The organism is Comamonas sp. NLF-1-9, assembly GCF_019195435.1.
Taxonomy (GTDB): Bacteria; Pseudomonadota; Gammaproteobacteria; order Burkholderiales; family Burkholderiaceae_C; genus Comamonas_C.
On sequence record NZ_CP078069.1, the window covers coordinates 1,221,470 to 1,671,179 of the forward strand.

A 449,710-nucleotide genomic window follows, 5' to 3' on the forward strand; every position below is an offset into this window, starting at 1 on the left:
CCAGCGCCACCACGCCCACCAGCGCCATTTTGGACAGGCCGATGTCAAGCATGGGAAATCACTGCCCGTGCTTCAGCTCTTTTGCTTGGCTTCGACGTCGATCGTTGTCTTGTCGGCGGATGCGGCATTGGTCACCTGCCCCGGGGGGGCGGCGTTCGCGTTGGCCTCGTCGCTCGAGCTGCCTTCCTTCATGCCGTCCTTGAAGCCCTTGACGGCGCCGCCGAGGTCGGAGCCGATGTTCTTGAGCTTCTTGGTACCGAACACCATGACCACGATGAGCAGCACGATGAGCCAGTGCCAGATGGAAAACGAACCCATTGAAAAACCTCCTGAGTGGAACCGGTCATTTTAGGGCAAGGCAGGACAGCGCCCCGGTGCGGGCAGGCGGGCGATCAGGGCTTGAGCCAGGGCCGCGCGCCGGCCACCACGTGCATGTGCAGGTGGTAGACCTCCTGGCCGCCTTCGGTGCCGGTATTGATCTGCAGCCGGTAGCCCCCGTCCGGATAGGGATTGCTGCCTTGCTCGCGCGCCAGCCGCGGGCCAAGCAGCAGCATGTGCGACAGCAGCCGGGCGTGCTCCGGCCCGGCCTGTTCCATCGAGGCGATGTGTTCCTTGGGCACGATCAGGAAGTGGATCGGCGCCCAGGGGTGGATGTCCTTGAAGGCGTAGACGAGCTCGTCCTCGTGGACCTTGTGCGAGGGAATCTTGCCTTCGATGATCTTGCAAAACAGGCAGTCGGGGTCGTGGTGCATGGCGGGTGTGCTCCGTGGGCGGGTGTGGCCGATCAGACGTCGTCGGCCGATTCGACGCTGCAGCGCACCCCGACGTCGTGGTGGTGGGCATGCAGCCAGCGCTTGCCCTCCTCGCGCCCGAGCTGGAACAACTGGCGCAAAAAGAGCGTATCGGCGCGCGACTTGCTGGCCGCGCCGAAGGGGGCGAGCACCTCGCCGCCGTCGATGCGGTGCACGCGCACGTCCTTGTAGCGCGCCGGGTCGAGCTTGCCCTCGCGCAGCAGGCGGCGCACGAAGGCGATGGCGCGCAACTCGGCCAGCAGGCTGGCGTTGAAGGTGACTTCGTTGATCCGGTCGACGATGTCGCTGGCGTTCTCGGGAATCGCGAGGTGCTGCACCGGATTGATCTGCACCAGCAGCACGTCGGAGCTGTCGGTGTGGTAGATCAGCGGGTACAGCGCCGGGTTGCCCGAATAACCGCCGTCCCAGTAATGGTCTTCGCCTACCTTGACGGCCTGGAACATCATCGGCAGGCAGGCCGACGCCATGACCGACTCGATGCTGAGCTGCTCGCCGGAAAAAATCTCGCCGCGGCCGGTGCGCACGTTGGTGGCGCAGACGAAGACCTTGGGCACCTGAGCGTGCTCGGCGTGCAGCAGGGCAAAGTCCACGGTCTCGCGCAGCAGCTTGCGCAAGGGGTTGATATCGAGCGGATTGGTCTGGTAGGGCGAGAACCACTGCGACATCATGCCCACCAGCGGGTTGCCCGGCAGCGGCACGCCCCAGAGCATGGCGCCGAGCCTGCCCACGCCCTCCCACAGCGTGCGCAGGGTCTCGCGCGCCAGTGCGCAGCCCTGGCGGTGGATTTCCTCGCGGTCCTTGCTCTGGCTTGCGGCCAGTGCAAAGCCCTGGGCCACGGCCACCGCGTTCATCGCGCCGGCGCTGGTGCCGCTGATGCCGTCGAGCGCAAAGCGCCCGTCTTCCAGCAGCGCATCCAGCACGCCCCAGGTAAAGGCGCCGTGCGACCCGCCGCCTTGCAGCGCCAGGTTCAGCGCCAAGCGCAGTTTGGGCTCAGGCATGCACCGCCCGCCCTTCGTTCATGCTGACCATGCCGCGCACGATGCGGTAGAGGAACCACAGCGAGATCAGCCCCCAGGCTATCCAGCCCGGCAAGATGAAAAAGAACCACAGCGGCGCGGTGACCACGTACAGCACGCCGGCCCAGACCACGCTGCGTATGCGCCAGGAGAAATGGCTGGCCTGCCAGGTGCCGGCCGCGTCGCTCTTTTTGACCAGGTCGATCACCAGCGCCACGATCAACAGCGCCGCGCTCGGCTGGGCGCCCGGCACCACCGCGGCAATCGCCACGGCCAGGTGCAGCAGGTAGCTGACCCAGCCAATGGTCTTGAGCGATTCGGCGCGCGCGTCGCCGTCCACGTCGATGATGTCTTCGTTCATGAATGTTGCTCCTGTGCCTGGCGCTCGCCCATCTTGCGCAGCGCTTTTTCTTCCAGCCCGCTCATGCCTTCACGGCGCTGCAGCTCGGCGAGCACATCGGCCGGCTGCAGGCCGAAGTGCGCCAGCGCCACCATGCAGTGAAACCACAAGTCGGCCATTTCATAGACCAGCTTGGCCGCGTCCGCCCCGTGCTCGACGTCCTTGGCGGCCATGACCACCTCGGTCGCCTCTTCGCCCACTTTCTTGAGGAAGGCGTCCGGCCCCTTGGCCAGCAGGCGCGCGACATAGCTGGTGGCGGGGTCGCCCCCGCGCGCGGGCTTGCGGCTTTCGATCACGGCGGCAAGCTGCGCCAGGGCATCGGTGCTGGTCACGGTTTTCATTTGTAGATGTGTTCGGGGTCTTTCAAGACCGGGTCTACCGCCTGCCAGGCGCCCTCCTTGAGCACGCTGAAAAAGCAGCTGTGGCGCCCGGTATGACAGGCAATGCCCGGCGTGTGGCCGGTCTGGGTGACCTTGAGCAAGACCACGTCGCGGTCGCAATCGACGCGGATCTCGTGCACCTGCTGCACATGGCCGGACTCTTCGCCCTTGTGCCACAGCCGCCCGCGCGAGCGGCTGAAATACACCGCCCGGCCCGAAGCCGCCGTCTGCGCCAGCGCCTCGCGGTTCATCCAGGCGAGCATGAGCACGTCGCCGCTGCCCGCCTCCTGGGCGATGGCGGGCAGCAGCCCCTGCGCATCCCAGCGCAACTGCGCGAGCCAGTCGGTGTCGCCAGCGGTGTCAGACATGGTCAAGATCCTCGAAAAAGTGAGCTGTCAGCGCTTGTCCAGCAAGCGTTACAGGCCGATTTCATTCAAAACAACGCAAATCACAGGCGCACCGTGATGCCCTGGGCCTGCATGTATTCCTTGGCCTGGCGCACGGTGAATTCGCCGTAGTGGAAGATGCTGGCGGCCAGCACCGCGTCGGCCGCGCCGAGGCTCACGCCGTCGGCCAGGTGCTGCAGGCTGCCCACGCCGCCGGAGGCGATCACCGGCAGTGTCACCGCCTCGCTCACCGCACGCGTGAGCTCCAGGTCAAAGCCCGAGCGCGTGCCGTCGCGGTCCATGCTGGTGAGCAGGATCTCGCCAGCGCCGCGCTGCTGCATCGCCAGCGCCCACTGAACCGCATCCAGCCCCGTGTTGCGCCGCCCGCCGTGGCTGTAGACGTCCCAGCCTTCGCCGCGCGCGGCCAGGTCCTCGCCCTGGCGGCGCTTGGCGTCTATGGCGACGACGATGCACTGCGCGCCGTAGTGCGCCGAGGCGTCGGCAATCACCTCGGGATTGGAGATGGCCGCGGAGTTGAAACTCACCTTGTCCGCCCCGGCGTTGAGCAGGCGGCGCACGTCCGCCACCGAGCGCACGCCGCCGCCCACGGTGAGCGGAATGAAGACCTGGCTGGCCACGGCTTCGATGATCGGCAGGATCAGGTCGCGCTCGTCGCTGGTGGCGGTGATGTCCAGGAAGGTGAGCTCGTCGGCGCCCTGTTCGTTGTAGCGCGCGGCGATCTCCACCGGGTCGCCCGCGTCGCGCAGCTGCACGAAGTTGACGCCTTTGACCACACGGCCGCCGGTCACGTCCAGGCAGGGAATGATGCGTTTGGCAAGCATGAAAAGTCCGCAAAAAAGCCGGAAGCACAAGATACCACGCAGCGCCGCAGAGCACGAAAACGCGCGCTGCGCTGGGTATATTCAAGACTTCCCGAGCCCCGATTTTGCCGCTGCCGATGGTTACGAGCGCCACGCCCGCCGATTCACCCGCGCCCTCCGACGAGCAGGCCTGGGAGCCGACGCACTACCAACGCGCGATTCTGGCGGTGTGCGAGCACCGCAGCGTGCGCACGGCCAAGGCGGTGTTCTCCAGCTCGGGCCTGAAGCTGGTGGAGGCCGGCGTGCAGATCGGCGCGGACAACTACCGCCGCCTGATGCAGCACGAGCTGCGCCAGCCGCTGGAAGAGCTGCTGACCATGGACGGGCTGCTCAGCCCCGCGTCGCTGGTGGAATTTGCCCGTGAACTCTGCCAGCGCGAGCCGCTGCTGGAGCTGCTCACCCAGGACGGCAGCGAAGGCGTGGCCGCAAGTGCGCTGCTCGCCCCGCTGCAGGCGATGGTGCTGCCGCCGCAGCTTGCCTTCATGCTCAGCGTGCTGCGCGAGCAGCATCCGGCACACTTTGCGCATGCGGTGCATGTGGCGCTGGTGGCGGCGTATTTCGCGATCCGCGCCAACTGGACGCGTGGCGAATGCACCAACGCCGCCACCGCCGGCCTGCTGCACGATCTGGGTACGCTGCTGATGGACCCGGTCTGGCTCGACGGCTCACGCCCGGTGAGCGGCGCCGAGCGCAGCGAGCTGATGCGCCACCCCCTGGCCAGCGCGCGGCTGGTCAGCGCTTGCGAGGTCTATCCGCGCTCGCTGGGCGTGGCCATCCTCGAGCACCACGAGCGCATGGACGGCAGCGGCTACCCGCGCGGCCTGCAGGGCGCGCAGATCTCGGCCATGGGCCAGCTGCTGCTGCTGGCCGAAGTGGTCGCGGCCTTTTTTGAAAAATACGCCAGCGATGGCGCGGCGGTGCGCCTGTCGCTTACGCTGCGCCTGGGCCACGCCAAGTTCCCCGCCGAGTTCACCGCGCTGCTGCTGCCCCTGCTGCAGGCGAGCAACATCCAGCGCGGCGAACCCGAAGACCTGGCGCAGGTGCGCGAAGCGGCCGCGCAGATCAGCCAGGCCATGGCGCTGTGGGAGCAGTTGCACGCCGGTCTGCTAGAGGCAGGCGTGGCCGATGCGCCGGGCAGCCCCCAGGCCTATGTGGCCCAGCGTCTGCATGCGCTGCACAGAAGCCTGTACGACGCCGGCTGCCACCCCGACCAGCAAGAGGAGCTGATCGCCCTGCTGCAGGACGACGCCCAGGGGCTCAAGGAGATGCTGTTTCTGGTGCGCGAAGCGCTGTGGCAGTTGCGCTCCATCGCCCACACCAGCGGCACGCGCTGGCCGCTGGCCGAATCCGCCGGCTCTGCCGGCGAAGCTGCAGTGCAGCAGTGGTGCGCGGCGCTCGACGGCGCGGGGGGCGCCAGCGCCTGAACCGGCGGCGCGCCGCTTCAGGGCTGGGCAAGTTCGTCGGCGCGTTCCTGGGCAGCGCTGAAATCCAGGTCGCCGGAATAAATTGCGCGCCCGCAGATCACGCCTTGCACGCCCTCGGCTTCGACGGCGCACAGCGCCTCGATGTCGGCCATGCCGGCCAGCCCGCCCGAAGCGATCACCGGGATGCTCAGCGCCTGGGCCAGGCGCACCGTGGCTTCGACGTTGATGCCGCTGAGCATGCCGTCGCGCCCGATGTCGGTGTAGACGATGGACTCCACGCCCCAGTCCTCGAACTTGCGCGCCAGGTCGATCACCTCGTGGCCGGTGAGCTTGCTCCAGCCGTCGGTGGCCACCTTGCCGTCCTTGGCGTCCAGGCCGACCATGACGTGGCCGCCAAAGGCGCTGCAGGCGTCCTGCAGGAAACCCGGGTTCTTCACCGCAGCGGTGCCGATGATCACGTATTCCAGGCCCGCATCCAGGTACAGCTCTATCGTGTCCAGGTCGCGAATGCCGCCGCCCAGCTGCACCGGAATCTCGCTGCCCACGGCCTTGAGGATGGCCTTGATCGCCGCGCGGTTCTTGGGCTGGCCGGCAAACGCGCCGTTCAAGTCCACCAGATGCAGGCGCCGCGCGCCGGCCTCGAGCCAGCGCTGCGCCATGGCGGCGGGGTCCTCGCCGAAGGTGGTGGCTTGTTTCATGTCGCCTTGCTTGAGGCGCACGCAATGACCGTCCTTGAGATCGATGGCAGGGATGAGCAACATGGGAAGACGTTGGTCGTTGAACCTTGAACCCGGGTCAGGCAAGGGGCTCGGACGCTGCTGCGCCGACGCGCCCCGCGCCCGAACCCCTCAAGGTTTCCAATGCAGGAAGTTGCGATACAGCTGCAGCCCGTGGGCCGCGCTTTTCTCCGGATGAAACTGGGTGGCAAAAAGATTATCACGTGCCAGCGCGCAGGCAAAGACACTGGCGTAGTGCACCGTGGCCGCGCAATGATCTGGATCAAGCGGGCGCGCGTGGTAGCTGTGCACGAAGTAGAACCAGCTCTCGTCGGGCACGCCCTGCCACATCGGGTGCGCGCGCGCGCCGTGGTGCTGCTGGCGCACGCGGTTCCAGCCCATGTGCGGCACCTTGCAGCGGCTGCCGTCGCCCTGGCGCTGCCCGGCCACTTCCAGGCGCAGCACCTGGCCGGGGATCAGATCAAGGCCGGCCACGCTGCCCTCGGCGCTGTGCGTGAGCAGCATCTGCATGCCTATGCACACGCCCATCAGCGGCTTGCTGGCTGCGGCCTCGCGCACCGCCTCGTGCAGGCCGCCCGCGGCCAGCGCCCGCATGCAGTCGGGCATGGCGCCCTGGCCGGGCAGCACCACGCGCTCGGCGGCGCGCACCGCCTCGGGCTCGCTCGTGACCAGCACCGTCCAGCCTTCGCCCTCGGCCACGGCCCGCACGGCCTGCGCGACCGAGCGCAGATTGCCCATGCCATAGTCGATCACGGCAAGGGTTTTTGCTCTTGTTTGCATAGCTGCTAGCGCTTGTCAGACAAGCGTTTCAGGCCGTTTTTGCTTGAAACTCAGAGCGCACCCTTGGTCGACGGGATCACGCCCGCGCTGCGCGGGTCGGGTTCGACGGCGGCGCGCAGCGCGCGGGCAAAGGCCTTGAACACGCTCTCGCACTGGTGGTGTGCATTGACGCCCTTGAGGTTGTCGATGTGCACCGTGACGCCTGCGTGGTTCACGAAGCCCTGGAAAAACTCGTGCACCAGCTGCGTGTCAAAGCCGCCGATCATCGCCGCGGTGAAGGGAATGTGCAGATGCAGGCCGGGGCGGCCCGAGAGGTCCACCACCACGCGCGAGAGCGCCTCGTCCAGCGGCACGTAGGCATGGCCATAGCGGCGCAGGCCCTTCTTGTCGCCGATCGCGCGCGCCAGCGCCTGGCCCAGCGAGATGCCCACGTCCTCCACGCTGTGATGGCCGTCGATGTGCAGGTCGCCGTCGCAGCGCACTTCCAGGTCGATCAGGCCGTGGCGCGCGATCTGTTCGAGCATGTGGTCGAAGAAGCCTATGCCGGTGTTGAGCTGCGCCTGACCGCTGCCGTCCAGATTGACGCGCACGCGGATGCGGGTTTCGGCGGTGCTGCGGCTGACCTCGGCGATGCGGTCGGCAGGGGCGGCGGTGACTAGGGCGGAGGACGTCATAGCGATGCACTGAGCGTTTGCAACATGGCGGAATTTTCTTCGGCTGTGCCCACCGTCAGACGCAGGCAGTTGGCAAGCAGCGGGTGCATTGTAGAAACGTTCTTCACCAGCACCCCTTTGCTGCGCATGCCCTCGAAGGCGCGCGCGGCGTCGGGCACGCGCACCAGGATCATGTTGGCCTCGCTCGGGTAGGCCTGCACGCCGGGCATTTGCGCCAGCGCCTCGATCAGGCGCGCGCGCTGGGCACGGATGTCTTGCGCCTGGGCGGCGAACACCGCCTCGTGCTCGAGCGCGAACAGCGCGCATTCGGCATTGAGCACGCTCACGTTGTAGGGCGGGCGCACCTTGTCGATCTCGGCGATCAGCGCCGCGTCGCCCATCAGATAGCCCAGACGTATGCCCGCCAGGCCGAACTTGCTCAGCGTGCGCAGCACCAGCACATGCCGGTGCGCCTCGGGGCGCGCACGCACCTGCTCGATCCAGCTGCCCGCGGCAAAGGGCTGGTAGGCCTCGTCCATCACCACCAGGCCGCCATGCGCGCCCTGAGCGGCGATGATGCGCGCAAGCGCCGGCGCATCCCACAGCGTGCCCGTGGGGTTGTTCGGGTAGGCCAGAAAGAGCAGCGCCGGGCGCTCGCGCTCTATCGCCTGCGCCAGCGCCGCCTCGTCGAGCGAAAAGTCCGCGCGCAGCGGCACGCCGTGGTAGCCCAGGCCTTGCAGCCGCGCGCTCAGCGCGTACATCACGAAGCCCGGCTCGGGCGCCAGCACCGAGGCGCCGGGCACGGCGCAGGCCAGCACCAGCAGGGTGATGAGCTCGTCCGAGCCATTGCCCAGCATCAGCGACCAGCCAGGCGGCGGGCCGGCGTGGCGCAGCAGCGCCTCGCGCAACTGCGCGAGCTGCTCGCCAGGGTAGCGGTTGACCGCCACCCGGCCCAGCCGCTCGCCCAGTTGCGCCTGCAGCTCTGGCGGCAGGCGGTGCGGGTTTTCCATCGCGTCGAGCTTGAGCAGGCCTTGCGCCGGTTGCACCGCATAGGCGTGCATGGCGCGCACGTCGGCGCGAATGCGCGCAAGAGGAGGAGCGCCGGCAGCAGCGGGCGCGGCGGAGATCGTCTGGGCGGGTGTAGTCATCAGGGCGCGAATTTACACGCGTTTGAATGGCGCACCGGGGCGCGCCGGCATCCCGTGCGCCCGGCGTCGGCCTACCCAGCGCAACGGGAAGAACAGACCCGCCCATGCCCTGCTTATCGCGCTTGCATGTACGCCTGTGTCAGGCAACTTCCTACAAGGCCCGCGCCCTGCACCCAACGCGCTGTCGCTCCGGATGCCGACTTATTTTTCTTTTGCCCCACTTTCACAATGCATTTCAAGGGATCGCGCAGATCCCGCCCTGAAAGGAATGCACCATGACCGACGAACAGTTGCTGTCCGAAATCCGCGAAGCCAACCTCACCTATCTGATGCTGGCGCAGAACCTGATTCGCCGCGACAAGGCCGAAGCGGTGTTCCGCCTGGGCCTGAGCGAAGAAGCCGCCGACATCCTGGTCACCTTGTCCACCGCGCAGGTGCTCAAGCTCGCCTCGCGCAACACCCTGCTGTGCAGCTTCCGCGTGGACGACGAGCTGGTCTGGAGCCTGCTGACCAACCACAACACCCCGACCAAGGTCGCGAGCGAGGCGACCAACACGCTGCACGCCAACATCCTGATGGCCAGCCGCATTGCCGAAGTGATCTGACAGGAGCCCCCCGCCATGGCCACCGCCCCCAAAAGCGTACTGAACGAATCGCGCCAGATCGAGCGCGCCGCCATGCTCATCGAAATGGGCGCGCGCATGCAGGTGCTCGAATCGGAAACCACGCTCTCTTACGAGCGCCTGATCCGCCTGTACAAGGAAGTGGCCGGGCGCTCGCCCTCCAAGGGGCAACTGCCGTTTTCCACCGACTGGTTTCTCACCTGGCAGGAGAACATCCACAGCTCGCTGTTCCTGAACATCTACGAATACCTCTCCAAGGGCGTGGACCTGGACGCGGTAGAGCTGCTGACCAAGGCCTATCGCCTGTACAACGAACAGGTGCAGGCGGCCGAGATCGAGCCGCTGCTGTCCTTCACCCGCGCCTGGCGGCTGGTCAAGTTCGTCGACGCCGGCATGCTCACGCGCACCGCGTGCAGCCAGTGCAAGGGCCAGTTCGTCAGCGACCTGTACGAAAGCCGCCACTACACCTGCGGCCTGTGCAACCCGCCGGCACGCGCGGGCAAGAGCAAGAGCAAGAAGGCGCTCAAGCTGCACTGAGTTTTGACTTTTGAATGAAAAGTAGCTCCAGCGCAATACTGGCAAGCTCTGGCAGCTACTCTTTCAATAGCAAATTCGACAAAAGCAGGGCGCTTGCGCCTCAGCGGCCGGCCAGCAGCGTCTGGATGTCGGCGCTCATCGGCAGCGCGTAGTCCTGCGCCGCAACCACCAGATTGCCCTCGGGGCGCACCAGTTTGAGGCTGATGTACACCTGCCGGGCCGACACCGCGTAGGTGCCCACGAGCACCGCGCGCGCCGCATGGGCCTGGCTTACGGCCTGCAGCTCGCGCGAGAGCAGCAGCTCACCCTGGGCGGGTTGCAGCGCCAGTTGCTCGCGCAGGCGCACTTCCACCACCGGCACGCCGCGCTGCACCAGGCGCCCGGCGATCTGTTCGGAGCAGATGCGGCCCAGGCGCGAGGATTCGCCCAGCCGGTCCACGCTGACCAGGCTCGCTACCAGCACCGTCTCGCCCGGCTGCAGCGGCGCGGCCTGCAAGAGCGCGTCCACCGCCGCCTGGTTGGCTTGCACCAGCGTGCCAGCGCCGCTCGGCGCAGCGCCGCGCCCCGGGCCCACCACCGGGTCGCCGTAGTAGTAGGCGGCGCAGCCCGCCGCGCTCAGTGCGTACGCGGCCACGCCGGCCAGGGCGATGCGCCGCCTCATGGGTTCACCACCTTCCAGACCTTGGCCGCGGGCGCGGGCGGCAGGGGCGGCGCTTCGTCCAGGTACAGCGGCGCGTCGGCGCGTTCGATGTAGTACATGTCGGCCGAGCCGGCCAGCACTTGTCCGCCGCTCTTGAGCCAGGTGCTCACCAGCACCTCGGTGCGCGTCGGCCCGCCGGCGGCCGCGCCTTGCGTGTGGTAGCGCGCCAGGTCCAGCACCAGCCCCAAGCCCAAGCCCACGCCGGTGGCCACGCCGGGCAGCAGATGGCGGTCGCTGTAATGCGTCTGCCAGTCGTAGAGCACGCCCACGCCCGAGCCCAGCGTGGTCAGCGGCAAGGCCACGGGGGAATTGAGCTGGTCCGTCGAGCCGTGCTGCACCACCTGGGTCTGCACCTCGAGCCGCACCGCCGCGGGCCCATCCGACAAGGCCACGCCCTGCTCCAGCAGGTGCACGCGCAGCAGCTTGACGAAGCTCTGGTTGAAACTCGATGCGCCGGCGGCGCCGACCTCGATCGGGTGCTCACCGGGCGGCCAGGTGGCAATCTTTTCGGCCAGGCGCCGCGCCACGTCCTGGGCCAGCACGTCCCAATGGTGCAGCGCGCGCGCCTTCTTCTGCCCGCTGACCGGGTAGTTGTCGGCACGCGGCACGTCCAGGGTAGAGCAGCCCGCCACGACGGCCAGGGCCAGCAGCGCGGCGGCAAGACGCAAGCGGGGGGCAAAGGGGCGCATGCGCAGATGGTAGGCGGCAAGCAGCGCGGCGATCGGCGCAAAACGCGGCCGTTTCACCGCCTGTCCGCGCGACCGCGCCCTGCGCCCGGGCGCATCAGCCGGTGTTGCGCAAGCCCGCGGCAATGCCGTTGATGCACAACTGGATGCCGGTGCGCACGCGCTCGTTGCCGGGCTCGGCGCGCCAGCGGCGGATCAGCTCGACCTGCAGATGGTGCAGCGGGTCGATGTAGGGAAAGCGGTGGCGGATGGAGCGCGCCAGCGCGCTGTTGTGCGCCAGGCGCTCGCGCTCGCCGGTGATGCGGCTGAGCGCGTCCATGGTGCGCTGCCATTCCTGCTCGATCGCCAGAAACACGCGCTTTCTCAGGCGCGCGTCGGTGACCAGTTCGCTGTAGCGCTTGGCCAGGGCCAGGTCGCTCTTGGCCAGCACCATGTCCATGTTGGACAGCAGCGCGCTGAAGAAGGGCCACTGGCGCACCATCCGGCGCAGCAGCGCCCAGCGCGCCTTCTCGTCCGTGCCCGGCGCGTTCACGAAGGCCTGCACCGCGCTGCCAAAGCCGTACCAGCCCGGCAGGGTCAGGCGGCACTGGCCCCAACTGAAGCCCCAGGGAATGGCGCGCAGGTCTTCGATGCGCTGGCCGGCCTTGCGCGAGGCCGGGCGCGAGCCGATGTTGAGCTCGGCGATCTCGCGGATCGGCGTGGCGCTGAAGAAGTAGTCGGCAAAGCCCGGCGTGTCGTAAACCAGCGCGCGGTAGGCGGCCATGCTGGATTCGGACAGCTCTGCCGCGGCCTGCAAAAAGGCCTTGGTCGCGGGCTTGGTAGGCTGCAGCAGCGTGGCCTCGAGCGTGGCGGCCACCAGGGTTTCCAGGTTGCGCCGGCCGATCTCGGGGTTGGCGTATTTGCTGGCGATGACCTCGCCCTGCTCGGTCAGGCGGATCTGCCCGCGCACCGTGCCCGGCGGCTGCGCCAGGATGGCCTGGTAGCTGGGGCCGCCGCCGCGGCCGACGGTGCCGCCGCGCCCGTGGAACATGCGCATGCGGATGCCCTGCCCGGGCAGCGCGGCGTTGAGCTCGTCGAACAGTTGCACCAGGGCAATCTCGGCGCGGTACAGCTCCCAGTTGCTGGTGAAGATGCCGCCGTCCTTGTTGCTGTCGCTGTAGCCCAGCATGATGTCTTGCTCGGCGCCGCTGGCGCGCACCATGGCCGCGATGCCGGGCAGCGCGTAGTAGGCGCGCATGATGGGCGCGGCGTTGCGCAGGTCTTCTATGGTTTCAAACAGCGGCGAGACGATCAGCTCTGCGCTGCATTCGCCATCGAGCGTGCCGTGCAGCAGGCCGGTTTCCTTTTGCAGCAGCAGCACCTCCAGCAAGTCGCTCACGGTCTCGGTGTGGCTGATGATGTAGTGGCGTATGGCCTCGCGCCCGCAGCGCTGGCGCAGGGCGCGGGCGGTCTCGAAGATGGCCAGCTCGCCGCGGGTGTGGGCGCTGTAGTCGGCCCCGAGCACGCGCAGCGGCCGCGCGTCGCACAGCAGGCGCAGCAGCAGGCGCTGGCGCTCGCCCTCGTCCAGGGCGGCGTAGTCGGGCTCTAGCCGCGCCACGGCCAGCAGCTCGGCCAGCACGCGCTCGTGCTGGTCGGAGCTCTGGCGCAAGTCCACCGTCGCCAGGTGAAAACCGAAGACCTGCACCGCGCGCGCCAGCGCATGCAGGCGCTCGGCCGCCTGGGCCGCGCCCTTGTGCGAAAGCAGCGAATCCTCGATCACGCGCAGGTCGGCCAGGAAGGCCTCGGCGCTGTCGTAGGCGGCCAGCGCCGCCACCGGCACATGCGCCGCGGGCGCGCCGCTCAGCGCCGTGCAGGTCGCGGCCAGGCGTGCGTAGATGCCGCTGAGCGCGCGCCGGTAGGGCTCGTCGCTGCGGTGCTCGCTCAGGTCGCCCGAAGCCTCGGCCAGCGCCTGCAGCGCGGGCGACACCTGCACCAGCCGCGCCGACAGCGACAGCTCGCGCCCCAGCGCATGCACCTCGCCAAGATAGTGGCGCAGCGCCACCTCGGCCTGGCGGCGCAGCGCCAGCCTGAGCGTGTCGGCGCCCACGTTGGGGTTGCCGTCACGATCGCCCCCAATCCACTGGCCCATGCGCAGAAAGCTCGCCACCGGGCCGCTGTCGCCCAGTTGCTGCTCAAGGTCTGCATAGATCTTGGGGATTTCGCCGATGAAGGTCGATTCGTAATAGGACAGCGCGTTTTCGATCTCGTCGGCCACGGTCAGGCGCGAGACGCGCAGCAGCCGCGTCTGCCACAGCTGCGCCACGCGCGCGCGCAGCCCGGCTTCGTTGGCCGCGAGCGCGCGCGGGGTGAGGATGTCGCGCGCGCTGTTGTAGAGCTGGGCGCGCGCGCTGATGTCGTCGCGCGCGGCCAGCAGCGCGGCAATTTCGCGCTCGGCGTCGAGGATGCTTTTGCGCTGCACCTCGGTCGGGTGTGCGGTGAGCACAGGCACCACGTAGCTGTCCGCCAGGGTCGCCGCCACGGTCTGCGCCGCAATGCCGGCCCAGCGCAGCCGCGCCAGTGCCACGTCGATGCCGCCCTCCTGGCTGCTGCCCGCGCGCTCGTGGATCTGGCGGCGACGGATGTGGTGCCGGTCTTCAGCCAGGTTGGCCAGGTGGCTGAAATAGGTGAAGGCGCGTATCACCTTGACCGTCTCGTCCCCGCTGAGCGACTTGAGCAGGCGCTTGAGCGCATGGTCCGCCCGCTGGTCGTCGTCGCGGCGAAAGGCCACCGAGAGCTGGCGGATCTGCTCGACCAGCTCGAACACGCCCGCGCCCTCCTGCTCGCGGATCACGTCGCCCAGAATGCGCCCGAGCAGGCGGATGTCGGCAATCAGCGGGGCGTCCTTGTCCTTGCGCTGCGCGGGCGCGCTGCGACGGGTTTCAGCGGGTGGGTTCATCGAAGGCCTCGGTCAGGGTTATGCATATGTTGCATTGCAGCATGCGTGAAGTGTAAACGCCTTGGGTCGCCTTGGCGACATGCCGGCGCTGGGCGCGCACTGCGACACAATGGCGGCATGACGGCAAGCAATGCAACCCCCCTGTCCCTGACCATCGCCACGCGCGAAAGCCAGCTCGCGCTGTGGCAGGCGCGGCATGTGCAAGCCCTGCTGCAGGCGCGCGGCCATGCGGTGCGGCTGCTGGGCATGACCACGCGCGGCGACCAGATCCTGGACCGCAGCCTCTCCAAGGTCGGCGGCAAGGGCTTGTTCATCAAGGAGCTGGAAGTCGCGCTCGAAGAAGGCCGCGCCGACCTGGCGGTGCATTCGCTCAAGGACGTGCCCATGGACTTGCCGCCCGGCTTTGCGCTCGCTTGCGTGATGGCGCGCGAAGACCCGCGCGACGCCTTCGTCTCGCCCCGGCACGCCAGCCTGCAGGAGCTGCCGCCGGGCGCGGTGGTCGGCACCTCCAGCCTGCGCCGTCAGGTGTTGCTGCATGCGCTGCGCCCCGACCTGCGCATCGAGCCGCTGCGCGGCAACGTCAACACGCGGCTGCGCAAGCTCGACGAAGGCCAGTACGCGGCCATCGTGCTCGCGGCCGCAGGCCTCAAGCGCCTGGGCCTGGGCGGGCGCATCCGCGCCATCTTCGAGCCGTCCGAGATGCTGCCCGCAGCCGGCCAGGGCGCGCTGGCCATCGAGGTGCGCAGCGCGCGCAGCGAGCTGCTGGCCGCGCTGGCGCCGCTGGCCGACGAGCGCACCTGGCTGGCGGTGACGGCCGAGCGCGCGGTCAGCCGCGCCATGGGCGGCAGCTGCTCCATGCCGCTGGCGGCGCACGCGCGCTGGCAGGACCAGAGCTTGCAACTGCAGGCCGCCTGGGGCGCGCTTGCGGGCGATCAGCCGCTGGTGCGCGCCGAGGGCAGCGCGAGCATCACCACGCAGGCGCAGGCCGATGCGCTGGGCCTGGCCGTGGCGGCCCAGTTGCAGGCGCGCGGCGCCGTGGTCGAACGCGATGCCTGAAAGCTGGCCGCGGCGCACCATCGTCACGCGCGCGGCGCCCGACGCCGAACGCTGGGTTGCCGCATTGCAAGAGCTGGGCGTTGCGGCCCTTGCGCTGCCGCTGCTGGCGATTCGCCCGCTGAGCGCGCCGGCGCTGCGCCAGGGCTTGCAAGCGGCGCGCGAGCGCTGGCGCGACTACCAGGCGCTGATGTTTGTCAGCGGCAACGCAGTGCGCCATTTTTTTGAATCAAATTCGGCTCAAACGCTTGCTGCACATGCGCAAGCAGCTATCAAAACAAGGTATTGGGCGCCCGGCCCCGGCACGGTGCGTGCGCTGCGGGCCTGTGGCGTGCCGGCCGCGCTGATCGACGGGCCAGACGAACAGGCGCTGCAGTTCGACTCCGAGGCGCTGTGGCAGCAGGTAGCGCCGCAGATCGGCCCGGGCGCGCGCGTGCTCATCGTGCGCGGCACCAGCGAGCCGCACTGCGCCCAGGGCCAGGGGCGCGACTGGCTGGCGCAGCGGCTGGCTGCGGCCGGCGCGCAGGTCGACCGGATCGCGAGCTACGAGCGCTGCGCGCCGCCCCTGGACGAGGGCGCGCAGGCCCTGGTGCGCGCCGCCGCCCGCGACGGCTCGCTGTGGCTGTTCAGCAGCAGCGAGGCGCTGGGCCATCTGCCGCCGCTGCCTGCGGGCCAGGACTGGAGCGGCGCGCGCGCCCTGGCCACGCACCCGCGCATTGCCCAGGCGGCACGCCGCGCGGGCTTTGGCCAGGTGCGCGACTGCCGCCCCGCGCTGGCCGATGTGGCGGCGTCGATAAAATCCTGGCATGAGCACTGAGCACCCTTCCCTTGCCGCCGGCGACGCGGTGCCCGTGCCGCCGCACGCCCCCGCAGCCGCAGCGCCCGCGCGCAGCGGCGCGCTGCTCACCGCCGTGCTGGCCATCGTGGCGCTGGCGGCGCTGGCCATGTCGGTCATGCTCTGGCAGCGGCTGTCCAACATCCAGGAGCAGCTGGCGCGCCAGAGCGCCGACGCCGGCGCCCAGGCCACCGAGGCACGCACCCTGGCGCGTGAGGCCCAGGACCAGGCGCGCGAGGCCAGCGCCCGCATGAGCGTGATGGAATCGCGCGTGGCCGAAGTCGCGCTGCAGCGCAGCCAGCTCGAAGAGCTCACGCAAAGCCTGTCGCGCACCCGCGACGAGAACCTGATCGCCGACGTGCAGGCAAGCATCGCGCTGGCGCAGCAGCAGGCCGAGCTCACCGGCAGCCTGCAGCCTCTGGTCGTGGCGATGAAAAACGCCCACCAGCGGGTAGAGCGCGCCGCCCAGCCGCGCCTGGCACCGGTGCTGCGCGCGCTGGAGCAGGACACCGAAACCCTGGAACGCGCCAAGGTCACCGACACCGCGGGGCTGCTCGGGCGCCTGGACAATCTGGCGCGCCAGGTCGACGAACTCGCGCTGAGCAACGACGTGGCGCTGGCCAGCGACATGCGCCCGGCACGCCCCGCCGCCCGCACCGGCAGCGACGGCGCGAGCGCCCTGCCCGCCTGGCAGGCGGCGCTGCAGACCCTGTGGAGCGGCGTGCGCGACCAGGCGCTGAGCCTGGTGCGCGTCAGCCGCGTGGACCGGCCCGATGCGGTGCTGCTCGCGCCCGAGCAGGCCTGGTTCCTGCGCCAGAACCTGAAGCTGCAACTGGCCAATGCGCGCCTGAGCATTCTTGCGCGCCGCCTGGACAATGCGCGCACCGAGCTGGCCGCGGCGCAGCGCGGCTTCGCGCGCTATTTCGATCCGAACGGACGGCGCAGCCAAGGCTTTCTTGCCGCGCTGCAGCAGCTGCAGGACAACCTGCACGACACCCAGATCCCGCGGCCCGTCGACACCTACTCCGCGCTCGCTACTGCGGCGGCCGGGCGCTGAGCGGGGGCAGGCATGCGCGCGGCACTGTGGTTTCTGGCACTGTTTGGCGCGGCCGTCGCGGTCGCGGTATTTGCGGGCAACAACCAGGGCACGGTCACCGTGTTCTGGCCGCCGTGGCGCATAGACCTGTCGCTGAATCTGGTGCTGGTGCTGCTGTTTGCCGCCATCTTGCTGATCTACGGCGCGCTGCACGGTCTGTCCGCGCTGCGCGAGCTGCCGCGCCAGGCACGGCGCTGGCGCCAGCAGCAGAAAGAGCGCGCGATGCACGGCGCGATGCTCGACGCCATCGCCCAGCTGCTGGCGGGGCGCTTCGTGCGCGCGCGCAAGGCGGCGCAGGCGGCGCTGGCCCAGCAGCAGGCGCTGGCCGGCGCCGACAAACCGCCCCCGCACGGCGGCCAGCTGCGCACGCTGGCGCACGTGGTGGCGGCCGAGAGCTCGCACGCGCTGCAAGACCGCAGCGGCCGCAGCGAGCACTTGGCGCTGGCGCTGGAGGCGCTGGGCGAACACCCCGACAGCGCCGGGCAGGAGCTGCGCGAAGGCGTGCAACTGCGCTCTGCGCGCTGGCTGCTCGACGAGCGCGACGCCGAAGGAGCGCTCGAGCGCCTGGCCGCCCTGCCCCAGGGCGCGTCGCGGCGCACGCTGGCGCTGCGCACCCGGCTCAAGGCGGCGCGCCTGGCCGGGCGCACGCGCGACGCGCTGGAAACCGCCCGACTGCTGGCCAAGCACCGCGCCTTCTCGCCTGAAGTTGCGTCCACGCTGGTGCGCACGCTGGCGGTGGCGCTGCTGGACGAAACCCGCGACGACAGCCAGTTGCACAGCGCCTGGCAAGCGCTGGAGCCGCAGGAGCGCACCATGCCTGAAGTGGCCATCCACGCGGCCCGGCGCCATCTGCAGCTCGGCGGCAGCGCCGCGCAGGCGCGCCAGTGGCTGCTGCCCGCCTGGGAGCAGTACGACACGCTGCAAGAACACCAGCGCCACAAGCTGGCGCTGGCGCTGGAGGCGAGCCTGGAAGGCATGGACAGCCACTGGCTCGGCCTGATCGAGGCGCGCCAGCGCAGCCAGCCGCGCGACCCCGCGCTGCAATACCTTGCGGCCGGCGCCTGCCGGCGCATGCAGCTCTGGGGCAAGGCCGAGCAGCTCTACAGCGACGCGAGCCAGAGCGCCAGCGACGCCGGCCTGCGCGCACGCGCCTGGTGCCAACTGGCCGAACTGGCCGAGCGCCGTGGTGATGCGCCTGGCGCAGCCCAGGCCTGGAAGCGCGCCGCGCAGTCGCGCTGAGCGCTGTGCTTCACCCTTTTTCCATTGCGCTGATAGGGGCGGCCTGAGCCGAGCTCCGACCAGCGCCCCCTAGAATCAAAACGTCGTTTCGTTCCCTCTTGCTGGTAGTGCCATGACCCACGTCGTCTCTGACAACTGCATCAAGTGCAAATACACCGACTGTGTGGACGTTTGCCCCGTCGACTGCTTCGTCGAAGGGCCCAACATGCTCGTGATCAACCCGGACGAGTGCATAGACTGCGCCGTCTGCGTGCCCGAGTGCCCGGCCAATGCCATCTTTGCGGAAGAAGACGTACCGGCCGATGAGCAGCACTTCATCGCGCTCAACGCCGAACTGACCAACGCACCGGGCTGGAAGACCCTGGCGCGGCGCCACGAACCCATGCCCGACGCCGACGAATGGAACGGCGTGCGCGAAAAGCTCAAATACCTGGAGCGCTGACGGCGCGCTGCGCCACTGGCCTACAATCGGCCGCTGCTGGGGGTGCCGAGCGATCGGCTGAGACAGTCCCTTTGAACCTGATTGAGATCATCCTCGCGCAGGGAAGCACGCTCACGACACGGCTGCGAATTCTTCGCCACTGCTTTCTTGTGCGGCTGCCCGCGCGCACGCACAAGGAGCATGCAAGTGAGCACACCACCCGCCCACGCGGCACACAATGAAGCCCTGACACCGCTGGACAGCGGTGCACGCGCCTTTGGCTGGCGCGACCACGCCTCGCTCTGGTTCAGCCTGGGCGTAGGCCTGCTGGTGATGCAGGTGGGCGCCTACCTGATGCCGGCTCTGAGCACGCGCGAGGCGCTGGCGGCCATCGTCGTCGGCTCGCTCATCGGCGCGGGGCTGCTGGGCTGGGTGGGCAAGCTCGGCTGCGACAGCGGCCTGGCCAGCGCCGGCTTGATGCATGTGGTCTATGGCCGGCGCTTTGCCAGCCTGCCCATCGTGCTCAACATCGTGCAACTGCTGGGCTGGGGCGCGTTTGAGCTCGTGGTGATGCGCGACGCCACCGTCGCCATAGGTCGCCAGGCAGGCATGCTCACCAGCAGCCAGGGGCCGCTGCTCGCCACGCTGGCCTGGGGCGCCGTGGTGCTGCTGCTCATCAGCGGCTCCATGGTGGCGCTGGTGCGCAAGCTGATTGCGCGCATCGCGCTGCCACTGGTGGTGTTGTCGCTGTTGTGGCTGAGCTGGCAGTTTTCCAGCATGGCCCAGACCCAGGGGCTGGCGGCGCTGTGGCAGCGCAGCGGCGACGGCAGCATGGGTGCGCTGTCGGCCATCGACCTGGTGATTGCCATGCCGGTGTCCTGGCTGCCGCTGGTGGCCGACTACGCGCGCCACGGCAGGAGCGGGCGCAGCGCGCTGCACGGCACCTGGCTGGGCTATGCGATCGCCAACATCTGGTGCTATGGCCTGGGCGTGCTGGTGGCGCTGGTGCTGCCGAGCGAAAACCTGGTGACCGCGCTGCTGCTCGCCCAGGGCGGCCTGATCGCGCTGTCGCTGATCCTGATCGACGAGATCGACAACGCCTACGGCGACGCCTATTCCGGCTCGGTGTCGCTGCACAGCCTGCAGCCGCGCTGGAGCATCCGCCGCTGGGGCGTGGTGATGGCGCTGGCCTGCACCGGCTTTGCGCTGCTGCTGCCCATGCACAGCCTGGAGCCCTTTTTGCTGACGCTCAGCTCGGTCTTCGTGCCGCTGTTTGGCGTGATTCTGGGCCGCCTGGCTTTCGGCGTGCCGGCGGGCGCGCTGCTGGCCCAGGCGCGTGCGGTGCACTGGGGCGCGACGCTGATCTGGCTTGTCGGCATTGCCTTCTACCACGCGGCGCCGCACCTGCTGCCGGCGCTGGGCGGCTCGGCGCTGCCCACGCTGCTGCTGTGCTTCGTGCTCGCCCTGGCGACCCGGAGATCAACCAAAACGATAGCTGCCAGCGCGCATCAGTCAACAGTTCCGATATGAAAACTACTTCAAATCGTTTCTCTGCCAGCGCTGGCAGCTATCAATCAGCTAGTCTGCACGATGTGCTGGGGCAGCGGCGCGTAGCCGTGGTTCAGCGGCCCATGCCCCTGGCCGGTGCGCACCTGGGCACCCGCGGTGATCGCCCCCAGGATGTAGCTGCGCGCATGGCGCACCGCCTGCGCCAGCGGCTCGCCCTGGGCCAGGAAGGCGGCAATCGCCGAGGACAGCGTGCAGCCGGTGCCATGGCCGTTGTGCGTGGCGATGCGGGCGGACTCCAGCCGCTCTTCGGCGCCGTCGGCCATGGCCAGCACGTCGACCACCCAGTCGCCCGGCAGGTGCCCGCCCTTGAGCAGCACCGCCGGCGCGCCGAGCGCGCGCAGCGCCTGCGCCGCCCCCGAGAGCGCGCCCACGCCGTCGATGCCCCGACCGAGCAGCAGCGCCGCCTCGTCGAGGTTGGGCGTGACGACGTCCGCCAGCGCAAACAGCTCGTTCACCAGCGCCTGCACCGTCTCGCGCGCGATCAGGCGGTCGCCGCTGGTGGCCACCATCACCGGGTCCAGCACCACGCGGCGCAGGCCATGGCGGCGGACGGCCTCGGCCACGACGCGCACCAGCTCGGGCGTGGCCAGCATGCCGATCTTGACCGCATCCACGCCGATGTCCTGCACCACCGCGTCGATCTGTTCGCGCACCATGCTCGCCGGCACTGGATGGATGGCGCGCACGCCCTGGGTGTTTTGCGCGGTGATCGCGGTGATCGCGGTCATGCCGTAGCAGCCCAGCGCGCTGAAGGTCTTGAGGTCGGCCTGGATGCCGGCGCCGCCGCCGCTGTCCGAACCAGCGATGGAGAGCACGCGCACATAGCGCGGCGCGGCGGGGATGGGTGCAGCTTGCGTCATGGCGGCAAATTATCGGGCAAGCCCGCCGGCGACCCCAGCGCGCTGCGCACGAGCGCCCGTGCTGGTATCGGCCATCGCGGACCAGGCAGTGCCCCCGCAGCCCAGGGCGCCGCGGCCCGGAAGAACCCCGCTGCGCGCGGCCTGCGATCGCCCTGTGCCCGCCCCGTCTGCGGGCGCAATGTTCGCGGCGCCGCGTCTGGTTCACGGGTCTGAACGAGCATGGACACGCTGCATCTGCCCGCCCTTTCCCCCGGCCACAGCCGCATCGCCATTCTGGGCGCCGGCCTCATGGGTCGCCTGCTTGCCGTCGCCCTGGCGCGCGAGGGCTGGCGCGTGGAGGTGTACGACGCCGGCGGCCCCGAGGGCGAAGCATCGGCCGCGCGCGTGGCCGCCGCCATGCTGGCCCCGCTGGCCGAGGCTGCGGTGAGCGAGCCGGCGATCGTGCGCATGGGCCAGTACGGCATGCGCCGCTGGCCCGAGCTGCTCGGCGAGCTGGGCCAGCCGGTGTTCTTCCAGCACAACGGCACGCTCATCGTCTGGCACTGGCAGGACGGCGCCGAAGCCGCACGCCTGCAAGACAAGCTCGCGCACACCCAGGCGCTGCTGCCCGACTTGCCGCCAGCGCAGCCGCTGGACGCGGCCGGCGTCGCGCTGCACGAGCCGGCACTCGCCGGGCGCTTTCGCGCGGGGCTTTATCTGCCCGGCGAGGGCCAGCTGGACAACCGCCAGCTGCTGGCGGCGCTGGCCGCCCGCATGCAGGCGCTGGGCGTCGCGCTGCACTGGCACAGCCGCAAGGCGCTGGCGGACTTTGCGCCGGGCAGCCCCGGCCAGCCAGAGCTGCTGATCGACTGCCGCGGCTTGGGCGCACGCGCCGACTGGCCCGGACTGCGCGGCGTGCGCGGTGAAGTCCTGCGCGTGCATGCGCCCGAGCTCACGCTGGCGCGGCCCACGCGCCTGGTGCATCCGCGCTATGCGGTCTACATCGTGCCCAAACAGGACCATGTCTTTGTCGTCGGCGCGACCGAAATCGAGTCGGACGACCTCTCGCCCGCCAGCGTGCAGTCGGTGCTGGAGCTGCTGAGCGCTGCCTATGCGCTGCACAGCGGTTTTGCCGAAGCACGCATCCTCGAAGTCGCCACGCAGTGCCGCCCCGCACTGCCCGACAACAACCCCGCGCTGCGCATGCCGGCCGAGCGCACGTTGCAGATCAACGGCTTGTATCGCCACGGCTATCTGATCGCGCCCGCCCTGCTGGACGTGGCGCTGCAGTTCATCCGCGAAGGGCGCTCGGGGCTTGCCGCGCAATTCGGCCTGCGCCTGCAAGCGGGGCCACGGACACCACGATGAAAGTCCTCTTGAACGGCCAAAGCGCCGAACTGCCCGAAGGCGCGCTGGTCAGCGACGCCATTGCCTGGCTTGCGCCCACGCCGCCGTTTGCGGTGGCGGTCAACCTGCGTTTCATACCCCGCTCCGACTGGGCCACGCAGGCTTTGCAAGCCGGCGACCAGATCGAAATCATTGCGCCCGTGACGGGCGGTTGAACCATGCACCACACACTTTGCACTGACGACGCGCTCGTGCTCTATGGCGAGCGTTTTTCCAGCCGCCTGCTGCTGGGCAGCTCGCGCTACCCCTCACCCGCCGTCTTGGAGGCGGCCGTGGCACGCGCGCGCCCGGCCATGGTCACGGCGTCGCTGCGCCGCCAGGGCGCCGCGCCGGACTCGGGCGGTGGTTTCTGGCAATTGCTGCAGCAGCTTGACTGCATGGTGCTGCCCAACACCGCCGGCTGCCGCAGCGCGCAGGAGGCAATCACCACGGCTCAGATGGCGCGCGAAGTCTTCGCCACGCCCTGGATCAAGCTGGAAGTGATAGGCGACGACTACACCTTGCAGCCCGACACCCTGCAGCTCGTCGACGCCGCCCAGGCGCTGGTCAAGGACGGCTTCAAGGTGCTGCCCTACTGCACCGAGGACCTGGTCGTCTGCCAGCGCCTGGTGGATGTCGGCTGTCAGGCGGTAATGCCCTGGGCCGCGCCCATAGGCACGGGCCAGGGCCCCGTCAACCCGCAAGGCCTGCGCTTGCTGCGCGAGCGCCTGGCCGTGCCCATGCTGGTGGATGCGGGCCTGGGCCTGCCCTCGCACGCTTGCCAGGTCATGGAATGGGGCTACGACGGCGTGCTGCTCAACACTGCAGTGGCACTGGCCAGCGACCCGGCGCAGATGGCCGGCGCCTTCGCAAACGCCGTGCAAGCCGGGCGCGCGGCCTTCCTGGCTGGCGCCATGCAGCCACGCAGCTCTGCCCAGCCGAGCACCCCGGTGCTCGGCACCCCCTTCTGGCATCAGGGCAAGGGAGCCGGCGCATGAACCAAGCCGCCATGCAGCAGGCCATCGTCGACCAGCACCGCGCGCGCCTGGCAGGCTTTGCCGCGCAGCCGCTTCCCGCCGGGCAGTCGCAAGGCGCCGTCTACCGCGCAGCACTGGCCGCATGCAGCGCCCTGGGTTTCATCGCCGCAGACGCCCTCGTCCTGGCCCGCGCCTGGCAGGCTCAGACCGATCGGCTGGGCCAGTTCGATGCCGCACACTGGCCTGACGCGCCGCAGGACTTTGGCCTGCAAGCGCAGCCGCGCGCCGACGCTTTTGCGCCTTGCCCCAAAGCGCTGGGGCTGTACGCCGTGGTGCCGGACGCGGCCTGGGTGGCGCGCATGGCAGCGGCAGGCGTGCCCACGGTGCAGCTGCGCTTCAAGCACGCCGATGACGCAGTCATCCAGGCCGAGGTCCGAGCGGCAGTGGCCGCGGTCGCCGGCAGCCCCACGCGGCTGTTCATCAACGACCATTGGCAGGCAGCCATCGCCGCCGGTGCCTACGGCGTGCACTTGGGCCAGGAAGATCTGCAGTCGCTGCAGCCCGCACAGCTCGCCTGCTTGCGCGCGAGCGGCCTGCGCCTGGGCGTCAGCACCCACGGTTACGCGGAAATGCTCGCCGCCGACCGGCTCGCTCCAAGCTACATCGCCCTGGGTGCGGTGTTTCCAACTACCCTCAAATCCATGCCCACTGCGCCCCAGGGTCTTGCGCGCCTGGCCGACTATGCGCGGCTGATGCGCGTCTACCCTCTGGTGGCGATCGGCGGCATAGGCGCGGCGCAAGTGCCTGCGGTGCGCGCCTGCGGGGTCGGCTCGGTCGCTGTCGTGCGCGCCATCGTCCAGGCGGCCGATCCGCGGGCGGCCGCGCAGCAGCTCATGGCGCTGATGCAGGCGACCACGGAGCGATAAGGACCAGGTCGAGCCCCCGCATCAGAACTTGTCCGCCCGCTTGCCCTGGTCGCGGGGTTCGAGCGTCAGCTGCACCAGCCCGTCCTCGAAATGCAATGGCGCTGCGGGCGATGGCGTATCGATGGTGCCTGCATCGCCGTCTTCGCTCTCTCGCACCGGCATTTGCTCGGAAGGCTGCAGCATCAGATCGCCGGCCAGGGTCTCCACGCCAGGGCGCTCGGCCGCAGGCAGATGGTGCTGCGGCGCTGGCAAGCCGCCTCTGGCCGGTGCGCGGCCCGCCTTCGCGGCTCCATTGCCGCCGGTCGTATCGGCAATTGCCAGCAGCAGCAGCAGATCTTCGTAGGCCGGCACCTCGAAGCGCTGCGCTTGGGCCGCCCCGCCCTCGCGAAACATGAGGCGGTGGATCTCATCGAACACCTCGGCACTCCCCCAGAGCGCTTCAATCCGCGCCAGGTGCTGTGGGTAGTCCTCAAGCAGGCGCCCGCCGCGCTGAAAGGTCGCAAACGGCGGAATGTCGGCGTTGAAACGCTCTTCAAAAGCCGCGCGCAACTCGTCAAAAGCCGCCACGCGACCCAGCGTGTGGTACAGGCGCAGCAACTCCAGATAGGCAAGCGGCGACGAAGCGCGGTGCTGGGCGATATGGCGGCGCAGCGCCTCCACTGCATCCTCGTGTTCGCCGATCGAAATGAAGAATTCGGCCTGTTGCAAGACGTCGAACAGCTCTTCCGGATGTTCAAGCTCGCGCACGTAGCCCTCTTGTGCTCCGAGCATGACCGCCGACAAGGGCGGCGGCGCCTGCGCAGCAGAGCCTGTGGTTGCGGGCCGAATCGGTTTGGGCAGATCATCGGGTATCGGCGTCGGCGGCGGTGCTTGCGCCGCGCGCGGCAAATCGACGGGTGTGTCCGACGCCTGCACTTGGGGCCATACCGTGGAGCCGCCCTCGTCCTCGCCCGCATCCGTGCCGAGATCCTGCGCCAGGCCCGGCTCAGGCGCATGCCAGGCAGCGGGGTCGGAGCGACGGCGGTGCCAAAGCAACCAGCCCACGGCCGCCAGCGCCAGCAGCAACAAGGCCAGCAGCGCATACACCACCAGCGGGGTGTAGCGCTCATCGCGCAGCGCCTGCACGCGCGCCGCGAGCTCAGCCCTTGCCGCCTGCTCGGCTTTCAACTGGGTCTGCAATTGCGCAAGTTGTGCTTGTGTCTGGCTGGCCTGCACCGCCTGCTGCGCCAGCGCTTGCGGGTCGCTGCTCAAGGCCTGCCAGAGCTGGCGGCTCTGCTCGTCGCCGGGCCCGGGCGTGGCAGGGACTGGCGTCGCCAGTTCCATGCTCAGTCGCAGCGAGGGCGGCGTCTCCAGCCAGGTGTCGAGCGGTTCCATCACCAGGCGCGGGCCGCGCTCGGGCAAGGCCTGGGCGCCTGGAGCCGGCTCAGCCTGCCTGGTCGTTGCGGGCGAAGGCCGGCGCGCGGGCGCGGTCGCGGCTGGCCCGCCCTGCTCGGTCGTCCGACGCTGGCGCGCTGCAGCCTTGGTCTCGCGCTGCGCACGGACGGGCGCGGCCGCAGGGCGTGGCCGTTGCGCGGCGGGCGCTGCGACTTCGCCGGGTGTCGCCTGCGCCAGAAGTGGCGGCGAGGAGGCAGACGCGGCGGACGCGGCCGGCGTCACGGACGGTGCCGACTGCGAAAGATCCGGTGCAATCGGTGCTTCCACCAAAAACGTGTAATCGCGGGCGACACTGCCCGAACAACGCGTCTGCAGCGACACCGAAAGCACGGGTTCGTTGATCGCGACCGTGGTCTGCAGCCGCAGCCGAAATCTGCCTTCTCCTGCCGGCACGGTGCTCAGTCGCACCTTCGCGTCAGGCAAAAGCACATCGCCCATGCGCACCCGAGCGGAGATACAGGTGGATTCGGTATCGCGCGCCAAGTCCGAGCGGACATCGAAGCTCAGATCGACGGGCAGCCCCAGCGTGGCCCGACCGCTTGCCGCCCCCAGAGTCAAGGCGCTGGCCGACGACAGCGCGGCAACAAACACCAGGCCGGGGAAGAGTGTGCGCAGTCTCACGGTTTCACTGTTGCAAATTGAGAGCATTCTGCCACGGAAACCGTTTTTTCCCGTACGCCTCTGCCGCGCTGCGGGATGGGCGCACCGCGATGTTTCAGCGCCCCCTCAAACACCAAACCCCCTGTCCTTTGCACCTGTGTAGTGCTTGAGGCAGGGGGTTTGTTGTTGGTATGGGTGCCTGACGATGACCTACTTTCACACGGGAGTCCGCACTATCATTGGCGCGAAGCTGTTTCACGGTCCTGTTCGGGATGGGCAGGGGTGGTTCCGGCTTGCTATTGTCATCAGGCGTAAAGGGTAGCTGCACGTTGGTGGGGGCGTTGTGGTGCCTTTTTTTGTGCAGCTCATTCACAGCAGTCGAATCGTTTTTGGAATTTGATTGAGTCTTTGGCATGGACCTTGGGCTTTTTTGGTGTTTTTTGGGCCTCAAGGTTATAGGGTCAAGCCTCACGGGCAATTAGTACTGGTTAGCTGCGGGCATTGCTGCTCTTGCACACCCAGCCTATCAACGTTGTGGTCTACAACGACCCTTCAGGGGGGTCTAGCCCCCGGCAGATCTCATCTTGGAGGGAGTTTCGCGCTTAGATGCTTTCAGCGCTTATCTCTTCCGCACATAGCTACCCTGCGATGCCACGGGCGTGACAACAGGTACACCAGCGGTGCGTCCACTCCGGTCCTCTCGTACTAGGAGCAGGTCTCCTCAAATCTGCAGCGCCCACGGAAGATAGGGACAAAACTGTCTCACGACGTTTTAAACCCAGCTCACGTACCTCTTTAAATGGCGAACAGCCATACCCTTGGGACCGACTACAGCCCCAGGATGAGATGAGCCGACATCGAGGTGCCAAACACCGCCGTCGATATGAACTCTTGGGCGGTATCAGCCTGTTATCCCCAGAGTACCTTTTATCCGTTGAGCGATGGCCCTTCCATACAGAACCACCGGATCACTATGTCCTGCTTTCGCACCTGCTCGACGTGTCAGTCTCGCAGTCAAGCACGCTTGTGCCATTGCACTATCGTCACGATGTCCGACCGTAACTAGCGTACCTTCGAACTCCTCCGTTACGCTTTGGGAGGAGACCGCCCCAGTCAAACTGCCTACCATGCACTGTCCCCAAGCCCGATCAGGGCCCAAGGTTAGAACCTCAAACGCACCAGGGTGGTATTTCAACGTTGGCTCCAGGCACTCTAGCGAGCACCCTTCAAAGCCTCCCACCTATCCTACACAGATCCGTTCAAAGTCCAATACAAAGCTACAGTAAAGGTTCATGGGGTCTTTCCGTCTTTCCGCGGGGAGATTGCATCATCACAAACATTTCAACTTCGCTGAGTCTGCGGAGGAGACAGTGTGGCCATCGTTACGCCATTCGTGCAGGTCGGAACTTACCCGACAAGGAATTTCGCTACCTTAGGACCGTTATAGTTACGGCCGCCGTTTACTGGGACTTCGATCAAGAGCTTGCACCCCATCACTTAATCTTCCAGCACCGGGCAGGCGTCACACCCTATACGTCGACTTTCGTCTTTGCAGAGTGCTGTGTTTTTATTAAACAGTCGCAGCCACCGATTTATTGCAACCGCTTTGGGCTCCACCTGTACAGGCTTCACCTACTTGCGGCATACCTTCTCCCGAAGTTACGGTATCAATTTGCCGAGTTCCTTCTCCGCAGTTCTCTCAAGCGCCTTGGAATACTCATCTCGCGCACCAGTGTCGGTTTGCGGTACGGTCGTCAATGGCTGAAGCTTAGTGGCTTTTCCTGGAAGCAGGGTATCACTCACTTCAGGCACAAGTGCCCTCGTTGTCACCCCTCATCTCAGCCCGGCGGATTTGCCTACCGGGCACGACTACAGGCTTGAACCAACATGTCCAACAGTTGGCTGAGCTAACCTTCTTCGTCCCCACATCGCACCATTGAGCGGTACGGGAATATTGACCCGTTTCCCATCAGCTACGCATCTCTGCCTCACCTTAGGGGCCGACTCACCCTACGCCGATGAACGTTGCGTAGGAAACCTTGCGCTTACGGCGAGCGGGCTTTTCACCCGCTTTAACGCTACTCATGTCAGCATTCGCACTTGTGATACCTCCAGCATCCGTTACCAGACACCTTCACAGGCTTACACAACGCTCTCCTACCACGCACAAACAAGTTGTGCATCCGCAGCTTCGGTAACTGGCTTGAGCCCCGTTACATCTTCCGCGCAGGACGACTCGATCAGTGAGCTATTACGCTTTCTTTAAATGATGGCTGCTTCTAAGCCAACATCCTGACTGTTTTAGCCTTCCCACTTCGTTTCCCACTTAGCCAATTTTAGGGACCTTAGCTGGCGGTCTGGGTTGTTTCCCTCTTGTGTCCGGACGTTAGCACCCGGTGCACTGTCTCCCGCGCTCTACTCTTCGGTATTCGGAGTTTGCCTAGGGTTGGTAAGTCGCCATGACCCCTAGCCTAAACAGTGCTCTACCCCCGAAGGTAATACGCGAGGCACTACCTAAATAGTTTTCGGAGAGAACCAGCTATTTCCAGGTTTGTTTAGCCTTTCACCCCTATCCACAGCTCATCCGCTGGTTTTGCAACACCAGTCGGTTCGGACCTCCAGTGCCTGTTACAACACCTTCATCCTGGCCATGGATAGATCACCTGGTTTCGGGTCTACACCCAGCGACTAAAGACGCCCTGTTCGGACTCGGTTTCCCTGCGCCTTCCCTATTCGGTTAAGCTTGCCACTGAATGTAAGTCGCTGACCCATTATACAAAAGGTACGCCGTCACCCCTTGCGAGGCTCCGACTTTTTGTAAGCATGCGGTTTCAGGATCTATTTCACTCCCCTCCCGGGGTTCTTTTCGCCTTTCCCTCACGGTACTGGTTCACTATCGGTCGATGATGAGTATTTAGCCTTGGAGGATGGTCCCCCCATGTTCAGACAGGGTTTCTCGTGCCCCGCCCTACTTGTCTCTAGCCTAGTACCACCAAACGGTTTTCGCATACGGGGCTATCACCCACTATGGCCGGCCTTTCCATGCCGCTTTGCTAACCGCTTGACTATCTCTAGAAGGCTGCTGCGATTTCGCTCGCCACTACTTTCGCAATCTCGGTTGATGTCTTTTCCTCAGGGTACTGAGATGGTTCAGTTCCCCTGGTTTGCCTCGCGTGCCCTATGTATTCAGGCACCGATACCCTCATCGGGTGGGTTTCCCCATTCAGAGACCTCCGGATCAATGCTTGTTTGCCAGCTCCCCGAAGCTTTTCGCAGGCTACCACGTCTTTCTTCGCCTATCATCGCCAAGGCATCCACCACATGCTCTTGTTCACTTGACCCTATAACTTTGAAGCCTTGCAGCCTCCAAGCCTTGTTTTCAAGTTCACTTGCGAGGTCTTTCACCTCGCGCGTTTTCATGCCGTAACGCGAATTTCTTTCTTGGCTCTGCCTTTTACAGCAGTGCTTTGAGAACCATTCGTCATTACTCAAACAGAGTTTCTCTCGAATCTCATGTTCGTTTTGACGCAATCAAATTCTTTGCCACTGATGACACTGCGCATCCTTGCGGACGCCCTTGCCATCAGCAGCGCTGATTCGACTCTGTGAATTTTTAAGGAACAGCCGGGAAGCGTTTTGCGCTTCCAGTTTCTTGGCTCATGCCAATGTCAAAGCAGGCGCTTCTGGCTTGCTTTGAGATTGCCACTGCATCTGGCTTGGGGTGCACTGGTTTGGGCACACTGGTGGAGGATGACGGGATCGAACCGACGACCCCCTGCTTGCAAAGCAGGTGCTCTCCCAGCTGAGCTAATCCCCCTTTGCGCCCGCCATGCTGCGTTGCTCGGTCGCTTGTGTAGCGCTGCTACACGGCCCTTGCTCGCGCCTTGCCTGGCAAGCGCAATCTTGATCGCCATTGCTGTCACGATCTTTTGCCCAGGGATTGGTGGGTCTGGTTGGACTCGAACCAACGACCCCCGCCTTATCAAGACGGTGCTCTAACCAGCTGAGCTACAGACCCCAATCGGTCAAACTGCATTCGAACCCTTTGCCGGGCCCGGACCGCTGGTGACACACACCCCTTGTGCTGTCCAACAACCGATAAGTGTGGGCGCCTGGCCAGCGCTTGTGCAGCAGCGGCTGCTGCCTGTGCTTGCGCTCTGTGCGCTTTTTTTCTGTGTTGTATCCAGAAAGGAGGTGATCCAGCCGCACCTTCCGATACGGCTACCTTGTTACGACTTCACCCCAGTCACGAACCCCACCGTGGCAAGCGCCCTCCAATTGGTTAGGCTACCTGCTTCTGGTGAGACCCGCTCCCATGGTGTGACGGGCGGTGTGTACAAGACCCGGGAACGTATTCACCGTGACATGCTGATCCACGATTACTAGCGATTCCGACTTCATGCACTCGAGTTGCAGAGTGCAATCCGGACTACGACCGGCTTTATGGGATTGGCTTCACCTCGCGGCTTCGCTGCCCTTTGTACCGGCCATTGTATGACGTGTGTAGCCCCACCTATAAGGGCCATGAGGACTTGACGTCATCCCCACCTTCCTCCGGTTTGTCACCGGCAGTCCCATCAGAGTGCCCTTTCGTAGCAACTGATGGCAAGGGTTGCGCTCGTTGCGGGACTTAACCCAACATCTCACGACACGAGCTGACGACAGCCATGCAGCACCTGTGTGCAGGCTCTCTTGCGAGCACCCCTCTATCTCTAAAGGGTTCCTGCCATGTCAAAGGTGGGTAAGGTTTTTCGCGTTGCATCGAATTAAACCACATCATCCACCGCTTGTGCGGGTCCCCGTCAATTCCTTTGAGTTTTAACCTTGCGGCCGTACTCCCCAGGCGGTCAACTTCACGCGTTAGCTTCGTTACTGAAGAAATGAATCCCCAACAACCAGTTGACATCGTTTAGGGCGTGGACTACCAGGGTATCTAATCCTGTTTGCTCCCCACGCTTTCGTGCATGAGCGTCAGTACAGGCCCAGGGGGCTGCCTTCGCCATCGGTGTTCCTCCGCATATCTACGCATTTCACTGCTACACGCGGAATTCCACCCCCCTCTGCCGTACTCCAGCCATGCAGTCACAATGGCAGTTCCCAGGTTGAGCCCGGGGATTTCACCACTGTCTTGCATGGCCGCCTGCGCACGCTTTACGCCCAGTAATTCCGATTAACGCTCGCACCCTACGTATTACCGCGGCTGCTGGCACGTAGTTAGCCGGTGCTTATTCTTACGGTACCGTCATCGTCCCTCTGTATTAGAGAAGAACTTTTCGTTCCGTACAAAAGCAGTTTACAACCCGAAGGCCTTCATCCTGCACGCGGCATGGCTGGATCAGGGTTGCCCCCATTGTCCAAAATTCCCCACTGCTGCCTCCCGTAGGAGTTCGGGCCGTGTCTCAGTCCCGATGTGGCTGATCATCCTCTCAGACCAGCTACAGATCGCAGGCTTGGTAGGCCTTTACCCCACCAACTACCTAATCCGACATCGGCCGCTCCAGTAGCGCAAGGCCCACTAGGGGTCCCCTGCTTTCATCCACGGATCTCATGCGGTATTAATCCGGCTTTCGCCGAGCTATCCCGCACTACCGGGCACGTTCCGATGCTTTACTCACCCGTTCGCCACTCGTCAGCGCTCCGAAGAGCCTGTTACCGTTCGACTTGCATGTGTAAGGCATGCCGCCAGCGTTCAATCTGAGCCAGGATCAAACTCTACAGTTCGATCTTTTGCTTGTGCTCACTCAAAAACGGAAATTGAAGTGAATCCTCACTTCCTTTTCTCATGAGCGTTTGGTGCGCCAGAGCTCCAAGATGGCCCTCGCCTGCCCCAGCAGCGCAGCGCTTGCGCGCCAGCACCAACTACGGCAGTCAAAGCCCCTCTCAGGCCAGGCGGGCGAGCCGCTTTGCAGCTGCACCGAGCCAAACGCCCACGCTTATCGGCTGTGTGTTGTTAACGAACCCTGTCTCTTCCCATCACACCCCAAAGCCCCCAAGAGAGAACCCGGTTCAAGAAAGAGCGCTGCGATCAGCGAAGCCCTGAATTCTATACCAAGTTTTCGAGCCGGTGCAGAATTTTCGGAAAAATTTTCATGTCCTCAGACCTGCCAGCGTTCCAGCAGCTTGGCCGGGGTCAATGTGTCGTAGGCCTCGAAGGGCTGGTGGATCCAGGGGTCGGTCGGCAGGAACTCCACCTGGTAGTCCGGCGTGAACGAGGACGAACCCTTGACCCAGATGGTCGCGGTACGCATTTCGCTGATGGGTGCGTACTTCGCCTTGAGCAGGGAGACGACCGCGTTGAGCGTATGGCCCGAGTCGGCCAGATCGTCCACGAGCAAGACCTTGCCGGCGATTTCCCCGTTGGGCGTGGTGATGTAGCGCGCGATATCCAGATGGCCTTGCACGGTGCCGGCTTCGGCCCGGTACGAGCTCGTGGACATGATCGCGAGCGGCTTGTCGAAGATGCGGCTCAGTATGTCGCCGGGCCGCAAGCCTCCCCGGGCAAGACAGAGGATGGTGTCGAACTCCCAGCCAGACTGGTGCACCTTGAGTGCCAGCTTCTCGATCAGGCTGTGGTATTCGTCGTAGCTCACGTACAGGTGTTTGCCGTCTTCGGTCAACATCGGATGCCTTGAGGGATTGCGTTGAGAGATGGGGGCGTTTTGCGCCGAGCACTTCAAGAGGCGAAGGGCTGCTGCAAGACGATGGTTTGCACCCTGTCCGGGCCGGTCGAGACCATCGCGATCGGCACGCCGGTTACCTGCTCGATGCGCTGAAGGTAGTTGCGCGCGTTCAGCGGCAGCTCTTCGTAGCGCGTGACGCCGAACGTTGTCTGCGACCAGCCCGGCATGAACTCGTAGATTGGCTTGCAACGCGCGATGTCGTCTGCGCCGAGCGGCAGCAGATCGATGCGCTCGCCGTCGAGCTCGTAGCCTATGCACAGGCCGAGCTCATCGAGTCCGTCGAGCACGTCGAGCTTGGTGATGCACAGCCCCGACAATCCGTTCACCTGCGCACTGCGCTTGAGCAAGGCTGCATCGAACCAGCCACAGCGCCGGCTGCGCCCCGTGGTCACGCCCTTCTCTGCCCCGACCGTGCTCATGTGGTAGCCGGGCGTGCCCGGCACCTCCCAGTCGAGCTCGGTCGGGAAGGGGCCGCCGCCCACGCGTGTGCAATAGGCCTTGGTGATGCCCAGGATGTAGTGGAGCGTGCCCGGTCCGACGCCGGCGCCGGCTGCTGCGTTGCCAGCGACACAATTGCTGGAGGTGACGTAGGGATAGGTCCCGTGGTCGACATCCAGCAAGGTCCCCTGAGCACCCTCAAAAAGCAGGTTGGCGCCCGCGCCAGACGCCTCGTTGAGCTCACGCGAGACGTCTGCCATCATCGGCTTGAGCAGCTCGGCGTGGCGCATTGCTTCTTCATAGACCGGCTCGAACTGCACTTCGCCCTCACGCAGATAGGGCGCGAGCGCATCGGAGAACGCCAGCTTGCGCGAACCGAGGAAGTGCACCAGCACATGGTTGTGCAGCGCAAGCAGGGCGCGCAATTTTTCGGCGAACAGCTGCGGATTCTTCAGATCCTGCACGCGCAGGGCGCGGCGCGCGATCTTGTCTTCGTAGGCCGGGCCAATGCCGCGGCCGGTCGTACCGATCTTCTCGACACCGCGGCGCTCGAGCGCGGCCTCGCGCGCAAGGTCAAGCACCGCGTGAAACGGCAAGATCAAGGGACAAGCCTCGCTCACGCGCAGACGGCTGCGCACATCGACACCTGCGCGCTCCAGGCCCTCGATTTCCTCGAACAGCTTTGCCGCCGACAAGACGACGCCATTGCCGATGTAGCAGATGACGCCCGGATGCATGATGCCGCTGGGTATCAGATGCAGCGCCGTCTTGACGCCGTTGATGACCAGCGTATGACCGGCGTTGTGCCCTCCCTGGAAGCGAACGACACCCTGCGCGGACTCCGTCAGCCAATCGACCAGCTTGCCCTTGCCCTCGTCGCCCCACTGGGCGCCGACCACCACGCAATTGCGTCCCTTCACTGAATTCATCACCGCACAGAGCCTCGTCTGGAAGAGTTGGAAACAAACTACAGCGCTCGCACCAGCCACTGGCCGGCGACGTCCGCCAATTCGCGATCGCAGTTGAATTCATCGACCCGGCCGGCATCGCCCGGAAGCACGCAGACCACGGTCTCTCCCTGCGCACGCAAGGCCTTGATGGTCTGACGCAGGCCGTCTTCGTGTGGCCAGGGTGCGCGGATCGCCGCGCGCAAGGCCGGCAGCGCCACCACCGACGCCAATTGCCGGACATCCAGGCTGAATCCGACGGCCGGGCGGTTGCGCCCATAGGCCGCGCCCACTTCGTCGTAGCGGCCGCCGCGCACCAGCGCATCAGACACGCCCGAGGCATACACCGCAAAACGCAGACCGCTGTAATACGAATAGCCACGCAAATCCGCCAGGTCGAAAGTCACCCGGGCGTGCTGCACGGTCGAAGCGATGGTGCGCAGGTCGGCCAGAGCGGCGCGCACGCCGGCCACGGCGCCGAGTGCCGCCTCGGCTTCGTCGAGCACCTCGATGTCGCCATAGAGCTGCAGCAGCGCCGCGAGCCCTTGCCTGGACGATTGCGGAAAAGCGCGCGTCAGCTGCGCCAGCTCGCTGGCGTCTTTCGCGGCCAGGGCGGCGTGCACCTGGCGCAGGGTCTGTAGGCCGACAGGCACGCCTGCGAGGAGGCTGCGCACGATGCGCATGTCGGCGAGGTCCACACTCAAGTCGGGAGCGCGCGTGCCGCGCAGGCATTCAAGAGCCAGTTGCACCGATTCGACTTCCGCCTCGAGGCCCTCGTAGCCGTAGATCTCGGCCCCGAATTGCAGCGGCTCGCGAGTGGCATGGGGGCGGTCGGGCCGGGTATGCACCACGGGCCCGCAGTAGCACAGCCGGGAGACGCCGCTGCGATCGAGCAAATGGGCGTCGATGCGTGCCACCTGCTGGGTCATGTCCGCGCGCAGGCCCAGCGACTTGCCCGAGAGCTGGTCGACGAATTTGAAGGTCTGCAGGTCAAGCTCTTCGCCCGCCCCGGTAAGCAGCGACTCGAGATGCTCAAAAAGCGGCGGGATCACCAGCTCATAGCCGTAGCCGCGGGCCGTATCGAGCAAGCTGCGGCGCAGCTCTTCGATGCGTCGCGCTTCCGACGGCAGGACGTCGGCAATGTAATCCGGGAGTACCCAGGCAGACATGCAGGAGCCGCAGGTTGTTGAAAAAGCGATTCTACCGAGCGGGGCGTAGCGGTCCGCCCATCAGGTGAGCGCTGCCAACAGCAGCACGCCCAGCGCCACGCTGATCAGGCCGAAAAAACGGATCTGTCCGTCGCGCAATTGCAGCAGCTGTGCGAACACGCGCCGCCAGGTAGTCGGGGCCACCAGCGGCAACAGCCCCTCGAACACCAAGACGAGCGCGAATGCAGTCCAGAGCGCCTCCGACATGCCCCGCCCGCTCAGTTGCGTGCCGATGGCAGGGCGGACGATCCGCGCAGCGCCTTGAAGAACTCCGTGCCGGCGGGATCGAGCACCATGATGTCGTTCTTGCTCTTGAAACTGGAGCGGTAGGCCTCCAGGCTGCGGTAGAACTGGGCAAATTGGGGATCGCGCCCGAAGGCCTGGGCATAGACCTGGTTGGCCTGCGCGTCGCCTTCGCCCTTGACCTTCTGGGCGTCGCGGTAAGCATTGGCCAGGATCACTTCCCGCTGGCGGTCGGCGTCGGCGCGGATCTTTTCGCCCTCGGCAACGCCCGTGGAGCGCAGCTCGTTGGCCACACGCTTGCGCTCGGCTTCCATGCGCCGGTAGACCGATTCGGTGATCGAATCCACATAGTCCACCCGGGTGATGCGCACATCCACCACGTCCATGCCCCAGGGCTTGCCACCCTGCACCGCCTCGAGCACCTCGCGCTTGACCCCTGCCATCAGGGCGTCGCGCTTGTCCGAGAGCAATTCACGCACCGTGCGGCGGTTGACCTCCTCCTGAAAGGCGTTGCGCACCACCCGGTTGAGCTGCAGCGCACCCGCGCCTTCGTCCAGGCCGACGTTGCGGATGTACTCCGACGGGTCGGTGATGCGCCAGCGCACATACCAGTCGATGACGACGCGCTGTTTTTCAGCGGTGAGCATGGACTCGGTCTCCGAGCCATCGAGCGTGAGCAGGCGCTTGTCGATGTAGCGCACGTTCTGCAGCGGCGGCGGCAGCTTGACGTACAAGCCTGGTTCGGTGATCACTTCCTTGATCTGGCCGAGCGAATAGACCACGCCGAACTGGCGCTGGTCCACCACGAACAGACAGGACGCCGCCAAAATCAGCGCCAGCAGCGCGGTGGAGATGAAAAATCCTATGCGGTTCACACCACTCTCCTAGCGTGGTTCGCGCTCGCGCGAGCGAGCAACATCGCGGGAACGGGCGTCCCCTGCCGGCGTCGTGCTGCTGGTGCTCGCGGGCGCAGCCGGCGCGGCGCCGTGCGCCTGCGAGCTTGCCGCAGCCGCGCCCTGGGCCGGCGGAGCCAGCGCCGCGTCCGCACCCATCAGCTTGTCGAGTGGCAGATACAAGAGGTTGGAGCCCTCGCGCGATTCGACGATGACCTTGGTCACGCCCGAGAGCACCTGCTGCATCGCATCGAGGTACATGCGCTCGCGCGTGACCTGCGGTGCCTTCTGGTATTCGGTGACGACCGAGTCGAAGCGCTGGGCGTCGCCCTCAGCCTGCGCGACCACCCGCGCCTTGTAGCCGGCGGCCTCTTCCTGCAGGCGCGAAGCCGCGCCCGAGGCGCGCGGCACCACGTCGTTGGCGTAGGCCTGCGCCTCGTTCTTGGTGCGCTCACGCTCTTGTCCGGCCTTGAGCACATCGTCGAACGCGGCCTGCACCTGCTCGGGCGGGCGCACCCCGCCCTGCTGCAGGTTGATGCCGACCACTTCGACGCCGACCTTGTAGCGGTCCAAAATGGTTTGCATCAGCGTGCGCACGCGCGGTGCGATCTGGTCGCGCTCGTCGGCCAATGCCGAGTCCATCTTCATGCGCCCGACGACCTCGCGCACGGCACTTTCCGCCGCCTGCACCACCGCATCCGCAGGGTTGCGGCTCTCGAAGAGCCAGGCGCGCGCGTCGTTCAGGCGGTACTGCACGGCAAACTTGATCTCGACGATGTTCTCGTCCTCGGTGAGCATTGCCGAATCGCGCAGGCCCGTGGCCTTGATGATGGAATCGCGCCCGATATCCACCGAACGGATCTGGGTGACGAACACCAGTTCGTGGCGCTGGATGGGGTAAGGCAGGCGCCAGTTGAAACCCGCGCCCACGGTGCTCTTGTACTTGCCGAACTGCGTGATGACCGCCTGCTGCCCTTCCTGGACGATGAAGAAGCCCGTGGACAGCCAGACCAGCAGCGCGATCACCGCGAGCACCGCCACGCTCTTGCCGGCGTTGCGCATGTCGGGTTGAAAGCCGCCGCCGCCCGGAGGGGCGGAGCCGCCCCTGCGCCCGCTGCGGCCCGCGCCGCCAAACAGGCCGCCGAGCTTGTTTTGCAGATCGCGCCAGAGCTCGTCGAGGTCTGGCGGGTTGGCGCCACTGCCCTGGCTCGGACGCGCAGGCCGGGGCGGCTGCGCGCCTTCAGGCGTACGGTCGGGCTGCGGCGGACGCGGCTCCTCGCCAGCGTCTTCGTCGCTACGGCCCCAGCGCGGGTCGTTCAGGTTGTAGACCGGCCGCGCGCCCAGCGCCGCTGCTAGCCGGCGGGCCACACGCTTGCGTAGATCCATGCGTAGGTATCTCATTGGTAATCGGCTGATGCCTGTATTGTCCCCGGCAAAAGAGGGTTCAGGAAGAAGCGTGGGCGGCGCCCGCCGGCTCGCAGTGCTCTTGCGCATGCTCGGCAGCGCGCCGCGCGAGTTCGTCGCGCAGCGCGTCCAGGCCTTCGCCGGTCTGGGCGCTGATGAACAGGCGCTCATGCTGCGACCCAAGCAGGTCATAGCGGTCGCGCCGCACGGCTGGCCGCACGCCCGGGGCAAATGCGTCGAGTTTGTTGAACACCAGAATCTGGGGCAACTCGGCCGCGCCGATTTCTTCGAGCACTTCCTGCACCTGCTCCATCTGCTGGCGATGCTCGGGGCTGGCCGCGTCGACCACGTGCAGCAGCAGATCGGCGTCGGCCGCCTCCTGCAGCGTGGCCTTGAAGGCACTGATCAGGCCATGGGGCAGATCGCGAATGAAGCCGACGGTGTCGGACAGCGACACCGAACCCGCCGCCTCGCCCAGATAAAGCCGGCGCGTAGTGGTGTCCAGGGTGGCGAACAACTGGTCGGCGGCGTAGGCGCGCGCCTTGACCAATGCGTTGAAGAGCGTGGATTTGCCCGCGTTGGTGTAGCCGACCAGCGAAACCTTGTAGGTATCGCGGCGCTGGCGCTGGCGCCGCTGGGTAGCGCGCTGGCGCTGCACCTTGACCAGGCGCTCACGTGTGCGCCGTATGGTGTCGCCGATCATGCGCCGGTCCAGCTCGATCTGGCGCTCGCCGGGTCCGCCACGCGCGCCGATGCCGCCGCGCTGACGCTCAAGGTGGGTCCAGCGGCGCACCAGCCGCGTGCTCAGGTATTGCAGGCGCGCGAGCTCCACTTGCAGCTTGCCCTCGTGGCTGCGCGCACGCTGGGCAAAAATCTCCAGGATCAGCATGGTGCGGTCATAGACCGGCAGGCCCAGGCGGCGCTCCAAGTTGCGCTGCTGCGCCGGACTCAGCGCCTGGTCGAAGATGATTTCCAGCGCGCCGTGCCGCTGGGCAAGCTCGCCGATCTCGTCGGCCTTGCCGCTGCCCACGAACAGCGCGGCATCGGGCGCCTGGCGCTTGCAGGTCAGCGCAGCAACGGGGTTGAGGCCGGCGCTGCGTGCCAGCAGTCCGAGTTCGAGCAGTTCTGCGTCGAAACCTTCGCCGCCGAAGTCGACGCCGACCAGCAGCACGGGCACGGCGTCGCTCTGCGCAGGCAGCAAACTGGTCACGGGCGGCCCCCCGTCGGGCGCGGCGGCATGGCGCGGGGGAGCAGCACCGCTGTTATTGTTCGCCTCCGTCGGCAGGCTCGCCGGCCATGGCGGCGAAGTTGACGGCACGACCGGGCACTATCGTGGAGATGGCGTGCTTGTAGACCATCTGGGTGACGGTGTTGCGCAGCAGCACGACGTACTGGTCAAAGGATTCGATCTGTCCCTGCAGCTTGATGCCGTTGACGAGATAGATCGACACCGGCACGTGTTCACGCCGCAATGCGTTCAGGAACGGGTCTTGCAATTGTTGGCCTTTGTTGCTCACGATATGCTCCGTGTTCAAAACTGTTGTTGTGGTCTGTCACCTTACCACAGCAACCCAGGCAGGGCAGGTGCGGCCTGCACCCGCGGTTTCAAGGCCCTGCCTTGTCGACATAGGGGTTTTTCGACGTCCGGAATTCCAGGCGCAGCGGCGTGCCGATCAGGTTGAACTGCTTGCGAAAGCGCCCTTCGAGAAAGCGCTTGTAGGCGTCCGTCAGGTGCTCGAGCAGATTGCCGTGCACGACGATGACCGGCGGGTTCATGCCGCCCTGGTGTGCATAGCGGGGCTTGGGGCGCGAGCCGCCCGAGCGCTTGGGTGTCTGAAACTGCACCGATTCGAGCAGCACCCGGGTGAGCACGGGCGTAGGCATCTTGCAGATCGCCGCCTGGTAGGCCTGGCGGATCGAAGGCCACAGCGCCCCTATGCCCTGGCGGCGCGCGGCCGAGATGAAATGGATAGCGGCGAACTTCATGAACGCCAGCCGATTCTCGATGGAGCGGCGCAGCTGTTCCCGCTGGTACTCGTCCACCGCATCCCATTTGTTCACCGCCACCACGACGGCGCGCCCGCTCTCCAGGATGTAGCCGGCCACGTGGGCGTCCTGGTCGGTCACGCCCTGGGTAGCGTCGAGCAGCAGCAGCACCACATGGGCCGACTCGATCGCGCGCAGGGTCTTGACCACCGAGAATTTCTCTATCGCCTCGAACACCTTGCCGCGCTTGCGCAGTCCCGCGGTGTCTATCAATTCGTACTTCTGGCCCTGCTGCTCAAAGGGCACGCGGATCGCATCGCGCGTGGTTCCGGGAAGATCAAAGGCGACCAGCCTCTCCTCGCCCAGCCAGGCGTTGATCAAGGTGGACTTGCCGACGTTGGGACGACCCGCGACGGCCAGGCGAATCGTGCCGGACTCGCCCGCCTGGTCGGCTTCTTCGTCGGATTCGAGCAAGGCCAGGGGCTCAAGCGCCGCCTCGAGCAAGCTGCGCACGCCCTGACCGTGGGCCGCAGAGACCGGATGGACTTGCCCGAGCCCGAGCTCGTAGAACTCGGCCAGCAGCGCGCTTTCCTGCATGCCTTCGGCCTTGTTGCCGGCCAGCACGCAAGGCTTGCCCAGGCGGCGCAGGTACACCGCGATGTCGTGGTCTTGCGCGGACAGGCCGGCGCGCACGTCCACGACGAAGACGACGGTGTCGGCCTCGGCAATGGCCTGGGCGGTCTGGCGGGCCATTTCGCGGTAGATGCCGCTGTCCGCGTCGGGCTCGAAACCGCCGGTATCGACGACGATGTATTCATGCCCGCCAAGGCGCCCCTGGCCGTAGTGGCGGTCGCGCGTGAGCCCGGCGACGTCCGCGACGATCGCGTCGCGCGAGCGCGTCAGGCGGTTGAACAGCGTGGACTTGCCTACGTTGGTCCGCCCCACGAGGGCGATGACGGGTTTCACCGCGAACGGCCCGTTCAGTCGGGCCGAAAGCCGTACACGCTGCCCTGGCGCGTCACCACGACCAGGGTCTTGTCCGCGACCACGGGCGTGGCCGCCACGCCGGAGCCGTCGGTAGAGAGCCGGTTCAGCGGCGTGCCGTCCTCGCGCGAGAGCAGATGCACCAGCCCGCTGTCGTCGCCTACCACCACCGAGCGACCGAGCAGCAAGGGCGCGGTGAGCGTGCGGTAGCGCAGCACGTCGTAGCTCCACAGCGGCGCGCCATCGGCGCGCTTCCATGCCTGCACCGTGCCGTTGGATTGCGCGCCGAACAGCGCCTGCGCGTCGCCGTCGATGCCGCGCGCGCCGTGCGAGCTGCGCGTCCACAGCAAGGCGCCGCGCGCCGTATCCACGCAGCCCACTGCCGCCTGGAAGGCGCGGGCACAGACCACGCTGCCCTCGCGGCTGACGCCGCCCAGCAGTTCCACCAGCCGCTCGACGTCGTTGGTGCCGCGCGCAGTGGCGATCGGCGCTTCCCAGCGGATCAGGCCCGAATCCGGGTCAAACCCGACCATGCGCCCGGACAAACCCGCGACCAGGGTGTCGCCCACGGCCATGAGCAGGCCGTTCTCGCGCAACACCAGGTTCTCGCCGCGGCGCTGCTGGTTCCACAGCGGGTAGCCGGTCTGCCCGTCGAAGGCCAGGACCGAGCGGTCGGCGGTCATGACGAAAACGCGTCCACCCGCCACCAGCGGCGCAGTGAAGGTCTGCGCCGGCAGGGGCTGGCGCCAAAGCTCGCGCCCGGCCTGCAGCACGATGAGCTGTCGGTCCCGCGAGACCACGGCGGCGCGGTCGCCGTCGCTGCCGACGCCGGCCGAGAGCACCTCGGACAGCTGCGCGCGCCACAGGCTGGCGCCGGTGCGCGCGTCAAGTGCCGTCACCGCGCCGCCGCGCGAGGCCAGCACCACGGTGCTGCCGTGCACGGACGGGCTGAGCACCAGGGAATCAACGGCGCCGATCTGCGCCTGCCATACCTGGTGCACCGGCAGCAGCGGCACCACGGCGCCGAGCTCCACCGGCTTGGGCCGCGACGAGCCGCAGGCCACAAGCACCAGGGCCAAGGCCAGCAGCACGGCGCTGGCACACAGCCGCCAGGCGGCGCGCGCGCTCATGCGCCCCCCTTGGGCGAAGCGTTGCCGCCCAGCGCATCGAGCTTGGCTTCGACGATCTGGCGATAGGCAAGCTGCTCACCCAGCGCCTCATAGGCGCGGCGGTATTGCGCAATGGCTTCGGCCGTCTTGCCCTGAAGCTGCAGCACGTCGCCGGTCTGGTCGGCGACCACGGCGGCAAACTCGGACGGGAAGGCGCCCGAGAGCTCGGCCAGCGCTTTGTCGTACTCCTTTTCCTGCACCAGCGTGGCGGCAAGGCGCAGCCGCGCCAGCGCCACAAAGCCTTCATCTGCCGCCTTGTCCACGACCCAGCGCAGCGCCGCCTGCGCGTCCTTCCAGCGCTGCTCCTTGGCAAAGGCCTGGGCCGCGACCAGCGCGCCCTGCTGGGCCTGGGCGGTACGCGGATAGTCAGCACGCAGATCACCGAGGATCTGCTGCACGCGGTCCAGCTCGCCGGCCTGCGCTGCCACCTGGACGGCATCGAGCATGGCCACCGCCTGCTGCGCCTGGCGAGATTGCCAGTAGCGATAGCCATTCCAGGCCGCCAGACTCCCCATGACCACGATCACCGCCCAGGTGATCAGGCTGCCCCAGGTGTCCCAGAAATGCTTGAACTGGGCGATCTGTTCCTGTTCTTCAAGGTCAAAGTGGTGTGCCATCGTGCGGTCTTTCTATCAGCGCGGGGATTGTAGGCTGGCAGCCAGCGCGGCCAGGTCGGCCAGCGGGCGCTGCACCTGCTCGCCCGCTTCGCGCAGCGCCTTGACTGTGACCATGCCCGCCTGCAGCTCGTCAGCGCCGAAAACCAGCGCGAACCGTGCGCCGCTGGCGTCGGCCTTCTTGAATTGCGCCTTCATGCTGCCCAGGCCTTGCGCGCCGCCGGCGTGCATCTGCACCGCCACGCCAAGCGCGCGCAGCCGCTGCAGGCTGGCCATGACGGTGGGCAAGGCCGCTGCGTCCGGCACCACGGCATAGGCATCGGGCGCGGGTGCGGCCAGGGCGCGCTCCTGCTCCTTGAGCAGCTCCAGCACGCGCTCCACGCCCAGCGCCCAGCCAACGGCGGGCGCGGGCTTGCCACCCATTTGCTCGATCAGGTAGTCGTAGCGCCCGCCGCCGCAGATCGTGCCCTGCGCACCGAGCTGGTCGGTGACGAATTCGAAGACGGTGAGGTTGTAGTAGTCCATGCCGCGCACCAGGCGCGGGTTGATGCTCCAGGCTACGCCTGCGGCATCGAGGATGGCCTGCACCTGCTGCAGGTGTGCGCGTGAAGCCTCGCCGAGATGGTCGATGAGCCTGGGCGCGCCTTCAACCACGGCTTGCATGGCCGGATTTTTGGTGTCCAGGATGCGCAGCGGGTTGCTGTGCAGGCGCCGGTGCGCGTCCTCGTCGAGCAGGTGCTGATGCGCCTCGAAGTGGGCGATCAAGGCCGCGCGGTGTGCTCTTCGCTCCTCGGGCTGGCCCAGGCTGTTGAGCTCCAGGCGCACGTCGGCAAGGCCTAGCTCGGCCCACAACGCATGCGCCAGCAGGATGATTTCGGCATCCACCTCCGCACCGGGAAAGCCCAGCGCCTCGGCGCCGATCTGGTGAAACTGGCGGTAGCGCCCACGCTGCGGGCGTTCGTGGCGAAACATCGGCCCCATGTAGTACAGGCGCTTGCCGCCGTCGTAGAGCAGCGAATGCTCCACGGCCGCGCGCACCACGCCGGCCGTGGCCTCGGGGCGCAGCGTGAGTTGCTCGCCGTTGAGTCGGTCTTCAAAGGAGTACATCTCCTTCTCGACGATGTCGGTGACCTCGCCCAGGCCGCGCACGAAAAGCGCCGTGGGCTCGACGATGGGCGTGCGTATCGCCCGATAGGCATGGCGCTGCATCAGCGAGCGCACCACCTCTTCCAGCCACTCCCAGCGGGCCGAATCGGGCGGCAGGATGTCGTTCATGCCCTTGACGGCAGACAGTTTTTGCATGGCGCTGAAAATTTAGATGAAAACAGGCTCCAGCCCTTGCCCAGCAAGCGCTACCAGCTCTCTTCCCGATAGCAATATCAACCCGCTCAAGCGGCACCCGCGGCTAGGCCGTAGCGGCGCTGCACGTAGTCCTCGACGAGCTGCTGAAACTCCTGCGCGATGTGCTCGCCGCGCAGCGTCACCGTTTTCTGGCCGTCGACGTACACCGGAGCGGCCGGCGCCTCACCGGTGCCCGGCAGGCTGATGCCGATGTCGGCATGCTTGCTCTCGCCCGGGCCGTTGACGATGCAGCCCATCACCGCCACGCGCAGCTTTTCCACGCCGGGGTAGCGCGTGCGCCAGAGCGGCATCTGGGCGCGCAGGTAGTCGTCGATCTGCTTGGCCAGCTCCTGAAACGTGGTGCTGGTGGTGCGCCCGCAGCCTGGGCAGGCGGTGACGCTGGGCGCGAAGGCGCGCAGGCCGAGCGACTGCAGGATCTCGGTGGCGACCAGCACCTCTTGCGTGCGCGATTCACCCGGCTTGGGCGTGAGCGACACGCGAATGGTGTCACCTATGCCCTCTTGCAGCAGCATGGCCATGGCGGCGGTCGAGGCGACGATGCCTTTGGCGCCCATGCCGGCTTCGGTCAGGCCCAGGTGCAGCGGGTAGTCGCAGCGCTGCGCGAGTGCCCGGTACACCGCGATCAAGTCCTGCACGCCGCTCACCTTGCACGAGAGGATGACCTGGTTGCCGGACATACCCAGTTCTTCGGCCCTTTGCGCGGACGACAGGGCCGAACGCACCAGCGCCTCGTACATCACCTGGCGCGCGTCCCAGGGCTGGGCGCGCGTGCCGTTCTCGTCCATCAACGCGGTGAGCAGCTCCTGGTCCAGGCTGCCCCAGTTCACGCCGATGCGCACCGGCTTGTCCCACTTGAGCGCCGCCTCGATCATCTGGGCGAACTGCTTGTCGTGCTTGTCGCCCTTGCCCACGTTGCCCGGGTTGATGCGGTATTTGGAGAGCGTGCGCGCGCACTGCGGAAAGTCGGTCAGCAAGCGGTGGCCGTTGTAGTGAAAGTCGCCTACCAGCGGCACGAACTCGCCCATCTTGTCCAGGCGCTCGCGGATTTCGGGCACGGCCGCGGCCGCCTCGGGCGTGTTGACGGTGATGCGCACGAGCTCCGAGCCGGCGATGGCGAGCTGGCGCACCTGCGCCACCGTGGCCTTGACGTCGGCCGTGTCGGTATTGGTCATGGACTGCACGCGCACCGGCGCGTCGCCGCCCACGCTCACTACCTTGTCGCCCCAGACCACGCGCGCCTGGCGCGTATGGCGCGGCGCCGGCGCGACCATGGCTATGGGCGCGTGCGTTTCAGAAATCAGCATTCACTTCACCTCGAACCGGGCGACGTTGTTGCGCGCCACGGCGTTCAAATTCATCGCTTCGCCGCGCACCGTCACCTCGGCGGCGTCCGCACGCCCTATCACCACGGACCAGGGGCCGCTGCCCTGCGCGACATAGCGCTCGCCAGGCTCCAGGTTGCGCTCGACCAGCACGCCGGCGCCGGGGCTGCGCACCTGCACCCAGGTCTGCTGGCGGGCGGCGATGACCAGAGGCTCGGCGGGCGCAGCCTGGCTCGCGGCGGACGCCGCTTCGGCGGGCTCGACGGGCGTTGGCGCAGGCGCGGGTGCTTCCAGGGCCGTGGCCGGCTGGGCGGGCGTGGGCGCCGCCGGGGCGGCGTCCGTCTGCGCGGGACTTGGCGGCGCTGCCGGCGCTTGGGGCGCTGGCGCAGGCACGGGGGCCGAAGTCTCGGCGGGCGCGAGCGGTGACACCTGCGTGGCCGGGGTTTCGCCGCCGTCGCCGCCGCGCGGCACGAAGGCCAGCACCAGAGCGGCCGCCAGCAAGGCGATGACCACGAAGGCCGTCAGGCGCGAGATCGGCAGTCCGAGCACGCTGCCAGTTTCTGCGCGCTCGCCCGCTTCCTTGAAACGCGCGTTCAGGCCCTGCTGGTCCTTGAGCGCTACCGGCGCGCTGGCGGGCAGCAGCGCCAGCACCGGCGCCGCGTCGACCTTGAGCGAGCGGCAGACGCTGGAAGCGAGCGCGCGCAGAAACACCACGTCGTTGAAGACCTCATAGCGGTCTTCTTCCAGTGCCTGCAACTTGTAGGTGGGCACCTTGAGCGCGGCAGCCAGCGCCGCCAGATGCACCCCGGCCTGCTCCCGGCTGGCGGCCAGCAGGCGCCCGGCCGTGGCCTGGCCCGGCGCCGCGTCTTCGGCCGGCCGGCCGGGCAAATCCGGCGCCGGCTCACTCATCGAAAGCCCCCTGCACCAGCGCCATTGCTTCGCGCGAATCCGGATACCGGCGGTTGAGCTGCTCGGCCAGCTGGCGCATCGCGTCGGCGTCCTTGAGCGCGCGTTCGACCTTGATGCCCAGCCAGAGCGAAGCGGCGTTGGAGAACTCGCCGTTGTTCACGCGCCGGATATAGAACTGCGCGCCCTTGGCGTCGTCCTGGGCGAACATGACGGAGGCAAGGTGGTAGCCGACCACGGGGTTGGCGGCATCGAACTCGTAGGCGCGCAGCAAGGTCTCGCGTGCCTGCGCAAAACGCCCGGCGCGTTCATGGCACACGCCTTGCGCCGTCCAGGTCTTGACGCGCGAGGCGTAACCGGGCGTGGCGAGCGCACGCTGAAACAGCGCATCGGCACTGTCGTAGTCCTTGCGCTGGCAGTGCAGCCAGCCCAGGTTGTGCATCACGTCGGGGTCAGCGGGCTTGAGTTCGAGCGCGCGCTGGAGGTTGGTTTGCGCCTTGGCCCAATCCTGCAGCGCCATGTAGACCAGCCCGCGCAACTGGTAGGCCTCGGAGTAGCCTGGGTCTGCGGCCAGCGCCTGGGCGGTTTCTTCCAGCGCCACTTCGGGCTTGCCCATCTGCAGGTAGTTGGCCGCCAGCTCCAGCCGGATGTGCGCACGGTGGCGCGCATCGGTGCTGGGCGCGGCGGCGGCCAGCGCCTCGGCGTCCGAGCCCGGTGCGGGCGCGCTCGCACAGGCCTGCAGCAGCGCGAGCGCGAGCGCAACAAGCGGCGCCAGCACACAGCGGCCCAGACCGCGGTGCGCGATATGCCAAGAGACCATGCCCTGCTCCTCCATGGTGATGCAGCCGTTCAAGCGCCGACGTGGCTCGCGCTCTCGCGCAGCTTGGCCATGCGTTGCGCGACGCGCGTGCGGTCTTGCACTTCGCCGGCGAGCTGGCCGCAGGCCGCGTCGATATCGTCGCCGCGCGTCTTGCGCACCGTGGTCACGACGCCGGCGTCGAGCAAGACTTTGGCAAAGGCAGCGATCGCGGCATTGGGCGAGCGGCGCAGGCCCGAGGCCGGAAACGGGTTGAACGGAATCAGGTTGAACTTGCACGACAGCCCGGCCCAGCGCGCGTCGCCAATGAGCTCAATGAGCTGCTGCGCATGCTCGGGCTGGTCATTGACGCCGTCGAGCATGCAGTATTCAAAAGTGATGAAGTCGCGCGGCGCCGCCTCGAGATAACGGCGCGCCGCGCCCATGAGCTCGGCCAGCGGGAACTTGCGGTTCAGGGGCACGAGGGTGTCGCGCAGGGCGTCGGTGGGCGCGTGCAGCGAAATCGCCAGGGCCACGGGGCAATCGGCCGCGAGGCGGTCGATCATTGGCACCACGCCCGAAGTCGACACCGTCACGCGCCGGCGCGACAGCCCGTAGGCGTGGTCGTCCAGCATGGTGCGCAGCGCCGGCACCAGCGCCGGGTAGTTGTTCATCGGCTCGCCCATGCCCATGAAGACCACGTTGGTGATCACGCGCTCGTCGCTGCCAAAGCGCTTGCGCAGCGCGTGCTCGGCCCACCAGAGCTGGCCGACGATCTCGCCCGCCGTCAAGTGGCGGCTGAAGCCCTGGTGGCCGGTCGAGCAGAAGCGGCAACCGACGGCGCAACCGGCCTGGCTGGAGACGCACAGCGTGCCGCGGTCGTCCTCGGGGATGTAGACGGTCTCGATCGCATTGTTGCGCCCCACGTCGAACAGCCACTTCACGGTGCCGTCTTGCGAGACGTGCTCCTTGGCAACAGGGGGCGCGACGATGTAGGCGCAGTCCTTGAGCTTTTCGCGCAGCGACTTGGCCAGGTCCGTCATCTGGTCAAAGTCCTGCACGCCGCGCTGGTGTATCCAGCGAAACAGCTGCGTGGCGCGAAACGGTTTTTCCCCGAGCTGGCCACAAAATGCGGCAAGCGCCTGACGATCCAGATCGAGGAGATTGGTAATCATGGCTGTGCTCCACCGGCCTGCCCAGGGGCGCGCCGGCCGCGTGCGCGCCTCAGCGCGCGTGGATCGCCAGGCCGGGGAAGAAGAAGGCCACTTCCACGGCAGCGGTTTCGGGGGCGTCCGAGCCGTGCACCGCATTGGCGTCGATGCTGTCGGCAAAGTCGGCGCGGATGGTGCCGGCGGCGGCCTTCTTGGGGTCGGTCGCGCCCATCAGGTCGCGGTTCTTGAGGATGGCGTTCTCGCCTTCGAGCACCTGCACCATCACCGGGCCGGAGACCATGAAGTCCACCAGATCCTTGAAGAAGGGGCGCTCCTTGTGCACCGCGTAGAACTGCTCGGCCTGGGCGCGCGAGAGATGGATCATGCGGGCGGCGGCAATCTTCAGGCCGGCGGCCTCGAAGCGCGCGTAGATCTGGCCGATGACGTTCTTGGCGACCGCGTCGGGCTTGATGATGGAGAGGGTGCGTTCTGTGGCCATGTGCATTCCTGATGGTGTGTTGTGAAAGTGGCTGCGCCGTGCGCAAAGCCGTCGATTTTAAGGTTTCCGCTCAAGGCCTACGGTTGCTGCGGCGCGGACCGGGGTTTTGTTTTTGCCGGCGCTGGCGCGCAAAGCTGTCCGCGCCGATATAGCCCACCGAGGTTTTCATCGGGTCGGGCTGGCTCGACGCAGCCTGGCGCCCATCGCGCCCGGCTTCGCGCCCCGGGCCGCGCGTGTCACCACGGCGTTTGCCCGGCCTGGCCGCTCCGCCCTTGCGCTCTGCACGCGCCGGGCGTTCGGGCATGCCCGCCGCCTGCGTGAGCGCGCGGATGTCGCCTTCATCGAGCTCCATCCAGGTGCCGCGCTTGAGCCCGCGCGGCAACACCATGGCGCCATAGCGTATGCGTATCAGCCGACTGACCGCGTGGCCTACGGCCTCTATCATGCGGCGAACCTCGCGGTTGCGACCTTCGGCAATCGTCACGCGGTACCAGCAGTTGGCGCCTTCACCCCCGCCGTCCTCGATGGCGCCGAAGGCCGCGGGGCCGTCGTCGAGCACGACGCCGTCGAGCAACTGGCGCTTTTCCTCGTCGCTGAGCGCGCCGAGCACGCGCACCGCGTATTCGCGCTCCATGCCAAAGCGCGGGTGCATCAGGCGGTTGGCCAGGTCGCCCGAACTGGTGAAGAGCAGCAGGCCTTCGGTATTCAGATCGAGCCGCCCCACCGCCTGCCATTTGCCCTGCACCAGACGCGGCAGCCGGCGAAACACCGTGGGGCGGTTCTCCGGATCGTCCATGGTCACCAGCTCGCCGGCCGGCTTGTGGTAGGCCAGCACGCGCGGCGCCGGCGGCTCGATGCGAAAGCGTATCGGCTTGCCGTTGAGCTTGATCTGGTCACCAAACTGCACGCGCTGACCGATGTGCGCCGGCTCGTTGTTCACCGAGATGCGCCCTTCCAGGATCAACTGCTCCATGTCCAGGCGCGAACCCATGCCCGCCTGCGCCAGCACCTTGTGCAACTTGGGCGCTTCGGGGCGCGGCTGCAGCACGCGCTTGGGCGCGGGGAGCTCGGCGTTGTCCTCGTCCTCGTCGAGCTGGCCCGAGACCACGTCGGCAAAGCCGTAACCGGGCTTGGGCGCCGCCGCCTTGCGCCGCCCGCCCTGCCGGCCGCGCCCCGGTCGAGCCATCCGCTGCTCGCCCTCAGCGGGCGCGGCTGCGCCCGGCGCATGCTGCCCCGATGCCGGCTGCTGCGGCTCTTCATTCATCTCGTCGTTCATCATCGCCTCCCGCGGTGATTTCGGGCGCCGCGCCTGCGTCCTGCGCCCCGTCTTCGGGCAAGGGCAATTGCGCCTGCCCGGCTTGCTCTGCCAGCAAAGACCGGGGCAGCGCATCCTCGTGCGCGGCCAGGGCCGGCAAGTCGGAGAGCGATTGCAGACCCAGGTCGGCCAGGAACTGGCGCGTAGTGGCAAGCAGCGCCGGCCGCCCCACGGTGTCGCGGTGGCCTACCACCTCGACCCAGCCCCGCTCTTCCAGTTGCTTGATGATCAGGCTGCTCACCACCACGCCGCGGATGTCTTCGATGTCGCCGCGCGTCACCGGTTGGCGGTGCGCGATGATGGCCAGAGTCTCCAGCGTCGCGCGGCTGTAGCGCGTCGGTTTCTCGGGCAGCAGCCGGTCCAGCCAGGAGCGCATTTCGGGGCGACTCTGAAAGCGCCAGCCCGTGGCCACCTGCACCAGCTCGACACCGCGCTGCGCCCATTCGGCCTGCAGCTGCGCCAGCAGCAGCTTGACGGTGTCGGCGCCGAGCGCGTCTTCGAACAGCGCGCGCAGCTCGCGCAGCGCCAGCGGCTGGGGCGAGCAGAGCAATGCGGTCTCCAGGACCTTTTTGGCTTGCACCGTGTTCATGGGTCTGCGCCTGGTGGGTGCCGGCCGATCGCGCGGCATGCGCCCTCGTGGCGGTGAAAAATCAGATCATCGGCCCGCGCTGGGGGCGGCCTGTTGCGCTGGCGCGTGCTGCAGGACAACCGCGGGCGCTGCTGCTGGTGCTGGCGCTGCGCGTTCTCTTGCGCAGCGCCAGGTCAAAAATCATTGTAGTGCAAGCCCAGTGCCTGCAAGGCCGCTTGCAGGTCTGCCGGCAAGGGCGCGCGCCAGTGCAGCGCCTCACCGGTGACAGGGTGCGCGAGCGCCAGCGAAAACGCATGCAAGGCCTGGCGCTGCAGCGCGCCAGCCGGTGCGCCGCCGTAGAGCGCGTCGGCCACCAGCGGATGGCCGAGCGACGCCAGATGCACGCGGATCTGGTGCGTGCGCCCGGTGTGCAGGCGGCAGCGCAGCAGGCTCAGGCCGCCATCGCTTGCCAGGCCCTCCACCTCGGTGCGGGCGGTCTTGCCCGGATGCAAGGCCAGATCCACCACCGCCATGCGCAGCCGGTTGCGCGGGTCACGCCCTATGGGCGCATCGATGCAGCGCTGCACGCCGGGCGACCAGCGGCCCCAGCAGATCGCAAGGTAGCGGCGCTGCACCTCGCGCGCGGCGATCGCGCGGGTCAGGCCCTCCATGGCCACGCGGCTGCGCGCCACCACCATGAGACCGCTGGTGTCCTTGTCCAGCCGGTGCACGATGCCGGCACGCGGCAGGGCCGCAGCCGCGGCGTCGCGCGCCAGCAGGCCGTTGAGCAAGGTGCCGCTCCAATGCCCCGCCGCCGGATGCACTACCAGTCCCGCCGGCTTGTCGATGACCAGCAGGTGCGGGTCTTCATGCACCACCTGCAGCGCCATGGCTTCGGGGCGAAAGGCCTGGCTCTGCTCGGTCGGGCGCATCTGCACCTGCAGCGCATCGCCCACACCGACCTTGTGCGCGGGTTTGAGCCCAGCGCGGCCATTGAGCTGGACTGCGCCCTGCTGCAGCAACTGCTGCAGGTAGCTGCGCGAGAATTCCGGCACCAGCGCCGCCAGCACCTTGTCCAGGCGCTGGCCGTGCTCGGCAGCGCCGAGGGTGAATTCGCGCTGCTCGACCTCGGGTAAGTCGGCTGGCGCGCCGTCCTGCGCCAAGCCGGGCGGCGCAGGCATCAGCGCGCCGGCAGGTAGCGCAGCGGATCCACCGGCTTGCCTTCGCGGCGGACTTCGAAGTGCAGCTTCACGCGGTCGGCGTCGGTGTTGCCCATCTCGGCAATCTTCTGCCCGCGGCGCACGTTCTGGTCTTCCTTGACGAGCAGCTTCTGGTTGTGCGCATAGGCCGTGAGGTAGGTCTTGTTGTGCTGCACGATGACCAGGTTGCCATAGCCGCGCAGACCGGCGCCGGCGTAGACCACGCGCCCGTCGGCCGCAGCCTGCACCGCCTCGCCGGCCGTGCCGCCGATATCAAGCCCCTTGTTGCGCCCTTCGTCAAAACGGGCGAGCAGCGGGCCGGAAGCCGGCCAGGCGAACTGCAGCTCGCCGGGCGCCGCCGGCTGCGCTGCGGCCGCGGGTGCAGGCGCGGCGCTGACCGGCTCTGCCGCTGGCGGCGCGCTGCTGGCGGCCGGCGCCGCGCTGCTGGCCACGGGCTGGGCAGCAGGCGCGTCGGCGACGGGCGGCTGGCCCTCGGGCGGCACCACGCGCAAGACCTGGCCGACCAGGATCAGATTGGGGTTCTCCAGCCGGTTCCAGCGCGCCAGATCCCGCCAGGACTGGCCGTGGTCCAGTGCGATGCGGATCAGCCCGTCGCCCGGCTTGACGGTGTAGTAGCCGGGCTTGCCGGCGTTCTCAGCGCCGGGCAGCGGCTGGGTGGTGGGGGCGACCGCAGTGGCCTCGGCGCCCGCCGTGGTCAAGGCCGTGCCCCGGCTTTCCACCGGCGCCTGATTGACCGAGGTGCTGCTGCACGCGGCCAGCAGCAGCGCCGCTCCCACAAGCGCGGAAAACCTCCACCCCAAACCGATATGACTCATACGCCAGCCTGCGTCCAATGGATTACGCGATGCCCGATTTTAGGGGGACGAAATGCACCGCCTCCAGCACGCTGTGCACATAGCCCTGCGCGGTGCGATCCACCACCTGCAGCGCCTGCACCCCGCCGCTGCCCGCTACCGGGGCCACCAGGCGCCCGCCGACCGCCAGTTGCTCCTGCCAGGCGGCGGGCAATTGCTCGCCGCCGGCCGCGCTGATGATGCCCGCATAGGGCGCGCCCGCGGCATAGCCCAGCATGCCGTCGCCCAGTATCAGATGGACGTTGGCCAGGCGCAGCGGGCGCAGACGCTCGCGCGCGCGTTCGTGCATGGCGCGCAGGCGCTCGACGGTATAGACCTCGCGCACCAGGCAGGAGAGCACCGCCGCCTGGTAGCCGCAGCCGGTGCCGATCTCGAGCACGCGCGCTAGCTGTCCGCCGGCCTGCACGCAAGGCGCTTGCAGCAGCAACTGCACCATGCGCGCCACCACCGAGGGCTTGGAGATGGTCTGGCCCCAGCCTATGGGCAGGCTGGTGTCTTCGTACGCCTGGGTGACCAGCGCGGTATCGACGAACACATGCCGCGGGACGCTGCCCATGGCCTGCAGCACCTCGGCCTGGGCGACGCCGGCCTGGGCCAGGCGCTGCACCATGCGCTGGCGCACCGCTGCCGAATCCAGCCCCAACCCCAGGGGCGCGGCCGCGCGCCCGGTGGCGCTGCGCGGGCCGGCGGGCGCTGGCCCCGTGGCCGCGCCGCCCTTGACCAGGCCCCCCAGGCGCGCGGGAAAACCCGGCCTGCCGCCCGGCGCGGGGCTCATGCCGGGGTCTCCGCATCGGCCAGGCGCGCCAGGGTCTGGGCCCAGTAGCCCAGGTTCTGGTGGTCGGTCAGGTCGATCTGCAGCGGCGTGATCGCGACGTGGCCGTGGGCGGTGGCATGAAAGTCGGTGCCCTCGCCCGCGTCCTTGGCCTCGCCGGCCGCGCCTATCCAGTACATGGTTTCGCCGCGCGGGTTTTCCTGGCGGATGGCGCTTTGCGCCGCATGGCGCCGGCCCAGGCGGCAGAGCCTGGGCGCACGCAGCGCCGACAGCGGCAGGTTGGGAATGTTCATGTTCAGCAGCCAGGCGGCCGTCCCGACGAGTTTTTGCCCGTGCATCTGGCCGACGAAATCGGCCACGGTGCGCGCTGCCGCTTCCAGCTCCGCCCAGCCCTTGTCCACCTGCGAGACCGCAAGCGAGGGGATGCCGAAGAGATAGCCCTCCATGGCCGCGCCGACGGTGCCCGAATACAGCGTGTCGTCGCCCATGTTGGCGCCATTGTTGATGCCTGAAATCACCATGTCGGGGCGCTCGTCCAGCAGTCCGGTGAGCGCGATGTGCACGCAGTCGGCCGGCGTGCCGTTGACGTAGCGAAAGCCGTTGGCCGCCGTCTGCACGTACAGCGGCGCGTTGAGCGTGAGTGCGTTGGACTTGGCGCTGTTGTTGTGCTCGGGCGCGATCACGTCGACTTCGGCGACCGTGGACAAGGCGGCATGCAGGGCGATCAGCCCGGGCGCCTGGTAGCCGTCGTCGTTGGACAAGAGAATTCGCATGCTCGCCTGCTGGGGGAAGCTGGGCATTGTAGGCGGCGCGCGGCAGCGCCCTACCTGCCGCCGCCGCGCGTGAAACCGGCAATTGCGGCCCCGCGCGCTCAGCGGAGACAATCGGGCGCACCGCCTCTTCCACGCCCGAGTGCCATGGCCAGCAAACCCGCTTCCGAATACGCGCGCGAAACCCTCAAGCAGATTGCCGCGCGCCGGCTGCAGCCCACGCCGGACAACTACCAGGCGATCTACGACGAGATCTCCGGCGAGCTCACGCAGCCGGCCTTTCCGCAGATGCGCCTGCGCCAGATCGCCCGCGTGATGCCGGGGCAGACACCGGGCCAGCAACGCCTGCTGGCGCAGCTCGGGGCGGCGATCGAGGCGCAGGACTGGGCGGCGCTGCAGAGCACGCTGGTGGGCTATGCGGCGCTCGGGGTCACGCCGGTGCCGGTGGCGGTGGCCGACAAGCCGGCCGAGAGCGGCACGCTCGACACCGTCTTCGCCGAACACCTGGCACGGCTGATCGACAACGTCGGCGCGAGCCTGGGCGAAGACGACGAGCGCGTGCGCCAGCTCGGCCAGGAGCTGGTCGCCTGGCTGCGTCAGCCCATGCCGGCGCTGGTGGAGACGCAAAAACTGCTGTCCAACTTCAGCTACCGCCTGAGCTTTGCCGCCGAAGACCAGAGCGCCATCCGCGCGACCTTGCTGATGCTCTTGCACATGGTGTTCGACAACGTGGCGGTGCTCAGCCAGGACGATGCCTGGCTGGCGGGCCAGGCGCAGGCGCTGCGCGACGCGGCGGTGCCGCCGCTGACGCTGCGCCGCCTGGACGATGTGCAGCAGCGCCTCAAGGACGTGATCTTCAAGCAGTCCGAAGCCAAGGCGCACGCCGTCGAAGCTCAGCGCCAGATGCGCGAGCTGCTGGCCACTTTCATCGACCGCCTGGCGCAGATGGACGAAAGCAGCGCCGCCTACCACGGCCAGCTCAGCGACTGCGCCGAACGCATCAGCCAGGTGAAGGATTTGCAGGCACTGCGGCCGGTGCTGCAGGATGCCATGTCCGCTACCCAGGCCATGGCGCACAAAAGCCAGGCCATGCGCAGCGAGCTGCACGAGCTGCGCCAGAGGGCCGACACCGCCAACGCCGAGATCGAGCGCCTGCGCCAGGAACTGGAGCGCACCAGCGCCCAGGCGCGCCACGACCCGCTGACCGGCGCGCTCAACCGCAAGGGCATGGAAGAGGCGCTCCGGCGCGAGGTCTCGGGCAGCCAGCGCCACGACGCGCCGCTGTGCGTGGCGCTGCTCGATCTGGACAACTTCAAGGCGCTGAACGACCGCTACGGCCATGCCGCAGGCGACGGCGCGCTGCTGCACCTGGCCGAGGTCGCGCGCCGCGCCATGCGCCCGCAAGACCAGCTGGCGCGCTACGGCGGCGAAGAATTCGTGCTGGTGCTGCCCGGCACCGCGCTGGAGCAGGGCGTGGAGGCGCTCAAGCGCCTGCAGCGCGAGCTGACCACGCACTACTTTCTGAGCAACGAAGAGCACGTGCTCATCACCTTCAGCGCGGGCGTCGCCCAGCTGGCGCCGGATGAAGAGCCGGCCTCTGCGCTGCGCCGCGCCGACCAGGCGATGTACCTGGCCAAGCGCGCCGGCAAGAACCGCGTGGTCGCCGCCTGAGGGCGCGCGCTACCAGCCGCCGGTGATGTACTGCTCCATCTGCTCGATCACGAACTGCTGCTGCGACATCACGTGCTTGACCAGGTCGCCGATGGAGACGATGCCCACCAGCTTGTCCCCATCGACCACCGGCAGATGGCGCAGGCGGTTTTCCGTCATCAAGGCCATGCACTCCTCGGTGCTCTGGGTCGAGTGCACGTAGCGCACCGCGCGCGTCATGATTTCGCTGACCGGCGTATGCCCCGAGCTGCGCCCCAGCAGCACCACCTTGCGCGCGTAGTCGCGCTCGGTGAAGATGCCCGCGAGCTTGCTGCCGTCCAGCACCACCAGCGCGCCTATGCCCTTGTCCGCCATCAGCCGCAGCGCATCGAGCACCGTGTCCGTCGGCTTCACGTGATGCACCTCGGCACTGGCCTTGGAGCGCAGGATTTCAGCAACCGTCGTCATGGCACACCTTCCTTTTCTGCGAGGGGAAAACCGGCAATACGCATGCCTGATGTCACCACAAGGGCAGGCACGCCGCAATAGGGCCTTGCCAGCAGCCAACGCATCACAATGAAATTCGGCTTCAGCGCATACGTAGTCTGCGCTTCCAGCTAGGCTATTTGTAGCAATCCGGCGGCCATCATGCCCATGCGCTTTCTGCTACGCTGGCCGCCGTCCGCTTGTGCCGGCCACAAGCGCCGTTTCAACCCTCAAGGATCTGACCATGAAGCTCTACTACTCCGCGGGCGCCTGCTCGCTCGCTCCGCACATCGTCCTGGAAGAAAGCGGCCTGAAGTACGAAGCCATCTCCGCGCCCACCAAGACCAAGGTGCTGCCCGACGGCTCGGACTACCGCAAGGTCAACCCGCTGGGCTACGTGCCCTACCTGGTGCTGGACGATGGCAGCGGCGTTCGCGAGGCCGCGGTCGTCGTGCAATACATCGCCGACCAGGTGCCGGAAAAAAAGCTCGCCCCCGCCATGGGCACGCGCGAGCGCTATGAGCTCATGAGCTGGCTCAACTTCATCGCCACCGAGGTGCACAAGAGCTTCTCGCCGCTGTTTCAGCCCGGCATGCCCGACGCGGCCAAGGACCTGGCCAAGGAGAAGATCGGCGCGCGCCTCAAATGGGTGGACGGCGAGCTGGCTGGCAAGCAATACCTGATGGGCCAGGAGTTCTCGGTCGCCGACGCCTACCTGTTCACCGTGACCAACTGGACCAAGCCGATGCAGATCGACCTCTCGCCCTACCCCAACGTGGTGGCCTGGCGCGAGCGCATGGCCGCGCGCCCCGCGGTGCAGCGCGCGATGAAGACCGAAGGGCTCATCTGAGAGCCAGCGGGCGCTGGCGCCAGGCCACCAGCGCGCCCAGCCAGAGTGCAGCGGCCGAATAGACGAAGCCGCGCGCCAGGCCCCCGGCGCCGTCGGCAATCCAGCCGACCACCGTGGGGCCGACGATCTGGCCAAAGGCAAACACGATGGTGAAGGCGCTGATGCCCGCAGCCCACTGCGCTTCGGGCAGGTTGTGGCGCACGAAGGCGGTGGTGGACGCCACCAGCGACAAAAACACCGCACCAAACAGCAGACCCGAGGCCAGCACCACCGGCCAGGCGCCGGTGAGCACCGGCAAGATGGTGGCCAGACCGAGCAGCGCATTGAGCAGCGCCAGCGCCCCGCCGCCTCGGGCGCGATCGAGCAGGCGCGCCCAGATGCGCGCCGAGGCGATCACCGCCAGGCCCAGCAGGGTGAAGAACCCCGTGACCGCTGCGGCGCTTGCGCCCTGGTCGCGCAAGAGCGCGATCACGAAGGTCATGTAGCCGATGTAGCCCACGCCAAACAGCGTGTAGCCCGCCAGCATGGGCGCCATCGCAAGCCAGGGCAGTTTTTGAGCCAAATCGGCCTTTTGCGCTTGCCCCGTCTGCGCGGGCAGCTCTCTTGTCGATAGCAAGCGGGCGGGCCAGAGCAGCACCAGCGTGGCCAGCACGCACAGCAGCGCCAGGCCCCACCAGGCCCAGCGCCAGCCGTGTGGCGCACTGCCCGCCGCCGTCAGCAGCAGCGGCATTGCCAGCGTGGACAGCGCAATGCCCGTGCCCACGCCGCCGTAGTACAAGCCAAGCACCAGCCCCGCGCGGCGCGGCACCCGGTTGCCCACGCGCGCCGCCAGCAGGCCGCCGGCGATGAACACCCAGGCGCTGGCGACGCCGGCCAGAAAGCGCTGCAACAGCAGCGGATTGGCCTCGATGAAAAAGCCCGACAACGCCATGAACACACTGGCCAGCGCCGAGCCCCAGAGCAGCACCGCCGCCGCGCCAAAGCGGCGCATCAAGAGCGGCGTCATCAGCGCACCGGCCAGATAGCCCGCCGCATTGAGCGTGTTCATGGCCCCGGCCAGCGTATAACTCCAGGCCAAGTCGTCGCGCATCACCGGCAGCAGCAGCGCATAGGCAAAGCGGGTGATACCCAGGGATACGGCAGCGCCCAGCGACAAGGCCAGCGCCAAGGCGATCGGATGGCCGCGCGCGGGGGAAGCATCAGGCATGCGCCGATTCTTGCGCCGATTCAGGACCAGCTTGGCGCCAGGGCCGCAGCCGCCTGTCGCACACGCGCCAGGCACCGCGGCGCCATCCTGGCCGCCGACCCCTGCCGCGCCGGCGCCGCGAGCCATCAATTGGCCAGATTCCCGGCGCTTACCCACAGCCCGGAAGACACGCACAAAGCGGCGGCCCGCCAAGCGTGCGTGTCCCCTCTGTAAAGAAGCGTGAAGGCGCGCAGGCGCGGGCGCCCGCAGTCCTGCGAATGTGCGACAGTTGCACATTTCGTTGCGACAATGCGCGCGCCCTTGTGCCGAGCCCGCTCCTGCATCCATGAACCACGCGCCACGCCGCCGCCCCGCCCGCTCCGACTTGCACTCCCTCACGTCGGCACGCCGCCTGGCAAAGGCGCCCGCGCTCTGCCTTGCGCTGGCGCTGGTTCTGGCGCTGTCCGGCTGTCAGGAGAACAAGGCGGCTGGCGCCGGGGCGGCGCCGGCGCCGGCCGAAGTCGGCGTGGTCACGCTGCAGGCCGAAGCGCACACCTTCACCACCGAACTGCCGGGGCGCACCAGCGCCTTTCTGGTAGCCGAGGTGCGCCCGCAGGTGGGCGGCATCGTGCAAAAGCGCCTGTTCACCGAAGGCGCGCAGGTCAAGGCCGGGCAGCCGCTCTACCAGATCGACCCGGCAAGCTTCGAAGTGGCCGTGGCCAGCGCGCGGGCGCAGCTGTCCAAGGCCCAGGCCAATGAGCGCGCGGCGCAGGTGAACGCCGCCCGCACGGCCGAGCTGATCAAGGCGCACGCCATCAGCCAGCAGCAGTACGACGACAGCCAGACCCAGTTGGCGCAGTCCCGGGCCGACCTGGCCGCAGCCCGCGCGGCGCTGCGTGCGGCCGAGCTGAACCTGGGCTACACCCTGATCAAGGCACCGATCGCCGGGCGCACCGGCGCCTCCAGCGTCACGCCGGGCGCGCTGCTCACCGCCAACCAGGCGCAGCTGCTCACCACCATCACGCAGAACGACCCGCTGTACGTGGACATCACCCAGTCCACCACCGAGCTGCTGCGCCTCAAGCGCCAGCTGGCCGAGGGCGAGCTCACGCAGGACGAACAGGGCGCGGCGCGCATCACCCTGGTGCTGGACGACGCCAGCACCTACGCGCACGAGGGCAGGCTGCAGTTCAGCGGCGTGCAGGTGAACCCGGCCAGCGGCGCGATCACGCTGCGCGCCACCGTGCCCAACCCCGAGGGCCTCTTGATGCCCGGCATGTATGTGCGCGCCCGGCTGCAGCAGGGCGTGAGTCAGCATGCGCTGCTTGCGCCGCAGCAGGCGGTCACGCGCGACCCGGCGGGCGTGGCGCGGGTGCTGGTGGTGCGCGAGGATGACACGCTGGAGAGCCGGCGCATCGTCACCGGCAACGCCGTGGGCAATCGCTGGGAAGTGCTCTCAGGCCTTGCACCAGGCGAGCGCATCCTGGTCGACGGCTCGCAGCGCGTGAAGGCGGGCGACAAGGTCAGGCCGGTTGCGCTGCAGCAGCGTGCTGACGCGCCGTCTGCGGCCGACGGGCAGCGCTGAGCGGGCGCGGCACCATGGCGCAGTTCTTCATCAATCGCCCGGTCTTTGCCTGGGTGATCGCCATCATGATCATGCTGGCGGGGGCGTTTTCCATCGTCACGCTGCCGCTGGAGATGTACCCCGAGATCGCCCCGCCGCGCGTGAGCATCAACACCACTTACACCGGCGCCTCGGCCGAGACGGTGGAAAACTCGGTCACGCAGATCATCGAGCAGCAGCTCAAGGGCCTGGACAACCTGCTGTACATGCAGTCGACCAGCGACTCGGCCGGGCGCTCGCGCACCACGCTCACCTTTGCGCCGGGCGCCAACATCGACGTCGCGCAGGTGCAGGCGCAAAACAAGATGCAGGGCGCAATGAACCGCCTGCCCGAATCGGTCAAGAGCCGCGGGCTGTTCATCAACAAGGGCGGGCAGGACTTTCTCGTCACCTACGTCTTCACGTCGCCCGACCCCCAGGTCTCGCAGGTCACCATAGGCGACTACCTCAACAGCAACGTGGTGGACGTGATCGCGCGCATCGACGGCGTGGGCGACGTCTTCGTCTTCGGCACGCCCTACGCCATGCGCATCTGGATGGACCCGGCGAAGATGGAGAAGTACGCGCTCATGCCCTCGGACCTGGTGGCCGCGCTCAACGCGCAGAACGCCCAGGTTTCCGCCGGGCAGCTCGGCGCACTGCCGGCCGTCAAGGGGCAGATGCTCAACGCCACGATCACCGCGCGCACCAAGCTGCAGACGGTGGAGGAATTCAAGGCCATCGTGCTCAAGGCCCTGCCCGACGGCTCGGTGGTGACCATGAACGACATCGGCCGCGTGGCGCTGGAGGCGGACAACCTGACGGTGCGCTCCGAACTCAACGGCCAGCCCGGCGCGGGCCTGGGCATCATCCTGGCCGACGGCGCCAACGCGACCAAGGTGGCCGACGAGGTGGCGCGCAAGATTGCCGAGCTTGCGCCCTACTTTCCCGACGGCATCACCGGCTTCGTCAGCTCCGATTCCACGCCCTTCGTGCGCGCCTCGATCGACGAAGTCGTCAAGACCCTGGTCGAGGCCATGCTGCTGGTCACGCTGGTGATGTTCGTCTTCCTGCAGAACTGGCGCGCTACCTTCATCCCCATGATTTCGGTGCCGGTGGTGCTGCTGGGCACGCTGGGCGTGCTCAACGCCATGGGCTACTCGATCAACATGCTGACCATGTTCGCGCTGGTGCTGGCCATAGGCCTGCTGGTGGACGACGCCATCGTGGTCATCGAGAACGTCGAGCGCGTGATGACGGAGCAAGGCCTGGCGCCCAAGGAGGCCACGCGCCACTCCATGGCCGAGATCACCCCGGCGCTGATCGGCATCGGCCTGACGCTGGCGGCGGTGTTCATCCCCATGGCCTTCTTCCCCGGCTCGGTGGGCGTGATCTACCGGCAGTTCTCGGTCACCATCGTCGCGGCCATGGCGCTGTCGGTGTTCGTCGCGCTCACGCTCACGCCGGCGCTGTGCGCGAGCCTGCTCAAACCCACCGCGCACAACCAGCCGGGGCGTGCGCCCCGGCGCGGGCCGCTGGGCTGGCTGGACCGGTTCTTCCAGTGGTTCAACCGCCACTTCGACTCCGCGGCCAACCGCTACCAGAGCGCGGTGGCGCGCCTGCTCAGGCGCACGCTGCGCATGACGGTGCTGTTTGCCGTGGTGCTGGTGGCCATGGCCTGGATGTTTCACCGCCTGCCCACCTCTTTTCTGCCGAGCGAAGACCAGGGCTTCGTGCGCGTGAACGTGACCCTGCCCTCGGGCGCCACCGACGAGCGCCTGCAGCAGGTGATGGAGCAGATTCGGCTGTACTTCAAGGACCAGCCCGAGATCTTCAGCACCAACGCGATCTACGGCTTCAACGGCAACCAGAGCTCGGGCAGCGTCTTCGTGCGCCTGACCAGTTGGGCCGAGCGCCCCTTGCCCAGCCAGTCGGCCGAGGCGATTGCGCGCAAGGCCAACCGCGATCTGCGCAGCATCCGCGATGCGCGCATCTTCGTGGCCATGCCGCCGGTGGTGCGCGGGCTGGGTTCGAGCGCCGGCATCAATTTCGTGCTCAAGGACTTGAACGGCCTGGGCCATGCCGCGCTGATGCAGGCCAGGGACGACATGATCGCCGCCGCGCGCGGCGAGCCCGCGCTGGCCAACATGCGCACCACCGGCTTTGACGACACCTCCGAGCTCGAAGTGGTGGTGGACGACCGCAAGGCGGCGGCGCTCGGCCTGTCGATCGCCGACATCAACGGCGTGCTCGCCAGCAGCCTGGGCGGCAGCTACGTGAACGACTTCGTGCACCAGGGCCGGGTCAAGCGCGTCTACATCCAGGGCGAAGCCGCCGCGCGCATGCTGCCGCAGGACATCGCCAAATGGTCGGTGCGCAACAAAAACGGCGAGATGGTGCGCTTTGGCAGCTTTTCCAGCACGCGCTGGAGCAGCGGCTCGCCCCAGCTCATGCGCTACAACGGCAGCCCGGCGCTGGAGATGGAAGCCAATACCGCCGAGGGCGCGAGCTCGGGCGATGCCATGGCGGCGGTGGAGCGCATCATGCAGAGCCTGCCGCCAGGCATAGGCATCGAATGGACCGGCGCTTCGCTGCAAGAGCGCCAGTCGGGCTCGCAGGCGCCGCTCTTGTATGCCGTCTCCATCCTCTTCGTCTTCCTGTGCCTGGCCGCGCTGTACGAGAGCTGGAGCGTGCCCGCCTCGGTCATGCTGGCGGTGCCGCTGGGCGTGATCGGCGCGCTCATCGCCACGTACGGGCGCGGGCTGGCCAACGACGTGTACTTTCAGGTGGGGCTGCTGACCACCGTGGGGCTGGCGTCCAAGAACGCCATCCTGATCGTGGAATTTGCGATGCAGTTGCAAGAGCGCGGCGCCAGCCTGATCGACGCCACGGTGCAGGCGGTGCGCCTGCGGCTGCGGCCCATATTGATGACCTCGCTGGCGTTTGGCTTCGGCGTGCTGCCGCTGGCCGTGGGCACGGGCGCGGGCGCGGCGGGGCGCAATGCCATAGGCACGGCGGTGCTGGGCGGCATGGTGTTTGCAACCATTTTGGGCATCTTCTTCGTGCCGGTGTTCTTCCTCGTGGTGCGCAAGCTCTTCGTGCGCGGACATGGGCGCGACGCCGAGGCCGATGCGGCCACTGCAGCGTGACGTCAGCCACATCGTTGATAGCTGCTAGCGCTTGCGCAGCAAGCGTTTGGGCCACTTTTTGTTGAAATTCCGGCAGCAACAATGGCAGTGTCCCATTTTGATGCCGTCATCGTCGGCGCGGGCGCGGCCGGCCTGCTGTGCGCGGCGCTGGCGGGGCAGCGCGGGCGCCGGGTGCTCTTGATCGACCATGCGTCCAAGGTGGCCGAGAAAATCCGCATCTCCGGCGGCGGGCGCTGCAACTTCACCAACCGCGAGCTCGACCCGCGCGCGCCCGAACGCCACTACCTGGGCGCCAACCCGCGATTTGCCCGCTCGGCCCTGTCGCGCTACACGCCGCAAGACTTCATCGGCCTGGTCCGGCGCCACGGCATCGCCTTCCACGAAAAGCACAAGGGCCAGCTCTTTTGCGACGACGCCAGCGAGCGAATCATCACCATGCTGCTGGACGAATGCGCCGACGGCCGGGTGGAGCGCTGGCAACCGTGCAAGGTGGAGGACGTGGCGTTTTCCGGCGCAAACGCCCGCCCGGAAAGCGCGAGCAGCTCCCAAAACCATGAATACCAGCTGCAGACCACGCGCGGCGCGGTCACGGCCAGCCGGCTCGTCATTGCCACTGGAGGCCTCTCGATTCCCAAGATCGGCGCGAGCGACTTCGGCTATCGGCTGGCGCGCCAGTTCGGCCTGCCGCTCGTCGCCCAGCGCCCCGGTCTTGTGCCGCTGACTTTTCAGGGTGAAGACTGGGCACCCTGGGCGCCACTGGCCGGCCTGGCCCTGCCGGTGCGCGTGCGAGCGGGCGCGGCCGCTGGCGGCGGCAAGGCACGCATGGCGTTTGACGAAGACCTGTTGTTCACGCACCGCGGGCTGTCGGGCCCCGCCATCCTGCAGATTTCCAGCTACTGGCAAGGCGGTGAGCCCTTGAACATCGACCTTGCGCCGGACGTGGACCTGCACGCCGCGCTGCACGCGGCGAAAGGGCAGTCAAGAAAGCACGTCGCCAAGGTCCTCGCCCAGTGGCTGCCCACGCGCCTGGCCGATGCCTGGGCCCATCAGCGCGCCGACTGGCAGCGCCCGGTGAACGAAGCCAGCGACAAGGCCCTGGCCCAGTTGGCCGAGCAAATCTCGCGCTGGCAGATCACGCCCAGCGGCAGCGAGGGCTACAAGAAGGCCGAGGTCACGCTGGGCGGGGTGGACACGCGCGCACTGTCGCAGCAGAGCATGCAAGCGCTCAGCCAGCCGGGCCTGCACTTCATCGGCGAGGTGGTGGACATCACCGGCTGGCTGGGCGGCTACAACTTCCAGTGGGCCTGGGCCAGCGCCGCAGCCTGCGCCCAGGCTTTGTAAAAGGGACGGATTGTCTATAATGGGGGGCTTCATGGCATCAGCCCCGTCGGCCATACTAGTTACACAGACGGGGAAATCGCTGCACACGGCCGGCCGGGCCCGATCTTCCCGGTGCGCCCTCTGGTGGCACCTATCTTGGAAAATTCTGGCTGATGACGACCATCCGTGTAAAAGAAAACGAACCCTTTGACGTGGCCCTGCGCCGCTTCAAGCGCACCATTGAAAAGCTTGGCCTGCTGACCGAACTGCGCGCCCGCGAGTTCTACGAAAAGCCCACGGCCGAGCGCAAGCGCAAGAAGGCCGCCGCGGTCAAGCGCCACTACAAGCGCGTGCGCAGCATGCAGCTGCCCAAGAAGCTGTACTGAAGCAGTTTGCGGCGCCGGCAAGAGCCGGCCGCACACGCCATCCAACCCGCGCCCGGGACGCCTGGCGCGGGTTTTTTGATTTGCGGAGCGAAAAAATGACCCTGAAGGAAAAGATCACCGAAGACATGAAGGCCGCCATGCGCGCCCACGAGGCCGAGCGCCTGGGCACCATCCGCATGCTGCTGGCCGCGTGCAAGCAAAAGGAAGTGGACGAGCGCGTGGTGCTCGACGATGCCGCCGTCGTCGCCATCGTGGACAAGCTCATCAAGCAGCGCAAGGACAGCGTCAACGCCTACGAAGGCGCAGGCCGCCAGGACCTGGCCGACAAGGAGAAGGCCGAAATCGTGGTGCTCGAAGCCTACCTGCCCGAGCGCCTGTCCGAAGCCGAGGTGACGGCCGCCGTCGCCGCCCTGGTGGCCGAGCTGGGCGCGAGCGGCCCGGGCGACATGGGCAAGGTCATGGGTGCGGCCAAGAAGCAGCTCGCCGGCAAGGCGGACATGGGCATGGTCTCGGCCGCGGTCAAGGCGGCGCTGTCCACAAAAGCATAGCTGCAAGCGGTTGTCTCGCCTGCGTTCGGGCCACTTTTCATGCCAAAAGACGTGTTTCACATCGCCGTGATCGCCGGTGACGGCATAGGCCGCGAAGTCATGCCCGAGGGCTTGCGCGCGGTGCAGGCCGCGGCCAGGCGCTTTGGCATCGCGCTGGAGTTTCACGCCTTCGACTGGGCGCACTGCGACTACTACGCCGCGCACGGGCAGATGATGCCCGCCGACTGGAAGCAGCAACTCGCGGGCATGCACGCGATCTATTTCGGCGCCGTCGGCTGGCCAGGCAGCGTGCCCGACCACGTCTCGCTCTGGGGCAGTCTGCTCAAGTTTCGCCGCGAGTTCGACCAGTACATCAACCTGCGTCCGGTGCGCTTGTTTGCGGGCGTGCCCTGCCCGCTCGCCGGCAAGCAGCCCGGCGACATCGACTACCTGGTGGTGCGCGAAAACACCGAGGGCGAATACACCGCGCTGGGCGGCGTGATGTTCGAAGGCACCGAGCGCGAGATCGTGATCCAGGAATCGGTCTACTCGCGCCATGGCGCCGAGCGGCTGCTGAAATACGCCTTCGAGCTCGCGCAAAGCCGCCCGAAAAAGCACTTGTCGCTGGCGACCAAGAGCAACGGCATCGCGATCAGCATGCCTTGGTGGGATCGGCAAGCCGAAGCCATGGCGGCGCGCTACCCCGATGTGGCCTGGGACAAGCACCACATCGACATCCTCACGGCGCGCTTCGTGCTTGCGCCCGAGCGCTTTGACGTAGTGGCCGCGACCAATCTGTTTGGCGACATCCTCTCCGACCTCGGCCCGGCGACGACCGGCACCATAGGCCTGGCGCCATCGGCCAACCTGAACCCGGAGCGCCAATTCCCCAGCCTGTTCGAGCCGGTGCACGGCTCGGCGCCGGACATCTACGGCCAGGGCATCGCCAACCCCATCGCCATGGTCTGGTCGGGCGCGCTGATGCTCGACTTCCTCACGCACGGCCAGGGCGCTGGCCGGGCGGCGCACGACGCCATCGTCGCTGCCATCGAGGCGGTGCTGCGTGAAGGCCCGCACACGCCCGATCTCGGCGGCACGGCCAGCACTGCGCAGCTCGGCGCCGCCATCGCACAGCGGGTTGCAGGCGACTGAGTCGTCTTTGCGTCGGTTTTCCGCCAGGCGCTTGTAAACGAAGTTACAAATCGTGGCTTCGGCGCAACAGTTGCGGAACGGGGGCCGGCTTGGCGCCCCGCCCTAGGGAAAACCAGTAGTGCAGGCGCCTGGCTGGGGGCGTGTCCTGGCCGCGAATGTGGCAGCGTTTGGACACACCGGCCTTCGTGCCCGCGGTCATCATGGAGCTTCCTGTATCCACGGAGAACTCTAATGTTGACAACACCTCACAAGCATTTCACCCCCTGGGCTCGTCGCCTGGCGCTCAGCCTCGCCTGCGTCGGCGCGCTCGGAATCAGCGCCTGTTCAAGCTCGCCGACCAATGCCCAGATAGGCACAGGCGTCGGCGCGGTCGTGGGCGGCGCAGCCGGCAACGTGATTTTTGGCGGCCCCGTGGGCACCATTGGCGGCGCAGCAGCCGGTGCGCTGGTCGGCCACGAAGTGGGCAAGAACCAGAGAAAGCGCTAAAGCCGCGCCGCGGATTCAGCTGCCGGCGACGGTCATGCGCTCGATCAGTATCGAGCCGACCGTCTTGGCGCCATACGCATAGGCATCGGCGCCGACGGCTGCGATGCCGCGAAACATCTGCTTGAGATTGCCCGCGATGGTGATCTCGTGCACCGGGAAGGCGATCTCGCCGTTTTCTACCCAGAAGCCGCTCGCGCCCCGTGAATAGTCCCCGGTCACAGGGTTCACCCCCTGCCCCATCAATTCAATGACGAAGAGGCCTGTGCCCAGTTTGCGCAGCATTTCAGGCAGGTCGTCGCCCGCGCGCGTGCGCCGGGACAAAAGCGCGAGGTTGTGCGACCCGCCGGCGTTGCCCGTGGTACGCATGCCGAGCTTGCGCGCGGAATAGCTCGACAGAAAGTAGCCCGCCACGCGGCCCGCGTCCACCACCTTGCGCGGCGCCACCTGCACACCCTCGTCGTCAAACGGCGAGCTGCCCTTGCCGCCGATGATGAATGGGTCCTCGACGATGTCCACATGCGGCGCAAACACTCTCTTGCCCAGCGAGTCGGGCAGGAAGCTGCTGCGCCGGTACAGCGCGCCGCCGCTCACCGCATGCACGAAGCTGCCGAGCAGCCCGGCGGCCAGGGGCGCCTCGAACAGCACAGGGCATTCGGTAGTGCGCAGCTTGCGCGCTCCCAGGCGCGAGAGCGCGCGCTCGGCCGCATAACGGCCCACTGCCTCGGGCGTGGCCAGGCGCGCGGCGTCGCGCTCCGAGCTGTACCAGGCGTCGCGCTGCATCTGGCCGCCGCGCCCGGGTTGCGCCGCAATCGGCGCCACCGACAGGCTGTGGCGCGAACTGGCATAGCCGCCGCGAAAGCCGTGCGTGTGCGCGCTGAAAAAGTGGCTTTGCTGCGCCGAAACGCTTGCGCCTTCGCTGTTGCTCACGCGCCGGTCGGTGTCCAGCGCCGCCTGCTCGCAGCGCAGTGCAAGCTCGGCGGCCTGTTCGCTGTCGATCTGCCAAGGGTGAAACAAGTCCAGGTCGCGATGGCTTTCCTGCGCCGCGACATCGGCCTCGTCCGGCAGGCCGGCGACCGGGTCTTCGGCGGTGAAGCGCGCGATGTCGTAGGCCGCCTGCACCGTCTGACGCAGCGCCTGCGGTGAAAAATCCGAGGTGCTGGCGTTGCCGCGCCGGCGCCCCAGATAGACCGTCACGCCCAGCGCCTTGTCGCGGTTGCGCTCCACGCTCTCCAGTTGCCCGCGGCGCACGCCCACCGACAGGCCGCAGCCTTCCGAGGCCTCGGCGCCCGCATCGCTTGCGCCCAGCTTCCTGGCGTGCGCAAGCGCCTGGTCGACCAGGTCTTCGAAGTCGCTGCGGGTATAGCTGAAGCCCGCTTCGGGCATGGAATCGGCGCGCTTGCGCGCTGCTGCATGGGGTGTTTTCATGTCGGCGGCTATGATACTTTGCAGCCGCGCGCCAGCCCTTCCCCCACCGAGATTTCCTGCAGATTCATGCCACGCAAACCCACCAGAGGCTATTACGTCAAGGGGCAGTTCATCGCCGAAGGCAGCGAGCTGGACGAACACTACAAGGCCGAACTGCGCGGCACCACAGGCCAGAGCAAGACCGAGCGCAAGCGCGAAAGCGCCGAGCTGCAGGCGCTGGGCGAGGCCTTGCTCAAGCTCGGCGCCGAGCGCCTGGCCGGCCTGCAGCTGCCCGACAGACTGCTCGAAGCCCTGGCCCAGGCGCGGCGCATCACCGCCTTTGAAGGGCGCCGGCGTCAGATGCAGCTGGTAGGCAAGCTGATGCGCAAGCTCGACGAAGAGCTGCTTGCCCGCGTGCGCGCCGCGCTCGACGCCGACGGCTCCGCCCAGCGCCAGGACACGCTGGTGCTGCACCAGGCCGAACAGTGGCGCGATCGCCTGTTGGCAGACGACGCGGCCCTGGCCGAATGGCTGCAGCAGCACCCGGACAGCGACATCCAGCACCTGCGTGCGCTGATCCGCCAGGCGCGCAAGGACAAGCCCGAGGAGAGCGCCGCCGAGACCTCACAAGGCCAGGCGCCGCGCAAGAGCCGCGCGCACCGCGAGCTGTTTCAGGCGCTGCGCGCGCAGTTGCTGGCGTCGGGCGAGCCGGCCATCGACGGCGAGGAGCAAGCCAATGACTGAAGCCGCTGCCCTGCCCGCGCCCGAGCCGGTGCGCGTCGGCATCGTCTCGATCAGCGACCGCGCGAGCAGCGGCGCCTATGAAGACCGGGGCCTGCCCGCGCTCAGGGACTGGCTCACGCGCGCGCTGCTCAACCCCCTGGACTTTGAAGCCCGGCTGATTGCCGACGAGCAGGAGCAGATCAGCGCCGCCCTGACGGAGCTGGCCGACGCGGGCTGCGCGCTCATCCTGACCACCGGCGGCACCGGCCCCGCGCCGCGCGACGTGACGCCTGAAGCCACGCTGGCCGTAGCCGACAAGGTGATGCCCGGTTTTGGCGAGCAGATGCGCCGCATCGGCCAGCACTTCGTGCCCACCGCCATCCTCTCGCGCCAGGTCGCCGTGGTGCGCGGCCAGAGCCTGATCATCAACCTGCCGGGCCAGCCCAAGGCCATCGCCGAAACGCTGGAAGGCCTGAGGGACGAGGAAGGCAGCACCGTGGTGCCGGGCATCTTTGCCGCCGTGCCCTATTGCATCGACCTGATCGGCGGGCCTTACCTGGAAACCGTGGACGCCGTCTGCAAGGCGTTTCGCCCCCGCAGCGCCATCCGCCACACGCGCTGACGGCGGCAAGCGGCGGGCAGGCACCGCTCAGCGCGGGCGAAACATCCGCTCGGCCTTGACCATCATGCTCAGGCGGCGCAGATTGCGCAAAATCGCCTCGACGTGCGCGAGGTTGCGCACCGAGACGATGAAGCGCAGCTCGGTCGTGCCGCCGACCGCATCGTCCATGTCCATGTGCACGATGTCGGCCTCGCAGTTGGCGAGTTCGGCCGCGACGCGCGCGAGCACGCCCTTGTGGTTGTCCACCGTGACCGCAATCGCCACCTCGAAGTTGCGCGTGGTCTCATCGGCCCAGTCCACCGAGATGAAGCGCTCGGCGTCCTTGCGCTGCAGCTCGCGCGCCACCTCGCACTGGGCGTGGTGCACCATCAGGCCTTCGCCGCGCCCGAGGTAGCCGACCACGGCATCGCCCGGCACCGGATGGCAGCACTTGGCGTACTGCACCGTGGCGCGTTCGCTGCCATCGAGCAGCACGCCCCCTTGCGAGAGGCTGTCTTCCGAGCCGTAACGCTCGCGCGTGAGCAGCAGGATATCGGGGCGCGTGCCCTCTTCGGCCAGCAGCGCGACGATGCGCCCGGCGACGATGCGCGCCACGCGCTTGCCCACGCCCACATCCGAGAGCAGCTCCTCGCGCGTGCGATGGCCGGTAAAGCGCAGCAGCTTCTCCCACAGCGCTGCCTGGCTTGCGGCGTCGGGCAGGCGCTGCACGCCTTCGGCACGCAGCGCCTGGGCGAGCAGTTTCTCGCCGAGCGCCACCGATTCCTTCTGCGCCAGGGTCTTGAGGTAGAGGCGGATCTTGGAGCGCGCGCGCCCCGACTTCACGAAGCCCAGCCAGGCGGGGTTGGGCGCGGCCTCGGGCGAGGTCATGATCTCGACCACGTCGCCGTTCTTCAGCTCGGTGCGCAGCGGCACGAGCTGATGATTGACCTGGGCCGCCACGGTGTGGTCGCCCACGTCGCTGTGGATGGCATACGCGAAATCCACCACCGTGGTGCCGCTGGGCAAGGCCATGATCTGCCCGCGCGGGGTGAAGACATAGACCGCATCGGGAAACAGATCGACCTTGACGTGTTCCCAGAACTCGGTCGCGTCGCGCGTCTCGTCCTGGATGTCGAGCAGCGACTGCAGCCAGCGCGTGCCCAGCTTTTGCACGTGCGCGCTGCCCTTGTGCTGGGCGTTGTAGAGCCAGTGCGCGGCGACGCCCGCTTCGGCGACGATGTGCATCTCCTCGGTGCGCACCTGGAACTCCACGTTCAGGCTGGCCGGCCCGACCAGCGTGGTGTGCAGCGACTGGTAGCCATTGGCCTTGGCAATCGCGATGTGGTCGGTGAACTTGCCCGGCACCGGCTTGTAGAGCTGGTGCAGCACGCCAATCGCGGTGTAGCAGTCGATCACGCTGGGCACGACCACGCGAAAACCCGACAAATCCACCACCTTGGCAAAGCTCAGGTGACGCGCCTGCATGCGCTCATAGATGCCGTAGAGCGTCTTTTCGCGCCCGGACAGGCGCGCAGCCATGCCCTGCTGGGCAAACGCCGCCTCGACCTCGGCCTGCACCTTCTGGACTACCTCGCGGCGGCGACTGCGCGAGCGCGAGATGGCTTTTTCCAGCGTCGCGTAGCGCCAGGGGTGCAGATGGCGAAACGACAAGTCCTGCAGTTCGCGAAAGGTCTGGTTCAGGCCCAGCCGGTGGGCGATAGGCGCGTAGATTTCCAGCGTTTCCGAGGCGATGCGGCCCCACTTGCTGCGCGGGGCACTGCCCAGGGTGCGCATGTTGTGCGTGCGGTCCGCAAGCTTGATGAGGATGACGCGCACATCGCGCGCCATGGCCAGCAGCATCTTGCGAAACGACTCGGACTGGCCCTCTTCGCGGGTGTTGAACTTGAGCTTGTCCAGCTTGGTCAGGCCATCTACCAGTTCGGCCACCGGGCTGCCGAAATGCTCCACCAGATCGGCCTTGGTCACGCCGCAGTCTTCCAGCGCGTCGTGCAGCAGCGCGGCCATCAGCGCCTCGGCATCAAGCTTCCAGTCGGCGCACAGGCTTGCCACCGCAATCGGGTGGGTGATGTAGGGCTCGCCGCTGTTGCGCAATTGCCCGAGGTGGGCGTGGTCGGCATAGCGGTAGGCCTGGCGCACGCGCTCGCGCGAGGCTTCGTCCAAGTATTGCAGCTTGTCCAGCAGGGCCGAGAAGCCGGCCGCTGCAGCGTCGGCGGCCGCCTTGCCCGGATCGGGGGGGGGCGCCACGTGTGTCGAAGCACGCACCGCGTCGCCCTGTTGCATAGACACACTCTCACCCATGCTTCGAATATAGCGGCACTGGGCGTAAATGGTTCTTGCTACAAACAAAAAAGCACCGCAGGGCGGTGCTTTCGGCGGGAAAAACTCGGCTCGAGCGCTCAGCCCGGGACTTTTTTCAGCATCTCCAGGCCCACCTTGCCAGCGGCGATCTCGCGCAGCGCGGTCACGCCGGGCTTGTTGCGGCTTTCGATCTTGGGGGCGTGGCCCTGGCTGAGCATGCGCGCGCGGTAGGTGGCGGCAAGCACGAGCTGGAAACGATTGGGAATGTGCTCAAGGCAGTCTTCCACGGTAATGCGGGCCATGGTCTGGTGTTCTCCGGTTACTCTGGTCAGTTCAGGTGCAGGGATTTGAAAGTATCGGCCCGTGCGCGTCGCTGCGCGGCCACTTTCAGGCGCTGTGCGTGCACGATGGTCTTCAGGTCGAAAAGCGCACGCTCGAAAATCTCGTTGATTATAACGAAGTCGAATTTTTCGACCTGGGCCATTTCCTGCACCGCATTGGCCAGGCGCTGCTCTATGACTTCGGGGCTGTCTTCGCCGCGGCGCAGCAGGCGCGCATGCAACTCCTCCAGGCTGGGCGGCAGCACGAAGACCAGCACGGCGTTGGCAAAAGCCCGCTTGATCTGGGCCGCGCCCTGGTAGTCGATCTCCAGAATAACGTCGCCGCCGCGCGAGATGCGCTCCTCGATGCTGCGCCGCGAGGTGCCGTAGCGGTTGCCGTGCACCTTGGCCCATTCGACGAAGGCGTCCGCCTGCACCATGGCGTCGAACTGCTGCACCGACACGAAGTGGTATTCCCGCCCGTCCTTTTCCTGCCCGCGCGGCGTGCGCGTGGTGTGCGAGACGGAGTGCGAAACCAGCGCGTCGAGCTCCATCAGCGCATTGACCAGACTCGACTTGCCCGCCCCGCTGGGGGCTGAAACCACAAACAAATTCCCGGGGTAATCCATATTGTTCAAGCGCTGTCAGCTATTGTTTTTCATTCGATATTCTGCACCTGCTCGCGCATCTGCTCGATCAGCACCTTCATGTCCACGCTGATGCGCGTGAGCTCCATGCTGGCGGATTTGGAGCCCAGGGTATTGGCCTCGCGGTGCAGCTCCTGGATCAGGAAGTCCAGGCGCTTGCCGATCTCGCCGCCGCCCTCGATCAGGCGCGCGATCTCGTCCAGGTGCGAATCCAGGCGGGTGATCTCCTCGGCCACGTCGATGCGCATGGCGTAGGCCGTGGCTTCGGCCAGCGCGCGTTCCTGCACCGCCTGGGGCGTGGCGCTGGCCGCGCTCAGCTGCATGGCCTGCTCCCAGCGTTCGAGAAAGCGCTCGCGCTGCTGGCGCACCAGTTCGGGCACCATGGGCTCGGCACGCCGCGCCAGCGCGCGCAGCTGCTGCACCCGGCCCAGCAGCATCGCGGCAAGGCGCTCGCCCTCGGCGGCGCGCGCCTGCTTGAGCGCATCGAGCGCCTGCGCCAGCGCCTGCTGCAGCGGCTTGGCCCAGTCCTGGCGCGCCGCTCCCACCTGCCCGCCCAGGCGCAGCGCGTCGGCCACGCTGAGCGCCGCTGCCTCGGGCAGCCAGGCGCGCACGCCCGCCTGCACGCTGGCCAGACGCTGCAGCGCGTCGCTTGCGGGCAGTTGCAGCGCGCCCTGCTCGCCCAGGTCGACGAAGGCGCGCACTTCCACCTTGCCGCGCTGCAGCGCCGCGCCCACCATGGAGCGCACCATGGCCTCGTGCGCGCGCAATTCATCGGCCAGGCGCAGCGACAAATCGAGGAAGCGGCTGTTGACCGAACGCAGCTCCAGACCCAGGCGCGCGGCGCCGCCTTTGCCTGTCGTATCGTCGGGTTGCAGCTGGATGCTGGCGTAACCCGTCATGCTATAAACTGCCATGGGCCTTCTCGTGATTGAACCGTTGCGACATCGCACCAGCGGGAAGAATTATCCCGTCTGCGCCGTGCGCCCGCTCTGAGCAGCCCCACCATGTCCACGCCCTCGCCCAAGGTCAAGCCGGCAGCGCTGCCGGAAAACACCATGATCGGCGGCTACCGCATCGTGCGCAAGCTCGCTGCGGGCGGTTTTGGCGTGGTCTATCTGGCGCTCGATCGCGAAGGCCAGCAGGTAGCGATCAAGGAATACCTTCCGGCCTCGCTCGCCACGCGCTCGCCCGGCGAACTGCAGCCCCAGGTGGCGACCGAAAAACTCTCGCTGTACCGGCTGGGCCTGAAGAGCTTTTTCGAAGAGGGGCGCGCGCTCGCGCAGATTGCCCACTCTTCGGTGGTGACGGTGCTCAACTTCTTTCGCGAGAACGAGACCGTCTACATGGTCATGAACTACCTGGAGGGCGCGTCGCTGCAGGAGTTCATCATCACCGCGCGCTCGCTCAAGCAGGAGAAGGTGTTTCGCGAATCCACCATCCGCTCGCTGTTCGACGAGGTGCTGCGCGGCCTGCGCGTGGTGCACCAGCACCGCATGCTGCACCTGGACATCAAGCCTGCCAATGTTTTCATCACGGACGACAACCGCTCGGTGCTGATCGACTTCGGCGCGGCGCGCGAGGTGCTGTCCAAGGAAGGCAACTTCGTGCGCCCGATGTACACGCCGGGCTTTGCCGCACCCGAGATGTACCGGCGCGACTCGGCGCTGGGGCCGTGGACCGACATCTATGCGATCGGCGCCTGCATGTATGCCTGCATGCACGGCTATCCGCCGCCGGAGGCGCCGCAGCGCCAGAGCAAGGACAAGCTCACCGCCTCGCTGCAGAAGCTGCGCGGCGTGTATTCGGACAACCTGATCGAGCTCGTCGAATGGTGCATGGCGCTGGGGCCGCTGGAGCGGCCGCAGTCGGTGTTCACGCTGCAAAAAGAGCTCTCGCGCGAGGGTGAGCGCCGTTACACGCGCCTGTCCATGGCCGAGAAGATGCGCATGCAGCTCGACTCCTTCGTCTCCGACGTCAAGAAACCCAATTCACCCAAACCCAGCATCGCTTCGGCAACGGGGATGCGCCCGAAATGAAATTTTCCGTCTTCCAACTCAGCCGCCAGGGCGGCCGCGCCACCAACGAAGACCGCATGGGCTACGCCTACACGCGCGATGCCTGCCTGTTCGTGCTGGCCGACGGCATGGGCGGCCACCCGCAGGGCGAGGTGGCGGCGCAGATCGCCATCCAGACTGCCGCGCTCAAGTTCCAGAACGAGGCCAAGCCCACGCTGCCCGACGTCGGCGCCTTCCTCTCCAGCGTGGTGATGGTCGCGCACGAGCAGATCCTGCGCTACGCCGCCGCGCGCGGCATGGCCGACGCACCGCGCACCACGCTGGCCGTGGCGATCGTGCAGGACGGGCAGGTGCGCTGGGTGCACTGCGGCGATTCGCGCGTCTATCTGGTGCGCAACAGCAAGCTGCTGGCGCGCACGCGCGACCACTCCTACCGCGAGCTGCGCGACGCCATGGGCACGACGGACGCGGTCAACCGCAACGTGCTCTTCACCTGCCTGGGCTCGCCCGCCCGGCCGATGTACGACGTCTCCAACGCCATGACGCTCGATAGTGGCGACCGCATCATGCTGTGCTCCGACGGCCTGTGGGATGCGCTCGACGACAAGGCCATCGTGCAGGTGCTGTCGCACCAGCGCGTGAGCCAGGCGGTGCCGACGCTGGTGGAGATGGCGCTGCGCAAGGCCGGCGGCAACAGCGACAACGTGACCGCCGTGGCCATGCAGTGGGAAACCCCGGGCATCCCTGACGCCACCGAGGGCGAAGCAGTGGACACCGGCACCGACGACACCTTTGCCTCTACCATCCAGACCGACGAATTCGAGACCGGCGACAACTTCCTCGACGAGGAAGCGATCGAGCGCTCGATCGCCGAAATCAACGAAACCATACGGCGCACCGCCGCGCGCAAGGCCCAGGGCTGAGACGCGGGGGCGCCACGCCTGGCGCGCGCGCAGACCGCGCGCCCGAAGATCCATGAGCAAGACCTACAGCCGCAGCGGCGGCCGCGCTTTTGACGCCTTGCGCCCGGTGCGCATCACCCGCCACTACACCATGCATGCCGAAGGTTCGGTGCTGATCGAGTTCGGCGCAACCAGGGTGTTGTGCACCGCATCGGTCGAAGACAAGGTACCGCCGCACAAACGCGGCAGCGGCGAAGGCTGGGTGACGGCCGAATACGGCATGCTGCCGCGCGCCACCAACACCCGCGGTGCGCGCGAAGCCGCCAAGGGCAAGCAAAGCGGGCGCACGCAGGAGATCCAGCGCCTGATCGGGCGCAGCCTGCGCGCGGTGTTTGACCTGCAAGGGCTGGGCGAGCGCACCATCACCCTGGACTGCGACGTGCTGCAAGCCGACGGCGGCACGCGCACCGCGGCCATCACCGGCGCCTGGGTAGCGGCGCACGACGCCGTGGCCACGCTGCTGCAAGCCGGCGCACTCAGCAAAACGCCTATCACCGGGGCCGTGGCCGCGATCTCGGTAGGCATGGTGCAAGGCACACCGCTGCTCGATCTGGAATACGTCGAGGACTCGGCCTGCGACACCGACATGAACATCGTCATGACCGGGGCCGGCCAGTTCGTGGAAATCCAGGGCACGGCCGAAGGCGTGAGCTTCTCCCGCGCCGAACTCGATGAACTGCTGCGGCTGGGCGAACTGGGCATCACCGAGTTGCTTGCACTGCAGCAGCAATCACTCTCAATTTGAGAGCTGCTAGCGCTTGCCATGCAAGCGTTTGAGCCACTTTTGACATGAAACTTGTTCTTGCCTCGCACAACAGCGGAAAGCTCGCCGAACTGCAGGCCTTGATGGCTCCGCTGGGGGTGCAACTCATCGCCCAGGGCGAGCTCGGGGTGAGCGCGCCCGAAGAGCCGTTTCACACCTTCGTGGAAAACGCCCTGGTCAAGGCGCGCCACGCCAGCGGCGCTACCGGCCTGCCCGCGCTGGCCGACGACGCGGGCCTGTGCATCGCGGCCTTCGGCGGCGCGCCGGGCGTGCAGACCGCAAGCTACGCCACGCGCCTGGGCTACGAGCAAAGCGACGCCAACAACGTGCGTGCGCTGCTTGAACAAATGGCGGGCGTGCAGGACCGGCGCGCCACCATGGTCAGCACCCTGGTAGCAGTGCGCAACCCGCAAGACCCCGAGCCCTTGATCGCCGTCGGGCGCGTGAGCGGCGAGATCACCCAGGCGCCACGCGGCAGTGGCGGCTTCGGTTTTGACCCGGTGATGTTCCTGCCCGAGTTCGGCAAAACCTTTGCCGAGCTGCCCACCGAGCTGAAAAACGCCCACAGCCACAGGGGTCGGGCGGTGCAGCAGATGCTCGCGCTCATGCGAGAGTACTGGCTCTGAGGCCAGCGCCCTACTGCATTTTTTCCAGCCTTTTTGGCCTCTAGCGCTTTCCCATCAAGCGCGAGCAGCTATCGTTTCAGGAACAAACCCGCCATGAACCCACAGACCACGCCGCTGCAGGACGTGCAGCACTACATCGGCCCGGGGCCTCTGCGCCTGCCCAGCCTGCCACCGCTGTCGGTTTACGTGCACATTCCCTGGTGCCTGAAGAAGTGCCCCTACTGCGACTTCAACTCGCACGCGCTCCAGGAGGGCGAAGGCGCGCCCGAAGCGCGCTACATCGACGCCCTCACCGCCGACCTGGAAGCCGCGCTGCCCCTGGTCTGGGGCCGCACCGTAAGCAGCATCTTCATCGGCGGGGGCACGCCCAGCCTGTTCTCGCCCGAAGCCATAGACCGGCTGATCGCGATGGTCCGCGCCCGCCTGATGCTGGAAGCTGGCTGCGAGATCACGCTGGAAGCGAACCCCGGCACCTTCGAGAAAGACCGCTTCAAGGCCTTTCGCGACGCTGGCGTGACCCGCCTGTCCATCGGCGTGCAAAGCTTCAACGACGCCCACCTCAAAGCCATAGGCCGGGTGCACGACGCGGCGCAGGCGCGCGCCGCCGCCGGGGAAGCCGCACAGTGCTTTGAAACCTTCAACCTCGACCTGATGTACGCCCTGCCCGGCCAGAGCGTGGCCGAGCTGGAGCAGGACGTGCGCACCGCGCTGTCGTTTGCGCCGCCGCACCTGTCTATCTACCACCTGACCGTGGAGCCCAACACGCTGTTTGCCAAGTACCCGCCGCGCCTGCCCGACGACGACACCGCCTGGGAGATGCTCGACCGCATCAGCGCGCTGACGGCCGCCCAGGGACTGGAGCGCTACGAAGTCTCGGCCTACGCCAAAGCCGCGCACCGCTGCACGCACAACATCAACTACTGGTCGTTTGGCGACTACATCGGCATAGGCGCGGGCGCGCACGGCAAGCTGAGCTTTGCCCACCGCGTGGTGCGCCAGGTGCGCTACCGCGACCCCAGGCACTACATGGAGCACGCGCTGGCGGGCAACGCCGTGGCGCAAGAGCACGAGGTGAGCAAACAGGACCTGGCCTTCGAGTTCATGCTCAACGCCCTGCGTCTGAAGGACGGCTTTCTGGTGCGCGACTTCTGCACCCGCACCGGCCAGCCGGTGACAGCCATCACCCAGGGCCTGAAGGCCGCCGAGGCCAAGGGCCTGCTCAAGACCAACCTCGTGCACGTGCAGCCGACGCAAAAGGGCTTTGACTTCCTGAGCGATCTGCAGGGAATGTTCCTGCCTGCCTGAAGACCAGCTGAAGCGCCGAGCGCTTCAGCCGCAGCGCGCAGCCAGGATCACGCCCTTGGCGTTGACTTCCAGATTCAGCCGCTGCGCGTCGAATTCCTTGGTCGTCACCTGCCCCGGGTGCAGCACCCGCGCCATGCGCGCGCCGGCGGCCACCCGGGCCTGCTCCACCACCTGGGCGCTGGCCGCCTTGCCCACGACGGCCTGCGCACCAGCGGCAGCGCAGGTGCCGCCCGCCGGTGCATCGCTGCGCCCCAGGGGCGCGGGCTGCGCCTGCTGCTGCCCAGGCATGCTGGTAGTGCACGCCGCCATGCCGAGCGCGCACGCCGCGGCCAACCAGAGTCGAATCCTCATCACTGCTCCTTGCAACTGGGCCCTCACTGTACGGCGGGAACCGCGTCCAACCCCAGCAGGCGCACCTTGGCCGCCGCTTCATTGGCTTGCGCTGCCGAGGTAAACGGCCCCACGCGCACGCGCTGCAGCGTCTTGCCGCTGGCCGATCGGGCCGGCGCCACCGTGACCGGCAGACCTTCGGCGCGCAGGCGCTCCTGCGCCCGCCGCGCATTGGCGGGCTCTGCAAACATGCCTACGTTGATATAGAGCTTGCGCAGCTCCTGCGGCGGTGCGCGCCCGGCGGCGGCAGGCTCGGCCGGCTTGGCTGCGGGCGGCGCTGCAGCCGGCGCCGCGCGTGCGGGCGAAGCGGAGGCCGAAGGGACCGGCGCGCTGCCCGCCCCTGCCTCAGCCAGCGCGCCCAGCGCCGCTTCGGTGTCTTGTTGCAGGGCTGCGGCTTCGTCGGCATCCCAAACCGGGAGCGCAGCCGCGGCGGGCTGCGGCTCTGGCGCAGGCGCCTGCTCCACCGGGCGAATGGGCGTCGCGTGCGCGGGGGGCGGCGCTTGCGGCGCTGCCTGGCTTGAGGCCTCTGATACCCATTGCCACGCGGCCAACGCCAAAAGCGCCAGCAGCGCGGCGCTGCCCGCGCCCACCGCCCACAGCCTGCGGCGCGTGGGTGCGCCCGCTGCCAGAAGCGCCAAGGCCTGCTGCATGTTGGCAGCGGCACGCACGGCAGCCTCTACCCGCCGCTGTAGCTGGCGGTACAGCAGCGCATCGGCCCAGAGCCCGAAACCCGCTGCCAAGCCCAGCCACAGCGCCAGCGCCAGCCCGGCCAACATCGAGGGCGGCAGCACCAGCACGATCTGCGCCCCGAGCAACAGCAGCGCCAGCGCGACGACCAGCAGCAGCCACAACCCAAGCCAGGACCACAGACCGCGAAACGCCAACCACGCAGGCGCCGCCACGGCCGCGGCCCAGTTCCACGAGGGCAGCGCGCGCCCAGCGGCATCGAACCGCGCAAAAACCTTCAGGTAACGCACGAGGTGCGTCGGCCCCAACGCCGCCGCCCGCAACTGCGCCGGCAGCCCGCCGACACCGTCGGCCGGCGCAGACATGCCAAGCGGCTGGGGCAAGCTGTCGGCGGTATCGGACATGGAGCAAAGGCGGGCAGGCAGCGAAACGATGCGGGAACCCGGCGATTATTAGCGGTCCCGCCGCGCCGTCCAAACGCCGGGGGCCCATGGGCGCCACTGGAGCCGGAGACTGCGGGAAAGAAAAAACCCCACTACGTTTCATGTAGCGGGGTTCCTTTTTGCGGTCCTGGTAGGCCGTGTTGGACTTGAACCAACGACCAAAGGATTATGAGTCCTCTGCTCTGACCAACTGAGCTAACGGCCCGAAAGCATGGCCCGCGCAAGGCGGGCCGGGCGCATTGTAGTGGTTCAGCTCCTGTGGCTCAGCGCGTTGCTAACCAGGCGCGAGGTGATGTCCACGATCTGGATCATGCGGTCGTAGGGCATGCGCGTCGGGCCGATCACGCCCAGCGTGCCGACGATCTGGCCGTCGACCTCATAGGGGGCGCTGACCACGGACAGCTCTTCGAACGGCACCACCTGGCTTTCGCCGCCAATGAAGATGCGCACGCCCTCGGCGCGGCTGGAGATGTCGAGCAGGCGCAGGATCTGCGTCTTTTGTTCGAACAGCGTGAAGGCGCGGCGCAGGTTGTCCATGTCGCTGGAAAAGTCGCTCACCGCCAGCAGGTTGCGCTCGCCGGAGATGATGACCTCGTCCTGCGATTCGTCCAGCGCCTCGCTGCTGGCGTTGACCGCTGCCTGCATGAGCTGGACGATCTCGGCGCGCAGGCTGTCCACTTCGCTCTTCAGGCGCTCGCGCACCTGTTCCATGGTCAGGCCGCCGTAGTTGGTGTTGAGAAAGTTGGCCGCCTCGACGAGCTGCGACTGGCTGGGGTCGGTCTCGGTGAAGATGACGCGGTTTTGCACGTCGCCGTCGGGCGAGACTATGATCACGAGCACGCGCCGCTCCGACAGCCGCAGAAACTCGATGTGCCGGAATACCGAGGCCCGGCGCGGCGCCATCACCACGCCGACGAACTGCGACAGGCTGGAGAGCATGTGCGCCGCATGCGCTATCACTTTTTGCGGCTGCTCGGGCTTGATCTGCAGGTGCGGCAGACGCTCTTTCTGCACCGTGAGCATGGTGTCCACGAACAGGCGGTAGCCCTTGGCGGTGGGGATGCGCCCGGCCGAGGTGTGCGGGCTGGCGATGAGGCCGAGCTCTTCCAGATCGGACATGACGTTGCGCACCGTGGCCGGCGAAAGCTCCAGCCCGGAGGCGCGCGACAGCGTGCGCGAGCCGACCGGTTGCCCCTCGGCGATGTAGCGCTCCACCAGCGCCTTGAGCAACAATTTGCCACGCTCGTCCAGCATGCGTTTCATTCTAGGGCCAGTCGCGGCCCGCACCCCGCTCCGCGCCCCCGAGCACCGCACCAGCGCTTACCATAGCAAGCCATACCGGCCCGCAGCGGGTGTTGTAATCAAGGCCATGCAATCCATCTTCCACCGCATCGCCGTGATCGGCAAGTACCAGAAGTCGCGCGCACGCAGCGTGCCCGACACCTTGTGCAAGGCGGTGCGCGAGATCGCCGCCTTCGCGCTGCAGCACGGCTGCGAGGTGGCGCTGGACGATGAAACCGCGGTCAATGTCAAGCTGCGGGACTTTCCCACACACGACCTGGACGCGATCGGGCGCCACTGCGACCTGGCGCTGGTGGTGGGCGGCGACGGCACCATGCTCAGCGTGGGCCGGCGTCTGGCGCGCCATGGCACGCCGCTCATAGGCATCAATCAGGGGCGGCTGGGCTTCATCACCGACATCGCGCTCGAAGGTTTCGAGGCCATGCTCGCGCCCATGCTCGAGGGGGCCTATGAAGAGGATGTGCGCCCGCTGATGCACGGCAGCGTGCTGCGCGGGCGCGACTGCGTGTTCGAGGCGCTGGCACTCAACGACGTGGTGGTCAATCGCGGCTCGACCTCGGGCATGGTGGAGCTGCGCATCGAGGTGGACGGCGACTTCGTCGCCAACCAGCGGGCGGACGGCGTGATCGTCGCCTCGCCCACCGGCTCGACCGCCTACGCGCTGTCTGCCGGCGGGCCCATGCTGCATCCCTCGATTCCGGGCTGGGTGCTGGTGCCGATTGCGCCGCACACGCTCACCCACCGCCCCATCGTGCTGCCGGACGCGGCCGAGGTGGCGATCGAGCTGCTCAGCAAGCGCGAAGCCAGCGCCAACTTCGACATGCAGTCGCTCGCCCAGCTCAAACCCGGCGACCGCGTGCTGGTGCGTCGCTCGCCCTACAGCGCTTGCTTCCTGCACCCCGTGGGCTGGAGCTACTTCGCCACCTTGCGCAGCAAACTGCGCTGGAACGAAGGGGGGTCTTGAACATGGCCCTGCGCCGCATCGCGCTGCGCGACTTCGTGATCGTGCGCGAACTCGATCTGGACGTGCACGCGGGCTTTACCGTGCTCACCGGCGAGACCGGCGCGGGCAAGTCCATCCTGATCGACGCGCTGCAACTGCTGCTGGGCGCGCGCGCCGACGCCACGCTGGTGCGCGAAGGCGCCGAGCGCGCCGAGGTCAGCGCCGAATTCGACGCCCTGCCCGCCGCGCTCCTGCCCTGGCTGGACGAGGCCGGCGTGCCGCACGACGACGGCCTGCTGCTGCTGCGCCGCAGCGTCGACGTCCAGGGACGCAGCCGCGCCTGGATCAATGCCGTGCCCGCCACCGCCACGCAGATGCGCACGCTTGGCCAGTGGCTGATCGACATCCACGGCCAGCACGCCTGGCAGAGCCTGACGCGCGCCGACGCGGTGCGCGGCCTGCTCGATGCCTATGCCGGCGCCGACACCCGGGAGCTGGCGCGCACCTGGAGCGCCTGGCGCGCGGCGCACACGGCGCTTGCCCAGGCGCGCAGCGCGCAGGAGGGCCTGCAGCAGGAGCGCGAGCGCCTGCAGTGGCAGATTGCCGAGCTGGAAAAACTCGCGCCGCTCGAAGGCGAATGGAGCGAACTCGACGCAGAGCACACGCGCCTGGCCCACGCCCAGGCGCTGCTCGCGAGCGCCCGCGAGGCGCTGGACGCCCTGCAGCCCGACGAAGGCCGGGGCGCGCTCGGGCAGCTTGCCGGCGCGTTGCAGGCGCTGCAAGGCCAGCTCTCGGTAGAGCCGCAGTTCGAACCGCTGTGCACCGCCCTCGCCTCCTGCCTGACCGAAGCCGAAGACGCCGCGCACAGCCTGCACGGCTACCTGCGCCACAGCGAGCCCGACCCGGCGCGCCTGGAGCAACTGGAAGAGCGCCTGTCGCTGTGGCTGCAACTGGCGCGCCGCTACCGGCGCACGCCCGAAGAGCTGCCCGCGCTGCTGGCCGGCTGGAGGGCTGCGCTGCACAGCCTGGACGAGGCGAGCGACCTGCAGCGGCTGCAGGCCGCGGAGCAGCAACAGCGCCAAGCCTACGACAAGGCCGCGCAGCTGCTGTCGCGCGCACGGCGCAAGGCGGCCACGCCGCTGGCCGCAGCCATCACCCAGGCCATGCAAGGCCTTGGCATGACGGGCGGGCGCTTCGCGGTTGAAGTCAGCACCGCCAGCGAGCCGGCCGCGCACGGCATCGACCAGGTGCAGTTTCTGGTTGCCAGCCATCCGGGCATGACGCCGCGCGCCGTGGGCAAGGTCGCCTCGGGGGGCGAGCTGTCGCGCATCGCGCTGGCCATTGCGGTCACCACCAGCGCGCTGGGCGAGGTGCCGACGCTGATCTTTGACGAGATCGACTCTGGCGTGGGCGGCGCCGTCGCCGAAACCGTGGGCCGGCTCATGCGCCGCCTCGGGCGCGACCGCCAGGTGCTGGCCGTCACCCACTTGCCGCAGGTGGCCGCCTGCGGCGACCAGCACTGGCTGGTGGCCAAACACAGCACGCGCACGCAAACCAGCAGCAGCGTCGTGCCTCTGGCTGGCCAGGAGCGCACGCGCGAAGTCGCCCGCATGCTCGGCGGCGAGCACCTGTCGCCCACCACGCTGGCGCACGCCAGCGAAATGCTGGCCGGCGCTGGGGAGGCCTAGCGCATGTCGCTCGATCTCGTGCTCATCACTGGCATGTCCGGCTCCGGCAAGACGGTGGCGCTGCATGCGCTGGAGGACGCGGGCTACTACTGCGTGGACAACCTGCCGCCCGAGCTGCTGGTGGCCTTCGCGCGGCTGGAGCATCGCCAGCACGCCAACCGCGTGGCCTTGGCGATCGACGTGCGCAGCGCCGCCGCCCTGCCCCTGGTGCCACGCCAGCTCGAGGAATTGCGCTCCGAGGGCGTGAAGGTGCAGACGCTGTTCCTGGACGCCAGCACCGAAACCCTGGTGCGGCGCTTTTCCGAAACGCGCCGGCGCCACCCGCTGTCCAAGGAAGAGCTGCGTGACGGCCGCCAGGCGCTGGTGCAAAGCATAGGGCTGGAGCGCGAGCTGCTTGCCGAGCTGCGCGAGCAGTCGCTGGTGATAGACACCAGCACGCTGCGCAACGCCCAACTGCTGGCCTACGTCAAAAAGCTGATGGCGCTGCCGCCGGGGCGGCTCACGCTGGTGTTTCAGTCGTTTGCGTTCAAGCGCGGCATTCCCATGGACGCGGACTACATCTTCGACGTGCGCATGCTGCCCAACCCCTATTACGACCCGCAGCTGCGCCCGCTGACGGGGCGCGACGCCCCGGTGGCCGACTTCCTGCGCCAGCAGCCGGAGGTCGCCAGCATGCAGGCGGACATCACCGGCTTCCTGCAGCACTGGCTCGCGCCGCTGGCGCACAACCACCGCAGCTACGTCACCGTCGGCCTGGGCTGCACCGGCGGGCAGCACCGCTCGGTCTACCTGGTGGAGCGGCTGGCCGAGCACTTTGCCGGCGACTGGACCACGCTCAAGCGCCACCGCGAACTGGATGGCAGCTGAAGACCTTCAAGTATTTAAGGCAACGCTGAACAAGCCCTTCGTGCGTCGCGCATCCCAGCTTGCGGCGGTCTGCGGCGTTGCAAATCCTCGCAATAGCTTCGGCTATTGCTGCGGTTTGCGCCTTGCATCCCATCCCCAGGCTGGGCGCGCGCCATCACGAGGACTTGTTTAGCGTCGCCTCAAAAGAAATCGGCCTCAAACGCTTGCCTGGCCTGCGCCAGCAGCTATCAAAACAGTGATTCTCCCAGGCCGGGCAAGGCCGCCAGCAGCTTGCGCACCGGCGCGGGCAGACCCAGGGCCTGCCACTGCTGCGGCGCAAACCAGGCACCGGGCAGTGCCTGCGGCGCGGGCCCGCGCACCAGCACCGGATGCAGGCACAGCTCGCGATGGGTGAGCATATGGGCGAAGGGCGGCCACTCCTGGGCCTGCGCCCCCGGCGCGAGCAGCGCATCGAGCGCCGCGCGGCTGGGCGCCACCGGCGGGCAATGCAAGCCTGCCCAGATGCCATGCTGCGGGCGCGGCGCCAGCCAGCAGCGGCCGGCGGCATCGAGGCACAGCAGCAGCCACCAGTCTTCGCGGCGGCGCTGCACGCGGCGGCTGCGCACCGGGTATTCCTCCTGGCGCCCCTGGCGACGCGCAACGCACAGCTCGGCCAGGGGGCAGCGCGCGCAGTCGGGCTTGCGCGCAGTGCACACGCCGGCGCCCAGATCCATCAAACCCTGGGTGTACAGCGGCATGTTGCGCGCCAGATCGCTGGGTGGCAGCAGCTCCTGCGCCAATGCCCACAGCGCCCGCTCGTTGGCGGCCTGCGAGAGGTCTGCGGCAAAACCCAGCACGCGCGTGAGCACTCGGCGCACGTTGGCGTCCAGAATGGGTGCGCGCTCGCCATGGCAGAAGGCGGCAATCGCGCCGGCAGTGGAGCGGCCTATGCCGGGCAACTGGGCAAGCTGCGCGGCGCTTGCGGGAAACACGCCTCCATGTTCAGCCACCACCCGCTGGGCGCAGCGGTGCAGGTTGCGCGCGCGGCTGTAATAGCCCAAGCCGCTCCACAGGGCCAGCACCTCTTCCTGGCTCGCGCCGGCCAGCGCCTGCACGTCCGGGAAGCGCGCGAGAAAACGCTGGTAGTAGTCGAGCACCGTCGCGACCTGGGTCTGCTGCAGCATGATCTCCGACAGCCACACGCGGTAGGGATCGCGCGTGCCCTGCCAGGGCAGATGCCGGCGCCCGTGCGCCTGCTGCCAGCGCAGCACGCGCTCTGCCAGATCGGCCTTTGGCATCAGCGCGCCTGGCACCGCGGGCAGTAGAAGCTGCTGCGCTGGCCCTGGCGCAGCAGTCTTATCGGCGTGCCGCAGACCGCGCAGGGCAGCCCCGCGCGCCCGTAAACGCTGGCCTGCAACTGGAAATGGCCGCTGTCGCCCTGCACGCCGGAAAAGTCGCGCAGCGTGCTGCCGCCGCTGTCCACGGCGCGCGTCAGCACCTCGCGAATGGCCGCGTGCAGGCGGCGCACGCGCACCGGCCCAAGGCGCGCGGCCGCGGTCGTGGGGCGGATGCGCGCGGCAAACAGGGCTTCGCTTGCATAGATGTTGCCCACGCCCACCACCACCTTGCCGGCGAGCAGCACCTGCTTGATGTTTTGGCGCGTGGCCTTGAGCGCGCTGGCAAAGCGCGCCAGCTCAAAGTCGTCGGACAACGGCTCCATGCCCCGGCCGCCCAGCAGCTTGCGCGCGGCGGGCGCGGCTTCGCTCTGCGCCCAGACCACGGCGCCAAAGCGGCGCGGATCGTGCAGGCGCAGCAGGCCGTGCTCGGTCTGCAGCTCGAAATGGTCGTGCGCGCCCGCAGGCGGCAGTGCAGCGGCAAAGCGCAGGCTGCCGGACATGCCCAGATGCAGCAGCAGCAGGCCTTCGCTCAGGTCCAGCAGCAAGTATTTGCCGCGCCGACGCACGGCCAGCACGCGCTGCCCCACCAAGGCCCCGGGCGCCGTTCCCAGCGGCCAGCGCAAGGGCTTGCCCAGCAGCACCGCGGTGATGCGCGCACCCGCAATCGCGTCGGCAAATCCGCGGCGCGTGACTTCAACTTCTGGCAATTCCGGCATGGTCAGGCAGGCCGCGCGTTTGCGCCGCCCACGGCGTTGCGTCGCGCCACCAGCGGCGCAACCCATCGATTATTATGGTGCGATGCCGCGCACACCCTGCCTCGTGTCGTCCACGCTGCTGAGCAGCTTTTTCGCCCTGGCCGCCATGGCCCAGCCGGCGGCGACCGGCACCCCGAGCCCGGCGGAGATGCGCGGACCCGCCCAGGAAGCTTCCGAAGCGGTGCGCGCCGCCACAACGGCCGAGCTGTTCTATGAGGTCTTGCTGGGCGAACTGAGCACCGAAGCCGGCCAGCCCGGTGAAGGCTACGCGCTGATGCTGGACGCCGCGCGGCGCAGCCAGAGCAGCGAGCTCTACCGGCGCGCCACCGAGATTGCCCTGCAATCGCGCTCGGCGCAGTCGGCGCTGGTAGCGGCGCAGGCCTGGCAGCAAGCCGACCCCGAATCGCGCGACGCCAACCGCTTCGTGCTGCGCATCCTGGTGGCGCTCAACCGCATCGCCGAAAGCCGCCCCGCGCTCGAGCGTGAGCTGGCCCTGGCGGCCCCCCAGCGCCAAGTGGCGGTGATCAACGCCATACCGCTGCTCTACGCCCACGCCAGCGACAAGGCAATGGCCGCGCGCGTGGTCGAAGAAGCCATGAGCGAGCTGCTCAAGCAGCCCGCCACCGCCGCCAACGCCTGGACCAGCATAGGCCGCATGCGCCTGGCCGCCGGCGACCGCATCGGCGCCCTGGTGGCCGCGCGGCTGGCGCACAAGTTCGACGGCGACAACGACGCCCTGGCCGGGCTGGTGCTGCAGTTGCTCGACGAGAAAATGGCCGAGGCCGAGCCGCTGTTGCACCCCTACCTCGATGGCGAACCCCTGCCCGAAATCAGCATGGGCTACGTGCGCTACCTGGCCGAAAGCAACCAGACCAGCGCCGCCCTGGCGCAGATGCAGACCATCACCGCGGAGCAGCCCGACAACATGCAGGCGCTGCTGCTGCAAAGCACCTTGCAACTGCAGGCGCACGAGCTCGACGCGGCCGAGGCCAGCCTGAACCGCTTTGCCGCGCTGCACGAGAAGCAGGCCGCGTCCGAGCGCACCGAGGCGCTGACCCGCCAGATGTACCTGCTGCGCTCGGAAATCGCCCAGCAGCGCGGTGACCTGGAGCAGGCCGAGCACTGGCTCAGCCTGACGGACGACGACGATTCGGGCCTGGCGGTACAGCTGCGCCGGGCGCTGCTGATGGCGCGCCAGGGGCGCCTGGGCGAGGCGCTGGCGCTGCTGCGCAACCTCCCTGCGAGCAACGACGCGGAAGCCGCCGGCAAGCTGCAGGCCGAGGCCATGCTGCTGCGCCAGCTAGGCCGGATCGAGCGCGCCTACGAAGCCCAGGCCAGGGCGGCGGCGCTGCAGCCCGACAACGACGACTACCTCTATGAACAGGCGATGCTCGCCGAGAAGCTCGACCGCCTGCCCGGAATGGAGCGGCTGCTGCGCACCATCTTGCAGCGCAACCCCAAATACCACCATGCGCTCAATGCGCTGGGCTTTTCGCTCGCCGACCGCGGCCTGCGCCTGCAAGAGGCCAAATCGCTGATCGAGCAGGCGCTGGAACTCGCGCCCGGCGACCCCTACATCACCGACAGCCTGGGCTGGGTCGAATACCGGCTGGGCAAGCGCCAGCGCGCGCTGCAGTTGCTGCAGCAGGCCATGCGCGACCAGCCCGACCCCGAGATTGCCGCCCACCTCGGTGAGGTGCTCTGGAAGCTCGGCGACCAGGCGCGCGCGCGCGAAGCCTGGCGCGCGGGCCTGCGCCTCAAGCGCGACAACGACACCCTGCTCAAGACCATGCGGCGCTTCGGGGTGCGCCCTTGAGGCGCACGCCACTGCCCGCCCTGCTCGCGCGGCGCGCTGCCCTGGTCGTGCTCGCCGCGAGCTGGCTGGCCGCCTGCGCACCGCTGCCGCCTGCTTCGCCCGACGCCGCCAAACCCGAGCATTGGCGCGGGCGTCTTGCGCTGCAGGTGCAGGCGCTCGGGCCGGATCAGCCCGCGCAGTCGTTTTCTGCCGCTTTCGAGCTGCAAGGCAGCGCCGAGCAGGGGCAGCTCACGCTCTACAACCCGCTGGGCAATGTGCTTGCGCAGCTGAGCTGGCAGCCCGGGCTTGCGGTGCTGGACGACGGCAAGCGCCAGCAGCGCTCGGCGTCGCTCGCGGCGCTGGCCGAGGCGCTGACCGGCGCCAGCATTCCGGTCGCGGCGCTGTTTGCCTGGCTGCATGGGCGCGAGGCGCAGGCCAGCGGCTGGGAGGCGGACCTTGCGGCGCTCGACTCCGGGCGCATCGTCGCCACGCGGCTGCAGCCGCTGCCCACCGCCGTTCTGCGCGTGGTGCTCGAGCGCTGAGACGCGCCATGCGCTCGCTGCACGACCTTCCGGCACCGGCCAAGCTCAACCTGTTCCTGCATGTACTCGGCCGGCGCAGTGACGGCTACCACCTGCTGCAGTCGGCCTTCATGCTGCTCGACTGGTGCGACCTGCTGCACATCGAGCGCCGCGCCGGGGCAAGCCTGAGCCGGGAAGACCTGGGCGGCAGCGCGCTGCCCGAGGACGACCTGTGCCTGCGCGCCGCACGGGCGCTGCAGCAGGCCAGCGGCTGCAGCGAAGGCGCGCACATCCTGCTGGACAAGCGCCTGCCGACGCAGGCGGGCCTGGGCGGCGGCTCTTCCGATGCGGCCACCACGCTGCTGGCGCTCAACCGGCTGTGGAAGCTGGATCTGCCGCGCAGCGCCCTGGCGCGCATCGCGCTCACGCTGGGCGCGGACGTGCCCTTCTTCATCCTCGGGCGCAACGCCTGGGCCGAAGGCGTGGGCGAAGTGCTCACGCCGCTGCCGCCCCAGGCGGTGCAAGCGGGCACGCGCTTTGTCGTCGTCAAGCCGGCGGCGGGGCTGGAGACGGCGCGCATTTTTTGCGATCCGACGCTGCGCCGCGATACGCAGGCTGCTACAATTGCCGGCTTCGCTTCAGCGCAAGCGCACAGTGCATTCGGGTTTGGCAGAAACGACCTGCAGCCAGTGGCCGAGCGCCTGTGCCCTGAAGTGAGCCAGGCGCTGCGCTGGCTTGCGAGCCGAGGCCTTTCGGGGCGCATGACGGGCTCCGGCAGTGCGGTGTTTGCGGCAATGAAGGACACCATCGATGTTTCGGACGCACCCGCGCATTGGAGCATCAAAGTGTGTCAGAATCTCGGGTTTCATCCACTGGCCGAGTGGGTCCGGGATGAATGATTTGAGGGTTGTACGCCCCGGCGTGCAACCTGTGTAGGGGAGTAGCCAAGCTGGTCAAGGCACCGGATTTTGATTCCGGCATGCGAGGGTTCGAATCCTTCCTCCCCTGCCAAACCCCGCCTCTTGCGCCACCCTCCGTCCGACCGCTGTTCCATGCCGATGCAAGCCCATCACACCGATTTCATGGTTTTCACGGGCAATGCCAACCCGGTACTGGCGACGGAAATAGCGCAAAATCTGGGCATCTCGCTCGGTTCCATCCAGGTCGGGCGTTTTTCCGACGGTGAAGTCACCGTGGAGATCAAGCAGAACGTGCGTGCGCGCGACATCTTCGTCGTGCAATCGACCTGCGCGCCAACCAACGACAACCTGATGGAGCTGCTCATCATGGTCGACGCGCTCAAGCGCGCCTCGGCCGAGCGCATCAGCGCCGTCATCCCCTACTTCGGCTACGCCCGCCAGGACCGCCGCCCGCGCTCCACGCGCGTGCCCATCAGCGCCAAGGTAGTGGCCAACATGCTGCAGGCCGTCGGCGTGAACCGCCTGCTGACCATGGACTTGCATGCCGACCAGATCCAGGGCTTCTTCGACATTCCGGTGGACAACATCTACGCCTCGCCGGTGCTGCTGCGCGACCTCAACGAGAAGAAGCACGACAACCTCATCGTGGTGAGCCCGGACGTCGGCGGCGTGGTGCGCGCGCGCGCGCTCGCCAAGCAGCTCGGCTGCGACCTGGCGATCATCGACAAGCGCCGTCCCAAGGCCAACGTGTCCGAGGTGATGAACGTGATCGGCGACATCGACGGGCGCAACTGCGTGATCATGGACGACATGATCGATACCGCCGGCACCCTGGTGAAGGCGGCCAGCGCGCTCAAGGAGCGCGGCGCCAAGCAGGTCTACGCCTACTGCACGCACCCGATCTTCTCCGGCCCGGCCATCGAGCGTATTGCCCAGGGCGAGGTGCTCGACGAGGTCGTGGTCACCAACACCATTCCGCTGAGCGAAGCCGCTCGCGGATGCCCCAAGATTCGCCAGCTCTCCGTGGCGCCGCTGTTTGCCGAAACCATACAGCGCATCGCCAGCGGGGCGTCGGTGATGAGTCTGTTCTCGGAGTTCAGCTGAACGCCTTCCGATGGCAGCGCAGGCCCCGTCGCATGGTGCACGGGGTCTTTTTTCTCAAACAGGCGGGCAGGCTGGTCGCGGCCGCTCGCACACTGGAGTTCTCACATGAAATTCGTCGCTTTTGAGCGCAACACGCAAGGTACGGGTGCGAGCCGCCGTCTGCGCGTCACGGGCCGTGCGCCCGGCATCGTCTATGGCGCGGGCAGCGAGCCGCAAATGATCGAGCTCGACCACAACGCGCTGTGGCACGCCCTGCAGAAGGAGGCCTTCCACTCCTCCATCCTGGACATGGAACTCGGCGGTCAGACCAGCCGGGTGCTGCTGCGCGACGTGCAATTTCACCCCTACAAGCAGCAGGTGCTGCATGTGGACTTTCAGCGCGTGGACGAGAAGACCCGCATCCACATGAAGGTGCCGCTGCACTTCGAAGGCATAGAGGCTTCGCCCGCAGTCGCCAGCGAAGGCTGCACGGTCACCCCGCTGCTGCACGAGCTGGACGTGATCTGCATGCCCTCGCAACTGCCCGAGCACATCACAGTGGATCTGAGCGCCCTGACCTCCAAGACCATCCCCGGTCTGCAATCGATCAGCCTGCCCGTGGGCGTGAAGGCCGTGGTGCGCGGCTCGAACAAGAACCCGGCGCTGGTTTCGGTCAAGCTGCCCGAGGTGATCGAGGAAGAGCCGGCCGCCGCCGACGCTGCAGCGCCCGCCGCCCCGGCCACGCCCGCAAAGAAGTGATCGCTGCGGCCCGGCGCTGCAATGCACACCAGGACGGCCCGCAGCTTGCGGGCCGTTTTTTCTTGCGCCTCGCACGCGATCCGCATAATCGCCTCCCATGATCAGACTCTTCGTCGGCCTAGGCAATCCCGGGCCCGAATACGAAGCCACGCGCCACAACGTCGGCTTCTGGTTCATCGACCGCCTTGCCCGGCAACTGGGCGCGAGCCTCGTGCCCGAGCGCGCCTGGCACGGCCTGGCGGCACGCACCAGCGTGCAGGGACGCGCCATCTGGCTGCTTGAGCCGCAGACCTTCATGAATGCTTCGGGCAGGTCGGTGGCGGCGCTGGCGCGCTTCTACAAGATTGCGCCGCAGGAGATCCTGGTGGTGCACGATGAGCTGGACTTCTCGCCCGGCCAGATCCGGCTCAAGCACGGCGGCAGCCATGGCGGACACAACGGCTTGCGCGACATCCACGCGCAGCTCGGCGCGAGCGACTACTGGCGTCTGCGCATAGGCATAGGGCATCCGGGTGTCAAGGCAGAAGTCATCCACTGGGTGCTGGGCCGCCCCGCCCCGGGCGACAGGCAATTGATGGAAACCGCCCTGGAGCACGGCCTGCAGAGCGTTGCGCAACTGGTGGCGGGCGAGATGGACAAGGCCACCCAGCGCATCAACACACCGGCGCTGCCATGAGCGCGCTGCACGAGCTGAGCGCGCAGGCCCTGCTTGCCGCCTATCGGCGACGCAGCCTCTCGCCGGTGGAAGTGGCCAGTGCGCTGTTGCAGCACATCGAAGCCTGGGAGCCCCATCTGCACGCCGCCTATCTGCTGCAGCCCGAGCGCACGCTGGAGCAGGCGCGCGCGAGCGAGGCCCGCTGGCTGCGGGGCGCGCCCTGCGGGCCGCTGGATGGCCTGCCCGTGACGCTCAAGGACAACATCGCCACGCGCGGCGACCCCACGCCCCTGGGCACGGCGGCGAGCGAGCTCAGGCCGTCTGCCGTGAATGCGCCCGCCGCCCAGCGCCTGCGCGAAGCAGGCGCGGTGCTGCTGTGCAAGACCACCATGCCCGACTACGGCATGCTGTCTTCGGGCGTATCCAGCTTTCATGCCACGACGCGCAACCCCTGGAACCTGGCCAAGGGGCCGGGCGGCTCCAGCGCCGGCGCGGGCGCGGCGGCCGCCGCGGGCTACGGACCGCTGCATCTGGGCACGGACATTGGCGGCTCGATCCGCCTGCCCGCCGCGTGGTGCGGCGTGTTCGGCTTCAAGCCCAGCCTCGGGCGCGTGCCGATCGATCCGCCGTACGTGGGGCGCTGCGCCGGGCCGATCACGCGCAGCGTCGGCGATGCGGCGCTGGTGATGCCGGTGCTGGCGCGGCCCGACGTGCGCGACAGCATGAGTCTGCCGCCCCAGCCGGTGAACTGGCAGGCGCATGCGCGCGGCGTTGAGCGCCTGCGCGGCCTGCGCCTGGGGCTGCTGCTCGATGCCGGCTGCGGCCTGGCCGTCGACGCGCAGGTGCGCGCCGGCGTCGAAGCGGCCGCGCGGCGGCTTGAGCAGGCGGGCGCCATCATCGTGCCGATGCAGCCCTGGCTCACGCGCGAGATGCTCGACGGCATGGACCACTTCTGGCGCATGCGCTCGCTCATGGACCTGCGCCAGCTCAGCCCGGAGTGCCGCGCCCGCGTGCTGCCCTACATCCGCGATTGGGCCGAGAGCGCGGCCAGCTTCAGCGCCGAACACCTCTACCACGCGAGCCAGCAGTTTCATGCCACGCGCGTAGCCACGGTGCTCGCCTGCTCCCGGGTGGACTACGTGCTCTCGCCCACCGCGCCCATCAAGGCCTTCGCGGCCGAGCTGCCCTCACCCACCAACGACCCGCTGCGCCCGCTGGAGCACATAGCTTTTACCGTGCCCTTCAACATGTCGGAGCAGCCCGCCGCCTCCATTGCCTGCGGGGTGGACGACGCCGGCCTGCCCATGGGCCTGCAGATCGCCGGGCAGCGCTTTGACGACCTGGGCGTGCTGCAACTGGCCCATGCCTTCGAGCAGTTGCGCGCGCCGCTGCCGCCCTGGCCAGAACCGCCGCGCCACTAACCTTGGACGCCGCAAGGGCAGTCTTTACTTTCTCGATAAAACCCTATCCAATCCCGCCACCTTCAGAAAGCCCGGCAGACCATGCCCTTGCATACCGAACCTGCGTCCCATTCCTGGGCGCGGCGCACCACCCAGACCTTTGAAGTGCTCATCGTGGCTTGTCTTGCCATCATGGGCATTCTGGTGTTTGGCAACGTGGTGCTGCGCTACGCCTTCAATTCCGGCATTGCGATATCCGAAGAACTCTCGCGCCTGCTCTTCGTCTGGCTGATCTTCCTCGGGGCGGTGCTGGCTTCGGCCCAGCGCGTACACATCGGCTTCGACACGCTGCAGCGGCGCGTGGGGCCGCGCCTGCGCCGCGCGCTCATCGCCTTCTCGGGTTTGCTGATCCTGACGGGTTGCGCGGTCTTCATCGTCGGCGGCTGGAAGCAGACCGTGATCAACCTGGGCAACAGCTATCCGGTGCTGGGCATCTCCTACGCCTGGCTGTATGGCGTGGGCATCGTCTTCGGCGTGGCGCTGATCGTCCCGGTCAGCTACAACATCGTGCGGGCGCTGCGCGGCGACTTCGACAAGATGACGCACGATCTGGGCGACCGCATCGAGCAGGCCTCCGAGCGCATCGAGGCCGAGATCGACGCCGGCACGGGGCCGCGCCCATGACCGCCGCCGTCTTCCTGATCTCGCTGCTCGGCCTGATCGCGCTGGGGGTGCCGATCGCGTTCGCGCTGATGTTCTCGGGCATCGCGCTGATGCTGCTCACGGGCCAGTTCGACAGCCAGGTGGTGGTGCAAAACGCGATCGCCGGGGCCGACAACTTCGTGCTGATGGCCGTGCCCTTCTTCATCCTGGCGGGCGAGCTGATGAACGCCGGCGGCCTGTCCAAACGCATCGTGGAGATGGCCGGCGCCTTCGTCGGCCATTTGCGCGGCGGGCTGGGCTACGTGGCCATAGGCGCGGGCATCATGCTGGCCAGCCTTTCCGGCTCGGCCGTGGCCGACACCGCGGCGCTTGCGGCCATTCTCGTGCCCATGATGCGCCAGGCTGGCTACAACCCGGCGCGCGCCTGCGGGCTGATGGCCGCCAGCGGCATCATTGCGCCGGTGATACCGCCGTCCATCGGCTTTCTGATCTTCGGCGTCACGGCCAATGTCTCGATCACGCGGCTGTTTCTCGCGGGCATCGTCCCCGGCGTGCTCATGGGCCTGGTGCTGGTGATTGCCTGGTGGTTCGTTGCGCGCAGCCAGAACGCGGCCGTGACGGCGCGCGTACCCTGGGGACGGCGCCTGCGCCTGCTGGGCCAGGGCGGTTGGGCCTTGATGATGCCGGTGATCATCATCGGCGGCCTGCGCTTTGGCATCTTCACGCCGACCGAGTCGGCGGTGGTGGCAGCGGCCTATGCGCTCTTCGTCGGCCTGGTGGTGTACCGCGAGCTCAACTGGCGCAACATCTACGAGGCCTTGCTCTCCACCGCGCGCACCACCTCGGTGGTGCTGCTGCTGGCGGCGCTGGCCATGGTCGCGTCCTACATGATCACCATCACCGACATTTCCGGCCAGGTGGGTGGCTGGCTCGAAGGCCTGGTGCAATCGCCCATGCTGCTGATGGCGGCGATGATGCTGGTGGTCTTCTTTGCCGGCATGGTGCTGGACTTCATCCCCATCGTGCTGATCTTCACGCCGGTGTTCCTGCCCATCGTCAAGGCCGCCGACATCGACCCGGTGTACTTTGGCGTGGTCTTCATCATGAATTGCTCGATCGGCATGATCACCCCGCCGGTGGGCGTGGTGCTCAACGTAGTCAGCTCGGTCGGCAAGGTGACGATGGACGAGGCGGTGCGCGGCATCCTGCCCTTCCTGCTGGCGCTGGCGGTGCTGCTGGTACTGCTTATCCTGTTCCCCGCGTTGGTCACGGTGCCCGCCGAATGGTGGCGCTGAGTGCCCTTTCTTCAACCACCCCACTGGAGATTTCCCATGAAGTTCAAGACCACCCTGCTGCTGGGCCTGCTGGCTGCGGCGTTTTCCGGCTCCACGCTGGCGGCCGTGACCGGCAAGTTTGCCGTCACCCTGCCCGAGAAATCGCACCAGGGCCAGGGCGTGGCCAAGTTCGTCGAACTGGTCAAGGCCAAGAGCGGCGGCGAGATCGACATCAAGCCCTACTATGGCGGCGCGCTGGGCGACGACGTCAAGGTGACCTCGGCGCTGCAGGGCGGCACCATCGAATTCACCGTGCCGCAAACCTCCACGCTGACCGGCATGGTCAAGCCCTATGAGGTGCTGGACTTCCCCTTCCTGTTTGCCACCACCGAGCAGGCCGAGAAGGTGCTCGACGGCCCGATCGGACAAAAGCTCATGGACCTGCTGCCGGCCCATGGCCTGGTAGGTCTGGCCTACTGGGAAAACGGCTTCTTCAACGCCACCAACAGCAAGCACCCGATTGCCAAGGTGGAAGACTTCAAGGGGCTGAAATTCCGCTCCATCCAGGCCAAGATCACCCAGGAGACCATCAAGGCGCTGGGCGCCAACCCGGTGCCGCTGGCTGTGCCCGAGCTCTATACGGCGCTGGAGACCAAGACCATAGACGGCCAGGGCACGCCCAATGCGGTGATCGCCGCGCTCAAGCTCTACGAGGTGCAGAAGTACCTCTCGATCACCCAGCACACCTACGGCGCCTTCATTCCGCTCGCGTCCAAGAAGTTCTGGGACACGCTCAGCCCCGACCAGCAGAAGATCCTCAAGGACTCGGCCGTGGAAGCGCGTGCCTACCAGCGCCAGGTGGCGCGTGAGCAGGCTGCCGGCGCGCAGAAGATGATGGAGGGCAAGGGCATCAAGGTGAACGAGGTGACGGCGGCCGAGCACCAGCGCATGCGCGCCGCGGTGCAGCCGGTGTGGGACATGTTCACCCCCGACGTCGGCGCCGATCTGGTCAAGGAAATCGAAGCCGCGATCAAGTAACAAATCGGGCTCCAGCGCTTACCAGACAAGCGCTGTCAGCTATCAAAAACAAAGCGCTGCAGGACTTTCATCCTGCAGCGCTTTTTCATGGCTCAGGCGCGCCTCATTCCTTCCAGGAATAGACGTAGTCGGGCACCTTGACCGCGTCTACGTCGTCGAGCTCCAGCGGGTAGCGCGAATCGATCATCACCGCCACTTCGTCGGTGTACTTGCGCTCGCCCTGGTTGTTGGCCGCTGCCGCCGCGAAGGCCTTGGGGTGCGGGCCGTGGTGAAAGCCCGAGGGGTGCAGCGTGAACATGCCGGGCTTGATGTTGTCGCGCGAGAAGAAGTTGCCCTGGTGGTAGAAGATGGACTCGTCAAACTCGTCGTTGTTGTGAAAGAACGGCACCTTGAGCGCGCCCGGGTCGCTCTCGATGGGGCGCGGCGCGAAGGTGCAGACGATGATGGTGTTCGAGAGGAAGGTCGCGTGCACCGTCGGCGGCAGGTGGTAGCGGTCCGAGAGCAGTTCGCGGATGTCGCGCCAGTTGAGCTTGACCGGCACGCAGTCGCCGTGCCAGCCCACGGCATCGAGGAAGTTGTACGGGAAGGTGACGGTGGTCACCTGGCCGCGGCGCTTGGCGCGCACGCGGGTCTCGCGCGTGTCGCTGTACTGCGCCTTGAAGGCCTCGTCGATCTTGGGCGTGTCGAGCACCGCCAGGTCGAACTGCGCGTGGTGGCCGAGGATGCCGCGCTCGGGCAGCACGAAGAGGTCTTCGGTCGCTTCGATGGTCAGCACCTCGTTGCGCACCTTGGTTTCCAGCCGCCAGGAGGTGCCGCGCGGGATGTTGATGTAGTCGCCCTCGCGGTAGCTCATGTGGCCGTAGTCGCAGAAGAACTCACCCTCGCCGCGGTGAAAGAACAGGATCATGTCGCCGTCGCCATTGCGCGCCAGATCGGGCATGGAGGCGCCGAACTTCCAGAAATGCACCTCGGTCTGGCCGTTGTGCATGAAGCGGCGCGCCTTCCAGGGGCAGGGGGCGCTGTCTTCAAGCTTGTTCAGGTCCAGCAGCGTGAGCTCCAGTGGACCTTCCCACTTGCTCCAGCCCGTTGGCTTGTGCTTGTGCAGGATGTGGCTGGCGGGGCCGAAAAAGCCGTTGCGCCCGTGCTCGCGCTCGTACAGCCCGTCGGGAATGTCGCAATGGGCTTGGCGGCTGTGCACGCCCTCGCGCAGCGGAAAGGTGATGTACTTCTTCATCAGAGGTCTCCAGGTGATGTTACGATTAATGTAACGACGTTACGATAAAAATAATATCGAGAATCTAGGTCAAGCCGGCGGGCCTGTCAAGCCAGCGCCCCTGGCGCCGTCGTGGTGTCGCCCGTCGCCGTTTGCGCGGCCCGCGACGCCCCTTGCTGCGTGCTGGTGCACACTGGCGGCGCACCCTCTCTTCGACTGCATCCAACCATGGCCCGCTCTTCTTCAAACTCCACGCCGGACACCGCCGCGACCGAAGCGCCGGCCGAGCCCGCACCGGTCGGCATCCAGTCGCTGGAGCTCGGGCTCGAACTCTTCGAGCTGCTGGCGGCGCAAGAGCAGGCGCTGGGCGTGTCGGATCTGGCGCGCCTGGCGGGCATGCACCGGGCCAAGGTCTACCGCTACCTGGTCAGCCTGGTGCGCGCCGGCTGGGTGCGCCAGGATGCGGACAGCAGCCTCTACCAGGTCGGCCCGGCGCTGCGCCGCCTGGCGCTTGCCTGGCTGGCGCGCCAGGATTGGCTGGAGCTCGCGAGCAACGAGGCGCGCGAGCTCGCCCAGACCCAGGGCAACACCTGTCTCGTGGCCGTGCAGACCGAAGCCGGCGTGTGCGCGGTGCGCGTCTACCAGCCGGGTCAGGGGGTTTCGGTGGGCGTGGCGCCAGGCGCCTTGTTCGATCTGCGCACCTCGGCCACGGGCCGGGTGTTCGCAGCCTGGGCAGAGCCGGCGCCGGAGGCGCTGACGCCCGCCCAGCGCGCGCACATTCGCAGCCAGGGCGTGGCCGTGGTCGAGGGCGAGCACGCGCCGGGCATCAACGCGCTGGGCGCGCCGGTGTTCGACGCCCACGGCCATCTGCTGCTGGCGCTCACCCTGGTGGGGCATGGCGCGGCCTTGCAGGCCGATGCCGCGGGCAGCGCGGCGCTGGCGCTGCGCGAGGCCTGTGCGCGCGTGTCGGGCGCGCTGGGCTGGCAGCCGCCGCAGCGCTGAAGCACGGCACAATCGAGCGCACATGGCTTCCGATCTCCTGCTCTGGCTCGCGCTGGGCGCCGCCGCGCTGTTCATCGTCAACGCGCAGCAGCAGCGCGAGCGCGTTTCGCTGCTGGCCAAGGTGTTGCAGCCCTATCAGGTGGAGCGCTTGATGCAGACGCTGATCGAAGGCTATCTGCGCGCCATGGGCGAGCGCGATGGCGCGCGGCGCAGTCAGGTGCTGGCCACGCTGCAAGGCAGTGAGGCGCAGTTGTGCGAGCAGTTGCAGCGCCTGGCCAAGGACGTGCAGCGCATGCCGGCGGCGCAGGCGCGCATCAGCCGCCTGGCCTTCGGTCTGCCTTGGGCCACGCAGTGGCTAGCCGGCCTGAGCTTTGATTTGCGCCGCGCGCTGGCCGTGCACGCGAACGGCATCGCCCGCGCCATGGCCAACGAGGCAGCGCTGTCCGAGCGCAACCGCGCCTACACGGTGACGGCCGAGCTCTTGCTGCTGCAGCACACCTGCCACTGGTATTGCAAGTCGCGCAACGTGGCCTCGGCGCGGCTGCTGGCGCGCCAGCGCACCGCCTGGCCGCAGGTGATTGCCGCGATCAGCGAGCCGACGCGCCGCGCTTATCTGGCGCTGATCACGGGCCAGACGGCCACGGGGCGGTAAGAATCCAGCCCTCCAACGGGTCGAGCTGGGGCGGCAGGCCGTAGAGTGCGCTGCCCTGCGCCCGGGCGCGCTCGGCCCAGGCCGCCTGCACCAGACAGGCCGCTGCATCCAGGTGGTCGCCGCTCGCGTCCTGCAGCAGCAAGGCCTGCTGCGCCGGCAGCAGCCGCAGGCGCAGGCCCAGACGCGTGCGCCCCTGCTGCAGCGCCTGCACGATGCGCGCGCGCACTGCGGCGCGCTCGGGCGTCTGGCGGGCGCGCTCGTCGCTCTTGTAGCTGGCGCGGCCCACCAGTTCACGCACCAGCAGGCCGGGGTAGGCTTCGAGCGCCACGCGGCGCGCATCGCCCGCGCACAGGCCGGGCAGATGCACGCCGGCCTGCAGCAGCAAGGGCATGGCCGCATGCAGCATCAGCGCCACCGGCGGATTGACCCATTTCATCGACGGACTCGAGCCCGCCGGCCCGTCGGTGGCGCGGTGGGCAAACTTGTGGCCCACCGGGCGCGCCGCGCAGTAGGCGGCAAAGCTGGCGCGCACCTCGGCGCGGCTCTGCCCCGCGTAGTGCTCGATGCAGGCACGCCATTGCAGCGGCCAGCCCAGCGCCTGCACCAGGGCGCGCGGCAGGCCAAACGGCAGGTCGAACGCGCCCAGCCAGTTGCGCTCTTGCTGCAGCCAGTGGGAAAAGCCCTCCAGGCTGTCGATGCGCACGAACTCGCTCAGGCGCACCAGCGCGCCGCGGCGCTCGCCCAGCGCCAGCACGATGGGCTTGCGCCGGCTGGGGCTGCTGGTGAAATCCACGCCCAGCAGCAGCATGGTTCAGACCGGTGGGCCGCCGCGCGCGTGGGCTGCGGCGCGCTCAGTCGCGTCCGGGAATGAGGGAGAGGAATTCACGGCGCAGCGTGGCGTCGGTGAGGAAGGCGCCACGCATGACGGAGTTGACCATCTTGCTGTCCATCTCGCGCACGCCGCGCCAGGACATGCAGAAGTGGCTCGCCTCCATCACCACCGCCAGGCCGTCGGGGCGGGTCTTGTCCATGATGAGGTCGGCCAGTTGCACGATGGCCTCTTCCTGGATCTGCGGGCGGCCCATGATCCAGTCGGTCATGCGCGCGTACTTGGACAGGCCGATCACGTTGGTGTGCTCGTTGGGCATCACGCCGACCCAGAGCTTGCCGATGACCGGGCAGAAGTGGTGGCTGCAGGCGCTGCGCACGGTGATCGGGCCGACGATGAGCAACTCGTTCAGGCGCGCGGCGTTGGGGAATTCGGTGACCTCGGGCGCCCGGCCGTAACGGCCGCGAAACACCTCGCTGATGTACATCTTGGCCACGCGCCGCGCGGTGTCCTGGGTGTTGTGGTCGTTGGCCGTGTCTATCACCAGGCTGTCGAGCACGCCCTGCATCTTGGCCTGCACCTCGTCGAGCAGCGCCTCGAGCTCGCCGGGCTCGATGAACTCGGCGATGTTGTCGTTGGCAAAAAAGGGCCGGCCCGCCTGGTTCAGGCGTTCGCGAATCTTGACGGAGACGGGTACGCCCTCGTCGGGCGCGCTGGGCAGAGAATCACTCATGCGCGCATGGTACCAGCGAATCGGTCGGCACAACTTGCAAGCAATTTATGTCTCTGGCGCCCGCCAATACTGCGCAAGCAGCTATTATTTTAGTAGTTTTTGCCGGTGAGCCAGAGCGCCGCGCGCATGAGCAGGTAGGCGATGTGGTCGAGCGCGCGCTCCAGCCGCGGGCGGCTGGCATAAGTCTGCGCCGCCAGTGGCTCGCAGCCGTCGATGGCCTGCATCAGACGCGCACGCAGCAGGCGGGCGAATTCGGCGTCGCGCACCATCACGTTGGCCTCGCGCGCCAGCAGCAGGCTCAGCGGGTCGAGATTGCTCGAACCTACCGTGGCCCAGGGGCGCGCGCCCTCGGCGTCCACTACAGCCACCTTGGCGTGCAGAAAGCTCGGCGCGTATTCGTGGATGTGCACGCCCGCGGCCAGCAGCGCGCCGTAGACCGGCCGCGCCGCGTGGTATTGCATGAAGTATTCGTAGCGGCCCTGCAGCAGCAGGTGTACGCGCACGCCGCGGCGCGCGGCCAGCACCAGCGCGCGGCGCAGCTTCCCCCCCGGGATGAAGTAGGCGTTGGCGATGATGATCTCCTCGCGTGCCTGGGCGATCGCGCGGCGGTAGGACCGCTCGATGCGCGTGCGCAGGCGCAGGTTGTCGCGCAGCAGCAGCGCCGCGCGCACCCCCCGCCCCTGCTGCGGCGTGCGCGCGCGCAGCCGGTGCAGCGTCTGCGCGGCGCGCCAGTCCTGCAGCGCATGCGCCAGCTGGCGCCGGCGCACCTCGTGCACGGCCTGCATGCGCAGCCACAGCAAGTCCATCACCGCGCAGGCATAGGCCACCATGCTGCCTTGCACCTGCACCGCAAAATCCAGGCGCGGCGCCTCCAGCCGGCCGCGGTAGGGGTCTTCAAAATCGTCCAGCACGTTGATGCCGCCGCAAAACAGCACGCGCGCATCGACCACGCAGAGCTTGCGGTGCAGGCGCCGCCAGCGGCTGGGCAGCAGCAGGCCCAGCGGCCCGAGCGGCGAATACACGCGCAGCTGCACGCCGGCCTGCACCAGGCGCGTGCCCCAGGGCTCGGCGATGAGCCCGGTGCCCACGCCGTCCACCACCATGCGCACCCGCACCCCGCGGCGTGCGGCGCGCTCGAGCGCGGCGGCCACGCTGGCGCCCTCGCCTGCGGTGCAGAAGATGTAGGTCTCGAACTGCACGTCGCGCTGAGCGCCGTCGAGCTCGGCAATGAGCGCGGGGAAGAATTCCTGCGAGCCCTGCAGCAGCTTGATGCGATGGTCCGACCCGGCAAAGGCTGGCAGCGGCATGGCGTGCGGCTCAGAGCCTGAACTCCGCGATCAGCGGCAAATGGTCGGACATGCGCCACCAGATGCGCCCGCGCGGCACGGTCAGCGACAGCGGCACCAGGCCGCGTGCATAGACATGGTCCAGGCGCGCCACCGGCAGGCGCGAGGGGTAGGTAAACACCGGCGAGCCGCCGCCATGCTCCAGCAGGCCGAAGCCGGCGAGCATCTGCGAGAGCTGGTTGCCCCAGTCGTTGAAGTCGCCGGCCACCACCAGCGGGGCGTCTTCGGGTACCTCGCGGCGGATGTAGCGCTGCAACTGCGCGACCTGCCGGATGCGGCTGCCCGGCACCAGCCCCAGGTGCACCACGATGGTGTGCACCACCGTGCCCTGCACCTGCACGCAGGCGTGCAGCAGGCCGCGCTGCTCGAAGCGGTGGTCGGACATGTCTTCATGGCGGCTCTCGAGCACCGGCCAGCGCGTGAGCAGCGCGTTGCCATGCTCACCATGGCGGGTGTAGGCATTGGTGTGGTAGACCGCCTCATAGCCTTCGGGCGCGAGGTATTGCGCCTGCGGCACCAGCGGCCAGCGGTCGAAGTAGGCCGCCTCGCGCCGGTTGCTGCTGCGCACCTCCTGCAGGCAGACGATGTCGGCGTCGAGCTGCTCTATCGCCAGACCCAGGTTGTGGATTTCCAGGCGCCGCGCCGGCCCCAGGCCTTGCACGCCCTTGTGGATGTTGTAGGTGGCCACGCGCAGGATGCCGCCGGGCAGCTGCGGCAGTTGCGAGGCGGCGAAGTCGGGCTCGGAGACGGATGGTTCGCTCATGCGGGAGAAAGAAAGTGCGGCAACCAGAGAATAGCCTCAGCGTTGGACGGCGAGTAACAGCGGTCGGCCGCCTCGCGCCAGGGCAGCCAGGCGCAGGCGGTGTGCTCGCGCGGGTTCAGGCGCACCGGCGCGGGCGCCGGCAGGCACAGGCCAAGCACGTGCTCGGTGTTGGTCATCACGCCGGGAGCGTAGCGGTGGCGCCATTGCGGGTACAGGCTGTAGACGTTCTCCAGCCCCCAGTCCGTCAGGCGGCAGCCCGGGGCGGCGCCGTCCAGGCCGGTTTCCTCGCGCACTTCGCGCAGCGCCGTCTCGCGCCAGCTCTCGCCCGCGCTCTGTTTGCTGCCGGTGACCGATTGCCAGAAGTCCTCGGCACTGTCGGCGCGGCGCAGCACCAGCACGTGCAGTGCGGCAGTGTGGATCACGACGAGGACCGATTCGGGAATCTTGTACATGGCGGCAACGAGGCGGCGAAGGGGTAGCGAGGCCCCAGCCAGGAGGCGGGCGGCCCGCCCCATGGCAGAGCCCCGTTATATTCCAGCGTTCAACCACCCAGCCCGCCACCATGGAAATTGCCCTGATCTACGCCCGCGCCGCCAACGGCGTGATCGGCAGGGACGGCGCCATGCCCTGGCACCTGCCCGAAGACCTGGCGCACTTCAAGACGCTCACCCGGGGAGGGCCGGTCATCATGGGGCGCAAGACCTGGGATTCGCTGCCCGAACGCTTTCGCCCCCTGCCCGGCCGGCTCAACATCGTCGTCACGCGGCAGCGCGATTGGCATGAAATCGGGGCAAAAACCGCTCCTGGCCTGCGCGAAGCGCTGCATATTGCGAAGCAGTCGGGCGCGGCCACCGCCTGGGTCATTGGCGGCGCGCAGATCTTTGCCACCGCCCTGCCCCTGGCCACGCGCGCGGAAGTGACGGAAATCGGCCAGGATTTTGCCGGCGACACTTTCGCTCCGGACCTGGGGCCAGAGTGGGCGCTGGCGGCGCACAGCGACCACGTGAGCGCCCAAGGCTTGCCCCTGCGCTTTGCGCGTTACGAGCGGCGCGGCTAAGGTCGCGGTATTTGGGCACCCCACATGCGAGAGTTTCACGACACCCAGGGCCAGCGCTGGCAGGCCGCACCCATGTATGCCTCTTACGGGCAGATGCTGCTGGTCTTCAGCCGCATGGACGGCCACGACATCCTGCAAAAGCAGATGTTCGCCGACACCCTGCCCCAGGCCGAGGACGAGCTGGCGCAGCTTGACGAGGCCGCGCTGCGCCAGTGGCTGGCCGAGGCTCAGCCTTGGGACTTCAACGCCAAAAAATTCTGAGCGCTCAGCAGCGCATCGCGTTGGTCGCCGAGTTGCGGATGCTCTCGAGCAGGTCTTCGTCCAGCCCCACGTTGTTGTGCTCGAGCACGCGCTCGGCGCGGTAGCTTGAACGCACGAAGGGCCCGGCCACCACTTCGAGGAAGCCCTTGGACAGGCCCATATCGCGGTAGCGCGCGAACTGCTCGGGCGAGACGTAGCGCGCCACCGGCAGGTGGTGCTGCGTCGGGCGCATGTACTGGCCCATGGTGACGATGTCCACGTTGGCCGCGCGGATGTCGTCCAGCGCCTCTTCGATCTCGGCGTCCGTCTCGCCCAGGCCCAGCATCAGGCTGGTCTTGGTGACGGTCTGGGGCGCATAGGCCTTGGCGAACCTGAGCACGTCCAGCGTCTGCTCATAGCCCGCGCGCGGGTCGCGCACCGGATGGGTCAGGCGGCGCACGGTTTCCAGGTTCTGCGCATAAGTGGCAAGGCCGGCGTCCACGACCTTGGCGACGAGCTCATGACGGCCCTGGAAGTCGGGCGTGAGCGCCTCCACCGCAGTGTCGGGCATGCGCTTGTGGATCTCGCGGATGCAGGCAGCGTAGTGGCCCGCGCCCAGGTCTTTGAGATCGTCGCGATCGACCGAGGTCAGCACGACGTACTTCAAATCCATCAGCGCCACCGCGTCGGCCACGTTCACCGGCTCCAACGGGTCAAGCCAGCCGTTGGGGTTGCCGGTGCTGACCGAGCAGAACTTGCAGGCGCGCGTGCACACCGAGCCCATCAGCATCAGCGTGGCCGTGCCCCGGCCCCAGCATTCGGCGATGTTGGGGCACTTGGATTCGGCGCACACCGTGGAGAGCTTGTGCGAATCCACGATCTCCTTGATCTGCTGGTACTTGGCGCCGTTGGGCAGCTTCACGCGCAGCCAGTCGGGCTTGCGCTCGGCGTTGGGGATGGCCGTGAGCCTGCTCGGCTTGATGCCGTCCTTGATGGCGCGCGTGCCCTGGCGGCTGGTGAACTTGGTGCCCGGAGCCGGGCGCGGAGACTCTTGCATGCGTGAACCCTGGTGAGGCGCGCACGGCGGCGTGCGGTGCGGCAATTCTATCGGCGCGCCCCAATCCACTGGTGGCGGCAGGCCCATGCGGCGCGCCCGCCTGCGCCCCCTCGTTCAGTCGCGCGCCGGCGGGTGGGCCAGGTCCGCGTTGACCTCGCTGGCCGGGCGCGCCAGTTGCAGCGTCACGGCGCTGCACAGCATGAACATGCACCAGAAGATCAGGAAGCTGAGCGAATACACCGTGCTGCGCGACCACTGCATCTGCCGGCCCAGCAGGCTCAGCGTCTCGGGGTCGAGCACGGCAAACACCATCATCTCCAGCATGCCCGCTACCACGAAGGCCGGCCAGGCTATCAGGCTCCATCGACTCGCACGCATCGCCTCCTCCTTGGGTGTTCTAGTTCTGCGGCGCTCTGCTGCGCCCCATCGCCTGGCCATTGCGCATGCTGGTGCGGTTGCGCGCCTGCAGGGCCGGCTCCAGCGCCGCATTGTCAGCGGCCTGCGCGCCGGTCGTGGCAGCGGCCGGCTCGGGCGGCGCCTGCATGGCCAGATAAACGGTGAACAGGCCGCCCGCAAGCGCCGCCAGCGTGATCGCGACGATCAACCAGACATGGCCAAACTTCCACCAGGGCGCTGCCGCGCCGGACGTCTGGGGAGCACCGCCGACTGCCATGGCTTCAGCGCGGCACCATGAAGGCCGACTTTTCGCGCACGCTGCCCACGCCGGGTGCGCTCACCACGAAGCTGATCGCGTGCGAGCCGGGCGCCGCGCTGCCGTGCGGCAGGCGCAACTGCACCGGGATGGAGGCCGATTGCTCTGCCGCGATCGTCACCGAGCTCTGGCTCGCCTCGGCCATGGCAAGTCCTGGCAGGCCTTCGGCGCGCACTTCAAAGCGCTGTTCGTGCTCGGTGGCGTTCATGACGTGGATGCGGTAGATGTTCTCGATCTGCCCGCCCTTGACCAGGCGCGCGAGCGTCGCCCGGTCGCGGATGATGTCCACCTTGAACGGCGTGCGCAGCCACAGGCTCGCGGCCAGCGCCAGCACCGCGAGCGTGAGCACCGCGGCATAAAAGAGCACGCGCGGGCGCAGCACGCGGCGCAGGATCTCGCGCCTGCCCCAGTCGTTTTCCAGCGCCGCTTCGGTCGAATAGCGGATCAGGCCGCGCGGGTAGCCCATGCTGTCCATCACGCTGTCGCAGGCGTCGATGCAGGCCGCGCAGCTGATGCATTCGTATTGCAGCCCATCGCGGATGTCTATCCCCGTGGGGCAGACCTGCACGCACAGGGTGCAGTCGGTGCAGTCGCCCAGCCTCTGCTCCCGTGGATCGACCTTGCGCGAGCGCTTGCCGCGCGGCTCGCCGCGCTTTTTCACGTAGGTGACGACGAGCGTGTCGCGGTCGAACATCGCGCCCTGAAAGCGCGCGTAGGGGCACATGTATTTGCAGACCTGCTCGCGCATGAAGCCGGCATTGCCCCAGGTGGCAAAACCGTAGAACAGGATCCAGAACGCCGCCCACGGGCCCAGCGTCAGGCCGGCCACGCTCGCGCCCAGCTCGCGGATCGGCGTGAAGTAGCCAACGAAGGTGAAACCCGTCCACAGCGCAATCGCCAGCCACACCAGGTGCTTGCCCGCCTTGCGCCGGAACTTGGACCAGGACAGGGGCGCGGCGTCCAGGCGCATGCGCTGCACGCGATTGCCTTCGAAGCGCTCTTCCACCCAGAGGAAGATCTCGGTGTAGACCGTCTGCGGGCAGGTGTAGCCGCACCACTGGCGGCCGGCGACGGTGGTGAACAGAAAGAGCAGCAGCGCGCTGATGATGAGCAGCGCCGTCAGGTAGAACACGTCCTGCGGATAGAGCACCAGCCCGAAGAGGTAGAAGCGCCGCGCCTCGATGTCGAACAGCATGGCCTGGCGCCCGCCCCACTGCAGCCAGGGCATGCCGTAGTAGAAGAGCTGCGTGGCGAAGACGAAGAACCAGCGCCAGCGGGTATAGATGCCGCTGGCGCTGCGCGGATAGACCTTGCGCGCGCCGCCGCGCGCAAGGCTCGCTCCCGGTGCGCTGCTCATCGCGCCCGCCCCGGCGCCCGGCGCGCCACGGCCAGCATGCCTGGGGCGACTGCAGGCCGCACCCTCATTGCTGCGGCGCGACGCCGCCGCCCAGGCCCCAGACATAGGCCGCGAGCACGCGCAACTGCTCGGGCGAGAAGCGCTCCTTCCAGGCCGGCATCTCGGCGCTCTTGCCCTCGTTGATCATCTGCACCACATGCGCCTCGGTGTCGGGGCCGTGGGTGAAGATGCCCTTGCTCAGGTCGGGCGCGCCCAGCGCCGCGTTGCCCGTGCCGCTCTCGCCATGGCAGGCGGCGCAGACCTGCAGGAACTTTTCCTTGCCGGCGGCGGCCAGGGCGCTGTCGTGCGCACCGCCCGAGAGGCCAAGCACGTAGTTGGCCACCGCACGCACTTCTTGCGCCGAGCCCACGGCCTCGGCCATGGGCGGCATCATGCCCACGCGGCCATCGGCAATCGTCTCCAGGATGGCTTCGGGCGTGCCGCCCCAGTTCCAGTGGCCATCCGCCAGATTGGGAAAGCCCTTGCTGCCGCGCGCGTCGCTGCCGTGGCACTGCGCGCAGTTGTTCATGAACAGCCGGTCTCCAATGGCGCGCGCCTCGGTGTTGGCCGCAAGCTCTGGCACGCTCTGGCCGGCAAAGGCTGCGTAGATGGGCGCAATGCGCGCTTCATGCGCCTGCTGCTCGCGCGCATGCTGGTCCTGCTGGCTCCAGCCCAGCGTGCCCTTGAAGCTGCCCAGGCCCGGATACAAGGCCAGATAGAGCAGGCCAAAGAGGCAACTGATGCCGAACATGAACACCCACCAGCGCGGCAGCGGATGGTTCTGCTCGGTGAGGTTGCCGTCCCAGACGTGGCCGGTGGAGTCGCTGGGCTTGGCCTCGGTGTTCATGCGGTGGGTCCACCACAACAAGGCCACACAGGCGAACACGCCCACGAGCGTGATGCCGGCCACGTACCAGGACCAGAAACTGCTGGTGAAATCGCTCATGCCCCATGCTCCCCGAGCGCGCGCGCCTGATCGGCGTGCGCCTGTTCATCGCCCAGCGGCAAGCGCGCCGCCTCCTCAAAACCCTGGCGGTTCCTGCCCGACCAGGCCCAGCCCGCGATCACCACGAAGGCCAGCAATGCCAGCACGGTGTAGAGGCTGCGCAAGATGTTGATGTCCATGGTCTGCGCCCTTTCGATCACTTGCGGTGGGTGCCGAGCACCTGCAGGTAGGCAATCAAGGCCTGCAGCTCGCTCTTGCCTTCGACCTCGGCCGGCGCCTGCGCGATTTCTTCGTCGGTATACGGCGCGCCCAGCGTGCGCAGCCCGCGCATGTGCGCCTGCACGCTCTTGCTGTCGGCCGGGGTTTTCTCCAGCCAGGGATAGGCCGGCATGTTGGACTCCGGCACCACGGCGCGCGGATTGATCAGATGCACCGCATGCCAGTCGTCGCTGTAGCGGCCGCCCACGCGCGCCAGGTCTGGCCCGGTGCGCTTGCTGCCCCACAGGTGCGGGTGGTCGTAGACGAACTCGCCCGCAGTGGATACCGGCCCGTAGCGCAGCGACTCGTGCAGCAGCGAGCGGATCATCTGCGAATGGCAGTTGTTGCAGCCTTCGCGCACGTAGATGTCGCGCCCCACGACCTGCACCGCGGTATAGGGTTTGAGGCCATCGACCGGCTCGGTCGTGGACTTCTGGAAGAACAGCGGAACGATCTCCACAAGGCCGCCGATGGCCACCACCAGCAGCACCAGCACGATCATCAGGAAATTGTTGGTTTCGATGCGGGCGTGGCCGCGGATCTCTTCTTGAGCCATGTCGTCGTATTCCTTGTTTCTCGAGCGGCTCAGGCGCCGGCTGCCGCCGCCGCGACCGGCGCGACGGGCACCGCCGCCGCACGCCCGGCGCCCATGGTCTTGAACATGTTCCAGAGCATGACGACCATGCCCCCGAGGTAGAGCACGCCGCCCAGCAGGCGCACCACGTAGAAGGGGTAGGTCGCCTTCACCCCTTCGACGAAGGCGTAGGTGAGCGTGCCGTCGTCATTGATCGCGCGCCACATCAGGCCTTGCATCACGCCGGCGATCCACATGGCGGCGATGTAGAGCACGATGCCGAGCGTCGCCATCCAGAAGTGCAGCTCGATGGCGCGGATGGAATACATGCTGGTGCGCCCGTACAGCCGCGGAATCATCCAGTAGAGCGAACCCATGGTGATGAAGCCCACCCAGCCCAGCGCCCCGGCGTGCACGTGGCCCACGGTCCAGTCGGTGTAATGGCTGAGCGCGTTCATGGTCTTGATCGAGAGCAGCGAGCCCTCGAAGGTCGCCATGCCGTAGAACGAGAGCGACACCACCAGAAAGCGGATGATCGGGTCGTCGCGCAGCTTGTGCCAGGCACCCGAGAGCGTCATGATGCCGTTGATCATTCCGCCCCAGCTCGGCGCGAGCAAGATGATGGAAAACACCATGCCCACCGACTGCACCCAGTCGGGCAGCGCGGTGTAGTGCAGATGGTGCGGGCCCGCCCACATGTAGGTGAAGATCAGCGCCCAGAAATGCACGATAGACAGGCGATAGCTGTAGATCGGGCGCCCCGCGGCTTTGGGGATGAAGTAGTACATCATCCCGAGGAAACCGGCGGTGAGCAGAAAGCCCACCGCGTTGTGCCCATACCACCACTGCACCATCGCGTCCTGCACGCCGGCATAGGCCGAATAGGACTTGAACCAGCCCACCGGCAGAGCCGCGCTGTTGCCGACGTGCAGCAGCGCGATCGCGATGATGAAGGCGCCATAGAACCAGTTGGCCACATAGATGTGGCTCATTGCGCGCCGACCGATGGTGCCGAAGAAGGCCACGGCGTAGGCCACCCAGACCACGGTGATCAGGATGTCGATGGGCCACTCGAGCTCGGCGTACTCCTTGGACGTCGTGAGGCCCAGAGGCAGGGTGATCACCGCGCTCACCATGGCCAGTTGCCAGCCCCAGAAAATGAAGTTGGCCAGGCCCTCGCCGCCGAACAGACGCGCCTGGGAGGTGCGCTGCACCACGTACAACGAGGTGCCTATCAGCCCGGTGCCGCCGAAGGCAAAGATCACGCCGTTGGTGTGCAGCGGGCGCAGCCGGCCGTAGCTCAGCCAGGGGATGCCGAAATTGAGTTCGGGCCAGGCCAGCTGCGCGGCGGCAACCACGCCGACCAGCATCCCGACCACGCCCCAGACGACCGTCATGATGGCGAATTGCCGCACCACCTTGTCGTTGTAATTCACCATCGAACGCTCTCCGTGTGGAACCAGGACAAGGGCCGAAGGCGCCTTTTCGTTCAGCCTGGTCTAAGGGTTTTCGCTAATGCCCGGCGATTATCCATAGGGCGATCATGGTCAATTTGACTTGGATCAATCATTCTCAAGAATCCGTGCGCCTTCGCGCTCCAGGTCGTCAAACTGCCCGCGAAAGATTGCCCAGCCCAGGGCGGCGATGACCAGCAGCGCCAGCACCACGGACAGCGGCACCAGCAAATAAAGAATGTCCATCAGCGCTCCTCCAGACCAGTCGCGGGCTCGCGGTTGAGCCGCAAGGCATTGGCCACCACCAGCAGCGAACTGGCCGCCATGCCCAGGCCCGCGGCCCAGGCCGGCATGTAGCCCAGCACCGCCAGCGGCAGCGCCGCCAGGTTGTACGACAGCGCCCAGGCCAGGTTCTGGCGCACCACGCGCATGGTGCGCAGCGCCTGGCCGCGCGCCCAGGCGATGGACATGAGGCGGGCGTCGAGCACCACGAAGTCCGAGCGCGCCTGCGCCAGCGGCACCGCGCGCCCGAAGGCAAAAGACACATGGGCAGCGGCGAGCACCGGCCCGTCGTTCAGGCCATCGCCCACCATGGCGCTGCGCTGCCCCTGCTGCTGCAGGTCCTGCAGCGCGCGCAGCTTGCCGTCCGGAGTGCAGCCGCCCGTGGCCAGCGCGATGCCGGCGGCCGCGGCCATGCGCTGCACCGGTGCATCGCGGTCGCCCGAGAGCAGGCGAATCTCAAGATTTTGTGCATGCAAGGCGCCCACCGCCGCCTTGGCGTCGGGGCGCAGCGCTTCTTCGAAGCGAAAGCTCGCCAGCCAGCCGTTCTCGTCGGCAAGATGGCACACCGGCCCGCGGGGCGGATCGGCGGCGTTCAGCGCCAGCGCGCAAAACGAGGCCGAACCCAGCCGGCAGGCCAGCACCCGCCCGTCGCCATCCGTGACCAGCCCGCTTACGCCCTGACCGGCCACTTCGCGCGCCTCCTGGGCCGCTGCGGCCCCGCCCTCGGTGCCGGCTGCCGCGACCAGCGCGCGCGAGACCGGGTGCAGGCTGCAACGCGCCAGTTGCACCGCCAGCGCCAGGGCCTGCTCGCGGCCAAGGCCGGCGCGCGTATCCACGCCGGCCAGAGCGAAGGCATCGCTCGTCAGCGTGCCGGTCTTGTCGAACACCAGGGTATCGATCTGCGCCAGCGCTTCGATGGCCTGCAGCCGGCGCACCAGGACCCCGCGCCGCGCCAGCGCGGCGGCGCTCGCCAACATGGCCGCAGGCGTTGCCAGCGACAGCGCGCAAGGGCAGGTCACGACCAGCACCGCCACCGCCACCATCAGCGCGCGCGCCGGGTCCTGCGGCCACCACCACGCGCCGGCAAGCGCGGCGATCAAGAGCACCGCCAGCAGAAACGGCCGCGCGATGCGATCGGCCAGGCGCGCGAGATCGGGCTTGTCGCTCGCGGCCTGCTCCATCAGGCCGACGATCTGCGCGTAGCGCGTCTGCGCGCCCACGGCGCTAGCACGCATCTGCACCGCTGCGCTCAGGTTGTGGCTGCCGGCAATCACCGCCTCGCCCGGGCCGCGGGCCAGTGCGCGCGACTCCCCGGTGAGCAGCGCTTCATCGACGCGGGTGTCGCCGTGCACGATCTGGCCGTCGGCCGGAAATGCCGTGCCGGGCAAGACGCGCAGCAAATCGCCCGGGCGCACGCGCCGTGCGGCCACGCGCTGCCATTGGCCGTCCGGCTGCAGGCGCTCCACGGTCTCCGGCAGGCGGTGCATCAGCGCTTCAAGCGCGCCCGCGGAGCGGTCGCGCAGGCGCAGCTCCAGCCAGCGACCCGCCAGCAGGAAGAAGACGAACATGGTCAGCGAATCGAAATAGACCTGATGGCCAAAGGCCCCCTCCGGCTCGAAGGTGCCCAGGCTGCTGACTGCGAAGGTGATCAGCACGCCCAGGGCCACCGGCACGTCCATGCCTATGCGCCGCGCGCGCAGATCCCGCCAGGCGGAGCCGAAAAAGGGCCGGCAGGAAAACAGCATCACCGGCAGCGCCAACACCCATTGCGCCCAGCGCAGCAGCTGCTCGATGTCGGGCGTGATGGCGCCGGGCGCGATGTAGGCGGGCCACGCATACATCATCACCTGCATCATCGAGACGCCGGCCACACCCAGGCGCCAGAGCATGCGCCGGCTTTCAGCCTGGCGCCGCCGCCCGGACTGCAGATCGGTGACAGGCAGCGCCCGGTAGCCGCTGCCCGCCAGCGCCTGCATCCAGCGCGAGGGGCGCGTGGCCCGCTCGTCCCACAGCACGCGCCCGCGCTGGCCGGCAGCGCTCACCTCGGCACGCAGCACGCCGGGTACCGCGCCCAGGAGCTGCTCCAGCGTGACCGCGCATGCCGCGCAGTGCATGCCTTCGAAGGCGACGATCGATTCCCACTGCCCGGGTCCACCCGCGCCTGGCGTGCTGAAGGCCTGCCATTCGTCGCGCTCGTCGAGCACGCCGAGCTCGGGCGCGGCCGCAGCCGCCGAGCGCTGCTCCGGCATGGGCCAAACGGTGGAATTCAAGGCATCTGCTCCCTGCATCGCGGCAGTGCGGGAAAGGGGCTCTGGGGTGTGGGGGCTGCGCGGGCGCCGGGCGCCGGCAGAAATGCGCGCAGCAGTCTAACCGCGGCAGGCCGCTGCGGCGATCGAGGTCTGAGCGCTTCTTGCGCCAGATCAAGGGCGGGCCACCGCGCAGCGCAGGGGCCCCCTCCTAGAATCGCCCGATGCAGACTTCTCTTGCGCTCACCGGGCTGTTCATGGGCCTGGTTGGCAGTCCCCACTGCATTGCCATGTGCGGCGCAGCCTGCGCCGGCATAGGTCAGGCAGGCGCGCCGCGGGTGCAGCAGTCGATCGCGGTGTTCCAGCTCGGCCGGCTGCTGGGCTACGCCGCGCTGGGCGCGCTTGCCGCGGCCTCGATGCAGGGGCTGGGCTGGCTCACGCTGCACTCTGCCGCGCTGCGCCCCGTGTGGAGCCTGATCCACGTGGCCGCGGCCGTGCTCGGGCTGGCGCTGCTCGTGCTCGGCCGCCAGCCGGTGTGGCTGGACAGCGGCGCGCAGCGTTTGTGGCTGCGCGTGCGCCGGGCCACGCGCGCCGTCGGCCTGGGCGCGCCCCTGGGTCTGGGTGCGGCCTGGGCGCTGCTGCCCTGCGGGCTGTTGTACTCGGCCGTGCTGGTTGCGGCGCTGGCAGGCAACCCCGCCGGCGGCGCCGCGGTCATGGCGCTGTTTGCCCTGGGCTCGGGCCTGGCCTTGTGGCTCGGCCCCTGGGCGTTGCTGCGTCTGGGCCGCAAGGGCATGGGCAGCACGGGCATGCGTCTGGCGGGCCTGGCGCTGCTGGCTTCCGCCGCCTGGGCGCTGTGGATGGGCCTGGCCCATGACCGGGCGCCCTGGTGCGTGGTTACCTGAAGCCAAGCCGCGCGAGCGGCCTGCGGTCACAATCGGCCGCATGAAGATCGCCACCTGGAACATCAATTCACTGACCGTGCGCCTGCCTCAGGTGCTGGTCTGGCTGGAGGCCAACCCGGTCGACGTGCTGGCGCTGCAGGAGCTCAAGCTCAGCGACGACAAGTTTCCGCACGACGCGTTTGAGCTGGCGGGCTACCACAGCAGCTGCTTCGGCCAGAAGACCTACAACGGTGTGGCCCTGATCGCGCGCGCGCCGCTGCGCGAAGTGGTGCGCAACATTCCGGGCTTCGAGGACGAGCAGGCACGCGCGATCGCCGCCACGCTGGACGCGCCCGGCGGTCGGCTGCGCATCATCAACGGGTATTTCGTCAACGGCCAGGCACCGGGCAGCGACAAGTTCGCCTACAAGATGCGCTGGCTGGCAGCGCTGCAGCAATGGGTAAGAGAGGAGCTGGCGCACCACCCGCGCCTGGTGCTGCTCGGCGACTTCAACATCGTGCCGCAAGACGACGACACCTGGGACCCGGTCGGGCTTGCCGGCACCATCTTGCACACGCCCGAGGAGCGCGCGCACTTCCAGGCGCTGCTGGCGCTGGGGCTGAGCGACAGCTTCCGGCTCTTCGAGCAGGCGCCGCAGACCTTTTCCTGGTGGGACTACCGCATGCTCGGTTTCCAGAAGAATCGCGGCATGCGCATAGACCACATCCTCGTGAGCGAGGCGCTCAAGGGCCAGGCGCGCGCCTGCGAAGTGGACCGCTCGCCGCGCAAGAACCGCCAACCCAGCGACCACGCGCCCGTGGTGCTGACTCTCGATGCCTGAGCCCGCGATGCATCCACTACCTACGCTTGCCGACCTGGGCACACGCCAGGACGCGCGCCTGCATGTGCTCATGGTATGCATGGGCAACATCTGCCGCAGCCCCACGGCCGAAGGCGTGCTGCGCCGGATGGCGCGTGAGGCGGGGCTTGCGCACAGCCTGCAGGTCGACTCCGCCGGCACGCACGACTACCACATCGGCGCCGCGCCGGACGCGCGCGCCTGCCGGCATGCGGGTGCGCGCGGCTACGACTTGTCGAGCCTGCGCGCACGCCAGCTGGTGCGCGAAGATTTCCAGCGCTTTGACCTGGTGCTGGTGATGGACGCCGCCAACGAGGCAGCGGCTCGGGCGCTGTGCCCGCCACAGTTTGCGTCGCGGATTGCGCGGCTGACCGACTTCTGCAGCACGCCGGCGTGCGCCGAGGTGCCCGACCCCTACTACGGCGGGGACGAAGGTTTCGAGCGGGTGCTGGACCTGGTGGAGGACGCGTGCCGCGGCCTGCTGAGGCAACTGCAGGCCCGGGGCCTGAGCTGAACGCGCTGCTGCGCCGCCCCCTTTATTTGATGCGCTCGAGCTCGCGGCGTATGCCGTCCACGTCGGCCTGGGCGCGGTCCAGGTTGGCCTTGAGCTCGGTGGTGCGCTCCTGGTAGGCCTGGGTATTGCGCATCTCCAGGGCGCTCTTTTGCGGAAAGCCGTTGTTGTATTCCTTGGTCAGCTCGGCCAGTTTGGCCTCGGCCTTGCGCAATTCGTCCTGCAGGATGGCCTGGCGGTCGGAATCGCGCGCCTTCTGGTCGGCCGCGCTCACCTTGGGCGCCGAAGCTGGCGAGGCGGCGGCCGGCGTGGCGGGCCGGCTGCTTTGCAGCACCGTGACGTTGCCGCCCTCCACCAGCTTGCAACCGCGCTCCTTGGCCTGGCTCGCGTTGTTGGTGTATTCGTTGCCGCAGCGGTAGATGCGGTCCTGCGCGCCCGCAGGCTGCCACACCAGTGCAAGCGCCAGGGCGGACAGGACAAACAGGGAATTTTTCATGCGTAACCTTGACTCAGCGGTGCTCGGGCGTCGGGATCGGCAAGTATGGACCATATGCCGAGGGCGCCTGCAGCCAGACGTCACAAAGCGTAATACATGTCGAATTCGGCCGGGTGCGGGGTCATACGCAGGCGCCGTACCTCGGCATGCTTGAGCTCGATGTAGGCGTCGAGCATGCCGTCGGAAAACACCCCGCCGCGCGTGAGAAAGCCTCGGTCTGCGTCGAGCGCGCCCAGCGCTTCTTCCAGACTCGCGCAGACCGTGGGCACCAGCGAATCTTCTTCAGGCGGCAGATGGTAGAGGTCCTTGGTCGCGGCTTCGCCCGGGTGGATCTGGTTTTCCACCCCGTCAAGCCCGGCCATCATCAGCGCGGCAAAGCCGAGGTAGGGGTTCATCAGCGGGTCGGGGAAGCGCGCCTCCACCCGCCGACCGCGCGGGTTGGCCACGTAGGGAATGCGGATCGAGGCCGAGCGGTTCCTGGCGCTGTAGGCGAGCTTGACCGGCGCCTCGAAGCCCGGCACCAGGCGCTTGTAGCTGTTGGTACCCGGGTTGGTGATGGCGTTGAGCGCGCGGGCGTGCTTGATCAGGCCGCCGATGTAGTGCAGCGCGAAATCCGACAGACCGGCGTAGCCGTCGCCCGCGAACAGGTTCTTGCCGTCCTTCCAGATCGACTGGTGCACGTGCATGCCGCTGCCGTTGTCGCCGGCGTAGGGCTTGGGCATGAAGGTGACGGTCTTGCCATAGGAATCGGCCACGTTCCAGATCACGTACTTCATGAGCTGGGTCCAGTCGGCGCGCTGCACCAGCGTGGAAAAGCGCGTGCCGATCTCGTTTTGCCCCGCGCCGCCCACTTCGTGGTGGAACACCTCCACCGGGATGCCGAGCGATTCGAGCACGCTGGACATCTGCGCGCGGATATCCTGGGCGCTGTCGACCGGCGGCACCGGCTGGTAGCCGCCCTTGGTCGCGGGGCGGTGGCCGCGGTTGCTGCCCTCCATGGGCGCACCGGTGTTCCACGGCGCTTCGTATTCGTCGATCTCGAAGAACACCTTGCCCGGTTCGGTGGCCCAGCGCACGCTGTCGAACATGAAGAATTCGGGTTCGGGCCCGAAGTAGGCGGTGTCGCCCAGGCCCGAGGCCTTCAGATAGGCCTCGGCGCGCTTGGCGATGGAGCGCGGGTCGCGGTCGTAGGCCTTGCCGTCGCCCGGCTCGACCACGTCGCACTGCAGGATGAGCGTGGTCTGCTCGAAGAACGGGTCGATGTTGGCCGTCTGCGGATCGGGCATGAGCTGCATGTCCGAGGCCTCTATGCCCTTCCAGCCCGGCATGGACGAGCCGTCGAAGGCATGGCCGCTGGCGAACTTGTCCTCGTCGAAATGGGAGACGGGAATGGTGACGTGGTGCTCCTTGCCGCGGGTGTCGGTAAAGCGCAGATCGACGAAACGCACTTCTCTTTCTTGCACCATCCGCATCACGTCGGCGACGGTCTTGGCCATCAGGCAACTCCTGGAGTGTCAAAGCCGCACGCCCGGAAAATGGCGTGGGCGAAAGCATGGAATTCTAAGGTGCCGCGCTTCAGCCGCGGCGCTCGATCTGTGGCCCGAGCGCAATGGCCTGGGCCTGCAGGCCGGCCAGCAGCGCCTGCCAGGCAGCGGGCACGCGGGCGGCTTCGCCCTTGACGCCCAGCTCGATGTGCGCGCCATACACCGGATGGTCGACGCTGGGCAGGCTGAACACCCGCACGCCCGGGTGTTCGGCTTCGATGCGCTGCATCAGCGGCGTGAGCGCGGCTTCGCTGGCGCCGTGCAACACCACCGAATGCTCGGCCTGGGGGCTGCGGTGAAACCAGCGGGCGCAGCTGGTTTCAAGCACCCATTCGATCATCGGCCAGGCCATGACGGGAAAGCCCGGCACGAAGTGCACCACCGCCCCGCCCGCGCCGGTGCAGGAAAAGCCGGCGATCTTGTTGTAGGGGTTGGGAATGAGGCGCGCGCCCTGGGGCAGCACGCCCATCTGCAGGCGCTGCAGGTTGTCGGCACGGGCCGCATCAAAGGCCGCGCCTTGCGCGCGCGCCACGTCCTGCATGCGTTCGGTGATCAAGGCCTGCGCCTCGCGGTGCGCCACCAGCGGCACGCCCAGCGCCTGCGCGGCGCACTGGCGGGTGTGGTCGTCGGGCGTGGCACCTATGCCGCCGCAGCAGAACACCACCTCGCTGCCGGCGAAGCTGCGCGCCAACAGTTCGGTGATGCGCCGCGGCTCATCGCCCACCACCTGCGCCCAGGACAGCGCCAGCCCGCGCTCGCCCAGCATGCGGACCACGGCCGGCAGGTGCTTGTCGGTGCGCTTGCCCGAGAGGATCTCGTCACCGACGATGATGAGGCCAAAGTCCGGGCTCATGGCTGCTGCGCCGGCGCAATCGGCCGCGCTGCCACGTCCACGACCGGCCCGCCCAGCACGGCCCCCGCCGGCACGGGCGGCTGCAGGCTGCGCAGGCGCTGGAGGGCTTGCAGGCAGTAGTGGGTGAACCACAGCGACGAGAAGGCGAACACCAGCGTGTAGATCCAGATGGCCACGGGAATCAGCACGAAGAAGGCCGCCGCAAACACCACGCCCGAGGCCCAGACCACCGCCGGCGCCGCGCCCAGCAGACCGCAGAGCACGCCGATGACCAGCAGACTCGCGCGCTGGCGCGCAAAGATGGTCTTGCGCTCTTCGCTGCTGGCATGCTCGGCCAGCGCGTCGAACGCCATCACCCGGTAGGTGAGCCAGCCCCAGATCAGCGGCGGCAGGATCAGCACCAGCGGCGGAATCAGCCACAGCGGCACGGACAGCACCAGCACCGCCAGCGCCACGATGGTCGAGGACGCCGACCACCAGATGCTCGCGAGCACGCCCGCGCCATGGCGGCGCTGCATCTGCGCAAAACGCCGCTTGGCCACGAGATCGACGATGGCCGGCACCATCAGCGCGGACACTGCCAGCACGCAGACGAAGACCACCACCGGCAGCGTCAGCAGCAGCACCAGCAGGGGCGCGAGCACCGCCGGCACGTCGCTCACGCCCACGTGGGCAAGCCAGCCCCAGACCGTGCCCAGCCAGGCCGTGCCGTCCAGCAGTGCCTGCATCCAGGCGACCGCCGCCGCCCAGAAGAAATAGCCACCCGCCGCCGTGACGACGCCGATCAGCACCAGCGGCAGCAGCGACAGCGCGATCACGCGCGGCATCAGGCAATAGCCGGCCGCGCGCCAGAAGGAATCGATCAAGGGCGACATGGTGCCCGCAAGCATAGCGCCGTGCTGGCCTTATTGCCGCAACGCGCTGCGCAGTTGCGCGCCGACCTCGGGCCGGCCGGCAAAGGGGTCGGGCGGCTTGCGCGCCTCGACGATGGCCTGCATGCGCGCGGCCACGCCGGCGAGCGCCTGCGGGTGGCTGTAGACGTAGAAATCGTCTTGCGCAACCGCCTCGAACACCCTGGCCGCGACCTCGGCGGCCGAGACCTTGCCGTGCGCGACCGCCTTGTCCAGCATGGCCTGGCCCACGCGCTGGCTCGGGGTTTGCGCGTCGCCCTGCAGGCCTGCGGGCCGGTTGCGCTCGCTGTGGCCTATGCCGGTGGCCACGAAGTAGGGGCAGAGCACGCTGGCGCCCACCTGGGTGGTGACCAGCTGCAAGTCCTGGTACAGCGTCTCGCTCAGCGCGACGACCGCGTGCTTGCTGGTGTTGTACACACCCATGTTGGGCATGCTCACCAAACCGGCCATGCTGGCGGTATTGACGATGTGGCCGCGCCAGTGCGGGTCGGCACGCGCCGCCGCCAGCATCATTGGCGTGAACAGCCGCAGCCCGTGGATCACGCCCCAGAGATTCACGCCGAGCACCCATTGCCAATCGGCTTCGCCGCTCTCCCAGATCAGGCCGGCGGCGCCCACTCCGGCGTTGTTGAACACCAGGTGCGGCGCGCCAAAGCGCTCGTGCACCGCCTCGGCCAGGGCCTGCATATGCTCGCCACTGGATACGTCCACGCGGCGCGCGAGCAGGGGTAGGCCCAGCGGCTCGAGCTCGGCGACCGCCAGGTCCAGCGCGTCCTGCTGCACATCCACCAGCACCAGCTGCATGCCGCGGCGCGCGGCAATCCGCGCACATTCCAGGCCGAAACCCGAACCCGCCCCGGTGAGGACGGCCGTCTTGCCCGCAAAATCCTCGATCATGGGCTCTCCCCTCAGACGAGCTTGACCAGCTGCTTGCCCACGTTCTTGCCCTGCAGCAAGCCAAGAAAGGCCTCGGGCGCGCTCGCCAGGCCCTGGGCCACGGTCTCGCGCGGGCGCAACCTGCCGGCCACGACCAGACCGGCCAGCTCCTGCAGCGCCTGGGGCCAGAACTGCATGTGTTCGCTGACGATGAAGCCCTGCACGCGCATGCGGTTGATCAAGAGCAGCGCGGGGTTGAGCAGCGGCAGCGGCTGGCCGTCGTAGCCCGCGATCATTCCGCACAGCGCAACGCGGGCAAACGCATTGGCGCGCAGCAGCACGGCGTCGAGCAGATAGCCGCCCACGTTCTCGAAGTGGCCGTCGATGCCATGGGGACACGCCGCCTTGAGCGCCTGCGACATCGCCTTGAGGTCGCCGTGCGCGCGATGGTCTATGCAGGCATCAAAACCCAGCTCATCGACCGCATAGGCACACTTGAGCGGCCCGCCCGCAATGCCGACGACGCGGCAGCCCCGCGCCTTGGCCAGCGCCGCAAACGCGCTGCCCACAGCGCCCGTGGCGGCGCTCACGGTGAGCGTCTGGCCGGGCTGGGGTTCGATGATCTGCGTGAGTCCATACCACGCCGTCACGCCCGGCATGCCCACGGCGCCGAGGTAATACGACAGCGGCACCTGGCTTGCGTCCACCTTGCGCAGCAGGCCCGGCGCGCCGCCATCGACCACCGAATACTCCTGCCAGCCGCCCATGCCGACCACCTTGTCGCCCACGGCGTACTGGGGGTGGCGGCTTTCGATCACCTCGCCCACGGTGCCGCCCATCATGACTTCGCCCAGGGGCTGGCTGGCGGCGTAGCTCTTGCTGTCGTTCATGCGCCCGCGCATGTAGGGATCCAGGCTCAGGTAGTGGTGGCGCACCAGCACCTGCCCCTCGGCCAGAGGCGGCGTGTCGCTCGTCACCAGCCGGAAGTTGTCCACGGTGGCCGCGCCCTGGGGGCGCTGCTCGAGCACGATCTGCTGGTTGCGGGGCATGGGATACACTCCTTTTGCTATGTTTTAGAGAGCTGCTCGCGCTTGTCCAGCAAGCGTTTGAGGCATATTTCTCTTGAATTTACGAAGCTGGCGCGCCCGCCCCGCCCGCCAGGCTGCGAAGGTATTTGAACGTGCCCGTGGCATGGCAGCAGGCTTGCCCCTCGGCGTTGTACACCGTGGCTTGCACAAAGGCCAGGCTGCGCGTGCGGTGCAGCAGCTTGCCACGCCCTGCCAGCCGGCCGGTGGCGGGGCGCAGGAAACTGGTTTTCATCTCCACCGTCACCATGCCCATGCCGCTTTGCAGGCCCTCGCTGCGCGCCGCCATCGCCATGGTCACGTCCAGCAGCGTCATCAAGGCGCCGCCATGGGTGATGCGCCATGAATTGAGGTGTTCAGGCCGCGCCTCATAGTGCAGCTCAGACTCCCCGCCGCCCAGCTGCACCAGGGTGATGCCCAGCGACTTGACGAAGGGGATGTCGATATCGAAACCCCGGCTCGCAGCCATGGCCATCAGCCGGCGACGATGGCGCTCACGCCGCCATCGACGGCCATCCACTGACCGGTGATGTGCTTGCCCGCATCGCTTGCGTACAGCAAGGTCAGGCCCTTGAGGTCTTCGTCGTCGCCCAGCCGGCCCAGCGGCGCGCCGGCCTTCATCCTGTCTTCGCCCATGGTGTCAATCAGCACGCTGGCCATCCTGGTGCGAAAGAAACCCGGACAGATTGCATTCACGCGGATGCCGTAGCGTCCCCACTCCGCGGCCAGCGCGCGCGTGAAGTTGAGCACCGCGCCCTTGGAGGTGTTGTAGGCAATCGTCTTCATTGCCAGCGGATTGCCGCCCAGCGCCGCAATCGAGGCCACGTTGATGATGCTGCCCCGGCCGCGCGCAATCATGCTGGCCTTGGCCAGCGCCTGCGCCAGCAGAAAGTAGCCGCGCACGTTCAGGTTCATCACCTTGTCCCAGGCCGCGAGCGGATGGTCCTCGGCCGGCGCTCCCCAACTGGCGCCGGCGTTGTTCACCAGGATGTCCACCGCGCCCATGCGCTGCAGCGTCTCGCTCGCCAGACGCTGGATGTCGGCCTCCTGCGCGCAGTCGGCCGCCGTCCAGCGCGCGTCGATGCCGGCGGCCTGCAGCTCGGCGGCGGCCTGGTCCAGCTCTTCGGCCTTGCGACTTGCCAGCATGATGCGCGCGCCCGCCTCGCCCAGCGCATGGGCCATCTGCAGGCCCAGGCCGCGCGAGCCGCCGGTCACCAGCGCGCTGCGGCCAGAAAGATCAAAAAGCTGCTGCACGCTGCGTGCCGTCATGGATCGCCTCCTCGAGTTGCGCGGGCCGGGCCCGCTCAGCCGATTGTGGTGTGCAAGCGTGTCGCCTGCTGTCGCCTGCGCGCGCAGCCAAGGCGCTATATTTGCCCGGTTTCATGCCAGCAATCGCCATGCCCCTTCCTCCCGGCCATGCACCCATAGGCGTCTTCGACAGCGGCATAGGCGGTCTGAGCGTGCTGCGCGCACTGCGCGAGGAATTGCCGCAGGAGCGCTTTGTCTACCTGGCCGACAGCGCGCACGCCCCTTATGGCGAGAAGGGCGAGCGCTTCGTGCGCCAGCGCAGCCTGGCAATAACGCGGCACCTGGTGCGTGAGCACGCGATCGCACTGCTGGTCGTAGCCTGCAACACCGCAACCGCCGCGGCGGTGAATGCGCTGCGCGAGAGCTTTCCGCAGTTGCCCATCGTGGGCGTCGAGCCTGCGCTCAAGCCCGCCGCGCTGTGCAGCCGCACCGGGCACGTGGGCGTGCTCGCCACGCGCGGCACGGTGCAGAGCAGCCGCTTTGCCGAACTGCTGGCGCGCCAGGGCGAACGCACGCGCTTTTCGGTTCAGGCCTGCGACGGACTTGCGCAGGCCATAGAGCAAGCCACGCTGCCGACGGGCGACCCCGGGCAAGTGCTGGAAAAAACCAGAGCGCTCTGCGCCCGCTACATCAGCGCTTTGGGCAGTTTTGGCACCAAACCCGGCGAGATGGACACCCTGGTGCTCGGCTGCACGCACTACGTCTTCGTGCAGCCGCTGCTGCAGCAACTGGCGGGGCCCGAGGTGATGCTGGTTGAAACCGGCGCGGCCGTGGCGCGCCAGGCAAGGCGCAAACTGCAGCAGCACGGGCTGCTGGCCGAGGGCTTGCATGGCGGGCGGGGCGAGCCGGTGCGCCTGCTCACCACCGGCTCTCTTGCCGCGCTGCAGGCAGCGGCGGCGCGCTGGCTGGCCTTGCCGCCCGAAGTCTGTTCGGTCGCTGCCCTGGCCGATGAGGCTGCCGAGCCCGCCGAGCGCCCCTCAGTGCAGGTGACGCGGGCGGCGGTTGCTGCCGCCGCGCCCGCCGCCGGTGCCGCGCGGGCGGCGGCTCAGGTCAAGTGAGCTGACCAGCGCGTCGAAGCGCTCGGTGAACAGCTTGTCGATCTCGGCGACCACGCCCGAGAGCTCGGCGGCGTCGAAGTGCCGCTCCATCACGTTGATCACGTCCTGCACCAGCATGTCGCGCTGCACCTGCATGATGGCCGCGGGCGTCGGCCCGACGAAGAGCATCAGGAAGTCGTCGCGCGATTCGCTCTCGTCCTCGGCCTCTTCGGCTTCGTCTTCGTCGAATTCGGTGTCGTAGAAAGTCACCTCGATCGCCGCGCCCTGGTCGGCGATTTCGTTGAGGCTCATGCACATTTCATCGAGCGACTGGCGAAAATCTTCGTCGCCGCGCACTGTCCAGCACATCTGCAGCAGGCGCTCCTTGGGCTCGAACTGGATGCCCGGCTCTTCCTCGTAGGCGCTGACCGAGCCGTCGGCCAGAGAGCGGGCGCCGGCGTACTTCCACAAGGGCTTGAGCGCGTCTTGCAACTGCGCGAAATCCACCCCGAGGCGCAACTGAACCTGGCCGTGGACGTGGATTTCAAAGGGAGCGTTGTAATCTGACATAAAACCTTCTTTGGTGCCCCGAGCCGGGGTCGAACCGGCACGCCCCTTTTCAGGAAGGCAGCGGATTTTAAGTCCGCAGTGTCTACCAATTTCACCATCGGGGCAGAACTGCGACGCCCAAGGTCTCGCCAAGGCTAACGCACAAGGGCCGCCAGGGCAAACCGCACGTTTGCCCAAGCGCAGCGCCAAAGGCGCCGCCGGGACAACGGGCTGGACTGCTGGAGCGGGAAACGAGTCTCGAACTCGCGACCTCAACCTTGGCAAGGTTGCGCTCTACCAACTGAGCTATTCCCGCGTGGGTGCCATGCGCAGGACGCGACGGCACGGACATTTTCTGGAGGCGCGGCCCGGAGTCGAACCGGGCTAGACGGATTTGCAATCCGGTGCATAACCGCTTTGCTACCGCGCCGCACTCTGTTTCAGAAAAAAGGGGAAGCTTTTGCCTCCCCTCTTTTCAGGATTCTGGAGCGGGAAACGAGTCTCGAACTCGCGACCTCAACCTTGGCAAGGTTGCGCTCTACCAACTGAGCTATTCCCGCATCGAGCAAAGCCTGCGCTTCACAAGGAAGCCGAGATTGTAGGGTATTTTTCAGCGCCTTTCTGAAAAACCGGCTCAATGTTTCACCGAACCAGCGGCGCTGGCCGGCGCCAGCGCCGGCACTACCGCGGCGGCGGCGAGCTCTTCCTCGGAGAGCGGCGCGGGCTTGCGCTCGAGCGCGATCTCCAGCACCTTCTCTATCCAGCGCACCGGCACGATCTCCAGGCCTTTCTTCACGTTTTCCGGTATCTCCTGCAGGTCCTTGACGTTTTCCTCGGGGATCATCACCGTGCGGATGCCGCCGCGCAGGGCCGCGAGCAGCTTTTCCTTCAGACCGCCGATCGCGGTGACCTCGCCGCGCAGCGTGATCTCGCCCGTCATGGCCACGTCGGCCCGCACCGCGATGCCGGTCAGCGCAGACACCATGGCTACGGCCATGGCGATGCCCGCGCTCGGCCCGTCCTTGGGCGTGGCGCCGTCGGGCACGTGGATGTGCAGGTCGCGCTTTTCAAATACCTCGTCGCGCAGGCCCAGCGCGTGGGCGCGCGAGCGCACCACCGTGCGCGCCGCTTCCACCGACTCTTTCATCACGTCGCCGAGCGAGCCGGTGCGCTGTATCGCGCCCTTGCCCGGCATGGTGGCGACCTCGATGGTCAGCAGATCACCGCCGACCTCGGTCCAGGCCAGGCCTACCACCTGCCCGATCTGGTTCTTCTGCTCGGCGCGGCCATAGTCGAACTTGCGCACCCCGAGGTAGTCGGCCAGCTTCTTGGGCGTGACCTTCACGCCGGGCTTGAGCTTCTTGAGCAGCAGCCCCTTGACCACCTTGCGACAAATCTTGGAGAGCTCGCGCTCGAGCGAACGCACGCCCGCCTCGCGCGTGTAGTAGCGCACGATGTCGACGATCGCCGCCTCCTGCACCTGCAGCTCGCCCTCTTTGAGGCCGTTGGCCTGCATCTGCTTGGGCAGCAGATAGCGCGTGGCGATATTGGTCTTCTCTTCCTCGGTGTAGCCCGCCAGGCGTATCACCTCCATGCGGTCGAGCAGCGCTGCGGGGATGTTCATGGAATTGCTGGTGGCCACGAACATCACGTCCGACAGGTCGAATTCCAGCTCGACGTAGTGGTCGGCAAACTTGCTGTTCTGCTCGGGGTCGAGCACCTCGAGCAGCGCGCTCGAAGGGTCGCCGCGAAAGTCCATGCCCAGCTTGTCGATCTCGTCCAGCAGAAAGAGCGGATTGCGCGTACCCGCCTTGGACAGGCTTTGCAGCACCTTGCCCGGCATTGCGCCGATGTAGGTGCGCCGGTGGCCGCGGATCTCCGCCTCGTCGCGCATGCCGCCCAGAGCCATGCGCACATACTTGCGCCCCGTGGCCTTGGCGATCGACTGGCCGAGCGAGGTCTTGCCCACGCCCGGCGGCCCGACCAGGCACAGGATGGGCGCCTTGAGCTTGTCCACGCGCTGCTGCACCGCAAGGTATTCGAGGATGCGGTCCTTGACCTTCTCCAGCCCGTAGTGGTCTTCGTTGAGCACCTCTTCGGCCAGCGCCAGGTCGTGGCGCACCTTGGTCCTCTTGCTCCAGGGCAGGCCGGCGAGCACGTCGATGTAGTTGCGCACCACCGTGGCCTCGGCCGACATGGGCGACATGAGCTTGAGCTTCTTGAGCTCGGCCTCGGCTTTCTTGAGCGCCTCCCTGGGCATCCTGGCGGCCTTGATGCGCTTGGCGATTTCCTCGACGTCCGCGCCCTCTTCGCCTTCGCCCAGCTCCTTCTGGATCGCCTTGACCTGCTCGTTCAGATAGAAGTCGCGCTGGTTCTTTTCCATCTGGCGCTTGACGCGCCCGCGGATGCGCTTGTCCACATTGAGGATGTCCACCTCGCGCTCGAGCTGTTCGAACAGGTTCTCCAGCCGCGCCTTCACGTCAGTGAGATCGAGCACGTGCTGCTTGTCCTCGAGCTTGAAGGGCATGTGCGCGGCGATGGTGTCCGCCAGACGGCCCGCGTCCTCGATGCCGGCGATGGAGGCGGAAATTTCCGTCGGAATCTTCTTGTTGAGCTTGACGTACTGGTCGAACTGCTGCATCACCGCGCGGCGCAATGCCTCGATCTCCGCCGTCTCGCGCGCCACCACCGGTACCAGCAGCGGGCGCGCTGCGCCGGTGAAATGGCTCTCGCTGTCGCTCACTTCGACCAGGCGCGCGCGCTGCTGGCCTTCCACCAGCACCTTGACGGTGCCGTCGGGGAGCTTGAGCATCTGCAAGATGGTGGAGATACAGCCGATCTCGAACATGTCCTCGGCCTGGGGCTCGTCCTTGGACGCGGTCTTCTGCGCCACCAGCATGATCTGGCGGTCTGCGCCCATCGCCGCTTCCAGCGCCTTGATGCTCTTGCTGCGCCCGACGAAGAGCGGAAGCACCATGTGCGGAAACACCACCACGTCGCGCAGTGGCAGCAGCGGGAAGACAAGGGGGGCGTCGGGCAGGGGCGTCTGTCCAGGCATGGGCAATTCCTCAAAACGGCCATGCGCCGGCACGGGCAGGGCCAAGATCATGGGCCGGGCTGCCGGTGGCGCCGGCAACCCGCATGGCGTGGCCGCAGCCGGCCACCCTCAGGCTTTCTTCGCTGCCTCGCGGTATACCAGCAGCGGCGCCCTCGCTTCGTCGATGGTGGCCTCCTCGACCACCACCTTTTCCACGTTGGCGGCATTCGGAAGGTCAAACATGGTGCCTATCAGCGATTGTTCAAGAATCGAGCGCAGGCCGCGCGCGCCGGTCTTGCGCGCAATCGCCTTGCGCGCGATCGCCTTGAGCGCGGCCGGGCGAATCTCCAGCTCCACGCCCTCCATCTCGAGCAGCGCGCCGTACTGCTTGACCAGCGCATTCTTGGGCTCGGTGAGGATGCGCACGAGCGCGTCCTCGCCAAGCTCGGCCAGCGCCGCGACCACCGGCATGCGCCCGACCAGTTCGGGTATCAGGCCGTACTTGATCAGGTCCTCGGGTTCGATGTCCTGAAACACCTCGGAGAGCGAGCGCTGCTTCTTGCTGCGCACCGTGGCGCCAAAGCCTATGCCTGAAGCCTCGGTGCGGTCTTCGATCACCTTCTCCAGACCGGCAAACGCGCCGCCGCAGATGAACAGGATGTTGGTCGTGTCTACCTGCAGGAAGTCCTGGTTGGGGTGCTTTCTGCCGCCCTGCGGCGGCACGCTGGCCATGGTGCCTTCTATCAATTTGAGCAGCGCCTGCTGCACGCCCTCGCCCGACACGTCGCGGGTGATGCTGGGGTTGTCGCTCTTGCGCGTGATCTTGTCGATCTCGTCGATGTAGACGATGCCGCGCTGCGCACGCTCGACCTCGTAATTGCAGCTTTGCAGCAACTTCTGGATGATGTTCTCGACGTCCTCGCCCACATAGCCCGCTTCGGTCAGCGTGGTCGCGTCGGCCATCACGAAGGGCACGTCGAGCTGGCGCGCCAGGGTCTGCGCCAGCAGCGTCTTGCCCGAGCCCGTGGGGCCGACCAGCAAGATGTTGCTCTTGGACAGCTCCACGTCTTCCTTGCCGGCCTTCTCCTTGTGGCGCAGGCGCTTGTAGTGGTTGTAGACGGCCACGGCCAGGGTGCGCTTGGCCTGCTCCTGGCCGATCACGTAGCTGTCCAGGTTGGCCTTGATGTCGGCCGGCGTGGGCAGGTCGCCGTTGCCCCCCTGGGCGCTGTCTGCGCCCGGCTGTTCGTCGCGGATGATTTCGTTGCACAGGTCTATGCACTCGTCGCAAATGAAGACCGAAGGGCCTGCGATGAGTTTCTTGACTTCGTGCTGACTCTTGCCGCAAAACGAGCAGTACAGGGTTTTTTCGCTGGAAGAGCCTTTTTTCTCGGCCATGGAGCTACGCCTTGAAACGGATAACGTGAACTGATGATACTCAAATAAAAACGGCGCTTCCCGCAAGGGAAACGCCGTGCGCGCAGGCCTTGCGGGATCAGGAACGCCGGGCGATCACCTGGTCGACGATGCCGTAGTCCTTGGCCTCGTCGGCGGTCATGAAATAGTCGCGCTCGGTGTCGTGCACGATCTTCTCGTAGCTCTGGCCGGTGCGCTCGGCCAGGATGCGGTTCATCTGCTCCTTGGTGCGCAGGATGTCGCGCGCATGGATCTCGATGTCGGTAGCCTGGCCGCGCGCGCCGCCCAGCACCTGGTGGATCATGACCTTGGAGTTGGGCAGCGAATAGCGCTTGCCCTTGGCACCGGCGGCCAGCAGGAAGGCGCCCATGCTGGCGGCAAAGCCCACGCACATGGTGGAGACATCGGGCTTGATGAACTGCATGGTGTCGTAGATCGCCATGCCGGCGGTGACGCTGCCGCCGGGCGAGTTGATGTAGAAGGAAATGTCCTTGTCCGGGTTCTCGCTCTCCAGAAACAGCAGCTGCGCGACCACCAGGTTGGCCGACTGGTCGTTGACCTCGCCCACGAGGAAGACCACGCGCTCCTTGAGCAGACGCGAATAGATGTCGTAGGAGCGCTCGCCGCGCCCCGATTGCTCCACCACCATGGGGATCAGGCCCAGGGCCTTCGTCTCTTGTGCACTCATGCAGTTCTCCAGCAAATTCGCTTCAGGCTTGTCTTTACTCTATCCGCAAACAGATGGGGCTTGCACCTGCCGGTACAAGCCCCGAATCTGATGCCTGCCAACGCAGGAGCGGCTCAGTTCTGCGCCATCAATTCGTCGAAGCTGACGGCCTTGTCGGTGACCTTGGCCTTGCCCAGCACGAAGTCGGTGACGTTGTTTTCCACCACCACGGCCTCGACCTCGGCCAGACGATCGCGGTCGCCGTAATACCACTTGACCACGTCCTGCGGCTTTTCGTAGCTCGAGGCAAGCTCCTCGACGTGGGCCTTGAGCTGCTCGGGCTTGGCCTGCAGCTCGTTGGCGCGCACCAGCTCGGCCACTACCAGGCCCAGGCGCACGCGGCGCTCGGCCTGCGGGCGCACCACATCCTCGGGAATGTCGGCCTTGTCGGCGTCCTTGATGCCGCGGGCCTTGAGGTCGGCGCGCGCGCCTTCGAGCAAGCGCTCGATCTCGGCCTGCACGATGGCATTGGGCAGGTCCAGCTCGGCGTGGGCGAGCAGCGCATCCATCACGGCCTGCTTGTTGCGCGCCTGCAGGCGGAACTTCACCTCGCGCTCCAGGTTCTTGCGCACGTCGGCGCGCAGGCTCTCGACCGTGCCGCCCTCGATGCCGAGCGATTTGACGAACTGCTCGTTGACTTCGGGCAGGTGCGCCGCTTCCAGGTTCTTGAGCGTGACCAGGAAGTCCGCCGTCTTGCCTGCCACGTCCTTGCCGTGGTAGTCCTCGGGGAAGGCCAGCGGGAAGGTCTTGCTTTCGCCGACTTTCATGCCGCGCACCGCGTCTTCGAACTCCTTGAGCATCTGGCCTTCGCCCACGAGGAACTGGAAGGCCTCGGCCTTGCCGCCGTCGAAGGGTTCGCCGTCGATCTTGCCCTCGAAGTCCACGGTCACGCGGTCGCCGTCCTCGGCGGGCGTGCCCTGGGCGCGCTGGGCAAAGGTGCGCCGCTGCTTGCGCAGGATGTCCAGGGTGCGGTCGATGGCCGCGTCATCGACTTCGGCGCTGAGCTTTTGCACTTCGGCGCCCGAGAGGTCGCCGAGCTTGACCTCCGGGAAGACCTCGAACACCGCATCAAAGGTCATCTCGCCCTCGGGCGCACCGTCTTTCTCGGAAATGCGCGGCTGGCCGGCCACGCGCAGCTGGGCTTCGTTGGCGGCCCTGGAGAAGGCCTCGCCCACCTTGTCGTTGATCACCTCGTACTGCACCGAATAGCCGTAGCGCTGCGCCACGACGCCCAGCGGCACCTTGCCGGGGCGAAAACCGTCCATCTTGACGGTGCGCGCCAGACGCTTGAGGCGCCCATCCACTTCGCTCTTGATGCTCTCGACCGGCAGGCTGAGCGTGATCTTGCGTTCGAGTTTTTCCAGCGTTTCAACAGTGACGGCCATCGTGCTTCCTCATCGTCGGACAGAGTGCAAGGTGCTGAGCCGGCCCCGGCAGCACCTTCGCATGTGTTTTGCAGGTTTCTCCCCTCGCCCTCGCGCGCCCGGGGCGGCGTCACCTTGCCCTGACCGGGCAGGCGCGTGCTTGGGAAAACCCGGCATTGTAGCGAAGCGGCGCGGGCGGCCCGCGCCTACTTGCCGAGAATCTCCTTGACCTTCTCGGCCTCGCAGCGGCCGCTGACCTGGGCCTGGGGCGGCACGCAGCCCGGCGCGGCCTCGCCCGCCGAGAGCTTTTGCAGCGCTTGCCAGAGCAGCGCGATCTGGCGCTCCTGGGCGGAAGCGGAATCGGCCAGCGTGCGCAGCGCCTGCGCCAGCGGGTCGTCCTGCTGGGGCGTGACGCCGTAGGCGCTGAACTTCTGCTGCTCCTCGTGCTGCGCCTCGGTCACGTCCGCGCCATGCTCCTGGTGCGAGGCGATGATGCGCGCCGGAATGCCCACGGCCGTGGCGCCAGCGGGCACCGGCTTGATGACTACCGCGTTGCTGCCGATCTTGGCTCCGTCGCCGACGACGAAGCCGCCCAGCACTTTGGCGCCGGCGCTGACCACCACGCCGCGCCCCAGCGTGGGATGGCGCTTGGTGCCCTTGTAGAGCGTGGTGCCGCCCAGCGTCACGCCGTGGTAGATGGTGCAGCCGTCGCCGATCTCGGCCGTCTCGCCGATCACCACACCCATGCCGTGGTCGATGAACACACGCTCACCCAGCTTGGCTCCGGGGTGGATCTCTATGCCCGTGGCCCAGCGCGCCAGGTGCGAGATGAAGCGCCCGAGCCAGCGCAGGCCATGCGTCCAGCACCAGTGCGCGGGCCGGTGCAGCCAGATCGCGTGCAGCCCGGGGTAGCAGGTAGCGACCTCCCAGGCATTGCGCGCGGCCGGATCGCGCTCCAGGATGCACTGGATATCGGAACGGATTCTGGAGAACATGGCTCGTGCGGATCGGCTGCGCGCTCTGGAAGGCAGCGCCGATTATCTGGCCCCGGGCCGCTCGGCCTGCAGCATGGCGCGGGCAATGCCGCGCAGGATGTGGATTTCCTCCTGCGTCGGCTGCGCGCGGTTGAACAGCTGGTTGAGCCGCGGCATGAGCTTTTTCGGCGCACCGGGGTCCAGAAAGCCGATGTGCGTCAGCGCCTGCTCCCAGTGGGCGAGCATGCCCGCAAGCTGCGCGCCGTCGGCCAGCGCCGCAGCCGGCGTGGCATCGTGCACCCGAAAACCGCCCAGCGCCAGACGCCATTCGTAGGCCAGCACCTGCACCGCCGCCGCGAGGTTCAGCGAGCCGAACTGCGGCGAGGTCGGGATGCTCAGCGCCACGTGGCAGCGGTAGACGTCGGCGTTGGCCATGCCGAAGCGCTCGCTGCCAAAGAGGAAGGCGACACCGAAGTCGCTCGCACCATTTTCGCTCGAATCGGGCCTCAGCCCTTGATCGGCAAGCGCTGGCAGCTCTCCGTTCAATAGCATTCTGAAGTGCTCGCGCGGCGTGCGCGTGGGCGGGCCGAAGTCGCGCGGCGTCATCGCGGTGGCGCACAGGTGGTGCATGCCCTCGATCGCCTCGTCCAGCGTGGCGACCACGCGGGCGCGCTCGAGCACGTCGAGCGCACCGCTGGCGCGCTGGATCGCGATGTCGCGGCGCAGCACGTTGGGCCAGCGCGGCGCTACCAGCACCAGTTCGTCAAAGCCCATGGTTTTCATCGCCCGGGCGGCGGCGCCCACGTTGCCCGGGTGGCTGGTCTGAACCAGTACAAAGCGTGTTCGCATGGCGGCGATTGTCGCCCCGGCCCGCGCGGCGGCGCCAGGCACTAGAATTGCCAGCCCTCGCGCATCGCCGCGTCCGTTTGCTCCTTGTCATGTCGTCCCATCTGCACCCCATGCTCAACACGGCCATCAAGGCCGCGCGCGCCGCCGGCGCCATCATCAACCGCGCCGCGCTGGACGTGGAAGCCGTGCGCGTGGCGCAAAAGCAGATCAACGACTACGTCACCGAGGTGGACCAGGCCAGCGAGACGGCCATCATCGACACCTTGCTGACCGCCTACCCGGGCCATGGCATCCTGGCGGAAGAATCCGGGCGCCAGCACGGCGCGAAGAACTCCGAGTTCGTCTGGATCATCGACCCGCTGGACGGCACCACGAATTTCATCCACGGCTTTCCCTATTACTGCGTGAGCATCGCGCTGTCGGTGCGCGGCAAGGTGGAGCACGGCGTGGTCTACGACCCCACGCGCAACGACTTGTTCACCGCCACGCGCGGGCGCGGCGCCTTCATGAACGACAGGCGGGTGCGCGTCTCCAAACGCACGCGCCTGTCCGAATGCCTGCTGGGCACGGGCTTTCCCTATCGCCCCGGGGACGATTTCGCCGGCTACATGAAGATGATGGCCGACGTGATGCAGCACACCCACGGCCTGCGCCGCCCGGGCGCTGCGGCGCTGGACCTGGCCTATGTGGCTGCGGGCTTTACCGACGGCTTCTTTGAAACCGGCTTGTCCATCTGGGACGTGGCCGCAGGCGGCCTGCTGGTGACCGAAGCCGGCGGCCTGGTGGGCAACTTCACCGGCGAGGCCAATTACCTCGAGCAGCGCGAATGCCTGGCCGCGCCGCCGCGCATCTATGGCCAGATGGTGAATCTCATCGGCAAGTACAGCAAGTTTGCCGGCGTGGCCGACAAGATGGCGGTCCAGGCCGCCGCTGCGGCCGAGGGCGAAGTCGGCGCCGGCTAGTATTCTCCTGTTTTGATAGCTTCCTGCGCTTTGTTGGCGCGCGCCAGAGCCTGATTTGACTGAATAATGCCGCTGCTCACCGCCGCGCTCACGCTGTGCATGGTGCTGGCCGTCGGCGACGGCGATTCGCTGAGCGTGCGCTGCGGCGCGGGGCCGAGGCAGCAACTGCGCATCGCCGCGATCGACGCGCCCGAGCTGCGGCAGGCCTGGGGCCAAGAGGCGCGCCGGCATCTGGCGGCGCTGTGTCTGCGCCGAACCGCCCAGGTGCGCGCACAGGGGCATGACAAGTACGGACGCACGCTCGCCCAGGTGCACTGCCAGGGGCAGGATGCCGCCTGGGCCCAGGTGCAGGCAGGCCTGGCCTGGGTGCACCCGAGCCAGGCGCGCATTCACCCCGCTCTGGCGGCGGCCGCGCGCCAGGCGCGTGCGCAGCGCCGGGGTTTGTGGGTACAAAAGCGCCCGCTGGCGCCCTGGAAGTACCGCCAGCGCCGCGCCGGCACCAGGCACGGCCGGGGCTGAGCACCAGACGCCCCGGCGCGCCCCGGCCGCACCGCTTCAGAGAAAGTCGGCGCGCAGCTCGGCGCCGCTGCGCGGCGAAAGCAGCGCGGGCGAGAGGTCGAGCACCGTCTTGCAGCCATGCTGGCCTGCCTGGTGCAGGCGGTGCACCGCGCGCGCGCAGGCCACGAGCACGCTGGCGGTGAACTCGGGGTTGCTGTCCAGTTGCAGGCGGAATTCGAGCACGTGCTTGAGCTGGCTGGAGGTGTTGCCGCTGCGGATGACGAAGCCGCCATGCCCCATGCCGGCGTGCTCGGCCGCCAGCTCCTGGGCGCTGATGAAGTGCACCGTGGTGTCGTAGTCGCTGAAGTAGTTGGGCATGCTCACGATGGCCTCACGCACCGCTTCGGCATTCGCTCCTTCCTTGAGCACCACGAAGCATTCGCGCCGGTGCTTCTCGCGCGTGGCCAGCTCCGGGCGGCTGCCGCTGCGCACCCGCTCCATCGCCTCGTGCAAGGGAATCGTGTACTGCACGCCGCCGGCCACGCCCGGCACATGGCGGATCGCGTCCGAATGCCCCTGGCTCAGGCCCTTGCCCCAGAAGGTGTAGGTGGCGCCGTCGGGCAGCAGCGCGTCGCCCATCACCCGCTGGATGGAAAACAGCCCAGGATCCCAGCCGGCCGAGATCAAGGCGGTGGTGCCGCCCGCGCGCGCGGCGGCGTCCACCTTGGCGTAGTGCTCGGGGATGCGGGCGTGGGTGTCGAAGCTGTCGACCAGGTTGAAGTGGCGTGCGAACTCGGGCGTCTGCTCGGGCAGGTCGTCCTTGGAGCCGCCACAAAGAATGAGCACGTCCACCTTGGAGCGGTGCTGCGCGAGCGCGCTCAAGGGGTAGCTGGCCACGCCGCTGGCCGGATGCACGCCGGCCGGGTCGCGGCGCGTGTACACGCCGGTGAGCACCATGTCCGGGTTCTTGGCCACGGCCTGCTCGACGCCGCGTCCGAGGTTGCCGTAACCGGCGATGGCCAGACGCACGGGGGCCTGGCGATGGTCGTTTTCCTGATGGTTCATTGGGACTTCCTGTTCATGAAAATGCTAGCTTGCAGCGCCCTGCAGCAAAGCGCAAGAACGGGATTTGACCCTCATTCGTGCGGGACGCGGCCGGTGCCGGCGTCGCCCGCTTCAGCGGGTGGCGCCCGCGTTCAACGCGATCGTGGGCGCCGGCGCTGACGCAGTGCAACAAAAATCATTCGCTTTTCGGCACCGGCCCGCCGCGATACAGCCAGGGCAGGTCAAGTATGCGCTCGCCCAGCAGGCGCAGCGACAGGTCGCGCGCCAGGCGCAGCGGCCCCACGGCGTGGAAGATCTGCCCGTTGCGCCGCGAGCGCCGCTGCACCGCCGCCACCCGTTGCCAGCGCGCCAGCGCATAACGGCGCAGGCGCAGCGGCAGCTCCAGCGCCTGCATCGCCAGCGCGTGCTGCAGTTGCATCGCGTCCTCTATGGCCATGCCCGCGCCCTGGGCCATGTAGGGGCGCATGGCATGCGCCGCGTCGCCCGCGAGCGCCACGCGGCCCTGGGCCATCTCGTGCGCACCGGCCACGGGCGCGCGTTCGGCCAGCGGCCACAGGCGCCAGACGCCGCCCGCCTGCCCTGCCGCACGCACCAGGTCTTGCAGCGGCGTGCAGCTGCCGGCAAGGGCTGCGAGCAATTCGGATTCGCTTGCCGCGCAGTCCCAACCCTCGAGCCCGGGCGGCGGCTGGCCGTGGCGTATGGCCACCAGGTTGAGCAGCGCACCGGCGCGCAGCGGGTAGTGCACCAGATGCAGGCGCGGCCCGAGCCAGACGGTGACCAGCTCGCTGCGCAGCGGCGCGGGCAAGGCCTGCTGGGCGACCACCGCGCGGTAGGCCAGATGGCCTGACGGCAGCTCGCCCGCCACACCGGGCAGCAGCGCGCGAACGCGGCTGTGCAGGCCATCGGCGCCAAGCAGCGCGTCGCTCTCCACCTGCAGCTCGCGGCCGTCGGCGCAGCGCAGCCGGGTGCATACGGCCGCATCGTCTGCGGTGAAGTCCAGCAGCTCGTGCTGCAGTTGCAATTGCACTTCGGCCAGCCCCTGCACCGCCGACAGCAGGACGCCGTGCAGGTCGGCGCGGTGGATGGTGAGGTAGTCGCCGCCATGGCGCTCGCTGATCTCGCGCCCCAGGCGCATGCGCGCGAGCTCGCGCCCGTCGAGCGCGCTGCGCACCTGCAGCAGCGGCGGGCGGCAGGCAAGCGCGCGCAGGGGCGCGGCGAGCCCCCAGGCGTCGAGGCAGCGCACCGCATTGGGGCCGAGCTGCACGCCCGCGCCGATTTCGCCAAAGGCCTTGGCGCGCTCATGCAGGCGCACCTGCCAGCCCGCCCGCTGGCTCGCAAGCGCTGCGGCCAGACCGGCTATGCCGCCGCCTGCAATCAGGATCTGCTGCATGAACAATCAGGGAGAAGGCCGCCGCCGCGCAAAGCCCTCGGCGACCGGGGACAGGCCAGCGCGCGGCCGGCGGCCCCCGCAGGCGCGGGCCGGCTGTGCCGTCAATCGCCGATCAACTGGTGCAGCACGTAGGGCAGGATGCCGCCGGCGCGGTAGTAATCGACCTCGATCGGCGTGTCCAGGCGCAGCACCAGCGGCACCTCCTGCGTGCTGCCATCGCTGCGCTGAATGATCAGCTTGGCCTTGCCCTGGGGCTTGAGCTTGCGGTCCACCACCACGTCCACCACCTCGTCGCCGCGCAGGTTCAGCAGCTCCCAGCTGTCCTTGCCGCGAAACTGCAGCGGCAGCACGCCCATGCCTATCAGGTTGGAGCGGTGGATGCGCTCGAAGCTGCGCGCCACCACCGCCTGAATGCCCAGCAGTTGCGTGCCCTTGGCCGCCCAGTCGCGGCTGGAGCCGGTGCCGTATTCCTCGCCGGCGAAGACCACCGTGGGGGTGTTGCTCGCCATGTAGAGCTCGGCGGCGTCGAAGATCGGCATCTTCTGGCCGTTTTGCGGGCCCGCGCCCTGGTAGATGGTGTCGCCGCCCTCCACGCGCGAGCCATCGGGCAGCGGCGGAATCATCAGGTTCTTGATGCGCACGTTGGCAAAAGTGCCGCGCACCATGACCTCGTGCTGACCGCGGCGCGAGCCATAGCTGTTGAAGTCCTGCTTCTGCACCCCGTGCGCCTTGAGCCAGAGGCCGGCGGGCGAGCTCTCCTTGATGCGGCCGGCGGGCGAGATGTGGTCGGTGGTGACCGAGTCGCCGAACAGCGCCATGATGCGCGCGCCGCGCACCGAGTGGTCGCGCGTGGCGGCTTCGGCGGCCGAGGCGGCCGTGGTGCGCGCAAAGCCGTCGAAGAACGGCGGTTTGGCGATGTAGGTGCTGCTGGGCCAGTCGTAGATCTGGCCGGTTACGCCCTTGATCTTTTCCCAGAGCTTGCCCGGCTCGGTCTCGATCTTGGCGTAGTTCTCGCGGAAGGCCTTGCCCTTCATCGCGAACTTGAGAAGCTTTTGCACCTCGTCGCTCGAGGGCCAGATGTCGCCCAGGTACACGTCCTTGCCGCCGCGGCCCTTGCCCACGGGCTCGGTCATCAAGTCCACATTGATGCTGCCGGCGATCGCGTAGGCCACGACCAGTGGCGGGCTCATGAGGAAGTTGGCCTTGAGGTTGGGGTGGATGCGCGCCTCGAAGTTGCGGTTGCCCGACAGCACCGAGGCGCAGACCAGCTCGTGCTCGGCAATCGCCTGGTTGAGCTCGGGCGTGAGGTCGCCCGAATTGCCTATGCAGGTGGTGCAGCCATAGCCGGCGAGGTTGAAGCCTATCTTTTCAAGATAAGGCAGCAGCCCGGTTTCCTGCAGGTATTCGGTGACGATGCGCGAGCCGGGGGCAAGCGAGGTCTTGACGTGGCGCTTGACCTTCAGCCCCGCCTCCACCGCCTTCTTGGCCAGAAGGCCCGCCGCCAGCATCACGCCGGGGTTGCTGGTGTTGGTGCAACTGGTGATGGCAGCGATCAGCACGTCGCCATTGCCCACCTCGAAGCCCGCAGGCTCGGCAAGCGCGTCCATCGGGGCTGCTGGGCGGATGTGCACGCGCTCGCCAAAGGCTTCTGCCGGACGCGCGAAGCCGCCGACCTCCATCGGCGTGGTGAACAACTCGGCAAAGCGCTTCTTGGCGTCGCCCAGGTCGATGCGGTCCTGCGGGCGGCGCGGGCCGGCGATGCTGGGCGTGACGTCGCCCAGGTCCAGCGTGACGACGCGCGAATAGTCCACCTCGCCGGCGCGCGCGGCGCCGAACAGGCCTTGGGCTTTGTAATAGGCCTCCACGAGTTCGATCTCGGCGCGGGTGCGGCCCGTGCCTTCGAAGTATTCGAGGGTGCGTCCGTCGACCGGGAACAGGCCTATCGTGGAGCCGTTTTCCGGCGACATGTTGCCCAGCGTGGCGCGGTCGGGCACGCTCAGGGACGCCGTGCCCTCGCCGAAATATTCGACGAAGGTGCCCACGACCTTGTTGCGCCGCAGCAGCTCGGTGACCGTGAGCACCAGGTCGGTAGCGGTGACGCCCTCGCGCAGCTGCCCCTTGAGCTCGAACCCCACCACGTCGGGCGTGAGGATGTAGACCGGCTGGCCGAGCATGGCCGCCTCGGCCTCGATGCCGCCCACGCCCCAGCCGACGACGCCGGCGCCGTTGATCATGGGAGTGTGGCTGTCGGTGCCGACCAGGGTGTCGGGATAGACCACGCCGTCCTTGCGCTGGTGCACGCCCTTGGTCAGGAATTCCAGATTCACCTGGTGGCAAATGCCAAAACCCGGCGGCACGACCCGGAAGGTGTCAAATGCCTGCATGCCCCATTTCATGAACTGGTAGCGCTCGTGGTTGCGCGCAAATTCCATTTTCATGTTTTGCGTCAAGGCCATCTTGGTGCCGTAATGGTCGACCATGATGGAGTGGTCGACCACCAGATCGACCGGCACCAGCGGCTCTACGCGTTTGGGGTCGGCGCCCACGCCTTGCGCCGCAGCGCGCATTGCCGCCAGGTCCACCAGCAGCGGCACCCCGGTAAAGTCCTGCAGCAGCACGCGGGCGACGGTAAATGGAATTTCTTCCGATCGGGCCGCATTGGGTTTCCAATTGGCCAATTGCTCGACGTGCTCGGCCGTGACCTTGCTGCCGTCGCAATGGCGCAACACCGATTCCAGCACGATGCGAATCGAGCGCGGCAGCCGCTTGACGTTGGGATACTTGCGCGCCAGCGCGGGCAAGGAGAAAAACCGGTGTTCCTTGCCCGACGCGGTGCTGAACGTCTTGATCGTGGAAGCAAAGGCATGTCCTTTTGCAGGGGCAGCAAGCATTTCTAGATCTCCTTGTAAGTGCAAAACGGAAAGTCGGGCCAGGCCTGCGGCATGCATTGCCCTCGGGCACCCCACACAGTCTGGGAGTGTACGCCCGCCGGCTGCGCCGATGCCGGGTACCAGGGCATCACCCTTGCGGCAGGCGGCGCAATGCGGGCGGAAAAAAGCCCGCGCGGGGCGGGCTTGGCAGGCAAGAGGCCGTGGTTCGCCTCAAATGGCAAATTGCGTGCGATCCTGGCCTTGTATCCACTTGGGCGGCTTGCCCCGACCGGTCCAGGTTTGGCCGGTGGCCGGATTGCGGTACTTGGGCGCCACCTTGCTCACCGTGCCAGCGGCGCGCGTGCGGCGACCCGAGGGAAACACGTCGGTAACGGTAAGTTCGAATTCCGCCACGGTCTGGCGCACTCTGGCAAGAGCGTCGGCAACTTCCTTTTCACGCGCGTCGCGGATTTGGGCGTCCAATGCCTCACGCTGCTGCAGCAATTCCTTGTAACTGGTCGTCATGATTATCCTGAATGGTTGATCCTGAAGTTGAAAGGCAATGCGGCGCGATTATAAGACCAGTTTGGCTGCAATTGCATGCTCGCGCGCTGGATTCTCATGGTTTCGAAGTGCTACTACTGCCCATTACCCGAATCCGCGCTGCAGGCGGTGCACAATCGGCACCCGGACTTGGCTGCGGGATGGCAATGGCTTTATATTGTGCGGGCGATATTCAGGGCTGCGACGGCGCATTGGAGCGACTGCTCGCGCTAATCGGTTTTTCTCCGAGCCGCGACACGCTGTATCTGCTGGGCGATCTGGTCAACCGCGGCCCCGATTCGGTCGCGGTATTGCAGCGCTGCATGGCGCTGGCGGGCAGCGTACAGGTCTTGCTCGGCAACCACGATCTGCATCTGCTGGCCGTGGCCCAGGGCGTGCGCCCGCCTTCCAGGCGCGACACGCTGGACGCGCTGCTCGCGCACCCGCAGCGCGCCGCCATGCTGGACTGGCTGCGCCATCAGCCGCTGGCACGCCAGGTGCACCACGGGGGCGAGGCCATGCTGCTGGTACATGCAGGCGTCTTGCCGGCATGGACACCGCAGCAAACCCTGGCGCTTGCGGGTGAGGTGCAGCAGGCGCTCAGCGGAGCGCACTGGCAGGCGTTTTTGCAGCAGATGTACGGCAATGAACCCGCCTGCTGGCACGAGGAGCTGCAGGGCATGGACAGGCTGCGCGTAGTGGTCAACGCGCTCACCCGGGTGCGTTTTTGCTCACTGCAGGGTGTGATGGATTTTTCCAGCAGCGAAAGCGCGCGCCAGGCGCCGGCGGGGCTGCTGCCCTGGTTCGAACTGCCGGGGCGCAAGACGCAGGGGCAGCTGACGGTGTTTGGCCATTGGTCGACGCTGGGCTGGATGAGCCGAGCCGACCTGCTCGCCCTCGATACCGGTTGCGTCTGGGGCGGCAGCCTGAGTGCGGTGCGCTTTGGCAGCACGCTGGCCGAACGCGAGCACCTCCAGGTTGAGTGCGCGCAGGCCCAGGCGCCGGGCGCGGCGCACGCCTGAGCGGCGCCGCTCAGGCGGCGTTTTGCTCGCTCGCTTGCGGCGCCTTGAAGAGCGCGGCCAGCACGCGCCGCTGCTTGATGTTGGAAGACACCCGCGGACGCGCGGCGGCCGGGGCCTGCTCCCAGCTCGGCGCGGCTTGCGGCGCGCTGCCGGGCTCATAGGGGCGATCAAAGAAGGGGTCGCGCGACGGCACGAAGCCGGGCGCCGCATGGCGGTGGCTGCGCGGCGAGCGTGTGCTCTCGCGCTCCGTGCGCGCGCCGTGGGTGCCGTCGCGATGGCGGCCCTCGCCGTGGCGCGTGGACGGACGCTCGTCCCTGAGCTGCAGGGGCTGCACTTCGACCTTTTTCTTGAGCAGCTTCTCGAGCTCGCCCATCAGGCGTGCGTCGCGCTCGGTCACCAGCGTGACCGCAAGGCCCGAAGCGCCGGCGCGGCCGGTACGGCCGATGCGGTGCACGTAATCTTCGGCGTTGAAGGGCACGTCGTGGTTGAACACCGCCGGCACGTCCTTGATGTCCAACCCGCGCGCGGCCACGTCGGTGCAGACCAGCAGGTCCACCTCGCCACTCTTGAAGGCTTCCAGCGCCTTCAGGCGCTCGTCCTGGCTTTTGTCGCCGTGCAGCGCCGCGGTCTTCAGGCCGTCGCGCGCCAGCGCGCGGGTCAGGCGCGCGCAGCCGAGCTTGCTGTTGACGAAGATGAAAGCCTGGGTGAGTGCGCGCTCCCTGAGCACCTGGCGGATGGCCGCACGCTTGCCGTCTTCGCTCACGCCGTAAAAGCACTGCTCCACGGTGGACGCCGTGGCGTTGGGGCGCGCGACCTCGATGGTCACCGGATCGTGCAGGTAGCTCGCGGCCAGGCGCTTGATCTCGGGCGAGAAGGTGGCCGAAAAGAGCAGCGTGGTGCGCTCTTTGGGCAGATAGGACAGGATGCGCTGCAAGTCCGGCAGAAAGCCGATGTCCAGCATGCGGTCGGCCTCGTCGAGCACCACGTATTCCACGTGGTTGAGCACCACGTTCCTGGCTTCGATATGGTCGAGCAGGCGCCCGGGCGTGGCCACCAGCACCTCCACGCCCTTCTTGAGCTCGGCCGTCTGCGGTTTCATGTCCATGCCGCCGAACACCACGGTGGAGCGCAGCTGCGTGTACTTGGCGTAGAGCGCCACCTGCTCGGCCACCTGGTCGGCGAGCTCGCGCGTAGGCAGCAGCACCAGCGCGCGCACCGGGTGGCGCGCGGGCGAAGCGGAGGTGTTTTCGTGCGCCAGCATGCGCTGCAGCAGCGGCAGCGCGAAGGCCGCCGTCTTGCCGGTACCGGTCTGGGCCGCACCCATCACGTCCTTGCCGGTGAGTACCACCGGTATGGCTTGTGCCTGAATGGGGGTCATGGTCTCGTAGCCCATGTCGGCTACGGCGCGCTGCAAGGGGTCAGCCAGCGCTACTGATTGATAAAGCGTCGTCATGAACCCGCAATTGTCGCATTGCAACAAAAAACGGGCAAATCGGGCTTCAAAGCGTGCGCGCGCCGAAGGTGTCGCAGGACTGCACCGAGCCGCTCTGGTAGCCCTGGGTGAACCAGCGCACACGCTGGGCGCTGCTGCCATGGGTGAAGGCGTCGGGGCGCACGACGCCGCTGCTTTTGCGCTGCAGCGTATCGTCGCCGATCTGCTCGGCGGCGTTCACTGCCGATGCGATGTCGCCCTGCTCCAGCCAGCCCTTGGCCTGCTGCGAATGCTGCGCCCAGACGCCGGCGTAGCAGTCGGCCTGCAACTCCAGGCGCACCGAGAGGGCGTTTTGCTCGCGCTCGCTGATGCGCCCGCGCATGCCGTCCACCTTGGCGCTGGTGCCGAGCACGGTCTGCACATGATGGCCGACCTCGTGCGCGACGACGTAGGCGCGCGCGAACACGCCGGGCGCCCCGAGCTGGCGGGCCATGGTGTCAAAAAAGTCCATGTCCAGATACACCTTGTGGTCGCCGGGGCAATAGAACGGGCCCATGGCCGACTGCCCGGTGCCGCAGGCCGTGGGCGTGGCACCGCGAAACAGTACCAGGCGCGGCGCCGGATACTGGCCACCGCCCTTGCGGAAGATGTCCGTCCAGACGTCTTCCGTGGAAGCGAGCACGGTGGACACGAAGGCCGCCTGCCGGTCGTCCTGCGGCGGCTGGCCAGCCGGCACCTGGGCGCTTTGCGGGGCGCCGCCGCCCGAGAGCAGCTCCAGCGTGGTCAAGGGATTGATGCCGAATACGCCCCAGCCGACGAGCGCCAGCACCACCGCGCCTATGCCCAGGCTGCGCCCGCCCAGGCCGAATCCGCCCCCGCCTGCACCGCGGCGATCTTCGACGTTTTCCGACCGACGTTCGCCTTCCCAACGCATGCCTTGCTCCAAGTGCAGTAAATTGCAGCGATGGTAACGCCAGCTCCCGCCCCCCCGCCTGCCACCCGGGCCGCTGCACGCCCGACGGTGCTGGTCACCGGGTTTGACGCCTTTGGCGAGCATGCGGTCAACCCCTCGGCCCAGGTGGCCCAGGCGCTGCACCGGCGCCAGATCGCGGGCTGCCGCGTGGTCGGCGCGCAACTGCCCACGGCGTTTGCCGCGGCCACGGCGCAAGTGCTGCAGTTGCTCGAGCGCCACCAGCCCGCGCTGGTGCTCTGCCTGGGCCTGGCGGCGGGGCGCGAGGCGCTGCAGCTCGAGCGCGTGGCGCTCAACCGCGACGATGCGCGCCTGCCCGACAACGACGGCGCCCAGCCGCGCGAGCAGTCCATCATCGAGGCCGCGCCCGCCGCCTACCTTTGCACCCTGCCGACCGAAGCCATGCAGCGCGCCATGGTGGCCGCGGGCGTGCCCACGGTGGTGTCGCAAAACGCCGGCAGCTTCGTCTGCAACCATGTGTTCTTCCAGCTCATGCACCGCCTGGCGAGCGAGCCGCGCTGGCAGGGCACGCGCGGCGGCTTCATCCACCTGCCGCCGCTCAGCGGCCAGGGCGAGGGCGGCATGCCGCTCGCCCAGCTGGTGCACGGGGTGCGCACCGGCCTGCGCGCCGCGCTGACCACGCCCGCGCCCAGCCACACTGGCCACCCCGGCCAGGCCTGAGCATGCAGGCCACGAGCGAGGCAACGCGCACCGCAGCAAGCCTGCCCTGGAATGCGCTGCTCGACGAGATCGAGGCGCTGCTGCGCGCAGGGGTCGCCCAGGTGCCCCCGCGCATCGTCATGCCCACGGGCGAGGGCAGCGTGCTCTTCGTGATGCCGGCCACCGACGGCGTGGTGGCGATGACCAAGCTGATCAGCTTCACCGCCGCCAACGCCGGCAGCGGCCGCCCGACCATCCAGGGCGATGTGAGCGTGTTTGACGTGGCCAGTGGCGAGCGCCGGCTGATCCTGGACGGCCCGACGGTGACCGCGCGGCGCACCGCTGCGGTATCGGCGCTGGCGGCGCGGCATCTGGCGGCCCGCCCGGACGGCGCGACGCTGATCATCGGCGCCGGCGTGCAGGGTCGCGCGCATCTGGAGGCCTACACCGCCGCGCTTGGCGTGCGCCGCTTCGTGCTTGCCTCGCGCAGGCTGGCCAGCGCCGAAGCGCTCGCGCGGCATGCGCGCACCCTGGGTCTGCAGGCCCAAGCCGTGGCCGATGCGCACGCGGCGCTTGCCCACTGTCCGCTGGTCGTGACCTGCACGCCGGCGAACGCGGTGGTGCTCAGCGGGCCGCTGCGAGCCGACGCCTTCGTGGCCGCGGTCGGTGCGTTCACGCCGCAGATGCGCGAGCTCGACGCCGGCCTGTGCCGCCACTTTGCCGAGCACGGGCGCATCGTGGTCGATACGCGCGACGCGGAGCATGAGGCGGGCGACTTGCTGCAGGCCGGCATCGCCGTGGCGCCGCTGCCCAGCCTGCAGGATGTGCTGCGCGGGCCGGCGCCGCTGCGCGGCGGCGCCGTGCTGTTCAAGAGCTGCGGCTGGGCCGGCTGGGATCTGGCGGCGGCGCGCCTGGCGCTGCGCCATGCGCGCTGAAAGAGAAGCTCAGGCGCGCGGCAAGGTCACGCCCTGCTGGCCCTGGTACTTGCCCTTGCGGTCGCGGTAGCTCACCTCGCAGACCTCGTCGCTCTGGAAGAACAACACCTGGGCGCAACCCTCGCCCGCGTAGATCTTGGCAGGCAGCGGCGTGGTGTTGCTGAATTCAAGCGTCACATAGCCTTCCCATTCGGGCTCGAAGGGCGTGACGTTGACGATGATGCCGCAGCGCGCATAAGTGCTTTTGCCCAGGCAGACGGTGAGCACGTCGCGCGGGATGCGGAAATATTCGACGGTGCGCGCCAGCGCAAAGCTGTTGGGCGGGATGATGCAGGAGTCGCCCTCGAAGTCGACGAAGCTGTTTTCGTCGAAGTTCTTCGGGTCCACCACGGTGCTGTGGATGTTGGTGAAAACCTTGAATTCGCGCGCGCAGCGGATGTCGTAGCCGTAGCTGCTGGTGCCGTAGCTGATGACCTTGCGGCCGTCGACCTCGCGCACCTGGCCGGGCTCGAAGGGCTCGATCATGCCGTGCTCGCTGGCCATGCGCCGGATCCACTTGTCGCTCTTGATGCTCATGGAAGAACTCCTGTTGTGCGGATTCTAACCGTTGCATCAATAACAATAGCTGCTCGCGCTTGCCTGGCAAGCGCTGCAGCCATATTTCTTTCAAACTTCAGCGGTCCACGTGGGCGCCGCCCTCGTACCAGCGCTTGAACATGTCGAGCTGCTGCGGGCTGAGCGCGTCGGGGTTGCCAAAAGGCATCTTGCGCAGCTGCACGACCTGCTGGTAGATCTGCTGGGCGTGCTGCTTCACGTCCTCGGGCGTGTCGAACTTCACGCCTTTTTGCTGGATGGTGGCGCTGCTGTGGCAGACGAAGCACTGCTCCTTCATGACCGCGTGCAGATCGGCAAAGGCCACGGGTTCGCTGGAGCTGCTGCTCGCCTGCGGCGCGGGCTTGAGCCAGGCGACGAGCGCAAGCAGCAGCACGATGCCCACCGCCGCATACGGCCAGGGGTGGCGGTTGCGCCCGAGCTTGTAGCCGTGGCGCAGCACGAAGAACTGGCGGATCAGCGCGCCCGCGGCCATCATCACGATCAGGATCAGCCAGTTGTTCGGCGCGGTGTTCATCCAGCCGTAGTGGGTGGAGAGCATGGCAAAGACCACTGGCAGCGTGAAATAGGTGTTGTGCACGCTGCGCTGCTTGCCGCGTTGCCCGTGCACCGGGTCCACCGGCTGGCCGGCCTTGAGCGCGGCCACCACCTTGCGCTGGCCGGGGATGATCCAGAACAGCACGTTGGCGCTCATGGAAGTGGCCAGCATCGCGCCCATGAGCAGAAAAGCCGCCTGGCCGGGAAAGATGCGGCAAGCGAGCCAGGCCGCGATGCACACCAGCACGGCCACCAGCGCGCCAACGATGGTGTCGCCCCGCTCTTTCTGGCCCCAGATGCGGCAGATCATGTCGTACAGCAGCCAGAAGACGACGAGAAAGGCGAGCGCCGCCACCACCGCCATGGCGGGCGACATCAGCGGCGCGGCCGGGTTGACCAGATAGACACCGGCGTTCCACAGGTAGGAGACGGACAGCAGGGCAAAGCCCGACAGCCAGGTGGTGTAGCTCTCCCAGAAGAACCAGTGCAGATGATCGGGCAGCTTGGGCGGCGAGACGTTGTATTTGACCGGGTGGTAGAAGCCCCCGCCGTGCACCGCCCAGAGCTCGCCGGTGGCGCCGTCCCGGCGCAGTTTTTCATCCACCGGGGGCGTGAGACTGCTGTCCAGAAAGACGAAGTAAAAGGACGAGCCCACCCAGGCGATGGCGGTGATGACGTGCAGCCAACGCAGCAGCAGATTGGCCCAGTCCAGCAGATAAGCTTCCATGTGCAAGTCTCCGGCTGCTCACCACCGCGGGCGCTCTGAGCAGCTCATGAGAGGCCGCGCTCGGCGCATGCCTGCATGCTCCGGCACCGCTGCGACCTGGTTTGTGGACACAAATTGTATGCAGATGGCCCGCTCAATCCAGCGGGCTTACCCGCATCAGGAGTTGCGCGGCCACCGCCACGGCAATCACCTGCGGGTCTTTGCCGACGATGCCGGGCACGCCTATCGGGCAGGTGACGTGGGCGAAGTCGGCCTCGGTGTAGCCGCGCGCCTCCAGCCGGTGGCGAAAGCTCGCCCACTTGGTCTTGCTGCCGATCAGGCCGATGAAGGGCAGGTCGGCGCGCGCGCGCTGGCGCTTGAGGCATTCGGCCACGATGTCCTGGTCTTCGGCATGGCTGAAGCTCATGATCAGCACCTGCGAGCCCGGTGCGATGTCGGCCACCGCCGCCTGCACCGGGTCGGAATACTCGCAGCGCACCTTGCTGGACAGGCCTTCGGGAAAGATCTCGTCGCGGCTGTCGACCCACTGGATGGCAAACGGCAGCGGCGCCAGCACCCGCACCAGCGCGCGGCCCACATGGCCGCCGCCAAACAGCGTCAGCGGGTGCAGCCGCGGCGCCAGGCGCTCGCGCACCCTCGCCAGATCCTGCGGGCCCAGGCATTCAAAGCGCAAAAACACCACCCCGCCGCAGCACTGGCCCAGGCTCGGGCCCAGCGCCTGGCGCTGCAGCGGCTCATCGGGCGCCTGGCCGGCTGCGCAGGCCCGCAGGCGCGCGCGCGCCTGGTGCATGGCCTGCCATTCCAGATGGCCGCCGCCGATGGAGCCGATCAGCAGCGCGGGCTCGGCCTGCGCAATCGCCATCCAGGCGCCGGCTTCGCGCGGGGTCGAGCCCTGCACCCGCTGCACCGTCACCAGGCACACCGGGCCGCGCGCCAGGGCGGCGAGCAGCTGTTCCAGCGGGGTCTGCGGCGCGGGCATGGGCTGCTCAGGAGCCACGGTAGGTGGAATAGCTCCAGGGGCTGACCAGCAAGGGCACGTGGTAGTGCTGCCCGGGATGGGCGATGCCAAAGTCCAGGCTCACGCGGTTCAGGAAGTTGGGCTCGGGCAACTCCACCGCGCGGGCCTTGAAATAGGCCGCAACCTCGAAGCTCAGCCGGTAGGTGCCCACGCGCAGACTGGCGTTGTCCAGCAGCGGGGCGTCGCTGCGCCCATCGGCATTGAGCGTCAGGCGCTTGATCAGCATGGCCTTGTCGCCATCGGTGGCGTACAGCGCCACCTGCATGCCGGCGGCCGGGCAGCCGTGCATGGTGTCCAGAACGTGGGTACTCAGTCCCATGGCCTTGTCTCCTGTTGCAGGTCCATCGACGATGCAGGAAAGTGTATACACTTTTTGTACTCTCGCCATGCTTGGGTGAAGGTTTAGGCTTGCGGCTTCGTCGCACGTGAAGGCCCGCCATGCCCGCCCATCGCCCTTTCCTGCTTCTTGCTGCCGCGCTGCTGGCGCTGAGCGCCGGCTGCAGCCATGCGCCGAGCGCGCCTGCGACCGCGCCTGCGCAGGCGCCGGCTGCGCGCGCCGCCGCTGCGGCCTACGACTTCGACAAGGACATCTTCCACCCGGTGCTGGCGCGCCACGGCATGGTGGCCAGCGAGCAGGCGCTGGCCACGCGCATAGGGCTCGACGTGCTGCGCCAGGGCGGCAACGCGGTGGACGCGGCGGTGGCCGTGGGCTTTGCGCTGGCCGTGGCCCTGCCCAATGCGGGCAACCTGGGCGGTGGCGGCTTCATGCTGGTGCACGACGCGCGCAGGGGCCGCCAGGTGGCGCTGGACTTTCGCGAGATGGCGCCGGCCGGCGCGCATCGGCGCATGTACCTGGACGCCGAGGGCAAGGTGATAGACGGCAAGTCGCTCTACACCCACTACGCCGTCGGCGTGCCCGGCACCGTGGCGGGCCTGGCGCATGCGCTGCGCCAGTGGGGCACGCTCACGCTGGCCCAGGCGGTAGAGCCCGCCGCCCGCCTGGCCGAGCAAGGCTACGCCGTCAGCCCCACGCTGGCCAAGGTGCTCGCGCGCGAGCGCAAGACGCTGGCGCCCTGGCCCGCCAGCCGGGCCATCTTCTGGAAAGACGGCGCGCCGATGAAGCAGGGCGAGCTGCTGGTGCAAAAAGACCTGGCTGCGTCGTTGCGCCTGATCGGCGCCCAGGGCCCGGCGGCCTTCTACGAGGGCGAGATCGCGCGCAAGATTGCCGCCGAGATGGCGCCACACGCCGGCAGCATCACCCTGGCCGACCTGAAGAACTACCGTGTGCTCGAGCGCGAGCCGATGCGCGGCAGCTACCGCGGCCACGAGATCGTCACCATGCCGCCGCCGTCCTCTGGCGGCGCGCATCTGGTGCAGATGCTCAACATCCTGGAGCGCTGGCCGCTGGCCGACTGGGGCGCAAACAGCGCGCGCACCGTGCACCACATGGTCGAGGCGATGAAGCTCGCCTACGCCGACCGCGCCGAATACCTGGGCGACCCCGACTTCGTGCGCGTGCCGCTTGCCGGCCTGATCAGCAAGCGCTACGCCGACCAGCTCGCCGCCGGCATCGCGCCGCAGCGCGCGCGCAGCGCCAGCGACATCCGCGCCGGCCAGCCGCAGGCCTATGAAAGCGCCCAGACCACGCATTTTTCAGTGGTCGATGCGCAGGGCAACGCGGTGGCCGTCACCTACACGCTCAACACCAACTTCGGCAGCGGCATCGTCGCGGCCGAAACCGGCATCGTGCTGAACAACGAGATGGACGACTTTGCCGCGCGCCCGGGCGTGGCCAATGCCTACGGGCTGGTCGGCGGCGACGCCAACGCGGTGGCCGCGGGCAAGCGCCCGCTGTCCTCGATGACGCCGACGCTGGTGCTGCAGGACGGCAAGCTGCGCCTGGTCACCGGCAGCCCGGGCGGGCCGCGCATCATCACCACGGTGCTCGAGACCGTGGTCAACCTCATCGACTTCGGCATGAACCCGCTGCAGGCGGCGGCCACGCCGCGCTTTCACCATCAGTGGATGCCAGACGAGCTGCGCGTGGAGCAAGGCTTCTCGCGCGACACGCTGGACTTGCTGCGCGCCTGGGGCCACAAGCCAGTCGTCAAACCGGCCATGGGGCGCACCCAGACCATAGAGCTGCGCGGCGGCCTGCTCCATGGCGCGTCGGACCCGCGCAACCCCGACGGGCTCACCCTCGGCTACTGAGGCGGGCGTCTCCCCGCGATGGCGGTCTTCGGCCCTGGCGCGGGCCGTGGATGGGACGTCTGCTCTTGAAACGCAAGCTGCTCGCGCCGTATCAACGGGCGTTTCAGATACAAGACACTCTGGAATCCTTGTTCCTTATGCGCAAGCAGCTCCCGTAGTCATAGCTACCGTGCTGCCTGCGGCTTGCACCCGCGCGCCGCCTACGCGATCAGCAGCGCGCGGAAATCGTTCACGTTGGTGTGCGTCGGCCCGGTCTGCAGCGCGTCGCCCAGCGGCTCGAACAGGCCGTAGGCGTCGTGGCGCAGCAGCAGCGTGCGCGCATCCAGGCCCAGCGCTGCGGCGCGCGCGAGCGTGTCGGGCGCAACCAGCGCGCCCGCCTTGTCCTGCGTGCCGTCGATGCCGTCGGTGTCGGCCGCCAGCGCCCACACGCCCGCCTGGCCTTGCAGCGCAAGCGCCAGCGCCAGGCAGAACTCCCCGGCCCGCCCGCCGCGCGCGGGCGCGCCCTCTGGCGCCGCCGCGTCCAGCGTCACCGTGGTTTCGCCGCCCGAGAGCAGCACGCAGGGCCGGGCAAACGGCGCATTGCGCAGTGCCACCTCGCGCGCCAGCGCCGCATGCATCTTGGCGACCTCGCGCGATTCGCCCTCGATGGCGTCGGAGAGCACATGCGCGCCAAGGCCTGCGGCGCGCGCCGCCTCGGCCGCCGCCTGCAGCGACTGCCCCGCCGTTGCGACGAGGTGCATCGCATGCCCGGCCAGGCGCGCGTCGCCCGGCTTGGGCGTTTCCAGCGCGCCGCTGCGCAGAGCCTGTGTCACGGCCTCGGGCAGCGCGATGCCGTAGCGCCGCGCCACCGCCAGCGCGTCGGCGCAGCTGCTGGCGTCGGCCACGCTCGGGCCGCTGGCGATCACCGACACCTCGTCGCCCGGCACGTCGCTGATCGCCAGCGTCACCACCGGCGCGGGCGCACAGGCCAGCGCCAGGCGCCCGCCCGCGGTGCGCGAGAGGTGCTTGCGCAGGCAGTTCATCTCGCCGATGGCGGCGCCGCTGGCCAGCAGCCGGGCATGGATGTGCTGCAGCTGCGCCAGCGTGAGCCCCGGCACCGGCAGGCTCAGGAGCGCCGAGCCACCGCCCGAGACCAGGCAGACGACCAGGTCGTCCGCGCTCAAACCCTGGGCCAGCGCCAGCAACTGCCGGGCCGCGGCAGCGCCGGCGGCGTCGGGCACCGGGTGCGCGGCCTCGCGCACCTCGATGCGCTGGGCCAGGCCTGCGGGGCGCGGCGGTACGTGGCCGTAGCGCGTGACCACCAGCCCACTCAGCGGCGCCTGCGCAGGCCACAAGGCTTCCAGCGCCTGCGCCATCGCCCCGGCCGCCTTGCCCGCGCCCAGCACCAGCGTGCGCCCGCGCGGCGGCGGCGGCAGCCAAGGGGCCATGGCCGCGAGCGGCTGGGCGCGCTGCACCGCCACCTGAAAGAGCGCACGCAGCAGCCCGCGCGGGTCTTGGCGAAAGGACGGCAGGGTGTTCATCGGCATGGCAGGCGTCACGGCGGCGTCAATTATCGAAGGCGCACGCCCCGGGCGGCGCGCACGCGATCTGCGCTGACAGCAGGTGTCGGTGCCGTCCTACAGGCATGCGCAGCCTGGCCCCAGACAATGAACTTCAGCTTTCGGGCCCCATGCAAAGCGCCGACATCCGGCGACGCGAAGAGCCCGAAACCCACCACCAAAGAAAGGACAAACGCCATGCTGCATTACGCACTTGTGTTCCTGATCGTCGCGCTGCTTGCCGGCTTCCTCGGGTTTTTCGGCATTGCCGGGGTCGCGGCCGAGATCGCCAAGGTCTTGTTCGTGGTCTTCCTGATTCTGTTCGTGGCGTCCTTCATCTTTGGCCGCCGGCGACCTTGACGCTCGCCCGCAACCGAATCTCCGGGCCGGCCGCACCAGGCACACCAAGCCACCCGCGGCCCGATACCCGGCATGAACCTGAAGGAGGAAACCATGAACCAGAGCAGCCCAGACGCGAGCACGATGCGGCTCGACGAGGATGCCATAGCCCGCGCCCGCGAGAACATCGACCAGGGCGCGGTCACCCCGGGCATTGCGCCCTACGCGCAAGAAATCTGCAAACTGCTGAACGACGCGCTGGCCACCGAATGGGTTTGCGTGCTGCGCTACCGGCGCCACTATTTCACCGCCAAGGGCTTGTCGTCCGAAGCGATTGCCGAGGAATTCCTCGCCCACGCCGATGAAGAGCTCGGGCATGCAGACCGCCTGGCGGCGCGCATCGTCCAGCTCGGCGGCGAGCCCATGCTCAACCCCGACACCCTGACGGCGCGCAGCCATGCGCAGTACGACGAGTCGACCGAGCTCAAGGCGATGATCCGCGCCAACCTGGTGGCCGAGCGCCTGGCGGTCGAGGTCTATCGCCAGCTCATCACCCTCGTGGCCGACAAGGACCCGACCAGCGCGCACCTGCTGCGCGACATCCTCGCCGAGGAAGAAGAACACGCCGACGAGCTCTCCGACTGGCTCGAGCGGCCCTGATTACCCAACCCGCGGCGTGCGCCCCAGGCCGCGCCGCGTATCCCCAGAAAGGAAAAAACCATGAAATTTCACCCACTTGGCCACGGCCTGATCCTGAGCGCCTGCCTCGCTCTGCCCTTTGCCGCCAGCGCGCAGGTGGCCGGCACCACGGTGCTGGGCACCACGCAATCGGTCTACGCCGCAGCCGCCAACGGCTGGAGCGTGAAGAAGGCCATTCTTGACCACGATGTCTACAACGACGACGCCAACCCCGAAGTCGTGGGCAGCGTCGAAGACATCATCATCACGCCCAAGGGCTCGGTGTCCTACGCCGTGGTCAACGCCAGCAAGTACCTGGGCCTGTCGTCCCACTACGTGCTGATCCCGGCCGAGCAGTTCCATGTGGAAAACAAGCGCATCACCCTGCCCGGCGCCACCAAGGAAGCGCTGCGCAACGTGCCCGAGTTCAAGTACAACAAGAACGCTGACGAGAAGCTCAAGTAAATCCAGGCAAGCCCCCTTGGCGCCCATACGACCTCGCGTCGCATGGGCGTCTTTTTATGTCCGCCGCAGCCGCAAACGATGCGACTGTTGCGTGCCTGGGATGCATTGGCCCGGGCTGGCTCGGCCCGGCGACAGGGTTTGCTCCAGGAGAAAGAAAGAGACGAGGAGCCGGCGCCGCGTCAGCGGCTTGCCGGCAGGCGCACCGCGGTGACTTCGATCTCGACGAGCCACTCGGGGTGGCCGAGCGCAGCGACCTGGAAGGCCGAGCGCGCCGGCAGACTGGGCTGCCCTGCGGTGCCGAAAAAGCGCGTATAGCCGCGCATGAAGCCGTCAAAATCCAGCCGCCCGCCCTGGTGGCGGTCGCCCACCAGAAAGGCCTGCATGCGCACCACGTCGCCCATGCCCAAGCCCAATTGGGAAAGCTGGGCTGAAATGCTTTGCAGCACGCCAGTGGTCTGCTCCTCCATGTTGCCGTAGCTGCCGTCCGCGCGCTGCGGCGGCACGGTGCCCGACAGATAGACAGTGGACGCACCCGCCGGCACTTCCACCGCCGACGAGATCGGGAAGTTCGCCACGGGGTGGCGCACCACCTGGCTCGGCGGCGGCGCGCTGACGCTTGCGCGCTCTGGGGCGGGCTGGGCGCAGCCGGCCAGAGCCAGCGCACAAAAAAGCAGGCTCGCGCCCGCAATGCGGCCCATCGGGGCACGCAGATCTTGTTTCATGGGAATTCCTCCTTTGTTGGAAAAGGAGCGCGCGCTGCGCTCAGTCGTAGGAACTGTGCGGATCGGGCGCCGCCTGCTTGCGCAGCTCGGACACCTGGGCGGGCGCAATCGCGTCGCCGTAGTTGTTGCCAAAGTGGGTGCGGATGTAGTTCACCACGGCGGCCACCTGCTCGTCGTTCAAGCGGTTGGCAAAAGAGGGCATGCCGTGCAGGCCGGTGATGACCACCGTCATCGGGTAGGCGCCGGCCGCCAGGCGCTGGTTGTTCGCAAGCTTGGGATAGAAGCCGTCGCCCAGAGCGCCCTGCCCTTCGGGCATGTGGCAGCCCGCGCAGACCGTGGCGTAGATCGCTTCGCCGCCCTTTTGAGTGTTCACGTCGCGCGAGGCGGAGAAGCTGTCCATCAGCTTTTGCAGCTTGGCGTCGGGCGCACTGCCGGCTTGGGCGCCCGCCGCGGACGAGGCGACCGCCCATCCCAGACCACAGGCCACGGCGCTGGCGGCGGCGGCAATTTTCAGAAAATTCTTCATGTCATTGACTCCATGTGTAGCGCGCTCAGGCACTGGCCTTGGCGTGCAGGCGCGTGATCGCATCCAGCGAGGAGAGAATCGCGCCCTCCTGCCAGGCCGGGATGTAGGACACGTGCTCGCCCGCCAGCACGATGCGCCCGTCGATTGCCGCCAGGTCGTTGTAGTGGGCGGCGCGCAGATCGTCGTTCCACAGTCCGTAGCAGCCATGGATCCAGGGCATGCGGTGCCAGGCCAGCGCCACGCCGTTGCGAAATTCCTTCTTGTATTGCGGGTGAATCCTTGAGCCCCACTCGACCGCCAGACGCACGCGTTCCTCGGGCGGCATGGCGGTGAAGCGATAGCTGTTGGTGTTTTCGTAGGTGTAGGAGCCCAGCAGCACCGCCGGGCCGCTGCTCAGATAGCCGGTAGAGGGGTAGGAGATTTGCTCGATCGGCAGGCTGGTGTAGCTGATGCCGCCGTAGATGCGCTCGTCTTCCTCCCAGAAGCGGCGGTTGAATTCCAGCCCGATCTTGACCGAGGAGCCGTAGGGCAGGCTCTGGATGGCGTCCAGCATGGGCTTGCTGACCTGGATCTCTTCGAGCTGCGAGAGGATGGATGCGGGAATGGTGCACACGCACCAGTCGGCGCGGGCCTTGAGCACATTGTCCGGGTCACTCCTGTCTTTGTAGCTGATGGTGACGCCGTCCGCGCCCTGCTCGATGCGCACCACCTGCGAGCGCAGCCGTATCACGTCCTTGAGCTCGCGCGCGAAGGCCTGGGCCAGCATGTCCATGCCGCCCTTGGGCTCGAACATCGTGGTCGCGAACTCGTGCATGTTGAAGACGCCCAGCATGCTCCATAGGTTGGTGCCGACCAGGTCCTTCAGGCCTATGGGCTGCGATGGCTGGGCCACCGGCATCAGGCCGCCGCCCGGCTCCACGGCGTAGCCGCGGGCCATGCTGGCCTGCATGTTTTTGGTGTAGCGGTATTCCTTGTCGAGAAAACCCCAGTCCTTCAGGCTGGCCAGCAGCTTTTGCGCGTCCTCACCCGAGACCGCTTCGTCCAGCGCGTTCTGGCGCACGCTCTTGGCCAGCAGCTCGGCCACGTTTCCGCGCACGTCGCTGTAGACCTCGTGCGCGCGCACCGGCTTGCCGCCGAGCTCGCCGTCGGCATGCAGGTAGGCGTTGTGGTTGAACATGTTGAAGGGCTCGATCTCCACGCCCAGCTTCTTGTAGTAGTCGAGCAGCGCCACATGGTGGTAGGGCACGCGCCAGGGGCCGGGGTTGAGGTAATTGCCCTTGGCGAACTGCACTTTCTGCACGCTGCCGTCGATTTCCTCGACGCTGTCGCCGCCGCGCAGCGTGTAGCAGCGCCCGCCGGCGCGGTCCTGGTATTCAAGGATCTGCACCTGGTAGCCGGCGCGGCGCAGCTCGTAGGCCGCGACCATGCCAGCCAGGCCCGCGCCCAGGATGACGACGGAAGCGCCTTGTTTGGCGCCTTCCAGCTTGATCGGCCCGTGGTACTGGTATTGGTCGCTCTGGGCGGCAAAGCCCAGCGTAGTCATCGCCTGGTACATCGCCGCACCGCCCGCCACCTTGCCTATGGTGGCCAGCAACTGCCGGCGGCTGAAGGGCAGGCGAGCACCCGCATGCCTCAAAGTGGTGTCGTTCATGGCTCCCGCCATCTCCATGATTTGCATTTGCTACCTCTGAATTGCATTGCCCGCTGCGGGCCTGGGGCGCCCGCCCCGCGGGGCCGAGATGGCCGAAATGGAGTGGCTGCCGGAGATTTCATTCTCGGCAGCGCAGCCGCTCGCGCTTGTAGGACTAGCGGAAGTCCGGCAGTCAGAGGGCGGCGCATTCCGGGCGCAAGCGGCGCGCGCTGCCGCTCACCGCGCAGGTGCCTGGTCGAAGCCGATCTGCTCGGCCATCCGGCGCGCGGCGCCGAGCTGGCGCGCAATCGTGGACAGGGGCGTGGCATCGGCCTTGAAGCCGCCGTGCGAGCCCAGCATGGCCTTGAGCTCGGCGTTGTCGAACTTGAACTTGCGCACCACCGGCCAGTCGTTGTTGCGGTTGGCAAACAGGTTCTGCCCCTGGGAGCTGGCCAGGTAGTTCAGGAATTCGCGCGCCTGCGCGGGGTGTTTGGCATGGCGCGCCAGCGCCGCGCCCGACACGTCCACGTGCGTGCCCCAGCTGCCTTGGTTGGGGAAGCTCACCGCCAGCGCCCGGGCCGCGTCGCGGTCGGAGCGCACGTCCGACTGCATCAGGCGCGCCAGCTCGGCCTGGCCTACCAGGGCCATCTTGCAGGTGCCGGCAAATACCGCGCGGATCTGGTCGGTGTCGCTGCCTTCGGGCGCGCGCGCAAGATTGGCCTTGACGCCGCTGAGCCAGCGCCGGGCGCTGGCGCTGTCTTCGTGCTCGATGAGCGCAGCGATCAGGCCGAGGTTGGCCGGCGTGTGCGCGCCCGCCATGCACAGCTTGCCGCGGTTGCGCTCGCTGGCCAGCTTCTGGTAGCTGTCCACGTCCGCCGCGTCCACCTGCTCGCCCTGATAGACCACGATGCGGGCATTGCGCGCAAAGCCGAACCAGGCGATGGCGCCTTGCTCGTCGGGCGCCGCGCGCAGGGCGGCGGGCACCGCATCCTGCAGCGCATCGGAGCGCAGCGGCTGCAGCAGGCCCTCGGCTTCGGCCTGCGCCAGCAGCGCGATGCCGTCGAGCAGCACCACGTCGGCGGGTGAGTCGGCGCCTTCGTTGCGCAGCGCCTCCAGCGTCGCCGCACCCGTGTTCTCGGTGCGGTTGACTTCGATCGAGCTGGTGCTGACGAAGTCGGCATAAAAGGCCTCGTCGGCCGTCTGACCACGCCCGGAATAGACGTCCAGCGTGGCGTTCTGCGCGCTGGCGGGCAGCGCCATCGCCGCGGCCATCGCGGCTAGGGCCAGAGCGCCAATCAGTTTCTTCATTGCATTTCTCCCGGATGGACAAGCAGGGCAGCCGGCGTGTGCCGACACGGCCACACGCGCGGGACGCGCGCCGCTCAGCTCTTCAGCAGCCGCAGCGCGCTGCCCTTGTGCACCGCCACGTGGTCGGTCTTGTCGCTCTTGATTTCGTATTGCGGCTCCTCGCTGCTGGCGTGGCGCTGGTAGCCCTTCCACTTGAAGTCGCTCTTGTGCACCTTGCTGATGGTGCCGCGCACCCGCCCGGCTTCCGAGTTCCAGCTCACGTGGTCGCCCGCCTGGTATTGCTTGCTCATGCTTTCCTCCTTGCATGCGGCGCGCCGGCTGTGCGCCGCCCGCCGGGCGCGCCGTTTGCCTCGGCTGGCGCGCCCTGGCGGCGGGGCACTCGCCCGTGCCGCTGGCTTCATGCTAGGCAGCGCAACGGGGAGCGGACATCGGCTGCCGGCGCGCGAGCGCGTCGGCCAAGAGAGCACCCATGTGTCGGACATCACCTACAGAAAGACGAATGCAACAAGCAACTGGTGCGGCCAATGGAACACAAAAAGTGTATGCAATTTCTGTGTTCACGCGATATCATGGAACGCATGGACACCCCCGCCTCCACCACCGCGGTGATCGTCGAGAGCCTGACGCGCGCCATCGTCGAGCACCGCCTGCTGCCTGGCACCAAGCTGGCCGAGCAAAAGCTCGCCGACCACTTCGGCGTGTCGCGCACGCTGGTGCGCCAGGCGCTGTTCCAGCTGGCGCAAAACCGCCTGATTCGCCTGGAGCCGGCGCGTGGCGCCTTCGTTGCCACCCCTTCGGTGCAGGAGGCGCGCCAGGTGTTTGCGGTGCGCCGCATGCTGGAGCTGGCCACGGTGCGCGCCTTCATGGCAGCGAGCACGCCGGCCAAGATCCGTGCGCTCAAGAAGCACATGGAGGCCGAGCGCAAGGCCATGCAAGGCCAGGACGTGAGCGAGCGCACCCAGTTGCTGGGCGACTTTCACGTGCAGATCGCCACGCTCATGGGCAATGCGGTGCTGGCTCAGTTGCTGGGCGAGCTGATCTCGCGCTGCGCGCTGATCACGCTGATGTACCAGAGCAGTACCGCGGCCGAACACTCGCACGCCGAGCACGAAGCCATCTACGGCGCCATCGTCTCCGGCGACGAAGCCGCAGCGGTGCAGCTGATGCAGGAACACCTGGACAACGTCGAGGCCGGACTGATGTTCGAGCGCGACCTGCCCACCAACGACCTCTCCATGGCGCTGAGCGCCACCAACCCATGAGTGCTTGCTACGACACCACCGCGCCCTACCCGCGCGACCTCACCGGCTACGGCCGCAACCCTCCGCACCCGCACTGGCCGGGGCAGGCGCGCATTGCGGTTTCCTTCGTGCTCAACTACGAGGAAGGCGGCGAAAACTGCGTGCTGCACGGCGACGCCGGCAGCGAGCAGTTCCTCTCCGAACTGTTCAACCCCGCGGCCTACCCGGCGCGGCACATGAGCATGGAGAGCATCTACGAATACGGCTCGCGCGCCGGCGTCTGGCGCATCCTGCGCGAGTTTGAAAAGCGCGGGCTGGCGCTCACCGTCTATGGCATCGCCACCGCCCTGCAAAAGCACCGCGAGCTGGCGCAGGCCTTTGACGAACTCGGCCATGAGGTCGCCTGCCACGGCTTGCGCTGGATCCACTACCAGGACGTGCCCGAGGCCGTGGAGCGCGAGCACATGCGCCAGTGCCTGGAAATCTTTGACCAGCTCTACGGCGGCAAGGGCGACCACGCGCTGGGCTGGTACACCGGGCGCGACAGCCCCAACACCCACCGCCTGGTGGCCGATGCCGGGCGCTTCACCTACGACGCCGACTACTACGGCGACGACCTGCCCTTCTGGATGAAGCTAGCCAAAACGGATGGCAGCGTGGTGCAGCAGCTCGTCGTGCCCTACACGCTGGACGTGAACGACATGCGCTTTGGCCTGCCCCAGGGCTTTTCGCACGCCGAACCCTTCTTTCAATACATGCGCGATGCCTTCGACGTGCTCTACGCCGAAGGCGACCCCCAAGGTCTGAACGCGCCCAAGATGATGACCATCGGCCTGCACTGCCGCATGGTCGGGCGCCCGGGGCGCTTTGTCGCACTGCAGAAATTCCTCGACCACATCGCCCGCCACGAGGGCGTGTGGGTCTGTCGGCGCATAGACCTGGCGCGCCACTGGGCGCGGCAATTCCCCGCGGGTTCTTGAGCCAAATCAGGCTCCAGCCCTTGCCACACAAGCGCCAACAGCTCTCTTTTCGATAGGAAACACCATGCCTTTGACGCTGGACGAGATCAACACCGCGCCGCTGGCCGACGCGCCGCGCCTGCTGGACGGCATTTACGAGCACTCCCCCTGGGTCGCCGAAGAGGCCATGACCCAGCGCCCCTTCGCCACGCTGGCCCAGCTCAAGTGGGCCCTGGTGCAGGCGGTGCAGGAAGCGGGGGTCGAGGCGCAGCTCGCCCTGATCCGCGCCCACCCCGAGCTCGCCGGCAAGGCCATGGTGAGCCGGACCTTGACGGCCGAATCGACCCAGGAGCAGAACAAGGCCGGGCTGACCGACTGCACGCCCGACGAGTTCGCACGCATCCAGCAGCTCAACGCCGACTACAACGCGCGCTTCGGCTTTCCCTTCATCCTCGCGGTGCGCGGGCCGCGCGGCACGGGTCTTGCCAAGCAGCAGATCATCGACACCTTCGGGCGGCGCCTGGCCAACCACCCGGACTTCGAGCGCGCCGAAGCGCTGCGCAACATCCATCGCATCGCCGAAATCCGCCTGAACGAGAAGTTCGGCCAGGAGCCGAGCCTGGGCAACGAGGTCTGGGACTGGCACGAACGCCTGGCGCGGCACAGCGACCCGGGCCACGCCGAAAAAGGCCAGCTCACCGTCACCTACCTCACCGATGCCCACCGCGCCTGCGCGCAACGCATCAGCCACTGGATGCGCGAGAGCGGCTTTGACGAGGTGCAGATCGACGCCGTGGGCAACGTTGTCGGCCGCTACCATCCGGCGCAGGCCGGGCGCGCCGACAGCGCAAGCGCCGCTGCCGCCGAAGAAGCCGCAGAGCGCAAGGAAGGCGACGCAGCCAACGACGCGACCGGCGCCGCCCCGGCCCGCTACCTGCTGACCGGCAGCCACTACGACACGGTGCGCAACGGCGGCAAGTACGACGGGCGCCTGGGCATCTTCGTGCCCATGGCCTGCGTGCAAGAGCTGCACCGCGCGGGCAAGCGTCTGCCCTTTGGCATCGAAGTGGTGGCGTTTGCCGAAGAGGAAGGCCAGCGCTACAAGGCGACCTTTCTCGGCTCCGGAGCGCTGGTGGGCGCGTTCGATCCGGCCTGGCTCGATCAAGAGGACGCCGAGGGCATCACCATGCGCAAGGCGATGGAAGACGCCGGCCTGTGCATTGCCGACATCCCCAAGCTCAAGCGCGACCCGGCCGATTACCTGGGCTACGTCGAGGTGCACATCGAGCAAGGCCCGGTGCTCAATGAAATGGGCTTGCCGCTGGCGGTGGTCACCAGCATCAACGCCAGCAGCCGCTACCGCTGCAGCATCCTCGGCATGGCCAGCCACGCCGGCACCACGCCGATGAAGCGCCGGCGCGACGCGGCCGCGGCCGCCGCCGAGCTGCTCGTCTACATGGAGCAGCGCGCCACGCAAGACGGCGACAGCGTGGCCACCATGGGCATGCTGCAAGTGCCCGACGGCTCGGTCAACGTAGTGCCCGGGCGCTGCGAATTCAGCCTGGATCTGCGCGCCCCGAGCGACACCCAGCGCGACGCGCTGGTAGCCGACGTGCTGCAAAAGCTCAATGAAATCTGCCAGCGCCGCGGCCTGCAGTACGTGGCCGAGCGCAGCATGCAGGCCAGCTGCGCCCCGAGCGACGCGGCGCTGCAGGCGCACTGGGAGGCGGCCGTGGCAAAGCTCGGCCTGCCGGTGCATCGCATGCCCAGCGGCGCGGGGCACGACGCGATGAAGATCCACCAGATTCTGCCCCAGGCCATGCTCTTCGTGCGTGGCGAGAACAACGGCATCAGCCACAACCCGCTGGAATCCACCACCGCCGACGACATGCAGCTCGCGGTGCAGGCTTTCAGCGAGGTATTGCAGCAACTTGCACAGGAACACCCATGAGTAGCGACTACGAACAACTCGACGCCTGGATCGACGCGCACTTCGACGAGCAGGTGCGCTTTCTGCAGGAACTGGTGCGCGTGCCCACCGACACGCCGCCGGGCAACAACGCCGCGCACGCCGAGCGCACCGCCGAGCTCATCGCGGCCTGGGGCTTCGAAGCCGAAAAGCACGCCGTGCCCGAGCAGCAGGTGCGCGACTACGGCATGCAGAGCATCACCAACCTCATCGTGCGCCGGCCCTACGGCCCGGGCGGCATCACGCTGGCGCTCAACGCCCACGGCGACGTGGTGCCGCCGGGCGAAGGCTGGAAGCACGACCCCTACGGCGCCGAGATCGAAGACGGCAAGCTCTACGGCCGCGCCGCCGCGGTCAGCAAGAGCGACTTTTCCACCTTCAGCTTTGCGCTGCGCGCGCTCGAAGCGGTAGCGCGCCCGAGCAAGGGCAGCATCGAGCTGCACTTCACCTACGACGAGGAGTTTGGCGGGCTGCTCGGCCCCGGCTGGCTGCTCTCGCAAGGCCTGACCAAGCCCGACCTGATGATCGCCGCGGGCTTTTCCTACGAAGTCGTCACCGCGCACAACGGCTGTCTGCAGCTGGAGGTCACCATCCAGGGGCGCATGGCGCACGCCGCAGTGCCAAACACCGGCGTGGACGCGCTGCAGGCAGCGGTCTTCGTCATGAATGCGCTGTACGCGGAAAACAGTGCCTACCAGGCGGTGAGCTCCAAGGTCAAGGGCATCAGCCATCCCTACCTCAACATCGGGCGCATCGAGGGCGGCACCAACACCAACGTGATTCCCGGCAAGGTGGTGCTCAAGCTCGACCGGCGCATGATCCCGGAGGAAAACCCGGCCAAGGTCGAAGCCAGGCTGCACAAGGTGATTCAGGACGCCACGCGCCACTTCAACCGCTGGCGCGGCGTCAAGGGCGCGGACGCGGTGACGAGCGATGTGCGCCGCATCCTGCTGGCGCGCGCGATGACGCCGCTGCCCGGCAACCAGCCGCTGGTCGGCGCGCTGCAAAGGCACGCACAAGCCGTCTTTGGCCAGATACCGCCCGCCGTGGGCACGCCGCTGTACACCGACGTGCGGCTCTATGGCGAGCACGGCATCCCCGGCGTGATCTACGGCGCCGGCCCGCGCACCGTGCTCGAGAGCCACGCCAAGCGCAGCGACGAACGCATCGATCTGGAAGACCTGCGCCGCGCAACCAAGGTGCTGGCGCGCGCCCTGGCCGATCTCATGGCCTGAACCAGCAGCCCGCCCTACGCGAACGCGGCGCGGGCGTCAAGCCCGTGCAAGCGATAGTGTTCATGCGTACTGGTTTGTATACACTTTTTGTATGTACTTCTTCTGACCGGCCTTGCAGGAGCCCCGCATGCGCGACACTACCCATCCCGTTGATGAAGTCCTGCCCTGGGGGCAGACCATAGCCCTGGGCCTGCAACACGTGCTGGTGATGTACGCAGGCGCGGTGGCCGTGCCCCTGATCGTGGGGCGGGCGCTGAACCTCACGCCCGAGCAGGTGGCGCATCTGATCTCGGCCGACCTCTTCGTCTGCGGGCTGGTGACGCTGATCCAGGCGGGCGGCGCCACCCAGTGGTTTGGCATCAAGCTGCCGGTGATGATGGGCGTGACCTTTGCCGCCGTCGCGCCCATGGTGTCCATGGCGCAGACCACGGGCGGGCCCTACGGCGCGGGACTGATTTTCGGCTCGGTCATAGGCGCGGGTGTGGTCGCGATCGTGATCGCGCCGCTGATGAGCCGCATGCTGCGCTTCTTTCCGCCCGTGGTCACTGGCACCATCATTGCGGTGATCGGCATCAGCCTGATGCGCATAGGCATCAACTGGATCTTCGGCAACCCGGTCGGCCCCACCGCGCCGGCCATCGCCAACCCCGACCACATCAAGTGGCTGCAGGAGCTGCAGGCCGCCGTCAGCGCGCCGGGCTCTTCACTGCCCGCCGTGCCCAAGGGCTTCGCGGTGCTGCCCACGCTGCCCAACCCCAGGTACGCCGACCTGACCGGCGTGGGCATCTCCGCCCTGGTGCTGCTCACCATCTTGCTGGTGGCGCGGTTTGGCAAGGGCTTTGTGGCCAACATCTCGGTGCTCATAGGCATCATCGTCGGCGGCGTGGTCACCGCGGCGATGGGTTTGATGGAGTTTTCCAAGGTCGGCAAGGCCGCGTGGTTCGATCTGGTGCTGCCGTTTCAGATCGCCTACCCGGTGTTCGACCCCATCCTGATCCTCACCATGTCGCTGGTGATGATCGTGGTGCTGATCGAATCGACCGGCATGTTCCTGGCGCTGGGCGAGATGACGGGCAAGCACGTTGCGCCCGAGGACCTCAAGCGCGGCTTGCGCACCGACGGCCTGGGCACCGTGATCGGCGGCATTTTCAGCACCTTCCCCTACACCAGCTTTTCGCAGAACGTCGGGCTGGTGGCCGTGACCGGCATCAAGAGCCGCTGGGTCTGCGTGGCGGGCGGGGTCATCATGATCGTCTTCGGCATCGTGCCCAAGATGGGCGCACTCGTCGAATCCCTGCCCACGGTGGTGCTGGGCGGCGCGGGCCTGGTGATGTTCGGCATGGTCGCCGCCACCGGCATACGCATCCTGGCGGGCGTGGATTTTCACCACAACCGCAACAACGCCATCATCGTCGCGATTTCCATAGGCGTGGGCATGATTCCGCTGGTTGCGCCGAACTTCCGCCAGTGGATGCCCCACGCCATCCATCCGCTGATCGAATCGGGCATCCTGCTCGCGTCGGTCTGCGCCGTGGCCCTGAACCTGTTTTTCAACGGCGCGCGCGAAGACAGCTCCGCCGCAGCCCACGCCAGCATGCAAACCGGCGCGCATTGAAGCGGCGCGCCGCACGGCGTGCAGACCCTGGCAGCACCCCTGTTTGCAGTAAGCTCGACGCGCAACTCTCCACCATCGGGTGCCCCATGAGCAAGTCTCTCTCCCCCGCCGAAGCCGCCCTGCGCGAGGCCGCGCTCGACTACCACCGCAGCCCGCTGCGCGGCAAGGTTTCGGTCACGCCGACCAAGCCGCTGGTGAACCAGCGCGACCTGTCGCTGGCCTATTCGCCGGGCGTCGCCTACCCCTGCCTGGACATCCACGCCGACCCGGCCAAGGCCTACGACTACACCTCGCGCGGCAACCTCGTGGCGGTGGTCACCAACGGCACGGCGGTGCTCGGCCTGGGCGACATCGGCCCGCTGGCGGGCAAGCCGGTCATGGAGGGCAAGGGCTGCCTGTTCAAGAAGTTCGCCGGCGTCGATGTGTTCGACATCGAGCTGGCCGAGCGCGACCCGGACAAGCTCGTCGAGATCATCGCGGCGCTCGAACCCACGGTGGGCGGCATCAACCTGGAGGATATCAAGGCGCCCGAGTGCTTCTACATCGAGCAGGAGCTCTCACGGCGCATGAACATCCCGGTGTTCCATGACGACCAGCATGGCACCGCCATCATCTCCAGCGCCGCGCTCATCAATGCGCTGGAGCTCGTGGGCAAGGACATCGGCGAGGTCAAGCTCGCCGTCTCCGGCGCCGGGGCAGCGGCCATCGCCTGCGTCAACGTGATGATCGGCCTGGGGCTCAAGCGCGAAAACATCTACATGTGCGACTCCAAGGGCGTGATCCACCACGAGCGCGAGAACCTCGACCCGTCCAAGGCGCAGTTCGTGCGCACCACCGATGCGCGCACCCTCGCCCACGCGGTCGAGGGCGCAGACGTGTTCCTCGGCTGCTCGGCGCCCGGCGTACTCAGCGCAGAGATGCTCAAGACCATGGCCGACAAGCCCATCGTCCTGGCGCTGGCCAACCCCGAGCCCGAAATCCGCCCCGAGCTCGCCAAGGCGGTGCGCCCGGACTGCATCATCGCCACCGGCCGCTCGGACTATCCCAACCAGGTCAACAACGTCTTGTGCTTCCCCTACATCTTCCGCGGCGCGCTGGACTGCGGCGCCACGCGCATCACCGAGGAGATGAAGCTCGCCTGCGTGCGCGAGATCGCGGCGCTGGCCAAGGCCGAGCTGTCGGCCGAAGTCGCCGCCGCCTACCAGGGCAAGGAGATGCACTTCGGCCCGGACTACCTCATCCCCACGCCGTTTGACGTGCGCCTGATCCTGCGCATCGCCCCGGCGGTGGCGCGCGCCGCCGAGCTCTCGGGCGTGGCCACGCGCCCCATCCCGGACTACGCCGCCTATCGCGAGAGCCTCACGCGCTTCGTCTACCAGACCAGCATGTTCATGCGCCCCGTGTTCTCCGCCGCCAAGGCCAGGCCGCAGCGCGTGGCCTACGCCGAGGGCGAGGACGAACGCGTGCTGCGCGCCGCCCAGTTCGCCATCGACGACGGGCTGGCCAAACCGATACTGATAGGCCGTCCCGCCGTCATCCAGGCGCGCATCGAGCGCAACGACCTGCGCCTGCAGCCCGGCGTGAACGTGGAGATCTGCAACCCCGAGGACGACCCGCGCTTTCGCCAGTACTGGGAGGCCTACCACAAGCTCATGGGGCGCCACGGCGTCACGCCCGAAACCGCCAAGGCTTCGGTGCGCCGCTCCAACACGCTGATCGCCGCGCTCATGGTGCACCTGGGCGACGCCGACGGCATGCTCTGCGGCTTGGTGGGCAAGTTCGACAACCACCTGGCGCATCTGCGCGGCGTGCTCGGTCTGCAGGACGAAGCGCATGAACTGGCCACCGTGAACGCTGTGGTCATGGGCGGCAACACCTTGTTCATTGCCGACACCTACATCACCGACGAGCCCAGCGCCGAGCAGCTCGCCACCATCGCGCTGCGCACCGCCGAAGAGGTACAGCGCTTTGGCCTGCCGCCCAAGGTAGCCTTCCTGTCGCACTCCAACTTCGGCTCGTCCACGCGCCCCAGCGCACTCAAGATGCGCCGCGCGCGCGAGCTCTTCGGCAAGATGGCGCCGCACATCGAGTGCGACGGCGAGATGCACGGCGACTCCGCCCTGTCCGAGGCCATACGCAGCCGCACGCTGCTGGACTCCACCTTGTCGGGCACGGCCAACGTGCTGATCTGCCCCAACCTGGACGCGGCCAACATCCTGTTCAACGTGCTCAAGACCACCGACGGCCACGGCACCACGATAGGCCCCATCTTGCTGGGCTGCGCTGCGCCCGCGCACGTGCTCACGCCCTCTTCCACGGTGCGCCGCGTGGTCAACATGACGGCGCTGGTCGCGGCCAACGCCGCCTCGCGCAAGCCACACTGAACCCGATCCGAGAAAGCCGCTGCACCATGACCGACCCCAAAGACCAGAGCGTCGTCTACGGCACCAAGGATGTACTGATCAGCCTGTGCAATTCCGTCACCCGCGTGCTCTCCGTGGCCACCCAGGGCACGGTGCGCTACTCGGGCATGGTGCAGCGCATCAGCAAGACATGCCTCAAGCCCGACATCGGCTGCTTCGTGCTGTTCAACGGCGGCTTCTCGGGCCTGGTGGTCATCAACTTCTCGGCCGCCGCAGCGATGGAGATCTACCAGAGCTACATGCTGAGCATGGGCATGTCGCAAAGCGATCTGGCTCCGGCCTACACCTCGGACGAAGTCGCCAACGTCATGGGTGAACTCATGAACCAGGTGGTGGGCGACTTCACCAGCGCCATCCAGCGCGAGCTGCAGACGCGCATCACGCAAAACCAGCCCAAGATGCTGGTGCTCAACCAGCAGGTGGTGCTGAGCGTGGACGCCAACCTGGACCAGCCCGAAGCGCGGCGCGTGAGCTTCTACACCGCCAAGAACAACATCTTCTACCTGGAGATGGCGATGGACCACACCCAGTTCATCAAGCTCTACGACTTCGAACCCCAGGAAGCGCCCGACCCCGACGCTCTCATGACCCAGGCCGGAGCCCAGCCGGGCGCCGCAACCGCGCCCGCTGGCGGCAATGGCGGTTCCGACATGGACGATCTGCTCAAGTCGCTGGGCATGTAGCGGCCGCTAAAATGGCCAGCCCGCCGCGCGCAAACCCCGGCGGCGCGGCAGCGGGAAGGGTGGCAGAGTGGTCGATTGCACCGGTCTTGAAAACCGGCGACGCGCAAGCGTCCGTGGGTTCGAATCCCACCCCTTCCGCCAGCAATGAAATCGGCTGCAAACGCATACCCTGTCTGCGCTAGCAGCTATCAAATTTCTATTACTGCACTATGCCCCGCGCACGCAGCGCGGCGATCTGCTCCGGCGTGATCCCCAGCTCCGACAGCACCCGGTCGGTGTCTTCCCCCAGATGCGGCGCGCTGCTGCGCACACGCCCCGGCGTGGCCGAGAGCTTGGGCACCACGCCGGGCACCTGCACGCTGTAGCCGTCGCGCGTGGCTTGCTGCAGCAGCATCTCGCGCGCACGGTAGTGCGGGTCTTCGGCAATGTCCCTGGCGGTGTAGACCTTGCCGGCGGGCACACGCGCTTCGCCCATGGCCTGCACCACCGCGTCCACGCTGCGCGTGCGCGTCCAGTCGGCGATCGCGCCGTCGATCTCTGCCACGCGCGCCACGCGCCCGGGGTTGCTCGCCAGGTCGGGCGCGTCGGCCAGGTCTTGCCGGCCTATGGCGACCATCAGGCGCTTGAAGATGCTGTCGCCATTGCCGGCCACCAGCACCCAACCGTCCTCGCAGGGGTAGGCATTGCTCGGCGCAATGCCGGGCAGCGCGCTGCCGCCGGGCTGGCGTACCACGCCAAAGGCGTCGTACTCGGGAATCAGGCTTTCCATGCAGTTGAATACCGCCTCGTACAGCGCCACGTCGATCACCTGCCCCGGCCCGCCGTGCGCCTTGCGGTGGTAGAGCGCCATCAAAATGCCGATCACGCCGTGCAGCGCCGCCAGCGTGTCGCCTATCGATACACCCACGCGCACCGGCACCCGCCCCGGCTCGGCCGTGAGATGGCGCAGGCCGCCCATGGCTTCGCCGATCAGGCCAAAACCGGGCAAATCACGGTAGGGGCCGCTCTGGCCGTAGCCGGAAATGCGCAGAATCACCAGGCCGGGGTTGGCCGCCTGCAGCACCTCGGGCGCCATGCCCCAGGCTTCCAGCGTGCCGGGGCGAAAGTTCTCGATCAGCACGTCGGCCTCGGCCAGAAGCTGGCGCGCAATCTCCTGGCCTTCAGCCTGGCGCAGGTCGAGCGCCACCGACTGCTTGTTGCGCGACTGCACCTGCCACCACACCGAAGTGCCTTGCTTGAGCAGGCGCCAGCCGCGCAGCGGGTCGCCGCCGCCGGTGGCCTCGATCTTGATCACCTCGGCGCCAAAGTCGCCCAGGGTCTTGCCGCAAAAGGGCCCGGCGATCAATTGCCCCATCTCTATCACGCGCAGGCCGGCAAGCGGCAGTGGCGCGGCGTTGTTGTCTGACATGCGGATAGCGCTTCTCGTGTTCGACCGGCTGGCGACATTACCATTTCCGCATGGCCGAGCGTTGGGACATCTTCTGCCGCGTGGTGGACAACTGGGGCGACATTGGCGTGTGCTGGCGCCTGGCGAGCGCGCTGGCGGGCGAAGGCCTGCAGGTGCGCCTGTGGATCGACGACGCCAGCGCCCTCACCTGGATGGCGCCCGCCGGCTGCCCCGGCGTGCAGGTCTGCCCCTGGCCTGCGGCCGCACCGGCAGACGGCCCGGCGCAGGTGGTGCTGGAAACCTTTGGCTGCGAGCTGCCACCCGCCTATGTCGGCGCCATGGCCGCGATGGCGCGCCCGCCGGTCTGGGTCAACCTCGAATACCTGAGCGCCGAAGACTACGTGCAGCGCAGCCACCGCCTGCCCTCGCCCATCTTCAGCGGTCCGGGCGCGGGGCTCACGCGCTGGTACTTCTACCCGGGTTTCAGCGTGCATACCGGCGGCCTGCTGCGCGAACGCGATCTGCGCCAACGCCAGCAGGCCTTTGAGCGCAGCGCCTGGCGCCGGCGCCATGGCATTGCCGAGGGGCAGATGGCCGTCAGCCTCTTTTGCTACGAGCCGCCAGCGCTCGGCGCCTGGCTGCAGACCTTGGCCGGCAGCGGGCGCGCGCACCTGCTGCTCACGCCCGGGCGTGCGAGCGCGGCCTTTGCGCGCTCGCAGGCCGGGCAGAGCGCGCGGCCCGACGGCCAGCTTGCAGTCACGCACCTGCCCACATGCAGCCAGAGCGAATTCGACGAACTGCTCTGGGCCAGCGACTTCAACTGCGTGCGCGGTGAAGATTCGCTGGTGCGTGCGCTCTGGGCCGGCAAGCCGCTGCTGTGGCAGATCTACCCGCAAGACGACGGTGCACACCACGCCAAGCTCGATGCCTTCCTCGACTGGCTGCAGGCGCCCGCATCGCTGCGCCGCCTGCACCACGCCTGGAACGGCATGGCGGCGCCCGCCTCGCTGCCAAGTCCCGGGGACGCCGTGCTGTATCGCGAGTGGAGCGACTGCGTGCTCAGGGCGCGCGAGCGGCTGTGGGCCCAGCCCGATCTGCTGAGCGAGCTGCGCCGTTTCGTCGACGAAAAAAGCTAGAATGGCGGTCTTTGCGCCCGGCTGCCGCCCTCTGCTGCGAGCCCCGGGCGCCCCCGCCGGCTCCATGGCCCCGGGCTCGTAAAGGCCGCAGGCGCGGCCCGCCCGGACCCTGGAGCGGCCCCACACTCTGGACACCGCAAGCCCATGAAAATCGCTCAGGAAATCCGCGCAGGCAACGTGATCATGCAGGGCAAAGACCCGATGATCGTTCTGAAAACCGAATACGCCCGAGGCGGGCGCGGCGCCTCGACGGTGCGCATGAAGCTCAAGGGTCTGCTCACCAACACCGGCACCGAAGTCGTCTTTCGCGCCGACGACAAGATGGACAACGTGATCCTGGACAAGAAGGAATGCACGTATTCCTACTTCGCCGATCCGATGTACGTCTGGATGGACGCCGAATACAACCAGTACGAGGTGGAAGCCGGCAACATGGGCGACGCCATCAACTACCTGGAAGACGGCATGAGCGCCGAAGTCGTCTTCTACGAAGGCAAGGCCATTTCGGTGGAAGTGCCCACCAGCGTCGAGCGCGAGATCACCTGGACCGAACCCGGCGTGAAGGGCGATACCTCGGGCAAGGTACTCAAGCCCGCGAAGATCGCCACCGGCTTCGAGGTCGCGGTGCCGCTGTTCGTCAACCAGGGCGACCGCATCGAGATCGACACCCGCACCGGCGAGTACCGCAAGCGCGTCTGACGCGCGCGCGGCTGCGACAGCCATTTGCACGAAAGGCCTCTGGCGCTGCGGCGCGAGAGGCCTTTTTCGTGTCTGCCGGCTCAGGCGCTCGGTGACTCGCCTGCAGCGTCCTGCTCGGCCGCCTCTTGCGCGAGTGCGCTCACCCGGCGCAGCTCGACGCGCGCGACCAGGCCGCCGCCGGCCTTGGCATCGGCGTTCGAGATGGAAAAACTTCCTCCCATGCGCCGCACCGTCTTGTCCACGATGGACAAGCCCAGCCCCGCGCCCGCCGCCGCAGTGCGCGCCGCATCGCCGCGGAAAAAAGGCTGGATCAGGCTGGCAATCTGCTGCTGCGGCACGCCGCTGCCGTGGTCGCGCAGTTGCAACACCGCCCACTCGCCGGCGCCGCGGGCGGTAACTTCAAGCTGGGTGACCTCATCGCCCGGCGTCTTGCCATAGCGCCGCGCGTTCTCCAGCAGATTGGAGATCACCCGGGCCAGCTCGATCTCGTCGGCCATGACGTTGAGGTCCTTGGGCACGTCGGTGCTGATCTGCATCTGCCCGTCGTCGCGCAGAGCGTGCACGCAAGTAGTCACCACCACATGCAGGTTCACCGTGGCCAGCGCCGCCGAGTCGGGGCGGGCGTAATCCAGAAACTTGTCTATCGTGGCGTCGAGCTGGGCGATGTCTTCCACCATGTGGGTGCGCGCCACCTGGTCGTCCACGCTCATCTCGGTTTCCAGGCGCAGGCGCGCCAGCGGCGTGCGCAGGTCGTGGGAGATGCCGGCCAGCATCACCGCGCGGTCCTGGTCGAGTTTGGCAAGCATTTGCGCCATGCGGTTGAAGCCGATGTTGACTTCGCGCACCTCGCTGGTGACCGCGCCTTCGTCGAGCATGCTGGCGGCAAAGTCGCCGCGGCGCACCCGGTTGGTGGCGCGCGAGAGCTGCTTGAGCGGTCGGTTGATGAGCCGCGCAATCATCGCCGCGCCAGCGAGCGACAGCATGACCGAGGTGGCCAGCCAGATCAGCCAGGTGCCGCCGCCGGCCACCGACAGCCGTGAGCTGTCCAGCAGCAGCCAGTTGGGGTCGCCATTGATGGTGAAACCCACCCACAGACCCGGCTCGCCATTGACCTGGCTCGCGACGATGGTGCCGGGGCCCAGACGCTGCGTGAGCTCCACGCTCAGGCGCTGCGCCAGTGGGGAAGGCGGCAGCAGGTCAAAGCGGTCGCCCGGCTCGCGCGGCAACAGGCGCACGCCTTCCTGGTCGGCCATGGCCTTGATCAGCGCCACGCGCGCAATCGCGTCCGAATGCGTCAGCGCTGCGCGGCTCAGATTGACCAGCGAGGCAATCTGCTGCGCCGCCTGCACCGTGCGCGGCTCGAACTCCAGCGCACGCAGCGTCTGCAGCCACACCAGGATGCTGCCCACGAGCAGCACCATCAGCAGGAAAAAGGTGCGCCAGAAAAGGTTCAGGCCGACGCGTCGGCGCACGGTCGAGCGGCGCTCAACGTGCGTTGCGCCCTGGCTGTCGGCAAAAGAGGAATCGGGCTCCGCGCTCATCAACGGCAGGCGCATGCGCCCTCAGTTGCCGCCATCGGGCACGAAGACATAGCCTACGCCCCAGACGGTCTGGATGAAGCGCGGCGAAGCCGCATCCAGCTCCACCAGTTTGCGCAGGCGTGAAATCTGCACGTCCAGGCTGCGGTCAAAGGGTTCGAACTCGCGCCCGCGCGCCAGCAGCGCAAGCTTTTCGCGCGACAGCGGCTGGCGCGGATGGCGCACCAGCGCCTTGAGCATTGCGAATTCGCCGGTGGTCAGCGGCAGCTCTTCGCCGTTCTTTTGCAGCGCGCGCGTGCCCAGGTCGAAGGTGAATGGGCCGAAGTTCACGACCTCGTTCTCGCCCGAGGGTGCGCCCGGCGCTTCCTGCGGCGGGCGCCGGCGCAGCACCGCATGGATGCGGGCGAGCAGCTCGCGCGGGTTGAAGGGCTTGCCGATGTAGTCGTCCGCGCCCACTTCCAGGCCGACGATGCGGTCGACATCTTCGCCCTTGGCGGTGAGCATGATGATGGGCGTGCGGTCGTGCGCGGCGCGCAAGCGCCGGCAAATGGACAGGCCGTCCTCGCCCGGCATCATCAGGTCGAGCACGATCAGGTCTGCCGTCTCGCGCAGCAGCAGACGATTGAGCGCCTTGCCGTCTTCCGCGACCAGCACTTCAAAACCTTCCTGCGTCAGGTAGCGGCGCAGCAGGTCGCGGATGCGCGCGTCGTCGTCCACGACGAGGATCTTGTCGGTGCGATTCGTGCCTGGGTTCATGCGTGGGCCTCCCGCCATTTGTAACAACGCCGGATTCTGACCCCTAACGCCGGCAAAATCCGGTGTGCCGGCGCAAGTCTGACCCACTGTTACAGGTGTTGCGTCTTCGCCGGCCGCGCGCTGGCGCCGCGCCAGCGCTCATTGCGCGGCCCAGCCGCCGTCCATGTTCCAGGCCGCTCCGCGCACGTTGTCGGCGGCCGGCGAGCAGAAAAACACGGCCAGCTCGCCCAGCTGCTCGGGCGTAGTGAACTGCATCGAGGGCTCTTTCTCGCCCAGCAGCCGCTTCTTGGCGTCTTCGTTGGACAGGCCGTGTTCGGCCGCCTTGGCATCCACCTGGCGCTGCACCAGCGGCGTGAGCACCCATCCCGGGCAGATCGCATTGCAGGTCACGCCGCTCGTGGCGGTCTCCAGGGCAACGACCTTGGTCAGGCCGACGATGCCGTGTTTTGCTGCCACATAGGCCGATTTTTGCGCCGATGCCACCAGGCCGTGCACCGAGGCGATATTGATGATGCGCCCCCAATCGCTGGCGAGCATGGCCGGCAGTGCCAGCCGCGTGGTGTGAAAGGCGCTGGAGAGGTTGACCGCGAGGATCGCGTCCCAGCGCTCTGGCGCAAAGTCCTGGATGGCACTCACATGCTGGATGCCGGCGTTGTTCACCAGAATGTCCACTTGGCCGAACTCGCTCGCCGCCTGGCGCATCATCTCTTCGATCTGCTCGGGGCGGCCCATGTCGGCGCCGTGGTAGTCCACCTTGATGCCGGCTGCCTGGCCGGCCTGCAGCACCTGGGCGCGCGGCCCGTCCACATCGCCAAAGCCGTTGAGCACGATGTTTGCACCCTGGCGGGCCAGCGCGGTGGCAATCCCCAATCCTATGCCACTCGTGGAGCCGGTGACGAGCGCGGTTTTACCCTTGAGCATGACAAAATCTCCGAATCAACTAGGATGCAACGCAGGCATTATCAGCCGTTGCAAGGCCGCATGAACACCTCCTCCGAGCCCACGCTGCGCCACGTTTTCTGCCCCGGCGCGCCCGCCCGCAAGGCCGAGCACGGGCACCGCATGGCCTACTGGCAATGGGGTGCAAGCGGGCAGCCGCAGCACCCGCACGTCATCGTCTGCGTGCATGGGCTCTCGCGCCAGGGGCGCGACTTCGATACCCTGGCGCGGGCGCTGGCGCCGCACGCACGCGTGGTCTGTCCCGACGTGGCAGGCCGCGGCGAAAGCGACTGGCTGGCCAACCCCGAGGACTACCAGATCCCGCTCTACGCGGCCGACATGCTCGCGCTGCTCGCGCAGCTGCACGGCGAAGGGCCGATCGCCCGGCTGGACTGGGTAGGCACCAGCATGGGCGGACTGATCGGCATGGTGCTCGCGGGCCAGCAGGACGTGGCGCTGCCCAGCCCGGTGCGCCGGCTGGTGCTCAACGACGTAGGCCCCGCCCTTCCGTGGGAGGCGCTGCAGCGCATAGGCCAGTACCTGGGCGCGCCGGTGCGCTTTGCGAACGAGCAGCAGGCGGCCGACGCGCTCTGGGCAATTTCCAGCAGCTTTGGTCCGCACACCCCCGAGCAGTGGCTGGCGCTGAGCCGCCCCATGCTGCGCCCCGCGCCCGAAGGCGGCTTGCGGCTGCACTACGACCCGGCCATCGCCCAGCCGTTCAAGGCCCTCACGCCCGAGCTCGCGCAGCAGGGCGAGGCATTGATGTGGCAGCTCTACGAGCAGATCAGCGCCCAGGTGTTGCTGCTGCGCGGCAAGGATTCCGACCTGTTGTCGCCGGCAGTAGCGCATGCGATGGGCGAGCGCGGCCCGCGGGCGCGGCTGGTGGAGTTCGCCGGCGTGGGCCACGCGCCCACGCTGGTGGCGCCGCAGCAGGTGCACGTGGTGAGCGAGTTTCTTCTTGGCCCCGAGCTCGAGTCGCACGCATGAAAGCCGCCGCTGCCAACGCCCATGCCAGAGCGGGCAACGGCGCCGAGCCACTGCCCCACCTGATCGCCGCCACCTCCGAAGGGCTGGCCGATCTGGACCTGCATCCGCATGAAGCGCTGGTGCGCGCGCGCGCCTTTGCCGAGCCCCTGCTGCGCGGCGAAACCCTGGATTCGGGGGAGAACACGCTTGAGCACGCCGACGCGGTGGCGCGCATCCTGCGCGAGCTGGGCAGCTCGGAGACCATGCAGGCGGCCATTTATCTGGTGCATACCTGCTTGCACCTGACGCGGCCCGAAGAGGTGATTGCCAAGGCCTTCAGCCCCAACTTTGCGCAGCTGGCGGTGGAGACCACCAAACTCATGCGCGTGCAGCGCCAGGCCCGCGAGGCGCATGCCACGCGCCGGCAGATCGATGCCACCCAGGTACAGACCGAGAACGTGCGCAAGATGCTGCTGGCCTTCTCGCGCGACCTGCGCGTGGTGCTGCTGCGCCTGGCTTCGCGCCTGCAGACCATGCGTTTTCATGCGGGCACGCACCAGCCCGCCTCCCCCGCAATGGCGCTCGAAACCCTGCAGGTTTTCGCACCGCTGGCCAATCGTCTGGGCATCTGGCAGCTCAAGTGGGAACTCGAAGACCTGGCATTTCGCGAGCTCGAGCCTGAAACCTACCGCGACGTGGCCCGGCTGCTCGATGAAAAGCGCACCGAACGCGAAGCCTTCGTTGAGCAGTTGCGCGCCCAGTTGCAAGAGCAGCTGCAGCGCCAGGGCGTGCAGGCCAAGGTGTCCGGGCGGCCCAAACACATCTACAGCATCGTCAAGAAGATGCGCGGCAAGTCGCTGCCTTTCGATCAGGTGTACGACTTGCACGCGCTGCGCGTGATCGTGCCCAGCGTCAAGGACTGCTATGCCGCGCTCAGCTGGGTGCACAGCCAGTACCAGTCCATCGAGGCGGAGTTCGACGACTACATCGCCAAGCCCAAGCCCAATGGCTACCAGTCGCTGCATACCGTGGTGCGCGACAAGGACGCACGCGCGATCGAGATCCAGATCCGCTCGCAGGCCATGCACGACCACGCCGAAAGCGGCGTGGCCGCGCACTGGGCTTACAAGGAAGCCGGCACCAAGGGCTATGGCGGCGTGAGCGCTGCCAGCGACTACGACGCCAAGATCGCCGTGCTGCGCCAGCTGCTGGCCTGGGAGCGCGACCTCGCGGGCAGCGCCAGCCACAGCAGCCTGTTCGAAGACCGCATCTATGTACTGACGCCCAACGCTGCGGTGATCGAGCTGCCCCAGGGCGCGACGCCGGTGGACTTCGCCTACTCGGTGCACACCAGCGTGGGCCACCGCTGCCGCGGCGCCAAGGTCGACGGCGCCATGGTGCCGCTGAACACCGCGCTGCAAAACGGGCAGACGGTGGAGATCATCACCGTCAAGGAAGGGCGCCCCTCGCGCGACTGGCTCAACCCCGAGCTCGGTTATCTCACCAGCGCGCGCGCCAAGGCCAAGGTGCGTGCCTGGTTCAATGCCGAGCAGCTCGAAGGCACGATCGCGCGCGGGCGCGAACTGGTGGAAAAGCTGCTGCAGCGCGAGGGCAAGACCGCGATCAAGCACGACGATCTGGCCGCGCAACTGGGCTTCAAGAGCGCCAGCGCGCTGTTCGAGGTGGTCGGCAAGGACGAACTGTCGCTGCGCGCGATCGAACAACTGCTGCACCCGCAACCGGCGGCCCCCGCGGGCGAAGCAGATGCACCGGCGCGCAAAAAGCAACGCGCCAGCGACGACGCCGCCAAGAGCGCGGTGCTGGTGGTGGGCCTGGGCTCGCTCATGACGCAGTTGGCCAAATGCTGCAAGCCGGCGCCTCCCGACAGCATTCGCGGCTTCGTCACGCGCGGCAAGGGGGTGAGCGTGCACCGTTCGGACTGCAGCAATTTCCGCGAGCTCGCGGCGCGCCACGAAGAGCGCGTGATCGAAGTCGCCTGGGGCGGCGAGCCCGGCCCCGCGGCCGAGGTCTACCCTGTTGACTTGGCCATCGAAGCGGCAGACCGCCAGGGTTTGCTGCGCGACATCTCCGACGTCTTCACGCGCGAGAAGATCAACGTCATCGGCGTGCAGACGCAAAGCGTCAAGGACACCGCCTGGATGACCTTCACCGTGCAAATCACCAGCGCCGAGCGCCTGAACAAGGTGCTGGGCATCCTCGCCGCGGTAACCGGCGTGCGCTCCGCACGAAGGCGCTGACGGACGCGGTTGGGCCCGGTTTTCTTGCTAGAATCGCGCTCTTCGGTAGAACAGGCGCGTAGCTCAGCTGGTTAGAGCACCACCTTGACATGGTGGGGGTCGTTGGTTCGAGTCCAATCGCGCCTACCAAGCCCATCAGGCACTTGTGTGAAAACGCAGGTGCCTTTTTTGTTTTCCAAGAGGCGCCGCGCAGCCGCCCAACCGCGCGGCGGATTCAAGCTTGCGCGATGCGCGGCGCGCCGGCGGCGGGCGCCTGGCCCGAGTGCTGCAGTTGGAACTGCGCCGCCATGCTGGCGAGTTGGCGCGCCTGGTCTTGCAGCGCACCCGAGGCCGCCGAGGTCTGCTCGACCAGCGCGGCGTTCTGCTGCGTCACGCCGTCCAGATGGGCAACCGCCTGGTTGATCTGCGCCAGACCCTGCGATTGCTCACGGCTGGCCACGGCAATCTCGTCGACGATGTCGGCCACGCGCTCTATGCCCTCGACGATTTCCTGCATCGTGGCGCCGGCCTGCGCGACCTGCTCGCTGCCCACGTCCACCTTGGCGACCGAGGCGGTGATCAAGTCCTTGATCTCGCGCGCGGCCTCGGCGCTGCGCTGCGCGAGCGAGCGCACTTCGCTGGCGACGACGGCAAAGCCGCGCCCCTGTTCGCCCGCGCGCGCCGCCTCGACCGCGGCGTTGAGCGCGAGGATGTTGGTCTGGAAGGCGATGGAGTCGATCACGCCGATGATGTCCGCGATCTTGCGCGAGGAAGCATTGATCTCCTCCATGGTCTGCACCACCTGCCCGACCACGCGCCCGCCGCGCTGGGCGACGCTGGTGGCGTGGGCGGCGAGCTGATTGGCCTGGGCGGCGCTGTCGGCGTTGTGCTGCACCGTGCCCGAGAGCTCTTCGGTGGAAGACGCGGTCTGCTCCAGCGCGCTGGCCTGCTGTTCGGTGCGCGCCGACAGGTCGGTGGTGCCGGCCGCCACTTGCACCGAGGCGCCGGCAATCGCCTGGGCGCCATCGCGCACCTGGCCGATCATGCGGTTGAGCTTGCTGCGCATGGTCTCCATCTGGCCGAGCATGGCCGCGATCTCGTCGCGCCCCTGCACGCTGATGGGTTGGGTCAGGTCGTTTGCCGCGATCGCCGCCGCGGCGGCATTGGCCGCGCGAAAGCCGCTGAGCAGGCGCGACAGCAGCAACAGGCCCAGCAGCGAAGCCGGCAGGCCCAGCAGCAGCGCCGCCAGCGCAAATACCAGCAGGCCGCTGCGATAGCGGCTCTCGGCGCCCTGGTAGGCGGCGTCGGCCTGGGCGACCTGCTCGGCGCGAAACTCGTGCGCCGCCGCGATCAACGCCTCGCCTTCGCCGCGACCGGCGGCAAGAAAGGCCTGCATCACCGGTGCAGAAAAATCCTCCTGCGCCAGCGCCGCAGTGGCCTTGTCCAGTTGCGCAACCCAGGCAAGGCGCGCGGCCTGCAGCTTCTGCGCCAGCGCCCTCTCGCGCGCTGAGGCAGCGGCGTCCTCCAGGCGCTGCACTTTTTGCGCAACCACCGCACGGTTGGCCTTGACCGCGTCCAGGTGCTGGCCCAGCGGATGGTCGTGCAGCGCGGCCAGCGGGCTGTCGCCCGCATGCTGGAAGGCCAGCAGCACCTGCAGGCGGTTTTGCACCGTGAGATCGGCCGCGTCGGCCGCTTCCAGCGCCAGCGCCATCGCGTGTTCATGCACCGCCTTGAGGCTGTCGCGCGCCGCCGCAAGGCCCCAGTAGCTCACGGCGATGATGGCCGCGCCCGAGAGCCAGCAGCCGCACAGGACCAGAAGAAATCGTTGGGTGATGCGCAGTTGGTTCCACATGGCGGTCAATTGCAGGAGGCCGTAATGAATGAAAGCCGCCGCGCAGCAGCGTCGGCACAAATTGAAACAAGGATGGTAGCGGAGGTTCCGCCGCCGTTTTGTCACCCAGATGGCAGGGCGGCGCAGACCTTGGTGCCGGGGCTGGCGCCGGCCGGTCGGGATGTCGGGACGAGCGGGGGCGCTTCCTATAATCAGCATTTCCCACCCCAAGCAGGACATGACCAAATTCGTCTTTGTCACCGGCGGTGTGGTGTCTTCCCTGGGCAAGGGGATCGCCTCTGCCTCGCTGGCCGCGATCCTGGAGTCGCGAGGCCTGAAGGTCACCCTCGTCAAGCTCGACCCTTACATCAACGTCGATCCGGGCACGATGAGCCCGTTTCAGCACGGCGAGGTCTTCGTCACCGACGACGGCGCCGAGACCGACCTGGACCTGGGCCACTATGAGCGCTTCATCGAAACGCGCATGCGCCAGGCGAACAACTTCACCACCGGGCGCATCTACCAGAGCGTGCTCGAAAAAGAGCGCCGCGGCGACTACCTGGGCAAGACGGTGCAGGTGATTCCGCACATCACCAATGAGATCCAGGAATTCATCAAGCGCGGCGCGGGCCTGGGCACGAGCGAAGCGGTCGACGTGGCAATCTGCGAGATCGGCGGCACCGTGGGCGACATCGAGTCGCTGCCCTTCCTGGAAGCCGCGCGCCAGTTCGCGCTCAAGCTCGGGCCGAACAACACCGCCTTCGTACACCTGACCTACCTGCCCTGGATCGCCACGGCCGGCGAACTCAAGACCAAGCCGACCCAGCACACGGTGCAGAAACTGCGCGAGATCGGTATCCAGCCCGATGCGCTGCTGTGCCGCGCGCAGCACGCAGTGCCCACCGAAGAGCGCGAGAAGATCTCGCTCTTTACCAACGTGCCTGAATGGGGCGTGATCAGCATGTGGGACGTGGACACCATCTACAAGGTGCCGCGCATGCTGCACGAGCAAGGGCTCGACGGCCTGATCTGCGACAAGCTGCGCCTGAACACGCGCCCGGCCAGCCTGCAGCGCTGGGACGACCTGGTGCACGAATGCGAAAACCCCCAGGGCGAAGTGCACGTGGCCATGGTAGGCAAGTACGTCGAGCTGACCGACGCCTACAAGTCGGTGAACGAGGCGCTCAAGCACGCCGGCATGCACAACCATGTGCGCGTGCACATCACCCATCTGGATTCGGAGACCATCAGCGACGCCAACGCCCAGGCGCGGCTGGGGCAGTTCGACGCCATCCTGGTACCTGGCGGCTTTGGCTCGCGCGGCATCGAGGGCAAGATATCCACCGCCCGCTACGCGCGCGAGCACCAGTTGCCCTACCTGGGCATTTGCCTGGGCATGCAGGTCGCGACCATCGAGTACGCACGCCACGTGGCCGGCCTTGCCAATGCCAACTCGACCGAGTTCGACCCCGCAACGCCCCACCCGGTCATCGCCCTGATCACCGAATGGCAAGACCAGGACGGCAGCGTCAAGCAGCGCAACGAACACTCCGACCTGGGCGGCACCATGCGCCTGGGCGCGCAGTCTTCGGACGTGCAGCCTGGCACGCTCGCGCACCGCATCTACGGCGACGTGGTGACCGAGCGCCACCGCCACCGCTACGAAGCAAACGTGCAGTATCTGGACCGGCTGCGTGCGGCGGGCCTGGTGATCTCCGCCCTGACCCAGCGCGAGCAGCTGACCGAGATCGTCGAGTTGGCGCAGAAGGTGCACCCCTTCTTCATCGGCGTGCAATTTCACCCCGAATTCAAGTCCGCGCCCTGGAGCGGCCACCCGCTGTTCAACGCCTTCATCGCCGCAGCCGTGGCGCACGCCAAGGGCAGGCAGGCATGAAGCTCTGCGGTTTTGACATCGGGCTCGATCGCCCCTTCTTTCTGATCGCCGGCCCCTGCGTGGTCGAGAGCGAGCAACTGCAGCTGGACGTGGCCGGGCAGCTCAAGGAGATCTGCCAGGGCCTTGGCGTGCCCTTCATCTTCAAGAGCAGTTTCGACAAGGCCAACCGCTCCTCGGGCGAGAGCTTTCGCGGGCCGGGCATGGAAAAAGGCCTGGAGATTCTGGCCAAGGTGAAAACGCAGATCGGCGTGCCGGTACTCACCGACGTACACACCGAGGCCGAGGTGCCGCACGTGGCCGCCGTGGTGGACGTGCTGCAGACGCCGGCCTTCCTGTGCCGCCAGACCGACTTCATCCGCGCCTGCGCGCAGTCGGGCAAACCGGTGAACATCAAGAAGGGCCAGTTTCTCGCGCCGCACGACATGAAGAACGTCATCGCCAAGGCCCGGGCCGCCGCGCGCGAAAAAGGGCTGGACGAAGACAGCTTCATGGCCTGTGAGCGCGGCGCGAGCTTTGGCTACAACAACCTGGTGAGCGACATGAGGAGCCTGGCCATCCTGCGCGAAACCGGTGCGCCCGTGGTGTTCGATGCCACGCACAGCGTGCAACTGCCCGGCGGCATGGGCACGAGCAGCGGCGGCCAGCGCGAAATGGTGCCGGTGCTGGCGCGCGCGGCCGTGGCCGTGGGCGTGGCCGGCCTGTTCATGGAAACCCACCCCGACCCGGCGCATGCGCTCTCCGACGGGCCCAACGCCGTGCCGCTCAAGCACATGCGCGCGCTGCTCGAATCGCTCACCGAACTCGACGCGGCCACCAAGCGCCGCCCCTTTCTTGAAAACGACTTTGGAGTCTGAAACCATGCCCTGTGGCTACATCATCGCGTCGGTGGACATCACCAACCCCGAGGCCTACGACGTCTACAAGAAGCTCAGCACCGAGGCCATCCGCGTGCATGGCGCCGAGGTGCTGGTGCGCGGCGGTGCGGTGCACACCCTGGAGGGCGACTGGGATCCGGGGCGCACGGTGGTGCTGAAGTTTCCCAGCGTCGAGGCGGCCAAGACCTACTGGGATTCGCCCGAATACCGCGCCGCGCGCGCGGCGCGCGAAGGCGCCTGCACCATGCGCATGGTCGTGGTTGAAGGCGCCTGAGCAATTTTGATAGCTGCGAGCGCTTGCCAGTCAAGCGTTTGAGCCCGTTTTCATGCAGAAACAGACTTGCTCTGCTCTGACACCCATCGAAGGAAGAAGCCATGAGTGCCATCGTTGACATCGTAGGCCGCGAAGTGCTGGACAGCCGCGGCAACCCCACCGTCGAATGCGACGTGCTGCTCGAATCGGGCGTGATGGGGCGCGCAGCCGTACCCTCGGGCGCCTCCACCGGCTCGCGCGAGGCCATCGAGCTGCGCGACGGCGACAAGAGCCGCTACGGCGGCAAGGGCGTGCTCAAGGCGGTGCACCATATCAACACCGAAATCTCCGAAGCGGTGCTGGGGCTGGACGCTTCCGAGCAGGCCTTTCTGGACAAGACCCTGATCGATCTGGACGGCACCGAAAACAAGGCCCGCCTGGGCGCCAACGCCTTGCTGGCCGTCTCCATGGCCGTGGCGCGCGCCGCGGCTGAAGAAGCCGGCCTGCCGCTGTACCGCTACTTCGGCGGCATGGGCGGCTGCCAGTTGCCGGTGCCGATGATGAACGTGATCAACGGCGGCGCGCACGCCAACAACGGGCTGGACATTCAAGAGTTCATGATCATCCCCGTAGGCGCCGACAGCTTTCGCGAAGCGCTGCGCTGGGGCGCCGAGGTGTTCCATGCGCTCAAGAAGATCATTGCCGACAAGGGCCTGAGCACGGCCGTGGGCGACGAAGGCGGCTTTGCCCCCCGCGTGGAAAACCACGAGGCCGCGATCGGGCTCATCCTGCAGGCGATCGAGGCCGCAGGCTACACCGCGGGCGAGAAGATTGCGCTCGGCCTGGACTGCGCCTCCAGCGAGTTCTACAAGGACGGGCAGTACGTGCTGGAGGGCGAAGGCGGCCTGAAACTCGATGCCCAGCAGTGGAGCGACATGCTCGCTACCTGGGTGGACAAATACCCCATCATCAGCATCGAGGACGGCATGGCCGAGGGCGACTGGGACGGCTGGAAGCTGCTGACCGAGCGCCTGGGCGAGAACGTGCAGCTCGTGGGTGACGACCTGTTCGTCACAAACACCAAAATCCTCAAGGAAGGCATCGCCAAGGGCGTGGCCAACTCCATCCTGATCAAGATCAACCAGATCGGCACGCTCACCGAAACCTTCGCCGCGATCGAGATGGCCAAGCGCGCGGGCTACACCGCCGTAGTCAGCCACCGCTCGGGCGAGACCGAGGACAGCACCATCGCCGACATCGCCGTCGGCCTGAACGCCGGGCAGATCAAGACCGGCTCCTTGAGCCGCAGTGATCGCATCGCCAAGTACAACCAGTTGCTGCGCATCGAGGAAGACCTGGGCGACGTGGCCGAATACCCGGGCCGCGCGGCGTTCTACAACCTGCGCTGAAGCGGCCCGCGACCTGACGGTCACGGTTTGCATCTTGGGCTCGCGCACCGTCGCCCTGCTGCTGCTGCTCCTGCTGCTGCTCATTCACGTGCAGCTCTGGAGCGGGCGCGGCAACCTGAGCGAAGTGGCGAGCATGCGCGCCGAGCTGCGTCAGCAGCAAGAGGCCAACGCCCGCGCGCGCGCAGCCAATGAGCTGCTGCAGGCCGAAGTGCAAGACCTGCGCCAGGGCCTGGATATCGTCGAAGAAAAGGCGCGCAGCGAACTGGGCATGGTCAAGCCCGGCGAGGTCTACGTCGAGGTCGTGCCCGAGCGCCGCCCGCGCCGCTGAGGCCGGGCGGCATCAGGCGCCAGCGCAGCAGCAGATGCGCCATGGTGCGCGGGCTCCGCGCCTTGCCCTTGCTCAAACGCCCGCACAAACGCATCCAGATGCGCGAGCAAGGCGCGCAGCGCCGCGCTGTTGTGGCGCCGCTGCATGTAGGCGGCGTGCAGCCAGACATTGGACGGTGAAAACTCCGCGAGCAGCCCTTCGAGTTCGCCGCTGTCCAGCCAGCGCGCAAGCGAACGGCGCGGCGCCCACATCACGCCCAGGCCTTGCAGCGCCAGCGCGATCAATGCCGACTGCAGACTGGCGTGCACGCGCGGCTGCAGGCTCAGCTCCAGCGGCGCGCCCTTGACCTCAAACATCCAGTGCAGCACGCGCCCGCTCGGGCCGTGTGCAAGTTGCGCATGCGTGAGCAAGTCGCGCGGCTCCCTGGGCCGGCCGTGCCGGCTCCAGTAGCCAGGCGTGGCGGCCGCAACGTAGTCCAGCGGCAAGAGACGGCGCACGATCAGCGCCTCGTCCTGGATTGGCCCGACGCGAAAGGCCAGGTCCACGCCCTCGTCGGCCAGATCGACGACGCGGTCGGTCACATGCATGTCGAGCTGCACGTCGGGGTAGCGCTGCAGGAAGTCTGCGAGCATCGCCGGCAGGTCGGAATCCACCAGGCCGTAGGGCATTGCCAGCGCCAGACGGCCGCTGGGGCGGGTGGCGCGCTCGTGCAGCTCGCCGGTGGTCAGATCGATCAGCTCGAGCAGCGCGCTGCTGCGCTCGAACAGCAGTTGACCCGCGTCGGTGAGCGACACCTTGCGCGTGGTGCGGTTGAACAGCCGCAGGCCAAAACGCTCTTCCAGCCGCGCCACCGCCTTGCTCACGCTGGCGGGCGACACCCCTTGCGCCGCCGCCGTGGCCGAAAAGCTGCCGCGGCGCGCGACTTCGCGAAAAATCTGTATCAGGTCCAGGGAATCCATGGCGGCTTGCTCTGCGCGGATGAAACACTGTAGTGGACCGGCTACCCCGCCTCGGAAACTTGCCCGGCTGCAAGCCTGCACATTGCCAAGCAGGCGCTGCCCTACCCAAAAAGCGTTTATTCTGTCACCATTTGACACACTGAGCGGCCGACCCCGGCACACGAAGCCGGGTGTGCCGCATCTTCCGGAGCAAGGACCATGAATCTGTCTCAGTGGAAAGTTCGCACGCGTCTGACCGTCGGCTTCGGCGCCGTCTGCCTCTTGCTGCTCGTGTGCATCGCCACCGGGGTGCTGGCGCTGCGCAGCACCACCCAGGGCCTGGACGACGTGGTGGGCGAGGCCATGCCCACGATCTCGGCCTCCAATCAGTTGCTGACCGAAACCAACACCATCGCGATTGCGCTGCGCAACATCATGATCAGCACCAACAAGGAGGACCGCGAGGCCCAGATCAAGCTGATCGAGCAGGCGCGCAGCAGCACCGACACCTGGCTCGCGCAGCTCGAGCCCGTCATGCGCACCGACCAGGAGCGCGCGCTGATGGACAAGATGAAGGCCGAGCGCGCGGCGTATTTCAAGGGTGAGCAGGCGCTGCGCGACCTGGTCTTCAACGACACCGCTGCGGCAGCGCGCAACTTCCTCAACGACGAGCTGCGCCCGGTGCTTGCAAGCTACAAGAGCGCCATCCAGGCCGTGATCACCGCCGAGACCGGCGCCGCGACCGAGCAGGGTCAGCGCGCGCGCGCGGGGGCAAGCCAGGCGGTCACGCTGCTGCTCGCTCTGGGCCTCGCCGCGCTGGCACTGGCGCTGGCGCTGGGCTGGCTGATCGCGCGCAGCCTGCTGCGCGAGCTCGGCGGCGAGCCGGCCGTGGCGGCGCAACTGGCCACCGCCGTGGCGCAGGGCGACTTCACTCGCGACATGGCGGTGCGCGAGGGCGACAGTGCCAGCCTGATCGCGCAGCTTGCGGCCATGAAGGACAGACTTGCCGCAGTGGTCGGCCAGGTGCGCGCCAGCTCGGACGGCGTGGCGGTGGCCGCGAGCGAAATCGCCCAGGGCAACCAGGACTTGTCGGCGCGCACCGAAAGCCAGGCAAGCGCGCTGGAGCAGACCGCCGCCTCGATGGAAGAGCTTGGCGCCACGGTGCGCCAGAACGCCGACAGCGCCAGCCAGGCCAACCAGCTGGCGCGCAATGCCTCGGAAGTGGCGGTGCGCGGCGGCGGCGCGGTAGACCAGATGGTGCAGACCATGCGGGGCATACACGAGAGCTCCACGCGCATTGCCGACATCATCGGGGTGATAGACGGCATTGCGTTTCAGACCAACATCCTCGCGCTCAATGCGGCCGTGGAGGCCGCGCGCGCCGGCGAGCAGGGCCGGGGCTTTGCCGTGGTGGCCGGCGAAGTGCGCTCGCTGGCCGGGCGCTCGGCCGAGGCGGCCAAGGAAATCAAGCGCCTGATCCAGGAAAGCGTGGAGCGCGTGGACCAGGGCAGCCGCCTGGCCGACCAGGCCGGCGCCACGATGGGCGAGGTGGTGCAAAGCATCCAGCGCGTCACCGACATCGTGGCCGAGATCAGCGCAGCCAGCAGCGAGCAGGCCGGCGGCGTGGCGCAGGTGGGCGAGGCCATCACGCAGATGGACCAGACCACGCAGCAAAACGCCGCGCTGGTCGAGCAGATGGCCGCAGCCGCTGCCAGCCTGCGCGGCCAGGCGCAGCAACTGGTGCAGGCGGTGGCGGTGTTCAAGCTGGCCGCCGGCGCCGATGTCCGGCCGGCGCCCGCCCCGCGCGCCGCGCCGGTGCCCGTGCCCGCACCGCAGCCAGCGCAGGCGACGGCTGCCGGCCCGCGCAAGCAGGTGGCGGCCGCCAGCAGCCGCAGCGCGCCGCGCCTGGCACATGCCCAGGCGCCCGCACCGGCTGCGGCCGGCGCCAGCGAAGGGGAGTGGGAGTCGTTCTGAGGCGCCCCCGCCGCGCCTATTGCACGCGCGAAGGCGGCGGCGGCTGCTTGCCGGCTGCCGTGAAGAGCTGCTGCGCGTCGATCGCGTCAAAGCGGTATTGGCGTCCGCAGTATTCGCAGCCCACCTCGACCTCGCCGCGCTCTTCAATGATGGAGTTCACCTCAGGCTCGCCCAGGCCGCGCAGCATCTCGGCCACGCGCTCGCGCGAGCAGGTACAGGCAAAGCGCGGCCCTTGCGCGCCGGTGAGCGGCGCAAACGCCATCAGGCGTTCCTGCCAGAACAGGCGCCGCAACACCTCGGCGGGCGCGAGCGTCAGCAGTTCTTCGCGGCGCAAGCTGGCCGCCAGCGTCGCAATGCGCTCAAAGTCCAGGTCGGGCGGCAATTCGCGCTCGCCCAGATTGCCTTCGCCGCTCAAGGGCATGCGCTGCACCAGCAGGCCCGCCGCCACCTCTTGATTGGCGGCGAGCACCAGCACCGTGGGCAACTGCTCGGAGCGCTGCATGTAGTGCTGCAAGCCCTGGCCGAGCTCGGCAAAAGGCTTGCCTGCATCGTCGGCCAGCGCGACGATGCCCTGGTAGGGCTGCTGGCCGGGCGCACGCTGGCGCGGGTCCAGCGTGATCGCGCAGCGCCCGGCGCCGCCGCCATTGACCAGCTCGGCAAGCTGCGCGTCGTCCGCCACCGGCGCCGCGACCGAGGCGGTCGCGCGCAACTGCAGGCTGCTGTCCACCTGCGCCACCGCCAGGCGCACCGGGCCGTCGCCGGCGATCTGCAGGATGAGCGTGCCGTCGTACTTGACGTGGGCGTGCATCAGCGCCGCGCCGGCCAGCATCTCGCCCAGCAACCGGGCGACGGCGCCGGGGTAGGCGCCGGTTTCGGTGTTGGCCGCGCGGCGCGCGAGCAGCTCGCGCCAGGCGTCGTCCAGACGCACGATGGCGCCGCGCACCGGCAGGCCGTCAAAGAGGAAGCGTTGGAGTTCGGACACCGGGCGCCGCTCAATCCAGGCGCTTGAGCCCGGCGCGAAAACGCCGCGCATTGTCCTGGTAATGGCGCGCGCTCCAGCGCAAGCCCTCAATCTGCTCGACGCTGAGCGTGCGCACCACGCGCGCGGGCGAACCTATGATCATCGAGCCGTCGGGAAACTCCTTGCCTTCGGTGACCAGGGCGCCCGCGCCCACCAGGCAGTTCTTGCCGATCTTCGCGCCGTTGAGCACCACCGCGCCTATGCCGATCAGCGATTCGTCGCCTATGGTGCAGCCGTGCAGCATCACCATGTGGCCTATGGTCACGTCGCGCCCTATGGTCAGCGGCATGCCTTCGTCGGCATGCAGCACGCTGGCGTCCTGCACGTTGCTGCCTGCGCCCACGGTGATGTGGGCGGTGTCGCCGCGCACCACGGCGCCGAACCAGATGCTGCTGTCCTCTTGCAGCGTCACGCCGCCCATGACCTGGGCGCTGTCGGCCACCCAGCTCGTTGCCGCCACCTGCGGCGCCAGACCGTCGAGTGCATAGATCGCCATCGGGGTCACCTTCCTGAAACGCTCAAAACTACAATTGTAGGGATGGAGTTGCGCAGCCGCGCCCTGCACCTGCTGGGCCTGACCGATATTGAAGAAAAACCGGCTCTAACGCTTGCCCTGCAAGCGCGAACAGCTACGCTTGAGATAGCAACCGAGACGGTGTTCACCGAGCCGCCCGACCTGCCCGGCCACCCCGCGCGGCCCGTGCTGGTAGAGCACACCGCGCTGGGCCGGCGCTCGCCCGCCACCGCCCGCGGGCGCGCGGCGCTGATCCATGCAATTTGTCATATCGAGTTCAATGCGATCAACCTCGCGCTCGATGCGATCTGGCGCTTTGCCGGCATGCCGCGCGCGTATTACCTGGACTGGCTGAGCGTCGCCGCCGAGGAAGCGCGCCACTTCAGCCTGCTGCGCGAGCACCTGCGCGTGCATCTGGGCCACGACTACGGCGACTTTGCCGCGCACCAGGGGCTGTGGAGCATGTGCGAGAAGACCGCGGGCGACATCGTCGCGCGCATGGCCCTGGTGCCGCGCACGCTGGAAGCGCGCGGCCTGGACGCAACGCCGCAGATCCAGCGCAAGCTGCGCCAGGTCGGCACGCCGGACGCGCTTGCGGCCTGCGACATCCTGGAGCTGATCCTGCGTGAGGAAATCGGCCATGTCGCCATCGGCAACCACTGGTACCACTGGCTGTGCCGGCGCGACGGCCTGCAGCCTCTGACCCACTATGCGCAGTTGGCCGCACGCCATGGCGCACCGCGCGCCAAGCCGCCGCTGAACCTGGCGGCGCGCCAGGCCGCGGGCTTCAGCGACGAAGAGCTGCGCTGGCTGAGCCAGCCCTCGGACTGAGGCCACGCCTTGCCTACAATGGCCCGCAAGCTGGCGCTCGCGCGCCTACCCGGGAAACGACAGCGTTTATGACCGACACCTCCGCAAGCACCACGGCCAGCCAGGGCGCCCTGAGCGGGGCCATGATCGCGCGCCAGGCGATCATGAACGGCAGGCAGACCGTGGTGGGCTATGAGCTGCTGGACCGCTCGCACGGCCGCAGCGACCACACCGCAGCGAGCGACGTGTTGGTGATGTTCGCCGCCCTCTCGCACGCCGGCGCCGAAGAGCTGGTGGGCAAGTCGCTGCTGTTCGTCAACTGCACGCACGAAAGCCTCTCGGGCGGGCACCTGGAGCTGGTCAACCCCGAGAAAATCGTGCTCGAGATCCCGTCGCTCGGCCTGGCCGCGGCCGACGAGGTGCAGGCGCGCCAGCCGCTGCTCGCCGCGCTGCGCGAGCGCGGCTTTCACCTGGCTTTCAACCAGACGGTGCTGGAATCGGCCTACGCGCCCTGGCTGCCGCTGGCGGACTTCATCAAGCTCGACCTGTCGGTGCTGCCCGCCGACCAGGCGACGGTGCTGATCAACTACGCGCAGCGCTCGAGCAAGGCCGAGCTGATCGCCGAAAAGATAGAGACTGCGCAGCAGTACGACATGGTCTCCTCGCTCGGCGTGGAGCTGTTTCAAGGCTATTGGTTCGCACGCCCGGCGCTGGTGCAGACCAAGCTGCTCAGCCCGCAGCAGGCGCACATCGTGGAGTTGCTCAACCTGGTGCGCCGCCAGGCCAGCACCGACGAGATCGAGGAAGTGCTCAAGAAGGACGCAGGCCTGGCCTTCAACCTCATGCGCCTGATCAATTCGGCCGGGCTGGGTCTGCACCATGAGGTCAGCTCGTTTCGCCAGGCGGTGATGCTGCTCGGGCTCAAGAAGCTGTTTCGCTGGGCGGCGCTCTTGCTCACCGCCGCGCGCCACGGCGGCCCGCCGCCGGCCGTGGGCCAGACCGCGGTGGTGCGCGGGCGCTTCATGGAGCTGCTGGCGCAGGAGTTCCTGGACGCGGAGCAGGCCGACGAGGCCTTCCTCGTGGGCATGTTCTCCATGCTCGACCAGATGCTGGGCATGCCGCTGGACAAGGCGCTGCAACTGCTCGGGCTGCCTGGCACCATCGTCAACCAGATCGAGCACCACGAGGGGCGCCTGGGCCAGTTGCTGCTGCTGGTACGCGCCTGCGAGACCAACGACGACTCCGACTTCTACAGCGCACTGCAAAATACCCCGCTTACCAGCCAGCAAGTGAACATGGCCCATCTGCAGGCGTTGGCCTGGTCCGACCAGATGTGCGAGCTGTGACTTGCCGCGTCGCCCCACAGGTTTTTCCATGACTGAATCTGCCGCAAGCACCGCCGCCGCGCAGGCGGACAACGCCATCGTCATCGCCCGCCAGGCCATCCTGGACAGCCAGCGCGCCGTCTTTGGCTACGAACTGTTCGACCGCAGCACCGGCGCGCACGAGCACACCGCCGCCACCGATGCGGCGGTGCTGTTCAACGCCCTGTCCTACGCCGGATCGGAAAACCTCATAGGGCGCAACACCGTCTTCATCAACTGCACGCACGACAGCCTGGTGGGCGCGCACCTGGAGCTGATCCATCCGCAGAAAGTGGTGCTCGAGGTGCCGGTGCTCGGCCCGCAGGCGAGCAGCGAGGAGATCGAGAGCAAGGTCGGCGTGCTGCAGGCGCTCAGGGAGCGCGGCTTTCGCATTGCGCTGGACCAGAACGCGCTGCGCAAGGCCTACGCCGCCTGGCTGCCGCTGGCCCACTTCATCAAGCTGGACATGCTGGCTTTCAAGCCCGAGCTGAGCGAGCCGCTGGTGAAGTTTGCGCGCGCCTCCTGCCCCAAGGCCACGCTGGTGGCCGAGAAGGTGGAAACGCCCGAGCAGTACGAACGCATGGCGGCGCTGGGCGTGACGCTGTTTCAGGGCTACTGGTTCGCCAAGCCCACCGAGGTCAAGGCCAAGACGCTGCGGCCCTCGCAGGCGGTGATCCTGCAGCTCATCAACCTGGTGCGCAAGCAGGGCGAGATCGACGAGATCGAGCAGTTGCTCAAGAAAGACCCGACGCTGTCCTTCAACCTGCTGCGCTTCATCAACTCCTCGGGCTTCGGGCTGTCGATGGAGATCACCTCGTTTCGCCATGCGGTGATGATTCTTGGCCTGAAGAAGCTGTTTCGCTGGGCCGCGCTCTTGCTCACCACCTCGCGCAATACCGGCACACCGCTGGCGGTGGGCCAGACCGCAGTGGTGCGCGGGCGCCTGATGGAGCTGCTGGCCGCCGAGATGCTGCCGCCCGAGGAGGCGGACAACGCCTTCGTGGTCGGCGTGTTCTCGCTGCTGGACGTGATGCTCGGCGTGCCGCTGGAGCGCGCGCTGGAGAGCGTGTCGCTGCCCGAGTCCGTGGTCGATGCGCTGCTGCACCACAAGGGCGTGTTCGCGCCCTTCCTGGAGCTCACGCGCGCCTGCGAATCAGGCGACGACGAGGCCTTTGCGCGCGCCGCCGGCCAGCTGCACATGTCGGGCCACCAGATCAACATGGCGCACATGCAGGCACTCACCTGGGCCGACGACCTGCTGGCCGGCAACGCCTGAGGCAGCGGGCCGGTTTCAGCCGCGCGGATGGTGGCGCGCGTGCAATTGCTTGAGGCGCTCGCGCGCCACATGGGTGTAGATGGTGGTGGTGGCAATGTCGGCGTGGCCGAGAAGCAGCTGCACCACGCGCAGGTCTGCGCCGTGGTTGAGCAAATGGGTGGCAAAGGCGTGGCGCAGCGTGTGCGGTGACAGCGGCGCGGTGATGCCGGCGCTGGCCGCATGCTTTTTCACCAACACCCAGAACATCACGCGCGTCATTGCGCCGCCGCGGCGCGTCACGAACAAATCTTGGCTCTGCTGGCCGGCGAGAATGGCTTCGCGCGCCTCGCCCAGATAGCGCTGCAGCCAGTCGCCGGCGAGCTCGCCCAGCGGCACCAGGCGCTCCTTGCTGCCTTTACCCAGCACCCGTACCACGCCTTCGGCTAGCCCGAGCTGAAAAACCTTCAGGCCCACGAGCTCGCTCACCCGCAGGCCGCTGGCGTACATCAGCTCGAGCATGGCGCGGTCGCGCAGGCCCAGCGGCGTGGCGGTGTCGGGCGCGGCCAGCAGCGCCTCCACCTGGGCCTGGCTGAGCGTGCCCGGTAGGCGCGGCGGCTGGCGCGCGGCCAGCAGGCGCAGCGTCGGGTCGGCCGCCACCAGGCCTTGCTGGAGCGCCCAGTGGTAGAAGCGCCGAAACACCGTGAGGCGCCGGTTGGCGGTGCTGGCGCGGGTGCGCGCATGGCGCGCCGCAAAGTAGCCGTTGAGCTGCGCCTCCGTGGCCTGCAGCAGGTCGCCGCCCTGCTCTTGCAGCCAGGCGGCCAGCGCGCGCAGATCGCGCCGGTAGGCCTGCAAGGTGTTGGCCGCCAGGCCGTCCTGCAGCCACAGCGCGTCGGCAAAGCGGTCCACCAGCGGGTGCTGGGCGTCGTCGGGCTGCGGAGGCTCGGGGCTGGGCATCGCGGATCGCCCCGATTTCGGGGGAAATCCCTAGGAAGTTGCTGAAGCTGGCGGCGGCAAAGCGCCGCTCTTGCGCTATTCTGCCCCCTCTCGTGTCACACAAAGGAGTTACCCCCATGCGCTGGATACGCACGCTTTGCTGCAGCATCGGCCTGAGCGCCGCCTTCATGGCCCCGGGCGCGATGGCGCAGCAGACCTTCGTCAACGTACTCACCGGCGGGCAAAGCGGGGTGTACTACCCCCTGGGTGTCTCGCTCGCCCAGATTTATGGCAAGACCATACCCAACGCCCGCGCCACCGCCCAGGTGACCAAGGCGTCGGCCGAAAACCTCAATCTGCTGCAAGCGGGCCGTGGCGAGCTGGCCTTCACGCTGGGCGACGCGCTCTCGGACGCCTGGAAGGGCGACGCCGAAGCGGGCTTTACCAAGAAGCTGGACAAGCTGCGCGGCCTCTCGGCCACGTACAACAACGTGATCCAGATCGTGGCCAACGCCGATTCGGGCATCAAGACGCTGGCCGACCTCAAGGGCAAGCGCCTGTCCGTGGGCGCGGCGCGCTCGGGCACCGAACTGAACGCGCGCGCCATCCTCAAGGCTGCCGGCCTCAGCTACCAGGACCTGGGCAAGGTCGAATACCTGCCGTTTGGCGAGTCTGTGGAGCTGATCAAGAACCGCCAGCTTGACGCGACGCTGCAGTCCGCGGGCCTGGGCGTGGCCTCGATCCGCGACCTGGCCACTTCGGTGAAGATCGTCGTCGTGCCGGTGCCCGCCGACGTGGTCGCCAAGGTGGGCGATCCGGCCTACCAGCCCACGGTGATCCCGGCCAATACCTATACCGGCCAGACCGAGGACGTGCAGACGGCCGCCATCCCGAACTTCCTCGTCACGCATTCGGGCCTCTCCGACGAGCTCGCCTACGAGATGGCCAAGCAGCTCTACGCCAACCTGGAGACGCTGCACGCCGCGCACAACGCGGCCAAGGCAATCAAGCTGGAGAACGCCGTCAAGGGCATGCCGGTGCCGCTGCACCCCGGGGCCGAGCGCTACTACAAGGAAGTCGGCGTCATCAAGTAAGGCGGCGCAGGCACGCTCCCAACCCAGCCCCCGCCCGGGGGCTTTTTTGAGACTGGAACCCCTTTCATGAGCGATCCGGACATCGAACATGTGCCGCTGCGCGGCGCCGCCTTCTGGGTGGCGGTGCTGTTTTCCAGCTTTCAGATCTGGACCGCGGCCTTCCAGCCCATGTCCAGCCAGGTGATACGCGCGATCCACGTAGGCTTCGTGATCTGGCTGGTGCTGATCCTCTACCCGCCGTTCAAGGGCGCACCGGCGCCGCTGGCGCGCATCGGGCGCGTGGCCGGCTGGGCGCTGGGCTTGCTTGGCTTTGTCTGCAGCTTTTACTACTGGATCTTCGAGTCCGACCTGACGGCGCGCGCCGGCGAGATCGTCGGCTGGGACTGGTTCGTCGGCATCGTCATGCTGGCGCTGGTGTTCGAAGCCACGCGCCGCGCCATGGGCTGGGGCCTGCCGGTGATCTGCGGCATCTTCCTGGCCTACGGGCTGTTTGGCGAGCACTTGCCGGGGCTGCTCACGCACCGCGGCTATGGCGCTGACCAGATCCTGAGCACGCTGTCCTTCGGCACCGAAGGCATCTTCGGCACGCCGACCTACGTCTCCTCGACCTACATCTATCTGTTCATCCTGTTCGGCGCCTTCCTGGAGCAGGCCGGGATGATCGATTTGTTCACCGACTTCGCCATGGGCACCGTGGGCCACACCAAGGGCGGGCCGGCCAAGGTGTCGGTGATCTCGTCGGCGCTGATGGGCACGATCAACGGCTCGGGCGTGGCCAACGTGGTGACCACGGGACAGTTCACCATTCCCTTGATGAAGCGCTTTGGCTACGCGCCCGCGTTTGCCGGCGGCGTGGAGGCCACGGCCAGCATGGGCGGGCAAATCATGCCGCCGGTGATGGGGGCTGTGGCCTTCATCATGGCCGAGACCATCAACGTGCCGTATGTGGACATCGTCAAGGCCGCGGTGATTCCGGCCATGCTCTACTTCTTCACCGCCTTCTGGATGGTGCACCTGGAGGCCGGGCGCAAAGGGCTGCTGGGCCTGCCCAAGGACGAATGCCCCAACCCCTGGACGGCGGTGCGCCAGCGCTGGCATCTGCTGCTGCCGCTGATCGGGCTGGTGTGGCTGCTGTTTGCCGGCTACACGCCGATGTTCTCCGGCACGATCGGCCTGGCGCTCACCGTGGTGCTGATCTTCGGCTCGGCCGTGCTCACGGGTGTCAGGCGCACCACGCTGCGCGTGGTCTTCTGGGTGCTGCTGGGCCTGGCCTGCGCGGGCTTCTTCCAGTTTGGCGTGGGCACCTTCTTCGTGGTGACCGCGCTGCTGGTGGCGCTGACTTACCTGCGCCGCACCGGGCAGGACGCGCGCAAGCTGGCGATCAACGCGCTGGCCGACGGCGCGCGCCACGCGCTGCCGGTGGCTGCGGCCTGCGCCATCGTCGGCGTGATCATTGGCGTGATCAACCTCACCGGCGTAGCGGCCGAACTGGGCGGCCAGGTGATCGCGATCGGCGAGAACAACCTCTTCCTCGCGCTGTTCTTCACCATGCTGATCTGCCTGGTGCTGGGCATGGGCATACCGACCATCCCCAACTACATCATCACCAGCTCGCTGGCCGCGCCGGTGCTGCTCAAGCTGGGCGTGCCGCTGCTGGTGTCGCACATGTTCGTCTTCTACTTCGGCATCATGGCCGACCTCACGCCGCCGGTGGCGCTGGCCGCGTTTGCCGCGGCGCCGATTGCCAACGAAAGCGGCATGAAGATCGGCTTTCAGGCGGTGCGCATCGCGATCGCCGGCTTCATCGTGCCCTACATGGCGGTCTACGACCCGGCGCTGATGGCGCAGAGCACGAGCGTGCTGGCGATCGCCTGGGTGACGTTCAAGGCCATCGTCGCCGTGGGCTTCTGGGGCGCGGGCGCGATCGGCTACCTGCGCGGGCGGCTCAACTGGTTCGAGCGGCTGTTTGCGATTGCCGCCGCCTGCCTGCTGGTAGCGGCCGTGCCCTGGACGGACGAAGCCGGCATGGCCTGCTGCGCGCTGTTCATCGTCTGGCACTGGTGGCGTACGCGCGCGCGGCCGGTGGCGCTGCAGGCCTAGCCGCATGGCTCTGGGCATCTGTCTGGCACTTGCCGCGGCGGCGCATGCGGCGCCGGTCTTTGTGCCGGGCGCGCATTTCACGCTCGCCTGGACGCATTCGATAGAAAAGCAGCGCTGGGAGGAGGACTACCTGGTGCATGCCGGGCCGCCGCGCCTGGAAGCGGGCGCGGCGCGCATTCGCGGCTCGGCCGCCGGCATGGAGCCGCCGCCCGATGCGCGCCTGGTCGATGGCTGGTACCGCTACCAGCCCGCGCGCTGGCCGCAGACGCCGCTGCGTCTCACCCGCTCGGAGTTCACCGCCGACTTCGACCTGTGCACCGGCGGCTCTTGCCGCCCCATGGCCGAGCTGCTGCCCTCGGACGGCGGCATCACGCTGCTCAGCCCCTGCGCCCAATGAACGTCGCTGCGCTGCTGCTGCCGGATTTTTCCCTAATCCTCGCGGGTTGGCTGATCTGCCGCTTCACGCCGCTCAACCGCAGCGTCTGGCATCCGCTGGAGCGGCTGGTGTACTACCTGCTGTTTCCCATCCTGCTGTTCCTGTCTATCGTCAAGAGCCCGATCGAGGTAGGCCCCGCTTCCAGTCTGATTGCTGCGGGCCTGCTGCTGAGCTGCGGCGGCATCGCGCTGTCCTGGAGCCTGCCGCACCTGCCGCTGCTGGCGCGCCACATCGCGCCGCGCGAGCATGCGGGCGCGGCGCAGGTGGCGTTTCGCTTCAACTCCTACATCGCGCTGGCGCTGGCCTCGCGCCTGGCGGGCGAAGCGGGTTCGCAGGCCGTGGCCATCCTGATCGGGGTGTGCGTGCCCCTCATCAACGTGGCCGCCGTCTGGCCCATGGCGCGCCAGAGCGAAAGCCGAGTGCTGCACGAGCTGGCGCGCAACCCCTTGATCATCGCCACTGTCTCTGGCCTGGCATTCAACCTCGCGGGCCTTGCGCTGCCCGGCTGGCTCACGCCGCAACTGCAGCGTGTGGGCGCCACTGCGGTGCCGCTGGGCCTGATGGCGGTGGGCGCAGGCATGCACTGGGGCCAGTTGCAAAACAGCCGGGTGCTGACGGCGGGCGTGCTCGCCATCCGCCATGTACTGATGCCGCTGTGGGCCTGGGTGCTGGCGCGGCTGCTGGGGCTGGGCACGGTGCAGGCCAGCGTGCTCATCGCCTTTGCCGCCCTGCCTACCGCATCGAGCTGCTATGTGCTGGCGGTGCAGATGGGCTACCGCGGGCCGTATGTGGCGGGGCTGATCACGCTGTCGCACATCGTGGCGCTGGCCAGCCTGCCTTTGGCTTTGCGGTTTCTCTCCTGAAACAATAGCTGCTTGCACCTGCTGGGCAAGCGTTTTAGGCCGATTTGGCTTGTAATTTCAAGTGGCTTGCTTCAACCTTGCTTCAAAGCCCAAACCACATGCTCATGCACCAAAGCGCTCGGATGATCCAGCCGTGACCGCAGCGCCGCGCGGATGCTCTCGGCCTGCGCAGCGCTCGCCTGGCGCAAGGCATTGCCCAGGGCGACCGCCACGTTGCGCAGCCAGCGCTCGTGGTTGATGCGCCGGATCGGGCCGCCTTCGGTGCGCTTGAGAAAGGTCTCCTCATCCCAGAGGAACAGATCGACGAGCTGCTGACCAACGAGCGGCGCGCGCTCGTCAAAGTCGGGTATCTCGGTCTTTTGCGCGTACTTGTTCCAGGGGCAGACGGTCTGGCAGTCGTCGCAGCCGTAGATGTGGTTGCCCATCAGGGGGCGCAGCTCCTCCGGGATGGCGCCCTTGTTCTCTATGGTGAGGTAGGAGATGCAGCGGCGCGCATCCACCACGCCCGGCGCGACGATGGCCTGAGTCGGGCAGACGTCGATGCAGGCGGTGCAGCTGCCGCAGTGGGCGCTGACCGGCGCAGTTTCCTGCAGCTGGAAATCGACGTAGATCTCGCCCAGGAAGAACATTGAACCCGCATCGCGCGAGAGGATGAGCGAATGCAGCCCCTGCCAGCCCTGGCCGCTGCGCCGCGCGAGCTCTTTTTCCAGCACCGGGGCCGAGTCGGAAAACGCGCGGTGGCCAAACGGCCCCACCGCCTCGGCGATGCGCTCGCACAATTTGTTCAGCCGCGCGCGCACCACCTTGTGGTAGTCCCGCCCGCGGGCATAGAGCGAGACCACGCCCTCCATCGGCTGCTCCAGCCGGGCGCGCTCGCGCGCGGCCCAGTCGGCTGGCGTGGCGCGCGGCAGGTAGGGCATGCGCGCGGTGATCACGCTCAAGGTGCCGGGCAGCAGCTCGGCCGGGCGGGTACGCTTGCTGCCGTGCTGCACCATGTAATGCAGATCGCCGTGGTAGCCCTTGGCCAGCCAGTCGAGAAAGTCCGGCTCGGCCGAGGACAGGTCCACGCCCGAGACACCGATTTGGGAAAATCCCAGCTCGCGCGCCCAGGTGCGGATCTGCACCAGCAGTTTGTCGCCGTCCACCATCTCGCCGATTGTAGAAATGCCCCCCTCCACCCTCACGCTGCACTGGTCTTGCGAAGCCGACACCGAACGCTTCGCCCAGCGCCTGGCGCGCGCGCCGCAACTGGCGAACGCCTTCATCGCGCTGCAGGGAGAGCTCGGTGCGGGCAAGACCACGCTGGTGCGCCACCTGCTGCGCGCGCTGGGCGTGAGCGGCCGCATCAAGAGCCCGACCTATGCGGTGGTCGAACCCTATGCCGTGGGCGATCTGGCCATCTGGCATTTTGATTTCTACCGATTCGATGATCCGCGCGAATGGGAGGACGCGGGCTTTCGCGACATCTTCGCCAGCCCCGGGCTGAAACTGGCAGAATGGCCACAAAATGCCCAAAAGTGCTTGCCCGATGCGGATTTGGCCCTTGAAATTGAAGTAGAGGATGATGAAAATAGGCGCGTCACGCTGCGTGCGGCCACTCCCCGGGGCCACGCGCTGCTGAGCGAGCTGGCCCCACCATGCGCAGACCCCTGAAGCCCTCCCCCCTGCAGCGGCGCACCCTGTTGCAAGCCGGCACGCTGGCCTTGCTGCTGGGCCGCCAGCACCTGGCGCGCGGGGCCAGCATCGTGGCGGTACGCATCTGGCCGGCGCAGGACTATTCGCGCGTCACCATAGAGTCGGACCAGCCGCTCGCGGCCACCCAGCAGTTCGTCCCCGAGCCGCCGCGCCTGGCGGTGGACATCGCCGGCATGGACCTGAACCCCGAGCTGCGTGAGCTGGTCGGCAAGGTACGCGCGGACGACCCCAACATTGCCGCGATCCGCGTCGGGCAGTTTCAGCCCGGCGTGGTGCGCCTGGTGCTCGACCTCAAGCACGACGCGCGCCCGCAGGTGTTCTCGCTGCCACCGGTGGCCGCCTACCGCAATCGTCTGGTGCTGGACCTCTACCCCGCCGAGGCACCCGATCCGCTGGCCAGCCTGATCGCCGAGCGCGCGGGCCATCCGCTCGACACCAGCACCGCGGCGCTGCCCGCGCCCGACCCTCTGGGCGAGCTGATCGCCCAGCGCCAATCCGCCGCCAGCATGCCGGCTGCGGGCGTCTTGCCCCCGAGCCCAGCCGCTGGCCAGCCGCTGGCCATGCCGCCGGCAGTGCCGGCGCAGCCGCCGACGCCGGCGGCGCCCGCGCTGGTGCGCGGCACCGACCGCATCATCATCGTCGCGCTCGACCCCGGCCATGGCGGTGAAGACCCGGGCGCCATCGGCCCCGGCGGCACGCGCGAAAAGGACGTGGTGCTCAAGGTCGCCCACCTGCTGCGCGAGCGCATCAACGCCACCACCATCGGAGGCAACCCCATGCGCGCCTACATGACGCGCGACGCCGACTTCTTCGTACCGCTGGCCACGCGCGTGGCCAAGGCGCGCCGGGTGCAGGCCGATCTGTTCGTCTCCATCCATGCCGACGCCTTCACCTCGCCCGCGGCGCGCGGCGCCAGCGTCTTCGCACTGAGCGAAAGCGGCGCCTCCAGCTCGGCCGCGCGCTGGCTCGCGAACAAGGAAAACCAGGCCGACCTGATCGGCGGCGTGAACGTCGGCGTGCAAGACCGCCAGGTGCAGCGCGCGTTGCTGGACATGAGCACCACCGCGCAAATCAACGACAGCCTCAAGCTCGGCGGCGTGCTGCTGGGCGAGATCGGCGCCATGGCCAAGCTGCACAAGCCGCGGGTGGAGCAGGCCGGCTTTGCGGTGCTCAAGGCGCCCGACATCCCCAGCGTGCTGGTGGAAACCGCCTTCATCAGCAATCCCGAGGAAGAAGCGCGCCTGCGCTCGAGCGCCTACCAGGAACGGCTGGCCGATGCGCTGATGCGCGGCATCCGCCGCTACTTCGCCAAGAACCCGCCGCTGGCGCGCAGCCGCACCATCTGAACCTGTCAGGAATCACGCCATGGCCCTGCCTCACGCCCTCTCGTCCGAAGTGGTCAGCCTGCAGCCGCTGGGCGCACGCATCGCCGACACCCGCACCCACGCCATCATCAAGGCCGAGCAGCTCGAAGTCGTGCGCGTGGTGCTGCCCGCAGGCAGCGAGCTGCCGCTGCACGAAACCCCGGGCGAGATCACGCTGTACTGCATCGAGGGCGAGGTGCAGTTCACCGTCGCCGGCCAGCCGCGCCCGCTGCGCGCCGGCGACTGGATCCACCTGCAGCCGCGCGCCCCGCACGCTCTGCGGGCCACGCGCGATGCCTCGCTGCTGCTCACCATCTGCCTGCTTGCGGGCGAGGCCTGAGCCGCAAGCAGACTTCAGAAAAGCAAGCGCCCCACCCGGCGGTAACCGGGCAGGGCCTTGGCAAGGGCGTGCGCTTCGGTAAAGCGCCTTGACAGAGAGCAACTGTACGCAGCCTGGTGCAGTTTGTTTTTCTGAATTTGTTCGATCTGGCCGGCAATTCAGAAAATCCATCTGGCAAATTGAATATCATGGAATAATCTGTTCCATGGATCGCCTGGACCGAAAAATTCTCTCCGTGCTGCAGGCCAACTCGCGCGCCAGCCTGCAGGAGATAGGCGCAGCCGTGGGCCTGAGCCCCTCACCCTGCTGGGGCCGCATCAAGAAGATGCAAGAGGCCGGCGTCATCACCGGCTACACCGTGCGCCTGAACCCGCAGGCGCTGGGCCTGTCGGAGACCGTGCTGGTCATGGTCACGCTGGACAGCCATTCGGACAACACGCTGGAAAAATTCGGTCAGGTGCTGGCCGCGATTCCCGAGGTGGTGGAAGCGCACCTGGTCTCGGGCGAGTACGACTATCTGCTGCGCGTCGTCGTCAAGGACACGCGCGACTACGAACGCCTGCTGCGCGAGAAGCTCTACAAGATCAAGGGCATACGCCACAGCCAGTCAAGCTTCGTGCTGCGCACGCTCAAGTCGGCCGATTTGCCGCTGGGGGTGTAGGCCTGATCGAGAACGTGGCGCTGATCGTCAAGACCTTGCGCCACTGACTCCGGAAATGCGCGTGCACCGACGTGCAACCAGGGCATGGTCTTGATGTCAGGGCAGACAGCATTTATCAACAAAACAGACTTCAACGCTTGCCTGCACTGCGCAACAAGCTATCAATACAACAGCAAAGACGCGCTCTTGACCGAAGAAATTCCCCACGGCACAGGCAAGTCAACTCTCCAGCCGTGGTCTTACCAGCTCCATCAGCCTGCCGAAGCTGTCCACCACGTCGTACTTGACCTGCTCCGGGGCAAACTTCCGGTTGATGTCATCGAAGAACTTGCGGGCGCATTCGATCTTGGTCTTCTCGATCTCGCGCAGCTCCATGCTGGACATCGAGCCCTTGGTCTCCGCCACGAAGTAGACGTGTTTGACTGCGCCTTCCCGGAATGAGATGGCCCAGTCCGGGTTGTAGTCGCCCACTGGCGTGGGGATGAGGAAGCCGCGGGGCAGCTTGGCGTAGACCACGACATCGCTGCTGGTGTCCAGCTCGCGCGCGAACTCGCGCTCGATGCTGGAGTCGGTCAGCACATAGTCGTAAATGTGTCGTTGCAGCCTGTCGCCGGCCTTGCTGAAGTCCTGCCTGGTCTGCCCGGCGGTGAAGATGTCGAGGGCGAATTGGTCCTCCACCGGGTCATAGCTCAGGTGCTCGATGATGACGGTGGCCTTTTGCTCGTTGATCAGCCGGATGGCCTCGGCGATGAAGCTCTCCGGATTGGTCTTGAACTGCGCGAAGACCGCGGCGTTCATGCCCTTGAGGATGTCGGCAACCGTACGACGGGTGAGCCGCGTGCCTTCGGCCAGCTTGCCGATCAGGTCGTACTGGACGGCCGAATGCACCGACAGCCGGTTGGCCTCCGTTTCCGTGGCCTTGAGCCTGAAGGCTTCGCCCGATTGGATGCCGTCGTAGGTGACGGTGTCGGCCTGTTCACCGCGCTGGATCGTGTATTGCAGCGGGGTGACCCGCAAGCCAGCGTCCCTGGCATTCAATGCAGCCACGGCCTTGTGAACCAGCTCGGCTTCCTCAAAGCTGACGCTGTAGGCTGCCTTGCGGTTGATGCGGCTCCACAGCGCCTTGAACTCCTGCTTGTCGAAGTTGGCGTTTGGCTCCAGCTTCCTGAGCTTGCGCTCATCCTCAGGCTGGATGAGCTGCGCTTCACTGAAGACGCTGTCCACCAGCTTGAACACCTGCTCGGCGTATGAGGCCAGCTCGGGGGGCAGGGCAGCCAGGGCTCCGCTCTTCTTGTCTTGATGGTATTTCTCGGTGATGTTGCGCTTCTTGTCGACGTAGCCGTTCTGAATCAGGTAGAACTCGATATCGGTTGCTTGATCTTCGGTGACAGTCATTGAGCCGGTGGCCGTGGTCACCACCTTGCCGGTAAAGAATGCCTTGTCCGCCACGCGCGGTCGGTCGGACAGCGATTCGCTGATGTCCTTTTGCAGCCCAGCGACAAAGTCCTTGTAGCTCTCGCTGGCTACTACGGTCAACACGTTCACATCGTGTACCGTGGCCGGGTGATCCATCCGGTGGCCGCTCTGGTTCACCGACAGGCGCAGCCCGCGCCCCACTTCCTGGCGGCGCGAAATGGTGTTGTCACTGTGCTTGAGGGCGCAGATGACGAACACGTTCGGGTTGTCCCAGCCTTCGCGCAGGGCCGAGTGCGAAAAGATGAAGCGCACCGGCTCGGCCAGGGACAGCAGTCGCTCCTTGTCCTTCAAAATCAGGTCATAGGCCTGCACGTCGTCCGACAGCCCCGCGTTTTCGCCACGCGCCGCAACAGTCGAATCCACCTGCCGCTTGCTCTTCTTGTCGATGGAGAAATAACCGCTGTGAGTCTTGTCGGCAGAAATGCCTTTTAGGTACTTGATGTATGGCGTCTCGACCAGATCCAGCACCTCGTTCAGATGCTGCGTGTACTCCTCCTCGAACATGCGGGCGTATTCGCCTTTCTCGTCAGGCTGCGCGTAGTCGCGGTACTTGACTACTTCGTCGATGAAGAACAGGGTCAGCACCTTCACGCCCTGATCAAACAGCGCCTGCTCCTTGCCGAAGTGCGCCTTGATGGCCTCACGGATCTGGATGCGGCGCAATGCGGCCTCGGTCACGTCGCCGGTCGCTTCCCCTACGGCGAGCTCAACGCCATTGGTGAAGCTCAGGGTGTCTGTGTTCGCGTCAATTTCGGCCACGACAAAGCCATTCCGATACTGATCCAGCCCGCCCGACAGGTCGAACAGGTTGACGCCCTTGCCCAGCTTGCGCACCACACGCTTGATGCCGCCGCCCGCCAGCTTCTGCTCGAACTCGATGCGCGCCTCGGGCGGCCTTTTGGTCGATATCTCGATGGACTGCAGGTACAGGTAACCCGCAGTGCCCGCCAGCCCCTTGACCGCGATGCCGCGCACGGCGATCTTTTTCACCAGCTTCTGGTTGTATGCGTCCAGCGCATCCAGCCGGTGAACCTTGTTGTGCGTGGTCTTGTGCGTGGCCGAGTAGCGCAGCACCATCAGCGGCCTGAAGTTGACCAGCGAATCCAGCGTCTTGCCGCCCTCCATCTTCTGCGGCTCGTCCAGGATCAGGATGGGCCGGTTGGCGCTGATCACGTCGATGGGCCTGCGCGACTGGAAGTCGTCCAGCTCTTCATAGATGCGGCGGTTGTCCTTGCCCGTGGCATTGAAGGCCTGCACGTTGATGACCATGACGTTGATGCCCGCATCCGACGAAAAGCTCTCCAGGTGGTGCAACTGCCTGGAGTTGTAGATGAAAAAGCGCGCCTTCTTCTGGTAGCTCTCCAGGAAGTGCTCGGCGGTGATCTGAAGCGACTTGGCCACGCCCTCGCGGATGGCGATACTGGGCACGACGATGATGAACTTGCTCCAGCCATAGCGGCGGTTCAGCTCGAAGATGGTCTTGATGTAGCAATAGGTCTTGCCGGTGCCCGTTTCCATCTCGATGTCGAGATTGACCTTGGCCACTTTCGTCTTCACCAGCGCATCAGACACCGGCAGGTTCTGGCCGCGCTGCACCTGCTGGATGTTGTCCAGCAGCGCAAGGTCGGTCAGCGCCAGATCGGCGTTCTTGAAACCGGCGTCGGAAAACAGGTCTTCCGTCCCCTTCCTGGCCTTGCCGGGGTCGATGCGGTAGCTGACGGCCTCGGTGGATGCGGGCGGCTGGCCGTGGAAGCAGTCGACCACCGCCTGCACGGCGGCGCTCTGGTAGGGCTGGGTCTTGAATTTGAGCTTCATCCGGTCGCGTCTCGTCGTTGCAATCTCTTGGCAAGCCATGCCAGCCGAGAGGCGTAAGTCTTTGATTTATCTGTATTTTCTTGGCCCGCTCTCGGCGGGTCTCTGATTTTTGCCGGCAGACGTCTAATTTCTCTCGGCAAGCTGCCAGCAGGGTGCCGTGTCCGATCCCGTGTTCACGATCACTCCGCGACGGCGCAGCTTGCCCAGGAGGTTGCTCACCTTGTTGTATTTCTGCTCGTCCGTCAGGGCATCGCTCAGCTTGCTCAGCAACAGCTTGTTGATCTCGGCGCGGCTGGCCTTGCCAAATTTCTCCAGATAGTCGGTCAGCAGCTTGGCGTAAAACTCGTCGTCCTGGGCGCGAGTGCGGATGTACTCGGCCTGGCTCGCCGTCGCGGCTGCCACCGCCGCCGAGACAAAGTAGCCCGGCTTGCGCCCCTCGATCAAACCTGCCTTGCGCAGGCGCGCGGCAGCCTCGTCGGGGATCGGCAGCTTCTTCTGCACGCGGTCGAGTGCCAGCACGTCCGTCAGCGGCAAGTCGGTCTTCTGGATCAGCAGGCGGCTATAAGCGAGATCCACCACGCCGCCATAGATCGTCATCGTCACCGCGTTGGGCTGGCTCAGATCGTAGTCGGGCAGCGGGAAGTAGCGCCGGGCCTGTCCGCTGTACATGTCGTGAATGCCATAGCCCATGGTGTCGATCATGTTCAGCTCGGCCATGGCCTGGGCGAGGAAGGGGTTGCGGTAGCGCCGCGGCGGCCGCGTGTTCTGGATGTAGTCGTCGGGCTGCCCCTCGAAAAAGCCGCCTTCGTTCTCGAAGATCAGCCGATCCGGCTGCTCGATCACCACCACCCGGCCATGGCGTCGGTAATCCTGATGCACGATGCAGTTGTGCAGCGCCTCCAGCACGATCCGCTGGTCGTACTTCGGCACCTCCACCGGCACCAGCTCGTCCTGCGGCAGGATGCGCAACTGGATATTGCGGATGCGCTGATACAGGCGCGTGGTGCTCAGCAGAAACGGCGGGCCAAAGTGCTCGTATGCGCGCTCCTGGCCCACCAGGCTCCAGGTCAACTGCGCGGGGTGGGGCGAAAGCCGGTAGGCCGATTCGGCCTTGCCCAGCAGCAACAAGGCGGTGCGGGTGATCTGCCCGTCCTGCGTCAGCCGCGCACGATCCAGGAAGGTGCTGGTTGGCCATCCCAGCACATCCTCCAGCGCGATGCGGTTGGCGTACTTGCCGGCAAAAGACTCGCGCGCCTTGCGCACGGCGGCCTCATCCAGATCGGCCAGAGTGGCGCCAGGCACCACTTGCGCCGTCCAATCCTGCGCCAGCGTCTGGCGCCGGATCGCGTCGAGCTTGTCCAGCGATAGCGAGGTCAGGCTTTCGCCGGCGCGGGCGTAGTAGTGGCCCTTCCACGCAATCGGGATGCCACGCGGAGCCGCCGGAATCTCCAGCAGCAATACGCGCCCGTCCGCATGCGCGAGCTCATGAATGTCACGAAAGCTGATGCGCGGCTGGGCGTTCTCGGTGATCTGCATCTTGAGCGTCTGCAGGCGCTCGGCCTGCGGGCGGTAGTCCGTGCCCACCACGCGCCGCGTCTTGTTGCTGACCCCGAACACCAGCCAGCCGGCCTCGGCATCGCGCAGATTGGCCTCGTTGGCCAGCGCCGAGAAATATTTGCCTATCTCATCGGTGCTGTAGTCGTTGCCTGCCTGCTTGAACTCCACCACCTCGTTCTCCCAGGTGGTGATCAGTTGCTCCAGCACGGCTTTCAGCTCCTGGGCATCCATGCCGCCCCCTCAGATACTCTTCACTTCGGTGGCAGGCGACAGCAGCTTGAAGATCTGCTCCACGTTGATCTTGACCGAGCTGTCCTTGAAGCCCGCATCGCGGAACACGGCGCGCAGCGGCTTGTGCGTGGCCAGCTCTTTCACGAAATCTTCATCGATGCCGCCCTGGGCATCGAAGCAGGCGGCCAGCGCGTTGCCGTCGACGAAGAACACATCCTTGCCCTGGACGGTCTTTGTCTCGATGGGCAGGGCGAGGTCGACGCCCCAGTCCAGCATGACCTGGAACAGCAAGTCCTCGGGCGTGCGACCTGGCTTGATGTTGTCCACGAACAGATCGAGGCTGGCCTTGTCCAGTGCATCCGGGGCGTAATAGACATCGGCCATGTTGGAGGTGTCGATTTTGAGGACGCGGAAGCCGGTGTCTAAGTTGCCGGTAGCGAGGTTATCAGCGACTTTTTTGCCTGCACGGCGAATTCGCTCCTTTGCTACATCAGCAATTGTTCGGTAGCCCGCCGTCATTGCAAAGGATGTCTCTGGACAGGTTTCAGGCAATTGGACGAGCACGAACCTCAGCCGCTTCCCGCTCTCAGCGTTTAATTGGAATACAGCGTGCGCCGTCGTTGCCGATCCTGCAAAGAAATCCATAACGATACAGTCATCGGCAGATCCGGTCGTTGCCATCTCAATAAACTTGGCAATGACCGCCTCATCCTTCGGGAAGTCGAAGATGCCGGGACCTAGCAGCGCTGCGAGCCGTTCTGATGCCGAGCGTGCCGGCTGGTAGAAAACACTAGGCGGCGTGAGCGCATCTGTCTCATGGAGGTACCGTCGGATCATGACACTGGTTGGCGTAACAAAGCTGACGCGCCCCTCTTCGACCAACCGATTGAACTCGTTCTGATCGAAGCTCCATCCGCGGTTGCGACGCAACGGTATGGGCTCACCTGACTTCGGATTTATAAGTTGGAAGCGTCGCCCACCTGGTGCCGTAGGATCGTCCTCCTTATAGGCGCCCCTGGTATCTATGTGTCGAAACCGGCGTAGACCGAAGACTGCTTTGGCCTTCATGGAGCGAAACCATCCAGCCAAGTCGTTTGATGCGGATTCGTAGTCCGCGCCGTACTTAATCTTGAGTCTGGCGATTTCGGCTAACGCCTCATCCACGCCTTCCTTGCGGATGCTCCAGTTTCTTGGGACGGCGCTCCTCTCCCTTGCATACACAAGGGCGTATTCGTGCGACACGCCTACTTGCTTCGCATCGTTCTTGTTAGCGCCTTCCCAGACGATCTGTGCAATGAAATTTCCTTCGCCAAATATCTCGCTACATACCTTTCTAAGGTTGTCAACCTCGTTGTCGTCAATCGAAACGAAGATCACCCCATCTTCAGCAAGTAGGTTTCGCGCAAGACGTAACCTGGAATAGATCATGTTCAGCCATTCCGAGTGGAATCGCCCATTTGCCTCGGTGTTAGCCACCAGCCGGTCGCCTGCCTCGTCTATCTGGTTCGATCGAACCAAGTAGCTCTCGGTATCAGAGCTGAAATCGTCCTCGTAAACGAAATCCTTTCCAGTGTTGTACGGCGGATCGATATAAATCATCTTCACCTTGCCCAGATAAGTCTCCTGCAGCAGCTTCAACGCATCCAGGTTGTCACCTTCGATGAACAGGTTCTTGGTCGTATCGAAATCCACACTCTCTTCGCGGCAGGGGCGCAGCGTCTTGGCAATCGGCGCATTGGCCGTCAGCAGCGCCTCGCGCTTGCCGGGCCAGTTCAGGTGATAGCGTTCCTGCGGGCCTTCGACCAGCGTGCCCGACAGCTCCTGCCTGAGCTGGTCGAAGTCCACCGCCAGCCGCACGCGGCCATCCTCGCCCCGGGCCTCCGTCACGCAGCCGGGGAACAGCTCGCGCAGGCGCGCGATGTTGTCTTCCGTCAGGTTGGGCGAATGCATCTTGAGTTTTTCCATGTTTCTGTCCTGTTGCCGTCCGGGCCGCTGCCGGCCCATCACCGGCGGAGGCTGTCGAGTTCGGATTGGAGTTGCCGCACGACGGCGTTGATCTCCACCTTGCGGTTGAATTGCTTTTCCCGGGCCAGCCGGGCCATGGCCTTGTCCAGCTCGCGCTGCATGGCCTGGGCCTGCTCCACGCGCGCGATCAGCGCGGCCAGCGTTTCCTGCGGGCGGGCCGGCAGGGGAATCAGGCGGTGCAGCAGTTGCTCGTACAGGCCGCCCATGTGCAGGGCCACGGGCAGGGCGCTGCGCGCGCAAGCGGCGGGCAGCCAGCCCGTGGCGAAGTAGTCGGAGAGCACCCAGCGGCTGGCGTCGGCCTCGTTGGGGCGCTTGCAGGCGGCCACCACCTGCGTTTTGCCGTCAAAGCCCAGTTCGAACACGATGGGCGAGGCTATCGCCCCGTCGATGGCGCGCAGCACGTCGCGGTGCAGCTCCGGGGTTTTGAGCTGGATGCTGAAGACCTGGATCTCCAGCACGCCTGGCCGCTCGGGCAGGTTGATCGTTTCCGGGGCCAGCTTGAAGGCCCAGACGATTTGTTCCACCTGTTTGACGAACAGGTCTTTCAGCCGGGTGTTGGCTGCGGCGTGTTCGTAAATCTTGTTCTTCGGAAGGGGGCGGCCAAACGCGGCTTGCGCCGGGTAATCGATCAGCGCCGGATGGGCAGGCACCGTCATTCGGCCTCCTGAACCACCAAAAAGGCGATCAGCTCGAAGTCATCCAGGCCGGAGATGGTGTTGGTCAGCGCCGTGGTCTTGCCGCCGGAGAACAGGCTGTCCAGATCTTTCTCTTCCTTCACTTCGACCATGGAGCGAATCGCCTTGCCGAGCAGGTCAGAGTACCGCTGCATCTGCCGGCCTTCGGCGGTCTCTTTGTTGAAAACCTGGGTCGCTTGGGTGATGGGCGTGTCTTGGCCCTTGCAGCAGCTGCGCACCAGATCGAGCAGGCGCTTGACTTCGGTGTGATCGTGGACGACTTCGCCCGAGCGGCTGATGTAGATGAGGTAGTACGGATGCAGCCAGTTGTGCTGCGGCAGGTGCGCGGGCGGGTTGACACCCGCGTTGCGGTTGCGCAGGGTAAAGATGACGCCGGGCGCAAGGCCCAGATCGGCATTGGCGCGCACCACGGCATGCAGGCCGTTGGGCGATTTGTTCAGGTCGCCGTGGGTCTTGACGTAGCCCAGCAAATCCATGCGGAAGTCGTTCAAGCCCAGGTCGGTGATGGAGACACCGGTCTTCAAATCCTCCAGCTCGATGACTTCTTCCTGCAGGCGGCGCAGTTGCTCCTTGCGGTAGGACACGTCGTTGGCCTGCGCGGACAGCACGTTGTCGTCGCCAGTGGCGGTGACGTCGACGATCGTCATCCGGCTCTCGACGCGCTCCTTGAGCTTGATGTATTCGTCGAGCGAGATATCGGGCCAATAGTTGACCAGCTGGATGCTGGCGTTGGGCGAGCCGATGCGGTCCACGCGTCCAAAGCGCTGGATGATGCGTACCGGGTTCCAGTGGATGTCGTAGTTGATGACGCAGTCGCAGTCCTGCAGGTTCTGGCCTTCGGAGATGCAGTCGGTGCCGATGAGCAGGTCGATCTCGGCCGGTTCGCCGGGCAGCACGACGGCTTTTTCTTTCGAGCGCGGCGAGAACAGCGTTAGCAGTTCCTGAAAGTCATACGCGGTGGGCAGTGTGGACTTGGGCCGGTCGCTGCCCGTGACCTTGCCGGAGTGCATCTTCAGGGCCTGCAGGGCGGGTGCCAGATGGGCGTAGAGGTAGTCGGCGGTGTCGGCAAAGGCGGTGAAGATCAGGATTTTTTTGTTGCCGGGGTTGATGGGACTGGCGATTTTGCCGAGCACCTGGCCCTTGAGGTGCTGGAGCTTGGCGTCGTCTTCAGGCGTGATCTTGGCCATCGAGGCCAGCAGCGCCCCGATGGTGGCGAGATCGCCCTTGAGGTCGTGTTCCCACGAGGGCAGATCCATGTCGGCCAGGTTGATCCTGACCTTGCCGCCGATGTCTGTGCCAGCACCTTGGCCGAGTTCGTCGAGCAGGTCGTCTTCCTCGGCGTCGAGGTCTTGCAGCGCCTCGGTCAGGTCGGCCACGCTGGCAGCGCTACCGGTCTGGTTGAAGGCTGCAATCTTGGTCAGCATGTCTTGATGGTTGGCTTGCAGCGATTGCAGCGTGAGCCGGAATGACTGGACGGAGCTTTCGAGCCGCTTGAGCAAATTGACCGTCATCAGGGCTTGCAGGCTCTTCTCGCGGTCGGCTTGGCGCAGCGTGCCTTTGCTCCCCACCTTGGTGTCATACAGCTCTTCGTATTTGCGCAGGCGGCTGGGCAGGATGTAGCTGACGGGGGCATACACGGCGAGCTTGAGCCGGGTCAGTTGCTCGAATATGTCATTGAAGCCCATCACGTCCGGGCGTGTGGTCAAGGCGCAATGGAACGACAAGGGCTTGCGGCGCTCCGGGAAGTGGCCAATGTCCCGGGTGTCGTAGAAGGTCTGGATGTGCCTGCGCGAGCGCGCGATGGTGACGCTGTCCAGCAGCTCGAAAAAATCGAAATCGAGCGCATCCAGAATGGCGCGTGGCGTGCGCTCTTCCAGCGGCAGTTTGGACCAGGCGTTGAAGGCTTTCTGCGCGTTGCGGAAGACCTCCTCTACCGATTTGCTGGTGCGCAGCTTCTTGCTCAGGTTTTCCGAGTCACCCTCATAAGCCAGCGCAAGCTGGTTGCGCAGGTCATTGAAACGGTTGTTGACCGGCGTGGCCGAGAGCATCAACACCTTGGTCTTCACGCCTTCGCGGATGACCTTGTTCATCAGCTTCTGATAGCGCGTTTCCTTGTCTTTGTATGCATCGTTGTTGCGAAAGTTGTGTGACTCGTCGATGACGACCAGGTCGTAGTTGCCCCAGTTGATCCGGTTGAGCGGCGTGCCGAAGGATTCGCCACTGGTGCGCGAGAGGTCGGTGTGGCAAAGGACGTCGTAGCTGAAACGATCGCTGGCGAAGATGTTGGTTTTTAGGTTGCGGTTGTAGTTGAGCCAGTTGTCGGCCAGCTTCTTGGGGCACAGCACCAGCACCGACCGGTTGCGCAGCTCGTAGTACTTGATCACGGCCAGGGCGGTGAAGGTCTTGCCCAGGCCCACGCTGTCGGCCAGGATGCAGCCACTGTAGGTTTCCAGCTTGTTGATGACCCCGCTGGCCGCATCCCGCTGGTAGTTGAAGAGCTTGTTCCAGATCAGCGTGTCCTGATAGCCCGTGCGGTCGTTGGGCAGGACGTCCTCGTCGATTTCGTCCAGGAATTCGCTGAAGATGTTGTGGAGCATCAGAAAGTAGATGCTCTCGGGCGAGTTCTCCTGGTAGACCGAGGCGATGTGCTCGCAGATCTGCGCGGTCACGTCTTCCAGCTTCTCGGGGTCGTTCCAGATCTGGTCGAACAGGCTCAGGTAGGTGGCTGCAAATGGTGCCTCGTCCATTTTGTTGACGAGGTTGGAGACGGCATTGCCCTGCTGGTAGCCCAGATCGACGGCAGTGAAGCCATGCAGGGGCATGTATGCCGTGTCTGTGCCACCCGCCTGCACGCAGGCGAACTGCTGCATGGGCGCCTTGCTGCGATTGCTGCGGAAGCTGGCCTTGCGCTGAATCCAGTCGGCGCACTCTTTGGCCACCGCCCGCTGGGTGAGCTTGTTGCGCAACTGGATTTCAAACTCGCTGCCGTAGAGGCTGCGCTCGCGGTCGAGCTTGGGGATGTGGAATTCCTTGCGCTCCTTGCGTATCTTGTCGGTCACCTCGCTGGCCGTGAAAGTGGGCGAGGTGAAAATGAAATTCAGCTCGTCAATCTTTTCGAGTTCGGCCTTCAAGGCCTCGAAGGCGTACATTGAAAAGCACGAGGCCGCGATCTTCAGCCGCGCCCCTGGCCGGACGGTCTGTTTGAGATCGTCGCCCAGCAAACGACTGATGTTGTCAATCAGTTCCATCAGCCTCTTACCCCCAATCCTTGTTGGTCATATTGTCCAAGCAAGCCCGCACGCCCGGACAAGACTACCAGTTTGAGGATAGCCAGAATTCATCGATAAAAACAGGCCGAGTCCCCTGTCTGTATTGTGGGGCAAGCTATCGATGAAGTAGCAATCAGAGATGCGTGCTCGCCCCAATCCGTTGGCCATGCCATCACGAACCGGGAGCGGAACCGTGTTTTGTCAGGGTAAACCCAGGTGTTATGGGCTTGCGCATATGTTCAATATGGTGCGGCCGCTATGGAAACCCGAAGCAAAAGGCCGCACCATCGACAGGTGCATTCCCGCGCCGGCCTTGCACGCCGATCGCTCCAGAACAGAGACCGCCATGACCGAAATCGCCCGCCCCTCCCCCTTGCGCTTTTATTACGGCGGCCAGATCGTGCAGGTCGATGGCGCAAGCACTACCCGCACGGTGCTTGACTGGCTGCGTGAAGAGCGCCGCCAGACGGGCACCAAGGAAGGTTGCAACGAAGGCGACTGCGGCGCCTGCACCGTGGTGCTGGGCGAGCTCGACGCCCAAGGCGCGCTGCAACTGCGCTCGGTCAATGCCTGCATCCAGTTTCTGCCCACGCTCGACGGCAAGGCGTTGTTCACGGTCGAAGACCTGGCGGCGCTTGCGCCGCCGGCCGCAGACGGCAAGAGCACGCTGCACCCGGCGCAGCAGGCCATGGTGGAGTGCCACGGCTCGCAATGCGGCTTTTGCACGCCGGGCATCGTGATGTCGCTCTGGGGCAGCTATGAAAACCACATGCACCAGGGCACGCGCCCGAGCCGCCAGGAACTGGCGGACACGCTTTCGGGCAATCTGTGCCGCTGCACCGGCTACCGCCCCATCCTGGATGCGGGCCAGCGCATGTTCGATCTGCCCGAAGCGCGACTGCAGCGCCAGGCGGTGGTGGATGCGCTCCAGAGCCTGCAGCGCGCCAGCGCGCTGGACTACGCCGCAGCGCGCGTGACGGCACAAGGAGCGCGCACCGACCACTTCCACGCCCCACGCACGCTGGACGAGCTGGCCGAGCTGCGCGAAGCCAAGCCGCAGGCGCGGCTGCTCGCGGGCTCGACCGACATCGGCCTGTGGGTGAACAAGCAGTTTCGCGATGTGGGCGATCTGATCTACGTCGGCCGGGTGCAAGAGATGCAGCGCGTCGAGGAGCGCGGCGACACGCTCTGGATTGGCGCGGGCGCCCCGCTGGAAGACGCCTGGCGCGCGCTGGTGCGCCGCGCGCCCAGCCTGATGGACGTGTGGCTGCGCTTTGCCTCGGTGCCGATACGCCATGCGGGCACCATGGGCGGCAACGTGGCCAACGGCTCGCCGATTGGCGACTCGGCGCCCATCCTGATGGCGCTGGACGCCAGCGTCGAGCTGCGCCGCGGCAAGGCGCTGCGCACGCTGGCGCTCACCGACTTCTACCTGGACTACATGAAGAACGCCCTGCAAGAGGGCGAATTCCTGCAGGCGATCACCGTGCCGCTCGCGGCTTTTGCGCGCCAGGTGCACGGCTACAAGATCAGCAAGCGCTTCGATTGCGACATCTCCGCCCTGTGCGCCGGCATGGCGCTGGAGCTCGACGGCGAGACGGTGCGCAGCGTGCGCCTGGCCTATGGCGGCATGGCCGGCATCGTCAAGCGCGCAAGCGCAGCCGAAGCCGCGCTGCTGGGTCAGCCCTGGACGCAAGAGCGCGTGCAGGCCGCCCAGCAGGCACTGGCCAGCGACTTTTCTCCGCTGACCGACATGCGCGCCAGCAGCGGCTACCGGCTGCAGGTAGCGCAGAACCTGCTGCAGCGCCTGTGGCTGCAAACCCGCCCCGTGGCGCCGCTGGCCCCCGATGCCGCCAGCGTGTTCCACGCAATGCCGCACGCCGTGGTCAGCGCCTGAAGGAGACCGCCATGAATACCCGTATTGCCGAAGAACTGCTGCGCCGCGACGCGCCCTTTGCCGACTACCAGCACAACCGCGATGCGCGCACCGATGCGCAGGCCGAGGCCAGCGCGCTGCATGCCGGTGCCCGCGTGGGCGTGAGCCGCCCGCACGAATCGGCCGAGTTGCACGTGAGCGGCAGCGCCACGTATTGCGACGACATCGCGGAGCTGGCCGGCACGCTGCACTGCGCGCTCGGTCTGTCGCCAGTGGCGGCGGGCCGCCTGCTGCAGAGCGATCTGGCCGCCGTGCGCGCCATGCCCGGCGTGGTGCGGGTGCTGACCGCTGCCGACATCCCCGGAGAGAACAACTGCGGCTCGGTGCTGCACGACGACCCGATCCTCTGCGATGGCGAGATCCGCTACCTCGGCCAGCCGGTGTTCGCCGTGGTGGCCCAAACGCGCGACCAGGCGCGCCGCGCCGCAGCCCTGGCCAAGACGGTGCTCAAGACCGAGGCGGCCGAGCCGGTCTTGACCCCGCGCCAAGCGCACGAGAAGCAGCAATACGTGGTGGCGCCCATGCACCTGACGAGGAGCAGCAGCGGGCTGGATGAGGCAGGCATACGCGCGGCGATCGAAAAGGCGCCGCACCGGCTCACCGGCAGCCTGGACGTGGGCGGGCAGGAGCAGTTCTACCTGGAAGGCCAGATCAGCTACGCCCTGCCCAAGGAGGGCGGCGGCATGCACATCCACTGCTCCACGCAGCACCCGAGCGAGATGCAATTCCTGGTTGCACACGCGCTGGCCATCCAGGCGCATGCGGTGCTGGTCGAATGCCGGCGCATGGGCGGCGGCTTTGGCGGCAAGGAGTCGCAGTCGGCCCAGTTCGCCTGTATTGCGGCCATCGCCGCGCGGCTGCTCAATCGCCCGGTCAAGCTGCGCCTGGACCGCGACGACGACTTCATGATCACCGGCCGGCGCCACGGCTTCTGGTACGAGTACGACGTGGGCTACGACGATGCGGGCCGCGTGCTCGGCGTCGCGCTGCAGATGGTCTCGCACGCCGGGCATTCGGCCGACTTGTCGGCCGCGGTGATGACGCGCGCCATCTGCCACTTCGACAACGCCTACTGGCTGCCCGAAGTCGCCATGCACGGCTTTTGCGCCCGGACCAACACCCAGAGCAACACGGCGTTCCGGGGCTTCGGCGGGCCGCAGGGCGCGGTCTGCATGGAATACATCCTGGACAGCATCGCGCGCAATCTGGGCAAGGATGCGCTGGCGGTGCGCCGCGCCAACTTCTATGGCCGCGGCGAGCGCAACACCACGCCCTACCGCCAGACCGTGGAAGACAACATCATTCACGAGGTGGTGCAGCAGCTCGAGCGCGACAGCAACTACCAGGCGCGCCGCGCCGAGGTGGCCGCCTACAACGCGGGCAGCCCGGCGCTCAAGAAGGGGCTGGCGCTCACGCCGGTGAAGTTCGGCATCAGCTTCAACGTCAAGCACCTGAACCAGGCCGGCGCGCTGGTGCACGTCTATCTGGACGGCTCCATCCTGGTAAACCACGGCGGCACCGAGATGGGCCAGGGCCTGAACACCAAGGTCGCGCAGGTAGTGGCGCACGAGCTGGGCGTGAACTTCGAGCGCGTGCGCATGAGCGCCACCGACACCAGCAAGGTAGCCAACACCTCGGCCACCGCCGCCTCCACCGGCTCGGACCTCAACGGCAAGGCGGCGCAGGACGCGGCGCGCAGAATCCGCGAGCGCCTGGCGATCAACGCAGCCCAGCGCCACGGCGGCAAGAGCACCGAAGTGCGCTTTGCCAACGACAAGGTCTTCGTCGCGGGCAAGGAACTGGACTTCAGCGCCGTGGTGGCCGACGCCTACCTGGACCGCGTGCAACTGTGGTCCGACGGCTTCTACGCCACGCCCGGCCTCTCCTGGGACCCCAAGACCATGACCGGCCACCCCTTCTACTACTACGCCTACGGCGCGGCCGTGAGCGAGGTCGTGGTCGACACCCTCACCGGCGAATGGAAGCTCTTGCGCGCCGACCTGCTGCACGACGTGGGCCAGTCGCTCAACCCGGCGGTGGACATCGGCCAGATCGAAGGCGGCTTCATCCAGGGCATGGGCTGGATGACCATGGAAGAGCTCGTCTGGCACCCCAAGAGCGGCATGCTCATGACGCACGCGCCCAGCACCTACAAGATTCCGACAGCCAACGACTGCCCGCCGGTGTTCAACGTCAAGCTGTTTGAAGGGCGCAACCTGCAGGACGCGATCCACCGCAGCAAGGCCGTGGGCGAGCCGCCGCTGCTGCTGCCGTTCTCGGTCTTCTTCGCGATCCGCGACGCCATTTCCGCCGTGGGCGAGCACCGCCGCAACCCGCCGCTGTCGGTGCCCGCCACGAGCGAGGCCATCCTGCGCGCCGTCACCGCCGTGCAAGCCGCCTGAAACCCTTCGCCGCCGATGCCGATGGAGCAGCCCCAGGCGCCACCGACAGCCAGCGGCGCGGTTCACCCGGGGGTGGACCGCGCCTTCTTCGACCGCGTGGACCTGCACCTGATACGCGTGCTGCACACCGTGCTGGTAGAGCACAGCGTCTCGCGCGCGGCGCTGCGCCTGGGCATGAACCAGCCGGCCGTCTCGGCCGCGCTCAAGCGCCTGCGCGATCTCACCGGCGACCCGCTGCTGGTGCGAAGCGGCGCCGAGATGGTGGTCACCGACGTCGCCCAGCAGATGCTCGAACCCGCGGCCGCGGTGTTGCGCGCCGCCCAGACCCTGTTCACCGAGGCGCGCGCCTTTGACGCCGCAACCAGCACCGCCACCTTCAACATTGCCGCCAGCGACTATCTGGACCCGCTGTTCCTGCCGCGCCTGGTCACCGACATCAAGCGCCTGGCGCCACTTGCGCATGTGGAAATCCATGCGCTCACGCGCGAGGCCGACTACCGCGCCCAGCTTGCCCAGGGCGAGGTCGACCTGGTCATAGGCAACTGGCTGCAGCCGCCCGACGACTTGCACATCGCCCAGCTCTTCAGCGACGAAGTGGTCTCGCTCGTGAGCCGCGACCATCCCGCGGCCCAGAGCGGCTGGAGCGCCGATCAATGGCTTGCGGCCGAGCACGTCGCGCCCATGCCCACCTACCCGGGCGCGCGCGGCATCATCGACCAGGTGCTGAGCAGCCAGGGCCTGGCGCGGCGCATCGTGGTGCGCAGCGCCTATTTCGGGCTGATTCCCGAGATGGTGGCGCACAGCCGCCTGGTGCTGACCACCGGGCGCCAGCACTGCGAGCGCGTGGCGCGCGAGCTGCCGCTGGCCATCGTGCCCTGCCCCGTCCCCATGCCGCCGCTGCACTACTACCAGCTCTGGCACAGCCGCAGCCAGCACGCCAGCGGCGCGCGCTGGCTGCGCGAGCGCGTCAAGCAGACCATCGCGCAACTCTGATTTCCCTGCACCAAAGCCACAACACAAGGAGACAACTGATGCTGGAAAAACTCTTCAAGCTCAAGGAGCACGACACCAACGTGCGCACCGAGCTGATCGCGGGCCTGACCACCTTCCTGACTATGGCCTACATCATCTTCGTCAACCCGGCCATCCTGGGCGACGCAGGCATGCCCAAGGATTCGGTCTTCGTCGCCACCTGCCTGATCGCCGCGCTGGGCACGGCGGTGATGGCGCTGTACGCCAATTACCCTATCGCGCTGGCCCCGGGCATGGGGCTGAACGCCTATTTCGCCTACGCCGTGGTGCTGCACATGGGCTTTACCTGGCAGGCGGCGCTGGGCGCGGTGTTCATCTCGGGCTGCCTGTTCCTGGTGGTCACGCTCACCGGCATACGCAGCCTGATCATCAATGGCATACCGCAGTCGCTGCGCATGGCGATCACCGTGGGCATAGGGCTGTTCCTGTCGCTGATCGCACTCAAGAGCGCGGGCATCGTGGTCGGCAACGATGCCACGCTCGTTACCCTGGGCGACCTGCACCAGCCCAGCGTGGTGCTGGCCGTGATCGGCTTTCTCATCATGGTGGCGCTGGACCGCATGCGCGTGCGCGGCGCCATTCTGATCGGCATCATCGCGGTCACCATCCTCTCCTTCCTGTTTGGCGGCAACGAGTTTCGTGGCGTTTTCTCGGCGCCGCCCTCGATCGAGCCGACGCTGTTCAAGCTGGACATCCACACCGCGCTCACCAAGGGCTTGCTCAACGTGGTGCTGGTGTTCTTTCTGGTAGAGCTGTTCGACGCCACCGGCACGCTGATGGGCGTGGCGCGCCGCGCGGGCCTCTTGGTGCCGGGCAAGATGGACCGGCTGAACAAGTCGCTGTTTGCCGACAGCGCCGCCATCTTTGCCGGCTCGCTGCTCGGCACCTCCAGCACCACCGCCTATGTGGAAAGCGCCTCTGGCGTGCAGGCGGGCGGGCGCACCGGCCTCACCGCGATGACCGTGTCGGTGCTCTTTCTTGCTGCGTTGTTCATAGCGCCTCTCGCAGGTGCGGTGCCGGCCTACGCCACGGCGCCGGCCTTGTTCTTCGTCGGCTGCCTGATGATGCGCGACCTCACCGAGCTCGACTGGGGCGAATCCACCGAGGTGATCCCGGCCGCAGTCACCGCGCTGATGATGCCCTTCACCTACTCCATCGCCAACGGCCTGGCGTTCGGCTTCATCTCGTACGCCGCGATCAAGCTGTTCACCGGCCGGGTGCGCGAGGTGCACTGGATGGTCTGGCTGATCGCGCTGGTCTTCCTGTTCAAGTTCTTCTACGTCGGAGGTTGAAGCGTCCATGAAAGCTTACCGCGCGCAGTTGCTGCGCTTTGACGGCGAGGGTCAGGCCCTCTACGAGAGCGACGGCCTGCTGGTGACGCAGGCCGGCAGCGACGGCGTGCAGCGCGTCGTTGACGCCGGCCCCTACCGCGCGGTCGCGCCGCGCCACCCCGGCGTCGCGCTGACGCACTGGCAGGGGCGGCTGATTGCGCCCGGCTTCATCGACATGCACGTGCACTACCCGCAGACCGACATCATCGGCTCGCCCGCCGACGGCCTGCTGCCCTGGCTGGAGAACTACACCTTCCCGGCGGAGACGCGCTTTTGCGACCCGGCCTACGCCGCAGAGGTCGCGCACGTGTTCTTCGAAGAGCTGCTGCGCAACGGCGTGACCACCGCGCTCACCTTTGCCACCGCGCACCCGGCTTCGGTCGATGCCTTTTTCCATGAGGCGCAAAAGCGCGGCCTGCGCATGATGGGCGGCAAGGTGTTGCAGGACCGCAATTCGCCCGACGGCCTGCGTGACGAGACCGAGCAAAGCCTCATAGACACCGAAACCCTGATCCGGCGTTGGCACGGCAAGGACCGCCTGGGCTACGCCATCACGCCGCGCTTTGCGCCCACCAGCAGCCAGGCGCAGCTGCGCGGCGCGGGCGAGCTGGCCGCGCGCTACGGCGACACCTGGATCCACTCGCACGTGGCGGAAAACCGCGACGAGGTGCGCTGGGTGCGCGAGTTGTTTCCGCAGTCGCGCTCCTATCTGTCGGTCTACGAAGACTTCGGGCTGCTGCGCGCACGCGCGGTGTACGCGCACTGCATCCACCTGGACGCCGACGACCGCGCGCTGATGCACGCAAGCTGCAGCGCCGCCGCCGTGAGCCCGACGAGCAACCTCTTTCTGGGCAGCGGCTTCTTCGACTTTGGCGCCGCCCGGGCCGCGGGCATGCTGCACGGCTTGGCCAGCGACGTCGGCGGGGGCACCAGCTTTTCGCCGTTTCGCACCATGCTCGCAAGCTATTTCATCGGCCGCGAGGGACAGAGCAAGCCGGGGCTGTCGCTCGCGCCTTCCGAGCTGTGGTGGCTGCACACTGGCGGCGCGGCGCGCGCGCTGGGACTGGAAGGCTGCATCGGCACGCTGGCCGCAGGCACCGAGGCGGACTTCGTGGTGCTCAACCCCGATGCCATCCCGCTGCTGGCACGCAAGGCCAGGCGTGCGCAGAACCTGCAGGAGTTGTTGTTTGCGCTGATCGTGCTCGGCGACGACCGCGTGGTCGAGCACGTGGTGACGGCGTAGTGCGAGCCTGAAACACCTCTGCCCGCTCAGGGCTGCGCCGGCTGCGCGCGCGCGCCGCGCCAGGCGCCATAGATCGCGATCAGGCCCGGCACCAGGATCAGTCCCCAGATGATGATCTCCAGATGCTCGCGCACCCAGGGCAGGTTGCCGAAGAAATAGCCCGCGCTGCAGATGCCCAGCACCCAGACCAGCGCGCCGCCCACGTTGTAGGCGGTAAAGCGCGCGCGGTTCATTGCCGCAACGCCCGCCACGAAGGGCGCAAAGGTGCGGATGAAAGGCATGAAGCGCGCCAGCACGATGGTGATGCCGCCATAGCGCTCGTAAAACGCATGCGCGCGGTCAAAGGCCTTGCGGTTGAACCAGCGCGAGTTCTCCCACTGAAACACGCGCGGGCCAAAGTGGTGGCCGATCTGGAAGTTGCACTGGTCGCCCAGCACCGCCGCCGCCAGCAGCACGGCCGTGGCGCTCCAGAAGTCCAGCATGCCCGTGCCGCTGAGCGCACCGGCGATGAAGAGCAGCGAATCGCCCGGCAGGAAAGGCATGACCACCACGCCGGTTTCCACGAACACGATCAGAAACAGTAGCGCATACACCCAGGCGCCGTAGGTGCTGACGAACAGCTCCAGGTGCTTGTCCACATGCAAGATGAAGTCGATCAGGAAGGCAAGCAATTCCATGGAGGCAGGCCCGGGGCGGCAGAGCCGGCGATTATCGGCGGCCAGCGCGCGGCCTCCATAGAATCACCGTGGTGAACGCCCCGCCCGCCACCGCCTCCAGCCGCCGCCCCATCCACGAACTGCCCGACGAGCTGATCAGCCAGATCGCCGCAGGCGAAGTCGTCGAGCGCCCCGCTTCCGTGGTGCGTGAACTGGTGGACAACGCGCTCGACGCCGGCGCCACCCAGGTCACCGTGCGCCTGCTCGCCGGCGGCGTGCGCCTGATCGCGGTGGAAGACGACGGCTGCGGCATTGCCGGGCAGGAACTGACGCTGGCGCTGCGCCGCCACGCCACCAGCAAGATCGCCAGCCTGGACGAGTTGGAATCTGTGGCCACCATGGGCTTTCGCGGCGAGGCGCTGGCCGCGATCGCCTCGGTCTCCGAGCTGTCGCTGCTCTCGCGCACCGCCGCCGCCAGCGCCGCCTGGCTGCTCGATGCGCGCAGCGGCGAGCTGCGCCCGGCCGCACGCGCTGTCGGCACCACGGTGCAGGTCAAGGAGTTGTTTTTTGCCACTCCGGCGCGGCGCAAATTCCTCAAGAGCGAGGCGACCGAACTGGCCCACTGCGTGCAGGCGCTGCGCCGCCACGCACTGGCCCGCCCGGACATCGGCTTTGCGCTCTGGCACGAGGGCAAGCTGATCCAGCAATGGCGCGCCACCTGCGCACCCGGTCAGGAGCCGGGCGACGAGGCGCTGGCGCGGCGCATGGCCGACGTGCTGGGCGAAGACTTCATCGCCGCCTCGCTGCCGGTGCAGCACCGGGTGGGGCCGCTGTCGATCACCGGCCGCGCCGGCCTGCCCAGCGCCGCGCGCGCGCGTGCCGACCAGCAATACAGCTACGTCAACGGCCGCTACGTGCGCGACAAGGTACTCCAGCACGCCGCACGCGCTGCCTACGAGGATGTGTTGCACGGCCAGCGCCAGCCGGTCTGGGTGCTGTATCTGCGCATCGACCCGGCGCGGGTGGACGTGAACGTGCACCCGACCAAGATCGAGGTGCGCTTTCGCGACAGCCGCGAGGTCCACCAGGCCACGCTGCAGGCGCTGGCGCAGGTGCTGGCCGCGCCGCGGGCACAGACGCTGGCTGCGGCGCCTGCTGCCATCGCGCCAGACAGTTTCAAGCCAAATCGGCCCCAAACGCTTGCCTGGCAAGCGCAAGCAGCTCTCAAATTGGAAGAACGACCGGGTCACAGGGTAGCGGACCTGCAGGCGCTTTGGGGCACACCCGCGCAGCCGAGCACCCCGGCCTCTGCTGGCGCTTCCGGCTCCGGAGCGGCCGATGCGCCGCCGCCCGCGCAGCCCCCGGCCAGCGCCGGCTGGCCGGCGCCCACCGTGGCGAGCGCGGCAGACGCCCCCGCCTGGCCGCTGGGGCGGGCGCTGGCGCAGATCCACGGCGTCTATATCCTGGCGGAAAACGCCCAGGGCCTGGTCATCGTGGACATGCACGCCGCGCACGAGCGCATCGTCTACGAGCGCCTGAAGGCACAGATCGACGCCAGCCGGCACCTGGCCAGCCAGCCGCTGCTGATTCCCGCGACCTTTGCGGCCACCCCGCTGGAAGTGGCCACGGCCGAGACCCAGAGCGAGACCCTGGCCACGCTGGGCCTGGAGATCACCGCGTTTTCCGCGCGCACGCTGGCGGTGCGCGCCGTGCCCACCACGCTGGCACAAGGCGACGCGGTGGAGCTGGCACGCACAGTGCTGGCCGAGCTTGCGCAATACGAGGCCAGCAGCGTGGTAGAGCGCGCGCGCAACGAGATTCTGGGCACCATGGCCTGCCACGGCGCGGTACGCGCCAACCGGCTCTTGAGCCTGCCCGAGATGAACGCACTGTTGCGCCAGATGGAAACCACCGAGCGCTCCGACCAGTGCAACCACGGCCGCCCGACCTGGCGCCAGCTATCAATGAAAGAGCTGGACGCGCTGTTCCTGCGCGGTCGCTGAGCCGTTTTATCCCTTGAAGTCTTGCGCCTGCCACCAGCCGGCAGGCCGGGTCGGCTATCGCCTGCGCGACAGCAAACACAAAAACTTGCAAATTACGCCATGCATGACGTTATGTTTTTTCTACATAATGCTGCACTGCCGCATCAAACCTTGAAGGTGTTTCCATGAGTGCCCGTCTCTCCGTTGGCCAGTTTCTCGAACGCGTGGGTCAGCGCAACCCCCATCAGCCGGAATTTCTGCAGGCCGTGACCGAGGTCATGGAATCGCTGTGGCCCTTCCTGCAAGCCAATCCGCGCTACACCGAGCACGCCCTGCTCGAACGCCTGGTCGAGCCCGAGCGCGTGGTGTGCTTTCGCGTCAGCTGGGTGGACGACGCCGGCCAGGTGCGCGTCAACCGCGGCTACCGCGTACAGCACAGCATGGCCATAGGCCCCTACAAGGGCGGGCTGCGCCTGCACCCCTCGGTGACGCTGTCCATCCTGAAATTCCTGGCCTTCGAGCAGACCTTCAAGAACGCGCTCACCACGCTGCCCATGGGCGGCGCCAAGGGCGGCTCGGACTTTGACCCCAAGGGCCGCAGCAACGGCGAGATCATGCGTTTTTGCCAGGCCTTCGCCAGCGAGCTGTTTCGCCACGTGGGCGCGGACACCGACGTGCCTGCGGGCGACATCGGCGTGGGCGGGCGCGAGGTCGGCTTCATCGCCGGCATGATCAAGAAGCTCAGCAACCGCGCCGACTGCGTGCTGACCGGCAAGGGCATGAGCTTTGGCGGCTCGCTCCTGCGCCCCGAAGCCACGGGCTACGGCCTGATCTACTTCGCCGAGGAAATGCTCAAGACCCGCGGCAAGAGCCTCGACGGCATGCGCGTGTCCGTCTCGGGCTCGGGCAACGTCGCGCAGTACGCGATCGAGAAGGCCATGCAGCAGGGCGCCAAGGTGCTCACCTGTTCGGATTCGAGCGGCACCGTGATCGACGAAGACGGCTTCACGGCCGAAAAACTCGCCATCCTCATGCAGGTCAAGAACGAACAATACGGCCGCGTGAGCGACTACGCCGCGCGCGTGGGCGCAAGCTTTCAGCCCGACATGCGCCCCTGGCAGCTGCCCGTGGACGTGGCCCTGCCCAGCGCGGTGCAAAACGAGCTCGACGAAGCCGACGCCCGCACCCTGATCGCCAACGGCGTGCAGTGCGTGGCCGAGGGTGCCAACATGCCTTGCACCAACGAGGCGGCCAAGACCCTGGAGGCCGCGGGCGTGCTCTACGCGCCGGGCAAGGCCAGCAACGCCGGCGGCGTGGCCACCTCGGGCCTGGAGATGAGCCAGAACGCCCAGCGCCTGGTCTGGACGCGCGACCAGGTGGACGAGCGCCTGCGCTGCATCATGCAAAGCATCCACGGCGCCTGCCTGCAACACGGCCGCCGCCCCGACGGCTCCATGAGCTACATCACCGGCGCCAACGTGGCGGGCTTCGTCAAGGTGGCGGATGCGATGCTGCAGCAAGGGGTGATCTGAGCACCACGGGCGCACGTGCCCGCAGCCGGGGCGCGAACCAGCCTTGACCTGGCCCGCCCGGCGCGCCGCCCTCAGCGCAAGCTCACGACTGCGCTCCAGGGCAGCTCGGGCGTCACTTCATAATGCCCGACGATAAACACGCGCTGGCTCGCCTGGCCTTGCTGCGCCAGTGCGGCGCGCAGCGCCACGATGGACGCGCGGTCCAGCGCCGCTTCAGGCTCGTCGATGAGCGTCAGCGGCGCGCCGCTGGCCAAGGCAGCCGCCAGCAGCACCTTGCGCTTGCCGCCGGTGGAGAGGCGAAACATCTCCTTGTGCAGGTGCTCCTGCAGCGCCAGCGCCTGTACCAGTTGCTGCCACTGCGCGGCATTCCAGTGCGGGTAGCGCGCCGCCAGCTCGATCGCCCATTGCGCGGGTGAAATCTCTGGCCATTCGGCGCGCGGGTCGCGCCAGAAGACGGTCTGCGGCGCGCGGCGCAGCTGTTCGGCGAGCGCCGCGCCGCACCAGCGCAGTTCGCCGGCGGCGGGCGGCAGTTCACCGGCCAGCACGCGCAGCAGCGCGGTCTTGCCGTCGCCCTCTTCGTCCAGCAGCAGCGACAGTCCGGGGCCAAAGCTTGCATTCCAGCCGTGGAGCTTGCACCCGGCCCCGGGCGCCAGCGCCAGGCCCAGCGCCTGCAGGCACACGCGTTCGTTTTCTTCGGTCATGATGCAAGTCTACGCAGCCCGCGCGGCCGCTCTTGCCCCAGCCGTTTTGCCATGCCCACACCCACGCACGCCGCGCTGCCCGCGGCCCGGCCTTCCACTGCCCGCACCCTGGGCGCGCTGTGGCCTTTTCTGCGCCCCTACCGCTGGCCCATGGCGCTGGCGCTGGCCTTTTTGCTGCTGGCAGCGGCGGCCACACTGGTCTTTCCACTGGCGCTGCGCGTAGCGATTGATCGCGGCCTGCCCTACGCGGGCCAGGGCAGCATGCTGCGCGCGCACTTTGCGCTGCTGTTTGTGGTGGCTGTGGCGGTGGGCATTTTTTCTGCCGCGCGCTACTACATGATGAGCTGGCTGGGCGAGCGCGTGACCGCCGACCTCAAGAGCGCGGTCTATGCCCAGGTGCTGCGCCAAAGCCCGGCGTTTTTCGAAACCACGCAGACCGGCGAGGTGCTCTCGCGCCTGACGGCGGATGCCACGCTGATCCACACGGTCATCGGCTCGTCGTTTTCCATGGGCTTGCGCAATGCCGTGCTGGGCCTGGGCGCGCTCGTCATGCTGGTCTGGACCAACCCCTACGTGATGTCGGTCGCGCTGGCGGCGGTGCTGGTGGTGGTGCTGCCCGCGATGTGGATAGGGCGCAGCGTGCGCCGCCTGTCGCGCGCCAGCCAGGACCGCGTAGCCGATGCCAGCGCCATCGCCGCCGAGGTGCTCAACGCCATCCCGGTGGTGCAGGGCTATACCGCCGAGCAGCGCGAGGCGCGCCGCTTTGCCGACTCCAACGAGGTGGCCTTTCAGACCGCGATACGGCGCAGCGGCGTGCGCGCGCTCTTGGTGGCCTTCATCATCATTGCCAACGCCGCCCTGCTGCTGTGGGGGCTGTACCGCGGCAGCCAGGCAGTGATGGCCGGGCAGATGAGCGCGGGCAGCCTGGGGCAGACCGTGGTGTATGCGCTCTTTCTGGCCAGCGCGGTGGCGGTGCTCGGCGAGGTCTACGGCGACTTGCTGCGCGCCGCCGGGGCAACGGAAAGGCTGATGGAGCTGCTCGTGGCCCGCCCTGCGATCACCGCGCCCGAGCCCACGAAGTTGCGCGCGCTGGCGCCGGGCCAGGCTCTGGACGTGCGCTTTGAGCAGCTGGTGTTTCACTACCCCTCGCGCCCGGAGAACCCGGCCATCCGGGGCTTTGACCTGCATGTGCACCCCGGGGAGACGGTGGCGCTGGTGGGCGCCAGCGGGGCGGGAAAGTCCACGATGTTTCAGCTCTTGCAGCGCTTTTACGACGTGGACCGGGGCCGCATCACGCTGGGCGGCGTGGACATCCGCGCGCTCGATCCACAGGCGCTGCGCCGCCTGATCGCCACCGTACCGCAGGAGGCGGTGATCTTCTCCAGCAGCGCGCTGGACAACATCCGCTACGCCCGCCCGGAAGCCACGCGCGAGCAGGTGCTGGCGGCGGCGCGCGCCGCCTTTGCCGACGAATTCATCAGCGCCCTGCCCCAGGGCTACGACACCTTTCTGGGCGAGCGCGGCGTGCGCCTGTCGGGCGGACAGCGCCAGCGCATCGCGATTGCGCGCGCGCTGCTCAAGGATGCGCCCATCCTGCTGCTGGACGAAGCCACCAGCGCGCTGGATGCGCACAGCGAACGCGTGGTACAGCAGGCGCTGGATGCCGCCCTGCACCAGCGCACCGGCCACCGCGTCACGCTGGTGATCGCCCACCGCCTGGCCACCGTGCAGCACGCCGACCGCATCGTGGTGCTGGAGCACGGGCGCATCGTCGAGCAGGGCAGCCACGCCCAGCTGATCGCCGCCGACGGCGCCTACGCGCGGCTGGCGGCGCTGCAGTTCAGCGTCTAGCGTTGTTCAGACGGCGTGCGGCTCGAACACCACGACGCGATCGCGCCCAGCCTTCTTGGCCTGGTACAGCGCCACGTCCGCACGGCGCAGCAACTGGTGCGGGCCCTCGTCCGTGCCCGGCACCATGCTGGCGATACCCACACTCAGCGTGACCTGGCCCAGCGGTGAGCCGGGATGGGCCATGGCCTGCGCCTGCAGCCGATTGCGCAGGCGCTCGCAGCTGCGGCGCACGCCTTCGGCACTCTCGCCCGGCATGAGCATGACGAATTCCTCGCCGCCGTAGCGCGCGACCAGATCGGCTTCGCGCTGCACGCATTCGCGCAGCAGCGTGGCGATGGCGCGCAGGCAGGCGTCGCCCGCCGGATGGCCGAAGCGGTCGTTGTAGGCCTTGAACCAGTCCACGTCCAGAATCGCCAGGCCCAGCGCCGTGCCCGAGCGGCGCGCGCGCAGCCATTCGGCCTGCAGCAGCTCGTCGAAGCGGCGCCGGTTGGCGATGCCGGTCAGGCCGTCGGTCACGCTCAGCACGGCCAGTTGCTGGTTCAGGCGCGAGAGCTCCTCGGTGCGCGCGAGCACCTTGCGCTCGAGCTGCTGCTCCGACTCCCTGAGGTGCTCGATCAACTGCGTCTGCGCCTGCAGCAGGTCTTTTTGCATGGCCAGCTTCTCGCGTCGCAGCTGCGCGTAGCGGTCGGCCAGCGCCAGCGCCAGCAAGACCATCTCCAGCGCCGAGCCTATCTGCATGGCGTTGGCGGTGAACACGTTGGTCGGCAGCAGGCCAAGCGCCCGCAGCACGTTGACCAGCGCGCCCGCGGCCAGCATCAGCGCGGCGGCGCTGTAGAAGTAGGCGCTGCGCTGGCGCCGGAGCATGCCGTGCACCAGCACTACCGCCACCACCACGATGGCCAGCAGATAGACCACGGCCGCCGTGCGGATCAGGCTCTGGCCGGTAAAGGGAAAGACCGCCGGGCTGAGCACGAAGAACCACACCAGCGCGCGCAGCGCCCCGTCCCAAGGCCCCAGCGTGCGCGCGGTGTCCAGCAGGCGGCGCATGAATTGCAGGCCGGTGGCGATCGCCAGCGAATAGCCGAAGGTGGCGGCCAGGTTGGACCACCAGGGAGGCTCCAGCGGCAGAAACTGCTTGACCAGGCCGTTTTGCGCCGCCAGCGCAAACGCCATGCTGACCACGAAGAAGACGTAATAGAGAAACAGGCGCTCGCGCAGCCACAGGAAGATCAGCAGGTTGAACAGCGCCATGGCGCTGGCCATGCCAAAGTACCAGGCCTGGGCCGCAGAGTCGCCCGCCACGTGGCGCGCAAAGGCCGTCGGCTGCCACAGCCGCAGCGGCACGATGAAGGCGGTGAGCGACTGCACGCGCAGGTAGTAGGTCTGCTGCGTTTGCGGCCCCAGCTTGAGCGGGAAGGCAAACGCGCGCCAGGCGAGCGGGCGCGAGGCAAACGGCGCCTGCATGCCGGTCTCCATGGTTTGCACACTGGCATCTGCGTCAGGCCGGTAGAGCGTGACTTGCGACAGGCGCGGATAGGCCACTTCCAGCACCCGCGTGAGCGCTTCGTCGCCGGGGTTATCCAGCGTGAAGCGAAACCACCAGGCCGATGGCGTGATGCCGAAATTGAAGGCTTCGTCCTTGCCCAGGCCTGCGGCAAAGCGCCCTGCCAAAGGCGGCTGCATCACCTGCGCAAGCGTGTAGGCGCCCTGCGGGTCTTCCAGCGCTTGCACGCTCGGCGCCAACATCAATGCGGGGCCGGCCGCATCACGCACATCGACCGGCGCCGGTGGCTGCGCCCGTGCCGGCAACAAGGCGGCAAGCAGAGCCAGACACCACAGCCAGCGCCAGAGCCCGTTCCCGCAGCAGGACTGAGCAGCGCCGCGCATGGGTTCAGGCGGCTTCGTCGGTGCGCAGCCAGCCGGTCACGCTCCAGCGCGTGGCCTTGCACGGGAGCACCGCGTGCGGCATCAGGCCGCTGACGAACACCGCCAGCCGCCCATTCAACGGTGCCAGGCGGGCTATCTCGGTGTTGGGGTCGGTGGGCTGGTAAAAGCACAGTTCACCGCCATTGGCGGCATCCCAGTCCGGGTTCAGGTACAGCACCACGGAAATCTTGCGCAGGTTGCGCCCACGGTGCTGGTCCAGGTGCTTGCGGTAGCCACGCCCCTCGGGGTAGCGGGCAAAGTGGAATTCCTGGCTGCGCACACCCAGCTTGAAGCGCTCGTTCAGCACGGCCCGAAAGCCCGCCATCCATTCAAAGAAGGGCAGCCGCGCCAGGTCGCTGGCGGGCTCTATCCAGCACACGGCGTCGCCGCGCACCTCGGGCTGCTTGCCGCCCGCCAGGTCCAGGCCGAATTCGCCGGGCTCGAACGCGCCCTCCTCCCACAGACGCTGCGCATGGGCGCGCAGCTCGGCGCACAACTGCGGCGCCACCGTGGTGTCGGTGATGCTCCAGCCCTGGCGGTTGAGCGCTGCAATGATTTCGTCGTAAGGGCCCATGGGGCTGGCTCCGTGCTGCAAGAGCGGCGGCACAAAGTCTGCTGCCGCTTCCATGCCCAGCCGCTGAGGCAGGACATGGAAGGGAGCATAGCGCAGGGGCCTGGCTCAGCGCCGCGCCCGCATGGCGTAGATACCGTCGGAAAAGCGCTTGAGCGTAGGGGTGCTGTCCCCCGGCGGAATCATCAGCTCAATCAACTGAAAGCGACCGCGCTCGGCAAAGGCGGCGTCCAGCGCAGCCTTGAATTCACGCCGCGTTTGCACCCGATATCCCCGACCACCAATGGCATCAGCCAATCGGGCCAACTGCCAGTCGCCCAGATCAGAGCAACGCGATTCGGGCTGGAAGGCGCGGATCATTTCCCAACTCTGGTTGTTGAGCACGATGATGATGGGGTCTATGCCCAGACGCCGGCAATTGCCCAGCTCCAGCCCGGTCATTTGAAACGCGCCATCTCCCACCAGGGTCAGGCTGCGCTCGCCGGTGGCCAGTTGCACCCCCATGCCGGCGGGCACACCAAAACCCATGGTGGCGTAGTAGCCTGGTGCCACCAGCGTGGTCGGCAGCAGTTCCATGGCGGCAAACAGGCAATCCCCCATGTCCGATGCAATGGGCAGCGGCCCATGTTGGCGGATATGGTCGTTGAGCGCGCGACTCACGTCAGCAGCGCGCACCGGTTCGTCATCGGCCACCAGACCGCTGGGGCAATCCACGCCAGGAGACTCGGCGGCATGCCCCGCAGGCAGTGAGCCAAGATGCTGCAGCAAAGCGTCCACCAAGGCAGCCAGAGGGATGTTCTCATACAGGTGATGGCCTGCACGTGCTTCACGCTGGGCAGCAATCAAGGCCTTGCGAAAGTCCATGCGCTGCGCACTGACGCCAAAGTTCACATCCGAAAGGATGGCCCCGAGCATGATGGGCAAGTCGGAGTCGTCAAGCAAGGCGGTGGTTTGCTCGTCACCCGCAATGCCAAGATAGGTGCCGCGCAACTGCACGCCCTGGAGCATGTCGCCCTCGGCCAGCAGGCCACGCCCCATGAAGGTGGTGAGCACCGGTAGCTGCAGGCGCCGTGCCAGCTCGGCCACACGCTTTTCCAGGCCAAATCGGCGCACTTCCACGTCCAACACCAGCACCGGTCTGCTTGCAGCCTGTATGCGCTGCAGCCACTCCTGCGCGCATTCCGCCACAGCCTCGGGATTGAAGGCGGTATCCGGCAGAACGGGCACTTCCTCCATGGGTGCCAAGGTGATGTCACGCGGCACCTCGATGAGCACGGGCAGGGAGTATTCGCGGCAATTGCGCAGCACGCGCGCGATCTCCTGCGGCGCGGTGGCCGGGTTGGAGATGCGTACCTGGTCGCAGGTGATCTCCTTGAAGATGCGCCACTGTGAATCCACATGCTGCACCTGGTGGTGCAAGACCAAACCGTTTTGTGCTTCCAGTGCACCTGGGCAACCCGCCACGATCACCAACGGTACGCGCTCGGCGTAGGCATTGGCCACGGCATTCACCATGTTGAGCGCACCTGCGCCGTAGGTGACTACCGTCACGCCGATACCGCCATGCATGCGCACGGCAGCGTCAGCGGCAAAACCCAGGCCAGGCTCATGGCTGAGCGTGACCAGGGGCAGGATGGCGCTTTCCTCGATTTGCTTGAACAGCGGCAGCACGAAATCTCCGGGAATACCGAAGATCTCGTGCGCGCCGTGGTTCTTCAGAGCGCGCAGCAGGGAAAGCCCAACCGTCACGCCGTCGCCAATTCTTCGGCAGGCTGGGCGGAGGGCGCCTTGGCCGACACGGGCAGCGGCTCAAAGCGCGCGGTAAAGAAGCGCAGGAAGGCCGGCTCGTAGACCATCTTCATGCCGGTGATGCTGCCACGGCGCTGGTACAGGTCTATGCAGGACTGGGCCACCACATCCAGGTGGGCGTAGGTATAGACGCGGCGCGGGATGGTCAGGCGCACCAGCTCCAGCTTGGGGCGGTGGTGGTCACCCGTCTGCTTGTTGCGCCCGGCGCTGACAATGCCGCGTTCCATGCTGCGCACGCCACTTTCCAGATACAGGTGCGCGGCCAGGGTCTGTGCCGGAAATTCATCCTGCGGCAGGTGATCGAGGAAGGCGCGCGCGTCCAGAAAGACCGCGTGGCCGCCCACCGGGCGCACGATGGGCACGCCGGCAGCTTCCAGCTTGTCGGCAAGGTAGCGGCACTGGGCCACGCGGTGCTCGATGTAGTGGAAATCGACCGACTCCTCGATGCCGCGCGCCATGGCTTCCATGTCGCGCCCGGCCATGCCGCCGTAGCTGGGCATGCCTTCAAACAGCACCACGAGTTCGCTCGCGCGCTGGTAGAGCTCGTCGTCGTTCATGCACAGGAAGCCGCCGATGTTCACCAGGCAGTCCTTCTTGCCGCTCATGGTGCAGCCGTCGGCATAGCTCATCATTTGCTTGAGGATGGCGCGAATGCTCATGTCGGCGCAGGCGGCCTCGCGTTCCTTGATGAAGTAGGCGTTTTCCACGCAGCGGGTGGCGTCCAGCATCACCTGGATGCCGTGCTTTTCGCACAACTGCTTGACGGCGCGCAGGTTTTCCATGCTCACCGGCTGGCCGCCGGCCAGGTTCACGGTCACGGCCACGCAGACGTAGGGAATGCGCTCGGCGCCCACTTCGGCTATGAGCTTTTGCAGCTTGTTCAGGTCGACGTTGCCCTTGAAGGGGTGGTCTTTTTGCGCGTCGTGCGCCTCGTCGATGATGATGTCCACGAAGGTCGCGCCGTTGAGTTCCTGGTGCGCGCGCGTGGTGGTGAAGTACATGTTGCCGGGCACGTAGTCGCCGGGCTTGATGCACAGGCGCGAGAGCAGGTTCTCGGCGCCGCGCCCCTGGTGCGTGGGGATGATGTGCTTGAAGCCGTAGTACTCGCGCACGACCTGCTGCAGGTGCAGGAAGTTCTTGCTGCCGGCGTAGGCTTCGTCGCCCAGCATCATGCCGGCCCACTGGTAGTCGCTCATCGCGGTGGTGCCGCTGTCGGTCAGCAGGTCGATGTAGCACTGCTCGGAGTTGATCAGGAAGGTGTTGTAGCCGGCGTCCTTGAGGTATTGCTCGCGCTCTTGGCGCGTGGTCATCGCGATAGGCTCGACGACCTTGATCTTGTAGGGCTCGGCGGGGTAGTTCGTCGTGGGCATGGTCGCAGGCTCCATAGAGTCGGGTTGATGAACGGCGTTTTGGCGAAATTGCCAAAATTGCGCAAACTCAAAGCGACTTTATGGGTTGACTGTCACATGCGGCTTTCTGTTTTGCTCATTTTGCGCATTTTTATTGCGCAAGCAAAGGGCAAAGGCGGCGCCCACGCAGTTCCATGCAGAGCGCCGCCCCGCAGCCTCATGCCCAGTCGCACTGCACCGTGAAATGGCGCAGAAACCTGGGCTGCTTGGTGATGCGCACCCCGCGTATCGCGCCCGCTTTCTGCTTGACTTCGGCAATCACCTCTGCGGCGTAGTCGAAGTGGCTTTGCGTGTACATGCGCCGCGGGAAGGCCAGGCGCACCAGCTCCATGCTGTGGAAGGTCTCGGTGCCGTCGTCCAGGCGCCGGCCGAACATCATCGAGCCCACTTCCACGCCGCGAATGCCGCCTTCCAGATAGAGCGCGTTGCACAGCGCCCAGGCGGGGTAGTGCGCCACCGGCATGTCGGGCAGCACGGTCTTGGCGTCGATGTAGACCGCGTGGCCGCCGGTAGGCTTGACGAAGCCCACGCCCGCGGCGTCGAGCTTTTCGCCCAGGTATTCGGCGGTGCGCAGGCGATAGCGCAGATAGTCCTCGTCCAGCCCCTCTTCCAGGCCCACGGCCAGCGCCTCCAGGTCACGCCCGGCCATGCCGCCGTAGGTGGGAAAGCCTTCCATCATGATGAGGTCGTTCCTCACTTCGTCCAGCCAGTCGCTGGCGCGCAGCACGATGAAGCCGCCGATGTTGACCATGCCGTCCTTCTTGGCGCTCATGGTGGCGCCGTCGGCATGACTGAACATCTCGCGCGCAATGTCGCGCACGCTGGTGTGCTCGTAGCCAGGCTCGCGCATCTTGATGAACATGGCGTTTTCGGCGAAGCGGCACACGTCCATGATGAGCGGCTTGCCGTACTTCTTGAGCAGGGCTGCGTAGGCGCGGATGTTGGCCATGGCCACCGGCTGGCCGCCGCCGGTGTTGTTGGTCACGGTGATCATGCCAAACGGTATGCGCTCGCCCTGCTCCTTGAGCAGCGCCTCCACGCGCGCCAGATCGATGTTGCCCTTGAAGGGGTGGATGGTGGCCGGCTCCAGGCCCTCGGCGATCACGCAGTCCACGGCCTCGACGCCGACGTATTCCAGGTTGGCGCGGGTGGTGTCGAAGTGGCAGTTGCTCGGCACCAGGTCGCCCTTCTTGCAGACGGCGCTGAACAACACCTTCTCGGCCGCACGGCCTTGGTGCGTGGGCACGAAGTGCTCCATGCCGGTGATGTCGCGGATGACCTGCTCCAGGCGGAAGTAGCTGCGCGCGCCGGCGTAGCTTTCGTCCCCTTCCATGATCGCGCCCCACTGGCGTGCGGACATCGCCCCGGTACCCGAGTCGGTGAGCCAGTCGATCAGCACGTCCTGGGCCCTGAGCTGAAAGACATTGAGCCTGGCGGCTTGCAGCAGCTGTTCGCGCTCGGCGCGCGTGGTCATGCGGATGGGCTCCACGCTCTTGATGCGAAACGGCTCGATCATGGTTTTTGGCACAACGATTCCTTCCGGGAGTCAATAAAAACCACGAACTTAGCCCTGAAAAAACCCTTGTGGTGTCGCTTTTTTCCAACGTATTGACAAAACAGGGGCGTTCGCCCGGCGCCGCGGCAAAGCCCTGCTCCCGGCTTGCCAGGCGCTTCCTTGCCTAGAATTGCCGCTTTGTTTGCAAGCAACCGAGAGCATCCATGGGACGCACCCTGTACGACAAGGTCTTTGACGAGCACGTGGTCCACACCGAGGACGACGGCACGGCCCTCCTGTACATAGACCGCCACCTGGTGCATGAGGTCACCAGCCCGCAGGCTTTCGAAGGCCTGCGCGAGGCGGGGCGCCCGGTCTGGCGCACCAGCTCCATCATTGCCACCGCCGACCACAACACGCCGACCACCGGCTGGGAACTGGGCTACGACGGCATTGCCGACCCGATCAGCAAACTGCAGATCGAAACCCTGGACGAGAACATCCAGAAGAACGGGGCGGCCGCCTTCTTCCCCTTTCTTTCAAAACGCCAGGGCATCGTGCACGTGATCGGCCCGGAAAACGGCGCAACGCTGCCGGGCATGACGGTGGTCTGCGGCGACAGCCACACCAGCACCCATGGCGCGTTCGGTGCGCTCGCGCACGGCATAGGCACGAGCGAGGTTGAGCACGTGCTGGCCACGCAGTGCCTGCTGACCAAGAAGGCGAAGAACATGCTGGTGCGGGTGAACGGCCAGGTGGCGCCGGGCATTACCGCCAAGGACATCGTGCTGGCCATCATCGGCAAGATAGGCACGGCGGGCGGCACCGGCTACACCATCGAATTTGCCGGCGAGGCCATCCAGGCGCTGTCGATGGAAGGCCGCATGACGGTGTGCAACATGACCATCGAAGCCGGCGCGCGCGCGGGCATGATCGCCGTCGACCAGAAAACCATCGATTACTTCAAGGGCCGCCCGCTCGCGCCCACCGGCGTGGAGTGGGACATGGCGGTGCAGTACTGGAAGACGCTGCATTCCGACCCCGATGCAAAGTTCGACACCGTGGTCGATCTGAACGCCTCCGACATCCTGCCGCAGGTCACCTGGGGCACCAACCCCGAGATGGTGGTGGACATCAACGCCCGCGTGCCCGACCCGGAAAAGGAAAAAGATCCGGTGATCCGCCACGCGATGGAGCGCGCGCTCACCTACATGGGCCTCACGCCCGGCAAGCCGATGCAAGACATCTTCGTCGACAAGGTCTTCATCGGCTCGTGCACCAACAGCCGCATCGAGGACTTGCGCGCCGCCGCCGCCGTTGTCAGGAAGCTCAATCAAAAGGTGGCGAAAAACATCAAGCTTGCGATGGTGGTGCCGGGCTCGGGCCTGGTGAAGGCGCAGGCCGAGCGCGAGGGGCTGGACAAGATTTTTCTCGCCGCCGGCTTTGAGTGGCGCGAGCCGGGCTGCTCGATGTGCCTGGCGATGAACGCCGACCGGCTGGAGCAGGGCGAGCGCTGCGCATCGACTTCCAACCGCAACTTCGAGGGCCGCCAGGGCGCGGGCGGGCGCACGCACCTGGTCAGCCCCGCGATGGCGGCCGCCGCTGCCATCCACGGTCATTTCGTCGACATCCGCAAGTTCGCCTGAAGGAGCTACCCATGAAAAAGATTGCCGTGCTCGTTCCCCTGTTCTTCGCCGTGCTCCTGGCCGGCTGCAACACCGTCAAGGGCATGGGCCAGGACGTGCAAAAGGCCGGCAACGCCATCGAGCGCGCCGCCGACAAGTAAGGCCATCATGGAAAAATTCACCGTACACAAGGGGCTGGTCGCGCCCATGGACCGCGAAAACGTCGATACCGACGCGATCATCCCCAAGCAGTTTCTCAAGTCCATCAAGCGCACCGGCTTTGGCCCCAACCTGTTTGACGAATGGCGCTATCTGGACCAGCCGGGCAAGCCCGGCATGCCCGAATCCAAGCGCAAGCCGAACCCGGACTTCGTGCTCAACCAGCCGCGCTACAAGGGCGCAAGCATCTTGCTGGCGCGCCAGAACTTCGGCTGCGGCTCGAGCCGCGAGCACGCGCCCTGGGCGCTGCAGCAGTACGGCTTTCGCTCCATCATCGCGCCCAGCTTTGCCGACATCTTCTTCAACAACTGCTTCAAGAACGGGCTGCTGCCGATCGGCCTGCCCGAGTCCGTCGTCGGCCGCCTGTTCGACGCGGTGGCGGTCTTCCCCGGCTACAGCCTGACCGTCGATCTGGAGCGCCAGGTCGTCGTGGATCCGCAGGGCGAGGAGATCCCCTTCGAGGTCGAGCCCTTTCGCCGCTATTGCCTGCTCGGCGGCCTGGACGACATCGGCCTGACGCTGCGCCACAAGGACAAGATCAAGGCCTTCGAGGCCGAGCGCCTGGCGAGCAAGCCCTGGCTCGCACGGGTCATGGCGTCCTGAAGACGTTTCAAGATTTATACAAAATTGGCCTAAAACGCTTGCCCAGCAAGCGCGAGCAGCTATCAAAACATGAAAATTGCCATTCTTCCGGGCGACGGCATAGGCCCCGAAATCGTTGCCGAAGCGGTCAAGGTGCTGAAGGCCCTGGGCCTGAGCTTCGAGATGCAGAGCGCGCCCGTGGGCGGCGCAGCCTATGAAGCCGCAGGGCACCCGCTGCCGCCTGCGACGCTGGAGCTGGCGCAGTCGGCCGACGCCATCCTGTTCGGCGCGGTGGGCGACTGGAAGTACGACAAGCTGGAGCGCGCGCTGCGCCCCGAGCAGGCCATCCTCGGCCTGCGCAAGGCGCTCGGCCTGTTTGCCAACTTCCGACCGGCGATCTGCCACGAGCAGCTGGTCGGCGCCTCCAGCCTCAAGCCCGAGCTGGTGGCGGGCCTGGACATCCTCATCGTGCGCGAGCTGACCGGCGACATCTACTTCGGCCAGCCGCGCGGCCGGCGCAAGGCGCCCGACGGCGCGTTTGCCGGCGCCGACGAAGCCTTTGACACCATGCGCTACACCCGCCCCGAGATCGAGCGCATCGCGCGCGTGGCCTTCGACGCCGCGCGCCAGCGCAAGCGGCGCGTAACCAGCGTGGACAAGGCAAATGTGCTCGAGACCTTCCAGTTCTGGAAGGACGTGGTCAGCGAGGTGCACCAGGACTACCCCGACGTGCAGCTCGAGCACATGTACGTGGACAACGCCGCGATGCAGCTCGTCAAGGAGCCCAAGAAGTTCGACGTGATCGTCACCGGCAACATGTTCGGCGACATCCTTTCGGACGAAGCCTCGATGCTCACCGGCTCCATCGGCATGCTGCCTTCGGCCAGCCTGAACGACAAGAAGCAGGGCTTGTACGAACCCAGCCACGGCAGCGCGCCGGACATCGCCGGCAAGGGCCTGGCCAATCCGCTGGCAACGATTCTTTCGGCCGCGATGATGCTGCGCTTCTCGCTCGGCCAGAGCCAGGCGGCCGAGCGCATCGAAGCGGCCGTCGGCCGGGTGCTGGCCCAGGGCTTGCGCACGCCCGACATCTGGAGCGAAGGCACGACCAGCGTCAGCACCGCCGAGATGGGCGACGCGGTGGTGCGCGCCCTCGTCTGAGCGCGGCGGCCCGCCGACCCTGACCCTATCGCACGCGCGACAAGCCCGCACCTTGCGGGCGGAATAATCGGCAGGATGTACCGTGAACGCCAGTCTGCCCAAACGCTAACCCGGAGCCTGCGCGGCAACCCCTGCCATCTGCGCTGCTGGGGCCCCGACACCAGTCCCCTGCCGCCGCTGGTACTGCTGCACGGCTGGATGGATGTGGGGGCGTCCTGGCAGTTCGTGGTGGATGCGTTCAGCGAAGCCTTGAGCGGGCAGCGGCGCATCATCGCGCCCGACTGGCGGGGCTTTGGCCTGTCCATGCCGGCGAGCGCGGTGGATTGCTACCACTTCAGCGATTACCTGGCCGATCTGGATGCCTTGCTGCATGAGCTTGCGGGTGAAGCGGCGATTGACCTCGTCGGGCACAGCATGGGCGGCAATCTTGCGATGATGTATGCCGGCGTGCGCCCGGCGCGCATCCGCCGCCTGGTCAACCTGGAAGGCTTTGGTCTGCCCGCCACCGACCCGGCCGAGGCACCGGCGCGCTACGCGCAGTGGCTGGACGAACTGCAGCGCCTGCGCCAGGGAGAAATCCACCTCAAGAGCTACGACAGCGCAGACAAAGTGGCTGCGCGCCTGATGCGCACCAACCCGCGCTTGGGCGCGGACAAGGCCGCGTGGCTCGCGCAGCACTGGGCCCGCCAGGGCGCGGACGGGCGCTGGCACGTTCTGGGCGACGCCGCGCACAAGGTCGTGAGCGCCCAGCTCTACCGCGTGGATGAGGCGCTGGCGCTGTACGCTGCCATTACCGCGCCGGTACTGTGCATCGAATCCGAGCAAGACAGCCCGGCCCTGTGGTTCAAGGGGCGCTTCACCCTGCGGGAGCACCATCAACGCCTGACCCATGTGCGCCAGCTGCAAACCGCCACGGTGCAAGACGCCGGCCACATGCTGCACCACGACCAGCCCGCGGTAGTGGCCCGCCTGATCGAGGATTTTCTCGGCGCCTGAGCACTTGCAGCGCAGGCAAAAGCCTGCAAAGCGCGCGCCGTTCAGGCTGCTGCGCGCCCACCGCAGGCCGGCTGCGGCCGCTCATGGGAAAATCCAGGATTACCCGCATGCGACAGCAAAGGATTTCCCATGGAAGCAGAACAAATCAACCTCATCGGCAACACCCTCGAAGACCTCGGCGAGCGCACCGAGGCCTTGCGGAGGTATCTTTGACTACGATGCCAAGCATGAGCGCCTGAGAACCGTCAACGCCGCGCTCGAAGACCCGAACGTCTGGAACGACCCGAAAAAAGCCCAAGAGCTGGGCAAGGAAAAAAAGCTGCTCGACGGCGTGGTGCTCACGCTGCAAAAGCTCACCCAGGAAATCGCCGACAACACCGAGCTCTATGAAATGAGCCGGGACGAGGACGACGAAGCCGGCCTGGCCGCGATCGAAGCCGAGGTCGACAAGCTCAAGCCCCTGATCGAAGAGCTGGAGTTCCGCCGCATGTTCAGCAAGGAGGCGGACCCGCTCAATTGCTACATCGACATCCAGGCCGGCGCCGGCGGCACCGAAGCCTGCGACTGGGCCGGCATGCTGCTGCGCCAGTACCTGAAGTACGCGGAAAGAAAAGGCTTCAAGGCCACGGTGGATGAAGAAACCCCGGGCGACGTCGCCGGCATCAAGAGCGCCACCATCCACATGGAGGGTGAATACGCCTACGGCCTGCTGCGCACCGAAACCGGCGTGCACCGCCTGGTACGCAAAAGCCCCTTTGACAGCTCGGGCGGACGCCACACCTCGTTCGCCTCGCTCTTCGTCTATCCCGAGATCGACGACTCCATCCACATCGACATCAACCCCGCCGACGTGCGTACCGACACCTACCGCGCCAGCGGCGCGGGCGGCCAGCACATCAACAAGACCGATTCGGCGGTGCGCCTCACCCACATCCCCACGGGCATCGTGGTGCAGTGCCAGGACGGGCGCAGCCAGCACAGCAACCGCGACGTGGCCTGGCAGCGCCTGCGCTCGCGCCTGTATGAGCACGAAATGCAAAAACGCATGGTCGAGCAGCAGGCGCTGGAGGACACCAAGAGCGACGTCGGCTGGGGCCATCAGATACGCTCCTACGTGCTGGACAACAGCCGCATCAAGGACTTGCGCACCAACGTCGAAGTCTCGGCCACGCAAAAAGTGCTCGACGGCGACCTCGACGTGTTCATCGAAGCCTCGCTCAAGCAAGGCGTTTAACGGCCCGCCCCGGCCCGCGCACGTGCGCGCCGGGGAGCGGCCCCCAGGAAAGGACCAACCCATGATGAGAGATGGCAACGCCAGCGCGGTCTACCGGCTGCAGTATGCGCCGCCCGCGTTCTGGATCGACGCGGTGGAGCTCACCTTCGACCTCGATCCGGCCAAGACCCGGGTGCTCAACAAGATGCGCGTGCGCCGCAACCCCGAGGTAGCGGCCCAGGCCCTGCGCCTCGATGGCGAAGAGCTCCAGCTGGCGCGCGTGCAGGTCAACGGCGCGGGCACCAGTTTCAAGATCGAGGAAGACCAGCTCGTGCTGGAAAACCTGCCCGAGGGCAGCGAGCCTTTCGATCTGGAAATCTTCACCACCTGCGCGCCCGAGAAGAACACCCAGCTGTCGGGCCTGTACGTGAGCAACGCAACCTTCTTCACCCAGTGCGAGGCGCAGGGTTTTCGGCGTATCACCTATTTCCTGGACCGCCCGGACGTGATGGCCAGCTTCAGCGTGCTCCTGCGCGCCGACAAGGCCCGCTACCCGGTGCTGCTGAGTAACGGCAACCTGGTCGAATCGGGTGAGCTGGCGGACGGGCGCCACTTTGCCCGCTGGGTCGATCCGCACAAAAAGCCCTGCTACCTCTTCGCACTGGTGGCGGGCAAGCTCGTGGCACGCGAGCAGCAGATCACCAGCCGCGCCGGCAAGGAGCACCTGCTGCAAGTCTGGGTGCGCCCGGGCGACCTGGGCAAGACCGAGCACGCGATGAACTCGCTGATGGCGGCGATTGCCTGGGACGAGACGCGCTTTGGCCTGTCGCTCGACCTGGAGCGCTTCATGATCGTCGCCACCAGCGACTTCAACATGGGCGCGATGGAGAACAAGGGTCTGAACGTCTTCAATACCAAATACGTGCTGGCCAGCCCGGCCACCGCCACCGATCAGGACTTTGCCAACATCGAAGGCGTGGTCGGCCATGAGTACTTCCACAACTGGACCGGCAACCGCGTCACCTGCCGCGACTGGTTCCAGCTCTCGCTCAAGGAAGGCCTGACGGTCTTTCGCGACCAGGAGTTCAGCCAGGACATGGCCGGCAGCGCGTCCGCGCGCGCCACCCGCCGCATCGAGGACGTGCGCGTGCTGCGCAGCGCCCAGTTCCCCGAAGACGCCGGCCCCATGGCCCACCCGGTGCGCCCGGACAGCTACGTGGAGATCAACAACTTCTATACCGTCACGGTGTACGAAAAGGGCGCCGAGGTGGTGCGCATGCAGCGCACGCTGGTGGGCGGCCACGAAGGCTTCGCCCGCGGGATGAAGCTGTACTTCGAGCGCCACGACGGTCACGCCGTCACCTGCGACGACTTCGCCCAGGCCATGGCCGACGCCAACCCCGCAAGCCCGCTGGCCCAGCACCTGGAGGCCTTCAAGCGCTGGTACAGCCAGGCCGGCACGCCACGCGTGAAGGCCGCGGGCCACTACGACGCCGACGCCCGGACCTACACCCTCACCCTCATGCAGAGCTGCCCGCCCACGCCGGGCCAGCCGGACAAGCTGCCCTTCGTCATTCCGCTCACGCTTGGCCTGGTCGGTGAAGACGGCGCCGCCCTGCCCCTGCAACTGGCGGGCGAGGCCGCGGCGGGCGAGACCCAGCGCACGCTGGTGCTGCACGAGGCCAGCCAGACCTTCACCTTCGAAGGCGTGGCGCAGCGCCCCGTGCCTTCGCTGCTGCGCAGCTTTAGCGCACCGGTCATCCTGGAGTGCGACTACAGCGACGCCGAACTGCTGACTCTGCTCGCACACGATGCGGACCCCTTCAACCGCTGGGAAGCGGGCCAGCGCCTGCTGCTGCGCGTTGCTCTTTCTTCCATAGCTGATAGCGCAGAGCAGACGGGCGCTACAGCCATAAATGGCCATATTCCCGAGGACATCGTCGAGGCGCTGCGCGCGGTGCTGGCGGACCCGCAGCTGGACCCCGCATTCAAGGAACTGGTGCTGACCCTGCCCTCGGAGGTCTACATCGCCGAACAGCTCGACGAGGTCGATCCGCAGCAGGTGCATGCGGCGCGCGAGGCTCTGCGCCTGCAACTAGCCACCGCGCTGCAAGCCCAATGGCGCAGCGCCTGGGAGCAGCACCAGGACAGCGGCGCCTACCGCCCGGATGCCGCCAGCAGCGGCCGGCGCGCGCTGGCCGGCCTGGCGCTGTCCATGCTCTGCCTGGCCGCGCGCAGCAGCGGCGACACCGTCTGGCCGGGCAAGGCCTACCAGCGCTTCAAGATTGCTGCCAACATGACCGAGCGCCTGAACGCGCTGGGCGCGCTGATCGTGAGCGACCATGAACTCGCCCGCCCGGCGCTGGAGCGTTTCCACGAACGCTTCCGTGACGACGCGCTGGTGCTGGACAAATGGTTTGCGCTGCAAGCCGCGCGCCCCGACCGCGGCGGCAACGTGCTGCCCGCCGTGCAGGCGCTGATGCAGCATCCGGACTTCAACCTGAAGAACCCCAACCGCGCGCGCAGCCTGGTATTCAGCTACTGCAGCGCCAACCCCGGGGCCTTTCACCGCCGCGACGGCGCAGGCTATGCCTTCTGGGCCGAACAGGTGCTGGCGCTGGACGCCTTCAACCCGCAGGTGGCCGCGCGCCTGGCGCGTGCGCTGGACCGCTGGAAGCGGCTGGCCGAGCCCTACCGCGAGGCCGCGCGCGCCGCCATCGAACGGGTGGCCGCCGCGCCCAAGCTCTCCAACGACGTGCGCGAGCTCGTCACCCACGCCCTGGCCGATTGAGAGGAGTTTTCATGGTCGACCACCGCATCAGCCTCACCCGCTACCTCGTCGAACAGCAGCGCGTGCACGGCCACATCCCGTCCGAGCTGCGCCTGCTGCTGGAGGTGGTGGCGCGCGCCTGCAAGCGCATCAGCTTTGCCGTCAACAAGGGCGAGCTGGGCGACGTGATGGGCAGCGCCGGCACCGAGAACGTGCAGGGCGAGGTGCAGAAGAAGCTGGACATCATCGCCAACGAAACCCTGATCGAGGCCAACGAATGGGGCGGGCACCTCGCAGCAATGGCCAGCGAGGAGATGGAAGGCATCTACGTCGTGCCCAACCGCTACCCCCAGGGCGAATACCTGCTGATGTTCGACCCGCTGGACGGCTCCAGCAACATCGACGTGAACGTCTCCATCGGCACCATCTTCAGCGTGTTGAAAAAGCCCGAAGGCCACCCCGGCGTGCACGACAATGACTTTCTGCAGCCCGGCAACTGCCAGGTGGCCGCCGGCTACTGCATCTACGGGCCGCAAACCACCCTGGTGCTCACCGTCGGCGACGGCGTGGCCATGTTCACGCTGGACCGCGAGCAGGGCTCCTTCGTCCTCACGCGCGAGAACGTGCGCATTCCCGAGGACACGAAGGAGTTCGCCATCAACATGAGCAACGTGCGTCACTGGGACGCGCCGGTCAAGCGCTACATCGACGAATGCCTGGCGGGCGAGGACGGCCCGCGCGGCAAGAATTTCAACATGCGCTGGATCGCCAGCATGGTGGCCGACGTGCACCGCATCCTGTGCCGCGGCGGCATCTTCATGTACCCCTGGGACAAGCGCGAGCCCAGAAAGCCCGGCAAGCTGCGCCTGATGTACGAAGCCAACCCCATGGGCTGGCTGGTGGAGCAGGCGGGCGGCGCGGCCACCAATGGCCGCCAGCGCATCCTGGACATCCAGCCCACCCAGCTGCACGAGCGCGTGAGCGTGATCCTGGGCTCGAAGAACGAGGTCGAACGCGTGACCGGCTACCACGCCGAAGCCTGAGGCCGCGCATGGCGGATGCGCCCGGGCGCACCGCCGGGCAAGGCTCAGCCGCCGTCGGGTGATCCAGGCGCTCGCGGCGCGGGCGCGCCAGGCGCCGGAGCGTACTGGCGCGCCTGCTGCGCCATCTCGCGCTGCACCCAAGTCTGCATCATGTGCCGCTGCTGCTGGCGTTCGCGGCGCAGCCGCGTGGCCTCGCCATCGAGCACGCGAAACAGGCTGACGATCACCAGCAGCATCAGCAGCGCGAACGGCAGCGCCGCTATCGTGATCAGGCCCTGCAGCGCCTGCAGGCCGCCGGCCACCAGCAGCGCCGCCGCAATCAGCGCCACCGCCACGCCCCAGACCACGCGCCGGCGCAGCGGCGGGTCGCCCGCCTCGTCGGTGGACATGCTGGCCAGCACCAGCACCGCCGAGTCGGCCGAGGTGACGAAGAAGATGATCAGCAGCACCAGCGCCACCACCGACAGCAGCATGCTGGCGGGCAGGCTGTCAAACAGCACGAAGAGCACCGTCTCGTAGCCATTGGCCAGCGCCTGCACCAGATCCGCCTGGCCAAAGATCTGCGCGTGCAGCGCCGCGCCGCCAAACACCGCAAACCAGGCAAAGCCCAGCAGCGTGGGCGCCAGCACCACGCCGATGACGAATTCCTTGACCGTACGCCCGCGCGAGACCCGCGCGATGAAAGCGCCCACGAAGGGCGCCCAGGCGATCCACCAGGCCCAGTAGAACACCGTCCAGTCAAACGACCAGGTGCTCTCGGAAAATGGCGAGAGGCGCAGGCTCATCGTCACCAGCTGGTTGACGTAAGCCCCGAGGGTGGTGGTGAAGGTATCGAACAGCGCGCCCGTCGGCCCGAGCAGCAGCACCGCCAGCATCAACAGCCCCGCCAGCAGCAGATTGGTGTTGGACAGCCACTTGATGCCCCGCTCCACCCCGCTGGTGCTGGAGGCCATGTAGAGCACGAAGGCCACGCCTATCGTGGCCAGCTGCAGGGTCTGCGTCGCCTTGATGCCGAACACCCGCTCCAGCCCGGCCGCAATCTGGATAGTGCCGAAACCCAGGGTGGTGGCCACGCCGATGGCCGTGGCCACCACCGCGGCAATGTTCACCACCTGCCCGGCCCAGCCGGCGTGGTGGCGGCCCAGCACCGGCTCCAGCATGTCGCTCACCAGGCCGCGCCCGCCCCGGTTGTATTGAAACCAGGCCATGGCCAGGCCGATCAGCGCATAAATGGCCCAGGGGTGCAGTCCCCAGTGGAAGAAGGCGTAGCGCATGGCCGCGCGCGCTGCCACCGAGGTCTGCGGCGCCAGCCCCTCGGGCGGCCGCACGAAGTGCGAAATCGGTTCGGCCGCGCCCCAGAACACCAGGCCTATGCCCATGCCCGCCGCAAACAGCATCGACAGCCAGCTCACCCTGGAAAACTCCGGCTCGGCGTCCTCGCCGCCGATGCGCAGCGCCCCCAGGCGCCCGAACGCCAGGTAGAGCAGGAACAGCAGCGTGACGAACACCACCAGCAGGTACATCCACCCAGCGCCGTGCACCACCACGCCCAGCGCCGACTGCATGGCCGCGTTGAAGGGTCCCGGCACCAGACCGGCCAACAGCACCAGGACCGCCACGATCGCGATCGATACATGAAACACCATGGCTCGCCTCCCTTGTTCATGGTGCACGGGCAGCGCTGCCACCCCTGCGACGCCCGCACCATCGCGCAAAAGGCCCAGCGGGCTTCACGCCACCGGTTTTGCTGGCATTATTGCAGCGCAACATCCCACCGATCGCCCCCGGATTCATGGAATTCTCCTTTCTTGCGCTGATCTCCGCCTTTGGCAAAAGCCTGTTGTTCGCCATGGCGGGGGTGCTGCCCATCATCAACCCGCTGGCCACCGCGCCCATCTTCGTGAGCTGGACCCAGGGCATGAGCGCGGCCCAACGCCGCCAGCTCGCCATCACCGTCGGCAAGTACGTCACCATCCTGCTGGCCCTGACGATGACGCTGGGCTCGCTGGTGCTGGACCTGTTCGGCATCTCGCTGCCCGTAGTGCGCGTGGCCGGCGGCATCATCGTCGCCTACAACGCGTGGCTGATGCTCAACACCCAGCAGCCCGCGCACGACGACACCGCGCAGATGGCGCAGACCCTGACCGAGGAAAACGCCCGCCTGAACACCTTCTACCCGCTGTCCTTCCCCATCACCTGCGGACCCGGCTCGCTGGCCGCCGCCATCGCCGTCGGTGCCAGCCTGCGCACCCCGCGCATCACCGAAACCCTGGCCAACCTCGCCGGTGCGCTGGCCGGCATGGTGCTGCTGGGCGTGCTGGTGGCAACGACCTTCCGCTACGCGGTGCTGCTGCTGCGCAAGCTCGGCGAGGTCGGCCAGCTCGTCTTCCTGCGCATCATGGCCTTCATGCTGCTGTCGGTGGGCGTGCAGATCGTCTGGGACGGCATCCGCGGCCTGATCGCCACCCTGCCCACCGCCACCTGAAGGCCGGCGCCGGCGGCAAAAGCGGCCAAGCCCGCCTATATAATGACGGGCTTGGCCGGAGTAGCTCAGTTGGTAGAGCAGCTCATTCGTAATGAGAAGGTCGGGGGTTCGATTCCTCTCTCCGGCACCAGATAGACAAAGGAAAGCGCGCTACACAAAACATAGTGCGCTTTTTCTTTGTGTATTGCTTGTAGGCAATCTGTAGGCATTTTTGCCAGACACGGACAGGCACAAGCCCACAAAAAATGCCTCTTCACAGGGCTTGTCTGGTACTGGCGCTCAGTGCTTTTGGGTAGGCACTGACTGCACAGCGTGCTGGTGATCTTCCCCACCGTGCCCGAGGCCATCACCTTCGGCATGGACGAGGACGAAGCGCTGCTGCAGGCTGCCGATGCGCGGGAAACCGGCCTGTCGCTCTACGTGGATGCCCGCAAACCCCTGTCCGCACCCTCCGACGCCCAGGGTCGCCCCACGGTGCGCCCGTCGACGCTGGAATGTGCCAAGCCGGGCGTAGCGGCGGCGGCCTCCTCGCATCGCTCGCCCGGCTCTTTCTTTTGCGTACCGGGGCCTGCCTGACCTGAGGAGTTCTGGGAATACGGCAAACGCGTCCGAGGCGAGAGACCGCTCGTCCTCCAAAGCCGGCCACTGGTCGCACGGGCGGCACAAATCGATACGTGCACCCTAGGATGTTTACATGCCCCTTTTGCCATTTTCATGCGCCGGTGTTCCTCGGCAAGCCCGCTCGCAAAGCGGGTTCACGGTCATCGAGTTGCTGGTCACGGTTGCTATCCTGGCCGTGCTGGCTGCGCTGGCCGCGCCCAGCTTCAACCCCATCATCGAGAGATGGCGTGTCCGGGGAGCCGCAGAAGACCTCCAGTCGACCATCTACTACGCACGCTCCGAAGCCATCAAGCGCGGCGGCGGCATCGTGATCGACGCCACGGGCGGATGGAGTCAAGGCTGGAAGGTCGGTTTGACCAGCGGCGGTGCTCCCTTGCGCGAGTTTGAGGCCCTGCGACGCGTATCCGCAACCCAGAGCAGCAGCAAGACCAAGCTCTACGTGGATCGGTGGGGCATGGTCTCGGAGACCGACGGCGGCGTTGCGGCTGCGATGAGCATCTTGGTCAAACCCGAAGGAAAGGACGACGGTGACAGCAGCGCCATTCGTTTGTGCATTGCTGAAGGAAGCCGCGTTTTTCAAAAATCGCAAGGCGCAGCTTGCGTCTGACTCAGGGCCCTGACATGACCGCCACTTCCACCATGGTGCGCGCCAACTGCAAAAACATGCAGGGTTTTACGGTCATCGAATTGATGGTCGCGGTCGCCATCCTGTCGGTGCTGGCTTCGCTGGCTGCTCCAAGCTTCGGATCCATCGTGGACCGATGGCGCGTTCGCCAAGTCGTGGGCGATCTGGAATCCACTCTGTATTACGCGCGCTCGGAAGCCATCAAGCGTGGCGGCCGGCTGAGCCTGACAAAGCTCAAGAACAGCGCAGGAGGTTGCCAGAACGCTGGAACCACGGAGGAATGGGGGTGTGGCTGGATTGCATTCGCCGACTTGAATGGCGACGGCACGCGGCAGAGCACTGAGCCTGTCTTGCGTCAGTTCGCCTTGCCGGGCAACGTCAATGTCATCCGCCACCCCAGCGGCAACAGCCTCAAGTTTGACCGTTGGGGCATGACCAACGGCAACAACACCCTGAGTTTTGTGCTTTCACCGGTGCCTGCCGGAGTCAGTTCCGCCAGCACCTACACGGTGTGCCTGGCGGCCGGTGGGCGCATACGGTCCTTGCCCGGCGAAATCGAATGCAAGGCCCAGCCATGACTTCCGCCAAATATCTTTCAAGGCTTTTCATGCAGTCCAAACCCGCAAAACGCCAAACCGGCATCACGCTCATCGAGTCACTGATCGCTCTCGTTGTTTCAGCGCTCGGCATCCTCGGCATCGTCGGGGTACAGATGCGCACCTTGGCGGACACCCAGACCACCGTCCGACGTGCGCAGGCCATACGCTTGATCGACGACCTGGGAGAACGCATGCGAGTCAATCCCAATGCCATGCTGAAATTGGCGAGTTTTCCGTCCGGCTACGGCCAGAAGGCCAGCGACATCACCCCGGCGGACTGCACTGCGACCGCCTGTACGCCAAGCCAGCAGATCACCTATGACCTGTACCAATGGAAGCTGACCGTAGAGCAGACCCTGCCTCTGGGGCAGGCGAGTATCTTCGAGGCGCCGGGTGAGGCAGGCGTGGACGGCACCAATCGCCGCGTACTGGGGGTCATCATCAGCTGGCGAGCGAACGAGCGCGAGGGCCTGGCCACCGATGACATCGACGCCTCCAAGGTGCGCCAGAACGATGGCAGTTTCTCTGCCGGGACCGATACCGACAACGCATGCCCGGCAGACCGCATCTGCCACCTGCAGTACCTGCCCGTTCCAGCCCGCTGCGCACCTTACGACAACGGGGCCGCCGAGCTGACTGCCTATTGCTCTTGACGCGAGGACTGAATGACAACTTTTTCGATAGCGCCTGTCGACCGGCTTGCAAGCGCCCGAGCCCTGAAACGGCCCAAAATGGCCTGGCAACGCGGCGTCACTCTGGTCGAACTGATGGTCGGCATCGCCATCGGCCTGCTCGTGGTGGCAGTGGCCATGGTGGCCTTGATGGCTTCTCGCGGTATCAGCGGCACGGTCAGCGACGCCAGCCAATTGCAACAACAAGGCGCCTATGCCATGCGCGTCATCGGTAACCAGCTGCGGCAAGCCGGATCGCTTTATCTCAACCCTGATCCAGCGAGCGCCGGAACAGGTGCCGATCCCATGAGCCCCGTCGCCTTCGAAACCAATACCACAGGAACTGAAGGCAATAACTTCAACCAGGAAGACACGTTGGGCAAAGTTAGTACCGATAGTTCACTAGCAACCGCCTTTCGGCGCTACAAGGACCGTGTTTTCATCAACACCGATGAAGTCGCTCTGTCACGCAATTGCATCGGTTTGCCAAAAGACGCAAGTGAAGACCGGAAAACAGAAAGCAATTTCACTCTCGCAGATGATCAACTCAAATGCAGCGGCAATGGTTCGACTGCACAGCCTGTCATTGGCAATATTGCAGAGTTGCAATTTGTTTATATCGAACAATCATTGGGCGCAAACGGCTCCGAGATTCAATACAAGAAAGCGGCGGACGTGAAGAACTGGCGCCAGGTGCAAGGCGTACAGGTCTGCCTTGTGGTTTATGGGACCGAACCCGTGGATATGCCGGGAGGCAGCAAATACGTGGGCTGTGATGGTGAAACGGAAGTCGACATGACCACATTGGAAGGTCCTCGCAAGAACCGGTTGCACTTGCTGCTGCGCAATACCTTCCAGCTGCGCAGTCAGGCACTGCTGGAACCAAGCATCTGAACACCGTTAGAGTCAGCCATGTCCCCATTGATTTTTTCACCCCCCCCACGGCCTACCGCCCCAAGGTCGCTCAAACCGTTGAAGCGCCGGACGCCGCAACACGGCATCGCCTTGTTCGTAGTCATCGTCTTCGTCATGCTGTCCATGCTGCTGGCGCTGTGGGCATCACGCACTTCGATGTTCAACGAACTGGTAGTCAGCAACGATGCCGATTACCAGCGCGCCTTCGAGGCCGCTCAGGCGCTACTGCAAGACGCTGAGCTGGATATCCGAGGCCAGACGGCGGATGGAAAACCCTGCGCCGCCCCCTGTCGTCAATGGAATTCCACCCAGCTCCAGTTTCCCACCGAAGCCAAGGAAATCAACGGTCTGGTGGCCACGCTCAATGGTGTCGAAGGCAAGTGCAAGGATGGTCTTTGCGCACGCCGCACCGGGCACCAAGACTTTTGGAATTATGAGGATGGCGTCACTCCTGTCAGCCCCCCAGACGCAGACGAGGTGCCTTTGGACAAGCTCACGAAGTCGGGCGTCGGTGCCCGCTATGGGGAATATACAGGTGCCCAGCTCGGCGACAAGGACAACCCTGCGAATCCCATTTTGGCGAGGCGGGGTGGACCGAAGGAAGGCGGCTGGTATTGGATCGAAGTCATGCCTTACAGCGACGCAGCAAAGACGGCGAACCTGATCGTCTCCAGCGAGGCATCGAACCAGCTCCCGTTGAACCTTGACGTCTACGTGATTTATCGCATTACTGCCTTGGCATACGGCCTCAAGGACAGCACCAAGGTGGTGCTGCAACAGACTTATGCTCGCCAGAGGATGAAAGATTGAAATGGCAGAAACAATCTGCCATCTCTTAGAAGAGTTCAACCATCAAAAACGGACAACTGCGATTTCAAAGGAGCACACCATGCCCCGCATTCAAAAATCCAAATACAGAAAGAATATCGTCACCCTTGCGGTCGGTGTCGTACTGGCACCTGGCGGCGCATGGGCGCTCGACATCGTGCAGGCACCTCCACTGCCTACTGCAAAGTCCGCCTTCGTGGCACCCAACGTCATCATTTCGATTGACGATTCGGGAAGCATGGGGTTTCGGCTTGACCAAGGAAGTACCTCCGGCGCAATAAATGACACCGCGCCTACCAACGGAGTGTGGTCAAAAAAGGCACGCCGGATGAATGTTCTTAAGTACGCCCTGACTCAGGTATTTTCAGACCCTGATTTAGTGCCTGACGGAAAAATCCGTTTGGGGTGGCAGGCGATGTGGAATAACGGTAATGATATTGAAAAATACAGCAGCTTGAACTATTGGTACGGCTCTGGCGCGAACCCGGGCTACAAAAAAACACCAGGCGCCAAAGATATAAGCAGCTCCGTAACAGGCAGCAAAAACCAGATACGCCCGCTGAACAATACCCAACGCCAGAATTTTCTTGAATTTGTCAGCTACCTCTTGCCGCAAAACGGCACGCCTTCGCATGCCATGTTCAAACAGGCTGACGCATACATGCGTGCAGCCTTGAGTTCAACCGGCCCCTGGTCCACCGACCCCGGCGGAACTGGTGAAAAAAGCACGGAATATCTTGGCTGTCGACGCAATTACCATATTTTCATGACGGATGGTCGCTGGAATGGGGCTGTATCGGGTGGCGACCAGGACGGAACCAACTGGGCTGCGAAAAACGGCAGGCAGGCTTTCAACACCACCTCAGATCAGACAAGACTCTATACCGACAGCTACGGCAACCAGCTGGCAGACTGGGCTTTCAAGAGCTGGATGGACCCGTTGCAAAACCCGGCCAGCCTGCTGAATTCCGACAAGCTCAAGCCTTCAAAAGAATATGACGAGGCGCCAGCGACGGAAACTTTTACGTCTGGAAGCGGCAAGAAGACGAAAACGGTTGACCTGCAAAAATATTGGAATCCCAAATATAACCCGGCTACTTGGCCGCACATGGTGACCTACACCATAGGCTTTAGTGATGAAGCCATTACATGGCCTGGCGCAAGCGAAATCGTAGCAGCCGACATTACCCTACCCGTTTCACCGACTGATGTCGATCAAGGCGGCTATCTTGGCTACAACAAGGGCTTTGCCGACATTGCCACGGGCGCTCAGAAATGGCCGAAGCTCGACGCAGAAAATAAGCGTTCCCTGGATCTCTGGCATGCCGCCATCAATGGACGTGGCCGCTTCTACCCTGTCAGTTCAGGTGAAGATCTTGAAAAAGCCTTCCGTTCCATCATCGGAAAGATCAACGAGGAAAGCGCAACCCTGCCGGACAAAATCCAGTCGGGCGGCAGCACCAGCGGCTACAACATGTCGAACAAGAACGTGGGCAACTTTGCCACGATGTACGAAGCGAAAAAGGCATGGAAAGGGTACGTGACTGCCACCGACGGACGCGAACCTGAGCCCTATCCATGCAAGGATGCGGACGGAAACGACGACACCTGCTACCGATCCCCGAGCGTCGTTGAGGGTTGGAGCGTTGGAGGCGTCGCCAAGACCACGGCAGACCGGCTGGACAGCATGAACTGGAACACGCGCCTGGTGCTTTCATGGAATGACAAAACCCGGTCTGCCGCAAGCTTCAAGTGGGCGAGCGATGAGACTTATCTGAGCAGCGCCCAGAAGGCGAGCCTGGGCAAGGAAAACTCGGACCCGGCGGCCACGACCAGGAACAAGGGGCAAAACGTCCTCAACTACATCCGTGGCGACCGCAGCCTGGAAGCTGACCCGGCAACGGCGGCCAAGCCTTATCGGCAGCGCGTCAGCATCCAGGGCGACATCATCAATTCCGTCTTGTGGTACACCGGCGCGCCTGCCGGCATCAGCTCCTTGAGCGGTTACGGCGCCTTCGTGACAGCCCAGAAGAATCGCCTGCCCATGCTCTACGTGGGTGGCAACGACGGCATGTTCCACGGTTTTTCGGCAAAGGACGGCTACGAGAAAATTGCCTATGTGCCGCGCGGCGTCATGGCCAACCTGAAAGGCCTGACCGATCCCGATTACGAGCACCGCTACTATGTGGACGGCTCTCCCATGTCGGGAGACATCAGGGACGGCAGTACATGGAAAACCATGCTGGTCGGTACCCTTGGGGCTGGCGGCAAGGGCTACTTCCTGATGGACGTTACCAAGCCTGACGATTTCATTGAAGGCAATGCAGCCACCTTGGTGCCCGTGGACAGAACCCGCGGCAACGTCGAAGCCGCGCCCGACTGCAACGCCTTGACTGGTACGGCAAAGGCAGACTGCAACAATACGGTTGCGGAAGACAGGGACATTGGCAACATCACCGCCCAACCGAGCAGAAAACCCAACAGCCCGCAGGAAACCACGCAAATCACCCTCATGAACAACGGGCGGTGGGCTGCCGTCATGGGCAATGGCTACAACAGCGCCAATCAACGTCCCGTGTTGCTGATTCAATACCTTGACGGCGCCAGGGAGCTCGTTCGTGTCCAGACGACGACGGCTGGAACTGGTACAGGTCAAGCCAAGGACAATGGTCTGGCCGCACCGACCTTGGTGGATTTGAATGGCGACGGCACGGTGGACATCGTCTATGCCGGGGACAACCTTGGAAATCTCTGGAAATTTGATGTCACGAGCGATGACCCCAGTGAATGGCAATCCGCTTTCGGCCCGGGGAATCCCCTGTTCACCGCAAGAGGGTTGACAACCATCGCGGGGACCACTCGCAATCAGGTGCAGCCGATTACCGCGGCACCGATTGTCCGAGCCAACGATCGCATGATGAAAACCGCCTCCGGCGAGACGGCCGCAGTGGGCGGCATGATGGTGGCATTCGGAACCGGTCGCAACCTGACTGAAGACGATCGCAAGACGGACATCAACCAACCCATACAAACCATCTACTCCGTGCTGGACAACGCAAGGTACCGCAAGCGCAGCAACGGATCCAACCTGCTGGAAATCCATCCGGGCCAAGGTAACTGCAGCACCAACCCCGATACTTGCGTTCCGGTTCCCGCCGCAGTTGGCACGATGACAGCCACGGGGCTGCTGGCAAAACAGAGCATCTCCACCGTACAGGGCGATCTGGCCACGGTCGATGCAACCGACAGCCTGGACAAGGACACGTGGAAGAACTTCAAGGGTTGGTATCTTGACCTGCCAGGCAGCGGAGAGCGCATGATCCAACCCATGCAATTCTTCGATGGAAGCAATATTCTGGCGGCTTACACGGAGTCGCCCTCCGGCACCGTCAATGCATCCAGCACCAACCTCAACGAAAGCTGCGTCGACGAGGTAGTAGATACCAGTCCTGGCACCCAATGGCGCACCCTCATCAACATCATGGACGGCAAGAGGCCTTCCATTCAGTTGGTAGATGCCAACGGTGATGGCGTGTACAAAGGCGGGGCGGGCGCCGATTCGGACAAGGACGTCAATCGAAAAGAGGTCGCCATGGGCACCCCCACTTTGATCACGCAAGGCGACCGCATCATTGACACTACCGGAGGGGGCAAGGAAGAACTGGCGAGAATGCCTGAACAATCCACCCGTCCCAGCTGGCGACAACTCAACTGATCGGAACCACCATGCGATACCCGTCAAGACTTCGAGGATTTACTCTGATCGAGTTGATGATCGTCGTGGCGATCGTCGGCATCCTGGGGGCGATCGCCTATCCGAGCTACGCCGAATATGTGCGGCGCGGACACCGCTCCGATGCTCGCGCCGCGCTACTGCAGGCGGCCCAATGGCTGGAGCGTGCTGCAACAGCCAATGGTGTTTATCCAACGACGTTGCCCAGCAATCTGACATGGTCGGGCGACGCTGCAAAGCGCTACACCATCAGTTTCAAAGGCACTCCCACGAATGCAGCCTTCACCTTGATTGCCAAACGAAAAAATCCAGGCCCGCAAAAGGATGATCGCTGTGGCGACTACACCTTGACCAATACTGGCGTCCAGGGCAACGACAACCTCAACAGTGGGGCAACCACCGTGGAATGCTGGGGCAAATGATGTCACGGTAGCATCCGGCTACCATGAAGGCAGAACTTTCAACACCGATGCAAGAAGCGCTTGAGCTCGCCGCCCAAGCGCTTTTTCTTTCCAACCCCAACCCGCGCGTCGGCTGCGTGATCGTCTCGCCGGCGGGCGAGGTTGTTGGCCGGGGCTTTACCCAGCAGGCTGGCGGGCCGCACGCCGAGGTGGTGGCGCTGCGCGATGCCGCTGCGCACGGGCGGGATGTGCGCGGCGCGACCGCCTGGGTGACACTGGAGCCTTGTGCGCACCAGGGGCGCACCGGGCCTTGCTGCGACGCGCTGGTTGCGGCCGGGGTGGCGCGGGTGGTGGCGTCACTGGCCGACCCCAATCCGCTGGTGTCGGGCCAGGGGTTTGCCCGCCTCCGGGCGGCCGGGGTGCAGGTGGACGTGGGGCCGGGTGCGCAGGCGTCGCGCGAACTGAACATCGGTTTTTTCAGCCGCATGGCGCGCGCTCGGCCGTGGGTAAGGATGAAGGCGGCCACCTCGCTGGATGGCGTAACGGCCCTGGCCAACGGCGCCAGCCAGTGGATCACCTCGGAGCCGGCACGCGCCGACGGCCATGCCTGGCGCGCGCGCGCTTGCGCGGTACTCACCGGGGTGGGCACGGTGCTGGCGGACAACCCCTTGCTCAACGTGCGCGGCGTCGCCACGCCGCGCCAACCGCATCTGGTGGTGCTGGACAGCCACCTGCGCACGCCGGCCGCCGCGCGGCTCTTTGAGGTGCCCGATCGGCAGGTGTGGATCTACACCGCCAATGCCGACCCCACGGCCGCCGCAGCGCTGCGGGCGCGCGGCGCGGCGGTCACCGTGCTGCCCGACGCCTCCGGCGGCCGTGTGGATCTGGCGGCGCTGCTGCGCGACCTGGCGCGGCGCGAGGTCAATGAATTGCACGTGGAAGCGGGACACGAGCTCAACGGCGCGTTCTTGCGCCTGGGGCTGGTCGATGAGCTCTTGCTCTACCTTGCCCCCGTTCTGCTGGGCAGCGGCGCGCGGGGCTTGGCGCACTGGGGGCCGCTCACGGCTCTGTCGGAAGCTCAGCGGCTCACCTGGCGCGAGGTGCGGCAGGTGGGCGCCGACCTGCGGGTGCTGGCGCGCGTCGAGGGGCGCGAGGACTTTTGAAAAGCCAATGCGGACGACGGCGCCCCACGGCGGATACCGCAAGGGGGCAATTGCGGCACTCACGCGGCGCTGGCTCCCCCACCCCGGCCCTCCCTCAGAGGGGGAGGGAGAAAAAACTGAATTCGTGAGACAAATTCGGGTCTAGCCCTTGCCCTGCAAGCGCAAGCAGCTCTAATTCAAGGAGCGGTGCAGGCGCACTTCCTCGATCTTCACGCCGCCCACGACGGCCGTCTTGGCAGTGCTCATTTCGCGCTTGAAGCCTGCAGCCTCATGAAAGCGCAACGCCCGCTCGTTGCGCAGCGGCACCCAGGCGGTGACGGTGGTGCAGCCCTCTTCCACCAGGCCTTCGCGGGCCGCGTCCCACAGTGCCAGGCCCACGCCCTGGTCCCAGTGGCCGGGGTCGGCGTAGATGGCCCAGATTTCCCCCGTGGTGGGGCGGGTCTTGGGGTCGCGCGAGCGATCGAAGCCGACGAAGCCGACGACCTTGTCGTCCTCGATGGCCACCTGCACCTGGGGTTCGCAGTAGTTGATGGCTTCGCGCCAGTAGGCCTGGCGTTTTTCCGGCGAAGACATGGTCTTGAGCTGGTCGTCCGGGACGACACCTTTGTAGGCCTGAAGGGCAGCTGAAGTATGAACCTGGGCGATGGCCTTGGCATCGCGCAGCGTGGCGGGGCGTACCTGAATGCGAGACATGAAAACGAGAACGCAGCTAATGGAAAACCCGCGATTCTCGCGCAAAACGTTTCAGCTGCCTACTGCGACGCACAAAACCGCGCGGACGCCCGGGGCCCGCACCGCGGCCCATGCGATGTGCTACAGCAGCTTGCGCAACAGCGCCATCACGCGCTCGAAGCGCCGGCCGTAGGGCGGGTACAGCAGCGCACCCGCGCCCCAGCGCGACTGCACCAGCACCGCCTTGGCGTGGCTGAAGCGCACGAAGCCCGCCTCGCCGTGGTAGGCGCCCCAGCCGCTGTCGCCCACGCCGCCGAAGGGCAGACTTTCGTGGGCAATGTGCAAGAGCGTGTCGTTGACGGTGACGCCGCCGCTCACGGTATGCGCCAGCACCTCGTCGCGAACGGCCGTGCGATTGCCGAACCAGTACAGCGACAGCGGACGTGGACGGGCGTTGATGTAGCCCACCACCTCGTCCAGGGATTCGTAGCCGATGACGGGCAGCAGCGGGCCGAAGATTTCCTCTTGCATCAGGCGCATCTGATCGTGGACGCCAAAGACTAGCGCCGGCGGCATCTGCCGCGCGATGCCGTCGCCCAGGCTTTGCGCTGGCGCGCCGTGGGTGGCGGCAGCGGGCTCGATCTGTTGCACCTCGGCGCCCTGCTCGCGCGCGTCCTGCAGCAGTTCGCGCAGGCGGGCCAGGTGGCGCGGCGTGATGATGGAGGCGTAGTCGGGGTTGCCTTCAAAGCGCGGAAAGAGACGCAACACGGCGGCACGGAAGGCGCCGGCAAAGGCCGCCTCGCTGCCCTTGGGCACGAAGAGGTAGTCGGGGGCGATGCAGGTCTGCCCGGCGTTGAGCAGCTTGCCGTGGGCGATCTTGAGGGCCGCATCCGCCAGGTCGCAATCGGCGTCCAGGATGGCGGGCGACTTGCCGCCCAGCTCCAGCGTGGTGGGCGTGAGCTTGTCGGCCGCCGCCAGCGCCACCTTGCGCCCCACCGCGGTCGATCCGGTGAAGACCAGATGGTCCAACGGCAGCCGGCTGAGCTGTTCAGCCACCGCCGCACCGCCCTGCACCACGCAAAACTCTTCGGGCGCGAAGAACTGGGCCACCAGGTCGGCCAGCTTGGCCGAGGTGTGCGGCGTCAGTTCGCTGGGCTTGAGCAGCACCCGGTTGCCCGCCGCCAGCGCCCCGATGGCCGGGCCCAGCGCCAGCTGCACCGGGTAGTTCCAGGGCGAGATCACGCCGACGACCCCCAGCGGCTGGCGCTGCACCCAGGCGCGCGCCGGCTGCAGGTACAGCGGCGTGCGCACCTTCTGCGGGCGCGACCAGCGCGCGAGCTGGCGCAGCGTACTGGCCAGTTGCGCGCGCAGCAAAAAGAGGTCCGCCACTTCGGTGAGCTGGCGCGAGCGCATGCCGAAGTCCGCCTGCACTGCAGCAGCCAGCACCGGGGCGTGGTCATCGATCAGCGTGCGCAGGCGCAGCAGGCGCTCACGGCGCAGCGCCAGCGGCACGTCGGGCTGGGCGCGACTGGCGCGGTGCTGCGCCTGGAACAGCCGCTCAAGGTCTTCGGCAGGGGTCTCGAACATCGCTTTGCCTTCCATCGTGCGTGCCAGAACCGCTGCAATGGCCGTGCCCGGCGGGCACCGGCCACGCCGGGCAGGTGCACGTCAAGGGATCTCTCGCGGCGTCACGTCGGTGACCTCGCCGAGGCGGCGGGCGCCGCGCCCCATGTTGCTTGCGGTGTTCGAGGTCCAGCGCGCAGTGCTGCGATAGACCGTGCTGAAGCCGTGGCGTGGATCCATGCGCATCACCCAGGGCGCGACCGGGCGCCCCGTCAGGCGTGCCCAAGCCGCGCGCAGGCTCCAGGCAAGCGCCAGGATGCCCCCGGCCAGCAGCAGGCTCAGGAACAGCAGCGCTCCCATGGCGATCAGGGCCAGGCGCAGGCTCCAGCGTATGGCGGTGGTGACGACTTCGTTCAATCCGGGCCTCTCTATCAAGCTCAAGCGGCGCGCGCGAAGGGCGGCGCGCCATCCATGGTAAGTCTCAATCGGCCGCCTCGGGTTCCCCGAAGATGAAAACCCCCGGGTTGCGCACCGGATCGACGTCCACCGGAATGGTGCTCTTGGGCGGATAGCGGCCTTCAAGCAAGGCGGTGGAGAGCGGGTTTTCGATGCGCTGCTGGATCGCGCGCTTGAGCGGGCGCGCGCCAAACACCGGGTCAAACCCGACCTTGGCCAACTCCGCCATCGCCGCCGGCGAGACCCGCAGATGCAGATCCATCCTGGCCAGGCGATCTTCGAGCAGCTTGAGCTGGATCGCGGCGATCGCCTCGATGTGGCGCGCATCGAGCGCGTGGAAGACCACCGTCTCGTCGATGCGGTTGAGAAACTCGGGGCGGAAATGTGCCTTCAGCTCTTCCCAGACCGCATCCTTCACCTCGTCGTCGGGCTGACCGACCATGGCCTGGATGCGCTGCGAGCCGATGTTGCTGGTCATCACGATGACCGTGTTCTTGAAGTCCACGGTGCGCCCCTGGCCATCGGTCAGGCGCCCGTCGTCGAGCACCTGCAGCAGCACGTTGAACACGTCGGGGTGGGCTTTTTCCACCTCGTCGAGCAGCAGCACGCTGTAGGGCTTGCGCCGCACGGCTTCGGTCAGATAACCGCCTTCTTCATAGCCAACATAGCCCGGAGGCGCGCCAATCAAGCGCGCCACGCTATGCTTTTCCATGAATTCGCTCATGTCGATGCGAACCATGTGGTCTTCGCTGTCGAACAGGAAGTTGGCCAGCGCCTTGCACAGCTCGGTCTTGCCCACGCCCGTGGGCCCGAGGAACAAAAAGCTGCCCAGCGGCCGGTTCGGGTCCGACAGGCCCGAGCGCGAGCGGCGGATGGCGTTGGCCACGGCCGAGATCGCCTCGTCCTGGCCGACGACGCGCTGGTGCAGCCTGTCTTCCATCTGCAGCAGCTTGTCCTTTTCGCCCTGCATCATTCTGGACACCGGGATGCCGGTGGCACGCGAGACCACCTCGGCGATCTCTTCCGCCCCGACGTGGGTGCGCAGCAGCTTGTGGCCCGCGTCGGCGCCGCCCTCGGCCTCGCTGTCCTGCGCCTCCTTCAGGCTCTTTTCCAGTTCCGGCAGCTTGCCGTACTGCAGCTCGGCCACCTTGTTGAAGTCGCCCTTGCGCTTGAGCTCCTCGATCTGCGTGCGGATCGCATCGATGTCTTTCCTGATCTGCTCGCTGCCCTGGGCACTGGCCTTCTCGGCCTGCCAGACCTCTTCGAGGTCGGCGTACTCGCGCTCGGCCCCGGCCAGCTCTTCCTCGATGAGCTGCAGGCGCTTTTGCGAGGCCTCGTCGGTCTCCTTCTTCATCGCCTCGCGCTCGATCTTGAGCTGGATCATGCGCCGCTCCAGCCGGTCGAGCAGCTCCGGCTTGGAGTCGATCTCGATCTTGATCTTGGCCGCCGCCTCGTCGATCAGATCGATGGCCTTGTCCGGCAGGAAGCGGTCGGTGATGTAGCGGTGGGACAGCTCGGCCGCGGCAACGATGGCCGGGTCGGTGATGTCCACGCCGTGGTGCGCCTCGTAGCGCACCTGCAGGCCGCGCAGGATGGCGATGGTGTCCTCCACGCTGGGCTCCTGCACCAGCACCTTCTGGAAGCGCCGCTCCAGCGCCGCGTCCTTCTCGATGTATTTGCGGTATTCGTCCAGCGTGGTGACGCCGATGCAGTGCAGCTCGCCGCGCGCCAGCGCCGGTTTGAGCATGTTGCCCGCGTCGATCGCGCCCTCGGCCTTGCCCGCGCCGACCATGGTGTGCAGCTCGTCGATGAAGAGGATGATGCGGCCCTCGTCCTGCGCCACTTCCTTGAGCACCGATTTGAGCCGCTCCTCGAACTCGCCGCGGTACTTGGCCCCGGCCAAGAGCCCCGCCATGTCCAGCACCAGCACGCGCTTGCCCTTGAGGCTTTCGGGCACTTCACCCGCAATGATGCGCTGCGCCAGGCCTTCGACGATGGCGGTCTTGCCCACGCCGGGCTCGCCGATCAGCACCGGGTTGTTCTTGGAGCGGCGCTGCAGCACCTGGATGGTGCGGCGGATCTCGTCGTCGCGCCCGATCACCGGGTCAAGCTTGCCCTGGCGCGCGCGCTCGGTCAGGTCCAGCGTGTACTTCTTCAGCGCCTCGCGCTGACCCTCGCCCTCGGCGCTGTCCATGGTCTGGCCGCCGCGCACCGCTTCCACGGCCGATTCCAGCGCCTTGCGCGACAGGCCGGCTTCGCGGGCGATGCGGCCCGCTTCGCCGCTCGAATCGGCCAAGGCCAGCAGGAACATTTCGCTGGCGATGAACTGGTCGCCGCGCTTGATCGCTTCCTTCTCGGTTGCCTGCAGCAACTTGAGGAGGTCGGGGCCGGGCTGCACCTGCTCCTGGCCTTGCACGCTGGGCAGGCGCTTGAGGGCCGCGTCGGCCTCCTGCGCCAGGCGCGCCACGTTCACGCCGGCGCGCGCCAGCAGCGACTTCGGGCCGTCCTCCTGCTGCAGCATGGCCGCAAGCAGGTGTTCAGGCTGGATGTAGGCGTGGTCGTAGCCCAGCGCCAGCGACTGGGCGTCGGCCAGCGCCTGCTGGAATTTGGTGGTGAGTTTGTCGAGTCGCATCGTGCGTCGCTCCCGAAAATCCATCGTTATGGGAACGATATGCGGCCCCCGGGGCGTGATTCAAGACGGCGGCGGGTGCAGGCGGGCCGTCGCATAGCCCTGGCGCGCCACCTCGGTGCACATGGCGTCCCAAGGGCAGCCGCTGCAGGCGGCACGGATGCGGCCCGCCGAAAAGGCCGCACGCAGGCGCGCAAGCAGGGATGCGTCGAGCCGCCAGCCACCACCACTGCCCGGCGCACCCAGCAGCGGCGCCAGCGCCTGCACGGCCTGCCGGTCGCGCTCGCGCACCGACGCGCCATGGCAGTGCGCACCCTCGCCTTCGCCCGCACACAGCGGCTCGCAGATCGCGTCGGGGCCGCTGGCCAGCGTCAGCGCCTCACCGTCGGCGAGGCGGGCCACGATGGCATTGAAGTTGGCCACGAAGGCCGGGCTGTAACCCTCGCCCGAATAGGTCAGCAGGCACAGCAGATGGTGGGCGCGCAGCGCCAGCGTCATGCGCCGCGGCGGCTCTTGCGTGCCTGATACCACAGCGCCAGCGTGGCCGCGCCCAGAGCGGACTTGAGCACATCACCGAGCAGGAAGGGCAGCACGCCGAACTGCAAGCCCTTGTCCATGCCGATCAGCATGCCCAGCCAGGTGCCGCCGACCAGCAGGATCAGCGTGGTGCAGACGAACATCGCGACGAAGGCGCGCAGCGGGTGCGCACCGTCCCAGCCGCGCTGCGCCAGCCAGCCCATGAGCATGGCAGCCAGCGGGAAAGCCAGCAGATAGCCCGCGGTCTTGCCCATGAAGGGCGCCAGGCCACCAGCGCCGCCCGCCAGCACCGGCATGCCGGCCAGTGCCTGCAGCAGCCAGGCCAGCACGGTGAGGCCGCCCAGGCGCCAGCCATAGAGCGCACCCACCATCAGCACGGCAAAGGTCTGCATGGACACCGGCACCGGCTGCAGCGGAATGCTCAGGTAGGACGAGGCACTGAGCGCGGCCGTGCCGACGAGCACCAGCAGCAGCTGGCGCAGCCAGTGGCTGGAGCCGCTCCGGTTCAGGGACAGGGAGGCGGAAGTGGGTAGTGTCATGGGTAGCTCGAAGGAAAAAACCGGACAGGCGACCGGAGCACGCCCGGCCAGCCACCAGGCGCAAGTATCTGCAGCGCACGGCCCAATGTCAACCATGATTTGATTTTTTGGTTTACAAGATATTTTCCGCATGCGGCACACTCGGGCCATGAAACCCGCTTACCCGGCACAAGACATGTTGCAGCAGCTGGCGCATGGTGAGGCGGTTTCGGGCGAGCTGCTGGCCGAGCGCCTGGGCGTCACCCGCGCCGCCATCTGGAAGCAGGTGGCCGCGCTGCGTGCTTTGGGCCTGCCCGTGGCGGCGCGCACCGGTGCGGGCTACCGGCTGCCCTGGCCGCTGGAGCTGCTGGATGCGGCGCGCATCACCGAGGCGCTGGACGATCCCGCAGGCGCACCGGTACAGGTGCACTGGCAGCTCGATTCCACCCAGGACGCGCTGGCGCGCCTGGGTGAAGACACGCCCGACCTGACGGTGGTGCTGGCCGAAAGCCAGAGCGCCGGCCGCGGGCGGCGGGGGCGCGATTGGCAGTGCCCGCCGGGCATGGGCATCACCCTGTCCTGCCTCAAGCGCTTTGCCAGCGGACCGGCGGCGCTATCGGGTCTGTCCATCGCCATGGGCGTGTGCGCGGTGCAGGCCATCGAGAGTCTTGTCTCCGTGCCCGGCCTGCAGCTCAAATGGCCCAACGACCTGGTGGTGGGCGAGCGCAAGCTGGCGGGCATCCTGATCGAGGTGGATGGCGAATACGACGGGCCGTGCGTCGCACGCATCGGCCTGGGGCTGAACCTGCGCCTGGCGCCCGAGGCGCCCGAGCGGCCCGAGGCCATGGCGCTGCCCGCCACCGACCTGGCCAGCTGCGGCAGCGCCCCGCTGCCCGGGCGCAATCTGCTGGCCGCGCGGCTGATCGCGCATCTGCGCGCGGGGCTGCTGCGCTTCGAGCGCGAAGGCCTGGCGGCCTTTGCCGATGCGTTTGCACGCATGGACAGCCTGGCCGGTCAACCCTTGGTCATCCACGGCGCGCAGGGGCAGCAGCAGGGCAAGGGCTGCGGCATCGATGCACGCGGGGCGCTGCGCGTGGACCTGGGCGGGCGCACCACCACCGTCTTCGCCGACAAGGTGTCGGTGCGGCGCTAGCCGACGTTGCGTGCCCGCACGCCCCAGCGCGCGAGCGCCGCGTCGTCGCTTTCGCGCGCATCGACCCAGCGCTCGCCGTCGGGCGTGTGTTCTTTTTTCCAGAACGGCGCCTGGGTCTTGAGATAGTCCATCAGGAATTCGCAGGCCTGAAAGCTCGCCTGGCGGTGGCTGCTGGTGACGGCCACGAGCACGATCTGATCCTGCGCCGCCAGGGCCCCCACGCGATGGATCACGCGCACGCCGTACAGGTCGAAGCGCCGGCGCGCTTCCTCGATCATCGCGGCGATCGCCTTTTCGGTCATGCCCGGGTAGTGTTCGAGTTCCATGCGGCTGACCGGGCCGCTGCTGCCGTGCTCGCGCACCGTACCGACGAAGCAGCAGACCGCGCCGACACGCGCCTCGCCGGCGCGCAGGCGCGCGAGTTCGCTGCCCACGTCGAAGTCGGCGCGCTGGATGGAAATCTCGCCGGACATCGGCCTGGCCCCCGCTTTGCTACAGTGGACAACTACTTTACCGCGCCGCCCGCATGCCCGCCCTCGCCTTCACCGCCCATGGCTACACGCTCTACCCCTCGCCGCAGAGCGCGCACCGCGAAGTCTTTGCCTACCACGTCTTCGTGCCCCATCCCTATGCGCTGATCGACCTGCCGGGCATGGACCTGGTCGGCCGCAGCAGCCTGTTCGCCGCCCACCGCGCGCGCGACGGCAAGATGGGTCAGCTCGTGAGCTTCGAGCTGGAAGTGGACCTGCGCCGCTTCGAAGAGCGCTTTCGGCCCGACTGAGCGATGCAGGACGACAACCAGATCGTCGTGCCGCCTTCCTTCCTCGCGCTGCGCCAGGACGCGCAGGGGCGGCTGCGCGGGACGCCGGCCGAAGTGCGCGAACGCTACGAATGGTGCGAGGACATGGCCGCAAGCCTGGTGGAGCGCGCGCAGCAGGTGTACCAGGGCGCGCCCTCGGAAGCCGGCGTGCTGCAGGGTTTTCATGCGGCACTGCGCCACCCCGAGGCCGGCCTGTCCGCGGCCGAGGCGCGCTGGGTCACGCTGCGCCTGGCCGAGCTGCTGGGCTGGCACGGCCCCGCGCTGCCAGCGGAAGACTGATCAACCCCCGGTCACCGGCGGAAAGAAGGCAACCTCGGCGCCGTCCGGCAAGGGGGCATCGGCGCCGGCCATGGCCTGATCCAGCGCCATGCGCAGCGCACGCCCTTCGGCCAGGCAGTCGGCCCAGGGCGCGCCGCGCGCGATCAGCTCCTGACGCAGCGCGGCCAGCGTTTGGGCGCGGGTACTCACGCTTTCGCGCTCGCGGCCCATGCCTTCGCGGATGGAGGCGAAGTAACGCACGGTCACGGTCTTGGCGGTCATCACAGCAGCTCCGTCCAGGCAATGAAGCGCACGCTGTCGCCCCGGGCGATGGGCGTGCCGGGCGGATTGTCCACCACGCCGTCGGCCCAGACCGTGGAGGTGAGCACGCCCGAGCTCTGGTTGGGAAACAATTCCAGTTGCCCCTGCGCGCCCCGGCGCACGCGCAGGAATTCACGGCGTTTGTCTGGTTTTGCCCAATCGAACCCAGCGGTGGCCGCTACGGACAAGGGAGCAACATCGGCCACGCCCTGCAAACGCAGCAGGAAGGGGCGCACCAACAGCGCGAAGGTGATGAAGCTCGACACGGGGTTGCCCGGCAGGCCGAGGAAATGCGCGCGGCGCGCCCCACTTTGCACATGGCCGCAGGCAAAGGGCTTGCCGGGCTTGATGGCAATTTTCCACAGGTCGAGCGCACCCAGGCGCGCGACGGCGGGCTTGACGTGGTCTTCCTCGCCCACCGACACGCCGCCGCTGGTGACGATCACGTCGCAGCGCTCGGCCGCCAGTTCCAGCGCGGCCACGGTGGCAGCCAGCGTGTCCTGTACCACGCCCAGGTCCAGCACCTCGCAGCCCAGGCGCTGCAGCAGGCTGCGCAGGAAGTAGCGGTTGCTGTTGTAGATGTGGCCTTCGGGCAGTTGCGCGGGCGCCACGGTACCGGGCATGACGAGCTCGTCGCCGGTGGAAAACAGCGCCACGCGCGGGCGCCGGGCCACGGCCAGCTCGGCCAGGCCCACGCTGGCCGCCAGGCCCAGCTCGGCCGGGCCCAGGCGCGTGCCCGCAGGCAGCACGGTGCTGCCGCGCGCTATGTCTTCGCCGCTGCGGCGGATGCACTGGCCGGGCCTGGGCCGGGCCTTGACCTGCACGCGCTCGCCGTCGAGCGGCGCGCATTCCTCCTGCATCACCACTGCGTCCGCGCCCCGGGGAATCGGCGCGCCGGTAAAGATGCGCGCGGCCGTGCCGGCCGCCAGGGGCTGGCCGACGTGGCCCGCGGCAATGCGCTGCGACACGGGCAGCACCACGCCGGGCTGCGCCACATCCGCGGCGCGCAGCGCGTAGCCGTCCATCGCGCTGTTGTCGCGCGGCGGAACCTGCAGGGGCGAGACCACGTCCTGCGCCAGCACGCGGCGGTCGGCATCGAACAGCGAGACGCTTTCGCGCTCGCCCAGCGGCGTGGCCTGCGCCAGCAGCTCGGCCAGGGCTTCGTCCAGGGGTTTGAGAGGGGTTTGCATGTCGGTGTCTCCAGCGGGGGGCGCCGCAGGGCAAGGCAGTGGCCGGCAACGGGCGCGAAGCGGCTGCGCACACTGCCCCGCGCCCGCGGCCCGTGGCGCCCTGCGTGCCGCGCCCCGAAACGTGCAGGGTAGCGCAGCCATGGCCGCCCTGCGCGCCGCGGCTGCGCGGCCGGTGGCAAGGGCCGGCGAACAGAGAGCTGCCAGGCAGCCCATTCGCTCCCGATTCTGTAGCTGCAAGCGCTTGCCAGACGGGCGCTTCAGGGCGATTTGGCCTTAGACCGAGACCTGCGCCGCGATGGCCGCCTTGACGCCGGCAACCTCGGCGGGCAGCACGCTGACGCGCTTGGGCAGGTCTTCGATGCCGACGAATTGCGCCGGCCGCTCGGGCGGATGGCCCAGCGCCTCGGTGATGGTCTGGGCGAACTTGATCGGCAAGGCGGTTTCCAGCACGAGCATGGGCTTGCCGTCCAGATGCTCGCGCGCCACCTTCACGCCGTCGGCGGTGTGCGTGTCTATGGTCACGCCGCACCGCGCATGCACCTCGCGGATGGTGGCCAGACGGTCGGCATGGGTGCTGCGCCCGCTGCGAAAGCCGTAGCACGCCGCGGCCTGGGCAAAGCGCGCATCGCCGCTCAGGTCGAAAAAACCCTGGCCGGGAAGCTGCTCGGCAAAAAGCCGCCGCGTGGCCGCGCCGTCGCGCCCGAGCAGGTCGAAGACGAAGCGCTCGAAATTGCTCGCCTTGGAGATGTCCATCGAGGGGCTGGAGGTCTCCCGCGTATCGGCCGCGGCGCGCACGCGGTAGACGCCGGTGCGGAAGAACTCGTCGAGCACGTCGTTTTCATTGGTGGCGACGACCAGGTGCTCGACGGGCAGCCCCATCATGCGCGCCACGTGCCCGGCGCAGACGTTGCCGAAGTTGCCCGACGGGACGGTAAAGCTCACCCGCGCTGCCCCCTCGCCCCTCTGGGGAGAGGGCTGGGGCAGGGGGCCGCCCCCCGCTTCAACGCGATCAGAGGTCGCCTGGAAGTACCCCGCAAAGTAATACACCACCTGCGCCAGCAGCCGCGCCCAGTTGATCGAGTTCACCGTGCCGATGCGGTACCTCGCCTTGAACGCGAGGTCGTTGCTGACCGCCTTGACGATGTCCTGGCAGTCGTCGAACACGCCCTCGATGGCGATGTTGTGGATGTTGGCATCCTGCAGGCTGAACATCTGCGCCTGCTGGAAGGGGCTCATGCGCCCGTGCGGGCTGAGCATGAAGACGCGGATGCCCCGCTTGCCGCGCATGGCGTATTCGGCGGCGCTGCCGGTGTCGCCGCTGGTCGCGCCCAGGATGTTGAGCTCTTCACCGCGCCGGCCCAACTCATATTCGAACAGATGGCCCAGCAGCTGCATGGCCATGTCCTTGAAGGCGAGCGTCGGGCCGTTGGACAGGCCCAGCAGGAACAGTCCCGGTTCCAAAGGCTTGAGCGGCACGATCTCGCGCGTGCCGAAGACCTGGGCGGTGTAGGTCTTGTCGCAGATCGCCCTCAGGTCGGCCGAGGGGATGTCGTCGATGTAGAGCGAGAGGATCTCGAAGGCCAGCGCCGCATAGCCCTGTTCGGCATGTACCTTGCGCAGGCGGGCAAGTTCGGCCGCATTCACCTGCGGATAGCGCTCGGGCAGGTACAGGCCGCCGTCGGGCGCCAGGCCTTCGAGCAGGATGTCGCAGAATTTTCGGGCTGTGGCGTCGCCACGGGTAGAGAGGTAGTGCATGGGGTTCACTTGATGCCGATATCAAGCATCCCAGGGGTTGACGAGCGTCAGGCCGGTGTCTTGAAAATGGCGGGTGTTGCGGGTCACCAGGGGCAAGCGGTGCGTGACTGCCGTCGCCGCGATCAGCAGATCAAGGTCTGCCTGCGGGCGGCCTATCGCCTGGCAAGACACCCGCAAGCGGCTCCAGGTGCGCCAGACCGCTTCATCCGTGGGCAGTATCTTGCCCTCGAAATCGTGACATAGCTGCTCAAACCACAGTTGCAAGCGGCTGCGCCGGGCGCTGGGCACCATGCGTTCAATGCCAAACAGAATCTCGCCCACGCTCACGGCCGGTATCAGACACTGGCCCCGGTGCGCATCCAGCCATTGCCGAACGACAGGCTCGGGAAGCGATTTGAAAGATTCGGAGACCACGCAGGTATCCAGCAGCCAAACCATGGCACTCACTCACCCAGAGGTTCCAGGGGCTTGATGCTGGTGCGCTCCGGCAACTCGAAATCATCGGCTTTGGGGGCATTGAGCAGAAAGTCGACAAACCCGTCATCGCCATGCGATGCAGTGCTCTCCTGCTCTACCGCCACCATCCGTACCACGGGCTTGCCGTGGCGCGTAACGGTCTGCGGGCCTTCGCTCAGGGCCCGGTCTATCATTTCGCTGAAGTGGTTCTTGGCTTCTTGTACTTGCCATACTGAGGACATGGCCAGCTCCTGAAAAATCCGTTATTCTGGCCTGATTTTATCTGATCTGGCCAGAAACGCCCTCAGTTCAGCTCTTCCTTGCGGATGCGCGTGATCGGCGCGAGCACCGTGGGCAGCGGCTGGATCTGTGCCAGCGCGCCGTCAAGGTCGCCCTCGCGGGTGTCGTGGGTGAGGATGATCAGGTCGGTCTGCGGTATGCCCTGCGTGCCCTCGGGCGCGGTGCCCTCGCTGACTACCTCCTGCGCTTCGCGCTGCAGGATGGCGTCGATGCTGATGCCCGCGCCCGCCAGGATGCCGGTGATGCGCGCCAGCACGCCGGCCTCGTCCACCACGCGGATGCGCAGGTAGTAGCCGGTGACCACCTCGGCCATGGGCAGCACGGGCAGGTCGCCGCCGGCCGCCGCCAGCGTGCTGCTCTGAAAGGCCAGCGGCGGCACGCGGTGCGTGGGGTCGGCGCCGTCCAGGCGCGCGATGTCCACCAGGTCGGCAATCACCGCACTGGCCGTCGGCTCGCTGCCGGCGCCCTTGCCGTAGTAGAGCGTGGCACCGACCGCGTCGCCCTGCACCACCACCGCGTTCATCGCGCCATCGACGTTGGCGATCAGGCGCCGCGCCGGGATCAGGGTGGGGTGCACGCGCAGCTCCACGCCCTTGTCGGTGCGCCGGGTGATGCCCAGCAGCTTGATGCGGTAGCCCAGCTGCTCGGCGTACCTGATGTCGGCACTCGCGAGCCTGGTGATGCCTTCCACGTGGCACTTGTCGAACTGCACCGGTATGCCGAAGGCAATCGCGCTGATGAGCGTCGCCTTGTGCGCCGCGTCCACGCCCTCGATGTCGAAGGTGGGGTCGGCCTCGGCGTAGCCCAGGCGCTGGGCGTCCTTGAGGGCGGCGGCGAAGTCCATGCCCTTGTCGCGCATCTCGCTGAGGATGAAATTCGTCGTGCCGTTGATGATGCCCGCCACCCACTGGATGCGGTTGGCCGTCAGCCCCTCGCGCAGCGCCTTGATGATGGGAATGCCCCCGGCGACTGCCGCCTCGAAGGCGATGATCACGCCCTTGGCCGCGGCCGCGCGGAAGATCTCGGTGCCGTGCACCGCCAGCAGCGCCTTGTTCGCCGTGACCACGTGCTTGCCCTGGCCAATGGCCTCCATCACCAGCTGCCGGGCTATGCCGTAGCCGCCGATCAGCTCCACCACCACGTCGATCTCGGGGTTGGCGATGACCTCGCGCGCATCGCCCACCACGCGCACGCCGTCGCCCACGATGGAGCGCGCGCGCGCGGTGTCCAGGTCGGCCACCATGGTGATCTCTATCGCCCGCCCGGCACGCCGGCCGATCTCTTCCTGGTTGCGCGAGAGCACCTGGAAGGTGCCGCTGCCTACGGTGCCTATGCCGAGCAGGCCGACTTGGATGGGTTTCATGGTTTTACTAGTCAAATAGGGCTCAAACGCTTGCCAGTCAAGCGCGAGCAGCTTCTTTTTCAGGATTGATGACAAGCACGGATGCCGGCTTGGCGCGGCGCGCGCGATACTGCTCCAGGAACTTGGCCAGACGCCCGATCGCCTCGCGCAGGTCGCTCTTGTGCGGCAGGAAGACGATGCGAAAGTGCTGGTGATCGGGGTAGTTGAAACCCGTGCCCTGCACCAGCATCACGCGCGTGGCGCGCAGCACTTCCATGAAGAACTGGCGGTCGTCCTCGATCGGGTACATCTCGGGATCGAGGCGCGGGAACATGTACAGCGCCGCCTGGGGCTTGACGCAGGTGACGCCCGGGATCGCGGTGATCAGCTCATAGGCCAGGTCGCGCTGCACGCGCAGGCGCCCGCCTTCCCTGATCAGATCGTTGATGCTCTGGTAGCCGCCCAGGGCGGTCTGGATCGCCCACTGGCCCGGCACGTTGGAGCCGAGCTTGAGGTTGGCCAGCATGTTCAAGCCCTCGATGTAGTCGCCGGCCAGCGACTTGTCGCCCGAGACCACCATCCAGCCGGCGCGAAAGCCGCAGGAGCGGTAGGCCTTGGAGAGCGAGTTGAAAGTGAGCGTGAGCACGTCCGTCGAAAGGCTGGCCATGGCCGTGTGGCGCGCGCCCTCGTACAGCACCTTGTCGTAGACCTCGTCGACCAGCAGCACCAGTTCGTGCTCGCGCGCCAGCTGCACGATGCCCTTGAGCAGTTCGTCGGAATACAGCGCGCCCGTGGGGTTGTTCGGGTTGATCACCACGATGCCGCGCGTCTTCGGCCCGATCTTGGCGCGCATGTCGGCCAGGTCCGGCATCCAGCCGCGCGCCTCGTCGCAGACGTAATGCACCGGCACGCCACCGGCCAGGCTGGTCGCGGCCGTCCACAGCGGATAGTCGGGCGCGGGCAGCAGCAGCTCGTCGCCGTCGTCAAGCAGCGCATTGGTCGCCATCACGATCAGCTCGCTCGCGCCATTGCCCAGGTAGATGTCGTCCAGCGTGACGCCGGCGATGCCCTGCTGCTGCGTGTAGTGCATCACCGCCTTGCGCGCGGCGAAGAGGCCCTTGCTGTCCGAGTAACCGGCGGACTCGGGCAGGTTGCGGATCATGTCCTGCACCACCTCGTCGGGCGGATCGAAGCCGAACGGCGCCATGTTGCCGATATTGAGCTTGATGATCTTCTGGCCCTCTTCCTCCATCTGCCGCGCCGCGTCCACGATGGGGCCGCGCACGTCGTAGAGCACGTTGTTCAGTTTGGCGGATTTGTGCAGCGGTTTCATGGCACCGGGCCTCTGGCGGCGAACGAAACCTATAATTTGACCACACTTGCCTGCCGCCCATGCTGCAGTGCAACCTAACATACCCCACCATGAAGTTCCAGCCCGATCGCAGCGACACCCAGACCGTCACCGGCTACGGCCCGGGCTGGATCGCGGTGGATGCCGAGCGGCTCACGCACAGCGTGATCATCGGCTTCAGCGGCGAGCGCATCGACTGGAAGTGCGAGCGCTTCGAAGACCTCTCGCCCGCCCACTTCGCCCAGCTGGCGGAGCTGGACGCCGAGGTGGTCATCTTCGGCAGCGGGGAGCGCGGGCGCTTCGTGCCGCCGCAGTGGCTCAAGCCCTTGATGGCGCGCCACGTCGGCATGGAAACCATGGACACCCACGCGGCCTGCCGCACCTACAACATCCTCGCCGGCGAAGGCCGCAAGGTGTTTGCGGCGCTGCTCGTCTGAGCGCGCGCAAACCGCCGTGGCGGGCTGCGCGGGCCTGTCGCAACTGGCTTTTTTCCCAGCGACGGGTTAAAATGGCGGTCTTGCAGCCGAGGGTTACGCACCTACCTCCCAATCACCCTCGGCATTTGTACGGCCCCACACGAGAGAGACGAACTGCCATGGCGATTGCTGTCAACAAACCCCTTCCTGAATTCGAAGCCAACGCGACCGGCGAAGTGCATGTCTCCAACGTCTCGCATCTGGGCCAGGCGCTGGTGCTGTACTTCTACCCCAAGGACAATACCCCCGGCTGCACGACGGAAGCCATGCAGTTTCGCGACAGGTACAAGGATTTCGTCAAGCTCGGCGCCGAGGTCTTCGGCGTCTCGCGCGACAACATGAAGTCGCACGACGACTTCAAGGCCAAGCTCGAGCTGCCCTTCGAGCTGATCGCCGACACCGAAGAGAAAATGTGCCACATGTTCGGCGTGGTCAAGAACAAGATCATGTACGGCAAGAAGGTCAAGGGCATCGAGCGCTCCACCTTCCTCATCAATGCCGACGGCATCGTGGTGCAGGAGTGGCGCGGCCTGAAGGTGCCGGGCCACGTCGAAGACGTGCTCAAGGCCGTCAAGGCGCTCAAGACCCCGGTCAAGAAGGTCGCCTGAGCGTGGCCTCCCTCCCATGGGGAGCGCATGCATAATGGCCCCATGGGCCTGAACCACAGCCATGTCACGAAAGCCGCCCGGTCTCCCGGGCGGCTTTTCCATTTCTGAACACCCCCATGCCCCTGCCACCACCACCCACCCAACGTGCGGCCCTGCTCTCGGCCGGCAAGCGCAAGGCCGACGCCCCGGCAAAACCGGCCGCGGCCAAGGCAGCGCCCGTTTCGCCCGCCAGGCCGGCGCAGGCAAGGCCCTCCGCACCCGCGGCGCGCCCTGCGCCGGCCCGGCCCGCGCTGGCGCCAGCGCCCGTGCCGCAGCCGGCGGCACGCGCACCTGCGCCAGCGCCCGCGCCGTCGCCCGCACCGCAACGCAAGGGCGGCGCGCGCGCGCGCAAGACGGGCGCCGCGGGCAGCGGCGCAGCCAAGCTCTTCGTGCTCGACACCAACGTGCTGCTGCACGACCCCACCAGCCTGTTTCGCTTCGAGGAGCACGACATCTTCCTGCCCATGGTGGTGCTCGAAGAGCTGGACGCGCACAAACGCGGCACCACCGAGGTCGCGCGCAACGGCCGCCAGGCCAGCCGCACGCTGGATGCGCTGGTCGCCGCCGCCACCAGCAGCGACATGGCCCGGGGCGTGCCGCTCAATGGCAGCGGGCAGCGCGCCGCCACCGGCCAGCTCTACTTCCAGACCGAGCCGCTGAGCTACGAACTGCCCGCGAGCCTGCCCCAAGGCAAGGCGGACAACCAGATCCTGGGCGTGGTGCAGGCGCTGCGCACGCGCCATGCGCCGCGCGAGGTGGTGCTGGTGTCCAAGGACATCAACATGCGCGTGAAGGCGCGCGCGCTGGGCCTGGCCGCGGAGGACTACGAGAACGACAAGGTGCTCGACGACGGCGACCTGCTGTATTCGGGCTACCTGGCGCTTGCGCCCGACTTCTGGATCAAGGCCGGCAAGAAGGTGGAGAGCTGGCAGCACGGCGCCACCACCTGCTACCGCGTGAGCGGCCCGCAGGTGGCGCAGATGCTGATCAACCAGTTCGTCTATTTCGAGGCGCCGGGCGAACCCAGCCTGTATGCGCGCGTCACCGAGATCCGCGACAAGAGCGCGGTGCTGCAGACGCTCAAGGACTACGGCTCGGCCAAGAACGCGGTCTGGGGCGTGAACACGCGCAACCGCGAGCAGAACTTCGCGATGAACCTCTTGATGGACCCCGAGGTGGACTTCGTCACGCTCACCGGCCAGGCAGGCACCGGCAAGACGCTGCTGGCGCTGGCCGCGGGCCTCACGCAGGTGCTCGACGAGCGCCGCTACAGCGAGATCATCATGACCCGCGCGACGGTGAGCGTGGGCGAGGACATCGGCTTTCTGCCCGGCACCGAGGAAGAGAAGATGGGTCCATGGATGGGCGCGCTGGACGACAACCTCGAATTCCTCGCCAAGGGCGACGGCGGCAGCGGCGCCGGCGAATGGGGGCGCGCCGCGACCAACGAGCTGATCCGCAGCCGCATCAAGATCAAGAGCATGAACTTCATGCGCGGGCGCACCTTCATGAACAAGTACGTGATCATCGACGAGGCGCAGAACCTCACGCCCAAACAGATGAAGACGCTGGTCACGCGCGCCGGGCCCGGCACCAAGATCATCTGCATGGGCAACCTCGGACAGATCGACACGCCCTACCTCACCGAAGGCTCCTCGGGCCTGACCTTTGCGGTGGACCGCTTCAAGGGCTGGGCGCACAGCGGCCACATCCTGCTGGCGCGTGGCGAACGCTCGCGCCTGGCGGACTTCGCGAGCGAGGTGCTGTAGCCCCTGGAATCTTCAAAAAGATAGCTGTTTGCGCAGGCCGGGCGGGCGTTTGGTCGATATTTGTTCAAAAATACCGTCGCTGTTCGCCGTGCCGCGCACCGGCCGCAGCGCATGACGCGGGGGCGCAGCGAGGCGAAGGCCGGAAAAAGCGCGCAGCGCCTCAGGAGCCTGTTTCGACGTCAAAGCGCACGCCCTGCGCCAGGGGCAGCGCGCCGCCGTAGTTGATGGTGTTGGTGGCGCGGCGCATGTAGCCCTTCCAGGCGTCCGAGCCCGATTCGCGCCCGCCTCCGGTTTCCTTCTCGCCACCAAAGGCCCCGCCGATCTCCGCGCCCGAGGTGCCGATGTTCACGTTGGCAATGCCGCAGTCGCTGCCGGCCGCCGACAGGAAGCGCTCGGCTTCGGCCAGGTCCTGCGTGAAGATGGCCGAGGACAGACCCTGGGGCACGTCGTTCTGCAGCGCGACCGCTTCGTCCAGATCGCCCCCGTAGCGCAGCACGTAGAGGATGGGAGCGAAGGTTTCCTCGCGCACCACGGCCGTCTGCGCCGGCATCTGCACCAGCGCCGGGCGCACGTACCAGGCGTCCTCGCCCAGCGCCTGGCATACGCGCTCACCGCCCACCATGCTGAGGGCGCCCTCGGCGCGCGCCTGCGCGAGCGCCGCCTGCATGGCATCGAAGGCACCGCGGTCTATCAAGGGCCCCACCAGGGTCGATGGCTGCAGCGGGTCGCCCACCGCGATGCTCTGGTACACGCGCTCGAGGCGCGCCAGCAGCGCGTCGTGCACCGAAGCATGCACGATCAGCCGGCGCAGCGTGGTGCAGCGCTGGCCCGCCGTGCCCACGGCCGCGAACACGATGGCGCGCACCGCCAGCTCCAGGTCGGCCGAGGCCGTCACCACCATGGCGTTGTTGCCGCCCAGCTCCAGAATGCTGCGGCCAAAACGCTCGGCGACCTTCACCGCCACCTGCCGTCCCATGCGCGTGGAACCCGTGGCACTGAGCACCGCCACCTGCGGGCTGGCAGCCAGCGCTTCTCCCGCCTCGCGTGCACCCGGCACCACCTGGCTCAGCCCTTCGGGCACGCAGCCGGGCCGCTCGGCATTGAGCTGCGCGGCCGCCTGCTGCAGCAGATGCTGGCAGACCAGCGCCGTGAGCGGGGTCTTCTCCGACGGCTTCCAGACAATGGCGTTGCCGCAGACCAGGGCAAGCGCCGCATTCCAGGACCAGACCGCCACCGGGAAATTGAAGGCCGAGATGATGCCGACCACGCCGGCCGGGTGCCAGGTTTCCATCATGCGGTGGCCGGGGCGCTCGCTGGCGATCGTCAGGCCATGGAGCTGGCGCGACAGCCCGACGGCGAAGTCGCAGATGTCGATCATCTCCTGCACCTCGCCCTGCCCTTCGCCGAGGATCTTGCCGGCCTCCAGCGAGACCAGCTCGCCCAGCTGCGCCTTGTGCTCGCGCAACAGGGCGGCCAGACGCCGCACCAGCTCGCCGCGCACGGGCGCGGGCACCGCGCGCCAGCGCTTGCCCGCGCGCACGGCGGCATCGATCGCGGCCTGCACCTGCGCCGGTGTCTGCGCGCTCAGCCTGGCCAGCAGCGCGCCGTCGCGCGGAGCGCGCACTGCAAGGTCGGCCGCACCGCCCGCCGCGGGGACCGTCCAGCCGAGCAGCCGCGCCAGTCGCGCGAGCCGCACCTGCGAATTTTCAGTAACCATTGCCCTGCTCCAGCGCCAGGTTCTCGAAGCGCGTCTGGTCCTTCTGGAAGAACAGCTTGACGGTGCCCGTCGGGCCATTGCGCTGCTTGCCGATGATGATCTCCGAGACGTTGGGCTCCTTGCTCTCCTTGTTGTAGTAGTCGTCGCGGTAGATGAACATGATGATGTCGGCGTCCTGCTCGATCGCGCCCGATTCGCGCAGGTCGCTCATCAAGGGGCGCTTGTCGTTGCGCTGCTCCACCGAACGGTTGAGCTGCGACAGCGCGATCACGGGGCACTGCAGTTCCTTGGCCAGCATCTTCAGGCCGCGCGAGATCTCGCCGAGCTCGGTCGCACGGTTCTCGCCCTGGCCGCCGCCCGAACCGCTCATGAGCTGCAGGTAGTCCACCACGATCAGCCCGAGCTTGCCGCACTGGCGCGCCAGGCGCCGGGCACTGGCGCGCAGCTCCGAGGGCGTCAGGCCCGGCGTCTCGTCGATATGCAGCGAGACCGAACGCAGCCGCTCTATCGCCTCGGTCAGGCGCGGCCATTCCTGGTCGGTGAGCTTGCCGGTGCGCAAGTGCCCCTGGTCGATGCGGCCTATCGAGCCGACGATGCGCACCGCCAGCTGGGCCGCGCCCATTTCCATCGAGAAGATCGCCACCGGCAGCTGCTCGTTGAGCGCCACGTGCTCGGCGATGTTCACCGCCAGCGAGGTCTTGCCCATGGACGGGCGCGCGGCCAGCACCACCAGGTCGCCCGCCTGCAGACCGCTGGTCATGCGGTCCAGGTCGGTGAAGCCGGTGGGCACGCCGGTCACGTCCATGGGGTTGTCGGCCATCTCCTGCACGCGGTCGAGCAGGCTCACGACCAGCGACTCCATGGGCTGGAAGCCCTGCTTCATGCGCGAGCCCTCTTCGCCGATGGCGAAGATCTTCTGCTCGGCCTCGTCCAGGATGCGGTCCACCGGCCTGCCTTGCGGGTTGAAGGCGTTGGTGGCGATCTCGTCGCTGGCCGAGACGAGCTTTCTCAGAATGGCGCGCTCGCGCACGATCTCGGCGTAGCGGCGGATGTTGCTGGCGCTGGGCACGTACTGCGCCAGGCTGTTCAGGTAGGCCAGGCCGCCGGTTTCCTCGGCCTTGCCCACGCTTTGCAGGCGCTCGTGCACCGTGATCACGTCGGCCGGCTTGTTGGCGCCGATCAGCGCGCCGATGGCGGCATAGACCTGCTGGTGCTCGCTGCGGTAGAAGTCGCCCTCGCCCAGCAGATCGCTCACCCGGTCCCAGGCCAGGTTGTCGAGCAGCAGACCGCCGAGCACGCTGGACTCGGCTTCGATCGAGTGCGGGGGCACGCGCAGCTGCGTCAGCTCGCGGTCGGGGAAATGGGCTGGAACATAGGTCTCCAGCGGTGCGGAAATCACGGCAGACATCAATCGGGCAATCCAGAAAATCGCGGGCAAGCGGGCATCCTAACCAGCCGCCGACCGCACGTCATCGCACAAGCTGTGGACAAGTGGTGTACAAGCGCTGGTCAAGGTGTGCACACGAGCGGCGATGGCGCCGCACTTTGCCCGACGCCGCTCAGGCGCTAGCATCGCAGTTGTCCGCCCCAGACCGCCAACGCCATGCCCTACGAGCGCCGCCACTACGTCCGTGTACGGTTCGACAGCCCCGGCCAGCTGCGCTGGGCCGGGCAGGCGGTCGCGGTGCGCGTGCTCGACCTGTCGCTCAAGGGAGCATTGCTGCAGACGGCGCTGGACAGAACGGCGCTGCAGCCCGGTCTGCGCTGCGAACTGACCGTTCCGCTCGCCCCGCAGGAGTACATCCGCATGGCCGTAGAGGTGACGCACCTGCAGGAGGAACATATCGGCGTGGCCTGCCTGAGCGTGGACATCGACAGCGTGACCCACCTGCGCCGGCTGATCGAGCTGCAACTGGGCGACCCTGCGCTGCTCGAGCGCGATCTGGCCGAGCTCAGCGGCCTGCACTGAGGGCGCTGGCGCCGCAGCCGCACGCGCATAGAAAAGCCGCCCCGGCAGGGGCGGCTTCGGCTTGGCTTTGCAGAGCAGCTTCAGGCGGTTTCGCCGTACACCGCCACCGCCAGCTCCACCGACACGTCGGTGTGCAGCACCACGGTCACGCTGCTATCGCCGACCATCTTGATCGGGCCGTCGGGCATGCGGATCTGTGCCTTGTGCACCTTCACGCCCTGGCGGTGCAGCTCGTCGGCGATGTCGTAGCTGGTGACCGAGCCGAACAGACGGCCGTCGACGCCGGCCTTCTGCGTGAGCTTGAGGGTCAGCTGCTCGAGCTGCGCCGCCTCGGCCTGGGCCTGGGCGAGCTTGTCGGCCGCAGCCTTTTCCAGTTCGGCGCGGCGCGCTTCGAATTCGGCCTTGGCGGCCGCGGTCGCGCGGTGGGCGCGGCCCGTGGGGATCAGGTAGTTGCGCGCGTAGCCGTCCTTGACCTTGACGATGTCGCCCAGCGCACCGAGGTTGACCACCTTGTCGAGCAAAATCACTTGCATGGCTGTGGCTCCTCAGATCTTGTGCTGATCGGTGAACGGCAGCAGCGCCAGAAAGCGCGCGCGCTTGATGGCGGTATTGAGCTGACGCTGGTAGATGGCGCGCGTGCCGGTCAGGCGTGCCGGAATGATCTTGCCGTTCTCGGCGATGAAGTCGCGCAGCGTGTCGATGTCCTTGTAGTCGATCTCCTCGACGCCGGCCACGGTGAAGCGGCAGAAACGCTTGCGCTTGAACAGCAGCGACTGGCTGTTGCGCTTGCCGCCCTTGCCGCCCTTGTTGAATTTCCTGAACATGTTCGGAACCTTTTTGAAAAACTAATGGGGTTGAAACGCCTGGATGTGAAACACCACGCCCCTGCCATTGCGCGCCTGGGCCAGGAAGCCCTGGAAATCCCAGAGGCTCTCCAGCGCCTGTCTGGCAAGCCGTTCGGCCAGCGTGCCGAAGGCCACGGCCTTGAGCGTCACCGCCACCTGCCGCTGTCCACCGGCTTCCTCCTGGGTGGACGCATGCGCCAGGCTCACGTCCAGTGCGGGCAGGCCCACCGGCGTATGGCGCAGCGGCTGCAGTTGCGCAACGCTTGCCGTCAGCTGCAGGCGGTTGAGGGTGGCGGCACTTGCGGGCGATGGCACGGCCGTGCGCTCAGCGCTCTGCTGCCTCGGCCTGGCTGGCCTTGCGGGCTTCCTCGCGCTCGACGGTCTTCATCATCAGCGAGGGCGTGGTTTCGGCCTTGGTCTTCTGCACCGTGAGGTGGCGCAGCACCGCGTCGTTGAACTTGAAGGCGTGCTCCAGTTCGGCCATCACGGCCTGGTCGGCCTCGATGTTCAGGCACAGGTAGTGCGCCTTGGCCAGTTTGCTGATCATGTAGGCCAGTTGGCGCCGGCCCCAGTCTTCCACGCGGTGCACCTGACCACCGCCCGCGGTGATCATGCCCTTGTAGCGCTCGAGCATCGCCGGCACCTGCTCGCTCTGGTCCGGATGGATGAGCAAGACGATTTCATAGTGACGCATGCAACCTCCTTGTGGTTGAAAGCCACCCGCTGCGTCGCGATGTGCGGTGTGGCAAGGAAACCCGCGATTATAGAAGCGAAAGCCGTCTGGGTACACTCACGCCTTCGCGCGCCCCCGGGTGGCGTTCGCGGCGCCGGCGCCTTGAAAGCCGGCGCGCCGTCCCCAGATGCATGGCGCCTGCTCTCGAACACCTTGTCCCACACGAAACACCTCGCGTTTTCCAGACATGTCCGACCATCCCAACACTCCCCTCACGCGCGACGCCGGCGCGGACGACACGCAGTCCAGCATGGCCGCCGACGCGCACGATGAAATCGCCCGCCTGAACAACGAACTGGCCGAGCTCAAGGCCAAGAGCGCCGATCTGGCCGACCAGTTCCTGCGCGCCAAGGCCGAAGCGGAGAACGCCCGCCGCCGCGCCGAGGAAGACGTGGCCAAGGCGCGCAAGTTCGGCATCGAGGGTTTTGCCGAGAACCTGCTGCCAGTGTGCGACAGCCTGGACGCCGCGCTGGCCATAGAAAACGCCAGCGCCGCTCAGCTGCGCGAAGGCAGCGAAGCCACCTTGCGCCAGCTGCTGTCGGTGCTCGAGCGCAACAAGGTAGTGGTGGTCAATCCGGCGGCGGGCGACAGGTTCGATCCGCACCAGCACCAGGCGATCAGCGTCGTGCCATCCGAGCAAGAGGCCAACACCGTCGTGAGCGTGCTGCAAAAGGGCTACCTGATCTTTGATCGCGTGCTGCGCCCGGCGCTGGTGACCGTGGCCGGCGGCTCCCAGGGGGACGGTGCACGCACTTGAATTCAGCCACGTGAACCGCACGTAGCACAGCATCAGTATTGACACATTACGGAGAAGAACATGGGAAAGATCATCGGCATCGACCTGGGCACGACCAATAGCTGCGTGGCCATCATGGAAGGCAATGCGACGCGCGTGATCGAGAACAGCGAAGGCGCGCGCACCACGCCCTCCATCGTCGCCTACCAGGACGACGGCGAGATCCTGGTCGGCGCCAGCGCCAAGCGCCAGGCCGTGACCAACCCCAAGAACACCATCTACGCGGTCAAGCGCCTGATCGGGCGCAAGTACGACGACAAGGAGGTGCAGAAAGACCTGGGTCTGGCACCCTTTGCCATCATCAAGGCCGACAACGGCGACGCCTGGGTGCAGGTGCGCGACCAGAAGCTCGCGCCGCCGCAGATCAGCGCCGAGACCCTGCGCAAGATGAAGAAGACCGCCGAGGACTACCTGGGCGAGCCGGTGACCGAGGCCGTCATCACGGTCCCCGCCTACTTCAACGACAGCCAGCGCCAGGCGACCAAGGACGCCGGGCGCATCGCCGGCCTGGAAGTCAAGCGCATCATCAACGAACCCACGGCCGCGGCGCTCGCCTTCGGCCTGGACAAGCAGGGCAAGGGCGACCGCAAGATCGTCGTCTACGACCTGGGCGGCGGCACGTTTGACGTGTCGGTGATCGAGATCGCCGACGTCGACGGCGAGAAGCAGTTCGAGGTACTGGCCACCAACGGCGACACCTTCCTGGGTGGTGAGGATTTCGACCAGCGCATCATCGACTACATCATCGGCGAGTTCAAGAAGGACCAGGGCGTGGACCTCAAGGCCGACGTGCTCGCGCTGCAGCGTCTGAAAGAAGCGGCAGAGAAGGCCAAGATCGAGCTGTCCAATTCCGCGCAGACCGACATCAACCTGCCCTACATCACGGCCGACGCCTCGGGCCCCAAGCACCTGAACATCAAGCTCACGCGCGCCAAGCTCGAAAGCCTGGTCGAGGACCTGATCGAGCGCACCATAGGCCCGTGCCGCACCGCCATCAAGGATGCGGGCATCAGCGTGAGCGACATCAACGACGTGATCCTGGTCGGCGGCATGACGCGCATGCCCAAGGTGCAGGAGCAGGTCAAGGAGTTCTTCGGCAAGGAGCCGCGCAAGGACGTGAACCCCGACGAAGCCGTGGCCGTGGGCGCGGCCGTGCAGGGCCAGGTGCTCTCGGGCGACCGCAAGGACGTGCTGCTGCTGGACGTGACGCCGCTGTCGCTGGGCATCGAGACCCTGGGTGGCGTCATGACCAAGATGATCACCAAGAACACCACCATTCCGACCAAGTTCGCCCAGACCTTCTCCACCGCCGAGGACAACCAGCCCGCGGTGACGATCAAGGTCTACCAGGGCGAGCGCGAGATCGCCACGGCCAACAAGCTGCTGGGCGAGTTCAATCTGGAAGGCATTCCGCCCGCATCGCGCGGCACGCCCCAGATCGAGGTGAGTTTCGACATCGACGCCAACGGCATCCTGCACGTGGGTGCCAAGGACAAGGGCACGGGCAAGGAAAACAAGATCACCATCAAGGCGTCTTCGGGCCTGTCCGAGGAAGAGATCCAGAAGATGGTCAAGGACGCCGAGCTCAACGCCGCCGACGACAAGAAGAAGCTCGAACTCGTGCAGGCGCGCAACCAGGGCGAAGCGGCGGTGCACAGCACGCAGAAGGCGCTCGCCGAGCACGGCGACAAGCTTGAGGCGGGCGAGAAGGAAAAGGTCGAAGCCGCGGTCAAGGAGCTGGAAGAAGCTCTCAAGGGCGAGGACAAGGCGGCGATCGAGGACAAGACCAATGCCCTGATGACCGCAAGCCAGAAGCTGGGCGAGAAGATGTATGCCGACGCTGCCGCCCAGGCCGGCGCCGCGGCGGGAGCCGCGCCCGGTGGCGAGCCGCCGGCCCAGCCGTCCGCGGCCGCGGACGACGACAACGTCGTGGACGCGGAAGTCAAGGAAGTCAAGAAGGGCTGAATCCAGCCCGGGCAGCCTCAGGGCGGCAGGCTGCGTGCCTGGCCGCCCTTTGCGCTGGTGCAAGTGAGCAGGTGAGGAGGGGGCGCCGCGTTGCAATCGCCGCGCCATCCCCTGCGGTGAACCAGGAACAGCGATCAGCCCATGGCCAGCAAACGCGACTATTACGAAGTCCTGGGCGTTCCCAAGAACGCCAGCGAAGACGAGATCAAGAAGGCTTATCGCAAACTTGCGATGAAGTACCACCCCGACCGCAACCAGGGTGACGCCGCCAGGACGGCGGAAGAGAAATTCAAGGAGGCCAAGGAGGCCTACGAGATGCTCTCCGACGGCCAAAGGCGCGCAGCCTACGACCAGTACGGGCATGCGGGCGTGGACCCGAACATGCGCGGGGGCATGGGCGGCGCGGAAGGCTTCGGCGGTTTTGCCGAGGCCTTTGGCGACATCTTCGGCGACATGTTCGGCGGGCAGCGCGCGGGCCGGGGCGGGCGGCAGGTGTACCGCGGCAGCGACCTGTCCTACGCCATGGAGGTCACGCTGGAAGAGGCGGCGAGCGGCAAGGACGCGCAGATTCGCATTCCGAGCTGGGACAACTGCGACACCTGCCACGGCAGCGGCGCCAAGCCCGGCACCAGCCCCAAGACCTGCAACACCTGCCAGGGCAGCGGCGTGGTGCAGATGCGCCAGGGTTTTTTCAGCGTGCAGCAGACCTGTCCGCACTGCCGCGGCACGGGCAAGGTGATCACCGACCCCTGCACCACCTGCCACGGCCAGGGCAAGATCAAGCAGCAGAAGACGCTGGAGGTGAAGATTCCCGCCGGCATCGACGACGGCATGCGCATCCGCTCCACCGGCAATGGCGAGCCCGGCACCAACGGCGGACCACCCGGCGACCTCTATATCGAGATCCGCATCAAGAAGCACGACATCTTCGAGCGCGACGGCGACGACTTGCACTGCCAGGTGCCGGTGAGCTTCATCACCGCGGCGCTGGGCGGCGAGATCGAGGTGCCGACGCTGGGCGGCAAGGCCGCGATCGACATCCCCGAAGGCACGCAGGCCGGCAAGCAGTTTCGCCTGCGCGGCAAGGGCATCAAGGGCATACGCGCAAGCTACCCGGGCGACCTGTACTGCCACATCGTGGTCGAAACCCCGGTCAAGCTCACCGAATACCAGCGCAAGCTCCTGCGCGAGCTGGAAGAGTCGCTGAAAAAAGGCGGTGCCAAGCATTCGCCCTCGACCGAGAGCTGGACCGAGCGCCTCAAGCGCAGCTTCTTCAGCTGAGGGCGCGCCCACGCCCGTCGATGGCGGGCGCGGCGCTCAAAGCATGTGCTCAAGAAACGCCTGGGCGCGCTCGTGTCCCGGGTCAGCAAAAAACTCGCGCGCCGGGCGCTGCGCCAGCAGCTCACCCTCGTCCATGAAGGCGACGGTGTGCGCCACCTCCCGCGCAAAGCCCATCTCATGCGTGACGACGAGCATGGTCATGCGCTCCTCGGCCAGCTCGCGCATGGTGCGCAGCACCTCGCCGGTCAACTCCGGATCCAGTGCGGACGTGGGCTCGTCAAACAGCATGATCTCGGGCTCCATGGCCAGCGCGCGGGCGATGGCCACGCGCTGCTTCTGCCCGCCGGACAGGCGCGCCGGGTAGCTGTCGCGCTTGGCCGACAGGCCCACCTTGGCCAGCAGGCGCTCGGCCCGCTGCAGTGCCTCGGCGCGCGCAACGCCCGCCACCACCATGGGCGCCTCGATCAGGTTTTCCAGCACGGTGAGGTGCGGAAACAGGTTGAAGTGCTGGAACACCATGCCGCTCTTGCGGCACAGGCGGCGGGCCTGGGCCTCGGGGGCGTAGCGGCAATGGCCTTGCGCGTCGGTGCCCACCAGTTGTTCGCCGGCGATGCGGATCTCGCCCGCGTCTATGGTTTCGAGCTGGTTCAGGCAGCGCAGAAAGGTGCTCTTGCCCGAGCCCGAAGGCCCGATCAGTGCCACCACCTCGCCGTGCGCCACCGACAGCGACACCCCGCGCAGCACCTCGTTGCTGCCGAAGCGCTTCTTCAACTGCAGCGCGGCAATCATTGGTGCATCAGGCGTCATAGCGGGCATGGTGGCGCTCCAGCCGCTGGAAGCCCCAGGTCAGCACCAGCGTCATGATGAGATAGAAGGCAGCGGCCACGATGAAGGGCGAAGTGGTGAAGTCGCGCTGCACGATGCCGCGCGCCGCACGCAGCAAGTCGTTGAGCGCCAGCACGTAGATCAGCGAAGTGTCCTTGACCAGCGTGATGGTTTCGTTCGACAGCGGCGGCAGGATGTTGCGCACCATCTGCGGCAGCACGATGCGCCGCATGGTCTGGCGGTAGTTCATGCCGAGCACGCGCGCCGCCTCGTACTGCCCGCGATCCACCGACAGGATGCCGGCGCGGAAGATCTCGGCAAAGTAGGCGGCGTAATTCAGCGTGAAGGCCACCACGGCAGAGGGAAAGTCCGGCAGACGCACGCCGACCACCGGCACGAAGGGCAGCGCAAAGTAGATGAACAGCATCTGCAGCATCAGCGGCGTGCCGCGCATCAGCCAGATGTAGCCGTTGACCGCGGCCGACAGCGCGCGCAGGTGCGACACCCGCGCCAGCGCCAGCAACAGCCCCAGCGGCAGCGCCAGCGCCACCGTGATGAAAAACAGCTTGAGCGTGACGAGCGCGCCCTGCGCGAGCGGCCCCAGCAGCGACAAAAAATAGTCCATGCGCGCCCGATGACGGCCCGCCGCGCCAGCGGGGCGCCTTTTGCGCCAGCCGGCCGCGGTCAGCCTTCTTTTACTTGACTATGTTCTTGCCGAACCACTGCTCGGAGATCTTCGCCGCCGCGCCGTCCTGCTTCATGTCGCCGAGCACCTTGTCCAGCTTGGCAAGCAGTTCGCCGTCCTCCTTGCGCAGGCCCACACCGTAGTCCTCGGTGCCGAAGTGCTCGTCCAGCACGCTGTACTGGTCGGGCTTCTTGGCCACGTAGTAGCGGCCCACCACCTCGTCGACCACCACGGCCTGCAGGCGGCCGGCGGACAAGTCCATCAGCGCGGTCACGTTGTCACCGAAGGTCTTGAATTCCTTGAAGGACTTGAACACCGCCTCGTCCTTCTTGGCCGCGTCCACGGCGCTCGAGCCCTCTTGCGCGCCCACGACCTTGCCCTCCAGGTCGGCCTTGGTCTTGATGCCCGAATCGGCCGCCACCACGATGATCTGGTGGTTTTCCATGTAGGGCGCGGTAAAGGCGATGTTCTGCTTGCGCTCTTCGGTAATCGTCAGGCCGTTCCAGAGCACGTCCACGCGCTTGCCCGAGAGCTCGGCCTCCTTGGCGCTCCAGTCGATCGGCTTGAAGCTCACCTCCAGGCCCAGGCGCTTGGCGGCCTCTTTGGCCATGTCGATGTCAAAGCCGACGAGTTCGTTCTTGTCGTCGCGAAAACCCATGGGCGGGAAGTTGTCGTCCAGCCCGACCACGATCTTGGTCACGGCGGCGGGCGCGGGCTCGGCGGCTGCGGCGGGGGCGGTCTCGGCCACCTCTTGCTTGGAGCAACCGGCAAGAACCACGCCCAGGCTCAACAGGGCGACAGCGGCAAATTTCTTCATGGTCAGAGCATCCTCGGTGAAAGACGAACGCCGATGCCAGTCATCGGCAAAGCGTGGGATTGTCCCATTGATCGCAGCCACCGGCGCCTATTCGCCCTGCTGCGGCTTGGGGTGGACGCCAGCGCCGGCTTCGATCGGCGGCGCCCCGAAGCGCGCGCCCAGTTGCTGGCGCAGGCCGAACTCGTCCAGGATTGCAGCAAGCCGCTGCTGGGCGCTGCGCTTTCTCTGGCCGTGGTAGCGCGCGATGATCAACTCGTTCTTCAGGCTGTGCTCCCAGCCCACGAGCTCGGTCACCGTTACCTGGTAGCCGCTTGCCTCCAGGCGCAGGCAGCGCAGCACGTTGGTAATCTGGCTGCCGAGCTCGCGCGTATGAATCGGGTGGCGCCAAAGCTCGGCCAGCGGCGTGCGCGCCAGGTTCAGCGCCTTGTTCTGGCGCAGGCCGCGCGCGACCTCTGCCTGGCAGCAGGGCACGAGCACCATGGCGCGCGCCTGCTTGGCCAGGCCGAAGTCGATCGCGTCGTCGGTAGCGGTGTCGCAGGCATGCAGCGCGGTGACGATGTCGAAGCACGCGGGCAGATCGGCCCGCGCGGCCGCGTCGGCCACCGCCATGTCCAGAAAGCGCATGCGCTCAAAACCCAGGCGCTGCGCCAGCTCGCGCGAGCGCTGCACCAGCTCGGCGCGCCATTCGATGCCGACCACTTGCCCGCGCCCCAGCGGTTTGAAAAACAGGTCGTAGAGGATGAAGCCAAGGTAGGATTTGCCCGCGCCATGGTCAGCCAGCAAGGGCGCATGGCCAGCGTGCGCCAGCTCGTCCAGCAGCGGCGCGATGAACTGGTAGAGGTGATAGACCTGCTTGAGCTTGCGCCGCGAGTCCTGGTTCATCAGGCCGTCGCGCGTCAGGATGTGCAACGCCTGCAGCAGCTCCAGCGACTGCCCCGGGCGCAGCTCGGCCAGCACCGCCTGGCGTGCCTGCGCGGCGTCGATCGCCTGTTTGCGCGTCATAAGCACAGTCCCGCGCGTGCCTGGGCGCTACCGGGCAAGCCGATGAAACGCTTCAATAACTGTAGCTTGCAGCGCTTGTCCATCAAGGCTTCAAGGCCAAAAACACTCTTCATTTCCATCTTTCACCCAGATCTTGCTGCGGCTGCGTGTCTCGTGCGCTGCCGGTCTTGGGCCAACCAGCGCCGCACCATTCAAGCACCGGCCGCGCCCGCTTGCGCCTCGCTGCGCTGCAATTGCCGCTGCAGCGCCCAGGCCAGGCCTGCGCCACACAGGCTGCACGAGCCCAGAATCAGCCAGGTCCACTGCCAGCCGCCCGCAAGACTCGCTACCCAAGCGACGAAGGGCGGGCCGACAAACTGGCCTATGGCCGACCACTGCAGCATCCAGCCCATGGTGGGCGAGACGGTCTGCACGTCCGGCGCCAGCCGCGGCGCCAGGCCGAACAAGGCACCCGGAATCATGCCGCCCAGACAGGAAAACAGCAGCGCTCCGCCATAGCGCAGCAGCGGCGCCTGCGCCGTTGGCGTGGCAAACGCCAGGAATACGCCCAGCGCCATGGCGCCAAACGCGGCCCAAAGCACCCGGCGCGGCGCCACGCCGCGCGAGAGCAGGCGCCCGGCCGCCACGTTGCCTACCATGTTGATCGCCGCCACACCCGCGGTCAGCACCGCGCCCAGCGTGCCGCTCCAGCCCGAGGCGGCATAGAGCACGGGCAAAAAACCGATCACCGACAGCCACTGCGCGGAATAGACCGCAAAAGTCAGCGCCAACAGCCAGGGCCCACGTGCGCCCAGCGTGCGCCGCAGGCGCCTGGGCCAGCCGTGGTCGCCGCCGGCGCGCGGCGGGTCGGGCGGCACGCTGAGCGCAAGCCAGACGGCCATGGCCAGCGAGATCGCGGCAATCAGCCACCACCAGCCCGGCCAGTCGATCCGCGCCATGACGTCGGGCCCGGTGAGCAGCGCAAGCGCCGTGCCCAGCGGCATGAAGGTGCCCCAGAAGCCCAGCACCCGCGTGCGGCTGGCGGGCGGCACGCTGCGCGCGATCAGTGTGGGCGCGGGCACCGTGGTCATGAGAAAGCCCAGGCCCTCGACCGCGCGCAGCAGCAGCAGCGCCTGCACGCCGTCGGCAAAACCGCCGGCAAAGCCGGCCGCGGTGAGCAGTCCCAGGCCCGTGAGCATGCTGCGCCGCAGTCCGATGCCATCGCCCACCAGCCCGGCGACGATGCCCAGCGCCATCGAGGCGAGCTGCACCAGCGACAGCAGAAAGCCGGCCTGCACCAGGGTGATGCCCAGCTCGCGCTGCAGCACCGGCACCGCCGGCGGCAGCTTGGCGACATGCAGGGCGGCGGCCACCCCGGCGAGGATGACGACCAGCGCGATGCGCGCGCCCGGCTCGGCCGCAGGCTTCATGCAAGCAGCCGCCGACCGGTCAGGCGCTCGTGCTCGCGCAGCGCAAAGCGGTCTGTCATGCCGGCGATGAAGTCCGCCACCACGCGCATGCGCCGCGCTTCGCCCGCGGCGGCCCGGGCGTGCGCTGCCTGGCGTGCGGGCAGTTGCCGCGCATCGCCCCGGTAGGCGGCAAACAGCTCTCGCACCACCTGCTGGGCCGCGTCCATGGTGGCCAGCACCTGCGGATGGCGGTAGAGCTTGGCAAGCAGAAATCGCTGCAACTGCTGCACATCGGCGCGCATCGCCGGCGAAAACGCCACCAGCGGCGGCAGACCGCGCACCGCATCCACGCTTGCGGGCGCGGCGGCCTGTACCGCCGCGCCGGTGGTCGCGATCACGTCGTACACCTGGTCGCTGAGCATGCGGCGTATGGTTTCGTACAGCAGCCGGCGCTCGCCGCGTGCCAGCGCCGCAGCGTCCTTCAGCGCCGGATAGCGCTCAGCCACCTGGGCCAGGTAGCGCGCCACCAGCGGCACCTCGGCGAGCTGCTCCAGCGAGAGCAGGTTGGAGCGCACGCCGTCGTCCACGTCGTGCGCGTTGTAGGCGATGGCGTCGGCCAGATTGCACAGCTGCGCCTCCAGGCTGGGCTGGCGGCCGAGCACAAAGCGCTCGCCCACGCCGCCGGGCTCCAGCGCCTCAAGCTGCTCGGCGTTGCGCCGCGAGCAGTGCTTGAGGATGCCCTCGCGCGCTTCGAAGGTGAGGTTCAGGCCGTCGTAGGCGGGGTAGCGCTGCTCCAGCCGGTCGACCACACGCAGGCTTTGCAGGTTGTGCTCGAAGCCCCCCCAGTCGCGCATGCAGTCGTTGAGCGCCTCCTGCCCCGCATGGCCAAACGGCGTGTGCCCGAGGTCGTGCGCCAGGCAGACTGCCTCCACCAGGTCTTCATTGAGCTTGAGCGAACGCGCGATCGAGCGGCCGAGCTGCGCGACCTCCAGCGAGTGCGTGAGGCGCGTGCGAAACAGATCACCCTCGTGGTTGACGAAGACCTGGGTCTTGTACTCCAGCCGACGAAAGGCCGAGGAATGCACGATGCGGTCGCGGTCGCGCTGGTAGTCGCTGCGCGTGGCGTCCGGCGCCACCGGCCAGCGCCGCCCGCGCGTATGCGCCGGATCGCAAGCGTAGGGCGCAAGAACACTATTCATGACAAAATACGGTCCAAACGCCCGCCCAGCAAGCGCAAGCAGCTATCAAAACAGAAGTCAAGCCACACAGCAAGCGTCAATGACCTCGCGCACCAGCGCGTCCGGCGCCGGCCGCACCAGCGCCCTGCCCGGGCCGTCGATCAGCACGAAGCGGATCTCGCCCGCCTCTGCCTTCTTGTCCACGCGCATCAGCTCCAGGTAGCGCCCCGCATTGTCCTGCGCATCGAGCACCGGCGCCTGCGTGGGCAGACCGGCGCGCGCAAGCAGTGCGCGCAGGCGCTGCACGAAACGGCCGTCGACCAGGCCCAGGCGCAGCGACAGCTCGGCGGCCATCACCATGCCCGCTGCCACGCCCTCACCGTGCAGCCACACGCCATAGCCCATGCCGGTCTCGATCGCATGGCCGAAGGTGTGGCCGAAGTTGAGGATGGCGCGCAGCCCCGATTCGCGCTCGTCCTGCGCCACCACATCGGCCTTGATCTCGCAGCAGCGCTTGACCACGTGCGCCAGCGCCGCCTTGTCGCGCGCGCGCAGCGCGTCCATGTGCGCCTCCAGCCAGTCAAAAAAGGCCATGTCGGCGATCGGCCCGTACTTGATCACCTCGGCCAGGCCCGCCGACAGCTCGCGCTCGGGCAGCGTATCGAGCGTGGACAGGTCGCAGACCACCAGCCTCGGCTGGTAGAAGGCCCCGATCATGTTCTTGCCCAGCGGATGGTTGATCGCGGTCTTGCCGCCGACGCTGGAGTCCACCTGCGCAAGCAAGGTCGTCGGCACCTGCACGAAGGGCACGCCGCGCATGTAGCAGGCGGCGGCAAAGCCGGTCATGTCACCGACCACCCCGCCGCCGAGCGCGAACAACACCGTCTTGCGGTCGCAGCCGTGGGTGAGCAGGGCTTGGAAGATCAGGTTGAGGGTTTGCCAGTCCTTGTGCGCTTCGCCGTCGGGGAGGGTGACGGTGTGCAGCCGCCCATAGTGCGGGCGCAGGCGCTCGGCCAGGGCCTGCGCGTAGAGCGGCTGCACGAGCGTGTTGCTCACGATCATGGCCGCCGTTGCCGCAGGAAAGGCAAGGCCTTGGGCATGGTCCTGCGTGATCAAAGCGTCGGCGATCTCGATGGAGTAGCTGCGCTCTCCCAGCTCGATGGCAACGGTGTGATGGATGGCGGTCATGGCTAAGGCGGGACGATGGATGTTCAAACGAAGCGGCAATGATGCCGCAGGGGACGTGAAAAGCCCCCGGCACTGGCGTACCGGGGGCTTTCCTGGTTTAGAAGCAGCCCTTGGCGATCACGGGCAGGCCGCGCCGCCTGCTTGCGTCACTGGAATCTTCACGGATTGCTCCGCAATGTCACTACCAGCTACTACCCTCACCAACACCGTAGGCCCCGGGGCTGTTCCGGCGGGAGCCGCTGGGCACGCAGGCGCAGCCCAATCGAGCTTGCCTGTCGCGGCGTCCAAAGTCACTCCAGACGCGGAGCCCATCAACTGCCACGTCTTCGTGCCACCACTACCGCCGGTGGTGAAGAACGTATAACTGTATGAGGAGCCCGCCTCTGCAGGAGGCAGAGTGCAGGTTGCCCCCGGCGTACAGCCGCCAATCGCAAGCTTCGGCACCACGGGCGGGTCACCCACCTTCAATGCCACATTGGCACTGGCACTCTTGCCCTGGCTGTCGGTAACGCGAACCACGAAGTTGAACTGCCCGCCCATGCCGCCGCTGGGCGTGCCGGAGAGCACGCCATCCGAGCTCATGGCCATTCCCGCAGGGAGGCTGCCGGACACCGACCAAGTGTAGGGCGCCAGACCGCCGCTGGCGCTGAAGGCATAGGCGTAGGGCACGCCGTAGGGGGCATCGGGCAAGGTGGCCGCGGCAATGGTCACCGGATCGGTGGCGATCTGGTTGGACACGATCACGACCAGCGTCTGCACGATCGGATCCTGGATGCCGTTGGCCACGTTGCCATCGGCACGGTCGGTCGTCAGGCGCAGCACGATGCTGCCTTGCTGCGTGCCGCTGGAGAGGCTGAACAAGCCGACGCCCGCGGTCGTGCCGACCTGAACCACCCCGCCCGACTGCGGGCCGGCCAGCAAGCGGGCGCCGACCGCGCCGCTGCCGCCCATGATCTCCACCTGCATGTTGGCGCCGTCGACGGGCTGGTTGGCGTCGTCGAGCACCCGCGCCTGGATTGCGGTAGAGGTTGCGCCATTGATGGCGTTGCCCTGGGTCGTCAGCACCGGGGTCAGTGCCACGCCGCGGATGCTGGCGGCACGCCCCGTGGCTGCTCCCACGGTGATGTCTATGCTGGCCGAGGGGTTGCTCTTGTCGCTCGGGTCACCCACGGCGCATACGATGGTCGCCGTGCCCGCCTGGTCACCCGCATGGAAGTGGAAAGAATTGCCGCCGGCGTTGGCGCCGAGATCAATCGTACGGAAGGGGCTGGGTACCTTGACGGTGCTGCCATCGGGCAGCTTCACTTCGTGCATGTGCTCGTCCTTGCCGTCCAGGTAATACAGCGACCCGGACGACAGGCCATAGGCGATGGTGCAGCCAAAGATGTCTTCTCCCCCGGGAATGGGGGTGCCATTCTTGGTCGCGCGCACGTAGAGCACGGTCGTGTAGGGCGCCGATACGCCTATGCCCGGGCCGACGTTGTCGATGTTCAGCGGAAGCTGGGTACGTTCGGCGCGCAAGGTGATTTCATAGCCGGTGTTGGTGTCACCGGGGCTGCCACCACCCCCGCCGCAGGCCACCAGGCCGATCGCGCTGGCGGCCGACAAGGCCGCAATCTTCAGAATTTTCATGTCTTCCCCGTTTGGATGATTCAAGGATTCAACGTATCGGCCCGCGCTCGGAAATGACCTTGGGCGTGATGAAGACCAGCATTTCGCGCTTCTCGGCGGTCTTGGTGGTGTTCTTGAACAGGTTCCCAACGATGGGCACGTCGCCCAGGAAGGGCACCTTGTTGACCTGGCTGGTGTCTTCCATCTCGAAGATGCCGCCGATGACGACGGTGCCGCCGTTTTCCACCAGCACCTGGGTGGTGATGTGCTTGGTGTCTATGGCCACGCCCTGGCCGGTGTCTTCGCCGCGGCTGTCCTTGTTGACGTCCAGGTTCAGGATGATGTTGCCCTCGGGCGTGATCTGCGGCGAGACCTCCAGCTTGAGCACCGCCTTCTTGAAGGCGATGGTGGTCGCGCCATTGGGCGCGGTGACCGAATACGGGTATTCCGTACCCTGCTCGATCAGCGCCTTGGTCTGGTCGGCGGTGATCAGGCGCGGGCTGGAGATGATCTTGCCCTGGCCGTCGGCTTCCAGCGCCGAGAGCTCGAGCGACAGGAAGCGGTTGGCCGCGGCGTTGAAGATGGACAGCGCGAAGGAGCCGGGGCTGGTGTCGCCCGACAGCTTGGCCGGCAGATTGACGAAGTTGCCGCTCACGTCCACCGGGCCGCCGAAACCGGTGGAGTTGGTGGCATTGCTGTAGTTGGTACCCAGGGCAAGGCGGTTGCCGCCAAACAGGTTGTAGCCGCCGTCACCGCCCTTTTGCGCGCGCAGATCGCCGCCGCCCAGGCGCACGCCCAGAGAGCGGCCGAAGGTGTCACGCGCCTCGACGATGCGCGCCTCGATCATCACCTGGCGCACCGGCACGTCCAGCGACTGCAGCAGCTTGGTGACCTCTTCGAGCTTGCTGGCAATGTCCGTCACGAACAGCTGGTTGGTGCGCGGCTCGGCCATGACGCTGCCGCGCTCGGACAGGAAGCGGTTCTGGCCCGAGCCCCCGCCGCCCCCGCCGGCAGTCGACTGGCCGGTGAGCTGGCCGACCAGATCGGTCGCCTTGGCGTAGTTGAGTTGGTAGGCCTGCGAGCGCAGTGGCTCCAGCCCCTGCTTGGCCTTGATGGCTTCGAGGTCCTTCTTTTCGCGCTCGTCGATCTCGTCCTTGGGCGCGATCCACAGCACCGTGCCGGTCTTGCGCATGCCCAGGCCCTTGGCGTCCATGATGATTTGCAGCGCCTGGTCCCAGGGCACGTCCTTCAGGCGCAGGGTCAGCGCGCCGGTGACGGTGTCGGAGGTGACGATGTTGAAGTTGGTGAAATCGGCGATCACCTGCAGCAGCGAGCGCACGTCGATGTTCTGGAAGTTCAGCGAGAGCTTCTCACCCGTGTAGTTCGGCCCCTGCGCGAGCTTGTTGACGTCCACCTTCTTGGCGCGCACTTCCACCACGAACTGCTGGTCGCTCTGGTAGGCGCTGTGGTCCCAGTCGCCCACGGCCTTGATCGTGACGCGCACGCGCTCACCGCGCTGCTCGGCCGCGATGGTCTGCACGGGGGTGCCGAAATCGGTGACGTCCAGGCGCCGGCGCAGTCCCTCGGGCAGCGAGGTGTGCGGTATGTCGAGCACCAGGTCCTTGCCCTGCTGCTGGATATCCACGCCGACTTCGCTGCTGCCCAGTTGCAACACCACGCGACCGGCCCCGTCGGTAGTGCGCCGGAAATCAAGATCCCTGAGCGCGGTGACCTCGGAGCTGGCCACGCTGCTCGTCGGCGCAAGCAGCGCGGGCGAGCTCGACGTGCTTGCGGCGCTCGTGCTGGAAACCGGATCGAGCGACACCAGCACGGTCTTGTCCTGCAGCTGCGTCTTGTACGACGTGGCTTGCTTGAGGTTGAGCACCACGCGGGTGCGGTCCCCCACTTGCACCACGTTGGCGGTGCGCAGATTGCCCTGGTTGATCTCGACCAGCGAGCGGCCCAGCGCGTTGGTCACCTCGGGGAAATCGAGCGCAATGCGCGCCGGGCTCTGGATCGCGAAGCCCGCCGGCGGCTGGCTGGGCGCTTCGGACAGCTCGATGCGCAGCACCTCGGCGCCGCCCTGGACGTAGCCGGTAACCGACTCTATGGCCCCTGCAGCGTGTGCGGCCGAGATGCCCAGGCCGCCCCACAGGGCTGCGCCGAGCACCAAGGCAGCGCGCGAATAGTGGATCGTCGTGCGCTTCATCATTTCTTTGCCCCTGTTCCCTCTTGCAACTCAAGCGTCGTCATGCGCTCCACCCAATCGCCGGATTGATCCTGGACTATCTCTCGCACCTGCATGCTGGTTTCGTTGATGGCCATGATCTTTCCGTAGTTCTGACCCAGATAATTGCCCACTTGCACCTGATAGAGCATCTTGTCCACTGTCACGAGCGCGGTAGGCTTGCCGCTCTTGACCATGCTGCCCACCATGGTCACGGTGTCCAGCGGGTAGGCTTCAAGCGGCTCCTTGCGGCGCGTCAGTTCGGGCGCGATCAGCGAGGCGTTGCCCGCGCTCTCCTGCGTGTCGCGGCGCAGCGCCTGGGTGAGCTTTTGCGCGTTGAACGGATCGATGCCGTCGCCCGCCAGGTAACCCTGCGGAGAAAATTCGACCGGCTCCTTGAGCGGCGTGACGTGGGGCTTGGTGTTGGCGCGCAGGTCGGCCATCCATTGACGCAGATCGTCCTGGCCCGCCGGCTGGCAGCCTGCAAGCACGATGGCGCCACCGCACAGCGCGCCGAATATCAGGGTACGACTGCTCATTTCTTGTTGCCCTTCGCCGTGGCCTGCTTCTGCGCCTCGATCTCGCTCGCGTCCAGGTAGCGGAAGGTGCGCGCGGTCGCGTCCATCCGCAGGCCCGAGCCCACGTCCTTGTCGTTGGCCGGCGCGATCTTCAGATCGTTCAAGGTGACGATGCGCGAGAGCTTGGCCACATCGGCCGCGAATTCACCCATGTCGTGGTAGCGACCGGTCACGCGCACCGCGATCGGCAGCTCGGCGTAGTAGTCGCGCGTGATGATCTGCCCCGGGCGGAACAGCTCGAACTGCAGACTGCGACCCAGGCCCGACTGGTTGATGTCCGACAGCAGGGCCGGCATTTCCGCCTTGCTGGGCAACTGCTTTTCAAGCTGCAGCACGTACTGCTGTATCTGCGCGCGCTGCTTCTTGAGCAGATCGAGGCTCACCGCCTTGACCAGCTTCTTCTGGTAGTCGTCCTTGAGCGTCTGCTCCTTGGCTTGTTCGGCCTGCAGCTCGTCCTGGTAGTCCGAGAGCATCACGAACCACATCAGCGCGGCCACGCCGACCGCGATGAACACGCACAGCAGCACGCGCGGCAGCACCGGCCACAGCGAGGGGTCCTTGGGGTCGAGGTTCTGGAACTGGCGCCCCAGATCCGCCTGCAGCTTGGCGAAATCCATCCCTTGGTTCTTGTTTCTCGTGGCCATCTTCACTTCCTCGGGGCGGGGTTGGCCGCTTCCATGGCCTTCTTGGCTTCGGCGCTGCGCGCCAGGTGAAAGCTCAGCGTGAACGAGGCCACGCGCCGCTGGTCGCGCGCCGACAGCGAGATGTTCGCCGCGACGATCTCCGCCAACTGCGGTTTGGTGAACCAGGGCGTGTTGTCCGAGAGGTTGCGCAGCATCTCGGAGATGCGCTCGTTGGACTGCGCCATGCCCTTGAGCGTGACGACTTGCCCGGTCTGCGACAGGCTGGTCAGATAGACGCCGTCGGGCAGTTGCAGCACCAGCTCATTGAGCATGTGCACCGGCAGGTTGCGGTCCGCCTGCAGGTCTTCCACCGCTTTCTGGCGCGCGCGCAGCGCGGTGATTTCTTCCTCGATGTTGGCGATCTCGCTGATCTGCTTGTCGAGGACGGCTGTCTCGCTCTTGATGAAGTTGTTGCGCGCCTGCTGGTTGTCTATCGCCGCCTGAAACCACAGATAGATGGCGCCGGCGATCGCCAGGCCGATGATGGCCGACAGCAGCATCAGCGCCTGGAAGGTCTCGCGGCGGCGCTTGCGCGCGGCCTCGCGGTGCGGAAGGAGGTTGATCAGGATCACGGCAGAAACCTCCGCATGGCCAGGCCGCACGCCGTCAGATACCCGGGCGCCTCGCGCGCCATCTTCTTGACGCGCACGGCGCTGCCGATTTCCATGCCTTCAAAGGGGTTGACGATGCTGGCGGCAAAGCCGGTCCCGGCGGTCACCGCATCGGTCAGCCCATGCAGGGCGGCGGAGCCGCCGGCGATCAGGATGCGATCGACCCGGTTGTAGGGTGTACTCGTGAAGAAAAACTGCAGCGCGCGGCCGATCTCCTGCGCCATGCCTTCGACAAAGGGCTGCAGCACGGCGCTGCGGTAGTCCTCGGGCAGGTCGTCGTTGCGCTTCTTGGCTTCGGCCTCTTCCAGCGAAAAGCCGTACTGGCGCACGATGTGCTGGGTGAGCTGGGCGCCGCCGAAGCCCTGGTCGCGCTCGTACAAGACCTCTTCGTTGCGCATGACCTGCATGCTCGTGGTCATGGAGCCGACCTCGAACAAGGCCACGACCGCATCCACGCCCTGGTTGGGCATGGCCTGCACCAGGCGCGAAGCGGCCAGGCGCGCCGCATGGGATTCGACGTCGATCACCACCGGCTTGAGGCCCGCGGCTTCGGCCAGGCCCTCGCGGTCCTGCACCTTCTCGCGCCGGGACGCGGCAATCAGCACGTCCACATCGCCCGGGGCATTCTTGCTCGGGCCGACCACGCAGAAATCCAGGCTGACTTCATCGAGCGAGAAGGGAATGTACTGATTGGCCTCGGACTCGACCTGCACCTCCATCTCCTGGTCGGTCAGGTCCGCGGGCAGCGTGATCCGCTTGGAAATCACCGCCGAGGAAGGCAAGGCCATGGCCACGTTCCTGGTACGTGAACCGCTCTTCTTGACCAGGCGTTTGACGGCTTCGGCGACCTCATCGAACTTTTCGATGTTGCCGTCCGAGATCCAGCCCGGCTCCAGGGGCTCGATCACGCAGCGCTCGAGCACCCAAGCACCAGCCTTGTCACGCCCGAGTTCAACCAGCTTGGCGCTCGAAGAACTGATGTCTATGCCCAACAAAGGGGCCGGCTGGCGACTGAACAACGACCCCATTGAAATCAAGATGCCCCCCGGTGGATATTCGAAAGCGTGCAATCAAAGTTGACACGTCACTTGCATGCTAGCAGCAAAGTTGTTATGCAGGAAAGACTTTCCAGACGTTTTTACCGAAGGGACGTTGTCAAAAGCTGACGAATGCGCAGCGCCGCGGGCGGCGCGCTCGCGCGCCCGCGCGGGCCGCTTCACACTGTAACCCGCTGCAGGGCGCGCATTTCTATAATCGCCGGTTCGCCATTGCCAAGCCCTTATGCCTTCGGACCCCGAGCACACCCGACCTCCCGCCCGCCAAGCCCGCGCATGGCGCTGGCTTTGGCGCCTGCTCGCCTGGCTGGCCGGCCTCGCCGCAGCAGGGGTGCTGGCGGCGGCGCTGCTGGTGGCCATTGGCCTGGCCATGGCCTACCCCAAGCTGCCGGACGTCTCTGACCTGGCCAACTACCGGCCCAAGCTGCCGCTGCGGGTGTTTTCCGTCGAAGGCGCGCTGCTGGGCGAGTTCGGCGAAGAGCGGCGCAACCTCACGCCCATTCCGGACATTCCCAAGGTCATGACCGATGCGGTGCTGGCCGTGGAGGACGCGCGCTTCTTCGAGCACGGCGGCGTCGACTACAAGGGCGTGGCGCGCGCGGTGCTGGCCAACCTGGGCCGCGTCAAGAGCCAGGGCGCATCCACCATCACCATGCAGGTGGCGCGCAACGTCTATCTGTCTTCGGAAAAGACCTTCACGCGCAAGATCTACGAGCTGCTGCTGACCTTCAAGCTCGAGCACCTGCTGAGCAAGAACCAGATCCTCGAGATCTACATGAACCAGATCTATCTGGGCAACCGCGCCTACGGCTTTGCGGCGGCCGCCGAGGCCTACTTCGGCAAACCGCTCAAGTCGATCACCGTCGCCGAGGCGGCGATGCTCGCCGGGCTGCCCAAGGCGCCGTCGGCCTACAACCCGATCAGCAACCCCAAGCGCGCCCGCGCACGCCAGCTCTACATCATCGACCGCATGCTGGAAAACGGCTTCATCAGCGCCGAGCAGGCGCGCGAGGCCAAGGCCGAACCGCTGAAGCTGCGCAGCCCCGGCGAGAGCCGCACCCGCGTGCACGCCGAGTACGTGGCCGAGATGGCGCGCCAGATGGTCTACGCGCAGTACGGCCCGGACACCTACACCCGCGGCCTGAACGTCTACACCACGCTGCAGGCGGGCGAGCAGGACGCGGCCTACAAGGCGCTGCGCCAGGGCATCATGAATTACGAGCGGCGCCAGCACTACCGCGGGCCCGAGGCCTTCGTCTCCCTGCCCGAGCAGGCCGATGCGGCGGAAGACGTGATCGACGACACCTTGCTGAACCACCCGGACAACGGCGAGGTGCTGGCCGCCGTGGTGCTGCAGGTCGAGCCGAAAAAGGTCACCGTGGCGCGCCCCGACGGCCAGGTGATCGAGGTCAGCGGCGACGGCCTCAAGCCGGTGCAGTCGGGGCTTGCGGCCAAGGCGCCCGCCGAGATCAAGCTGCGCCGTGGCGCGGTGGTGCGCATCGTGCAGACGCCCAAGCAGAGCTGGGAGATCACCCAGTTGCCCGAGGTCGAAGGCGCCTTTGTCGCGATGGATCCGCGCTCGGGGGCGATCCGCGCGCTGGTCGGCGGCTTCGACTTCGAGAAGAACAAGTTCAACCACGTCACGCAGGCCTGGCGCCAGCCTGGCTCCAGCTTCAAACCCTTCATCTATTCGGCGGCGCTGGAAAAAGGCTTCACCCCCTCGACCATGGTGGACGACGCGCCGCTGTACTTCAGCGCCGAGCAGACCGGCGGCAAGCCCTGGGAGCCGAAGAACTACGACGGCAAGTACGACGGCCCGATGCCGCTGCGCACCGGCCTGGCCAAGTCCAAGAACATGGTCTCGATCCGCGTGCTGCAGGCCATAGGCCCCAAGACCGCCCAGACCTGGGCGACGCATTTCGGCTTTGAGGCGGACAAGCACCCGGCCTACCTCACGATGGCGCTGGGCGCAGGCTCGGTCACGCCGCTGCAGATGGCCAGGGCCTATTCGGTGTTTGCCAATGGCGGGCACCTGGTCAACCCCTACCTGATCGCGCGCATCACCGACCAGCAGGGCAACGTGCTCAATGAATACCAGCCGCCGGCAGCCGACACCCTGCCCCAGGCGATCAGCGCGCGCAACGCCTTCGTGATGGACAGCCTGCTGCAGGAAGTCGCGCGCTCAGGCACGGCGGCGCGCGCCCAGGCCACGCTCAAGCGCCCCGACTTGTACGGCAAGACCGGCACCACCAACGACGAGGTGGACGCCTGGTTCGCCGGCTTTCAGCCGACGCTTGCGGCCGTCACCTGGATAGGCTACGACACCCCGCGCAACCTGGGCAGCCGCGAGACCGGGGGCGGCCTGTCGCTGCCGGTATGGATAGACTTCATGCAGTACGCGCTCAAGAGCGTGCCCGTGACCCAGCCCACGGTGCCGCCGGGCGTGACCAATGTCGGCGGCGAGTGGTATTACGACGAATACGCACGCGGCGCGGGTGTGGCCAGCCTGCTCGATGGCAGCGGCGCAAGCGAGGACGCGACCCCGGTGCGCCCCACGAGCGAGGAGCGCAACCGCATCCTCGACCTGTTTCGCAATTGAGCACCTGAGCGCAGGCCATGTCCCCTTCCCGGCACGCCTCCCTTGCCGTCCGCCTGAGCCTCCTGGCGAGCAGCGTGGCGCTTGCTTCCTGCGGGCAGCGCGGCCCGCTCTACCTGCCCGCGCCCGAAACGCCCGCCCCCGCCACCGCAGCCACGCCCGTCACCGCGCCCGCCAGCACGGCCGGGCCTGCCCCGCAGACCACGCAAGACGCGGCCTCCGCGCGCCGCAAGCAACCATGAACCACGCCGCTCCCCTGCCCGGTCACCCGCACCTGCACTACCGAGGCGGCACGCTGCAGCTCGAAAACGTGCGCCTTGCCGACCTGGCGCAGACGTACGGCACGCCGCTGTACGTCTATTCGCGCGCAGCCATGCTCGACGCGCTGGCCGCCTACCAGCGCGGCTTTGCCGGCCGCCGCGCGCGCATCTGCTATGCGATGAAGGCCAACTCCTCGCTCGCCGTGCTGCAGGTCTTCGCGCGCGCCGGCTGTGGCTTCGACATCGTCTCGGGCGGCGAGCTGCAGCGCGTGCTCGCCGCCGGCGCCGATCCGGCCACGGTAGTGTTTTCCGGCGTCGGCAAGACGCGCGGCGAGATGCACCAGGCGCTGCAGGCGGGCATCGCCTGCTTCAACGTCGAGAGCGAAGCCGAACTCGAGGTGCTGAGCGCCGTGGCCCAGGCGCTGGGCACGCGCGCACCGGTGAGCATCCGCGTGAACCCGAACGTCGATGCCCACACCCATCCCTATATTTCCACCGGGCTCAAGGGCAACAAGTTCGGCATCGCGCACGAGCGGGTGCTGGCCACCTACCGGCGTGCGGCGCAACTGCCGGGCCTGCAGGTCAAGGGCATAGACTGCCACATCGGCTCGCAGATCACCGAAGAGACGCCTTACCTGGACGCCATGGACAAGGTGCTGGACCTGGTGCAGGCGGTGGAAGCCCAGGGCACGCGGCTCGAGCACATCGACTTCGGCGGCGGCCTGGGCATCGACTACCAGGGCGACACCCCGCCCGCAGCCGATGCGCTCTGGGCCAAGCTGCTGGCCAAGGTGGACCAGCGCGGTTACGGCCAGCGCCTGCTGATGGTCGAGCCCGGGCGCTCGCTGGTGGGCAACGCCGGCGTGTGTCTGACCGAGGTGCTCTACCTCAAGCCCGGCGAGCAGAAGAACTTCTGCATCGTCGATGCGGCGATGAATGATCTGCCGCGCCCCATGATGTACGAGGCCTACCACGCCATCGTGCCGCTGGACCCAAGCTCGTCCGCGCCACCCCAGACCTACGACGTGGTCGGCCCGATCTGCGAAAGCGGCGACTGGCTGGGACGCGAGCGCAGCCTGGCGGTGCAGCCTGGTGACCGGCTGGCGGTGCTGTCGGCCGGCGCCTACTGCAGCGCCATGGGCAGCAACTACAACACCCGCGCGCGTCCGGCCGAAGTGCTGGTCGATGGGGCGCAAGTCCACCTGATCCGCGAGCGCGAAGCGATCAGCGACATCTTCCGTGCCGAGCGCCTGCTGCCAGACGAATAATCCAGATCAAAACCGGCTCCAGCCCTTTCTGGACAAGCGCTTCAAGCTATATTTACGATAGTGTTGCGGCGTGGGAGCCTGCGCCGCGGCGCGCACGCATCCACCACAGCAGCCGCGCGCCCAGCAGCACCGCCAGCAGCGCGCCATAGGCATACACCTCGGCAAAGTCGCGCTTGCCCGCGCGCATCAGGAAGAAGTGCGCCAGGGCCAGCAGCGCCGCCAGATAGATGCTGCGGTGCAGCCGCTGCCAACTGCGCCCGCCCAGGCGCCGGATCACCGGGGCAAACGAGGTCGCCCACAAGAGCAGCAGCAGCGCGTACGCGGCCATGCCCAGGAGGATGAAGGGGCGCTGCAGCACGTCGCGCACGATGGCCGGCATCTCCAGCCCCATGTCCAGCACCGCATAGCACAGCAGGTGCAGACAGGCATAGCTGAAGCTGAAGAGGCCGAGCATGCGGCGCACCCGCGCCAGAGCCGGCCAGCCGAGCAGCCGGCGCAGAGGCGTTACGGCCAGCGTGGCGCAGAGCAGGCGCAGCGTCCAGTCGCCGCTGCTGCGGATCAGGCGCTCGGCAGGGTTGGCGCCCAGGCCATCGGTCGCCGCGCCCCAGGCCAGATAGAGCGCGGGCAGCAGACACAGGGCAAACAGCGCCGGTTTGAGCGCGCGCCCTGCCAGCGTCTGCCATTGGCGCGCCGCCATCAGTAATATTTCTTCAGATCCATGCCCGCATAGAGCCCGGCGACCTGGTTGGCATAGCCGTTGAACGGCAGCGTCGTGCGGCGCTTGGCGAACAAGCCCCCTTCGCCTATGCGCCGCTCAGTGGCTTGGCTCCAGCGCGGGTGCGCCACCTCGGGGTTGACGTTGGAATAAAAGCCGTATTCCTGCGGGGCGGCGACGTTCCAGGCCGTGGCCGGCTGCTGCTCCACCAGACGGATGCGCACGATGCTTTTGGCGCTCTTGAAGCCATATTTCCAGGGCACGACCACGCGCAGCGGCGCGCCGTTTTGCGGCGCCAGCACGCGCCCGTACATGCCGAAGGCCAACAGCGTCAGCGGGTGCATGGCTTCGTCCAGGCGCAGGCCCTCCACATAAGGCCACTGCAGGATGGCGCTGCGCACGCCCGGCATGCTGGCCTTGTCGGCCAGGGTTTCGAACTGCACGTAGCGCGCGCTGCCCATGGGTTGCACCCGCGCAAGCAAGGCCGACAGCGAATAGCCGACCCAGGGAATCACCATGGACCAGCCTTCGACGCAGCGCAGGCGATAGATGCGCTCTTGCATAGGCGCAAGCCGCAGCAGCGCGTCGATATCGAGCGTCTGCGGCTTGTGCACCAGGCCGCCCAGCTCCACCGTCCAGGGCCGGGTGCGCAGGCGGTGCGCATGCTCTGCCGGATCGGTCTTGCCGGAGCCGAATTCGTAGAAATTGTTGTAGCCGGTGGCATCCTCGAAGCGCGTGATCGGCTCCATGGTCATTGCCGCGTCGACCTTCGAGGGTTCCCTCTTGAGCGGGGCCAGATCCTCCTGGGCGATCTGGCGCGCCTGAGCGGCGGGCAGCCACTGCGCCAGCGCCAGCCCCGCGCCTGCCGTGCCTGCCTTGCGCAGCCAGGAGCGCCGGCGCAGGTAAAGCGGCTCGGGCGTGATCTCGCTGGGATGGATGGCTGTCGATTCGCCAGGCTGGGGCAGCAGCAACATGGCCGGTCTCCGTTAGAGCCGCCCGCGCCAGCGCGGACGCAAAAAAACAGGCAGGCGCCCGTAGGCGGCCTGCCTGCATTGGAGTGTCCCGGGCGGCGCGGTGTTCCGCGCCCGCCGCAAATCAGCGCAATCCGGCGATGTAGTCCGCCAGGCCTTGCACCTCGCGGTCGGTCAGGTACTTGGCTACGTCGTGCATGGTCGCGCTGTTGGCGCGCTTGCCGTCACGGAACTCGGCCAGCTGCTTGATGGTGTAGTCCTGATGCTGACCGGCCAGGCGCGGGTATTGCGCCGGAATGCCCGCGCCGTTGGGGCTGTGGCAGCCGGCGCAGGCGGCCACGCCGCGGTCTTGCGCGCCGCCGCGGTAGATGCGCTCACCCACCGCTGCAAGCTCGGCATTCTTGGCAGCGCCGTCCTTGGCCTTCTGCGCGCCGAGCCAGGCCGAGACGTTGAGAATGCCCGCATCGTCCAGCGTGGCGGCCATGCCTTGCATTACCGCATCCTCGCGCTTGCCGGACTTGAACTCGTGCAACTGCTTGGCCAGGTACTCGGGAAACTGCTGCGCCAGCGAGGGGGTATTGGGCAGCATGGAATTGCCGTCGGCCCCGTGGCAGGCAGCGCACACCGCCGTGTAACTGGCCTCCCCTTGGGCTGGGTCGGGCTTGGCCGGGCCATCAGCGGCGATGGCGCTGACCGAGGAAACCGCCAGCGCGGCAGACATCAGCAGGGAGGCAATCAGCTTCATAGGGACGGTCTTGAGGTTACAGGCGCAAAAACCTCCGGATTCTACAATGCCGCCCATTGCCCTTCGACGCCTTCCATGCCGCCATCCAGCCCCGCCGACACCAGCAGCGCCGCGCCCGTCGCCATCGATGGCCGCGCCGCCATGGCCTGGATGCACACCGCCCGGTTTTTCACCACCGCCGCCCAGCTGCACCAGTTGCCCGAGGTGCAGGTGCCCGAGATCGCCTTCGTCGGCCGCTCCAACGCGGGCAAGTCCACAGCCATCAACACCCTGGCGCAGCAACGTCAACTGGCCTTCGCCTCCAAGAAGCCGGGGCGCACCCAGCACATCAACCTGTTTGCGCTCGGCCGCCAGGGCGCGCTGGAGGCGGTGCTCGCCGACCTGCCCGGCTATGGCTATGCGGCGGTATCGCGCGAGGACAAGCTGCGCTGGCAGCGCGTGATGCTCAACTACCTGGTGCAGCGCAAAAGCCTCAGCGCCTTCGTGCTGCTGTGCGACCCGCGCCTGGGCCTGACCGAGCTCGACGAAGCGCTGCTGGACGCGCTGCGACCGCGCGTGCAGGCGGGGCTGAAGTTTCTGGTGCTGCTCACCAAGGCCGACAAGCTCACGCGCGCGCAGCAGGCCAAGGCTTTGTCCATCACCCGGCTGCAGGCCGGCGGCGGCGAGGTGCGGCTGTTTTCCGCGCTGAGCAAACAAGGGGTCGAAGAAGTGGCGCAGTTGCTCTGGCAATGGACCCGCCCCGAGTCGAACGCTACGGCGACTCCCGAGTCTGCACCGCCAGCGCCGCCCGAAGAGGCCTGAGGCAAGGCGCGCGGGGCTTGCCAGCCTCGCCTCAGCGCCGCCCGCCCCCCAGCGGCCAATCCGGCATGGCCTTGGCCACGGCATGCACCACTATCGCGCAGACCGCGCACTTGAGCAGATCGCCCGGCACGAAGGCCAGGTCCAGCAGCAAAGCCTTTTGCAGCGGCAGGGCGGCAAACTGCATCAGCCCGAGGATGCCGCTCGCGTGCAAGAGCAGCACACCCCCGACGGCCGATGCCACGAAGGCGCTGATGGCCGCGTGCAGTGGCGTGGCGCGCGGCAATCTGCCCATCAACAGCCCCGTGGCAGCCGCCGCCAGCATGAAGCCGACGAGGTAGCCCGAAGTGGGCGCGGCAAACGCCCCCAGCCCGCCGCGTCCGCCCGCCAGCAGCGGCAGGCCGGCCGCCACGGCAAGCTCGAACAAGAGCATGGCCTGAAAGCCGCGCCGCGCCCCGAGAAAGCAACCGGCCAGCATGGGCCCGAGCGACTGCAGCGTGATGGGCACGCCAAACGGCAAGTCCAGCTTGGGAATCAGGCCCAGCACCGCCGTCAGCGCGGCAAACAGAGCGACCTGCACCATCGCATGGGAGCGCTCGCGGCTCAGGGTCTCGGGCATGGCGGGGCGGTCTTTCGCGTTCGGTGAAAGCGGCGGATTCTAGGGCGGCGCTGAACAAGCCTCCGCGAGGGCGCGCGCCCTCAGCGGTACACCGACTCCTGCCCGGGCGGGCGGGTCTTGAAGCGGCGGTGCACCCAGTAATACTGCGCCGGCATGGTGCGGATCGCGGCCTCCAGCTCGCGGTTCATGCGCGCGGTATCCGCCGCCACGTCGTCACTGGGAAAGTCCTGCCAGGCGGGCGTCAGATGGGCCTCGTAACCCTCGGGCGTGATGCGCGTGTACAGCGCCAGCACCTTGGCCCGACCCAGGCGCGCAAAGCGCGACAGCGAAGGCAGCGTGGCGGCATCGGGCACGGCAAAGAAGGGCACGAAGAGCGAACCTGCCGCGCCGTGGTCCATGTCCGGCAGCAGGTACAACAGCCCGCCCTTGCGCAGGCAGCTGATGATGGGCTTGACCCCTTCGGCGCGGTTGAGCATGCGCGAGGCGCCAAAGCGCTGGCGCCCGGCGGTGAGCCAGGCGTCGAGCACCGGATCGGGGTTGGCGGTATAGATCGAAGTGAACTCGCGCCGGCTGCGCAGCGGCAGCGCCAGACCACCCGCGTCCATGCCATAGAAGTGCGGCGCGAACACGATGATGGGCACAGGCTCGTCGAGCTCGGCGACCGCGCCGGTGAGCTTGACGCGCGCGCGCACCAGCGCTTCAGGGCCGCTCCACAGCCAGCCGCGGTCCAGAAAGGTCTGGCAGAAAGCCACGAAAGAAGCGCGCGCCCAGGCGCGGCGCTGCGCTTCGGGCACATCGGGAAAGCACAGCTGCAGATTGCGCAGCGCCACTTCGCGCCGCGGCCGCGCCAGCACGAAGAGCAGGCGCCCGACGCCGCTGCCCAGAGCGCGCAGCCAGGGCAGCGGCAGGCGCCCGAGCAGATTGAGGCTGGCGATCGCCAGTCGCGTCATCAAGCGGCCACCTCTGGCTCGCGCGGCTGTTTGTAGCGCCCATAACCCCACAGGTATTGCTGCGGGCATTGCCGGATCTGCGCTTCCAGCGCGGCATTGATCTGGCGCACGGCCACATCCAGCTCGGGAGACAGTGCCTGCTCCAGCGCCTGCAGGTGCAGCACATAGCCGCGCCCCAGGCGCAGGCGCTCGCAGCGCGCCAGGACCACGGCCGCGCCGGTCTGCTGCACCAGCCGCGCAGCCAGTGTCATGGTGTAGGCTTCACGGCCGAAAAACGGCGCCCATACGCCCATGCCCCGGGGCGGCACCTGGTCGGGCAGCAAGCCCACGGCGGCGCCGCTGCGCAAGGCCTTGATCATCTGGCGCACCCCTTGAAGACTGGTAGGCACGGCGCGTATGCCCGGGCGCTGGCGCGCCTGGGCCAGCACCTGCGCGAGCCAGGCCTGGCGCGCCGGCCGGTACAGGATGGTGAACGGCCCGTGCGCCGGCGCCCAGCGGCGCGCGCCCTCTTGCACCGACAGCTCGAAGCAGCCGATGTGCGGCGTGAGGAAGACGATGCCCCGCCCCGCGGCCCATGCCCGCTCCACGCATTCGGCCCCGCGCACCTCGCAGCGCGGCAGCGCCGCGCGCAGCCACAGCCGCGGCGCCTCGGCCACCATGCGCCCGGCGTGGCCCACCGCCGAGCCGACGCTGCGCAGCGAATAGCCGGCCTGCTGCGCATGCGCGATGAAGCGGCGCCGATAAGTGGGCGACAGCGCAAACACCATCCAGCCCAGCAGCGCGCCCAGGCCGTGCAGCAACCACAGCGGCAGCAGAGACAAGAGACGAAGGATCAGGGGCATTCACTACAATGGCGCGGTCGCCGAGTTAACCGAGCAACTTGCAGGGCGACGTGAAACAAGACTGCTAAAGCGTTCGCCGCAAAGCTCCTGAGGAGGCTTGGGCAACGCCCCAAATGCTTAGAAACCAGGAGTTTATGCACAAATGGCGAGCGACTTTCTCTTCACTTCCGAATCCGTCTCCGAAGGCCATCCCGACAAGGTGGCCGACCAGATTTCCGACGCCATCCTCGACGCCGTTCTTGCCCAGGACGCCCGCTCACGCGTCGCTGCAGAAACCCTGACCAATACCGGCCTCGTGGTGCTGGCCGGCGAAATCACCACCAACGCCCAGGTCGATTACATCCAGGTAGCGCGCGACACCATTCGCCGCATCGGCTACGACAACACCGACTACGGCATCGATTACAAGGGCTGCGCGGTGCTGGTCGCCTACGACAAGCAGAGCAACGACATCGCCCAGGGCGTGGACCAGGCGAGCGACGACCACCTGAACACCGGCGCGGGCGACCAGGGCCTGATGTTCGGCTACGCCTGCGACGAGACCGATACGCTGATGCCCGCGCCCATCTACTACGCGCACCGCCTCGTCGAGCGCCAGGCGCAGCAGCGCAAGAGCGGCGCGCTGCCCTTCCTGCGCCCCGACGCCAAGAGCCAGGTGACGATGCGCTACATCGACGGCAAGGTGCACAGCATTGACACCGTGGTGCTCTCCACCCAGCACAGCCCGGACCAGTCCGAGACGCCGACGAAGATGAAGGCCAGCTTCATCGAAGCCGTGGTAGAGCAGATCATCAAGCCGGTGCTGCCCGCCGAATGGCTCAAGGACACCAAGTACCTGATCAACCCCACGGGGCGCTTTGTCACCGGCGGGCCGCAGGGCGACTGCGGCCTGACCGGGCGCAAGATCATCGTCGACACCTACGGCGGCTCCTGCCCGCACGGCGGTGGCGCCTTCAGCGGCAAGGACCCGACCAAGGTGGACCGCAGCGCCGCCTACGCCTGCCGCTACGTGGCCAAGAACATCGTCGCTGCGGGCCTGGCGCGCCAATGCCAGATCCAGGTGGCCTACGCCATCGGCGTGGCGCGGCCGATGAACGTCACGGTCTACACCGAAGGCACGGGCGTGATCCCGGACACGCGGATTGCCGAGCTGGTGGCCCAGCACTTCGACCTGCGGCCCAAGGGCATCCTGCAGATGCTCGACCTGCAGCGCCCGATCTACACCAAGACCGCCGCCTACGGCCACTTCGGCCGCGACGAACCCGAATTCACCTGGGAGAGAACGGACAAGGCCGCGCTGCTGCGTGCAGCAGCGGGGTTGTAAACCTTGAAGGTGCGCAGCAACTTCAAGCGGCCTTGCACCACAAGCCGCGCTGCTGCGCGTGGCCGCCGACACCATGGACCCGTACCGTTTTGACATTGCCGTACTGATAGGCCGCTTCCAGCCGGTGCACAGTGGGCATCTTGCGCTGCTGCAGGAAGCGGCGCGGCAGGCGCGCCTGGTCGTCGTCGTGCTGGGGTCGGCCTTTCAGGCGCGCACGCCGCGCAATCCTTTCACCTGGGAGGAACGCGCAGAGCTGCTGCGCGCGAGCGTTGAAGCGCCGCTGCGCGAGCGCCTCGTCACCTGCCCGGTGCGCGACTACTACGACGAGCCGCGCTGGGCCGATGCGGTGCGCCGCGCCGTCGCACAGCACGCGGGCCCCGACGCGCGCGTCGCGCTCGTCGGCCACTTCAAGGATGCAAGCAGCGAATACCTGCGCGCATTCCCAGGCTGGCAGTTGCTGAGTCTGCCGCGCATGGGCGCGATCGACTCGTCCCAGTTGCGCGATGCCTGGCTGGGTGCCGCGCCAGGCGAGGTAGCGGGTGCGCTCGCGCCCTTTGCAGAGCAGGCGCCGCCCGCCACGCTCGCGTTGCTGCGCCGCATGGCCGCGCAAGCTCCCTACCGCTACCTGCAGGCGGAGTGGCGCATGCTGCGCGACTACCGCCAGGCTTGGGCGGGGGCGCCCTACCCGCCCGTCTTCGTCACCGTGGACGCGCTGCTGCGCTGCCGCGATCAGGTGCTGCTGGTGCAGCGCGCCCACGCGCCGGGCCAGGGTTTGTGGGCGCTGCCCGGCGGCTTTCTGGAGCCGCGTGACACGCTATGGCAATCCTGCGTGCGCGAGCTGCGCGAGGAAACCGGCTGCGCGCTCGCGCCAGAGCGCCTGGCCCAGGGCCTGCGCTCGGTGCAGGTGTTCGACCACCCCGACCGCAGCCAGCGCGGGCGCACCATCACCCACGTGCACCACATCGATCTGTGTGATACCGCGCCGCCTGCGGTGCACGGCGGCGACGATGCGGCCCAGGCGCGCTGGGTCGCGCTGCACGAGCTGCCCGGCATGGAAGCGCAATTCTTCGAAGACCATTTCCGGATCCTCGACCAGTTCCTGCACCTGCTGTGAGTGTCTCGCCGCGCGCGCGGGCGCACGATGAAATCCTGCGCGCGGGCCTTGAAAACGGTCCAAACGCCCTTATGATTAGCACTCGTTGGGTTTGAGTGCTAACAGCGCGACACCCAAGCGCGCATGGCGGCCCTCAGGGGCCGCTTTTGCGAACCCTCTTCAACCAGTGAATTTCAGGAGTTGCCATGAAACTTCGTCCTCTGCACGACCGCGTGGTCGTCAAGCGCCTCGAAAACGAAACCAAGACGGCCTCGGGCATCGTCATTCCCGACAACGCCGCCGAGAAGCCCGATCAGGGTGAAGTGCTGGCCGTGGGCCCGGGTCGCAAGAACGACAAGGGCGAGCTCGTCGCCATGGGCGTGAAGATCGGCGATCGCGTGCTCTTCGGCAAGTACAGCGGCCAGACCGTCAAGGTCGACGGCGAAGAGCTGCTGGTCATGAAGGAAGACGACTTGTTTGCCGTCGTCGAGAAGTAATCAACTCATCAATTCATAGCTCCAAGCGCTTGTCAGCAAAGCGTTTGAGGCTGATTTCATTCATATTTTCAGGAGCCAAACATGGCAGCAAAAGACGTAGTTTTCGGCGGTGACGCACGCGCCCGCATGATGGAAGGCGTGAACATCCTGGCCAACGCGGTCAAGGTCACGCTCGGCCCCAAGGGCCGCAACGTGGTGCTCGAGCGCAGCTTCGGCGCCCCCACGGTGACCAAGGACGGCGTGTCGGTCGCCAAGGAAATCGAGCTCAAGGACAAGCTGCAGAACATGGGCGCCCAGCTCGTGAAGGAAGTCGCGTCCAAGACCAACGACATCGCCGGTGACGGCACGACGACGGCCACCGTGCTGGCCCAGGCCATCGTGCGCGAAGGCACCAAGTACGTGGCCGCCGGCCTGAACCCGATGGATTTGAAGCGCGGCATCGACAAGGCCGTCGTGGCGCTGGTCGAGCAGCTCAAGCAGGCCTCCAAGGCCACCACCACCAGCAAGGAAATTGCCCAGGTCGGCTCGATCTCGGCCAACTCCGACGAATCCGTGGGCAAGATCATTGCCGACGCAATGGACAAGGTCGGCAAGGAAGGCGTGATCACCGTCGAGGACGGCAAGAGCCTGGACAACGAGCTCGAAGTGGTCGAAGGCATGCAATTTGACCGCGGCTACCTCTCGCCCTACTTCATCAACAACCCCGAGAAGCAGGTGGCGGTTCTGGAAAACCCCTTCGTGCTGCTCTACGACAAGAAGATCAGCAACATCCGCGACCTGCTGCCCACGCTGGAGCAGGTGGCCAAGGCGAGCCGCCCGCTGCTCATCATCGCCGAGGACGTCGAGGGTGAAGCCCTGGCCACGCTGGTGGTGAACACCATCCGCGGCATCCTGAAGGTCGTCGCCGTCAAGGCACCGGGCTTTGGCGACCGCCGCAAGGCCATGCTGGAAGACATCGCCATCCTCACGAGCGGCAAGGTGATCGCAGAAGAAGTCGGCCTGTCGCTGGAGAAGGCCACGCTGGCCGACCTGGGCCAGGCCAAGCGCGTGGAGATCGCCAAGGAAAACACCACCATCATCGACGGTGCCGGTGCTGCCGACGACATCGAAGCGCGCGTCAAGCAGGTGCGCGTGCAGATTGAGGAAGCCACCAGCGACTACGACCGCGAGAAGCTGCAAGAGCGCGTGGCCAAGCTCGCCGGCGGCGTGGCCGTGATCAAGGTGGGCGCCGCGACCGAAGTCGAGATGAAGGAAAAGAAGGCCCGCGTGGAAGACGCGCTGCACGCGACGCGCGCTGCGGTGGAAGAAGGCATCGTCGCCGGCGGCGGCGTGGCCTTCCTGCGCGCCAAGCAGGCCATCGGCGAGCTCAAGGGCGACAACGCCGAGCAGGACGCCGGCATCAAGCTGGTGCTCAAGGCGATCGAAGCGCCGCTGCGCGAGATCGTCGCCAACGCCGGTGGCGAGCCCTCCGTGGTAGTCAACAAGGTGCTCGAGGGCAAGGGCAACTTCGGCTTCAACGCCGCCAACGACACCTATGGCGACATGCTGGAGATGGGCATTCTGGACCCGACCAAGGTCACGCGCGCCGCGCTGCAGCACGCTGCCTCGGTAGCTTCGCTGCTCCTGACTACCGAAGCCATGGTCGTGGAAGCGCCCAAGGAAGAAGCCCCCGCCCCCGGCATGCCCGGCGGCATGGGCGACATGGGTGGCATGGGCATGTAAGCACAGGCTGAAAGCACGCGCTTTCACCTCCCGAAGGGCCGCCTCGTGCGGCCCTTTTTTTGCGCGGGTAAACCATGTGGTGAAAAGCGCAAATACAGGTGTTTACGCCATTGCCAAGAAAGCCATAGCTCCATAAGGTTGCGCTTTCGCATTTTTCTGCAAATCAGGAGCCTTCAATGGAGATTTCGCGCAAGTTGTTTGTCGCCGCCGTCGTGGCCGGCATCGGTTCTATCGGAATGAGCTCCGGCGCACTTGCCCAGGAGCAAGTCATCAAGATCGGCCACATCGGCCCGGTCTCCGGCCCGCAAGCGCACTTCGGCAAGGACGACGAGAACGGCGTACGCATGGCCATTGAGGACCTGAACGCCAAGGGCATGGAAATCGGCGGCAAGAAGATCAAGTTCGAGCTGGTCGCTGAAGACGACGGCGCCGACCCCAAGCAGGGTACGGCCGCATCGCAAAAACTGTGCGACCAGAAGGTCGCCGGCGCGGTGACCTTCGTGAACTCGGGCGTGGCCATCCCCTCGTCCAAGGTCTTTCACGACTGCGGCATTCCCATGATCACCGGCGCTGCCACCAACCCCGACCTGACCAAGCCGGGCTGGGATACGACCTACCGCGTGATTGCCAACGACAACGCGCTGGGCGCCGCGCTGGCCAGCTACACCGCCAAGACCCTGGGTCTCAAGCAGGTGGCCGTGGTCGACGACCGCACCCCTTACGGCCAAGGCATTGCCAGCGTCTACAAGCGTGACCTGGAAAAGCTCGGCGTCAAGGTCGTGGCCAACGAGTTCACCAACGACAAGGCCACCGACTTCATGGCCATCCTGACCTCGATCAAGGCCAAGAAGCCCGAAGCCATCTTCTACGGCGGCATGTACGGTCAGGCAGGCCCGATGCTGCGCCAGATGGCGCAGCTGGGCATGAACGATGTGAAGATGTTCGGCGGCGACGGCATGTGCGTGCCCGAGCTGGCCAAGGTGGCCGCCGGTGCCAAGACGCTGGAGAACGTGGTCTGCGCCGACGGCGGCTCCTCGATCGAGAAGATGCCCGGCGGCATCGAGTGGAAGAAGCGCTACGACGCCAAGTTCCCCGGTCAGTTCCAGGTCTACAGCCCCTACTTCTATGACGGCGTGATGCTGCTGGCCGACGCCATGAAGCGCGCCAACTCCTGGGATCCCAAGGTCTACATCCCCTTCCTGCAAAAAAGCGACTATCAGGGCGTGACTTCGCACATCCGCTTTGAATCCAATGGCGAGATGAAGGACCCCACCTACACGCTGAGCAAGTTCGTGGACGGCAAGAAGACCGCAATCGACCTCAAGTAAGCACAGGCTCCCCGCCTTCCCGGGCCCGCTTCGGCGGGCCTTTTTCGTCTCTGCACCGCTGAAGCCGGCGCGCTTGGCATAGACTTGCGCGCGTCTTGCAGCCAGGAACCCGCGATGAACGCTCCCGCGCCTACCCCAGGCACCCCTTACGGCACCCTGCCCACCGCCGCGCCGCTGCCCCAGCGCCGCCCCGTCAGCCTGCCGCGCATGGCGCAGATGCGTGAAGCGGGCGAGAAGATCACCATGCTCACGGCCTACGACGCCACCTTCGCGGCGGTGGCCGACGCGGCCGGCGTGGAATGCATACTCGTGGGCGATTCGCTGGGCATGGTCTGCCAGGGGCTGTCGAGCACCGTGGGCGTGACGCTGGAGACCATGTGCTACCACATGGCCAGCGTCTCGCGCGGCGTGCGCCGCGTGCAGGGCACCGCCTGGCTGATCGGCGACCTGCCCTTTGGCAGCTATGGCGAGTCGCCCCGGCAGGCGCTGCACAGCGCCACCCAGTTGATGCAGGCGGGGGCCCACATGGTCAAGCTCGAAGGCGGCGGCTGGACCGCGCCCACGGTGCGCTATCTTGTGGAGCGCGGCATACCTGTCTGCGCGCACCTGGGCCTGACGCCGCAGACCGTGCACGCGCTCGGCGGCTACCGGGTGCAGGGCCGCGGCGACGAGGCCGCAGCCACGCTGCGCCGCCACGCGCTGGAGCTGCAGGATGCGGGCGCGGAGATGATCGTGCTCGAGATGGTGCCGGCGCAGCTGGCTGCCCAATTGACCGAAGAGCTGCCGCGCTGCCACACCATAGGCATAGGAGCGGGCAAGGGCACCGCCGGCCAGGTACTGGTGCTGCACGACATGCTGGGCATGAACCTCGGACGGATGCCGCGCTTCGTGCACAACTTCATGGCCGACGCCGGCAGCATCAAGGGCGCGATCGAGGCCTACGTCCACGCCGTCAAGCAGGGCAGCTTCCCGGACGACGCGGTGCACGCCTGGTAGGCGCCAGACACCCCATGCAAGTCGTACACACCATTTCCGATCTGCGCGCCGCGCTGCGCGGGCGCGGGCGCCCCGCCTTCGTGCCCACCATGGGCAACCTGCACGACGGCCACCTGGCGCTGGTACGCCAGGCCCGGCCGCTGGGCGAGGTACTGGTTGCGAGCATCTTCGTCAACCGCCTGCAGTTTCTGCCCCACGAAGATTTTGATAGCTACCCGCGCACGCTGCAAGCCGATTGCAGCCGTCTTGAAGCTGAATCCTGCGACATCGTCTTTGCACCCGGCGAGCGCGATCTGTACCCCGAGCCGCAGACCTTTACGGTCACGCCGGATCCGGCGCTGGCCAACATCCTCGAAGGACAGTTTCGCCCCGGCTTCTTCACTGGCGTGTGCACCGTGGTCATGAAACTGCTGTGGTGCGTGTTCGCCGGCTCGGGCGGCACGGCCGTCTTCGGGCGCAAGGACTACCAGCAGCAAATGGTCATCCGTCAGATGGTGCGCCAGTTTGCGCTGCCGGTGGAAATCGTTACCGCCGACATCTGCCGCGCCGCCGATGGCCTGGCGCTGAGCTCGCGCAATGCCTATTTGAGCGCCGAAGAACGCGCCCGGGCGGTAGAGCTCTCGCGCACGCTCGCCTGGCTCGCACAGACTGCGCTGCAGCCTGGCGGCGAGCTCGCCGCCCTGGAGGCACAGGCCATGCAGCGCCTGCGCGATGGCGGCTGGCAGCCCGACTACCTCGTGGTGCGCCAGCGCAGCGACCTGCAGCCGCCTGGTCCCGAGACGCTGCGCGCCGGCCAGCTGGTGGCGCTGGGCGCGGCCCGCCTGGGCCAAACCCGCCTGATAGACAACCTGGAGTTCTGACTGGTGCGCGAGGCCGGACTCGAACCGGCACGCCATTGCTGGCGTCAGGACCTAAACCTGGTGCGTCTACCAATTTCGCCACCCGCGCTTCAGGAGCGGTGATTCTACTTGCGCCCATCCAGCCGCCGCCCCCGCGACCAGCAGCGTCAAAGCCGCCGGATTAGGATGCCAACCATGATCACGCTCTACACCGCCGCCACGCCCAACGGCCACAAGGTTTCCATCGCGCTGGAAGAACTGGGCCTGCCCTATGCGCTCAAGGTCTTGGATCTGAGCCAGGGCGAACAAAAACGCCCCGAATTCCTTGCCATCAACCCCAACGGCCGCATTCCCGCCATCGTGGACCACGACGCGGGAGACTTCGCGGTGTTCGAGTCCGGCGCCATCCTGATCTACCTGGCCGAGAAGACCGGACGCCTCATGCCCGCGGACGCCAAGGGCCGCTCGCGCGTGCTGCAGTGGCTGATGTTCCAGATGGGCGGCATCGGCCCGATGATGGGTCAGGCCAACGTGTTCTATCGCTATTTCCCGACCCGGATACCGGCCGCCATCGAGCGCTACCAGGCCGAGAGCCGGCGCCTCTTCGAGGTGCTCGACACCCGCCTGGCTCACCATGAATGGCTGGCGGGCCATTACTCCATTGCCGACATCGCCAACTGGGCCTGGGTGCGCACGCACCGCTGGTCGGGCGTGTCGATCGACGGCCTGCCGCACCTCAAGCGCTGGCGCGATGCGATCCGCGCGCGGCCCGCCGTGCAGCGGGGCATCGAACGCCCGCCAGCAAAAATCGACCTGAGCCGCGATGGCGAGGCGGGCTCGCGCGAGTTTTCCGAACAGGCCCGCAGCATGCTGATGATGGGCCGCACCTCTGAGGAGAGCCAGCAATGAAACTCTATACCGCCACGCGCGCGCCCAACCCGCGGCGCGTGCTGATGTTCATGGCCGAAAAAGGCATTTCCGGCATCGACCTCGTCACCATCGACCTGAACGCGGGCGAACACAAGGCTCCCGCCTATCAGGCCAAGGTGCCGGTTTCAAGAGTGCCGGCGCTGGAGCTCGACGACGGCCGCGTCCTGAGCGAAACGCGCGCCATCTGCACCTATCTTGAAGGCTTGTACCCGCGAAACCCGCTCATGGGGGCGGATTTTGAAGAACGCGCCTTCATCGAGATGCACGACCGGCGGGTCGAGTGGTATTGGCTGCTGCCGATTGCCAACTGCGTGCGCCACACCCACCCTGGCCTCGCCACGCTGGAAAAACCGCAGTTTCCCGATTTCGGCCAGTCCCAGGGACAAAAAGTGCGCGAAGGCGCGCGCTGGCTGGACACCGCGCTGTCGGCGCAGGACTGGATTGCGGGCGAGCGCTTCACCATTGCCGACATCACCGCTTTTTGCGCGCTGGAGTTCGCCCGCCTGATGAAATTCCATGCGGGCGAAGAAGGCTACGGCGCACTGCAGGCCTGGCGCGATCGCGTGGCGGCACGCGAAAGCGCCCGGGCGATGTAGTGCGCCAGGCCCCTACCCGGCCTCAGGCAGCCGCGCGCGGGTAGCCGAGCGCGGCCAGCGCCGCCTTGATCTCGGGCAGGACCGCATCGTCCTCGATGGTCGCGGGTATTTTCACTTCCCCGCCATCGGCCATGGTGCGTATGGTGACGCGCAAGACCTTGCCCGAGCGCGTCTTGGGCAGACGCGCCACGACGTGCACGCTCTTGAAGTCGGCCACCGCGCCGAGCTGCGAGCGCACGCGCGCCACCAGGTCCTTGCACACCTCTTCGTTGCTGTGCTTGACGCCCGACTTGAGCACCACCAGGCCAAGCGGCACCTGGCCCTTGAGCGCATCGGCGACGCCCACCACCGCCGCCTCCGCCACGTCGGGGTGCGAGGCGAGAATCTCCTCCATCTGCCCGGTCGAGAGCCGGTGTCCGGCGACGTTGATGATGTCGTCGATGCGCGACATCACCCAGCCATAGCCTTCCTCGTCGATGAAACCGGCATCGCCCGAGAGGTAATAGCCGGGGTAGCGCGACAGATAGGTTTCCTCGTAGCCCTGTTCGTTGTTCCAGAGGGTGTAGAGCGTGCCCGGCGGCATGGGCAGCTTGATCACCAGGCTGCCGATTTCACCCGCGGGCTTTTCATTGCCCTCTTCATCCAGGATGCGGATGTCAAAGCCCGGCACCGGCTTGGTGGGCGAGCCCGGATGCACCGGCAGCACCTCGATGCCCATGCAGTTGCTGATGGCCGGCCACCCCAGCTCGGTTTGCCACCAATTGTCTATCGCCGGCACGCCCAGAATGCGCTGCGCCCACTCGATGGTGTCGGGGTCGCCGCGCTCGCCCGCAAGAAACAGCGTGCGAAAGCGCGACAAGTCGTAGCGCTTGACCAGCGCACCATCGGGGTCTTCCTTCTTGATCGCGCGAAAGGCCGTCGGCGCGGTGAAGAACACGTTCACGCCGTGCTCGGCGCAGACGCGCCAGAAAGCGCCGGCGTCGGGCGTGCCCACGGGTTTGCCTTCATAGACGATGGTGGTGCAGCCCTGCAGCAGCGGCCCATAGACGATGTAGGAATGGCCGACCACCCATCCCACGTCCGAACCGGCCCAATACACGTCACCGGGCTGGACGCCAAACACCGCTTCCATGGACCAGCGCAGCGCCACCGCATGGCCGCCGTTGTCGCGCACCACGCCCTTGGGCTTGCCGGTCGTGCCCGAGGTGTAGATGACGTAGAGCGGATCGGTTGCCGCCACCGGCACGCAGTCCGCAGGCTCGGCGCGCGCCATGGCCTCCTGCCAGTCCACGTCGCGCCCGGCGATCATCTCGCAGCGCAGCTCGGGGCGCTGCAGCATCAGGCAGGGCGTGTCGGGTACGCCGGCGATCTCCAGCGCCTCGTCGAGCAGCGGCTTGTAGGGCACGGCCTTGCCCGGCAACAGGCCGCAGGAAGCCGACATCATCACCTTGGGCTTGGCGTCCACCACGCGCTTGGCCAGCTCGGGCGCGGCAAAGCCGCCAAACACCACCGAGTGCACCGCACCGATGCGGGCGCAAGCCAGCATGGCGATCGCGGCTTCGGCGACCATGGGCATGTAGATCACCACGCGGTCGCCCTTTTGCACGCCCATGCCGCGCAGCACGCCGGCGCAACGCGCAACCTCGTCGCGCAACTCGCGGTAGGTGAACTTGCGCTGCGCACCGGCCAGCGGACTGTCGTACACCAGCGCCAACTGGTCGGCGCGACCATGCTCCACATGGCGGTCAAGGCAGTTGTAGCAGGTGTTGAGTTCAGCACCGGCAAACCAGCGGTAAAAGGGTTTGCGCGTGTCGTCGATCACCGTGTCCCAGGGCTTGATCCAGTCGATGCCGCGCGCCGCCTCGGCCCAGAACCCGGCCGGGTCGGACAGCGCCGCCGCCCGTGTCTTCTCGTAACTGCCTGCCATATCCATCCTTGTCTCCTACTTGGTCATGAAATCGATCTCGGCGGCGCAGGCAGCAGACCCGCGCCCGTGGCCACGCTACTTGATCAAGGCCTGCAGCTCCTTGAAGTCTGCATGCTCGCAGCTGCGCAGCCATTCGAAAATCACCATCTCGGTGGTCACGAGTTCCGCGCCCGCGCCGGCCAGACGGTCGAAGGCTGCGTCGCGGTTGCGCTCGGTGCGCGAGCCGCAGGCGTCGGTGACCACCCACACCTCCCATTCTTCATCCAACAGCTCCAGCGCCGTCTGCAGCAGGCAGACATGGGCTTCGCAACCCGCAAGCACGATGCTGCAGCGCTCTGCCTTTTGCGGCGCGCTCTGGCGCAAGTGGCGCGGCAGGCTGCGTGCATTGCCGCGCGCCGGCGCCACCTGGGGGCTGAGCCACTGCGCGAGGCCATCGGCCACCGCGCTGAAATGCATCTTGGCCAGCGTCTTGTCCGCCAGCGCGCGCAACTGCGCGTCGTTGGCGCCAAGCCGCGCGGGATTCTGCTCCGTGGCCCACACCGGCACGCCCAGGCGCTGAGCGGCCTGCGCCAGCCGCCTGGCGTTGGCCAGCACCGCCTGCGATTCGTGGATCGCCGGCATCAGGCGTTCTTGGTAGTCCACCAGCACCAGCTGGGATTCATCGGCCTGCAGCAGCATTACGTCCTCGTAGCTCGTCACATCGCATCCATTGTCGCAGTCGGCACGCCGCACGCAAAGCATGCCGATCGGGACGCGCTTGCTGTTGTATTTTCACAATATAAAATGCACTCTTGTGTATCGAGTGCTGCGCCATGAAAAAACCGTCCTCCGATTTGTCGCCCCGCCCCAGCGTGCAGGTGCTGGAGCGCATGTTCCAGTTGATCGACATCCTGGCCGCGCGCGATGAGCCGGTTTCGCTCAAGGACATCAGCGACCGCTCGGGACTGCATCCGTCCACCGCCCACCGCATCCTGCACGACCTGACCCTGGGCCGCTTCGTGGATCGGCCCGAATCGGGCAGCTATCGCCTGGGCATGCGTCTGCTGGAACTGGGCAACCTCGTCAAGGCGCGCCTGAACGTGCGCGACGCGGCGATTTTGCCCATGCGCAGACTGCACAAGCTCATCCAGCAGCCGGTCAACCTCAGCGTGCGCCAGGGCGACGAGATCGTCTACATCGAGCGCGCCTACAGCGAGCGTTCGGGCATGCAAGTGGTGCGCGCCATTGGCGGGCACGCGCCGCTGCACCTGACTTCCACCGGCAAACTCTTCCTTGCGGCGGAAGACCCGCAGCGCGTGCGCGCCTACTGCGCACGCACCGGCCTGCCCGGGCATACGCGCAACAGCATCACCCAGTTGCCGCTGCTTGAGCGCGAGCTCGCGCATGCGCGCCAGTACGGCATGGCACGCGACAACGAAGAGCTGGAAATCGGCGTGCGCTGCATCGCCGCCGGCATCCACGACGACCAGGGCGAGCTGGTCGCCGGGCTGTCCATTTCGGCGCCGGCCGATCGGCTCGACGACGGCTGGCTGCCCAAGCTGCAGTCCTGCGCCCAGGAAATTTCGCTCGCGCTCGGCTACACGCCCAAGGCGCGCGCCAAGCGCACTGCAGGCAACCCCTGATGCCCGCCCGGTGCACGCCGGGCACAGTCCGAAACCGCATACGCCACGCGCATTGGGCGCCATGCAAGCAACGCGCAAGAAGGCGCGCCATGGGCAAATCTCTTACGCGCGCCTGACATTGGAGCGCTTGAAAGCGCGTATTTTCTCGGGGTTTTCGAGTCTAGGCTCTATTGCGCCACGGGCCTACATTGCATAGCGTCGCGTGTGGAAGACCATGCACTGGCATCGATGGCCAGTGATTGAAACGAACGGTCCGCTGCTATTTCGGACTGGTACTCAAACCGGCCACCGTGCGCTTCAAGGCCATTGGCAATCCATCGATTGCCGTGGGATTCGGATCACGATTACCAACCACGAAGGAGACATATGTCCAAGTTTGAATCGACAAACGGCGTGTCACGTCGCAGCGCACTGCAAATCAGCGCTGCGGGCGGCATGATGGCCACCGGCCTCGGGGGCGTGCAATGGGCCATGGCCCAGGACAAGCCCAAGCTGGGCGCAACCTGGCCCGAGGGCTCGCAGGGCGACACCGTCTATCTGGGCGCCGCCGTGCCGCTGACCGGCACCTACGCGGTGCAGGGCGCAGACGAGCTCAAGGGCATGGAGCTGGCCATCGAGCACATCAACACCAACCATGAGCTGATGAAGGCGCTCGCGCCCAAGGTCAACAGCGGCGTCAACGGCAAGAAGGTCAAGCTCCTGTCGGCCGACTCGGCCGCCAAGCCCAACCAGGCACTGCAGGTGTCGCAGACCTTCATCGCGCAAAACAAGATCATCGCCATGATCGGCTCCACCTCGTCGTCGGTGGCGGTCGCGATGAACAAGTTCGCGCAGCGCGAGAAGGTGCTCTACATGGCCGGCATCTCGGGCTCCAACGACACCACCGGCAAGGACTGCGTGCGCTACGGCTTCCGCCAGGGCTTCTATGGCGAGATGGCCGCCAACGCCATCGGCCCCATCCTGGTCAAGCAGTTCGGCAAGAACCGCAAGGCCGCCTTCATGACGCCGGACTACACCTACGGCCACACCACCACCGAATCGGTCAACAACTACCTGACCAAGGAAGGCGGTTGGAAGATGGTGACCAACCAGGTCTCGCCCCTGGGCACGCAGGACTTCAGCCAGTACCTGACCAACATCGCCAACTCGGGCGCAGAGTTCCTGATCAACGTGAACTGGGGTCGTGACGCGGTGCTGTCCTCGCAGCAAGCCAAGCAGTTCGGCCTGATCCCGAAGATGACGCTGGTGCTGCCCTACCAGATCCCGTTCATCGCCAAGGAAGCCGGTGTAGACATCACCCACGGCATCTACGCGGCGACCGACTTCTGGTGGACGCTGGAAGACAAGTACCCGCTGGCCAAGCTGTTCGTCGAGTCCTTCCACAAGAAGTACGGCTACCGCCCGGAGTGGGGTGCCGAAAACGGCTACGTGAGCTTCGCCCACTGGGCGCGCATGGTCACCGAGGCCGGCAGCTTCTACCCCCCCGACGTGATCAAGCAGTGGGAAAAGGGCGAAACCATTCCCTCGCTGCTCGGTGACGTGCACTACCGCCCCGAAGACCACCAGTGCGTGCGCCCGGTGATCATCGTGCGCGGCAAGGAAAAGAAGGACATGAAGAACGACGAGGACTTCTGGGAAGTCATCGAAATGGTGGATGGCGCCAAGGTCATTCAAAAGCCCGACGCCTTCGGCTGCAAGCTGGGCGATTACACCTGAGAAACCAGCAGGCGTGCCTGAACCATTTGGGCAAGAGCACGCCTGACTGCGCCCTTTTCTTTGGAAAAACCGGCCCTGTGTGAATATCGATTCACACGAGGTCTGGCGGCGCACTCATTTTATTGAATCGATTGACAACCACGGCGGGGCAATGTGATTAACACGGCCAATTTCCTATCGCAATTGTTCAACGGGCTGGTATTAGGCGCGCTGCTGGCGCTGATCTCATCGGGCCTGACGATCATTTACGGCACGCTGGGCGTGCTCAATCTGGCGCATGGCGCATTGTTCATGCTCGGCGGGTATGCGGGCTGGCTCGCATTCGAATACTCGCATTCATTCATTCTGGCCGTGGCCGCCGGAGCCCTGTTCGTCATGATCGTCGGCGTGATCATGGAGCAGGTGATCATCAAGCACTTCTATGCCCGGCCCGACGAAGACCAGTTGCTCGTCACATTCGGCCTGAGCATCGTCTTTGCCGAGCTGGTGCGCTACTTTTTCGGCAGCCTGTCCAAGAAGGTGCCGCCGCCCGAGATCTTTGGCGGCATCACCAACATGGGCTTCATGGTCTATCCCACCTACCGCCTGGCGCTGCTGGGCATCATCGCGGTGGCGCTGCTGGTGCTCTACTGGGTGCTGTATCGCACGCGCATCGGCATGATCGTGCGCGCCGGCATCGAAGATTCGGTGGCCGTCGACTCGCTCGGCATCAATGTCTACAAGGTCTTTACCCTGGTCTTCGGCATAGGCGCGATGGCTGCGGGCTTCTCGGGCATCGTCTACTCGCCCGTGGTCGCGATGTCGCCCGACAGCGGCGACTCCATCCTCGTGCAGACCTTCGTGGTGGTGGTGATCGGCGGCGTGGGGTCCTTTCCCGGAGCCATCCTCGGCGGCCTGATAGCCGGCGAGATCATCTCGCTGACCTCGATGGTCAATCCGGCCTACTCCATGATCATGCTTTTCGTAGCAATGACCCTCGTCCTGGTCTTCCGACCGCGCGGTCTGATGGGCTCTATTGGTCGCACCTAAATTCCGAGCAGAGTTCCAGATGTCCAGAAAAATTCCATTTCTTGCCGAGCTGCTGACGCTGCTCGCCCTGATTGCCGTCCCCTTCATTCTCCCGCCCCTGGGCTTCACGCCGGCGACGATCAACCGGATCATGATCTTCGCCCTGGTCGGCATAGGCTTTGACCTGCTGTTCGGCTACACCGGCCTGCTGTCCTTCGGCCAGTCGGCCTTCTTCGGCACCGGCGGCATGTTCGCGGCCTATCTGCTCACCCAGACCTCGTTTACCAACGTGGTGCTGGCGATCATCTTCGGCACCATCGTGGCCGGCGTCGCCGGCTACCTCGTGGGCATGGTGGCGCTGCGACGCACCGGCATCTACTTCGCGATGATCACGGTGGCGATCGCCGAGGTGTTCTTCTTCATGGAGTTCAACCCGCTTGCGGAGTACACCGGCGGTGAAAACGGCCTGCCCGGCGTGCCTTCGGCCAGCCTGGGCCTGGGTTTCACCACCATCCACTTCAAGAGCGACCTCGAGCAGTACGCGTTCTTCGCCTTCTGGTTCTTCGTCGGCCTGGTGATCGCGCTGCGCATGGTGCGCTCGCCCTTCGGGCTGGTGATGCGCGCGATCCGCGAGAACCCTGACCGCGCGCTGGCGCTGGGTCACAACATCCACCGCTACAAGCTCGTGGTGTTCATCGTCGCGGCCATGTATGCGGGCTTCGGCGGCGGTCTGCTGGCGGTCATGCAGGGCTTCATGCCGCCCGACGCCTTCATGTTCGCCACCTCCGGCGAAGTCGTGATGATGACCGCCATCGGCGGTGCGGGTACGCTGTTTGGTCCGCTGTTGGGCTCGGCCACCTGGCTGCTCTTGAGCGACTTCTTCCAGACCGTGCTCAATCTGGGCGCCACCTGGAAGCTGATTCTGGGCGTGGTATTCGTCTTGCTGGTGGTCTTCCTGCGCCGCGGCCTGGTCGGCCTGTTCGTGGACATCTACCACAAGCTGTTCGGCAGGGGCGACAAACGCACCGCGCCCGAGGCCGCCGTGCCGATGCCCGCAGCCAGCACCAGTACACTGCGCCACAAGAGCACACGCAACCAGAGCGGCCACATCATCGAGGTCAAGGGCCTGACCAAGCACTACGGCGGCATCGCTGCCAACAGCGACATCGACTTTGCCGTCAACTACGGCGAGATCCGCGGCATCATCGGCCCCAACGGCGCAGGCAAGAGCACCTTCTTCAAGATGCTTACCTGCGAAGTCAAGCCGACCTCGGGCACCATCAAGTTCGACGGGCGCGACATCACCCACATGGGCGTGACCGACGCCTGCCAGATCGGCCTGACCAAGAGCTACCAGATCAACCAGTTGTTCGAGCGCCTGACGGTGCGCCAGAACCTGATGATCTCGGCCCTGGCAGAGCTGCGCGGCAAGTTCAAGGCCGACCTGCTCAAGTCCATGGACAAGGTTCGGGGTCTGTCGGCGCAGGTGGAGAGCACCGCGGCACTGGTGCATCTGACGCACCGGCTCGACGCCCCGGTCGCCGACCTGGCTTATGGCGAGAAGCGCCGGCTGGAAGTGGGCCTGGCTCTGGCCACCTCGCCCTCGCTGCTGCTGCTCGATGAACCGCTGGCGGGCATGAGCGCGGAGGAGCGCGTGGAAACCGTGGCTCTGCTCAAGTCCATCGCCAAGGGACGCACCCTGGTCATCATCGACCACGACATGGATTCGCTGTTCGAGCTGGTCGAGCGCGTGACCGTGCTGCAGGAAGGGCGTCTGCTCGTGGAAGGCACCCCGGACGAAATCAAGAACAACGCCCTGGTGCAGGAAGCCTACCTCGGCGGCGTGCATGGAGAGACGCAATGAGCCTGCTAGAAGTCAGCGGAGTCAACAGTTACTACGGCGACAGCCACATCCTCTTTGATGTCGGTCTGCGCGTCGAAAAAAACGAGGTCGTGGCCTTGCTCGGGCGCAACGGCGCAGGCAAGTCCACCACCTTCAAGAGCCTGGCCGGGGTAGTCAAACCCAAGACCGGCAGCATCAAGCTCGACGGCGTCGAGGTCAGCGGCAAGAAGGCGCACGAGATCGCCATGGCCGGCTTGCAGCTGGTGCACGAGGAGCGGCGCATCTTTGGCAGTCTGAACGTCGAGGAAAACATCGTCCTCGCCGGCCTCACCGCCAAGAACAAATGGCCGCTGGAGCGCATCTACTCGATCTTTCCGCGTCTGCAGGAGCGCAAGACCAGCCGCGGCACCGACCTGTCGGGCGGCGAACAGCAGATGCTGGCGATTGCCCGGGCGCTGGTGCGCGACCCCAAGATCATCCTGCTCGACGAGCCCTTCGAGGGGCTGGCGCCCGTCATCGTCCAGGACTTGATCCGGGTCTGCCACGACCTGGCCAAAGCCGGCCAGACCATCGTGCTGATCGAGCAGAATCTGGCGGCAGCGATGTCGCTCGCAAGCCGCGCCTACATCCTGAACAACGGCCAGATCGTGCATGAGGGCACGACCGCGGAGTTGAAAAAGCAGCCCGAAATCATCCAGCGCTACCTCGGGGTCTGAGCGCCTGCGCGGCCGGCGGCACGCGCGCCGGCTCCCTTCAAACCTTCTGGAGCCTTCCTGCTGCGCAGGCTCTTTTCATTGGCCTGCGCCGCCTGCGCGCTTCATCGCCCCACTGCCGAGCAGCCGCGCCACCATGCGCGAGGTCATGCTCTGGGTGCTGCCGTCGGCCTGGGTGAAAAGGAACAAGGTCTCACGCGGACTGAGCCAGGTCAACTGGGTGCGCACCTGACCCTGGGCGGCGCGAATCTCCACCCAGTCGCCCAGTTGCAGCCCGGTCTGACCCGGCGACTGGGCTGCCTCTGCATCTGCTGGCGCGGCAGGGGCGGCAGCTTCGGCCGGCAAGGTTTCGGGCGCTGACCCGGCAAGCCCGTTGTAGGGCCGCGCAGCCTCCTGCACCGACGAAACCGGCCGCTTGTCCGGCGGCGGCGTCGGTTCGGGTGTATCCACACCGATGGGCGCGGCGGCGGAATCGCCCGCTTCGGGTGCCTGCAGGGTCGAGGCGGGGCGCACCGAATCCCACATCGAAGAGTCGATGTCGGGCAAGGCCTCCTGCCCCAGCGGGGTGAGAAAGCTTTCCGCCACGTCTACGCGCATGGCCGCGCCGCGCTCGTCTCCTGCCAGGTCGGAGAACCTGCTGCGCCCCGTGGAGAGGTAGTGCAGCGGCTGAATGCCGCGCCCGCGAAGCTGCTCGGAAACCCGCAGATATTCCCTTGCCAGCAAGGGCCCGAGCGCCGGCGCCATGCGCTGCAGCCACAGGCGGCTGACTTCAGCCGGCGCACCCAGTCCATAAACCACCGCGAACAGCGCGCGCACATAGTTGCCGGGGCGCAGCGGATTGCGTTCGGGCTGGACCCGGTCGAACCCCTGGGCCGCGCCGATCAGCGTGTCGAGTTCGGAGAGCGCCGGCCCCACCTCCGCGGCGATGCTCTGGCGCACGCGCACCATGTCCACGCGCAGGCGCACATCGTTCTTTGCGGGCTGGCCCGGCTTGCCGCCGGCAAAGCTCGCCCCTGCCTGCGTCGTGGTGCCCTGGGCAAACAGCTCCAGCATCATCAGCGGGAACTGGGTGATCAGCTTGACTTCGTTCTTGAGCAGCAATTGCAGCGCCTGCGCGTCGAGCGCGCTGGCGTGCGCGCCTTGCGGCCAGTCCGCGCGCACCTGCTGCAACAGGTCTGCCATGAGCGCGCTGGCGCGCTTGACCGCGCCGACGATGCTGGCCCTGTAGATAGCAACCGAACCTGCAGAAGAGTCCGACATGGCGTAAGCGTGATCCCGACGACGTGTGCGGCCGAAGGCGGTGTTTTACTTCAAAGCCTTGTAGCGTACCCGTTTCGGCGCGGCACCCTCTTCGCCCAAGCGCTTTTTCTTGTCGGCCTCGTACTCCTGGTAGTTGCCGTCGAAATAGAACCACTGGCTGTCGCCCTCGGCCGCCAGGATGTGCGTGGCGATGCGGTCCAGGAACCAGCGGTCGTGGCTGATGACGAGCACCGTGCCGGCGTATTCGAGCAAGGCGTCTTCCAGCGCGCGCAGGGTCTCCACGTCCAGGTCGTTGGAGGGCTCGTCCAGCAGCAGCACGTTGGCGCCCTGGATCAGCGTCTTGGCCAGGTGCAGGCGGCCGCGCTCGCCGCCCGAGAGATTGCCGACCTTCTTCTGCTGGTCCTGGCCATTGAAGTTGAAGCGCCCGCAATAGGCGCGGCTAGCCATCTGGAATTTGCCCACGTTGATGATGTCCAGCCCCCCCGAGATGTCCTCCCAGACGGTCTTGTCGGCGCTCAGCGCGTCGCGCGACTGGTCCACGTAGGCAAGCTTTACGGTTTGCCCCAGCACGACTTCGCCGCTGTCGGGCTGTTCCTTGCCAGCTATCATTTTGAAGAGCGTGGACTTGCCCGCGCCATTGGGTCCGATGATGCCGACGATGGCGCCGGCGGGCACGGTGAAGCTCAGGTTGTCGATCAGCACGCGCTCGCCAAAGCTCTTGGTGACGCCATGGAATTCGATGACCTGGGTACCCAGACGCTCGGCCACGGGGATGAAGATCTCCTGCGTCTCGTTGCGCTTCTGGTATTCGTGGTCGGACAGCTCTTCGAAGCGCGCGATGCGCGCCTTGGACTTGGCCTGGCGCCCCTTGGCGTTCTGGCGCACCCATTCGAGCTCTTTCTTGAGCGCCTTGGCGCGCGCCTCTTCGCCCTTTTGCTCCTGCTCCAGGCGGTTTTGCTTCTGCAGCAGCCACTCGGTGTAGTTGCCCTTGTAGGGAATGCCGTGGCCACGGTCGAGCTCGAGAATCCATTCGGCCGCGTTGTCCAGAAAGTAGCGGTCGTGCGTGATGGCCACCACCGTGCCGGGAAAGCGATGCAGATACTGCTCCAGCCACTCCACGCTTTCGGCATCCAGGTGGTTTGTGGGCTCATCGAGCAGCAGCATGTCGGGCTTGGACAGCAGCAGCTTGCACAGCGCCACGCGGCGCTTTTCGCCGCCCGAGAGCTTGCCGACCACCGCTTCCCAGGGCGGCAGGCGCAGCGCATCGGCCGCTATCTCCAGCTGGTGCTCGCTGTCGGTGCCGGCGGCGGCGATGATGGCTTCGAGCTGCGCCTGCTCGGCTGCGAGCGCATCGAAATCGGCGTCCTCTTCCGCGTAGGCCGCATACACCTCGTCAAGCCGTGCGCGCGCGGCATTGACCTCCGCCATCGCGTCCTCAACCTCTTGGCGCACGGTGCGCGTCGGGTCGAGCTGGGGCTCCTGCGGCAGGTAGCCAATGCTCAGGCCCGGCATGGGCAGCGCTTCGCCCTCGAACTCCTTGTCCACGCCCGCCATGATCTTGAGCAGGCTGGACTTGCCCGAACCGTTCAGGCCCAGCACGCCGATCTTCGCGCCCGGGAAAAAAGACAGGGAAATGTCTTTCAGAATCTGCCGCTTGGGTGGCACGGTCTTGGTCACGCGGTTCATCGAAAAAACATACTGGGCCATGGATTCCTTCTTGCAAAACGGGTGGTGTGGGGCCGGCAGGCTCGCCGAGCGCTGACGTCGATTATCCGTGCATGCGACAATACGCATTTGCCGGGCCATCCAGTAGCCCCGGCAGAGGCGCTTCAGAAACGAAGCGCGGCGGGACTCCATCCGGGAGCCCACGCTTTCGCAAACCTCAGATCTGTTGTACTGGCCCGCCGGCTCGACGCAGCCGTGGCTTCGGTCTGATACCCCGCGCCCAGGACGGGTGCAGACACTACGCATGACATTTGACGAACTGAATCTGGTACCAGCGCTGCTGCGTGCCGTGCAAGAGCTGGGCTACGACGCGCCCACGCCCATCCAGGCCCAGGCCATTCCGCTGGTGCTTGAAGGCCATGACCTGCTCGCCGGCGCACAGACCGGCACCGGCAAGACGGCCGCGTTTGCGCTGCCGATACTGCAGCACCTGGCCGCCAGCGGCGCCGAGCGCGCGGCCGCCCGCCCGATCCGCGCGCTGATCCTCACGCCCACGCGCGAGCTCGCGGCGCAGATCGAAGAATCGATACGCGCCTACGCAAAATACCTGGACATCCGCTCCACGGTGATCTTCGGCGGCGTCGGCATGAACCCCCAGGTCGAGCGCATACGCCGCGGTGTGGACGTGCTGGTGGCCACCCCCGGCCGACTGCTCGATCTGCAGCAGCAGGGGCTGCTCGACCTCTCGGGCGTGCAGACGCTGGTGCTCGACGAAGCCGACCGCATGCTGGACATGGGCTTCATCCACGACGTCAAGAAGGTGCTGGCCCTGGTGCCGCGCGACAAGCAGAGCCTGCTGTTTTCCGCCACCTTCAGCGACGAGATCCGGGCGCTGGCCGCCGGCCTGCTGCGCGACCCCAAGAGCGTGCAGGTCACGCCGCGCAACACCACGGTGCAGCGCATCCACCAGGTGATTCACCCCGTGGGTCGCGCCAAGAAGAAGCAGGTGCTGCTGCACATCATCGAAGAGCAGAACTGGAGCCAGGTGCTGGTGTTCACCCGCACCAAGTTCGGCGCCAACAACGTGGCCGAATACCTGGACAAGCACGGCGTCTCGGCGATGGCGCTGCATGGCAACAAGAGCCAGACCGCGCGCACCAATGCGCTCGAAGGCTTCAAGAGCGGCAAGATCCGCGCGCTCGTGGCCACCGACATCGCCGCGCGCGGCATCGACATCGACGAGCTGCCGCATGTGGTGAATTACGAAATCCCCAACGTGCCTGAAGACTACGTGCACCGCATCGGCCGCACCGGCCGCGCGGGCCGCGAAGGCCACGCCGTGAGCCTGGTCTGCATGGACGAAGAAGGCTTCATGATGGAGATCGAGCGCTTCACGCGCCAGGAAATTCCGGTCCAGCCACTGGAAGGCTTTGGCCCCGACGAGGGCGAACATGCCGAACCCATCGCCATGGGGCGCCAGACGCTCTGGGGCGGCGCCGGCAAGCCGCCCAGCCGCGAGGTCATGCAGGCCGCAGCCAAGGCCGCGCGCGCCGAGATGATGGAGCGCATGCGCGCTTCGCGCGGCACGCGTTCGGGCGGGCGCAGCGGGGCAGCGGCTGCGCCGCAGGCCCGCAGCACGCCGGCGCACGGCGAAGAGGCCGCGCGCTCGCACGGCAGGCGCCGCGGCAGCGGCGGCGGCAAGCGCACGGTGCGCGACGACAGCCAGCCGCCGAGCGAGAACGCCCACCTGGGCACGCAACTCGGGCGCATGGGCATGGAACCCACGCGCAGCAGCCGCGGTCACTCCGGCCAGCCCGACCCGATGCGCACCAGCGTAGACCTGATGAGCCAGCGCGGGCGGCGCAGCGGCGCATCCCGCGGACCGCGCTCGCGCGGACCGCGTGGCGGCGGCTACGGCGGCTGAGCAGCGCCCTAGCACCCAGGGGCGGCCGGGCGGCGGCACGCGGTTTGCCCGGGCCCGGGCCCGCATGTGTTTGTGGCAAGCTATCGGCACCGCCGATTTCCGCACCGACGTCCATGAAGCTGCTGATCGACCCGCGCGCCACCGTGCGCCTTCCCTCCCCGCGCCCGCTCGCGGCCCTGGCCGCCCTGCTGCTGGCGGCCTGCGCCGGCACGCCGCTGCCGCCCTGGCCCGCGCAGCAGGCGCGGGTCGTGCCGCCGCCGCGCACCGTGCCTGTGGGCCCGCCGCAGACCGGTATGCCGCAGCAGGATGGCGCCGCCGTGGGCGCGCCGGTCGTCCCGGCGCAGGAGCTGCCCACGGCCGCGCCGATGGAAAACCCTGGCGTGGCGGCGCTGTTCCCCGACCCGCCCGTGCGCTACGACACGCCCGGCCTGCGGCCGGACCGCCGCTCATGGACCACCAACGCCGAGCTGGCCCAATGGCTCGAAGGCCTGAGCGCCGCTGCCGGCGGCAGCACGCGGGTCGAGCTGCTGCGCGCCGGCAGAACGCAAAACGGCCTGCCGCTGCTGGCACTGGCGCTCGGTGATGCGCGCGACGGCAAGACGCTCGCCAGCAACGGGCGGCCTACCGTGTTGCTCGTGGGCCAGCAGCATGGCGACGAGCCCGCGAGCAGCGAAGCGCTGCTGGTGATCGCCCGCGAACTCTCGCAAGGACTTCTCGCGCCCATGCTGCAACGCATCAACGTAGTCATCGTGGCGCGCGCCAACCCCGACGGGGCAGATGCCGGCGCGCACACGAGCGCCGACGCGACCGACCTCGACCGCGACCACCTCGCGCTGCAAACGCCCGAAGCCAGGGCGATCGCGCGGCTGGTGCGCGACTACCGTCCCGCCGTGGTCGCAGACGTGCACGAATATGCGGCGCAGCCAATCCACACGCCCATGGGCGAGCTGCTGCCCGCGCAAGACCTGCTGGTGCAGGGCGCGAACACCGCCAACGTGCCGGAGTTCATCGGCAAGGCGACGCGCGAGTGGTACCTGCAGCCACTGATGCAGTCGCTGCAGGCGCAAGGGCTCACGCAGGAATGGCAATACACCTTGAGCGACAGCGGCGAGGGGCTCAGCGCCACGGCGGGCGACACCACGCCCGAGTCGCTGCACAACCTGGCTGCGCTGAGCAACGCCGTCGGGCTGTCGCTCGCCAGCCGCGGGGGAGCGGCGCTCGAACGTGCGCACGCCCAGCGCCGGGTGCACAGCCTGGTGGTGGCGCTGACCAGCGTGCTCAAGAGCACGGCCGAGCGCAGCGCCGATCTGCTGCAGGTGCAATCCTTCGTGGCGCGCGACATCGCCTCGCGCGCCTGCCAGGGCATGCTCACGGTGCAGGCCGCGCCGGCCGTTGCCGAGCACCAGCTGCGGCTGCTGGACGCGGCCAGCGGCGAGCTGCGTACGCTGCAGGTGCGCTGGGTCTCCAACCAGGTGCTGCGCCCCGAACTGGAGCGCCCGCGGCCCTGCGGCTACTGGTTCACGCAGGACAGCATCGCCGCGGAGCGGCTCGGCCTGCTCGGTCTGCAGGTGATGCGCGTGGCGGAGGAAGGCTCCATCCTCGCGGAAAGCTTTGCGGGCCCAGGCACGGCCGCGAGCCGCGAGCCGCTGCGCATGTCCATCGATGCACCCGCCGGCAGCCACTACGTGGGCATGAACCAGCCGCTGGCCAATGTGGCCGCGGCAGCGCTCGAGCCCTCGACGGCTTTCAGCTACCAGGCCAAGGGCATCGTGCCGAACACGCCGGGTGCGAGCGCCCGTGTTCTGAACAACCCGAGCCTGGTCTTTGAAGCGACTGAATAAGAGCGGGCTGCTGCGCTGGCACCCGGTGTGCGCGGCAGCCCGGAGCCCGCACCAGGCGATGGCGCCCGGGGCGGTTCACTCCTGGCGCGGGTCGCGCTCCATCAAGTGCGCTACCGCTTCGTGCGCCTGCAGCCGACCATCGAGCAGCCCGACCACCGCTTGGGTGATGGGCATGTCCACGCCGTGGGCGCGCGCGCGCTCGAGCACGGTGCGGGCGCTGTAGGCCCCCTCGGATACGTGGCCGAGCGAAGCGAGCACCTCGGGCAGCGCCAGCCCCTGGGCCAGCAGCAGACCCACCTTGCGGTTGCGTGACAGCTCCCCAGTGGCGGTGAGCACCAGGTCGCCCAGGCCAGAGAGGCCCATGAAGGTTTCACTACGCGCGCCAAGCGCGCAGCCCAGGCGCGACATTTCCGCAAGACCGCGGGTGATGAGCGCGGCGCGCGCATTCAGGCCGAGCTGCAAGCCGTCGCACAAGCCGGTGGCGATCGCCATCACGTTCTTGACCGCCCCGCCCACTTCGACGCCGACCAGGTCGTCGTTGGCATAGACGCGCAAGGCGCCGCCGTGCAGCGCCTGCACCAGCTGCTCGCGCAGCTCGGCCTGCCGGCTTGCGGCCACCAGCGCAGTCGGCTGGCCCCGGGCCAGCTCCAGCGCAAAACTCGGGCCGCTGAGCGCGGCGGCGCGCAGGCGCGGCGCCACCTGTTCGCATACCTCGTGCGCCAGCAGACCGCTTTGCGCTTCAAAGCCCTTGCTCAGCCAGGCCAGCGGGGCTTGCACCCCTTGCAGCGCCTGCAGCATTTCGCGCAGCGCCGCCATCGGCGTGGCCAGCACCAGGAGATCGGCGCCCGCCGCCAGCGGCTCCAGCGGCCCGCTGGCCAGGCTCAGGCCCGCAGGCAAGGGCACGCCCTTGAGGTAGCGGGTGTTCTCGCGCCCGGCCTGCAGCGCCGCCATCTGGCGCGCGTCGCGGCCCCACAGCAGCACGCGGTGCCCCGCCGGATGGCGCGCCGCGTGGATGGCCATCGCGCTACCCCATGCGCCGGCGCCGACAACTACGATATCCATAGCTGTTTGCGCAGACTGCACAAGGCTTTGGGCCAGAAAATACCTAGGTTTACTGCTGGGTGGCGCCGTTGGCACCCTGGGCGCTGGCTGCGGCCTGCTGCTGGTCGTACATGGCCTGGAAGTTGATCTCGGCCAGATGCACCGGCGGAAAGCCCGCGCGCGTGACCACGTCGGCCACATTGGCGCGCGCATAGGGGTAGATGATCTGCGGGCAGATCACGCGCACCACGTTGTCCATCTGCTCTTGCGGCACGTTGCGGATCTCGAAGATGCCGGCCTGCTTGACCTCGACCAGGAACACCGTCTTGTCCTCGTGCTTGGCATGCACGGTAGCGGTCACGGTCACTTCATAGATGCCGTCGACCACGGTCTCGGCGCCCACCCCGAGCTGGATGTCCACGCTGGGCTGCTGCTGCTCGAGCAGGATTGCGGGGGAATTGGGCTGCTCCAAGGACACGTCCTTGAGGTACATGCGCTGGATCTGGAAAACCGGGTTAGCTTGTTCGTCGGCCATGGTGTCGATCTTGGAGAGGCAATGAAGATGAAGGCCCGCAGCAGGACAAGCCGCGCGGGCGCGGGAAACCGCGCATTATGCAATGCGCCCCCGGGCGCGGGCACCCTGCCCTGGCTCAGCCCTGCAGCAGTGGCGTGAGGCCGCCGCGGGCGTCCAGCGCCATCAGGTCGTCGCAGCCGCCCACGTGTTGCTCGCCGATGAAGATCTGCGGCACGGTGCGCCGGCCGGTGATTTCCATCATTTCCTGGCGCGCGCGCGGGTCGGCGTCGACGCGGATTTCCTGCATGTCCTGCACGCCGCGCGACTGCAGCAGCGCCTTGGCGCGCAGGCAGTAGGGGCAGGTAGCGGTGGTGTAGATCTTGACGTTTTGCATGCCCCCATTCTTGCACCATGGGGGCAAACAGGCAGGGCTCAGGCTTTTTCGATGGGCATGTTGGCCTCGCGCCAGGCGCGCGTGCCGCCCGCCAGGGTCTGTGCCTTGTCGTAGCCGAGCTGGCGCGCCATTGCCGTCGCGCGGCGCGCGCGCATGCCGCGCTCGCACACCAGCACCAGCGGCACGCCTTTGTTCTTGACCACTTGCGGCAGACGCTCCTTGAACTGCGACAGCGGCACGCTGCGCGCCCCGCTGACGTGGCCGGCGGCGTATTCGGCGGGCTCGCACACGTCGACGACCACCGCCTTCTCGCGGTTGATGAGCTGCACGGCTTGCGTCGGCGTGAGGCCTGCGCCGCCCCCTCCCGACAGCGTGGGCCAGGCCAGCATGCTGCCCGAGACCAGGGCCAGGACGATCAAATACCAGTTTTCGAGGAGGAAGTTCACTGCGCTGCGTGCCCAAGGGGAAAGGCGTCGATTCTAGAATAGGCGGTTTTTCATTTGGCCAAGGTCTTGCTGCATGCACAAGCTCGTTCTGATCCGACACGGTGAATCCACCTGGAACCTGGAAAACCGCTTCACCGGCTGGACCGATGTGCCACTGACCGACACCGGCATTGCCCAGGCACGCAAGGCCGGACAGTTGCTGGCGGCCGAGGGCTACGAGTTTGACCTGGCCCACACCAGCATGCTGGCGCGCGCCACCCACACCCTCTGGCATTGTCTGGACGCGATGCAGCGCACCTGGCTGCCGGTGCAACACAGCTGGCGCCTGAACGAGCGCCACTACGGCGCGCTGCAGGGGCTGAACAAGGCCGAGACCGCGCGCCAGTACGGCGACGAGCAGGTGCACATCTGGCGGCGCAGCTACGACGTGCCGCCGCCTGCGCTGGAGCCGGACGACCCGCGCAGCGAGCGCGGCGACCTGCGCTACGCCAGCCTGAACCCCGAGCAGATCCCGCTGACCGAATGCCTCAAGGACACCGTGGCGCGCGTGTTGCCCTACTGGCAGGAGGCGATCGCGCCAGCGATCCGCGCGGGCCAACGGGTGCTGATCGCGGCGCACGGCAATTCGATACGCGCGCTGGTCAAGTACCTGGACGGCATTTCCGACGCGGACATCGTCGGCTTGAACATCCCCAATGGCATCCCGCTGGTGTATGAGCTGGACGCCGAGCTCAAGCCGCTGCGCCGCCATTACCTGGGCGACGCCGAGGCCGCTGCCCAGGCGGCCGCTGCCGTGGCCGCACAGGGCAAGGCGTGATGCGGGCAAACAGATACGCGCGGGCGCGTGCACGGGCGCCCAGGGTGTATATTGCCGCGACGCGGTAAAGGTGGTTTATGGGGCACAAGTTCAAGGTTGCAGGATGGATTTCGGTAGGCGTGCTCGCGGGCGCGCTCACCACGGTGTCGTTGCAAACCGTCGCGCGCGGCGCGATGTCGCCGCTGCCACTGGAAGAGCTGCAGCAGCTTGCCGCGGTCTTCGGCCTGATCAAGACCGATTACGTCGAGCCGGTGGACGACAAGAAGCTCATCACCGACGCCATCTCGGGCATGGTCTCTGGGCTCGATCCGCATTCGCAGTATTTCGACAAAAAATCCTTCAAGGAATTTCGCGAGGGCACCTCGGGGCGCTTCGTTGGCGTGGGCATTGAGATCACCCAGGAAGACGGCCTGATCAAGGTGGTTTCCCCCATCGAAGGCTCGCCCGCTGACCGTGCGGGCCTGAAGACCGGCGACCTGATCACCAAGATCGGCGACGAGGCGGTGCGCGGCCTGCAGCTCAACGACGCGGTCAAGCGCATCCGCGGCGAGCCGGGCACCAAGGTGACGCTGACCATCTTCCGCAAGGAGGAAAGCCGCACCTTCCCGGTGACCATCACGCGCGAGGAGATCAAGACCCATTCGGTCAAGGCCAAGCTGATCGAGCCTGGCTACGCTTGGATGCGCATCTCGCAATTCCAGGACCGCACGCTCGACGACTTCGTGCGCAAGGCCGAGGACCTCTATCAGCAAGACCCCAAGCTCAAAGGCTTGGTGCTCGACCTGCGCAACGACCCGGGCGGCCTGCTGGATGCGGCGGTGGGCATCTCGGCGGCCTTCCTGCCCCAGGGCGCCACGGTGGTCACCACCGACGGGCAACTGGCCGAAAGCAAGGCGATCTTCACCGCCTCGCCCGCGAACTACGCGCGCCGCGGCGGTGATCCGCTCAAGCGCTTGCCCGAGCTCTTTCACAGCATCCCCATGGTGGTGCTGGTCAACGAGGGCTCGGCCTCGGCCAGCGAGATCGTCGCCGGGGCGCTGCAGGACAACCACCGCGCCACCATCATGGGCAGCCAGACCTTCGGCAAGGGCTCGGTGCAGACCGTGCGCCCGTTGGGGCCGGACACCGGCATCAAGCTGACCACGGCGCGCTACTTCACGCCCAGCGGCAAATCCATCCAGGCGCGCGGCATCGTGCCCGACGTGATGCTCGACGAAACCGCCGAGGGCGACATCTATGCAGCACTGCGCCTGCGCGAGTCCGACCTGAGCAAGCACCTGGACAACACCCAGGGCGAGGAGCAGGCGCGCGACAAGGCGCTGGAGCAGGCACGCGAGGCGGCGCGCAAGAAGCTCGAGGAAGAGGCGCGCAACGCCAAGATCGAGCGCAAACTGCCCGAGTTCGGCTCGGACAAGGACTTTCAGCTGCAGCAGGCGCTCAACCAGCTCAAGGGCTTGCCGGTGCTGGCCAGCAAGACGCTGACCGAGCGCAAGGAAGCCAAGAAGGAAGACTGAAAGCCGCGCTCCTGCCCGCCCGGGAGCAAGGCCGGCGGCAGCCGGCCTTTTTTTCCATCCGCGCCCCGGCCATGAACGACGACCAGTTGCTGCGCTATTCGCGCCACATCATGCTCGAGGAGATCGGCATCGAGGGGCAGCAGCGCATCCTGGCCGCGCGGGTGCTGATCGTCGGCGCCGGCGGCCTGGGCGCGCCCGCGGCGCTGTTTCTGGCGTCGGCCGGCGTCGGCCGGATCACGCTGGTAGACGACGACGTGGTGGACCTGACCAACCTGCAGCGCCAGATCGCCCACACCACGGCGCGCATTGGCCAAGCCAAGGTCGACTCCTGCGCCAGCGCGATGCTGGCGATCAACCCCGAAGTCGTGGTCGAGCGCCTGCGTGAGCGCGTCACGCGCGAGAGCCTCGCGCCGCTGGTGCAGGCGGCCGATGTGGTGCTGGACTGCAGCGACAACTACGCCACGCGCCACGCGATCAATGCCGCCTGCGTGGCGGCGCGCAAGCCGCTGGTGGCAGGCTCGGCCATCCGCCTGGACGCGCAGATCGCGGTGTACGACTTGCGCAACGCCGACGCGCCCTGTTATGCCTGTTTGTTCTCGCCCCATGCCGCGTTGGAAGAGGAAGCCTGCGCCACCCTCGGCGTTTTTGCGCCGCTGGTGGGCATCATCGGCAGCATGCAGGCGGCGGAAGCTCTCAAGTTGATAGCAAGCTTCGGCCAGACGCTGAGCGCTCGGCTGCTGATGCTCGACGGGCGCAGCATGCGCTGGACCGAGGTTGCGCTGGCGCGCGAGCCCGGCTGCAGCGTCTGCGCCGGGCGCTGAGCGCACGCTGCCCAAAGCCGGGCGGGTGGGCTAGGATCGCCCATCGGCATTCCTTGTCTGTCCGTCCATGTTTCATCCCCACTTCGTGGCCACCCATGTGCGCTACACCACTTTTGCCCTGTCCGTGGCCGCTGCCGTCATCAGCCTGCCGTGGATGGCGCTGCGCCCCGGGGCCTGGCCGCTGGGCATCTTCGTGCTTGCCTGCGTGCTGATCGCGGTGGGCGTGTACGACATGCAGCAGACGCGCCACGCCATCCTGCGCAACTACCCCATCCTCGGGCACATGCGCTTTTTCCTGGAGTTCATCCGCCCGGAAATCCGCCAGTACTTCATCGAGGGCGACATTGAAAAGGGCGAACCCTTCACGCGCGCGCAGCGCACCGTGGTCTACCAGCGCGCCAAGGGCGTGCCCGACGTGCGCCCCTTCGGCACCAAGCTGGACGTGGGCGCCAAGGGCTATGAGTGGATCAACCACTCCATGCATCCCACGACCATCGATTCACACGACTTTCGCATCTGGATAGGTGGTCGGCCGGACACAGAGCGCGTAGGCGTTTCCCCTTGCACGCAGCCCTACAACGCCAGCGTGTTCAACATCTCGGCGATGAGCTTTGGCGCACTCTCGGCCAATGCCATCCTGGCACTGAACCTGGGCGCCAAGATGGGCGACTTTGCCCACGACACCGGCGAAGGCGGCATCAGCCGCTACCACCGCGAGCACGGCGGCGACCTGATCTGGGAGATAGGCTCGGGCTACTTCGGCTGCCGCAATCCCGATGGCAGCTTCAGCGCCGAGCGCTTTGCCGAGCAGGCGACCAACGCCCAGGTGAAGATGATTGAGATCAAGCTCAGCCAGGGCGCCAAGCCCGGCCACGGCGGCATCCTGCCCGGTGCCAAGGTGACGGCCGAGATCGCCGCCGCGCGCGGCGTGCCCGAGGGCGAGGACTGCGTCTCGCCTTCCGCGCACAGCGCCTTTTCCACACCGGTGGAGATGATGCATTTCATCGCCCGGCTGCGCGAGCTCTCGGGCGGCAAGCCGGTGGGCTTCAAGCTGTGCATAGGCCACATCTGGGAGTGGTTCGGCATCGTCAAGGCCATGCTGGAGACCGGCATCACGCCCGACTACATCGTCGTCGACGGCGCCGAGGGCGGCACGGGCGCCGCGCCGATCGAATTCGCCGACCACATGGGCGCGCCGGTGCAAGAGGGCCTGCACCTGGTGCACAACACGCTGATCGGCGTGGGTCTGCGCGAGCGCATCAAGATCGGCGCGGCGGGCAAGGTGATCACCTCGTTTGACCTGGCGCGCATGTTCGCGCTCGGGGCGGACTGGTGCAATTCGGGGCGCGGCTTCATGATGGCGCTGGGCTGCATCCAGGCGCAGGTCTGCCACACCGGTTTTTGCCCTACCGGCATCACCACGCAAGACCCGGTGCGCGAAAAGGCGCTGGTGGTCTCGGACAAGGCGCCGCGCGTGGCGCAGTACCACGCCAACACGCTGCATGCGCTCAAGGAGCTGCTGCAGGCCGCAGGCCTGATGCACCCGGACCAGCTCTCCACCCACCACATCGTGCGGCGCATAGACAGCGCGCGCATCCGCCTGCTCTCGGCGCTGATGCCGACGATAGAGCGGCGCGCGATCCTGGATGACCTGCAGAACCAGCACAACGTCTACCGTCTGTACTGGCCGCTGGCGGACGCGCACAACTTCGCGCCGCATGTGCCCACGCCCGAGGAGCTGCGCTACAACCCCGACATCCTGCGCCCCACCGTGGGCGGGCGCCCGGCCTCGGCCGTGCAGATTGCCGAATCGCTCACGCGCCGGCGCGCGCCGCACCCGGCGCCGGTGAGCGCCATCGTTCCCGAGCAGGCCAAAAGCTCGCCGACCGCGACCGCGGGCTCGCAGGTGCCGGCGGACTGGACGGGCTCCTGACGTGCGGCCCACGGCGGACGCCACGCCGTGCACGGAATATGAACAAAAAGTGGCTCAAACGATTGTTGGACAAGCGCTAACAGCTACTATAAAAATAGCGTTCTAACTCGCCTGCGCACCGGGCGAGTGCGCGCCCTGCTGCGCGCGCCCCACCTTGGCCAGCAGCGGCGCCAGCACCGCCGCGCTCACGAGGTCCTGCACCTTGCCGCCGAGCGTCGCGATCTCGCGCACCAGCGTGCTGCTGATGCTCTGCCAGCGCGCGTCGGGCGTAAGGAAGACGGTGTCCAGCTCGGGGCGCAGGTGGCGGTTCATGTCGGCCAACTGAAACTCGTAGTCAAAATCGCTGCCCGAACGCAGGCCGCGCACCATCACCTGCGCGCCCTGGGCGACGGCAAATTCGGTCACCAGTCCCTCGAAGGGCAGCACCTGCACCTGCGGCAGATCGGCCAGCGCGGCGCGCGCAAGCGCCAGGCGCTCGTCCAGTGTGAACAGCGTCTTCTTGTGGTGCGCGATGGCCACCGCCAGAATCACCCGGTCAAACAGCGCGCAGGCGCGGCGCAGCATGTCCTCGTGGCCCAGGGTGATCGGGTCGAAGGTTCCGGGAAAGACGGCAAGGCGTTGGTCGGGCACGGTGCACTCCTGCGGGGGCCAGCGCACATTATGCTGGTCTTCAAAAGAAAAAGCGGTTTGCGCGCAGATGCAGCAAGCGCGGGCAGCTCTTGTTTCAATAGCTTTCGGCCGCACGCCGCAGCAGGTGGGCGTGCGCCGCGCCGGCCTTGAGGTAGCGCTGGCAGACCAGGCCTGCGGGCTGCAGCGCGGCGGCGTCCCAGCACCGTGCGGCTTCCAGGTAGATCGAGCCGCCGGGGGCAAGCACTTGCGCCGCGCTCTTCAGCGCTGCGGGCAGCAGCTCTTGCGCATCAAACGGCGGATCCAGCAGCACCAGGTCCAGGCTGGCAGGCGCGCAGCGCGCAAGCTCGCTCAGCCCGTCGCCGCGGCGCACCTGCACGCTCGGCGCCTGCAGGCGCTGGGCCAGTTGCGTGATCTGGCGCACCAGCAGCGCGTCCTGCTCGACCAGCAAGACCTGGGCCGCGCCGCGCGAAGCGGCTTCCAGCCCGAGTGCGCCGCTGCCCGCAAACACGTCGATGCAGCGCCAGCCAGTCAGGTCCTGGCCCAGCCAGTTGAACAGGGTTTCACGCACCCGGTCGGGCGTGGGGCGCAGGCCGGGGCGATCCAGCACGGGCACCCGGGTGCGCTTGTACTGCCCGCCGATGATGCGCACCTCGCCCGGTGCACGCGCGCCGGTGCGTGCCTTCATGGCCGGCTGGCCGCCGTGGCGGCAGGCGCCGCGCCCAGCACCACGGTGACCATGCGCTCGGGTTGCAGCACGCGCGCCATCGCGGCCTTGACCTGCTCGGCGCTGAGCGCCTGCACGCGCTCGGTCCAGCCTTCCAGATAGTCCAGCGGCAGGCCGTTGCGCGCGATGTTGACCACATTGCCCAGCAGCTTGCGGTTGCTGTCGATGCGCAGCGCAAAGCCGCCGATGAGGTTGTCCTTGGCGGCCTGCAGCTCGGCGTCGGTGGGGCCGTCGCGCACGAAGTCGGCAATCACCTGCTGCGTCACCTGCAGCGCCTGCGCGGCCTGGTCGGGGCGCGTCTGCAGGCCGGCGACGAAGCCGCCGACGTTCAGCCCGGGCGAGAAATCGCTGTACACGCTGTAGGACAGGCCGCGCTTTTCACGCACCTCTTCCATGAGGCGCGAGGCAAAACCGCCGCCGCCCAGAATGTGGTTGCCCACCAGCAGGGCCAGGAAGTCCGGGTCCTTGCGCGCAATGCCGGGCTGACCGATGAGCACATGCGCCTGGGCCGAGTTGAACGGGATGTCGATGCGCTGCGGCGCGCTCAGCGGCCGGACGCTGGGCACCTCCGGCAGCGGCGCGCAGCCGTCCGCCCCCCGGGCCGGCAGGCGCGCGAGCAGCGTATCGACCAGGCTCTGCGCCTGCGCCCTGTCCAGCGCGCCGACGATGGCCACGCGCGCCCTGCAGCGCTGCAGGTAGCGCGCGTGGTAGCTCTGCAGATCGGCCACGCTGATCGCCTGCAGCGTGGCGGCCGTGGTCTCGTAGCCATAGGGGTTGCCGCGGTAGACCGCCTGCGCGAAGGCCTTGCCCGCGACCGTGCCCGGGCGCGTGTCGCTCTCGGCAATGGCGGCGCTCCAGCGCGCGCGCTCGCGCTGCCAGACCGCGGCGGGGTAGCTGGGCTCGCCGATCTGGCGCGCGGCCAGTTCTGCGGCGGGTGCCAGCAGTTCGGGCCGGGTGAGCGAGCGCAGCGAAAAGCTCAGCGCATCGCGCCCGGCGTCGGCGTTCAGGCTCGCGCCCAGGTCGGCCCAGGCCTCGCCGAGCTGGTTCTCGTCCATCGCTGGCCGGCCCCCGGCGGCGCGCACGCCCTTGGCGCTCATCAGCGCGGCGGCGCTGGCCAGACCGGCCTGGGCGGCGGGATCGCGGCGGCTGCCGGCGTCGAAGTCCACTTGCACATCCACCATGGGAATGGCCGGGCTTTGCACCAGCCAGACCTGCGCGCCGTCGGGCCGGCTCCAGTGTTCTATCGGCAACAGGGCAAACGCACTTTGTGCATAAAAAAGGCCGCAAACGCCCGTCAGCATTGCGCCAGAAGCTATCTTTTTGACGGTTTTGATCATGCTCGCCCCCCTCAGCGCAGTGCGCCCTGGCCGGCGCCGTCCGCGCCCGCCTTGGGTTTGGCGCCCGCGGGCAGGGGCTGGGGCAGCAGCGTGCCCACGGTCAATTGCGCATCACCGAAGTAGCGCTGGGCCACGCTCTGCACCTCTTGCGGCGTGACCTGGGGCAGCAGCGCCAGCAGCCGCTCGTCGGCGTCGAGCGGCAGGCCTTGCACCCAGTTGCTGCCCAGCTCCATCGCCTGGCCCATGAGCGAGTCGCGCGCGTAGACCGTGGACGCGGCCCACTGCGCCTTCACCCGCGCCAGCTCCTGCGCGCTCACGCCTTCGCGGGCAACGCGCTGCACGCTGGCACGCAGCGCCTGTTCCACGTCCTCGGCGCTCTGGCCGCTTGCCGGCACGCCGGTGAGCATGAAGGTGGCCGCTCCGCGCCCGAAGATGGAAGCGTAGGCGCCGGCGCTGTCGGCCACGCGCTGCGGGCCCTGGGTCAGCTCCCGGTCCAGCCGGGCGCCGTCGTAGCCGCTGAGCAGCGCCGAGAGCACCAGCAGCGACAGCGCGTCCTTGTCCTCAGCTTGCAAGTGCTCGAGCCGCTGCATGCCCGGAATGCGGAAGGCGAGCGCCACATAAGCCTGCTCGGCCGGCGCCTTGTAGCTGACGCGGCGCATGCCGCGCTGCTCGGGCTCGGTCTGGGGCTTGCGCTCGGGCAGCGCCGCTGCGGGCTGCTTGCCGTAGATCTCTTCGGCCCAGGCGCGCACCTGTTCGGGGTCTACGTCGCCCGCCACCACCAGCGCGGCATTGCCCGGCACATACCACTGGCGATAGAAGGCGCGCGCGTCCGCCGGCTGCATGCTGTGCAGATCGCTCATCCAGCCCACCACCGGATGGTGGTAGGGCGAGGCCATGAAGGTCGCGGCGTTGAGCTGCTCCATCAGCGCCGCGCGCGGCTGGTCTTCGGTGCGCATGCGCCGCTCTTCCTTCACCACTTCGAGTTCCCTGTGAAATTCCTCGTCGGGCCACTGGTTGTGCGCAAAGCGCTCAGCCTCCAGTTGCATCACGTCCCTGAGCTTGTCGGCCGGAATCTGCTGGAAGTAGCCGGTGTAGTCGCGCGTGGTAAAGGCGTTCTCGCGCCCGCCCAGCCTGGCCACCCGGCGCGAAAACTCGCCCGGCCCGAGCGCTTGCGAGCCTTTGAACATCATGTGCTCGAGCATGTGCGCAAGGCCAGTACGGCCGTTGACCTCGTCCATGCTGCCCACGCGCACCCAGAGCATCTGGATGGCAGTGGGCGCGCGGTGGTCGGGCTGCACCACCAGCTGCATGCCGTTGGACAGCGCAAACTGCTGCGCGCCCGAAGCAGTGCGCACGACGGGCTGGCTGGCGGCGGGAGGAGCGCCAGCGCCGGAGCTTTGTGCCAGCGCGCCTGCGCATGCCAGCACCCCGCAAAACAAGAGGGCGTGTTTCATAGAATGGCTGCGATTCTAGAAACTCCGCAATGTTCAGCTTCTTCAGGAAAAAAACCCCGCCAGCGCCCGCCCCTGCCGCGCCCGCAGCGTCCGATGCGGACAAGGTCCAGAGTCAGGGCAGTGGGCCGCCCCACTCGACTCCGGCTCCGTCGCCGGCTGCAGCCCCTGCCCCAGCCACGCCGGCAGCACCTTCGACAGCCGCGCCACCCACAGCCACCGCCGACGCCCAAGCCGCCCCGCCGGCCATGGCCGAGGCGCCCCGCCAGAGCTGGATGGCGCGCCTGTCGGCCGGTTTGCGCAAGACCGGCAGCAGCATCACCACCGTCTTTACCGGCACGCGCATCGACGAGGCCTTGTACGAAGAGCTCGAAGACGCCCTGCTCATGGCCGACACCGGCGTGAAGGCCACCACCGCGCTGTTGCAGACCCTGAGGCGCAAGGTCAAGGAACGCAAGGCCGCCGACCCGGCCGCCGTCAGGGCGCTGCTGGCCGAGGCGCTCGCCGAGCTGCTGCAACCGCTGGAAAAACCCCTGGTCATAGGCGCGCACCAGCCCACGGTAATCATGGTTGCGGGCGTCAATGGCGCGGGCAAGACCACCTCCATCGGCAAGCTCACGCGGCACCTGGCCGACCACGGCCAGAGCGTGCTGCTGGCTGCGGCCGACACCTTCCGCGCCGCCGCGCGCGAGCAGCTCGGCGTCTGGGCCACGCGCAACACCGTGGACATCATCAGCCAGCAGGGGGGCGACCCGGCTGCGGTGAGCTTTGACGCAGTGAGCGCCGGCCGCGCCCGCGGCAAGGACGTGGTGCTGGTAGACACCGCCGGGCGCCTGCCCACGCAACTGCACCTGATGCAAGAGCTCACCAAGATCCGCCGCGTGATCACCAAGGCCGACGCCAGCGCCCCGCACGAGGTGCTGCTGGTCATCGACGGCAACACCGGCCAGAACGCCCTCGCCCAGGTCAAGGCCTTCGACGAGGCGCTGCAGCTCACCGGCCTGATCGTCACCAAACTCGACGGCACCGCCAAGGGCGGCGTGCTCGCCGCCATCGCGCAGGAGCGCCCGGTGCCGGTCTATTTCATCGGCGTGGGCGAGCAGGTGCAAGACTTGCAAACCTTCAAGGCACGGGAATTCGCCGACGCGCTGCTGGGCTGAAGCGGCGCCCTGCAAGGCGCTTCACAGGTCTTTGAGCAGGCGGCGCAACACCTTGCCCGCACCGGTCGCCGGCAACGCATCGATGAAGCGCACGTGGCGCGGCGCAACCGAAAACACCATGCTCTGCTGCGGAAGTCCTTGGCCTGCGCGGTCGCCTCGGTCTTGAACAGGGCGTTGGCAAAGCTCAGCATCGCGCCCTTGGGCAGCCCGGTAATGCCGCTGGCATGGGTCATCAGCGCCACGTCGTCCATGCCGCGCGCCGCGCCGCGCACACGCCGCTACGCTTGTCAGCGCTACTCGCGCCGCTTTGGCTGGCTGCTCGGCAGCACGTGCTCTGACATGATTTCGGCGGGTGGTGCCGTAGCGCCACTGTCGGCGCCCTCGTCGTCCCAGGTGCCGCCGGTGCGGCGCGTGTCGCCGCGCGGGTGCAGCAGCGTGGCGTCATCGAAGTCCAGCGGGCCATCCTGCGGAATGTCGTCCAGCGGGTGCGCGCTCACTTCGTCCATGCCGGCAGAGACGTCCTTCTCGGCGCTCATGGTGGCGTTGGCTTCGGCGCTGGTCTCGGCGCGCGCGGTGGCTTCGCTCGGCGTGTCGGCGGCTGCAGAGGCGGGGGTGCTCGGGGTTTTCATGGCTGATTTCCTCTTGGGTCTTGCTATGCACACGGGGAGCAAGCCACGTGCCGGGCTGGCCTGGTGTTGGGCGCAACGCCAAGTACACAAACCGCAATGAAGGTCTGCGGCGGCCCTGAGGAAAGATGCGCATCCCCGGCGAGAAGGCCTGCGCAGAATCAGCGAAGGATGGTGGGTCGTGCGCGACTCGAACGCGCGACCAACGGATTAAAAGTCCGAAATCATGTATTTTTCTGGATTTTCGTGGACTGTCACCAGAGATGCAACCCATTGATCTATATGGATTCATAATCCAATTAAGTCCGTAGGCGTACAATTCCATTCATGCCAAAACTGTCACCAGACTGTCACCAAAAAAAACAAACGGACTAGCTTCGGACTGCTGCATGAAGGTCACCTTCCGGACTGAAAAATGAGCTCCAAAACCATCGGCCAAAGCATCAACGACCTGGAGCCTGGCCAGTTCCTGAAAGTCGGCAAGGTCGCCCCTGTCGGCACCCTGGAGGCGCGCAAGCTGGTCAACGGCGTGACCACGTTCTATTGGCGCTTCACCATCAAGAGCAAGACGCACCGGGAGCCCATAGGCATCTACGATTCCGGCGCACCGCCCAAGAGCGTCAAACCCACCGCCAAGGGCTACAGCATCCAAGCGGCGATGCGCGCGGCTGAGGCGCTTTCTGAGCAGCACCATGCACGCCGGGACGATGGCGGCATCCTGGCCATCAAGGCCGAGGCGCAACAGGCCAGAACCGCAGCAGCGCAAGCCCAGGCCGAGGCACAGCAGTTCACCCTGGAGCACCTGCTGGGCGACTACGCCGACCACCTGGAATTCCAAGGCCGCCGGTCCCATGCCGACGTGCGCAGCATCACCAAGTTGCACGTCTTGGAGCCATGGCCCCAGGTGGCCAGCCTGCCCGCCAACCAAGTGACCGGCGAGCAGATAGCGGACATGATGCGGCGCGTAGTGGATCTGGGCAAAGACCGCACGGCAAACAAGCTGCGCAGCTATGTCCGGGCGGCCTACCAGACCGCCAAGGCCGCGCGCTCCAAGGCCAGCATCCCGCTACGCTTCAAGGGCTACCGCGTCACCCAAAACCCGGCGGCGGACACCGAGCCCGACGAATCGGCCAATCGTGCCGACAAGAACCCCCTGAGCCTGGAGGAACTGCGCGCCTACTGGCTGGCCATCAAGACCATGGCGGGGCTCAAAGGAGCCGTGCTGCGCCTGCACCTGCTGACTGGTGGCCAGCGTATCGAGCAGTTGGTCAACCTGCGCACCGCTGATATTGACGCTGGCGCTATCACCCTCTACGACGGCAAGGGCAGGCCGGGCAAGCCCCCCAGGCCGCACACCATCCCGTTGATCCCCGAGGCTGCCTTGGCGCTCCTGGCGTGCCAGCCCGAGGGCATCTATGCAATCAGCACCGACGGCGGCAATTCGCACCTGGCAGCGACTACCCTGAGCAATTGGGCAGTAGAGACCGCAGCAGGCATTGACGGTTTCCAGACCAAGCGCATTCGCTCAGGCGTGGAAACCCTGCTGGCCAGTGGCCGCGTGAGCTCAGACATTCGAGGCCGGTTGCAGTCCCACGGCATCGCCGGGGTGCAGGCGCGGCACTATGACGGGCACGACTACATGCAGGAAAAGCGCGATGCCCTGGCGCTGCTGCTGCGTCTGCTGCAAGAGCAAAGCGCCAATGTGGTGCATATCAAGACGGCATGAATTTTTGAAAATGCCCCAAGGGGTACGCTACAAAACCTACAAAACCCCCTGGCGATGATCCCAGGCCATCGCAATGCAGTATCTTTTAGAATACCATTATGGATGTTCGCATCTACACCGACAGTCAAGGCCATGCACCGTTTGAGAGCTGGCTGGATGCGCTGCCCGACCGAATGGCGAGGGCCAAAATCCGCGCCCGCCTGGCACGGGTAGAAGCCGGGAACATGGGCGATTGCAAGCCCCTGCGCGATGGCGTGCAAGAGCTGCGCATAGACCATGGGCCGGGCTATCGCGTGTATCTGAGCAGGCAAGGTGCCGTGCTGGTGCTGCTGCTGTGCGGTAGCGACAAGGGCAGTCAAAGCCGCGAAATTGCGCGCGCCATTGACTATCTGAGCGATTGGAAAGAAAGAGGCAGGCCATGAATGCACCACCCGACAAGAGCTTTTCTGCATCCCTGGAGCGGGCGCTGACAGACCCGGCTGAGGCAGCAGCCTACATCGATGCAGCCATGGAGCTTGATGATCCAGCCGCCCTGCTGGTGGCGCTGCGCCACGTCGCCAAGGCCCACGGCATGGCCGAGGTGGCCCGGCGCGCGGACGTGGGCGACAAGACGCTGTTCAAGGCCCTGAGCGACAAGGGCAACCCCACATTGGAGACGGTCAACAAGGTATTGCATGCCGTGGGGTTGCGCCTGAGTGTTGCGCCAGTGTGAGGCCGTTTCCCCCTGGCCTGATCCTCTCCCCCGGTCAGAACGACGCCCGCCTAGATGGCGGGTTTTTTGTGCGTAAACGCTATATGCAGTGATACTTATCAGTCCAAGACACTGCATGTAGTGTTGCAGGGTATCGAATTGGTTTATAGAATGCCGACGCCATCCGTGGATGAATGGATGGAAACACAGTACCCACAACGCCCGCAATGGGCAGAAAGGGAACCACATGCGAGCTGAAAAAATGATCTTGCCGCTGGGCGATGACCGCAGTTTCTACGAAAAGGTTATGCGGGCCTTGTATGAAACCGGCTACATCAAAGAGTACCGCGCAATCACCGGACGCGACCATGCGCCCAGCATCACCAACGACATGCCCGAAGCTGGCGGCGGCGGCGCAAGCGCTGGCGTGACCGATGGCCCTGACGTGGCTGCTTCGGATGATGACGATGGCGGCGATGGCGACGGGGAGGACGACTGTCGGCGCTTACGTTCCAAACACAAACACCCCTCACCCGGCCCTGCGCCACACAAACGCGGCAACGCCCGCACCGGCACGCACAACGCTGCCACCAAGCCCCCTCAATCTGTTGATCCTCTGCTGCTCAAACTGCCAGCAGTACTGAGCACGTTCCCTGTTTCCCGTTCCGCCTGGTTCCAAGGCGTGAAGGATGGCCGTTACCCCAAGCCTGTGCGCTTAGGCGCGCGTGCCGTAGCCTGGAAATCGAGCGATATCCGCGCCCTCGTTGATTCTTTGGCCGCTGGCCAGTGAGGGGAACGCAATGCAGAAATTCAACCCACACCGGGTAGGCGCAGCCCTGCCCGCTCAGAACCCTCTCGACCTGCTGCACCTGGCGCAAGCCGCTATCCAATATGCCCAGGCCGTGGCCGATACCGCGCACTGCAAGGACGTGCTGAAGGCCGCCTGGCCTGGCGCACTGCCGACATTCGGCAATTGCTGGGGGTGGCGCAATGATGGTCGCCGCGTTCTATCTGCTGCTGTGCTGGCGCACCCGGAGGCCGCGAAATGAAAAAGCGCCCGACCCGTGAAACCACAAAGCCGAGCGCTATTCCTGAACCGAACAGCGCCATTGTTACCGACACCACACCCAAGGGCAATTGCCTGAGATTGTCACCCCGTCAGGCGCGCGTACTTTATGCGCTGGAGCTGCGCGCAAACCAACTGATGCCCTGGCTATGGCGCGAGGAAGTTGACCGCGTGGCGAAGGCATCGAACGGGCCTGACGTAGTGTTCAGATTGCGCGGCAAGCTGGGCGATGACGCCATCGACACCCAAATCGTGGAGGCCGTGGACAGCGATGGCAAGCCCTCACGACCGGGGCGTTATCGCTTGACCGGCATTGGGCTCGCCAGACTGGCGAAATCCGATTGGAGGCCCGCATGATTGGCGCCATCGACCACGCCCTGCAAACCGGCGTTGCCGCCGCCTGGCGCAACCTCTACGCTGATGAGCGCCCCGCCCGCTGCATGGCTTGCCTGCGCATGCGCCCTGTCGCACCCGGCTGGTGCGTTGGCACCTACAAGCCCTATCACCCGGCGCACCCGCCCATCGTCTATCTGCTGTGCCCCAAGTGCGCGCAAAGCGAGGGCGCCATCAGGCGAGCCAAGCAAACGATTGAAACCCGTTCACGGGCGATTGCCGAGGGGGAGCGCATCAAATGAGTATTGAAGACGAAGCCTTGCGCCTCGCCGCCGCTGGCTGGCCGGTGTTTCCACTGATGGCAAATGGCAAGAGGCCAGCGACCGCTCACGGCCTGAAGGATGCCACGACCGATGAGGCAACCATCAGGCAATGGTGGCAGCGCATGCCTGCCGCGAACGTTGGCATGGTCGTGCCGCCCGGATTCGTCGCGATTGACGTGGACATGAAGAACGGCATCGATGGCTTTGCAGCACTGGCTGCGTTGCAAGAAGACCATGGGCCACTGCCTGCCACGCGCACCGTGCAGACACCCAGCGGGGGGCAGCACCTGGTGTTCACCGCGCCCGAGCACCTGCGCATCAAAAACCGCGTCGCCATCCGCCCCGGCTTGGACGTGCGCGCTTTTGGCGGCTACCTTGTGGCACCACCGAGCGCCATTGATGGCGGGGTCTATCAAGTGCTCAACGACTGCGGCCCGGCCCCTGCGCCGCAGTGGCTTTTGGACGTGCTGACCGAGGAGAAAACCAAAGCCCCGGCAAACCCTTCAGAAGCCCCGCTACAGCGTCAAAGCATCGCGCATGATGCCTACACCCAGCGAGCCATAGAACGCGCCACAAGCGCCGTTCTGAGCGCCGGGGAGGGTGCGCGCAATGACTGCCTGAACGCCAGCGCCTACGGCCTTGCGCGGCTGGCTGGGGCCGGGCGCTTGGATTGGCACCAAGTAAGTGCAGCTCTGGAACGCGCTGCGCTGGGTGCTGGCCTGCAACCGGCGGAAATTCGCGCCACGTTAGAGAGTGCCAGCGAGGGCAGGAGCCATCCGAGCTATGAGGGACTGCCGCGCGGCGATGCGCCTGTCTGGCCTACCTGGACCGGACAAGACGATGATGAAGCGCTCGCGCCCGAGGAGCACCCGCTGGCGTGCATCATCAACCCGGGTGAGCAGCTACAGCCGCCGCGCTGGTTGTTGCCCGGCTTCATGGCCGAAGGGCTGACGCTGATTGCAGGAGGGCACGGCGTAGGCAAGTCAACCGCCTTGCTGCCGCTGGCCTGCGCTGTCGCTGGTATCCACGAACACGGCTGCGAACTGGCACCGAAGCACTGGCGTGAAGTGGTCTACATCACCGAAGACGTGCATCAGGCCGCGCGGATTTTGCACGGGCTGGCCTGGCACCTGCAAACCACCGTGCAGACGATAGGCGAGCGCCTGCACCTGGTTGACGCGCGCCGCCTGCCGCCCGCGTACCTGGTGCAAGTGGGGCAAACCTACCGCGACCGTTACAGCCGCACCGTGCAAGACGTGGAGCTGCCGCCGCTCGTGGTTCTCGACACCCAAGCCGCAACGATTGCGCTGGAAAGCGAGAACGACAACGCCGAAGCATCCGCCGCCGTTGCCGCGTTGAAACAACACTTTGCCGGGCTGCCCATCTGGCTGGTGGCACACCTGGCAAAGCAGAACTTGAACCGAAGCGACGCGCAACACCTGACAAGCCGGGGCGCTAGCGCATGGGAAGCCGACGCGAACTGCACCGCGTTTCTGGTGAAAGAAGGCGATGGCATCAGCGCCACGCGCTGGCTGGTGCTGGGCAAGCGCCGGTTTGAGCCACGCTGGCCTGAGCTACAGCTTGAAAGCCATTTCCTCGAAACCACCGGCTATGACGTATGGGGTGATCCTGAGCCGCTCGTGCTGCGATGGGCCATCGCCCGCCCAAGCGAAGGCACGCGCCAAGAGCAGGCGCAGAAGGAAAAGGAAGAACGCGCTCAGGCCGAGGAGGCAAAACTGAGGCAGGAAATCCGCGACGCGGTGCAGATTGCCTGGCAAGAGGGCAATCCGCTGAACCGCGCCGGGGTGAAGGCCAGGGTGCGGCACAAGACCGCCGAGGTTGTTGACTGCATCGAGCGACTGCTGTCCGAGCGCTGGCTTGTGGAGATTGAAGTTCCAACGCGGGAGCGCACCAACAACAGGCGAGCAAGATTCATCGTCAATCTGAGCACGGAAGAGCACGAAGCCGTGCTTGGTGGCAAGCCTGTCCCGGAGGAAAAGAGTGCCATCCCCGCCGCGTGGAAAAAGCCAATTCCGTCCGTTCCCGAAAATTCTGAGAACGCTACAAAAAATGAAGCAACTTCCGAGGCTGCCTGACTGCGATTCCGTTCGTTCCCATTCCGTTCGTTCCCCTATAGGAAAAAAGACGGGAACGGACGGAAATGACTAAGGCCCATTTCCTGTCCATCCGTTCATTCCCATGGTCAAGGGAATGGACGGGAATGAACGGGAACGGACGGGAACGGACGGGCCGCGCAAGGGTCGAGCTCCCTGCTTGGCAAGACCTGATTGGAAAGAGGAAGTCAACGATGGCAACGAAGAAGATCACCAAGACCGCCAATCCGGGCAAGCCTGACCCGAACGCCTTCAAGGTCGAGGAAAGCAAGGACACGATGTCTCAGACACTTGCAAAGCTGGTGACCGGCGGGGCGCTGTCTGCGACAACCCTGAAGCAATTCTCGGGCGGTGGCGAGAACCTGGACGTGTCTGATCTGGTGGCCCAGATGAAGAAGGCCGGGGACGAGGTAGTGACAGGCGACATGAGGCGCGTCGAGCGAATGCTGTCAAACCAGATGCTCACACTGGACTTGCTCTTCAACACCCTCGCGCAAAAATCAGGGCGGCAGGACACATTCAAGGGCATCGAGGTATTGCTGCGCCTGGCGCTGAAGGCACAAGCACAAGCGCGAGCGACGGCGGAAACCCTATCCATTGTCAAGAACCCCATGCCCTACATCCGGCAAGCGAACATCGCGCATGGGCCGCAGCAGGTCAACAACGGCGCATCCATCGCGGGCGCGGGCAATTCCCAAAGCGAACCAGACAAACTATTGGAGCAGCAGCATGGCAACGTCTTGGACACCCGAGCGCAGACAGCGGCAAGCCGAATTGATCCGGCAATGGAGACCGTGGGAGCGCAGCACCGGCCCGAAAAGCCCTGAAGGCAAGGCGACGGTATCGCGCAACGCCTACAAGGGCGGGCGCCGTGCCATGCTGCGGGCGCTGGCGCGAGAGGTGCGGGCGGAATTGGCAGAAATGCAGCGGCTGCGCGACGTGGTGCGGGGGTGAGTTTGCTCCACGCATCGCGCGCGCGAGGGCTTGCAGGCGCGCCATGATGCGCTGGTGCTGGTGTCGTTCACCGAAATGAATGCCAAGCTGGGGCGCATGCAGTTGCGGTTGGACAACATGCGGCGGGGCTGAGACAGAGTTCATCAAGCCAAAAACTGTCACCAGACTGTCACCAAGAAAAAAGCGCACTATTGTTTACATAGCGCGCTTTCTTTGTCTGCCTTGGTGGGTCGTGCGCGACTCGAACGCGCGACCAACGGATTAAAAGTCCGCTGCTCTACCGACTGAGCTAACGACCCGGGCGAAGAAAACCGTCGATTATAGAAAGCTTTTGCGCTGCTCCGGCCGGGCCAAGGTGCGCAGTACCCAGCCCGCGGCGGTCATGCCGAAGGTGGCGGTCACGGCCACGCTGGAGCCATAGCCGTGGCAGTTCAGGCTGCCGTCGCTTTGCTGGACGGCGCAGGAGGGGTCGGGCGCGGCCACGGCTTCGCGGCTGAAGACGCAGGGGATGCCTATGGGCGTGTCGCCGCGCGCGCCGCCGTGGTGGCGGCGCAGGGTGTAGCGCAGCTTGGCCAGCAGCGGGTCGTGGCTCACTTGGGCCAGGTCGGCCACTTCCACGCGCTCGGCCTGCTGCTTGCCGCCGGCGGCGCCCACGCTGATGAAGACGCCGCTGCCTTGCAGCGCCCAGGCGGCCAGCGCGGCCTTGGCGCTGAGCTGGTCGCAGGCGTCGATGACGGCATCGGCGGGTTCGGGCAGCAGCCGGGGCCAGTTCTGCGGACCGGCAAAGTCGTCCACGCAGTGCACCGTGCAAGCGGGGTGGATCAGCGCGATGCGCTCGGCCATGGCGCGCACCTTGGCCTGGCCCAGCGTGGTGTCCAGCGCGTGGGCCTGGCGGTTGATGTTGGATTCGACCACGTGGTCCATGTCGATCAGGCTCAGGCGGCCGACGCCGCTGCGTGCCAGTGCCTCGGCAGCCCAGGAGCCGACGCCGCCGATGCCGACGACGGCCACGTGGCTCGCGCGGATGCGCTCGGCCCCGGCCACGCCGTACAGGCGCTCGAGCGCGCCAAAGCGCCGCTGCACGTCCACGCCTTGCGGGGCCGCTGCGCTCACTTCAGGCGGGCCAGGCGTTCCTTGGCGGCGCTGGCGGCCTCGGACTGGGGGTAGACGCGAATCAGATCTTCCAGGGTCTTGCGCGCGGCCTTGGTGTCCTTGAGCTCGACCTGGCAGTTGGCAATCGACAGAGCCGCCTCGGGCGCGCGCGCGTGCTCGGGGGCGGCCGCCAGCAGCGCCTTGAAGTTGTCGATCGCGCTCTTGTAGTCGCGCGTGGCGTACTGGGCGTTGCCCAGCCAGAAGCGCGCCGAAGGCAGGTAGCCGGACTTCGGGTACTTGCCCATGAAGCCCTGGAAGGCGCTGGCGGCCTCGGCGAACTTGCCGGTGCGAAAGACGGCAAGCGCCGCTTCGTAGTCGGCCTTCTCGGCCGGTTCGGCCTTGAATTCGCGCCCGTCCACCTGCACGGTTTCGGGCTCGAACTTGCGCAGGCGCTCGTCCACGCTGGTGGCTACGTCCTTCTGGCGCTGCTGCAGCTCGCTCAGGTCGCGGCGCAGTTTTTCGTTCTGGCCGCGCAGCTCGGCGGTTTCGGCGCGCAGCGTCTCGATCTGCGACTGCAGGTCAAGCACGCTGCGGCGCAACTGCGCCGCATCGCCGCCCGAGTTCTGCTGCATCTGGTCGATGCGCTGGCGCATCTCCAAAATGGCCCGGCGCGCCTCGTCGTCCTCGAACAGCGCCGCGTGGCTCACGCTGGAGCCCAGCGCCAGCAGTGCGCATGCGACGGCCAGCCACCAGCGGGAAGTCTTCGCTTGCATGCGCTGCGCCCTTTCAGTGGTAGCTCAGCTCGACGCGGCGGTTTTGCGCGTAGGCATCTTCGGAGTTGCCCGGCACGGCCGGCTTTTCCTTGCCGAAGCTCACCGCTTCCATCTGCGCCTCGGGCACGCCGAGCAGCCCCAGGGCGCGGCGCACGGCTTCAGCGCGCTTCTGGCCCAAGGCGAGGTTGTATTCGCGCCCGCCGCGCTCGTCGGTATTTCCTTCGAGGGTGACGCGGCGCGCGTTGTTGCTCTTGAGGTAGCGCGCGTGGGCGTCGAGCACCGACTGGTATTCGGGCTTGACGGAGTAGCTGTCAAAGTCGAAATAGATCACGCGGGCCACGCCCACCGGGCCCTGGGCCGTGCCCTGGGTGGCGTTCAGGTCCACCGGCGCAACCGCGCTCTGGCTGCCGCCGTTGTTGCTGGTGGAGGCCGCGCCCTGGTCGGTGACCGGCACGTCGTTGAGCTTGACGCCGGAACTGCAGCCAACCACCAGGGCGGTGGCGATCAGGGCCAGGGACATGCGACTGAACTTGAGGTGTTTCACTTTGGACTCTCGTGGATGAAATGAAAAGGACAGGAAAAGAAAAGACTCACTTCTGGAACGGGCCCCAGGCGGGTTCGCGGATGTCACCGCCCTGCCCGGCCAGGCGCGCCTTGATCTTGCCGTCCAGGGTGGTGGTCATGAGCATTTCCTTGCCCTGGTTGCGCGTGGCGTAGACGATGAGCTTGCCGTTGGGCGCAAAGCTCGGACGCTCGTCGGCGCTGGTGTCGGTGATGGAGGTGCTGGTGTGCGATTTCAGGTCCATCACCTGCAGCTTGAAGGCGCCGCCGCTGCGCGTGATGTAGGCCAGCGTCTGCCCGTCGGGACTGACCGAGGGCGAGATGTTGTAGTTGCCCTGGAAGGTGACGCGCTCGGCCGCGCCGCCGCTGGCGGCCACGCGGTAGATTTGCGGCGAACCGCCGCGGTCGCTCACGAAGTAGATGCGTCCGTCGCTGGCGTAGGTGGGTTCGGTGTCTATGCCGGCGCTTTGCATCAGGCGCGTGGCTTCGCCGCCGTTGGCGCTGATGGTGTAGAGCTGCGAGCCGCCGTCGCGGCTGAGCGTCACCGCCAGCGTGCGGCCATCGGGCGACCAGGCGGGAGCGCTGTTGGAGCCGCGGAAGTTGGCGATCAGGCGCCGACGGCCGCTGGCGATGTCGTGCACGTAGACCACGGGCTTGCGCGACTCGAAGGACACGTAGGCCAGCTGCGTGCCCGAGGGCGACCAGGCGGGCGAGATGATGGGCTCGGGGCTGGAGAGCGCGGACTGTGCGTTCTCGCCATCGGCGTCGGCCACCCACAGGCTGTAGCGGCTGCCGACCTTGGTGATGTAGGCGATGCGCGTGGAGAAGACGCCGCGCTCGCCGGTGAGTTTTTCGTAGATGTAGTCGGAGATGCGGTGCGCCGCCAGGCGCAGGTCGGCGCGCGTGACGGCATAGCTCTGGCCGCTCAGGTCTTCGCCGCGCACCACGTCCCAGAGACGAAAACGGGTATCGAAGCGCCCGTCGGCCAGCGCCGTGATGCTGCCCACGCTGAGCGCGTCGGCCTTGCGCTCGCGCCACAGCGACAAGTCGGGGCGCGAAGCCTCGTCGAGCGTGGCGCCCGAGGCGTCGATGCCGACGAAGCGGCCGCTGCGCTCCAGGTCGGCCAGCACGATGCGCGAGATCTTCTGCGGCGCCGCCTCTTCGCCGCGCAACGGCGCGATCGCGATCGGCAGTTGCGTGAGGCCGACACCGGTGATTTCCACGCGAAACTGCGCCAGCGCGGGGAGGCTCCCCAGCGCAAGGCCGGCGGCGATCAGGTCGCGGCGCGACGGCCGCGGCGACAGGGAGTGGTCAAGCATCATGCCCAAGTTCGACTCGAAAAAAGCCTGGAGACAAAGCCTTGGATGTTACACATGGCGCAGCAAACCATGTGACAAACTGTGCCGCCCCCTGAACCACCCCAACGTAGAATTTGCCCGCAATGCAAAGCGACAATTCTACGGCCGGCCCTGCGGGCGCACCGGCGCCGACGCTGCGTGCACGGCTGCGGCGGCTGCAGCCCTACTTCGGCGACCAGCGGCTGGAATGGGCGGTGGCGCTGCTCACCACCATCGTCGCCGCCGCTACCGAACCCCTGATTCCGGCGCTGCTCAAACCGCTGCTCGATGAAGGTTTCACCGAAGGGTCGCTGCCGCTGTGGCTGGTTCCGGTGGCCATCATCGGCGTCTTCCTGGTGCGCGGGCTGGCGCAGTTCAGCGGCAAGTACGCGCTGGCGCGCATTGCCAACGAAGGCATGGTGCGCCTGCGCGCGGTGCTGTTTCAGCGCCTGCTGGTAGCGCGCATGCGCGTGTTTGGCGAGCAATCGGCCAGCGCGCTGTCCAACACCGTGGTCTACGAGGTGCAAAACGGCTTCACCGTGCTGGTGCAGGCGTTGCTGGGTGCCTCGCGCGATGGCTTCACGGTGCTCGCGCTGCTCGGCTATCTGCTGTATCTGAACTGGCAGCTCACGCTGATCGTGGCGGTGATGGTGCCGGCGGTGGCCTGGGTGATGACCACGCTGTCGCGGCGGCTGTACCGCATCACCAAGAGCAGCCAGAGCGCCACCGACGACCTGGCCTACGTGGTGGAAGAGAACGTGCTGGCGCATCGCATGGTGCGCCTGCACGGCGCACAGGCGCAGGAGGCTGAGCGCTTTGCCACGCTCAGCGAGCGTCTGCGCCACCTGGCGATGAAGTCCACGGTCGCCTCGGGCGCGATGACGCCGGCGATCCAGCTGCTGGCCGCGGCCGCGCTCTCCACGGTGATCTGCATCGCGCTGTGGCAGGGGCGCAGCAGCGGCGGCCAGGCGGTGAGCGTGGGCGGTTTTGCCGCCTTCATCGCGGCGATGCTGATGCTGATCTCGCCGATCAAACGCCTGGCCGATATCGCCAACCCCATCACCCGCGGCGCGGCGGCGCTGGAGCGCGGCCTGCGCCTGCTCGAAGACACCGAGCCCGAGACCGAGGGCGCGCACGAGGCGGCGCGTGCGCGCGGCGCCATCGCGCTGCACGCGGTGCGCGTGCACTACGACGCGCGGCAGACGCCGGCGCTCGACGGCGTGAGCCTTCAGGTGGCGCCCGGCGAGGTGGTGGCGCTGGTCGGGCCTTCGGGCTCGGGCAAGAGCACGCTGGTGAATCTGCTGGCGCGCTTCATCGAGCCCGACGGCGGGCAGATCACGCTCGACGGCGTTGCGCTGGCCGACTGGCGCCTGGCGGCGCTGCGCCGGCAGTTCGCGCTGGTCGGGCAAGAGGTGGTGATGTTCAACGCCAGCGTCGCCGCCAACGTGGCGCTGGGCGAGGCGGTGGACGAAGCGCGCGTGCAGCAATGTCTGGAGGCGGCCAATCTGGCCGAGCACGTGGCCAGCCTGCCACGCGGCATGCACACCGAGCTCGGGCACAACGCGGCGCAGCTCTCGGGCGGACAGCGCCAGCGCCTGGCGATTGCGCGCGCGCTCTACAAGGACGCGCCGGTGCTGCTGCTGGATGAGGCCACCTCGGCGCTGGACACGCATTCCGAACGCTTGGTGCAGGACGCGCTGCAGCGCCTGATGCGCGGGCGCACCACGCTCATCGTCGCGCATCGGCTGTCGACCATAGAACACGCCGACCGCGTGGTGGTGATGGAGCAAGGCCACATCGTCGAGCAAGGCACGCACGCCGAGCTGATGGCCGCAGGCGGGCTGTATGCGCGCCTGCAGACCTCAAAAAAAGCATAGCTTCTCGCGCAAGCGGCAAGCCGATTTCAAACCAGTTTCACATTGAAACCATTGGTAGCACTACGCTACCAGCTCTTTTTTGCGTAGCGCTACCACTGGCCCTTGTTCGGGCGTTGGCGCTGCATGGCGCGCACGATGTCTTGCACCAGGCCGTCGCGCTCGGCCTTGCGCGCGAAGTCCAGCGCGCTCAGGCCCTGCTGGTTCTTGATGCTCGGGTCTGCGCCTTCGGCCAGCAGCAGGCGCGCCACGTCGATCTGGCCGTACTGCGCCGCCATCATCAGCGGCGTGCTGCCGTTGGGCGAGCCGGCGTCGATGTAGGCAGCGTGCTCCAGCAGCAGGCGCACCATGTCGGCCGCGCTGTCGGCGCTGCTGCTGGCGGCGTAGTGCAGCGGCGTCCAGCCGGTCTTGTTCACGTCGGCATCGCGCGCGATCAGGGTGCGCGCGGCCTGCAGGTTGCCGCGCATCGCCGCCATCATCAACGGGCTTTCGTCCTTGGCGTTGCGCGCTTCCACCTGCAGCCGGCGGCTGGCAAGCAGCACCGCCGCCGCCTTGCGTGAATCCTTGAACAGCGCCACGGTGATCGCCGGCTGGCGGCGCGCGTCGCGCGCATTGGGATCAAAGCCGCGGCGCAGCAGACTGGCGACGGTGCGCTCATCGTCGAGTTCGATGGCCTGAAAGAAGTCTTCCCAGGCGCCGGCGTGCACCTGCGCACCGGCCAGTGCGGCGCCCGCCAGCAGCAAGGCCCGCCGGCGCATCACGCAGCCTGCCCCGCCAGGAAGAGGCGTTCGAAGTTGCGGCTGGTGGCCTCGGCGATCAGGCCCACCTCGACGCCGCGCACCTGCGCGATCTGCTGCGCCACGTAGGGCACGTAGGACGGGTTGTTGACCTTGCCGCGCATGGGCACGGGCGCGAGATAGGGGCTGTCGGTTTCGATCAGCATGCGATCGAGCGGCACGAAAGCGGCGACCTCGCGCAGCTCCTGCGCCTTCTTGAAGGTGAGGATGCCGGAAAACGAGATGTAGTAGCCCAGTTCGAGCGCGGCGCGCGCCACCTCCAGGGTTTCGGTGAAGCAGTGGAACACGCCGCCCGCGCTGGCGGGGCCGCCGTCCTCGCCCTCGTCGCGCAGGATGGCCAGCGTGTCGGCGCTGGCGCTGCGCGTGTGGATCACCAGCGGGCGCTGCGCCGCGCGCGCCGCGCGGATGTGGTTGCGAAAGCGCTCGCGCTGCCAGTCCATCTGGGCCACGGTGCGTCCGCCCTTGCGCTCGTCCATCTGGTAGTAGTCCAGCCCGGTCTCGCCCACGGCCACGACGCGCGGCAGCCGGGCCAGGCGGATGAGCTCATCGACAGCGGGCTCGGCCATGTCCTCGGTTTCGGGGTGCACGCCGACCGAGGCCCAGAAGTTGTCGTGCGTGAGCGCCAGCTCGTGCACCTCAGGGAATTCTTCCAGCGTGGTGCAGATGCACAGCGCCCGGTCCACCTGCGCGGCCTGCATGGCGGCGCGGATGTCGGCAAGCTGCGGGCGCAGCAGCGGGTCGTTCAAATGGCAATGGGAATCTACGAACATGCGACACGGGCGGCCGGCGCGCGGGCCGGCCAGGGGTAGGAGCTCAGAGCGTCTGGGTCTGGCGGTCGGCGCCGAGGGCGCTGCCCAGCAGCTCCTCTATCCTGGCCTTGAGCTGCTGGGATTTTTCATCGGCGGGAAAGCGCACGCCCACGCCCTGCACCCGCCCGCCGCCCACGCGCGCCGGGTTGATCCAGGCGACCTTGCCGGCCACCGGGTAGCGCTGTGCCTGCTCGGGCAGCGACAGCAGCACGTAGACATCGTCGCCCAGGCGGTATTCGCGCGTGGTCGGCACGAAGATGCCACCCTCCTTGAACAGGCGGATGTAGGACATGAACAACTGCGTCTTGTCCTTGATGTTGAGCTGCATCACGCTGGGGCGCGGGGCATTGGCGGGTGTGGCCATGGCGAGTGGGGCTTCAGCGGCGGTGAGGGTGCGGCAAGTTTAGCGCCAGGGCCTCGCGCGCCTGCGCTACCAGCGCCTGCAGCATCAGCCCGGCGTTGTAGGGGTGCTCGGCGCTGCGCGCCTCCTGGCGCAGCAGCGCGCCCCAGCGGGTGAGCACCGCCAGCGAGGGCAACTGCGCCGGCGCCGGCAGGTCGGCCGCGGCAAAGTAGCGCGGCGCGCCGCCCACGCCCAGCACCAGCAGGTCGTGGCAGAGCTTTTGCAGCACCGTGACGAGCTGCGGCGGCGTCAGCTCGGCCAGCGCCGCGTGGTCGCCCGCGGCGAGCGCGCGCGGAATGCGCGCCCAGGCCTCGGGGCTGCGGCCGCTGCGCGCCAGGGCCAGCGCGTCGTCCGGGCGCGCGCCCGCGGCGCGCAGCCAGACCTCGGCGGCTTGCGGGGCCACGCCCTGCTGGTGCAGCCAGTCCAGCGCCTCCTGCGGCGCGGGCCAGTGCAGCGCGTGCGCCTGGCAGCGGCTGCGGATGGTAGGCAGCAGCTGGTGCGCGGCTTCGCTTGCGAGCACGAAGCGCACCTCGCCGGGCGGCTCTTCCAGGGTCTTGAGCAGCGCGTTGGCGCTGATCGCATTCATCTGCTCGGCCGGGTAGATCAGCACCACCTTGCCGCGCCCGCGCGCGCTGGTGCGCTGGGCGAATTCCACCGCGTCGCGCAGCGCGTCCACGCGGATCTCGCGGCTGGGTTTGCGCTTTTTCTCGTCCAGCTCGGCCTGGGCTTTTTCGGGCAGCGGCCAGCCCAGCTCTTGCATCTGCACCTCGGGCATGAGCACGCGCAGGTCGGCGTGGGTGCGCACCGCAATGCCGTGGCAACTGGCGCACTGGCCGCAGGCGCCCGCGGGCGTGGGCGATTCGCACAGCCAGGCGCGCGCCAGCTCCAGCGCCAGCGTGTACTGGCCCAGGCCCGAGGGGCCGTGCAGCAGCCAGGCGTGGCCGCGCTGCGCGAGCAGCTGCTGGCGCTGGCGCTGCAGCCACGGGGCAAGCGCTGCGGCGGCTTCAGCCACGGCCAGCGCCCCCGAGCCAGCCGCGCGCGGCCACCGCAGCCAGCATCTGGCTTGCGACGTGTTCGCGCTGCTGCGCGGCGTCGATGCGCACCATGCGCCCTTCGGCCTGCGCCGCGCGCTCGGCGTAGCCGCGCGCCACGCGGGCAAAGAAGGCCTGGGGCTGGGTCTCGAAGCGGTCGGGCGCGCGCGTGCCGGCCAGGCGCTCGGCGGCCAGCTCGGCCGGCAGGTCGAACCACAAGGTCAAATCGGGTTGCAGCATCAAATCAGGCTCTGGCGCAATGCCAGTCTGCGCGAGGAGCTCCAATTTTGATAGTTCCGCGCGGTCAAAGCCGCGGCCTGCGCCCTGGTAGGCGAAGCTCGCGTCGGTGAAGCGGTCGCACAGCACCACGTCGCCGCGCGCCAGCGCAGGCCCTATCACCTGCACCAGATGCTCGCGGCGCGCGGCAAAGACCAGCAGCACCTCGGTGAGCACGTCCATGCGCTCGTACAGCAGCAACTGGCGCAGCTTTTCCGCCAGCGGCGTGCCGCCCGGTTCGCGCGTGAGCAGCACGCTGCGCCCGGCCGCGCGCAGCGCATCGGCCAGCGTGGTGAGGTGCGAGGACTTGCCCGCGCCGTCTATGCCTTCAAAGCTGATGAATGGTCCGCGCATCATTTCCCCCCTGCGCGCTGGTAGCGGTTGACCGCGCGGTTGTGTTCGTCCAGCGAGGCGCTGAAATGGCTGCTGCCGTCGCCGCGCGCCACGAAGTACAGCGCCTTGGTCGGCTCGGGCTGCACCGCCGCCAGCAGCGCGGCGCGCCCGGGCATGGCAATCGGCGTGGGCGGCAGGCCCGGCCGGGTGTAGGTGTTCCAGGGGGTGTCGGTCTGCAAGTCGCGCTTTCTCAGGTTGCCGTCGAATTTCTCGCCCATGCCGTAAATCACGCTGGGGTCGGTCTGCAGCAGCATGCCCAGGCGCAGGCGGTTGATGAAGACACCGGCGATCTGCGCGCGGTCCTGCGCGCGCCCGGTTTCCTTCTCGACGATGCTCGCGAGGATCAGCGCCTGCTCCGGGCTCTTGAGCGGCAGCTCGGGCGCGCGCGCCGCCCAGGCGGCCTCCAGGCGCCGGTCCATCTGGCGCAGCGCGCGGGCCAGCACGGCCATGTCGCTGCTGCCCCGCACGTAGGCATAGGTGTCCGGAAAGAAGCGCCCCTCGGGCGCCAGCCCCGGGCGCCCGAGCGCGGCCATCAGCGCCGCGTCGTCCATGCCGGCGCTGTCGGGCTTGAGCCCGTCGGCATGCGCCAGCGCGGCGCGCACCTGGCGGAAGGTCCAGCCCTCGATCAGCGTGAGGCTGCGCATGCTGGCGTCGCCGCGCACCAGCTTGCGCAACAGCAGCCGCGGCGTGGTGCCCGGCGGAATCTCGTAGTTGCCGGCCTTGATCTGGCGGTCCTTGCCCGAGAGGCGAAACCACAGCCACAACAGGCGCGGCGGCACCTGCACGCCCGCCCCGGCGGCCGCATGCGCCACGCCCAGCGGCGTGGTGCCGGGTTCGATCTCCAGCTCCAGCGCCTGCCCCTGGGCCAGCGGCAGCGGCGCGTTCAGCCACCACGCGCAGGCAGCAGCCAGCACGGCGGCGAGCAACAAAAGGGAAAGGAAAAATCGGCGCATCCGGAGGCGGTGCTGCAAGAGCTGAGGAAGCCGACTATGGTAATTCAGCCACCTGCCCAGGCCGCGCCACGCGGCACGCGGCACGCGCCGGATCAGCGCACCGTGAGCGAGAGTTCCGCCGTGTCCGTGCCCCGCGCGTTGCGGGCATGCAGCAGCACCGCATACGTGCCCGGCGCATGTGCCTTGCCTTCGAGCACGCCGGTCTGCTGGTTCAAACGCAGGCCTTGCGGCAAGCCGTCGGCCCAAAAACGGCTGGCTCGCGTGGCCGTACGCACGCGCCAGCGCACCGGCTTGCCGCGCTCTACCGCAAGCGCTGCCGTCGGGCCGATGAGCGGCACTTGCACATCGTCGCGCTGGCGCAGGAAGGTGTTCAGGCGCAGGCGGGCGTTTTCGCGGATATCGACCCAGAACAGGCTGATGTCGAACACGTGGTAGTTCTCGCCCCCAAAGAGCCCGCCGTCGTCAAACAGCTCCTTGGGCAGCAATGGCGAGACGAAGGCATAGCCGCGTTCGTCGCTCACGTTCACCAGCCCCGCCAAGGGATTGGTGAAAAACGTGGTTCGCGTCTTGCCAAAGGGCGCGGCGCCCCGGTGCGCGGAAGCGGGCGTGCGCGGCTGGCGCTTGCTCCAGCTCACGGGGTTGATGTTCTCCATCTGCGCGCCATGGCGCGCGGTCCAGCGCTGGCCGGCAGCATCCCAGTGCACCACGTCCGACCACTCCATCAGATCGTCACCCCCGCCCATGCCAAAGCTGCCCCAGACGGCAGCGCAGCCGATCTGCGCTGGCTGGTGGCATGGCGGTATCTGGCGCAGGTCATCGCGAAACACCGAGCGCGGCAGCGGAATGCCCGGGATGTAAGCCGCCACCAGGCGCTCTTGAATCGGCTGGCCCTGGATCACCTCGCTGAGCAGGCGCTGCGCGTGGTTGGCGCCCTGGCTGTGCCCTACCAGAAAGAACGGACGGCCATGGTTGTGGTTGCGGACGTAGAACTCGAACGCCGCCTTGACGTCGGCATAGGCCCGGTTGCTCGGTACCTGCTGCTCCTCCTCGGAGAGAAAGTAGACATGCAGCGCGGTCTGGCGATAGCGCGGCGCGTAGACGCGCGCGATGCCGTTGAACGGCGTGGCCTGCGTCATCAGCATGATTGCGTCCATCTCGACCACCTCGGGGTCGTCTATGGGCGTGTTCAGCACGTCCTTGCGGCTGACCGAGGTAGTGGGATGGATGTAGAACACATCAGCCTTGGCCACACCCTGCAGGTTGCTGAAACCGCTGCCTGCGGGCACGCGGCTCGCGACCGAGGTCTTGCCGGGCAGCGCCAGCCAGGCGTCGTCGCGCGCGTAATCCAACGGCGCCAGGTCTTGCGCATGCAACGCCACGCCGCAAAAAAGCGCGAAAGCCAGGCCGATGGCGGCGCAGCGGAAATTGACCCAAATCAAGGCGACCATGGTTTTGCCTTTACCCGAACAAAGAAACAAACCATCATAAAAATTCCGCTTGGCAATTCTTTGCGTCATGTCAAGATTTGGAAAGGCGCCCCGTGTCAAGAATCAACCCGCCCTGGCCAGCGCGACGCGACGTCCTGCGCGCGCTGGCCGCCAGCTCGCTCGCGCCCGCCTTGTCGTGGGCAACACAGCCCACCCCCACTTCGGAGCCCCCCATGGATACCAAACTGGAGCGCAGTCGCACACGGGTTGCCGGTTTTGCCGACGCGGAAATGGACTATCAACTCATGCGCCAGCTTGGCGCCGTGCGCTATGGGGGCGCCTCGGTCGGCGAATGCCTGGCGCTGGCGCAGCGCATCAAGAATGCCGATCCGGCCAGTTGGGTCAACGAGTTCACCGCGGCCGGCCAGCGCCAGCAAACCGACGCGGCGGCCCGCCTGGCGCGCCAGCACCTGCTGAGCGCCGCCGATCAATACCTCGTGGCCAGCAACAACTACCGCGCGGCCGAGTACTACTGCGCGGTCAACGATCCCCGGCACGCCCGGCTCGGGCTCCAGAGCCGCGAGTGCTTCCTGGCGGCGCTGCGCGCGCGGGGCGTGGCCTGCGAGGCGTTCTCGCTGCCGCTGGACGACCTGGCACTGCCCGCCTACTACTTTCCTTCCCCGAACGCCGGCAGTGGCAAGAACAAGACGCTGATGATCATCAGCGGCTACGACGGCACGCTGGAAGAGACGTGGCTTGCTTATGGCTACGCGGCGCTCGAACGCGGCTACCACCTGATGCTCTTCACCGGCCCGGGGCAGATGGATACCTTGCGCTTCTATCCGATGGTGCACTTCATCCCCGAGTTCGAGCGCATCGGCCGCGTCGCGCTCGATCACGTGCTGGCACGTCCGCAGACCGACCCTGACCGCCTGGCGCTGATGGGCATCAGCTTCGGCGGCTATTTCTCGACCCGCATCGCCGCGCACGACGACCGGGTGCGCGCGCTCATCCCCAATTCGCCCATCATCGACCTGCACCGCTACATGGCCTCATTCGTCGGGTTCGATCCGGCCGAGCTGCCCGACAGCGAGGACGTTCGCCTGCAGGATATCGACCACCTGCCCGATGCAGCCGTCCCGCCGCAAACGCGCACCATGATGCGCAATCTGATGCTGCGTCTGGGGCGGACAAGCTTCAAAGCCGCCTACCAGCGCCTGCGCGAATTTCACGTCGCGGACGAGGCTCTGGTCCGCATCCGCTGCCCTTCGCTGGCCTTGGTCGGCGAAGGCGAAGGCAAGGACCCGCTGGCACAAAGCGAGCATTTCTGCCAGCACGTCGGCGGCCCGGTACGCCAGCACGTCTTCACCGCCGACGAAGGCGCGGACGCGCACTGCCAGAACACCAACCTGGCCTACTCGGCGGCGGTGTCGATGGACTGGCTGGACGAGACCTTCGCCTGATACGGCTTTGCCGCCAGCGAGCGTGACCTGTGGCTTCACTTCCGCGCGCTTCGGTACATCACCGAGCGCAGGCCATGCTGGATGTGGCGGGCAGGCAGTGGCCAGTTTGCGCTCCGACAGACCGCTGCTCATCCGGCCGGCCGACGTCTTCGTCGAGGTGCAAAGGCTGATCCAAGGCGACTACAACGCCGGGCTCAGGATCACCGGGAACAGCGATGACAGAACTCTGACGTCTGTCAGACAGGCACGGCAGGTGTCGGATTCAAGTGTCTTCGCATCGCCACGTGCGCAATGCCCGCCTCCTCGAACACCTCGCCTTCGGGCGTGAAGCCGGCGCGCTCGTAAAAACCGCGGGCATGGCATTGGGCGTGCAGCAGCACGCTGGCGTCGCCGCGCTCGCGGGCGGCCTGCACCAGCGCGTCCAGCAGCAGCCGGCCGTAGCGCTGGCCGCGCAGCGTGCGCTCCACCGCCATGCGGCCTATGCGTCCCTCGCCCGCTTCGGCGGGCAGCAGCCGCCCGGTGGCCACCGCGTGGCCCAGGCGGTTGGTGGCGACGGCGTGCAGCGCCTGGGCGTCGAGCGCGTCCATCTCGATCTCGGGCGCCACGCCCTGCTCCTGCACGAAGACGCTGGTGCGCAGCGGCGTGGCGGCGGCGCCAAGCTCGGCCCAGCTGCCTACGCGCAGGCGCACCATCTCGCCGCCGGCCTCGTAATCTTCGAACAGCGCGCGCAGCGCTGGCGGCACCGCGCGCTTGCTCTGGGTGGCAGGGTCGGCAAAGACGTAGACCAGCTCGACCGAGGCGAGCAGCGCATCGGCGCGGAAGATGCCGCAGTCAAACACCATGGAGCTCGTGCCCACGCGCGCGCAGCGCATGCCGATGTCCAGCACGTCGTCGAGCCGGGCCGAGGCGTGGTATTGAACGCTCGCCTTCTTCAGATAGACCTCGCCGCCGAGTGCGCGCATCGTCGACTCGTAGGGCAGCGCCAGCGCGCGCCAGTATTCGGTGATGGCGCAATCGGCGTAAGTCAGGTAGTGGGCGTTGAAGACGATGGCCTGCGCGTCGATTTCCGACCAGCGCACGCGCAGGCGCAGGTGGCAGCGGTAGTCGCGGGGCTTGTTCATGGTTTCAGTCCAGTGCAAAGGCGCTGCGCAAGGCCTGCGCGGCGTCGTGGTGGGCGCGGCGCGCCTCGGGCAGCGCGCGGCCCATCTTGATGAATTCGTGGGTTACGCCGCGGTATATCTCCAGATCGACCGCCACGCCCGCCATGCGCAGGCGGTCGGCCCAGGCGATGCCCTCGTCGACCAGCGGGTCGAACTCCGCCAGCCCTATCCAGGCGGGCGCCAGGCCTTCGAGATCGGGCGCGAGCAGCGGTGCAAAGCGCCAGTCTTCGCGCTGGTCCTGGTCGATGTAGTTGGCAAAAAACCAGTCGATCGCGGCCTTGCCCAGGATGGGGCCGTCGGCAAAGCGCGCGTGCGAGGGCGTGTCCTGGTGCGCTGTGGTGCCGGGGTAGAAGAGCAATTGCAGCGCAAGCTCGAGCCCGGCGTCGCGCGCCATGATGGCCGCGGCCGCCGCCAGCGTGCCGCCCGCGCTGTCGCCGCCGACCGCCAAGCGCGTGGCGTCGAGCCCGAGCTCGGCAGCGTTGTCCGCCAGCCACTCGAGCGCGTCCCAGGTGTCGTTGCTGGCCGTGGGAAAGCGGTGCTCGGGCGCGAGCCGGTAGTCCAGCGACACCACCGCCGCGCCGCTCAGGTGCGCAAGCTCGCGGCACAGCACGTCGTGCGTCTGCACGCTGCCTATGGTGAAGCCGCCGCCGTGCAGGTACAGCAGCAGCGGCAGCGCCTGGCTGGCGTCGGGCGCGTACAGGCGCGCGGGCAGGCGCGCGCCGTCGCGTGCGGGCAGCCGCAGCTCTTGCACGCGGGCAAGCTGCGCCGGGTCGATTTCGAGCACGCCGGCGCCGGCGGCGTAGGCGGCGCGCGCGGCCGCCGGCTCCAGGGTGTGCAGCAAGGGGCGCGCGGCGCGTGCCATGCCCTTGAGCACCGCGCGCATCTGCGGCGTCAGCGCCAGGGCGGCAAAGCCGGTGTCGGCGGCGGGCGGGGCGTTCAATGCGGCTCCTCGGCCGCGTGCAGCACGCGCGTGGGGGTGATCAGGCGCACCTGCAGGCGCTCGAGCAGCGCCAGGATGCCGAGCGTGATCTGCTGCTGCACGTCGCGGTGCAGCGCAAAGTCGGGGCTGAGCACGTAGTAGATGAATTCATAGTCGAGCGCGCTGCTGCCAAAGCCGATCAGGTGCGCGCGGTCCAGGCGCACCGTCTCCATCGCCTCGATGAGCGCGCGCACTTCGGGCACGATGCGCTCGGCCTGCGCGCGCGGCGTATCGAGCGCAATGCTCAGCCGATAGGCCACGCGCCGCTCTTGCATGCGTGCGTAGTTGTGCACCAGCTTGCCCAGCAACTGGGCGTTGGAGATGGCCAGCTCCTCGCCCGAGAGCGAGGCGATGCGCGTGCTCTTGATGCCCACGTGGCTCACCGTGCCCGAGATGTCGTCAAAGGCGATGTATTCGCCCACCTCGAAGGGCTTGTCCAGGCCGATGCTGATCGAAGCCAGCAGATCACCGAGAACGCTTTGCGCCGCCAGCGCCACCGCCACGCCGCCAATGCCCAGGCTGGCGATGAAGGCGTTGACGTTGACCCCGGCGTTGGACAGCACCGACAGCAGCAACACCACCCAGACGACGAGCTGGGTGCTCCACTTGATGATGCCCAGCATGACCGGGTTGCGCGGCGCGCCGTCCTGGTGCGCCAGGTGCTCCAGCGAGCACACCAGCAGGCGCGACAGCCACAACGCCAGCTGCACGCCCACCAGCACGTAGATGAGCTGGCTCAGCACCTCGGGCAGCGGGCGCGACAGGTGCAGCGTGCGCAGCGCCACCGCCACGCTCAGCAGCAGCAGCAGCCAGCCGCGCGTGGCCTTGACCACCGCCTCGGCGATGGTGAGCGCGCTGCCCGGGCGCTGGCGCGCAAGCTTTTCCAGCCGCCGAGCCAGCAGCACGGCCAGCGCATGCACCAGCACGTAGGCCAGCAGCGCCGCCGCCAGCGCCAGCGCCCAGGCCAGCGCGGTTTCACCCAGCCACAGCGGCTCCTTCCACCAGTCCTGCACCTGCATCAAGCCCCTTCTCCCTGTGGTGCAGCGGCGCTCTTCTGGAACACACGCTGCATGACAAAGTCCGCCTTCACCTCCTCGCCGCAGACCAGCATGGCGGCCAGTTCACCGCCCAGGATCTGCGGAGCGATCACCACATCCGGCTGCACCAGCTTGACGCGCGCCAGGTGCGCCGCATCGTTCACCGCCGCCACGGTGCGCGCGCTGCCGCCGAGCTCGCGCACCGCCAGCACGACGAAGGCGTTTTCCGAATCGTCGTCGAGCATGGCCATCACCGCGCTCGCCTGGTGCGCGCCGGCTTCGCGCAGCACCTCGACGCTGCCGGGGTCGCCCACCACCAGGTCCACCTCGCCCGGCTCTTCGACCGGCACCTGGCGCAGCAGGCGGGTGACGTTCTGGCCACGGCGCACCAGCTCGCGCCAGGTGTTGACCGCCAGCGGCGTGTTGCCGATGACGACGAAATGGTGTTCGCGCTTCATGCGCCCTCCCTTGCGATTGACGATGCGCTGCAGGCTGTTGCCCACCATGGGCGCTATCACTGCAGTGAGCGAAGTGGCAAACACCGCCACGCCCAGCACGATCACCGACACGGTGAACAGCCGCGCCTCGCTGGTCGCGGGCGCGATGTCGCCATAGCCGACTGTGGTCATGGTCACCATCGCGAAGTACAGCGCGCTCACCAGGTCGGTGATGGGCGGCTTGAACTGCGCGCCCAGGTAGTAGTTGCCAAAAGTGGCATAGAGCACCAGCATCACCACGGAAGTGAGCGCAAACAGCGTGCTCGCGGCGATGCTGGCATGGTCGAACTGGCGCCAGGCGGCCGACAGCAGCACCAGCAGCAGCACGAAGTAGCCCAGCAGCAGATGGCCGTTTCGGTGCGTTCCAAACAACATGCTCACCGCCGCCGTGGCGGCCAGCAGCAGCGCCATCACCCAGGCCACGCGCGAGCGCAGCAGCAGGCCCAAAGCCATGGTGAGCATGCCGCTGCCTATGAGCAGCGGCGGCAGCAGGCTGGGCGTGATCTGCGGCTGGCCCGCAAGCAGGTCTTGCAGGAAGGGCTGCCAGCGCGCGCCCAGGTCCACCTGCAGCAGCCACACCCCGCCCAGGCCCAGCGCCAGCGCCAGCGGCAGGTGCGGAAACCACAGCGGCCCGCGCACCAGGCGGTGCAGGCGCTGGGCGGCAATGCGCAGGCGCTGCAGGCCGCCCACCAGCAGCAGGCGCTGCTGCCAGCCGGCCATGGGGAGCACGGGCCGCACGCGCTTACTGGAAGTTCACCTTCACCGGCTGGGCGCCCGCAAGGCCCTCGTAGCTCACGGTCACGGACAGCCCGGGCTTGGGCGGAATCAGCGCGGAGAACGAACCCAGGCTGATCAGGTCGCCCGGCTTCATCGCGCGATGCTCCTTGCGCAGCGCCTGCGCCAGCCAGACCACGGCGTTGAGCGGATGCTCCAGGATGTCGCTGCCCTTGCCCTGGCCGATCTGCTCGCCCTGGCCGTTGGTGACCTTGATGTTCATGTTGGCCAGTTGCGCCAGCATGACGTAGCGGTCCATGCCCGCGGCCGGCACCGGGATCGGCGTGCCCGCCACGCCCAGGCGCGCACCGACGTTGATCGCGTTCACGCCCGCGCCGTCGAGCTTCGGGGGAGCCTGCACGATCAGGTCGGGCAGCTCGATGAAGGGAATCACCTGGTCGATGTGCGCGATGACTTCTTCAGGCGTCCTGGCCTGGTTGATGCCCGCGTCCTTCACGCGCACCAGCATGTCGGCCTCGAACAGCGGCCGCGCGCCGAAATTGGTCGCAGTGGTGAAGCCATTGGGCTGGATCATGCCCTCGTAGAGCACGCCCCAGGTCGGCTGGTTGGTGTTGAACTTCTTTTGCGTCGCGGGGTTGGTAAGGCCCGCCTTGTAGCCCACCACCTTGCCGTAGTGCGCGGCCAGCAGCTTGTTGAATCTGGCGCGCGTGCAGGCGGCGTCCTTGTCGCTTTGCTTGTCAAAATTGGGCGCGGGCGTCTTGGCGAAGTAGTGGTCCGCCATCTGCTGCACCTGGGCGTTGCTCAGGCACGCGGCTTGCGCGCCGAGCGCCAGCATGGCCGTGGCGGCGCCAGCGGTCAGGGTCTTGATGAAACGCATGGGCCAGTCTCCTTCTTCTCTCGGTTGAAAGCGGCAATGCTAGCGCGAGCGCGGCGCGCGGCGTGTCAGCGCTCGATCACGAGGGCTTCGCCCCAGGGCACGGCCTGCACCGGCCAGTCGCTCGCCCGCGCCACGCTGCGCACGCCGCGCGCGATCAGGCTGGCGGCGCGGACCACCCCGGCATGTGTGACCCAGGCCGCGTCGCGCCCGCTCGCCAGCCAGTCGTCGAAAGCCGCCGCCACGCGCGCCATCAGCGCGGCCACGCTCTCGCCCGTGCCGCCGGGGCGGGCGCGGGAGAAGTCCGCCAGCCAGGCGTCGAAAGCCGCACGCTCGATCGCCGACCAGGGCCGCCCTTCCCACGCGCCGAAATCCAGCTCGCGCAGCCGCGCATCGGGTTTGAGCACCAAATCAGGCCGCAGCCCTTGTGCATCCAGCGCAAGCAGCTCGCATCGCGATAGCGGAGAGTGCCACACCGCTAGCATTGGCGGCCAAGCCTGCACCAAGGCCCGGGCGGCCGCGCGGGTGTGTGCGCGATCGGCGGGCACCTCGCTCGCGCCATAGCAAACGCCTTCGGGCAGCGCCACGCGCGCATGGCGCACCAGCCACAGCTTCACGGCAGCACCGCGCAAGCCAGGCCCAAGTACAGCGCCAGCTCGCACAACTGCTGAACGGCGCCCAGGGTGTCGCCGGTAAAGCCCTGCAGGCGGCGGCGCAAGAGATGCAGCAGCGCCATCAGCATGACCATCCAGAACAGCAAGGCAGCCATCAAACCGATAGCGCCTTGCGCAAGCCCCATCAGCGCCAGAGCCGGAATCGACCAAAAAATACCAAGCACCAAACTGGCGCCCGAGACCGAATCCGCCAGCGGCTTGGACTTGGCCGTGCCGCTCTCGCTCACGTAGGGCAGCCGACGCATCACCCACAGCGGCGCCAGGCGCGAGAGTACCTGCGCGCCCATGAGCGCCAGCGCCGCGCGCGCCGCGCCCTGCTGCACCAAGAGCGCCAGCAGCGTGCACTTGAGCAGCAGCACCAGCACCAGCGTCACCGCGCCATAGCTGCCGATGCGCGAATCCTTCATGATTTCCAGCGCACGCGCGCGCTCAACGGCGCCGCCCAGGCCGTCGCCGGTATCGGCCAGGCCATCTTCATGAAACGCGCCGGTGAGCCAGGCGGTCGCCGCCAGGCTGAGCAAGGCCGCCAGCAGCGCGCCCAGGGGCGAAGCGCCAAAGCGCGCGCCTGCGGCCCACAGCACCAGCGCGCCCACACCGCCCACAACCCAGCCGACGCCGGGAAAATGCCCGCTTGCGCGGTTGAGCATCGCCGGGCTGTAGCCCACCCAGGCGGCCAGGCGCCCGGTCACCGGAATGCGCGTGAAGAATTGCAACGCGAGCAGGAAGTGGCGCAGGCCCTCGCTCATTGCTTGTCCGACACCCCGGCCGACTCAAAGCTCGCCATCTCGTTGAGGATGCGGCAGGCCGATTCCAGCAGCGGCCAGGCCAGCGCCGCGCCGCTGCCCTCGCCCACGCGCAGGTGCAAATCCAGCAGGGGCTGCGCGCCCAGCCATTGCAGCAGCCGGTCATGTCCGCGCTCGTCAGAGCGGTGCGCGAACACGCAGCGCTGCAACACGGCTGGCGCCAGCCGCATCGCCACCAGCACCGCGCTGCTGGCGATGAAGCCATCGACGACGATCACGCGCCGCTCGCTGGCGGCCTGCACGATGGCGCCGACCATCGTGGCGATTTCGAAACCGCCCAGCGCCGCGAGCGCATCCAGCGGCTCGCTGGCACCGGCGTGCCGCGCCAGCGCCCCGCGCAGCACCGCCGTCTTGCGCGCGATGCCCTCGGCGTCGAGCCCCGTGCCCGCGCCCACCACCTGCGCGATGTCCAGGCCCGCAAGCCGTGCCACGAGCAAACTTGCCGCGCTGGTATTGCCTATGCCCATCTCGCCCAGCAGCAGGGCATTGCCCGGCAGATCCTTGAGCAACTGCATGCCGTTCGCCAGCGCCTGCGCGCACTGATCGCGCGTCATCGCGGGACTGCTGGAACTGTCGGCCGTGCCGTGGGCGATCTTGCGGATGACGAGACCTTCGGCGGGCGCGAAATCGTGGCGCACGCCGCAATCGACCACGGTCTGGGTGATGCCGTGCTGGCGCGCGAGCACGCTCACCGCCGCGCCGCCAGCGAGGAAGTTGCCCACCATCTGCCAGGTCACGTCGCTCGGATACGCCGAAACGCCGCGCGCGGCGATGCCGTGATCAGCGGCGAAGACCACGAGCTGGGGCTCTACCAAGCGCGGCTCCAGCGTGCCCAGGATCAGCGCGATGCGCCGCGCCAGCGCGGCCAACTGGCCCAGCGCGCCGTGCGGCACCGTCTTGCCATCGATCTTGCGTTGCAGCCGGGCATCGAGATCGGGATCATCGATGGCGGGAACGGCGGGCAGGGGCAGGCTCATGAAATGCTTCCTCTATCGGGGGGCGGCGAGCATATCAAGCGCGCCCGGCGCAAACGCCTCGCATACCTGCGCCGCGAGGGCGTCAAACACCGCGTCCAGCGGCCGTGCGTCGGCGCCGAACAGCGCGCGCAGCACGGCGGCGTCTTCCAGCAGGCCGTGCACGTACAGGCCAAGCACGTTGCCCGCGCCGTTCTGCCAGGCCAGGCCCTCGATCAGCGTGCGCGCCACGTCGCCCTTGGCCGCCATCGCCGGGTGCTGCACGGTCTGGCCGCTGTGGATTTCGTAGCCTGAAAATTCCACGCCAGAGAGCGCCGCCCACGGCCCGGCGACCTCGGGCCAGCGCCAGCTTCCCCGGCGCACGGTCTTGCGCGGCGCAAAGCGCGTGACCAGCGGCAGCAGCCCCAGCCCCGGGCCACAGCCGCCGGGCTCCACACCGTGCGGATCGATCAGCGCCTCACCCAGCACCTGCAAGCCGCCGCAGATGCCCAGCACCCGAGCACCCTGCCCGGCATGGCGAGCAATCGCCGCATCCATCTTGCGCGCGCGCAGCCAGGCAAGGTCCGACACCGTGGCCTTGCTGCCGGGCAGGATGATCCAGTCGGCCCCCGCCAGCTCGGCGCCAGAGCGCGCCCAGCGAAGTTGCACGCCCGGCAGGTTCTTCAAGGGCTGGAATTCGTCCAGATTGCTGATGTGCGGCCAGGCGACGATGGCAATGCGCGTGAATGGACTGGGGGAAGGAGCCCAGGCCGGGCGGTCGTCGAACACGCCGTCTTCCTCGGGCAGGCCGTGGTCAAAGCGCATCGGCACCACCGCCAGCGTCGGCACGCCGGTAAGCTGGCGCAACTGCTCGGGCGCGGGCGCAAGCAGGCTCGCGTCACCACGAAACTTGTTGAGCACGAAGCCCTGGATGCGCGCGCGATCGTCTTGCGCCAGCAGCGCCCAGGTGCCGTACAGGTGCGCAAACGCGCCGCCGCGGTCGATGTCGGCGACCAGCAGGCAGCGCGCATCGGCATGGCGCGCCACGCGCAGGTTCACCACGTCGCTGGCCATCAGGTTGATCTCGGCGGGCGAGCCCGCGCCCTCGATCACCACCAGGTCGTTCTCGGCGCGCAGCGCATCGAGCGCGCCGGCGATCGTCGGCCACACGCGCTCGCTGCGCCCGCGCCAGGGCAGGCGCGAGAGTTCTTCACTGACCTGCCCCATCAGCACCACCTGGCTGCGCGTGTCGGCCTCGGGCTTGAGCAGCAGCGGGTTCATGCGCACATCCGGCTCGGCGCGCGCGGCCAGCGCCTGGAAGTACTGCGCGCTGCCGATCTCGCCCTGCACCCCGCCCGGCGCGGCCACCACGCGCGCGTTGTTGCTCATGTTCTGCGCCTTGAAGGGCGCGACCTTCAGGCCCTGGCTGGCGTAGTGGCGGCACAGCGCGGTCGCGAGCCAGCTCTTGCCCGCGCCGCTGCTGGTGCCCAGCACCATGATGCAAGGGGCGCTCATGACGATAGTGCTGATGGCATTGATGTCATCCGGCGGGGGAGATGTCGAGTCATGGAGGCGAGGCTGTAATGGACGCAACCCGCAGCGTAACCGAGCGGCTGCCGCATCGTTGAAACGCGCCGACTTCAGGCCGCATCCAATGCTGCAACTCGCCTCGATGAGCGCAAGGGATGCCATGCATCCCCAGAAAAACGAGTTGCCGCAATGAACCTGTCACTGCGGCGTCATCAACGATTTGGAGAATTCACCATGAAGATGAAGATGCAAACACTGGCCATTGCCTGCGCCGCCTTGCTCGGCCTGGGCTTCAGCGTCGCCACCCCGGCTCTGGCGCAGGGGCACGCGCACGCCGCTACCACGCAGGCTGCGCCCGCCGCGCCCAATCTGCACAAGGCCATGCGTGCGCTCTGGCATGGGCACGTAGTCACCACGCGCGACTACGCGCTGGCGGTGTTCGCCAATGATTCGGCAGCGGCCAAGAAGGCCGAAGACGCCGTGGTCGCCAACGCCAAGGACATCAGCGGCGCGGTCGCGGGCTTTTACGGCCAGCCTGCGGGCGACGCGCTGCTCAAGCTGCTGGCCGGCCACTGGGGCGCGGTCAAGGCGCTGACCGACTCGGCGCACGCGGGCAACAAGGCGGGCGAGGAAAAGGCCTTGAACGACGCCGTGGCCAACGCCGGCGAGATCTCCAAATTCCTCGCCGGTGCCAACCCGAACTGGAAAGAGGCGGACTTGAACAGCGGCTTGGTCGCCCACTTTGGCCACCACAAATCGCAAGTCGATCTGATGGCCGAGAAAGCGCCGCAGGACAAGCAGGACGCCGAATGGAAAGCCATGCAGGCGCACATGGACGCGATCGCCGACGTGCTGTCCGACGGCATCGCCAAGCAGTTCCCCGACAAGGCCAACTGACGCCGCACCGCTAACCGGCCCCGTCGCCAGGGGCTTGCGTACCCACGGCCGCGCCCAGGCCGACAAGGCCGCGGCGCGGCTTTCTCAGTGCGCCTGCAGCGCAGCCAGCAGCGCATCCTGCACCGGCGGCGCTACCACGGCCATGCGCACGCGCCCGGGCAGGCCGAAGCTTTCGGCATCGCGCAGCTTGATGCCGCGCTGGCGCAGCGATGCGAGCAGTTTTTTTACGTCAAAACTGCCTGAATCGCTTGCTGCACAAGCGCCAGAAGCTATGAAAAAGTTGGCTTCGCTCGGCTCTGTCCACCAGCCCAGGCTCTGCAGCAGCGCCAGCTGACGCGCCTTCCAGGCGCGCAGGGTCTCGTGGCAGGTTTGCAGCCAATCCCGGCATGCGGGCGTGGCCCAGGTCTGCAGCAGCGCCACGCCATGCGCGCCCAGCGGCCAGGACGGCGTGAGCGCACGCAGCCGCGCCAGCAAGCGCTCATCCACCGGCGCCGGCGCAATCGCATAGGCCGCGCGCACGCCGGTCAGTGCCAGCGCCTTGTTCGGGGTAATGAGGCGCCAGACGCGCTGCAACTGCGCGGCGCTCAGGCTGGACGCGCCACTCAGGCGCAGCGGCTCGTAGGCCTGATCCAGCACCAGGGTCTGATGGGCGCGCAGCGCATCCACGCGCCGCGCCAGCCCCGGCTCGGCCTGGCCCAGCGGGCTGCCGGGCTCGCAGGCCCAGAGCAGCGCGGCCTCCTGCGCGTCCTCCGTGGGCAACAAGCCTGCGGCCTGCGCGGCGCGGGCGTAGTCGCCATAGGCAGGCTCGGGCAGCCACACGCGCACGCCCGGCCCCGCCTGCAGCGCCAGCGCCAGGCTGATGCGCTGGATGAAGGCGCTGGCGCTCTCGGCCAGCACGATGCGCGCGGGCGCTACGCCGTGCCATGCGGCCAGTTGCGCGGTGAGTGCGGTGTAGGCCGGGTCGGGGTAGTGGCGGGCGTCACAGTTTTGCAGCGCCTGCACGGCAGCACGGTAGGGCCCGCAGGCGTTGGCGTTGGTGGACAAGTCGTGCAGCGGCACGCCCAGCGCGTCCGGCCCGCCATGCAGCGGCACTACCACGGCGCGGCCCCCGCCAGCAGCGCGGCGCAGGTCAGCAAAGTGGCGGCGATGGCCACGCGCGAGCCCAGGGCGCAGGCGCGCAGCAGGTCGGCCGGCTGCGGGCTGCGCCCGGTCTCGTTCAACCGGTAGACGCCGGGTTTGCCCAGGCGCACACCCAGCGCCAGCGCCATGGCGGCCATGGGCCAGCCGCCATTGGGCGAAGGGGTGCGCCGCGCCTGTGTGGGCAACTGGCGCCAGTCGCGCAAGACGCCCAGGGCGACCAGCAGGACGGCGGTGATGCGCGCGGGCAGCCAGGCCAGCACGTCGTCGGCGCGCGCGGCCCAGCGGCCGGCCCAGGTCCAGTCGCGCGCCACGCCCGCGAGTGAGCGAGCGCCGCGATAGCCCCACATTGCATCGGCGGTATTGGCAAAGCGAAACAGCGCCGCCCCCGGCAGGCCCAGCAGCATGAACCACAGCAGCGGCGCGACCAGCGAATCGTTGAGGTTTTCCGCCAGGCTCTCGATCGCGCTCTCGCGCACCTCGGCCTCGCTCAGCGCCGACACATCGCGGCTGACCAGGCGCGCCAGTTGCGCACGGCCATCGGCCAGCGAACGGGCCAGCGCCTGCTCCACCGCCAGCACCTCGTCGTGCAGCAGCGCCCAGGCGAGCAAAGGCTTGAGCAGCAGCGCCAGCAGCAGTGCGCCGGCCCAGTCGGGCAGGCGCAGAACGCCGGTCTGCAACCCAAAGGCCAAGGTCGTCACCGCCAGTGCGCCCAGGCACCACGCCGCCGCACCGCGCCAGAACACCGGCGCCCGCCCCGCCTCGGGCAGATCCGCCGGCGGCGCGACGCGCGCGCCCGCCCAGGCAAGATAGCGCCCCATCCAGACGACGGGGTGCCAGCGCGCAGCCGGCTCGCCCAGCGAGCGGTCTATGACCAGCGCCAGCGCCGGCACCAGGGCCAGCCACGCCAGCGATGCGGGCGATGCCGAGAAGAAAATCAATGCAGCACGGGCAGATCGCGCTCGCCGCGCTCCAGCGCCAGCAGCCAGTGCTTGCGCGGCACACCGCCGCCGTAGCCGGTGAGGCTGCCGTCCGAGCCGATCACCCGATGGCAGGGCACGACGATGCTGATCTTGTTGGCCCCGTTGGCCGCCGCCACCGCGCGCATGGCAGTAGGGCGCCCCACCTGGTGCGCCTGCGCGGCATAGCTGCGCGTCTGCCCGTAGGCGATGGTCAGCAGCGCGCGCCAGACGTCTTGCTGAAAGGGCGTGCCCACCATGTCCAGCGGCACCGTAAAGTTCTGGCGCCGGCCGGCGAAGTACTCGGCCAGCTCCTGGCCGAGCTGGCGCGAGAGCGCACTCTCGCCCGGCTCGGCGGGCCCGCCGCGCGCCGCCTGCACCTGGCCGATTTCACGCGCCAGGCCGCGGGTGTTTTCGGAAAATTCCAGCAGGCACAGACCGCGCTCGGAAATGAGCGCAGTCATCTCGCCCAGCGGCGTCGGGTAGGTGTGGGAAAGCAGCCTCATGGGCAGCATCCTAGCGCGGTCGCCGCGCTTCAGTCTTCGATGCCGCGCTGCGCCGGCACGCCCGCCTTGAAGGCGTGCTTGACCAGCGTCATCTCGGTCACCGTGTCGGCCAGCGCGATGATTTCCTCGGGGCAGCGCCGCCCGGTCAGGCATACGTGCACGTCCCTCGGGCGCTCGCGCAAGGTCTGCAGCACCGGGTCGAGCGGCAGCCAGCCGTAGATCAGCGGGTAGGTGATTTCATCGAGCACGACGAGGAAGTGCTGGCCATCCATGATGGCGGCGCGCGCACGCTCCCAGCCATCGCGCGCAAGCTGGGCGGAATGCTCCAGGTCGCGGCTCTTCCAGGAAAAGCCGTCGCCCAGCCCGTGGATCGGCAGGCCGATGTGCTCGAACATGCGGTGCTCGCCAAAGCGCGCGGTGGGCACCTTCATGAACTGGAAGATCTCCACCTGCTTGCCATGCACATGCTGGCGCCCGAAGGCGCGCAGCGCCAGGCCGAAGGCGGCGGTGCTCTTGCCCTTGCCGTCGCCGGTATGCACGAGGATGAGGCCGCGGCGCTCGCCCTCGGGGCGTTCGTAGCGTTTTTCGGTCGGTGGGGTTTCAATCTGCATGGGCAGCCTCCTGAGGTAGTGCAATCCATTGCCCTTGCACGGGGTGGATGGCGATGCGGTGAGCGAACGCGGCCTGCAGCGCGCGGTGGGTGGCGCTACTGGCCGCAGCGCCAAAGTGCGCCAGGCGTCCGGCGTGGATGATCGCGATGTCGTCGGCCTGCAGCGCCATGTTCAGCTCGTGCAGCACGCTCACCACGGTGGCGCCACCGGCGACCAGCGCGCGCACGCTGGCCAGCCAGTCGGCCTGGTGCGGCGGATCCAGATGCGCCAGCGGCTCATCCATCAGCGCCACCTGCGCCTGCACCGCCAGCAGCCGCGCGAGCAGCACGCGCTGGCGCTCGCCGCCCGAGAGCTCGCCCAGACGCCGCCCGCGCAAGGCCCAGGCCTGGCTTGCGCGCAGCGCCGCCTGCACCGCCGCGCAGTCCTGCGCCGTAGGCGCGGCCAGCCAGGCGCGGTGCGGCAGGCGCCCGAGCATTGCCACATCCCAGGCCAGCAAGTCTTCGCCGCCGCCTTCCTGCTGGCCCAGCCAGGCCAGGCGCCGCGCACGCTCGCGCGCCGGCCAGTCGGCCAGCGGGCGGCCGAGCAACTGCACCTGGCCGGTGCATGGCTGCAGGCCGGCGAGCACGCGCAAGAGCGTGGATTTGCCCGCGCCATTGGGGCCGACGATGGCGGTCCAGCGCCCCGCCGCCAGCGACAGGCGCAGGTCTTGCAGGATGGGGCGCCCGCCCAGCAGCACCTGTTGCAGCTGCGCCTGCAGCGCCGCCACCGGCCTCATTGCACGCCCCGCACGCCGGCGCGCCGGTTCATCAGCCACAGCAGGTAGGCGCCGCCCAGCACGGCGGTGAGCACGCCCACCGGCAGTTCCTGCGGCGCCACCAGCAGGCGCGAAGCCACGTCCGCCAGCATCAGCAGCAGCCCGCCGACCAGCGTGGACAGCAGCAGCAGGGCCGCATGCGTGCAACGCACCATGGAGCGCGCCAGGTGCGGCGCCACCAGCCCGACAAAGCCGATCAGCCCGGTCTGCGCCACCGCCGCGCCCGTGGCCAGTGCCAGCACGCCCACGAGCAGCGCGCGCAGCGGCGCCAGCGGCAGACCCAGGCTGAGCGCAGTGGCTTCGCCCAGGCTCAGCGCATCGAGCACCCGCGCCAGCGCCCAGGCCAGCAGCAACAGCGGCGCCAGCACCGCAGCCATCAGCGCGCAGCCGCCCCAGCCGACAAAACCCGTCACGCCCAGGGTGAAGCCCTGCATGGCCTGCAGCACGTCGGGCTGGGCCAGTTGCACCAGGTCGCGCACCGCGCCCAGCACAAAGCCCACCACCACCCCGGCCAGCAGCAGGCGCAGCGTCTGCTGCACGCCGCGCGCCAGCACCAGCGCCAGCAGCACGCCGGCCAGCGCCCCCAGAAACGCCGCGCCGGTAAAACCCAGGCGCGCAAGCCACGGCGTGGCCGCCTGCAACAGCGCCACGCTGCCGCCGCCCGCCACCATGCCGCCCACGCCCAGCGCGGCATAGGCCAGCGCCACGCCGAGCGCCGCGCCCGAGGCGCTGCCCAGCAGAAAGGGGTCGGCCAGCGGATTGCGAAACAGGCCTTGCGCCACCGCCCCGGCCAGCGCCAGCAGGGCCCCTGCCAGCCAGGCGCCCAGAGTGCGCGGCAGGCGGATGTCCCAGACGATCTGCCAGGCCGCCGGGTCCTCGCGCACGCGCAGCAGGCTGTCAAAACCGGTGCTGCCCACGCTCGCGCCCCAGGCCAGCGCGAGCAGCGAAGCGAGCGCCAGCGCCAGCACCAGCCAGGGCAGGCGCAAGCCCGCGTCGCGCGGCGGGTCCATGGTGTGGCTGGCCAGGCTGGTCATGGTCGAATCATTGGCATCAAATCGTGCTGCAACGCTTGTCCATCGTGCGCTGACAGCTCACTTTTCAGAAGCGCCCGTGCGCGCCGCGCAATCGGCCATCAGGCGCGCCGCCTCGGGCATGCGCGGGCCGGGGCGCACCAGAATGTTGCGCTCGTCGGCGCTGAACTCGCACACCTTGCCACGGCGCAGCGCGCGCAGCCGCGCCCAGCCGGGGCGGCGCGCGAGATCTGCCGCGCTCTGCTGGCTGACCATGATGAGGTCGGGGTCCAGGCGCACCACCAGCTCGGGATTGATCTTGGGGTAGGGGCCCAGCGCCGGGTCGATGACGTTCACCAGGCCCAGCGCCTCGATCAGCTCATCGATGAAGGTGCCGCGCCCGGCCGCGTGCGGCGCCGGCGTGATCTCGTAGTACACGCGCTGGCCGCGCGCATCGGGCGGCACGCTGGCGGCCGCGGCCTGTACGCCCGCGTCGATGCTTGCGAGCAACGCCTTGGCGCCGTCCACCTGCAGCAGCTCGCCCAGCAGCTCGGTGCTGTGGCGCATGGCCGAGCGGGTCTTGGGTTCGAGCGCCAGCACCTTCAGGCCGAGCGCGCGCAGGCGCACGCTGGCGCGCGACGAGGTGCCGATCAACACCACGTCGGGTTTGAGCGCGACCACGGCTTCGATGCTCGGATCGAGCCCGCCACCCACCGAGGGCAGACGCTGCACCGATTCGGGCCAATTGGAATAGCGGTCCACGCCCACCAGCCGCTCGCAGGCGCCCAGAGCGCAGACGGTTTCGGTGAGCGAGGGCAGCAGGCTGACGATGCGCGCGGGCGGCGCGTCGAAGTGCTGGCGCTGGCCGGTGTCGTCGGTGATCTCCCGGGCGTGGGCGCCGCTCATCAGCAGCAAGGCCAGGCAGGCCCCCACCCCGGCCCTCCCCCAGCGGAGGAGGGAGAAGAGAACACCGCGCCGGTTCATGGCTGTCCTTTCAGCGTGAGCGGCAGGCCGGCCGCCATCAGCGTCACGCGCGCGCAGGCGGCGGCCGCGCGCTGGTTCAGCAGGCCCAGCGCGTCGACGAACTCGCGCACCTCGCGCCCCATTGGAATCACCCCCAGACCGATCTCGTTGCCCACCAGGACGATCGGCCCGGGGGAGTGCTCCAAAACTTCAAAAAACAGAGCTTTTTGCGCGCTCCAGTCCTGCGTTTGCGCCGGTTTTTGTTCTTCTTTTCCCGTCAGCGGCATGAGCCAGTTGGTGAGCCACACGGTAAGGCAGTCGACCACCACCAGGGTGCGCGCATCGCCATAGCGCTGCAGGGCGCGCGCCAGGTTGCGCGGTGCGTGCACCGTCATCAACTGCGGCACGCGCGCCCGGCGGTCGGCCTGATGGCGCGCAATGCGCGCGCGCATCTCCTCGTCGTGCGCGCTGGCAGTGGCCAGCAACAGCGCCTGATGGTCGGCGCCCTGCTGCAGCCATTGGGCGGCCAGAGCCTCGGCGCGGCGCGACTTGCCGCTCTTCTGGCCACCCAGGATGAGTTCGCTGCGCGCGATGTTCATTGCGCCGCACCCTGCCCCGCCGCGCCGAACAAGCCGGCCGTGGCCAGCGGGTCCGAAGCAAACCAGGGGTGAAAAAAACTTGCGCGCACCGCCGGCTGATCGGGCGCCGCATGGATGGCCTCGCCCTGCGCGCGCGCACTGCCGGGGGCCGCTCGGGTGTGTGCCAGCGGCGCGATGGCGGTCTGCACCTGAGCAAAGTGAAACGCATGGCCGCGCAGGCCGGCGCCCGCGTGCGCGCCCTCCCAGGTCTGCATGCCAAGGCCGGCCAGGCGCGCCTGCATCTGCCCCTGGGCGGGCAGCAGGCCCCACATCGGCCAGGTCTCGCCGCCGCGGGTGCGCAGCGACTCGCACAGGGCGAGCAGTCCCCCGCCTTCGGCCCAGACGGGCTTGCCGGCCTGGGCATGGCGGTGCAACTGCATGGCAAGGTCGGTGCGCGCGGCCAGCGCCGGGGCGTGCAGCTCGGGGTAGCCGCCGGGCAGCCACAGTGCGTCGCAGGCGGGCAATGACTCGCCCGCCAGCGGCGAGAAGAACACCAGGCGCGCGCCCAGCGCCTGCAGCGCATGCAAATTGGCCGGGTAGATGAAGGCAAAGGCCGCGTCGCGCGCCACCGCCACGGTGCGCCCGGCCAGCAGCGGCGCGGGCGCGGGCGGCACGGGCGCCGGCGCAGCAAAGTCCCGCGCCCAGCGCGCGCGCCAATCGTCGATGCTGAGCTGCCCCAGCGGCGTTGCGGCCAGTGCGTCGGCCGCCGCATCGAGCCGCGCCAGCGCCTGCGCGCGCCCCAGCTCCTGCGCCGCGACCAGGCCCAGATGGCGCTCGGGCAGGCGCATCGCCTCGTCATGCGGCAAGGCGCCCAGCCAGGTGTCGCCGGGCGACAGCGCCTCGCGCAGCAGCCGGGCATGGCCTCCGCCGGCGACGCCGTTGGCCAGCACGCCGGCCCAGGGCAGCGGGCCGGCTTCGGCCTCGCGGTAGCGGCGCAGACCATGGGCGACGGCGCCCAGGGTCTGGGCCATGGCCCCCGCCTGCACCACGGCCAGCACCGGCAGGCCGCAGCGGCGCGCCAGATCGGCATTGCTCGGCGTGCCGTCGTGCAGACCCATCACGCCTTCGACCAGCAGCACCTGCGCCTGCCGCGCTGCCGCGTGCAGGCGCAGGCTGACGTCGGCCTCTCCTCCCATCCAAGCGTCCAGGTTGTCCACCGGCTGGCCGCTGGCCAGCTCATGCCAGAACGGATCGAGAAAATCCGGCCCGCTCTTGAACACCCGCACCGCGATCCCGCGGCGCGTGAGCAGGCGCGCGAGCGCCGCCACCACCGTGGTCTTGCCCTGGCCCGAGGCCGGGGAGGCCACCATGAGCGCGGCGCAAGTCGCCATCACCCGGCCTTCAACGCCCCGTCCAGCGCAGGCCGACGAAGAAGCTGCGCGGCGGCGTGGCGTAGCCGCCGGTCAACTGATAGGCCTTGTCGCCGAGGTTGTCGATGCGCGCAAGCAAATCCCACTGGCGCGCGATGGTCGTGCTGGCGTACAGATTCACCAGCCCATAGCCGCCCAGGCGCTTGGTGTTGGCGGCGTTGTCCCAGCGGTGGCTCACCAGTTGCCATTCGCCGCCCAGAGTCCACTGCGCCACGCGGGTGTTGGCGCTGAGCTTGAGCAGGCGCTGGGCACGGCGCGCCAGCAGCTTGCCGCTGTCCACGTTCTTCGGCTGCTGCAGATCGAGCGATGCGCCCAGGTTCACCCCGCCCAGGCGGTGTGCGGCGGACAGGGTGAGGCCTTGCATGCGCGCGTTGCCCGCGTTTTCATAGCAGCCAAAGCTGCCCGCGCAAGGGCCGGGCGCGCCGAAGTTGATCAGGTTGCTGACGCGGTTGCGGTAGAGGGTGGCATCCACGCGCGAGCTGCCCCGCGCCCAGTGCAGGCCCAGCTCCAGATTGCGGCCCTTCTCGGGCTGCAGCGCAGGCTGGCCGTACTGCGAGAAGCGCTGGTAGAGCGTGGGCACGCGAAACGCGGTGCCGGCCGCTGCCGTCGCCCGCCAGCCCGGCGCAAATGCATAGCCGTAGGCCAGGCCCCCGGTGGTCTGGCCGCCGAACTCGCTGTCGCGGTCGTGGCGCAGATTGGCCTGCAGCGTGTGCGCCCCGGCCACATAGCCCCAGCCCAGCGCCAACGCGTCCTGGTGGCGCCCGCGCTCTATCGGGTCGTTCACCAGATGGTCTTCACGCCGCTCCAGCGCCGCGCTCAGGGTGTGCGCGCCCTCCTTCCATTCGTTTTGCAGCAGGTAGTTGCGCAGCCGCGTCTTGGACAGATAGGGCGAGGGCAGGGTCTCGTAGCGCTGCGCCGATTCGCTCACCGCCAGGCGCGTGCGGTAGCGCTCGCTCCATTGGGCGGACCAGCTCACGCCCAGGGTGGCCAGGCGATTGAGCCCATGGTCGTCGAGCCCGGATGGCGTGGTGGAGGCGTCGTACTGCGCGTCCATGTCGGTCCAGGTGCCGCTCAGGTCCACCCGGTGCGCGGCATTGAGCTGCATGCCCAGGCGGGCGCTGGCCGCGCTTTGGCGGTAGCCGTCGCGGTCGGGCGTGGAGCCGGGGCGCGCGTCGTAGCCGCGGCTCACGTCGCGCTGCACGCCGAGCGAATAATCGACCGCGCCCTGCCCGCCCGAAAAGCCCGCCTCCAGTCGGCCTGTGCGATGGCTGCCCGCACCCACGCCCACGTAAGGCGTGAACGGGCCTTCGCCCTGGCGCGTGAAGATCTGGATCACGCCCGCTACCGCGTCCGAGCCGTACACGGCCGCGGCCGGGCCGCGCACGATCTCGATGCGCTCGACCTGGCCGAGCGCGATCGCCTCCCAGGGCGCGCCGCCGGTGGATTGCGAATCCACGCGCACGCCGTCGATGTAGACCGCGGTAAAGCGCGTCTCCGCGCCGCGCAGAAACATGCTGGTGGCCGTGCCCGGCCCGCCGTTGCGCGACAGCTCCATGCCGGGCTGGCGCGCGAGCAGGTCGGTGATGGTCACCGCGCCGCTTTGCTCGATCTGCGCGCGATCGATCAGGGTGACGTCGGCCAGCACGTCCGACAGCGGCTGGGCGGTGCGCGTGGCAGTGACCACCATCTGCGACAGCTCGGGCGCCTGGGCCAGCAGCAAGGGCTCGGCACCGGCGTCCTGCGCCAGGGTCGGGGCAGCGGCGCAGGCCAGCACGGACAGCAACAGGCCTGCGCGCGCAGGGTTCAAACGATTCATCATGGGAAACACGCATCCACAAAGCGCCCGTACCAGCTTCCCCGCCGGCAGTGGGCAACACGGCTGCGTCGCCAGGCGCGGCGCAGCCACCTCGTTGGCCGGTATCCGGGCTGGCGGAGCGCCGCTGCAGCGCCTTCCCAGGCGCTTGTTCAAGGCGCCCAGTGGCTGTGTTGCTGCAAAGGTGAATCGAAACCGATTCGTCCGCTGACCGTTGCGGGGGCAGCGCAGGCACGGCAGCCGCTTCATGGCGAAGGGCGCCTCCCTGCTTCCCGTTGAACTGCGGCGTGTGAACCACGGCCGCGAGCACCAACAGCGCGCGATTCTACCGGCGCCGTGGCAGGCTCTCTACAATCGCGATCCCATGACCCAAGCGCCCACTCTGGAGCAGTTTGCCGAGCGCGTGGAGCGGCTGCTGCTGCGCCACGCCGAGATCCAGCGCGCCAACGCGCTGCTGAGCGCGCAGTTGAGTGAACTCACGCAGGAGCGCGACTCGCTGCGCTCGCGCCTGCAGGCCGCGCGGGCGCGCATCGACGCGCTCATCGACCGTCTGCCCACCGCCAGCGACCCCGAGGACACGCCATGAGCAGCAAGCAGCTGGAAGTGCAGATCATGCAGCAGACCTATCTGCTGGCCTGCCCCGAGGGTCAGGAGCCGCGCCTGCTCGACGCTGTCGAGCGCGTGGACACCGCCATGACGCGCATCCGTGACGCCGGCAAGGTGCGCGCACGCGAGCGCATCGCGGTGCTGGCCGCGCTCAACCTCGCCTTCGAGCTGGCCGACCAGCAGGAGCGACTGGCCGAAGCCGCCCCGCGCACCGCCGCGCCCCAGGGCGAAGCCCAGCCGGCCGACGCCGAACAACTGCTGCTGTCTCTGGTGCAACGCCTGGACGATGCGCTGGGCAGCGACGGGCAGTTGATATAGAACAAGCTGTCACAGCTGGCGGCGCAAAGGCGCTGGACATCGCCTGCTGCAGCCCTACAATGAACTTGTCTGCGGTGCCGTCGGGCTTTAATTGCCTTGAACCAATGCTCTTAGAGCACGGACTAGGTACATCACCCGGCGGGCGTGATCATCTCGCGTCAGATGAACCCAACGCCTGGTTGCCCTGGCCCACCTGAACTCCGGTTCAGGATGACGGTCCGGCGGCGCGCCGCAGACACCCTCGCTGCCTGCACCCCAAGCTGTCACCCCGCCCTGCCGGCATGCGCCTTCTTTGCCGGGCGCGGCATGCGCGCAAAAAAGTAGCACATCTGCTGGCCGGGCATGAAGAATTCCAGCGCCTCGTCCGACAGCGCATCAAACTTCACGCTGCGCCGGATGCCCCCATGCTCGCTCTGACCCAGGTCGGTCACACGCGCCTCCTGCTGCGTCACGCCCGAGGCAAACGCCAGCACGCTGGGGCGCAGGGGCGAGAGCGAATTGCTTGACACCACGCGCGCAAAACGCCCGTCGTCGAGCTGCACGATGGAGCCCGGCGGATAGACGCCCAGCAGCCGGATGAAGGCCGCGAGCACCGAGGTCGCGTCAAAGCGCTTGCGCTCCTGCGCAAACAGCCGCGCCAGCGCCTCGTGCGGGGTATGCGCACGCTCGCCATGCAGCGGATTGCACAGCCGGTCGTAGCGGTTCACCAGCGCCAGGATCTGCCCATGCAGGCTGATCTGCGCGCCCTGCAGCCGCGCCGGAAAGCCGCTGCCGTCGACCATCTCGTGGTGCTCGCTGATGGCACGCACCACGCAGGGCTGCAGCCCCATGCGCTGCGCCAGGTCGACCGAGCGCTGCACGTGCTCTTCATAGAGCTGGCGCTCTGCACCGCTGAGCGCCTGCGCCGGCTCGGCGATGTGCGCGGGCAACTCCAGCTTGCCGACGTCGTGCAGCAGGCCCGCCGTCGCCAAGTGGCACAGCTGCGCCGCACCCAGCCCGAGCGAGCGGCCCAGCAGCATGGACAGCACCATCACGTTCACGCTGTGCTTGACCTGGCGGCGCCCGCCCATCTGCGCCAGCAGGTGCACCGCGTAGTTCTCGGCCGCCATCAATTCGGCCACCTCGCCGCGCACCAGCGCCTGCACGCGCTCGCCCGAAGCCACCGGTTCAGCCCGCACGTTCGCGAGCACCTGCGCATACAGCTCGGCCGCGGCCTGAAAGCGGGCGCGCGCATGCGCTTGGGGCGACTCCTCGGCTTGCTCCTCGGCGGGCTCCGGGGCCTGCGCCGGACCGCCAATCTGCCAAGCGGGTGCGCCGAGCGAAGGCGGACCGTCAGTGGCTGCAGCGTGCTCGAGCGGCGGGTCGCCCTGTGATTGCCCTGGCTCTGCTGCCGGCTCGGGTGCCTGCGGCGGTTCTGCCGGCACCGGTGCCTGCAGCGGCTGCTGCGCCCCCGCCTCGGGCGCCTGCAGCGCCTCCAGCGCCTGCGGGTCGCTGCGGGACGGCACGCAGCGCACCTGCTTCAAGCCCAGCTCGCGCAGCACCTCGATCTGCGCCGGCGAGGACAGGCGAAAGCTGCTGGTCGCGAACGGGTGGTTCATCCAGCCGACATCCAGCTGGACATACATGCCCACGCGGAGCATCTCGATGTTGATCAGAACGGACTCGGGCACGGTGGCGGCAGTTTACAGGCGCGCGCGCCCTCGCCAGGCCAATATTCGCGCTGCACGCCACAGCCCGGCCGACCGCCGCGCCGCAGCCCGCAGCGACGCGTTAGCGGCAATGGAAAGGGCCGCCGGACGGGTGTCCTTGGCGGCCCTTGTTTTGCTGGTTGGCGGCACAACACGCAAGCGAACCCACGTGCGCAAACCAGGCCAGATGGGAGCGCTTTGGCCTCGAGGGCGTGGATTCGACGATTTGGCCGCTCTTTTCCTCATCCAGCCTCTGGCCCTGGTTCACCGCCGTATGGGAAAATTGGCAATTCTTGGCAATCCATATTCATCATCGGCAAAGGCGAGACGATGGCAAACCCGGAAGGTGAAATCCTGACCCTGGACGAGGTGGCCGCCTATTTGAAGGCTGGCAAGCGCACCGTCTACCGCCTCGCGGCCGAAGGCAAACTTCCCGCTTTCAAGCTGGGCGGCACGTGGCGCTTTCGCCGCAGCGACCTGCACGAGTGGATTGCCGCCAATCTGACCAACAAGGATTCGAGGGCAAGCGACCGATGGAACTGAGCGACAACATCAGCCGGCTGCGTGGCGGCGATCTCAAGACGACCCTCCAGCCAAGCGTACGCCTGGCCGCGGGGTGCAGCCCTGCTCCGATCCGTTGAGCAAGACCATCCGTTCGATGATCGAGGTAAAGAAAGCAAAAGGATATGGACAGCCTGTTCACCGGTGGCACGATCACGGCACGGACAAGCACCATCTGCGGGCTGGACGACTTCGAATTCACCAGCTCACTTGCGGTTCAGGAGGCCGGATGAGCCAAGGAGCGACCATACAAAAATCAGCGCCGATCGCCTACCCTTGGCAAGCTGCTTTCGGGCGCGCTCTACCCAAGAAAAAAATCCGTGAGCACAGCGGGGCCAACTCCCGGCTGAAGGAATGGTTCGTCGAACAGGTCGAGCAAATCGTCTGGCAGTACATGCTCGCCCCCAAGACGATCAAGCTGCCTGCGCGACCCGGCGTGCCTGAAGTCCAGGTCTTCGGCCTCCGGCTCAGGCCCACCGGACTGCACGAAAACGTGCTCCGCCATATTGATGGCGCGGTGCAGTTCCCTGTCCTGTTTGAACGGAACCACGGCCAAGGCGATCAAGCGAAAACGCAGGCGGCGGCGTACAAGCGCCCGAGCCAAACCAATGCAAATCGCTGGGTGCTGTTCAGCTACTTCGCCACTGACTGGATGCTTGCGGCCACTGCTCGCACGACCAAGCCGTGGGCCTTCCACATCGCTCAGCTTTACTACGCCTCGCTGCAAGGCTTGATTCCGTTGCCTGCGCGCCCTCAGGAGGCCTTGTCCGGTTGGATCGCGCGCGTCGAACTGACGGCGAGTACGCGCAGCGAAGACAAAAAACAAGACGAAGCTGGTCAAGGAAAACAAGTCGACCGGCAGGCCGAAAGCAGCGCGACGCAACGGCGACCAAAAACCGAATGTGAACAATTGAGTCGCTGACCCCGACAGCAGAAACACGGCGAACCGAAGAAATAAAATGGAAAAATTGAAGATGCACTCGCGCAAACTCACCCAAGTCAACATTGCTCGTATCGCCGAGCTGTTTCCGAACTGCGTGACGGAAGCCATGGGTCGCGACGGAAGCATGACGCAGGCAGTGAATTTCGATCAATTAAAGCAAGAATTGTCAGATTCAATTGTCGAAGGCCCGCAAGAGCGCTATTTTCTCAATTGGCCCGGAAAGCGGGAAGCCCTGCTTGCCGCGAATTCTCCAATATCCAGAACTCTGCGCCCCCTTGAAGAAGAGAGCGTAAATTTCGAACATACAAGAAACATCTTCATTGAAGGCGACAATCTTGAGGCCCTCAAACTGCTGCAGGAATCCTATCTGGGTCGCGTGAAAATGATCTACATTGACCCGCCATATAATACGGGTCATGATTTTCTATACGAAGACGACTTCGCCGAAAACTCACAAGACTACTTGATTCGAACCAAGCAAAAAAGCAATCAAGGTGTAATTCTTACCGCGAATACCGATGCAAACGGGAGGTTTCATTCAGACTGGCTTTCGATGATCTACCCAAGGCTGAAATTGGCACGATTGCTTTTGACGGACGACGGAATCATATTCGCATCCATTGACGACAATGAAGTTGCCAACCTCAGGAAAGTACTTGACGAGATATTCGGGGAAGACAATTTTTTACAACAACTCGTATGGAAAAGACATGCAGGCGGCGGAAATGATTCGAGACATTTCGCAACCGACCACGAATACATACTCGCTTATGCAAAGAACAAGGATTCGTTAGGCCGCCTGCGCATGCCGTTAACAGATGAGGACAAACAAGACTACAAGTCAAAAGACCGGCATTTTGACGCACTCGGTCCATACAAGACAAAATCATTTTGTCGAATGCGCCCTGATGACCCTCGTCCAACTCTCACCTACGACATCACTACTCCCGATGGAACCACGCTCAGAGATACATGGAAATGGGAAGAGTCCAGGTTCCTGAAAGCACTGGAAGAGGAAAAGGTTCAAATCAGAAAGGACCGAAATGGCAAGTGGCAGGTTGAATACAAGATATACTTGAACGCGGTTGATGATGAAGAAGGTCAGGCGGAGGAAAAGACAAAAGTACCACGATCGCTTCTAATTGACATCGAAAGAAACTCCGAAGGGAAAAAACAATTAAGGGAAGCCATTGGGAAAGACAACATATTCAACAATCCAAAGCCTACCGGGTTGATCAAGCACTTGATGTCATTCGGCAGCGGGCCCAATGACATAATTCTTGACTTCTTTGCAGGTTCGGGAAGCACCGGACAAGCAGTCATGGAGTTGAATCATGCCCAGAACTCCAGCCGTCGTTTTATTTTGATTCAGCTACCCGAGTTGTGCGATGAAAAATCCGCAGCATTCAAAGCTGGCTACAAGGCAATTCCTGAGATAACCAAGGAACGACTTCGCTCCGTCGGCAACACCATTAAATCAGGACAACCTGAAGGAGTTCGTAACGATACAGGCTTTCGCGTCCTGAAGATTGACACTTCAAACATGGCAGATGTTTATTACTCGCCAGACGTCTTTGAGCAGTCAAACCTTGAGCTGTTTGTCGACAACATCAAGACGGACCGCAAACCGGCAGATCTGCTGTTTCAGGTAATGCTGGACTGGGGTGTTGATCTCGCAATGCCGATTACCAAGGAGACGATTCAGGGCAACGAAGTGTTCTTTGTTGATGGCAACGCACTAGCTGCTTGCCTTGACGCGCACAGCGGCATCGACGAAGCTTTTGTGAGAGAACTTGCCAGGCGCCAGCCGCTGCGCGTGGTGTTCCGCGATGCGGGCTTTCGGGACGACGCCGCCAAAATCAACGTGGAGCAAATCTTCAGGCTTCTGTCGCCTGCCTCCGACATAAAGTGCATCTGAGGGGCGCGCGATGAAGCTGAAGTTCAAGACACAGGCCTACCAGACGGCGGCAGTGCAGGCAGTAGTCGGCTGCTTCAAGGGACAAATTCCGCATCACGGCGGCCTCCGCTATCGGCTCGACCCCGGGAGTCAAAAAGCTGCATCGAGCGCGCAAGCCGCGTTCGCGCTGGAGGTCGCTTCGCCTGAAGCTGCAGTGCAAGGGGAAGCCGTTTTTCGCAACGCCGATCTCACTTTGTCGGAATCAGCGCTGCTCGACAACATTCGCGCCATGCAGCGCAGCCAAAATCTGCCGGTGTCTGATGCGCTGGTGAAGACGAAAGTGGCCAAGGTCAATCTCGACATCGAGATGGAAACCGGTACAGGCAAGACCTACTGCTACATCAAGACGATCTTCGAGCTGAACAAGCAGTATGGCTGGAGCAAGTTCATCATCGTCGTGCCCAGCATCGCCATCCGCGAGGGCGTGGCCAAGTCGCTTCAGATCACCGCCGAGCACTTTCTGGAGGCCTACCAGAAGAAGGCGCGCTTTTTCATCTACAACTCCAGGCAGTTGCACCACCTGGAGAGCTTTTCGTCGGATGCGGGCATCAACGTCATGGTCATCAACGTGCAGGCCTTCAATGCCACGGGCAAGGACAACCGCCGCATCTATGAAGAGCTGGACGACTTCCAGTCGCGCAGGCCCATCGACGTGATCAGCGCCAACCGGCCCATCCTGATCCTGGACGAGCCGCAGAAGATGGAGGGCGGCAAGACGCTGGATTCGCTGGTCAACTTCAGGCCGCTGATGGTGCTGCGCTACTCGGCCACGCACAAGACCACGCACAACAAGGTTCACCGGCTGGATGCGCTGGACGCTTACAACCAGAAGCTGGTGAAAAAGATCGCCGTGCGCGGCATCGCGGTCAAGGGGCTGGCGGGCACTGCGGGTTACCTGTACCTGCAGTCCATCGAGATATCGACCAAAAGGCCGCCCGAGGCGCGCATCGAGTTCGAGCAGAAGCTGGCGGGCGGCGGCATCAAGCGTGTGGTGCGCAAGCTGGGCAAGGGCGTCAACCTGTTCGACCTGTCGGGCGGGCTGGATCAGTATCGGAATGGCTTTGTCGTGGCCGAAATTGACGCGAACACAGACACCCTGAGCTTCACCAATGGCGTTGAGCTCGCCGTAGGGGAAGCGACCGGCGACGTGACCGAGGCCGCATTGCGCCGCATCCAGATCCGTGAGGCCATCAAGGCGCACTTCGGCAAGGAGCAGGCGCTGTTTGATCAGGGCGTGAAGGTGCTGACCCTGTTCTTCATCGACGAAGTAGTCAAGTACCGCGACTACGCGCAGCCTGACGAGAAAGGCGAATACGCCCGCATGTTCGAGGAGGAGTACACGCAGCATCTGAACGAGGTGCTGGATCTGGTCGAGACGCCATACATCAAGTACCTAAAAGGCATTTCTGCCGACAAGACTCACAGCGGTTATTTCTCCATCGACAAGAAGAGCAAGCGGCAGGTGGATTCGACTGTTGCGGCGCGTGGCGAAAACGCGGGGCTGTCGGACGACGTGCAGGCCTATGACCTGATTTTGAAGGACAAGGAGCGACTGCTGTCCCTGGCCGAGCCGGTGCGCTTCATCTTTTCGCACTCGGCCCTGCGCGAAGGCTGGGACAACCCGAACGTGTTCGTCATCTGCGCCCTCAAGCACAGTGACAACACCATTTCGCGCCGCCAGGAAGTGGGGCGCGGGCTGCGCCTGTCGGTGAACCAGAGCGGCGACCGGATGGATCACCCGGCCACGGTACACGATGTGAACGTGTTGACCGTAGTAGCCAGCGAGAGCTACAAGGACTTTGTCGCTGGGCTGCAGAAAGACATCTGCGAGACGCTGTCGGCGCGTCCACGTGTAGCGGATGTGGCTTACTTTACCGGCAAGGTGCTGAAGACGGAGTTTGGCAATGTCGAGGTCACCCCGCAGCTCGCCAAGCAAATCTACAAGTACCTGCTCAAGCACGACTACACCGACGAGGCTGGTCGCATCACCAGCGCATACCATGAAGCCAGGAAATACGGGGCACTGGCCGAGTTGCCACCCGAGTTGGCATCGCATGCCGAGCAGATCTGCAAATTGATCGACAGCGTTTTCAGTGCGGGCCAATTGCCCCAAATTGGTGACGACCGCAAGGCCAGGAAGAACCCGCTCAACGCCAACTTCGAAAAGCAGGAGTTCAGGGAACTTTGGAATCGGATCAATCACAAGGCGGCTTACAGCGTCGACTTCGACTCCGACGAGCTGGTGCAGAAAGCAATCACGGCACTCAACGACAAAGATGCCGGGCTTGGCGTGACCCCGATGCACTACACCATACAGCACGGTGAACAAGCAGCCGCAGTGAGCTACGATGGGATCGAGGGCAACACAGCTTTCGAATTGAAGGACTCTGAGACGGAAACCAACCACGTTTCAATCCATTCCGTCGTCAAGTACGACCTGATCGGCAAACTAGCTGAAGGCACCCAACTAACACGGCGTACCGTGACACACGTTCTGAAAGGGCTCAACGCGGCCGTATTCGCGCAGTTCAAGACGAACCCGGAGAGCTTCATCGCCGAGGCAATTCGCCTGATCAACGAGCAAAAGGCCGCCGTAGTGATCGAACATCTGGCCTACGATCCGGTCGAGGATAAATTCGACCTCGACATCTTTACCATCGGGCAGACCAAGCAGGACTTCAGCAGCGCGATCAAGACACTTAAGCGCCACCTCTACGATTTCGTGCTCCCGGATTCCGGAGCGAAGCCGGACCGTGATTTTGCGGAGGCGTTGGAGGCCAGCGCTGAAGTCGTCGTTTACGCCAAGCTGCCCCGCGGTTTCCTTATCTCGACGCCGGTTGGAGACTACAACCCGGACTGGGCTATCTCATTCAGAGAAGGCGCGGCGAAACACATCTACTTCGTGGCGGAAACCAAAGGATCCATGTCGTCCATGAATCTGCACGAGATAGAGCAAACAAAATTCAAATGCGTCCGAAAGTTTTTTGATGACATGAACCGTCGCTTTGCTCCGGACAATGTCAAGTACGACGTCATAAACAACTTTGACAAGCTTTTGGATATCATCAAGCAAAGATGATCTCTTCATCAACTACAGTCCCATTGCGCAGTCGATATGAATGATTCTCAAAAAGGCAATGCATGCGTTCATGCATTGTCTTCTTGTTCAAAATCAAGGGGAAAGCTTTGCGCAGCAAATTCTTTCTGTTCAAGCCTTACGATGACACTGGTGCACCGTATTTCGACAGAACCCTGAACACTCACGCATGTCTAGTTGAGAAAATTTCTCCAGATGAGAGAGGGAACAAGATTCTGCGTTGGGCATTGGACAAGTACAAGACACAAAACATGAATGCAGCCGACTCGGCTGGAGTCGAAAGATCGGCAGAGCAGCGGTTGGCAAAAGGAGTGATGGGTATACTTGTTGAAGGATGGGTTCGCGCGCAACTCCGTGATTTTAGCGCCAAACAAAAAACGCAATTCATCATTTCAAGCGCAGGACCCGGCTTGAATGCAAGCGGAAATTTTGAACAGGTCGATATCTGCATCAAGAAAAGATATCCAGAAGGGGATAATTTTCATGATTTTTCAAGAACAATCGAGGTTAGATCGAGTTTTAATTTCCATTCTCTTGAGAATGCCATATATGGCGGCTTCAGTGTATTGGGTCCGTACAGCAACAAGGTGAAGCCAGGCGAAACCAAGAAGGATCTATACCTTTTTGTAGCAGTCGATCTGCACCAAAAATATGCAGACAAAAAGTACATTTGCTACACCGGCGATGACAGAAAGCACATCGACTACGCCAAAACAGCAACAAATATAATACTAAATCACACTCTTGATCTGGACTCCGACCTCGCCGAGATCCGAAATGAATTTGATCTGGCTCTCGTTGGGGGTGCCACGCACGATATGTTTGAAGACGAATCCTTGGTTGGGACAATAAAAAACAATGATGGATATCACAACCAGGATTTCAAATCCATTTCTGTCACGAAAGCACTGGATGCCGTTGCGGTTTTAAAGAGAATATTGTCTTGACTTCAAAAGTCTGACGCCTGCAAGGCACTTTTTCTCGCCATGTCGCCACCCCAGCAGTATTTTTCTCCCGCTGCAGTTTCCGCATCCCGGACGGTTGCATAGAAGAAAATCGCTATCCACTGTTCACGGCGCGCGCCGTGATGGGATAGTTGATAACGAACTTGCAAGCACCCAGGAGAACCCGGCCATGATCATCGGTCTGCACCAGAACGCCTGCACCACGCCCGCGGTGCGCGCCGAGATCGCTGCCAGCGTTGAGAGCGCAGCCGTGCTGGCAGCTCGCTATGACGTCACAGAGCAGACCATCTCCACGTGGAAAAAGCGCGATGTCTTCACCGACCGCTCGCACACGGCGCATCGCCTGCAGACGACCCTTGACATCGGAGCGGGAAGCTATTGCCGTGGAGCTGCGCCTACGCTGCTGCTGCCCCTGGATGACCTGCTGGCCGTCACCCGTGAGTTCCTGTGCCCTGCCGGCTCGCGCTCGGGGTTCGATCGCTGCTTGCGCCGCCACGGCATGGGCAACTTGAACGCGCTGAAGTCCCAGCCGCCCAAGCCCGCGCACAAGGCCTTCACGAGCTTCGAGCCGGGCTTTGTGTACGTGGACGTCAAGTAATCGCCGCAGCGGTCGCGTGCCTCGCGCCTGCTGGACAGGGTCGGGCGCGGCCTCTACCGCCAGCCGAACCATTCGACATCGGAACACGAAAGCCTCGCGGTGGTGAGCAGGCAAGGCATCGGCGGGCGACCTGTGGCGCTACGCCCAGCACTGCCGCGTCGCCAACGTGATGCGGCCCTGCGTGGAAATGGTCGCCTACGAGCTGTAGTCGTGCTGCTTCCCTCCCATAAGAGGCAGTTCGCCCGTGTGATCAGCCGGTGACGGTGACCGATCGCAGCCTCCGTTCGGATGCACATGGTGATCCCGGGGCTACTTGTGGGCGGCAAGCTGTTGCAGCGCGCGCCGCGCGACATCCCAATCGACCCGCTCTTGCTCCAAACGCACGTTTTGGCCCCAGCGCTGCTGCTTGAGATCACGATAGACCTGCTGCTCTTGCTCCGTCAGTAGTGTCAGTTCCGTCGCCGGATGCTGCTCCGATTCATCCACCCACAGTGTCTTGTGTTGCAGCAATGTGTCTTCATCCATGAGCACGGATTGCAACTCTGGAATGTATGAACGGGCTCGATGCAGGATGGCAAATCCATGGGTGTCCAAATCACCCCAGTAGATGCACTTCGCGCGGACAAGCCAAGGGAAACGAGCCAACACGTCGACGCTATAGCCAAGGCGCATGAACACGACAGCGCCCGGCATGTCGGACATTGCCAGTCCCGTTTGAAGGTTCTCGACAATAAACACGTGTGTGACCGGCAAATTGAGACCCGCCAGGTCTTCCACCGGTGCAGTGATGTCTCCCACGCCACCGACCCTCGCTCGCAATGCCTGATCCAGCACTCGCATTCGCACAAGGAGCGGAGGTGCCTTCAGTCCGCAGCGCTGGAAGAAGTCTTGGTCGCTGGAGGAGTCCTCTTGGATTGCGGCCACCAGATCCGTCAGCAGTCCTTTGCGCCCATCGAGCCATTTGCTGTCCAGCCCGGACACCGGTAGCTGGCGGGGGTAGAGGCCGGATTGTGGATGGTTCGCGATCCAATCCAGCATCTCTGCAAGCCGACGAAAATCGGCATCGCCGTAGTCTGCCAGGACATCGAAGTACCTCGGCAACGGCTGCGCCAGTACCGGCCAGCGAGCGGTGAGTGTCCGGTAGCGAGATTGGGCTCGCTCCCATCGTGTGGACTCACCAATCCACATGGCAACATCCTCTGGGCCGCCCAACGCCAGCTTCTCCGGTAGTCGCTGAACGCCAAGCGCTTTCCAGCGGCGTTCACACCAGGACACGGAACCGACTCCTTGCCAACCTTGCCAAGCGCCCACCCAAGCACGAACGCCTTCGACCTGCCTCAGCGCAGCCTGTTCCGTCGGTATGCCGAGCGGAACTTCCAGCGGCCATTGATCCTCGCCCGCATCACCGACCAACCATTCGCGGTGCTTGCTTTGAAAGCGACGGGAAAGGAACTGCCGAACATCGTCAGGAAGCTTCAAAGCCAGCCTCCTCTCGTGCGTGTTCTGGCAGCTTCAGCCGCTGACGATCACCGTCGTACTCGATCAGCAGGACGCCTGACACGCGCCGGTCGCTGATATCCACGAAGCAGGCGCCGCCGATGAATGGCTCAAGGGTCATGACGGACTTCAGTGGCGTAGCGACCACCATCTGAAATCCGAAATTGGTAAAGATGTTCATCGCCAACGTGGTGAACTCGTTATCCGCCTTGTCGAAGGCTTCATCCAGCACGACGGGCGCATACATCGGCACGCCGTGGTCATTCCCGCCCAGTTGATATCGCAGGGCTGCGGCCAAGCACGTGGTGGCCAACTTCTGCCGTTGGCCGCCAGACTTGCCTGCTCCGCTGCGGTAGATCTCGATCTCGACACCACTTTCATCTACCTCCCGCCCGATGAACTCAACATGCTGTCGAACATCGAGCACAGTCTCACGCCAGCGTTTCTGCTCGGGGTCCTGACTTGCAAGTCGATCAACAAGTAGCCGCAAGGCCAGGAAACGCGCCTCGGCAAACTCGCGATCCTCCGTCCATGCATGGCTCAGCGCCTGCTGGATCTCCTGCTTGAATTCCTTGACGTCGACAAGCTGCCGGTCGCTGGAGTCGATGTGGAGATAGGTGCGTTGATTAGTGCTCTGGTTGAAGGGCACCTGGCCAAGACTGTCGTTGACCAGATCCATCCGCTCCAGGATCGCCTTGCGTGCATCGTTCAGGTAGGTGGAAAGCGCCGCCAGATTCTGGTGACTTTGGTTTTGCAGCAACTCGAAGAATCGCTGCTCATAGGCGGGCAGACCATCCGTCTCCAGCCGAACCAGCTTGGCGAAGAAGTCTGGCGCGCTGGCAAGGCTCGTGTCCATGTCGCCCGCGTCCATCGGCCATTGCCGTTTGAAGTCGGCAAAGCGCGCTTCTATTTCCTTCTCGCAGGCGCCAATCCCACGGTTGACCTCATCGATCTCCGCATTGAGTGCGCGTTCTACAGACGTTGTCACCTTGTCGAGGTTGTCGAGCCGCACTGCATCTGACTGCTTGGCGAAGCGCCCGTCGAGACCCGAAACCTGATGGGGCGTCAATGGAACGATAGACGCGTCCTGCAGGAGAGATTCCAGTTTCTGGGCGCTGGTTCTGATCTGGTCAAGAATCGAGTCGTGCGCACGCGTTGCCTGGCGAAGCTCCTTGTCGGCATCCTCGACGAGCTTCTTTTGTTTACTGATCTGCTCGCTGATCTGCAGCAGGGTGGTATTCCCCTCGCGCGCTTCACGGATCTGCCGTTCAATGCTGGAGATGCGATCCAGCAATGGGAGCACATCTATTTCCTGCCACTGGAGATTCATCAGGGTCTGGCACTGCATCGCTCGGGCTGCACCATTGTTGTCTTGGTCGGAGAGTTTTTCGATCTCCCCGCCGAGGCGCGAAATGGTGTCCGCCAGCTCCTGAGCCTGAGCCTGAAAGAGCCCGAGCTTCTCCCGGTTATCGAACCCGAGCACCCAGTTTCGCCGGTCGCCGACACTTCTTCGGTCGTCTTTCTCGTGCCGGGTTTTGCTGTGCTTGACCTGCCCCTCGCGGGTGATGGCGCGATCAGCACTCCTGAACGACTGAATGGAATCAACGCATGCGTAATCGAAGCGTTGCCGTAGCTCGGCTTGGAGCCAATCGGCATACGTCCCTTCCTTGACGTTCAGCTTGAGGACGAGCGAATTTGCACCGATAGGCCTGGCCTGCCACATCTCGGAGCGGCCAGTCCGGTAATACACCAAGCGCTGCCCAAGGTGGGTGGTGTTGATGTGATTGACCAATGCCGAATACTGGCGCTCGTCTACCAGGAGTGAGAGCGCAAACCCGTGCAGTACGCGCTCAATGGCCCCCTGCCATTCGACCTCGTCAGATCTCACCTCGACGAGTTCGCCAACAAAGGGGAGTGCCGACTCCGAGATTCCGATGGCGGCGGCGATGTCTCGACGCATTTCCAGCATGTCCGCCGGAATGTTCGACGGCTGGCGCTGGAGTGCCCGCACCTCTTTCGATGCTTGCGAAAACGCGGTCTCGGCGTCCCTTTTTTCACCGGCCAGGCGGAACTGCTCTTCGCGGCTTGCGTCCCTGCGCTGCGCCCAGTTTTCGACTTCCTGCCGTGCGTTGCCCAACAATTCCGCAAAGGCTTGAGGCGAATCAGGAAGGCTCCAGCCCAGCTTCTTGCACGCATCTTCGGCCTGAGCGCGTTTGCGCAGGCGATCTGTTCGTTGGCCATCCAGCCCCAGTTTCTCGGCTTCCCATTGCTCGATCTGATCACCGCCTGCTTCACGGTGCCGTAGCTCCAGATCGCGCAAGATTGCGGCGTGGTTATTCAGCGTGCTTTGACGCCGTCCCACCTCACCTTCTGAGCCCTTGGCTTGCACCTCCAGGGATGCCACGTGCTGCTTGAGGAGCTCAATGCGTCGGGTTTCCCGATAGCCATCAACGCCCAGCCGAAGCTCATCCAAGCCATTGCGCTGCAGCATCAACGAGTCCCTGCGCAGGTGCTGCTCCCGCGCAGGCGCGAGCGTTTGAACTTGCTCGCGGGCCGTGACGACCGCCTGGTGGGCCGCATTGAGTTCGCCAAATTCGCTGACCAAGCGATCCGCCACCTCGAAGGTCTCGGGCTTGTCGAGCATGAAGTCGCGCAGAAAGGTATTGAGGTCGCCGAGATTCTTGGCCGACTGGGTTTTGTGCAGCAAACGCAGCGCCATTTCGCTCTCGATGCCGAGCAGACGGCAGAATCGTTCGCAATAGGGGCGAAATTCGTCGCGGGCGAATGCCTCAGGGAAGGACTGCTTGAGCTTGCGGATGTCGAAGTTGGATTGACCAAAGTCCTCGAGCTCGCGCAGGTCGAAGGCCCGCTCCATGACAAGGTAGTGGCGTTTGACGTCGGCGCTGCCGTTCGCATTGCCCCGCAGCCAGAACACCTGAACCAGCACCACAGACTGACCCAAGGCATTCTGGTAAGTCAGCGCCAAGGCAGACCAGGTCGTCCCTGGGCGCAGGTAGCGGGTTGCGATCTCTCCCGATTCCCCATTCTTCTGTTCAGCCCACGCGCCACGTATGTAGGTGACGAGGTTCCGGTCTCGGCCACTGCGGTCTGCCTCGCGCGCAGCAGCGTTGAAGTCGATCCAGCGAGGCGGCGTCAGCAAGGCTGAAAATGCATCGAGCAGTGTCGACTTTCCTGCGCCGGATCGACCCACAAACAAAAAACCTCGCTCGCTGATCGGCACGTCGTGCAGGCCGGAGAACGTCCCCCAGTTGTAAACCTGCAGGCGGGTCATCCGGAACTGCTCGCGGGCGAACAAGGAGGCGGTTTGGGGTTCCGGGATCATTGGTCGGCAGCCTCATCAGCTTCAGCCTGAACCAGTTGCGCTGTTGTCTCTCCGGCCGCCATGCGCTGATACAGCTGCGTCAGCGCTTGTATTTCCTCTGTCGAGAAGAGGAGCTTCAGCGTCGGCGAAATCTCGAAGCGATCCTCGCTCGAGCGAATTTTCTGCAGAATGCTGTGCTTCTTGATCTTCTCGATGGAGGCGTGAACCCGTTTCACGAACCCTGCACGGTCGGTATTGGCGGCGCGCTCATAGAGGGAGAGAAACTCCGTGATTTCGTCTGTCGACACCACGACACGGCCGCCCTGCGAGTCCGCCTGGGTCAATCGCTGGCGAAGGTGGAGCAGCAAAATGGAGTCAATGAAAGTCAGCTGGGCACGACGCAACAGGAGAGGGACCTCAAGTTCGCCGGTATCTGCCTGACGCGTGAACGCCACTTGTACGTCTCGGTCGATAACCAGGTCGAGAAACAGCTCGGCAAGACGCCGACGGATCACCGCTTCGTCCCGCACCAAGATCGGCCAGAGTTTTGGATGCCGACGCCAGTCGAGCGATGGCCCTGCCAGCAGCTGCACCAGGGCGCGCCGGGTATCCAGCGGCAATTCGCCGCTGTCGCCCAGGAACAAGTTGTTGGCCAATGCATGAGCAGCATTGGGTGCTTGTGCTTCGGCTGGCATTGCTGCTTCGTCGCTGATGGGCTCATTTTCAGACCAGTTCATTGGCCCGCTCCCTCAAAAAGAAGATCTTTGGAATTCGGGCGCTACGACGCTCGTCGTCGCCTCCAACCCAGCCTACGGTTTCACTGTGGTCGGCTTTGAACCCATGCCGACTGCCCAACGCCAGCAGGCCGACGACGCTGCCCAGCCCCTGTGCAGCGGGGAACTGCTCCAGCACGTCGGCAATGGATGCCTGGGAGTGTTGCTCCAGGACTGCCAGCACGTTGGCCTTCAGGGTTCGGAAGTCGATCTCGGACTGTGCGACCAGTTCGCTCACGGACTCCAAGTCGATGGGCGGCGCGTCACCTTCTGCCATCTGCCCGGGCAATGCTTGCAGGGATGGGTCGTGCAGCACCCATTGAGACAATGAGCGCAACCTACTGCTCGTGAGTTCCAGCGTGTACTGGAGGGTTTCTGTGGCCTTGACTTCATCCTTCAGGGCGAGTGCTGCGCGCTGGGCGTCTTTCAGCAGATGATTGAGTCGGCGTTGCTCCAGGTATTCACGACTCTGGACGAAGTGCTTCAGGCTGCGCGCGAAGCTCTGGAGCACCTCGTGAACCATGCCGCCCTGCTCGAGAAGGGTGCGCGTGAGCCGCAGAAGGAATCGTCGCTCCTTGGCTTCGAGCTGCCCCACGAACTCCCGCGACATCACGCTATCGAGTGCCTGATCAAGCGTGGCGGCCTGCTCTGGGTCCGTAAGCAATCGCCAGAAAGCGGAGAAAGTTCTGCCGGCCTCGCTCTCTGAAATCAGGTCGATTCCGGCGAACAGCGAATCCAGAACATCCCCACGATTGCCATCGTTGTCCATGATGCGTTCACGCAGATCGCGATTGAGCTGGTCGAACTGATCGCGGACACGGCGGAAATCACCGGCCAGACCGTCGGCCAGCGTGATGATCTCCCGCGTGCGCTCGAGCGCCGTTGCATGGGACAGCACGCGCATCTGCCCCTTCTGGATGGCGTCAATCTCCTTGTCGATGCGGGCATGCTCGGCCATGAGCCGGTCGATGCGGCGGAGCTTGTCGGTGTCGGTGTCCTCGGCAAGTCGGGCCAAGGCCTCAATGACGAGCGTCAGGCGGCTCTCGGTCGCTGCCGAGTGCGGTTGCGCCAGGCCAGAGACAAACCGGATGGCTTCGACGGCCGCCGTGGAGAGTTCATATTCCTCTTCGGAAGCACCAGCCGGGAAGCGTCGCTCGAGGAACCCATCGGCAAGCCAACTGGCGACATACGCCTGTGCCGTTTGGGGAAAATCTTCGCCTCGGGCGCGCAGCTCTTCCAGATCCCTTGCGATGCGTTCGTGAAAAATGGAGGCAGGGAGACTTCGCTCGCCCTCATGCAGATGAGATTGAAGCAGGCCAATGACGGTAGGCCCGGTCGTCGAGGCAAGCAGACGCCACAGCGGCTGCGCCCGGATGCGCCGGTAGGTCGCGATGGCTTTGTCCGCTTTCACTCCCATGCTCCAAAGTGCTGGCATTGTTCATCATGAAGTAATCATAATACAACGCATACAAGAATCAAAACTATTGCAACACCACAATTTAAAGCAGCTTATATACTTCCCACAACAATCCCCACAAGCATTCGCTAATCCGATAGAGCACTCAGGAATGCCCAAAGACCAAATTGCAGATCTGACCCAGCCTCAGCGCGACCGGCTCGCGTTCATCGAGCTGCGCGTGCGCTTCATGGGGGAGATCCGTCGGCAGGACTTGGTTGCGCGGTTTGGCATCCAGTCTGCAGCGGCAACTCGAGATTTGGCCCTATACAAGGAGTTTGCCCCGGGCAATATCGATTACGACTCCAGAGGCAAGTCCTACGTCCTGGGGCCGGACTTCCAGCCCGTCTTCGACTTTCCGCCAGAGCGGGTGCTGTCATGGCTGACCCAGGGCTTTGGTGACGGCGAGCCGATGCGACTCAAGGCTTGGGTGGTCAGCGAGAGTCCTTCACGGTTGACGCACCCCGATCTGGATGTGCTGGCGAGCGTGACTCGGGCGATCCACCAGGCGTGCCCGCTCGGCATCGAGTACCACTCCGTCTCCAGTGGCCGCACCGAGCGGGAGATCGTCCCGTTCGCGCTGATCGACAACGGCCTGCGCTGGCACGTCCGCGCCTTCGATCGGAAGTCTCAGGAGTTTCGGGATTTCGTCATCACCCGGATCAAGCACCCGGCCCTTATCAGGGATGCTGAGGTGCAGCCCCATGAACGCAGTGATCAGGACATCCAATGGACCCGGATCGTCGAGCTGGAGCTGGTGCCGCACCCGGACCAGCCCCGCCCTGAAATTACAGAGATGGATTACGGCATGGTTCGCGGGTCACTGCGGATGAAGCTGCGTGCGGCCACAGCCGGATACATCTTGCGGCACTGGAGCGTGGACTGCTCTCCGGACCACAGTCTGCGCGGTTACGAGTTCAGGCTCTGGCTGAAAGATCACCTGGCGCTGTATGGCGTCAAGAACGCTGTATTGGCGCCGGGCTACCGCTCGCCCGACCAAAACAAGGGAGAGCAATAACGTGGCCTACGACCCAAAACGCGCATTGGAACTGCTCCGCATCGGCTCCGGGCGCGCCGATGCCACTTTCCGCGACGGCCAAGAAGACGCCATTCGTCACATGGTCGAAGGCAAAGGCCGCTTGCTGGTCGTGCAGAAGACCGGCTGGGGCAAGAGTTTTGTCTACTTCATCGCGACCAAGTTGCTGCGGGAAGCTGGGGCTGGCCCTGCGTTACTGATCTCACCGCTGCTGGCGCTGATGCGAAATCAGATCGCAGCAGCAGAGCGGATGGGGGTTCGCGCTGCCACCATCAACTCCGACAACATGGACGACTGGACGGCAGTCGAGGGCAAGCTGGCCCAGGGGGAGATCGACATTCTCTTGATCTCGCCGGAGCGCCTGGCGAACGAACGCTTTCGGACGCAGGTTCTGGCCGGCATCGCTGCACAAATTTCGATGCTGGTCATCGACGAGGCACATTGCATTTCCGACTGGGGCCACGACTTCCGCCCTCACTACCGCTTGCTCGAGCGGATCGTAAAAACGCTGCCGCCAAACTTGCGATTGCTCGCTACCACGGCAACAGCGAACAACCGCGTGATGGAGGACCTTGCTGCCGTGCTCGGTCCGAAGCTGGACGTCTCGCGTGGCGACTTGAATCGGACTTCACTTTCCCTGCAAACGATACGCTTGCCCAGCCAGGCCGAGCGCCTTGCCTGGCTGGCAGAGCAACTGGCCACGCTGCAGGGCCACGGCATCATCTACACGCTGACGGTTCGTGACGCCAATCAAGTGGCGCAATGGCTGAAGACCCAAGGCTTCAAGGTGGAAGCTTACACCGGTGAAACCGGCGATCGCCGAGAACAGCTTGAACAGGCGCTGCTCAACAACCAAGTCAAAGCGCTGGTTGCCACAACAGCTCTAGGAATGGGCTACGACAAGCCGGATCTGGCGTTTGTCATCCACTACCAAATGCCGGGATCGGTCGTCGCCTACTACCAGCAGGTTGGTCGCGCGGGACGCGCACTGGACTCCGCCTATGGCGTACTCCTCAGCGGCCAGGAAGAGTCTGACATCACTGACTGGTTTATCCGGAGTGCTTTCCCGACCCGACAAGAAGTTGCCGACGTCCTGGGAGCGCTTGAAGACGAGCCCAACGGACTGTCTGTCCCCGAGCTGCTGAGCCGAGTCAATCTGAGCAAAGGACGTGTCGACAAGACGATTGCACTGCTTTCCCTCGAAGCGCCGGCGCCCATCGCCAAGCAAGGCAGCAAGTGGCAGCTCACGGCGGCAACGCTGAGTGAAGCGTTCTGGGATCGTGCGGAACGCCTCACCGCGCTTCGGCGCGACGAGCACCAGCAGATGCAGGACTACGTCAGCCTGCCGTTTGGTGAGCACATGGGCTTTTTGATCGGCGCGCTCGACGGCGATCCGAGTGTGGTCACAGAACCTGCCTTGCCGCCATTGCCTGCGACCGTGGATACCGAGCTGGTCAAAGCCGCCGTCGAATTTCTTCGTCGAACCAGCTTGCCCATCGAGCCCCGGAAAAAATGGCCCGCTGGTGGAATGCCCCAGTACGGCGTCAAGGGATTCATCGCCCCTGCCCATCAGGCCGAATCCGGCAAAGCCCTCTGCGTCTGGGGCGATGCCGGTTGGGGCGGCTTGGTTCGACAGGGCAAATACCACGACGGCCACTTTTCCGATGACCTCGTTGCTGCGTGCGTGAAGATGATTCAGGAGTGGAATCCGCAGCCGAGCCCGATCTGGGTGACCTGCGTCCCTTCGCTTCGGCATCCCGAATTGGTGCCGAATTTCGCGCAACGGCTGGCCGCTGCGCTGGGTCTGCCGTTTCATGGGGTCATCGCAAAAACAGACGCAAGGCCAGAACAGAAAACGATGGCAAACAGTACACAACAGGCGCGCAACGTTGATGGCTCGCTCGCACTCAACGGTCAGCCCATCCCTCCCGGACCAGTCCTCCTGGTCGATGACATGGTCGACTCGCGCTGGACCCTGACGGTGGCTGCATGGCTGCTGCGCAAAAGCGGTAGTGGCGCGGTTTGGCCTATGGCCCTTTCACAGACGGGGCACGACGAATGACGCCAGTCCTCTCACCCAACACCCAGGCGATCCTGCTGCTGACGGCGCCGCTCATTGCCGGACGAGGCACTGCGTCATCGGATCTGCTCTCGCCGGGTGAATACAAACGTCTCGCGCGTCATTTGCGCGAGATCCAGCGTCAGCCCGCCGATCTGCTCTCGCCGGACGCCGCGGAGATCCTGCGCGCGTGCCAACCGGTGATTGACGAGAGCCGCCTGCAGAAATTGCTGGGGCGCGGATTCCTGCTGAGCCAAGTGATCGAGCGTTGGCAGGCACGCGCCATTTGGGTCGTCAGTCGCGCCGACGCCGAATATCCGCGCCGTCTGAAGGCCCGCCTGCGCGAAGACGCACCTGCAGTGCTCTATGGCTGTGGCGACATGGCTTTGCTTGAAACCGGCGGGCTTGCCGTCGTCGGATCGCGCCATGTGGACGACGCCCTCATCGACTACACCATGGCAATTGGTCGGCTCGCCGCTCGGGCAGGCAGAACGCTTGTCTCCGGTGGCGCCAGGGGCATCGATCAGGCCGCCATGCGTGGCGCGCTCGAGAGTGGCGGAAAAGTTTGTGGCGTGCTGGCAGACAGTCTGGAAAAGACCGCCATGAACCGCGAGCACCGCAACCTGCTGCTCGATGGGCAACTGGTGCTGATTTCACCCTACGACCCGAGTGCCGGGTTCAATGTGGGCAACGCCATGCGGCGGAACAAGCTGATTTATGCCTTGGCAGACACCTCGCTGGTGGTCAGCTCCGACCTCAACAAAGGTGGCACCTGGACGGGTGCGGTCGAGCAGCTCGACAAACTCAAGTTCGTCCCGGTCTTCATTCGATCGACGGGCGAGTCTTCCGCCGGATTGGATGGTTTGCGACAGAAAGGCGCACTTGCATGGCCGAACCCGCAAGACGTGGATTCGTTCGAGGACGTGTTCAAGGTGGCGATGCCCACGCCGGCAGCTTCCCCACAAGTTGGTTTTGCGCTGTTTTCGAACGAAGAGCCAACGGCGCCTGTGCCACCCGACCCCACGCCAGCGCCCCAGACAGACAGTGAGCCATTGGCACCGCCCGGCGTTGTTTCCGATGCGCAGACACCCTCAACGGCATTGGAAGAGTCGCCGCCAGTCAGACCAGAGGCTGTGGCACCGACAGATGATGCCGAGGAACCTCCGCAGCCGGAATCGAACCCGGCCGAAATGCTCTTCGCCGCCGTGCGCGCAGCGATTCAGCAACTGTTGAGTGCGCCGATGAAAGACGCCGAAGTGGCGGCCGCGCTGGACGTTTCCAACGCGCAAGCCAAGGCGTGGTTGCAGCGTCTGGTCGAGGAAGGAGTGATTGAGAAGCAGAAGAAGCCAGCCAGCTACATCCTCAAGCAGCCCCGCCTTTTCAAATGATCAGGCCGAAATGATTCAAACCCCATTGAACGAAGAGGGCAGAGTCAACAATCAAGTGCAACACCCATCCGGTAAGGTACCGCCATGGGCAAACGCTACGAACACCTGACAGCTGAAGAGCGTGCAACCATCATGCTGATGCTGAGCGAGGGACATTCGCGCAGGCGCATCGCCCACGTGCTTCATCGATCCCCCTCGACCATCTCGCGTGAAGTGTCGCGCTGCGCAAGCTGGCAACCGGGCACGGCAGCTGCCAGCGCTGGGCCCCATTCGTATGACGCGCACACGGCAGGCTCTCGTGCGCGGGTGCTGCGCAGCAAGAAGCGCAAAAACGCCAAGCTGCATCCGCAAAGTGTTCTGTTTGGCATCGTTCAGCACTTCTTGCTTGAGCACTGGTCGCCGCGCCAGATCGCCGGCACACTCAAGCGCGTGTGGCCCAACGACGCTGAGCGCACGATGTCTCATGAGAGCATCTACAACTGCATCTATGCAATGGCCAAGGGTGAGCTGCGCCGCGAGTTGATCGCCTGCCTGCGCCGCGCCCAGTCCAAGCGCATGCCGCGCAGCCGTGGGGCAGATCACAGAGAGCAGCTGCCTGATGCGCTGAGCATCCAGGTGCGCGCGCCTGAGGCCAATGACCTGGCGTTTCCGGGTCACCGGGAAGGTGACTTGATCAAGGGCGCAGGCAACCGCGCTGCGGTCGGGGTGCTGGTTGAGCGCAGCTCGCGCCTGGTGATGCTGGCGAAGATGAAAGATGCCACTGCCGCATCGGCGCTGCAGGCCTTTACCGACAAGCTGCAAAGCATCGCCGAGCCAATGCGCAAGACTCTCACCTACGACCAGGGCAAGGAGATGGCCCGCCATGGCGAGCTGACGCAGGCCACGGGGGTGAAGGTGTACTTCTGCGATCCGCACAGTCCCTGGCAGCGCGGCAGCTGCGAGAACATCAACGGCTTGATTCGCCAGTATCTGCCCAAGGGCACGGATCTGTCGGCCTACAGTCAGGACGAGCTCGATGCGATTGCCGACCAGCTCAACAGCAGGCCCAGGGCAGTCCACGGCTTCTATACGCCCATGGCCGTCTATCGAGCCATGCTCGACAAGATTCATCAACCCTCAATCTCTATTCATTGAACCGGTGTTGCACTTGGGTCTTGACACTGCCCATGGTTTTGCATCGCAGGACTCCTTTCGTTTGGGAGTCCCTATTCAATTGCTCCATGCCTTGGGTGTGCGCGAGCACGTTTTGGGTGCTCGTGGGCAGCCGCCGACCCCCGTATCGGCTGCGAAGTTGCTCTAAGCTATTGATTTGTATGGCGCGGCGCCCGCTGTTTCGGTTATTGCGATTTCGTTTATTTCGTTTATAATGGCCTCAGTTCGCACTTTGACTCGTCGAGGAGACCTCCATGAACGCTCCCGCCATCCCCAAAACTCTGCCCTCCGAAGAGGACATCGCGCTCGCCCGGGAGTCGGGCCGCGCGCTATCGACCGTGCTCCAGACCCGCGCCGAAACCCAGCAAATCGACTTCCATGACGAGAAGGGCACGGTACGCGCCGTGCGCATCCCGACGTCCGCCTTGCGCTTGCTGCTGGAGGTGCTGACCGAGATCGGCCAGGGCAACGCGGTATCGATCATCCCGATCCACGCGGAACTGACGACACAGGAAGCCGCCGACGTCCTCAATGTCTCGCGTCCGTTCCTTGTGCAGTTGCTGGAGAAGGGCGACATCCCGTTCTACAAGATCGGCACCCATCGCCGCGTGCGCTACCAGGACGTCATCGCCTACAAGAAGCGCATCGACGCCGAGCGCCGCAAGGCTCTGGATGAACTGGCTGTGCAGGGTCAGGAACTCGGCATGGGGTACTGACTGGATGAGTTCGCACTTCACCGTCGTCTATGACGCCTGCGTGCTCTATCCGGCACCGCTGCGCGATTTGCTGATGCATCTGGCGCTGTCGGATCTGTACCGGGCGCGCTGGAGCGACATGCTCCACGACGAGTGGACGCGCAATGTGCTGGCCAGCCGCCCCGACTTGACCCAAGAGCAGCTGAACCGGACGCGCCAGTTGATGAATGCTCATGTCCGGGACAGTCTGGTCACCGGCTTCGAGTACTTGATTCCATCAATCAAGCTGCCCGATCCGGATGACCGCCACGTGGTGGCCGCCGCCATCCACTCCGGGGCCAGCCTGATCGTGACCTTCAACCTCAAGGACTTCCCGTTCGACGCGCTCAAGCCCTGCAACCTCGCCGCGCAGCATCCAGACGACTTCATCGTTGATCTGCTGGATCTGCACCCCGCACCGGCGAGCGCATCCGCGACAAGATCGCCGCCAGCAAACGCAAAGGGATGTGGATGGGCGGCGTACCACCCCTGGGCTACGACGTCGAGAACCGCCTGCTGGTCATCAACGAAACCGAGGCTGCGGTGGTGCGGCGCATCTTCGAGGAGATGCTGACCATCGGCTCGCCCACCCAGATCGCCGCCAACCTGACGCTGGATGGCATCACGACCAAGGCGTGGACGACGCAGGACGGCCAGACGCGGGCGGGCACGCGCATCGACAAGAAGTATCTGCACAAGCTGCTGCGCAACCGCATCTACCTCGGGGAGTTGTCGCACAAGGGCAGTTGGTACCCGGGCGTGCATCAAGCCATCATCGATCCCGGGCTGTGGGGCCGGGTTCACGAGGTGCTGGCCAAGGATGGCCACACTCGGTCGGTCGAGACCAAGATCAGGTCGCGCACCGACGCGTTGCTGCGCGGCCTGCTGTACGCGCCCTCGGGCGAACGGATGTACCCGACCTACTCGCGCAAGAACGGGCGCAAGTACCACTACTACGTGTCCAAGTCGGAAAGCCGGTTCGGGGCACCAGGCAAGAGCTACGAGCGCTTACCTGCGCCGGAGATCGAGGCAGCGGTGGTGGCCCAGATCCGCACGGTGCTGACCAGCCCGGAATCCATCGCATCGGTGGTGCGCCACATCCAGCGCAATGGGGCCCAGATCGACGAGGCCACCACGGTAATGGCGATGGGACGAATCAACGACGTGTGGGATCAGTTGTTCCCGGTGGAGCGTCACCGCATCGCCAACCTGATGATCGAGCGCATCGACCTCGTCCACGTCGGCGAGGTGCAGGGCATCAAGGTGAAGTGGCGGGAACTGGGCTGGGACGCCCTGATCGGTGAGTTCGCCCCAAGGGGCATCGGCGCGGAACTGGTGGAGGTCGAAGCCTGATGGACGAGACACTGGAAACCTTCGTGCCCCTGACGTTTCGCCGCCGGGGCGCGCGGCGGGTGGCCGCCGATGACCGCCACGTCCACGATGTGACGCTGCTCGAGGGGGTGGCACGCGGTTTCTACTGGCAGCACCTCGTGGACACCGGCGTGATGAAGAGTGGGTCAGACATTGCCCGGGCCGAAGGACTGCACCCCTCGGTGCCCAACGAGCTGATGCGCCTGACCCTGCTCGCGCCTGACATCCTCGAACTGCTGGTGGCCGGGCGGCAGCCTCGCCGGATGAACCTGATCTGGTTCCAGCGCAACCCGCTACCGGTGGAATGGGAGGCGCAGCGGGGCATCGTACGCGGCTTCGAGGAGCAGGTGTGAGTCGCAAGCACCGGGGATGCATCGAAGGCGAATCCGTCATCCGGCAATTGCCGTCGCCCGCGGGCGGCGTAAAGCTGGAAACTTTCGTGCCGTGGCGGCTGGTGCAACGCGGCGTGAAGAAGGAAGTGATCACGCCGCTGGACGCGCCACAGGCATTCACGGAGCAGGCCGAAGCGGAACGGCAAGCGCGCGCCTCTGTGCGGGACACGCCGATGATGCGCGCCCTGGGGCTGGCACATCACTGGCAACGCTTGCTGGATGAGCAGCGCGCGGCGTCGGTCGCCGAGATCGCCAAGGCCGAAGGCATCGACAGCTCGCAGGTACATCGGCTGATGCGCCTGACGCTGCTGGCTCCCGGCGTCGTCGAGAAGCTGGTCAACCAACCTGGCCTCACCGTCGAGAAGGTGCTCGGCCGCCCGTGGCCCTATGACTGGCACGATCAGCGGCGACTGTTCGGGTAGGCTGGCCCCACCGCCACCGAATCGTGAGGCGGCACGACCCGGAGAATACGCACCATGTGCAACCGCTATGTCTCACCCGACCAGGCCACCATCGAACGCTTCTGGCACATTGGCGGACGCAACCCTCAGCGCTGGTGGGCACCGGAAATCTATCCCAGAGCGCAAGGCCCGTTCCTCCGTGCGACAAACTGCGGCCCGGAACTGGTCGTCGGCCAGTGGGGGTTGATCCCGTTCTTCGCCAAGACGGCGCACCTGACCTACTCGACGAACAACGCGCGCGCAGAGGAACTGGCGGCCAAGCCGACCTTCCGTGATCCGTGGAAGCGTGGGCAGCGTTGCATCATCCCCGCCGTGTCGTTCGATGAACCGAATTGGGAGACGGGCAGGAACGTCTGGTGGCGGTTCCGCCGTGCCGACGGCGCGCCCTGGGGTCTGGCGGGGCTGTGGAACACCTGGGTGGACACAGCGACCGGCGAGCTGGTCGAGAGCTACACGATGCTCACCCTCAACGCCGACGAGCACCCGCTGATGCGCAGGATGCACAAGCCCGAACCCGATCTGCCACCGGACGCGCAGGACAAGCGCTCGGTGATCCCCATCGAGTTAGATGACGTGGAGCAGTGGCTGCACGGCACGGTGGACGAGGCCAACCGCCTGCTCCGGCTCGCACCGGTAGAAAGGTTCGCTGCTGATCCCGTCTCGGCGGCGTCGCAGTCCTCTCTGCTGTAGCAGTCTCCAACCACAACCGACCGTCTCCCAACCCTTGTCGCGCAACGAAGTCGGCCTTGGAGTACTCCACGGACGCGAGAGAGAAACGGAGAAGAGAGAGACACCGGAGAGGCTTGCGGCGCGTCTGGGCCGTGCCCGTGTCCGAAGTGCGATGCCCGTAAACCCTGCAAACACGCGGGGAACGGACAAGAAAAAGGCCAACCGAGAAAGGTTGGCCTTGGGTAAATGGTGGAGCTGGCGGGAATTGAACCCGCGTCCGCAAGCCTTCTTCGGGCAGATCTACATGTTTAGCGTGCTGTTTTGTGTCTCACCTTGCATGCCGCGCAGACGCACGCTGCGTGCAAGGCCAGCATCCTTGGATCTCGCCTTGCATCAAGATGCCCGATGCAAGGCCAGCTGACGTGAATTCCCTTGCAGCCTGGAGGTATTGCTACCCCCTTGCCCAGCCCGTCAGCGTGCTGTTGCAAGGCTCACCGGTTTTAGGCGGCGAGTGCGAAACGTTCGTCGTTTGCAGTTACTTTTGTGAATGGAGATTTACGAGCGTCACTCAAGCTCGACATGCACCGCGCCGCTTCCGAACCCACGTCGAAACCGGTACAGCCCCAGAGCCGCCTATTTTAGGCTGCTCCGGGCGATTTCAAGTGCCGCACTCAGCCTACCCAGCGCCGGGCGTTGCGCCACAAGCGCATCCAGGGGCTGAAGGCGGCCGGGTCGCCCGGCGTCCAGCTCATCTGGATGTTGCGAAACACCCGCTCGGGGTGGGGCATCATGGCGGTGAAGCGCCCGTCGGCGGTGGTGACAGCCGTGAGGCCCTCGGGGCTGCCGTTGGGGTTGGCGGGGTAGGCGACGCTTGCCTGGCCGTGGTTGTCCACGAAGCGCAGCGCGCGCACCACGCGGGCCGGGTCGCCCTGCTGGCCGAAGTTGGCGTAGCCCTCGCCGTGGGAGACGACGATGGGCAGTCGGCTGCCCGCCATGCCTGCAAAGAAGAGGCTGGGCGATTCGAGCACTTCGACCATGGCCAGGCGCGCCTCGAATCGGTGGCTCTGGTTGGTGGTAAAGCGCGGCCAGGCATTGGCGCCGGGGATGATGGCCGAGAGCTCGGCAAACATCTGGCAGCCGTTGCACACGCCGAGCGCGAAGGTGTCCGTGCGGCCGAAGAATTGCTGGAATTGCTCGGCCAGGCGCGCATTGAAGGTGATGGAGCGTGCCCAGCCCACGCCCGCGCCCAGCGTGTCGCCATAGCTGAAGCCGCCGCAGGCAACGATGCCTTTCATGTCCTGCAGGCTCACGCGCCCGGCCTGCAAGTCGCTCATGTGCACGTCCACCGCGTCAAACCCGGCCACGCTGAAGGCATAGGCCATTTCCACATGCGAATTAACGCCCTGCTCGCGCAGCACCGCCACGCGCGGTTTGGCCAGATTCAGGAAGGGCGCGGCGACGTCGTCGTGTGCATCGAACGTCAGGTGCTGGTGCAGGCCGGGGTTGGTCGGATCGCCCGCGGCGGCATGCTCGGCGTCGGCGCAGGCCGGGTTGTCGCGGCCCTGGGCGATCTTCCAGCTCACGGCGTCCCAGACCTGATGCAGGTCGACGAGCGGCGCGCCAAAGACCTTTTTCGCGTCCCGCCAGACTTGCAACTCGCCCTTGCCCGCCTTCATGGGCGAGGTTTCGGGCCGGGTTTTGCCTATGAGGTGGCTGCACTGGATCAGGCCGTGCTCGCGCAGCACCTGCATGACGGCGGAGCGTTCGGAGGTGGCGATCTGCAGCACCGCACCGAGTTCTTCGTTGAACAGCGCGCGCAGCGTGAGCACCTCGCGGCGGCCGCTGATCTGCTTGCTCCACTCCTTGGCTTCGAAGCTGTCCATGCGGCCGTCGCGGATGCCGTCGCCTTCGCTCACCAGCATGTCCACGTTCAGCGCCACGCCGACCTGGCCGGCAAACGCCATTTCGGCCACGGCAGCGATCAGGCCGCCATCGCTGCGGTCGTGGTAGGCGAGGATCAGGCCTCGCTGGCGCAGCGCATTGACGGCTGCGACCAGGCGCTTCAAGTCTTCGGCGTCGTCCAGGTCGGGCACCTCGGTGCCGCTCGCACCCAGCACTTCGCCCAAGATGGAGCCGCCCATGCGCATCTTGCCGCGGCCCAAGTCGATCAGCACGATGGAGCTGTCCTCCACGCTCGCGTCGAGTTGCGGCGTGAGCGTACCGCGCACGTCGAGCAGCGTGGCAAACGCCGTGACGATCAGGCTCACCGGCGAGACGACCTTTTTCTGCGCGCCGCCATCGTTCCACTGCGTGCGCATCGACAGGCTGTCCTTGCCGACCGGAATCGAGATGCCGAGCTGCGGACACAGCTCGAGGCCGACGGCGCGCACGGTGTCGTAGAGCGCGGCGTCTTCGCCCGGCTCGCCGCAGGCGGCCATCCAGTTGGCACTCAATTTGACGCGCGCCAGCTCGATGGGCGCCGCCAGCAGGTTGGTGATGGCTTCGGCCACCGCCATGCGCCCGGAGGCCGGGGCGTTCAGGCTGGCGATCGGCGTGCGCTCGCCCATCGCCATGGCCTCGCCGGCAAAGCCGCTGTAGTCGGCCAGCGTGACGGCAACGTCGGCGACGGGAAGTTGCCAGGGGCCGACCATCTGGTCGCGGTGCGTGAGGCCGCCAACGCTGCGGTCGCCAATGGTGACGAGAAAGCGCTTGCTGGCGACCGTGGGGTGGGCCAGCACCTCGATCACGGCCTTTTCCAGCGGCAGATCGTCCAGTGGCAACTCAGTACCCTGGCGCGCTACGCGCGTGACGTCGCGCAGCATTTTGGGCGGCTTGCCCAGCAGCACGTCCATCGGCATGTCCACGGCTATATCCCTCCCTCCCCCGCCAGGGGAGGGTTGGGGTGGGGGCAGATTCGGGGCAGCGCCCAGGCCCCCATCCCGGCCTTCCCCCAAAGCGGGAAGGGGCAGATCCAGCTCGCCGACGACGAGCTGGCGCGCTTCGGTCGCGACGCCGACGACGGCAAACGGGCAGCGCTCGCGTTCGCACAAGGCCTGAAACTGCGCGAGCGACTCGGGCGCCAGCGCCAGCACGTAGCGCTCCTGGCTTTCGTTGCTCCAGATTTCCCTGGGCGAGAGGCCGCTTTCTTCCAGCGGCACGGCGCGCAGGTCAAAGCGCGCGCCGCGACCGGCGTCGTTGACCAGCTCGGGGAAGGCGTTGGACAGGCCCCCCGCGCCCACGTCGTGGATCGCCAGGATGGGATTGGCCTCGCCCAGCGCCGCGCACTGGTTGATGACCTCTTGCGCGCGCCGCTCGATCTCGGGGTTGCCGCGTTGCACCGAATCAAAATCCAGCTCGGCCGCATTGGCGCCGCTGGCCATCGAGCTGGCCGCGCCGCCGCCCATGCCGATGCGCATGCCGGGCCCGCCCAATTGCACCAGCAGCGTGCCCGCAGGGAAGGCGATTTTTTTCGTCAGGCGCGCATCGATGCTGCCCAGGCCCCCGGCGATCATGATGGGCTTGTGGTAGCCGCGCTGCACGCCGTCCACCGCCATCTCGTATTCGCGAAAGTAGCCCGCGAGATTGGGCCGGCCGAACTCGTTGTTGAAGGCCGCGCCGCCCAGCGGCCCCTCAGTCATGATCTGCAAGGGGCTGGCAATGTGCCCCGGCTTGCCCAGCTTGCTGCCCCAGAGTCTGGAGACGGTGAAACCCGTCAGGCCCGCCTTGGGGCGCGAGCCGCGGCCGGTCGCGCCTTCGTCGCGAATTTCGCCGCCCGCGCCGGTCGATGCACCGGGAAAGGGCGAGATCGCCGTCGGATGGTTGTGCGTTTCCACCTTCATCAGCACGTGGCGCAGCGACTCATGTTTTTGATAGCTGCTCGCGCCCGCCCTGCCTGCGTCAGAGGCCGATTTGGCTGCAAACTCTTGCACCACATTGCCCTGCATCACCGAGGCGTTGTCGGCATAGGCAACGACGGTGTGCCGGGGCGATGCGGTCTCGGTGTGGCGGATCATGCCGAACAGCGTGTGCTCCTGCTTCTCGCCGTCGATGGTGAATTGGGCGTTGAAAATCTTGTGGCGGCAGTGCTCGCTGTTGGCCTGGGCGAACATCATCAGCTCCACGTCCGTGGGGTTGCGCGCCAGCTGCGTGAAGGCGGCGACGAGGTAGTCGATCTCGTCGTCTGCCAGCGCCAGGCCCCAGGCCGTGTTGGCCGCGGCCAGCGCCGCGCGGCCCTGGGCGAGCACGTCCACGCGCGCCATCGGCTCGGCCTGCAATTCGGTGAAAAGGCGTTCAGCCTCGCCCCGCGTGGCAACCACCGATTCGGTCATGCGGTCGTGCAAGAGCGCGGCGATCTGCGCGCGCTGCTCGCCCGTGAGCGCGCTCTTGCCACCCAGCAGCCCGCTCTTGAGGGCCAGGCGGTATTCGGTCACGCGCTCGATGCGCTCTACCTGCAGGCCGCAGTTGCGCGCGATGTCGCTCGCCTTGGAGGCCCAGGGCGAGATCGTGCCCAGGCGCGGGGTGACGATCACGGTTTCGCCCGCGCCCACGTCCTCGCCGGTGAAGGGCTCGCCATAGGTGAGCAGCGCGGCCAGGCGCTCGTGCGTGGCCGCGTCCAGCGGCGCGGCCGTGGCCACCAGATGCAGATGGCGCGCCTGCACTCCGGCCACCCTGGGGTGCACGGACTGCAGGCTGGCGAGCAACTGCTGCGCGCGAAACGATCCGATGGCGTTGCCGCCGGCAAACAGGGTGAGGTGCAAGGACACGTAGGGGCCTGAAAACGCAAGCCGCGGCTGTGGCTTGCCACGGCCGCTGACTGGGGCAGCGGCAAGCCGGACGCGAGGGAGGGTTGGCGAAAGGGCAATTTTAGTAAAGCGGCATGCACCTGTTGCGAATGGGATAATTTCGCAATGACCATAGAAATCAAGGATGCGGCCGGTATTGCGGGCATGCGCGAAGCCTGTCGTCTGGCGTCCGAAGTACTCGACTACCTCACCCCGCACATCGTGCCGGGCCTGCCCACCATAGAGATCGACCGGCTTGGCGCCGAGTGCATGAAGCAGCAGGGCACGGTCTCCGCCACCATTGGCTATCAGCCGCCCGGCTACCCGCCCTACCCGGGCCATTTGTGCACCTCGGTCAACCACGTGGTCTGCCACGGCATCCCCAACGACAAGGCGCTCAAGAAGGGCGACATCGTCAACGTGGACGTGACGGTGATCACCAAGGACGGCTGGTATGGCGACACCAGCCGCACCTTCCTCGTGGGCGAATGCTCGATCGCCGCCAGGCGCCTGGTCAAGCTGACCTACGAATCGATGTGGCTGGGCATCCAGCAGGTGCGCCCCGACGCGCACCTGGGCGACATCGGCCACGCCATACAGACCTTTGCCGAAGGACACGGCCTGTCGGTCGTGCGCGAATTCTGCGGCCACGGCATAGGCCGCAAATTCCACGACGAGCCCCAGGTGCTGCACTACGGGCGCCCGGGCACCGGCGTGCGGTTGCAGCCCGGCATGACCTTCACGATCGAGCCCATGCTCAACCTGGGCAAGCGCGACATCAAGGAGCTGGGCAAGGACGGCTGGACCATCATCACCAAGGACCACAGCCTCTCGGCGCAGTGGGAGCACACCATCCTGGTGACCGAGACCGGTTTTGACGTGCTCACGCTCTCGGCCGGCTACCCGCCGCTGCCCGACTTCGTCACCGCCACGGCGACCTGACAGCGCCCGCGTTCCTTCCCCCGCGAGGCCGCCCCCATGGCTTGCACCGGCGCCGAGCTGACCGCATTGCAGGCCGAACACCGCCAGCGCCGCGCCGCGCTGCTGGCGGCGCTGATGCAGCCCAGCCTGCGCCCGCAAGGCGTGCGGCGCATCCTGCGCGCGCTCTCGCAGGCCAGCGACGCGCTGCTGCGCGCACTCTGGCGGCGTGCGGGCATAGGCGGGCAGGCCACGCTCCTGGCCACCGGCGGCTACGGGCGGCGCCAGCTCTTTCCCCATTCCGACGTGGACGTGCTGGTGCTGGTGGGCCCGGGCGCGGCCATGGCGGCGATCGAGCGCTTCATCGCCTGCTGCTGGGACGCGGGCCTGAGAATCAGCTCCAGCGTGCGTACCCTGCCCGAATGCCTGCAGGCCTGCGGGGCCGACCTCACGCTGCAAACCGCGCTGCTGGAAGCGCGGCGGCTGGCGGGCAGCACGCGGCTCTTTGCCGAACTGCAAGAGGCGCATGCCAGGCAGCTCGACGTGCGCGCCTTCATGCAGGCCAAGCTGCTGGAGCTGCACCAGCGCCACACGCGCCACGAGCACACGCCCTACGCGCTCGAACCCGATTGCAAGGAATCGCCCGGCGGCCTGCGCGACCTGCACCTGGTGCTGTGGCTCGCGCGCGCCGCGCACCTGGGCACGAGCTGGCGCGAGCTTGCCGCGCGCGGTCTTGCCACCGCCTACGAGCTGCGCCAGCTGCAGCGCAACGAGGCCGTGCTCTGGCTGATCCGCGCGCGTCTGCACGTGGTGGCCGGGCGCCATGAAGACCGCCTCGTCTTCGACCTGCAGGCGGCGGTGGCGCAGGCCTTCGGCCTCGTCGACACCCAGGGCAGCGGCGGGCGGCTCTTGCGCGCGAGCGAGCAGCTCATGCGCCGTTACTACTGGGCAGCCAAGGCGGTCTCGCAGCTCAGCCAGATCCTGCTGCTGGAGATCGAGGAGCGGGTGCAACCCACGGCCGAGCCCTTGATCCTGATCGACGCCGAGTTCCTGCAAAAAGGCAGCCTGCTGGAGATCGCCCGGCCCGACCTGTACCAGCGCCGGCCCCAGGCCATCGTGCGCACCTTCTTGCGCTACCAGAGCACGCCGGGCATCACCGGGCTGTCGGTGCAGACGCTGCGCGCGCTGTACAACGCGCGCCCGCTGATGGGGCGTGCGTTTCGCGAGGACCAGGCCAACCGCGCCTGCTTCATGCAGATACTGCGCCAGGGCTCGGGCGTGACGCACGCGCTGCGCCTGATGAACCAGACCTCGGTGCTCGGGCGCCTGCTCGCGCCGTTTCGGCGCATCGTCGGGCGGATGCAGCACGACTTGTTTCATGCCTACACGGTCGATCAGCACATCCTCACGGTGGTGCGCAATCTGCGGCGTTTCTTCATGCCCGAGCATGCGCACGAATATCCGCAGTGCTCGCAACTGGCCACCGGCTGGGACAAGCCCTGGCTGCTCACCATCGCCGCGCTGTTTCACGACATCGGCAAGGGGCGCGGCGGCAGCCATTCGCAGATCGGCGCGCGTGAGGTGGCGCGCTTTTGCCGGCACTACGCCGCCCACGGCATCACGGCCGAGGACGCGGCGCTGGTCGAATTCCTCGTGGCCGACCACCTCTTGATGAGCCAGGTGGCGCAGAAGCAGGACTTGAGCGACCCGGCCGTCATCGCCCGTTTTGCGCGCCGCGTGGGCAGCGCGCGGCGCCTTGCCGCGCTGTATCTGCTGACCGTGGCCGACATCCGCGGCACCGGCCCGCGCGTGTGGAGCGCCTGGAAGGGCAAGCTGCTTGAAGACCTCTACCACGCGACGCTCGCGATGCTGGGCGGGCGCACGCCCGACGCGGCCACCGAGATCGAAGAGCGCAAGCGCGATGCGCGCGTGGTGCTGGCGCTGCACGCACTGCCGGCGCACGCGCACGAGAGGCTCTGGCAAACGCTGGACGTGGGCTATTTCCTGCGCCACGACGCGGGCGACATTGCCTGGCACACGCGCCAGCTCTGGCAGCTGGTGGGCGCGCGCGCGCCGGTGGTGCGCGCGCGCAAGTCGCTGGCCGGCGAAGGCCTGCAGGTGCTGGTCTATACGCCCGACCAGAGCGAGCTCTTCCTGCGCATCTGCGGCTACTTCGACCGCGCCGATTTTTCCGTGCTGGCCGCGCGCATACACACCACGCTGGACGGCCACGCGCTCGACACCTTCCAGGTGATGCCGCGCCATGCGGCGAGCGCTGTGCGCGAGCTCATCACGCTGGTGGAAAACGAGCTGCCGCTCGCGATCGACCTCACTGCGGCGCTGCCCCGGCCGCGCCCGATGCGCCTGTCGCGGCGCGCGCGCAGCTTTCCGATTGCGCCGCGCGTGAGCCTGCGCCCGGACGAGCGCGGCGAGCGCTGGATCCTGAGCTTGTCGGCCACCGACCGCGCCGGCCTGCTCTATCTTGTCGCGCAAGTGCTGGCGCGCCATGGTCTGAGCGTGCAACTGGCCAAGGTCGGCACCCTGGGCGAGCGCGTGGAAGACAGCTTCGTGCTCAGCGGCGAGGCGCTGCAAAGCGGCGAGCGGCAACTGCGCATCGAGCAGGAACTGCTGCGCGTGCTGGCCCAGCATTGAGTGCCTGGCACCCCGCGCGCTGCAGCGCCCGCCGGCGCAATAACCCTGCGCCGTGTGCCGATATCCTTGTCTCTTGCGCCGCGTCTGGGCTAGGGTGACCCTGTCCGCACTACCCGCACAGGAGGAGGCCGCGCATGCCCGCCAGAAATTTCACCGCATCCCTCAAGCCGGACAAGGCCATGGCGCGGCGCGCCCTGCTCACCGGCTGCGTCATGGCGGCCATTGCGCTGGCCGCAGGCAAGGCCGAGGCGCAGCCGCGCCACGAGCGCCAGGGCCATGGCCGCGGCCGGCCGGGGCACGACAGGCCGGCGCCGCCGCGGCCCGCGCATCGCCCGTCGCATCGGCCCTCGCACCGGCCCGCTCACCCGCCGCCGCGCGGGCCGGTCGTGCGCCATGGCGACGCCCATCGCCGCTGGCGCCGGGGCGAGCATCTGCCGCCGCAGTACCGCTCGCGCCATTACGTGGTGGACAACTGGCACGCGCACCGGCTGAGCCGTCCGCCGCGCGGCTACCACTGGGTGCAATACGGTGCCGATTACATGCTGGTGGCCATCGCTACCGGCGTGATCGCCCAGGTCATCCTGAGCCGCTGATGTGAAGCTGTCCCACTTCACCCGCCGCGCCCGCAGCGCAGCCAGCGCCGCCCTGCTGCTCGGTCTGGCTTCGCTGGCCGGCGCGGCGTCCGAAGCGCAATTCACCAAAGGCCCCTGCCCCTTCGTCGCGGATTCGGTCGTCGCCAAGGCCTTTGCCCTGCCGGCCGGCGCGGCGCTCGAACACACCAACGTCAAGCTCGGCGGCGTGAGCTGCAGCTTCAATTGGGAGGGCGGGCGCCAGCGGCTCGTGGCCAAGGTGCGCATGCAGGAAGAAAAGACGCTCAAGCGGGCGAGCGAGCGCTTTGAACGCTCCACCCGCTCCATGAGCGCAGAAGACATGGCCCGCGCAGCCGAGCTGCTGCGCCAGCGCATGGAAAAATCGGGGCAGAGCAGTTCGACCCAGGCCGCCGGCAAGGCACTGGTCGGCGCCGCGACCCGCGAGCCCATCGTCTTCGAGGACGTGGGCGGCGTGGGTGAGCAGGCACGCTACGACGCTGCCCACGAGGGCACGCTGGTGGTGCGCCAGGGCAAGCACATCTACCGCATCAGCGCCTACTACGGCGCCGGCACGCCCGAGCCCGGGAATCTGGCAAGGCACAAGCAGTGGCTGCAGGACACGAGCGCCGAGCGCAAGCAGCAAGCCATCGGGCTCGCCCGGGCCATCTTGCAGGCCGGGCACTGAGGGGCACAAACCCGACAGGGCAGGCGCGGCCCGGATCGCGCTGCGGCGGGGCGCATGCAGGCAGCCACGCACCGGGTGGGCAGGATATGCTTGGTAGCACCGCTGGCCGGCCCGCCCTGCGGGGCCAGGACAGCGCGCCGTCCTCTCATCCGCCCCTCGTGGAGCATGCACCATGGCTCTTGCTTTCGGCCGCCCTGCCCTTTGGCGCCCGCGCAGTTTGCTGGCACTGATCGGCCTGGCCCTGGCCGTGGCGCTGTGCTGGTGGCCGCAGTTCAATGCCGTGGCCGATGAAGCGGTGGACGCGGGCTTCAAGCGCGCGCTGGTGAGCTTTGCCACTGCGCGCACGCTGCACGGCGTGATTGCGGTGGTGCAAGGCACGGAACTGGCGGTGCAGCCCATGGGCATGGGCGTGACGCTGACGCCAGGGCAGATGCTCGCACCCATCAATGACCTGGCGGCCCAGGTGGCGGACTGGATGCTCTGGGCGAGCGTGGCCTTCGGCCTGCAAAAGCTGCTGCTCGCCATGGGCGGCAGCCTCTGGGTGTCGGGCGCGGTCACGCTGCTGGCGCTGCTGTGGCTGGCGGCGCGCCTGCGCGGGCACAGCCCGCCCTGGCTCACGCGGCTGCTCGTCGTGCTGCTGTTTGCCCGGCTGGTGATGCCGGTGACGATTCTGGGCAGCGAGCAGCTTTTTGCGCACTTTCTGGCCCAGCCCTACGAACAAAGCCAGCTCGCCAGCGACGCCGCCGCGCACGCGCTGCAGGCGCAGCAGCCCTCCGGCGCCGAGTCGCCCGCCCCCGATGCCCAAGGCCCTGGCCTGCTCGAGCGCCTGAAGCAATGGGGCAGCGGCGCGCGCGACGCCGTGGCCAGCCCGGTGCAGACCGCGCAGGCGCAGCTGCAGCGCATCAGCGCCGCACTCGATCAGCTGGTGCAGCAGCTCGTCACGCTGATCGTGGTGTTTGCGCTGCAGACCATCGTGCTGCCGCTGCTCCTGGCCTGGGCCTTGCTGCAGCTCTTTCGCGGTCTGCTTCAGGCCACATCGGGCGCGATCGCCTCAGCCCAGTCGTAGATCGCCTCCAGCAGCGCCTGGCCGCGCTCGTCGGCCTGCTCGCTCAAGGTGTCGAGCTGGGCGAACAGCGCGTCAAAGGTGCGCGCGCCGCCTTCGCCCTCCATCAGCGTGGCGATGCGGTGCTGCTGCCAGCGCTCGCGCTCCTCGTCGCTCAGGGTGTCGGGGAAATTGCGCGCGCGGTAGCGAAACAGCAGCTCAGCCAGGCGCGCATCGTCAAAGCCCGCGCGCGCCTGGGCCAGTTCGGCAGGCGGCAGGCGGCGCAGGCGCTCCAGGCGCCGGCGGTCTTCGTTGCCCAGAAAGCCGCCGTACAAATCCTGATCCACATCCGGCGCAGGCTCAGTCGGGCGCTGGTACACGGCGGGCCAGATCGCGCTCATGTCGGGCAGGTCGCGCGCGATGGCCGCGTGGCGCTCGGCCAGCGCCAGGTCCAGGCCCCAGCGCTCGGCCAGCGCAGGCGTGAGGGTCTTGAGATTGCCCACCACCATGGGCGACTTGTTCAGGTGCACGCTCTTGAGCGGCAGGCGCCCCAGCCCTTCGGGCAGGTCTTCGCTGCGGCTGAACAGGCGCAGGCGCAAGTCCTCGGCCGACAGGCCTGCGAGTTGCGAGGGGTCGTGCGCCAGGTCCCAGGCGAGCAGCTCGTTCCTGTTCGTCGGGTGCATGGCCAGCGGCCACATCACGGCAAGACAGCCCTGCTGAACCGCAAACATGCCCGAAACGTGCAGAAAGGGTTTTGCAGTGTTTTTCGTCGTCGGCAGGCGCAGTTCCTGCGCTACACGCTCTTTTTTTCGTAGCGACAGAGCAAAGTCGAACAGCTTGGGCTGGCACGCGCGGATGAGCCGCGCCAGCGCGATGGTCGCGCGCACGTCCGACAGCGCATCGTGCGCCGCTTCGTGCGCGATGCCGTTGGCGCGGGTGAGGTGCTCGAGCCGAAAGCTGGTCTTGCCCTCCACCTGGGGCCAGGCGATGCCGTCGGGGCGCAAGGCATGCGTCATGCGCACGACGTCCAGCAAGTCCCAGCGGCCGCATTCGTTCTGCCATTCGCGCGCATAGGGGTCGATGAGATTGCGCCAGAACATGAAGCGCGTGATCTCGTCGTCAAAGCGGATGCTGTTGTAGCCCACGCCGACGGTGCCGCTCTGGGCCAGCTCGGCTTCGATGCGCGCGGCAAAGACGTGCTCGGGCAGGCCTTTTTGCAGACATTCTTGCGGCGTGATGCCGGTGACCAGGCTCGCGCCGGGGTCGGGCAGATAGTCGTCGCCCGGGCGGCAGTAGAGCATCAGCGGCGCGCCGATTTCATTGAGCTCGGCATCGGTGCGGATGGCGGCAAACTGCGCCGGGCGGTCGCGCCGGGTGTCGGTGCCAAAGGTTTCGTAGTCGTGCCAGAGAAAGGTGTGTGCGGCCATGCCCCGCAGCATACCCAAGCCGCGCCTCAGGACAGGGCGCGCGCCAGCGCGTCGAACACCGCGCGCAGCCGCGGCGTGCCGCGCAGCTCGCGGTGCACCACCAGCCAGCAGGGCATGGGCGCAATGGCCAGCGCCGGCAGCACGCGCTGCACCTGCGGCGTGCGCTCGCCCACGCACAGCGGCGCGGCGCCTATGCCCAGGCCTTCGCAGACCGCCTGCCAGGCCAGCGCCGAATGGTCGGTGCGGATGGCAAAAAACTCGCGCGCCACGCTGAAGCCGGCGCGCTCGAAGCCGCGCACCATCAGGCCGTGGCGGTCGTCGCCTATCCAGGCGTGCTGGTGCATGGTCTCGGGCGCGACCGGCACGCGCGCGGCCAGATAGTCGCGGTGTGCGAACAAGCCCAGCGGCAAATCGGCCAGGCGGCGCGCGATCAGCTCTTTTTGCGTCGGCCGGAACATGCGCAGCGCAATGTCGGCTTCGCGCGCCAGCAGGTCGGCCACCTCGTCGCCCGGAGCCAGCTCGATCTGGATCTCGGGGTGCTGTGCGCGCAGCGGGCGCAGCGCCGGCAGCAGCAGGTGCTGGCTGACCATCTCGCTCGCCGTGATGCGCACCGTGCCAGCCAGCGCCAGCGCATGGCGCTCGAGCTGCAGGCCCATGCGCGCCACCTGCGCGCGCATCTCGCGCGCCGGCTCCAGCAGCACCTGTCCGGCCACCGTCGGCACCAGACCGCGCGGCGTGCGCTCGAACAAGGCCTGGCCGAGCCGCGCTTCAAGTTGCGCCAGGCGCCGGCTCAGCGTCGGCTGGCTGTCGCCCAGCAGCGCGGCGGCGCGGCCCAGCGAACCCGCTTCGGCCGCGGCCAGGAAGGCCTGCAGCAGGCGCCAGTCCAGGTTTTGCAAGGCATTGCTTTGCATGGCCAGTCATTCAATGGTGAATGATGGCAATTCTATGGCGTGGCTTCCCGGCCGGCGGCGCGGGGCCGATGATCGGCACATGCACATACCCACACGACACCTGATTCTCGGCGACGGCGTGATCGGCCGCGCCGCCGCCCAGACGCTGCGCGCCCGCGGCCACGAGGTCACTCTGGCCAGCCGCAGCGCACGCGGCGAAGCCGGCCACCTGCAACTCGATGCGCTGGACGCGCCAGCGCTCAGCCGCGCGCTGCACGGCCACAGCCACCTGCACCTGTGCCTGGGCCTGGATTACCGTGCCGAGGTCTGGGAGCGCGACTGGCCGCGCATCATGCAGGGCGCGATCGACGCCGCGCTCACCCACGGCGCGCGCCTGCTCTGGTTCGACAACATCTACGCCTACGGCCCGCTGCCGCTGGCCGTGCCGATGCGCGAGGACCACCCGCTGGCAGCGCCCTCGCGCAAGGGGCGCGTGCGCGAGGGGCTGATCGCGCAACTGCAGCAGGCGGGCGAGCAGCGGGGCCTGCGCTGGCTGATTGCGCGCAGCGCCGACTTCTACGGCCCGCACTCGCGCCTGTCCCTGCTGTATGTGGCCGGCCTGCAGCGCCAGTTGCAGGGCCGAAGCGCCGTGTGGCTGGGCAACGCGGACCGGCGCCACAGCTTCACCTACACGCCGGACGCGGGCCGCGCGCTGGCGCTGCTGGCGCTGGACGAGGGCGCCTGGCAGCAGAGCTGGCACATGCCCACGGCCAGCCCCGCGCCCACGCCGCGCGCGCTGCTGGCCGACAGCGCCCGCCTGCTGGGCCTGGCGCCGCGCCTGCACGTGCTGCCCGCGCCGCTGGTGCGCCTGGCCGGCCCACTGCACCCCCTGGTGCGCGAGGTCGGCGAAATGCTCTACCAGAACCAGCAAGACTATGTGTTCTGCAGCGACAAGTTCATGGCCCGCTACCCGGACTTTCGCATCACGCCCTATGCCGAGGGCCTGGCCGCCACGCTGGCCTCGTTCGCGCCGGCGGGCAAGCTGGCCGCGGCCTGAGCCGCTCGCGCCGATCGCCGGCGGGCAGGGCCGGATCGCATGGGCGGGCGCCAGCGGTAGCCAGCCGCGCGCCCGGGGCTTGGGGACTTGGGCACAATCTCCATCCATGCCTTCTCTTGCGCGCCACCGCAGCCTTGCACCCGCTTTGGTGCTGATGCTCGCAGCCCTGCTGGGCGGCGCCGCCAGCACCGGCTGGAGCGCCACGGCCGAGGCCGCCAGCGCCGAGCAGGCTGAGGATTTCAGCGCCTGGCTCGCCGGTTTTGCCAAGGAGGCACGCCAGGCCGGCATACGCCAGGACACGCTGGACGCGACGCTGGCCAAGGCGCGGCTGCTGCCCCAGGTGCTGGAGCTCGACCGCGCCCAGCCCGAGTTCGTGCGCCCGATCTGGACCTATCTTGACGGCGCGGTATCCACCCAGCGCATCCTCGCGGGCAAGGCGCAGCGCCAGCTGCATGCGGGCGCGCTGGACAGCGCCGCTGAACGCTACGGCGTGCCGGCCAGCATCATCACCGCGATCTGGGGCATAGAGAGCAGCTACGGCACGCACTTCGGCAGCTTTCGCACCGTCGATGCGCTGGCCACGCTCGCCTGGGACGGACGCCGGCGCGACTGGGCGCGCGGCGAGCTCATGGCGGCGCTCACCATCGTGGACCAGGGGCAGATCCCCGCAGCCAAGCTGGTCGGTTCCTGGGCCGGCGCCATGGGCCACACGCAGTTTCTGCCCTCGGTCTATCTGAAGTACGCGGTGGACGCCGACGGCGACGGCAAGCGCGACATCTGGAACAGCGTGCCCGACGTGCTCGCCTCCACCGCCAACTTCCTCGCGCAGTCGGGCTGGCGCCCGAGCGAACCCTGGGGCGCGGAAGTGCGCCTGCCGCCGAACTTCGACTACAGCCGCACCGAGCTGTCGGTGCGCCAGGACAGCGACGCCTGGGCCGCCGAGGGCGTGCGCAGCATGGACGGCAAGGTGCTGCCCGCGATGCGCGACGCTTCCATCCTCACGCCGGCCGGGCGCCTGGGGCCGGCGGTGATGGTGGGCAACAATTTCCGCGTGCTGCTGCGCTACAACAGCTCGACCAACTACGCGCTGGCGGTGAGCCTGCTGGCGCGCCAGATCGACGGCGGCCCCGCGCTGCTTGCGCCCTGGCCGCGCCAGCTCAAGCCGCTGGCGCGCAGCGAGATCGAGGCGTTGCAGATGGCGCTCAACCGCCTGGGCATGGACGCGGGCGAGCCCGACGGGGTGGTCGGCCCGGCCACGCGCGCGGGCCTGCGCCGCTACCAGAGCAGCACCGGCCAGACGCCCGACGGCTACCCGACGCAGGAGCTGCTGCAGCGCCTGCTGCAACACGGCGAAAGCCCTGCGCGATGAGCCCGGCTGCAAGCCCTACCGCAAACCCGGTCGCCAGCCCGCCCGTGCTGAGCAGCCAGTTGCGCGCCATCCTCGCGCGCTGCCGCACCATCGCCGTCGTCGGCCTCTCGCCGCAGTGGCACCGCCCGAGCCACTTTGCCGCGCAATACATGCAGGCGCATGGTTACCACGTCGTGCCGGTGAACCCGCTGGTGGCCAGGGAGGGCGGCAGCATCCTCGGCCAGCCGGCGTTTGCCAGCGTGCGCGAGGCCGCGCAGGCGCTGGCCGCGCAAGGGCGCAAGATAGACATGGTCAACTGCTTTCGCCGCGCCCAGGACATCCCGCCATTGGCCGAGGCGGCGATTGCGATTGGCGCGTCCTGCCTGTGGCTGCAACTGGGCGTGATCAATGAAGCGGCGGCCGCGCAGGCGCGCGCCGCAGGCCTCGATGTGGTGCAAGACCGCTGCGTGAAGATCGAGCATGCGCGCCTGTTTGGCGGTCTGGGCTGGGCGGGCGTGAACACCCGGGTGATCACCGCTCGGCGCGCACGCCAGCTACCCTACTGAAACCATAGCTGCAGGCGCACGCCAGATAAGCGTTTGAGCCACTTTTCATCTGAAAGAATGAGCAAGTCCCACGGCGACCATGTCTTTGGCTTTGGCACCCGCGCCATCCACGCCGGCGCCCAGCCCGACCCCGTGACCGGCGCGCGCGCCACGCCGATTCACCAGACCACGAGCTTCGTCTTCGACGACGCCGAACACGCCAGCAGGCTGTTCAACCTGGCCACTTTCGGCAACGTCTACAGCCGCATCTCCAACCCCACGGTGGCGGTGTTCGAGGAGCGCATGGCCAGCCTGGAAAACGGCCGCGCGGCGCTGGCTTGCGCCAGCGGCATGGCGGCGCAGATGACTGCCCTGTTTGCCCTGCTCAAGACCGGCGACCACGTGGTCGCCGCAAGCACGCTCTACGGCGGCAGCGTCGGGCAGCTGGGCATAGGTTTCGAGCGCCTGGGCATAGAGACCACCTTCGTCGATCCGGCCGACCCGGCCAATTTCGAGCGCGCCATGCGCGCCGAAACCCGCGTGGTCTTTGGCGAAACCCTGGGCAATCCGCTGGTGAACGTGCTGGACATCGCCGCGGTGGCGGAAGTGGCGCATGCGCACGGCGTGCCACTCATCGTGGACAACACCGTGGCCAGCCCGTATCTGTGCAACCCGCTCGATCTGGGTGCGGACATCGTGGTGCACAGCGCCACCAAATACATCGGCGGCCACGGCACGACCATGGGCGGCGTGCTCATCGAAAGCGGGCGCTTCCCCTGGGACAACGGCAAGTTCCCCGACATGACCGAGCCCAGCCGGGCCTACCACGGCGTGAAGTTCTACGAGACCTTTGGCGACTTCGGCTACACCATGAAGGCGCGCATGGAGGTCAACCGCACCTACGGCGGCGTGCTCTCGCCGATGAACGCCTGGCTGCTGCTGCAAGGCGCAGAGACTTTGCACCTGCGCATGCAGGCGCACTGCCGCAACGCGCTGGCAGTGGCCAAGCACCTGAAGCAGCACCCCAAGGTCGCTTGGGTCAACTACCCGGGCCTGCCCGATTCGCCCTGCCACGCGCTCGCGAAAAAGCAGTTTCGCGAAGTCGATGGCGCGCCGGGCGCCTCGGGGCTGCTCACCTTCGGCATCCGGGGCGGCGCGGCGGCGGGCGAGAAGTTCATCGATGCCTGCGAGTTTCTGAGCCACCTGGCCAACATCGGCGACGCCAAGACCCTGGTGATCCACCCGGCTTCGACCACGCACCGCCAGCTGAGCGACGAGGAGCTCGCGCGCGCCGGCGTGCGCCCCGACATGGTGCGCCTGTCGGTCGGCATCGAGGACGTGGACGACATCCTCTGGGACATCGACCAGGCGCTGGCGCGCGCCTGCGCCTGACTGAGCCGCCGGGGCGTCAGTTGCGCGGCGGGCTGGCCGGCAGGATCACCAGCGACTCACCGGTCGGCGTCACCACTTCGGCCCCCTCCGCAGGCGGTTTCGCCTTTTTCTGCAGCGGTGCACTGCCGAACGTCACCGGAATCGAAACCGCCTGCTGCGCCCCGCCTTGCTGCGCGACGAAGACGTTCAGGTAGTGCCTGCCGTCCTGCACCCCGCGCAGCAGCAGCGCGTCGCTCGCCCGGCCCTGGGCATCGGCGCTCAAGGTGACCTGGGCGGCGCTCTCGAGCACCAAGCCGGGCTCGGCGCGATAACTCACCGTCAGGCTGGCGCCGGGGCGCGCATGCAAGAAGTCCAGGACGAGTCGGGCACTGGCACCGCTGGCAAACGCGCTGGGGCCTTGCACCTGCACCGCCAGCGTGGTTCCAGGCTTGGCCGTGGTGGCCACCGGCGCGTCGGCGCTAGCGGGTCCGGCCACGCCGCATCCGGGCAGCAGCGCCAGAGCAGCACACAGAAAAATCACTCGACGAAGGGTAGGAAACGGGGTCATGGTGCGGTCCTCACTGAAACACGCGAACGGAAAAGCAGCTCTTGATCGGCTTGGGCAGGATCGCCATGACGTACTCGCCTGGAGTCAAGTTGAGCCCGACAGTCTGGTCATCGATCTCTTGCAGCGCCACCTCCCCGCCGCTGCCGCGCACCTCGACGACGCTTGCATCACCTTCGGTGAACTCCAGCTTGTACGCCGCACTGCTGGCGACCGCAAAACGGTAGTAGCGCCGATTGCCCAGCTTGTTGCCCTCGACCCCCAGTTCATCGGTGGCGCACAGGCGGGCAGGTTGCGCACCCAGCGTGAGCGAGGTGTAGATCGGCAACACCTTGCTTTCGTGTTCGGGCACGCTTGCCAGGCTTTGTGGCCAGGCCTGGTGCGTGCCCCAGATGTCGAGCGGCGCACCATGAACGGTCTGGATGTCGGCGAGCAGGCCATCGAGCACTGCCTGCCCGTCGGCGTCCGCCCCGGCGCGCAGATAGGTGGCGAACGTGAACAGGCTGGTGAAGGCCGGCGTGCTCTTTTGCGGCCCGGTCATCACGCGGTAGATGGCGTCAAAACCGAGCTGAGGCGCACGGTAGGTCTTGTAGAGCAGGGTCTGCACCGCCGCTTCGTTGAACCAGCCTGCGGGCTCATCGGCGGAGAAAAGACCCAGGTCAAACGCCAAGCCCGATCGCGCCTGCCGCGGGCCGTTGGTGTCGATGTAGAGCGGATCGTCGCGCACCATGCCGGCCAGCGCATTGCCCCAGGCTTCGCCAAAGGCCAGGCGCATGTCCAGCACCTCGCCGCCGCCGTGCGGGCCACCGGTGCTGTCCGAGCGCGACAGGCGCGACTCGAAGTAATGCCCCCATTCGTGCACGATGACGCCGGTGTCGTATTCGTCGGTGTCCACGTCCGCCTTGCCCAGGATGTACAAGCCGGGGGTGGCACCTGCGGACCGCCAGTGGCTGGTCGTGATCTCGCCCAGCGACGGATCGCCATTCGCCGGCCGATTGTTGATGCTCCAGTAGGCATTCATCGCGGGAAACGCCACGCCGGGATCGACGGCGCGGATTTTTTCGATCGCCGAATAGAACTGGTCGAGGATGGCAAACGGTGCGGCCGCGCGCGCCTGCCCATAGCCGCTGCCCGTCCATCCCGAGCCCGCATGCAAATCGCGCGCGAGCGTGGCGCTGCTGCCGCTGTCAAACGCCTCGCTCTGCACCGTGTACAGCGCGGCGTTGCCCTGGGCATACCCGGCGGAAGTGTTGTCGCGGACGCTGAAATCCCAGCTCGCGCCCGCGCCCGGCGCCTGCAGCAGGCGCGCCTTGGCACGCAGGCGCACCGAGGTCTTGACCGGTACCGTCAGCGTGAAGCTGCCATCCGCGCCCGCGCGGGTGCTGGCCAGCTCCCGCCCGTCGTCGGCCACCGCCACCACTTGCACGCCGCGCGCCGGCCGGGACGTGATGTTCGCGTAGTTCAACCCGGCGGAGATCGTGGCCGGCACGAAGTCGTAGCTGACACGGCCCTGGATGGCGACCGAGCTGACATCGTGCCCTTCGCCACCGCCGCCGCCGCCGCCATCACCGCCTCCGCATGAAACCAGCCACAAGGGCAGGACAAGCGCGCCGAGCCAGCGCGGGAAACGGGGTCGGGAACCATGCATGCGAGGGGTCATCGCTTGAACTCCGGGATTCAGGTACCGGAACGATAAACGCCAAACCCTGGCAGCAAGCGAAAGACCCTTCGAACCAGTCCCGCAAAGGTCAGCAGCCAGGCCAGCAGGCCAAAACCGAGGAAAACCCGCGCCAGCGGCTCCAGCAGCGCCAGTTGCAGCGCATGATCCATCTGCCAGGTACATGCCGCGTACATGCCCAGCGGAAACACCAGCGCCCAGTAGCGCGGCTCGTACACGAGCGGATAGCGGCGCACGCCGTGGCGCCAGACACCCAGCAGCACCAGCACCGGTATCCACCAGCTTCCGGCCGCCCAGTACGTCAGCGTGACACCCTTGACGAAGGGCAGCAGCATCGCCAGCCACGGCGCTTGCGGCGCCTCGTGGATCAGCAATGCTCCGGCCAGCGTCGAAATCGCCAGCGCGCCCATGTTGATCCAGTACGAAGGCACGAGCTCCTCGGGCGCCAGGCGCAGGAACATGAAGCGGTAGAAGATCAGCCCCATCAGCCAGAGGTAGAGCACCCCGGCCCAGAGCCACAAGGTGAGCGCGAGAAAGTTGAGCGTCGCGCGCCAGCGCAGCGCAACGTCGGGCGCAAGCAGCGCGCACACCACCGCCACCGATTGCGTCGCCACGACGGCGAGCAGCCACGAGCCGCTGATGCCTTGCACCAGCGGCGGCTTGTCGCGCTTGATGATGAAGGCCAGGAAGATCGAATACGTGAAAGCCGCCCACAACACCAGCGTGAGCACGCCCAGCGCCAGGCCCGCCTGCCGCGCCTGTTCCTGCACCAGCACCTGCGATGCCAGCACGCCCGTGGCCGCGACCACGGTGAAATAGCCCGGACCACGCGCGTGATCGGTCAGATCGCCCAGGCAGCGCCGGGGCCAGATCAGCGCGCGCAGCAGGTACAGCAGCCACAGCAGCGCGTACTGCGCGACGTTGAGCACCAGCAGCACGCGCGCCACCCAGGGCAGGCCCAGCATCCCGGCCGCAAGCGCGAGGATGCCCGTGGCCATCACCAGGCCAAAGTTGGCCGGGGACAGCTCTGCCAGCGCCGCGCGCCAGGCGGCCAGGGTGTTCATGCTATTTATATGGTAGCTGTTAGCGCCACATCCATGGGCGTTACAGGCTTTTTTCTTTGATATTTCCGGGAAAAAGAAAACCCGCCAGCGGCGGGTTCTCGCTCAGCCGCGCGCCTCAGTCCGCCGCGGCCGCCTCCTTGTGCTCGGCGCTCTTGGAGCGCTCCTTCTTGGACAGAGGCTCGATGTCGAGCTTGACTTCGGCGCTCTCCTCGCCCTTGTCGTCCTTGCCCGGGACGATGTCCACCGTCACGCGCCCGCCGTCGGTGAGCTTGCCAAACAGCAGCTCGTCGGCCAGCGCCTTGCGTATGGTGTCCTGGATCAGACGCTGCATGGGGCGCGCGCCCATCAGCGGATCAAAGCCCTTCTTGGCCAGGTGTTTGCGCAGCTCGTCGGTGAAGGTGACCTCCACTTTTTTCTCGCCGAGCTGCTGCTCCAGTTGCAGCAGGAACTTGTCGACCACGCGCAGGATGACCTGCTCGTCGAGCGCCTTGAAGCTGACGATCGCGTCCAGGCGGTTTCTGAACTCGGGCGTGAACAGGCGCTTGATGTCGGCCATCTCGTCGCCCGCCTGGCGCTGCGTGGTGAAGCCTATCGTGGACTTGTTCATGGTCTCGGCACCGGCGTTCGTCGTCATCACGATGATGACGTTGCGAAAGTCGGCCTTGCGCCCGTTGTTGTCCGTCAGCGTGCCGTGGTCCATGACCTGCAAGAGCACGTTGAAGATGTCCGGATGCGCCTTCTCGATCTCGTCGAGCAGCAGCACCGAATGCGGCTTCTTGGCCACGGCCTCGGTCAACAGGCCGCCCTGGTCGAAGCCGACATAGCCCGGGGGCGCGCCGATCAGGCGGCTGACCGCGTGGCGCTCCATGTATTCGGACATGTCAAAGCGGATCAGCTCTATGCCCATGATGTAGGCCAGCTGGCGCGCCGCCTCGGTCTTGCCCACGCCCGTGGGGCCGGAAAACAGGAAGGCGCCGATCGGCTTGTCGTCCTTGCCCAGGCCCGAGCGCGCCATCTTCACGCTGGAAGCGAGCACCTCCAGCGCCTTGTCCTGGCCAAAGACCACGCTCTTCAAGTCGCGCTCCAGCGTCTGCAGCTTGCCGCGGTCGTCGTTGCTCACGTTGGCCGGCGGAATGCGCGCGATCTTGGCGACGATCTCCTCGATCTCGCTCTTGCCTATGGTCTTCTTGCGCTTGCTCGGCACCAGGATGCGCTGGGCAGCGCCGGCCTCGTCGATCACGTCGATCGCCTTGTCGGGCAGATGGCGGTCGTTGATGTACTTGGCCGAGAGCTCGGCCGCCGCCTGCAGCGCGGCCGAGGCGTACTTGACCGCGTGGTGCTCCTCGAAGCGGCTCTTGAGGCCCTTCAAGATTTCCACGGTCTCGGCCACCGTCGGCTCGGTCACGTCCACCTTCTGGAAACGCCGCGAGAGCGCCGCATCCTTTTCAAAGATGCCGCGGTACTCGGTGTAGGTGGTCGCGCCTATGCACTTGAGCTGGCCGCTGGACAGCGCTGGCTTGAGCAGGTTGGACGCATCCAGCGTGCCGCCCGAGGCCGCGCCCGCGCCGATCAGCGTGTGGATCTCGTCGATGAACAAGATGGCGCTGGGCTTGTCCTTGAGGTTCTTCAAGACGCCCTTGAGGCGCTGCTCGAAATCGCCGCGGTACTTGGTGCCAGCCAGCAGCGCGCCCATGTCCAGCGCGTAGACGGTGCAGTCCTTGAGGATCTCGGGCACGTCGCCCTGGGTTATGCGCCAGGCCAGGCCCTCGGCAATCGCCGTCTTGCCCACGCCGGCCTCACCGACCAGCAGCGGGTTGTTCTTGCGCCGGCGGCACAGGATTTGCACCGTGCGCTCGACTTCGTAGTTGCGCCCGATCAGCGGGTCGATGCGCCCGTCCTTGGCCGCCTGGTTGAGGTTTTGCGTGTATTGCTCGAGCGGCGAAGCCTTCTCGCTGCGCTCGCCCGCGCTCTGGCTGGCGCTCTCTTCGCCTTCGGCTTGCGGGGCTTCGGGGCGCGCCTGCTCGGCCGCCTCGCCCTTCCTGATGCCGTGGGCGATGAAGTTCACCACGTCCAGGCGCGTCACGCCCTGCTGGTGCAGGTAGTACACCGCGTGCGAGTCCTTCTCGCCGTAGATGGCCACGAGCACGTTGGCGCCCGTGACTTCCTTCTTGCCGTTGCCGGTGGACTGCACGTGCATGATGGCGCGCTGGATCACGCGCTGAAAGCCGAGCGTGGGCTGGGTGTCCACCTCGTCGCTGCCGGCCACTTGCGGGGTGTTGTCGCGAATGAAACCGGCCAGCGCCGAGCGCAGATCGTCGATGTTGGCCGCGCAGGCCTTGAGCACCTCGGTGGCGCTCGGGTTGTCCAGCAGGGCCAGCAGCAGGTGCTCCACGGTGATGAACTCGTGGCGCTGCTGGCGGGCCTCTACGAAGGCCATGTGCAAGCTGACTTCCAGTTCCTGGGCAATCATGTGAGAACTCCTTTTGCTTGCGGTTGGGTCTAACTGTAGATCAGGGCGGACTGCCTGTCATTCAACAGGCTCGGCAAGGCATTGCAGCGGGTGCCCCGCCTTGTGCGCGGCATCCATCACCTGGGCCACCTTGGTGTCGGCAAGGTCGCGGGTATAGACACCGCAGACGCCTTTGCCATCGAGGTGGATCTTGAGCATGATCCGCGTCGCGGCTTCGCGGTCCTTGTTGAAGAATTCCTGCAGCACCACCACGACGAATTCCATGGGCGTGAAGTCGTCGTTGAGCATCACCACCTGGTACATCTTGGGCGGCTGCAGTTTCTGGGTGCGCCGCTCGGCCACCACCGAACCGCCCTCGTCCCAGGACGGCTCACGCGGTGGCGGCACGGGCACTTTGGTAACCATGAAACCCATTCTAGCCATCCGGGTGCGCGCCTGAACGCACTGCATCTGGTGCTGTGACCCGGCTTTTCAAGCCATCTGCCGCACGGCCCGCCCAGGGGCACAGCCACGGGCGCGCGCAGCGCGCGACAGCAGCTTCAAACCGCCGCGTAAACCACCTGCACGGCGCCCTCGCCGGCCTGCGCGCTCCAGGCCGCGAGCGCCGCATCCGTGGGGTAGAAGCGGCTGGCATCGCCCAGCTGCAGCTCGGCCGTGGCGGCCTCGCCCTCGGCCTGGCAGCGCAGCGCCAGGCGCACGCGCAGGCCCTGGCTGAGCACATGACCGTCGTCCGTCTGTTCGGTGCGCGGCGGAAAGCGGCGCACGAAGTCGGCCACGTCCGGCAGCGCCGCGCCCGCGCGCACGTGCAGGTAGCGGCCAAAGCGCGCGCGCGCGGCCGGCACGCTCCAGATCTGCTGGGCCTTCAGGCGCAGCCCGCCGTTGAAGTGGTCGGGCTGCACGCGTGCGCTGAGCACCAGCGCCTCGTCGTCGCGCAGCGCGTCGGCGGCGGCGGCCGCCAGCGCCTCGTCGGCCGAAACCTCGATGCTGGCACTCTTGTCGTCGAGCTTGAACAGCGTGAGCTTGCCGCGCTGACCGTTGATCGCGCGCAGCTCGGAGACGATGCCGGCGACCACCACGCTGTCGCGGCTGTCTGCCAGGTCGGCGATCGCCGTCGGGGCAAAGCGGCGCACCTCGGTCTGCACCGCGTCGAAGAGGTGGCCAGAGAGGTGAAAACCGATAGCGGTCTTCTCCTGCGTCAGGCGCTCGCGCACGTCCCAGGGCACCACGGTGGCCAGCGGCGGCTCCTCGTCGCTCGCGCCGACCGCACCCTCGCCCATCATGTCGAAAAGACCGCCCTGGTTGGCATTGGCCAGTTGCGCCTGGGCGTAGTCGAATGCGGTGTCTATGCTGGCGGCCAGCGCTGCCCTGTCGCGGCACAGGCCATCGAAAGCACCGGCTTTGACCAAGGCCTCGACGGTGCGCTTGTTGATGCGCGAGCGGTCTACCCGCACGCAAAAATCAAAGAGGCTCTTGAACGGCCCGCGCGTGCCGCCCTGCGGCCCTTCGCCGCGGCCCTCGCGCGCGGCGACGATGGCCTCGATCGCCTGCTGGCCCGTACCCTTGACCGCGCCCAGGCCGTAGCGGATCACCTGGTCGGTCACGGGCTCGAAGCGGTACACGCCGCGGTTGATGTCTGGCGGCTCGAACGACAGGCCCTCGCGGATGGCATCGTCGTGCAACACCTTGAGCTTGTCGGTGTCGTCCATTTCAATGCTCATGTTGGCACAGAAAAACTCCGCCGTGTAGTGCACCTTGAGCCAGCCGGTGTGGTAGGCCAGCAGCGAATAGGCTGCGGCGTGCGACTTGTTGAAGCCGTAGCCCGCGAATTTCTCCATCAGGTCGAAGACCTCGTCCGCCTTGGCTTCGCTGATGCCCTTCTTGGCCGCGCCCTCGCGGAAGATCTGGCGGTGCTTGGCCATCTCCTCGGCCTTTTTCTTGCCCATGGCGCGGCGCAACAGGTCGGCGCCGCCCAGGCTGTAGCCGCCCAGCAGCTGCGCGGTCTGCATCACCTGCTCCTGGTAGACCATGATGCCGTAGGTCTCGGAGAGCACCGGCTCTACCAGCGGGTGCGGATAGACCACTTCTTCCTTGCCGTGCTTGCGGTGGATGAAACTGGGAATCAGGTCCATCGGCCCCGGGCGGTACAAGGCGTTCAGGGCGATCAGGTCTTCCAGGCGGCTGGGGCGCGCCTCCTTGAGCATGCCTTGCATGCCGCGGCTTTCAAACTGGAACACCGCCTCGGTGCGTCCCTCCTGGAACAGCTTGTAGGTCGGCGCATCGTCCAGTGGAATGTTCTCGAAGGCAAAGTTTTCCTGCCCGCGATGGCGCGCGACGATGAATTCGCGCGCGAGCTCCAGGATGGTGAGCGTTGCCAGGCCAAGAAAGTCGAACTTCACCAGGCCGATCGCCTCCACGTCGTCCTTGTCGAACTGGCTCACCGCCGAGCTGCTGCCCGGCTGCTGATAAAGCGGGCAAAAATCGGTGAGCTTGCCCGGCGCAATCAACACGCCGCCCGCGTGCATGCCGATGTTGCGCGTCAGGCCTTCGAGCTTTTGCGCCATCTCGACCACGGTGCGCACCTCTTCTTCGGCCTGCACGCGCGCCATGAGCTGGGGTTCGAGCTCCAGCGCGTAGTTGTGCTTGTCGCCCTCCGCCTTGGGCTCGGGCGGATAGGCCAGGGTATAAGTCTGCCCGGGCTTGGCCGGCACCAGCTTGGAGATGCCGTCGCAGAAGGTGTAGCTCATGTCCATGACGCGCCCGGCGTCACGGATCGCCGCCTTGGCCGCCATGGTGCCGAAAGTGGCGATCTGGCTCACCGCGTCCTTGCCGTAGCGCTCCTTGACGTAGTCGATCACCCGGTCGCGATTGGCCTGGCAGAAATCGATGTCGAAGTCGGGCATCGAGACACGCTCGGGGTTCAGGAAGCGCTCGAACAGCAGCTTGTAGTGCAGCGGGTCGAGGTCGGTGATCTTGAGCGCATAGGCCACGAGCGAGCCCGCGCCCGAACCGCGCCCCGGCCCCACGGGGCAGCCATGGGCCTTGGCCCACTGGATGAAGTCGCCCACGATCAGGAAGTAGCCGGGGAAACCCATCTTGTTGATGATGTCCAGCTCGAAATCCAGGCGCTCCTGGTAGCGCGGCTGCTCTGCCTGGCGCTCGGCCTCGTCGGGGTAGAGATGGCGCAGCCGCGCCTCCAAGCCCTCTTGCGCGACGTGGCGAAAGTAGTCCTCGACGCCCATGCCGGCGGGGATGGGAAAGTCGGGCAACTGCGGTTTGCCCAGCTCCAGCGTGAGGCTGCAGCGCAGCGCGATCTGCACGGTGTTGGCCAGGGCCGAGGGCAGGTCGGCAAAGAGCTGGCGCATTTGCGCGCCGCTCTTGAAATACTGCTCGCGCGTGAAGCGGCGCACGCGCCGGCGGTCGCCCAGCGTGCTGCCTTCGGCAATGCACACGCGCGCCTCGTGCGCATCGTAGTCCTCGGGCGCGAGGAATTGCACCGGGTGGGTCGCGACGACCGGCAGGTGCAGGCGCGCGGCCAGTTGCACCGCGGCCGCCACATGGGCTTCGTCCTCGTCGCGCCCGGCGCGCTGCAGCTCCAGGTAAAAGCGATGCGGAAAGGCCGCCGCGAGCTGCAATGCCTGCTCTGCGGCGCCGGCTTCGTTGCCGGCGAGCAGTGCGCGCCCTACCGGGCCGGCCTGGGCGCCCGAGAGCGCAATCAAGCCCTCGGCCAGTTCCTGCAGCCATTGCCAGCGGCAAACCGCCTGATCGCGCGCCACGCCCTGCGTCCAGGCGCGCGAGAGCAGCTCGCACAGGTTCAGATAGCCCTGGCGGTCCTGCACCAGCAGCACGATGCGCGCGGGCTCGCCGCCCGCAGTGTCTTCCAGCCAGATTTCGGCGCCCAGCAGCGGCTTGACCCCCTTGGCGCGCGCGGCCTTGTAGAACTTGAGCGCGCCAAACAGGTTGCTCAGGTCGGTGAGCGCCAGCGCGCCCTGCCCGTCGCTGGCCGCCGCCTGCACGGCCTGATCGATGCGCGTGGTGCCATCGACGACGGAAAACTCGGAATGCAGGCGCAGATGGACGAACATCGGGCGATTGTAGGAAGCACCGCCGGCCGCTCGCCGCTGGCACGCGCCCGCGCCCTGGCCGCCCAGGCAAAAGCCGCAGGCATGGCGCGCGCGCTCAGTAGGAGGCCCAGCCGCGGCGTATCAGCGGGCCGAACAGCCGGCGGTAGGCGGCATTGGCCGGCGCCAGCGCCAGCGCGCCCAGGCCCGGCAACAGCAGCCGCAGCACGAGCGCGCTGGCCAGGGCCAGCAGCAGCGCCCCCAGCATGTCCAGCGGGAAATGCACCCCGAGGTAGATGCGCGCCCAGGCCACGGGCAGGCCCAGCAGCAGCAGCGCCAGGCCGGCGCGGCGCGTGGGCGCATGCAGGCACAGGCTCAGGGCCACGCTCCAGATGCCGGTGAGGTGGTTGCTGGGGAAGGAGGCCGTGGGCGCATGCGCCATCAGCGCGCTGCCCAGGCCGAGCATGAAGGGGCGCGGCTGCGGCCAGAGCAGGCCGATGGCGGCCGACGCCGCAAACCCCAGCGCGCTGGCCGCCAGCGCCTCCAGCAGCACGCGGCGCACGCCCTCGCGCCCACGCAGCCAGGCCACTACCAGGTACAGCGGCACCGCCAGCACCAGCCAGGCCGCGCACAGCCGGGCAAATACCAGCATGGCGGCGCCGGGCGCGTGCGGGGCGTTGATCAGCAGAAACAGGCCGTGGTTGAATTCCTGAAGCATGGAGCGGGGGCAAGTGAGGGCGGGCGCGATTTTCCACGCAAAGCCGCTGGTTGCCGCGGGCGCGGTTTCATACAATGGCCGGATTCTGTCGTACGGCCCCAAAGTCCACGCTTCAATGTTGCGCACTCTTGCACTCCTGTCCTCCGCCCTGCTGCTGAGCGTCGCTCTGTCGGGCTGCTCCAGCACGCCCGAGGACCCCACGGCCAACTGGAGCGTGCAAAAGATCCGCTCCGAAGCCAAAGACGAGATGAGCAGCGGCTCCTGGGACAAGGCGGTGCCGCTGCTTGAAAAGCTGGAGGGGCGCGCGGCCGGCACGCCGCTGGCGCAGCAAGCCCAGCTGGACAAGGCCTATGCCCAATACCGCGACGGCGAACGCGCGCAGGCGATCGCCACGCTCGATCGCTTCATGAAGCTGCATCCGGCCAGCCCCGCCTACGACTATGCGCTGTACATGAAGGGCGTGGTCAATTTCAACGACGACCTGGGCTGGTTCTCCTGGCTTTCGCGCCAGGATCTGTCCGAGCGCGACCAGAAGGCGGCCAAGGATTCGTTCGAGGCGTTTCGCGAGCTGGTCACGCGCTTTCCCGAATCGCGCTACGCGGGCGACGCGCGCCAGCGCATGGTCTACATCGTCAATTCTCTGGCCCAGTACGAAGTGCACGTGGCGCGCTACTACTACGAGCGCGGCGCCTACGTGGCGGCAGCGAGCCGCGCGCAGTCGGCCATCAAGGATTACCCGAGCGCGCCGGCCAATGAAGAGGCGCTGTACATCCTGATGCGCTCCTACGAGGCGCTGGGCCTGACGCAACTGAGCGCCGACGCCCGACGCGTGCTCGACGCCTCTTATCCCAACAGCGAACTGCCCCGCACGGGGTTCAAGAGCAAGTCCGACCCATGGTGGAAGTTCTGGTAGTGCCCCTGCATGGACAAACCGTTTCGCATCATGGCAGCCACCGGCACCCACAGGGGTGACCGGGACTACCAGCAAGATCGGGTAGAGCTGCTGAGCCACCCGCGGGTCATCGGCTGCGTGCTCGCGATCGTGGCCGACGGCATGGGGGGCCGAAGCGGCGGGCGCAAGGCGTCCGACCAGGTCTTGATGACCGCAAGCCAGTTGTTCGAGCGCTACGACCCGCGCACCGACAACACCCCGGTCTTTCTGCAGAACCTGGTGCAGGAGGCGCATCTGGTGATACGCCTCACGGCGATTTCCGCCGAGCAGGAGCCGCACAGCACCATCGCCGCCTTCATCATCAACCCCGAAGGCGACTGCCACTGGATACACGCGGGCGACTCGCGCATCTACCACTTCCGACGCAAGAAGCTGCTGCACCGCACGCGCGACCATTCCTACGTGCAGGCGCTGGTTGACCGCGGCGAACTCACCGAAGAGCAGGCGCGCGACCATCCACACTCCAACATCCTGCTGGGGTGCCTGGGCATGGACGCCGACCCGCCCGCGACTTGCTACAGCATTCCCCAACTGGCCGTGGGCGAGACCCTGCTGGCCTGCAGCGACGGGGTCTGGCACTACTTCACGAGCAAGGAGCTGGCCGCCGCCACCGCCTCGCTCACGCCGCGCGAGGCGAGCGAATACCTGATCCAGGAAGCGCGCGAGCGCGCCGAGGGCGGGGGCGACAATCTGTCGCTGGTGGTAGTGCGCATCGAGGCCCTGGTCGAAGAGCGCAAGGCCGCGCGCTTTTCCGGCTTCGAAGCCAAGGCTTGAAGCCCGGACCTCTTCAAGTCAACCGGGTGTCGACCACGCGGCGTTCGAGCTGCAAATACTCGCGCGTCTGCATCTCGTTCAGGCGCGAGACGGTGCGCGGAAACTCGTGGATCAGCGGCCCTTCGGTATAGAGCTGCTCGGGCGGCACGGCGGCCGAGATGATGAGCTTGACGCGCCGGTCGTAGAGCACGTCCACCAGCCAGGTAAAGCGCCGCGCGGCCGAAGCCATGTTCACCGGCATGAAGGGCACGTTGGACAGCAGCACGGTGTGAAACTGGCTGGCGATCTCCAGGTAGTCGTTTTGCGAGCGCGGGCCCATGCACAGCTCGCGAAAATCAAACCAGACCACGCCGCCGGCGCGGCGCAGCGCGTGGATTTCGCGTGCCTCGATCCGCAGCACCGGGTCTTCGTCGCGCGCCTCCGCCAGGCGCTCGAACATGGACTTCATCGCCGCCTCGGCCTGGGGCCCGAGCGGCGTGTGGTAGAGCGTGGCGTCTTCCAGCGTCTGGCTGCGGTAGTCCACGCCGTTGTCCACGTTGACGATTTCCAGGCGCTCCTTGAGCAGCGCGATCGCCGGCAGGATGCGGTCGCGGTGCAGCCCGTCGGGGTACAGGCCGTCGGGCTCGAAGTTGGAGGTGGTGACAAAGCCCACGCCGTTGGCAAACAGGGCGTCGAGCAGCCGATACAAAATCATCGCGTCGGTGATGTCGGCGATGTGAAACTCGTCAAAGCAGATCAGCTTGTAGCGCCTGGCGACGTTGGCGCCCAGCACGTCGAGCGGGTTTTGCGTGCCCTGCAGCTCGGTGAGCTGGCGCTGCACCTCACGCATGAACTCGTGAAAGTGCAGGCGCACCTTGCGCCGGATCGGCACGGCCTCGAAGAAGCAGTCCATCAGAAAGCTCTTGCCCCGGCCCACGCCGCCGTACATATACACGCCGCGCGGAATCGCCGGGTGGTTCAGGAACTTCTTGAGCGCGTTGGAGCGCCGCTGCTTGTACGCGCCCCATTCGCTGGCGCAGCGCTCCAGCGCGTCAACGGCGCGCAGTTGCGCCGGGTCGCTCTGGTAGCCCTTGGCCGCCAGCGCCTGTTCGTAAATTCTCCGAACCGACACGCCCACTCCAGTTCTACAAAAACAATAGCTGCCAGCGCTTGTCCAGCAAGCGCTAGAGGCCTATTTTGCTTGAAACTCAGAAATTGAGCGTGCGCTTGTCCACGGCTAGGGCCGCTTCCTTCATGGATTCGCCCAGCGTCGGGTGCGCGTGGCAGATGCGCGCGATGTCTTCGCTGCTGGCCTTGAATTCCATGGCCACGGCCGCCTCGGCGATCAGCTCGGAGGCCATGGGCCCGACGATGTGCACGCCAAGGATCTCGTCGGTCGCGGCGTCCGCCAGCATCTTCACGAAGCCCGTGGTGTCGCCCAGCGCGCGCGCACGGCCGTTGGCCATGAAGGGGAAGCTCCCGGCCTTGTACTTCACGCCATCGGCCTTCAATTGCTGCTCGGTCTTGCCGACCCAGGCGATCTCCGGGCTGGTGTAGATCACCCAGGGAATGGTGTTGAAGTTCACGTGCCCGTGCTGGCCCGCCATCCGCTCAGCCACGGCCACGCCCTCTTCCTCGGCCTTGTGCGCGAGCATCGGGCCGCGCACCACGTCGCCTACGGCCCAGACGCCCGGCAGATTGGTGCGGCAAAGTTCATCCACTTCCACTTGACCGCGATCGCTCAGTTTCAGGCCCACCGCCTCGGCATTCAGCCCCGTGGTGTTGGGCACGCGGCCGATCGAGACGATGACCTTGTCCACTTCAAGCTTCTGCGCCTCGCCCTTGGCGTCGGTGTAGGCAATGGCAACGCCCTTCTTGCCGCTCTTGACCTCGCCGATCTTCACGCCCAGCGCTATCTTCAGGCCCTGCTTGTCAAACGCCTTCTTGGCCTCCTTGGCGACCTGTTCATCGACCGCCCCGAGGAAGGTCGGCAGCGCTTCAAGCACGGTCACCTCGGCGCCCACGCGGCGCCAGACGCTGCCCATCTCAAGACCAATCACGCCCGAGCCGATCAGCGCCAGGCGTTTGGGGACCGCGGGGATGCGCAGCGCCCCGTCGTTGGAGAGGATGTTCTCCTCGTCAAACGGCGCGCCCGGCAGCTCGCGCGGGCTGGAGCCGGTAGCGACGATGACCTGCTTGGCCACGAGGGTCTCGGGCTTGTCCCCGGCGACCGCGATCTCGTAGCCGCCGTCGACGGCTTTCACGAACGAGCCGCGGCCATGAAAGAAGGTGACCTTGTTCTTCTTGAACAGGTAGAGGATGCCGTCGTTGCTCTGCTTGACGATGTTGTCCTTGCGGCCGACCATCTTTGCCACGTCCATCTTCACGTCCTTGGCCGTGATGCCGTGGTCCGCGAAGTGCTTGTTGGCATGTTCGAAATATTCCGACGACTGCAAGAGCGCCTTGGACGGAATGCAGCCCACATTGGTGCAGGTGCCGCCGGGTGCGGGGCCGCCCTTGTCGTTCTTCCATTCGTCGATGCAGGCGACCTGCATGCCCAGTTGCGCCGCACGGATCGCGGCGATGTAGCCCCCGGGGCCGGCGCCGATCACGACGACGTCAAATGACTTGCTCATGTCTTTTCCTCAATGGATGGTGAAAACCCACCGCGAGGGTGGGTTGCATGTTCCGGCTGCGCCGCTCAGATGTCGAACAGCAGGCGCGAGGGGTCTTCCAGCGCGTCTTTCATCGCCACGAGGCTCAGCACCGCCTCGCGCCCGTCGATGATGCGGTGGTCGTAGCTCAGCGCCAGATAGTTCATCGGGCGCACCACGATCTGGCCGTTTTCCACCACCGCGCGCTCCTTGGTCGCGTGCACGCCCAGGATGGCCGACTGCGGCGGGTTGATGATGGGCGTGGAGAGCATGGAGCCGAACACGCCGCCGTTGGAGATCGAGAAGGTACCGCCGGTGAGCTCGTCGAGCGTGAGCTTGCCGTCGGCCGCCTTCTTGCCGAATTCGGCGATCTTCTTCTCGATGTCGGCAAAGCTCATCTGGTCGGCGTTGCGCAAAATCGGCACCACCAGGCCACGCGGAGAGCCGACGGCAATGCCGATGTCGAAATAACCGTGGTAGACGATGTCGGTGCCGTCCACGCTGGCGTTCACCGCCGGGAATTTCTTCAGCGCATGCACTGCCGCCTTCACGAAGAAGGACATGAAGCCGAGCTTGACGCCGTGCTCCTTGGTGAACTGGTCCTGGAACTTCTTGCGCAACTCCATCACGGGCGCCATGTTGACCTCGTTGAAGGTGGTCAGGATGGCGTTGGTCGCCTGCGACTGCAGCAGGCGCTCGGCCACGCGCGCGCGCAGACGGCTCATGGGCACGCGCTGCTCGGGGCGCTCGCCCAGGTCGGGCACAACGGGCGCGGCCACCTGCGGCAGCGCCTTGCTGGGCACGCCGGTCGGGATGGCTGCGGCCTTGGCGCCGCCGGCCACGGCGGCCAGCGCATCGCCCTTGGTCACGCGCCCGTCGCGCCCGCTGCCGCTCACGTTGGCGGCAGAGAGCTTGTTTTCCGCCAGGATCTTGGCCGCGGCCGGCATGGCAACGCCCGCCTTGCTGCCGCCCGCCGGGGCCGGCGCCGGCGCTGCGCCCGAAGGCGCTGGCGCAGCGGCAGCAGGTGCCGGTGCAGAGGCGGGAGCGGGCGTTTGGGCCGGAGCGCCCGCGACCGCATCGGTGTCGATCTTGGCGATCACCTGGCTGGCCGTCACCGTGGCCCCGTCGCCCTGCAGGATCTCACTGAGCACGCCGGCCGAAGGCGCGGGCACCTCGAGCACCACCTTGTCGGTCTCGATCTCGATCAGGATCTCGTCTTGCGCAACCGCCTCGCCGGCCTGCTTCTTCCATTGCAGCAGCGTGGCCTCTTCAACCGATTCCGACAGCTCGGGGACTTTGACTTCAACGATAGACATTTTTGTTTCCGTTCAGCAATTAGCGTTATGCAACTGGCCTGCCATGCGGGGCGCAGCGCGCCCGGGCACGGCGCCCGGGGCGGGGCTCATTTGGTCAGCACGAAGCCCTTGAGCTTGGCAAAGGCGGCCTCCACCAGGTTCTTCTGCTGCTCCGCGTGCAGATGGGCGTAGCCCACCGCCGGCGAGGCCGAGGCCGCGCGCCCGGCGTAGCCGAGCTTCTGGCCCGCGAGCATGTTCTCGTGGATGTTGTGCTGGATGAAGAACCATGCGCCCTGGTTCTGCGGCTCGTCCTGGCACCAGACCAGGTCGGTCGCCTTGGCAAAGCGCTTGAGCTCGGCGGCAAAGGCCTTGTGCGGAAAGGGGTAGAGCTGCTCGATGCGGACGATGGCCACGTCCTGGGCGCCCTTTTCTTCGCGCTTTTTCACCAGGTCGTAATAGACCTTGCCCGAGCAGGCGATGACGCGCTTGACCTTGGCCGCGTTCTTGACCACGGCCTCGTCCTGCTCCACCAGCACGGTCTGAAAGCCGCCGCCGGTGAATTCGGAGATCGGCGAGCTGGCGTCCTTGGCGCGCAGCAGGCTCTTGGGCGTCATGATGATCAGGGGCTTCCTGATCGGGCGGATCATCTGGCGGCGCAGCACGTGAAAGATCTGGCTGGCCGTGGTCGGCTGCACCACCTGCATGTTGGTGTCGGCGGCCAGCTGCATGAAGCGCTCCAGCCGCGCCGAGGAGTGCTCCGGCCCCTGGCCCTCGTAGCCGTGCGGCAGCATCAGCGCCATGCCGTTGACGCGCCCCCACTTCACTTCGCCGGAGGCGATGAACTGGTCGATCACCACCTGCGCGCCGTTGGCAAAGTCGCCGAACTGCGCCTCCCAGATCACCAGGGTGTTGGGGTCGTTGGAGGCATAGCCGTATTCAAAGGCCAGCACCGCCTCTTCCGAGAGGATGGAGTCGATGACGGTGAACGGCGCCTGGTTCTCGGCCACGTTCGACAGCGGGATGTAGCTGCCCTCGTCCCATTTTTCGCGCTTCTGGTCGTGGATGACCGCATGGCGGTGGCTGAAGGTGCCGCGCCCGCTGTCCTCGCCCGACAGGCGTATCGGGTAGCCCGAAGCCACGAGTGAGGCGAACGCCATGTGCTCGCCCATGCCCCAGTCCACCGGATGCTCGCCCCGGCCCATGGCGGCGCGGTCGGCATAGACCTTCTTGACCAGGGTGTGCGGCGTGACGCTGTCGGGGATGGTGGTGATGCGCTCGGCCAGGCGCTTCCATTCGGTCAGCGGAATGGCGGTGTCGGCCGCGTCCGTCCAGGCCTTGCCGAGGTAGGGGCTCCAGTCCACCGCGTACTTGCTCTTGAAGTCGGTCAGCACCGGGTCCACGGTGTGCTTGCCGTCGTCCATGGCCGCGCGGTAGGCCTTGACCATGTCCTCGCCCAGCGTCTCGCCCAGGCCTTGCACCGCCAGCTTGTCGGCGTAGAGCTTGCGCGTGCCCGGGTGCTGGGCGATCTTCTTGTACATCAGCGGCTGGGTGAGCATGGGCGTGTCCTGCTCGTTGTGGCCCAGCTTGCGGTAGCAAACGATGTCCACCGCCACGTCCTTGGAAAACTCCATGCGGTATTCCAGCGCCAGCTCGATCGCCAGGCACACCGCCTCGGGGTCGTCGCCGTTGACGTGCAGCACCGGCGAATCGATCATTTTCATGATGTCGGTGCTGTAGGTGGTGGAGCGGCTGTCGCGCGGGTCGCTGGTGGTGAAGCCGATCTGGTTGTTGATCACAATATGCACCGTGCCGCCGGTAGTAAAGCCCCGGGTTTCCGACAGCGCCAGCGTTTCCTGGTTCACGCCCTGGCCGGCAATCGCCGCGTCGCCGTGCACCAGCACTGGCAGCACCTGCTTGCCTTTGGGGTCGCCGCGGCGGTCCATGCGCGAGCGCACCGAACCCTCGACCACGGGGTTGACGATCTCCAGGTGCGAGGGGTTGAAGGCCAGGCTCAGGTGCACCGGCCCGCCCACGGTGGACACGTCCGAAGAAAAGCCCTGGTGGTACTTCACGTCGCCGGCGGGCAGGTCTTCGGGTGCGGTGTGCTCGAATTCGGCAAACAAGTCCCTGGGCATCTTGCCCAGGGTATTGACCAGCACGTTCAGGCGGCCGCGGTGGGCCATGCCGATGACGATCTCCTGCACGCCCTTCTGGCCGGCAGACTGGATCAAGTGGTCTATCGCCGCGATGAAGCTCTCGCCGCCCTCGAGCGAAAAGCGCTTCTGGCCGACGTACTTGGTGTGCAGAAAGCGCTCCAGCCCTTCGGCCGCGGTGAGGCGCTCGAGGATGCGCTTCTTCTTGGCCGCGTCGTACACCGGCTTGCTGCGCGTGCTCTCGAGCTTTTGCTGCCACCAGCGCTTGTGGTGCTGGTCGCTGGCGTACATGAATTCGGCGCCCAGCGTGCCGCAATAGGTTTCACGCAAGGCATTGAGCAGTTCGCGCAGCGACATGCTCTCCTTGCCGAAGAAGGTGTTGCCGACGTTGAACACCGTCTCCTGGTCGGCATCGGTGAAGCCGTAGAAGGACGGTTCGAGTTCGGGAATCGCCGGGCGCTCCTGGCGCTTGAGCGGATCGAGATCGGCCCAGGCCACACCCACGTTGCGGTAGGCCGCAATCAGCTGCTGGACTGCGGTGCGCTTGCGCCCCAGGTCAGAGTCGGCGCCAAAGGCCACGACCACCTGGGTGCCGCCCTGCTTGGCACGCTCGGCAAACGCGTCGATGACC

At 66.9% G+C, this 449,710-nt stretch carries 411 protein-coding genes, 14 tRNA genes, 3 rRNA genes, 1 other RNA gene, 1 pseudogene and 2 riboswitches (2 of these 432 cut by a window edge); of the genes and pseudogenes, 193 read left to right on the forward strand and 237 right to left on the reverse strand.

The features are described from left to right. The 8 genes from tatB to hisF all read right to left on the reverse strand — a co-directional run. On the reverse strand, positions 1 to 52 hold the 5' end (the start) of the coding sequence (gene tatB / locus KUD94_RS05910; protein WP_218238863.1) for a Sec-independent protein translocase protein TatB. 434 nt of this gene lie to the left of the window's left edge; only the first 52 of its 486 coding nucleotides appear in the window; the start codon lies at positions 50 to 52; the stop codon falls past the left edge of the window. 20 nt (positions 53 to 72) lie between these two features. Next, on the reverse strand, positions 73 to 318 hold the full coding sequence (gene tatA, locus KUD94_RS05915) for a Sec-independent protein translocase subunit TatA (protein WP_218238864.1): 246 nt from the start codon (positions 316 to 318) through the stop codon (positions 73 to 75). A gap of 74 nt (positions 319 to 392) precedes the next feature. Then, positions 393 to 752 (reverse strand): histidine triad nucleotide-binding protein, encoded by a 360-nt coding sequence (locus KUD94_RS05920; protein WP_218238865.1) that lies wholly within the window; start codon positions 750 to 752, stop codon positions 393 to 395. Positions 753 to 784: 32 nt separating this feature from the next. After that, entirely contained in the window at positions 785 to 1,810 is a 1,026-nt protein-coding gene (locus KUD94_RS05925) for a patatin-like phospholipase family protein (RefSeq protein WP_218238866.1), read from the reverse strand. After that, the gene (locus tag KUD94_RS05930) at positions 1,803 to 2,189 is read right to left on the reverse strand and encodes a hypothetical protein (protein WP_218238867.1); all 387 of its coding nucleotides are present in this window, start codon (positions 2,187 to 2,189) and stop codon (positions 1,803 to 1,805) included. The genes KUD94_RS05925 and KUD94_RS05930 overlap by 8 nt, the downstream gene beginning before the upstream one ends. Then, entirely contained in the window at positions 2,186 to 2,569 is a 384-nt protein-coding gene (locus KUD94_RS05935; RefSeq protein ID WP_218238868.1) for a phosphoribosyl-ATP diphosphatase, read from the reverse strand. Before KUD94_RS05935 ends, KUD94_RS05930 begins: the two co-directional genes overlap by 4 nt. Then, positions 2,566 to 2,976, reverse strand: coding sequence for a phosphoribosyl-AMP cyclohydrolase (gene hisI, locus KUD94_RS05940; RefSeq protein ID WP_218238869.1), 411 nt, complete (start codon positions 2,974 to 2,976; stop codon positions 2,566 to 2,568). The genes KUD94_RS05935 and hisI overlap by 4 nt, the downstream gene beginning before the upstream one ends. 80 nt (positions 2,977 to 3,056) lie before the next feature. Continuing rightward, positions 3,057 to 3,836, reverse strand: a complete 780-nt coding sequence (gene hisF, locus KUD94_RS05945) for an imidazole glycerol phosphate synthase subunit HisF (RefSeq protein WP_218238870.1) — start codon at positions 3,834 to 3,836, stop codon at positions 3,057 to 3,059. 116 nt (positions 3,837 to 3,952) lie between these two features. Between hisF and KUD94_RS05950 the strand changes: the two genes are divergently transcribed. Then, on the forward strand, positions 3,953 to 5,299 hold the full coding sequence (locus tag KUD94_RS05950; protein ID WP_218238871.1) for an HD-GYP domain-containing protein: 1,347 nt from the start codon (positions 3,953 to 3,955) through the stop codon (positions 5,297 to 5,299). A 17-nt stretch (positions 5,300 to 5,316) separates the two neighbouring features. Here KUD94_RS05950 and hisA read toward each other — a convergent pair whose 3' ends face one another. From hisA to hisC, 4 genes are all read right to left on the reverse strand, one after another. Beyond that, positions 5,317 to 6,060, reverse strand: a complete 744-nt coding sequence (gene hisA / locus KUD94_RS05955) for a 1-(5-phosphoribosyl)-5-[(5-phosphoribosylamino)methylideneamino]imidazole-4-carboxamide isomerase (RefSeq protein WP_218238872.1) — start codon at positions 6,058 to 6,060, stop codon at positions 5,317 to 5,319. A gap of 87 nt (positions 6,061 to 6,147) precedes the next feature. Further along, complete coding sequence (hisH, locus tag KUD94_RS05960; protein WP_218238873.1) at positions 6,148 to 6,816, reverse strand: imidazole glycerol phosphate synthase subunit HisH; 669 nt, start codon at positions 6,814 to 6,816, stop codon at positions 6,148 to 6,150. A 50-nt stretch (positions 6,817 to 6,866) separates the two neighbouring features. Continuing rightward, positions 6,867 to 7,490 (reverse strand): imidazoleglycerol-phosphate dehydratase HisB, encoded by a 624-nt coding sequence (gene hisB / locus KUD94_RS05965; protein ID WP_218238874.1) that lies wholly within the window; start codon positions 7,488 to 7,490, stop codon positions 6,867 to 6,869. Further along, positions 7,487 to 8,617 carry a histidinol-phosphate transaminase gene (gene hisC / locus KUD94_RS05970; protein WP_218238875.1) on the reverse strand — a complete coding sequence of 377 codons (1,131 nt, stop codon included), beginning with the start codon at positions 8,615 to 8,617 and terminating at the stop codon, positions 7,487 to 7,489. The genes hisB and hisC overlap by 4 nt, the downstream gene beginning before the upstream one ends. A 275-nt stretch (positions 8,618 to 8,892) precedes the next feature. Between hisC and flhD the strand changes: the two genes are divergently transcribed. Together flhD and flhC are read left to right on the forward strand one after the other, a co-directional pair. Continuing rightward, a complete protein-coding gene (gene flhD / locus KUD94_RS05975; RefSeq protein ID WP_218238876.1) occupies positions 8,893 to 9,222 on the forward strand; it encodes a flagellar transcriptional regulator FlhD in 330 nt (109 codons plus the stop codon). Positions 9,223 to 9,237: 15 nt separating this feature from the next. Next, entirely contained in the window at positions 9,238 to 9,777 is a 540-nt protein-coding gene (gene flhC / locus KUD94_RS05980; RefSeq protein WP_218238877.1) for a flagellar transcriptional regulator FlhC, read from the forward strand. 100 nt (positions 9,778 to 9,877) lie between these two features. Here flhC and KUD94_RS05985 read toward each other — a convergent pair whose 3' ends face one another. From KUD94_RS05985 to ppc, 3 genes are read right to left on the reverse strand one after another with little or no spacing between them, the layout of a single operon-like run. Then, positions 9,878 to 10,438, reverse strand: coding sequence for a FlgO family outer membrane protein (locus KUD94_RS05985; protein WP_218238878.1), 561 nt, complete (start codon positions 10,436 to 10,438; stop codon positions 9,878 to 9,880). Continuing rightward, positions 10,435 to 11,223 carry a hypothetical protein gene (locus tag KUD94_RS05990; protein ID WP_255569123.1) on the reverse strand — a complete coding sequence of 263 codons (789 nt, stop codon included), beginning with the start codon at positions 11,221 to 11,223 and terminating at the stop codon, positions 10,435 to 10,437. The genes KUD94_RS05985 and KUD94_RS05990 overlap by 4 nt, the downstream gene beginning before the upstream one ends. A gap of 37 nt (positions 11,224 to 11,260) precedes the next feature. Beyond that, positions 11,261 to 14,098 (reverse strand): phosphoenolpyruvate carboxylase, encoded by a 2,838-nt coding sequence (gene ppc / locus KUD94_RS05995; RefSeq protein ID WP_218238879.1) that lies wholly within the window; start codon positions 14,096 to 14,098, stop codon positions 11,261 to 11,263. A gap of 117 nt (positions 14,099 to 14,215) precedes the next feature. Here ppc and hemC point away from each other — a divergent pair, with 117 nt between their 5' ends. The 6 genes from hemC to KUD94_RS06025 all read left to right on the forward strand — a co-directional run bounded on the left by hemC (position 14,216) and on the right by KUD94_RS06025 (position 20,272). Further along, complete coding sequence (gene hemC / locus KUD94_RS06000; RefSeq protein WP_218238880.1) at positions 14,216 to 15,154, forward strand: hydroxymethylbilane synthase; 939 nt, start codon at positions 14,216 to 14,218, stop codon at positions 15,152 to 15,154. After that, the gene (locus KUD94_RS06005) at positions 15,147 to 15,968 is read left to right on the forward strand and encodes a uroporphyrinogen-III synthase (protein ID WP_218238881.1); all 822 of its coding nucleotides are present in this window, start codon (positions 15,147 to 15,149) and stop codon (positions 15,966 to 15,968) included. Before hemC ends, KUD94_RS06005 begins: the two co-directional genes overlap by 8 nt. Beyond that, the gene (locus tag KUD94_RS06010; RefSeq protein WP_218238882.1) at positions 15,958 to 17,043 is read left to right on the forward strand and encodes a uroporphyrinogen-III C-methyltransferase; all 1,086 of its coding nucleotides are present in this window, start codon (positions 15,958 to 15,960) and stop codon (positions 17,041 to 17,043) included. The genes KUD94_RS06005 and KUD94_RS06010 overlap by 11 nt, the downstream gene beginning before the upstream one ends. A 12-nt stretch (positions 17,044 to 17,055) precedes the next feature. Continuing rightward, on the forward strand, positions 17,056 to 18,321 hold the full coding sequence (locus tag KUD94_RS06015; RefSeq protein WP_218238883.1) for a heme biosynthesis protein HemY: 1,266 nt from the start codon (positions 17,056 to 17,058) through the stop codon (positions 18,319 to 18,321). A 112-nt stretch (positions 18,322 to 18,433) separates the two neighbouring features. Then, positions 18,434 to 18,763, forward strand: a complete 330-nt coding sequence (gene fdxA / locus KUD94_RS06020) for a ferredoxin FdxA (RefSeq protein ID WP_146913587.1) — start codon at positions 18,434 to 18,436, stop codon at positions 18,761 to 18,763. 28 nt (positions 18,764 to 18,791) lie between these two features. After that, a riboswitch (TPP riboswitch) is annotated at positions 18,792 to 18,884 on the forward strand. Positions 18,885 to 18,949: 65 nt separating this feature from the next. Then, a complete protein-coding gene (locus tag KUD94_RS06025) occupies positions 18,950 to 20,272 on the forward strand; it encodes a cytosine permease (protein WP_370625889.1) in 1,323 nt (440 codons plus the stop codon). Positions 20,273 to 20,316: 44 nt separating this feature from the next. Here KUD94_RS06025 and thiD read toward each other — a convergent pair whose 3' ends face one another. After that, complete coding sequence (thiD, locus tag KUD94_RS06030; RefSeq protein ID WP_218238885.1) at positions 20,317 to 21,171, reverse strand: bifunctional hydroxymethylpyrimidine kinase/phosphomethylpyrimidine kinase; 855 nt, start codon at positions 21,169 to 21,171, stop codon at positions 20,317 to 20,319. 219 nt (positions 21,172 to 21,390) lie between these two features. Between thiD and KUD94_RS06035 the strand changes: the two genes are divergently transcribed. The 4 genes from KUD94_RS06035 to thiE are packed head-to-tail and all read left to right on the forward strand — an operon-like array spanning position 21,391 to position 24,439. Further along, entirely contained in the window at positions 21,391 to 22,518 is a 1,128-nt protein-coding gene (locus KUD94_RS06035; protein WP_218238886.1) for an FAD-dependent oxidoreductase, read from the forward strand. Then, positions 22,515 to 22,712 carry a sulfur carrier protein ThiS gene (gene thiS, locus KUD94_RS06040; RefSeq protein ID WP_218238887.1) on the forward strand — a complete coding sequence of 66 codons (198 nt, stop codon included), beginning with the start codon at positions 22,515 to 22,517 and terminating at the stop codon, positions 22,710 to 22,712. Before KUD94_RS06035 ends, thiS begins: the two co-directional genes overlap by 4 nt. 3 nt (positions 22,713 to 22,715) lie before the next feature. Further along, on the forward strand, positions 22,716 to 23,534 hold the full coding sequence (locus tag KUD94_RS06045) for a thiazole synthase (RefSeq protein ID WP_218238888.1): 819 nt from the start codon (positions 22,716 to 22,718) through the stop codon (positions 23,532 to 23,534). Then, on the forward strand, positions 23,531 to 24,439 hold the full coding sequence (gene thiE / locus KUD94_RS06050; RefSeq protein WP_218238889.1) for a thiamine phosphate synthase: 909 nt from the start codon (positions 23,531 to 23,533) through the stop codon (positions 24,437 to 24,439). The genes KUD94_RS06045 and thiE overlap by 4 nt, the downstream gene beginning before the upstream one ends. 21 nt (positions 24,440 to 24,460) lie before the next feature. Here the strand turns inward: thiE and KUD94_RS06055 are convergent, their stop codons facing one another. From KUD94_RS06055 to surE, 29 genes are all read right to left on the reverse strand, one after another. Then, complete coding sequence (locus KUD94_RS06055; RefSeq protein ID WP_218238890.1) at positions 24,461 to 26,494, reverse strand: hypothetical protein; 2,034 nt, start codon at positions 26,492 to 26,494, stop codon at positions 24,461 to 24,463. Positions 26,495 to 26,670: 176 nt separating this feature from the next. After that, positions 26,671 to 26,783: ribosomal RNA gene (gene rrf, locus KUD94_RS06060) — 5S ribosomal RNA — on the reverse strand. A gap of 147 nt (positions 26,784 to 26,930) precedes the next feature. Beyond that, a 23S ribosomal RNA gene (locus KUD94_RS06065) occupies positions 26,931 to 29,814 on the reverse strand. A 400-nt stretch (positions 29,815 to 30,214) separates the two neighbouring features. Next, positions 30,215 to 30,290, reverse strand: a tRNA-Ala gene (locus KUD94_RS06070). A gap of 124 nt (positions 30,291 to 30,414) precedes the next feature. Next, positions 30,415 to 30,491, reverse strand: a tRNA-Ile gene (locus KUD94_RS06075). Between the two features lie 169 nt (positions 30,492 to 30,660). Continuing rightward, positions 30,661 to 32,194 (reverse strand): 16S ribosomal RNA (locus KUD94_RS06080). The 16S, 23S and 5S rRNA genes sit together here with 2 tRNA genes alongside, the layout of an rRNA operon. A gap of 374 nt (positions 32,195 to 32,568) precedes the next feature. After that, on the reverse strand, positions 32,569 to 33,093 hold the full coding sequence (locus KUD94_RS06085; protein ID WP_218238891.1) for a phosphoribosyltransferase: 525 nt from the start codon (positions 33,091 to 33,093) through the stop codon (positions 32,569 to 32,571). 53 nt (positions 33,094 to 33,146) lie between these two features. Continuing rightward, positions 33,147 to 34,520: an adenylosuccinate synthase gene (locus tag KUD94_RS06090; protein ID WP_218238892.1), complete on the reverse strand. Its 1,374-nt coding sequence runs from the start codon at positions 34,518 to 34,520 to the stop codon at positions 33,147 to 33,149. A gap of 38 nt (positions 34,521 to 34,558) precedes the next feature. Next, positions 34,559 to 35,707, reverse strand: coding sequence for an ATP phosphoribosyltransferase regulatory subunit (locus KUD94_RS06095; protein ID WP_218238893.1), 1,149 nt, complete (start codon positions 35,705 to 35,707; stop codon positions 34,559 to 34,561). A 60-nt stretch (positions 35,708 to 35,767) separates the two neighbouring features. Next, positions 35,768 to 35,953: a DUF2065 domain-containing protein gene (locus KUD94_RS06100; RefSeq protein WP_218238894.1), complete on the reverse strand. Its 186-nt coding sequence runs from the start codon at positions 35,951 to 35,953 to the stop codon at positions 35,768 to 35,770. A gap of 11 nt (positions 35,954 to 35,964) precedes the next feature. Then, the gene (gene hflC / locus KUD94_RS06105) at positions 35,965 to 36,864 is read right to left on the reverse strand and encodes a protease modulator HflC (RefSeq protein WP_218238895.1); all 900 of its coding nucleotides are present in this window, start codon (positions 36,862 to 36,864) and stop codon (positions 35,965 to 35,967) included. 9 nt (positions 36,865 to 36,873) lie between these two features. After that, positions 36,874 to 38,268 carry an FtsH protease activity modulator HflK gene (gene hflK / locus KUD94_RS06110; RefSeq protein WP_218238896.1) on the reverse strand — a complete coding sequence of 465 codons (1,395 nt, stop codon included), beginning with the start codon at positions 38,266 to 38,268 and terminating at the stop codon, positions 36,874 to 36,876. 58 nt (positions 38,269 to 38,326) lie between these two features. After that, on the reverse strand, positions 38,327 to 39,496 hold the full coding sequence (hflX, locus tag KUD94_RS06115; protein WP_218238897.1) for a GTPase HflX: 1,170 nt from the start codon (positions 39,494 to 39,496) through the stop codon (positions 38,327 to 38,329). A gap of 52 nt (positions 39,497 to 39,548) precedes the next feature. After that, entirely contained in the window at positions 39,549 to 39,803 is a 255-nt protein-coding gene (gene hfq / locus KUD94_RS06120; RefSeq protein WP_218238898.1) for an RNA chaperone Hfq, read from the reverse strand. Positions 39,804 to 39,891: 88 nt separating this feature from the next. Beyond that, entirely contained in the window at positions 39,892 to 41,238 is a 1,347-nt protein-coding gene (gene der / locus KUD94_RS06125; protein ID WP_218238899.1) for a ribosome biogenesis GTPase Der, read from the reverse strand. A gap of 14 nt (positions 41,239 to 41,252) precedes the next feature. Then, positions 41,253 to 42,386 carry an outer membrane protein assembly factor BamB gene (gene bamB / locus KUD94_RS06130; RefSeq protein WP_218238900.1) on the reverse strand — a complete coding sequence of 378 codons (1,134 nt, stop codon included), beginning with the start codon at positions 42,384 to 42,386 and terminating at the stop codon, positions 41,253 to 41,255. Next, on the reverse strand, positions 42,383 to 43,042 hold the full coding sequence (locus KUD94_RS06135) for a tetratricopeptide repeat protein (RefSeq protein ID WP_218238901.1): 660 nt from the start codon (positions 43,040 to 43,042) through the stop codon (positions 42,383 to 42,385). The genes bamB and KUD94_RS06135 overlap by 4 nt, the downstream gene beginning before the upstream one ends. A 15-nt stretch (positions 43,043 to 43,057) precedes the next feature. Next, positions 43,058 to 44,341 carry a histidine--tRNA ligase gene (gene hisS / locus KUD94_RS06140; RefSeq protein WP_218238902.1) on the reverse strand — a complete coding sequence of 428 codons (1,284 nt, stop codon included), beginning with the start codon at positions 44,339 to 44,341 and terminating at the stop codon, positions 43,058 to 43,060. An 86-nt stretch (positions 44,342 to 44,427) separates the two neighbouring features. Next, on the reverse strand, positions 44,428 to 45,705 hold the full coding sequence (gene ispG, locus KUD94_RS06145) for a flavodoxin-dependent (E)-4-hydroxy-3-methylbut-2-enyl-diphosphate synthase (protein ID WP_218238903.1): 1,278 nt from the start codon (positions 45,703 to 45,705) through the stop codon (positions 44,428 to 44,430). Then, on the reverse strand, positions 45,706 to 46,632 hold the full coding sequence (locus KUD94_RS06150; RefSeq protein WP_218238904.1) for a RodZ domain-containing protein: 927 nt from the start codon (positions 46,630 to 46,632) through the stop codon (positions 45,706 to 45,708). It abuts the gene before it with no gap. Then, positions 46,625 to 47,449: a type IV pilus biogenesis/stability protein PilW gene (gene pilW / locus KUD94_RS06155; protein WP_218238905.1), complete on the reverse strand. Its 825-nt coding sequence runs from the start codon at positions 47,447 to 47,449 to the stop codon at positions 46,625 to 46,627. The genes KUD94_RS06150 and pilW overlap by 8 nt, the downstream gene beginning before the upstream one ends. 29 nt (positions 47,450 to 47,478) lie before the next feature. Next, positions 47,479 to 48,600 (reverse strand): 23S rRNA (adenine(2503)-C(2))-methyltransferase RlmN, encoded by a 1,122-nt coding sequence (rlmN, locus tag KUD94_RS06160; RefSeq protein WP_218238906.1) that lies wholly within the window; start codon positions 48,598 to 48,600, stop codon positions 47,479 to 47,481. A 49-nt stretch (positions 48,601 to 48,649) separates the two neighbouring features. Then, positions 48,650 to 49,075 carry a nucleoside-diphosphate kinase gene (gene ndk, locus KUD94_RS06165; RefSeq protein ID WP_146913564.1) on the reverse strand — a complete coding sequence of 142 codons (426 nt, stop codon included), beginning with the start codon at positions 49,073 to 49,075 and terminating at the stop codon, positions 48,650 to 48,652. Positions 49,076 to 49,145: 70 nt separating this feature from the next. Then, entirely contained in the window at positions 49,146 to 50,351 is a 1,206-nt protein-coding gene (rluB, locus tag KUD94_RS06170) for a 23S rRNA pseudouridine(2605) synthase RluB (protein WP_218239326.1), read from the reverse strand. Beyond that, positions 50,332 to 50,979 (reverse strand): SMC-Scp complex subunit ScpB, encoded by a 648-nt coding sequence (gene scpB / locus KUD94_RS06175; RefSeq protein WP_218238907.1) that lies wholly within the window; start codon positions 50,977 to 50,979, stop codon positions 50,332 to 50,334. The genes rluB and scpB overlap by 20 nt, the downstream gene beginning before the upstream one ends. Before the next feature lie 173 nt (positions 50,980 to 51,152). After that, positions 51,153 to 52,139 carry an RluA family pseudouridine synthase gene (locus KUD94_RS06180; RefSeq protein ID WP_218238908.1) on the reverse strand — a complete coding sequence of 329 codons (987 nt, stop codon included), beginning with the start codon at positions 52,137 to 52,139 and terminating at the stop codon, positions 51,153 to 51,155. After that, complete coding sequence (locus KUD94_RS06185; RefSeq protein ID WP_218238909.1) at positions 52,139 to 52,993, reverse strand: peptidoglycan DD-metalloendopeptidase family protein; 855 nt, start codon at positions 52,991 to 52,993, stop codon at positions 52,139 to 52,141. The genes KUD94_RS06180 and KUD94_RS06185 overlap by 1 nt, the downstream gene beginning before the upstream one ends. 22 nt (positions 52,994 to 53,015) lie before the next feature. Then, entirely contained in the window at positions 53,016 to 53,807 is a 792-nt protein-coding gene (locus KUD94_RS06190) for a protein-L-isoaspartate(D-aspartate) O-methyltransferase (protein ID WP_218238910.1), read from the reverse strand. Further along, a complete protein-coding gene (gene surE / locus KUD94_RS06195; protein WP_218238911.1) occupies positions 53,804 to 54,577 on the reverse strand; it encodes a 5'/3'-nucleotidase SurE in 774 nt (257 codons plus the stop codon). The genes KUD94_RS06190 and surE overlap by 4 nt, the downstream gene beginning before the upstream one ends. 144 nt (positions 54,578 to 54,721) lie before the next feature. On the opposite strand from surE, the gene KUD94_RS06200 reads away from it, so the two are divergent. Then, on the forward strand, positions 54,722 to 56,245 hold the full coding sequence (locus tag KUD94_RS06200; protein ID WP_218238912.1) for a GGDEF domain-containing protein: 1,524 nt from the start codon (positions 54,722 to 54,724) through the stop codon (positions 56,243 to 56,245). Positions 56,246 to 56,254: 9 nt separating this feature from the next. Here KUD94_RS06200 and KUD94_RS06205 read toward each other — a convergent pair whose 3' ends face one another. Further along, the gene (locus KUD94_RS06205) at positions 56,255 to 56,692 is read right to left on the reverse strand and encodes a CBS domain-containing protein (RefSeq protein ID WP_218238913.1); all 438 of its coding nucleotides are present in this window, start codon (positions 56,690 to 56,692) and stop codon (positions 56,255 to 56,257) included. A 262-nt stretch (positions 56,693 to 56,954) separates the two neighbouring features. Here KUD94_RS06205 and gstA point away from each other — a divergent pair, with 262 nt between their 5' ends. Next, entirely contained in the window at positions 56,955 to 57,560 is a 606-nt protein-coding gene (gstA, locus tag KUD94_RS06210; protein ID WP_218238914.1) for a glutathione transferase GstA, read from the forward strand. Here the strand turns inward: gstA and KUD94_RS06215 are convergent. Further along, positions 57,553 to 58,767: a YbfB/YjiJ family MFS transporter gene (locus KUD94_RS06215; RefSeq protein WP_218238915.1), complete on the reverse strand. Its 1,215-nt coding sequence runs from the start codon at positions 58,765 to 58,767 to the stop codon at positions 57,553 to 57,555. The two genes, gstA and KUD94_RS06215, sit on opposite strands and share 8 nt — an antisense overlap. 325 nt (positions 58,768 to 59,092) lie before the next feature. Here KUD94_RS06215 and KUD94_RS06220 point away from each other — a divergent pair, with 325 nt between their 5' ends. From KUD94_RS06220 to KUD94_RS06250, 7 genes are all read left to right on the forward strand, one after another. Further along, positions 59,093 to 60,331: an efflux RND transporter periplasmic adaptor subunit gene (locus KUD94_RS06220; protein WP_218238916.1), complete on the forward strand. Its 1,239-nt coding sequence runs from the start codon at positions 59,093 to 59,095 to the stop codon at positions 60,329 to 60,331. 14 nt (positions 60,332 to 60,345) lie between these two features. Beyond that, on the forward strand, positions 60,346 to 63,498 hold the full coding sequence (locus KUD94_RS06225) for an efflux RND transporter permease subunit (RefSeq protein ID WP_218238917.1): 3,153 nt from the start codon (positions 60,346 to 60,348) through the stop codon (positions 63,496 to 63,498). Positions 63,499 to 63,579: 81 nt separating this feature from the next. Continuing rightward, positions 63,580 to 64,839 (forward strand): aminoacetone oxidase family FAD-binding enzyme, encoded by a 1,260-nt coding sequence (locus tag KUD94_RS06230; protein WP_218238918.1) that lies wholly within the window; start codon positions 63,580 to 63,582, stop codon positions 64,837 to 64,839. 152 nt (positions 64,840 to 64,991) lie between these two features. After that, positions 64,992 to 65,204 carry a 30S ribosomal protein S21 gene (gene rpsU, locus KUD94_RS06235; protein ID WP_012346814.1) on the forward strand — a complete coding sequence of 71 codons (213 nt, stop codon included), beginning with the start codon at positions 64,992 to 64,994 and terminating at the stop codon, positions 65,202 to 65,204. Positions 65,205 to 65,299: 95 nt separating this feature from the next. After that, positions 65,300 to 65,752 carry a GatB/YqeY domain-containing protein gene (locus KUD94_RS06240; protein WP_218238919.1) on the forward strand — a complete coding sequence of 151 codons (453 nt, stop codon included), beginning with the start codon at positions 65,300 to 65,302 and terminating at the stop codon, positions 65,750 to 65,752. 39 nt (positions 65,753 to 65,791) lie between these two features. Beyond that, positions 65,792 to 66,883 (forward strand): tartrate dehydrogenase, encoded by a 1,092-nt coding sequence (locus tag KUD94_RS06245; RefSeq protein ID WP_218238920.1) that lies wholly within the window; start codon positions 65,792 to 65,794, stop codon positions 66,881 to 66,883. Positions 66,884 to 67,114: 231 nt separating this feature from the next. After that, complete coding sequence (locus KUD94_RS06250) at positions 67,115 to 67,369, forward strand: glycine zipper 2TM domain-containing protein (protein WP_218238921.1); 255 nt, start codon at positions 67,115 to 67,117, stop codon at positions 67,367 to 67,369. 15 nt (positions 67,370 to 67,384) lie between these two features. Here KUD94_RS06250 and pmbA read toward each other — a convergent pair whose 3' ends face one another. Further along, positions 67,385 to 68,794 (reverse strand): metalloprotease PmbA, encoded by a 1,410-nt coding sequence (gene pmbA, locus KUD94_RS06255; RefSeq protein WP_218238922.1) that lies wholly within the window; start codon positions 68,792 to 68,794, stop codon positions 67,385 to 67,387. 66 nt (positions 68,795 to 68,860) lie between these two features. On the opposite strand from pmbA, the gene yjgA reads away from it, so the two are divergent. Both yjgA and mog read left to right on the forward strand, forming a co-directional pair. Then, positions 68,861 to 69,517, forward strand: a complete 657-nt coding sequence (gene yjgA / locus KUD94_RS06260) for a ribosome biogenesis factor YjgA (protein WP_218238923.1) — start codon at positions 68,861 to 68,863, stop codon at positions 69,515 to 69,517. Further along, positions 69,510 to 70,118 (forward strand): molybdopterin adenylyltransferase, encoded by a 609-nt coding sequence (gene mog / locus KUD94_RS06265; RefSeq protein ID WP_218238924.1) that lies wholly within the window; start codon positions 69,510 to 69,512, stop codon positions 70,116 to 70,118. Before yjgA ends, mog begins: the two co-directional genes overlap by 8 nt. 27 nt (positions 70,119 to 70,145) lie before the next feature. Here the strand turns inward: mog and KUD94_RS06270 are convergent, their stop codons facing one another. The 4 genes from KUD94_RS06270 to KUD94_RS06285 form a co-directional block, all read right to left on the reverse strand. Next, positions 70,146 to 72,398 (reverse strand): bifunctional (p)ppGpp synthetase/guanosine-3',5'-bis(diphosphate) 3'-pyrophosphohydrolase, encoded by a 2,253-nt coding sequence (locus tag KUD94_RS06270; RefSeq protein WP_218238925.1) that lies wholly within the window; start codon positions 72,396 to 72,398, stop codon positions 70,146 to 70,148. A 116-nt stretch (positions 72,399 to 72,514) separates the two neighbouring features. After that, the gene (rpoZ, locus tag KUD94_RS06275; RefSeq protein WP_024539647.1) at positions 72,515 to 72,718 is read right to left on the reverse strand and encodes a DNA-directed RNA polymerase subunit omega; all 204 of its coding nucleotides are present in this window, start codon (positions 72,716 to 72,718) and stop codon (positions 72,515 to 72,517) included. A 26-nt stretch (positions 72,719 to 72,744) separates the two neighbouring features. Next, a complete protein-coding gene (gmk, locus tag KUD94_RS06280; protein WP_218239207.1) occupies positions 72,745 to 73,365 on the reverse strand; it encodes a guanylate kinase in 621 nt (206 codons plus the stop codon). A 29-nt stretch (positions 73,366 to 73,394) separates the two neighbouring features. Beyond that, positions 73,395 to 74,297 (reverse strand): YicC/YloC family endoribonuclease, encoded by a 903-nt coding sequence (locus KUD94_RS06285; RefSeq protein WP_218238926.1) that lies wholly within the window; start codon positions 74,295 to 74,297, stop codon positions 73,395 to 73,397. Between the two features lie 90 nt (positions 74,298 to 74,387). Between KUD94_RS06285 and KUD94_RS06290 the strand changes: the two genes are divergently transcribed. The 5 genes from KUD94_RS06290 (at position 74,388) to hemW (ending at position 79,054) form a co-directional block, all read left to right on the forward strand. Then, positions 74,388 to 75,419: a serine/threonine-protein kinase gene (locus KUD94_RS06290; protein WP_218238927.1), complete on the forward strand. Its 1,032-nt coding sequence runs from the start codon at positions 74,388 to 74,390 to the stop codon at positions 75,417 to 75,419. Continuing rightward, positions 75,416 to 76,321: a PP2C family serine/threonine-protein phosphatase gene (locus tag KUD94_RS06295; RefSeq protein WP_218238928.1), complete on the forward strand. Its 906-nt coding sequence runs from the start codon at positions 75,416 to 75,418 to the stop codon at positions 76,319 to 76,321. The genes KUD94_RS06290 and KUD94_RS06295 overlap by 4 nt, the downstream gene beginning before the upstream one ends. Before the next feature lie 52 nt (positions 76,322 to 76,373). Then, positions 76,374 to 77,105: a ribonuclease PH gene (gene rph, locus KUD94_RS06300; RefSeq protein WP_218238929.1), complete on the forward strand. Its 732-nt coding sequence runs from the start codon at positions 76,374 to 76,376 to the stop codon at positions 77,103 to 77,105. Between the two features lie 44 nt (positions 77,106 to 77,149). After that, a complete protein-coding gene (gene rdgB / locus KUD94_RS06305) occupies positions 77,150 to 77,749 on the forward strand; it encodes an RdgB/HAM1 family non-canonical purine NTP pyrophosphatase (protein ID WP_218238930.1) in 600 nt (199 codons plus the stop codon). A gap of 93 nt (positions 77,750 to 77,842) precedes the next feature. Then, positions 77,843 to 79,054, forward strand: coding sequence for a radical SAM family heme chaperone HemW (hemW, locus tag KUD94_RS06310; RefSeq protein WP_218238931.1), 1,212 nt, complete (start codon positions 77,843 to 77,845; stop codon positions 79,052 to 79,054). 24 nt (positions 79,055 to 79,078) lie between these two features. Here the strand turns inward: hemW and KUD94_RS06315 are convergent, their stop codons facing one another. The 4 genes from KUD94_RS06315 to hrcA form a co-directional block, all read right to left on the reverse strand. Further along, entirely contained in the window at positions 79,079 to 79,405 is a 327-nt protein-coding gene (locus KUD94_RS06315) for an I78 family peptidase inhibitor (RefSeq protein ID WP_218238932.1), read from the reverse strand. Positions 79,406 to 79,428: 23 nt separating this feature from the next. Further along, positions 79,429 to 80,535, reverse strand: coding sequence for an SPOR domain-containing protein (locus KUD94_RS06320; RefSeq protein WP_218238933.1), 1,107 nt, complete (start codon positions 80,533 to 80,535; stop codon positions 79,429 to 79,431). 167 nt (positions 80,536 to 80,702) lie between these two features. Beyond that, positions 80,703 to 80,779 (reverse strand) — tRNA-Ile (locus KUD94_RS06325). Between the two features lie 44 nt (positions 80,780 to 80,823). After that, positions 80,824 to 81,828 carry a heat-inducible transcriptional repressor HrcA gene (gene hrcA, locus KUD94_RS06330; protein ID WP_218238934.1) on the reverse strand — a complete coding sequence of 335 codons (1,005 nt, stop codon included), beginning with the start codon at positions 81,826 to 81,828 and terminating at the stop codon, positions 80,824 to 80,826. 115 nt (positions 81,829 to 81,943) lie between these two features. Here hrcA and KUD94_RS06335 point away from each other — a divergent pair, with 115 nt between their 5' ends. The 3 genes from KUD94_RS06335 to rapZ are packed head-to-tail and all read left to right on the forward strand — an operon-like array spanning position 81,944 to position 85,374. Continuing rightward, on the forward strand, positions 81,944 to 82,840 hold the full coding sequence (locus tag KUD94_RS06335; RefSeq protein WP_218238935.1) for an NAD kinase: 897 nt from the start codon (positions 81,944 to 81,946) through the stop codon (positions 82,838 to 82,840). Between the two features lie 2 nt (positions 82,841 to 82,842). Beyond that, positions 82,843 to 84,507, forward strand: a complete 1,665-nt coding sequence (gene recN, locus KUD94_RS06340) for a DNA repair protein RecN (protein ID WP_218238936.1) — start codon at positions 82,843 to 82,845, stop codon at positions 84,505 to 84,507. Between the two features lie 3 nt (positions 84,508 to 84,510). Beyond that, a complete protein-coding gene (gene rapZ / locus KUD94_RS06345; protein WP_218238937.1) occupies positions 84,511 to 85,374 on the forward strand; it encodes an RNase adapter RapZ in 864 nt (287 codons plus the stop codon). A gap of 227 nt (positions 85,375 to 85,601) precedes the next feature. Here the strand turns inward: rapZ and mutY are convergent, their stop codons facing one another. Continuing rightward, positions 85,602 to 86,651, reverse strand: coding sequence for an A/G-specific adenine glycosylase (gene mutY / locus KUD94_RS06350; RefSeq protein WP_218238938.1), 1,050 nt, complete (start codon positions 86,649 to 86,651; stop codon positions 85,602 to 85,604). Next, positions 86,651 to 87,466, reverse strand: a complete 816-nt coding sequence (mutM, locus tag KUD94_RS06355) for a bifunctional DNA-formamidopyrimidine glycosylase/DNA-(apurinic or apyrimidinic site) lyase (protein ID WP_218238939.1) — start codon at positions 87,464 to 87,466, stop codon at positions 86,651 to 86,653. The genes mutY and mutM overlap by 1 nt, the downstream gene beginning before the upstream one ends. 103 nt (positions 87,467 to 87,569) lie before the next feature. Here mutM and KUD94_RS06360 point away from each other — a divergent pair, with 103 nt between their 5' ends. From KUD94_RS06360 to KUD94_RS06410, 11 genes are all read left to right on the forward strand, one after another. Further along, entirely contained in the window at positions 87,570 to 89,321 is a 1,752-nt protein-coding gene (locus KUD94_RS06360) for a tetratricopeptide repeat protein (RefSeq protein ID WP_255569136.1), read from the forward strand. Next, complete coding sequence (locus KUD94_RS06365) at positions 89,318 to 89,842, forward strand: lipoprotein insertase outer membrane protein LolB (RefSeq protein WP_255569137.1); 525 nt, start codon at positions 89,318 to 89,320, stop codon at positions 89,840 to 89,842. Before KUD94_RS06360 ends, KUD94_RS06365 begins: the two co-directional genes overlap by 4 nt. Positions 89,843 to 89,850: 8 nt before the next feature. Then, positions 89,851 to 90,720, forward strand: coding sequence for a 4-(cytidine 5'-diphospho)-2-C-methyl-D-erythritol kinase (gene ispE, locus KUD94_RS06370; protein WP_218238944.1), 870 nt, complete (start codon positions 89,851 to 89,853; stop codon positions 90,718 to 90,720). A gap of 35 nt (positions 90,721 to 90,755) precedes the next feature. Beyond that, a tRNA-Gln gene (locus tag KUD94_RS06375) sits at positions 90,756 to 90,832 on the forward strand. Between the two features lie 47 nt (positions 90,833 to 90,879). Continuing rightward, complete coding sequence (locus tag KUD94_RS06380) at positions 90,880 to 91,845, forward strand: ribose-phosphate pyrophosphokinase (RefSeq protein ID WP_218239209.1); 966 nt, start codon at positions 90,880 to 90,882, stop codon at positions 91,843 to 91,845. Positions 91,846 to 91,950: 105 nt separating this feature from the next. After that, complete coding sequence (locus KUD94_RS06385; RefSeq protein WP_218238945.1) at positions 91,951 to 92,583, forward strand: 50S ribosomal protein L25/general stress protein Ctc; 633 nt, start codon at positions 91,951 to 91,953, stop codon at positions 92,581 to 92,583. Positions 92,584 to 92,680: 97 nt separating this feature from the next. Then, positions 92,681 to 93,259, forward strand: coding sequence for an aminoacyl-tRNA hydrolase (gene pth, locus KUD94_RS06390; protein ID WP_218238947.1), 579 nt, complete (start codon positions 92,681 to 92,683; stop codon positions 93,257 to 93,259). Beyond that, a complete protein-coding gene (locus KUD94_RS06395; RefSeq protein WP_218238948.1) occupies positions 93,256 to 94,659 on the forward strand; it encodes an amidase in 1,404 nt (467 codons plus the stop codon). Before pth ends, KUD94_RS06395 begins: the two co-directional genes overlap by 4 nt. A gap of 81 nt (positions 94,660 to 94,740) precedes the next feature. Beyond that, entirely contained in the window at positions 94,741 to 95,322 is a 582-nt protein-coding gene (locus KUD94_RS06400; RefSeq protein ID WP_218238950.1) for a TRAP transporter small permease, read from the forward strand. Then, positions 95,319 to 96,596: a TRAP transporter large permease gene (locus KUD94_RS06405; protein ID WP_218238951.1), complete on the forward strand. Its 1,278-nt coding sequence runs from the start codon at positions 95,319 to 95,321 to the stop codon at positions 96,594 to 96,596. Before KUD94_RS06400 ends, KUD94_RS06405 begins: the two co-directional genes overlap by 4 nt. A 36-nt stretch (positions 96,597 to 96,632) precedes the next feature. Continuing rightward, the gene (locus KUD94_RS06410) at positions 96,633 to 97,613 is read left to right on the forward strand and encodes a TRAP transporter substrate-binding protein (RefSeq protein WP_218238952.1); all 981 of its coding nucleotides are present in this window, start codon (positions 96,633 to 96,635) and stop codon (positions 97,611 to 97,613) included. Between the two features lie 103 nt (positions 97,614 to 97,716). On the opposite strand, the gene KUD94_RS06415 is transcribed toward KUD94_RS06410, so the two are convergent. Beyond that, positions 97,717 to 98,847 (reverse strand): homogentisate 1,2-dioxygenase, encoded by a 1,131-nt coding sequence (locus KUD94_RS06415; protein ID WP_218238953.1) that lies wholly within the window; start codon positions 98,845 to 98,847, stop codon positions 97,717 to 97,719. Between the two features lie 207 nt (positions 98,848 to 99,054). Between KUD94_RS06415 and KUD94_RS14835 the strand changes: the two genes are divergently transcribed. After that, on the forward strand, positions 99,055 to 99,828 hold the full coding sequence (locus tag KUD94_RS14835; RefSeq protein ID WP_218238954.1) for an IclR family transcriptional regulator: 774 nt from the start codon (positions 99,055 to 99,057) through the stop codon (positions 99,826 to 99,828). Between the two features lie 22 nt (positions 99,829 to 99,850). Further along, positions 99,851 to 100,480, forward strand: a complete 630-nt coding sequence (locus KUD94_RS06425; RefSeq protein WP_218238955.1) for a hypothetical protein — start codon at positions 99,851 to 99,853, stop codon at positions 100,478 to 100,480. Here the strand turns inward: KUD94_RS06425 and KUD94_RS06430 are convergent. From KUD94_RS06430 to nudB, 5 genes are all read right to left on the reverse strand, one after another. Further along, positions 100,452 to 101,288: a DUF429 domain-containing protein gene (locus KUD94_RS06430; protein WP_218238956.1), complete on the reverse strand. Its 837-nt coding sequence runs from the start codon at positions 101,286 to 101,288 to the stop codon at positions 100,452 to 100,454. The two genes, KUD94_RS06425 and KUD94_RS06430, sit on opposite strands and share 29 nt — an antisense overlap. Before the next feature lie 43 nt (positions 101,289 to 101,331). Next, on the reverse strand, positions 101,332 to 102,042 hold the full coding sequence (gene folE, locus KUD94_RS06435; RefSeq protein WP_218238957.1) for a GTP cyclohydrolase I: 711 nt from the start codon (positions 102,040 to 102,042) through the stop codon (positions 101,332 to 101,334). A gap of 89 nt (positions 102,043 to 102,131) precedes the next feature. Next, the gene (clsB, locus tag KUD94_RS06440; protein WP_218238958.1) at positions 102,132 to 103,349 is read right to left on the reverse strand and encodes a cardiolipin synthase ClsB; all 1,218 of its coding nucleotides are present in this window, start codon (positions 103,347 to 103,349) and stop codon (positions 102,132 to 102,134) included. Between the two features lie 10 nt (positions 103,350 to 103,359). Further along, complete coding sequence (locus tag KUD94_RS06445; protein ID WP_218238959.1) at positions 103,360 to 104,151, reverse strand: endonuclease/exonuclease/phosphatase family protein; 792 nt, start codon at positions 104,149 to 104,151, stop codon at positions 103,360 to 103,362. Continuing rightward, positions 104,148 to 104,603 carry a dihydroneopterin triphosphate diphosphatase gene (gene nudB / locus KUD94_RS06450; RefSeq protein ID WP_218238960.1) on the reverse strand — a complete coding sequence of 152 codons (456 nt, stop codon included), beginning with the start codon at positions 104,601 to 104,603 and terminating at the stop codon, positions 104,148 to 104,150. The genes KUD94_RS06445 and nudB overlap by 4 nt, the downstream gene beginning before the upstream one ends. A 110-nt stretch (positions 104,604 to 104,713) precedes the next feature. Between nudB and KUD94_RS06455 the strand changes: the two genes are divergently transcribed. Both KUD94_RS06455 and KUD94_RS06460 read left to right on the forward strand, forming a co-directional pair. Continuing rightward, the gene (locus KUD94_RS06455) at positions 104,714 to 105,208 is read left to right on the forward strand and encodes a dihydrofolate reductase (protein WP_218238961.1); all 495 of its coding nucleotides are present in this window, start codon (positions 104,714 to 104,716) and stop codon (positions 105,206 to 105,208) included. A 24-nt stretch (positions 105,209 to 105,232) separates the two neighbouring features. Continuing rightward, entirely contained in the window at positions 105,233 to 105,469 is a 237-nt protein-coding gene (locus tag KUD94_RS06460; protein WP_218238962.1) for a hypothetical protein, read from the forward strand. A 4-nt stretch (positions 105,470 to 105,473) separates the two neighbouring features. On the opposite strand, the gene lipA is transcribed toward KUD94_RS06460, so the two are convergent. From lipA to KUD94_RS06510, 10 genes are all read right to left on the reverse strand, one after another. Beyond that, a complete protein-coding gene (lipA, locus tag KUD94_RS06465) occupies positions 105,474 to 106,505 on the reverse strand; it encodes a lipoyl synthase (RefSeq protein WP_218238964.1) in 1,032 nt (343 codons plus the stop codon). Positions 106,506 to 106,619: 114 nt separating this feature from the next. Next, the gene (locus KUD94_RS06470) at positions 106,620 to 106,883 is read right to left on the reverse strand and encodes a hypothetical protein (RefSeq protein ID WP_218238966.1); all 264 of its coding nucleotides are present in this window, start codon (positions 106,881 to 106,883) and stop codon (positions 106,620 to 106,622) included. Between the two features lie 19 nt (positions 106,884 to 106,902). Continuing rightward, on the reverse strand, positions 106,903 to 107,178 hold the full coding sequence (locus KUD94_RS06475) for a nitrogen fixation protein FixH (protein WP_218238968.1): 276 nt from the start codon (positions 107,176 to 107,178) through the stop codon (positions 106,903 to 106,905). 4 nt (positions 107,179 to 107,182) lie between these two features. After that, positions 107,183 to 108,574 carry a cytochrome c oxidase accessory protein CcoG gene (gene ccoG, locus KUD94_RS06480; RefSeq protein ID WP_218238970.1) on the reverse strand — a complete coding sequence of 464 codons (1,392 nt, stop codon included), beginning with the start codon at positions 108,572 to 108,574 and terminating at the stop codon, positions 107,183 to 107,185. Between the two features lie 64 nt (positions 108,575 to 108,638). After that, positions 108,639 to 109,559 carry a cytochrome-c oxidase, cbb3-type subunit III gene (gene ccoP, locus KUD94_RS06485; RefSeq protein WP_218238971.1) on the reverse strand — a complete coding sequence of 307 codons (921 nt, stop codon included), beginning with the start codon at positions 109,557 to 109,559 and terminating at the stop codon, positions 108,639 to 108,641. Further along, positions 109,556 to 109,738: a CcoQ/FixQ family Cbb3-type cytochrome c oxidase assembly chaperone gene (locus KUD94_RS06490; RefSeq protein ID WP_218238972.1), complete on the reverse strand. Its 183-nt coding sequence runs from the start codon at positions 109,736 to 109,738 to the stop codon at positions 109,556 to 109,558. Before KUD94_RS06490 ends, ccoP begins: the two co-directional genes overlap by 4 nt. A gap of 17 nt (positions 109,739 to 109,755) precedes the next feature. Continuing rightward, the gene (ccoO, locus tag KUD94_RS06495; protein ID WP_218238973.1) at positions 109,756 to 110,373 is read right to left on the reverse strand and encodes a cytochrome-c oxidase, cbb3-type subunit II; all 618 of its coding nucleotides are present in this window, start codon (positions 110,371 to 110,373) and stop codon (positions 109,756 to 109,758) included. 29 nt (positions 110,374 to 110,402) lie between these two features. Beyond that, positions 110,403 to 111,830 carry a cytochrome-c oxidase, cbb3-type subunit I gene (ccoN, locus tag KUD94_RS06500; protein WP_218238974.1) on the reverse strand — a complete coding sequence of 476 codons (1,428 nt, stop codon included), beginning with the start codon at positions 111,828 to 111,830 and terminating at the stop codon, positions 110,403 to 110,405. A 123-nt stretch (positions 111,831 to 111,953) separates the two neighbouring features. Beyond that, on the reverse strand, positions 111,954 to 112,091 hold the full coding sequence (ccoS, locus tag KUD94_RS06505) for a cbb3-type cytochrome oxidase assembly protein CcoS (RefSeq protein WP_146913479.1): 138 nt from the start codon (positions 112,089 to 112,091) through the stop codon (positions 111,954 to 111,956). Beyond that, complete coding sequence (locus tag KUD94_RS06510; protein ID WP_255569179.1) at positions 112,091 to 114,376, reverse strand: cation-translocating P-type ATPase; 2,286 nt, start codon at positions 114,374 to 114,376, stop codon at positions 112,091 to 112,093. Before KUD94_RS06510 ends, ccoS begins: the two co-directional genes overlap by 1 nt. Before the next feature lie 221 nt (positions 114,377 to 114,597). Between KUD94_RS06510 and KUD94_RS06515 the strand changes: the two genes are divergently transcribed. From KUD94_RS06515 to KUD94_RS06525, 3 genes are all read left to right on the forward strand, one after another. Continuing rightward, on the forward strand, positions 114,598 to 115,275 hold the full coding sequence (locus KUD94_RS06515; RefSeq protein ID WP_218238976.1) for a sulfite exporter TauE/SafE family protein: 678 nt from the start codon (positions 114,598 to 114,600) through the stop codon (positions 115,273 to 115,275). A gap of 40 nt (positions 115,276 to 115,315) precedes the next feature. Next, a complete protein-coding gene (locus KUD94_RS06520) occupies positions 115,316 to 116,095 on the forward strand; it encodes an exodeoxyribonuclease III (protein WP_218238977.1) in 780 nt (259 codons plus the stop codon). A gap of 70 nt (positions 116,096 to 116,165) precedes the next feature. Continuing rightward, positions 116,166 to 116,627 carry a low molecular weight protein-tyrosine-phosphatase gene (locus KUD94_RS06525; RefSeq protein ID WP_218239210.1) on the forward strand — a complete coding sequence of 154 codons (462 nt, stop codon included), beginning with the start codon at positions 116,166 to 116,168 and terminating at the stop codon, positions 116,625 to 116,627. Positions 116,628 to 116,649: 22 nt separating this feature from the next. Here KUD94_RS06525 and KUD94_RS06530 read toward each other — a convergent pair whose 3' ends face one another. From KUD94_RS06530 to KUD94_RS06565, 8 genes are all read right to left on the reverse strand, one after another. Then, positions 116,650 to 117,120: a hypothetical protein gene (locus tag KUD94_RS06530; RefSeq protein ID WP_218238978.1), complete on the reverse strand. Its 471-nt coding sequence runs from the start codon at positions 117,118 to 117,120 to the stop codon at positions 116,650 to 116,652. Positions 117,121 to 117,200: 80 nt separating this feature from the next. Next, positions 117,201 to 118,616, reverse strand: a complete 1,416-nt coding sequence (gene glnA, locus KUD94_RS06535; RefSeq protein ID WP_218238979.1) for a type I glutamate--ammonia ligase — start codon at positions 118,614 to 118,616, stop codon at positions 117,201 to 117,203. Between the two features lie 79 nt (positions 118,617 to 118,695). Continuing rightward, positions 118,696 to 119,517, reverse strand: coding sequence for a molybdopterin-binding protein (locus tag KUD94_RS06540; protein ID WP_218238980.1), 822 nt, complete (start codon positions 119,515 to 119,517; stop codon positions 118,696 to 118,698). Then, on the reverse strand, positions 119,514 to 120,392 hold the full coding sequence (locus KUD94_RS06545; RefSeq protein ID WP_370625896.1) for an EI24 domain-containing protein: 879 nt from the start codon (positions 120,390 to 120,392) through the stop codon (positions 119,514 to 119,516). The genes KUD94_RS06540 and KUD94_RS06545 overlap by 4 nt, the downstream gene beginning before the upstream one ends. A 30-nt stretch (positions 120,393 to 120,422) precedes the next feature. Continuing rightward, complete coding sequence (locus KUD94_RS06550; RefSeq protein ID WP_218238982.1) at positions 120,423 to 121,325, reverse strand: SDR family oxidoreductase; 903 nt, start codon at positions 121,323 to 121,325, stop codon at positions 120,423 to 120,425. 11 nt (positions 121,326 to 121,336) lie between these two features. Beyond that, positions 121,337 to 122,353 (reverse strand): NADP-dependent oxidoreductase, encoded by a 1,017-nt coding sequence (locus KUD94_RS06555; RefSeq protein ID WP_218238983.1) that lies wholly within the window; start codon positions 122,351 to 122,353, stop codon positions 121,337 to 121,339. A gap of 79 nt (positions 122,354 to 122,432) precedes the next feature. Then, the gene (locus tag KUD94_RS06560) at positions 122,433 to 122,858 is read right to left on the reverse strand and encodes a PaaI family thioesterase (protein WP_218238984.1); all 426 of its coding nucleotides are present in this window, start codon (positions 122,856 to 122,858) and stop codon (positions 122,433 to 122,435) included. Between the two features lie 5 nt (positions 122,859 to 122,863). Then, positions 122,864 to 123,658, reverse strand: a complete 795-nt coding sequence (locus tag KUD94_RS06565) for an SDR family oxidoreductase (RefSeq protein ID WP_218238985.1) — start codon at positions 123,656 to 123,658, stop codon at positions 122,864 to 122,866. A 128-nt stretch (positions 123,659 to 123,786) separates the two neighbouring features. Between KUD94_RS06565 and murI the strand changes: the two genes are divergently transcribed. Next, positions 123,787 to 124,755 (forward strand): glutamate racemase, encoded by a 969-nt coding sequence (murI, locus tag KUD94_RS06570; protein ID WP_218238986.1) that lies wholly within the window; start codon positions 123,787 to 123,789, stop codon positions 124,753 to 124,755. Here the strand turns inward: murI and KUD94_RS06575 are convergent. From KUD94_RS06575 to KUD94_RS06625, 11 genes are all read right to left on the reverse strand, one after another. Then, positions 124,675 to 125,304 (reverse strand): DUF6806 family protein, encoded by a 630-nt coding sequence (locus KUD94_RS06575; RefSeq protein ID WP_218238987.1) that lies wholly within the window; start codon positions 125,302 to 125,304, stop codon positions 124,675 to 124,677. The genes murI and KUD94_RS06575 overlap by 81 nt on opposite strands. A gap of 11 nt (positions 125,305 to 125,315) precedes the next feature. Further along, positions 125,316 to 125,408 (reverse strand) — tRNA-Leu (locus tag KUD94_RS06580). Between the two features lie 115 nt (positions 125,409 to 125,523). Next, positions 125,524 to 125,599 (reverse strand) — tRNA-Gly (locus KUD94_RS06585). A 40-nt stretch (positions 125,600 to 125,639) separates the two neighbouring features. Further along, positions 125,640 to 125,713, reverse strand: a tRNA-Cys gene (locus tag KUD94_RS06590). Positions 125,714 to 125,767: 54 nt separating this feature from the next. Beyond that, positions 125,768 to 125,843, reverse strand: a tRNA-Gly gene (locus tag KUD94_RS06595). 74 nt (positions 125,844 to 125,917) lie between these two features. Continuing rightward, a complete protein-coding gene (gene lon / locus KUD94_RS06600; protein ID WP_218239211.1) occupies positions 125,918 to 128,341 on the reverse strand; it encodes an endopeptidase La in 2,424 nt (807 codons plus the stop codon). A 108-nt stretch (positions 128,342 to 128,449) separates the two neighbouring features. Then, a complete protein-coding gene (clpX, locus tag KUD94_RS06605; protein WP_218238988.1) occupies positions 128,450 to 129,715 on the reverse strand; it encodes an ATP-dependent Clp protease ATP-binding subunit ClpX in 1,266 nt (421 codons plus the stop codon). A 97-nt stretch (positions 129,716 to 129,812) separates the two neighbouring features. After that, on the reverse strand, positions 129,813 to 130,421 hold the full coding sequence (clpP, locus tag KUD94_RS06610; protein ID WP_218238989.1) for an ATP-dependent Clp endopeptidase proteolytic subunit ClpP: 609 nt from the start codon (positions 130,419 to 130,421) through the stop codon (positions 129,813 to 129,815). A 113-nt stretch (positions 130,422 to 130,534) separates the two neighbouring features. Beyond that, on the reverse strand, positions 130,535 to 131,845 hold the full coding sequence (tig, locus tag KUD94_RS06615) for a trigger factor (RefSeq protein WP_218238990.1): 1,311 nt from the start codon (positions 131,843 to 131,845) through the stop codon (positions 130,535 to 130,537). Between the two features lie 185 nt (positions 131,846 to 132,030). After that, positions 132,031 to 132,819 (reverse strand): serine O-acetyltransferase, encoded by a 789-nt coding sequence (gene cysE, locus KUD94_RS06620; RefSeq protein WP_218238991.1) that lies wholly within the window; start codon positions 132,817 to 132,819, stop codon positions 132,031 to 132,033. A gap of 42 nt (positions 132,820 to 132,861) precedes the next feature. Beyond that, on the reverse strand, positions 132,862 to 133,647 hold the full coding sequence (locus KUD94_RS06625) for an RNA methyltransferase (RefSeq protein WP_218238992.1): 786 nt from the start codon (positions 133,645 to 133,647) through the stop codon (positions 132,862 to 132,864). Between the two features lie 89 nt (positions 133,648 to 133,736). Between KUD94_RS06625 and KUD94_RS06630 the strand changes: the two genes are divergently transcribed. After that, a complete protein-coding gene (locus KUD94_RS06630; RefSeq protein ID WP_218238994.1) occupies positions 133,737 to 134,609 on the forward strand; it encodes an inositol monophosphatase family protein in 873 nt (290 codons plus the stop codon). A 66-nt stretch (positions 134,610 to 134,675) separates the two neighbouring features. Next, positions 134,676 to 135,128, forward strand: coding sequence for a thermonuclease family protein (locus tag KUD94_RS06635; RefSeq protein WP_218238995.1), 453 nt, complete (start codon positions 134,676 to 134,678; stop codon positions 135,126 to 135,128). Positions 135,129 to 135,164: 36 nt separating this feature from the next. On the opposite strand, the gene KUD94_RS06640 is transcribed toward KUD94_RS06635, so the two are convergent. The 4 genes from KUD94_RS06640 to KUD94_RS06655 all read right to left on the reverse strand — a co-directional run bounded on the left by KUD94_RS06640 (position 135,165) and on the right by KUD94_RS06655 (position 140,957). Then, positions 135,165 to 136,172 (reverse strand): diaminopimelate dehydrogenase, encoded by a 1,008-nt coding sequence (locus KUD94_RS06640; protein WP_218238996.1) that lies wholly within the window; start codon positions 136,170 to 136,172, stop codon positions 135,165 to 135,167. Positions 136,173 to 136,347: 175 nt separating this feature from the next. Beyond that, complete coding sequence (locus KUD94_RS06645; RefSeq protein WP_218238997.1) at positions 136,348 to 137,562, reverse strand: FAD-dependent monooxygenase; 1,215 nt, start codon at positions 137,560 to 137,562, stop codon at positions 136,348 to 136,350. Positions 137,563 to 137,663: 101 nt separating this feature from the next. Next, positions 137,664 to 140,453, reverse strand: coding sequence for an aconitate hydratase AcnA (gene acnA / locus KUD94_RS06650; RefSeq protein ID WP_218238998.1), 2,790 nt, complete (start codon positions 140,451 to 140,453; stop codon positions 137,664 to 137,666). A gap of 210 nt (positions 140,454 to 140,663) precedes the next feature. After that, entirely contained in the window at positions 140,664 to 140,957 is a 294-nt protein-coding gene (locus KUD94_RS06655) for an H-NS family nucleoid-associated regulatory protein (RefSeq protein WP_218238999.1), read from the reverse strand. Between the two features lie 185 nt (positions 140,958 to 141,142). Here KUD94_RS06655 and KUD94_RS06660 point away from each other — a divergent pair, with 185 nt between their 5' ends. After that, positions 141,143 to 141,997 (forward strand): symmetrical bis(5'-nucleosyl)-tetraphosphatase, encoded by an 855-nt coding sequence (locus tag KUD94_RS06660; protein ID WP_218239000.1) that lies wholly within the window; start codon positions 141,143 to 141,145, stop codon positions 141,995 to 141,997. Between the two features lie 10 nt (positions 141,998 to 142,007). Here KUD94_RS06660 and KUD94_RS06665 read toward each other — a convergent pair whose 3' ends face one another. Continuing rightward, entirely contained in the window at positions 142,008 to 143,450 is a 1,443-nt protein-coding gene (locus KUD94_RS06665) for a DEAD/DEAH box helicase (RefSeq protein ID WP_218239001.1), read from the reverse strand. 46 nt (positions 143,451 to 143,496) lie between these two features. After that, the gene (locus tag KUD94_RS06670) at positions 143,497 to 144,363 is read right to left on the reverse strand and encodes a neutral zinc metallopeptidase (RefSeq protein WP_218239002.1); all 867 of its coding nucleotides are present in this window, start codon (positions 144,361 to 144,363) and stop codon (positions 143,497 to 143,499) included. Between the two features lie 87 nt (positions 144,364 to 144,450). Here KUD94_RS06670 and KUD94_RS06675 point away from each other — a divergent pair, with 87 nt between their 5' ends. After that, positions 144,451 to 145,080 carry a pyroglutamyl-peptidase I gene (locus tag KUD94_RS06675; protein ID WP_255569144.1) on the forward strand — a complete coding sequence of 210 codons (630 nt, stop codon included), beginning with the start codon at positions 144,451 to 144,453 and terminating at the stop codon, positions 145,078 to 145,080. A 2-nt stretch (positions 145,081 to 145,082) separates the two neighbouring features. Beyond that, the gene (locus KUD94_RS06680) at positions 145,083 to 145,994 is read left to right on the forward strand and encodes a delta(1)-pyrroline-2-carboxylate reductase family protein (RefSeq protein WP_218239005.1); all 912 of its coding nucleotides are present in this window, start codon (positions 145,083 to 145,085) and stop codon (positions 145,992 to 145,994) included. 9 nt (positions 145,995 to 146,003) lie between these two features. Here KUD94_RS06680 and dcd read toward each other — a convergent pair whose 3' ends face one another. The 4 genes from dcd to uraH all read right to left on the reverse strand — a co-directional run bounded on the left by dcd (position 146,004) and on the right by uraH (position 149,207). Continuing rightward, positions 146,004 to 146,570 (reverse strand): dCTP deaminase, encoded by a 567-nt coding sequence (gene dcd / locus KUD94_RS06685; protein ID WP_218239006.1) that lies wholly within the window; start codon positions 146,568 to 146,570, stop codon positions 146,004 to 146,006. Positions 146,571 to 146,667: 97 nt separating this feature from the next. After that, positions 146,668 to 147,870: a urate hydroxylase PuuD gene (locus KUD94_RS06690; protein ID WP_218239007.1), complete on the reverse strand. Its 1,203-nt coding sequence runs from the start codon at positions 147,868 to 147,870 to the stop codon at positions 146,668 to 146,670. Between the two features lie 133 nt (positions 147,871 to 148,003). Further along, positions 148,004 to 148,849: a xanthine dehydrogenase accessory protein XdhC gene (gene xdhC / locus KUD94_RS06695; RefSeq protein ID WP_218239008.1), complete on the reverse strand. Its 846-nt coding sequence runs from the start codon at positions 148,847 to 148,849 to the stop codon at positions 148,004 to 148,006. A gap of 7 nt (positions 148,850 to 148,856) precedes the next feature. After that, positions 148,857 to 149,207 carry a hydroxyisourate hydrolase gene (gene uraH / locus KUD94_RS06700; RefSeq protein ID WP_218239009.1) on the reverse strand — a complete coding sequence of 117 codons (351 nt, stop codon included), beginning with the start codon at positions 149,205 to 149,207 and terminating at the stop codon, positions 148,857 to 148,859. Between the two features lie 119 nt (positions 149,208 to 149,326). Between uraH and ggt the strand changes: the two genes are divergently transcribed. After that, positions 149,327 to 151,099 carry a gamma-glutamyltransferase gene (gene ggt / locus KUD94_RS06705; protein WP_218239010.1) on the forward strand — a complete coding sequence of 591 codons (1,773 nt, stop codon included), beginning with the start codon at positions 149,327 to 149,329 and terminating at the stop codon, positions 151,097 to 151,099. A 200-nt stretch (positions 151,100 to 151,299) separates the two neighbouring features. Here the strand turns inward: ggt and KUD94_RS06710 are convergent, their stop codons facing one another. Next, a complete protein-coding gene (locus KUD94_RS06710) occupies positions 151,300 to 152,625 on the reverse strand; it encodes a glycerate kinase (RefSeq protein ID WP_255569145.1) in 1,326 nt (441 codons plus the stop codon). A gap of 210 nt (positions 152,626 to 152,835) precedes the next feature. On the opposite strand from KUD94_RS06710, the gene KUD94_RS06715 reads away from it, so the two are divergent. From KUD94_RS06715 to KUD94_RS06725, 3 genes are all read left to right on the forward strand, one after another. After that, positions 152,836 to 152,997: a DUF1328 domain-containing protein gene (locus KUD94_RS06715; RefSeq protein WP_218239011.1), complete on the forward strand. Its 162-nt coding sequence runs from the start codon at positions 152,836 to 152,838 to the stop codon at positions 152,995 to 152,997. 93 nt (positions 152,998 to 153,090) lie between these two features. Next, complete coding sequence (locus KUD94_RS06720) at positions 153,091 to 153,636, forward strand: ferritin-like domain-containing protein (protein ID WP_218239012.1); 546 nt, start codon at positions 153,091 to 153,093, stop codon at positions 153,634 to 153,636. A gap of 60 nt (positions 153,637 to 153,696) precedes the next feature. Then, a complete protein-coding gene (locus tag KUD94_RS06725) occupies positions 153,697 to 154,119 on the forward strand; it encodes a PRC-barrel domain-containing protein (RefSeq protein ID WP_218239013.1) in 423 nt (140 codons plus the stop codon). Between the two features lie 179 nt (positions 154,120 to 154,298). Here the strand turns inward: KUD94_RS06725 and KUD94_RS06730 are convergent, their stop codons facing one another. The 5 genes from KUD94_RS06730 to KUD94_RS06750 all read right to left on the reverse strand — a co-directional run bounded on the left by KUD94_RS06730 (position 154,299) and on the right by KUD94_RS06750 (position 158,595). Beyond that, positions 154,299 to 154,841, reverse strand: coding sequence for a RidA family protein (locus KUD94_RS06730; protein WP_255569147.1), 543 nt, complete (start codon positions 154,839 to 154,841; stop codon positions 154,299 to 154,301). A 40-nt stretch (positions 154,842 to 154,881) separates the two neighbouring features. Next, on the reverse strand, positions 154,882 to 155,367 hold the full coding sequence (locus KUD94_RS06735) for a cytochrome c (RefSeq protein ID WP_218239014.1): 486 nt from the start codon (positions 155,365 to 155,367) through the stop codon (positions 154,882 to 154,884). Between the two features lie 25 nt (positions 155,368 to 155,392). Continuing rightward, entirely contained in the window at positions 155,393 to 157,018 is a 1,626-nt protein-coding gene (locus KUD94_RS06740; protein WP_218239016.1) for a flavin monoamine oxidase family protein, read from the reverse strand. A gap of 216 nt (positions 157,019 to 157,234) precedes the next feature. Next, positions 157,235 to 158,305, reverse strand: a complete 1,071-nt coding sequence (locus KUD94_RS06745) for an extracellular solute-binding protein (RefSeq protein ID WP_218239018.1) — start codon at positions 158,303 to 158,305, stop codon at positions 157,235 to 157,237. A gap of 74 nt (positions 158,306 to 158,379) precedes the next feature. Beyond that, positions 158,380 to 158,595 (reverse strand): DUF2945 domain-containing protein, encoded by a 216-nt coding sequence (locus KUD94_RS06750; protein WP_218239019.1) that lies wholly within the window; start codon positions 158,593 to 158,595, stop codon positions 158,380 to 158,382. A 288-nt stretch (positions 158,596 to 158,883) separates the two neighbouring features. On the opposite strand from KUD94_RS06750, the gene KUD94_RS06755 reads away from it, so the two are divergent. The 8 genes from KUD94_RS06755 (at position 158,884) to KUD94_RS06790 (ending at position 168,571) form a co-directional block, all read left to right on the forward strand. Then, positions 158,884 to 159,567, forward strand: coding sequence for a GntR family transcriptional regulator (locus KUD94_RS06755; RefSeq protein WP_218239020.1), 684 nt, complete (start codon positions 158,884 to 158,886; stop codon positions 159,565 to 159,567). After that, a complete protein-coding gene (puuE, locus tag KUD94_RS06760) occupies positions 159,564 to 160,526 on the forward strand; it encodes an allantoinase PuuE (RefSeq protein WP_218239021.1) in 963 nt (320 codons plus the stop codon). The genes KUD94_RS06755 and puuE overlap by 4 nt, the downstream gene beginning before the upstream one ends. Positions 160,527 to 160,590: 64 nt before the next feature. After that, on the forward strand, positions 160,591 to 162,456 hold the full coding sequence (gene uraD / locus KUD94_RS06765) for a 2-oxo-4-hydroxy-4-carboxy-5-ureidoimidazoline decarboxylase (RefSeq protein WP_218239022.1): 1,866 nt from the start codon (positions 160,591 to 160,593) through the stop codon (positions 162,454 to 162,456). After that, complete coding sequence (locus tag KUD94_RS06770; RefSeq protein WP_218239023.1) at positions 162,453 to 163,709, forward strand: M20/M25/M40 family metallo-hydrolase; 1,257 nt, start codon at positions 162,453 to 162,455, stop codon at positions 163,707 to 163,709. Before uraD ends, KUD94_RS06770 begins: the two co-directional genes overlap by 4 nt. A 127-nt stretch (positions 163,710 to 163,836) precedes the next feature. After that, on the forward strand, positions 163,837 to 165,324 hold the full coding sequence (locus KUD94_RS06775) for a nucleobase:cation symporter-2 family protein (RefSeq protein ID WP_218239024.1): 1,488 nt from the start codon (positions 163,837 to 163,839) through the stop codon (positions 165,322 to 165,324). An 86-nt stretch (positions 165,325 to 165,410) separates the two neighbouring features. Further along, positions 165,411 to 167,708 (forward strand): NADP-dependent malic enzyme, encoded by a 2,298-nt coding sequence (locus tag KUD94_RS06780; protein WP_218239025.1) that lies wholly within the window; start codon positions 165,411 to 165,413, stop codon positions 167,706 to 167,708. A 26-nt stretch (positions 167,709 to 167,734) separates the two neighbouring features. Continuing rightward, a complete protein-coding gene (locus tag KUD94_RS06785) occupies positions 167,735 to 168,430 on the forward strand; it encodes a DUF3334 family protein (protein ID WP_218239026.1) in 696 nt (231 codons plus the stop codon). Positions 168,431 to 168,483: 53 nt separating this feature from the next. Further along, positions 168,484 to 168,571: transfer RNA gene (locus KUD94_RS06790), tRNA-Ser, on the forward strand. 58 nt (positions 168,572 to 168,629) lie between these two features. Here KUD94_RS06790 and KUD94_RS06795 read toward each other — a convergent pair. Continuing rightward, entirely contained in the window at positions 168,630 to 169,838 is a 1,209-nt protein-coding gene (locus tag KUD94_RS06795) for a CaiB/BaiF CoA-transferase family protein (protein ID WP_218239028.1), read from the reverse strand. Positions 169,839 to 169,888: 50 nt separating this feature from the next. Between KUD94_RS06795 and earP the strand changes: the two genes are divergently transcribed. Next, on the forward strand, positions 169,889 to 170,953 hold the full coding sequence (earP, locus tag KUD94_RS06800; RefSeq protein ID WP_218239031.1) for an elongation factor P maturation arginine rhamnosyltransferase EarP: 1,065 nt from the start codon (positions 169,889 to 169,891) through the stop codon (positions 170,951 to 170,953). A gap of 144 nt (positions 170,954 to 171,097) precedes the next feature. Beyond that, positions 171,098 to 171,652 carry an elongation factor P gene (gene efp / locus KUD94_RS06805; RefSeq protein ID WP_218239032.1) on the forward strand — a complete coding sequence of 185 codons (555 nt, stop codon included), beginning with the start codon at positions 171,098 to 171,100 and terminating at the stop codon, positions 171,650 to 171,652. An 80-nt stretch (positions 171,653 to 171,732) separates the two neighbouring features. Here efp and KUD94_RS06810 read toward each other — a convergent pair whose 3' ends face one another. The 3 genes from KUD94_RS06810 to KUD94_RS06820 all read right to left on the reverse strand — a co-directional run bounded on the left by KUD94_RS06810 (position 171,733) and on the right by KUD94_RS06820 (position 174,867). Then, complete coding sequence (locus tag KUD94_RS06810) at positions 171,733 to 173,193, reverse strand: sensor histidine kinase (protein ID WP_218239214.1); 1,461 nt, start codon at positions 173,191 to 173,193, stop codon at positions 171,733 to 171,735. Positions 173,194 to 173,214: 21 nt separating this feature from the next. Then, on the reverse strand, positions 173,215 to 173,946 hold the full coding sequence (gene ompR, locus KUD94_RS06815) for a two-component system response regulator OmpR (RefSeq protein ID WP_218239033.1): 732 nt from the start codon (positions 173,944 to 173,946) through the stop codon (positions 173,215 to 173,217). Positions 173,947 to 174,084: 138 nt separating this feature from the next. Next, the gene (locus KUD94_RS06820; RefSeq protein WP_218239034.1) at positions 174,085 to 174,867 is read right to left on the reverse strand and encodes a 3-hydroxybutyrate dehydrogenase; all 783 of its coding nucleotides are present in this window, start codon (positions 174,865 to 174,867) and stop codon (positions 174,085 to 174,087) included. Positions 174,868 to 174,927: 60 nt separating this feature from the next. Between KUD94_RS06820 and KUD94_RS06825 the strand changes: the two genes are divergently transcribed. The 3 genes from KUD94_RS06825 to KUD94_RS06835 all read left to right on the forward strand — a co-directional run bounded on the left by KUD94_RS06825 (position 174,928) and on the right by KUD94_RS06835 (position 178,238). Further along, a complete protein-coding gene (locus KUD94_RS06825; protein ID WP_255569149.1) occupies positions 174,928 to 175,872 on the forward strand; it encodes an alpha/beta fold hydrolase in 945 nt (314 codons plus the stop codon). After that, the gene (locus KUD94_RS06830) at positions 175,869 to 178,109 is read left to right on the forward strand and encodes a bifunctional (p)ppGpp synthetase/guanosine-3',5'-bis(diphosphate) 3'-pyrophosphohydrolase (RefSeq protein WP_218239035.1); all 2,241 of its coding nucleotides are present in this window, start codon (positions 175,869 to 175,871) and stop codon (positions 178,107 to 178,109) included. The genes KUD94_RS06825 and KUD94_RS06830 overlap by 4 nt, the downstream gene beginning before the upstream one ends. Positions 178,110 to 178,161: 52 nt before the next feature. Further along, positions 178,162 to 178,238, forward strand: a tRNA-Val gene (locus tag KUD94_RS06835). Positions 178,239 to 178,323: 85 nt separating this feature from the next. Here KUD94_RS06835 and KUD94_RS06840 read toward each other — a convergent pair. Further along, positions 178,324 to 179,940 (reverse strand): methyl-accepting chemotaxis protein, encoded by a 1,617-nt coding sequence (locus KUD94_RS06840; RefSeq protein ID WP_218239036.1) that lies wholly within the window; start codon positions 179,938 to 179,940, stop codon positions 178,324 to 178,326. A 217-nt stretch (positions 179,941 to 180,157) separates the two neighbouring features. Here KUD94_RS06840 and KUD94_RS06845 point away from each other — a divergent pair, with 217 nt between their 5' ends. The 5 genes from KUD94_RS06845 (at position 180,158) to ftsB (ending at position 184,678) form a co-directional block, all read left to right on the forward strand. Then, positions 180,158 to 181,813 carry a CTP synthase gene (locus tag KUD94_RS06845; protein WP_218239037.1) on the forward strand — a complete coding sequence of 552 codons (1,656 nt, stop codon included), beginning with the start codon at positions 180,158 to 180,160 and terminating at the stop codon, positions 181,811 to 181,813. After that, complete coding sequence (kdsA, locus tag KUD94_RS06850; protein ID WP_218239039.1) at positions 181,810 to 182,667, forward strand: 3-deoxy-8-phosphooctulonate synthase; 858 nt, start codon at positions 181,810 to 181,812, stop codon at positions 182,665 to 182,667. Before KUD94_RS06845 ends, kdsA begins: the two co-directional genes overlap by 4 nt. 4 nt (positions 182,668 to 182,671) lie before the next feature. Further along, a complete protein-coding gene (locus tag KUD94_RS06855) occupies positions 182,672 to 182,962 on the forward strand; it encodes a DUF1330 domain-containing protein (RefSeq protein ID WP_218239040.1) in 291 nt (96 codons plus the stop codon). A 101-nt stretch (positions 182,963 to 183,063) separates the two neighbouring features. After that, entirely contained in the window at positions 183,064 to 184,350 is a 1,287-nt protein-coding gene (gene eno, locus KUD94_RS06860) for a phosphopyruvate hydratase (protein ID WP_218239041.1), read from the forward strand. Between the two features lie 34 nt (positions 184,351 to 184,384). Beyond that, positions 184,385 to 184,678 carry a cell division protein FtsB gene (gene ftsB, locus KUD94_RS06865; protein ID WP_218239042.1) on the forward strand — a complete coding sequence of 98 codons (294 nt, stop codon included), beginning with the start codon at positions 184,385 to 184,387 and terminating at the stop codon, positions 184,676 to 184,678. Here ftsB and KUD94_RS06870 read toward each other — a convergent pair. After that, on the reverse strand, positions 184,639 to 185,637 hold the full coding sequence (locus KUD94_RS06870; RefSeq protein WP_218239043.1) for a LysR family transcriptional regulator: 999 nt from the start codon (positions 185,635 to 185,637) through the stop codon (positions 184,639 to 184,641). The genes ftsB and KUD94_RS06870 overlap by 40 nt on opposite strands. A gap of 198 nt (positions 185,638 to 185,835) precedes the next feature. Here KUD94_RS06870 and KUD94_RS14840 point away from each other — a divergent pair, with 198 nt between their 5' ends. Next, positions 185,836 to 187,590 carry a methyl-accepting chemotaxis protein gene (locus tag KUD94_RS14840; RefSeq protein WP_218239044.1) on the forward strand — a complete coding sequence of 585 codons (1,755 nt, stop codon included), beginning with the start codon at positions 185,836 to 185,838 and terminating at the stop codon, positions 187,588 to 187,590. A 16-nt stretch (positions 187,591 to 187,606) separates the two neighbouring features. On the opposite strand, the gene KUD94_RS06880 is transcribed toward KUD94_RS14840, so the two are convergent. Both KUD94_RS06880 and KUD94_RS06885 read right to left on the reverse strand, forming a co-directional pair. Next, the gene (locus tag KUD94_RS06880; RefSeq protein WP_218239045.1) at positions 187,607 to 188,572 is read right to left on the reverse strand and encodes an Hsp33 family molecular chaperone HslO; all 966 of its coding nucleotides are present in this window, start codon (positions 188,570 to 188,572) and stop codon (positions 187,607 to 187,609) included. A 10-nt stretch (positions 188,573 to 188,582) separates the two neighbouring features. After that, positions 188,583 to 189,107 carry a gamma carbonic anhydrase family protein gene (locus tag KUD94_RS06885; protein ID WP_218239046.1) on the reverse strand — a complete coding sequence of 175 codons (525 nt, stop codon included), beginning with the start codon at positions 189,105 to 189,107 and terminating at the stop codon, positions 188,583 to 188,585. Between the two features lie 42 nt (positions 189,108 to 189,149). Between KUD94_RS06885 and KUD94_RS06890 the strand changes: the two genes are divergently transcribed. From KUD94_RS06890 to KUD94_RS06900, 3 genes are all read left to right on the forward strand, one after another. After that, positions 189,150 to 189,956 (forward strand): ferritin-like domain-containing protein, encoded by an 807-nt coding sequence (locus tag KUD94_RS06890; protein ID WP_218239047.1) that lies wholly within the window; start codon positions 189,150 to 189,152, stop codon positions 189,954 to 189,956. A gap of 68 nt (positions 189,957 to 190,024) precedes the next feature. Further along, positions 190,025 to 191,281, forward strand: coding sequence for an EAL and HDOD domain-containing protein (locus KUD94_RS06895; protein WP_218239048.1), 1,257 nt, complete (start codon positions 190,025 to 190,027; stop codon positions 191,279 to 191,281). A gap of 28 nt (positions 191,282 to 191,309) precedes the next feature. Then, a complete protein-coding gene (locus KUD94_RS06900) occupies positions 191,310 to 192,575 on the forward strand; it encodes an EAL and HDOD domain-containing protein (RefSeq protein ID WP_218239049.1) in 1,266 nt (421 codons plus the stop codon). Between the two features lie 15 nt (positions 192,576 to 192,590). Here KUD94_RS06900 and xerD read toward each other — a convergent pair whose 3' ends face one another. Beyond that, a complete protein-coding gene (gene xerD / locus KUD94_RS06905) occupies positions 192,591 to 193,508 on the reverse strand; it encodes a site-specific tyrosine recombinase XerD (RefSeq protein WP_218239050.1) in 918 nt (305 codons plus the stop codon). 116 nt (positions 193,509 to 193,624) lie between these two features. Here xerD and KUD94_RS06910 point away from each other — a divergent pair, with 116 nt between their 5' ends. The 4 genes from KUD94_RS06910 to KUD94_RS06925 all read left to right on the forward strand — a co-directional run bounded on the left by KUD94_RS06910 (position 193,625) and on the right by KUD94_RS06925 (position 197,980). Continuing rightward, entirely contained in the window at positions 193,625 to 194,581 is a 957-nt protein-coding gene (locus KUD94_RS06910; protein ID WP_218239051.1) for a TAXI family TRAP transporter solute-binding subunit, read from the forward strand. Positions 194,582 to 194,647: 66 nt separating this feature from the next. Further along, a complete protein-coding gene (locus tag KUD94_RS06915; protein ID WP_218239053.1) occupies positions 194,648 to 196,681 on the forward strand; it encodes a TRAP transporter permease in 2,034 nt (677 codons plus the stop codon). 4 nt (positions 196,682 to 196,685) lie between these two features. Continuing rightward, complete coding sequence (locus tag KUD94_RS06920) at positions 196,686 to 197,078, forward strand: DUF1850 domain-containing protein (protein WP_218239054.1); 393 nt, start codon at positions 196,686 to 196,688, stop codon at positions 197,076 to 197,078. Further along, positions 197,075 to 197,980, forward strand: coding sequence for an AEC family transporter (locus tag KUD94_RS06925; protein WP_218239055.1), 906 nt, complete (start codon positions 197,075 to 197,077; stop codon positions 197,978 to 197,980). The genes KUD94_RS06920 and KUD94_RS06925 overlap by 4 nt, the downstream gene beginning before the upstream one ends. Positions 197,981 to 198,051: 71 nt before the next feature. Here the strand turns inward: KUD94_RS06925 and queG are convergent, their stop codons facing one another. Continuing rightward, positions 198,052 to 199,128 carry a tRNA epoxyqueuosine(34) reductase QueG gene (gene queG, locus KUD94_RS06930; RefSeq protein ID WP_218239056.1) on the reverse strand — a complete coding sequence of 359 codons (1,077 nt, stop codon included), beginning with the start codon at positions 199,126 to 199,128 and terminating at the stop codon, positions 198,052 to 198,054. Between the two features lie 16 nt (positions 199,129 to 199,144). Here queG and tsaE point away from each other — a divergent pair, with 16 nt between their 5' ends. From tsaE to KUD94_RS06950, 4 genes are all read left to right on the forward strand, one after another. Next, positions 199,145 to 199,633, forward strand: coding sequence for a tRNA (adenosine(37)-N6)-threonylcarbamoyltransferase complex ATPase subunit type 1 TsaE (gene tsaE, locus KUD94_RS06935; protein ID WP_218239057.1), 489 nt, complete (start codon positions 199,145 to 199,147; stop codon positions 199,631 to 199,633). Further along, positions 199,618 to 201,021 (forward strand): N-acetylmuramoyl-L-alanine amidase, encoded by a 1,404-nt coding sequence (locus KUD94_RS06940; RefSeq protein WP_218239058.1) that lies wholly within the window; start codon positions 199,618 to 199,620, stop codon positions 201,019 to 201,021. Before tsaE ends, KUD94_RS06940 begins: the two co-directional genes overlap by 16 nt. A 19-nt stretch (positions 201,022 to 201,040) precedes the next feature. Beyond that, the gene (locus KUD94_RS06945; protein WP_218239059.1) at positions 201,041 to 201,379 is read left to right on the forward strand and encodes a cupin domain-containing protein; all 339 of its coding nucleotides are present in this window, start codon (positions 201,041 to 201,043) and stop codon (positions 201,377 to 201,379) included. Positions 201,380 to 201,584: 205 nt separating this feature from the next. Continuing rightward, positions 201,585 to 202,040 (forward strand): Lrp/AsnC family transcriptional regulator, encoded by a 456-nt coding sequence (locus KUD94_RS06950; protein WP_218239060.1) that lies wholly within the window; start codon positions 201,585 to 201,587, stop codon positions 202,038 to 202,040. A 219-nt stretch (positions 202,041 to 202,259) separates the two neighbouring features. Here the strand turns inward: KUD94_RS06950 and KUD94_RS06955 are convergent, their stop codons facing one another. The 5 genes from KUD94_RS06955 to KUD94_RS06975 form a co-directional block, all read right to left on the reverse strand. Continuing rightward, the gene (locus KUD94_RS06955; RefSeq protein ID WP_218239062.1) at positions 202,260 to 205,331 is read right to left on the reverse strand and encodes a type III restriction-modification system endonuclease; all 3,072 of its coding nucleotides are present in this window, start codon (positions 205,329 to 205,331) and stop codon (positions 202,260 to 202,262) included. A gap of 123 nt (positions 205,332 to 205,454) precedes the next feature. Then, positions 205,455 to 207,119: an RNA-binding domain-containing protein gene (locus KUD94_RS06960; RefSeq protein WP_218239064.1), complete on the reverse strand. Its 1,665-nt coding sequence runs from the start codon at positions 207,117 to 207,119 to the stop codon at positions 205,455 to 205,457. Positions 207,120 to 207,128: 9 nt separating this feature from the next. After that, the gene (locus tag KUD94_RS06965) at positions 207,129 to 209,084 is read right to left on the reverse strand and encodes a site-specific DNA-methyltransferase (RefSeq protein ID WP_255569152.1); all 1,956 of its coding nucleotides are present in this window, start codon (positions 209,082 to 209,084) and stop codon (positions 207,129 to 207,131) included. Positions 209,085 to 209,122: 38 nt separating this feature from the next. Beyond that, complete coding sequence (locus tag KUD94_RS06970) at positions 209,123 to 209,800, reverse strand: DUF4391 domain-containing protein (RefSeq protein WP_218239065.1); 678 nt, start codon at positions 209,798 to 209,800, stop codon at positions 209,123 to 209,125. Continuing rightward, positions 209,797 to 213,087, reverse strand: coding sequence for a helicase-related protein (locus KUD94_RS06975; RefSeq protein WP_218239066.1), 3,291 nt, complete (start codon positions 213,085 to 213,087; stop codon positions 209,797 to 209,799). The genes KUD94_RS06970 and KUD94_RS06975 overlap by 4 nt, the downstream gene beginning before the upstream one ends. Positions 213,088 to 213,454: 367 nt before the next feature. On the opposite strand from KUD94_RS06975, the gene xdhA reads away from it, so the two are divergent. Genes xdhA through guaD form a run of 5 tightly spaced genes read left to right on the forward strand, consistent with a single transcriptional unit; the run spans position 213,455 to position 221,052 of the window. Continuing rightward, complete coding sequence (xdhA, locus tag KUD94_RS06980) at positions 213,455 to 215,005, forward strand: xanthine dehydrogenase small subunit (RefSeq protein ID WP_218239067.1); 1,551 nt, start codon at positions 213,455 to 213,457, stop codon at positions 215,003 to 215,005. 11 nt (positions 215,006 to 215,016) lie between these two features. Beyond that, positions 215,017 to 217,446, forward strand: coding sequence for a xanthine dehydrogenase molybdopterin binding subunit (xdhB, locus tag KUD94_RS06985; protein WP_218239068.1), 2,430 nt, complete (start codon positions 215,017 to 215,019; stop codon positions 217,444 to 217,446). A 15-nt stretch (positions 217,447 to 217,461) separates the two neighbouring features. Continuing rightward, positions 217,462 to 218,439, forward strand: coding sequence for a LysR family transcriptional regulator (locus KUD94_RS06990; protein ID WP_370625891.1), 978 nt, complete (start codon positions 217,462 to 217,464; stop codon positions 218,437 to 218,439). 38 nt (positions 218,440 to 218,477) lie between these two features. Beyond that, on the forward strand, positions 218,478 to 219,770 hold the full coding sequence (locus KUD94_RS06995) for an NCS2 family permease (RefSeq protein ID WP_218239070.1): 1,293 nt from the start codon (positions 218,478 to 218,480) through the stop codon (positions 219,768 to 219,770). A 7-nt stretch (positions 219,771 to 219,777) separates the two neighbouring features. After that, positions 219,778 to 221,052, forward strand: a complete 1,275-nt coding sequence (guaD, locus tag KUD94_RS07000) for a guanine deaminase (protein WP_218239071.1) — start codon at positions 219,778 to 219,780, stop codon at positions 221,050 to 221,052. Between the two features lie 26 nt (positions 221,053 to 221,078). Here guaD and KUD94_RS07005 read toward each other — a convergent pair whose 3' ends face one another. Continuing rightward, the gene (locus tag KUD94_RS07005; RefSeq protein WP_218239073.1) at positions 221,079 to 221,729 is read right to left on the reverse strand and encodes a DedA family protein; all 651 of its coding nucleotides are present in this window, start codon (positions 221,727 to 221,729) and stop codon (positions 221,079 to 221,081) included. A gap of 71 nt (positions 221,730 to 221,800) precedes the next feature. Here KUD94_RS07005 and mutL point away from each other — a divergent pair, with 71 nt between their 5' ends. Together mutL and gdhA are read left to right on the forward strand one after the other, a co-directional pair. Beyond that, entirely contained in the window at positions 221,801 to 223,711 is a 1,911-nt protein-coding gene (gene mutL / locus KUD94_RS07010; protein WP_218239075.1) for a DNA mismatch repair endonuclease MutL, read from the forward strand. 164 nt (positions 223,712 to 223,875) lie between these two features. After that, on the forward strand, positions 223,876 to 225,222 hold the full coding sequence (gene gdhA, locus KUD94_RS07015; RefSeq protein WP_218239076.1) for an NADP-specific glutamate dehydrogenase: 1,347 nt from the start codon (positions 223,876 to 223,878) through the stop codon (positions 225,220 to 225,222). 71 nt (positions 225,223 to 225,293) lie between these two features. Here gdhA and KUD94_RS07020 read toward each other — a convergent pair whose 3' ends face one another. Then, positions 225,294 to 225,923, reverse strand: a complete 630-nt coding sequence (locus KUD94_RS07020) for an ATP-binding cassette domain-containing protein (protein WP_218239077.1) — start codon at positions 225,921 to 225,923, stop codon at positions 225,294 to 225,296. 51 nt (positions 225,924 to 225,974) lie between these two features. Here KUD94_RS07020 and KUD94_RS07025 point away from each other — a divergent pair, with 51 nt between their 5' ends. Next, entirely contained in the window at positions 225,975 to 227,774 is a 1,800-nt protein-coding gene (locus tag KUD94_RS07025; RefSeq protein ID WP_218239078.1) for an ABC transporter transmembrane domain-containing protein, read from the forward strand. A gap of 6 nt (positions 227,775 to 227,780) precedes the next feature. Here the strand turns inward: KUD94_RS07025 and KUD94_RS07030 are convergent, their stop codons facing one another. From KUD94_RS07030 to KUD94_RS07050, 5 genes are all read right to left on the reverse strand, one after another. Then, positions 227,781 to 229,520, reverse strand: coding sequence for a diguanylate cyclase (locus KUD94_RS07030; protein ID WP_218239079.1), 1,740 nt, complete (start codon positions 229,518 to 229,520; stop codon positions 227,781 to 227,783). A gap of 145 nt (positions 229,521 to 229,665) precedes the next feature. After that, positions 229,666 to 230,274: a 2OG-Fe(II) oxygenase gene (locus tag KUD94_RS07035; RefSeq protein ID WP_218239081.1), complete on the reverse strand. Its 609-nt coding sequence runs from the start codon at positions 230,272 to 230,274 to the stop codon at positions 229,666 to 229,668. 105 nt (positions 230,275 to 230,379) lie between these two features. Further along, the gene (gene ipdC, locus KUD94_RS07040) at positions 230,380 to 232,020 is read right to left on the reverse strand and encodes an indolepyruvate/phenylpyruvate decarboxylase (protein ID WP_218239083.1); all 1,641 of its coding nucleotides are present in this window, start codon (positions 232,018 to 232,020) and stop codon (positions 230,380 to 230,382) included. Further along, positions 232,017 to 233,450 (reverse strand): tyrosine phenol-lyase, encoded by a 1,434-nt coding sequence (locus tag KUD94_RS07045; protein ID WP_218239084.1) that lies wholly within the window; start codon positions 233,448 to 233,450, stop codon positions 232,017 to 232,019. The genes ipdC and KUD94_RS07045 overlap by 4 nt, the downstream gene beginning before the upstream one ends. A 196-nt stretch (positions 233,451 to 233,646) precedes the next feature. Further along, positions 233,647 to 235,017 carry a tryptophanase gene (locus tag KUD94_RS07050; protein ID WP_218239085.1) on the reverse strand — a complete coding sequence of 457 codons (1,371 nt, stop codon included), beginning with the start codon at positions 235,015 to 235,017 and terminating at the stop codon, positions 233,647 to 233,649. 191 nt (positions 235,018 to 235,208) lie between these two features. Here KUD94_RS07050 and leuC point away from each other — a divergent pair, with 191 nt between their 5' ends. From leuC to KUD94_RS07090, 8 genes are all read left to right on the forward strand, one after another. Beyond that, a complete protein-coding gene (gene leuC / locus KUD94_RS07055) occupies positions 235,209 to 236,630 on the forward strand; it encodes a 3-isopropylmalate dehydratase large subunit (RefSeq protein WP_218239086.1) in 1,422 nt (473 codons plus the stop codon). Positions 236,631 to 236,641: 11 nt separating this feature from the next. After that, positions 236,642 to 236,770 (forward strand): entericidin A/B family lipoprotein, encoded by a 129-nt coding sequence (locus KUD94_RS07060; protein WP_218239087.1) that lies wholly within the window; start codon positions 236,642 to 236,644, stop codon positions 236,768 to 236,770. A 7-nt stretch (positions 236,771 to 236,777) separates the two neighbouring features. Further along, positions 236,778 to 237,431, forward strand: a complete 654-nt coding sequence (gene leuD, locus KUD94_RS07065; RefSeq protein WP_218239088.1) for a 3-isopropylmalate dehydratase small subunit — start codon at positions 236,778 to 236,780, stop codon at positions 237,429 to 237,431. A gap of 69 nt (positions 237,432 to 237,500) precedes the next feature. After that, the gene (leuB, locus tag KUD94_RS07070; RefSeq protein WP_218239090.1) at positions 237,501 to 238,571 is read left to right on the forward strand and encodes a 3-isopropylmalate dehydrogenase; all 1,071 of its coding nucleotides are present in this window, start codon (positions 237,501 to 237,503) and stop codon (positions 238,569 to 238,571) included. Positions 238,572 to 238,646: 75 nt separating this feature from the next. Beyond that, the gene (locus tag KUD94_RS07075; protein WP_218239091.1) at positions 238,647 to 239,567 is read left to right on the forward strand and encodes an alpha/beta fold hydrolase; all 921 of its coding nucleotides are present in this window, start codon (positions 238,647 to 238,649) and stop codon (positions 239,565 to 239,567) included. 129 nt (positions 239,568 to 239,696) lie between these two features. Beyond that, positions 239,697 to 240,801, forward strand: a protein-coding gene (prfB, locus tag KUD94_RS07080) for a peptide chain release factor 2 (RefSeq protein ID WP_218239092.1) whose coding sequence is annotated in 2 segments (ribosomal slippage) — positions 239,697 to 239,777 and positions 239,779 to 240,801 — 1,104 coding nt in all. Because the reading frame shifts where the segments join, the coding sequence is not laid out codon by codon here. Between the two features lie 64 nt (positions 240,802 to 240,865). Continuing rightward, a complete protein-coding gene (gene pepN, locus KUD94_RS07085; RefSeq protein WP_218239218.1) occupies positions 240,866 to 243,571 on the forward strand; it encodes an aminopeptidase N in 2,706 nt (901 codons plus the stop codon). Between the two features lie 11 nt (positions 243,572 to 243,582). Further along, positions 243,583 to 244,593, forward strand: coding sequence for a class 1 fructose-bisphosphatase (locus tag KUD94_RS07090; RefSeq protein ID WP_146913320.1), 1,011 nt, complete (start codon positions 243,583 to 243,585; stop codon positions 244,591 to 244,593). Positions 244,594 to 244,637: 44 nt separating this feature from the next. Here the strand turns inward: KUD94_RS07090 and KUD94_RS07095 are convergent, their stop codons facing one another. Continuing rightward, complete coding sequence (locus tag KUD94_RS07095; RefSeq protein WP_218239093.1) at positions 244,638 to 246,239, reverse strand: BCCT family transporter; 1,602 nt, start codon at positions 246,237 to 246,239, stop codon at positions 244,638 to 244,640. Positions 246,240 to 246,385: 146 nt separating this feature from the next. On the opposite strand from KUD94_RS07095, the gene KUD94_RS07100 reads away from it, so the two are divergent. From KUD94_RS07100 to ribD, 11 genes are all read left to right on the forward strand, one after another. Then, positions 246,386 to 247,078, forward strand: coding sequence for a MarC family protein (locus tag KUD94_RS07100; protein WP_146913318.1), 693 nt, complete (start codon positions 246,386 to 246,388; stop codon positions 247,076 to 247,078). Between the two features lie 54 nt (positions 247,079 to 247,132). After that, positions 247,133 to 247,208: transfer RNA gene (locus KUD94_RS07105), tRNA-Thr, on the forward strand. A gap of 182 nt (positions 247,209 to 247,390) precedes the next feature. Continuing rightward, positions 247,391 to 247,654, forward strand: a complete 264-nt coding sequence (locus KUD94_RS07110; protein ID WP_218239094.1) for a hypothetical protein — start codon at positions 247,391 to 247,393, stop codon at positions 247,652 to 247,654. A 118-nt stretch (positions 247,655 to 247,772) separates the two neighbouring features. Further along, complete coding sequence (locus KUD94_RS07115; RefSeq protein WP_218239095.1) at positions 247,773 to 248,306, forward strand: GspH/FimT family pseudopilin; 534 nt, start codon at positions 247,773 to 247,775, stop codon at positions 248,304 to 248,306. Between the two features lie 14 nt (positions 248,307 to 248,320). Then, positions 248,321 to 248,902 carry a GspH/FimT family pseudopilin gene (locus KUD94_RS07120; protein WP_218239096.1) on the forward strand — a complete coding sequence of 194 codons (582 nt, stop codon included), beginning with the start codon at positions 248,321 to 248,323 and terminating at the stop codon, positions 248,900 to 248,902. Next, positions 248,899 to 249,576 (forward strand): type IV pilus modification protein PilV, encoded by a 678-nt coding sequence (gene pilV / locus KUD94_RS07125; protein WP_255569154.1) that lies wholly within the window; start codon positions 248,899 to 248,901, stop codon positions 249,574 to 249,576. Before KUD94_RS07120 ends, pilV begins: the two co-directional genes overlap by 4 nt. Before the next feature lie 78 nt (positions 249,577 to 249,654). Next, positions 249,655 to 250,488 (forward strand): PilW family protein, encoded by an 834-nt coding sequence (locus KUD94_RS07130; RefSeq protein WP_255569156.1) that lies wholly within the window; start codon positions 249,655 to 249,657, stop codon positions 250,486 to 250,488. Positions 250,489 to 250,506: 18 nt separating this feature from the next. Continuing rightward, the gene (locus KUD94_RS07135) at positions 250,507 to 251,319 is read left to right on the forward strand and encodes a PilX N-terminal domain-containing pilus assembly protein (protein ID WP_218239099.1); all 813 of its coding nucleotides are present in this window, start codon (positions 250,507 to 250,509) and stop codon (positions 251,317 to 251,319) included. Between the two features lie 79 nt (positions 251,320 to 251,398). Then, positions 251,399 to 255,052 (forward strand): pilus assembly protein, encoded by a 3,654-nt coding sequence (locus KUD94_RS07140; protein ID WP_218239100.1) that lies wholly within the window; start codon positions 251,399 to 251,401, stop codon positions 255,050 to 255,052. Between the two features lie 11 nt (positions 255,053 to 255,063). Beyond that, positions 255,064 to 255,492: a type IV pilin protein gene (locus KUD94_RS07145; RefSeq protein WP_218239101.1), complete on the forward strand. Its 429-nt coding sequence runs from the start codon at positions 255,064 to 255,066 to the stop codon at positions 255,490 to 255,492. 47 nt (positions 255,493 to 255,539) lie between these two features. Further along, positions 255,540 to 256,634: a bifunctional diaminohydroxyphosphoribosylaminopyrimidine deaminase/5-amino-6-(5-phosphoribosylamino)uracil reductase RibD gene (gene ribD / locus KUD94_RS07150; protein ID WP_218239102.1), complete on the forward strand. Its 1,095-nt coding sequence runs from the start codon at positions 255,540 to 255,542 to the stop codon at positions 256,632 to 256,634. Positions 256,635 to 256,805: 171 nt separating this feature from the next. Here ribD and KUD94_RS07155 read toward each other — a convergent pair whose 3' ends face one another. From KUD94_RS07155 to KUD94_RS07180, 6 genes are all read right to left on the reverse strand, one after another. Further along, positions 256,806 to 257,327, reverse strand: coding sequence for a GNAT family N-acetyltransferase (locus KUD94_RS07155; protein ID WP_218239104.1), 522 nt, complete (start codon positions 257,325 to 257,327; stop codon positions 256,806 to 256,808). 120 nt (positions 257,328 to 257,447) lie between these two features. Beyond that, positions 257,448 to 258,893, reverse strand: coding sequence for an aldehyde dehydrogenase family protein (locus tag KUD94_RS07160; RefSeq protein ID WP_218239105.1), 1,446 nt, complete (start codon positions 258,891 to 258,893; stop codon positions 257,448 to 257,450). An 81-nt stretch (positions 258,894 to 258,974) separates the two neighbouring features. Continuing rightward, the gene (locus KUD94_RS07165) at positions 258,975 to 259,286 is read right to left on the reverse strand and encodes a hypothetical protein (RefSeq protein ID WP_218239106.1); all 312 of its coding nucleotides are present in this window, start codon (positions 259,284 to 259,286) and stop codon (positions 258,975 to 258,977) included. A 64-nt stretch (positions 259,287 to 259,350) separates the two neighbouring features. Next, entirely contained in the window at positions 259,351 to 261,957 is a 2,607-nt protein-coding gene (clpB, locus tag KUD94_RS07170; RefSeq protein WP_218239107.1) for an ATP-dependent chaperone ClpB, read from the reverse strand. Between the two features lie 60 nt (positions 261,958 to 262,017). Beyond that, complete coding sequence (locus KUD94_RS07175; RefSeq protein WP_218239109.1) at positions 262,018 to 262,452, reverse strand: DUF1284 domain-containing protein; 435 nt, start codon at positions 262,450 to 262,452, stop codon at positions 262,018 to 262,020. Then, positions 262,449 to 263,030: a biotin transporter BioY gene (locus KUD94_RS07180; protein WP_218239110.1), complete on the reverse strand. Its 582-nt coding sequence runs from the start codon at positions 263,028 to 263,030 to the stop codon at positions 262,449 to 262,451. The genes KUD94_RS07175 and KUD94_RS07180 overlap by 4 nt, the downstream gene beginning before the upstream one ends. A gap of 148 nt (positions 263,031 to 263,178) precedes the next feature. Here KUD94_RS07180 and KUD94_RS07185 point away from each other — a divergent pair, with 148 nt between their 5' ends. Continuing rightward, complete coding sequence (locus tag KUD94_RS07185) at positions 263,179 to 264,162, forward strand: biotin--[acetyl-CoA-carboxylase] ligase (protein WP_218239111.1); 984 nt, start codon at positions 263,179 to 263,181, stop codon at positions 264,160 to 264,162. Here the strand turns inward: KUD94_RS07185 and moaE are convergent. Beyond that, a complete protein-coding gene (gene moaE, locus KUD94_RS07190; RefSeq protein ID WP_146913303.1) occupies positions 264,159 to 264,635 on the reverse strand; it encodes a molybdopterin synthase catalytic subunit MoaE in 477 nt (158 codons plus the stop codon). The genes KUD94_RS07185 and moaE overlap by 4 nt on opposite strands. Before the next feature lie 53 nt (positions 264,636 to 264,688). Here moaE and KUD94_RS07195 point away from each other — a divergent pair, with 53 nt between their 5' ends. After that, positions 264,689 to 264,943: a hypothetical protein gene (locus KUD94_RS07195; RefSeq protein ID WP_146913302.1), complete on the forward strand. Its 255-nt coding sequence runs from the start codon at positions 264,689 to 264,691 to the stop codon at positions 264,941 to 264,943. 3 nt (positions 264,944 to 264,946) lie between these two features. Next, a complete protein-coding gene (locus tag KUD94_RS07200) occupies positions 264,947 to 265,261 on the forward strand; it encodes a hypothetical protein (RefSeq protein ID WP_218239113.1) in 315 nt (104 codons plus the stop codon). Here KUD94_RS07200 and KUD94_RS07205 read toward each other — a convergent pair whose 3' ends face one another. The 7 genes from KUD94_RS07205 to KUD94_RS07235 all read right to left on the reverse strand — a co-directional run bounded on the left by KUD94_RS07205 (position 265,262) and on the right by KUD94_RS07235 (position 271,937). Further along, positions 265,262 to 265,522, reverse strand: a complete 261-nt coding sequence (locus tag KUD94_RS07205) for a MoaD/ThiS family protein (RefSeq protein ID WP_146913300.1) — start codon at positions 265,520 to 265,522, stop codon at positions 265,262 to 265,264. Then, positions 265,522 to 266,751 carry a gephyrin-like molybdotransferase Glp gene (glp, locus tag KUD94_RS07210; protein WP_146913299.1) on the reverse strand — a complete coding sequence of 410 codons (1,230 nt, stop codon included), beginning with the start codon at positions 266,749 to 266,751 and terminating at the stop codon, positions 265,522 to 265,524. The genes KUD94_RS07205 and glp overlap by 1 nt, the downstream gene beginning before the upstream one ends. Before the next feature lie 273 nt (positions 266,752 to 267,024). Continuing rightward, entirely contained in the window at positions 267,025 to 268,506 is a 1,482-nt protein-coding gene (thrC, locus tag KUD94_RS07215; protein WP_218239220.1) for a threonine synthase, read from the reverse strand. A gap of 21 nt (positions 268,507 to 268,527) precedes the next feature. Further along, on the reverse strand, positions 268,528 to 268,944 hold the full coding sequence (locus KUD94_RS07220) for a type II toxin-antitoxin system VapC family toxin (protein WP_218239114.1): 417 nt from the start codon (positions 268,942 to 268,944) through the stop codon (positions 268,528 to 268,530). A gap of 5 nt (positions 268,945 to 268,949) precedes the next feature. After that, entirely contained in the window at positions 268,950 to 269,204 is a 255-nt protein-coding gene (locus KUD94_RS07225; protein ID WP_218239115.1) for a type II toxin-antitoxin system Phd/YefM family antitoxin, read from the reverse strand. Positions 269,205 to 269,266: 62 nt separating this feature from the next. Beyond that, positions 269,267 to 270,625 carry a homoserine dehydrogenase gene (locus KUD94_RS07230; protein ID WP_218239116.1) on the reverse strand — a complete coding sequence of 453 codons (1,359 nt, stop codon included), beginning with the start codon at positions 270,623 to 270,625 and terminating at the stop codon, positions 269,267 to 269,269. Positions 270,626 to 270,662: 37 nt separating this feature from the next. Beyond that, entirely contained in the window at positions 270,663 to 271,937 is a 1,275-nt protein-coding gene (locus KUD94_RS07235) for a pyridoxal phosphate-dependent aminotransferase (RefSeq protein ID WP_218239117.1), read from the reverse strand. 89 nt (positions 271,938 to 272,026) lie between these two features. Between KUD94_RS07235 and KUD94_RS07240 the strand changes: the two genes are divergently transcribed. The 3 genes from KUD94_RS07240 to KUD94_RS07250 all read left to right on the forward strand — a co-directional run bounded on the left by KUD94_RS07240 (position 272,027) and on the right by KUD94_RS07250 (position 274,847). Continuing rightward, on the forward strand, positions 272,027 to 272,392 hold the full coding sequence (locus KUD94_RS07240) for an Mth938-like domain-containing protein (RefSeq protein WP_146913293.1): 366 nt from the start codon (positions 272,027 to 272,029) through the stop codon (positions 272,390 to 272,392). A gap of 158 nt (positions 272,393 to 272,550) precedes the next feature. Then, positions 272,551 to 273,039 carry a peroxiredoxin gene (locus KUD94_RS07245; RefSeq protein ID WP_146913292.1) on the forward strand — a complete coding sequence of 163 codons (489 nt, stop codon included), beginning with the start codon at positions 272,551 to 272,553 and terminating at the stop codon, positions 273,037 to 273,039. Between the two features lie 116 nt (positions 273,040 to 273,155). Beyond that, positions 273,156 to 274,847 carry a PhoH family protein gene (locus KUD94_RS07250; RefSeq protein ID WP_218239118.1) on the forward strand — a complete coding sequence of 564 codons (1,692 nt, stop codon included), beginning with the start codon at positions 273,156 to 273,158 and terminating at the stop codon, positions 274,845 to 274,847. 160 nt (positions 274,848 to 275,007) lie between these two features. On the opposite strand, the gene KUD94_RS07255 is transcribed toward KUD94_RS07250, so the two are convergent. Both KUD94_RS07255 and dnaB read right to left on the reverse strand, forming a co-directional pair. Then, positions 275,008 to 276,564 carry an aldehyde dehydrogenase family protein gene (locus KUD94_RS07255; protein WP_218239120.1) on the reverse strand — a complete coding sequence of 519 codons (1,557 nt, stop codon included), beginning with the start codon at positions 276,562 to 276,564 and terminating at the stop codon, positions 275,008 to 275,010. Then, the gene (dnaB, locus tag KUD94_RS07260; protein WP_218239122.1) at positions 276,554 to 277,972 is read right to left on the reverse strand and encodes a replicative DNA helicase; all 1,419 of its coding nucleotides are present in this window, start codon (positions 277,970 to 277,972) and stop codon (positions 276,554 to 276,556) included. Before dnaB ends, KUD94_RS07255 begins: the two co-directional genes overlap by 11 nt. A 195-nt stretch (positions 277,973 to 278,167) precedes the next feature. Here dnaB and KUD94_RS07265 point away from each other — a divergent pair, with 195 nt between their 5' ends. Then, positions 278,168 to 278,533, forward strand: a complete 366-nt coding sequence (locus KUD94_RS07265) for a PilZ domain-containing protein (protein ID WP_146913288.1) — start codon at positions 278,168 to 278,170, stop codon at positions 278,531 to 278,533. Positions 278,534 to 278,613: 80 nt separating this feature from the next. Here the strand turns inward: KUD94_RS07265 and rplI are convergent, their stop codons facing one another. From rplI to rpsF, 4 genes are read right to left on the reverse strand one after another with little or no spacing between them, the layout of a single operon-like run. Further along, on the reverse strand, positions 278,614 to 279,066 hold the full coding sequence (rplI, locus tag KUD94_RS07270; RefSeq protein ID WP_218239123.1) for a 50S ribosomal protein L9: 453 nt from the start codon (positions 279,064 to 279,066) through the stop codon (positions 278,614 to 278,616). 12 nt (positions 279,067 to 279,078) lie between these two features. Next, a complete protein-coding gene (gene rpsR / locus KUD94_RS07275; protein WP_146913286.1) occupies positions 279,079 to 279,357 on the reverse strand; it encodes a 30S ribosomal protein S18 in 279 nt (92 codons plus the stop codon). A gap of 21 nt (positions 279,358 to 279,378) precedes the next feature. Continuing rightward, positions 279,379 to 279,693: a primosomal replication protein N gene (priB, locus tag KUD94_RS07280; protein WP_218239124.1), complete on the reverse strand. Its 315-nt coding sequence runs from the start codon at positions 279,691 to 279,693 to the stop codon at positions 279,379 to 279,381. Positions 279,694 to 279,703: 10 nt separating this feature from the next. Further along, positions 279,704 to 280,072: a 30S ribosomal protein S6 gene (gene rpsF / locus KUD94_RS07285; RefSeq protein ID WP_146913284.1), complete on the reverse strand. Its 369-nt coding sequence runs from the start codon at positions 280,070 to 280,072 to the stop codon at positions 279,704 to 279,706. Positions 280,073 to 280,361: 289 nt separating this feature from the next. On the opposite strand from rpsF, the gene grpE reads away from it, so the two are divergent. The 3 genes from grpE (at position 280,362) to dnaJ (ending at position 284,153) form a co-directional block, all read left to right on the forward strand. Beyond that, positions 280,362 to 280,868: a nucleotide exchange factor GrpE gene (grpE, locus tag KUD94_RS07290; RefSeq protein ID WP_370625897.1), complete on the forward strand. Its 507-nt coding sequence runs from the start codon at positions 280,362 to 280,364 to the stop codon at positions 280,866 to 280,868. A 60-nt stretch (positions 280,869 to 280,928) separates the two neighbouring features. Continuing rightward, on the forward strand, positions 280,929 to 282,872 hold the full coding sequence (gene dnaK, locus KUD94_RS07295; RefSeq protein ID WP_146913282.1) for a molecular chaperone DnaK: 1,944 nt from the start codon (positions 280,929 to 280,931) through the stop codon (positions 282,870 to 282,872). Positions 282,873 to 283,013: 141 nt separating this feature from the next. Further along, positions 283,014 to 284,153 carry a molecular chaperone DnaJ gene (dnaJ, locus tag KUD94_RS07300; RefSeq protein WP_218239127.1) on the forward strand — a complete coding sequence of 380 codons (1,140 nt, stop codon included), beginning with the start codon at positions 283,014 to 283,016 and terminating at the stop codon, positions 284,151 to 284,153. Positions 284,154 to 284,189: 36 nt separating this feature from the next. On the opposite strand, the gene KUD94_RS07305 is transcribed toward dnaJ, so the two are convergent. The 13 genes from KUD94_RS07305 to KUD94_RS07365 form a co-directional block, all read right to left on the reverse strand. Then, positions 284,190 to 284,969 (reverse strand): amino acid ABC transporter ATP-binding protein, encoded by a 780-nt coding sequence (locus KUD94_RS07305; RefSeq protein ID WP_304516296.1) that lies wholly within the window; start codon positions 284,967 to 284,969, stop codon positions 284,190 to 284,192. Continuing rightward, positions 284,950 to 285,603 carry an amino acid ABC transporter permease gene (locus KUD94_RS07310; protein WP_146913278.1) on the reverse strand — a complete coding sequence of 218 codons (654 nt, stop codon included), beginning with the start codon at positions 285,601 to 285,603 and terminating at the stop codon, positions 284,950 to 284,952. The genes KUD94_RS07305 and KUD94_RS07310 overlap by 20 nt, the downstream gene beginning before the upstream one ends. A 70-nt stretch (positions 285,604 to 285,673) precedes the next feature. After that, the gene (locus KUD94_RS07315) at positions 285,674 to 286,480 is read right to left on the reverse strand and encodes an amino acid ABC transporter substrate-binding protein (protein ID WP_218239128.1); all 807 of its coding nucleotides are present in this window, start codon (positions 286,478 to 286,480) and stop codon (positions 285,674 to 285,676) included. 87 nt (positions 286,481 to 286,567) lie between these two features. After that, complete coding sequence (locus KUD94_RS07320; RefSeq protein WP_218239129.1) at positions 286,568 to 287,482, reverse strand: SAM-dependent methyltransferase; 915 nt, start codon at positions 287,480 to 287,482, stop codon at positions 286,568 to 286,570. A 191-nt stretch (positions 287,483 to 287,673) separates the two neighbouring features. After that, on the reverse strand, positions 287,674 to 288,891 hold the full coding sequence (locus KUD94_RS07325; protein WP_218239130.1) for a CynX/NimT family MFS transporter: 1,218 nt from the start codon (positions 288,889 to 288,891) through the stop codon (positions 287,674 to 287,676). Then, complete coding sequence (locus tag KUD94_RS07330; RefSeq protein WP_218239131.1) at positions 288,888 to 290,069, reverse strand: deoxyguanosinetriphosphate triphosphohydrolase; 1,182 nt, start codon at positions 290,067 to 290,069, stop codon at positions 288,888 to 288,890. Before KUD94_RS07330 ends, KUD94_RS07325 begins: the two co-directional genes overlap by 4 nt. A 57-nt stretch (positions 290,070 to 290,126) precedes the next feature. Further along, a complete protein-coding gene (aroB, locus tag KUD94_RS07335; RefSeq protein ID WP_218239132.1) occupies positions 290,127 to 291,236 on the reverse strand; it encodes a 3-dehydroquinate synthase in 1,110 nt (369 codons plus the stop codon). Positions 291,237 to 291,353: 117 nt separating this feature from the next. Then, positions 291,354 to 292,868 carry an Ig domain-containing protein gene (locus tag KUD94_RS07340; protein ID WP_218239133.1) on the reverse strand — a complete coding sequence of 505 codons (1,515 nt, stop codon included), beginning with the start codon at positions 292,866 to 292,868 and terminating at the stop codon, positions 291,354 to 291,356. A 28-nt stretch (positions 292,869 to 292,896) separates the two neighbouring features. Further along, on the reverse strand, positions 292,897 to 295,059 hold the full coding sequence (pilQ, locus tag KUD94_RS07345) for a type IV pilus secretin PilQ (protein WP_218239134.1): 2,163 nt from the start codon (positions 295,057 to 295,059) through the stop codon (positions 292,897 to 292,899). Next, positions 295,056 to 295,613, reverse strand: a complete 558-nt coding sequence (locus KUD94_RS07350) for a pilus assembly protein PilP (RefSeq protein ID WP_255568643.1) — start codon at positions 295,611 to 295,613, stop codon at positions 295,056 to 295,058. Before KUD94_RS07350 ends, pilQ begins: the two co-directional genes overlap by 4 nt. Beyond that, positions 295,610 to 296,296, reverse strand: a complete 687-nt coding sequence (locus KUD94_RS07355; RefSeq protein ID WP_218236265.1) for a type 4a pilus biogenesis protein PilO — start codon at positions 296,294 to 296,296, stop codon at positions 295,610 to 295,612. Before KUD94_RS07355 ends, KUD94_RS07350 begins: the two co-directional genes overlap by 4 nt. A 2-nt stretch (positions 296,297 to 296,298) precedes the next feature. Next, the gene (locus KUD94_RS07360; protein WP_218236267.1) at positions 296,299 to 296,907 is read right to left on the reverse strand and encodes a PilN domain-containing protein; all 609 of its coding nucleotides are present in this window, start codon (positions 296,905 to 296,907) and stop codon (positions 296,299 to 296,301) included. Then, the gene (locus tag KUD94_RS07365; protein WP_218236269.1) at positions 296,904 to 297,974 is read right to left on the reverse strand and encodes a pilus assembly protein PilM; all 1,071 of its coding nucleotides are present in this window, start codon (positions 297,972 to 297,974) and stop codon (positions 296,904 to 296,906) included. Before KUD94_RS07365 ends, KUD94_RS07360 begins: the two co-directional genes overlap by 4 nt. A 253-nt stretch (positions 297,975 to 298,227) precedes the next feature. On the opposite strand from KUD94_RS07365, the gene KUD94_RS07370 reads away from it, so the two are divergent. From KUD94_RS07370 to lysA, 3 genes are read left to right on the forward strand one after another with little or no spacing between them, the layout of a single operon-like run. Further along, complete coding sequence (locus KUD94_RS07370) at positions 298,228 to 300,600, forward strand: penicillin-binding protein 1A (protein WP_218236271.1); 2,373 nt, start codon at positions 298,228 to 298,230, stop codon at positions 300,598 to 300,600. Positions 300,601 to 300,617: 17 nt separating this feature from the next. Continuing rightward, a complete protein-coding gene (locus KUD94_RS07375; protein WP_218236273.1) occupies positions 300,618 to 300,839 on the forward strand; it encodes a lipoprotein in 222 nt (73 codons plus the stop codon). Then, on the forward strand, positions 300,836 to 302,125 hold the full coding sequence (lysA, locus tag KUD94_RS07380; protein ID WP_218236274.1) for a diaminopimelate decarboxylase: 1,290 nt from the start codon (positions 300,836 to 300,838) through the stop codon (positions 302,123 to 302,125). The genes KUD94_RS07375 and lysA overlap by 4 nt, the downstream gene beginning before the upstream one ends. Before the next feature lie 52 nt (positions 302,126 to 302,177). Here lysA and KUD94_RS07385 read toward each other — a convergent pair whose 3' ends face one another. The 3 genes from KUD94_RS07385 to KUD94_RS07395 all read right to left on the reverse strand — a co-directional run bounded on the left by KUD94_RS07385 (position 302,178) and on the right by KUD94_RS07395 (position 304,556). After that, positions 302,178 to 302,822: a sulfite oxidase heme-binding subunit YedZ gene (locus KUD94_RS07385; protein ID WP_218236276.1), complete on the reverse strand. Its 645-nt coding sequence runs from the start codon at positions 302,820 to 302,822 to the stop codon at positions 302,178 to 302,180. Then, positions 302,822 to 303,814 carry a protein-methionine-sulfoxide reductase catalytic subunit MsrP gene (gene msrP, locus KUD94_RS07390; RefSeq protein WP_218236278.1) on the reverse strand — a complete coding sequence of 331 codons (993 nt, stop codon included), beginning with the start codon at positions 303,812 to 303,814 and terminating at the stop codon, positions 302,822 to 302,824. The genes KUD94_RS07385 and msrP overlap by 1 nt, the downstream gene beginning before the upstream one ends. 121 nt (positions 303,815 to 303,935) lie before the next feature. Beyond that, positions 303,936 to 304,556 (reverse strand): cytochrome c, encoded by a 621-nt coding sequence (locus tag KUD94_RS07395; RefSeq protein WP_218236280.1) that lies wholly within the window; start codon positions 304,554 to 304,556, stop codon positions 303,936 to 303,938. A 75-nt stretch (positions 304,557 to 304,631) separates the two neighbouring features. Between KUD94_RS07395 and yihA the strand changes: the two genes are divergently transcribed. Next, positions 304,632 to 305,357: a ribosome biogenesis GTP-binding protein YihA/YsxC gene (gene yihA, locus KUD94_RS07400; RefSeq protein WP_218236282.1), complete on the forward strand. Its 726-nt coding sequence runs from the start codon at positions 304,632 to 304,634 to the stop codon at positions 305,355 to 305,357. Positions 305,358 to 305,388: 31 nt separating this feature from the next. Here yihA and KUD94_RS07405 read toward each other — a convergent pair whose 3' ends face one another. From KUD94_RS07405 to KUD94_RS07415, 3 genes are all read right to left on the reverse strand, one after another. Continuing rightward, on the reverse strand, positions 305,389 to 305,973 hold the full coding sequence (locus KUD94_RS07405) for a biotin transporter BioY (RefSeq protein WP_218236284.1): 585 nt from the start codon (positions 305,971 to 305,973) through the stop codon (positions 305,389 to 305,391). 80 nt (positions 305,974 to 306,053) lie between these two features. Continuing rightward, on the reverse strand, positions 306,054 to 306,923 hold the full coding sequence (locus KUD94_RS07410) for a lysophospholipid acyltransferase family protein (RefSeq protein ID WP_218239223.1): 870 nt from the start codon (positions 306,921 to 306,923) through the stop codon (positions 306,054 to 306,056). After that, positions 306,923 to 307,765 (reverse strand): lysophospholipid acyltransferase family protein, encoded by an 843-nt coding sequence (locus KUD94_RS07415; RefSeq protein ID WP_218236286.1) that lies wholly within the window; start codon positions 307,763 to 307,765, stop codon positions 306,923 to 306,925. Before KUD94_RS07415 ends, KUD94_RS07410 begins: the two co-directional genes overlap by 1 nt. Positions 307,766 to 307,907: 142 nt before the next feature. Here KUD94_RS07415 and metK point away from each other — a divergent pair, with 142 nt between their 5' ends. The 7 genes from metK to panC all read left to right on the forward strand — a co-directional run bounded on the left by metK (position 307,908) and on the right by panC (position 315,585). After that, entirely contained in the window at positions 307,908 to 309,089 is a 1,182-nt protein-coding gene (gene metK / locus KUD94_RS07420) for a methionine adenosyltransferase (RefSeq protein WP_218236288.1), read from the forward strand. A gap of 73 nt (positions 309,090 to 309,162) precedes the next feature. Continuing rightward, complete coding sequence (locus KUD94_RS07425; protein WP_218239224.1) at positions 309,163 to 310,203, forward strand: bifunctional nicotinamide-nucleotide adenylyltransferase/Nudix hydroxylase; 1,041 nt, start codon at positions 309,163 to 309,165, stop codon at positions 310,201 to 310,203. Positions 310,204 to 310,388: 185 nt separating this feature from the next. Next, positions 310,389 to 310,679 (forward strand): co-chaperone GroES, encoded by a 291-nt coding sequence (gene groES / locus KUD94_RS07430; RefSeq protein WP_218236290.1) that lies wholly within the window; start codon positions 310,389 to 310,391, stop codon positions 310,677 to 310,679. Between the two features lie 81 nt (positions 310,680 to 310,760). Further along, a complete protein-coding gene (gene groL, locus KUD94_RS07435) occupies positions 310,761 to 312,401 on the forward strand; it encodes a chaperonin GroEL (protein ID WP_218236292.1) in 1,641 nt (546 codons plus the stop codon). A 176-nt stretch (positions 312,402 to 312,577) separates the two neighbouring features. Continuing rightward, positions 312,578 to 313,729 carry a branched-chain amino acid ABC transporter substrate-binding protein gene (locus KUD94_RS07440; protein ID WP_218236294.1) on the forward strand — a complete coding sequence of 384 codons (1,152 nt, stop codon included), beginning with the start codon at positions 312,578 to 312,580 and terminating at the stop codon, positions 313,727 to 313,729. Positions 313,730 to 313,843: 114 nt separating this feature from the next. Then, positions 313,844 to 314,725: a 3-methyl-2-oxobutanoate hydroxymethyltransferase gene (panB, locus tag KUD94_RS07445; RefSeq protein WP_218236296.1), complete on the forward strand. Its 882-nt coding sequence runs from the start codon at positions 313,844 to 313,846 to the stop codon at positions 314,723 to 314,725. Positions 314,726 to 314,739: 14 nt separating this feature from the next. Further along, the gene (gene panC, locus KUD94_RS07450; RefSeq protein WP_218236298.1) at positions 314,740 to 315,585 is read left to right on the forward strand and encodes a pantoate--beta-alanine ligase; all 846 of its coding nucleotides are present in this window, start codon (positions 314,740 to 314,742) and stop codon (positions 315,583 to 315,585) included. A gap of 1 nt (position 315,586) precedes the next feature. Here panC and KUD94_RS07455 read toward each other — a convergent pair. Further along, positions 315,587 to 315,673: transfer RNA gene (locus tag KUD94_RS07455), tRNA-Leu, on the reverse strand. Positions 315,674 to 315,759: 86 nt separating this feature from the next. On the opposite strand from KUD94_RS07455, the gene KUD94_RS07460 reads away from it, so the two are divergent. Beyond that, complete coding sequence (locus tag KUD94_RS07460; protein WP_218236299.1) at positions 315,760 to 316,473, forward strand: glutathione S-transferase family protein; 714 nt, start codon at positions 315,760 to 315,762, stop codon at positions 316,471 to 316,473. Then, positions 316,470 to 317,090: a glutathione S-transferase family protein gene (locus tag KUD94_RS07465; protein WP_218236301.1), complete on the forward strand. Its 621-nt coding sequence runs from the start codon at positions 316,470 to 316,472 to the stop codon at positions 317,088 to 317,090. The genes KUD94_RS07460 and KUD94_RS07465 overlap by 4 nt, the downstream gene beginning before the upstream one ends. Positions 317,091 to 317,112: 22 nt before the next feature. Here the strand turns inward: KUD94_RS07465 and KUD94_RS07470 are convergent, their stop codons facing one another. Together KUD94_RS07470 and KUD94_RS07475 are read right to left on the reverse strand one after the other, a co-directional pair. Then, positions 317,113 to 319,023 (reverse strand): propionyl-CoA synthetase, encoded by a 1,911-nt coding sequence (locus tag KUD94_RS07470; protein ID WP_304516281.1) that lies wholly within the window; start codon positions 319,021 to 319,023, stop codon positions 317,113 to 317,115. A gap of 69 nt (positions 319,024 to 319,092) precedes the next feature. Continuing rightward, on the reverse strand, positions 319,093 to 319,695 hold the full coding sequence (locus KUD94_RS07475) for an isochorismatase family protein (protein ID WP_218239226.1): 603 nt from the start codon (positions 319,693 to 319,695) through the stop codon (positions 319,093 to 319,095). Positions 319,696 to 319,829: 134 nt separating this feature from the next. Here KUD94_RS07475 and KUD94_RS07480 point away from each other — a divergent pair, with 134 nt between their 5' ends. The 5 genes from KUD94_RS07480 to KUD94_RS07500 all read left to right on the forward strand — a co-directional run bounded on the left by KUD94_RS07480 (position 319,830) and on the right by KUD94_RS07500 (position 325,922). Further along, positions 319,830 to 320,639 carry an IclR family transcriptional regulator gene (locus KUD94_RS07480; protein ID WP_218236303.1) on the forward strand — a complete coding sequence of 270 codons (810 nt, stop codon included), beginning with the start codon at positions 319,830 to 319,832 and terminating at the stop codon, positions 320,637 to 320,639. A 366-nt stretch (positions 320,640 to 321,005) separates the two neighbouring features. Then, positions 321,006 to 322,355 (forward strand): substrate-binding protein, encoded by a 1,350-nt coding sequence (locus tag KUD94_RS07485; RefSeq protein WP_218236305.1) that lies wholly within the window; start codon positions 321,006 to 321,008, stop codon positions 322,353 to 322,355. A 153-nt stretch (positions 322,356 to 322,508) separates the two neighbouring features. Next, on the forward strand, positions 322,509 to 323,384 hold the full coding sequence (locus tag KUD94_RS07490) for a branched-chain amino acid ABC transporter permease (protein ID WP_218236306.1): 876 nt from the start codon (positions 322,509 to 322,511) through the stop codon (positions 323,382 to 323,384). Positions 323,385 to 323,403: 19 nt separating this feature from the next. Then, the gene (locus KUD94_RS07495) at positions 323,404 to 325,227 is read left to right on the forward strand and encodes an ATP-binding cassette domain-containing protein (RefSeq protein WP_218236308.1); all 1,824 of its coding nucleotides are present in this window, start codon (positions 323,404 to 323,406) and stop codon (positions 325,225 to 325,227) included. After that, entirely contained in the window at positions 325,224 to 325,922 is a 699-nt protein-coding gene (locus tag KUD94_RS07500; protein WP_255568645.1) for an ABC transporter ATP-binding protein, read from the forward strand. The genes KUD94_RS07495 and KUD94_RS07500 overlap by 4 nt, the downstream gene beginning before the upstream one ends. 75 nt (positions 325,923 to 325,997) lie before the next feature. Here the strand turns inward: KUD94_RS07500 and KUD94_RS07505 are convergent, their stop codons facing one another. Then, positions 325,998 to 327,179, reverse strand: coding sequence for a DUF1631 family protein (locus KUD94_RS07505; protein ID WP_218236310.1), 1,182 nt, complete (start codon positions 327,177 to 327,179; stop codon positions 325,998 to 326,000). A 45-nt stretch (positions 327,180 to 327,224) separates the two neighbouring features. Further along, positions 327,225 to 328,886 (reverse strand): energy-dependent translational throttle protein EttA, encoded by a 1,662-nt coding sequence (gene ettA / locus KUD94_RS07510; RefSeq protein ID WP_218236312.1) that lies wholly within the window; start codon positions 328,884 to 328,886, stop codon positions 327,225 to 327,227. Between the two features lie 262 nt (positions 328,887 to 329,148). Here ettA and KUD94_RS07515 point away from each other — a divergent pair, with 262 nt between their 5' ends. Both KUD94_RS07515 and KUD94_RS07520 read left to right on the forward strand, forming a co-directional pair. Beyond that, a complete protein-coding gene (locus tag KUD94_RS07515) occupies positions 329,149 to 330,768 on the forward strand; it encodes a DEAD/DEAH box helicase (protein ID WP_218236313.1) in 1,620 nt (539 codons plus the stop codon). A gap of 113 nt (positions 330,769 to 330,881) precedes the next feature. Beyond that, positions 330,882 to 332,609: a M14 family metallocarboxypeptidase gene (locus KUD94_RS07520; RefSeq protein ID WP_218236315.1), complete on the forward strand. Its 1,728-nt coding sequence runs from the start codon at positions 330,882 to 330,884 to the stop codon at positions 332,607 to 332,609. Positions 332,610 to 332,684: 75 nt separating this feature from the next. On the opposite strand, the gene KUD94_RS07525 is transcribed toward KUD94_RS07520, so the two are convergent. The 4 genes from KUD94_RS07525 to KUD94_RS07540 form a co-directional block, all read right to left on the reverse strand. Beyond that, the gene (locus tag KUD94_RS07525) at positions 332,685 to 333,671 is read right to left on the reverse strand and encodes an NAD(P)H-dependent glycerol-3-phosphate dehydrogenase (protein WP_218236317.1); all 987 of its coding nucleotides are present in this window, start codon (positions 333,669 to 333,671) and stop codon (positions 332,685 to 332,687) included. 49 nt (positions 333,672 to 333,720) lie between these two features. After that, positions 333,721 to 334,185 (reverse strand): protein-export chaperone SecB, encoded by a 465-nt coding sequence (secB, locus tag KUD94_RS07530; RefSeq protein WP_218236319.1) that lies wholly within the window; start codon positions 334,183 to 334,185, stop codon positions 333,721 to 333,723. Between the two features lie 115 nt (positions 334,186 to 334,300). After that, positions 334,301 to 334,558: a glutaredoxin 3 gene (grxC, locus tag KUD94_RS07535; protein WP_218236321.1), complete on the reverse strand. Its 258-nt coding sequence runs from the start codon at positions 334,556 to 334,558 to the stop codon at positions 334,301 to 334,303. A gap of 38 nt (positions 334,559 to 334,596) precedes the next feature. After that, positions 334,597 to 335,004, reverse strand: a complete 408-nt coding sequence (locus tag KUD94_RS07540) for a rhodanese-like domain-containing protein (RefSeq protein ID WP_218236323.1) — start codon at positions 335,002 to 335,004, stop codon at positions 334,597 to 334,599. A gap of 73 nt (positions 335,005 to 335,077) precedes the next feature. On the opposite strand from KUD94_RS07540, the gene gpmA reads away from it, so the two are divergent. The 4 genes from gpmA (at position 335,078) to KUD94_RS07560 (ending at position 340,089) form a co-directional block, all read left to right on the forward strand. Next, the gene (gene gpmA / locus KUD94_RS07545; RefSeq protein WP_218236324.1) at positions 335,078 to 335,821 is read left to right on the forward strand and encodes a 2,3-diphosphoglycerate-dependent phosphoglycerate mutase; all 744 of its coding nucleotides are present in this window, start codon (positions 335,078 to 335,080) and stop codon (positions 335,819 to 335,821) included. 77 nt (positions 335,822 to 335,898) lie between these two features. Beyond that, positions 335,899 to 337,335, forward strand: a complete 1,437-nt coding sequence (locus KUD94_RS07550; RefSeq protein ID WP_218236326.1) for a S41 family peptidase — start codon at positions 335,899 to 335,901, stop codon at positions 337,333 to 337,335. 71 nt (positions 337,336 to 337,406) lie between these two features. After that, positions 337,407 to 338,156: a molybdopterin-synthase adenylyltransferase MoeB gene (locus KUD94_RS07555; RefSeq protein ID WP_218236328.1), complete on the forward strand. Its 750-nt coding sequence runs from the start codon at positions 337,407 to 337,409 to the stop codon at positions 338,154 to 338,156. Between the two features lie 67 nt (positions 338,157 to 338,223). Then, complete coding sequence (locus KUD94_RS07560) at positions 338,224 to 340,089, forward strand: FMN-binding glutamate synthase family protein (protein ID WP_218236329.1); 1,866 nt, start codon at positions 338,224 to 338,226, stop codon at positions 340,087 to 340,089. Between the two features lie 102 nt (positions 340,090 to 340,191). On the opposite strand, the gene coaD is transcribed toward KUD94_RS07560, so the two are convergent. The 4 genes from coaD to KUD94_RS07580 form a co-directional block, all read right to left on the reverse strand. Further along, complete coding sequence (gene coaD / locus KUD94_RS07565; RefSeq protein ID WP_218236331.1) at positions 340,192 to 340,719, reverse strand: pantetheine-phosphate adenylyltransferase; 528 nt, start codon at positions 340,717 to 340,719, stop codon at positions 340,192 to 340,194. A 94-nt stretch (positions 340,720 to 340,813) separates the two neighbouring features. Further along, positions 340,814 to 341,404 (reverse strand): 16S rRNA (guanine(966)-N(2))-methyltransferase RsmD, encoded by a 591-nt coding sequence (gene rsmD / locus KUD94_RS07570; RefSeq protein WP_218236333.1) that lies wholly within the window; start codon positions 341,402 to 341,404, stop codon positions 340,814 to 340,816. Further along, positions 341,401 to 342,780 (reverse strand): pitrilysin family protein, encoded by a 1,380-nt coding sequence (locus tag KUD94_RS07575; RefSeq protein WP_218236335.1) that lies wholly within the window; start codon positions 342,778 to 342,780, stop codon positions 341,401 to 341,403. The genes rsmD and KUD94_RS07575 overlap by 4 nt, the downstream gene beginning before the upstream one ends. An 11-nt stretch (positions 342,781 to 342,791) precedes the next feature. Further along, a complete protein-coding gene (locus KUD94_RS07580; RefSeq protein ID WP_218236337.1) occupies positions 342,792 to 344,234 on the reverse strand; it encodes a pitrilysin family protein in 1,443 nt (480 codons plus the stop codon). 29 nt (positions 344,235 to 344,263) lie between these two features. Here KUD94_RS07580 and ftsY point away from each other — a divergent pair, with 29 nt between their 5' ends. Next, positions 344,264 to 345,391, forward strand: coding sequence for a signal recognition particle-docking protein FtsY (gene ftsY, locus KUD94_RS07585; RefSeq protein WP_218236338.1), 1,128 nt, complete (start codon positions 344,264 to 344,266; stop codon positions 345,389 to 345,391). Positions 345,392 to 345,684: 293 nt separating this feature from the next. Here the strand turns inward: ftsY and KUD94_RS07590 are convergent, their stop codons facing one another. Together KUD94_RS07590 and KUD94_RS07595 are read right to left on the reverse strand one after the other, a co-directional pair. After that, positions 345,685 to 346,020, reverse strand: a complete 336-nt coding sequence (locus tag KUD94_RS07590; RefSeq protein WP_218236340.1) for a serine/threonine protein kinase — start codon at positions 346,018 to 346,020, stop codon at positions 345,685 to 345,687. Positions 346,021 to 346,189: 169 nt separating this feature from the next. Next, a tRNA-Lys gene (locus KUD94_RS07595) sits at positions 346,190 to 346,289 on the reverse strand. A gap of 143 nt (positions 346,290 to 346,432) precedes the next feature. Between KUD94_RS07595 and KUD94_RS07600 the strand changes: the two genes are divergently transcribed. The 9 genes from KUD94_RS07600 to KUD94_RS07640 all read left to right on the forward strand — a co-directional run bounded on the left by KUD94_RS07600 (position 346,433) and on the right by KUD94_RS07640 (position 353,097). Then, positions 346,433 to 347,743 carry an integrase gene (locus KUD94_RS07600; protein ID WP_255568647.1) on the forward strand — a complete coding sequence of 437 codons (1,311 nt, stop codon included), beginning with the start codon at positions 346,433 to 346,435 and terminating at the stop codon, positions 347,741 to 347,743. 98 nt (positions 347,744 to 347,841) lie between these two features. Continuing rightward, the gene (locus tag KUD94_RS07605; RefSeq protein ID WP_218236342.1) at positions 347,842 to 348,165 is read left to right on the forward strand and encodes a type II toxin-antitoxin system RelE/ParE family toxin; all 324 of its coding nucleotides are present in this window, start codon (positions 347,842 to 347,844) and stop codon (positions 348,163 to 348,165) included. After that, the gene (locus KUD94_RS07610; protein WP_218236344.1) at positions 348,162 to 348,455 is read left to right on the forward strand and encodes an addiction module antidote protein; all 294 of its coding nucleotides are present in this window, start codon (positions 348,162 to 348,164) and stop codon (positions 348,453 to 348,455) included. Before KUD94_RS07605 ends, KUD94_RS07610 begins: the two co-directional genes overlap by 4 nt. A 241-nt stretch (positions 348,456 to 348,696) precedes the next feature. Continuing rightward, on the forward strand, positions 348,697 to 349,224 hold the full coding sequence (locus KUD94_RS07615) for an AlpA family transcriptional regulator (RefSeq protein ID WP_255568649.1): 528 nt from the start codon (positions 348,697 to 348,699) through the stop codon (positions 349,222 to 349,224). A gap of 10 nt (positions 349,225 to 349,234) precedes the next feature. After that, positions 349,235 to 349,483, forward strand: coding sequence for a hypothetical protein (locus tag KUD94_RS07620; protein WP_218236346.1), 249 nt, complete (start codon positions 349,235 to 349,237; stop codon positions 349,481 to 349,483). Continuing rightward, positions 349,480 to 349,857: a helix-turn-helix domain-containing protein gene (locus KUD94_RS07625; RefSeq protein WP_218236347.1), complete on the forward strand. Its 378-nt coding sequence runs from the start codon at positions 349,480 to 349,482 to the stop codon at positions 349,855 to 349,857. Before KUD94_RS07620 ends, KUD94_RS07625 begins: the two co-directional genes overlap by 4 nt. Continuing rightward, positions 349,854 to 350,135, forward strand: a complete 282-nt coding sequence (locus tag KUD94_RS07630) for a hypothetical protein (RefSeq protein ID WP_218236349.1) — start codon at positions 349,854 to 349,856, stop codon at positions 350,133 to 350,135. The genes KUD94_RS07625 and KUD94_RS07630 overlap by 4 nt, the downstream gene beginning before the upstream one ends. Continuing rightward, positions 350,132 to 352,252 (forward strand): bifunctional DNA primase/polymerase, encoded by a 2,121-nt coding sequence (locus KUD94_RS07635; protein WP_218236351.1) that lies wholly within the window; start codon positions 350,132 to 350,134, stop codon positions 352,250 to 352,252. The genes KUD94_RS07630 and KUD94_RS07635 overlap by 4 nt, the downstream gene beginning before the upstream one ends. 212 nt (positions 352,253 to 352,464) lie before the next feature. Further along, positions 352,465 to 353,097 carry a hypothetical protein gene (locus tag KUD94_RS07640; RefSeq protein WP_218236353.1) on the forward strand — a complete coding sequence of 211 codons (633 nt, stop codon included), beginning with the start codon at positions 352,465 to 352,467 and terminating at the stop codon, positions 353,095 to 353,097. Positions 353,098 to 353,447: 350 nt separating this feature from the next. Here the strand turns inward: KUD94_RS07640 and KUD94_RS07645 are convergent. The 5 genes from KUD94_RS07645 to tolB all read right to left on the reverse strand — a co-directional run bounded on the left by KUD94_RS07645 (position 353,448) and on the right by tolB (position 356,972). After that, a tRNA-Lys gene (locus KUD94_RS07645) sits at positions 353,448 to 353,523 on the reverse strand. 19 nt (positions 353,524 to 353,542) lie between these two features. After that, complete coding sequence (locus tag KUD94_RS07650) at positions 353,543 to 354,337, reverse strand: ThiF family adenylyltransferase (protein ID WP_218236354.1); 795 nt, start codon at positions 354,335 to 354,337, stop codon at positions 353,543 to 353,545. Beyond that, positions 354,334 to 355,089 (reverse strand): tol-pal system protein YbgF, encoded by a 756-nt coding sequence (gene ybgF / locus KUD94_RS07655; RefSeq protein ID WP_218236356.1) that lies wholly within the window; start codon positions 355,087 to 355,089, stop codon positions 354,334 to 354,336. The genes KUD94_RS07650 and ybgF overlap by 4 nt, the downstream gene beginning before the upstream one ends. A gap of 13 nt (positions 355,090 to 355,102) precedes the next feature. Further along, positions 355,103 to 355,609 (reverse strand): peptidoglycan-associated lipoprotein Pal, encoded by a 507-nt coding sequence (gene pal / locus KUD94_RS07660; protein WP_218236357.1) that lies wholly within the window; start codon positions 355,607 to 355,609, stop codon positions 355,103 to 355,105. Positions 355,610 to 355,679: 70 nt separating this feature from the next. Beyond that, positions 355,680 to 356,972 carry a Tol-Pal system beta propeller repeat protein TolB gene (gene tolB / locus KUD94_RS07665; RefSeq protein WP_218236358.1) on the reverse strand — a complete coding sequence of 431 codons (1,293 nt, stop codon included), beginning with the start codon at positions 356,970 to 356,972 and terminating at the stop codon, positions 355,680 to 355,682. Between the two features lie 119 nt (positions 356,973 to 357,091). Between tolB and msbA the strand changes: the two genes are divergently transcribed. Further along, positions 357,092 to 358,864 (forward strand): lipid A export permease/ATP-binding protein MsbA, encoded by a 1,773-nt coding sequence (msbA, locus tag KUD94_RS07670; RefSeq protein ID WP_218236359.1) that lies wholly within the window; start codon positions 357,092 to 357,094, stop codon positions 358,862 to 358,864. Positions 358,865 to 358,953: 89 nt separating this feature from the next. On the opposite strand, the gene KUD94_RS07675 is transcribed toward msbA, so the two are convergent. The 7 genes from KUD94_RS07675 to KUD94_RS07705 form a co-directional block, all read right to left on the reverse strand. Beyond that, complete coding sequence (locus KUD94_RS07675) at positions 358,954 to 359,619, reverse strand: ankyrin repeat domain-containing protein (protein WP_218236360.1); 666 nt, start codon at positions 359,617 to 359,619, stop codon at positions 358,954 to 358,956. Further along, positions 359,619 to 360,428 (reverse strand): TatD family hydrolase, encoded by an 810-nt coding sequence (locus KUD94_RS07680; protein ID WP_218236361.1) that lies wholly within the window; start codon positions 360,426 to 360,428, stop codon positions 359,619 to 359,621. The genes KUD94_RS07675 and KUD94_RS07680 overlap by 1 nt, the downstream gene beginning before the upstream one ends. A gap of 43 nt (positions 360,429 to 360,471) precedes the next feature. Then, the gene (locus KUD94_RS07685) at positions 360,472 to 360,831 is read right to left on the reverse strand and encodes a PilZ domain-containing protein (protein WP_218236363.1); all 360 of its coding nucleotides are present in this window, start codon (positions 360,829 to 360,831) and stop codon (positions 360,472 to 360,474) included. A 13-nt stretch (positions 360,832 to 360,844) separates the two neighbouring features. Then, positions 360,845 to 361,879 carry a DNA polymerase III subunit delta' gene (gene holB / locus KUD94_RS07690; protein ID WP_218236365.1) on the reverse strand — a complete coding sequence of 345 codons (1,035 nt, stop codon included), beginning with the start codon at positions 361,877 to 361,879 and terminating at the stop codon, positions 360,845 to 360,847. After that, positions 361,872 to 362,531 carry a dTMP kinase gene (gene tmk / locus KUD94_RS07695; RefSeq protein ID WP_218236367.1) on the reverse strand — a complete coding sequence of 220 codons (660 nt, stop codon included), beginning with the start codon at positions 362,529 to 362,531 and terminating at the stop codon, positions 361,872 to 361,874. The genes holB and tmk overlap by 8 nt, the downstream gene beginning before the upstream one ends. Further along, positions 362,528 to 363,520: an endolytic transglycosylase MltG gene (gene mltG, locus KUD94_RS07700; RefSeq protein WP_218236369.1), complete on the reverse strand. Its 993-nt coding sequence runs from the start codon at positions 363,518 to 363,520 to the stop codon at positions 362,528 to 362,530. The genes tmk and mltG overlap by 4 nt, the downstream gene beginning before the upstream one ends. 92 nt (positions 363,521 to 363,612) lie before the next feature. Further along, positions 363,613 to 364,968 (reverse strand): DUF3089 domain-containing protein, encoded by a 1,356-nt coding sequence (locus tag KUD94_RS07705; RefSeq protein ID WP_218236371.1) that lies wholly within the window; start codon positions 364,966 to 364,968, stop codon positions 363,613 to 363,615. Between the two features lie 212 nt (positions 364,969 to 365,180). On the opposite strand from KUD94_RS07705, the gene KUD94_RS07710 reads away from it, so the two are divergent. Beyond that, positions 365,181 to 366,410 carry a S9 family peptidase gene (locus KUD94_RS07710; RefSeq protein WP_218236373.1) on the forward strand — a complete coding sequence of 410 codons (1,230 nt, stop codon included), beginning with the start codon at positions 365,181 to 365,183 and terminating at the stop codon, positions 366,408 to 366,410. Positions 366,411 to 366,646: 236 nt separating this feature from the next. Here the strand turns inward: KUD94_RS07710 and KUD94_RS07715 are convergent, their stop codons facing one another. The 9 genes from KUD94_RS07715 to KUD94_RS07755 all read right to left on the reverse strand — a co-directional run bounded on the left by KUD94_RS07715 (position 366,647) and on the right by KUD94_RS07755 (position 375,637). Continuing rightward, a complete protein-coding gene (locus KUD94_RS07715; protein ID WP_218236374.1) occupies positions 366,647 to 367,531 on the reverse strand; it encodes a YbgC/FadM family acyl-CoA thioesterase in 885 nt (294 codons plus the stop codon). 4 nt (positions 367,532 to 367,535) lie between these two features. Further along, entirely contained in the window at positions 367,536 to 368,453 is a 918-nt protein-coding gene (locus tag KUD94_RS07720; protein ID WP_218239230.1) for an alpha/beta hydrolase, read from the reverse strand. A 53-nt stretch (positions 368,454 to 368,506) separates the two neighbouring features. Then, a complete protein-coding gene (locus KUD94_RS07725) occupies positions 368,507 to 369,568 on the reverse strand; it encodes a mechanosensitive ion channel family protein (protein WP_255569181.1) in 1,062 nt (353 codons plus the stop codon). Next, a complete protein-coding gene (locus KUD94_RS07730) occupies positions 369,568 to 370,803 on the reverse strand; it encodes an ion channel (protein WP_218236378.1) in 1,236 nt (411 codons plus the stop codon). Before KUD94_RS07730 ends, KUD94_RS07725 begins: the two co-directional genes overlap by 1 nt. A 22-nt stretch (positions 370,804 to 370,825) precedes the next feature. After that, positions 370,826 to 371,695 (reverse strand): 2-keto-4-pentenoate hydratase, encoded by an 870-nt coding sequence (locus tag KUD94_RS07735; protein ID WP_218236380.1) that lies wholly within the window; start codon positions 371,693 to 371,695, stop codon positions 370,826 to 370,828. Positions 371,696 to 371,760: 65 nt separating this feature from the next. Then, positions 371,761 to 372,309, reverse strand: a complete 549-nt coding sequence (locus tag KUD94_RS07740; protein WP_218236382.1) for a histidine phosphatase family protein — start codon at positions 372,307 to 372,309, stop codon at positions 371,761 to 371,763. After that, positions 372,306 to 373,112: an adenosylcobinamide-GDP ribazoletransferase gene (cobS, locus tag KUD94_RS07745; protein WP_218236385.1), complete on the reverse strand. Its 807-nt coding sequence runs from the start codon at positions 373,110 to 373,112 to the stop codon at positions 372,306 to 372,308. Before cobS ends, KUD94_RS07740 begins: the two co-directional genes overlap by 4 nt. Then, on the reverse strand, positions 373,109 to 374,146 hold the full coding sequence (gene cobT / locus KUD94_RS07750; RefSeq protein ID WP_218236386.1) for a nicotinate-nucleotide--dimethylbenzimidazole phosphoribosyltransferase: 1,038 nt from the start codon (positions 374,144 to 374,146) through the stop codon (positions 373,109 to 373,111). Before cobT ends, cobS begins: the two co-directional genes overlap by 4 nt. 12 nt (positions 374,147 to 374,158) lie before the next feature. Then, the gene (locus KUD94_RS07755; RefSeq protein WP_218236388.1) at positions 374,159 to 375,637 is read right to left on the reverse strand and encodes a cobyric acid synthase; all 1,479 of its coding nucleotides are present in this window, start codon (positions 375,635 to 375,637) and stop codon (positions 374,159 to 374,161) included. Between the two features lie 249 nt (positions 375,638 to 375,886). Between KUD94_RS07755 and KUD94_RS07760 the strand changes: the two genes are divergently transcribed. Then, complete coding sequence (locus KUD94_RS07760; RefSeq protein ID WP_218236390.1) at positions 375,887 to 376,549, forward strand: hypothetical protein; 663 nt, start codon at positions 375,887 to 375,889, stop codon at positions 376,547 to 376,549. Between the two features lie 84 nt (positions 376,550 to 376,633). On the opposite strand, the gene KUD94_RS07765 is transcribed toward KUD94_RS07760, so the two are convergent. The 10 genes from KUD94_RS07765 to KUD94_RS07810 all read right to left on the reverse strand — a co-directional run bounded on the left by KUD94_RS07765 (position 376,634) and on the right by KUD94_RS07810 (position 386,376). Next, on the reverse strand, positions 376,634 to 377,647 hold the full coding sequence (locus tag KUD94_RS07765; protein WP_255568651.1) for an aminotransferase class I/II-fold pyridoxal phosphate-dependent enzyme: 1,014 nt from the start codon (positions 377,645 to 377,647) through the stop codon (positions 376,634 to 376,636). Beyond that, positions 377,641 to 378,627, reverse strand: a complete 987-nt coding sequence (cbiB, locus tag KUD94_RS07770; RefSeq protein ID WP_218236392.1) for an adenosylcobinamide-phosphate synthase CbiB — start codon at positions 378,625 to 378,627, stop codon at positions 377,641 to 377,643. Before cbiB ends, KUD94_RS07765 begins: the two co-directional genes overlap by 7 nt. Next, a complete protein-coding gene (locus KUD94_RS07775; RefSeq protein ID WP_218236394.1) occupies positions 378,624 to 379,151 on the reverse strand; it encodes a methylated-DNA--[protein]-cysteine S-methyltransferase in 528 nt (175 codons plus the stop codon). Before KUD94_RS07775 ends, cbiB begins: the two co-directional genes overlap by 4 nt. A gap of 29 nt (positions 379,152 to 379,180) precedes the next feature. Next, the gene (gene cobO / locus KUD94_RS07780) at positions 379,181 to 379,762 is read right to left on the reverse strand and encodes a cob(I)yrinic acid a,c-diamide adenosyltransferase (protein WP_218236396.1); all 582 of its coding nucleotides are present in this window, start codon (positions 379,760 to 379,762) and stop codon (positions 379,181 to 379,183) included. Next, complete coding sequence (locus tag KUD94_RS07785; RefSeq protein ID WP_218236398.1) at positions 379,752 to 380,537, reverse strand: ABC transporter ATP-binding protein; 786 nt, start codon at positions 380,535 to 380,537, stop codon at positions 379,752 to 379,754. The genes cobO and KUD94_RS07785 overlap by 11 nt, the downstream gene beginning before the upstream one ends. After that, the gene (locus KUD94_RS07790) at positions 380,534 to 381,610 is read right to left on the reverse strand and encodes a FecCD family ABC transporter permease (protein ID WP_370625852.1); all 1,077 of its coding nucleotides are present in this window, start codon (positions 381,608 to 381,610) and stop codon (positions 380,534 to 380,536) included. Before KUD94_RS07790 ends, KUD94_RS07785 begins: the two co-directional genes overlap by 4 nt. A gap of 57 nt (positions 381,611 to 381,667) precedes the next feature. Beyond that, a complete protein-coding gene (locus KUD94_RS07795; RefSeq protein WP_255568652.1) occupies positions 381,668 to 382,492 on the reverse strand; it encodes an ABC transporter substrate-binding protein in 825 nt (274 codons plus the stop codon). 74 nt (positions 382,493 to 382,566) lie between these two features. Beyond that, positions 382,567 to 383,148 (reverse strand): bifunctional adenosylcobinamide kinase/adenosylcobinamide-phosphate guanylyltransferase, encoded by a 582-nt coding sequence (locus KUD94_RS07800; protein WP_218236401.1) that lies wholly within the window; start codon positions 383,146 to 383,148, stop codon positions 382,567 to 382,569. After that, positions 383,145 to 384,518, reverse strand: a complete 1,374-nt coding sequence (locus KUD94_RS07805; protein WP_218236403.1) for a cobyrinate a,c-diamide synthase — start codon at positions 384,516 to 384,518, stop codon at positions 383,145 to 383,147. The genes KUD94_RS07800 and KUD94_RS07805 overlap by 4 nt, the downstream gene beginning before the upstream one ends. Positions 384,519 to 384,528: 10 nt before the next feature. After that, complete coding sequence (locus tag KUD94_RS07810; protein WP_218236405.1) at positions 384,529 to 386,376, reverse strand: TonB-dependent receptor domain-containing protein; 1,848 nt, start codon at positions 386,374 to 386,376, stop codon at positions 384,529 to 384,531. Positions 386,377 to 386,451: 75 nt separating this feature from the next. Then, positions 386,452 to 386,699, reverse strand: a riboswitch (cobalamin riboswitch). Positions 386,700 to 386,734: 35 nt separating this feature from the next. Between KUD94_RS07810 and KUD94_RS07815 the strand changes: the two genes are divergently transcribed. Together KUD94_RS07815 and KUD94_RS07820 are read left to right on the forward strand one after the other, a co-directional pair. After that, a complete protein-coding gene (locus KUD94_RS07815) occupies positions 386,735 to 386,956 on the forward strand; it encodes a DUF904 domain-containing protein (protein ID WP_218236407.1) in 222 nt (73 codons plus the stop codon). Continuing rightward, on the forward strand, positions 386,953 to 387,294 hold the full coding sequence (locus KUD94_RS07820) for a cell division protein ZapA (RefSeq protein ID WP_218236409.1): 342 nt from the start codon (positions 386,953 to 386,955) through the stop codon (positions 387,292 to 387,294). Before KUD94_RS07815 ends, KUD94_RS07820 begins: the two co-directional genes overlap by 4 nt. Before the next feature lie 263 nt (positions 387,295 to 387,557). Here KUD94_RS07820 and KUD94_RS07825 read toward each other — a convergent pair whose 3' ends face one another. Next, positions 387,558 to 388,964 (reverse strand): HD-GYP domain-containing protein, encoded by a 1,407-nt coding sequence (locus tag KUD94_RS07825; RefSeq protein ID WP_255568654.1) that lies wholly within the window; start codon positions 388,962 to 388,964, stop codon positions 387,558 to 387,560. Between the two features lie 348 nt (positions 388,965 to 389,312). Here KUD94_RS07825 and KUD94_RS07830 point away from each other — a divergent pair, with 348 nt between their 5' ends. From KUD94_RS07830 to KUD94_RS07855, 6 genes and pseudogenes are all read left to right on the forward strand, one after another. Next, positions 389,313 to 389,525 (forward strand): helix-turn-helix domain-containing protein, encoded by a 213-nt coding sequence (locus tag KUD94_RS07830; RefSeq protein WP_218236410.1) that lies wholly within the window; start codon positions 389,313 to 389,315, stop codon positions 389,523 to 389,525. A gap of 94 nt (positions 389,526 to 389,619) precedes the next feature. Then, positions 389,620 to 390,465, forward strand: coding sequence for a DUF4391 domain-containing protein (locus KUD94_RS07835; RefSeq protein WP_255568655.1), 846 nt, complete (start codon positions 389,620 to 389,622; stop codon positions 390,463 to 390,465). Between the two features lie 37 nt (positions 390,466 to 390,502). After that, positions 390,503 to 392,404, forward strand: coding sequence for a site-specific DNA-methyltransferase (locus KUD94_RS07840; protein WP_255568656.1), 1,902 nt, complete (start codon positions 390,503 to 390,505; stop codon positions 392,402 to 392,404). Between the two features lie 10 nt (positions 392,405 to 392,414). Further along, positions 392,415 to 395,522 (forward strand): type III restriction-modification system endonuclease, encoded by a 3,108-nt coding sequence (locus KUD94_RS07845; protein WP_218236413.1) that lies wholly within the window; start codon positions 392,415 to 392,417, stop codon positions 395,520 to 395,522. 83 nt (positions 395,523 to 395,605) lie between these two features. Continuing rightward, positions 395,606 to 396,487 carry a hypothetical protein gene (locus tag KUD94_RS07850; protein WP_218236414.1) on the forward strand — a complete coding sequence of 294 codons (882 nt, stop codon included), beginning with the start codon at positions 395,606 to 395,608 and terminating at the stop codon, positions 396,485 to 396,487. 187 nt (positions 396,488 to 396,674) lie between these two features. Beyond that, positions 396,675 to 397,100 (forward strand): annotated as a pseudogene (locus KUD94_RS07855) (IS481 family transposase); the annotation flags it as partial. 312 nt (positions 397,101 to 397,412) lie between these two features. Here KUD94_RS07855 and KUD94_RS07860 read toward each other — a convergent pair. Genes KUD94_RS07860 through KUD94_RS07875 form a run of 4 tightly spaced genes read right to left on the reverse strand, consistent with a single transcriptional unit; the run spans position 397,413 to position 404,130 of the window. Beyond that, entirely contained in the window at positions 397,413 to 398,582 is a 1,170-nt protein-coding gene (locus KUD94_RS07860; RefSeq protein ID WP_218236418.1) for a Wadjet anti-phage system protein JetD domain-containing protein, read from the reverse strand. Continuing rightward, the gene (locus KUD94_RS07865) at positions 398,569 to 401,943 is read right to left on the reverse strand and encodes an ATP-binding protein (protein WP_218236419.1); all 3,375 of its coding nucleotides are present in this window, start codon (positions 401,941 to 401,943) and stop codon (positions 398,569 to 398,571) included. The genes KUD94_RS07860 and KUD94_RS07865 overlap by 14 nt, the downstream gene beginning before the upstream one ends. Then, positions 401,940 to 402,659 (reverse strand): DUF4194 domain-containing protein, encoded by a 720-nt coding sequence (locus KUD94_RS07870; protein ID WP_218236421.1) that lies wholly within the window; start codon positions 402,657 to 402,659, stop codon positions 401,940 to 401,942. Before KUD94_RS07870 ends, KUD94_RS07865 begins: the two co-directional genes overlap by 4 nt. Continuing rightward, the gene (locus KUD94_RS07875) at positions 402,646 to 404,130 is read right to left on the reverse strand and encodes a DUF3375 domain-containing protein (RefSeq protein ID WP_218236423.1); all 1,485 of its coding nucleotides are present in this window, start codon (positions 404,128 to 404,130) and stop codon (positions 402,646 to 402,648) included. The genes KUD94_RS07870 and KUD94_RS07875 overlap by 14 nt, the downstream gene beginning before the upstream one ends. A gap of 133 nt (positions 404,131 to 404,263) precedes the next feature. On the opposite strand from KUD94_RS07875, the gene KUD94_RS07880 reads away from it, so the two are divergent. From KUD94_RS07880 to KUD94_RS07925, 10 genes are all read left to right on the forward strand, one after another. Further along, entirely contained in the window at positions 404,264 to 405,169 is a 906-nt protein-coding gene (locus KUD94_RS07880; protein ID WP_218236425.1) for a YafY family protein, read from the forward strand. Between the two features lies 1 nt (position 405,170). Then, positions 405,171 to 407,249, forward strand: coding sequence for a RecQ family ATP-dependent DNA helicase (locus KUD94_RS07885; protein ID WP_218236427.1), 2,079 nt, complete (start codon positions 405,171 to 405,173; stop codon positions 407,247 to 407,249). Continuing rightward, positions 407,246 to 408,634 (forward strand): DNA-processing protein DprA, encoded by a 1,389-nt coding sequence (locus KUD94_RS07890; protein ID WP_218236429.1) that lies wholly within the window; start codon positions 407,246 to 407,248, stop codon positions 408,632 to 408,634. Before KUD94_RS07885 ends, KUD94_RS07890 begins: the two co-directional genes overlap by 4 nt. A gap of 84 nt (positions 408,635 to 408,718) precedes the next feature. Beyond that, positions 408,719 to 409,768, forward strand: coding sequence for an IS30 family transposase (locus KUD94_RS07895; RefSeq protein WP_218236431.1), 1,050 nt, complete (start codon positions 408,719 to 408,721; stop codon positions 409,766 to 409,768). Between the two features lie 272 nt (positions 409,769 to 410,040). After that, positions 410,041 to 410,502 (forward strand): helix-turn-helix domain-containing protein, encoded by a 462-nt coding sequence (locus KUD94_RS07900; protein ID WP_218236433.1) that lies wholly within the window; start codon positions 410,041 to 410,043, stop codon positions 410,500 to 410,502. A 4-nt stretch (positions 410,503 to 410,506) separates the two neighbouring features. After that, on the forward strand, positions 410,507 to 411,094 hold the full coding sequence (locus KUD94_RS07905; RefSeq protein WP_255568657.1) for a PIN domain-containing protein: 588 nt from the start codon (positions 410,507 to 410,509) through the stop codon (positions 411,092 to 411,094). Then, positions 410,992 to 411,873, forward strand: coding sequence for a recombinase family protein (locus KUD94_RS07910; RefSeq protein ID WP_255568659.1), 882 nt, complete (start codon positions 410,992 to 410,994; stop codon positions 411,871 to 411,873). The genes KUD94_RS07905 and KUD94_RS07910 overlap by 103 nt, the downstream gene beginning before the upstream one ends. Beyond that, positions 411,873 to 412,244 carry a site-specific recombinase resolvase gene (locus tag KUD94_RS07915; protein ID WP_218236435.1) on the forward strand — a complete coding sequence of 124 codons (372 nt, stop codon included), beginning with the start codon at positions 411,873 to 411,875 and terminating at the stop codon, positions 412,242 to 412,244. Before KUD94_RS07910 ends, KUD94_RS07915 begins: the two co-directional genes overlap by 1 nt. Next, the gene (locus tag KUD94_RS07920; RefSeq protein ID WP_218236436.1) at positions 412,241 to 412,705 is read left to right on the forward strand and encodes a hypothetical protein; all 465 of its coding nucleotides are present in this window, start codon (positions 412,241 to 412,243) and stop codon (positions 412,703 to 412,705) included. Before KUD94_RS07915 ends, KUD94_RS07920 begins: the two co-directional genes overlap by 4 nt. 54 nt (positions 412,706 to 412,759) lie before the next feature. Continuing rightward, a complete protein-coding gene (locus KUD94_RS07925) occupies positions 412,760 to 413,434 on the forward strand; it encodes an SOS response-associated peptidase (RefSeq protein ID WP_218236438.1) in 675 nt (224 codons plus the stop codon). Between the two features lie 226 nt (positions 413,435 to 413,660). Here KUD94_RS07925 and ssrA read toward each other — a convergent pair. Both ssrA and purL read right to left on the reverse strand, forming a co-directional pair. Then, positions 413,661 to 414,038, reverse strand: a transfer-messenger RNA (tmRNA) gene (gene ssrA, locus KUD94_RS07930). A gap of 46 nt (positions 414,039 to 414,084) precedes the next feature. After that, the gene (gene purL / locus KUD94_RS07935; protein WP_218236440.1) at positions 414,085 to 418,176 is read right to left on the reverse strand and encodes a phosphoribosylformylglycinamidine synthase; all 4,092 of its coding nucleotides are present in this window, start codon (positions 418,174 to 418,176) and stop codon (positions 414,085 to 414,087) included. A gap of 144 nt (positions 418,177 to 418,320) precedes the next feature. Between purL and map the strand changes: the two genes are divergently transcribed. The 5 genes from map to KUD94_RS07960 all read left to right on the forward strand — a co-directional run bounded on the left by map (position 418,321) and on the right by KUD94_RS07960 (position 424,105). Next, complete coding sequence (map, locus tag KUD94_RS07940) at positions 418,321 to 419,136, forward strand: type I methionyl aminopeptidase (protein ID WP_218236442.1); 816 nt, start codon at positions 418,321 to 418,323, stop codon at positions 419,134 to 419,136. 36 nt (positions 419,137 to 419,172) lie between these two features. Continuing rightward, the gene (locus KUD94_RS07945; RefSeq protein WP_218236444.1) at positions 419,173 to 421,764 is read left to right on the forward strand and encodes a [protein-PII] uridylyltransferase; all 2,592 of its coding nucleotides are present in this window, start codon (positions 419,173 to 419,175) and stop codon (positions 421,762 to 421,764) included. Between the two features lie 134 nt (positions 421,765 to 421,898). Then, positions 421,899 to 422,357 carry an RcnB family protein gene (locus KUD94_RS14730; protein WP_255568660.1) on the forward strand — a complete coding sequence of 153 codons (459 nt, stop codon included), beginning with the start codon at positions 421,899 to 421,901 and terminating at the stop codon, positions 422,355 to 422,357. A 1-nt stretch (position 422,358) separates the two neighbouring features. Further along, the gene (locus KUD94_RS07955; protein WP_218236446.1) at positions 422,359 to 423,039 is read left to right on the forward strand and encodes a hypothetical protein; all 681 of its coding nucleotides are present in this window, start codon (positions 422,359 to 422,361) and stop codon (positions 423,037 to 423,039) included. A gap of 172 nt (positions 423,040 to 423,211) precedes the next feature. Then, positions 423,212 to 424,105, forward strand: coding sequence for a hypothetical protein (locus KUD94_RS07960; protein WP_218236448.1), 894 nt, complete (start codon positions 423,212 to 423,214; stop codon positions 424,103 to 424,105). Here the strand turns inward: KUD94_RS07960 and sbcB are convergent. Beyond that, complete coding sequence (gene sbcB / locus KUD94_RS07965) at positions 424,066 to 425,508, reverse strand: exodeoxyribonuclease I (protein ID WP_218236450.1); 1,443 nt, start codon at positions 425,506 to 425,508, stop codon at positions 424,066 to 424,068. The genes KUD94_RS07960 and sbcB overlap by 40 nt on opposite strands. Positions 425,509 to 425,534: 26 nt before the next feature. Continuing rightward, on the reverse strand, positions 425,535 to 426,419 hold the full coding sequence (locus tag KUD94_RS07970; protein ID WP_218236451.1) for a LysR family transcriptional regulator: 885 nt from the start codon (positions 426,417 to 426,419) through the stop codon (positions 425,535 to 425,537). Positions 426,420 to 426,498: 79 nt separating this feature from the next. Here KUD94_RS07970 and KUD94_RS07975 point away from each other — a divergent pair, with 79 nt between their 5' ends. The 4 genes from KUD94_RS07975 to KUD94_RS07990 all read left to right on the forward strand — a co-directional run bounded on the left by KUD94_RS07975 (position 426,499) and on the right by KUD94_RS07990 (position 430,740). After that, positions 426,499 to 427,455: an NAD-dependent epimerase/dehydratase family protein gene (locus tag KUD94_RS07975; RefSeq protein ID WP_218236453.1), complete on the forward strand. Its 957-nt coding sequence runs from the start codon at positions 426,499 to 426,501 to the stop codon at positions 427,453 to 427,455. Positions 427,456 to 427,561: 106 nt separating this feature from the next. Beyond that, positions 427,562 to 428,824, forward strand: coding sequence for a lytic murein transglycosylase (locus KUD94_RS07980; RefSeq protein ID WP_255568661.1), 1,263 nt, complete (start codon positions 427,562 to 427,564; stop codon positions 428,822 to 428,824). Continuing rightward, on the forward strand, positions 428,821 to 429,369 hold the full coding sequence (locus tag KUD94_RS07985) for a CoA-binding protein (RefSeq protein ID WP_218236455.1): 549 nt from the start codon (positions 428,821 to 428,823) through the stop codon (positions 429,367 to 429,369). The genes KUD94_RS07980 and KUD94_RS07985 overlap by 4 nt, the downstream gene beginning before the upstream one ends. Positions 429,370 to 429,426: 57 nt before the next feature. Next, positions 429,427 to 430,740, forward strand: a complete 1,314-nt coding sequence (locus KUD94_RS07990; protein ID WP_218236457.1) for an O-acetylhomoserine aminocarboxypropyltransferase/cysteine synthase family protein — start codon at positions 429,427 to 429,429, stop codon at positions 430,738 to 430,740. A gap of 16 nt (positions 430,741 to 430,756) precedes the next feature. Here KUD94_RS07990 and KUD94_RS07995 read toward each other — a convergent pair whose 3' ends face one another. The 7 genes from KUD94_RS07995 to KUD94_RS08025 all read right to left on the reverse strand — a co-directional run bounded on the left by KUD94_RS07995 (position 430,757) and on the right by KUD94_RS08025 (position 441,272). Beyond that, positions 430,757 to 431,215, reverse strand: coding sequence for a hypothetical protein (locus KUD94_RS07995; RefSeq protein ID WP_218236458.1), 459 nt, complete (start codon positions 431,213 to 431,215; stop codon positions 430,757 to 430,759). Between the two features lie 82 nt (positions 431,216 to 431,297). Then, positions 431,298 to 432,944 carry a hypothetical protein gene (locus tag KUD94_RS08000; protein WP_218236460.1) on the reverse strand — a complete coding sequence of 549 codons (1,647 nt, stop codon included), beginning with the start codon at positions 432,942 to 432,944 and terminating at the stop codon, positions 431,298 to 431,300. A 17-nt stretch (positions 432,945 to 432,961) separates the two neighbouring features. After that, on the reverse strand, positions 432,962 to 434,026 hold the full coding sequence (locus KUD94_RS08005; protein WP_218236462.1) for a tellurite resistance/C4-dicarboxylate transporter family protein: 1,065 nt from the start codon (positions 434,024 to 434,026) through the stop codon (positions 432,962 to 432,964). Between the two features lie 115 nt (positions 434,027 to 434,141). After that, a complete protein-coding gene (gene clpA / locus KUD94_RS08010; RefSeq protein ID WP_218236464.1) occupies positions 434,142 to 436,496 on the reverse strand; it encodes an ATP-dependent Clp protease ATP-binding subunit ClpA in 2,355 nt (784 codons plus the stop codon). Between the two features lie 57 nt (positions 436,497 to 436,553). Then, positions 436,554 to 436,910, reverse strand: coding sequence for an ATP-dependent Clp protease adapter ClpS (clpS, locus tag KUD94_RS08015; RefSeq protein WP_370625854.1), 357 nt, complete (start codon positions 436,908 to 436,910; stop codon positions 436,554 to 436,556). Between the two features lie 125 nt (positions 436,911 to 437,035). Beyond that, positions 437,036 to 440,578, reverse strand: coding sequence for a DNA polymerase III subunit alpha (dnaE, locus tag KUD94_RS08020; RefSeq protein WP_218236468.1), 3,543 nt, complete (start codon positions 440,576 to 440,578; stop codon positions 437,036 to 437,038). Positions 440,579 to 440,672: 94 nt separating this feature from the next. Then, a complete protein-coding gene (locus KUD94_RS08025; RefSeq protein WP_218236470.1) occupies positions 440,673 to 441,272 on the reverse strand; it encodes a phosphatase PAP2 family protein in 600 nt (199 codons plus the stop codon). A 115-nt stretch (positions 441,273 to 441,387) separates the two neighbouring features. Here KUD94_RS08025 and KUD94_RS08030 point away from each other — a divergent pair, with 115 nt between their 5' ends. Continuing rightward, complete coding sequence (locus tag KUD94_RS08030) at positions 441,388 to 442,185, forward strand: outer membrane protein assembly factor BamD (RefSeq protein WP_218236471.1); 798 nt, start codon at positions 441,388 to 441,390, stop codon at positions 442,183 to 442,185. A 9-nt stretch (positions 442,186 to 442,194) separates the two neighbouring features. Further along, positions 442,195 to 442,998: a PP2C family serine/threonine-protein phosphatase gene (locus KUD94_RS08035; RefSeq protein ID WP_218236473.1), complete on the forward strand. Its 804-nt coding sequence runs from the start codon at positions 442,195 to 442,197 to the stop codon at positions 442,996 to 442,998. Between the two features lie 13 nt (positions 442,999 to 443,011). On the opposite strand, the gene zapE is transcribed toward KUD94_RS08035, so the two are convergent. The 4 genes from zapE to KUD94_RS08055 form a co-directional block, all read right to left on the reverse strand. Beyond that, positions 443,012 to 444,109, reverse strand: coding sequence for a cell division protein ZapE (gene zapE, locus KUD94_RS08040; protein ID WP_218236474.1), 1,098 nt, complete (start codon positions 444,107 to 444,109; stop codon positions 443,012 to 443,014). A 76-nt stretch (positions 444,110 to 444,185) separates the two neighbouring features. Continuing rightward, complete coding sequence (gene lpdA, locus KUD94_RS08045) at positions 444,186 to 445,613, reverse strand: dihydrolipoyl dehydrogenase (RefSeq protein ID WP_218236476.1); 1,428 nt, start codon at positions 445,611 to 445,613, stop codon at positions 444,186 to 444,188. Between the two features lie 65 nt (positions 445,614 to 445,678). Next, on the reverse strand, positions 445,679 to 446,947 hold the full coding sequence (gene odhB / locus KUD94_RS08050) for a 2-oxoglutarate dehydrogenase complex dihydrolipoyllysine-residue succinyltransferase (RefSeq protein ID WP_218236478.1): 1,269 nt from the start codon (positions 446,945 to 446,947) through the stop codon (positions 445,679 to 445,681). 86 nt (positions 446,948 to 447,033) lie between these two features. Next, positions 447,034 to 449,710, reverse strand: the 3' portion of a protein-coding gene (locus KUD94_RS08055) for a 2-oxoglutarate dehydrogenase E1 component (protein ID WP_218236480.1). Its footprint extends 203 nt past the window's final position; the window shows 2,677 of its 2,880 coding nt (coding positions 204-2,880); the start codon falls outside the window, past its right edge — the gene reads right to left on this strand; its stop codon occupies positions 447,034 to 447,036.

Coding starts and splice junctions, on each gene's coding strand:
- tatA (WP_218238864.1), bottom strand. CDS start 318: ATGGGTTCGTTTTCCATCTGGCACTGGCTCATCGTGCTGCTCATCGTG.
- KUD94_RS05920 (WP_218238865.1), bottom strand. CDS start 752: ATGCACCACGACCCCGACTGCCTGTTTTGCAAGATCATCGAAGGCAAG.
- KUD94_RS05925 (WP_218238866.1), bottom strand. CDS start 1,810: ATGCCTGAGCCCAAACTGCGCTTGGCGCTGAACCTGGCGCTGCAAGGC.
- KUD94_RS05930 (WP_218238867.1), bottom strand. CDS start 2,189: ATGAACGAAGACATCATCGACGTGGACGGCGACGCGCGCGCCGAATCG.
- KUD94_RS05935 (WP_218238868.1), bottom strand. CDS start 2,569: ATGAAAACCGTGACCAGCACCGATGCCCTGGCGCAGCTTGCCGCCGTG.
- hisI (WP_218238869.1), bottom strand. CDS start 2,976: ATGTCTGACACCGCTGGCGACACCGACTGGCTCGCGCAGTTGCGCTGG.
- hisF (WP_218238870.1), bottom strand. CDS start 3,836: ATGCTTGCCAAACGCATCATTCCCTGCCTGGACGTGACCGGCGGCCGT.
- KUD94_RS05950 (WP_218238871.1), top strand. CDS start 3,953: ATGGTTACGAGCGCCACGCCCGCCGATTCACCCGCGCCCTCCGACGAG.
- hisA (WP_218238872.1), bottom strand. CDS start 6,060: ATGTTGCTCATCCCTGCCATCGATCTCAAGGACGGTCATTGCGTGCGC.
- hisH (WP_218238873.1), bottom strand. CDS start 6,816: ATGCAAACAAGAGCAAAAACCCTTGCCGTGATCGACTATGGCATGGGC.
- hisB (WP_218238874.1), bottom strand. CDS start 7,490: ATGACGTCCTCCGCCCTAGTCACCGCCGCCCCTGCCGACCGCATCGCC.
- hisC (WP_218238875.1), bottom strand. CDS start 8,617: ATGACTACACCCGCCCAGACGATCTCCGCCGCGCCCGCTGCTGCCGGC.
- flhD (WP_218238876.1), top strand. CDS start 8,893: ATGACCGACGAACAGTTGCTGTCCGAAATCCGCGAAGCCAACCTCACC.
- flhC (WP_218238877.1), top strand. CDS start 9,238: ATGGCCACCGCCCCCAAAAGCGTACTGAACGAATCGCGCCAGATCGAG.
- KUD94_RS05985 (WP_218238878.1), bottom strand. CDS start 10,438: ATGAGGCGGCGCATCGCCCTGGCCGGCGTGGCCGCGTACGCACTGAGC.
- ppc (WP_218238879.1), bottom strand. CDS start 14,098: ATGAACCCACCCGCTGAAACCCGTCGCAGCGCGCCCGCGCAGCGCAAG.
- hemC (WP_218238880.1), top strand. CDS start 14,216: ATGACGGCAAGCAATGCAACCCCCCTGTCCCTGACCATCGCCACGCGC.
- KUD94_RS06005 (WP_218238881.1), top strand. CDS start 15,147: ATGCCTGAAAGCTGGCCGCGGCGCACCATCGTCACGCGCGCGGCGCCC.
- KUD94_RS06010 (WP_218238882.1), top strand. CDS start 15,958: ATGAGCACTGAGCACCCTTCCCTTGCCGCCGGCGACGCGGTGCCCGTG.
- KUD94_RS06015 (WP_218238883.1), top strand. CDS start 17,056: ATGCGCGCGGCACTGTGGTTTCTGGCACTGTTTGGCGCGGCCGTCGCG.
- fdxA (WP_146913587.1), top strand. CDS start 18,434: ATGACCCACGTCGTCTCTGACAACTGCATCAAGTGCAAATACACCGAC.
- thiD (WP_218238885.1), bottom strand. CDS start 21,171: ATGACGCAAGCTGCACCCATCCCCGCCGCGCCGCGCTATGTGCGCGTG.
- KUD94_RS06035 (WP_218238886.1), top strand. CDS start 21,391: ATGGACACGCTGCATCTGCCCGCCCTTTCCCCCGGCCACAGCCGCATC.
- thiS (WP_218238887.1), top strand. CDS start 22,515: ATGAAAGTCCTCTTGAACGGCCAAAGCGCCGAACTGCCCGAAGGCGCG.
- KUD94_RS06045 (WP_218238888.1), top strand. CDS start 22,716: ATGCACCACACACTTTGCACTGACGACGCGCTCGTGCTCTATGGCGAG.
- thiE (WP_218238889.1), top strand. CDS start 23,531: ATGAACCAAGCCGCCATGCAGCAGGCCATCGTCGACCAGCACCGCGCG.
- KUD94_RS06085 (WP_218238891.1), bottom strand. CDS start 33,093: ATGTTGACCGAAGACGGCAAACACCTGTACGTGAGCTACGACGAATAC.
- KUD94_RS06090 (WP_218238892.1), bottom strand. CDS start 34,520: ATGAATTCAGTGAAGGGACGCAATTGCGTGGTGGTCGGCGCCCAGTGG.
- KUD94_RS06095 (WP_218238893.1), bottom strand. CDS start 35,707: ATGTCTGCCTGGGTACTCCCGGATTACATTGCCGACGTCCTGCCGTCG.
- KUD94_RS06100 (WP_218238894.1), bottom strand. CDS start 35,953: ATGTCGGAGGCGCTCTGGACTGCATTCGCGCTCGTCTTGGTGTTCGAG.
- hflK (WP_218238896.1), bottom strand. CDS start 38,268: ATGGATCTACGCAAGCGTGTGGCCCGCCGGCTAGCAGCGGCGCTGGGC.
- bamB (WP_218238900.1), bottom strand. CDS start 42,386: ATGAGCGCGCGCGCCGCCTGGCGGCTGTGTGCCAGCGCCGTGCTGCTG.
- KUD94_RS06135 (WP_218238901.1), bottom strand. CDS start 43,042: ATGGCACACCACTTTGACCTTGAAGAACAGGAACAGATCGCCCAGTTC.
- hisS (WP_218238902.1), bottom strand. CDS start 44,341: ATGCAAAAACTGTCTGCCGTCAAGGGCATGAACGACATCCTGCCGCCC.
- ispG (WP_218238903.1), bottom strand. CDS start 45,705: ATGCTGATTTCTGAAACGCACGCGCCCATAGCCATGGTCGCGCCGGCG.
- KUD94_RS06150 (WP_218238904.1), bottom strand. CDS start 46,632: ATGAGTGAGCCGGCGCCGGATTTGCCCGGCCGGCCGGCCGAAGACGCG.
- pilW (WP_218238905.1), bottom strand. CDS start 47,449: ATGGTCTCTTGGCATATCGCGCACCGCGGTCTGGGCCGCTGTGTGCTG.
- rlmN (WP_218238906.1), bottom strand. CDS start 48,600: ATGATTACCAATCTCCTCGATCTGGATCGTCAGGCGCTTGCCGCATTT.
- ndk (WP_146913564.1), bottom strand. CDS start 49,075: ATGGCCACAGAACGCACCCTCTCCATCATCAAGCCCGACGCGGTCGCC.
- rluB (WP_218239326.1), bottom strand. CDS start 50,351: ATGAACGACGAGATGAATGAAGAGCCGCAGCAGCCGGCATCGGGGCAG.
- scpB (WP_218238907.1), bottom strand. CDS start 50,979: ATGAACACGGTGCAAGCCAAAAAGGTCCTGGAGACCGCATTGCTCTGC.
- KUD94_RS06180 (WP_218238908.1), bottom strand. CDS start 52,139: ATGCCTGCGCCGCCCGGCTTGGCGCAGGACGGCGCGCCAGCCGACTTA.
- KUD94_RS06185 (WP_218238909.1), bottom strand. CDS start 52,993: ATGAGTCATATCGGTTTGGGGTGGAGGTTTTCCGCGCTTGTGGGAGCG.
- KUD94_RS06190 (WP_218238910.1), bottom strand. CDS start 53,807: ATGAGCCCCGCGCCGGGCGGCAGGCCGGGTTTTCCCGCGCGCCTGGGG.
- surE (WP_218238911.1), bottom strand. CDS start 54,577: ATGCGAATTCTCTTGTCCAACGACGACGGCTACCAGGCGCCCGGGCTG.
- KUD94_RS06200 (WP_218238912.1), top strand. CDS start 54,722: ATGGCCAGCAAACCCGCTTCCGAATACGCGCGCGAAACCCTCAAGCAG.
- KUD94_RS06205 (WP_218238913.1), bottom strand. CDS start 56,692: ATGACGACGGTTGCTGAAATCCTGCGCTCCAAGGCCAGTGCCGAGGTG.
- gstA (WP_218238914.1), top strand. CDS start 56,955: ATGAAGCTCTACTACTCCGCGGGCGCCTGCTCGCTCGCTCCGCACATC.
- KUD94_RS06215 (WP_218238915.1), bottom strand. CDS start 58,767: ATGCCTGATGCTTCCCCCGCGCGCGGCCATCCGATCGCCTTGGCGCTG.
- KUD94_RS06220 (WP_218238916.1), top strand. CDS start 59,093: ATGAACCACGCGCCACGCCGCCGCCCCGCCCGCTCCGACTTGCACTCC.
- KUD94_RS06225 (WP_218238917.1), top strand. CDS start 60,346: ATGGCGCAGTTCTTCATCAATCGCCCGGTCTTTGCCTGGGTGATCGCC.
- KUD94_RS06230 (WP_218238918.1), top strand. CDS start 63,580: ATGGCAGTGTCCCATTTTGATGCCGTCATCGTCGGCGCGGGCGCGGCC.
- rpsU (WP_012346814.1), top strand. CDS start 64,992: ATGACGACCATCCGTGTAAAAGAAAACGAACCCTTTGACGTGGCCCTG.
- KUD94_RS06240 (WP_218238919.1), top strand. CDS start 65,300: ATGACCCTGAAGGAAAAGATCACCGAAGACATGAAGGCCGCCATGCGC.
- KUD94_RS06245 (WP_218238920.1), top strand. CDS start 65,792: ATGCCAAAAGACGTGTTTCACATCGCCGTGATCGCCGGTGACGGCATA.
- KUD94_RS06250 (WP_218238921.1), top strand. CDS start 67,115: ATGTTGACAACACCTCACAAGCATTTCACCCCCTGGGCTCGTCGCCTG.
- pmbA (WP_218238922.1), bottom strand. CDS start 68,794: ATGAAAACACCCCATGCAGCAGCGCGCAAGCGCGCCGATTCCATGCCC.
- yjgA (WP_218238923.1), top strand. CDS start 68,861: ATGCCACGCAAACCCACCAGAGGCTATTACGTCAAGGGGCAGTTCATC.
- mog (WP_218238924.1), top strand. CDS start 69,510: ATGACTGAAGCCGCTGCCCTGCCCGCGCCCGAGCCGGTGCGCGTCGGC.
- KUD94_RS06270 (WP_218238925.1), bottom strand. CDS start 72,398: ATGCAACAGGGCGACGCGGTGCGTGCTTCGACACACGTGGCGCCCCCC.
- rpoZ (WP_024539647.1), bottom strand. CDS start 72,718: ATGGCCCGCATTACCGTGGAAGACTGCCTTGAGCACATTCCCAATCGT.
- gmk (WP_218239207.1), bottom strand. CDS start 73,365: ATGGATTACCCCGGGAATTTGTTTGTGGTTTCAGCCCCCAGCGGGGCG.
- KUD94_RS06285 (WP_218238926.1), bottom strand. CDS start 74,297: ATGGCAGTTTATAGCATGACGGGTTACGCCAGCATCCAGCTGCAACCC.
- KUD94_RS06290 (WP_218238927.1), top strand. CDS start 74,388: ATGTCCACGCCCTCGCCCAAGGTCAAGCCGGCAGCGCTGCCGGAAAAC.
- KUD94_RS06295 (WP_218238928.1), top strand. CDS start 75,416: ATGAAATTTTCCGTCTTCCAACTCAGCCGCCAGGGCGGCCGCGCCACC.
- rph (WP_218238929.1), top strand. CDS start 76,374: ATGAGCAAGACCTACAGCCGCAGCGGCGGCCGCGCTTTTGACGCCTTG.
- rdgB (WP_218238930.1), top strand. CDS start 77,150: ATGAAACTTGTTCTTGCCTCGCACAACAGCGGAAAGCTCGCCGAACTG.
- hemW (WP_218238931.1), top strand. CDS start 77,843: ATGAACCCACAGACCACGCCGCTGCAGGACGTGCAGCACTACATCGGC.
- KUD94_RS06315 (WP_218238932.1), bottom strand. CDS start 79,405: ATGAGGATTCGACTCTGGTTGGCCGCGGCGTGCGCGCTCGGCATGGCG.
- KUD94_RS06320 (WP_218238933.1), bottom strand. CDS start 80,535: ATGTCCGATACCGCCGACAGCTTGCCCCAGCCGCTTGGCATGTCTGCG.
- hrcA (WP_218238934.1), bottom strand. CDS start 81,828: ATGCTGGACGAGCGTGGCAAATTGTTGCTCAAGGCGCTGGTGGAGCGC.
- KUD94_RS06335 (WP_218238935.1), top strand. CDS start 81,944: ATGCAATCCATCTTCCACCGCATCGCCGTGATCGGCAAGTACCAGAAG.
- recN (WP_218238936.1), top strand. CDS start 82,843: ATGGCCCTGCGCCGCATCGCGCTGCGCGACTTCGTGATCGTGCGCGAA.
- rapZ (WP_218238937.1), top strand. CDS start 84,511: ATGTCGCTCGATCTCGTGCTCATCACTGGCATGTCCGGCTCCGGCAAG.
- mutY (WP_218238938.1), bottom strand. CDS start 86,651: ATGCCAAAGGCCGATCTGGCAGAGCGCGTGCTGCGCTGGCAGCAGGCG.
- mutM (WP_218238939.1), bottom strand. CDS start 87,466: ATGCCGGAATTGCCAGAAGTTGAAGTCACGCGCCGCGGATTTGCCGAC.
- ispE (WP_218238944.1), top strand. CDS start 89,851: ATGCGCTCGCTGCACGACCTTCCGGCACCGGCCAAGCTCAACCTGTTC.
- KUD94_RS06380 (WP_218239209.1), top strand. CDS start 90,880: ATGCAAGCCCATCACACCGATTTCATGGTTTTCACGGGCAATGCCAAC.
- KUD94_RS06385 (WP_218238945.1), top strand. CDS start 91,951: ATGAAATTCGTCGCTTTTGAGCGCAACACGCAAGGTACGGGTGCGAGC.
- pth (WP_218238947.1), top strand. CDS start 92,681: ATGATCAGACTCTTCGTCGGCCTAGGCAATCCCGGGCCCGAATACGAA.
- KUD94_RS06395 (WP_218238948.1), top strand. CDS start 93,256: ATGAGCGCGCTGCACGAGCTGAGCGCGCAGGCCCTGCTTGCCGCCTAT.
- KUD94_RS06400 (WP_218238950.1), top strand. CDS start 94,741: ATGCCCTTGCATACCGAACCTGCGTCCCATTCCTGGGCGCGGCGCACC.
- KUD94_RS06405 (WP_218238951.1), top strand. CDS start 95,319: ATGACCGCCGCCGTCTTCCTGATCTCGCTGCTCGGCCTGATCGCGCTG.
- KUD94_RS06410 (WP_218238952.1), top strand. CDS start 96,633: ATGAAGTTCAAGACCACCCTGCTGCTGGGCCTGCTGGCTGCGGCGTTT.
- KUD94_RS06415 (WP_218238953.1), bottom strand. CDS start 98,847: ATGAAGAAGTACATCACCTTTCCGCTGCGCGAGGGCGTGCACAGCCGC.
- KUD94_RS14835 (WP_218238954.1), top strand. CDS start 99,055: ATGGCCCGCTCTTCTTCAAACTCCACGCCGGACACCGCCGCGACCGAA.
- KUD94_RS06425 (WP_218238955.1), top strand. CDS start 99,851: ATGGCTTCCGATCTCCTGCTCTGGCTCGCGCTGGGCGCCGCCGCGCTG.
- KUD94_RS06430 (WP_218238956.1), bottom strand. CDS start 101,288: ATGCTGCTGCTGGGCGTGGATTTCACCAGCAGCCCCAGCCGGCGCAAG.
- folE (WP_218238957.1), bottom strand. CDS start 102,042: ATGAGTGATTCTCTGCCCAGCGCGCCCGACGAGGGCGTACCCGTCTCC.
- clsB (WP_218238958.1), bottom strand. CDS start 103,349: ATGCCGCTGCCAGCCTTTGCCGGGTCGGACCATCGCATCAAGCTGCTG.
- KUD94_RS06445 (WP_218238959.1), bottom strand. CDS start 104,151: ATGAGCGAACCATCCGTCTCCGAGCCCGACTTCGCCGCCTCGCAACTG.
- nudB (WP_218238960.1), bottom strand. CDS start 104,603: ATGTACAAGATTCCCGAATCGGTCCTCGTCGTGATCCACACTGCCGCA.
- KUD94_RS06455 (WP_218238961.1), top strand. CDS start 104,714: ATGGAAATTGCCCTGATCTACGCCCGCGCCGCCAACGGCGTGATCGGC.
- KUD94_RS06460 (WP_218238962.1), top strand. CDS start 105,233: ATGCGAGAGTTTCACGACACCCAGGGCCAGCGCTGGCAGGCCGCACCC.
- lipA (WP_218238964.1), bottom strand. CDS start 106,505: ATGCAAGAGTCTCCGCGCCCGGCTCCGGGCACCAAGTTCACCAGCCGC.
- KUD94_RS06470 (WP_218238966.1), bottom strand. CDS start 106,883: ATGCGTGCGAGTCGATGGAGCCTGATAGCCTGGCCGGCCTTCGTGGTA.
- KUD94_RS06475 (WP_218238968.1), bottom strand. CDS start 107,178: ATGGCAGTCGGCGGTGCTCCCCAGACGTCCGGCGCGGCAGCGCCCTGG.
- ccoG (WP_218238970.1), bottom strand. CDS start 108,574: ATGAGCAGCGCACCGGGAGCGAGCCTTGCGCGCGGCGGCGCGCGCAAG.
- ccoP (WP_218238971.1), bottom strand. CDS start 109,559: ATGAGCGATTTCACCAGCAGTTTCTGGTCCTGGTACGTGGCCGGCATC.
- KUD94_RS06490 (WP_218238972.1), bottom strand. CDS start 109,738: ATGGACATCAACATCTTGCGCAGCCTCTACACCGTGCTGGCATTGCTG.
- ccoO (WP_218238973.1), bottom strand. CDS start 110,373: ATGGCTCAAGAAGAGATCCGCGGCCACGCCCGCATCGAAACCAACAAT.
- ccoN (WP_218238974.1), bottom strand. CDS start 111,830: ATGGTGAATTACAACGACAAGGTGGTGCGGCAATTCGCCATCATGACG.
- ccoS (WP_146913479.1), bottom strand. CDS start 112,091: ATGGACATTCTTTATTTGCTGGTGCCGCTGTCCGTGGTGCTGGCGCTG.
- KUD94_RS06510 (WP_255569179.1), bottom strand. CDS start 114,376: ATGCCGGAGCAGCGCTCGGCGGCTGCGGCCGCGCCCGAGCTCGGCGTG.
- KUD94_RS06515 (WP_218238976.1), top strand. CDS start 114,598: ATGCAGACTTCTCTTGCGCTCACCGGGCTGTTCATGGGCCTGGTTGGC.
- KUD94_RS06520 (WP_218238977.1), top strand. CDS start 115,316: ATGAAGATCGCCACCTGGAACATCAATTCACTGACCGTGCGCCTGCCT.
- KUD94_RS06525 (WP_218239210.1), top strand. CDS start 116,166: ATGGTATGCATGGGCAACATCTGCCGCAGCCCCACGGCCGAAGGCGTG.
- KUD94_RS06530 (WP_218238978.1), bottom strand. CDS start 117,120: ATGAAAAATTCCCTGTTTGTCCTGTCCGCCCTGGCGCTTGCACTGGTG.
- glnA (WP_218238979.1), bottom strand. CDS start 118,616: ATGGCCAAGACCGTCGCCGACGTGATGCGGATGGTGCAAGAAAGAGAA.
- KUD94_RS06540 (WP_218238980.1), bottom strand. CDS start 119,517: ATGAGCCCGGACTTTGGCCTCATCATCGTCGGTGACGAGATCCTCTCG.
- KUD94_RS06545 (WP_370625896.1), bottom strand. CDS start 120,392: ATGTCGCCCTTGATCGATTCCTTCTGGCGCGCGGCCGGCTATTGCCTG.
- KUD94_RS06550 (WP_218238982.1), bottom strand. CDS start 121,325: ATGATCGAGGATTTTGCGGGCAAGACGGCCGTCCTCACCGGGGCGGGT.
- KUD94_RS06555 (WP_218238983.1), bottom strand. CDS start 122,353: ATGCCCCGCAACCAGCAGATCGTGCTCGAGCAGCGCCCCCAGGGCGCG.
- KUD94_RS06560 (WP_218238984.1), bottom strand. CDS start 122,858: ATGGCTGCGAGCCGGGGTTTCGATATCGACATCCCCTTCGTCAAGTCG.
- KUD94_RS06565 (WP_218238985.1), bottom strand. CDS start 123,658: ATGACGGCACGCAGCGTGCAGCAGCTTTTTGATCTTTCTGGCCGCAGC.
- murI (WP_218238986.1), top strand. CDS start 123,787: ATGCCCCTTCCTCCCGGCCATGCACCCATAGGCGTCTTCGACAGCGGC.
- KUD94_RS06575 (WP_218238987.1), bottom strand. CDS start 125,304: ATGTCAGATTACAACGCTCCCTTTGAAATCCACGTCCACGGCCAGGTT.
- lon (WP_218239211.1), bottom strand. CDS start 128,341: ATGCCTGGACAGACGCCCCTGCCCGACGCCCCCCTTGTCTTCCCGCTG.
- clpX (WP_218238988.1), bottom strand. CDS start 129,715: ATGGCCGAGAAAAAAGGCTCTTCCAGCGAAAAAACCCTGTACTGCTCG.
- clpP (WP_218238989.1), bottom strand. CDS start 130,421: ATGAGTGCACAAGAGACGAAGGCCCTGGGCCTGATCCCCATGGTGGTG.
- tig (WP_218238990.1), bottom strand. CDS start 131,845: ATGGCCGTCACTGTTGAAACGCTGGAAAAACTCGAACGCAAGATCACG.
- cysE (WP_218238991.1), bottom strand. CDS start 132,819: ATGTTCTCCAGAATCCGTTCCGATATCCAGTGCATCCTGGAGCGCGAT.
- KUD94_RS06625 (WP_218238992.1), bottom strand. CDS start 133,647: ATGCGAACACGCTTTGTACTGGTTCAGACCAGCCACCCGGGCAACGTG.
- KUD94_RS06630 (WP_218238994.1), top strand. CDS start 133,737: ATGTCGTCCCATCTGCACCCCATGCTCAACACGGCCATCAAGGCCGCG.
- KUD94_RS06635 (WP_218238995.1), top strand. CDS start 134,676: ATGCCGCTGCTCACCGCCGCGCTCACGCTGTGCATGGTGCTGGCCGTC.
- KUD94_RS06640 (WP_218238996.1), bottom strand. CDS start 136,172: ATGAACCATCAGGAAAACGACCATCGCCAGGCCCCCGTGCGTCTGGCC.
- KUD94_RS06645 (WP_218238997.1), bottom strand. CDS start 137,562: ATGCAGCAGATCCTGATTGCAGGCGGCGGCATAGCCGGTCTGGCCGCA.
- acnA (WP_218238998.1), bottom strand. CDS start 140,453: ATGCTTGCTGCCCCTGCAAAAGGACATGCCTTTGCTTCCACGATCAAG.
- KUD94_RS06655 (WP_218238999.1), bottom strand. CDS start 140,957: ATGACGACCAGTTACAAGGAATTGCTGCAGCAGCGTGAGGCATTGGAC.
- KUD94_RS06660 (WP_218239000.1), top strand. CDS start 141,143: ATGGCTTTATATTGTGCGGGCGATATTCAGGGCTGCGACGGCGCATTG.
- KUD94_RS06665 (WP_218239001.1), bottom strand. CDS start 143,450: ATGACGACGCTTTATCAATCAGTAGCGCTGGCTGACCCCTTGCAGCGC.
- KUD94_RS06670 (WP_218239002.1), bottom strand. CDS start 144,363: ATGCGTTGGGAAGGCGAACGTCGGTCGGAAAACGTCGAAGATCGCCGC.
- KUD94_RS06680 (WP_218239005.1), top strand. CDS start 145,083: ATGCAGGCCACGAGCGAGGCAACGCGCACCGCAGCAAGCCTGCCCTGG.
- dcd (WP_218239006.1), bottom strand. CDS start 146,570: ATGAGCATCAAGAGCGACAAGTGGATCCGGCGCATGGCCAGCGAGCAC.
- KUD94_RS06690 (WP_218239007.1), bottom strand. CDS start 147,870: ATGGAAGCTTATCTGCTGGACTGGGCCAATCTGCTGCTGCGTTGGCTG.
- xdhC (WP_218239008.1), bottom strand. CDS start 148,849: ATGCCCGCGCCGCAGACCCCGCTGGAACAGCTGCTCGCCGCCCTGGCG.
- uraH (WP_218239009.1), bottom strand. CDS start 149,207: ATGGGACTGAGTACCCACGTTCTGGACACCATGCACGGCTGCCCGGCC.
- ggt (WP_218239010.1), top strand. CDS start 149,327: ATGCCCGCCCATCGCCCTTTCCTGCTTCTTGCTGCCGCGCTGCTGGCG.
- KUD94_RS06710 (WP_255569145.1), bottom strand. CDS start 152,625: ATGCCGATGAACACCCTGCCGTCCTTTCGCCAAGACCCGCGCGGGCTG.
- KUD94_RS06715 (WP_218239011.1), top strand. CDS start 152,836: ATGCTGCATTACGCACTTGTGTTCCTGATCGTCGCGCTGCTTGCCGGC.
- KUD94_RS06720 (WP_218239012.1), top strand. CDS start 153,091: ATGAACCAGAGCAGCCCAGACGCGAGCACGATGCGGCTCGACGAGGAT.
- KUD94_RS06725 (WP_218239013.1), top strand. CDS start 153,697: ATGAAATTTCACCCACTTGGCCACGGCCTGATCCTGAGCGCCTGCCTC.
- KUD94_RS06730 (WP_255569147.1), bottom strand. CDS start 154,841: ATGAAACAAGATCTGCGTGCCCCGATGGGCCGCATTGCGGGCGCGAGC.
- KUD94_RS06735 (WP_218239014.1), bottom strand. CDS start 155,367: ATGAAGAATTTTCTGAAAATTGCCGCCGCCGCCAGCGCCGTGGCCTGT.
- KUD94_RS06740 (WP_218239016.1), bottom strand. CDS start 157,018: ATGAACGACACCACTTTGAGGCATGCGGGTGCTCGCCTGCCCTTCAGC.
- KUD94_RS06745 (WP_218239018.1), bottom strand. CDS start 158,305: ATGAAGAAACTGATTGGCGCTCTGGCCCTAGCCGCGATGGCCGCGGCG.
- KUD94_RS06750 (WP_218239019.1), bottom strand. CDS start 158,595: ATGAGCAAGCAATACCAGGCGGGCGACCACGTGAGCTGGAACTCGGAA.
- KUD94_RS06755 (WP_218239020.1), top strand. CDS start 158,884: ATGGACACCCCCGCCTCCACCACCGCGGTGATCGTCGAGAGCCTGACG.
- puuE (WP_218239021.1), top strand. CDS start 159,564: ATGAGTGCTTGCTACGACACCACCGCGCCCTACCCGCGCGACCTCACC.
- uraD (WP_218239022.1), top strand. CDS start 160,591: ATGCCTTTGACGCTGGACGAGATCAACACCGCGCCGCTGGCCGACGCG.
- KUD94_RS06770 (WP_218239023.1), top strand. CDS start 162,453: ATGAGTAGCGACTACGAACAACTCGACGCCTGGATCGACGCGCACTTC.
- KUD94_RS06775 (WP_218239024.1), top strand. CDS start 163,837: ATGCGCGACACTACCCATCCCGTTGATGAAGTCCTGCCCTGGGGGCAG.
- KUD94_RS06780 (WP_218239025.1), top strand. CDS start 165,411: ATGAGCAAGTCTCTCTCCCCCGCCGAAGCCGCCCTGCGCGAGGCCGCG.
- KUD94_RS06785 (WP_218239026.1), top strand. CDS start 167,735: ATGACCGACCCCAAAGACCAGAGCGTCGTCTACGGCACCAAGGATGTA.
- KUD94_RS06795 (WP_218239028.1), bottom strand. CDS start 169,838: ATGTCAGACAACAACGCCGCGCCACTGCCGCTTGCCGGCCTGCGCGTG.
- earP (WP_218239031.1), top strand. CDS start 169,889: ATGGCCGAGCGTTGGGACATCTTCTGCCGCGTGGTGGACAACTGGGGC.
- efp (WP_218239032.1), top strand. CDS start 171,098: ATGAAAATCGCTCAGGAAATCCGCGCAGGCAACGTGATCATGCAGGGC.
- KUD94_RS06810 (WP_218239214.1), bottom strand. CDS start 173,193: ATGAGCGCGGAGCCCGATTCCTCTTTTGCCGACAGCCAGGGCGCAACG.
- ompR (WP_218239033.1), bottom strand. CDS start 173,946: ATGAACCCAGGCACGAATCGCACCGACAAGATCCTCGTCGTGGACGAC.
- KUD94_RS06820 (WP_218239034.1), bottom strand. CDS start 174,867: ATGCTCAAGGGTAAAACCGCGCTCGTCACCGGCTCCACGAGTGGCATA.
- KUD94_RS06825 (WP_255569149.1), top strand. CDS start 174,928: ATGAACACCTCCTCCGAGCCCACGCTGCGCCACGTTTTCTGCCCCGGC.
- KUD94_RS06830 (WP_218239035.1), top strand. CDS start 175,869: ATGAAAGCCGCCGCTGCCAACGCCCATGCCAGAGCGGGCAACGGCGCC.
- KUD94_RS06840 (WP_218239036.1), bottom strand. CDS start 179,940: ATGTGGAACCAACTGCGCATCACCCAACGATTTCTTCTGGTCCTGTGC.
- KUD94_RS06845 (WP_218239037.1), top strand. CDS start 180,158: ATGACCAAATTCGTCTTTGTCACCGGCGGTGTGGTGTCTTCCCTGGGC.
- kdsA (WP_218239039.1), top strand. CDS start 181,810: ATGAAGCTCTGCGGTTTTGACATCGGGCTCGATCGCCCCTTCTTTCTG.
- KUD94_RS06855 (WP_218239040.1), top strand. CDS start 182,672: ATGCCCTGTGGCTACATCATCGCGTCGGTGGACATCACCAACCCCGAG.
- eno (WP_218239041.1), top strand. CDS start 183,064: ATGAGTGCCATCGTTGACATCGTAGGCCGCGAAGTGCTGGACAGCCGC.
- KUD94_RS06870 (WP_218239043.1), bottom strand. CDS start 185,637: ATGGATTCCCTGGACCTGATACAGATTTTTCGCGAAGTCGCGCGCCGC.
- KUD94_RS14840 (WP_218239044.1), top strand. CDS start 185,836: ATGAATCTGTCTCAGTGGAAAGTTCGCACGCGTCTGACCGTCGGCTTC.
- KUD94_RS06885 (WP_218239046.1), bottom strand. CDS start 189,107: ATGGCGATCTATGCACTCGACGGTCTGGCGCCGCAGGTGGCGGCAACG.
- KUD94_RS06890 (WP_218239047.1), top strand. CDS start 189,150: ATGGAGTTGCGCAGCCGCGCCCTGCACCTGCTGGGCCTGACCGATATT.
- KUD94_RS06895 (WP_218239048.1), top strand. CDS start 190,025: ATGACCGACACCTCCGCAAGCACCACGGCCAGCCAGGGCGCCCTGAGC.
- KUD94_RS06900 (WP_218239049.1), top strand. CDS start 191,310: ATGACTGAATCTGCCGCAAGCACCGCCGCCGCGCAGGCGGACAACGCC.
- xerD (WP_218239050.1), bottom strand. CDS start 193,508: ATGCCCAGCCCCGAGCCTCCGCAGCCCGACGACGCCCAGCACCCGCTG.
- KUD94_RS06910 (WP_218239051.1), top strand. CDS start 193,625: ATGCGCTGGATACGCACGCTTTGCTGCAGCATCGGCCTGAGCGCCGCC.
- KUD94_RS06915 (WP_218239053.1), top strand. CDS start 194,648: ATGAGCGATCCGGACATCGAACATGTGCCGCTGCGCGGCGCCGCCTTC.
- KUD94_RS06920 (WP_218239054.1), top strand. CDS start 196,686: ATGGCTCTGGGCATCTGTCTGGCACTTGCCGCGGCGGCGCATGCGGCG.
- KUD94_RS06925 (WP_218239055.1), top strand. CDS start 197,075: ATGAACGTCGCTGCGCTGCTGCTGCCGGATTTTTCCCTAATCCTCGCG.
- queG (WP_218239056.1), bottom strand. CDS start 199,128: ATGGTGGACGGCGACAAACTGCTGGTGCAGATCCGCACCTGGGCGCGC.
- tsaE (WP_218239057.1), top strand. CDS start 199,145: ATGCCCCCCTCCACCCTCACGCTGCACTGGTCTTGCGAAGCCGACACC.
- KUD94_RS06940 (WP_218239058.1), top strand. CDS start 199,618: ATGCGCAGACCCCTGAAGCCCTCCCCCCTGCAGCGGCGCACCCTGTTG.
- KUD94_RS06945 (WP_218239059.1), top strand. CDS start 201,041: ATGGCCCTGCCTCACGCCCTCTCGTCCGAAGTGGTCAGCCTGCAGCCG.
- KUD94_RS06950 (WP_218239060.1), top strand. CDS start 201,585: ATGGATCGCCTGGACCGAAAAATTCTCTCCGTGCTGCAGGCCAACTCG.
- KUD94_RS06955 (WP_218239062.1), bottom strand. CDS start 205,331: ATGAAGCTCAAATTCAAGACCCAGCCCTACCAGAGCGCCGCCGTGCAG.
- KUD94_RS06960 (WP_218239064.1), bottom strand. CDS start 207,119: ATGGATGCCCAGGAGCTGAAAGCCGTGCTGGAGCAACTGATCACCACC.
- KUD94_RS06965 (WP_255569152.1), bottom strand. CDS start 209,084: ATGGAAAAACTCAAGATGCATTCGCCCAACCTGACGGAAGACAACATC.
- KUD94_RS06970 (WP_218239065.1), bottom strand. CDS start 209,800: ATGACGGTGCCTGCCCATCCGGCGCTGATCGATTACCCGGCGCAAGCC.
- KUD94_RS06975 (WP_218239066.1), bottom strand. CDS start 213,087: ATGGAACTGATTGACAACATCAGTCGTTTGCTGGGCGACGATCTCAAA.
- xdhA (WP_218239067.1), top strand. CDS start 213,455: ATGACCGAAATCGCCCGCCCCTCCCCCTTGCGCTTTTATTACGGCGGC.
- xdhB (WP_218239068.1), top strand. CDS start 215,017: ATGAATACCCGTATTGCCGAAGAACTGCTGCGCCGCGACGCGCCCTTT.
- KUD94_RS06990 (WP_370625891.1), top strand. CDS start 217,462: ATGCCGATGGAGCAGCCCCAGGCGCCACCGACAGCCAGCGGCGCGGTT.
- KUD94_RS06995 (WP_218239070.1), top strand. CDS start 218,478: ATGCTGGAAAAACTCTTCAAGCTCAAGGAGCACGACACCAACGTGCGC.
- guaD (WP_218239071.1), top strand. CDS start 219,778: ATGAAAGCTTACCGCGCGCAGTTGCTGCGCTTTGACGGCGAGGGTCAG.
- KUD94_RS07005 (WP_218239073.1), bottom strand. CDS start 221,729: ATGGAATTGCTTGCCTTCCTGATCGACTTCATCTTGCATGTGGACAAG.
- gdhA (WP_218239076.1), top strand. CDS start 223,876: ATGAGTGCCCGTCTCTCCGTTGGCCAGTTTCTCGAACGCGTGGGTCAG.
- KUD94_RS07020 (WP_218239077.1), bottom strand. CDS start 225,923: ATGACCGAAGAAAACGAACGCGTGTGCCTGCAGGCGCTGGGCCTGGCG.
- KUD94_RS07025 (WP_218239078.1), top strand. CDS start 225,975: ATGCCCACACCCACGCACGCCGCGCTGCCCGCGGCCCGGCCTTCCACT.
- KUD94_RS07030 (WP_218239079.1), bottom strand. CDS start 229,520: ATGTTGGCGCCGAGCGTGCAAGCGCTGGAAGACCCGCAGGGCGCCTAC.
- KUD94_RS07035 (WP_218239081.1), bottom strand. CDS start 230,274: ATGGGCCCTTACGACGAAATCATTGCAGCGCTCAACCGCCAGGGCTGG.
- KUD94_RS07045 (WP_218239084.1), bottom strand. CDS start 233,450: ATGCCCACGACGAACTACCCCGCCGAGCCCTACAAGATCAAGGTCGTC.
- leuC (WP_218239086.1), top strand. CDS start 235,209: ATGGGACGCACCCTGTACGACAAGGTCTTTGACGAGCACGTGGTCCAC.
- KUD94_RS07060 (WP_218239087.1), top strand. CDS start 236,642: ATGAAAAAGATTGCCGTGCTCGTTCCCCTGTTCTTCGCCGTGCTCCTG.
- leuD (WP_218239088.1), top strand. CDS start 236,778: ATGGAAAAATTCACCGTACACAAGGGGCTGGTCGCGCCCATGGACCGC.
- leuB (WP_218239090.1), top strand. CDS start 237,501: ATGAAAATTGCCATTCTTCCGGGCGACGGCATAGGCCCCGAAATCGTT.
- KUD94_RS07075 (WP_218239091.1), top strand. CDS start 238,647: ATGTACCGTGAACGCCAGTCTGCCCAAACGCTAACCCGGAGCCTGCGC.
- pepN (WP_218239218.1), top strand. CDS start 240,866: ATGAGAGATGGCAACGCCAGCGCGGTCTACCGGCTGCAGTATGCGCCG.
- KUD94_RS07090 (WP_146913320.1), top strand. CDS start 243,583: ATGGTCGACCACCGCATCAGCCTCACCCGCTACCTCGTCGAACAGCAG.
- KUD94_RS07095 (WP_218239093.1), bottom strand. CDS start 246,239: ATGGTGTTTCATGTATCGATCGCGATCGTGGCGGTCCTGGTGCTGTTG.
- KUD94_RS07100 (WP_146913318.1), top strand. CDS start 246,386: ATGGAATTCTCCTTTCTTGCGCTGATCTCCGCCTTTGGCAAAAGCCTG.
- KUD94_RS07115 (WP_218239095.1), top strand. CDS start 247,773: ATGCCCCTTTTGCCATTTTCATGCGCCGGTGTTCCTCGGCAAGCCCGC.
- KUD94_RS07120 (WP_218239096.1), top strand. CDS start 248,321: ATGACCGCCACTTCCACCATGGTGCGCGCCAACTGCAAAAACATGCAG.
- pilV (WP_255569154.1), top strand. CDS start 248,899: ATGACTTCCGCCAAATATCTTTCAAGGCTTTTCATGCAGTCCAAACCC.
- KUD94_RS07130 (WP_255569156.1), top strand. CDS start 249,655: ATGGCCTGGCAACGCGGCGTCACTCTGGTCGAACTGATGGTCGGCATC.
- KUD94_RS07135 (WP_218239099.1), top strand. CDS start 250,507: ATGTCCCCATTGATTTTTTCACCCCCCCCACGGCCTACCGCCCCAAGG.
- KUD94_RS07140 (WP_218239100.1), top strand. CDS start 251,399: ATGCCCCGCATTCAAAAATCCAAATACAGAAAGAATATCGTCACCCTT.
- KUD94_RS07145 (WP_218239101.1), top strand. CDS start 255,064: ATGCGATACCCGTCAAGACTTCGAGGATTTACTCTGATCGAGTTGATG.
- ribD (WP_218239102.1), top strand. CDS start 255,540: ATGCAAGAAGCGCTTGAGCTCGCCGCCCAAGCGCTTTTTCTTTCCAAC.
- KUD94_RS07155 (WP_218239104.1), bottom strand. CDS start 257,327: ATGTCTCGCATTCAGGTACGCCCCGCCACGCTGCGCGATGCCAAGGCC.
- KUD94_RS07160 (WP_218239105.1), bottom strand. CDS start 258,893: ATGTTCGAGACCCCTGCCGAAGACCTTGAGCGGCTGTTCCAGGCGCAG.
- clpB (WP_218239107.1), bottom strand. CDS start 261,957: ATGCGACTCGACAAACTCACCACCAAATTCCAGCAGGCGCTGGCCGAC.
- KUD94_RS07175 (WP_218239109.1), bottom strand. CDS start 262,452: ATGACGCTGGCGCTGCGCGCCCACCATCTGCTGTGCCTGCTGACCTAT.
- KUD94_RS07180 (WP_218239110.1), bottom strand. CDS start 263,030: ATGACACTACCCACTTCCGCCTCCCTGTCCCTGAACCGGAGCGGCTCC.
- KUD94_RS07185 (WP_218239111.1), top strand. CDS start 263,179: ATGAAACCCGCTTACCCGGCACAAGACATGTTGCAGCAGCTGGCGCAT.
- moaE (WP_146913303.1), bottom strand. CDS start 264,635: ATGTCCGGCGAGATTTCCATCCAGCGCGCCGACTTCGACGTGGGCAGC.
- KUD94_RS07195 (WP_146913302.1), top strand. CDS start 264,689: ATGCCCGCCCTCGCCTTCACCGCCCATGGCTACACGCTCTACCCCTCG.
- KUD94_RS07200 (WP_218239113.1), top strand. CDS start 264,947: ATGCAGGACGACAACCAGATCGTCGTGCCGCCTTCCTTCCTCGCGCTG.
- KUD94_RS07205 (WP_146913300.1), bottom strand. CDS start 265,522: ATGACCGCCAAGACCGTGACCGTGCGTTACTTCGCCTCCATCCGCGAA.
- glp (WP_146913299.1), bottom strand. CDS start 266,751: ATGCAAACCCCTCTCAAACCCCTGGACGAAGCCCTGGCCGAGCTGCTG.
- thrC (WP_218239220.1), bottom strand. CDS start 268,506: ATGCACTACCTCTCTACCCGTGGCGACGCCACAGCCCGAAAATTCTGC.
- KUD94_RS07220 (WP_218239114.1), bottom strand. CDS start 268,944: ATGGTTTGGCTGCTGGATACCTGCGTGGTCTCCGAATCTTTCAAATCG.
- KUD94_RS07225 (WP_218239115.1), bottom strand. CDS start 269,204: ATGTCCTCAGTATGGCAAGTACAAGAAGCCAAGAACCACTTCAGCGAA.
- KUD94_RS07230 (WP_218239116.1), bottom strand. CDS start 270,625: ATGAAACCCATCCAAGTCGGCCTGCTCGGCATAGGCACCGTAGGCAGC.
- KUD94_RS07235 (WP_218239117.1), bottom strand. CDS start 271,937: ATGAAACCGCTGCACAAATCCGCCAAACTGAACAACGTGCTCTACGAC.
- KUD94_RS07240 (WP_146913293.1), top strand. CDS start 272,027: ATGAAGTTCCAGCCCGATCGCAGCGACACCCAGACCGTCACCGGCTAC.
- KUD94_RS07245 (WP_146913292.1), top strand. CDS start 272,551: ATGGCGATTGCTGTCAACAAACCCCTTCCTGAATTCGAAGCCAACGCG.
- KUD94_RS07250 (WP_218239118.1), top strand. CDS start 273,156: ATGCCCCTGCCACCACCACCCACCCAACGTGCGGCCCTGCTCTCGGCC.
- KUD94_RS07255 (WP_218239120.1), bottom strand. CDS start 276,564: ATGGTTACTGAAAATTCGCAGGTGCGGCTCGCGCGACTGGCGCGGCTG.
- dnaB (WP_218239122.1), bottom strand. CDS start 277,972: ATGTCTGCCGTGATTTCCGCACCGCTGGAGACCTATGTTCCAGCCCAT.
- KUD94_RS07265 (WP_146913288.1), top strand. CDS start 278,168: ATGCCCTACGAGCGCCGCCACTACGTCCGTGTACGGTTCGACAGCCCC.
- rplI (WP_218239123.1), bottom strand. CDS start 279,066: ATGCAAGTGATTTTGCTCGACAAGGTGGTCAACCTCGGTGCGCTGGGC.
- rpsR (WP_146913286.1), bottom strand. CDS start 279,357: ATGTTCAGGAAATTCAACAAGGGCGGCAAGGGCGGCAAGCGCAACAGC.
- rpsF (WP_146913284.1), bottom strand. CDS start 280,072: ATGCGTCACTATGAAATCGTCTTGCTCATCCATCCGGACCAGAGCGAG.
- grpE (WP_370625897.1), top strand. CDS start 280,362: ATGGCCGCCGACGCGCACGATGAAATCGCCCGCCTGAACAACGAACTG.
- dnaK (WP_146913282.1), top strand. CDS start 280,929: ATGGGAAAGATCATCGGCATCGACCTGGGCACGACCAATAGCTGCGTG.
- dnaJ (WP_218239127.1), top strand. CDS start 283,014: ATGGCCAGCAAACGCGACTATTACGAAGTCCTGGGCGTTCCCAAGAAC.
- KUD94_RS07305 (WP_304516296.1), bottom strand. CDS start 284,969: ATGCCCGCTATGACGCCTGATGCACCAATGATTGCCGCGCTGCAGTTG.
- KUD94_RS07310 (WP_146913278.1), bottom strand. CDS start 285,603: ATGGACTATTTTTTGTCGCTGCTGGGGCCGCTCGCGCAGGGCGCGCTC.
- KUD94_RS07315 (WP_218239128.1), bottom strand. CDS start 286,480: ATGAAGAAATTTGCCGCTGTCGCCCTGTTGAGCCTGGGCGTGGTTCTT.
- KUD94_RS07320 (WP_218239129.1), bottom strand. CDS start 287,482: ATGACGCGCAAACAGGCGATCGACGCCGCGCAGGCACGCCAGGCGGTG.
- KUD94_RS07325 (WP_218239130.1), bottom strand. CDS start 288,891: ATGAAGCCTGCGGCCGAGCCGGGCGCGCGCATCGCGCTGGTCGTCATC.
- KUD94_RS07330 (WP_218239131.1), bottom strand. CDS start 290,069: ATGAATAGTGTTCTTGCGCCCTACGCTTGCGATCCGGCGCATACGCGC.
- aroB (WP_218239132.1), bottom strand. CDS start 291,236: ATGACCGCCATCCATCACACCGTTGCCATCGAGCTGGGAGAGCGCAGC.
- KUD94_RS07340 (WP_218239133.1), bottom strand. CDS start 292,868: ATGAAAATTCTGAAGATTGCGGCCTTGTCGGCCGCCAGCGCGATCGGC.
- pilQ (WP_218239134.1), bottom strand. CDS start 295,059: ATGATGAAGCGCACGACGATCCACTATTCGCGCGCTGCCTTGGTGCTC.
- KUD94_RS07350 (WP_255568643.1), bottom strand. CDS start 295,613: ATGAGCAGTCGTACCCTGATATTCGGCGCGCTGTGCGGTGGCGCCATC.
- KUD94_RS07355 (WP_218236265.1), bottom strand. CDS start 296,296: ATGGCCACGAGAAACAAGAACCAAGGGATGGATTTCGCCAAGCTGCAG.
- KUD94_RS07365 (WP_218236269.1), bottom strand. CDS start 297,974: ATGGGGTCGTTGTTCAGTCGCCAGCCGGCCCCTTTGTTGGGCATAGAC.
- KUD94_RS07370 (WP_218236271.1), top strand. CDS start 298,228: ATGCCTTCGGACCCCGAGCACACCCGACCTCCCGCCCGCCAAGCCCGC.
- KUD94_RS07375 (WP_218236273.1), top strand. CDS start 300,618: ATGTCCCCTTCCCGGCACGCCTCCCTTGCCGTCCGCCTGAGCCTCCTG.
- lysA (WP_218236274.1), top strand. CDS start 300,836: ATGAACCACGCCGCTCCCCTGCCCGGTCACCCGCACCTGCACTACCGA.
- KUD94_RS07385 (WP_218236276.1), bottom strand. CDS start 302,822: ATGGCGGCGCGCCAATGGCAGACGCTGGCAGGGCGCGCGCTCAAACCG.
- msrP (WP_218236278.1), bottom strand. CDS start 303,814: ATGTTGCTGCTGCCCCAGCCTGGCGAATCGACAGCCATCCATCCCAGC.
- KUD94_RS07395 (WP_218236280.1), bottom strand. CDS start 304,556: ATGAAGCTGATTGCCTCCCTGCTGATGTCTGCCGCGCTGGCGGTTTCC.
- yihA (WP_218236282.1), top strand. CDS start 304,632: ATGCCGCCATCCAGCCCCGCCGACACCAGCAGCGCCGCGCCCGTCGCC.
- KUD94_RS07405 (WP_218236284.1), bottom strand. CDS start 305,973: ATGCCCGAGACCCTGAGCCGCGAGCGCTCCCATGCGATGGTGCAGGTC.
- KUD94_RS07410 (WP_218239223.1), bottom strand. CDS start 306,923: ATGACGCGACTGGCGATCGCCAGCCTCAATCTGCTCGGGCGCCTGCCG.
- KUD94_RS07415 (WP_218236286.1), bottom strand. CDS start 307,765: ATGCCCCTGATCCTTCGTCTCTTGTCTCTGCTGCCGCTGTGGTTGCTG.
- metK (WP_218236288.1), top strand. CDS start 307,908: ATGGCGAGCGACTTTCTCTTCACTTCCGAATCCGTCTCCGAAGGCCAT.
- KUD94_RS07425 (WP_218239224.1), top strand. CDS start 309,163: ATGGACCCGTACCGTTTTGACATTGCCGTACTGATAGGCCGCTTCCAG.
- groES (WP_218236290.1), top strand. CDS start 310,389: ATGAAACTTCGTCCTCTGCACGACCGCGTGGTCGTCAAGCGCCTCGAA.
- groL (WP_218236292.1), top strand. CDS start 310,761: ATGGCAGCAAAAGACGTAGTTTTCGGCGGTGACGCACGCGCCCGCATG.
- KUD94_RS07440 (WP_218236294.1), top strand. CDS start 312,578: ATGGAGATTTCGCGCAAGTTGTTTGTCGCCGCCGTCGTGGCCGGCATC.
- panB (WP_218236296.1), top strand. CDS start 313,844: ATGAACGCTCCCGCGCCTACCCCAGGCACCCCTTACGGCACCCTGCCC.
- panC (WP_218236298.1), top strand. CDS start 314,740: ATGCAAGTCGTACACACCATTTCCGATCTGCGCGCCGCGCTGCGCGGG.
- KUD94_RS07460 (WP_218236299.1), top strand. CDS start 315,760: ATGATCACGCTCTACACCGCCGCCACGCCCAACGGCCACAAGGTTTCC.
- KUD94_RS07465 (WP_218236301.1), top strand. CDS start 316,470: ATGAAACTCTATACCGCCACGCGCGCGCCCAACCCGCGGCGCGTGCTG.
- KUD94_RS07470 (WP_304516281.1), bottom strand. CDS start 319,023: ATGGATATGGCAGGCAGTTACGAGAAGACACGGGCGGCGGCGCTGTCC.
- KUD94_RS07475 (WP_218239226.1), bottom strand. CDS start 319,695: ATGCTGCTGCAGGCCGATGAATCCCAGCTGGTGCTGGTGGACTACCAA.
- KUD94_RS07480 (WP_218236303.1), top strand. CDS start 319,830: ATGAAAAAACCGTCCTCCGATTTGTCGCCCCGCCCCAGCGTGCAGGTG.
- KUD94_RS07485 (WP_218236305.1), top strand. CDS start 321,006: ATGTCCAAGTTTGAATCGACAAACGGCGTGTCACGTCGCAGCGCACTG.
- KUD94_RS07495 (WP_218236308.1), top strand. CDS start 323,404: ATGTCCAGAAAAATTCCATTTCTTGCCGAGCTGCTGACGCTGCTCGCC.
- KUD94_RS07500 (WP_255568645.1), top strand. CDS start 325,224: ATGAGCCTGCTAGAAGTCAGCGGAGTCAACAGTTACTACGGCGACAGC.
- KUD94_RS07505 (WP_218236310.1), bottom strand. CDS start 327,179: ATGTCGGACTCTTCTGCAGGTTCGGTTGCTATCTACAGGGCCAGCATC.
- ettA (WP_218236312.1), bottom strand. CDS start 328,886: ATGGCCCAGTATGTTTTTTCGATGAACCGCGTGACCAAGACCGTGCCA.
- KUD94_RS07515 (WP_218236313.1), top strand. CDS start 329,149: ATGACATTTGACGAACTGAATCTGGTACCAGCGCTGCTGCGTGCCGTG.
- KUD94_RS07520 (WP_218236315.1), top strand. CDS start 330,882: ATGAAGCTGCTGATCGACCCGCGCGCCACCGTGCGCCTTCCCTCCCCG.
- KUD94_RS07525 (WP_218236317.1), bottom strand. CDS start 333,671: ATGGATATCGTAGTTGTCGGCGCCGGCGCATGGGGTAGCGCGATGGCC.
- secB (WP_218236319.1), bottom strand. CDS start 334,185: ATGGCCGACGAACAAGCTAACCCGGTTTTCCAGATCCAGCGCATGTAC.
- grxC (WP_218236321.1), bottom strand. CDS start 334,558: ATGCAAAACGTCAAGATCTACACCACCGCTACCTGCCCCTACTGCCTG.
- gpmA (WP_218236324.1), top strand. CDS start 335,078: ATGCACAAGCTCGTTCTGATCCGACACGGTGAATCCACCTGGAACCTG.
- KUD94_RS07550 (WP_218236326.1), top strand. CDS start 335,899: ATGGGGCACAAGTTCAAGGTTGCAGGATGGATTTCGGTAGGCGTGCTC.
- KUD94_RS07555 (WP_218236328.1), top strand. CDS start 337,407: ATGAACGACGACCAGTTGCTGCGCTATTCGCGCCACATCATGCTCGAG.
- KUD94_RS07560 (WP_218236329.1), top strand. CDS start 338,224: ATGTTTCATCCCCACTTCGTGGCCACCCATGTGCGCTACACCACTTTT.
- rsmD (WP_218236333.1), bottom strand. CDS start 341,404: ATGAAGGCACGCACCGGCGCGCGTGCACCGGGCGAGGTGCGCATCATC.
- KUD94_RS07575 (WP_218236335.1), bottom strand. CDS start 342,780: ATGATCAAAACCGTCAAAAAGATAGCTTCTGGCGCAATGCTGACGGGC.
- KUD94_RS07580 (WP_218236337.1), bottom strand. CDS start 344,234: ATGAAACACGCCCTCTTGTTTTGCGGGGTGCTGGCATGCGCAGGCGCG.
- ftsY (WP_218236338.1), top strand. CDS start 344,264: ATGTTCAGCTTCTTCAGGAAAAAAACCCCGCCAGCGCCCGCCCCTGCC.
- KUD94_RS07590 (WP_218236340.1), bottom strand. CDS start 346,020: ATGAAAACCCCGAGCACCCCCGCCTCTGCAGCCGCCGACACGCCGAGC.
- KUD94_RS07600 (WP_255568647.1), top strand. CDS start 346,433: ATGAGCTCCAAAACCATCGGCCAAAGCATCAACGACCTGGAGCCTGGC.
- KUD94_RS07605 (WP_218236342.1), top strand. CDS start 347,842: ATGGATGTTCGCATCTACACCGACAGTCAAGGCCATGCACCGTTTGAG.
- KUD94_RS07610 (WP_218236344.1), top strand. CDS start 348,162: ATGAATGCACCACCCGACAAGAGCTTTTCTGCATCCCTGGAGCGGGCG.
- KUD94_RS07615 (WP_255568649.1), top strand. CDS start 348,697: ATGATCTTGCCGCTGGGCGATGACCGCAGTTTCTACGAAAAGGTTATG.
- KUD94_RS07620 (WP_218236346.1), top strand. CDS start 349,235: ATGCAGAAATTCAACCCACACCGGGTAGGCGCAGCCCTGCCCGCTCAG.
- KUD94_RS07625 (WP_218236347.1), top strand. CDS start 349,480: ATGAAAAAGCGCCCGACCCGTGAAACCACAAAGCCGAGCGCTATTCCT.
- KUD94_RS07630 (WP_218236349.1), top strand. CDS start 349,854: ATGATTGGCGCCATCGACCACGCCCTGCAAACCGGCGTTGCCGCCGCC.
- KUD94_RS07635 (WP_218236351.1), top strand. CDS start 350,132: ATGAGTATTGAAGACGAAGCCTTGCGCCTCGCCGCCGCTGGCTGGCCG.
- KUD94_RS07640 (WP_218236353.1), top strand. CDS start 352,465: ATGGCAACGAAGAAGATCACCAAGACCGCCAATCCGGGCAAGCCTGAC.
- ybgF (WP_218236356.1), bottom strand. CDS start 355,089: ATGCAAGCGAAGACTTCCCGCTGGTGGCTGGCCGTCGCATGCGCACTG.
- pal (WP_218236357.1), bottom strand. CDS start 355,609: ATGTCCCTGGCCCTGATCGCCACCGCCCTGGTGGTTGGCTGCAGTTCC.
- tolB (WP_218236358.1), bottom strand. CDS start 356,972: ATGATGCTTGACCACTCCCTGTCGCCGCGGCCGTCGCGCCGCGACCTG.
- msbA (WP_218236359.1), top strand. CDS start 357,092: ATGCAAAGCGACAATTCTACGGCCGGCCCTGCGGGCGCACCGGCGCCG.
- KUD94_RS07675 (WP_218236360.1), bottom strand. CDS start 359,619: ATGCGCCGGCGGGCCTTGCTGCTGGCGGGCGCCGCACTGGCCGGTGCG.
- KUD94_RS07680 (WP_218236361.1), bottom strand. CDS start 360,428: ATGTTCGTAGATTCCCATTGCCATTTGAACGACCCGCTGCTGCGCCCG.
- KUD94_RS07685 (WP_218236363.1), bottom strand. CDS start 360,831: ATGGCCACACCCGCCAATGCCCCGCGCCCCAGCGTGATGCAGCTCAAC.
- tmk (WP_218236367.1), bottom strand. CDS start 362,531: ATGATGCGCGGACCATTCATCAGCTTTGAAGGCATAGACGGCGCGGGC.
- mltG (WP_218236369.1), bottom strand. CDS start 363,520: ATGCGCCGATTTTTCCTTTCCCTTTTGTTGCTCGCCGCCGTGCTGGCT.
- KUD94_RS07705 (WP_218236371.1), bottom strand. CDS start 364,968: ATGGTCGCCTTGATTTGGGTCAATTTCCGCTGCGCCGCCATCGGCCTG.
- KUD94_RS07710 (WP_218236373.1), top strand. CDS start 365,181: ATGGATACCAAACTGGAGCGCAGTCGCACACGGGTTGCCGGTTTTGCC.
- KUD94_RS07715 (WP_218236374.1), bottom strand. CDS start 367,531: ATGAACAAGCCCCGCGACTACCGCTGCCACCTGCGCCTGCGCGTGCGC.
- KUD94_RS07720 (WP_218239230.1), bottom strand. CDS start 368,453: ATGCGCGCGGTGCTCAAGGGCATGGCACGCGCCGCGCGCCCCTTGCTG.
- KUD94_RS07725 (WP_255569181.1), bottom strand. CDS start 369,568: ATGCAGGTGCAGGACTGGTGGAAGGAGCCGCTGTGGCTGGGTGAAACC.
- KUD94_RS07730 (WP_218236378.1), bottom strand. CDS start 370,803: ATGGCCGGCTGGCAGCAGCGCCTGCTGCTGGTGGGCGGCCTGCAGCGC.
- KUD94_RS07735 (WP_218236380.1), bottom strand. CDS start 371,695: ATGCGTTTCATCAAGACCCTGACCGCTGGCGCCGCCACGGCCATGCTG.
- cobS (WP_218236385.1), bottom strand. CDS start 373,112: ATGAGCGAGGGCCTGCGCCACTTCCTGCTCGCGTTGCAATTCTTCACG.
- cobT (WP_218236386.1), bottom strand. CDS start 374,146: ATGAGCCTGCCCCTGCCCGCCGTTCCCGCCATCGATGATCCCGATCTC.
- KUD94_RS07755 (WP_218236388.1), bottom strand. CDS start 375,637: ATGAGCGCCCCTTGCATCATGGTGCTGGGCACCAGCAGCGGCGCGGGC.
- KUD94_RS07760 (WP_218236390.1), top strand. CDS start 375,887: ATGAAGATGAAGATGCAAACACTGGCCATTGCCTGCGCCGCCTTGCTC.
- KUD94_RS07775 (WP_218236394.1), bottom strand. CDS start 379,151: ATGAGGCTGCTTTCCCACACCTACCCGACGCCGCTGGGCGAGATGACT.
- cobO (WP_218236396.1), bottom strand. CDS start 379,762: ATGCAGATTGAAACCCCACCGACCGAAAAACGCTACGAACGCCCCGAG.
- KUD94_RS07785 (WP_218236398.1), bottom strand. CDS start 380,537: ATGAGGCCGGTGGCGGCGCTGCAGGCGCAGCTGCAACAGGTGCTGCTG.
- KUD94_RS07790 (WP_370625852.1), bottom strand. CDS start 381,610: ATGACCAGCCTGGCCAGCCACACCATGGACCCGCCGCGCGACGCGGGC.
- KUD94_RS07795 (WP_255568652.1), bottom strand. CDS start 382,492: ATGAGCGGCGCCCACGCCCGGGAGATCACCGACGACACCGGCCAGCGC.
- KUD94_RS07800 (WP_218236401.1), bottom strand. CDS start 383,148: ATGAACATCGCGCGCAGCGAACTCATCCTGGGTGGCCAGAAGAGCGGC.
- KUD94_RS07805 (WP_218236403.1), bottom strand. CDS start 384,518: ATGGCGACTTGCGCCGCGCTCATGGTGGCCTCCCCGGCCTCGGGCCAG.
- KUD94_RS07810 (WP_218236405.1), bottom strand. CDS start 386,376: ATGATGAATCGTTTGAACCCTGCGCGCGCAGGCCTGTTGCTGTCCGTG.
- KUD94_RS07815 (WP_218236407.1), top strand. CDS start 386,735: ATGACCCAAGCGCCCACTCTGGAGCAGTTTGCCGAGCGCGTGGAGCGG.
- KUD94_RS07820 (WP_218236409.1), top strand. CDS start 386,953: ATGAGCAGCAAGCAGCTGGAAGTGCAGATCATGCAGCAGACCTATCTG.
- KUD94_RS07830 (WP_218236410.1), top strand. CDS start 389,313: ATGGCAAACCCGGAAGGTGAAATCCTGACCCTGGACGAGGTGGCCGCC.
- KUD94_RS07840 (WP_255568656.1), top strand. CDS start 390,503: ATGGAAAAATTGAAGATGCACTCGCGCAAACTCACCCAAGTCAACATT.
- KUD94_RS07845 (WP_218236413.1), top strand. CDS start 392,415: ATGAAGCTGAAGTTCAAGACACAGGCCTACCAGACGGCGGCAGTGCAG.
- KUD94_RS07865 (WP_218236419.1), bottom strand. CDS start 401,943: ATGATCCCGGAACCCCAAACCGCCTCCTTGTTCGCCCGCGAGCAGTTC.
- KUD94_RS07870 (WP_218236421.1), bottom strand. CDS start 402,659: ATGAACTGGTCTGAAAATGAGCCCATCAGCGACGAAGCAGCAATGCCA.
- KUD94_RS07875 (WP_218236423.1), bottom strand. CDS start 404,130: ATGCCAGCACTTTGGAGCATGGGAGTGAAAGCGGACAAAGCCATCGCG.
- KUD94_RS07880 (WP_218236425.1), top strand. CDS start 404,264: ATGCCCAAAGACCAAATTGCAGATCTGACCCAGCCTCAGCGCGACCGG.
- KUD94_RS07890 (WP_218236429.1), top strand. CDS start 407,246: ATGACGCCAGTCCTCTCACCCAACACCCAGGCGATCCTGCTGCTGACG.
- KUD94_RS07895 (WP_218236431.1), top strand. CDS start 408,719: ATGGGCAAACGCTACGAACACCTGACAGCTGAAGAGCGTGCAACCATC.
- KUD94_RS07900 (WP_218236433.1), top strand. CDS start 410,041: ATGAACGCTCCCGCCATCCCCAAAACTCTGCCCTCCGAAGAGGACATC.
- KUD94_RS07905 (WP_255568657.1), top strand. CDS start 410,507: ATGAGTTCGCACTTCACCGTCGTCTATGACGCCTGCGTGCTCTATCCG.
- KUD94_RS07910 (WP_255568659.1), top strand. CDS start 410,992: ATGGGCGGCGTACCACCCCTGGGCTACGACGTCGAGAACCGCCTGCTG.
- KUD94_RS07915 (WP_218236435.1), top strand. CDS start 411,873: ATGGACGAGACACTGGAAACCTTCGTGCCCCTGACGTTTCGCCGCCGG.
- KUD94_RS07925 (WP_218236438.1), top strand. CDS start 412,760: ATGTGCAACCGCTATGTCTCACCCGACCAGGCCACCATCGAACGCTTC.
- map (WP_218236442.1), top strand. CDS start 418,321: ATGACCATAGAAATCAAGGATGCGGCCGGTATTGCGGGCATGCGCGAA.
- KUD94_RS07945 (WP_218236444.1), top strand. CDS start 419,173: ATGGCTTGCACCGGCGCCGAGCTGACCGCATTGCAGGCCGAACACCGC.
- KUD94_RS14730 (WP_255568660.1), top strand. CDS start 421,899: ATGCCCGCCAGAAATTTCACCGCATCCCTCAAGCCGGACAAGGCCATG.
- KUD94_RS07960 (WP_218236448.1), top strand. CDS start 423,212: ATGGCTCTTGCTTTCGGCCGCCCTGCCCTTTGGCGCCCGCGCAGTTTG.
- sbcB (WP_218236450.1), bottom strand. CDS start 425,508: ATGGCCGCACACACCTTTCTCTGGCACGACTACGAAACCTTTGGCACC.
- KUD94_RS07970 (WP_218236451.1), bottom strand. CDS start 426,419: ATGCAAAGCAATGCCTTGCAAAACCTGGACTGGCGCCTGCTGCAGGCC.
- KUD94_RS07975 (WP_218236453.1), top strand. CDS start 426,499: ATGCACATACCCACACGACACCTGATTCTCGGCGACGGCGTGATCGGC.
- KUD94_RS07980 (WP_255568661.1), top strand. CDS start 427,562: ATGCCTTCTCTTGCGCGCCACCGCAGCCTTGCACCCGCTTTGGTGCTG.
- KUD94_RS07985 (WP_218236455.1), top strand. CDS start 428,821: ATGAGCCCGGCTGCAAGCCCTACCGCAAACCCGGTCGCCAGCCCGCCC.
- KUD94_RS07990 (WP_218236457.1), top strand. CDS start 429,427: ATGAGCAAGTCCCACGGCGACCATGTCTTTGGCTTTGGCACCCGCGCC.
- KUD94_RS08000 (WP_218236460.1), bottom strand. CDS start 432,944: ATGACCCCTCGCATGCATGGTTCCCGACCCCGTTTCCCGCGCTGGCTC.
- KUD94_RS08005 (WP_218236462.1), bottom strand. CDS start 434,026: ATGAACACCCTGGCCGCCTGGCGCGCGGCGCTGGCAGAGCTGTCCCCG.
- clpA (WP_218236464.1), bottom strand. CDS start 436,496: ATGATTGCCCAGGAACTGGAAGTCAGCTTGCACATGGCCTTCGTAGAG.
- clpS (WP_370625854.1), bottom strand. CDS start 436,910: ATGGGTTTCATGGTTACCAAAGTGCCCGTGCCGCCACCGCGTGAGCCG.
- dnaE (WP_218236468.1), bottom strand. CDS start 440,578: ATGTTCGTCCATCTGCGCCTGCATTCCGAGTTTTCCGTCGTCGATGGC.
- KUD94_RS08025 (WP_218236470.1), bottom strand. CDS start 441,272: ATGCTTCAGGAATTCAACCACGGCCTGTTTCTGCTGATCAACGCCCCG.
- KUD94_RS08030 (WP_218236471.1), top strand. CDS start 441,388: ATGTTGCGCACTCTTGCACTCCTGTCCTCCGCCCTGCTGCTGAGCGTC.
- KUD94_RS08035 (WP_218236473.1), top strand. CDS start 442,195: ATGGACAAACCGTTTCGCATCATGGCAGCCACCGGCACCCACAGGGGT.
- lpdA (WP_218236476.1), bottom strand. CDS start 445,613: ATGAGCAAGTCATTTGACGTCGTCGTGATCGGCGCCGGCCCCGGGGGC.
- odhB (WP_218236478.1), bottom strand. CDS start 446,947: ATGTCTATCGTTGAAGTCAAAGTCCCCGAGCTGTCGGAATCGGTTGAA.